We start from the raw sequence: 461,373 nt of genomic DNA, 5'->3' as shown, positions 1-461,373 counted from the left end.
GGGCCTGCCGGTAGCTGTCGCTGCGCTCGGCGAACCGCCGCCCGCCGTCGTGCTCGCGCCGGAAGGCCTGCACGATCCGCAGTCCGGCCACCGACTCCTGGAGGTCGGCGTTGACCGAGGAGACCCGTTCCCGGGCCAGTTCGTACGCCTTCACGCTGGCCTTGCGGAAGAAGTAGGTGGCGATGATCAGCGGCGGCAGGGTCGCGAAGACGACGAGTGCGAGTTCCACGTCGATCACCAGCAGGGCGACCATGATGCCGAAGAAGGTGACGACCGAGACGAAGGCGGTGACGAGTCCCGTCTGCAGGAACGTGGACAGCGCGTCCACGTCCGTCGTCATCCGGGTCATGATCCGGCCGGTCAGCTCGCGCTCGTAGTAGTCGAGGCCGAGGCGCTGGAGCTGGGCGAAGATCTTCAGCCGGAGCGAGTACAGGATCCGCTCCCCCGTCCGCCCGGTCATGCGGATCTCACCGGTCTGCGCCGTCCACTGGGCGAGTACCGCGAGCAGTCCCAGCAGCGAGGCGGCCCAGACCGCGCCGAGGGCGGCCTGGGTGACGCCCTCGTCGATGCCGTGCCGGATGAGCACCGGCAGCAGCAGGCCCATGCCGGCGTCCACGGCGACCAGGGCGAGGCTGATGAGCAGCGGCGCGCGGAAGCCGCGCAGCAGGCGGCGCAGGCCGTAGGACTCCTCCGGCTGCACGGCCCGCGCCTCGTCGACGTCCGGGGTCCCGTCGGCCGGGGGCAGCGCGTCGACCTGGGCGAGCAGCTCCGGGGTGGCCGGGGTGCCGGCGAGGGCGGTGTCCTTCGGCGCGCGGTCACCGGTCCACAGCCGTGGTGTGACCCCGCGCTCGGCGTCGAACTCGGCGTCCAGCTCGTCCCGTACGGAGGTGTCCTCGCGCGGTTCGGCGGGGCGGGCGTGGCCGGGCGAGACGCCGCCCAGCTCGTCCGGGTCGGTCAGCAGGCGCCGGTAGAGGGCGGAGCGCTCCTGGAGCTCCTCGTGGGTGCCGAGGTCGGCGAGGCGGCCGTGGTCGAGGACGGCGATGCGGTCGGCGAGGCCGAGGGTGGAGCGGCGGTGCGCGATGAGGAGCGTGGTGCGGCCCCGCATGACCTGCTTCAGCGCCTCGTGGATCTCGTGCTCGACGCGGGCGTCCACGGCGGACGTGGCGTCGTCGAGGACCAGCAGCCGGGGGTCGGTGAGGATCGCGCGGGCGAGGGCCACGCGCTGGCGCTGGCCGCCGGAGAGGGTCAGGCCGTGCTCGCCGACGGTGGTGTCGTACCCGTCGGGCAGCTCGCTGATGAACCGGTGCGCCTGCGCGGCCCGCGCAGCGGCCTCGATCTCCTCGTCGGTGGCGTCCGGACGGCCGTAGGCGATGTTGGCGCACACGGTGTCGGAGAAGAGGAAGGAGTCCTCGGGCACGAGCCCGATGGCGGCCCGCAGCGAGTCGAGGGTCAGTTCGCGCACGTCGTGGCCGCCGACGAGGACGGCGCCGCGCGTCACGTCGTAGAAGCGCGGCAGGAGCAGGGAGACCGTGGACTTGCCGGAGCCGGAGGAGCCGACGACGGCGAGGGTCTCGCCCGCGCGGATCTCGAAGGAGAGACCGTCCAGGACGGGGCGGCTGTTCCCGGACTCCGAGGCGTAGCCGAAGGCGACGTCGTCGAACTCGACGGTCGCGGGCGCGTCCGCGGGCAGGTCCCTGGTGCCGTCCTCGATCCCGGGCTCGGTGTCGATCAGCTCCAGTACGCGTTCGGTGCCGGCGCGGGCCTGCTGGCCGACGGTGAGGACCATGGCGAGCATGCGGACCGGGCCGACGAGCTGGGCGAGGTAGGTCGAGAAGGCGACGAAGGTACCGAGCGTGATGTTGCCGCGCACGGCCAGCCAGCCGCCGAGAGCGAGCATCGCGACCTGGCCGAGCGCGGGGACGGCCTGGAGGGCGGGGGTGTAGGTGGCGTTCAGTCTGATCGTCCGCAGCCGCCCGGCGAAGAGCCTGCGCCCGACCTCCCGGAGCTTCCCGGTCTCCTGGTCCTCCTGCCCGAAGCCCTTCACCACGCGTACGCCGCTCACCGAGCCGTCGACCACGCCGGCGACGGCGGCGGCCTGGGCCTGGGCGTACCAGGTGGCGGGGTGCAGGCGGGTGCGGCTGCGGCGGGCGATGAACCACAGAGCGGGGGCGACGGCGAGTGCGACCAGCGTGAGCGGCGGGGACAGCCACGCCATGATCACCAGGGAGATCAGGAAGAGCAGGATGTTCCCGATGGTCATCGGCAGCATGAACAGCAGGCTCTGGATGAGCTGGAGGTCACTGGTCGCCCGGCCGACCACCTGCCCCGTGGACAGTTCGTCCTGGCGCCGCCCGTCGAGCCGCGTGATCGTCCCGTACATGTCGGTGCGCAGGTCGTGCTGGACGTCGAGGGCGAGCCGGCCGCCGTAGTAGCGGCGGATGTAGGTGAGGACGTAGACGACGACCGCGGCGCCGATCAGGAGACCGGCCCAGACGGCCATGTCCCTGGTCTTGTCGCCGATCACGTCGTCGATGATCACCTTGGTGATCAGCGGGACCAGGGCCATGACGGCCATGCCGCCCAGCGAGGCGCCGAGGGCGAGGACCACGTCCTTGGGGTAGCGCCAGGCGTAGCCCGCCAGTCGTCGTGCCCATCCCCGTTGCGCGTCCACGCCGTGCCCTCCGGTCGGTCGTCCTGCTCACCTGATCTACCGCAAGGCACCAACACGGGCGAGCGGGGATTTCATCCCGCCGCGACGATCACCGACCGCCGCTCACACGATCAGACGCTCACCCGGAGCCGGAGGAAGCGGGTCGTCTGTACGGCGTTCTGGTTGTCGTCGCTGACGATCAGCACCTCCAGGCGGCCCTTGCTCCGGCCGGTGACGGCCATGCCCTCGAAGTTGTCGAGGAGGGGATTGGGCTGGGGCTGCCCCGCGGTGGCGCCGAGGGAGGGGCAGGCGGCGAGGTCGGCCAGGAGGGTCTTGCCGAGCGTGGCGCCGCGCCGGTCGGCGAGGTAGAGGCGGACGGTGTTGCCGACGCCGGAGGTGAAGCCGCGCTCCAGGACCGGGAGGCGACCGTCCGGGGCCGCGGTGACCTCGGAGACGCCCAGGCCGGTGTCGGTCCGGTACGTGTACTGGGCGCCGGGCCGGAAGTCGCCGTGCCCGGCCCGCCGCCAGGTCTGGAAGCGGACGACGTCGGCGGGGTCGCCGGCCAGCGGGTACTCCATGGAGGCGATCAGGGTCCGGCCGCCGGCCAGGAGGGTCAGCCCCTCGAAGCTGCCGTTGGCCCGCGCCCGGCCCGCGGGGGCGGTGCGCAGGGCGTCCGGCACGGGCAGGCGGCCGAGGATCTCGCCGGTACGGGAGTAGCGGCGGACGGACGGCTCGGTCTCGGAGGAGACGAGGTAGGTGCCGTCCCGGTCGACGACCAGTCCCTCGGAGTCGAGGGCGGTGCCGTTCTCGTCGGCGAGCGGGATCACGCCTCGCGGCGTCAGGGTCCGCGCGTCCAGGCGGAACAGGTGGGAACGGTCGGAGAGGGCGGCGACGGAACCACGGCGGTCACGGGCGAGCGCGGAGAGGTTGCCGACGTAGGTGCCGTCGTACGTCGTCTCGTCCAGGGCGTCGGAGAAACCGGTGAGGGAGACGGCGGGCGAGCAGTGGTTCCCCGGCGGCCTCTCGTGTGCGGCGGCCGGTGCGGCGGCGGTCAGGCAGCCGGCCGCCGCGAGGCCTGCGGTGAGGGTGGCGAGGGCGGTGCGGAGCGTTCTCGGGCGCATGGCCGTCACCCTAGGGCGGAGGGGTGGCCGGAAGTCGGCCGCTTTTCGAAGGGTGGGATGCGGAGGCGTTCCGATGGCAAGGAATGAACCGTGACAGAGCGGAACGAGAGCGGCCACAGGCTGGCCGGGCGGCTGTACGCAACTCTGCGGGTGCTGAGGTTCCTCACGCGGGCCGACAGTCCCAAGCCGGCCCTTGAGGACGAGTTCAAGGAGAAGGACAGTCCGCGCCAACTGATCGACGCCCTGCGGCTCGACCCCTTCGAGGACCTGCTGGCCGCCGTCCACAGGGGCCGGCACGTGAAGGCGCTGGGCGAGGTGTTCCGCGCGATACCGGCCCTCGTGCCTTTGAGAGAGGCCGCCCTCAAGGACAACCTCGGCACACGGCCGCTGGCGGAGTTCAACGCCGGATACCGCGCTCAACTCGCCGACCTGAAGGAGGCACTGCCCAAGCTGCTCGACTGATGACGCCCCTGTTCATTCCCACCGCGCACTGCGACTCTCCGCGATGCGGTGCACGTCGGTCAGCGCCTCGCGCATCCGGGCCAGCAGGAAGCGGAGCTGCTCGGGCGTCGCCCGGGCGTCGGTGAGCAGGGCGGCGGCGTGGTCCAGCAGGTCCTCCGCCATGTCCAGTTGGGTGATCTCGATGACGTCGGCGAGCCGGGACAGCGGTCCACGGCCGTCGGTCAGCAGGTAGCAGGGCTTGCCCTCGGCACCCACCCAGGGCAGCAGCCGGGCCTGGCGCGTGCCGTCGTTCACCGGGCCACCTCCACACCGTGGATCACCCGCGGACCCAGGTCGATGCCGTGCACCGCGAACCACAGCGCACGGCGCCGGGCGCGCTGCCGCCGGGCCTCGTCACGCCGCTCGTGGGCGAGGAGGTAGGGGCGTACGAGGGCGTTGTCCTCACCGCGCAGGGCGGGCATGCCGACGCGGTGCGCGGTGGCGTCCGCGATGGGCGGGGGCGTGGCGGCCGTGGTTGCCGGAGGGCGCCGTCGGCGCCGGCGTCCCGAGCCCGGCAGCAGCAGGTCCAGCAGCGGAAGGAGGGGCAGCCCGGCGAGGCGGGCGATACGGTGACGCATGTCGTCGACTCCGTTGTGGTCGGTGGCCATGCCCCCGGACCGGTGCGACGGTCGCGGGGGTCTCGCTTTCCGTAGCGATACGCGTACAGAGTGAGACGGCCGGAGCTAGGCTCGCCAGGGGTGCGGATGTGACAGCGCCTTTGTCACACGGGAGTCGAACGGATGAGCAACATCTACGGGGACTGGCTCAAGCAGCAGCGGGAAGCCGCCGATCTGACGCAGCAGCGGTTGGCCGACATGGCCATCATGACGCGGTCGCACATCGCCCATATCGAGGCGGGGCGCCGGGTGCCGTCGAAGGAGGACGCGCGGCGGTTGGACCGGGCCCTGAACACGGGGAACGTGCTGAGCAGCTTCCTTCCGGAGGAGGAGGCCGCGGTCGCGGACTACTTCGAGGCGGCGCGGCTGCTCGAGTCACAGGCGGTGGCGATCCGGGAGTCGGCCGTGACGTTCGTTCCCGGGCTTCTCCAGACTCGGCCGTACGCGCGTGCCGTTCTCGGCACGACGTACCCGCCGTTGACCGGCGAGGAATGTGACAGGCGCCTCGTCACACGCCTTGAACGGGCGAAGGCTCTCGACGATCCGGTCACGCCCGTCTTCTGGGCGCTGCTGGACGAGGCTCTTCTGCACCGCGTGGTGGGGGACCGGCAGGTCATGGCGGGCCAGCTCGCGCACATGGCCGAGCTCGCGGAGGCAGGGCGTATCCGGGTGCACGTGATGCCCCGGGACCGGGGCGCCTATCCGGTGATGCAGAGCATGTTGAGCCTCATGTGGTTCGAGGACCAGCCGCCAGTGGCGTACTCGGAGGGCATCCACGTCGCCAAGATCCATGACAGTCCAGCCGTCGTCGAGCGATTGCAGGGCGCCTACTATCACGCGTTGAGCGATGCACTGTCGCTACGCGAAACGCTCGCCCTGCTCAAGTCGACGGCGAAGGACTACGAACACGATGCCTGAACGCCTCGTTCCGAACGCGGCCGCCCTTGGGGGCTGGCGCAGGTCCAGCTACAGCGGCAACGAGGCCGGTAGCTGTCTGGAGGTGGTGGACGGTCACCCTGGGGGGATACCCGTGCGGGATTCGAAGGTGCCGGACGGCCCGGCGCTGCTCTTCTCCGCAGTGGGCTGGGCGTCCTTCATCACCGCCCTCAAGCAAGCCCCCTCCACCCCGAAAACGTGAACACCCGAACCCGATCTGTCCTCCAGTCACTCATTCGAGCACCCAAAGGACAAACACCCCCCAACTGCTCACGCTTTTCCCGACCATAGGGACCATGAGCCCGGCCCCCTGGCACGACCGCGACCCGCTCAGCACTGGGCATGTCATCAGCACGGTGTGCGCACTCATGCGCACCGAAGGCCTGGACGTGTCGATGACCACCATCGCCCGCGCCTGCGGCACCTCGCGCAACTTCCTCTACTCGAACTGGAAGACCGCGTCAGCGCTCCACTTGCGCGCGCTGACGGCCGAACTCGCGCACGCCTTCGTCGTCGCCGACCGCACCCGCCCCAGCGACGGCACGGTGCGGGGAATCGCCGAGCACTTGACGGAGGTCGTCCGCGTCGTCCGACGCCACCCGACGACGGCGGCCGTCGCCCGCGCCTCCCCCACGGCGATGGCGCGGGCGCACACGGCGACCGACGGGCCCCTGGTGCGGACGGTGACGGAACGCGTCAGCGACCTGCTGCACCCCCTCGCCCCGCACGGCGGGGTGTGGAGCGATGACGCCCTGCGCTCCAGGCCGTGGAAGATCATGTGGGTCGCCCGCCCTGCCGCTCTCTGCCCCGAGGCCGTCGGCGACCCGGAGTGGGAGGCCACCCTGGACGGGGCCTTCGCCGAGCTGTCGCGCGATCTGCTGGCCCCCTGGGCCACGGCTGACTGATCCCGGCCCGGGCGATTCACAGCTCACCCCTGGTCGGAGCACAGCCCCCGCCCATCGGCCGTGGACACGGTGGCGTGGTGACATCTGCCACCGCTTCACCGCACGCGGCCGCCGAGCCGCCCGTAACGTCCCCGACCCCCGGCGCGCCACGATGGTCGCTGCCCGCCCTGCTGGCGATCCTCGCCCTGGCGGCGGGGCTGTACTCCTGGAACCTGTCCGGGGCCGGGTTGAACAGCTTCTACAGTGCCGCCGTGCTCAGCGGCACCGAGAGCTGGAAGGCGTGGTTCTTCGGCTCGCTGGACGCGGGGAACTTCCTGACCGTCGACAAGCCGCCCCTCGCCCTGATGGTCATGGGGCTCTCCTGCCGTCTCCTCGGGTACGGGACCTGGCAGATGATGCTGCCGCTGATCGGGGCCGCGCTGGCGACGATCTGGGTCCTGCACACGTCCGTGAAGCGGGTGTGGGGCCACGGTGCGGCGACCGTCGCGGCGCTGGTGCTGGCACTCACGCCGATCACGGTCGCCATCAACCGGGACAACAACCCGGACACACTCCTGGTGTTCCTGATGGTGGGCGGGGCGGCCCTCGGTCTGCGCGCGGTCCGCGACGGGCGGCTGCCGGCCCTGCTCGGCTCGGCGGTCTGCTTCGGGCTCGCGTTCAACACGAAGATGCTCCAGGGCTACATCGCGCTGCCGGCGGTCCTCGTCGTGTACCTGTACGCGACTGATCTCGGCTGGGCGAAGCGGATCAGGAACCTGGTGCTCGCCGCCGTCACCCTGACGGCCGCCGGTTTCTGGTGGGCGGCCGCGGTGTCCCTGGTACCGGCGTCCGAGCGGCCGTACATCGGCGGTTCGACGGACGGCACGGCCTGGGACCTGATCCTGGGCTACAACGGGCTCGGCCGGATCTTCGGCGGCGACGGCAACACGGGCGGGGGCGGAGGCGGCGGCTTCTCGGGCACCGCGGGCATCGGCCGGATGTTCAACGACGTCCTCGGCGGGCAGATCTCCTGGCTGCTCCCCTTCGCGGGCATCGCGCTCGTCGCCGGCCTGGTGCTGTGCGGCCGGGCGCCCCGCACCGACCTCACCCGCGCGGCGCTGGTGCTGTGGGGCGGCTGGACGGCGCTGCACTACCTGACCTTCGCCATGGCCGAGGGCACCATGCACCCGTACTACACGACCGCGCTCGCGCCAGGCATCGCGGCGCTGTGCGGGGGCGGCGGTGTCATGCTGCTGCGCGCCTTCCGGACGGACCGGCGGTGGGTGTGGGTGCTGCCCCTCGCCCTGGGAGTCACGGGCGCCTGGGCGATCGTGCTGCTGCGCCGCTCCGCCGGCTGGAACACCTGGCTGTGGCCGACGATCGCGGTGGTCATGGCCTTGGCGATCGCGGGGCTGCTGGTCTTCCGCTCCGGCCGCCGGGTGCGGCTGCTGGCCGTGTCCGTGGCCGCGGCCGTCGTCGCCGGGGTCGCCGGTCCGGCGGCGTACGCCTGGTCGGTGCCGTCCGGTTCGGGCGGCGGCATGGGCGGGACCAACCCGACGGCCGGCCCCTCGACGGGTGGCGGCACGGGCGGCCCGGGCGGCGGCGGCCGGGGCGCGTTCCCGGGCGGCGGAAACGTCGGGGGTCCCGGCGGGCAGCCGCAGAACGGACGGACCGACTCGGCCGGCGGCACCTTCCCGGGCGGCGGGAACGGCCAGGCCCCCGACGGCGCCGGGGAGGCGGGTGGCGCACCCCCGAACGGCACACCCCCGTACGGCACGGGCACGGAGAGCGGCACCGGCACGGAGAGCGGCACGGGAACGGAGGACGACACGCCCCCGGGCGGCGGCACGAGTACGGACGGTGGCACTGACGCGGAGGGCGGCACGGACGCGGACGGCGGCGCCGACGGCTTCGGCGGCGGCATGGGCGCCGGCGGCATGGGCGGTGCGAGCAGCGAGCTGGTCGCCTACCTGAAGAAGCACCAGGACGGCGCCAAGTGGCTGCTCGCGGTGTCGAGTTCGCAAAGCGCCGCGCAGCTCATCCTCAGCAGCGGTGAACCGGTCATCTCCATGTGGGGCTGGTCCGGCAGCGACAACGCGATGACCCTTGCCCGGCTCGAGGAACTGGTGAAGAACGGAGAGCTGCACTACGTCCAGGTGCGCGGCAAAGGCATGGGCGGCGGTATGGGCGGCGGCTCCGGGATCAGCTCCGAAGTCACCCAGTGGGTCCAGGAGCACGGCACGGCCGTCGAGGCGAGCGACTACGGCGCCACCTCCTCCTCCGGCTCCGACTCCGACTCCGACTCCTCCGGCGACGATTCCACCTCGCAGGCGGAGAACACCTCGGGTGTCTACCGGTTGGACCCCGCGGACGTGAGCTGACTCCCGGCGCAACCGGCACGGCGACACGGCGGCCCCTGACCACCACGGTCAGGGGCCGCCGTCACGCAATCGACACCCTGCGTACACCCCAACTCCCACATGTCCATGTCACGCTCGATCCACCGTTCCACTCAACACGCGTAGATCGGACACCCCACATGCTCGCGATACGCACACGGCGCCGGAAAGCGGTGGCCCTCGCCACGGCCGCCGTCCTCGCCGGCCTCACCGTCCCCTCCCTGACGGCGTCCTCGGCCACGGCGACGACCGCCACGCCGTCGACGACGACAACGACAGCGACCACCACCGCCTCGGACTACGACTCGACGTACTACGAGGACGCGATCGGCAAGACGGGCACGAGCCTCAAGTCCTCGCTGCACACGATCATCAGCGACCAGACGAAGCTCTCGTACTCGGCGGTCTGGAACGCGTTGAAGGCCACCGACCAGGACCCGGCCGACAGCGGCAACGTGATCCTGCTGTACTCGGGCATCTCCCGCAGCAAGTCCCTCAACGGCGGGGACACCGGCGACTGGAACCGTGAGCACGTGTGGGCCAAGTCCCACGGCGGCTTCGGCACCTCCACCGGCCCCGGCACGGACATCCACCACCTGCGCCCCTCGGACGTCCGCGTCAACGGCGTCCGGGGCAACAAGGACTTCGACAACGGCGGCAGCGGCTTCACCGACAGCGGCGGCAGCCTCACCGACTCCGACTCCTTCGAGCCCCGGGACGCCGTCAAGGGCGACGTGGCCCGCATGATCTTCTACATGGCGGTCCGCTACGAGGGCGGCGACGGCTGGGCCGACCTGGAGGTCAACGGCAGCGTCGACAACGGCAGCAGCCCGTACATCGGCAAGCTCTCCGTACTGAAGGCGTGGAACGAGGAGGACCCGCCGGACGCCTTCGAGGAGCGCCGCAACCAGGTCATCTACGACTCCTACCAGCACAACCGCAACCCGTTCGTCGACCACCCGGAGTGGGTCGAGGCGATCTGGTAGACGCCCCGTCAGCCCAGGTGCGTCGGCGCGAACATCCGCAGTACGGCGGGCAGGACGACCACCGACGGGCCTGGTGAGGCCAGCGCCTTCGCCAGGTCCGTCTCCAGGGCCCCGGGGGACGTACGCACCCCGGGGACACCGAAGGACTCCGCCAGTGCCACGTAGTCGGGGCGGGTCAGCTCCGTCGCCGTCGGCTGCCCGAAGGCGTCCGTCATGTACTCGCGCAGGATGCCGTAGCCGCCGTCGTCGACGATCAGCCAGGTGACGTTCAGGTCGTACTGGCGGGCGGTGGCCAGTTCGGCGACGGAGTACAGGGCGCCGCCGTCGCCGGACACCGCCAGGACCGGGTGGGTCGGATCGGCCACCGCGGCTCCCAGTGCCGCCGGGAAGCCGTAGCCGAGGCCGCCCGCGCCCTGGGCGGAGTGCATGGTGCCCGGGGCCTTGGCGTCGAAGGCCGACCATGCCCAGTAGGCCAGGATGGTCATGTCCCAGAAGGACGGGGAGCCGGCCGGGAGGGCCTTGCGGACGGCCGCCAGTACGTCCTGCTCCAGGGTGAGTTCCTGGGACGCGATGCGCTCGCGGACCTTGTCCAGCACCGCTCGTACACGCTCCGGGGCGGCCGGATCGGCGCGCTCGTCCACCGTCTCCAGCAGGGCCTGGAGGGCGAGGCGGGCGTCGGCGTGGATACCGAGCGCCGGGTGGTTGGATTCCAGTTTGCCGAGGTCGGCCTCGATCTGGATCACCCGGCCGCGCGGCTTGAACGTGTGGTAGTTCGAGGAGAGTTCGCCGAGGCCCGAGCCGACGACCAGCAGTACGTCGGCGTCCTCCAGGAAGTCCGTCGTGTGACGGTCCTCCAGCCAGGACTGGAGGGAGAGGGAGTGCGTCCACGGGAACGCCCCCTTGCCGCCGAAGGTCGTGACGACGGGGGCCTGGAGCCGCTCCGCCAGTTGCCGCAGCTTCTTCGACGCGTCCGCCCGTACGACTCCGCCGCCCGCGATGATCGCGGGGCGTTCCGCGCGCGAGAGCAGGTCGGCCGCCACCGCCGTCAGCTCGGGGCGCGGGGGCAGTTCCCCGGGGAGGGCGTCGCCGCCCGTCACCACCGGGATCGACGTCTCGGACAGGAGGACGTCCTGGGGGATCTCCACCCACACCGGTCCGTGCGGGGCGGTCAGCGCCGACGTCCACGCCTCCGCGATGGCGGACGGGATCTGGGACGGGGTGCGGACCGTGTGGACGGACTTCACCACGCCCCGGAAGGACGCCGCCTGGTCCGGGAGTTCGTGCAGGTAGCCGTGGCGGCCGCCGCCCAGGCCGGCCGTCGGGACCTGGCTGCTGATCGCCACTACCGGGGCGGAGGCCGCCCGTGCCTCCTGGAGGGCCGCCAGGGAGGTGAGGGCCCCCGGGCCGGTGGACAGGAGCAGCGGGGCCGCCTCGCCCGTGATCCGGCCGTACGCGTCCGCCGCGAAACCGGCGTTGTTCTCCACCCGCAGGCCGATGTAGCGCAGGTCCGAGCGGCGCAGCGCGTCGAACACGCCGAGGGCGTGCTGGCCGGGCAGGCCGAAGACGGTGGTCGCGCCGAGCCCGGCCAGGGTCTCCACGACCAGGTCTCCGCCGTTGCGGCCGGGAGGAGGATTCAGCGCGGCCTCCGCCTGGGCGGCGGTCGGACGGAGTACCAGGTCGTGGTCGTGGGTCACTGCGCTGCCTTCTCCTGGGCGATCCGGCGGGACATGATCGTGGTCAGTTCGTACGCGGTGTGGGACGCCGCGACCGAGGTGATCTCCGCGTGGTCGTACGCGGGGGCCACCTCGACGACGTCGGCCGACACCAGGTTGCAGGATGCCAGGCCGCGCAGGATCTCCAGCAGCTCGCGGGAGGTCATGCCGCCCGCCTCGGGGGTGCCGGTGCCGGGGGCGTGGGCGGGGTCCAGGCAGTCGATGTCGATGGAGATGTAGAGGGGACGGTCGCCGATGCGCTGGCGGAGCTGGTCGGCGACCTCGTCGGCGCCGCGGCGGTAGACGTCCGCAGAGGTGACGATGCCGAAGCCCATCTTCTCGTCGTCGGTGAGGTCCTGCTTGCCGTACAGCGGGCCGCGGGTGCCCACGTGGGACAGCGCCGACGTGTCGAGGACGCCCTCCTCCACCGCGCGCCGGAACGGGGTGCCGTGCGTGTACTCGGCGCCGAAGTAGGTGTCCCAGGTGTCCAGGTGGGCGTCGAAGTGGAGCAGGGCGACCGGGCCGTGCTTCTTGGCGACCGAGCGCAGCAGGGGCAGGGCGATGGTGTGGTCGCCGCCCAGGGTCATCAGGCGGGCGCCCGTGCCCAGGAGGTCGTCGGCGGCGGCCTCGACGGTCTCGACGGCCTCGTTGATGTTGAAGGGGTTCACGGCGATGTCGCCGCCGTCCGCGACCTGGGCGAGGGCGAAGGGGGAGGCGTCCTGGGCCGGGTTGTAGGGGCGCAGCAGGCGGGAGGCCTCGCGGATGGCGTTGCCGCCGAAGCGGGCACCCGGCCGGTAGGAGACGCCCGAGTCGAACGGCACGCCCACCACGGCGACGTCGGCCGAGCCGACCTCGTCCAGGCGGGGCAGCCGGGCGAAGGTCGCGGGGCCCGCGTACCTCGGCACGCGGGAGGAGTCGACGGGACCGCGGGGCGTCTCGTTGCTGCTCATGTACTGCCTTCCTTCTTACGCTTCGTCGCGTATGTACTACTGCTGTCCGACTCTACTGGTGAGCCGGTACCGCCGGTTCGGACAGGGGTTTCGGGGCGATGGGACTGTCCGGTGGCGCCTCGCGGGACATCCGCCCGTACCCGCGGCCGCCGGTCCGGATTCCGGTCCGGGTTGACACTAGGTGGCCGAAAAGCGGCTGCGAAGTGTACGTTTCATCCATTCGCGATCGCTCAGATGGAGGGAACATCCATCATGCGGGAGCCGACCGCCCCTCCCACGCCTCCCACTCCCCCGGTGTCCCTCGCGGCTCTGCTCTCCCGCGACGGCCTGGCCCTGCGCCAGATCGCCGGGCCGCCGGCCGCGGGGGTGACGATCCGCTGGGCGCACACCTCGGAGATGTCCGATCCCTTTCCGTACCTGCTGGGCGGAGAGCTGCTGCTGACGGCGGGCGTGCACATCCCCGCGGGGACGGCGGACCCGGGGCCGTACTTCGACGACTACGTCTCCCGGATCGTGGCGGCCGGCGGCGCCGCGCTCGGTTTCGGGGTGGCGCCGGTGCACGACACCGTGCCGGGGGCGCTGGTCGCGGCCTGCGAGGCGTACGGGCTGCCGCTGGTGGAGGTGCCGCCCGGGACGACGTTCTCGGGCGTGGCCCGCGCGGTGTGGCAGTTGATGGCGCAGGCCCGGCTGGCCGAGCTGCGCCGGGTCTCCGAGGCCCAGCGGGGCCTGGCCGCCGCGGCCTCCCGTCCGGATCCGGTGCCGTCGGTTCTGCGCCGGCTGGCCGCCCGGCTCGACGGGCGGGCGGTGCTGTACGGGCCGGAGGGCGCGGAGATCGCGGCGGCGGGGCGGGAGCCCGGGGGCGAGGTGCGGCGGGCGCTGGCGGAGCTGGCCCGGTTCGTCACCGGCCACGCCTCCACCACCGCCACGGACACGGTCGCCGGCCGCCGTCTCGCCGCGTACGCACTCGGCACGGGGCAGGGTTTCGTCCTCGGGGTCGCCGCCCCGCACCGGGAAGCCGGGGACCACACCATCGCGTCGGTCGCCGCCGTGCTGCTCTCCCTCCTCACCGGCGAGCACCAGAGCGGCACGGGCGCGGCCCGCTCCTCCGCGCTCGTACGGCTGCTGCTGGGCGCCCGCCCCGAGGAGGTCGCGCCCCTGCTGGGCGGAGCGGACGGCGAGGGTGGCGCCCGGTGGCACGTCGTCCACGCCCGCCCGGACACCGGGACACCCGACCCGGTCTCCGCCTCGGCCCTGGGCGCGGCCCTCGGCTCCCCGCTGGTCGACCCGGCCGGGGACGTCGTACGGGTACTCGTCCCGGCCGCTCCCGAGCCACCACCCGACGGCCGGGAACCGGGTGGCGCACCGACGCCCTCACCCACCGGACCCCACCGGCCCGCCCCCGAGACGCCCACCGCGGGCGCGGACTCCGGGGGCGGGGCGGCTCCCGACGCCCGGGCGGAGCCGGGGGCCGGAACCGGGGGCGGGGCAGACCCGGGAAGCGGGGCCGGAACGGGCCCGGGCGGCCGGGTGGGGCCGGCGCCGCAGGCCGGGTGGACGCTCGGTGTCAGCGCCCCCGTCGCCCCCGCCGAGTGGCCGGCCGCCGATGTCCAGGCGGCCCGCGCCCTGGCCCGGGCCAGGGCCACCCGGGTGCCGCTGGTCCGGCACGGCGCGCGGCCCGCGCTGGCCGACCTCGTGCCGGACGGCGAAGCCGAGGCGCACGCGCGTGCGCTGCTCGCGCCGGTCGCGGCCGTCCCGGCGCTGACCGAGACGCTGCGCACCTGGCTCTCCCTGCACGGGAGCTGGGACCGCACCGCCGTCGCCCTGTCCGTGCACCGCAACACCGTCCGGCAGCGCGTCGCCCGCTGCGCGGCCCTGCTGGACACCGACCTCGACGACCCGGACGTACGGATGGAGTTGTGGTTCGCCCTGCGAAGGTGACCCGCGTCCCAGCGTGCGATATGGCCAAGACGCCGACTGGCGGCTGCCTCACAATGGAGCCATGCCGATACCCGGGACACCCAGCCGCGCCGAACTCGCCGAACACCTCGTCAGAACGCGCATCGCGGGCGACGTCGCCACGCCCCGCGAGAACAACCTCTCCCACTACCGGAAGCTGGCGAACGGCGACCGCAACTACTGGTTCGGCCTGGAGCTGGGCGACCGCTGGAGTGACGAGCAGGACGTGCTCGCGGTGATGGCGGAGCGGGTCGGCGTCAACGACGACCCTGAATACCGGTACGGCCAGGACACCATCGACCCCGAGCTGACCGTGGCCGCGCTGGAGCGCATGGCCGGGCGGCTGCGCAAGGCCGCCGACGGCGGGCAGCGGGTGCTGTTCGCGACCGGCCACCCGGGCGGCCTGCTCGACGTGCACCGCGCCACGGCGGACGCGCTGCGCACCGCCGGATGCGAGATCGTCGTCATCCCGGAGGGGCTGACCACGGAGGAGGGATACGTCCAGCAGTTCGCGGACGTGGCGGTGCTGGAGCACGGTGCCTCGCTGTGGCACACCCATTCCGGTGAGCCGATGAAGGCGATCCTCACGGGTCTGGAGCGCGCGGGCCGCCCGCTGCCCGACCTGGTCGTCGCCGACCACGGCTGGGCCGGTTACGCCGGTCAGCACGGCGTCGACTCCGTCGGTTACGCGGACTGCAACGACCCGGCGCTCTTCCTCGCCGAGTCCGAGGGCACCCTCCAGGTCGCGGTGCCCCTGGACGACCACGTGGTCAGCCCCCGCTACTACGACCCGATGACGGCGTACCTGCTGGCGGAGGCGGGGCTGAAGTAGCGCCCCGCCGCTCCTCCCCGCCACCACCCCGCCACCCCGTCGCCCAGACGGCCCGTCACGGCCCGACGGCCCGACGGCCCGTCACGGCCACGGGTTCAGTCCCTCCGAGCGGCGCTGCGCGAACCCGGGCGTCGGGTCCAGGTAGACCCGGCGCACCATCGGGAACTCCTCCCGCAGCCGCTGCTCGGCCCGCTCGCACGCCCACTCGACCTGCGCCGCCGTCGCCACGTCCCGGAAGTCGACCTTGGCGGCGACCAGCGCCTCCCGCGGACCCTGCACGAGGGTGGTCAGCTCCAGTACGGCCTCGATGTGCTCGACGGCCACCAGTTCCGCCCGGATGCGGTCTCGCACGGTGCGCGGCAGCGGGCGGCCGATGAGGAACTCGGCGTTGGAGCGGCCCAGCACCCAGGCGACGTACAGCAGCAGGGCGCCGATGCACAGGGAGGCCGCGCCGTCCCAGGCGCCGGAGCCGGTGAGCTGCCCGCCGAGCAGCCCGCCCGCGGCCAGCAGCAGGCCGGCGAGGGCGGCCGAGTCCTCCATGACCACGGCCTTCACGGCGGTGTCGGGGGTGCGGCGCAGGTAGCGGCCGAAGGGCACCTTGTAGTGGCGGGCCTCGCCGCGCGCCTGTTTCAGGCCGGTGCGCAGGGAGTAGCCCTCCAGGAGGAAGGCGACGGCCAGGACGAGGTACGCCACCAGCGGGTCGCCGGGTTCCTCGCCGTGGGTGAGGGCGTGGACGCCGTCGTAGAGGGCGAAGACCGCGCCGCCGACGAAGGTGGCGACGGCGGCGAGCAGGGCCCAGATGTAGCGTTCGGGGCCGTGGCCGAGGGGGTGGTCCTCGTCGGCGGGGCGGGTGCTGCGTCTGAGTGAGGTCAGCAGCAGGACCTCGGTGACGGTGTCGGCGACCGAGTGCGCGGCCTCCGACAGCATCGCGCTGGATCCGCTGATCACGCCGGCCACCGCCTTGGCGATGGCGATGCCCAGATTGGCGAGGGCGGCGACGATCACCGTGAAGGTGCTGTCGCCGCCGCCCGTCGTGCCGTGTGCTTCCCGTGCGGGTTCCGCCATGCCCCTCAGTGTTCCCGAGGGACGCGCACCACGCCTTCCTGGATGACCGAGATGGCCAGCCGTCCGTCCTCGGTGAAGATCCGGGCCTGGCCGAGGCCCCGGCCGCCGGACGCGGACGGCGACTGCTGGTCGTACAGCAGCCACTCGTCGGCGCGGAAGGGCCGGTGGAACCACATCGCGTGGTCCAGCGAGGCCCCGACGACGTCCCCGACGGCCCAGCCGCCGCGGCCGTGCGCGAGCAGGACCGAGTCGAGCAGGGTCATGTCGGAGACGTAGGTGGCGAGGACGACGTGCAGGAGGGGGTCGTCCGCGAGCTTGCCGTTGGTGCGGAACCACACCTGGGAGTGCGCCTCGCGGGGTGCGCCGAAGTCACCGAAGGGCGGGTCGTCGACGTAGCGCAGGTCGACGGCGGCGCGGGCCTGGAGGAAGCGTTCGACGGTGTCGGCGGGCAGGTGCGGGTAGCCGCGCAGCCGTTCCTCGCCGGTGGGGAGGGTCGCCGGGTCCGGTGCGGCCGGCATCGCGGCCTGGTGGTCGAGGCCCTCCTCGTACGTCTGGAAGGACGCCGACAGGGTGAAGACCGGCTTGCCGTGCTGGACGGCGACCACGCGGCGCGTGGTGAAGGAGCGGCCGTCGCGCAGCCGGTCGACGTTGTAGACGATGGGGGCGCCGGGGTCGCCGGGGCGCAGGAAGTACGCGTGCAGGGAGTGCGCGTGCCGGTCCTCGGGGACCGTGCGCCCGGCGGCGACCAGGGCCTGGGCGGCCACCTGCCCGCCGAAGACCCGGGGGACGACGGCGGAGCGGGAGTGGCCGCGGTAGATGTCCTCCTCGATCCGCTCGAGGTCGAGCAGGTCGAGGAGGGACTGGAGTGCGTCGCTCATGTCCTGGGGACTCTGTGGTCTACAGGCCCATGTTCTTCGCGATGATCATCTTCATGACCTCGCTGGTGCCGCCGTAGATGCGGTTGACGCGGTTGTCCGCGTACAGGCGGGCGATCGGGTACTCGTTCATGTAGCCGTAGCCGCCGTGGAGCTGGAGGCAGCGGTCGATGACGCGGTGGGCGACCTCGGTGCAGAACAGCTTGGCGCTGGCGGCCTCGGCGGGGGTGAGCTCGCCGGCGTCCAGGGCCTCGGTCGCGCGGTCGGCGACGGCCTCGGCGGCGTCCACCTCGGCCTGGCAGGCGGCCAGCTCGAACTTGGTGTTCTGGAAGTGGGCGACCGGCTTGCCGAAGACGGTGCGGTCCTGCACGTACTGCTTGGCGAACCGGACGGCGGCCTTGGCCTGGGCGTAGGCGCCGAAGGCGATGCCCCAGCGCTCGGAGGCCAGGTTGTGGCCGAGGTAGTGGAAGCCCTTGTTCTCCTCGCCGAGCAGGTCCTCGACGGGCACCTTGACGTCGACGAAGGCCAGCTCGGCGGTGTCGGAGGTGCGCAGGCCCAGCTTGTCCAGCTTGCGGCCCACCGAGTAGCCCTCGGACTTGGTGTCCACGGCGAACAGGGAGATGCCGTGGCGGCGGTCCTCGGCCGTGGGCGCGGCGGTGCGGGCACAGACGATCACCTTGTCGGCGTGCACGCCGCCGGTGATGAAGGTCTTGGCGCCGTTGAGGACGTAGTGGGTGCCGTCCTCGGAGAGCTTGGCGGTGGACTTCATGCCGGCGAGGTCGGAACCGGTGCCCGGCTCCGTCATCGCGATCGCCCACATCTCCTCGCCGGTGACGAACTTCGGCAGGAAGCGCTTCTTCTGCTCGTCGGTGGCCAGCATGTTGATGTACGGCAGGGCGAGCAGCACGTGCACGCCGGAGCCGCCGAACTGGACGCCCGCGCGGGCGGTCTCCTCGTACAGGACGGCCTCGAACTTGTGGCTGTCCATGCCCGCGCCGCCGAACTCCTCGGGCACGTTGATGCCGAAGATGCCCAGCTCGCCGAGCTTGTGGTAGAACTCGCGCGGCGCCTGGCCCGCGGCGAACCACTCGTCGTAGACGGGGACGACCTCGGCCTCGATGAAGGCGCGGATGGTCTCCCGGAACGCCTCGTGGTCCTCGTTGAACACCGTACGGCGCACCGCGCCACCTCCAGGGTACGTATCTAAGCGCTTGCTCAGACTTCACCGTACCGGCGGGTAGGGAGAGGCGTCCAGACCGGGAGGCGGGTAACCCTCGTCACTCCCCCGCCCCCGCCGCCCCCCTTCAGCCGGCGGCCACCGCCGCGAACGCCCCCCGCGCCATCCGGTGCAGCAGCGACGCCGTCACCGCGCGGCCCGGCAGGGAGCCGGGGCGGCCCAGGTGCGGGGTGGAGTTCAGGAGGCCGAAGACCGAGTGGACCGCCGAGCGGGCGGCGGGCTCGGCCACGGCCGGATAGACCTCGCGGAGCACGCCGACCCACAGCTCGACGTACTGCCGCTGGAGCTGGCGCACCATCTTGCGGTCGGCGTCCCGGAGGCGGTCCAGCTCGCGGTCGTGCAGGGTGATGAGCGGGCGGTCGTCGAGCGCGAAGTCGATGTGACCCTCGATGAGCGAGTCGAGGACCGCCTCGGGCCCCGCCGCGCCCCCGGCCCCGGGTCCCGCCCCCGGCCCCGCGCCGGAGCCGGTCACCCGCTCGGCCTCCGCCAGCCGCCGCTTCGCCCCGGTCAGCAGCGAGTCGCTGATCCCGACCAGCAGTTCGGCGAGCATCGCGTCCTTGCCGGCGAAGTGCCGGTAGAGGCCGGGGCCGCTGATACCGACCGCGGCGCCTATCTCGTCGACGCCGACCCCGTGGAAACCGCGCTCGGCGAAGAGCCGGGCAGCCTCCTTGAGGATCTGCTCGCGGCGGGTGGGGGCGTCGGTTCTCGTGGCCATGGAGTCGATTCTAGACAGGGAGGTTAGCGGTCGTTAACCTGAAGGAAATGCGTTAACGCTCATTAACTGATCGACCATCGGTGAGGGGACCGCAGGATGCACGAGGCACCGGAGCTGACGACGGCGGCAGATCCCGCGTCGGAGGCCTTTCGGGCCAACGAGGAGGCGCACCGCGTCCTCGTTCAGGAGCTGCGCGCCAAGCTCGCGGCGGCCCGGCTGGGCGGCGGGGAGCGGGCGCGGGCCCGGCACACCGCGCGCGGCAAGCTGCTGCCGCGCGACCGCGTGGACACGCTGCTCGATCCGGGCTCGCCCTTCCTGGAGCTGGCGCCGCTCGCGGCCGACGGGCTCTACGACGGACAGGCCCCGGCCGCCGGCGTCATCGCCGGGATCGGGCGGGTCGGCGGCCGGGAGTGCGTGATCGTCGCCAACGACGCCACCGTCAAGGGCGGCACGTACTACCCGATGACCGTGAAGAAGCACCTGAGGGCGCAGGAGGTGGCGCTGGAGAACCGGCTGCCGTGCCTGTACCTCGTCGACTCGGGGGGCGCCTTCCTGCCGATGCAGGACGAGGTCTTCCCGGACCGCGAGCACTTCGGGCGGATCTTCTACAACCAGGCCCGGATGTCCGGCGCCGGCATCCCGCAGATCGCCGCCGTCCTCGGCTCCTGCACGGCGGGCGGCGCGTACGTCCCGGCGATGAGCGACGAGGCGGTGATCGTCCGCGAGCAGGGGACGATCTTCCTGGGCGGCCCGCCCCTGGTGAAGGCGGCCACCGGTGAGGTGGTCACGGCGGAGGAGCTGGGCGGCGGCGAGGTCCACTCACGGGTGTCCGGGGTGACCGACCACCTGGCCGAGGACGACGCGCACGCGCTGCGGATCGTGCGGCAGATCGTCTCCACGCTGCCCGGACGCGGCCCGCTGCCCTGGGGCGTGGAGCCCGCCGTCGAGCCCAAGGTCGACCCGGACGGGCTGTACGGCTCGGTCCCGGTCGACTCCCGCACCCCCTACGACGTCCGCGAGATCATCGCGCGGGTGGTGGACGGCTCCCGGTTCGCCGAGTTCAAGTCCGAGTACGGGCAGACCCTGGTCACCGGTTTCGCCCGTATCCACGGCCACCCGGTGGGGATCGTCGCCAACAACGGCATCCTCTTCTCCGAGTCGGCCCAGAAGGGCGCCCACTTCATCGAGCTGTGCGACCAGCGCGGCATCCCGCTGGTGTTCCTGCAGAACATCTCCGGGTTCATGGTCGGCAGGGACTACGAGGCCGGCGGCATCGCCAAGCACGGCGCCAAGATGGTGACGGCGGTGGCGTGCACGCGGGTGCCCAAGCTGACGGTCGTCGTCGGCGGGTCGTACGGCGCGGGGAACTACTCGATGTGCGGGCGGGCGTACTCGCCGCGCTTCCTGTGGATGTGGCCGGGCGCCAAGATCTCCGTCATGGGCGGCGAGCAGGCCGCGTCCGTGCTGGCCACGGTCAAGCGGGACCAGTTGGAGGCCCGCGGACGGGACTGGCCCGCCGAGGAGGAGGAGACCTTCAAGGCGCCGATCCGCGCGCAGTACGAGCACCAGGGGAACGCCTACTACGCGACCGCCCGCCTGTGGGACGACGGGGTGATCGAGCCCGCCGACACCCGGCAGGTGCTGGGCCTGGCCCTGACCGCGTGTGCCAACGCGCCACTGGGCGAGCCCCAGTTCGGCGTCTTCCGGATGTGAGGAGGGGACTTATGTTCGACACGGTACTGGTGGCCAACCGCGGTGAGATCGCGGTGCGTGTCATCCGGACCCTGCGCTCGATGGGCGTGCGCTCGGTGGCGGTCTTCTCCGACGCGGACGCGGACGCGAGGCACGTGCGGGAGGCCGACGAGGCGGTACGGATCGGTCCGGCGCCGGCGGCGGAGAGCTATCTGTCCGTCGAGCGGTTGCTGGAGGCGGCGGCCCGGACGGGGGCGCAGGCCGTCCATCCCGGGTACGGCTTCCTCGCCGAGAACGCCGGTTTCGCGCGGGCGTGCGAGGAGGCGGGGCTGGTCTTCATCGGGCCGCCCGCCGACGCCATCGCCCTGATGGGCGACAAGATCCGTGCCAAGGAGACGGTGCGGGCGGCCGGAGTGCCGGTCGTCCCCGGCTCCAGCGGCAGCGGGCTGACGGACGCGCAGCTCGCCGACGCCGCCCGCGAGATCGGGACGCCGGTGCTGCTGAAGCCGTCGGCCGGCGGTGGCGGCAAGGGCATGCGGCTGGTGCGGGACGCGGCCGTGCTGGCCGACGAGATCGCCGCCGCCCGCCGCGAGGCCCGCGCATCCTTCGGCGACGACACGCTGCTGGTGGAACGGTGGATCGACCGGCCCCGGCACATCGAGATCCAGGTCCTGGCCGACGGCCACGGCAACGTCGTGCACCTGGGCGAGCGCGAGTGCTCGCTGCAACGCCGGCACCAGAAGATCATCGAGGAGGCGCCGAGCGTGCTCCTCGACGAGGCGACCCGCGCCGCGATGGGCGAGGCGGCCGTACAGGCGGCGCGCTCGTGCGGGTACCGGGGCGCGGGCACGGTGGAGTTCATCGTGCCGGGCGAGGACCCCTCCCAGTACTACTTCATGGAGATGAACACCCGCCTCCAGGTGGAGCACCCGGTGACCGAGCTGGTCACCGGCCTGGACCTGGTGGAGTGGCAGTTGCGGGTGGCGGCGGGCGAGCCGCTCGGCCTCGCGCAGGAGGACGTCCGGCTGACCGGGCACGCGATCGAGGCGCGGCTGTGCGCGGAGACCGTGTCCGTCAAAGAGGGCGCGCGCGGTTTCCTCCCGTCCGGCGGCACGGTGCTGCGGCTGCACGAGCCCGAGGGCGACGGCGTCCGCACCGACTCCGGGCTCAGCGAGGGCAGCGAGGTCGGCAGCCTCTACGACCCGATGCTGTCCAAGGTGATCGCCTACGGTCCCGACCGCGCCACCGCGCTGCGCAGACTCCGGGCGGCCCTGGCGCGGACGGTGACGCTGGGCGTGCAGACCAATGCCGGGTTCCTGCGCCGGCTGCTGGCCCACCCGGCGGTGGTGGCGGGCGAGCTGGACACGGGGCTGGTGGAGCGGGAGGTCGACGGCCTGGTCCCCACGGACGTACCGGAGGAGGTGTACGAGGCGGCGGCGGCCGTACGGCTGGACGCGCTGCGACCGCGCGGCGACGGCTGGACGGACCCGTTCTCGGTGCCGAGCGGCTGGCGCACGGGCGGCGAGCCGAAGCCGGTCGCCTTCCACCTGCGGATCACCGACCCGGTGGAGCACACCCCGCGCGGCACCCACACCGTCACCGAGGACCGGGTGGCGGTGACGCTGGACGGCGTCCGGCACACCTTCCACCGCGCCGCCGACTGGCTGGGCCGCGACGGCGACGCCTGGCACGTGCGCGACCACGACCCGGTCGCCGCCTCCCTGACGGGCGCGGCCCACGCGGGCGGCGACTCGCTGACCGCGCCCATGCCGGGCACGGTGACGGTGGTGAAGGTCGCCGTCGGGGACGAGGTGGCCGCCGGGCAGAGTCTGCTGGTCGTGGAGGCGATGAAGATGGAGCACGTCATCTCCGCCCCGCACGCCGGCACGGTCGCCGAGCTGGACGTGGCACCGGGCACGACGGTCGCCATGGACCAGGTGCTGGCGGTCATCACACCCACCGACGACGGGGCAAAGGAGACGGCGTGAACGCCTGCGAACTGGGCCTGCCCATGGCCGTACCGGAGGAGGGCCTGCCCTCGCGGGTCCGCGTCCACGAGGTCGGCGCCCGCGACGGCCTCCAGAACGAGAAGGCGACCGTTCCGGCTCAGGTGAAGGCGGAGTTCATCCGCCGCCTGGCCGCCACGGGACTGACCACCATCGAGGCGACGAGCTTCGTGCACCCCAAGTGGGTGCCGCAACTGGCGGACGCGGAGCAGCTCTTCCCGGCGGTCGCCCACCTGCCGGTCGAGCTGCCGGTGCTGGTCCCGAACGAACGGGGCCTGGACCGGGCCCTGGCGCTCGGCGCCCGCCGCGTCGCGGTCTTCGCCAGTGCCACGGAGTCCTTCGCCAAGGCCAACCTCAACCGCACGCTCGACGAGGCCCTGACCATGTTCGAGCCGGTGGTGGCGCGGGCGAAGGAGGCGGACGTCCACGTCCGCGGCTACCTCTCGATGTGCTTCGGCGACCCGTGGGAGGGCCCGGTCCCGGTCCTCCAGGTGGTGAAGGTCTGCCGCGCCCTGCTGGACATGGGCTGCGACGAACTGAGCCTGGGCGACACGATCGGGGTGGCGACCCCGGGCCAGGTGAGCGCCCTGCTCGGCGCGCTCACCGCGGCCGGTGTGCCGGTGAGCGCCCTGGGCGTCCACTTCCACGACACCTACGGCCAGGCCCTGTCCAACACGCTGACCGCGCTGCGGCACGGCGTCACGACGGTCGACGCCTCCGCCGGCGGACTGGGCGGCTGCCCCTACGCGAAGTCCGCCACCGGCAACCTCGCCACCGAAGACCTCGTGTGGATGCTGCGCGGCCTCGGCATCGACACCGGGGTCGACCTCGGCCGTCTCGTCGCCACCAGCGTCTGGATGGCCGCCCACCTGGGCCGGCCCAGCCCGTCCCGCACCGTACGAGCCCTGGCACACCAGGACTCGGCCGGCTCCGACGCCGACTCCCACAAGGATCAGTGACCACCATGGACCACAAGCTCAGCCCCGAACTCGAGGACCTCCGCCGCACGGTGGAGGCGTTCGCCCACGACGTCGTGGCACCCAAGATCGGCGACTTCTACGAGCAGCACGAGTTCCCGTACGAGATCGTCCGGGAGATGGGCCGCATGGGCCTGTTCGGCCTGCCGTTCCCGGAGGAGTACGGCGGCATGGGCGGCGACTACCTCGCCCTCGGCATCGCGCTGGAGGAGCTGGCCCGCGTCGACTCGTCGGTGGCCATCACGCTGGAGGCCGGCGTCTCGCTGGGCGCGATGCCGCTCCACCTGTTCGGCACCGAGGAGCAGAAGCGCGCGTGGCTGCCCCGCCTGTGCTCCGGGGAGATCCTCGGCGCCTTCGGCCTGACCGAGCCCGACGGCGGCTCGGACGCGGGCGCGACGCGGACCACGGCCCGCCTGGACGAGGCGACGGACGAGTGGGTCATCAACGGCACCAAGTGCTTCATCACCAACTCCGGCACCGACATCACGGGCCTGGTGACGGTCACGGCGGTCACCGGCCGGAGGCCGGACGGCCGGCCCCTGATCTCGGCGATCATCGTCCCGTCCGGCACCCCGGGCTTCACGGTGGCCGCCCCCTACTCGAAGGTCGGCTGGAACGCGTCGGACACGCGTGAGCTGTCCTTCTCCGACGTCCGGGTCCCGGCGGCGAACCTGCTGGGCGAACAGGGCCGCGGCTACGCCCAGTTCCTGCGCATCCTCGACGAGGGCCGGGTCGCCATCGCCGCGCTGGGCACGGGGCTCGCGCAGGGCTGTGTGGACGAGTCCGTCAGGTACGCGAAGGAACGCCACGCCTTCGGCAGGCCGATCGGCGCCAACCAGGCCATCCAGTTCAAGATCGCGGACATGGAGATGAAGGCCCACACGGCCCGCCTCGCGTGGCGCGACGCGGCCTCCCGCCTGGTGGCCGGCGATCCCTTCAAGAAGGAGGCGGCGCTGGCCAAGCTGTACTCGTCGACGGTGGCCGTGGACAACGCCCGCGAGGCCACCCAGATCCACGGCGGCTACGGCTTCATGAACGAGTACCCCGTGGCCCGCATGTGGCGGGACGCGAAGATCCTGGAGATCGGCGAGGGCACGAGCGAGGTCCAGCGGATGCTGATCGCACGGGAGTTGGGACTGCCGGGCTGAGGCGCGAGCCCTCCGGGCCGGGGCCGCTTTCGACCTCGGCCCGGACCACCCCCTGGACATGATCTGAGGTTAGGCTAACCTACCTTGGACTTGTCCTGCGGACGCTCCGCACCGTTCGAAAGCAGCCACGCCATGTTCAACGCCAGAGCCACCCACCCGACCCGACGCGGCATTCTCGCCGCCGGCGGCGCGCTCGGCCTCGGTGCCGTGCTCGCGGCCTGCGGTGACGAGGACGCGAACAGCGGTGGAGCCGGCAAGGACACGGGTTCCGCCAAGTCCGGCCCCTGGTCCTTCGAGGACGACCGCGGCACGACCGTGAAGCTGGACGAGGTCCCGACGAGGATCGTCGCCTTCACCGGTGTCGCCGCCGCCCTGTACGACTACGGCATCGAGATCGAGGGCGTCTTCGGCCCGACCAGGACGCCGGACGGCAAGGCCGACGTCCAGGCCGGCGACATGGACGTCAGCAAGCTGACGATCTTCGGCAACAAGTTCGACAGCTTCAACGTCGAGCAGTACGCCGCCTTCCGGCCCGAGGTCCTCCTCACCACGACGTTCGACGACGCCGGCACCCTCTGGTACGTCCCGGAGACCTCCAAGGACAAGATCGCCAAGCTCGCCCCGAGCGTGGCGATCTCGGTCTACGACCGCCAGCTCCCCAAGCCGCTCCAGCGGATGGCCGAGCTGGCCGAGTCGCTGGGCGCCGACATGAAGGCGACGAAGGTCGTCGAGGCGAAGAAGAAGTTCGAGGCCGCCGCCGAGCGGCTGCGCAAGGCCGCCAAGGCCCGCCCGGAGATCAAGGTGCTGGCCGGCTCGGCCGCGCCGGACCTCTTCTACGTCTCCGGCTCGAACTACTCCGTGGACCTGGAGTACTTCAAGGCCCTCGGCGTGAACATCGTGGAGCCCCCGGAGGAGGCCAAGAAGGCGACCGGCGGCTGGTTCGAGAGCCTGAGCTGGGAGAACGCCGACAAGTACCCGGCCGACGTCATCATCATGGACGACCGCGCCTCGACCATCCAGCCCGCCGACATCACCGAGGGCACCTGGAAGGCGCTCCCCGCCGTCAAGGCCGGCCAGGTCATCTCCCGCTCCCCCGAGCCGATCCTGTCCTACGACAAGTGCACGCCGCTGCTCGACAACCTGGCCGAGGCGATCGAGAACGCCAAGAAGGTCCGCTGACCTCTCGCCCTCCCCCTCCTCCCGGAGCACTCCATGACGACGGCCGTGGCCGCCCCGTTCCGCTTCTTCTCCCTCCAGGTCGTACGGACGAGGCGGCTCGGCCCGTCCCTGGCCCGGGTCACCTTCGCGGGGCCCGACCTGCGCGCCTTCCACTCCGACGGGCGCGACCAGTCCCTGTCGCTGTTCCTGCCGCACCCGGGCCAGCCGGAACCGGCGGTGCCGATCGAGCTCGGGGACGGCTGGTGGCAGGGCTGGCGTGAACTGCCGGACGACGTACGCGCGGTGATGCGCTCGTACACGCTGCGGTCCCTGCGCCGGGACGCCCACGGGGACACCGCCGAGATCGACATCGACTTCGTGCTGCACGGTGTCGGGCCGGCCGGGCCGGGCGCGTCCACCGTCCAGGCCGGCCCCGCCGCCCGCTGGGCCGCCGACGCCGCCCCCGGCGACCGGGTCCTCCTGCTCGGCCCGGCGGTCGCCGACAACCGGGCCATCCGCTTCCGGCCGCCCGGGGACACCGACCTGGTCGTGATCTGGGGCGACGAGACCGCCGTACCGGCCGCCTGTGCCATCGTCGAGTCGCTGCCGGCCGGCACCCGCGCCCGGGTCTGGCTGGAGGTGCCGCACGCCGGGGACGTACAGGACCTTCGCACCGCGGCGGACGCCGAGGTCACCTGGCTGGTCAAGGACGCCGCCGACGGCCCCGAGGCCGCACTCGCCACCCTCCGCGCGGCCCGGCTCCCGCCCACCGGCCACCCGTACGTCTGGATCGCCGGCGAGTCCGGCCGCGTCAAGCGGTTGCGCCGGCACTTCGTGGGCGAACGGGGCATCGACCGCCGCCGGGTCACCTTCGTCGGCTACTGGCGCCAGGGCCTGACGGAGGAGCAGCTCCGCGAGCAGGGCTGACCGACGGCCCCCGCCTGCCGCCGCGAGGCTCCAACTCACCGTCCGTGACCGCCGGATGGGGCGGGAGTGACGGCAGTCACGTGCCGGCACACGTGTGATCAACTAAAGTTAGGTTAGGCTAACCTAAGTCGAAGTCCGGGCCTCGCCCTCTCCCGTCCCTCTCGGACCGTCCCCACCGGAGGACTCCCCCATGCGCTCGCACCTGCTCAACGACACCACCGCGGAGCAGTACCGCCGCTCCGTGACCGAAGGAGTCGAGCGGGTGGCCGCCAAACTCGCCACCACCGACCGGCCGTTCACCGGCGTCACGGTCGACGCCCTCTCCCCCCGCATCGACGAGATCGACCTCGACAAGCCGCTGCACGACACGGCCGCGGTCCTCGACGAGCTGGAGGACGTCTACCTCCGCGACGCCGTCTACTTCCACCACCCCCGCTACCTCGCCCACCTCAACTGCCCGGTCGTCATCCCGGCGGTGCTCGGCGAGGCGGTGCTGTCCGCCGTCAACTCCTCGCTGGACACCTGGGACCAGTCGGCCGGCGGCACGCTCATCGAACGCAAGCTGATCGACTGGACCACCGCCCGGATCGGCCTCGGACCCGCCGCCGACGGCGTGTTCACCTCCGGCGGCACGCAGTCCAACCTCCAGGCGCTGCTGCTGGCCCGCGAGGAGGCGAAGACCGAGGACTTCGCCGACCTGCGCGTCTTCACCTCCGAGGTCAGCCACTTCAGCGTGCAGAAGTCGGCGAAGCTGCTCGGCCTCGGCCCCGACGCCGTCGTGACGATCCCCGTCGGCCCCGACAAGCGCATGCGGACCGTCGCCCTCGCCCGTGAACTGGAGCGCTGCGCCGAGGACGGCCTGGTCCCCATGGCCGTCGTCGCCACCGGCGGCACCACCGACTTCGGCTCCATCGACCCGCTCCCCGAGATCGCCGGGCTGTGCGAGCAGTACGGCGTGTGGATGCACGTGGACGCGGCCTACGGCTGCGGACTGCTCGCCTCACTGAAGTACCGGGACCGGCTCACCGGCATCGAGCGGGCCGACTCGGTCACCGTCGACTACCACAAGTCCTTCTTCCAGCCGGTGAGTTCGTCGGCCGTGCTGGTCCGGGACGCGGCCACCCTGCGCCACGCCACCTACCACGCGGAGTACCTCAACCCGCGCCGCATGGTGCGGGAACGTATCCCCAACCAGGTGGACAAGTCCCTCCAGACCACCCGCCGCTTCGACGCGCTCAAGCTGTGGATGACGCTGCGCGTGATGGGCGCCGACGGCATCGGCCAGCTCTTCGACGAGGTGTGCGACCTCGCCGCCGAGGGCTGGAAACTGCTCGCCGCCGACCCGCGCTTCGACGTGGTGGTCGAACCGTCGCTGTCCACCCTGGTCTTCCGCTGCATACCGGCGGCCGTCACCGACCCCGCCGAGATCGACCGCGCCAACCTGTACGCCCGCAAGGCCCTGTTCGCCTCCGGCGACGCCGTGGTCGCGGGCACCAAGGTGGCCGGACGCCACTACCTGAAGTTCACCCTGCTCAACCCCGAGACGACCACGGCCGACATCGCCGCCGTCCTCGATCTGATCGCCGGCCACGCCGAGCAGTACCTGGGAGAGTCCCTTGACCGCGCTTCCTGATTCCGCCACGACGTACGACTTCGTGGGGATCGGCCTCGGCCCCTTCAACCTCGGCCTCGCCTGCCTCACCGAGCCCATCGCCGAGCTGAACGGCGTCTTCCTGGAGTCCAAGCCGGACTTCGAGTGGCACGCCGGCATGTTCCTGGACGGCGCCCACCTCCAGACCCCGTTCATGTCGGACCTGGTCACCCTCGCCGACCCGACGTCCCCGTACTCCTTCCTCAACTACCTGAAGGAGAAGGGCCGGCTGTACTCGTTCTACATCCGGGAGAACTTCTACCCGCTGCGCGTCGAGTACGACGACTACTGCCGCTGGGCCGCGAACAAACTGAGCAGCGTCCGCTTCTCCACGACGGTCACCGAGGTGACGTACGACGAGGCCGAGGAGCTGTACGCCGTCTCGACCACGTCCGGCGACACCTACCGCGCCCGCCGCCTCGTCCTGGGCACCGGCACCCCGCCGCACATCCCGGACGCCTGCCGGGGCCTGGCCGGCGACTTCATCCACAACTCCCGCTACGTGCACCACCGGGCGGAGCTGGTGAAGAAGGACTCGATCACCCTGGTCGGCAGCGGCCAGTCCGCCGCCGAGATCTACTACGACCTGCTGAGCGAGATCGACGTCCACGGATACCAGCTCAACTGGGTCACCCGCTCCCCGCGCTTCTTCCCGCTCGAGTACACCAAGCTCACGCTGGAGATGACCTCGCCGGAGTACGTGGACTACTACCGCGCGCTCCCGGAGGACACCCGCTACCGCCTCACGGCCGAGCAGAAGGGCCTGTTCAAGGGCATCGACGGCGACCTGATCAACGAGATCTTCGACCTGCTCTACCAGAAGAAGCTCGGCGGTCACGTCCCCACCCGCCTGCTCACCAACTCGGCGCTGACCGGCGCCCGGTACGCGGACGGCACGTACACGCTCGGCTTCCGGCAGGAGGAGCAGGGTGAGGACTTCGAGATCGACACCCAGGGGCTGATCCTGGCCACCGGCTACAAGTACGCCGAGCCGGAGTTCCTCAAGCCCGTCCGGGACCGGCTGCGCTACGACTCCCGGGGCAACTTCGACGTCGCCCGCAACTACGCCGTCGACGTCACGGGCAGCGCCGTGTTCCTGCAGAACGCGGGTGTCCACACGCACAGCATCACCAGCCCCGATCTGGGCATGGGTGCCTACCGCAACAGCTACATCGTCCGAGAGCTGCTCGGCACCGAGTACTACCCGGTCGAGAAGTCGATCGCGTTCCAGGAGTTCAGCGCATGAGCACCACCACCCCCACGGTCGCCGGCATCGGCGCCCTGACCATCCGCCCCCTCGACCCCGTGCGGGACGCCGAGCTGCTGCACGGCTGGGTATCGCATCCCAAGTCCGCGTTCTGGATGATGCAGGACGCGCAACTGGTGGACGTCGAGCGGGCGTACATGGCGATAGCCGCCGACGAGCACCACCACGCCTACGTCGGCCTGCACGACGGCGTCCCCGCCTTCCTGATGGAGAAGTACGACCCGGCCCACCGCGAGCTCGCCGGCCTGTACGAGCCCGAGCCCGGCGACGTCGGCATGCACTTCCTGGTCGCCCCCACCGACCGGCCCGTGCACGGATTCACCCGCGCCGTCATCACCGCCGTGATGGCCGAGCTGTTCGCCGACCCGGCGACCGCACGCGTCGTCGTCGAGCCGGACGTCGGCAACACCGCCGTCCACGCCCTGAACGCAGCCGTCGGATTCGTGCCCGAGCGCGAGATCCAGAAGCCGGAGAAGAAGGCGTTGCTGAGCTTCTGCACCCGCGAGCGGTTCGAGAGGGCGGTGTCCGCGTGAGCCTCGCCGACGCCGTCTCCCACCTGACCCCCGAGCACTGGGAGCAGGCCAACCGCCTCCTGGTCCGCAAGGCCCTGGCCGAGTTCGCACACGAGCGGCTGATCACGCCCGAGAGGGACGAGGCGGGTTACGTCGTACGCAGCGACGACGGCAAGACCGACTACCGCTTCACCGCCACCCTCCGCGCCCTGGACCACTGGCAGGTGGACGCCGACTCGATCACGCGTCACCGCGACGGCGCACGACTCCCGCTCGCCGCGCTGGACTTCTTCATCGAGCTGAAGGAGTCGCTGGGCCTGAGCGACGAGATCCTGCCCGTCTACCTGGAGGAGATCTCCTCCACCCTCTCCGGCACCTGCTACAAGCTGACCAAGCCGAAGCTCACCTGTGCCGAGCTGGCGAAGAGCGGCTTCCAGGCGATCGAGACCGGCATGACCGAGGGCCACCCCTGCTTCGTCGCCAACAACGGGCGGCTCGGCTTCGGCGTCCACGAGTACCTCTCGTACGCCCCCGAGACCGCGAGCCCCGTCCGGCTGGTGTGGCTGGCCGCGCACCGCTCGCGGGCGGCGTTCACGGCGGGGGTGGGCATCGAGTACGAGTCCTTCGTGCGGGACGAACTGGGCGAGGCGACCGTCGACCGCTTCCACCGCGTCCTGCGCGAGCGGGGCCTGGACCCGGCCGACTACCTGTTCATCCCGGTCCACCCCTGGCAGTGGTGGAATAAGCTGACCGTGACCTTCGCCGCCGAGGTCGCCCGCGGGCACCTGGTCTGCCTCGGCGAGGGCGACGACGAGTACCTGGCCCAGCAGTCCATCCGCACCTTCTTCAACGCCTCGCACCCCGAGAAGCACTACGTGAAGACGGCCCTGTCCGTCCTCAACATGGGCTTCATGCGGGGCCTGTCGGCGGCGTACATGGAGGCGACCCCGGCCATCAACGACTGGCTCGCCCAGCTCGTCGAGGGCGACCCGGTGCTGAAGTCGACGGGCCTGTCGGTCATCCGGGAGCGGGCGGCCGTCGGCTACCGGCACCTGGAGTACGAGCAGGCCACCGACCGCTACTCGCCGTACCGCAAGATGCTGGCGGCGCTGTGGCGCGAGAGCCCCGTGCCCTCCCTCCGGGACGGGGAGTCCCTGGCCACGATGGCGTCCCTCGTCCACGTCGACCACGAGGGCGCGTCCTTCGCGGGCGCGCTGATCGAGCGGTCGGGGCTCGCGCCCGCCGAGTGGCTGCGCCACTACCTGCGGGCCTACTTCGTCCCGCTGCTGCACAGCTTCTACGCCTACGACCTGGTCTACATGCCGCACGGCGAGAACGTGATCCTGGTCCTGAGGGACGGGGTGGTGCAGCGCGCGATCTTCAAGGACATCGCCGAGGAGATCGCGGTGATGGACCCGGCCGCGGTGCTGCCGCCGGAGGTCTCGCGGATCGCGGTCGAGGTCCCGGACGACAAGAAGCTCCTGTCGATCTTCACGGACGTCTTCGACTGCTTCTTCCGCTTCCTCGCCGCGAACCTCGCCGACGAGGGGATCGTGGAGGAGGACGTCTTCTGGGGGACGGTCGCGGAGGTCACCCGGGAGTACCAGGAGTCGGTGCCGGAGCTGGCCGAGAAGTTCGCCCGGTTCGACATGTTCGCGCCCGAGTTCGCACTGTCCTGCCTCAACCGGCTCCAACTGCGCGACAACGAGCAGATGGTGGACCTCGCGGACCCGTCCGGCGCGCTCCAGCTCATCGGGCACCTGAGGAACCCGATCGCGGGCCGGTAGCGAAGGCCCCGCACAGACGGGCGGGCACCCCGGGGACGGTCCTCCGGGGTGCCCGTCGGACACCGCGGGTCAGTCCGTGTTCCAGGGCACCTGCGGCGAGCGGTAGTAGTCGATCCCCAGCGCCTCCCAGCGCGGCGCCTGCTCGGCGAGCCGCACCTTGTAGGTGTCCCAGTCGTGCGTCTTCGCCGGGGACCAGCCCAGCTCGGCGACGCCCGGCAGCCTCGGGAACGCCATGAAATCGAGCTGGTCCGGGTTCTCCAGGGTCTCCGTCCACAGCGGCGCCTCGACGCCCCGGACCGCGGCGGCCGGTGCGCCCGGCAGGTAGGCGGCCGGGTCCCAGTCGTAGGACCGCCGCACCTCCACGTATCCCGCCCAGGACAGACCCAGCGGGGTGTCCTTGTTGTACTTCATGTCCAGGTACGTCCGGTCGGCCGGGGACAGGACCAGCCCGGTCCCGTTCCGCGCGGCCTCGGCGACCTGGGCCTTCTCCGCGTCGCTGGTGCGGTCCAGGCCCCAGTACTGGACGAGCGCGCCCTTGGCCGGGTTCGCGCCGGCCAGTTGGTGCCAGCCGACGACCGTCTTGCCGTACTCCGCGACGACCGGCTGCACGCGGTCCATGAACTTCACGAAGTCCTCGTGCGGGGTGGAGTGCGCCTCGTCGCCGCCGATGTGGAGGTAGCGGCCCGGGGTGAGCGCGGCGAGTTCGCGCACGACGTCGTCGACGAAGTCGTACGTGACCTCCTTGTCCACGCACAGCGAACTGAAGCCGACCTGGGTGCCGGTGTACAGCGGGGGTGCCACGCCGTCGCAGTTCAGCTCGGCGTAGGAGGCGAGGGCCGCGTTGGTGTGGCCCGGCATGTCGATCTCGGGGACGACCTCGAGGTGGCGGGAGGCGGCGTAGCGGACGATCTCCTGGTAGTCCGCCTTGGTGTAGTGGCCGCCGGGTCCGCCGCCGACCTCCGTGGAACCGCCGTACGTCGCGAGGCGCGGCCAGGAGTCGATGGCGATGCGCCAGCCCTGGTCGTCGCTGAGGTGCAGGTGGAGCTTGTTGTACTTGTAGAGGGCGACCCGGTCGATGTAGCGCTTGACCTCGTCGACGGTGAAGAAGTGCCGGGAGACGTCCAGCATCGCGCCGCGCCACGCGTAGCGCGGGGTGTCCTCGATGGTGCCGCCCGCGACCAGCCAGGGGCCGCTCTGCACGGAGTCCTTCTCGACGGCGGCGGGCAGGAGCTGACGGAGGGTCTGGACGCCGTGGAAGAGGCCGGCGGCCTTGCGGGCGGTGATGGTGACGCCGCCGCGGCCGCTGTCCAGGCGGTAACCCTCGTTGCCGTACGGGCCCTTGGCCAGGCGCAGTCGTATGCCGCCGTGGCCGTGGGAGGTGACGGGGAGCCGGTAGCCGGTGGAGGGCCGCAGGAGGTCCGCGAGGTAGTCGCCGACGCGGCGGGCCTCGCGCGAGTCGTCGACGCGGATGTGGGTGCCGCGGGTGACCCGGTAGGGGGAGCCGCCGGGTTCGACCGACGCGGGGGCCGGGATCACCCGGTCCAGCGGGGTCGCCGCCGTCCGCCGGTCCGGTGCCGCCGCGGTGGTCGTGGCGCCGACCGCCGCGACCAGCAGCAGCGAGCCCAGGATCCGGGTCAGTCGGGGAGTCGTTCTGTGGTGCCGTCGAAGAGGTCTCACGGGCGCTCCCTTCACGATGGTGCACAGATGGGTGTAGACCACTCTCCCTCACAACCGCCGTACGCAGAAGCGGTGAAACAATCCCCGCATGGCGGAAATCATCCAGAAGGACGGAACGTGGGTCTTCGACGGCGACACCCTGCGGCTGACTCCCGGACGGGACAAGAACGTCAGCCTGCTCCGCAGGGAACTGGGTGAACTACTCGTCCCGCTGGCGGCGTTGGCGGGCATATCGTTCGAGCAGGGCAAGAAGTCGGGCCGGCTGCGGCTGCGCCTGCGGGACGGCGCCGATCCGCTGCTGCACGCGACCGGCGGCCGGCTGACCGAGCCGCACGACCCCTACCAGCTCACCGTGGAGTCCGACCGGTACGGCGTCGCCGAGTACGTCGTGGACGAGGTGCGCAACGCCCTGCTCCTCGACCAGGTGCCCTCCGGCCCGGTGGACGCCTACCTGCTGCCCGGTCCCTCCGTCCCGCTGTCGGTCTCCGCCGGTGACGGTGTCGCGAGCTTCGACGGCGAGCGCGTACGCCTGGAGTGGAAGTGGCAGGCGGAGGACGCCAAGTCGGCCGCCGGCACCCGCACCCTGCCTCTGGCCGACATAGTCGCGGTCGAGTGGCAGCCGACGGTCGGCCTGGAGAACGGCCACCTCCGCTTCACCGTGCGGGGTGCGCCGACCAAGGCGCCGCCCAAGTACGACCCCAACGCCGTGGAGCTGTGGGGCTTCAAGAGGGACCCGCTGATGGCCCTGGTGGCCGCGGCCGTGCAGGCCCGCCTCCCGCACCCGGCCGCACCCGCCGCACCCGCCGCCCCGAAGGACGCCCGGCCGGCCGAGGACGCGCCCGCCCCGGCCCCCGCCGCCGCCGAGGACGACCACGACGCGCTGCTGCGGCGGCTGCGGGAGCTGGGCGAGCTGCACCGCTCCGGAGTGCTGACGGACGAGGAGTTCGCCCTGGCGAAGCAGGCGGTGCTGAAGCGGATGTAGGGGGGTCCGTGGACATCTCGCCGACGAGAGCCTGCCCGAAATCGGGCAGGTTTCTTGCGAAACCCTCACTCGTACCCCAGGATCTACCGGGTGCACGACGAACTCGTTGATCATCTGACGCGGTCCACCCCCCTGAGCCGGGGCGAGGCGCTGCGTGTGATCCAGGACGTGCTCGCCTACTTCGACGAGACGACCGAGGAGTACGTCCGTCGCCGCCACCGCGAGCTCCAGGCCCAGGGCCTGGTGAACGCGACGATCTTCGAACGGATCGAGGCGGACCTGAAATACCGGGCGGTGGCACCGCCGGAGCTGTCGCTCCGCCAACTGCGCCGCATCGTCTACGGCTGAGAAGCCGAAGAGGGACACGAGGTTTACGTATACATGTGCGGAATCGTCGGATACATCGGCAAGCGTGACGTGGCGCCCCTGCTGCTCGAGGGACTGCAGCGCCTGGAGTACCGCGGCTACGACTCGGCGGGCATCGTCGTCACGTCCCCGAAGGCGGCCGGCCTGAAGATGGTCAAGGCCAAGGGCCGGGTCCGTGACCTGGAGGCCAAGGTCCCGGCACGTTTCAAGGGCACCACCGGCATCGCCCACACCCGCTGGGCCACCCACGGCGCTCCGTCCGACCTGAACGCCCACCCGCACATGTCGGCCGACGACAAGGTCGCCGTCGTGCACAACGGCATCATCGACAACGCCGCCGACCTGCGCCGCAAACTGGAGGCGGACGGCGTCGAGTTCCTCTCCGAGACCGACACCGAGGTCCTGGTCCACCTCATCGCCCGCTCCGAGGCCGACAAGCTCGAGGACAAGGTCCGCGAGACCCTCCGGGTGATCGAGGGCACGTACGGCATCGCCGTGATGCACGCCGACTTCCCCGAGCGCATCGTCGTCGCCCGCAACGGCTCGCCGGTCGTCCTCGGCATCGGCGAGAAGGAGATGTTCGTCGCCTCGGACATCGCCGCGCTGGTCACCCACACCCGCCAGATAGTCACCCTCGACGACGGCGAGATGGCCACCCTCAAGGCCGACGACTTCCGCACCTACACCACCGAGGGCACCCGCACCACCGCCGAGCCCACCACCGTGGAGTGGGAGGCCGCCTCCTACGACATGGGCGGCCACGACACGTACATGCACAAGGAGATCCACGAGCAGGCCGAGGCCGTGGACCGCGTGCTGCGCGGCCGGATCGACGACCGCTTCTCCACCGTGCACCTCGGCGGCCTCAACCTGGACGCCCGCGACGCGCGCGCCGTGCGCCGCGTGAAGATCCTCGGCTGCGGCACCTCGTACCACGCGGGCCAGATCGGCGCCCAGATGATCGAGGAGCTGGCCCGCATCCCCGCCGATGCCGAGCCCGCCTCCGAGTTCCGCTACCGCAACGCGGTCGTGGACCCCGACACCCTGTACATCGCCGTCTCCCAGTCCGGTGAGACCTACGACGTACTGGCCGCCGTGCAGGAGCTGAAGCGCAAGGGCGCCCGCGTCCTCGGCATCGTCAACGTGGTCGGCTCGGCGATCGCCCGCGAGGCCGACGGCGGCATGTACGTGCACGCCGGGCCCGAGGTCTGCGTCGTGTCCACCAAGTGCTTCACCAACACCTGCGTCGCCTTCGCGCTGCTCGCCCTGCACCTGGGCCGCACCCGCGACCTGTCCGTGCGGGACGGCAAGCGGATCATCGAGGGCCTGCGCAAGCTGCCGCGGCAGATCTCCGAGATGCTGGAGCAGGAGGAGGACGTCAAGCAACTGGCCGCGCAGTACGCCGACGCCCGCTCGATGCTCTTCATCGGCCGCGTGCGGGGCTACCCGGTCGCCCGCGAGGCCTCCCTGAAGCTCAAGGAGGTCTCCTACATCCACGCGGAGGCCTACCCGGCCTCCGAGCTCAAGCACGGCCCGCTCGCGCTGATCGAGCCCGCCCTGCCGACGGTCGCGATCGTGCCGGACGACGACCTGCTGGAGAAGAACCGCGCGGCCATGGAGGAGATCAAGGCCCGCAGCGGCCAGATCCTCGCCGTCGCCCACCAGGAGCAGGAGAAGGCCGACCACACCATCGTGGTCCCCAAGAACGAGGACGAGCTGGACCCCATCCTCATGGGCATCCCGCTCCAGCTCCTCGCCTACCACACGGCCCTGGCCCTGGGCCGGGACATCGACAAGCCGCGGAACCTCGCCAAGTCGGTGACGGTGGAGTAGGCCCTTCGGGGGCGCGGGGCCGTACCGGTGTGCGGCCCCGCCGCGTGGGCGCGGGCGGCCGGCGGGTTCGCCCGGCGTGACGCGCGGGACCGGGGAGGCCGGACCGCTCGGACACGGGGCGCCCCGGCGGATGCGGCGAGCCGGCGCGGCTCCCGCGAGCGGTGGGTGTCAGGGGATGACCACCACGGGCCGCTTCGCCCGCTTGGCGAGCCGCCCGGCGACGGAGCCGAAGAGGCGGCCCACCAGGCCGTGGCTGGAGCCGACGACGATGGCGTCCGCCTCGTACTCCCGGCCCACCTCCTCGAGTTCGTGGCAGATGTCGCCGCCGCGCTCGACCAGGATCCAGGGCACCTCGGCCAGATAGTCCGCGCACGCCAGCTCCAGGCCCAGCACCTCGGTGCGGTGGTCCGGTACGTCGACGAAGACGGGCGGCTCGCAGCCGGCCCACACCGTGGTGGGCAGCCGGTTGGCGACGTGCACGATGACCAGGCCCGAGCCGAGCCGGCGTGCCATGCCGATGGCGTACGCGAGGGCACGCTCACTGGACGTCGAGCCGTCGAAGCCGACGACGACACCGTGCTTGAAGGCTGGGTCGCACGACTGGCGTGGCTCTTCGGCCGCCAGGGGCTCGGCCGCCGTAGGTTCGGCGACGGGCCGCTTGCGGTCCGCGGGTTCGAAGAATTCGTGACCGGCCATGGCTGTCTCGGCGTTTGATCCTCTATGGGGGACAACAGTGTGCGACGGAGCTGTGTCCGGGAATGGTCTTCCCAACCCCATACCCCCAAGGGTACGGCGGCAAGCCTCCTTCGCCCAGATCCCGCGCAGGGTCCGCCGCGGGGCTCACCGGAGCATGCCCGAGGGGGCGCCCGTAACGCAATGGTTGCTGCGCTGTACAGGCGGTTTGCACGGGATTCAACTGTCCGTGATCAGTCGTGACCGGTGCGTCGCCCGGGCGTTGATCTCCATGCCACCAGTCCCAGGGAGCCCGCATGTCCGGACCGCGCCAGCCCGCCGAACCGCCGTCCGGCACCCCTGAGGCAGCCGGCCGCCCCGACGCGCCGGGCGCCGACGAACCGACCGCGCCGCTCCGGGACGGCGTCACCGATCTCGTCCGCTGGGCGGCCTTCAGTTGCCTCCTCGTCCCGGTCGTACTCCTCTGGTGCGGCACCTCCTTCGCCGGCGCCGCCGGTACGGCCCTGGGCCTGGCCGCCGTCACCGGCGCCTGCCGCCTGCTGCTGCGCCGGTCCGAGCGCGTCGCGTCCCGTCCGGCCGGCGAGGATGACGCGGTACGGTCCGGGCGCCGGCACCGGGCCGGACCGCCGGGACGCGGGGGCGGACGGCACGCAGCGGAAAACACACCGGTCGACTGACCGGTTTCCGCGCACGCGTCCGCCTCTTTTCAGCCAACTTCTGATGGTGGCTCAACACCGGCCCCCACCACCCCCCAACCCCCGTTCCACCTGCACGGAAAGGGTCTCAACGACCCTGCGCACCCTACGGGGATTGGCCACTGCGACAAGGCGCACTTCCCTGTGGCGCCCCGGAGTGCAACGCTTCGTGATCGACTGCTTCACGCCAAGTTGCCATGTCGACAATGTCCCAAGTGCCGAACCGGCCATCTCGGCGCGACGGGACACAGTAGATTCGATCTTGACTGTCTACGGCGGGGGACTCGTGCAGGACCGAGGGGAAACGTGTTGGAGCGACAGACCCGAAAGGATCAGGGCGCCGCGACCACCGAGGGGGGCTTAGCAATTATGGGCCACGACTCCGCTGCCGCGCCGGAAACCGCGGCCCGGAAGCTCTCCGGGCGACGCCGCAAGGAGATCGTCGCGGTGCTGCTGTTCAGCGGCGGCCCCATCTTCGAGAGTTCCATACCGTTGTCGGTGTTCGGGATCGACCGCCAGGACGCCGGCGTGCCGCGCTACCGACTACTGGTGTGCGCCGGCGAGGAGGGCCCGCTGCGGACGACGGGGGGACTGGAACTCACCGCGCCGCAGGGCCTGGAGGCGATCGCCCGGGCCGGCACCGTGGTGGTGCCCGCCTGGCGGTCGATCACCTCGCCGCCGCCGGAGGAAGCGCTCGACGCACTGCGCCGGGCGCACGAGGAGGGCGCCCGCATAGTCGGGCTGTGCACCGGCGCCTTCGTGCTCGCGGCGGCGGGCCTGCTCGACGGCCGCCCCGCGACCACCCACTGGATGTACGCGCCGACGCTGGCCAAGCGCTATCCGTCGGTGCACGTCGATCCGCGCGAGCTGTTCGTGGACGACGGCGACGTGCTGACGTCGGCGGGTACCGCGGCCGGTATCGACCTGTGCCTGCACATCGTGCGCACGGACCACGGCAACGAGGCGGCCGGCGCGCTGGCCCGCCGCCTGGTGGTCCCGCCGCGCCGCTCGGGCGGCCAGGAGCGCTACCTCGACAGGTCTTTACCGGAGGAGATCGGCGCCGACCCGCTCGCCGAGGTCGTCGCCTGGGCGCTGGAACATCTCCACGAGCAGTTCGACGTGGAGACGCTGGCGGCCCGCGCCTACATGAGCCGCCGCACCTTCGACCGCCGCTTCCGGTCACTGACCGGCAGCGCCCCGCTGCAGTGGCTGATCACCCAGCGGGTGCTCCAGGCACAGCGCCTGCTGGAGACGTCCGACTACTCGGTGGACGAGGTCGCGGGCCGCTGCGGCTTCCGCTCGCCGGTGGCGCTGCGCGGCCACTTCCGCCGCCAGCTCGGTTCGTCCCCGGCCGCCTACCGGGCCGCCTACCGGGCACGCCGTCCGCAGGGCGACCGGCCGGCGGCCCCGGATCCGGGCGGCGACGGAACCTCCCGGGCCCCCGTCCCGCCCGGGGCCGCCGCCCTGGCACCGGACAGCGCGGTCCCGTACCAGACCCGCCGCTCGGTGCCGCCGCTGCCGGCGGCGGCGAGCCTGCCGGGGCAGCGCAGCGCGCCGTGACCTGACACGCGTAACGCCGGGCGGGCGCTCCGGCCCGTCCGGCCGCCCCCTCGGGCCCCGGCCGGGCCGGCCCGCTCGGCCCCACCGCCGTTCGAGGACGAGGTCGTCCAGGTCGGAGCGGGGGCCCGGGGCACTGCCCCGGCGAGCCCCGCACCGAGCCGGGGACACGGACGGCGGACGTCGGCCGTAGGGTGTCCGCATGAACGATCGCATGGTGTGGATCGACTGCGAGATGACCGGCCTCTCGCTGTCCGACGACGCGCTCATCGAGGTGGCCGCCCTCGTCACCGACTCCGAGCTGAACATCCTCGGCGAGGGCGTCGACATCGTCGTCCGCCCGCCGGAGCGGGCCCTGGAGACGATGCCGGAGGTGGTGCGCCAGATGCACACCGCGTCCGGCCTGCTCGCCGAGCTCGACGACGGCACGACGCTGGCGGACGCCGAGGCGCAGGTCCTGGCGTACGTGCGCGAGCACGTGAAGGAGCCCGGCAAGGCACCGCTGTGCGGCAACTCGGTCGGCACCGACCGCGGCTTCCTGCTGAGGGACATGCCGACGCTGGAGGACTACCTCCACTACCGGATCGTCGACGTCTCCTCGATCAAGGAGCTGGCCCGCCGCTGGTACCCGCGGGCGTACTTCAACAGCCCCGAGAAGAACGGCAACCACCGCGCGCTCGCCGACATCCGCGAGTCCATCGCCGAACTGCGCTACTACCGGGAAGCCGTCTTCGTCCCGCAGCCGGGCCCCGACTCCGACACCGCCAAGGCGATCGCCGCGAAGCACGTCCTGCCCGCCCGGTAAAAGGCGTGCGCGAGCACCCCTTCGGACCCTGTACACTTTTTCTCAGCCGGTCGGGGAAGCCCACCACGGGTTCCGAAGACCGGCCATGGTGGGTGTAGCTCAGTTGGTAGAGCACCTGGTTGTGGTCCAGGTGGCCGCGGGTTCAAGTCCCGTCACTCACCCTGATCCGTCGGCCGGTGACCTCCGCGAGGAGGTCATCGGCCGACGGCGTTCCGGGGCCGCCCCGAACCCCAGCCGGCCCTCCGGCCCCGGCCCCCGTCGGCTCTCTCACGACCTCGCCCCGTCGATACCGGACATCGCCGTCGCCGCGGAGACCACCGGACCGGCGACGACACCAGGCCGCTGCTCACGGGGCCCGCCGCGCCCGGGCCCGACGGCGATCCGCGTCGATGTCCGCCGCCCCGACGGCATGAGCCCGCGCGGCACCGGGGGTTCCCCGCCCCCTTACGCCGCGACCGGCGCCCCCTCGCGCGACTCCGCCGCCGTCATCACCCGCCCGGGCCGCCCGTGCGGGCCGCCCGTGCGGGCCGGGCGGCACGTCGGCCGGGCCATCCCCCGGCCGTGATGCGCGGGCCACGGTCCTGCGGCTCGGCCGACGCCCGCACCCGCCGCACCCTGTCGACGCACGAGGCCGCCATCGAAGAGGACGGCCGGGCCGAAGCACCCGGGCGGCGCGCCGCCGGGACATTCACTCCACTCGGCCGGTCACCGGCCCGGCCCCGCCCCAACTCGGCCCCGCCTCAACCCGCCCCGACCCTGGCCCGCCCTGGCCCGCCCCGGCCTTCAGGACGACGCCCGCTCCACCAGCTCCGTCGCCAGCACCACCTGGTGCCGCTCCAGCCCCCGCGAGGCCGCCGGGCGGCGGTCCGCGATCTCGGTGAGCAGCAGGTCTATCATCGCGCGGCCCATCTCCTCGATGGGCTGCCGCACACTGGTCAGCGGCGGCTCCATGTGGCGGGCGATGGCCGAGTCGTCGTAGCCGACCAGCGCCACGTCGTCCGGGATGCGCCGGCCCGCCTCGCGCAGTGCCTGGCGGGCGCCGGCCGCGGTGACGTCCGAGCCGGCGAAGACCGCGTCCAGCTCGGGGCGGCGGCGCAGCAGTTCCGCCATGGCCCGGCGCCCGCCCTCCTCGGAGAAGTCGCCCGGCTCGATGAGCTGTTCGTCCGCGTCGTGGCCCGCGTCGCGCAGCGCCTCGCGGTAGCCGTCGACGCGCCGCTGGGCACCGTAGACGTCGAGGCGGCCGGTGATGTGCGCGATGTGACGGCGGCCGCGGGACAGCAGGTGCTCGACGGCCGAGCGGGCACCGCCGTAGTTGTCCGAGTCCACCGACGCCAGCGACTCCCCGGCCGAGCGCGGGCCGCTGATCACCGCGGGAATCTCCAACTGGGACAGCAGGTCGGGCAGCGGGTCGTCGGCGTGCACCGAGACCAGCAGGACCCCGTCCACGCGGTGCGCGGCCAGGTACTGCGCGAGCCGCTGCCGCTCCCGGTCGCTGCCCGCGAAGATCAGCAGGAGCTGCATCTCGGTGTCGGAGAGTGCGGAGCCGACGCCCTTCAGCATGTCCGAGAAGTACGGTTCCGTGAAGAAGCGGGTCTCCGGCTCGGGCACCACCAGCGCGATCGCGTCCGTGCGGTTGGCGGCCAGGGCACGGGCCGCCGTGTTCGGGACGTAACCGAGTTCCGCGACCGCCGCCTCCACCGCCGCCCGGGTCGCGTCGCTGACCCGGGGCGAGCCGTTGATCACCCGGGAGACCGTGCCGCGGCCGACGCCCGCCCGTGCCGCCACCTCTTCGAGGGTGGGCCGGCCACCGCTCCGCCCACGCGCTCCGTGGCCTGCCATCGGCTCCGCCTCCCGTCAAGACCCCCGCACTCTGCGGCTGGCCTGGAATTTAACAGGCCGGTCGGGTGTAATGACCGGCTCCGGGCCTCCCGCCCGCCGTACCGAGGTCTCCCCGCGCCGCTCGCGGCGTCCAGTTAACAGGCAGATAACTGAACGCACTTCGTCGCGTCCGGTCCCTTGACACCCCCGCCCGGACCGGCGACTCTTCAACACATCACTTGTGGGAGCGCTCCCACACTACCTGGCACTTACACATCCCGCACGTTCCCCGCCCGAGCCGCAGCGTCGAACGAACCACATGAAGCAGCGGGCCCAACCATGTAGTTGGCCGGGGGGTCGGCACGTCAGGGCAACAGGAGGACGCAATGCGAGCAGCACGTAATCGATCCGCCCGCAAGGCGGTGGTCATCGCGGCCATCGCGTCGCTGGGCGCCGGGCTGCTGGCCGGCTGCGCCGACGACGGCAACGACGAGGACGGCACGTCGTCGGGCGACAGCAGCGGCAAGACCACCATCACCCTCGGCCTGTTCGGCACCATGGGCTTCAAGGAGGCCGGCCTCTACGAGGAGTACGAGAAGCTCAACCCCGACATCAACGTCGAGGAGACCGTCACCGAGCGGAACGAGAACTACTACCCCGCCCTGGTCAACCACCTCACCACCGAGAGCGGCCTGCAGGACATCCAGGCCATCGAGGTCGGCAACATCGCCGAGGTCGTCGAGACCCAGGCGGACAAGTTCGTCGACATGGCCAAGGTCGAGGGCGTCCAGCCGAGCAGTTGGCTGGACTGGAAGTGGAAGCAGGGCGTCACCAAGGACGGCCAGGCGGTCGGGCTCGGCACCGACATCGGGCCGATGGCCATCTGCTACCGCAAGGACCTCTTCGAGAAGGCGGGCCTGCCGACGGACCGCGACGAGGTCGGCGCGCTGTGGGCCGGTGACTGGAAGAAGTTCGTCGAGGCCGGCGAGAAGTACAAGAAGGGTGCCGGCAAGGACACCTACTTCATGGACTCTCCCGGCGGTCTGATCAACGCCATCCTCAGCAGTGAGGAGGAGAAGTTCTACGACTCCTCCGGCGAGGTCATCTACAAGACCAACCCCGCCGTCAAGGCGGCCTTCGACCTCACCGCGGAGGCCGCGGAGAAGGGCCTGGTCCAGGCGCAGACCCAGTTCCAGCCGGCCTGGGAACAGACCATCTCCAACAACCTGTTCGCCACCGTCGCCTGCCCGCCGTGGATGATCGGCACCATCAAGGGCAAGTCGCAGCCCGAGGCGGCCGGCAAGTGGGACGTGGCCGTGGCCCCGAAGTCCGGCAACTGGGGCGGCTCCTTCCTGGGCGTGCCCAAGAGCGGCAAGAACGTGAAGGAGGCGCAGAAGCTGGTGGCCTGGCTGACCGCGCCGGAGCAGCAGGCGAAGCTGTTCGCCGTGCAGGGCAGCTTCCCGAGCGCCCCGGCCGCGTACAAGCTGCCCCAGGTGACGGACGCCAAGAACGAGATGACCGGTGCCGCGCCGATCGGTGACATCTTCGCCAAGGCCGCCGAGGCCATCCCGGCCCAGGTGATCGGCCCGAAGGACCAGATCATCCAGCAGGGTCTGACCGACAACGGCGTCATCCTCGTCACCCAGGGCAAGTCGCCCGAGGAGGCCTGGGAGAACGCCACCAAGACCATCGACAACAACCTGGAGAAGTGACCGGAATGACCACCCGGCACGACACCGCCGCGCCCCCCGCGAAGGGGGGCGCGGCCCCGGGCCGACCGCCCGGTGACGCGGTCTCCCCCGAGGCGGCCAGGAAACGGGCCCGGCTCTCCCGCCGCTGGCAGCGGGACATGCGCTGGAGCCCGTACGCGTTCGTCGCCCCGTTCTTCGTGTTCTTCGCCGCTTTCGGCCTGTTCCCGCTGATCTACACCGGCTGGGCCTCGCTGCACACGGTGGAGCTGACCGCGCCCACCGACATGGCGTGGACGGGGCTGGACAACTACACCAGGATCTTCGACGACGACTTCTTCTGGAACGCCGCGAAGAACACGCTGACCATCGGCATCATCTCCACGGTGCCGCAGCTCATGATGGCGATGGGCCTGGCGCACATCCTCAACTACAAGCTGCGCGGCTCCACCTTCTACCGGGTCATCATGCTCGCGCCGTACGCCACGTCGATCGCCGCCGCCGCGCTGGTCTTCGTGCTGCTCTTCGGCCGTGACTACGGCATGATCAACTGGGTGCTCGACTCGGTCGGGCTGGGCAAGGTCGACTGGCAGAACGACAAGTGGGCGTCCCAGTTCGCCGTCTCGTCGATCGTCATCTGGCGCTGGACCGGCTACAACGCGCTGATCTACCTGGCGGCCATGCAGGCGATCCCGCAGGACCTGTACGAGTCGGCGGCGCTGGACGGTGCCAGCCGGTGGCGGCAGTTCCTCCACGTCACACTGCCCGCGCTGCGTCCGACGATCCTGTTCACGGTCGTCGTGTCCACCATCGGCGCCTCGCAGCTGTTCGGTGAGCCGCTGCTGTTCGACGCCAACAAGGGCGCCTCGGGCGGCAGCCAGCACCAGTTCCAGACCCTCGGCCTGTACCTGTACGAGCAGGGCTGGGTGAACCAGCATCTGGGCCGCGCCTCCGCGATCGCCTGGACGATGTTCCTGATCCTCATCGTGATCGGGCTCGTCAACTACGTCATCTCGCGCCGGCTGCGCGCCAGTAGTTAAGGAGAACCGGCCGTGACGACGACCCTGACGAAACCCCCGGCCGAGCCGGTGCCCGAGCCTGACCGGCGGCGGCGCCGCGGGTCCAAGGCGTCCCGGGCCGGCGGGCAACTGCACGCGGGACCGATCGCGTACATCATCCTCGCCGTGTTCACGCTCGGCTCGCTGTTCCCGCTGGTGTGGACGGCGATCGCCGCCTCCCGCGACAACCAGCGCCTGGCCCAGACCCCGCCGCCGCTCTGGTTCGGCTCCAACCTCTTCGACAAGCTGGAGATCGCCTGGAACGACGCCAACCTGGGCGAGGCGATCCTCAACACCACGATCGTCGCGGGGATCTCCTCGGCCACCGTCGTCTTCATGGCGACGGTCGCCGGCTTCGCCTTCGCCAAGCTGAAGTTCCGGGGGCGCAACGCGCTGATGCTGATCGTGGTCGGCACGATGATGGTGCCGCCGCAGCTCAGCGTCATCCCGCTGTACATGATGGTCGCCAAGCTGGACTGGTCCGACCAGCTCCAGGCGGTGATCTTCCCGTCCCTGGTCAGCGCGTTCGGCGTGTTCTTCATGCGGCAGTACCTGCTCCAGGCACTGCCGGACGAGATCATCGAGGCCGCCCGTGTGGACGGCGCCAGTAGCTGGCGGGTGATCTGGCACGTGGTGTTCCCGACGGCGCGCCCAGCGATGGCCGTGCTGGGCATGCTGACGTTCGTGCAGGTGTGGAACGACTTCCTGTGGCCGTTCCTGGTGCTGACGCAGAACGGCAACCCGACCGTGCAGGTCGCGGTGGCCGGCCTCGGCCGCGGCTTCACCCCCGACCAGGCCCTCATCATGGCCGGCGCGCTGCTCGGCACGCTGCCCCTGCTGCTGGTCTTCGCGATATTCGGCAAGCAGATCGTGGGCGGCATCATGCAGGGCGCCGTCAAGGGCTGACACCTCACCGAGGGGGCCGGGTCGCCGTCGTCCCGGCCCCGCCCCTCCCCCCTCGTACTTCCCGCCCGTGGGTCCCCCACGGACCCGGACGGCCCGCCTTGTCCCGCCATGTCCCGCCATGGCTCTCCACGACCCTCCACGAACCCGCCTATGGGAGCGCTTCCATGCTTGAGTCCGCAACGCCGGTGACCCCGGTGACCTTCCCCCCTGCCTTCCTGTGGGGCGCCGCGACCTCGGCGTACCAGATCGAGGGCGCGGTGCGGGAGGACGGCCGTACCCCCTCGATCTGGGACACCTTCAGCCATACGCCGGGGAAGACGGCCGGCGGCGAGACCGGTGACATCGCCGTCGACCACTACCACCGCTACCGCGACGACGTGGCGCTGATGGCGGAACTGGGTCTGGGCGCCTACCGCTTCTCCGTCTCCTGGTCCCGGGTGCAGCCGACCGGCCGCGGCCCCGCCGTCCAGCGCGGCCTGGACTTCTACCGCCGCCTGGTGGACGAGCTGCTGGCCGCCGGGATCAAGCCGGCCGTCACGCTCTACCACTGGGACCTGCCGCAGGAGCTGGAGGACGCGGGCGGCTGGCCCGAGCGCGACACGGCGTACCGGTTCGCCGAGTACGCGCAGATCGTCGGCGAGGCGCTCGGCGACCGGGTCGAGCAGTGGATCACGCTCAACGAGCCGTGGTGCGCCGCCTTCCTGGGCTACGCCTCCGGAGTGCACGCCCCCGGCCGGACCGACCCGGCGGCCTCGCTGCGCGCCGCGCACCACCTGAACCTGGCGCACGGCCTGGGCACGGTGGCGCTGCGCTCGGTGATGCCGGCCCGCAACTCGGTGGCGATCAGCCTCAACACCTCCGTCGTCCGGCCGCTGTCGCAGAGCCCGGCGGACCTGGCGGCGGCACGGAGGATCGACGACCTGTCCGGCGGGATCTTCCACGGCCCGATCCTGCACGGTGCCTACCCGGCGACCCTGCTGGAGGCGACGGCGTCGGTCACCGACTGGTCGCACGTCCAGGACGGCGACCTGGGAGTGATCCGCCAGCCGCTGGACGCGGTCTGCCTCAACTACTACACGCCCACCGTGGTGTCGGCGGCGGACGCGGACTCGCGCGTCCCGCGCGCCGACGGACACGGCGCGAGCGACCACTCGCCGTGGCCGGCCGCGGACGACGTGGCGTTCCACCAGCCGCCGGGCGAGCGTACGGAGATGGGCTGGAGCGTCGACCCGACCGGCCTGCACGAACTGATCATGCGCTACCACCGCGAGGCTCCCGGCCTGCCGCTGTACATCAGCGAGAACGGCGCCGCCTACGACGACAAGCCCGGCGCGGACGGCACGGTGCACGACCCCGAGCGGGTCGCCTACCTGGACGGCCACCTCAGGGCGGTCCGCCGGGCCATCGCCGACGGCGCCGACGTCCGCGGCTACTACCTGTGGTCCCTGATGGACAACTTCGAGTGGGCCTACGGCTACGAGAAGCGGTTCGGCGCGGTGTACGTCGACTACGTCTCCCAGCAGCGCACCCCGAAGTCGAGCGCCCTCTGGTACGGGCGCGCCGCCCGCACGGGCACGCTGCCGCCGGTGGAGTCGGCCGCCGAGTAGATCCCGGGCCCCGGGGGCGGGGACAGGGACGGGGGCGGGGACGGGGGCGGGGGCGGGGGCGCGGCATTCCACGGGGGTGCCGCGCCCCTGCCGCGCCCCCGCTCGCGGGGTGTGCGCCGGGTCAGTTGTAGGCGGCGAAGGCCTTCGCGAAGGCGTCCTTCTCCTGGTCGACGGAGCTGCACGTGGCGTCGGCCACGGGCTTCGGGCCGCCCGGGCATGCCTTGTCGCGGGTCGCGGACCACATCGACAGCCGGCCCAGGCCCTTGGACTCGGCGAACCTCACCAGTTGGGTGGCGTCGTCGACCTCGAAGACCTCGGTCACGACGTCGTTGACGCCGATCATCGGGGTGACGGCGACCGTCTTCCAGGCCTCCCTGTCGGAGAGGCCGAGGACGCCCTCGACCTGGGCCTGGGTGGCGGTGGCGGCCTGCTCGGCGTAGGTGCCCATGTCGCCGCTGTAGGCGGGGCCGTAGTCCATCGCCATGATGTTGACGTTGCCGATCTCGACGCCGTTCCTCTCCGCGTCGGCGAGGAGGTCGACGCCCGCCTGGGTCAGGCCCTCGGGCATGACCGGCAGCGTGAAGGAGACGTCCAGGCCCGGGTGCCGCTTCTGCAGCGCGGCGATGGCCTGGGCGCGGCGGGTGTTGGCGGCCGTATCGGGCAGGGCGCCGCCCTCGACGTCGAAGTCGACCTTGGTGAGCTCGTAGGCGTCCACGACCTTGCCGTACGCCGCGGCCAGCGCGTCGGCCGACGTGCAGGTCGTGGCCAGTTCGGAGCCGGCCGCGCCGCCGAAGGAGACGCGGACGTCGCCGCCCTCGGCGCGCAGGGCGCCTATCTGGCCGGCCACGGCGTCGCTCGCGAGGTCGGTGACGCCGCCCCACTTGGGGGTGCAGCCGCCGCCGTCGGTGACGAAGGCGAGGTTGTAGTTCTTCACGCCGGTCGCCTCGGCGCTCGCGACCAGGTCGAAGGCCGGGTAGAGGGAGGTGTCGACGTAGGGGGCGAAGCCGGTGCCCGTGCCGGTGCCGGTGCCGGTGTCGGTGCCGGTGTCGGTGCCGGTGTCGTTGCCGTTGCCGGGGGTTTCGGTGGGCGCCGGGGTGGTGGGCGGGTCGGTGGGCGCCGGCTCCGCGGTGGCCGTGTCCGTCGGGGTGGGAGGCGGTGTGGGCGTCGCAGCGGGGGGTTCGGTGGGGCGGCCGCTGGGCTCGGGGGTGGCGCCGTCGTCCGCCGAGCACCCGGCGTCGTCGATGAGGCAACCGGTCGGGTCGTCGGTGCCGTTGACGACCAGGCCGACCGTGACGGACTCGCCGGCCTTCAGGCCGTCCGGGTCCCACTTCGGCGGGGTCACGGTGACGTGCTGCCCGCTGACGCTCGACTCGGCGTTCCACAGCGAGCCGAGCTCGGCACCCGGGGGCAGGTCGAACTCCAGCGTCCAGTCCGCCTTCGCCTGCCCGGTGTTGTTGGTGACGACGTACTGGGCGGTGTAGCCCGTCGACCACTCGCTGGTCCTCGTGTACGCGGCCCCCACTCCGGCCGCCTGCGCGGTGCTGGTGAACACCAGCGCGCCGCCGCCGGCCACGGCCGCCGCGACGAGCGTGCCGATCGCCTTGTCCCTGCCACTGATCCTGCGCCGGTGCGTGCTCATCGCGTGCCTGCCTTCGCTGTTCACGGGGCCCCGCCGGGGGGTGCGTGTGGGGGTGGGGTGCGGCAGCACGCTAGCGAGCCCGAAACGGGCAAAGAGCCTGATCCGGGCGGGGGTTGGCGATCTTAGGGTGCGCTTAAGGGAGGGATCGGGACCGATTAAAGGTCGCGGCGACCCGGGGCTGCCGGCGGCGCCGTACTGACCCCCGGTGTCCGCGCCGTACCGGCGCCGCCCGCCCGTCCAGTTGGATCCAGAGCCGCACCTCGGTCCCGCCGAGCACGGAGGAGCCGATCCGTACGTCGCCGCCCGTCGACTCCGCCAGCCTGCGCACGATGTCCAGGCCCAGCCCGGTCGACCCGTCGTTGCCCGAGCCCCGGCCGCGGGCCATCGCCGCGTCGGGGTCGGGGATGCCGGGGCCCGCGTCCGAGACGAGCACGATCACCGCGTCCTCGCCGTTGTGCAGGTCGACCGCGAAGGCGGTGCCCTCGGCGGTGTGCCGGAAGACGTTGCCGAGCAGGGCGTCGAGGGAGGCGGCCAGGTCGGCGCGGGCCACGGGTATGCGCACCGGCCGGTCGGCGCCGGCCACCCGCCACTTGCGGCCCTCGTCCTCGGCGAGCGCCGACCAGAACCCCATCCGCTCCCGCACCACCTCGGCCGCGTCGCACCCGGCGCCGGGTCCGGCCGCGGCCGTCTGCGGCTTGGCGTCCCGGGCGGTGCGGATGATCGTGTCGACCTCGCGCTCCAACTGCTCGACGGCGGACCGGGTCTGGTCGGCGGCCGGCCCGTCGCCGAGCGAGGCCGCGTTGAGCCGCAGCACGGTCAGCGGCGTACGCAACCGGTGGGAGAGGTCGGCGGCCAGCTCCCGTTCGTTGGCCAGGAGCTGGACGACCTGGTCGGCCATGGAGTTGAACGCCACCGCCGCCAGGCGCAGTTCGTTCGGGCCCTCCTCCGGCACCCGCGCGCCCAGCTTCCCCTCCCCCAGTTCGTGCGCGCCCTCGACCAGGCGCTGCGCGGGCTGCACCATCCGTACGCCCAGCCGGTCGGCGACCGCGACCGAGCCGACGATCAGGGCGGCGCCGACCGCGGCGAGCACCGCCCAGGCCGTGCCGACGCCGTTGGTGACCTCGGACTCGGGGACGTAGACCTCGACGACGGCGATCTCGCCGGAACTGAGCGCGACCGGCTGGAGCAGCGTGGAACCGCCGGCCACCTCCGTGGTGGAGGCGCGGCCCATCTCCCGTACGGCGGCGATGTCGTCGTCGGTGGCGCGCTGCCGGCCGATGTCGGTGCCGCCGCTCTCCTTGCCGGACGCCGGTATGTGCACGGCCATCCCGGCGTCCGAGCCGGCGGAGGCGACGACGCGCTCCAACTGCTCGCGGTCGGTGGTGATGGACAGTGCCGGGGCGACGGCGGCGGCCTCCCGCTCGGCGTTGGAGAAGGCCCGGTCCCGGGCCATCTCCCGGATGACGAGTCCGAGTGGGACGGCGAAGGCGACCACGACCATCGCGGTGACCGCGAGCGACACCTTGACCAGGGCCCATCTCATCGTGGCGGCTCCGCTGCGGGAAGCCCCGTGGCCGGCCCGGCGGGCGGTCGCGCGGGCGGACCGGCGGGCGGTCGCGCGGGCGGACCGGCGGGCGGCCCGGTGGACGGTCCCGCGGGCGGGCCGACGGGTGGCTCCGTGGGCGGCTCCAGCTTCACGCCGACGCCGCGCAGGGTGTGCAGGTACCGCGGCCGGGCCGCGGTCTCGCCCAGTTTGCGGCGCAGCCAGGACAGGTGGACGTCGATGGTCTGGTCGTCGCCGTAGGACTGCTGCCAGACCTCGGCGAGCAGTTCCCTGCGGGGGACGACGACTCCCGGCCGGCCGGCCAGGAAGGCGAGCAGGTCGAACTCGCGGCGGGTCAGGTCGAGCCGGGCGCCGTCCAGTTCGGCCTGGCGGCGCAGCGGGTCGACGGTGAGGCCGCCGACCCGGATGACGGTCGACGGCGCCGCCTCGGCGGGGCCGGACCGGGCACGGCGCAGCACGGCCGCCATCCGGGCCGACAGGTGCTCGACGGAGAACGGCTTGGTGAGGTAGTCGTCCGCGCCCGCGTTCAGCAGCCGCACGACCTCCGCCTCGTCGTCCCGGGCGGTGGCCACGATCACCGGTACGTCGGTGATGCCGCGCAGCATCTTCAACGCCTCGGAGCCGTCCAGGTCGGGCAGTCCGAGGTCGAGGATCACCACGTCGAAACGGAAATGGGCGACCTCGCGCAGCGCCTCCAGCGCCGTGCCGACGCTGCGCACCGTGTGCGAGGCGTCGGTCAGATGCCGGATGAGCGCCGAGCGTACGAACTGGTCGTCCTCGACCACGAGCACACTTGCCATGGGCGGCACCGTACGCCATGCGGGCCGGCCCGGTGCGGGCCTGTGGACAACTCCGGTCCGGCTCCGTCGGGCCCCGGCCGGCCCCTGCTCCGGCCTCGTTCCCGCCTCGCTCCGGCCCCGCTCCGGCCCCGCTCCCGGCCCCGCTCCGGCCCCGCTCCCGGCCTCGTTCCCGCCTCGCTTCCGGCCTTACCCCCGGCCTTGTTCCCGCTCGCGTTCCCGAGCCGGTCCCTGACCTGGTTCCGGTTCCGTTCGGGCGACACGCCTGTGACGCGTGAGGCAGTATGGCCGCGATGCGCAGAGGACTCGTACACGTACTCGCCTGGCTGCTCGCCACCGGCGCGGCGGTCACGCTGTCGTGGTGGGGCGTCCACACGGTGATGGCGGGCACTGCCTACGACCGCCCTCGCGCCCTGCCCATCACGGCGGCCGACGAGGGCGCGCGGGAGTCGCGGGAGGCGCAGGACACCGCGGGTTCGGGGTCGTTGGCCTCGTCCACCAGGCGGCCGTCGCCCTCGGGCAGTGCCTCGCCGAAGCCGAGCGAGACCCCCGACGAACCGTCCCCCACCCCGCCCCGGACCGCGCCGTCCACCTCTTCCGAGGCTCCGGTGGCCCCCTCCCCCACCGCGTCCGGCCGGGTCAGGAGTTACGAAACCGACGGTGGCCGCGCGGTCTTCGACCTCGGTACGTCGTCCGCGTCCCTGGTGTCGGCGACGCCGGGTGCGGGCTGGTCGATGCAGGTGTGGAAGACGGAGTCGTGGATCCGGGTGGAGTTCGCCTCGGGCGCGGACCGGGTGTCGGTGTTCTGCACCTGGCACGACGGTCCGCCCCGGGTGGAGGTCGGCACCTACTGAGTCACCGGAAGACGGACGGGGGCGGCGCCGGGGAGGCCACCGCCGCCGCGTCCGTCACGGGTACGGCGCCGCCGGTGAAGTCGGCCAGCACGCGGCCGTGTGCCACGCGCGCGGGGTGGGGGTCGCAGGCGGCGCGGCGGGTGAGTTCGGCGACCGGCAGCGGGTGGTCGGAGGCGACGAGGATCGCGTTGCCGAAGCGCTTGCCGCGCAGTACGGCCGGGTCGGCGACGAGGGCGAGTTCCGGGAAGCGGTCGGCGGCGGTGGCGATCTGTCCGCGCAGATGGGCGAGCGGCGGTCCGTCGGCGAGGTTGGCGGCGAAGATGCCGCCGGGCGCGAGGGCGCGCCGGACCTCGTCGAGGAACTCGGTGGACGTCAGGTGGGCCGGGGTACGGGCCCCGCTGAAGACGTCCGCGACGACCAGCCGTGCCCAGCCGTCGGGCACCTTGGCCAGTCCGGCGCGGGCGTCGGCGGAGCGCACCCGGATCCGGGCGCCGGGGTCCAGGGGAAGTTCCCGGCGGACCAGCTCGACGAGGCCGGCGTCCTTCTCGACGACCTGCTGGGTGGAGCGGGGGCGGGTGGCGGCGACGTAACGGGCGAGGGTGAGGGCGCCACCGCCGAGGTGCACGGCCTGCACCGGCTTGCCCGGCGGGGCGGCCAGGTCGATGACGTGCCCGAGGCGGCGCTGGTACTCGAAGGACAGGTACGCCGGGTCGTCCAGGTCGACGTGCGACTGCGGGGCGCCGTCGATCAGCAGCGTCCAGGCCCGGCCGCGCTCCCGGTCGGGGATCAGCTCGGCGAGCCCGCCGTCGACGTTCTCGGCGACGGCTTCGGCGGCAGCGCGCCCGCGGCGGGCGTTCCTGGACTTTCCCATCGGTCCATTATCGGCGCGACCGGAACGGCACCGTACGGGTGGACCGGGGGACTCAGCTACAGCCGTCCGCGGCCTCGATCAGCCGGGCCGCCTCGCCCAGCGCCGCCCGCAGTACCGCGGGGTCGGTCGCCAGGTCCGCCTCGCCGGGGGGCAGCAGCCAGTCCGAGCCCGCCAGGGGCGGCTCGGGGGCCGGGTCGAGGCTCAGTCCGCGGCCGTCCGTCTCCGTGCAGGTGCTGCCCGGCACGTCCCAGGCGGCGGCCGTGCCCGGCGGCACCAGGAACCCCAGGGTGTCGCAGCCGTAATCGTGGATCACGGGGCCCACCCCGTCACCGGCGCCCCGCCTGAGGATGTCGACCGCCTCCAGACCCTGCCGGGTCGGCACGGTGACGACCTCGCAGGCGTCGCAGGGGGGATCGCTGAACCGTCTGGTATCCATCCCGGCCTCCACCACGGAACTCCTCCTTGGACGAGCGGGTCGGGTCGGGAGTCGGGGGGCCTCCCGGTCCGCAGCGTTCAACGCGTGGAGCCGTCAACGGCTACGGCACAAGTCAGCCGCAAAGGATGGCACTTCATGGCAGAACGCGGATGAGATATCCGGTTTGTAGCCAAACAGCGCGTGGCGGCTCCGTCACAGCCGGTACGTTCTTGCTCGCCGGGAACAGGGCTGACAAACGGAGAAATCCTCGTAACCCGCCCCCGTCCCGGCATGGTTCGTCGGTTCGCACGAGAGGACCCGGCCATGGCGTCGTCAACGGTGACCTCAGCCCAGCCCGACCGGCCGGCGCGGCCGAACCTCGCCTTCCGGCGCTTGCGCGGCGGGCGCTCGCCCGCCGAGTTCGCGGCGGTGGTGCGGCGGGCCGCGCGGGAGATCGGCGAGCGGGTCAGTTGCGACGCGCGCTACGTCGGCCGGGTCGAGGCGGGCGAGATCCGCTGCCCCAACTACGCGTACGAGCGGGTGTTCCTCCACATGTTCCCCGGCCGCACGCTCACCGACCTGGGCTTCGCGCCCCGTTCGTCGGTACGCGGGCGCCGGGCGCGCGCCTCGGAGGACGCGCCCCCGACGTACCCCGGGGCGCCTTCGCGCGCCACGGGTGAGATGCGAGGGGCGCACGAGCCGTATGAGACACCGCACACGCGGGACACGCACGACACGCGAGACCCGCACGACGACAACGAGGAGAGCGACGTGCTGCGTCGCGCATTCATGACGAGCGGTGCCACGGTGGCCGTCGCATCGCTGGGCCCTCTGGGGCTCGCTCTCGACGCCGCGGCGGCGCAGCGCCCCGTACGCAGGGCCGGGGCGGGCTACGCGGGCGCCCTCGAAGAAGCCGTCCGCCGGATCCGGCTGCTCGACGACCGGCACGGCGCCGACGGTCTCTACCGGCGCGCGGCGGCCCCGCTGCGTACCGCGTACGCGCTGCTGGACGCCGGTGCGACCCGGCAGGCGACGGCGGACCGGCTCTACTCCGGCGCCGGTGAACTGGCGATCTCCGTGGGCTGGCTGGCGCACGACTCCGGGCGCTTCGACGACGCGCGCTCCCACTACGCCGAGGCCCTCGCCACGTCCCGGATGAACGGCGACGCGGGTCTGGAGGCGCACGCCTTCTGCAACATGGCGTTCCTGGCCCGCGACGCCGGGCGTCCGCGCGAGGCGGTACGGGCGGCCCAGGCCGCGCGGAGCGCCGCCCGCCCGCTGGGCTCGGCCCGGCTGATGTCCCTGCTCGCGCTGCGCGAGGCGGGCGGCTGGGCGGGGCTGGCCGACCGCGTCGGCTGCGAGCAGGCGCTGGCCCGCGCGCAGGCCTTCTTCGGACGGGGCCCCTCGGAGGCCGACCCCGAGTGGATGAGCTTCTACGGCGAGGCCGAGCTGGAGGGACTGGAGGCCCAGTGCTGGTCCACCCTGGGCGACTGGCCCCGGGCGGCACGGCACGCACGCCGGGCGGGCGAACTGCAGGACCCGCACTTCACCCGGAACCTCGCGCTGTACTCGGCGGAACTGGCGGACGACCTGGCGCGCGGCGGCCGGCCCGACGAGGCGGCGGGGGCGGGCATGCGGGTCCTGGACCTGCTGGGCGAGGTCCAGTCGTCACGCGTCCGCACGATGCTGTCCGCCACGGCACGGGTACTGCTGCCGCACCGGCGGGCATCGGACGTCTCCGCCTTCCTGGACCGCCACGCTGCCCTGCCGCGAACGGCGTGATCCGCACCACGGCGCGGTGCCCGCGGGCACCGCCCCGGCCCCGGCCCCGGCCGCGGCAGCCGCGCCTGCCCAGTGCTCCCCGACGGCTCCCGAGGGCTTGGGGCCTGAGGGCTGGGGGCTGGCCCTGGGGCGGCCTGGGACCTGGGACACCTGAAGCCCGGGGCACGGGGCACGGGGCACGGGGCAGCCCTGGGACCTGAGGCAGCCTGAGCGCCCGTAAAGCCGGGCAGCGCCTCCGCCGGGCAGCGCCTCCACCGGACAGAACCTCCGCCCGACAGCGCCTCCGCCGCACAGCAGCGCCTCCGCCGGACAACGTCTCGGCCGGACAGCGCCGAAGCCGGGCCACGCCGACGCCGGGCCACGCCGACGTCAGCCCGCCAGGTGCCCCAAGTCGTTCCAGCTCTCCAGCGCCGGCTCCCCGTACGCCCAGCCCAGCACCGACAGCGACGTCGGGTTCAGCCGTATCCGCGCCGCGAAGTCCAGCGGCAGCCCCAGCCACCGCGCCCCGATCGACCGGAGAATGTGCCCGTGGGCGAAGACCAGCACGTCGCGGTCCGCCTCCCGCGCCCACGCCACCACCTCGTCCGCGCGCGCGGTGACCTCCGCCAGGCTCTCGCCCCCGGGCACTCCGTCCCGCCAGATCAGCCAGCCGGGCCGGACCGCCTGGATCTCGTCCGGCGTCATGCCCTCGTAGGCCCCGTAGTCCCACTCCATCAGCGTGTCCCAGGCCCGGGCGCGCTCACCGAAACCGGCCAGCTCGCAGGTCTGGCTCGCGCGGGACAGCGGGCTGGTGCGCACCTCCACCCCGGGCAGCCCCTCCAGCGGCGCCCGGTGCAGCCGCTCGCCGAGCAGCTTGGCGCCGCGCCTGCCCTCCTCCAGGAGCGGGACGTCGGTCCTGCCGGTGTGTCTGCCGGACAGCGACCACTCCGTCTGTCCGTGCCGGGCCAGCAGGATGCGCGGTGCCATGGAAGGGGGCCTTTCCGGGAGAAATGTCTGAAGGACCACTCCATCATCGCGCACGCCGCACGCGGGCAACCCGGCGGGCGATCCCGGCGTCTATCAGGGCCGAGGGCGCCCAGTGAAGCGGGGCGCGCAGAGGCCGTAAAGTGGCACGCCCGTGTCCGTCCGAGGCGCGCGAGAACGAAGGGGGAGGGCGATCGGATTGCCGCACACCGAGACACCGGGCACCGAGGCGACCCCGAGAACTCGCTTGCGCTGGTGGACCGAGCTGCCGCTCATCGTCCTCGTGTACGCCTGCTACTCCGCGGGCCGGCTCCTCGTCCGGGGTGACATCTCCGACGCGGTCGATCACGGCCTGGCCATCCTGCGGCTGGAGGAGGCGCTGTTCCTCAACGCGGAGCACCCGCTCAACCGCCTCTTCACCCGCGAGCCGTGGATCGGCATACCGGCCGACTTCTGGTACGCGTCGCTGCACTACGCGGTCACCCCCGCCCTCCTGATCTGGCTGTTCCGCTCGCGCACCGTGCGCTACCGGGCCGCCCGCACCTGGCTGTTGACGTCCACGTTCATCGGCCTCGTCGGCTTCACCCTGCTGCCGACCTGCCCGCCCCGGCTGCTGGACGCGAGCCACGGCTTCGTCGACACGATGGCCCAGTACAGCTCGTACGGCTGGTGGGGCGGCGAGGCGAGCGCGCCGCGCGGCCTGGGCGGGATGACCAACCAGTACGCGGCCATGCCGAGCCTGCACGTGGGCTGGGCGCTGTGGTGCGGGGTGATCCTGTGGCGCTACGGCGGCACGCGCACGACGAAGGTGGCCGCCGTCGTCTACCCGCTGGTGACCACGATCGTGGTGATGGGCACCGCCAACCACTACTTCCTCGACGCGGTCGCGGGAGCGGCCGTGATGGGCGCGGGACTGCTGCTGACGCCGTACGTGCTGCGGACGGCGGACCGGGTGCGGACCCGGCTCGCGGCCCGTTTCGCACCGGCCGCACCGGCCCCGGCCGACGCGGGTTCCACGATTGTCAGTGGTGGATGCCAGACTTCCGCGGGTGAGCGATTTCCACGGCAGCGCGAGCAGCGGTTCGGGCCAGGAGCCGAACCGGACGTCTCCTCCTCGGACGCGGGGGACGAGACTCCGGCACCGGCTCGCTGAGCTGCGCGGTCCGGACGTACCGGCCAAGGCGCTGGACGCGCGGGCCCTGGCCGCCCTCGCCGCCAACCCCGGGTGCCGCCGGCGAGCCATCCTCGACGGCGCCGGGGTGGACAAGGCGTCGCTCGCCGGCGCGCTGGGCTCGCCGGCGGTTTTCGGACAGTCCCAGTTCGCGTTCACGCGGGGCAACGCCTTCGAGGCGCGGGTCAAGGCGGACGGGGGCGCCGAGCTGCTGCGGCTCGTGCACGAGCAACTGGACCGGGGCGCCGAGCCGCCCGCCGCCGCCCACGTGCCCGACCTGTCCGCGTCCGGCCCCGAAGGCCGCGCGGCGCGGACCTCGCTGGCCCTGCGGGAGGCCACCGGGACACCCGGCGCCCCCGGGAGCTGGACGCTCCTCGACCACCCGATGCTCGCCCTCGACGTCGCCGGTTCCCCCGCCTTCCTGGAACCGGACGCGGTGGTGGTCCATCCGGACGGAAGCTGGACGGTCGTCGAGATCAAGTCCTTCCCCATGCTGGACGGTTCCGCCGACCCGGCGAAGGTCGGCGCCGCCGCGCGGCAGGCCGCGGTGTACGTGCTGGCCCTGGAGCGGGTGGCCGCCCGTCTGGACCCCGCGCCGCGCGTGCGCCACCGCGTGCTCCTGGTGTGCCCCAAGGACTTCTCCAACCTGCCCACGGCGTCCGCCGTCGACGTGCGCAGGCAGCGCGCGGTCACGGACCGCCAGTTGGCCCGCCTGACCCGTCTCGAGGACATCGCCGACACGCTCCCCGAGGGCGTCCGCTTCTCCCCCGACCTGCCGGCGGAGGAGCTGACCGCCGCGGTCGAGGCGGTCCCGGCGACGTACGCGCCGGAGTGCCTGTCCGCCTGCGAGCTGGCCTTCCACTGCCGCGCCCGGTCCCGGGAGACCGGCGCGGTGACCGCGCTGGGCCGTCCGGTCCGGGCCGAGCTCGGCGGTCTGTCGACGGTGGAGGACGTGCTGGCGGCGGCCCGCGGAGAGGCCGGCGATCCCGACGACCCGGCGGTGGCCGCCCTGCGCAGGGCGGCCCGGCTGCGTGCGGAGGCGCTCGCGGCGGCCGGCGTCGAAGCGGGCGGGAGCGGGGTGGCCGGGTGTCACTGATCACGACGCTCGCCCGGCTGGAGGCGGTGCGCACCGGCCACGCCCAGCCCGCCGCCACGGTCCGGCACCGGCACCTGTCCGACCGTCCGCTGGTCTTCGTGCCGCTGATCACCGCGGGCGAGGCCGGTGCCCCGCTGGGCGCCCTGGTCGGCACCGACCGGGACGCACCGCACCTGCTGGTCGTCCCGCAGCCCCGCGACCGCGATCTGCGCTTCGCGTTCCTGGCCGAGCTGGCCGGCATCGTGCTGCCGCACGTCGAGGCGTACGCCGACAGCGTGGAGGCCGCCGAGCGCACCGAGACCGCCCCGGAGACGGGCAAGCGGGTCAAGGTCGAGGTCGACCTGTGCGCGGACGCCGCGCAACTGATCGTGCCGAGCCGGGCCGGCGTCGACTTCGTACGGCTGCTGGGCAGGTCGATGCGTTTCCGGCGTACGGCGGAGCAGGACCCGCAGGCACCGCACCCCGCGCCGCCGAGGGTGCCGCTGCTCGGCCGGTGGCTGACCCACTACGGCGAGCGGGCCCGAGTCCCGGGTTCCTCCCTCCTCCTCGCCATGACCGACCTGCTGGGCCGGCACTGGGCGACCGGCCAGTCCACGCTGGAGGACCAGCACCTGGGGGCGCTGCTGGCCTGGATCGCCCCGCGGGCCGACGGCGAGGCGACGACCGGCGCCGAGGCCGCGCGGCGTGCCGAACTCGCGCGCGACGCCGACGGCCAACTGCTGTGCCCGCCCGCGGGGCCGGCGACCGACCCGGCCTTCGACAACAAACTGCTCGGCCCCGCCATCGAGCGCTACGACCGTGCCCGCACCGCGCTCGCCGCCGCCGAGGACGGTCTGGAGGCCGACGAGCGGCTCGGCGCGCTCACCGCGGCCGAGCGGGAGATCCGCGCCCTGGTCGAGAGCCGTACGCGACCCACCTGGGACGCCGTGTGGCGGGGCCTGGACCTGCTGCGGGAGCTGCCGGCCGGGGCGCACGTCGAGGAGCGGTGGACCCGCGACCGCTGGTCGTTCACGTCCCACCGCGACCGCGTCCTGTCCGGTGAGCCCCCGCAGCCGCGCCGCGACGACGCGGTGACGGCGGCGAACAAGCTCGCCACGCGCGAGCGCGAGCAGGCCCGGCTGGACGCCCAGGAGGCGCTGGACGATCCGCTGGTGATGGCCGGGCGGCGGCTGTCCGGCGAGGCGTTCGCCGGAGAGGTCACCGACGTGGTCATGGCGTACAGCGAGAGCAAGCGGCCCAGTCCGCGCCCGCTGGTCACGGTCCGCACGGACGACCGGCCGCATCTGGGCGAGCACGTGAAGGTCTACCGGTCGCTGGGCGGCAAGCCGCAGGCGGCGCAGTACGTCGGACCGGCCGACGAGGACGGGCACGAGGGCGGGCTGGTCCTGCGGATCGTCGACAAGATGGGCCGGGGCAAGGAGCCCGAGGCCGGATCGGTGCCCGAGAAGGGCGACCTGGTGTGCTTCACCCTCTTCGAACACGAGCAGCGGGGCGGCGCGAAGCTGCCCGACCCGGACCGGACCCCGTGGACGCACGGCGGACCGCCCGGCGAGACGGCCGCCGTACCGGAGGCGGCCGACGCCCAGACGGAGGAGGACGTCCTGTGACCGCCGAGGCCCCCACGGCCCCCGTCGACCCCACCGCCGCCCCGGCGGGCTTCGACCCGGGCGCGGAGGCCGCCCGCGCCACCGCAGCGATCCTCCACGACACCCTGCACGGCACCGAGCGCGGTGTCGTCGTCGACTCCCCGCCGGGCGCCGGCAAGTCCACCCTCGTGGTGCGGGCGGCACTGGAACTGGCCGAGGCCGGCCGTCCCCTGATGGTCGTGGCGCAGACCAACGCCCAGGTCGACGACCTGGTCCTGCGGCTGGCGGAGAAGAACCCCGACCTGCCGGTGGGCCGCCTGCACAGCAGCGACGCCGACCCGTACGACAAGGCGCTCGACGACCTGGCGAGCGTACGCAAGTCGGCGAAGGCCGCCGATCTCGCCGGGCAGGCCGTCGTCCTGTCGACCGCCGCGAAGTGGGCGCACGTCCCGGTGGACGAGCCGTGGCGGCACGCGATCGTCGACGAGGCGTACCAGATGCGCTCCGACTCGCTGCTGGCGGTCGCCGGGCTCTTCGAGCGGGCGCTGTTCGTGGGCGACCCGGGGCAGTTGGACCCGTTCGCGACGGTGGGCAGCGAGCAGTGGGCGGGCCTGTCGTACGACCCCTCCGCCTCCGCCGTGACGACGCTCCTCGCCCACAACCCGGGCCTGCCCCAGCACCGGCTGCCGGTGTCGTGGCGGCTGCCGGCGTCGGCGGCGCGGCTGGTCTCCGACGCGTTCTACCCGTACACGCCGTTCCGCAGCGGCACCGGCCACGGCGACCGGGGCCTGTCCTTCGCGGTGGCGTCGGACGGCTCGGGCCCCGACCGGGTGATCGACGAGGCCGCCCGCTCCGGCTGGGGCCTGCTGGAGCTGCCCGCACGGCACACGCCCCGCACCGACCCGGAGGCGGTGCGGGCGGTGGCGGCGGTGGTCCGGCGGCTCCTGGACCGGGAGGGCGCGACGACGTCCGAGCGCTCGCCCGGCCCCGCCCCCCTGACGTCCGCCCGCATCGCCGTCGGCACGGCGCACCGGGACCAGGCGGCGGCGGTACGGGCCGCGCTGGCCGACCTCGGCGTGAGCGACGTGACCGTGGACACGGCGAACCGCCTCCAGGGCCGCGAGTACGACGTCACCGTCGTCCTGCACCCGCTCTCCGGCCGCCCCGACGCCACCGCCTTCCACCTGGAGACCGGCCGCCTGTGCGTGCTGGCCTCCCGGCACCGGCACGCGTGCGTCGTGGTCTGCCGGGAGGGAGTGGGCGAGCTGCTGGACGACTATCCGTCCACGGAGCCGGTGCAGCTCGGCACGCTGGTGAAGTTCCCGGACGGCTGGGAGGCGAATCACGCGGTGCTGGCGCACCTGGCGGAGCACCGGGTGGGGTGGCGGCCGTGAACATCCCCGTGGCGCCGGTCCGTCGTTTCCCTCGGGGCTGAGATTCCAACGCCGAACACGTGCCGCGCAGGGAAGACATGGCTCGGGCCAGGGCTGCGAAGCGGCCGGACGCTGTGGCGGGGATCGTCGATAAGGGACCGGTCGCGGACCGGTCGCGGAGCGAGGGAGCCGGGTGAGTCGCGTGGGGAGCCGGTGCGGCTGCCACGGCGAGGACACTTCCGGCCGCTTTGTCATTGGGGGGCTCATTTGAGGGGGTGGTGAACAGTTTCGTGGAAGGTGTTCACGTGGTGAGGGGGTGCCCGGGGGGCCGGTGGGTGTGCGTGCGGGCGATCCGGGTCGCGAGCCGGTGGACCAGCTCGCGGGCCGGCTCGGGCGCGACGACTTCGATGTGGTCGCTGAACTGCAGGAGCTGCCGCACACCGTCCAGTTGGTCGTACGCCACGGTGATCTCGACCCGCCCGTCCTCCCCCGGATCGCTCGCCGTCCTGAACCGGGCACCCAGGACCCGGCGCGCCATGTCCAGGCAGTACGCGTCGAGGCGGGCGGTGACGAGGACGTGCCGCCGGTTCTCCAGCGCCTCGCTCAACTCCCGCACCGTGCCGGCGAGGTCGGCACCGGGCCGGAGCCGCCGCTCGGCGTCGAGCAGGGTCCAGTACCGGAGGCGGGAGAGAGCGAACATGCGCGGCTTCCGGTCACGGTCGGCCACGAGATACCAGCGCCCGCCCCGCTGCGCGAGCCCGTACGGGTCGACCACGCTGTCCCGGACGGCCGCCGTACCGCTCCGCCGGTAGCCGATGCGCAGCCGCCTGGCCGTGCGCAGGTCCCGGACCAGGCCCGCGACGTCGGGCAGGGGCTCGGCGTCCTCGAACCAGGGCCGGTTGTCGATCGCGAGCACGTCCGTCAGGGCCAGCGGCAGGCCGTCCCGCGCGGGCGGCGCGGACCGGCGCGACGTGAGCTTGCGCAGCGCCGACCGGGCCTCCGCCTCGCCGCCGAGCCGCCGGGCCCGGTCGAGATCCAGCCCGACCGCCCGCAGGAGGTCCGCCTCCCCCGTCGTCAGCTTCGACAGGTCGACCTGGTCGCCGGGCAGCAGGCTGATACCGCCGTACTTGCCCCGCTCGGTGAAGACGGGGATGCCCGCGTCGACCAGCGCCCGCACGTCACGCAGCACCGTTCTGGCCGACACCCCCAGCTCGCCGGCCAGCGCCTCGGCGGTGGTCCGCCGACGCGCCTGCAGCGCCGCGAGGAGCTCGATCAGACGTTGCGGTCGACTCATGCGTGGGGCTTCCTCACCTGAACACGACAGACCGTGTCATGTTCTCAGGCGAGGCTGACACCGACGGCCGGAACCGGCCCGCCCGGAAGGAGCCCGACACCCATGTCCGCACCCAACCTCTTCCTCGTCTACGTCGACGACGTCGAGCGCGCGACCGCGTTCTACGCCGATCTGTTCGACATCGAGCCGGTCGTGACCACCCCGCGCTACGTACCGTTCGAGGTCGCCCCCGGAGTGCTGTTCGCGCTCTGGAGCGGCCGGTCGGACCAGGTGGCACCGGGGACGCCGCGCACCTCGGAGGTCGGCCTGATGGTCCCGGGGCCCTCGGCGGCCATCGACGACATCCACGCCGCGTGGACCGCCAAGGGCGTCACCGTGGTCGAACCGCCCCACGACGAGGTCTTCGGCCGCACCTTCGTCGTCGCGGACCCGGACGGCAACCTCATCCGGGTCTCCCCCGTCGACTGACCGGCACCGCCTCACGCCGTCCGGGTCGCGGATGCCGGGGCGGTACCCAGTTCGCACCACACGTACTTGCCCCGGTTACCCTCCCTCGCCAGCGGCTGCCACCCCCACACATCGGCGCAGGCCCGCACCATCGCCAGCCCCCGCCCGTCCTCCCGTTCCACGGCCCGGTCGAACGGCTGCGGCGGCTCGGGCGGCGACGGGTCCGCGTCCCAGGCCCCGAGCCGGAGGACCCCCGTCCCGGACCAGCGCACCCGGAGCGCGGCCGGCCCTTCGGTATGCCGCACGGCGTTGGAGACCAGCTCCGTCGCCAGCAGCTCCGCGAGGTCGACCAGCCGGATCAGCCCGTGCATGGTCAGAATCAGCCGGAGCGTACGCCGACAGACGGTGACGGCACGGGGGTCGTTCGGGATGTAGAGGGAGTACTCCCACGGATCGTTTTCGGGCATGAGGGCTCCTGCCGGAGATGGGGAGGGGAAATGGGATGCGGTGGCATTGCCGCAGCCGCCCTGGCAGGACGGAGCGGTGCGCTTCCAGCACCCCGCAACTCCACACGGTGTGCGTCGCGTCACCGACGGTAGGGCATAAATTTATTACCAAGCAAGCGAGTCGCGTAACCTTGCCCCGAACGAGCCGCCCCAGGGCGCCCGTTGAGCGAGGAGGAAGTCGTGCCGCCGAGACGCACACCCACAGCACGTCAGGGGCGCCTGGGGGCTGAACTGAGAAAGATGCGCGAAGCCGCAGGGCTCAAGGCGACCGAGGCGGCAGCCCTTCTCGGCGTGAACTCCGTCCAGATCAGTCAGATCGAGTCCGGAATCGCCGGAGTGAGCGAGGAGCGGCTACGCCGCCTCGCAGCCAACTACGCCTGTTCCGACGGCGACTTGATCGATGCACTGGCAGCCATGGCGACGGTCCGGGTCAGGGGCTGGTGGGACGACTATCGCGGCGTGCTGCCCGCCGCCTATCAGGACCTCGCCGAGTTGGACCATCACGCGACATTCCGCCGCGATGTGGCGGTCACCCACGTGCCAGGGCTGTTCCAGACGGAGGACTACGCCCGCTCCCTCTTCACCTACATGAACCCGGAGTTCCCCGACCGCGAGGTGGAGCACCGGGTGCGCCACAGGATGAAGCGGAAGGTCATCGTCGAGGGCCCTGACCCAGTTCCCTACGAGACGTTGATCCACGAAGCGGCGCTCCGGATCAAGGTGGCCGGACGTGCTGCGACCCGGATGCAGCTCGCGCGCATCCTGGAGATGTCCGAGGCCGAGCACGTCACAGTTCGCGTGATTCCGTTCACACTGGACGACTTCGCAGGAGCGGGCAGCGCCATGGTGCACGTGGGCGGAGCCGTGCCCCGCCTGGACACCGTGGTGCGCGACGCACCGCATGGCACGGTCTTCCTTGATTCCGAAGCCCAACTGGGTCACTTCCGAAAGCTCTTTCGTAGGGTGAGGGACGAATCGCTCTCCCCGGAGCGGTCGCGCGAGCTCATTCACGATCTGACGAAGGAACTGTGAGGGAAACGATGATCACCCCCACGCAGTGGCAGAAGTCGTCCTACTCCGGCGGCGGCGAAGGCAACGACTGCGTCGAAATCGCCCACCGCGGCCCCCACATAGCCGTCCGCGACTCCAAGGCCCCCGCCAGGGCCACGCTCACCTTCCCCACCCCCGCCTTCACCGCCTTCCTCACCGCCCTGAAGACCCCCACCGGGGAATAACCGGAGACCCCCTCCTGTTACGCCGCGCAGCGAACCGCAGCGAATGTCACGACACAGGAGGCACCCCACCATGGCCGCAGACGCCGCAGAGGAGATCCGGGGCACGGCCCACGGCACCGCGCCCGTCCCCCTCTCCGTACTGGACCTGGTGACCGTCGGCGCCGGCCGCACCGCCACCGACGCCCTGCGCACCAGCATGGACATCGCACGCCTCGCGGAGAACCGCGGCTTCCACCGGTACTGGGTCGCCGAGCACCACTCCATGCCCGGCGTCGCCTCCTCGTCCCCCGCGGTGATCCTCGCCCACCTGGCCGCCCACACCGACCGCATCCGGCTCGGCTCGGGCGGCGTCATGCTGCCGAACCACGCCCCGCTGGTGATCGCCGAGCAGTTCGGGACGCTGGAGGCCATGGCCCCCGGCCGCGTCGACCTCGGCCTCGGCCGCGCCCCCGGCACGGACGGTGCCACGGCCGCCGCCCTGCGCCGCACCGACCGCCTGAACGAGGGCGCCGACGACTTCCCGCAGCAGCTCGCCGAGCTGATCCGGTTCCTGGACGACGACTTCCCCGACGGGCACCCGTACCGCCGTATCCACGCCGTGCCCGGCCCCGTGCAGGCGACCTCGCCCGGCGGCGTGCAGTCGGCCCACCGGCCGCCGGTGTGGCTGCTCGGCTCCTCCGGTTTCAGCGCCCGGCTGGCCGGCACCCTCGGGCTGCCGTTCGCCTTCGCGCACCACTTCTCGGCGCAGAACACCGTCCCGGCGCTGGACCTGTACCGGGAGTCCTTCCGGCCGTCCGCCGTCCTCGACGCCCCCTACGCCCTCATCGGCGTCTCCGCGCTCGCGGCCGACGACGAGAAGGAGGCCCGCCGGCAGGTGCTGGCCGCCGCGCTGAACATGGTCCGGCTGCGCACCGGGCGCCCCGGGCTCGTGCCGACGCCGGAAGAGGCCGAGGCGTACGACTTCAGCCCGATGGAGGAGGAGTTCGTGGCGTCCTGGAACTCCAACGTCATCCACGGCACCCCGGACGAGGTCCGGTCCGGCCTGGACGATCTCCACAAGCGCACCGGGGCCGACGAGCTGATGCTCACCGCCAACGCCCACGGCGGCGACGTACGCCTGCGCTCCTACGAGCTGATCGCCGACGCCTACGGGTTGCCGACGCCGGCCTGAACCCCGGCCGCTCCGGGCCCCGCGGGGCCCAGCAGCGCGGAGATACGGTCCGGTGCCACCGGTCGGGAGTACAGCCAGCCCTGACCGGTGTCACAGCCGATGCGGCGCAGACGGGTCGCCTGGTCGGACGTCTCCACGCACTCGGCGGTGACGGTCAGGCCCAGCCGGTGGGCGAGCTGGACCATCGCCTCGACGATGACCTCGTCGGCCGGATTGGCCCCGGTCGCACCCGCGTCCGCTCCGGCTCCGGCGCCGGCGACCCCGTCGTACTGGAAGCCCCGCACGAAGGCGCCGTCCAGCTTCAGGACCGAGACCGGCAGCCGGCTCAGGTAGGCCAGGTTCGAGTAGCCCGTGCCGAAGTCGTCGATGGCGATGTGGACGCCCATGTCGCTGAGCGCCTTGAGGGCTTGGAGCGGGCGGCCCGCGGAGCCCATCACGGCCGACTCCGTCAGCTCGAGCTGGAGCAGGTGCGGGGCCAGACCGGTCTCCTCCAGGGTCGCCGCCACGTCCGCCACCAGGTCGGAGTCCCAGACCTGGCGGACCGCCACGTTGACGCTGACGAAGATCGGCGGATCGTCCGGGTGGGCGAGCTGCCAGCGACGGGCCTGGTGGCAGGCCGTACGCAGGATCCAGCGGCCGAGGGGAACGATCGAACCGTCCTCCTCCGCCAGTGCGATGAACCGATTCGGCGCCAGTACGCCGAACTGAGGATGATTCCAGCGGATGAGCGCCTCGACGCCCCGCACCCGGCCGTCCTCCATGCCGACCAGCGGCTGGTACTCCAGGGCGAACTCGCCGCGTTCGATGGCGGGCCGGAGCGTGGCGGCGAGCGCCTGGCGGGTCATGCGGTTCGCGTTGCGCTCGGGGTCGAAGAGCGTCCAGCGGGCGCGCCCGTCGGCCTTGGCCCAGTACAGCGTGGTGTCGGCGGCCTGCATCAGGGCGGTGGGGGTGGTACCGGCGGTGTGGCGTTCGACGACGCCGACCGACGCGGTGACCGAGAGGCGGCGCTCGCAGAGCTCGAAGGGCGCCTGGAGGGCCGTGAGGACCGATTCGGCCAGGTCGGCGAGCTGGTCGGTACCCGTGGAGTCCTCCACCAGGAGGGCGAACTCGTCACCGCCCAGCCGGGCCACCAGCGGGGCGCCGCCGGACCGCGCGTGGGCGGCCTCCTGCGCGCAGCGCGTGAGGCGTTCGGCCACGGCGGCCAGCAGCCGGTCGCCGACGCGGTGGCCGAGGGTGTCGTTGACGGCCTTGAAACCGTCCAGGTCCAGGTAGCACACGCCGATCCGGCCGGTGCCGCCGTGCTCGTACGAGTCCGCCTCCAGCGCGGCCGTCAGCCGCTCGAAGAACAGCGCGCGGTTGGGCAGCCGGGTCACCGGGTCGTGCATCTGGAGGTGGCGCAGCCGGGCCTGGAGCTCGCGCCGGGCGCTGATGTCGGCGACCGACAGCAGCAGGCCTGACCGCACGTCCTCCGACTCGGCCAGGGGCGCGACCGTCACCTGCGCCCACAGGGAGTGCCCGTCGGCCCCCTTCAGCCGCCGGGTGCAGCGCAGCCGGGTCCGCCGGCCCAGCAGCACCTCGCGGTAGGCGTGCCAGGTACCGGCGTCGGAGCCGAGGTCGACCAGGTCGGCCGCCGCGCAGCCGGCCAGCTCGGCCGGGTCGGTGCCGAGCAGGGTGCCCAGGGTGTCGTTGGCGCTGACCACCATGCCCTCGGCGTCGACGACGGCCATGGCGAGGGGGGCGGCCGCGAACGCCGAACGGTAGGTCGGGGGCCCCGTACACGGCGTACGAGGAGCCAGATACTTGTCACTCTCTGTGACGGCCGACCGGTCGAGGTCTGCCGCGGGCGCCGGCCCTTCGGAGGTTCCGTTCACCGCTCGCTCCCGCAGTGCCTCGATCTCTGTTCGTGCTCTGTTCGTGCAGGAAAGTGTGCCGATCATAGAGGCTGCCACGGGGCCCTTCCAGCCGCCGTTCCGCGTTCGGGACCGAGTGATCTTCCTGGCAGATCGTTTCTGCCAACACCTGGACGGGTTCTACACGCCCCCGACCAGTTGTGACGTTCCGTGAGTACCCCGGGGATGCCTGCCGGGAGGCCTCGCGCGAAATTCCGGGCGGCTCACCCATCCGGTGCAGACAAACAGGGCGCAGTACGACAATCATGCACAAGCTGGATGCGGTGTCCCGTCGACCGCACCCGGAGGTTCATGTGCCGCGCCAGCTCCCCCTGAGGCGACTTCCCCGGGAGGTCCTCGAGGGGCTCGGCGCGGGCCGCCGGGCGGCGGGGGCGGGCAGGTCCAGACTGCGCAGTACGGCGGCGGTGTGCACCACGATGTCGGCACTCGCCGCGACCTCCCTGATCACCGCCCCCTCGGTCGCCGAGCCCTTCTCCCCCGAACCCTGCGCGCTCCAGCGCACCGACGTGCACCACTCCGAGGGCGTGGACACCTGGAACGCCGCCTATCCTCGGCCCGCCCGCGCCCTGGACGCGGTGATGGTGTTCCTGTCCTTCCCCGACTCCCACCCGCTGACCGCGCCGGCCGAACTCGCCGCGGACCACTTCCCGGCCACCACCCGCTTCTTCCAGCGCGCCTCCTACGGCACGTTCACGCTCCGCCCGCACCCGCTGCCGAGCTGGATCCCCATGCCGCGGCCCTCGACGGCGTACGACATACAGCGCGACTGGAGCCCCCGGCACCGGGCCGCCTACCTGCGCGACGCGCTGCACGCCGCCGACCGGCACGTCGACTTCTCCCGCTACGACATCGTCTACTTCGTCGCCGACCCGGACGCGCCCGGCGTGGACTCCGACGCGACGAAGGTCGTCAACCTGGACACCCCGATGCGGGCCGACGGCACCGCCATCCGGCGGGTCGTCACGGTCTTCGAGAACCATCCGCCGGACCGGCTGGTGCTGGCCCACGAGACGGGGCACGTCTTCGACCTGCCCGATCTGTACCACCGGCCCGTCGACGGCGAGGGCGACTGGGACACCCACGTCGGCGACTGGGACCTGATGGGCAGCCAGTTCGGACTGGCTCCGGATCTCTTCGGCTGGCACAAGTGGAAGCTGGGCTGGCTGGAGCCCCGGCAGGTGGCGTGCGTGCGGGGCAGCGGGCCCACGCGACTGACGCTGGAGCCGCTGGGGGCGGGGCCCGGGGTGGTGGTGACGGGTGCCGCCGGGGCGCCGGCCTTCGGCCTCGGGCGGGGCACGAAGCTGGCCGTGGTGCGCACGGGCGCGGACAGCGTGCTCGCCTTCGAGGCGCGGGGGCCGCTCGGCAACGACGTCGCCGCCTGCCGGGCGGGGGTACTGGTGTACCGGGTGCGCGGCGGGGCGGAGTCCGGGGGCGGGCCGATCGAGGTGATCGACGCCCACCCGGACACCGAGGCCTGCTGGGAGGACTCGGTCTACCCCCCGCTCGCCGACGCCCCGGTGAGCCTCGGCGAGCGCTTCACGGTGCCGGAGGAGGGCGTACGGGTGGAGGTGGCGGGGCGGACGGCGTCGGGGGCCTGGACGGTGCAGGTCACACCGGGGTGAGACCGGCACCCTCCGGATGCTCCCCGGCGCGCGAAGAGGCCCCTCGCCTGGGCGAGGGGCCTCTTCGTCGTCTGTGCGCCGCCAGGGACTCGAACCCCGGACCCGCTGATTAAGAGTCAGCTGCTCTAACCAACTGAGCTAGCGGCGCCTGCTGACGTCGTAGACCTTAGCATCCTGGTCGGCGGGAGGAAAAATCGAAATCCGCACCGCCGCGCGGGCCGCCCGTACGGCCGCCCAGAGCAGGATATCCGGGCCCGGCAGCCAGGGCCGGCGCGTGTCCGGCGCCACCAGCCAGCGCGCCCCGGAACAGGCCGGGGCCCCCGCCGGGGCCGGCACGGTCACCGCGTCCCCGGCGCCGTGGCACAGCAGCGGCGGCACCGCACCGGTACGGCCGCCCTCCCGGCCGCGCGCGCTCCACTCCTCCCACTCCAGCAGCGACGGCAGCCGCTGGGCCGTGCCGGGCGCGGCGAACAGCAGCATCCGGCCCCGGAACTCGGCCACCGGGCCGGACCCCGGGCCGTCGTCCCACATGCGGTCCAGCATCCGGCGCCCGAAGACCGCGGGAGCGCTCACCACGTCGAAGGCAAAACCGCAGGGCAGGACGACCGGCGCCTGCGGCCGTTCCTCCCAGAACCCGAGCGTGCCGCGCGGGTGCGGGGCCGCCGAGGCCAGCCAGGCGGCCCCCTCGGACGTGACGTCCGAGACGTGGGGGGAGGCACCGGGGGCGACATCGCGTGTGTGGCTCATGCCGCACACATCTACCGCCCGTGAGGGTCCGACTCCCGTGAGTTGCGGGAAACCGGGACAGGAAGAAGCCGAAGGGAGTATCTTGCCCACCCCCCTGGCATATGCGGCCGCGCTATTCGGCGTGCACGCCGCCCTCGCCGCCGCGCATCAGGTCGCGCCCGAACTCGACCATCTTCTTGGCGTAGTCCTCGGTCCACTCGGCCCGCCCGGCGATGTCCGCGGGCGTCAGCCGGTCGAAGCGCCGCGGATCGGCCAACTGGGCCGCCGCCATCGCCTGGAACTCCATCGCCCGGTCCGCCGCCGCCCGGAAGGCGTGCGTCAGCTCCGTCGCCCGGTCCAGCAGGGCCCGGGGATCGTCGATCGACTCGAGGTCGAAGAAGTGCTCGGGATCGGCGGACGCCTCCGCCGGCTCGAAGAGCAGGGGCGCGGGGCGTAGCCGCGGTTCGTTCCGACGCGGCGTGGGCTCCGCCATGTCTTCTCCTCCTCATACGTACGGCGGCCCTCCCCGCGGACCGGGGCACCCCCGTGGAGGAGTGGGCCACCGTCCATTGTCCCGCGCCCGCGCAAGAGGGCGGGGGCGTGCCGGTACGCGCATACCGGGCACGCCCCGCCCACTGCCGCACGACCGGGCCGCTCGCTAGCCGGCGTAGGTCTCGAACTCGGCGACCCTCGGCGTGCCGCTGGAGCCGGTGATCTCGAAGGTGATCTTCTCCAGCGAGGTCCGGGCGAAGCCGATGACGCCCGCTCCGCTCCCGGAGGCCAGGACCGAGCCCGTGTCGTGGTTGACGACCCGCCAGGATCCGATGTTCCCCTCGGAGCCCGCCGCCTCACGGATGTTGATCTTGGAGACGGTGGTGGCGGAGCCCCACTTCACGGAGACGGAACCGGTCGAGCCGGTCGGGGACCAGTAGGTGCCCATGTCACCGTCCCGGACGTTGCCGTAGCTCGTCCCGGCGGCCTTGGAGGAACCGTCGGAGCCCGCCCCGATGCTGAGGTTGGTGCCGGTGGGCGGATCAGTGGGACCGGGGTCGGTCGGGTCCGGGTCCGGGTCGGTGGGGCCCGGGTCCGTGGGGCCGGGGTCGGTCGGGTCCGGGTTCTGCGGCGTGCAGCTTCCGTCCGAGACCTTCAGCCCCTTGCCCGCGCCCGCGGTCTGGCTCACCACGCCCGGCACGCAGTCGGCCGCGTCGAGGTTGTAGGAGTACGGGATGCTGACGCTGGTGTTGGACCGCGGGTCCGGCCCGGCGGGGTTGTTGTCCCCCTCGCGTTCGGACCAGGTCACGTTGTCGAAGATGTTGCCGCTGACCTGCCAGTAGCCGGCCTCGTCCGTGTAGAAGGTGCCGAGGACGTCCTTGGAGTCCTGGAAGTAGTTGTTGTCGACCTTGGCCCGGGCGCCGGCGCGTGAGTTGATGCCGGACTCGTGCAGGTCCACGTAGTGGTTGTTGTAGATGTGGGAGATGCCGCCGCGCAGCAGGGGGGTACGGGAGTCGATGTTCTCGTACTTGTTGTGGTGGAAGGTGACGTAGCCGTTGGAGCGGTCGCTCTCGCTCGAGCCGATCAGGCCGCCGCGGCCGGAGTTGCGCAGGACGCTGTAGGACAGGGTCACGTACTGGGTGTCGTTCTTCATGTCGAAGAGGCCGTCGTAGCCCTCCGACTCCCCGCCCGACGCCTCCAGCGTGGTGTGGTCGACCCAGACGTTGCGGACGCCGCTCTCCATCCCGATGGCGTCGCCGCCGTTGGACGTGGGCGAGCCCGACTTCTTGACGTTCCGGACGGTCACGTTCTGGATGATGATGTTGCTGGACTCACGGATGTGGATGCCCAGTTGGTCGAAGACGGCACCGCCGCCGACCCCGACGATCGTGACGTTGCTGATCTGCTTGAGCTCGATCTTGTCCTCGGCGGTGCTGCAACTGTCGCCCGACACCTTGCTGGTGTTGCCGTGGTTGATGGTCCCCTCGACCTCGATGGTGATCGGGGTGCTGCTGCTGGCACGGCCGCACAGGGCCTGGTGGATCGCGGTTCCGGTGGTGGCCCGGACCGTCTGTCCGCCCGCGCCGCCGGTCGTGCCGCCGTTCTGGGTGGCGTAGCCGGTGGCGCCACTGGCCGCTGCCGCCGCCTCGGGCATCGACAGCACCACACCGGTGGCCGCGGCAACGGCCAAGGTGGCCAGCGCCGCGTTGAGTCGCAGCGCGACTGGTCGTCTCATCCTCGGTCTCCCCATTCGCCTTCACGTGCCGGAACGAGCTACCTGTCGTGATCATGTCAACACGACGGGCGGGAAAGCGCTTTCTCGCCGTGAGAATAGGGTCCCTATCAGGGGCTGGCAAGGGCTTGCACGAGTTCAGGATGTCGATCGACGTACATGTTCGTGAACTAAAAGTGGATCCGACACCCCCGACGCACAGCCGATGTGCGTCCCGGGCGGAGCTGCGATACGATCATCCTGCCAGCTCGCGGGGTTCAACCCCCAACGGTCGGCAGTGCGTTGGTGGTCCAAGGAAAGACGCCTCACTTCCCGTGAGGAAATGCAGGTGCAAGGCCTGCCCAGCGCTCGAAGAGAACCCCGGCCCCGCTCCAGCGGGACCGGGGTTCTTCCGTGTGGCCGGGCCCGTGCTTCCGGGTCCGTGTCGGCCGAGTCGTCGGTCGAGTTCGCGTCGATCGAGTCGTCGGCCTGGTCCGGGTCCGGGTCCGGGTCCGGGTCCGGGTCAGCCGAGCTTCGCCGCCTGCGCCTCGATGACGGCGGTCGGCTGCTCGAACGCCTCGCCCCGGCTGATCGCCGCGATGCCGAAGGACGAGAACCCGGCGAGCGTGGTGCCCTGCCGGAAGACGACGACCTTCGTCTCGACGGGTTCGACGTCCCGCGCGGCCCCGTCCCGCACGCCCCGGTGTCAGGCCTGCACCACCGGCTCCCGGGTGAACAGCGCGCCCAGCTCCGGTGCGTTGACCCGGCGGTCGGCCAGGCGCAGGCCCTCCCAGATGGTCACCTGGTTGGCGGTGAGGACCGGCTTGCCCAGTTCCTTCTCCAGGGCCGGGATGTGGGCCGCCGTGTGCAGGGCGGTGTCCGGGAGGAGGACCGCCTCCGCGTCCGGGCGGTCGGCGGCGCGGGCCAGGGCCAGCACCTCCGCCTCGGTCCAGGTGCCGACCTCCGCCGCCGTGATGACGCCCGAGCTGACGACATCCACCGTCTCGATGCCGGCGGCGCGGAGGAAGCCCGCGAAGAGCTGTGCCACGTCGTCCGGGTAGGTCGCCCCGATCGCGACGCGCCGCGCCCCGATCTCCTTCGCCGCGTGCACGAAGGCGAAGGAGGTGGAGGAAGCGGGCAGGCCCGCCGCCTGGGCGAGGGCGCGCACCTGCTCCTGGGCGCCGTCCCAGCCGTGCACGAAGCTTCCGCTGGTGCAGGCCCACACCACGGCGTCGGCGCCGGCCAGCCGCAGCTCCGCCACGCCCGCCGCGAGCCGCTGCGGTGAGCCCATCTCGCGCAGCGCGTCGACCCGGTGCGCGTCCTCGCCGATGTCCGTGTGCACCAGGTCCACCCGGATGTCGCTGCCCAGGAGCTGCTCGATGCGTGGATAGTCGTCCTCGCCGGAGTGGCCCGGGTACAGGAATCCCAGTGCTGTCATGTCCACCCTTCCTGCTGCTGTTCCGTCTCCGGGCCGTCACCGACGCCCGGCATGTCCGCCACCGCGGGACCGACCGGGCCCGCCACTGCGGGGCCGACCGGCCCCGGCACCGTGGGGCCGATGCGCGCGGACGGATCGGTCAGCGCCTGATACGGCCCCACCGCAGGGGTACCCAATCGGCGCAGCGCCGCCCACATCGTCACTTGGTTGGCCGAGATCACCGGGATCCGCAGTTCGGCCTCGAGCTGCGGGATGACGTCGTAGGTGGGGAGGTTGGTGCACGAGATGAACAGGGCGTCCGCCGACCCCGGACTCGGTACCGCCTGGCGGGCCATGTCGGCCACGTCGCGGTACGGGACCCTCCAGATGTGCCGGGTCAGCCCCATGAAGGCGCAGCCGGTGACGGCCACACCGGCCTCGGCGACGTACGCCTCCAGCGCCCGGGTCACGGAGACGGTGTACGGCGTCACCAGCGCGACCCGGCGCACGCCCAGCTCGGCCAGCGCGTCCAGCAGCGCGCCGGAGGTGGTCACGGACGGGACCGCGCCCGCCCAGGTCATCGCCTCGCACATCGCGCGTTCACCGACGACGCCGCCGACGAAACTGCCCGAGGTGCAGGCGTAGGCGATCACCTCGGGCGTGATGGCGTTGAGGGTGCGCACGGCCTCGCCGAGCGTCTCGTGTTCACTGACCAGCCGGGCGAGGTCCAGACTGACCTCGACGGGCACAAAAGGGGTTCGCGTCATGTGCAGCGACACGTCGTCGGGCACCCATCGCCACAGCTCGCGATCGAGTGCGAAGTCGAACGGGGCGACCACGCCGACCCCGCGTTGCGGAGCTGGTCCGCCGAGAAAGGAGATGTCCATGGCACGCACCGACCTCACACTGAGAAAGGGGAGGACAACGCACCGTTACGCACGGCCGTGTTGACGAAGGTAGGTTCCGGTGCGAGCGTGGTCAATCCGCCCGCGTCACTCCCAGGTCAACAGCCGGTCAACTTCGCCGTCAACTCCTGAACCGCCCCCACTTCCACCGACCGGAGACAGACCTGCCGATGACCACCCCCACGCTCCTCGTCCTGGACGCCGAGCCGCTCCCCCGCCTGGGCCGGCTGACCGGACGGGCCCGGATCGAGCACGCCGACGAGACGACCCTCGCCGAGCGGCTGCCGCACGCCGACGTCCTGCTCGTATGGGACTTCACCTCGCACGCCGTACGGCAGGCGTGGCCCGGTGACGGTCCGCGCCCGCGCTGGGTGCACACCGCGAGCGCCGGCGTGGACCATCTGATGTGCCCGGAGCTGGCCGAGTCGGAGACGGTGGTGACCAACGCGCGCGGGGTCTTCGACCAGCCGATCGCCGAGTACGTCGCCGCTCTCGTCCTCGCGATGGCGAAGGATCTGCCCACGACGCTGCGGCTGCAGGGTGAGCGGACCTGGCGGCACCGCGAGTCGCTGCGGGTGGCCGGAACTCGCGCCTGTGTGGTCGGCTCCGGGCCGATCGGGCGGGCGATCGCGCGGACGCTGAAGGCGCTCGGCATCACGACCGCGCTGGTCGGCCGCACCGCCCGTACCGGCGTCCACGGGCCCGGCGACCTGGACCGGCTGCTGGCCCGCGCCGACTGGGTGGTGGCGGCGGCGCCGCTCACCGACGACACGCGCGGCATGTTCGACGCCCGGCGGTTCGGGATGATGCAGCCCTCCGCGCGGTTCGTGAACGTGGGGCGGGGTCCGCTGGTCGTCGAGGACGATCTCGCCGAGGCGCTGACCAGGCGCTGGATCGCGGGCGCCGCCCTGGACGTGCTCAGCCACGAGCCCCTCGCGGCCGACAGCCCGCTGTGGCGGGTCCCAAACCTGATCATCTCGCCGCACATGAGCGGGGACACGATCGGCTGGCGGGACGAACTGGGCGCGCAGTTCCTGGAGTTGTTCGAGAGCTGGGCGGCCGGCGAGCCGCTGGCGAACGTGGTCGACAAGAAGCGCGGCTACGTGCCCGGACACTGACGTCACACAGAACGCGGGAGGGTGCTGCATGACCGACCTCACCGAGCTGACCGCTGTACAGCTCGTCGACGGTTACCGCAAGGGCGACTTCAGCCCCGTGGAGGTGACCCGGGCCGCCCTGGAGCGGGCCGAGCGGATCCAGCCGGAGGTGAACGCGTTCGTCCGGCTGACCGGCGAGGCGGCGCTCGAGGGGGCCCGGCGCTCCGAGGAGCGGTGGCGGCGCGGGGAGCCGGGCGGCCGGCTGGACGGGGTGCCGGTCACGGTGAAGGACATCCTGCTGATGCGCGGTCACCCGACGCTGCGCGGCTCCCGCGCCGTCCCGCCGGACGGGCCCTGGGACGAGGACGCGCCGTCCGTGGCCCGGCTGCGCGAGCACGGCGCCGTGTTCATCGGCAAGACGACGACGCCCGAGTACGGCTGGAAGGGCGTCACGGACTCGCCGCTGTCCGGCGTCACCCGCAACCCGCACGACCCCGCCCGCACCGCGGGCGGCTCCAGCGGCGGCGCGGCGGCGGCCGTCGCGCTCGGGGCGGGACCGCTGGCGCTCGGCACGGACGGCGGCGGCAGCGTGCGCATCCCGGCGTCCTTCTGCGGCATCTTCGGCCTGAAACCGACGTACGGCCGGGTCCCGCTCTACCCGGCGAGCGCGTTCGGCACCCTGGCGCACGTCGGCCCGATGACCCGGAACGCGGCGGACGCGGCGCTGATGCTGGACGTCATCGGCACACCGGACGCCCGGGACTGGTCGGCGCTGGGCCCGGCGCCCGGTTCGTACACCGAGGCGCTGTCCGGCGGGGTGCGGGGGCTGCGGGTGGCGTACTCGCCCTCGCTCGGCGGGCAGGTGGCGGTGCGCCCGGCGGTGGCGACGGCGGTCCGGCGGGCGGTGGAGCGGCTGGCGGAGCTGGGCGCGTACGTGACGGAGGCCGATCCCGACTTCGCGGACCCGGTGGACGCCTTCCACACGCTGTGGTTCAGCGGCGCGGCACGGGTCGTGCAGCATCTGCGGGCGGGGCAGCGGGAGCTCCTGGACCCGGGGCTGCGGGAGATCGTCGGGGCCGGGGCGCGGTACTCGGCGCTGGAGTACCTGGCCGCGGTGGACGTGCGGATGGAGCTGGGCCGGCGGATGGGCCGCTTCCACGAGGCGTACGACCTGCTCGTCACGCCGACGCTGCCGATCACGGCGTTCGAGGCGGGCGTCGAGGTGCCGAAGGGCTCGGGGCACCGGCGGTGGACGGGGTGGACCCCCTTCACCTACCCGTTCAACCTGACCCAGCAGCCGGCGGCGACCGTACCGGTCGGGACCGACGGGGACGGACTGCCCGTCGGCCTCCAGTTGGTGGCCGCCCGCCACCGGGACGACCTGGTCCTGCGGGCCGCGCACGCGCTCCACGAGGCGGGCGCGGCGCCGGTCCCGGGCGGGTAGACGGCGATGGGAGCGTTCGTCCCGGCGACACACCGTGAGCACCGGCGGCCTGCCGGGACGAACGCTCCGATCTCCCCGCGTCAGCGGGGCTACGCCCGGCGGAAGCCGAGCGTCTCCCCCTCCGCTCCCGCGCGCCACAGGTCGTTGCAGGCCTCGGCCATCTCGCCGAGGCCCTCGACGACCTGGCCCCAGACGGTGCCGGGCACCCAGCCGACGTCGCCGTTGAGCAGCAGGTTGTTGCGCTCGTAGAACAGGGCGAGGTCGACGAGGGTGGTGCCCGGGCGGACCTCGCGGTCGTAGCCGTACGCCTTGGTGCCCAACTCGGCTCCCGCGAAGGCGAAATAGCACAGGTCGCCCGGAATGGGCGTTACAGTCGGATTCTCCAGTCGTGGTTCGGATGCCGCGAAAGGCGGGAACAGGGCGTAGATCTCGTTGCGCGCGTATTTGGCGTGATACACGTCGCCGCCGAGAGGGAGCGCGTCCCAGACCGCCGCGCAGGTGATCGGGGCCCGGTCGTCCAGCAGTTGGGCCGTACAGGTGATTCCGCGCTTGACCAGCGAGACTTCGATGAAGCGATCAGCCATACCCTCCATGGCAGTGCCCGGCGGCCCCGCGGTCAAGGGCGCGGGGCCGAGGTATCGGACTGAAAAAGATCGGCATAACCCGCCCCTCATCGGGTAGCTGCGCGCCCATGGCTCCACCACACAGAACCCCTCCATGGGGTATATCCGACCAAAGGCCCAGGACAGCCGGGCCCACTCGCCGGTCGCTGCTCGCGGGGGTCGCGGCGCTCGGTGCGCTGGGAGCCGCCGGCTGCTCGCGCGTGGCCACCGCGTCCGACGTGGAAGGCGGCGATCTCCTCGACCGGCTCAAGGCACAGGGCGTGGCCCGGCTCGGCATCGCCGGCGAGATCCCCTTCGGGTACATCGACAAGAACGGTGAGCTGACCGGCGAGGCGCCGGAGCTGGCGAGGGTCATCTTCAAGCGGCTCGGCGTGGAAGAGGTGCAGCCGGTACCGACCGAGTTCGGCTCCCTCATCCCGGGTCTCAAGTCGCAGCAGTTCGACATCGTGGCGGCCGGGATGTACGTCAACCCCACCCGCTGCGAGCAGGTCATCTTCTCCGACCCCGACTACCAGATGCTGGACTCCTTCATCGTGCGCAAGGGCAACCCGCTCGGACTGCACGACTACAAGGACGTCGTGGCGAAGAAGGCCAAGTTCGCCACCGGCACGGGCTACGCGGAGATCGCCTACGCGGTGGAGGCCGGCTATCCGAAGGACGACATCCTGATCGTGCCGGACCAGGTCGCCGGCCTCAACGCCGTGGAGACCGGGCGCGCCGACGTCTTCGCCGGTACGGCTCTGACCACCCGTGAGGTGGTGAAGAAGTCGTCCAACACCGAGGTGACCGAGGCGTTCAAGCCGATCGTCAACGGCAAGCCGCACGTCGACGGCGGCGCCTTCGCGTTCCGTCCGAACGAGACCAACCTGCGGGACGCCTTCAACGTCGAGCTGCACAAGATGAAGAAGAGCGGCGAACTTTTGCGCATCCTGCGCCCCTTCGGTTTCACCGAGGACGAGATGACCGATCTGACCGCGAAGGAGCTCTGCGGCGGATGACATCCGGACTCTGGGAACTCGTGGCCAAGGGCGTCTGGACGACCGTCCAACTGCTCGTCTTCAGCGCCCTGCTGGGCGCTGTGGTCGCCTTCGTCGTGGGCACCGCCCGCACTCATCAGTCGCGGATCGTCAGGTTCCTCGCGGGCCTGTACACCACGGTGTTCCGTGGGACCTCCGCACTGATCATGATCTTCTGGATCTACTTCGTGCTGCCGCTGGCCTTCGGCTGGCAGCTCGTACCCATGTGGGCTGGCACGCTCGCCCTCGGCCTGACGTACGGGGCCTACGGCGCCGAGGTCGTGCGCGGCGCGATCGCGGCCGTCGACCCGGCCCAGCGCGAGGGCGGCATCGCCCTGAGCTTCACCCCCTGGCAGCGGATGCGGCTGATCCTCCTGCCGCAGGCGCTGCCGGAGATGATCCCGCCGTTCTCGAACCTGCTGGTGGAACTGCTGAAGGGCACCGCGCTGGTGTCCCTCATGGGCATGGGCGACCTGGCGTTCAGCGGCAACCTCGTGCGTCTCGCGCTGCAGGAGAGCGCGGAGATCTACACGTACATCCTGCTGATCTACTTCGTCCTCGCCTTCCTGCTCACCCGGCTCATGCGGGGCCTCGAGCAGAAGCTGAAGGCGGGGGTCGGCAAGGCGCCGACTCCCGCGGCCGAGGCCGCGCTGAAGCGGCCCGAGGCGACCAACGCGGGAGGTGCTGTCTGATGGAGTGGGACTGGAGCGCGGTCTCCGACTTCATGCCGCACTTCTGGGACGGTCTGCTGGTCACCCTGCAGATCCTGGCCCTCGGTTCGGTGATCTCCTTCGCGCTGGGCCTGGTGTGGGCCCTGCTGATGCGGACGCCGACACGCTGGGTGCGCTGGCCGGTCGGGGTGGTCACGGAGTTCATCCGGAACACCCCCCTCCTGGTGCAGCTCTTCTTCCTCTTCTACGTACTGCCCGAGTGGGGCGTTCAGGCCTCGGCACTGACCACGGGTGTCTTCGCCATCGGTCTGCACTACTCGACGTACACGATGCAGGTGTACCGGGCCGGCATCGAGGCGGTGCCGGTCGGCCAGTGGGAGGCGGCCACGGCGCTGAACCTTCCCGTGCACCGGACGTGGATCGCGGTCATCCTTCCGCAGGCGGTCCGCCGCGTGGTGCCCGCCCTCGGCAACTACGTGATCGCCATGCTCAAGGACACCCCGATGCTCATGGCGATCACCGTGCTGGAGATGCTCGGCGAGGCTCAGCTCTTCGCCCGTGAGAACTTCCAGTTCACCGAGCCGCTCACGGTGATCGGCGTGGCGTTCATCGTGCTTTCCTACGTGGCCTCCCTTTTCCTGCGAGCCCTGGAGCGACGCCTTGCCCACTGACACTCTTCCCACCCCCGGGACCAGTCCCGAACGCAGCACCGGCGAGCTGATCCGGCTGGAGCAGGTCACCAAGCGGTTCGGGGACAACACCGTCCTGGACCACCTCGACTTCTCCGTCGACGCCGCCAAGCACGTCACCCTCATCGGTCCGTCGGGGTCCGGCAAGACGACGATCCTGCGGCTGCTGATGACGCTGCTCAAGCCCGACGAGGGCACGATCACCGTGGACGGGCAGAAGCTGTTCCCGGCGACGGAGAAGGAGCGGCGCGAGGTCCGCAAGCAGATCGGGATGGTGTTCCAGCAGTTCAACCTGTTCCCGAACATGAGCGTGCTGCGCAACATCACCGAGGCACCGGTCACCGTGCTCGGCATGTCCAAGGACGAGGCCGCGGAGCGGGCCAGGGAACTCCTCGACATGGTGGGGCTGGCCGACAAGTGCGACGCCCGCCCGGCCCAGCTCTCCGGCGGCCAGCAGCAGCGCGTGGCGATCGCCCGCGCGCTGGCGATGCGCCCGAAGGTGCTGCTGCTCGACGAGGTGACCTCGGCGCTCGACCCGGAGTTGGTCGCGGGCGTCCTGGACCTGCTGCGGGACATCGCCCGCAGCACGGACATCACGATGCTCTGCGTGACCCACGAGATGAACTTCGCCCGCGACATCTCGGACCAGGTCCTGATGTTCGACTCGGGGCGGGTCATCGAGTCCGGGGCTCCCGAGAAGATCTTCAGCGATCCGGAGCACGAGCGGACGAGGGAGTTCCTGAGCGCCGTGCTCTGACGGCGCACAACGCGCCACCGGTCTCCACCGCGGGTCACCGCACCGCCCGACCGACGTCGGACGGTGCGGTGACCCGCGGCTTTTTCGTGCTTCCGACGCGCCCGCCTCCCCGACGACGCGAGCGGGGCTTGAAACCGTCGACGCGGGGCCGACAAAGGCCTTACGGCATCACAAACCCGCCCATATTGTCATGAGCGCGCCATAAGAGGACGAGTGTTCCGGCCGGGAGAGCCGGGCCCGGAAGCCCACCCGTCACGTCGATCGAACAGGTATCCACAGCCAGGCCCCGCACACCGCAGGAGTGAGACAGACAGTGAAATTCACCGCCCCCGTGTTCGTCACCACGGCCGCGTTCGCCCTCGTCGCCTTCCTCGGCGGCTCCGCCTCCGCCGCCACGCTCCACTCGGAGCAGGCCTCCGCGACGTCGACCTCCCCGACGCTCGACGCGAACTGCAACGAGGTCACCGGCTACGAGAACCCCCGCGCGACGGCCGGCCTGGCGTGCTTCCGGCCCTACGGTGACAAGTTCTACGTCCGCGACACCCTGGCCGACGGCCACCACATAGAGGTGCGCGGCACGGTGAACCGGACCGGCGACAACTTCCGCTGCTACGAGCACGGCGGCTCCTCGGCGGGCTGGCAGGTGTGCGACGGCTTCCACGACGAGATCCCGGAGAACTCCACGATCTACTGGGAGATCGGTCTGTGGGAGGGCGGCACCCTGCTCGGCACCGGGGGCGACCCGAAGTTCAGTTCCACCTCGTGACCCGAGACGTCCCCGGCGTGGCACCGCGACCACGCACCGCGCGTGCCCCAACGCCCGAGGTCGGAGCGCTGGGGCACGCCGCTGGCATATGCCAGCGGGTCAGCGCCGCAGTTGGGGGCCCCGGAATCTCGCCAACACCCCCTCACGCCGGGCCGCCCGGCGGCTATCGTGAAGGGGATCCGCTGTCCGGATCGGGGGCACAGGCGGGGACAGGGGCAGGGGCCCACCAGCGAGCGCAGGGGGAGACCACCGTGGCGCTTCAGCACAAGCCGACCGCGCCGCACCACTCGGCCCAGGACGCCCTGCGCGTCCTGGAGACGGTGACGCGGCACACCACCGGAGTCACGGAGACCGAACTCGCCCGGCTGACCGGCCTCGACCGGGAGCGGCTGACCACGCTCCTGCGCATGCTGCGCCGCGAGGGCTACGTCGAGCAGACCACCGACGGCGCGTACGTCCCCGGCGAGGCCCTGGCCCGCCTGGGCTCGGCGCACGGCCGCGAGCAGGCCCTGCGCGAGAAACTGCAGCACACCCTGGACCGGCTGCGCGATTCGGTGGGCGCCGCCGTCTACATCAGCCGGTACGTCGACGGCGAGGTCAGCGTCACCCAGTACGCCGACAGCCCGGCCACGCCCAAGGTGAACGAGTGGGTGGACTTCCGTGTCTCGGCGCACGCCACCGCGGTCGGCAAGAGCCTGCTGACCCAGCTCGACCACGCGGGCCGCCGCGACCACCTGGCCCGGCACAAGATGGCCCGCCTGACCTCGCGCACCATCACCAGCGACCAACTGCTGCTGTCCCGGCTGGAGTCCCAGCCGCCCACCGTGCCCGTCCTCGACCTCCAGGAGTACGCGGTGGGCACGGTCTGCGCGGCCGTCCCGATCACGGCCGGTTCCGCCGTGGGCTGCCTGGCCCTGTCCCTGCCGGTCGAGCACGCCCACCGGCTGCGCCGGGCCGCGGACGAGCTGAACCGGAACGCGGCGCCGGTCCTGCTGTCGCTGGCGATCTAGACCGATCCAGACCGATCTAGACCACCGGTCACCGGTCGCCCGGGCGCGTGGTCGGGAGCACTGCCCGGGACCGGGTAGTATTTTCGTCGTCGCCGGCCGCGGGAAGCGGACGGCGGGAGTCATGCGCCGCTAGCTCAGTTGGTTAGAGCAGCTGACTCTTAATCAGCGGGTCCGGGGTTCGAGTCCCTGGCGGCGCACAGTGGAAGGGCCCCCTCGCCCAGGCGAGGGGGCCCTTCGTCCGTCCGGTCGGCCGCCGGTTCAGAAGGTCACGTCCGAGCACGCGTAGAACGCGTTGCCCGTGTCGGCGACCGTCCACACCGCGAGGATGACGTGGTGCCCGCTCAGCCCGGACGGCAGCGTGCCGCTGTGGGAGAGGGTGGCCGGCGGCTGCTTGCCGCCGTAGGGCACCGTGAAGAACGGCGTGAGGTTGAGGTCGGACCGGGACAGGTTGTGGTTCTGGTTCCAGCCCGGCTTGGTGACGTAGTACCGGAAGTCGGTCGTGGCGTGCCGGGCCGTGAACTGCCAGCGGAAGGTGTAGTTCTGTCCGCCGTTCACCCTGGTGGTCGGCCACGCCCGGCCGTTCGGGGTCTTCGGGCTGTCGAGCGGGGCGAACCGGGTGTTGCCTGCGGAACATATCCGCCCGTCGGCCGGTCCGCCCGCCGGGAAGCCCTTGGGGCCCTCGACGCTCTGCGGCTCCCACTGGATGGCACCGCAACCGCTGACGGCGCCGTTCTGGCAGACCTTCTGCCGGCTGACCGGCAGGTCGGTGTAGCCGTGGCCGCTGGCACCGCCGGACGAGAGCACGAGGGCTCCGGTGGTCGCCATGCCCACCGCGGCGGCGTACAACTTGGTCCTGGTACGCATACTGCTGCTCCTGTGACGTGGGGGAAGTTCAGTGAGCCGTGCAGGTCTAGACCAAGTCTCAGATTATTGCCGTTGGTTGAACATGTCCATACCAATAGGGGAAACCGGGGAACGGGTCAGGGCCCGGTGTCCCCCCGCCCCGCGCAGAACGCCACCGTCAGGTCCTTCACCAGCACCTTGCGCTCGTAGTCGTCGAGTTCGACCAGCCCGCGCACGGTCAGCCGGGTCACCGTGTCCTCCACCGAGTCCACGACCGAGGTGAGCACGCTCGCCCGCTGCGCCGCGTCCAGCGCGGCGATCCGGCGCCGGTGCATCGCGGCGGCCACCTCGGGGGCGTACTCCACCCGGACCGGCCGCACCGAGAACACCTCCAGGCCGACCGGCGCCGCGTCGGCCGTCACCAGCCGGGTCAGCGTGTCGCCGGCCACGTCCGCCGAGCTGCGGACCGTGCCGACCGGCTCCACCGGGACCCGGGCCAGCGCCGCCTCGACACACTGGCGCAGATACGCCTCGTGGTCCTCGACGCCCAGCGTGGCCCGCGCCGTGTCCCGCACCCGCCACACCACCAGCAGCACCGCCCTCAGCGCGACCCCGTTGCCGTCGGCCGCGGGCACCGGCTCACTGCGCCAGTGCCGCAGCCGGACGTCGACCCGGCGGCGCAGCAGCAGCGGGTTGACCCACATCAGGCCGGTGCGCCGGACGGTCCCCCGGTAGCGGCCGAACAGGCCGAGCACCCAGGCCCGTCCGGTCCGGCCCCGGGCCAGCCCGCCGAACCCGAACAGCCCCAGCGCCCCGGCGGCCGCGTACGCCGCCCACTGCGCGGGCCCGAGCCCCGCCCCCGCGTACGACGGCAGCCCCAGCGCCTGGGCGGCGAGCGGCGGTACGACCCCGGCCCACCAGGAGGTGACCGCGCAGCCCGCCGCCCCGCAGAATCCGCCGGCCACCCCCACCGCACCGGGCAGCACCCGGCCCGGACTCTCCGCCAGCTCCGGGTCGACGCTCGGCGCCGGACGCGGGCGCGCGGCGACCGGGCGCCGCGTCCGGGGCTGCTCCCCCGTGCCCTGCCTGCGGCCGACGACCGCGGGGCCCAGCGGCACCGGCGCCGGATCGGGATCGTCGCGGAACAGCAGGTGGACGGGGATCTCGGTGGTGGCCTCGTTGCGGATGAGCCGGGCGGGCCGGTGGCCGGCCTGCGCCGCCCCTTCGGGGGCTCCGGGCCCCGGCGGGGCCGGCGGCTTGGTGTCCGGGTTCGTGGAAGAGGTCGTACTCATGCGTGCTCCAGCCTCCGCGCCAGATGCGTCATGAACGGGTGGTCAGCGCCGGGCGGACGGTCAGGAGAAGAGCCGCCGCCAGGTCTCCGGGCCCGGGTAGCCGTCCGCCGCGCCGCCGCGCCAGCCCTGGGCGCGCTGGAAGGCTTCGACGCCCCGCCGGTCCGCCTCGCCCCAGCGCGGACCCGGTCCGGTCGTGTAGTACGTGCCGAACCCCCTCTCCACCAGCCGCCTGCCGAGCCTGGTGACGTAGGGGTTGTCCGCGCCCGGCCGGAACATCGCCCGTCCGGGGTATCCGGCCACGCCGTGCGAGGCGGGGGCCGCGGCGGGACTGCCCGCCGCACTCGTCGCGACCCCCTTGTAGCGGTAGGGCAGGTACTTGGCCGAGTCGCTCCAGTAGGCGTAGGGCGTCGGCTGCGTGCGGGTGTGCGGCGGGGTCTGCTCGTAGGCCGTGTACCGGGTGTGCGTGTCGTCCGTCCAGCCGCCGAAGATCACCACATGGGAGCCTTTCTGAGGGTCGGCCGCATTGTGGAACAGCAGAATGTCGCCGGGCTGGAGCTCCTCCTTGGTGATGCGTTCGGCGAATGTGCCGAGGCTGCCCGTCCATTCGTTCGTGGGCAGTTGCCAGGCCATCGACACATAACCCGAGCAGTCCTGCCGGTAACCGTCGGACCAGTAAGCGGTGCTGTAGGGGACTTTCGCGGTGACCCAGGTTTTGGCCCGCTCGATGATCTCCGTACGGGTGATCGCGGCCGGTTCCGCCCCGGCCGGGGGTGTCGTCGGCGCGCCGGTCGAGCCGTGCAGCGGCGCCCTGGGGCCCTGGGGGGTGTCAGGCTCTCCACCTGCCCCGACGCCCGGCAGGTGGGGTGCGTGGACGGCGGTCGGGGCCGCTGCCGCCTGCCCCGCGCACAGCATCCCGGTGGCGGCGGCCGCGGCCACGGCCAGCGCGCGGTGGGCCGCCGGATGGGCGGGGGCGCGGCCGGCCGGGGAATGCGGCAGGACGCGGCGCCAGTGACGGCAGCCGGGGCAGTCGCAGTCGCTCGCGGGGTCGATTTCCTCGAATACGGGAGCCTCCATGGGATTCCCCTCACACTCCCGGTGAAAAAGTCCGCGGCGGTGTACTTCGGTACATGTCGGTCAGTTTCTCAACTGTCCTCGTCGCGCGCATGTTGACGGTCCGAATGATGTACACGGCCGTCGGCGGCGCCCCCGCACAGGCTGCCGGAGGCGCCCGGGGACGGTCCGGAGCACCGTCCGGCATCCGGTAGAGTTGTGCAGGTCAGCAGGCGCCGCTAGCTCAGTTGGTTAGAGCAGCTGACTCTTAATCAGCGGGTCCGGGGTTCGAGTCCCTGGCGGCGCACCGACAACCGAAGGCCCCCCGTAGCACACGGGGGGCCTTCGGCGTACTCGGTCCCCGGACGTCTTGCGATCAAGACGAACACCGTAGAACCCTGGTCCGGTTGCGGGGCCGGATGCCGAGGGGGGCATCATGCAACCGGGGGTCGCCGTTCCATGTCTATATAAGGTGTGGATGCCGTGGTGACAGCAACCCACCACTGTTACGTCCGTGAAGGTCGAGGGGGACCGGACGGGCGAAGGAAGCGACGAAACACGCGCTGACCCGCGTGTGGGGGGATGACTCATGACGTCGACGCCGACGGGCGCCGGGCAGGACCACGACCCGTCCCAGACCACCCAGCTCAGGGTGCCCGCGCATCGGACCTGGAACACCGGCTCGTTCCGCCGGATACAGAAGACCCTGCCGAGGTACGACTACGAGCACTACAGCCGGCTCGCGGGCCCCCTCACCCAGCCCGACCCGCACAAGCCCTACAAGGTGCAGTACCGCTCGCTGATCTCGCAGGAGCCGCACCGCGTCCGGGTCGCGCTGATGCTGGCCGCCGCCCCGCTGCTGTCGGTGGTGCTGCTGGTCTGGCTGCTGCAGCCCACGCACTGGACCGAGCGCGACTACGTGTCCTTCGACTGGCTGCCCACGCTCGACATCGTGATGCTCGTCTCGATCGGCCTGATCGAGCTGTTCCGCTGCCTGAACGTGCTGTCGAACGCCCACGCGACGCTGGTCGCCCGGGACCCGATCCCGGTGGTGCCCGAGACCGGCACCCGGGTCGCCTTCCTCACCTCCTTCGTGCCCGGCAAGGAGCCGCTGGAGATGGTGACGAAGACCCTGGAGGCGGCCGTGAAGATCCGCCACCGCGGCCTGATGCACGTCTGGCTCCTCGACGAGGGCGACGACCCCGAGGTGAAGGCGGTCTGCGAGCGCCTCGGCGTGCACCACTTCTCCCGCAAGGGCGTCGCGAAGTGGAACATGCCCAAGGGCCCGCACCGCGCCAAGACCAAGCACGGCAACTACAACGCCTGGCTCGACGCGCACGGCGGCGACTACGACTTCTTCGCCTCCGTCGACACCGACCACGTGCCGCTGCCCAACTACCTGGAGCGGATGCTCGGCTTCTTCCGCGACCCGGACGTCGGCTTCGTCATCGGCCCGCAGGTCTACGGCAACTACGACAACCCGATCACCAAGGCCGCCGAGTCGCAGCAGTTCCTCTTCCACGCGCTGATCCAGCGCGCCGGCAACCGGTACGGCTCGCCGATGTTCGTGGGCACCTCGAACGCGGTCCGCATCAGCGCGCTCAAGCAGATCGGCGGTCTGTACGACTCGATCACCGAGGACATGGCGACCGGCTTCGAGATCCACCGCCACAAGAACCCGGCCACGGGCCGCAAGTGGCGCTCGGTCTACACCCCGGACGTGCTCGCGGTGGGCGAGGGCCCGAACGCCTGGACGGACTTCTTCACCCAGCAGATGCGCTGGTCCCGGGGGACGTACGAGACGATCCTCAAGCAGTACTGGAAGGGCTGGTACTCGCTCCCGCCGAGCAAGCTCTTCAACTACACGATGATGATCATCTTCTACCCGATGTCGGCCCTGAACTGGATCCTGGCGGCGCTGAGCTGCTGCCTGTTCCTGGGCCTGGGCGCCTCGGGTGTGAACATCGACCCGGCGGTCTGGCTGATGCTCTACGGCAACGCCTCCGCCCTCCAGATCGGCCTGTACGTCTGGAACCGCCGCCACAACGTCTCGCCGCACGAGCCGGAGGGCTCCGGCGGTGTGGCCGGCATGGTGATGTCCGCGCTGTCGGCGCCGCTGTACGCGAAGGCGCTCATCGACTCGGTGCTGCGCCGCAAGAGCAAGTTCGTGGTCACGCCGAAGGGCGACTCGGCCAGCCCGGACACCCTCTTCGGAACCTTCCGGTACCACTGGTACTTCATCGTGATCTTCGGCGGCTCGATCACCGCGGGCTTCGTCTACGGGCACTCGCACCCCGCGATGATCATCTGGGCGACGTTCGCGCTGCTGATCACCGCGTCGCCGATGTTCGCCTGGCGCCACGAACTGCGGAAGGCGAAGAAGCAGCCGCCGGCCGTGGCGGCGGAGCCCGCACCGCGGGTCCCGTCGCAGCAGGCGGCACCCGCGGACGCGGTGCCCGCGCAGACCTACGCGCCGCACGCGCCGCACGCGCCGCAGCAGAAGCCCAGTTGGGCGGCCTCCGACGGAGGCAACGACCAGACCATGCAGATCGCCCTTGGTGGACTTGGGGGACGTAAGGAATGAAGGACCGTGCCGGCCGCCGTCGCGCCCGTCGCTTCGCGATAGGTACGGCGGTGGTAGTCGCGCTGGCCGGGATGAACGGGCCGTGGCTCTACCGCTTCGGAACCGAGAAATACCACCAGTACAAGATCAACAAGCCGGAGTACAAGGCCGCCAACGGCAAGTGGGAGATCGTCGAGTTTCCCGAGAAGTACCGGCAGAACACCATCCACGCGGCGCTGCTGCGCACCGGCAAGGTGCTGCTCGTCGCCGGGTCGGGCAACAACCAGGACAACTTCGACGCGAAGCGGTTCGACACCCGGATCTGGGACCCGGTCAAGGGGACCATCAAGAAGGTGCCGACGCCCACCGACCTGTTCTGCACCGGCCACACCCAGCTCGCCAACGGCAACCTGCTGATCGCGGGCGGCACCAAGCGGTACGAGAAGCTCAAGGGTGACGTCACCAAGGCCGGTGGCCTGATGATCGTCCACAACGAGAACCCGGACAAGCCGATCACCCTGCCGGCGGGCACCAAGTTCACCGGCAAGGAGAACAAGAAGACGTTCGTCTCCAAGGACCCGGTGCTGGTGCCCCGCGCCGAGAAGGTCTTCGACGAGGAGACCGGCGAGTTCCTGCGCAACGACCCGGGCATCGGCCGGATCTACGTCGAGGCCGAGAAGAGCGGCCGGGAATACCAGACGGGTACTCAGGACAACTACCGCGTCCGGGGTCTGTCGGGCGCCGACGCGCGCAACACGTACGGCATCGCGCAGAAGCTCGCCCTCGACAAGAAGGACTTCCAGGGCATCCGGGACGCCTTCGAGTTCGACCCGGTCGCCGAGAAGTACATCAAGGTCGACCCGATGCACGAGGCCCGCTGGTACCCGACGCTCACCACCCTGAGCGACGGCAAGATCCTCAGCGTCTCCGGCCTCGACGACATCGGCCAGCTCGTCCCGGGCAAAAACGAGATCTACGACCCGAAGACCAAGGAGTGGACCTACACCGAGAAGGTCCGCCAGTTCCCGACGTACCCGGCGCTGTTCCTGATGCAGAACGGCAAGATCTTCTACTCGGGTGCGAACGCCGGCTACGGCCCCGACGACGTGGGCCGCGACCCGGGCATCTGGGACGTGGAGACCAACAAGTTCACCAAGGTTCCCGGCCTGAGCGACCCGGACATGCTGGAGACCGCGAACTCGGTGCTGCTGCCGCCGGCGCAGGACGAGAAGTACATGGTGATCGGCGGTGGCGGGGTCGGCGAGTCCAAGCTGTCCAGCGAGAAGACCAGGATCGTCGACCTGAAGGCCGACGACCCGAAGTTCGTGGACGGTCCGTCGCTGGACAAGGGCACGCGCTATCCGCAGGCCTCGATCCTGCCGGACGACAGTGTGCTGGTCTCCGGCGGTTCCGAGGACTACCGGGGCCGGAGCGACTCCAACATCCTCGAGGCCCGGCTGTACCACCCGGGCACGAACGAGTTCGAGCGGGTCGCGGATCCGCTGGTCGGCCGGAACTACCACTCCGGATCGATCCTGCTGCCCGACGGGCGCCTGATGTTCTTCGGCTCGGACTCGCTCTACGCCGACAAGGCCAACACCAAGCCGGGCAAGTTCGAGCAGCGCATCGAGATCTACACGCCGCCGTACCTGTACCGGGACTCGCGGCCGGACCTGTCGGGCGGACCGCAGACCATCGAGCGCGGCGAGTCGGGCACGTTCACGTCCCGGGCGGCCGGGACGGTCAAGAAGGTGCGGCTGATCCGGCCGAGTGCGTCGACGCATGTCACTGACGTGGATCAGCGGTCGATCGCGCTGGACTTCAAGGCGGACGGGGATCAGTTGACGGTGACGGTTCCTGAGAACAAGAACCTCGTTCAGTCCGGGTGGTACATGATGTTCGTGACCGACGGCGAGGGCACGCCTTCCAAGGCGGAGTGGGTGCACGTGCCGTAGCGCTCCCGCGAGTGCTTGTCGGGCGCGGGGAGCGTCGCGGTTGATCGCGCCCACGCGGCGGCAGCCGCAGATGACACAGCCCCGCGCCCCTGGGGCGCTTATCCCTGCGCCAACTCCAAGGCGTACTCGGGCCACCACTCGCCCGCCTTCGGGCCGCCCTTGCACTCGCCGTCCGACTCCCCGGGACGCTTGACCCACAGGTAGGCGTCGACCAGGGGGTCGGCCGTCTTCGTCGTCGGCGTTTCACCGAGGGCCCGGCCCGGCGGGTTGCACCAGCGTTCGCCCGGGTCGCCCTCCGTGTAGGGGCCGTTGCCGTTGCGGCTGGTGTCGATGACGAAGTGCTTGCCGCCGACCTTGGCGGAGAGCTGCTTGCCGTAGGCGATGGAGTCCTGGGTGGTGTAGAAGTTCGAGACGTTGACCGAGAAGCCGTCGGCCTGGTCGATGCCCGCCCACTTCAGCGGCTCGAAGATCTGGTCGGGGTGGCCCCAGCCGGCGTTGCCCGCGTCCAGGTAGACCTTGGTGTTCTTCAGCGCGGTGAGCTTGCCGATGGCGCCCTTGAGAAGGTCGTAGCGCTCCTCGTGGAACTGCTCCGGGGTGCAGCCGTCCACCAGGTGGAGCACCGCGTCCGGTTCCAGGATGACCGTGGCGGAGCGGTCGCCGATGCCCTTGGCCACGCCGTCGACGAAGTCGCGGTAGGCGTCGCCGTCGGCGGCGCCGCCGCCCGAGTACTGGCCGCAGTCGCGGTGCGGGATGTTGTAGAGGACGAGGAGGGCGGTGCGGCCGGCCTCGTCGGCGGCCTCGGTGAATCCGCGGGCCTGCTCCTCGGGGTTCTCCGGGCTGATCCACTCGCCGGTCGGCTGCTGGGCGATCTTGCGGATCTGCTCGGCCTGGTCCTTGTCGTCGGACTTCTGCAAGGCCGCGAGCTGCCGGGCCGCGTTGCCGTCCGGATTGACCCAGAACGGGTCGGCCTCCTTGGGCTGCTGCGTTATCCCGGCGCCCGCGTTCTTGTCCTGGTCCTCGTCCCCGCCGTCACCGGACGAGGAGCAGCCCGCGAGCAGCAGTGCCGCCCCCAGCACCGCCGCGGACGCCCGCCTCGTGGACAAGGCTCCGGCCCCCCTGCTGCCGTACATCCAACCCCCCTGGGTGCACTGTTCCAAGGCTCAATCCTGACATACGCCCGCGACGCCCACGCGGTTCCCGAATACCGGCCCGGAGGTTGTCAGGGGCCGGTGCCCGTGAGGTACGCCGAGACGACCACGTTGGCCGTGTAGCTGCCGGTGGCGCGGTCGAAGGTGCCGCCGCAGGTGATCAGACGGAGTTCGGCGCGGCCCGTGCGGTGCGGCCCGTAGGCCTGCCGGGCGTCGAAGCCGTCGCGGGTGTGGACCTTGACGTCGTCGACGGTGAACTCGGCGGCCTCGGCGGCTTCGCGGGCCACCCGGATCGTCTCGCCGGGCTCCAGGGTGCTGATCTCGTAGAAGACGGCGGGCCGGGTCTCGGTGTCGACGTGGCCCACCATCAGCGCGGTCCCCGCCTCGCCCGGCGTCACGCCGTCCGCGTACCAGCCGACGGAGCCGGGCCGGTCGAAGGGCGGTGGTTCGATGGCGCCCTCGGCGTCGAGGCCGCGGGCCACGACCGGGGCCCGGATGCCGAGCCGGGGGACGTCGAGCCGCTGCGGCACGGCGCCGTCGAGGGGCGCGTGCGCGGGGGGCAGGGGTATGCCGGGGGGCCGGCCGGCCGCCGCCATGTCGCCGGTGGCGGGCCGGGATACGCCCTCGCGCACGTCGGTGGCCTCGCGGCCCCACAGCCACAGCCCCAGGAGCAGCACCACCCAGGCGATGCCGGTCACCGGGCGGCCGGAGCCGACGGCGCGTCGCTGGTCCGGTCCGGACATGGTCGGTCAGTCCGTTCCGAGGCCCCGGCTGCGGACCCCGCGCAGCGCGACGGCGACGGCGGCGATGCCGGCGAGGACCAGACCGGTCACGGTGTGCGCCGTGCCGGGGGGTTCGGGACGGGCCTCGTCCCGGGTGTCGGCGGCGGCCAGCCGCGCGGTGCCGCCGCCGCCCGCGTCGACGGGGGCGACGGGCGAGGCGGGCGCCGCCGGGCGCCGCGGCCCGGCGACGGTGATGGTGCCCTCGCGGGCGTCACCGCCGCACTCGACCCGCACGGCGTACGCGCCGGCCTCCGTGGTGGAGCGGACCGTGCCGGCGCCGACGAGGACGCCGTCCCTCGCGGCCACGGTGAGCTTCAGGTCCGAGACGAACGCCGCCGACACGGCGAGGGCCGTCTTCTCGGTGCAGTCCGCCACGCGGAGCTCGACGTCGCCGCCGGGCGCGGGTGTGGACGGTGACACCGAGACGCCACCGCCGTCCACCGCGTGCGCGGCCGGTGTGCGGGCCGCGATCGGTGCGAGCGCCGCGGCCAGCGCGGCCCCGGCACAGAGAGCGACTTTCAGTGAGCCCATCGTCCACCTCCGGTTACCTGGAGACTCCCCCGCGGAACCGGCCCCCGCATCCCGCGCGGGGGCCCGGCTGCTCCGAACGGGTCATACCGAGGGGCTCGGGGTTTGCCGTGGGCGTACGGGCCGGCGTACCGGTTTCAGACCCGTTCGACCAGGTCGGCGATGGAGTCGACCACCTTGGACGGGCGGTACGGGAAGTTCTCGACCTGCTCGGGCCGGGTCAGGCCGGTGAGCACGAGAAAGGTCTGCATGCCGGCCTCGATGCCGGCCAGCACGTCGGTGTCCATGCGGTCGCCGATCATCGCGCTGCTCTCGGAGTGGGCGCCGATCGCGTTCAGCCCGGTGCGCATCATCAGCGGGTTGGGCTTGCCCGCGAAGTACGGCTGCTTGCCGGTCGCCTTGGTGATCAGGGCGGCCACCGCGCCGGTCGCCGGGAGCGGTCCCTCGGTGGAGGGGCCGGTCTCGTCGGGGTTGGTGCAGATGAACCGGGCGCCCGCGTTGATCAGCCGGACCGCCTTCGTCATGGCCTCGAAGGAGTAGGTGCGGGTCTCGCCGAGGACCACGTAGTCGGGCTCGTGGTCGGTGAGGATGTAGCCGATGTCGTGCAGCGCGGTGGTCAGACCGGCCTCGCCGATGACGTACGCCGAGCCGCCCGGCCGCTGGTCGTCCAGGAACTTGGCGGTGGCCAGCGCCGAGGTCCAGATCGACTCGATCGGCACCTCCAGGCCCATGCGGCGCAGCCGGGCGTGCAGGTCGCGCGGGGTGTAGATCGAGTTATTGGTGAGGACCAGGAAGGGCTTGCCGGACTCGCGGAGCCTCTTGATGAAGGCGTCGGCGCCGGGGATCGGCACGCCCTCGTGGATGAGGACGCCGTCCATGTCGGTGAGCCACGACTCGATGGGCTTGCGGTCTGCCATGTGCGGGTCTCCTCCTGCGCGGTCCAGCGTGCGCCCCAGCCTAAACAGCGCAGGATCTTGTGGGAACGGCCGTCTCAGCTTCCGGCGGGCGGACGGTGGGCTCCGCGTCCGGGACTCCGGGCTCCGCGTCCGGGACTCCAGGCTCCGCGCCCGGGACTCCAGGCTCCGCGCCCGGGACTCCAGGCTCCGGGCCGAATCAGCGGCGTCTGCGGGTCAGCAGTACGGCCACGCCGCCGGCGGCGATGAGCAGGGCGGTGGCGCCCAGGGCCGCGTCCATCCGGCCCAGTCCGGTGCCGGCGAGTTCGTCGGCGAAGGGGATGCCGGTGCCCTGGTCGTCCGGGGTGGCGGCGACGGACGGGGTGGCGGGGCCGGTGCTCGTCGCGGCGGCCGGCGCACCGGTGCCGATGCGGAACCGGTAGTCGTTCGACTGGCCGATCCACTCGCCGTCGCCGCCGCGCCGCTGGACCACGGCCGCGTTGGCGGTGACCTCGTTGGGAGCGGCGTCCGAGGTGAGCGCGAGCCGCACCTTCACGGTGCGGGTCTTGCCGGGGCCGACGGTGAAGCCGGGGAAGCCGGCGCTCGCGTCGACGGCGTCACCGAACGCGCCGATCAGCTCGTCCCGGTCGGTCGCCTCGAAGACGACGGGGTGCGGCTGGGAGCCGTCGTAGAACTCCAGGCGGGCCTGCGAGGGCTCCAGGGTCCGCTTCTCGTCGACGAGGACGACGACCGGGTGGATTCCCTCGCAGGTGCGGGAGGTGGTGTTGGTGAGGTCCACGTACCAGGTGCCGTAGCCACCGCCCGCCTCGTAGCCGGCGGGGCCGCCGTGGATGCGGGTGGTGAGGGGGAAGGTGTGGTCGTCCGGGGCCGTGCAGGCGGGCAGCGGGGCCCGGGGATCCGCGTGTGCGGGGACGGCGGACGCGGTGGCGGCCAGGAGGGCGGCTGCCGCCACCAGGCCGGGGGACGCGGGCGTGAACAGTCGCATAAACACATGATCGTGCCGATGGATCGCGGCCCCGGGCACCGCCATCCGAGCCATGACACCCGGACGGAGGACCGGCGCCCCTCGGCCGGCGCCCCTCGACCGGCGGCCCGACGCGACGACCGCCGACGGACCCTGTTCGCGCCAGGCGGCGCGAAAGTGGCGCAATCACGCGTTGCCCCTCCGCCTCATGAGTCGCAGCCTGAGTGCGGGAGCGCGGGAGCGCTCCCACACCATCGACGCCCACGGAAAGAAGGACGAGTAGGACTCATGCGTTGTCATATACATGTCCGTCACGTGCGGCGTCGCCTGACGCTCGTCCTGAGCACCCTCGCCGCGGCGCTGCTGCCGGTCCTCCTGCTGACCGCCCTGACCCCCGCCTCCGCGGCAGTGGCAGCGACAGCGACAGCGACAGCGGGGCCGGTCCCGGGACCGGTCCCGGGACCGGTCAAGGCGTCCGTCCCCCTCCCGTCGCTCAACGCCACCACCACCCAGGTCGCCTCCGGGCTGAGACGGCCCACCGCCCTCGCCGCCCCCGACGACGGCACGGACCGGCTGTTCATCACCGAGAAGTCCGGCAGGGTCCGCGTCTACCACCCGGACACCGGCCTGGCCCAGGCCCCGCTGCTCGACATCACCCCGTCCGTGGACGAGTCGGGCAACGAGCGCGGCCTGCTCGGCATCGCGCTCCCGCCGGACTTCGCCGACAGCCCGGACCTGTACCTGGCGTACACGGCACTCCCCGACGGCGCGGTCACCCTCGCCCGCTACCGGCTCGACGAGTCCCGCCTGGAGGTCCTGCTCTCCCAGGCACACGCCGAGTACAGCAACCACAACGGCGGCCAGCTCGCGTTCGGCCCCGACGGCGACCTGTACTGGAGCATCGGCGACGGCGGCGGCTCCGGCGACCCCTTCGACGCCGGGCAGCGGCTGGACACCCTGCTGGGCAAGATCATGCGCATCGACGTGAGCCGCGCCTGCGCCCCGCTCGCCTACTGCGTCCCCGACGACAACCCCTTCGTCGGCACCCCCGGCGCCCGCGAGGAGATCTGGCTGTACGGGCTGCGCAACCCCTGGCGCTTCTCCTTCGACGCCGCCGACGGCTCCCTGTGGATCGGCGACGTCGGCCAGGGCCGCTGGGAGGAGGTCGACCACATTCCCGCCGGCCAGGGCGGACTGAACCTCGGCTGGTCCTGCTACGAGGGGCTGGAGAAGTTCACCGACGGGGACTGCGTGCCCGGCGAGGAGTACACCGAGCCGGTCTTCACCTACTCCCCCTACACCGGCGGCTGCTCGGTCATCGGCGGCCACGTCTACCGGGGCCGGCAGTACGCCGACCTGGTCGGCGGCACCTACATCGCCACCGACTACTGCTCGTCCACCGTGTGGGCGCTGCGGCCCGACGGCCGAGGCGGCTACGAGCAGGCCGAGATCGGCGAGACGCCCACCCAGGTGACGTCGATCGGCACGACCGTGGACGGGGAGTTCTACGTGGTGAACGACCTGCCCGGCGGCCTGCACCGCATGTCGTTCACGCGCGAGGAACCCACCTGCCGGGTGGACCGCACGGTCACGGCCTGGGGCACCGGTACGACGGTCGACCTCACCGTCACCAACACCGGCGACGCCCCGGTGAACGGCTGGACGCTCGAGTTCCCGCTGGCCCTCGGGCAGCGCGTCGTCTCCGACTGGAACACGGAGCTGACGCAGGGGAGCAACACGGTCTCGGCGGGCAGCGCCCCGCACAACGCCACGATCGCGCCGGGCGCGAGCGTCACGCTGGGCTACCTCGCCGAGCACACCGGTGACGCGTCGCCGCCGCCGCGCTTCATGCTCAACGGGGACGCGTGCGCGGTGGGCCGCTGAGCGGCGGCGCAGGCGGGCGCGGCAAGGCGCGGCGCGCAGGGGCACGCAGACGGACGTAGCCCAGCGCGGCCCACAGGGGCACGCAGACGGACGTAGCCCAGGCGCGGCCCACAGGGGCACGCAGGCGGGCGTGGCCGGGCGCGGCCCACAGGGCCTCGAGCGGAGCGGTTGTCGCGGGTAGAGCCGGACGCGGACGGCGTGCCGCCGGGACATCCGCTCCGCTCGTCGTCCGGCACCGGGGCGGCGAGCGAGCACCGTCAGGCGCCGCCGCGCCCGAACAGCGGGGCGAGCAGGAGTTGGGCCGCGCCCTCCGCGACTCCGCGCGTCCCGCCGGGCGCGATCCGCACCGGTACGGAGCCGTCGCGTCCGCCCTCGCGCCGGGCGCGGGCGTCGAGGACGGCGCCGACCCCGTGGACGAAGGTGCCGGGCGCGGCGGCGACGGTACGGCCGCCCAGCAGGACCAGGTCGATGTCGAGCAGCCCGACGAGGTTCGCGGCGCCCGCGCCCAGCACCCTGGCCGCCTCCGCGAGGTCGCCGCGGGCCACCGCACCGAGGCACAGGGCCTCTATGCAGCCGCGGGCCCCGCAGGTGCAGGGCGGCCCGTCCAACTGGACGACCTGGTGCCCGAACTCCCCGGCGCCGGTCCGGGCGCCCCGGTGCACGCCGCCGCCGAAGACGAGGCCGGCGCCGAGTCCCGTACCGAGGTGCAGATAGGCGAACGAACCGCTTCCCTCGCCGCCGCCCAGGCCCCAGCCGCCCCAGCCGCCCCCGCCGACGCCTTCACTGGCGCCCTCGCCCTCACTGGCGCTGTCACTGGCGCCTTCGTCGTCGCCGTCGCCTTCGCGGCCGTCCTCATCGCCTCGCTCACCGCTCCGCTCGCCGCCCCTGCCACCGGCCGCGAGACCGACCGCCAGGCCGAGCGCCGCCGCGTTGGTGTCCTTGTCGACGACGACCGGCACGCCGAGCCGGCGCGCCAGCGCGTCCCGCAACGGGAACCCGTCCCACTCCGGGAAGCCGGTGACCCGGTGCAGCACGCCCCGGACGTGGTCGAGCGGGCCGGGGAGGGCGACGCCCAGGCCGAGGAGGGTGGGCGCGGCACCGAGGGCTCCCCCCGCCGGGGCCAGGGTGCCGGTGACCAGCTCCCGGGCCGCCCGCGCCACCGCCTCCACCACGGACACCGCACCCGCGCCCAGGTCCAGCGGGGTGCGCCGCTCCCCCACCACGGCACCGTCCAGATCGACCAGCACCGCCCGCAGCTCGTCCCGGTCCAGGTGGACGCCGAGCGCGTGGCCCGCCTCCGGCACCAGGCGCAGTACCGTGCGCGGCTTGCCGCCCGTGGACGCGCGGCGTCCGGCCTCGGCGGCGAGCCCGTCCTCCCGGAGCCGCGCGGTGATCTTGCTGACCGCCTGCGGGGTGAGCCCGGTACGCTCGGCGAGTTCGAGCCGGCTGATGCCGTCGGCACCGGCGCCGCGCAGCAGGTCGAGTACCAGGGCGGTGTTGTGGCTGCGCAGGGCGAGCAGGTTGGCGCCACCCGCCGCGCCCCGCATGCCACCGCCCGCCGCAGGACCCACGCCCGCGCCCGCACCCGTCCCCGTACCAGCGCCCCGGCCCGTCCCCGCACCCGTCTGCGTACCAGCGCCCCGGCCCGTCCTCGCACCCGCACCCGCACCCGTGCCCGCATCAGCGCCCGTGCCCGTACCGACACCCGCGCCGCCACCAGCACCAGCACCAGCACCAGCACCCGTAGTCATACCGCCCGCGCCCGACCCCGTACCGGCACCCGCCCCCGCCCTCGCGCTATCCGCGTCCGCGCTCCCGCCGTTCGTCCCGTTCACGCCTCCATTGTCTCCGGCGCTTGCACTTTGGCAACAGCGTTGCGAAAGTGGGAGGCATGACTGGTACTCCCTCCGGCAATCCCCCGGGCAACGCTCCGCGCGGCCCGCTGCGCGTCGGCCTCGTCGGTTACGGCCTCGCGGGCTCCGTGTTCCACGCCCCGCTGATCGCCGCCACCGAGGGCCTGACCCTGGACACGGTGGTCACCTCGAACCCCGACCGGCAGCGGCAGGCCCGCGCCGAGTTCCCGGACGTGCGGACCGTCGCCGGCCCGGACGAGCTGTTCGAGCGGGCCGCCGAGCTGGACCTGATCGTCATCGCGTCCCCGAACAAGACGCACGTGCCGCTCGCGACGACGGCCCTGGAGGCCGGTCTGCCGGTCGTGGTGGACAAGCCGGTCGCGGGCACGGCGGCCGAGGCGCGGGAGCTGGCCGCGCTGGCCGAGGAGCGCGGCCTGCTGCTCTCCGTCTTCCAGAACCGCCGCTGGGACAACGACTTCCTGACCCTGCGCCAACTGCTGGCCGAGGACGCGCTGGGCGACGTGTGGCGGTTCGAGTCCCGCTTCGAGCGCTGGCGGCCGAAGCCGAAGGGCGGCTGGCGCGAGTCCGGCGACCCGGCAGAGATCGGAGGTCTCCTCTACGACCTCGGCAGCCACGTCGTCGACCAGGCGCTCGTCCTCTTCGGTCCGGCCACGCAGGTGTACGCCGAGTCCGTGGTCCGGCGGGCGGGCGCGGAGGCGGACGACGACACGTTCCTCGCGATCACGCACGCGAACGGCGTCCGCTCCCACCTGTACGTCTCCGCCACCGCCGCCCAGCTCGGCCCCCGTTTCCGGGTCCTGGGCTCGAAGGCCGGGTACGTCAAGCACGGCCTCGACCCGCAGGAGGCGGCGCTGCGCGAGGGCAAGCGGCCCGGCCCCGGCTGGGGCGAGGAGGACGAGTCGCTGTGGGGCCGCGTCGGTTCCGGGGAGTCCCCGGTGACCGGCGGCGGAAGCGTGGCGGCGACCGTACCGGGCGACTACCCCGCCTACTACGCGGCGGTGGCGAAGGCCCTGCTGGAGGGCGGACCCAACCCGGTCGGCGCCCGTGAGGCGGCTGCCGCCCTGGACGTACTGGAGGCGGCCCGCCGGTCCGCCCGCGACGGAGTGGTGGTGACCCTGTGAGCCCCGCCCCCGAGGCAGCGGTCCCGACCGTGGAGGAACTGGAGGCGCAGGAACGCCGCCTGGTCTTCCGCCGGTTCACGAACGACGACGCGTGGGCGCTGGGCTCCCTCCTGGTCGAGCTGGCCCGGGAGCGCCGGGCGCCGGTGGCCGTCGACATCCACCGCGCCGGCCAGCAGCTCTTCCACGCGGCCCTGCCCGGCTCGACGCCGGACAACGACGCCTGGATCGCCCGCAAGCGCCGGGTGGTGGAGCGGTACGGCTCCGCGTCGTACCTGGTGGGCTCTCGTTTCCGGGCCAAGGGCACGACGTTCGAGGAGTCCTCGCGGCTCGACGCCGACACCTACGCGGCGCACGGCGGCTCGTTCCCGGTCACCGTCGCGGACGTCGGTGTGGTCGGCGCGGTGACGGTGTCCGGGCTGCCGCAGGTGGAGGACCACCGGCTGGTGGTGGAGGCGCTGGAGCGGTTCCTGGGCGAGTAGCCCGATCGGCCCCGGGCGGCGTACCCGGGGAATCGCCGGTGGGTACCCGTGGTTGGCAGACAGGTACGCAGGAAGATCACGGTGCCCACCGGAGGGATCGCAACCGATGAACGACACGACGGCTTCTTTGCGGGAATCGGTCGGACGGTACGGCGTCTGGAGCGCGCAACTGCGCGCCGAGGACCCGGCGCGCGCCGACGAACGGAGCGAGGCCGTCGCCGAGTTGGAAGAGCTCGGGTTCGGCGCCGTGTGGCTGGGCGGCAACACCTCCGCCCGGGACGCCGCGCCGCTGATCGAGGCGACCTCGCGCCTCGTGGTCGGCACCAGTATCCAGAGCATCTGGGAGCACGAGGCCTCCGCCGCGGCGGCGCGCTTCGCCGAGCTGGAGGTGGCCCACCCCGGCCGCTTCGTGCTCGGCCTCGGCGTGAGCCACGGCCCGCGGGTGCGGGGGTACAGCCGCCCGTACTCGACGATGGTCGGCTACCTCGACGACCTGGACAAGGCGGGCATGCGGGCCGGCCACCGGGTGCTGGCCGCGCTCGGCCCGAAGATGCTGGAGCTGTCCCGCGACCGGGCGGCGGGCGCGATCCCCTACCTGGTCACCCCGGAGCACACCGCCGAGGCCCGGGAGAGGCTCGGCGCGGGCCCGCTGCTGGCCCCGGAGTTCAAGGTGGTGCTCGACTCCGACCCGTCCCGCGCCCGCGCGACGGCCCGCGCCTACCTCGCCCGGTACCTGGAACTCCCGAACTACACCGGGAACTTCCTCAACCTCGGCTTCACCGAGGCCGACGTCACCGGCGGCGGCAGCGACCGCCTGGTCGACGCCGTCTTCGCCTGGGGCGACGAGGACACGATCCGCACCCGCGTCGACGCCTTCCACGACGCGGGCGCCGACCACGTGGCCCTCCAACTGGTCGAGGACGACACGACCCGCCTCCCGAGGGAGGGCTGGCGCAGGCTCGCTTCACTGCTGACGTGAGGCAGACGCCCCTGAAGGGGGCGCGGGGAACTGCGCGCTCAGCCACCTACGCCCAGCGGCCGACAACGCACCCGGTCCCAGCGCCCCCCGGCGGAGCGGCCTAGGCGTTCTTCAGCTCCTGCCGCTGCCGCCCGAGGCCCTCGACCTCCAGCTCGACCACGTCCCCCGCCCGCAGATACGGCTTCGGCTCGGGCTGCCCCATCGCCACCCCCGCCGGCGTCCCCGTGTTGATGACGTCCCCGGGGCGCAGCACCATGAACCGGCTGACGTACCGCACGACCTCCCCCACCGGGAAAATTTGGTCCGCCGTCGTCCCGTCCTGCTTCAGCTCCCCGTTCACCCACAGCCGCAGCGACAGGCGCTGCGGGTCGGGCACCTCGTCGGCGGTCACCAGCCACGGCCCCAGCGGGTTGAACGTCTCGCAGTTCTTGCCCTTGTCCCAGGTCCCGCCCCGCTCGATCTGGAACTCCCGTTCCGACACGTCGTGCGCGACCGCGTACCCGGCGACGCACGCGAGGCCCTCCGCCGCCGACTCCAGATAGCGGGCCGTACGCCCGATCACGACCGCCAGCTCCACCTCCCAGTCGGTCTTGGCGGAGCCGCGCGGCACGAGCACCGTGTCGTGCGGCCCGACGACCGTGTCCGGCGCCTTGAAGAAGACGACGGGCTCGGCGGGCGGCTCGGCCCCGGTCTCGCGCGCGTGGTCGTGGTAGTTGAGACCGATGCACACGATCTTGCCGACGCGTCCCACGGGCGGTCCCACGCGCAGCCCCGTGCCGTCCAGGGCGGGCAGGTCACCGGCTTCGGCGGCGGCCCGTACCCGATCGAGCGCGGCGTCATCGCCGAGCATCGCTCCGTCGATGTCCGTCACCACGCCCGACAGGTCTCGCAGGGTCCCGTCGGCGTCGAGCAGCGCGGGTCGCTCCGACCCCGCCGTACCGACTCGCAACAGCTTCATGATCCCCAACTCCTCGATCGCGGGCAGCCCGCCCGATGAGGTGCGACCTGGATGCGGCAGTGCGCAGCCATCGGAGGACTGGTCGATCCTCCGAGGTCGGGGACCACTCCGCAATACCCCGTTCACGTACTGGACCGTAGGGCGCGTGCCCGGTCACTACCGCGCACGGTGGAGGACGGGCGCCCGACTTACCGCAGGGGTTTACCACCGTCCTCTTCCCGTGGGATGCCTGAGCCCTCCCGGCCTCCTAGTTTCGGGGTCGCCGACGCGACCGCGCCGGCTCGGACAGGGGAGGGCACATGTTCTCGAGAACGTCCGCAAGACCCGGCCGGACGCGGCCGGACGGCGCGTTACGGGTCCGGTCGTGGTTCGCGTTGCCCGCGGCGCTCGCGGCGCTGCTGGCACCGCTGTCCATGGCCGCTCCACCGGCCGCGGCCGCCACCGCCACCGCCACCACCTCCGCCTCCGCCTCCGCCTTCGCCGACGACACCTTCGACGGGCGGCCCGTGCAGTACTGGAACTCGGTGCTGCTCGAGGTGTTCAAGCGGCAACAGGGCGTCGGACCGGGCCCGCTCGCCCGCGCGGCGGCGATGATGAACGCCGCGATCTACGACGCGGAGAGCGCGTACCAGCGCACCTGGCACACCCTGAGGTTCGAGCCGTACCTGGAGGCGCCCAAGTACTCCGGAGCGCCTCTGCGGGAAGGGCCCGCCGAGGAGGAGCGGCTCATCGGGCACACCGCGCGCAACCTCCTGGTACGCCTCTTCCCCGACCAGCAGACCCTGATCAACACGCGCTTCACGCAGCGCTTCGGCCACGAGTGGACCGACTTCGACATCCTCAAGCCGCTGGCGGCCGAACCGATCGCCGACCGCATGTGGAACACCCGTTACGAGGACGGCTCGCGCGGCACCACGTCGTACCGGCTGGACGGCGTGCCCGGCGCCTGGCGGCCGACCGGCGACGCCGGGTGCACCGCGGAGAGCGACGCCGTCGACCCGCACTGGGGCGGGGTGCGCCCGTTCGCCCTCACCTCCTCCACCCAGTTCCGGCCCGCGACACCGGAGACGTACGGCACGTACGAGGCCCTGCTGGCGAGCCCGGAGTACCGGGCGCAGGTGGACCAGGCCCGCCGGCTCGGCGGGGTGGACTCCACCGAACGCACCAGGGACCAGACGGCCGCGGCCTGGTTCTGGGCCAACGACGCCGACGGCACCTACAAGACGCCCGGCCAGTTCCTCGAACTCACCGGCATCCTCGCCGACCTGCGCGGTGTGGACACCTACCGCACGGCCCGCATGTACGCCCTGGTGTCCCTCGGACTGGCGGACGCGGCGATCGCCGAGTGGGACGTGAAGTACCGCACGCAGATCGACCTGTGGCGCCCGGTCTCGGCGATCGGCGTGGGCCTGAACGACCCCGCCTGGGAGCCGCTCGGCACCACACCGTGCTTCCCCGCGTGGGCGTCGGGGCACGCGACCTTCGGCGGGGCCTGGCAGACGGTGATGACCGACGTCTTCGGCACCGACCGGATGACGTTCACCGCACGTACCGACGATCCCAGGTCGCCGGTCCGGAACCGGACGTTCGACGGTTTCCGCGAGGCCGCCGAGGAGAACGCCGACAGCCGCCTCTGGCTCGGTGTCCACTATCCGTGGGACGCGGTGGACGGTCTGGAGCTCGGCAGGGACGTCGGCACGTACGTCGTCGAGCACGAGTTGCGGGAACTGTGATCCGGCAGCCCCGGTGACACGCGCGGACCCCGCAGCCCTGGTGACGCGCGCCCCGCGGGTCCGTGACCGGCCACCGGCCACGGACCCGCTCCCCGCTGTGCGCCGCCCGCGCCCTCACCGGTACAGGACGGCCCGCTCGACGGCGCTCCACGTCGTGCTGGTGACGACGTACAGCGCGGCGGCCAGCGGTACGACGGCCACGGTGACGAGCGTGAAGAAGGACATGAACGGCATCACCTTGGTGATCGCACCGAGCCCCGGCGTGGTCTCCCCGTCACCGGCCGGCAGCACCGGGCGCTCGGCCATCGTCCGCTTGGTGAGCCGGTAACCGAAGAGGGCGACCCCGGCGACGAACGCGAACAGCGCCACGTACACGAGCCCGGCGCCGCCGACCGGCCCGCCGTCGCCGAGCGCGTCGGCCCACCGCCCGCCGAGCGGTGCGGCGAGGAGCTGGTGGGAGAGCAGTTCGTTGGCCTGCCCGCCGATCGTCGAGCTGGAGAAGAGGTGGTAGAGGAGGAAGAACGCCGGCAGTTGGCACAGGCTGGGCAGGCACCCCGACAGCGGCGACACCTTCTCCTCGGCGTGCAGTTCGAGCACGGCCCGCTGGAGTTTCTCGGGATTCTTCGCGTGCTTGCGGCGCAGTTCGGCGATCCTCGGCTGAAGCTCGGTGCGCGCCTTCTGCCCACGGGCGGCGGCCCTGGACAGGGGGTGGACGAGAAGTCGTACGAGGGCGGTGAACAGGACGATGGCCGCGGCCGCCGCGGAGGCGCCGAAGAGCGGCTGGAGCAGGTCGGCGAGGTGCTCGACCAGGCTGGAGAAGACGGACATGGGTGGTGAGCCCTCCGGGGGTCTCGTCGTGCCGGGGTGGTGCGGGGATGGCGGCATGACGACACGACCGGCGCGGGGCCGGGTACGGAAGGAGCTGTGCGTGCCCTACGCGGTGGTCGCCGGGAGGGCGTGCCCGGGCGCTCGGGGCCGGCGGCGGCCGGGGGCGTCGGGATCGCGTTGGGGCAGGAAGGCCGTACGCAGGTCCCGGTCCCTGATGGCCGTACGCACCCGGGTGCGCGGCACCGCGGGCGCGCTGCGCGCGGCGATGACGGCGCAGACGGCGAGCGCGGAACCGACCGCGGCGGTCGCGGCGAGCGCGACGGTGGCGGAGAGGCTGCCGACGTCGACGAGCGCGACGGGGAGGAGCACGAGCAGCAGTACGAGCAAGGGGCGCAGGATGCGCAGGGGGCGTTGGTAGCCCACGGAACGCGGGGTGCGCGGGGGACGCGGGACGGCCCGTTCTCGGGTCATCGGCCACTCCCCCTCTCGTACGCGCGTTTGCCCCAGTTATACAGGACCGGCCCCCACGGGACTCGGTGCGGGCTCATCCCCGCGCGGGCTCATCCCCGTGCGGGCTCATCCCCGTGCGGGCTCATCCCCGTGCGGGTCCGGCCGCCGACGGCCGCCGCTCTGCCCCGCCTCGCCCCGCCGTGCGCCGCCGTGCGCCACCGGCGACCGACGGCGCGGCCCTGCCGGAATGGCGGCCGGCCATAGGCTCACCGTCCATGAGTGTGTACTGGCTTCTCGCCCTGCTCCCCTTCCTCGGCGGTCTCGCCCTGACCGCCCTGGAAGCCCGGAACGCGGTCACCGAGCATCTGATACGCCGCCTGGGCCGCGTCGCGGAGGGTGTGGTGACGGACCACACCGCGTCCCGGGAGGGGACGTACGCCGCTCTGCACCCGGTGGTCCGCTGGACCGACGCGGAAGGCGCCGAGCACGAGTACGCCATCCCCGGCACGACCGGCGCCCACCGCCTCGCCGAGGGCACCCGCGTCCGCGTCCGCCATCTGCCCGGCGCCCCCGAGAGCGTGTCCCTGGACTCACCGGAGCGCTACCGGACGGCGCTGCTCGGCCTGTGCCTGGGAGTGCTGCTGTGGGTGGGCACGCTGACGGCGGTCCTGTTCCGCATGGCGACCCTCCTCCACCCCTTCTGACAACCCCTTCCGATAACCCCGAGGGAAAGGGCTGGAAAGCGCTGTCACACCCCTCGACAACCTCACGTGCCACACCCGATGCTTCCTGGAGACGAGGGGGCACACGGCACAGAAGAACAGTCAACTCCCGTATCCCTCCCCCTGGTTGACCGCGAGCGGAGAGGCGGAGACAGCCATGATCCGACGCAGAACCCTGCTGACCGCGGCAGGCGGTACGTTCCTCGGCGGCACCCTGGCCACCAGCACCGCGCACGCGTCCGCGGCCGCGGCCACGGCGGCGGACGCCACGGTCGGCGTGGACCCGGCGGCGGCGTACGGCACGTGGGAGGGCTGGGGCACGTCCCTGGCCTGGTGGGCCAACGTCTTCGGCGACCGCGCCGACTTCGCGGACCTCTTCTTCACCACCCGGCGGGTGCCGTACGGCGGCCGCACCCTGCCCGGACTCGGCCTGAACATCGCGCGCTACAACCTCGGCGCGTGCGGCTGGAACGCCGTGGACGGCGAGCGCATGGTGGAGTCGCCCAACATCCCCGGCTTCAAGCAGATCGAGGGCTACTGGCAGGACTGGCGCGACGAGGACCCGTCCTCCTCGGCCTGGAACTGGTCGGCGGACGCGAAGCAGCGCGCCATGCTGCTGATGGCGGTGGAGCGGGGCGCGACCTGCGAGCTGTTCGCCAACTCCCCGATGTGGTGGATGTGCGCCAACCACAATCCGTCCGGCGCGGCCGACGGCGGCAACAACCTCCAGCCCTGGAACCACCGACAGCACGCCTCCCACCTGGCGTCGGTGGCTGCGCACGCGCGGGCGAACTGGGGCGTGACCTTCGCGACCGTGGACCCCTTCAACGAACCCAGCTCCAACTGGTGGACGGCGACCGGCAAGCAGGAGGGCTGCCATATCGACGCCCCCACACAGGCGTCGGTGCTGGGGCACCTGCGCGCCGAACTGGACAAGCGGGGCCTGACGGACACCGCGATATCGGCGTCCGACGAGACGAGCTACGACCTGGCCCGCACCACCTGGAACTCCTTCGGGCCGACGACGAAGGCCCTGGTCGACCAGGTCAACGTGCACGGCTACCAGGGCTCCGGAGGCCGCCGCGACCTCCTCTACACGGACGTGGTGACCACGTCCCGCAAGACCCTGTGGAACTCGGAGACCGGCCAGAACGACGCCACCGGCATGAGCATGGCGAGCAACCTGCTCTACGACTTCCGCTGGCTGCACCCCACGGCCTGGTGTTACTGGCAGGTCATGGACCCGTCGGCCGGCTGGGCGACGATCGCGTACGACCCGGACACGCTCCAGCCGGGCGCCGTGCAGACGAAGTACTACGTGCTGGCCCAGTTCAGCCGCCACATCCGCCCCGGCATGACGATCCTCGACACCGGCGTGAGCTACGCGGCGGCGGCGCTGGACAGGGCGGCGGGACGCCTGGTCGTCGTGGCGGCGAACACGTCGGAGTCGTCCCGGACCCTGACCTTCGACCTCTCCCGCTTCTCCGCCGCGACCGGTCAAGCGGGCGGCCTGGTCCCCCGCTGGAACACGGTGACGACGGGTACCGGCGACCTGTACGCGGCGCATACGGACACCCGTCTCAGCGGACGGACGGTGAGCGTGCCGTTCGCGGGGCGGTCGGTGCAGACGCTGCAGATCGACGGGGTGACGGCGTAGGGACGACGGGTGACGACACAGGGGACGACGGGGTGACGGGGTGACGGGGTGCCGGGGTGCCGGGGTGACGGGGTGACGGGGTGACGGGGTGACGGCACAGGAGACGACGGGGCACCCGCGCCGGGAGCCCGCGGGGCGCCGGTCCTGGCACCGGTCCCCTGGCCTGCGGCGGCCTCTGGCCTGCGGGTACCTCACCTTCGCCACCCGTCGGCAGTACGGTGTCACCCATGCGCCCCGACACGCCCGCCGAAAACGTCGACCACACCGCCGAAGCGGCACGCCTGGAGCGGACCGCCGGCCTCTACCCCGAGGACGCCGAGGCCCTGCTCCTGCGCGCCGCGGCCCACCTGGAACTCTCCGGCGACCGCCCGGCCGCGACCAAGCTCTACGACCGCCTGCTGGCCTCCTCCACCGGCTCCCCCGGCCTGGAGAACCCGTCCCTGGTGCGCGCCCTCAAGGCGTCGAACCTCTGGGAGTACGGCCATGAGGCGGAGGCCAGGGCGATCATCGACGGCGTCCGCGCGGCGTCGCCGCGCGACCCGACCCCCTGGGTGATCGTCGCCGAGGCCCTGGAGGCCCACGACGAGCTGGAGGCGGCGCACGAGACGTTCACGGAGGGCGCCCGCCTGCTCCTGACGGACGTCCCGGAACCCCCGTACTCGACGCATCCCCTCCTCTACGGCCGCCACCGCGTCCGCAGGATGCTCGGCCAGGCCCACGACGAGTGGGACGCCCTCGCCGACACCCTGCACTCCATGCCGGTCTCCCTGGACGAGCTGCACGACCCCAAGCGCGTCTGGTCCCTGGGCTCGGACAACCCGGCGGACCTGGAGGCGGAGATCTCCCGCCTGCGCGCCGAACTGGGCGCCTACCGCGAAGCCCTCTCCCGTCCCTTCCCGGTGGCCATGCTCCACTGGCCGGCCGACGAGCTGGCGGAACTGCTGGATGCCTATCCGCCCCTCGCCGCCGAGTACCCCTCGTACGAGGAGCACCTGGCGACCATAGAGGCGGCACTGCGCGAGCTGGCGTCGTCCGGCACCCCCAACCTCGGCGTGGTCCGGGGCACGGTCCCGTCCTACGAGGCCTTCGCGGCGTCGGAGGGCTCCTCCCCCGCCGACCCGGCCCTCCTCCCCCAGTACGCGACGACGCTGGCGGCCCGGGGACGCGCGGTGGCGTGGCCGCCGCAGCGGGGGGCGGCGTGCTGGTGCGGCTCGGAGAGGCCGTACGCGCGGTGCCACGGACCGGAAGGAGCCGGCGCGGCGGACCGATGAGTTCCCGCCCCGCCGGACGTCTAAAGGTGCAACAGCCTCACGAACTCGCGAAGAGAGCGCAAGGCGTCGAGACCAGTCACCCAAGGAGACAGGACGACATGAGCACCGAGCAGAAGACCCCGGCGAACGGCTTCTCCTACACCCTGACCCGCACCCTGGACGCCCCCGCGGCGCGGGTCTGGCAGGCCTGGACCACCCCCGACCAGTACGCCCAGTGGGCCCACGCCGCCCCCGGCTCCGTCGAACTGGACGTACGGCCGGGCGGCGCCTGGAAGGCCACGATGGTCACCCCCGACGGCGCCGAGTTCCCCCTGACCGGCTCCTACCTGGAGGTGGCCGAGCCCAGCCACCTGGTCATCGGCATGGACATCCCCGGCCGCCCCGAGCCCGAGACGATGACCATGGAACTCACCGAGCAGGGCCCCCGCAACACCGTGATCACCGTCAGCCAGACCTGCGAGTCGGCGGAAGCACGGGACGGGGCGGAGCAGGGCAGCGGCATGCTCCTGGACGGGCTGGAGGGGTTCCTGGCGGAGGGGGCGAGGGGCTGAGCGGGGCGGACGTCGCCGGCGTGTCCCCTCCGCCGGGAGACCCACTTCGCAGAGCGTGAACACTCACCCGGTGAGTGTTCACGCTCTGCTCATTTGATGGGCGCTCGGCACTACAGGCGTGGCTCGGTGTCAGTGGCTCCTGTTAGAACTGAGCGACATCGGTGTGTTGATCGAGGGGGTCGTGGTGGGAGAAGCGGGGGGATCGGCGCAGCCGGTCGCGGGGGTCTACGAGCAACTGATCACGGACCGCGTGCACGGCGAGCTGGAGCAACTTGAGGCCGCTGGTTGGAAGGCCGTCGACGCGGAGGTCAGCGCGGAGTCCTCGCCTCATGTGCTGGCGCGGCATATCGGTGACATGGTGGCCCGCCGCCTCACTCAGCTCCCGGCCGACCGGCGGGTTCCCTTCGCCAACCGCATCCTGGAGTCCCTCGCCGCCGGGGCCTGCGATCAGGCCGCTGACGAGCCCGTCAGCTCCATCGTCGAAGGGCCTCGGCAGTTGTTGGCGCTTGCGGAGCGGGAGGCTCCCGGGGCCTACGCGATCCGTCCGCTCACCCCGCTCTCCGAAACGTCTCTGCTCACCAACTCGCCGGAGGACCTCAGTCTGGGCTCCGAGCTGAGAGCCGAGTTGGCCACCGCGGACCGTATCGACCTGCTCTGCGCGTTCGTGAAGTGGTACGGCATCCGCGTGTTGGAGGACTCCCTGCGTGCCGCCAAGGAGCGCGGGGTTCCGATCCGGGTCATCACCACCACCTACATGGGCGCCACGGATCGCCATGCCCTCGACCGGCTCGTACGCGACTTCGGCGCCACCGTGAAGGTCAACTACGAGATCCGCTCGACGCGGCTCCATGCCAAGGCCTGGCTCTTCCGTCGCCGGACGGGATTCGACACGGCATACGTCGGCAGCTCGAACCTGTCCCGTGCGGCCCTACTCGACGGTCTGGAGTGGAACGTACGTCTGTCGTCAGTGGCCACGCCCGCAGTGCTGGACAAGTTCGAGGCGACCTTCGACGCGTACTGGAACGACACGGCCTTCGAGACATACGACCCCGATCTCCACGGCGAGCGCCTCGACGGAGCTCTGGCCCAGGCGGGGGGGACGACGCCGACCACCGACCTGAGAATCAACCTTTCCGGCCTCGAGGTGCGTCCCTTCCCACACCAGCGGGACATGCTGGAGCGGTTGAGCGTCGAACGCGAGCTCCGCGGGCGCCACCGCAACCTGCTGGTCGCTGCCACCGGTACCGGCAAGACCGTGATGGCCGCCCTCGACTACCGCCGCCTGTGCAAGGAGTCGGCCGGGGGTAGGCCGCGGCTGCTGTTCGTGGCCCATCGCAAGGAGATCCTCAAGCAGTCGCTGCGCACCTACCGAGAGGTGCTGGACGACGCCTCCTACGGTGAACTGCTGTATGGCGGCGCGGATCCACGCGAGTGGAACCATGTCTTCGCCAGCGTCCAGTCGCTCAACGTGCAGCGGCTGGAGCAGTTGGCTCCGGACCACTTCGACGTCATCGTGATCGACGAGTTCCACCACGCCACGGCCTCCACCTACCGGCGCGTGATCGACCACTTCACGCCCGGGGAACTACTGGGCCTCACCGCCACTCCCGAGCGGATGGACGGGCTCAATGTCCAGGACGAGTTCTTCGAGGGCCGCATCGCCGCCGAGATGAGGCTCTGGGAGGCCCTGGAGAACGACCTGCTGTGCCCCTTCCACTACTTCGGCATCCCGGACGGCACGGACCTGACGAACCTCAACTGGCAGAAGGGTTCCTACGCCGACCAAGAGCTCGGCAATCTCTTCACGGGCCACACCGCGCGGGCCCGCATCATCGTCAAGCAGATCCGGGACAAGGTCTCCGACCCCGGAGCCATGAGGGCGCTCGGCTTCTGCGTCACCAAGGCGCACGCTCACTTCATGGCCGAGTACTTCCGCAAGGCCGACCTCCGGGCTGTGGCACTCGACAGTGACTCGCCTGCCGACGCGCGCGCCCGGGCACTGTCCGACCTTCGGGACGGCAGGATCCAGGTGATCTTCTCGGTGGACCTGTTCAACGAGGGGCTCGACATCCCGGACGTCGACACGCTCCTCCTGCTGCGCCCCACCAACAGTGCCACCGTCTTCCTCCAGCAGTTGGGGCGTGGACTGCGGCGTACCGAGACGAAGCCGGTACTCACGGTCCTCGACTTCATCGGCCAGCACCGGGCCGAATTCCGTTTCGAGGAGCAGTTCCGAGCCCTGACCAACCTGTCGCGAAACCGACTGGTCGAGCACATCGAGCGTGACTTCCCCCAACTGCCGTCCGGATGCCAGATCATTCTGGAGGGCAAGTCGAAGGAGCTCGTCCTCGACAACATCCGGACCCAACTGGGTGCCACGGTGAAGACGCTGGTGAAGGAGGTCAAGGAGTACAGCACGCCACGCCTCGCCGACTATCTCCAGGAGAGTCGCCGCGAGATCAAGGAGCTGTACAAGAGTGCCAACTCCTGGACGACCGTCCTCCGCCGAGCTGGGATGATCACCGAAGCCGTCCCGCCGGGTGAAACGGCACTGCTCAAGCGGGTCCACGCCTTCCTGCACGTCGATGACCCCGAGCGCGCGCAGGCCTACCTGCGGCTTCTGGAGGACGACGCTCCGCCGTACGAAGCACTCGGTTCGACCGATCAGGCCTACGCCCGCATGCTGTTCTTCAACCTGTGGGACAACGCGGGCGGGTTCACCAGCTTCGAGGAGGGGCTCGCGTCCCTGCACCCGCAGCGAGCGCTGCGGGATGAACTCCGGCAAGTGCTGGCGCACGTCATCGAGCAGGCCGACCACTTCCCGATCGCCCTGTCCGGACCTCTCAGCCAAGTCCCGCTGAAGGTCCACAGCGCGTACAACCGGTCCGAAATACTGGCCGCGCTCGGCGTCGCACGCTTCGGCGGACAGATGCCGAGATCTTTCGCGCAGGGTGTGCAGTGGGTCGAGGAGCTCCAGACGGATGCGCTGCTCATCACCCTCGAAAAGGACGAGAAGGACTTCTCGCCGACCGTGCGCTACAAGGACTACGCGCTTAACCCGACCCTCTTCCACTGGGAGTCCCAGAACTCGACGGCAGCCGACTCGCGCACCGGCCTGCGCTACCGGCAGCATGCGCGTCGCGGCAGTCACGTCCTCCTCTTCATGCGCCGCTACAAGAACACGGACATAGGCAAGCCCCAACCGTGGATGCTTCTCGGCCCGGCTACCTATGCGCAGCACACCGGTAGCAAGCCGATGGCGATCACCTGGCAGCTCGAGCACCCCCTCCCGGCCGACGTGTGGACCTACTCGGCCATCCAGGCGAGCTGAGCCAGACACGTCGGCCGCGGGCGCGCCGCCTCAGGAGAGCCGAGGTTCGTTCTCCGCCTCGAAGCGCGCCTGAGCTTGGTCCAGCATGTCGTCAGGGTCCCGCCCGTGCAGGCGGAACCAGTAGAGGAGATCGGTGATGATGTCGATCGCCGCCTCCTCCGCCATCGCGGCGCCCAACCGGCCCTGATCGACCGGCTGCGGCTCTGGGGCCGAGCCGCTGTACAGACTCAGCACGTCCGCGGCACGCGCGAGTCGAGGGACCGGCACCTGACGGCCGGCCCTGGCGGCACGCGGCCGGAGCTCACACCAGGTCACTTTGTGATCACCGGTCAGCTCGACACCCCAGCGGTCGCTGAGGGCTTCGACGAGCACCATCCCTCGCCCCGTCTCTGCGTCGGGGCCCGCGCAGGTGAGAGTCGGCAGCGCGCGGGGGTCGGGGTCGTGAACCTCGATGCGCAGATGGGGCCCGTTCAGGGAAGCGACCAGCGTGGACGGCGTTCCGGGTCCGACGTGCTTGATGACATTGGTGATGAGTTCACCGGTGCAGAGCTCCGCCGCGTCTCTCAGTTCGTGCAGCCCCCAGTACTCCAAGTGGATTCGCAGCGCCCGCCGCAAGGACGACACCTGCTCGGCGTCGGCCAGAAACGGCAGCCTCCACGGCCGCGTCGGCATCCATAGAGAGCCATCCATGTCGCACCACTCCCTCACCAGCGCCACTGTTGGCGCACTGTGTTCCGGCTGTGACTCAGAGTTGCATTGAGACTCTCAAAATGGAACTCTCATCATGGCGTCGATGGGAGCACAACTGCCCATCGCACGCCCCCGGCGCACACCGTCTTGCCGTCGCCGACGACTGAGCACGACGATCTACTGGATCGACACGGAGGGCCGCACACATGGCAGTTGGACCCACCACCCGCAGGCGCCAACTGGGCGCCGACCTGCGACGGCTCAGGGAATGCAGAGGGCTGACGCTTGAGGAGGCAGGCGCACGCGTCGGCATCTCGAAGGCGACGCTGAGTCGCTACGAGACGAAGGAGGGGACGGTCAAGTGGCCCGCCGTAGACGCCCTCTGCCGAGAGTACGGTGCGACGGACGAGGAGCGCCTGGCCCTGGTCGAACTGGCGAAGGGCGCGAAGATCCAAGGCTGGTGGCGATCCCTGGCCGATCCCATCCCCGAGTCCATGAACCTCATGCTCACCTTGGAGGACGAGGTGGTTCGCGAGGACCACTACGCCTGCATGTACGTACCCGGGCTGCTCCAGACGCGTGCCTACGCGGAGGCCGTCCACCGAGCCTCAGAAGTGCAATGCGATGAGCGCGAGGTGCAGCACATGGTCGACATCCGCATGAAGCGGCAGGAGTTGCTGGCACGCGAGGAACCCCCGCACATCTGGTGCGTGATCGACGAAGCCGCCATCCGGCGGCGGGTCGGAGGCCGCGAGGTGATGCGGGAGCAACTCGCGCACCTGCTTGCCATCGCCGAGCGTCCGCACGTCACGGTCCAAGTACTGCCGTTCGCGCGGGGCGCCCATGCGGCTGCCGTGGGCAGCTTTGCCACCCTTCGCGGCCAGAGCCCCGAACTGGACGTGGTGTACGTGGACCTCCTCGGGGGTGGGCTGTTCATGGAGAAACCGGAGGAACTGCAGCGCTATAGATTGGCGTTCCAGTACCTCAGCGCCCAGGCACTCGACCTCGAGTCCTCAGCCGAACTGATCGACAGAGTCAGCAAGGAGTGAATCTTGATGGCGGCAACGTCAGAGCACCACTGGTTCAAGTCCTCGTACAGCGGCGGCAGCGGAACCGAGTGCGTCGAGTGCGCCTACCTCTCGCACCGAACACTGATACGTGACTCAAAGCGCAGAGGCGGCCCTGTCCTCTCCGTGGGGTCCGAGGCCTGGCATCGCTTCGTCGACGCGTTGCGCTGATACAGCCAAGCGGGGCAGGCACGGGCGCACCAGGCCCGCGCTCGAGTCGTCCCCGACCCCTCTCGCCCGCCGCCCGCTGCGAGTACGAGCTGACGAGCGGGCGGCCGGTGGAGGACTGTAGGAGACTCCAAGTAGCACACAGGAGACCGAGGAGCAGGCGATCGTGAGCGCACAGCACGCGGAGACCGGAATTCCAGCGCCGCTGCCGTTGAAGACCATCGGCGACATAAGAGCCGCTCTGCGTTCCGGGCACGGGTTTCCCGGCGACCGGGAGACCTTCGAGATCGATTTGCAGCGCGCACTCGAGGCGTCGACGGAGACGGACCTCAAGGCCGTGGCGGCAGTGATCGTCGACTATCGGGGCAGGATCCGCCTGTATCAGGACCCCGACTTCGACATCGCCGTCCAGGAGGGCATCGACCTGGCGACGCGGCTGAAGCGCGAGGCGCGAGGCGAGTGACCGGTGTCATCGCTGTCGTGACAGCGCGAGCGGCCCAACGGGCGAAGGATCTCGGCGTGGAACAGGCACTGGAATCCTTACGGCGAGAGCTGGAGCTGGTGCCTCGACTCGGAGTACTGCTGGGACCCCGCCGACAGGACGGCATAGAGGTACGCAAGACAAGGATCGAGCCCGCGGGTGCCGTGCCGGGGCTCGCGGTGGCGTACGTGTACACACCGGCGCCTCCACCTCCCACCGTTGCGATCACTTCGGTGACTCCGGACGACGGAAGTCCCGAGTAACCCCGAAAGATCCATGACGCGGGGCGCATCAGGCCCGGTCGTCGATGGCTGGGACGGTAGGTGGTGTGCCCTGACGCACGCACCTTGTTTCCGGCGGGCGGGGAGGGGTGGTCACGGTGCCTGGTACGGCAGTGGGCCGTCCGGCGGGGCCGCGCGCCGGAGCCGCCCCGTGGGTGCCGCCGCGGGCAGCGGGCGGGTCCGGGACCAGTACGACCTCGCGGCCACCGCCAGCGCGATTCCGTAGGCGGCGAAGGCGATCATGCCGATCCAGGCGACCAGGAGGGCGTCGGCGGGCGAGGGGAAGTCGCCTCGGCGCATCGTCACCACGCCCGTCGTGGCCAGAGTCAGGTAGCCGAGGCCGAACACCCCGTACGGGGCGAGGGTGGCCGCGCCGATCAGGGCCGGGGTCAGGGGGAGCCGGCGTGGGACGCGGCGGCCGCGCAGGAACGGGGCCCAGCGGGGGAAGACCTGCCCCCAGGGACGTACCAGGCCCCACAGGAGGAAGACGCCGAGCGCGGCCAGCAGGACGGTGGCGTCCAGGCCCCGGGATTCCAGGGTGAGCCAGATCCCGGAGGCGCCGTTGCGCTCGGAGATCGCGAGCATCTCGGCGCCGGACGTTCCGGCGAAGGTGCCGCCGAAGACCCAGACCTGCTTCATCACGACGTACGGGACGAAGGCCACCGTGCCCGCGCAGGCGGTGAGTTGGACGGAGCGGGCGGCGGCGGTGGCCGGCGGCCGGACGTACGTCACCACGGGCGGGCGGCGGTCGGCGCGGGCGGTCGCCGCGAGCAGGAGCGCACCCGTCGCCGCCAGTACGTGGTGGGCGGCGGCGGCCCGACTGTCCACACCCTGGCCGAACGTCAGCGTGATCAGATCCATCAGCAGGCCGAACGCGCCGAGCGCGGACAGTGCGCACAGCGCCCACAGCAGGGCTCGGGACGCCGGCCGCGCCCCGTGTCGCGTGACCGCCGCGCAGGTCAGTGCCGCCGACGTTCCCACCGACATCACCGCCCAGCCCGGGGCCGAGGGGCCCAGGGCGTCGCCGGAGGGGAACACCCGGGTCTCGGTCAGCGCGCAGGCCAGGCCGAAGCCGGCGTACGCGATCGCCCAGAGCAGCGAGACCCGGCCCGCCCGGAGCGGCCACTGCCGCCACCACGTGGGCCGGGGTCTGTTCGCCGTGCGTGCGTCAGCGGTCATGCTCTCAGCGTTCCGCCCGCGGCCCCGGCCCGGCGTCAGCCCGTCGAACGAACCGTTTCCCCCTGCCGGGGGAGCACCGGGGAGACCTCGTGCGGAGTTGATCGCCGGCTGTCGGGATGGCGGGCGGAAGGGGCCCGTCTCACGGCTTGCGCCCCACCCCGCAGTAGGCGTCGACGGGGGCGGCGGCCGGGTCGGCCGGGGTGTCCGGGTCCGGGCGCCAGGAGGGGACCCGGGTGATGCCGGGTGCGACCAGGTCGAGTCCTTCGAAGAAGCCGGCGATCTCCGCCACGCCGCGGACGTGGTACGGCGTCGCGCCACTGGCGTTGTAGGCGTTCGAGGCGGCGATCATGCCCTCGCTCGTCGCGGTGCTGTCGCTGATCACCAGGTGGCTGCCCGCCGGGAGGCCTGCCGTCAGGCGGCGCACCAGGTCGCGGGCCTGGCCGTAGTCGGCGACGTGGCCGAGGGTGTTGAGGATGATCAGGGCGATCGGGCGGGAGAAGTCGAGGGTCCCGGCGGCGGCCTCCAGGACGGTTTCGGGGGCGTAGAGGTCGGCGTCCAGGTAGGCGGTGGTGCCCTCGGGGGAGCTGGTGAGCAGCGCGCCCGCGTGGGTCAGCACGATCGGGTCGTTGTCGACGTACACGATGCGGGCGTCGGGGGCCTCGCGCTGGGCCACTTCGTGGGTGTTGTCGGCGGTGGGGAGCCCGGTGCCGATGTCCAGGAACTGCCGGATGCCCTGCTCCCGGACCAGGTGGCGGACGGCGCGGCCCAGGAAGAGCCGGCTGCCGAGCGCCACGTCGACGAGGCCGGGGAAGATCTCCTTGATCTGGTCCCCGATCTCCCGGTCGACCTCGTAGTTGTCCTTGCCGCCGACGAAGTAGTTCCAGAAGCGGGCCGAGTGCGGTGTGGTCGTGTCGATCCGGGCCCGTATCTCCGCGGCGGCCTCGATCTGGGAGTGGGTGTCCGACACGGCGGAGTCTCCTCGGGTTGGAGCGGGCGGTCAGGTGATCAGGTCACCAACCTAGTGCCGGGGTGGTCCGAGCGGGGGCGGAAAGGGGTCTGTGCGTGGGGAGTTGGCGGTGGGCGCGGCGTGCCTCCGTGGGCCCGCCCGCGCCCCCCGGGCACCGGTGGGGCCCGGAAGGACTGGGCATACACGGTGACGTGAGGTTCTTCGGGCGGTTGGGGGATTGGGATGTTCGGTCGGCGGATCGGCCCGTTGGCCCTGTGGCCGTGGATCAGACCGGGCAGGAAGCTGGTCTCCGCGGACCTGCGTGGAGCCTGGCTGCACTGGGCGCGGTTGCGCGGGGCCAACCTGCGACTGGCCCGCATGCGAAGGGCCCACCTGTCCCGGGCGGACTTGTCGGATGCCAAGTTGGACGGCGCCCACTTGTATGAAGCGAGGCTCCGGCGCGCGGATTTGCGGGGCGCGTCCCTGACCGGCACGTTCCTGAAGGGCGCGGACCTCACGAACGCGCGGTTGGCGGGCGCCGACTTGACGGACGCCGATCTCTCGGGCGCGAGACTGGTGGGTGCGGACCTGAGGGGCGCGAACCTCTTGCGGGCGAAACTGTTCCAGGCGGATCTGACCGGAGCCGACCTCTCCGGTGCCAGCCTGCGTGGCGCGACCCTGTTCAGCACGCATCTGCGGGTCGCGGACCTGAGGGGCGCGGACCTGAGCGGCGCCGCCCTGGACTATCTGGGGTCGCGCATCGTGGCGCTCTTCGAGACGCACGCCCGTACGGGCATCCTCATGTCGCTGCGCTGGTCGTCCAGCACACGCTGGCCGGGATTGTGGAGTGCCGAGAGGATTCGCGCGTACTCGGAGGAGACCGCGCCGGGCGAGTGGCAGGTGACGCGCCGGAGCGTCGAGCCCCGCCCTCCCGGCTGACGATGCCCGGGCGTCCGGCCGACGACGGCCGTCCGTCTACCAGCGCGCCACCCGCGGGACCAACACCTATTCCAGCCATAGGCGTTCGGCTGCCATCCGGGCATTTTTCACGTCAAACCCCCGATGGTTCCGGCTCGTAGTCACGAGGCTGACACGAGGCGTTAGCGCAAACGGTATGGTCCCTTCCCGTACGTCGAACGCCGGTTCTGGATACGGGAGTTCGAAGCGGTGCGGGGTGCGCGGTCCTGTTCCGTTCCGAGTCCGCGGCGTCGTCGGCCCCCTGCTCGTACCGGCCCTCGCGTGTTCCTTGGAGATCCATGTCGTGCGCCCTCGCCGCCGCCGGGCCGTTCCGGCCTGCCGCGGTCCGCACGCGCCGCCGCACGCGCCGCCGCACACATCGCCGCCCGCACGCCCACCGCCGCCCCCGGCCCCTCCGTGCCTCGGCCCACTTCCCCACACCGACGGCTTCCGATCCGTGAGGACCTGATGACTGAACTGATAGTGACCGCCACCGCCGTGCTCGCGGTGGCCGGAGTCGGGGCCGCGTGGTACTTCCGGCGCAAAAACGTCCAGGCCCGGCGCCGGTCCGAGCTGCTGCGCGAGCACGCCGACCGGCTCACCCTGCAACTCGTCGCGGCCGAGCAGTGCGTGGGGCACCTCGCGGCCACCGTGATCCCGGCGGCGGTGAAGGGCGGGCACGGCGGTGAGGGCCCCGAGGGCGGGCTGCTCGTACCGGCGCCGCTCGAGGGGACCCCGCTCGCGGAGCGGCTGCGTGCCGTACCCGGCGCGGTCGCCTCGGCGGTGGGGGACGTACTGGTCCAGGAGCGGGCGGCCGCCGACCGGGCCGCGGCCCACGCCACCGACCAGGTACGGCAGGAGGCGGAGCGGCGGATCGCCCAGGTACGGCAGGAGTCCGTCGGCGTGGCCCGGGCCGCCGTGCGCGGCTTCGCCAACAACGTCGTGGCCCGGTCGGCGAGACTGGGCCGGGCCGTCAGCCAGGGCGTACGGCGGCACATCTCGGACGAGGCGTACGCGACACTGGTGGAGATCGACCACCTCGCGCAGCAGATGCTGCTCACGGCGTCGGGGTACTCCGTACTCGCCGGGGACAAGCTGTCCCGGCGCTGGCCCGCCACCACGCTGACCGACATCGTGCGCGCGGCCATGGGCCGGATCGAGGGGTACGAGCGGATCAAGCACCCCGAGATGGGCTCCGTCGTGGTCGCGGGCCGGGCGGTGGAGGCGGTCGTGCACGCGCTCGCCGTACTGCTGGACAACGCGCTGCGTTACTCGCCGCCCGCGGCCAGTGTGCACGTCTCGCTGGAACAGGGGCACCACGCCTGCTTCCTGATCGTGGACGACGCCGGACTGCGGATGGACGACGAACGGCTGCTGTGGGCCAGCGACGTGATGTCCGGCGAGCAGCGCGACGACATCACCCGCCTGGGCGCCCACCCCCAGACCGGGCTGCGCGTGGCGTCCCTGCTGGCGGAGAGCTACGGCTTCCGCGTCGAGCTGACCGCGCCGAACATCTACCAGGGAACCCGGGCCATGGTCGTCCTGCCGAAGAACCTGCTCGTCGACCCGGCGGCGGCCCAGCCGGTGCCCCGGCCGGCGGCCACGCCCTCCGTCGCGGCCGTCGCTGCGCCGGTGGCCGCGCCCGGCCTCGCGGCCGACGGCGCCCCCGCGCCGACGGCCCCCGCCGCCGACCACGTGTCGTCGGCCCCGGCGACCGTTGCCGCGACCGTTGCCGCGACCGCTCCCGCGACGGCTGCCGCCGCGGAGCCCCCCGTACCCGAGCCGGTCGCTCCGCAATCCGCCGCCGCGACCGCGGGCGCGTCCGCAGCCGCCGCGGCCACATCCCCGGCCACCACCCCGGCCACCACCGCCAGCGGGCTGACCGTCCGCCGACGCTCCACCGCGCCCGCCGCCGCGCGTCGCCCCGCGGCCCCCGACGTCACCGGGCCCGGCCGTCCCGCCGTCGCCGCGGCCTGGGCGGCCGGCACCCGCCGCGGCCGGGAGGAGGAAACCCAACCAGCCTCCACCGACCCCGGACGGACGACCGGGCCCACCGCCGACGCCACCCACGACGCCGCTCACGACGCCGCTCACGACGAAGGAAACTGATCGTGCAAGACACACACACCAACAGCCTGGGCTGGCTGCTCGACCAGGAGCTCGGCAGCGTCGAGGGCGTCCGGTACGCCGTGCTGATGAGCAGTGACGGGCTGCTGAAGGCCCGCACCGCGACGATCGGCCAGGACGACGGGGAGAAGTTCGCCGCGCTGACGGCGGCACTGCGCGCGGCGGGCAAGGCCTGGGACGAGTTCACCGGCGGTGCGGGGATGCGCCAACTGCTGATCGAGTCGGTCGGCTGCATCGGCCTGACGACCACCGCCGCGAAGAACACCATGCTGTCGGTGTGCACGACCGGGCCGGACGCGGACGTCGGGCTGATCTCCCACCACATGGTGCGGCTCGCCACCCGGGTGGGGCACGAACTGGTCACCGAGGAGCGCGTACCGGTCGCGGAAGGCGGCTCGCCGGCATGACGGGGCCGCGGCGTGACCCCGACATGGTCAGGCCCTACGTCCGCACCGGGGGCCAGGTCAGCGCTCGTGCCGACGTGCGCCTGGAGAGCGTGGTCATCGCCGCGACCGGTCCCACGGACACCCTCCCACCGGACGCCCGCCGGGTGATGCGGCTGTTCGCCGGTGCGCAGGGCGGCCTGGCCGTCGCCGACATCGCCGCCGCGCTGGAGCTGCCGCCGTCCACGGTGCGCATCCTCGTCTCCTCGCTGATGGACTCCGGCCACCTGACCAGCCCGGTCGCCGCCATCGACGACCAGCCCGACTTCGACCTGCTGCAGGAGGTGCTCCGTGGACTTCGCTCCATGGTCTGACCGGTCCGACCCGTCCGTCACCTACGTCCCGGCCACGGTGACGCGGTCGGCCAAGATCGTGGTCGCGGGGGGCTTCGGCGTCGGCAAGACCACGTTCATCGGCAGCGTCTCGGAAGTACGGCCGCTGCGCATGGAGGAGCCGATCACGCAGGCCAGCAACGGTGTGGACGACCTGCGCGGCACCCCGCACAAGACGACGACCACCGTGGCGATGGACTTCGGCCGCATCCACATGGCCGGCGGCCGGATCGCGCTGTACCTGTTCGGGCTGCCGGGGCAGTCCCGTTTCCAGCCGCTGTGGGAGGACCTGGCCCTGGGCGCCCTCGGCTGTCTCGTCCTGGCCGACACCCGCGACCTCGACGCCTCCCACGACGCCCTCGGTCTGCTGGACGGCGCGGGCATTCCGTACGCCGTCGCCATCAACACCTTCCCCGGCGCCCCCGGTTACCCCGAGGCCGAACTGCGCGAGGCGCTGGCCCTCGAACCCGCCACGCCTCTGACGTACTGCGACGCCCGCGACCGCGCGTCCTCCCTGCACGCCCTGATCACGCTCACGGAGTACCTCTCCGAGCACCGCTCAGCCGCCCTCCTGGAGTCCCGCCGATGACGTTGCCTTCCGCCGAGCCCGCGCCGGCCGGCCCGCCGGGCCGTGTCGCCCTGTACGCGCCGGAGTTCGCCGCCGACCCGCACGCCGCCTACCGGCGCATGCGGCGCACCCACGGTCCGCTCGTGCCCGTCGAGCTGGCGCCCGGGGTGCCCGCGACCCTGGTGATCGGCTACTACCAGGCCCGCCGCATCCTCAACGACCCGCTGCACTTCCCGGCCGACCCCCGCGCGTGGGAGAAGCTGATCCCGGCGACCTGCCCGGTGCGGCCGATGATGGAGTGGCGGCCCAACGCGCTGCGCTCGGGCGGTGCCGAGCACGCCCGCTACCGGGCCGCGAACACCCAGGCCATCGACGGGGTCGACCAGCACGGACTGCGGACCCTGGTCGAGCAGGTCGCCTCCGGCGCCATCGACGAGTTCCGCACCGTGGGCTCGGCGGACCTGCTCACCCAGTACTCGTTCCCCATCGCCTTCCGCGTGCTGAGCGCGCTGCTCGGCTGCCCCGACGAGATCGGGCAGCGCATCGCCGACGGCATGGCGAAGATCTTCGACACCACCAACGCCGAGCAGGGCAACCGGATCCTCTCCCAGGCCGTGTCCGACCTCGTGACCCTGCGCCGGCTCCACCCCGGCGACGACATCACGTCCCGCCTGACCCTCCACCCCGCCGAGCTGAGCGACGAGGAGATGGGCCATCAGCTCGTCACGCTCTACGGCGCCGGGATCGAGCCCCTGACCAACCTGATCAGCAACACGATCCTGAAGATCCTCACCGACGAGGAGTTCTCCGCGGATCTGCACGCCGGGCTGTCCACGGTGCGCGACGCGCTCGACGCCGTCCTCTACACCGACCCGCCGATGGCGAACTACTGCATCTCCTATCCCCCGTACCCCATCGACGTGGAGGGGGTGCTGCTCCCGGCCGACCAGCCGGTCGTGATCTCGATGGCGGCGGCGAACAACGACCCCGCCCTCAGGGAGGGGGTGCCCGAGGGCCGCCACGCCGGCAACCGCGCCCATCTGGCCTGGAGCATCGGCCCGCACACCTGCCCCGCCCGCTCGCACGCCTACCTCATCGCCGAGACCGCGGTCACCCATCTCCTGGACGCGCTGCCGGAGACCGACCTCGCCCGCCCCCTCACCGAGCTGACCTGGCGTCCCGGCCCGTTCCACCGCGCCCTGGAATCCCTGCCCGTCACCTTCCCCGCCGTTCACCGAGCCGCACACTAAGGAGCCAGGCCATGGCAGCCCAGCAGCCCGCCCTCGTCCTCGACCCCACCGGCGCCGACCACCACGCCGAGCACCGCGCCCTACGGGAGGGCGGCCCGGCCACGCGGGTGGACGTCCTGGGTGTCCAGGCCTGGTCGGTCAGCGACCCCGCCCTGCTCAAACAATTGCTCACCAGCCCCGACGTCTCCAAAGACGCCCGGGCGCACTGGCCCGCCTTCGGCGAGGTGGTCGGCACCTGGCCGCTCGCCCTGTGGGTGGCGGTGGAGAACATGTTCACCGCGTACGGGCCGGGCCACCGCAAGCTGCGCCGGCTGGTGGCGCCCGCCTTCAGCGCCCGTCGCATCGCCGCGATGCGGCCCGCTATCGAGGAGATGGTGACCGGCCTCGTCGACCGGCTCGCCGACCGCCCCGCCGGCGAGCCGGTCGATCTGCGGCAGGAGCTGGCCTACCCGCTGCCCATCGCGGTGATCGGTCACCTCATGGGGGTGCCCGAGGACCGGCGGGAGGGCTTCCGGGCCCTCGTGGACGGCGTCTTCGACACCACGCTGAGCCAGGCCGAGGCGCAGGCCAACACGGCCCGCCTGTACGAGGTCCTGGACCAGCTCATCGCCACCAAGCGCGCCACCCCGGGCGACGACATGACGTCGCTGCTCATCGCCGCGCGGGACGACGAGGGGGACGGCGACCGCCTCTCCCCGGAGGAGCTGCGCGACACCCTGCTGCTGATGATCAGCGCCGGTTACGAGACCACCGTCAACGTCATCGACCAGGCCACGCACACCCTGCTGACCCGTCCCGACCAGCTCGAACTGGTCCGCAAGGGCGCGTTCACCTGGGCGGACGTCGTCGAGGAGACGCTGCGCCACGAACCGGCGGTCAAGCACCTGCCGCTCCGGTTCGCGGTCACCGACATCCCGCTGCCGGACGGGCGGACCATCGCCCGCGGGGAGGCCATCCTCGCCTCGTACGCCGCCGCCAACCGCCACCCGGACTGGCACGAGGACGCCGACACCTTCGACGCGACACGCACGGTCAAGGAGCACCTCGCGTTCGGCCACGGCGTCCACTTCTGCCTCGGCGCGCCGCTGGCCCGCATGGAGGTGACGCTCGCGCTGGAGAGCCTGTTCGGCCGTTTCCCGGACATCCGCCTCGCCGATCCGGCGGAGGAGCTGCCGCCCGTGCCCTCCCTGATCAGCAACGGCCACCAGCGGCTGCCGGTCCTGCTGCACGCCGGCTGAACGGCGGGACGGCTCGCCCGTCGATCGGGCGAGCCGTCCCGGCAGTACCGCGGAACGCGTGCCTCAGCCGAACATGCCCGGCTCGTAGTCGCCCGCCGGGTTCTGGAGGATGACGTTGAGGCGGTTGTACGTGTTGATCACGGCGATCAGGCCGACCAGGGCGGCGAGCTGGTCCTCGTCGTAGTGCTTCGCCGCCTCCGCCCACGCCTCGTCGGTGACGCCCCCGGCGGAGTCCGCGATGCGGGTGCCCTGCTCGGTCAGCTCCAGGGCGGCGCGCTCGGCGTCGGTGAAGACCTTGGCCTCCCGCCACGCCGCGATCAGGTTGAGACGCAGCGCCGTCTCCCCCGCCTTCGCGGCGTCCTTGGTGTGCATGTCGAGGCAGAAGCCGCAGCCGTTGATCTGGCTGGCGCGGATCTTCACCAGTTCCTGGGTCGCGGCCGGCAGCGTCGAGTCCGTCACCACCTTGCCCGCCGAGTTGATGTGCCGTACGAGCTTGCCCGCGATCGGGTTGGCGAACATGTTGAGACGAGCTTCCATGAGAGGTTCCTCCGTCGTGGTCCGTCGTGCTGGTCGTCGGTCGTTCACCCTTGAGGGGCGGTCGTTCGCCCTCGGGCGTACACAGCTACGACGGAGCGCGGAGGTGTGATGTGACACGGACGGCAGGGCCGCACATGTGACCTGCGTCTCACCGGCCGGGCGCGGGTCGTGCCAGCAGCCGGCTCAGGGCCGCCGTCACCTCCGCCGGGCGCTCGTCCATCACCCAGTGGCCGGTGCCGTCCAGCATCGTCAGTTCGGCACCGGGGACGGCCCCGGCCAGCTCCGTCGCGATCGTCGGGCGCAGGTACGGGTCCGCGCGGCCCCAGATGACCGCCGTGGGGCAGTCGATCTCGTGGAGGCGTCGGCGCAGTGCGGGGCGGGACGAGGTGCGGTACTCGCCGAAGTAGTGGAGCAGCCAGCGGCGTCCCTCGGGGGTGTCCATCCAGCCGACGTAGCCGTCCAGGACGCCGGTGTCGAGGTGGCCCGCGCGGACCAGCGGGGCGAAGGACCGGCGGTGGATGGCGGCGTAGGGCAGGCGCATCGCCGCCGGGCGGAGGACGGGAGTCCGGCCGGCGAGGCTGAGCAGGCTGAAGACGGCGTACCAGGGGCGGGTGAAGGTGGAGTGGGCGCGGCTGTTGAGGACGGCCAGCCGGCGTACCCGCTCGGGGTGGGTCTCGGCGAAGCCGAGGGAGAGGAAGCCGCCGTAGTCGTGGCCGGCCAGGTTCACCGAGTCCAGCCCGAGCGCGTCCAGCAGCCGGCCCAGCCGGGCGACCTCGGTGTCGTAGTCGAAGCGCAGGTGCACGGGGCGGTCGGACTCGCCCCAGCCGAGGAGGTCCGGGGCGATGACCCGGTAACGGTCCGACAGGGGCGGGACCTGGTGGCGCCAGCAGTGGTGGTCGGCGGGGTAGCCGTGCAGGAGGAGGACCGGTTCGGCGTCGGGAGGCCCCGACTCCCAACACGCCACGCGGGCGCCACCGTCCACCACGACCGACCGGGTGCGGGCCCGGTCCGTGCCCGTGCCCGTGCGCTGCGTACTCATCGGCTTCCCGCTTCCCGCTTCCTGTTCCGTCCGCTCTTTCGCCTGTCCCCTCGCTCCAACTCGACGGGTACCCGGAAGTGTCGCCGGCAGGGCTCGGTGTTCGGCCATCGGAGCGGCACGGGCGGTGACGACCGGCGGACCGGCCTCCACTCCGGCGCGTGCGCCGTGTCCGGCCGGGATTGGCCTCGGTCCCGTAGCGGCTCGGCAGCGGGCGGGCGCGGCGGCAGGCAGGAGACGGACATGGCGAAGGTTCCCAGCGCGGTGGTGGCCGCGAGCGGTCTCGTCGGCGGGTACGGCGTGGCCCGCTGGACGAAGAAGCGGCAGCTCGGCGGGGCCGTGCTCGCCGTCGCCGGGGCCGCTGCCGCCCAGCAGTGGCGGGCGCGGGCCGGCGGGAAGGCCGCCGGGGCGCTGACGGCCGCGTACGTCGCGGGCTTCGCCGGATCCCACCCGCTGGCCAGGAAGGTGGGCGCCTGGCCCGCCGTCCTCGGAGTCGCCGGTGCCGTGGCGCCGGCCTCCTGGGCGGTCGCCGACCGGCGGGCCTGACCCAGCGGACTAGGACCGGTGGGTGAGTACGTTCACCACCCGCCCGTTCGGGTCCCGTACGAAGAAGCGCCGTACGCCCCACTCCTCGTCCCGCAGGTCCCGTACGATCTCCGCGCCCGACGCGGACAGCCGGGCGTACACCGCGTCGACGTCCTCGACCTCCACGCTCAGGTCGGGGACGAGGGGCGCGGTGCGCTCCCCGGTGAAGAGGCTGATCTGGGCCGTGGGGTTGGACGGGGAGGCCAGGGTCGTCACCCAGCCCATGTCCATGACCTCCTCGAAGCCCAGCAGGCCGTAGAAGTCACGGCTCGTGCCCATCTGCTCCTCGCGCTCGACCTGGATGTTGGGGACGATCCGGCGGATGGTCATCGGGCGGCTCCTCGCGGCGGTCGGCCGGTCTGGCGGCAGGACGTGCAGGGCGTGCAGGGCGTGCAGGGCGTGCAGGGCGACGCTACGCGTCCGCCGAATCCGCCCGCACCGTCGACAGCGGCTCCGCGATGTCCTCCAGCGCGCGGCGTTCCGCCTTCACCGCCAGGAACGCCGCCACCAGGCCGGCCGCGCACATCAGCCCGGCGCCGATCTGGAAGGCCAGGACCGTGTCGCCGACCACGCCGGACTCGGTGAGGTTGGCGAAGAGCAGCGGGCCGCTGATACCGCCGGCGGCGGTGCCGAGGGCGTAGAAGAAGGCGATGGCCATGGCGCGGGTCTCCATGGGGAAGACCTCGGAAACGGTCAGGTACGCGCTGGATGCGCCCGCCGACGCGAAGAACAGCACCACGCACCAGCAGGCCGTCATCGTCGTGGCCGTGAGCGAACCCCGGTCGAAGAGGTACGCCGTGCCGAAGAGCAGGATGCCGGACAGCAGGTACGTGCCCGAGATCATGATGCGGCGGCCGACCGTGTCGAAGAGCGTGCCGAGCAGCAGCGGGCCGCAGAAGTTGCCGGCGGCGATGACGGCGAAGTAGTAGCCGGTGCTGCCGGTCGGCACGTCGAAGAACGTGATGAGGATGGTGCCGAAGCCGAAGGTGATGGCGTTGTACAGGAAGGCCTGGCCGATGAAGAGGGAGAGGCCGAGGACCGCGCGGCGCGGGTAGCGGCTGAAGACGGTCTTGGCGATCAGGCCGAAGCCGATGCTCTTGCGCTGGTGGATGGTGATCTCACCGGCCGGCGGCGGCAGTTGCTCGCCCTTCTCCTTCTCGATGTCCCGTTCGACGGACGACACGAGGGTGTCGGCCTTCTCGCCCTGGCCGTGGATGAACTGCCAGCGTGGGCTCTCCGGGACGTGCCGTCGTACGAGCAGGATGACCAGGCCGAGGACCACGCCCATGGCGAAGCTGAGCCGCCAGCCGAGGTCCTTGGGGAAGATGTCGGTGTCCAGCATCACGATGGACAGCAGGGCGCCGCCGATCGCGCCGAGCCAGTAGCTGCCGTTGATGATGAGGTCGACCCGCCCCCGGTACCGGGACGGGATCAGCTCGTCGATCGCGGAGTTGATCGCCGCGTACTCGCCGCCGATGCCGAAGCCGGTGAGGAAGCGGAAGAGGAAGAACCACCAGGTCTCGAAGGAGAGCGCGGTCAGCGCGGTCGCCGCCAGATAGACGGCCAGCGTCAGCATGAACAGCTTCTTGCGGCCGTAACGGTCGGTCAGCCAGCCGAAGAACAGGGCCCCGGAGCAGGCGCCCGCCACGTACAGGGCGGCGGCGAGGCCGGTGACCTGGGCCGAGCTGATGTCGAGGCCGCTGCCTTCCTCGGCGATGCGGCCGGCCACGTTGCCGACGATCGTGACTTCCAGGCCGTCCAGGATCCAGACGGTGCCCAGGCCGATCACGATCATCCAGTGCCATCGTGACCAGGGCAGCCGGTCCAGCCTGGCGGGCACGGCCGTGGTGACGGTGCCGGTGCGGGTACCGGTGGGGGCGGGCGTCGGGCCCGGCGACGACGATTCTGCGCTCATGGCTCCCTCTCCGTCGAGCGAACGCCTCACGTGTGCCCTGGACCGGAGGGGACACGCCCGGCACGCCCGCCGCGCCGGGAGGCCGCAGGGCCGCCCCGTGGCAGCCCTACGCCCCCAGGATGCGGGAGACCGTGTAGATCAGCAGCCCGGCCAGCGAGCCGACCACCGTGCCGTTGATGCGGATGAACTGCAGGTCGCGGCCGATGTTCGCCTCGATCTTCTTCGTGGTGTGCTCGGCGTCCCAGCTCGCCACCGTGTCGGTGATCAGGGAGGTGATCTCCCGGCGGTAGGTGGTGACCACGTAGACCGCCGCGCCCTCGACCCACCCGTCGACCTTGCCCTGCACCTTGGGATCGGAGGCCATCCGGGCGCCCAGCGACAGCAGCGAGGCCCGCACCCGCATGCGCAGTTCGCTGCGCTCGTCCTCCGCCGCCGAGACGATCATGGACCGTACGGCCGTCCAGGCGGACGCGATCAGATCCTGCACCTCGCCGCGGCCCAGCACCTCGGTCTTGAGCCGCTCCACGCGCGCGCGGGTGTCCGTGTCGGACTGGAGGTCGGAGGCGAAGTCGGTGAGGAAGCGGTCGAGGGCGCCGCGCGCGGGGTGGGCGGGCATGTCGCGCATCTCGGTGACGAAGCGCAGCAGCTCCTTGTAGACGCGCTCGCCGACCCTCTTGTCCACGAACCGGGGCGTCCATCCGGGCGCCCCGCCCTGGACGGCGTCCATGACGGAGTCGCCGTGCAGGATCAGCCAGTCGTGGGCACGGGAGACGATCAGGTCGACGGCCCGCTTGTGGCCGCCGTCGGCGACGATCCGGTCCAGCAGCTTGCCGATGCCGGGGGCGATCTCCTGCGCGTCGGCGCGGCGCGTGATCGCCTCCCCCACCACCGCCTGCACGTCGGAGTCGCGCAGCACGGTGAGGGCGCCGCGCAGGGCGGCGGACAGCTCCGCCGTCACCCGGTCGGCGTGTTCGGGCACGGCGAGCCAGGCGCCGAGCCGGCTGCCGATGCCGACGGTGCGCAGCCGCAGCCGTACGACGTCCTCGGACAGGAAGTTCTCGCCGACGAACTCGCCGAGCGAGACGCCGAGCTGGTCCTTCTTCCTGGGGATGATCGCGGTGTGCGGGATGGGGATGCCGAGCGGGTGGCGGAACAGGGCGGTGACCGCGAACCAGTCGGCGAGCGCGCCGACCATCCCGGCCTCGGCGGCCGCGGCGACGTAGCCCGCCCAGGCGCCCGCGCCGCGGTGGGCGGCCCACTCGGCCAGGACGTAGACCACGGCGACGAACAGCAGCAGGCCGGTGGCGGTGAGCTTCATGCGGCGTACGCCGCGGCGCTTGACCTCGTCGGCAGGGCTGAAGGAGGTCATCGCGCGGTCGCGGAAGGCACCGGGGGCGGCGCGTCCGGCCCCCGCGGACCGCTCCGCGTCCGTCCCGGCACCCTCCCCGGTATCTCCGGAACCACCGGAAAGTTCCGCCTTCGTGCGTTCCATCCACTCCACCGTTCGCTGTTGCGTCCCGCACACATTGTCCCTTCCTGACCGACTCCTGGAACGGAACACAAGTTCCCGGCGTCTGTCCGGGAGGGGAACGCCCGGGGGTCGTACGGCCTTTCCCCGGCCCGTGACGCATCATGGGTTCATCGCACCGGAGCCTCGGGCTCCCCTCGCCCGAGGAGAACAGCACAGCATGACCCGGGGTCGTGACGGGGGTGCGGGGGCGCCCCCCACCAAGCACCGTGCCCTGCTCGCAGCGATCGTCACCCTGATAGTGGCGATTTCCGCGGCCATATACGCCGGAGTGTCCGCCGACGACGGCACGAGGGACCGCGCACCGCTCGCCGGCGGCCGTTTCCCGGGCGGCGACGCCGCTCCCGCCTCGACCGGCACGTGGGTCGGCGCCTGGGCCACCGCACCCGCCGCGGCAGAACCGGGCACCGAGACGACCGGCATGGCGGGCCGTTCGGTGCGCAACGTCGTGCACACGAGCATCGGCGGAACCAGCGCGCGCATCACCCTGTCCAACCTCTACGGACAGTCCCCGCTGACCATCACGCACGCCTCCATCGCGCTGGCCGCCGGCCCCGGCACCGCCGCCGCGCTCGCCGACACGATGCGCCGGCTCACCTTCGGGGGCAGCCCCCGGGTCGTCATCCCGGCGGGCGGACAGGTGATGAGCGACATCGCGCGCGTCGCCGTCCCGTACGGCGCGGACGTCCTGGTCACCACGTACTCGCCCGTGCCGTCGGGCCCGGTCACCTACCACCCGCGCGCGCAGCAGATCAGTTACCTCGCCGACGGCGACCGCACCGCGGACGTCACCGCCGTCGCCTACACCACCGAGACGCGGTACTGGCGCTACCTGACCGCGCTGGACGTGCTGAGCCACGAGGCCGACGGCACCGTCGTCGCCATCGGCGACTCGATCACCGACGGCTTCGGCTCCGAGGTCGGCGCCAACCAGCGCTGGACCGACGTCCTCGCCGAGCGGCTGCACGAGGCGGCCGGGGACGGGCGGGGCACGCCCCGCTACAGCGTCGTCAACGAGGGCATCAGCGGCAACCGCATCCTGACCGGCAGGGCGGGCCGGCCCGCCGACAACCCCAGCGCGCTGAGCCGGTTCGAGCGGGACGTACTGGACCGCACCAACGTCAAGGTCGTCGTCATCGTCCTCGGCGTCAACGACATCCTGCACAGTCCGGAACTCGCCGACCGGGACGCCGTCCTCGACGGCCTGCGCACCCTCACCGACCAGGCGCACGCCCGGGGCCTGAAGGTCGTCGGCACGACGATCACGCCGTTCGGCGGCTACGGCGGTTACACGCCGGCCCGCGAGAGGATGCGGCAGCAGATCAACGAGGAGATCCGCTCGGGCCGCGTGTTCGACGAGGTCGTCGACTTCGACAAGGCCCTGCGCGACCCCTACGACCCGCGCCGGATGCGCTCCGACTACGACAGCGGCGACCACCTGCACCCCGGCGACAAGGGGTACGCGCGAATGGGCCGGCTCCTCGACCTGGACGCCCTAAAAGGGGCGGCGCCGGTCCAACTGTGACGGCCGGGCCCGGCGATGACGCCTGAGCCCGCCGACGCCACCCGGGCCCGCCGGTAAGGCCCGAGCCCGCCGACGCCAGACCTTGGCCCAGCGCAACCATCCATAGCCCACCGGCGCCACACCCGAGCCCGGCGCCACCACACCCGAACCGGCGGAAACGCCCCCGGAGCCCGGCGGAACCGTCCCCCGCGCCACGCGACGCCACACCCCGACCCAGCGAGGCCATCCCCCGCGCCACGCGACGCCACACCCCAGCCCCCCGGAGTCACACCCGGCCCGGCGGCGCGGGCGGGCCCCGGGGACGCTCACGTCTCCCGGCGGCGCTCCCGCTCCTCGTGGTGCAGGTCGTGCAGGCCGTGGAGGCCGTGGCGGGGAGCGTCGAGTTCCTTGCGGCCCTTGCGCTCCAGCTTCTCCTGCCGGCGCTCCTCCTTGATCCGCTGCTTCTCCGCCCGCGTCAGCTTGCGCTCGACACCCACGCCGCCCCAGAAGGCGAAGCCCGTCACCACGACGCGCGGGGCGCCCGGGTCGCCGGGAACGCCCTCCTCACGATGGTCGAAGCCGCCCATGATCCCGATGCCGCGCACGAGCACCTCGACACCGGACGGCACGATCACGTTCATCCCGCCCATGATCGCGACGCAGTTGATCACGACCTCGTCGTGCGCGAAGTCCGCCTCGCGCAGGTCGATGTCCCCGCCGCCCCAGAACGCGAAGGAGTTGAACCGCCTCGGCACCGTCCAGCGCCCCTTGCGCTGGAAGCCGGACATCACGGCGACCGCCCACGTCGACGAGCCCGCGCCTCCGGTGATCCGCCCCGCCCAGTCCCCGGCGCGCTCGGGCTCCTTGGTCATCGACACCCGGGGCGGCCCGTCCACGGAGCCACCCGGCAGGTCCCGGGTGATCGGCGTCAGGTCCCCGTACGTCCGCGCGCTGTAGGTGGCGTCCAGCCGCTCCTCGAACTCGGTCATGTCCAGCCGCCCCTCCGCGAGGGCGTCCCGCAGGACCTCGGCGACTCGTTCGCGGTCGGCGTCGGATGCGCGGAGTTCCGGGGCGTCGTCGGTCATGTACAGCAGCCTACGAGGTCGGCGCGCCGGGCACTACGCGCCCGCGCGTTCCGCGTACATCTTGGCGATCACCGACTCGATGTCCGGCTCCCGCACCGACAGGTCCACCAGCGGGTACTCCGCCGCGATCCGCGCCACCAGCCCCGCCGCCGACGCCGACGCCGGGAACGCCAGCCACTGCCGCGGGCCCTCCACCCGCACCACCCGCGCGGGCGCCGGCGCCTCGATCGGCGGCGACTCCCGCTCCAGGTCCACCACCAGGGTGCGTTCGCTCTCCCCCGCCTCGTGCAGCCCGTCCAGCGGGCCGTCGTACATCAGCCGCCCGTGGTCGATGACCATCACGCGCGAGCAGAGCTGCTCGATGTCCTGGAGATCGTGCGTGGTCAGCAGCACCGTCGTGCCCTTCTCCGCGTTCAAGTCCCGCAGGAAACCCCGCACCTTGGCCTTGGAGACCACGTCCAGGCCGATCGTCGGCTCGTCCAGGTACAGCACCTCGGGGTCGTGCAGCAGCGCCGCCGCGATGTCGCCCCGCATCCGCTGCCCCAGCGACAACTGCCGCACCGGCACGTCCAGCAGCTCCCGGAGCTGGAGGAGTTCCACGCAGCGGTCCAGGTTCTCCCGGTAACGGGCGTCCGGGATGCGGTACATGCGGTGCGCCAGCCGGTAGGAGTCGATCAGCGGCAGATCCCACCACAGCGTCGTCCGCTGCCCGAAGACGACCCCGATGCGGTGCGCCAGCCGGGTCCGCTCCCGGGACGGGTCGATGCCGGCCACCCGCAGCCGGCCGCCGCTGGGCGTCAGGATGCCGGTGAGCATCTTGATCGTCGTCGACTTCCCGGCGCCGTTCGGGCCGATGTAGCCGACCATCTCGCCGCGCGCCACGGTGAACGACAGCCCGTCCACGGCCCGCACCCGCCGCCGCTCCCGTTTGAGGAAACCGGTCTTGCGGCGCACGTCGAAGACCTTCTCGACCCCGTCGAGCTCGATGAAGGCCGCACCACCGGCCCCCACCGGGTCCACCTCGGCCGACGCTTCCAACTCCCTCAGCTCCCTCAGCTCCCTCAGTTCCCTGTACTGCGGTACGTACGAAGCCCCGCCCGCCAGGCCAGCCCCGCCATCGCGCAGCAGGCCACGGCCACGAGCGGCGACGCGAACGCCACCCACCCGGGCAGGTCCAGCGGGTACGGCCGGTCCAGCACATAGCTCGCCGGCAGCCAGTTGACGAAGGCCAGCGGCATCACGAACGTCACGCCCCGCACCAGGTCCAGCGCGAACACCGTCGGCGGGTACTGCAGCATCGTCGTGCCGCCGTAGGTGAAGGCGTTCGACACCTCCGAGGCGTCCTGCGCCACGAACTGGAACGCCGCCGCCGCCACGAACACCGCGCAGAAGATCCCCGCCCCGCTGAGCAGCATCACCGGCATCAGCAGCAGCTTCGCCGCCGTCCAGTCGATGTCCACGGCCGTCAGGGCGTACCCCAGGACCAGCACCCCCTGCGTCACCCGGCCCAGCCGGCGCAGCGCGAACCGGTCCGCGGCGACCTGCGCCAGCACCGGCGCCGGACGCACCAGCAGCGTGTCCAGCGTGCCGTCGCGCACCCGCCGGCCCAGCCGCTCCATCGAGCCGACCGCCAGATCCGCCAGCCCGAAGCAGACCGCGGACACCCCGTACAGGAACGCCACCTCGGCCAGCGTCCAGCCGCCCAGCGCGTCGACGCGGGAGAACATCAGCAGGATCGCCGCGAAGTCCAGCGCGGTCGCCGCGAAGTTCCCGAACGTGGTCAGCGCGAAGGACGTCCGGTAGGCCATCGTCGACCGGATCCACATCACGGCGATCAGCCGGTACGTGCGCAGGCCCTCGGTGACCCGGCCGCCCCGCCCGGCCGCGTGAGCCGTCTCAGCCACCCTGCACCACCACCCGTCGCGTCGCCGCCGACTGCATCAGCCGGCCCACCGCCAGCAGCGCCACCGCCCACCCCGCCTGGAAGAGATACGTCCCCAGCGGATCGGCCTCCCCCAGCAGCACGTCCGCCGGCGCCTGGAGCAGCGACGACCACGGCAGCATCCGTACGACTTCGCCGAGCGCACCGGGGAACACGTTCAGCGGCAACAGCATCCCCGAACAGAAGAACCCCGCGAGCCACGCCATCTGCGTCACCCCCGTGCCGTCCATCAGCCAGAACGCCGAGAGCGCCACCAGGTACCGCAGCGCGAAACTCACCGACGCCGCCAGCACCACCGCCACCAGGAAGGCCAACCACGTGGACGCCTCCCGCGGCAGCGCCACCGGGAAGACGAGCGAGCCGAACACGAACGGCACCACCCCCCGCCCGAGCAACTGGAACACCGCCCGCCCCACGTCCGCCGCCAGCCACCAGAGCTGGAGATCCGCCGGCCGGTACAGATCGACGGCGATGTCACCCGTACGGATGCGCTCCATCAGCTCGTCCTCGAACCCGCCGCCCCCGATGGCCAGCGCCGCCAGCAACGCCTGCCCCAGCCACACGAAAGTGACGGCCTGCGCCTGGTCGTAGCCCCCGAGCTGCGGTTTCTCGTCCCACAGGGCCAGATAGGTGTAAACCAGGATCAACCCGAAGACCGTGTTGGTGAACACCCCGGCGGCGGTGGCCGCCCGATACGTCGCGTAACGTCGGAATCCCCCCGCCGCGACGGCCACGTACAACCGCCCGGAACCCACGCCCACGAACCACACCCCCCGACCGGCACCGAAGCGCAGGAGCCTAGTGCCACGGCGACCACCCGTGCCACGCGATTTCACGGGAGTGCCGCCGAGCGGGAACGGAACGCCCGGTGCGAGAGTCTTCTTCTAAGGGCGTCGAAGGCGTGAGAACGCGTCAGAGGACGCAGAGGCGTACAAGGCCGTACGAGACAAGACCGTACGACGCGAAAACAGGAGTCCGTGCACGAGATGAGCGACGAGCCGCAGCCGCAGCCGCAGCAGCCGAACCCGGGCCGGGCGCAGACAGAGCCCCAGGCGGCCGGCGAGGGGAAAGCCGGGAAGCCTAAGCGGCCAAGGACCGGATGGCGCCGACTGGTCCCGACCTGGCGCATCGTGCTGAGCACCTGCCTCATCGGCGTCCTGCTCCTGATCGGCGGCTTCTTCCTCGGCTACCACCTCGTGCAGATCCCGGCCGCCAACGCGCTCGCCACCAAGCAGTCCAACGTCTACCTGTACGCCGACGGCGGCGTCCTCGCCCGCGACGGCGAGGTCAACCGGGAGAGCGTCGGCCTCGCCCGCATCTCCAAGGACGCCCAGCACGCCGTCCTGGCCGCCGAGGACCGCGACTTCTACACCGAGTCCGCCGTCGACCCGGCTGCGATGGTCCGCGCCGGCTGGAACACCGCCACCGGCAAGGGCAAGCAGTCCGGCTCCACGATCACCCAGCAGTACGTCAAGAACTACTACCTGGCCCAGGAACAGACCATCACCCGCAAGGTGAAGGAGTTCTTCATCTCGATCAAGCTCGACCGCGAGAAGAGCAAGAACGAGATCCTCGAGGGCTACCTCAACACCAGCTTCTTCGGCCGCGGCGCCTACGGCATCCAGGCCGCCGCCCAGGCCTACTACGGCGTCGACGCCAAGAACCTCACCGCGGCCCAGGGCGCCTACCTCGCCTCCCTGCTCAACGCCCCCAGCCAGTACGACGTGGTCGCCCACCCCGAGAACAAGCCCGCCGCCGAGGCCCGCTGGAACTACGTCCTGGACGGCATGGTCGAGAAGGGCTGGCTCACCCGCTCCGAACGCGCGAGCCAGAAGTTCCCCGCGCCCAAGGAGAGCACCATCTCCACCAACATGTCCGGCCAGCGCGGCTACGTCGTCAACATCGTCAGGGACCACCTGATCCAGAACGGGATCGTCGACGAGGAGGAGCTCGACCGCGGCGGCTACCGCATCACCACCACCCTGCAGAAGGACAAGCAGGACGCCTTCGTCAAGGCCGTCGACGACAAACTCATGTCCAAGCTGGACAAGAAGGAACGCAAGGTCGACACCTACGTCCGCGCGGGCGGCGCCTCCGTCGACCCGAAGACCGGCAAGGTCGTCGCGATGTACAACGGCATCGACTACGTCAAGCAGTACACGCCCAACGCCACCCGCCGCGACTTCCAGACCGGCTCCACCTTCAAGCCCTTCGTGTTCACGTCCGCCGTCGAGAACCACTCCGAGACGCAGGACGGCCGCGTGATCAACCCCAACACGGTCTACGACGGCACCAGCGAACGCCCCGTCCAGGGCTGGAGCGGCGGCCGCTACGCCCCGGAGAACGAGGACCACCGCGACTACGGCGACGTCACCGTCCGCGAGGCCACCGACAAGTCCATCAACGCCGTGTACGCCCAGATGGCCGTGGACGTCGGCTCCGACAAGGTCAAGCAGACCGCGATCGACCTCGGCCTCTCCAAGAACACCCCCGAGCTGACCCCCACCCCCTCCATCGCCCTCGGCGTGGCCACCGCCAGCCCCCTCGACATGGCGGAGGCGTACGCCACCCTCGCCAACCACGGCAGGCACGGCACGTACACGCTGGTCGAGAAGGTCATGAAGGACGGCAAGCACGAGGTCGAGCTGCCCGAGCGGCGCGAACGCCAGGCCGTCAGCCGCGAGGCCGCCGACACCACCACCTCCGTCCTGCGCAGCGTCGTCCAGAACGGCACCGCCACCGCCGCCCAGGCCGCCGGCCGCCCCGCCGCCGGCAAGACCGGCACCGCCGAGGAGGACACCGCCGCCTGGTTCGCCGGCTACACCCCCGAGCTCGCCACCGTCATCGCGGTGATGGGCCAGGACCCGCAGACCGCCGCCCACAAGCCGCTCTACGGCGCGATGGGCCTGCCCCGCGTCAACGGCGGCGGCGCCCCCGCGGAGATCTGGGGCCAGTACACCCGCAACGCCCTCAAGGGCGAACCGGTCACCGACTTCGACCTCCGGCTCCAGACCGGCGCCGACGTCACCGCCTCCCCGTCCGACGACTCCTCGGACGAGCCCGGGCCGGGCGACGAGAGCGGCGGCGGCGACCCCGACGGCGACTCCAGCGGCGACGAGGACACCGGCACCGAGACCCCCGGCCGGACCGGCGGCGGCAGCACCCCGCCGGGCGGCGACACCGGCACCGGTGACCCGGTGACCGGCGGCCCCACCACAGGCGGCGCCACCACCGAGCCGGGCCCCACGGGCGGCGGTGACGGAGGCGGCGAGGACGACTCGACGAACGGCGGCGGCAGCACCGAGGGAGGCGACGGCGACTCGACCGGCGCGGGCGGCGGCGAGGACTCCGACACCGGAACGGTCGCCGGCATCCCCGTCACCCCCCGCCGCCAGTGACACCCCGCCGGGCCGGCCGGGTCAGTGTCCGGAGGTCGCCTTCAGCCCCACCACGGCGACCAGCAGCAGACAGATGAAGAAGATCCGGGCGGCGGTCACCGGCTCACCCAGCACCACCATGCCGAGCACCGCCGCACCGGCCGCGCCGATGCCCACCCACACGCCGTAGGCGGTACCGATCGGCAGCGTCCGGGCCGCGTACGACAGCAGCACCATGCTGGCCACGATCCCGGCACCGGTGAACAGACTCGGCACGAGACGGGTGAAACCGTCCGTGTACTTCATCCCGATCGACCAGCCGACCTCGAGCAGACCGGCGACGAGCAACAGAACCCAGGCCATGACGGGCACCTCCGTGAACGAACTGAACGGTGGTGCGTCGTCTTTTCCTTGGCCCGGTACGGCGCGTCTCGTCGGGGTGCTTCCCAAGGTAGCAAGGACAGCACGAAGGGGCTGGTGACACCGGCCACCAGCCCCTTCTCGCGGCTACCGCTACCGCTGCCGCTGCTCTACAGGTACAGCCCGGTCGAGTCCTCGGACCCCTCGAAACGGTCCGCGGCCACGGCGTGCAGATCACGCTCGCGCATGAGCACGTACGCCGTGCCCCGCACCTCGACCTCCGCACGGTCCTCCGGGTCGTACAACACCCGGTCGCCCGGCTCCACGGTCCGTACGTTCTGCCCCACCGCGACGACCTCGGCCCAGGCCAGCCGCTTGCCGACCGCCGCCGTGGCGGGGATCAGGATGCCGCCCCCGGAACGCCGCTCGCCCTCACCGGTGTCCTGCCGCACGAGTACGCGGTCGTGCAGCATCCGGATGGGCAGCTTGTCGTCGGGGGAGCCGTGCTCGTTTCTCTTGGCGCTCACGCCCTGAACCTACCTGCCCCCGCTCAGCGCCTGCGCCGCCGGGTACCGCCCAGGGCGAGCAGCCCCACGACCCCGACGACCACGAGCGCGGCGGGCACGACCCGCTCCATCCGCGGCGCGCCCTCCTCGTCCACGAACTGCGACTTCACATCGCTGACCACACGATTGACCCCGACGTACGCCCGCCCGAGGGTGTGATCGACGCTGGAAGCGACCTTGGCCTTCGCATCGCCCACGATCGTCTTCGGGTGCACCCGCATCCCGAGCTCGTCGAGCGTCTCGGCCAGCACCTCGCGGCGGCGCTTGATGTCCGCCTCGATCTGCGCCGGGGTTCTGATGTCCGACGTGTCCGCCACCGTACGGCCTCCGAAGTCTGCTGACGCTGTTGCGGACAGTCTGTCAGCTACTCGCCCCGCTGCACTGTCAGGACCCCCGGTTACGCTGGATCGATGAGCGATCGACTCCAGCCCGGGGACCCGGCCCCCGCCTTCACCCTCCCGGACGCCGACGGCAACGAGGTGTCCCTGTCCGACCACAAGGGCCGCAAGGTCATCGTCTACTTCTACCCTGCCGCGCTTACCCCCGGCTGCACGAAGCAGGCGTGCGACTTCACCGACAACCTGGAGCTGCTGGCCGGCGCCGGGTACGACGTGATCGGCATCTCGCCCGACAAGCCGGAGAAGCTGGCCAAGTTCCGCGAGACGGAGTCGTTGAAGGTCACCCTCCTCGCCGACCCCGACAAGAAGGTCCTCGACGCCTACGGCGCCTTCGGCGAGAAGAAGAACTACGGCAAGACCTACATGGGCGTCATCCGCTCCACGATCGTCGTGGACGAGGAGGGCAAGGTGGAACGCGCCCTGTACAACGTGCGGGCGACGGGCCACGTGGCCAAGATCATCAAGGATCTGGGGATCTGAGACCCGTCCCCGCAGGGGCGGTACTGGATCTACGGAGACTGGAGCGATGACCGCTCTGCCAACCTGAGGCTGCTGTGCCCCAACTGTCACGCCTCCACGGACACCTGGTGCCGCGGAGGCCGCGGTAGGCAAGTGGCTGACGACCGGTAGCATGGCCGCAATGCGGCCGTTGCTGAATGGTATAAGCAGAGGTTTTAGGTGCCTCGGGGCATTTGCCCATGTGGGTTCGACTCCCATCGGCCGCACCCACGGTGAGGGCCGTCCGCATGGACGGCCCTCACGCCTCAGCCCAGCAACTCCCGCACCACCGGCACCAGCGCCCTGAACGCCTTCCCCCGGTGGCTGATCGCGTTCTTCTCCGCTGCCGTCAGTTCCGCGCACGTGCGGGTCTCGCCCTCCGGCTGGAGGATCGGGTCGTAGCCGAAGCCGCCCGTGCCGGCGGGGGTGTGGCGGAGGGTGCCTCGGAGTTGGCCCTCGACCACCCGCTCCGTGCCGTCGGGCAGGGCCAGGGCCGCCGCGCAGGCGAAGTGGGCGCCCCGGTGTCCGTCGGCGATGTCGCCGAGCTGGGCGAGGAGGAGGTCGAGGTTGGCCTTGTCGTCGCCGTGGGTGCCGGACCAGCGGGCGGAGAAGATGCCGGGGGCGCCGCCCAGGACGTCGACGCAGAGGCCGGAGTCGTCGGCGACGGAGGGGAGCCCGGTGGCCTGGGCCAGGGCGTGGGCCTTGAGCAGGGCGTTCTCGGCGAAGGTGACGCCGGTTTCCTTGACGTCGGGGATCTGAGGGTAGGCATCCGCGCCGACGAGGTCGTGGGGCAGGCCCGCGTCGGCGAGGATGGCCCTCAGTTCGGTGATCTTTCCGGCGTTGCGGGTGGCGAGGATCAGGCGGGTCATGAGGTCCAGTATTCCGGGTGCCCGCCGGAGCGCTCACCCCCGCTCCGGGTTACGGCGTGCAGACCTTGGTCAGTTCGCCCGCCGCGTCGGTGACGGGGCTGAGGTCGGGGGTGTTGTCGCCGTTCTCGACCGAGGTGCGGACGTTGTCGACGGCTTTGCCGAGGTCGTCGACGGCCTTGTCGACGTCGGTGTTGTCGGTCGTGTCGCCGATCTTGTCGAGGTTCTTGTCTATGGAGTTGAGGGATTCCTCGAGCTGCGTCGGGTCGTTGGACGCGTTCTCGACGGCCTGCTGGAGCGCGGTGACGCTGTCGGCGATGGCGTCGGCGGTCTGGACGCAGTCGAGGGCCTTGTCGACGGCGTCGCACCCGGTGGTGAGTCCGGCCGTCAGGGCGAAGGTCGCCACGGCTGCGGCGGTGACGGTGGTGCGGCGAAGGCGGCGGTGGCGGCTCGCGGCCATGGGTCTCGGTCCTCCCCTTGGGACAGGGCCGGGCGGCCCATGTGCGGTCGGTGCGGCGTCGGGCGTACGGCCGGTGGGCCGTACGCCCGTAGAACTACTGTGCTGCTCTTGTACTGCTAGTGACGCGGTGGCGGGCGGCGGAGTTGCGCGTTCCCGCCACCTTTCTTGAGGCGCCCTTGGTGTTCCCTTTACCTTTCGAGGACCGTATCAAGGGCCTTGCGCTGGAGTTCGGCGAGCTCCGTGCAGCCGGCCGCGGCGAGGTCGAGGAGGGCGTTCAGTTCGTCGCGGTCGAAGGGCTCGGCCTCGGCGGTGCCCTGGACCTCGACGAAGCGTCCGTCGCCGGTGCAGACGACGTTCATGTCGGTGTCGGCGCGCACGTCTTCCTCGTAGCGGAGGTCGAGAAGGGGGGTGCCGTCGACGATGCCGACGGAGACGGCGGAGACGGTGCCGGTGAGGGGCTTACGGCTGGGCTTGATGAGCTTCTTGGTGGTCTGGGCCCAGGTGATCGCGTCGGCGAGGGCGACGTAGGCGCCGGTGATGGCGGCGGTGCGGGTGCCGCCGTCGGCCTGGAGGACGTCGCAGTCCAGGACGATGGTGTTCTCGCCGAGTGCCTTGTAGTCGATGACGGCGCGCAGGGAGCGGCCGATCAGGCGGCTGATCTCGTGGGTGCGGCCGCCGATGCGGCCCTTGACGGACTCGCGGTCGCCGCGGGTGTTGGTGGCGCGGGGGAGCATGGCGTATTCGGCGGTGACCCAGCCTTCGCCGCTGCCCTTGCGCCAGCGGGGGACGCCTTCGGTGACGGAGGCGTTGCAGAGGACTTTGGTGTCGCCGAAGGAGACGAGGACGGAGCCTTCGGCGTGCTTGCTCCAGCCGCGTTCGATGGTGACGGGGCGGAGCTGCTGGGGGGTGCGGCCGTCGATGCGTGACATGCGGTGAGCCTAGCGGGCGTACGAGGAGGGGCCCTTCCCGTGGTGGGAGGGCCCCTCGGTGCGCGCGGCGTCTTTACATCATGTCTTCGATCTCGGCGGCGATCGGGTCTGCGTCGGTGCCGATGACGACCTGGATGGCGGTGCCCATCTTGACGACGCCGTGGGCGCCGGCGGCCTTCAGGGCGGCTTCGTCGATCAGCGCGGGGTCGTTGACCTCGGTGCGGAGGCGGGTGATGCAGCCTTCGATCTCGTCGATGTTGTCGATGCCGCCGAGGCCGGCGACGATCTTCTCAGCCTTGCTGGCCATGTTCTTTCTCCCTGATCCGAGCCGCTTTGTCGCAGTAACCCACAGTTGGCCCATCTTCGCGAGCGGTCATGCGGTGTGTACCGAATGATGGCGTCACGACAGCGGAACCGTCGTCAACTGGTCTACACCACCCGACTGACGGCCGCCAAACCGCCTCCCGCAGAGGGGGACCGAGAGGCGACCGGATGGAGACGGGATGAGTGCCGACAGTGGGGTCAGCCCCGCCCGCGCCCGCTGGAACAAGGCGTTCCAGGGGTTGCAGAAGATGGGTCGCAGTCTTCAGTTGCCCATCGCGGTCCTGCCCGCCGCGGGCATTCTCAACCGGCTGGGGCAGCCGGACGTGTTCGGGGACGACGGTCTTGGCTGGTCGAACGTCTCGAAGGTGATGACGGGTGCCGGCGGTGCGCTGCTGGACGGTTCGCTGGGGCTGCCGCTGCTGTTCTGTGTGGGTGTGGCCATCGGCATGGCCAAGAAGGCCGACGGTTCGACGGCGCTGGCGGCGGTGGCGGGGTTCCTCGTCTACTTCAACGTGCTGCGGCAGTTTCCGGAGGACTGTCCGGAGGGTTCGCAAGCGGTGCCGCAGATCGGGTGTCGGTTGACCGACGGGTCGGGGACGGTGACCGCGTTCACGTTCCAGAATCCGGGGGTCTTCGGCGGCATCGTCATGGGATTGCTGACGGCGTACTTCTGGCAGCGGTTCCACCGGACGAAGCTGGTGGACTGGCTCGGCTTCTTCAACGGGCGCCGGCTGGTGCCGATCATCATGGCGTTCGTCGCGATCCTGTTCGCGGCGCTGTGCCTGTGGGTGTGGCCGCCGATCGGCGACGCGCTGGAGAGTTTCAGTGACTGGCTGACGGGGCTGGGCGCGTGGGGCGCGGGTGTGTTCGGGCTGGCGAACCGGGCGTTGCTGGTGATCGGTCTGCACCAGTTCCTGAACGTGCCGATGTGGTTCCAGTTCGGCAGCTACACCAAGCCGGACGGCACGGTGGTGCACGGTGACATCAACATGTTCCTGGCGGGCGATCCGAACGCGGGTCAGTTCACCTCGGGCTTCTTCCCGATCATGATGTTCGCGCTGCCCGCGGCGGCGCTGGCGATCACGCACTGCGCGAAGCCGCACCGGCGCAAGGAGGTCGGCGGTCTGATGCTGTCGGTCGCGCTGACGTCGTTCGTGACGGGGATCACGGAGCCGCTGGAGTACTCCTTCCTGTTCATCGCTCCGGCGCTGTACGCGGTGCACGCGGTGCTGACGGGTGTGTCGATGGCGGTGACGTGGGGGCTGGGCGTGAAGGACGGGTTCAGTTTCTCGGCGGGACTGATCGACTACGTCATCAACTGGAACCTGGCGACGAGGCCGTGGCTGATCATTCCGATCGGCCTGTGCTTCGCGGTGGTGTACTACGTCGTCTTCCGGTTCGCGATCACGAGGTTCGATCTGAAGACTCCGGGGCGGGAGCCCGAGGAGGAGGTCGAGGACGTCACCAAGGTGTAGACCTCACGTGGTCTCACGTACCCTTTGACCGTGGTCTCGCGAAGGCCCCCGGACCCTCCGTCCGGGGGCCTTCGGCACGCCCCCCGGCGCTCTGGCCTGCGGACTTGATCGGGCACTGCGCGTAGTGCCTCCGTCGCGGAATCGCGGGTTCCTTACGCGGCCTTCATCGTGCTACAACAGGTCTACACCACTGAGTGGTGTAGACCACCACCCGATGGAGGAAGTATGAGCACCGCCACCGACAAGGCGGCCCCCGCAAAGAAGCGGGGATCTGGTCTTTTCCAGGGTTTGCAGAAGGTCGGCCGCAGCCTGCAGCTCCCGATCGCCGTGCTGCCGGCGGCGGGCATCCTGCTTCGTCTGGGTCAGCCGGACGTCTTCGGGGCCGACGGCCTGGGCTGGGACAAGGTGGCCAAGGTGTTCGCGGGCGCCGGTGGCGCGCTGCTGGACGCCTCTCTGGGTCTGCCGCTGCTGTTCTGCATAGGCGTCGCCATCGGCTTCGCCAAGAAGGCCGACGGTTCCACCGCGCTGGCCGCCGTCGTCGGGTTCCTCACCTACTACTCGGTGATCCACCAGTTCCCCATCGAGGACGGCGTTCCCGAGGGAGCGAAGTTCGTCGGGACCGGGCTCGGCGGCGTGTGGCAGAACGGCGCCGAGGTCACCGCGGCGTCGTACCAGAACCCGGGTGTGCTCGGCGGCATCATCCTCGGCCTGCTCTCGGCGGTGATCTGGCAGCGGTTCCACCGCACCAAGCTCGTCGACTGGCTGGGCTTCTTCAACGGCCGTCGGCTGGTGCCGATCATCATGGCGTTCGTGGGCACCGCCCTCGGCGTGCTGGTCGTGGTCGGCTGGCAGCCCATCGGCAACCTCATCACCGACCTGGGTGAGTGGATCACCGGTCTCGGTGCCCTCGGTGCCGGTCTGTTCGGTCTGATCAACCGCGCGCTGATCCCGATCGGCATGCACCAGTTCGTGAACACCGTCTCGTGGTTCCAGATCGGTGACTTCACGAATGCCGCGGGCGAGGTCGTGCACGGTGACCTGAACCGGTTCTTCGCCGGTGACCCGGACGCGGGCCAGTTCATGTCCGGCTTCTTCCCGATCATGATGTTCGGTCTTCCGGCCGCCGCCATCGCCATCGCGCACGCCGCCCGCCCCGAGCGGCGCAAGGCCGTGATGGGCATGATGGTCTCGCTGGCCCTGACCTCGTTCGTCACCGGTGTGACCGAGCCCATCGAGTTCGCGTTCATGTTCATCGCTCCGGTGCTGTACGTGATCCACGCGATCCTGACGGCCCTGTCCATGGCGATCACCTGGGCGCTCGGCGTCCACGCGGGCTTCACCTTCTCCGCGGGCTTCATCGACTACGCCCTGAACTGGAACCTGGCCACCAAGCCATGGCTGATCATCCCGATCGGCCTGGTGTTCTCGGTGATCTACTACGTGCTCTTCCGGTTCGCCATCACGAAGTTCAACCTCGCCACCCCGGGCCGCGAGCCCGAGGAGGAGGTCGAGGACCTCACGAAGGCGTGAGTCCTCGCCGTACGGCATGACGAGGACCCCGGAACCGGGAAGGGACGCCAGCGTCCCGGGAAGGTTCCGGGGCCCTCGTCATGCGTGCCCGGTACGGCCGTCGCGCGGGCCCGCGTACGGCCTAGATCTCGTACACCGCGCCCGGCGCGGCGACCTCCACCGTGCCGTCGTAGACCTCGCGCGCGTCGGCGAGGTTGACCCGGGGGTCGGTCCACGGGGGGATGTGGGTGAGGACCAGGCGCCGGGCGCCGGCGCGGGCGGCGGTCTCACCCGCCTCGCGGCCGTTGAGGTGGAGGTCGGGGATGTTCTCCTTGCCGTGCGTGAAGGCGGCCTCGCACAGGAAGAGGTCGGTGTCGCGGGCGAGTTCGTCCAGCGTGGCGGTGACGCCCGTGTCACCGGAGTAGGTCAGCGACCTGCCGCCGTGCTCGATCCGGATGGCGTAGGCCTCCACGGGGTGGGCGACCCGTTCGGTGTGCACGGTGAGGGGCCCGACCTCGAAGGTGGACGGCTTGACCGTGTGGAAGTCGAAGACCTCGCTCATGGAGGACGCGGTGGGGGTGTCGGCGTAGGCGGTGGTGAGCCGGTGCTCGGTGCCCTCGGGTCCGTAGACCGGGAGGGGGGCGCAGCGGCCGCCGTCGTGCCGGTAGTAGCGCGCCACGAAGTAGGCGCACATGTCGATGCAGTGGTCGGCGTGCAGGTGGCTGAGGAAGATCGCGTCGAGGTCGTAGAGACCGCAGTGGCGCTGCAGCTCGCCGAGGGCGCCGTTGCCCATGTCGAGGAGCAGCCGGAAGCCGTCGGCCTCGACGAGGTAGCTCGAGCAGGCCGATTCCGCGGACGGGAACGACCCCGAGCAGCCGACGACGGTGAGCTTCATGAAGCAGAAACCTCCGCTGGCGCGTGTGGAGAGACGGGGGTCGTGCGGTTCGTCGAGCGTAAGGCGCAAAACCTGCGGTCGCTCCTCCACCAGGGGCTGTTGTGGGCGAACTCACCTGCGGTGTCACCGGTTCGGCTGGAACCGGGGCGCGTGGGGCCGTCCAAGGGGCGCGCGGGGGCAGCGGGCGCCGGTACGGTCGTCGGTATGGACACGTCCTGGTGGCTCGCACTCGCGGCGGTGGTACTGCTCGCGCTCGTCGCCACGCTCGTCGACGGCTGGGGCCGGGGACGCCGGCCGCCGCGGCCGGGCGGCAGCCGGCGTCCGCCGGGCCGGCCCACGGGGCCGAGGGGGCGGGCGGACGGACCGCGGCCCGCGGAGATCTGGTGGGCGAACGTGCCGTACGAGGACTCCGGCGGTGCGAAGGACCGGCCGTGTCTGGTGATCTCGGTGCGCCGGCGGCGGGTGCTGGTGGCCAAGATCACCAGCCGGTACCGGGACGAACGGGCCGGGGTGATCACCTTGCCGCCGGGCTCCGTCGGGGACGCGCGGGGGCGGACGAGTTTCCTGGAGACCGGCGAACTGCGGGAGGTGCCCGTGGGCGACTTCCGCCGCCGGGTGGGAGTGGTGGACCCGGCCCTGTGGGACCAGGTCCGTCACCTCGCGCAGTGAGACCGGTGAGGCAGGTGAGGCCGGTGAGACCCCGTCAGGCCCAGAGCTGGCCCTGGAGGGTGTCGATGGCCTCCTCTGTGGTGGCCGCCGTGTAGACGCCCGTGGAGAGGTACTTCCAGCCGCCGTCCGCGACGACGAACACGATGTCCGCGCTCTCGCCGGCCTTGACCGCCTTGTTCCCGACGCCGATCGCGGCGTGCAGTGCGGCGCCGGTGGAGACGCCCGCGAAGATGCCCTCCTGCTGGAGGAGTTCACGGGTGCGGGTGACCGCGTCGGCGGAGCCCACCGAGAAGCGGGTGGTGAGCACGGAAGCGTCGTACAGCTCGGGTACGAAGCCCTCGTCGAGGTTGCGCAGGCCGTACACGAGGTCGTCGTAGCGCGGTTCGGCGGCGACGATCTTCACGTCCGGCTTGTTCTCGCGCAGGTAGCGGCCGACGCCCATCAGGGTGCCCGTGGTGCCGAGGCCGGCCACGAAGTGGGTGATCGAGGGCAGGTCGGCGAGGATCTCGGGGCCGGTGCCGGCGTAGTGGGCGCCCGCGTTGTCCGGGTTGCCGTACTGGTAGAGCATCACCCAGTCCGGGTGCTCGGCGGAGAGCTCCTTGGCGACCCGTACGGCGGTGTTGGAGCCGCCCGCGGCCGGGGAGGAGATGATCTCCGCGCCCCACATGGCGAGCAGGTCCCGGCGCTCTTGCGAGGTGTTCTCGGGCATCACGCAGACGATGCGGTAGCCCTTGAGCTTGGCGGCCATGGCGAGCGAGATGCCGGTGTTGCCGCTGGTCGGCTCGAGGATCGTGCGGCCCGGGGTGAGGCGGCCGTCCTTCTCGGCCTGTTCGATCATGTGGAGCGCGGGGCGGTCCTTGATCGAGCCGGTCGGGTTGCGGTCCTCCAGCTTGGCCCAGACGCGGACGTCGTCGGACGGCGAGAGCCGCGGCAGGCGCACCAGGGGGGTGTTGCCCACCGCGGCCAGCGGGGAGTCGTAGCGCATCGCCGATCAGGCCATACCGCCGGCGACGGCCGGCAGGATCGTGATGCTGTCGCCGTCGGTGAGCTTGGTGTCGATGCCGTCCAGGAAGCGGACGTCCTCGTCGTTCAGGTAGACGTTGACGAAGCGGCGCAACTGCTCCCCGTCCACGATGCGGGCCTGGACGCCCGGGTGCCGGGTCTCGAGGTCGGCGAAGAGCTCGGCGAGGGTGTTCCCGGTGCCCTCCACCGCCTTCTGGCCGTCGGTGTACTGGCGGAGGATGGTCGGGATGCGGACCTCGATGGCCATGGCTGAGGGCTCCTGTCGGGAGGTGTCGTCGGTTCGATGGGGCGCGCGGCGGCACGCGGCAGCGCGCCGCGGCTCACGGCCGTACGGCGGCAGCGAAGATCAACAGATGGCGCTGTTCAGCCTGCACAGGTCGACGTGCAGCCGCGCCACGAGCAGCGTGCCCGGCACCTTTTCGCTCACGTCGAGAAGAACCATGGGCTCATCGTATCGATTCCCGGTCCGGCATTCGGAGTGTGATCTCACCTTATGGACGCTTTACGTCCGCGATGCGGTATCGGCGCGGTTCTCAGTACGTCTCCACGACCTTGACCTGCTCCTCGGTCACCTCGCCCTCCAGAATCCGGAACGAGCGGAACTGGAAGTCGCCGGCGTCGTCGGTGTCCGCCGTGGAGACCAGGACGTAGTGGGCGCCGGGCTCGTTGGCGTAGGTGATGTCGGTGCGGGAGGGGTAGGCCTCGGTGGCCGTGTGGGAGTGGTAGATGACCACCGGCTCCTCGTCCCGGTCGTCCATCTCCCGGTAGAGCTTGAGCAGGTCCTGGGAGTCGAACTCGTAGAAGGTCGGCGAGCGGGCGGCGTTCAGCATCGGGACGAACCGCTCGGGGCGGCCCTCGCCCACGGGGCCGGCCACCACGCCGCACGCCTCGTCGGGGTGGTCCTCGCGCGCGTGGGCGACGATCTGGTCGTACAGGGCCTGGGTGATGGTCAGCATGCGGCCCAGCATAAGCAGAAGGGCCGGACCGTACCGGTGGGTGGTACGGACCGGCCCGTATGCCGGACATCGTGAGCGGTGGACGCGCCGGGTGCCACGAGCACCCCGTGCGGCCGAACGTCCGCGGTGCGCGCGAACGCGCTGGTCAGTGCCGGTCGGCCGGGTGGCCGGAGGGCGTGGTGGCCGTCAGCCGATCTTCTCCGTCTCCGGCTCGCCGCGCCGCTCGGCGACCTCCGGGTTGCGGGCCTTGAGCACGGCCCAGCCGATGCCGAGGGCGGCGGCCCAGCCGGCCATCACGTACAGGCAGACGCGGGCGTCGGCGTCGTAGGCGATCAGGCAGGTGACGAAGAGCAGGAAGGCGATGGCGACGTAGGAGCACACGGAGCCGCCCGGCGCCGGGAAGGAGGAGGCGGGCAGGCGGCCCGCGACGACGTTGCGGCGGTAGAGCACGTGGCTGACCAGGATCATCAGCCAGGTCCAGATGCCGGCGGCGGTGGCGATGGAGGTGACGTAGCCGAAGGCCTTCTCCGGGACGACGTAGTTCAGGACCACGCCGATGCCCATGAAGACGACCGAGACGGCGATGCCGAAGGCCGGGGTCTTGGTCGACGACAGCCGGTTGAAGACCCTGGGGGCCTCGCCGTTGTCCGCGAGGGTGCGCAGCATGCGGCCCGTGGAGTACATGCCGGAGTTGCAGGACGACAGGGCGGCGGTGAGCACGACGAAGTTGACGATGCCGGCGCCGGCCGGGATGCCGATGACGGTGAAGGCCTCCACGAAGGGGCTGACGCCCTCGGCGAACTCGGTCCACTTGACCACGGCCAGGATGACGGTGAGGGCGCCGACGTAGAAGAGGGCGATGCGCCAGGGCAGGGTGTTGATCGCCCTGGGGAGGGTCTTCTCCGGGTTCTCCGACTCGCCGGCGGTGACGCCGACCAGCTCGACGGCGAGGTAGGCGAACATGACGCCCTGCAGGGTCATCAGGGACGAGCCGATGCCCTTGGGGAAGAAGCCGTCGAAGGCCCACAGGTTGGAGACCGCGGCGGTGTCGCCGGCCTGGCTGAAGCCGAGGGTGAGCACCCCGACGCCGATCACGATCATGCCGATGATGGCGGTGACCTTGACCATCGAGAACCAGAACTCGATCTCGCCGAACAGCTTCACCGAGATCAGGTTGGCCACGAACAGCAGGACCAGGAAGACCAGCGCCGACACCCACTGCGGGATGTCCGGGAACCAGTAGTGGATGTAGATGGCGGCGGCGGTGAGCTCCGCCATGCCGGTGACCACCCACATCAGCCAGTACGTCCAGCCGGTGAAGTAGCCGAAGAAGGGGCCGAGGAACTCGCGCGAGTACTCGGCGAAGGAGCCGGAGACGGGCCGGTAGAGCAGGAGCTCGCCGAGCGCTCGCATGATGAAGAAGATGATCACGCCCGCCAGCGCGTACATGAGGATGATGCTGGGGCCGGCCTTGGCGATGTTGGCCCCGGCGCCCAGGAAGAGACCGACGCCGATGGCACCGCCGATCGCGATCATCTGGACCTGGCGGCTGCCCAGCCCGCGCTCGTAGCCCTCTTCGGGAGCCTTCTCCGTGTCGACCTGCGCAGAGGTCATGTGTGGTGCGCCTTTCTCCATGCCGACCCGGGCCTTTCGTCGGCCTCGGATCGGGTCTCGATCCCCCCGGATGATGGAGTGAGCGGGCCTCACATCCCGCTCGGTGCCTGGCCGGCGGTCCGCCGGCTCGGTGGCGCACCCGGCCGAACATGCGGGTGGTGTTCACCGGGCGGTCGTGAAGATTTACCACGACCGCGTTCCTGATCACAGCGGCGTTTTGTGACGTGATGCACAGACAGAAACGGACAAACGGCGCCCCTGAGGTGCAAAAAAGGGCGCCGGTTTGACGTGATCATTACTCGGATTTGAGACTCCGCTGAGCGGACACCCGACGCGAGCGAACCGCCTCGTTCAGGGCATGAGGGTCGCGACGAGCGATTCCTGGAGCCCGCCCAGCCACAGGTACGCCATCACCATCGGCTTGCGCGGGTCCTCGTCCGGCAGCCGGTAGAGCAGGTCGGTGTCGTCCTCGTCGGCGATCTCCAGCCGGGAGCCGATCGCGAGGCGCAGGTCGTTCAGGGCACGCAGCCACTGCTGGGACTCCTGGGGCGACAGTTGCAGCACCGCCCCCTCGTCACCCGCCGACGCCGAGGAGAGCGTGTCCAGGGTGCGGATCACCGCGAGCGCGTTGTCGCGCTTGCCGGCGCGCAGGTCGTTCTCGGTGTAGCGGCGGAACTCGGCGGAGTGCGCCCGCTGCTCCTCGGCCTCCCTGGCCCGCGGGGCACCCTCGGGATCGCCGTAGGCGTCCGGGAACAGGCGCCGCAGCACCGGGTCGGAGGGCGGTTCGCTCGGGCCGTCGGCGAAGAGCTCGGCGAGCGGGTCGTCGGAGGCGTCCTCGGCGGGGCCGGGGCCGATCAGCTCAAGGAGCTGCACGGCCAGGGACCTGATGATGGAGACCTCGACGTCGTCGAGGGCGACGGCCGCGCCGCCGCCGGGGAGCGGTTCGAACTGTCCTGGCATGGAGGCGATTCAGCTACTTCCGTCCTGCGGGCGGGCGTGGGTCATTTCCGGTCCTGCTGGAGGGTGGCCCACAGACCGTAGCCGTGCATGGCCTGGACGTCCCGCTCCATCTCCTCGCGCGAGCCGCTGGACACGACCGCCCGGCCCTTGCGGTGGACGTCCATCATGAGCTTGGTGGCCTTGTCCTTGGAGTAGCCGAAGTACGACTGGAAGACGTACGTCACGTAGCTCATGAGGTTGACGGGATCGTTGTGCACGATCGTCACCCAGGGCACGTCGGGCTCGGGTACGGCGAAGACCTCCTCCGCCGACTCGGTCTTCTCGATCTCCATGGGTGCGGCTGCCGTCACATGGCCCATGCTGCCACCACAGGGGGGCACTCGCACAAACGGGCCTGTGGCCGGCGCCACCCGACCACAAATCGTCAGACTGACGAAATGGGGGTAGCATCCCTGCCATGCCGCACACACCGGGGGCCGACCCCGGACCCCCGGCCCTGCCCGGGGGCGCCCGGCGAGTCATAGCTAGGAGAGTTCGGTGGACGTAGCGGACCTTGGGCTGCCGGTGGACGTTCCCTCGACGGCGCTCTTCACGGACCAGTACGAGCTGACCATGCTCCGGGCAGCCCTGAAGGCGGGCACGGCCGGCCGGCGGAGCGTGTTCGAGGTCTTCACGCGCCGACTGCCGAACGGGCGCCGCTACGGCGTCGTGGCGGGCACCGGACGGGTACTGGACGCGGTGGAGAACTTCCGCTTCGACGCGGGCGTCCTGCGCTTCCTGCGCGAGAAGGGCATCGTCGACGAGGAGACGCTGGACTGGCTCGCCCAGTACCGCTTCAGCGGTGACATCTGGGGCTACCCCGAGGGCGAGGTGTACTTCCCGGGCTCGCCGATCATGCGGGTCGAGGGGTCCTTCGGCGAGTGCGTGCTGCTGGAGACGGTGATCCTCTCCATCCTCAACCACGACTCGGCGATCGCCGCCGCCGCCTCCCGGATGGCCTCCGCCGCCGGGGACCGCCCGCTGATCGAGATGGGCGCCCGCCGCACCCACGAGCTGGCCGCCGTCGCCGCCGCCCGCTCCGCCTACGTCGGCGGTTTCGCGACCACCTCCGACCTGGCCGCCGGCTTCCGCTACAACATCCCCACGGTCGGCACCTCGGCCCACGCCTTCACCCTGCTGCACGACAACGAGCGCGACGCCTTCCGGGCCCAGGTCGACGCCCTGGGCCGGGACACCACCCTCCTCGTGGACACCTACGACGTCGCCGAGGCCGTCCGTACGGCCGTGGAGACCGCCGGGCCCGAGCTGGGCGCCGTGCGCATCGACTCCGGCGACCTGCTGCTGGTCGCGCACCGGGTGCGCCAGCAACTGGACGAGCTGGGCGCCACCGAGACGAAGATCGTCGTGACCTCGGACCTCGACGAGTACGCCATCGCCTCGCTGGCGGCGGCGCCCGTGGACGCGTACGGCGTCGGCACCCAGCTCGTGACCGGGTCCGGGCACCCGACGGCCTCCATGGTCTACAAACTGGTCGCCCGCGCCGAGTCCGGCGACGACGGGGCGCCGCTGGTGCCGGTGGCGAAGAAGTCCAGCGGCGGCAAGACCTCCATCGGCGGCCGCAAGTGGGCCGCCCGGCGGCTGGACGACCACGGCTACGCCGAGGCCGAGGTGGTCGGCACCGGACCGGTGCCCGACGGCCTCGCCGACCGGCAGCTCCTGGTCGAGCTGGTCAAGGGCGGGGAGGTGGTCGCCCGCGAGCCGCTGGACGCCGCCCGGGACCGGCACGCGGCCGCCCGCGCCAACCTCCCGCTGTCCGCCACCCAGCTCTCCCGAGGGGAACCCGTCATTCCGACGGAGTACGTGCACGGGGGGTCGGGTAGCTAAAGCTGGTGCGGCCCGACAGGCCCCGCACCGACCCGCACCGACCCGCACGGCAGTCCGTCCCCCCGTCGTCCACTCCGTCCTCCCCCGTCCACCCGTCCCCTTCCGTCCCCTCCCGACCCACAGTCGACCCAGTCGAAGGACACCGACCATGCGCCGCGCCTTGATCGTCGTAGACGTGCAGAACGACTTCTGCGAGGGGGGCAGCCTCGCGGTGTCCGGCGGTGCCGACGTGGCCGCCGCCATCACCGAGCTGATCGGGCAGGCGCCCGCCGGCTACCGCCACGTCGTGGCCACCCGCGACCACCATGTCGCGCCGGGCGGCCACTTCGCCGACAACCCCGACTACGTCCACTCCTGGCCCGCGCACTGCGTCGCCGGCACGGAGGGCGTCGGCTTCCACCCGAACTTCGCCCCCGCCGTCGCCTCCGGCGCGATAGACGCCGTCTTCGACAAGGGGGCCTACGCGGCGGCCTACAGCGGCTTCGAGGGCGCCGACGAGAACGGCACGTCCCTCGCCGACTGGCTGCGGGCCCGGGAGATCGACGAGGTCGACGTCGTGGGCATCGCCACCGACCACTGCGTACGGGCCACCGCCCTGGACGCCGCGCGCGAGGGCTTCCGTACGCAGGTCCTGCTCGACCTGACCGCCGGGGTGGCCGCGGAGACCACCGAGCGGGCGCTGGAGGAGCTGCGGGAAGCGGGCGTGGAGCTGTCCGGGAAGCCGGTCGTCCAGTAGCCCCGCGGGCCCCCGGGCCGCCCGCTAGGTCTGTGCGGTCGGACGTCTGAGCAGCGCCCGGACGGGGTGCCACAGCTCCTGGACGAGGTCCGGGCCGCCCACGGCGCCGGCCACCGGCGCCGTGCGCCATATGAGGCCGTCCGGGTGGTGCAGGACCGCGGTGACCTCGTCCGGGGTCGGCGGGGCCGCGTTGCCCCGCAGGTAGACCGCTCGCAGCCCCAGATTGCGCAGCCTGGTCAGGGCGCGCGCCCGGTTCTGGGCGTGGACGAGGAAACGCAATCCCCCGGCGGGGGTGCCACCACCGTCGGCGGCTGCGGGGCTGGGCAGGTTCAGTGCCACCACCACCGTGCCGTTCGGCAGCTTGCAGAAGCCTCCTGCGGCCATGCGGTCATACCCCCGTGTCAACCGGTGTCGGTCCGGGTGCGGAGCCCGGTGTCAATAAGAGAACCACAGGACGCACCTAAACACGGATCGGCGGCGACCCGCCAGGGGGTCACCGCCGATCATGCTCTGACCTGGGCAGATGCTATTTACCTGCCCGCGGGGCCGACCTCGAGCTCGATCGTCGAGCCCTTCCTGGCCTCCTTCAGGATCTTGATCTTCGTGTTGGTGTCAGTGATCTTGACGCCGCCGGTCGGGTTCGACTCGTCGTAGTAGTCGCTCTTGCGGTCGTTGAAGACCGAGACGCCCTTCGAGCCGGGGACGTACTTCGCGACGCCCGCCTTGTGCAGCGTCATGCCGTCGGTGCGGTAGCGGCTGAACGGCGAGTCGTAGGACTGGACGCGGTTGCGCATCAGGGTGCCGTCGGACCACTTCAGCGCGGTCGGGTGGGCGTCGACCGGCAGGACCAGGCCGGTGCCCGGGTGCTGGCTGGTGTTGTTGTCCGCCTGGGAGGTGTCCCACTTCCAGATCAGCAGGCCGTTCTGGTACGCGTAGTGCTCCACCCAGTTCGGGCGATCCGTGAAGCCGAAGTTGTACGGGCCGGTCTTCAGCGTCTTGTCGTACGACACGTACTGCCGGTTCTCGGCGATGTAGTACTGCGCGTAGTCATTGGTGAAGGACGCGCCGACACGGGAGAAGCCGGTGGCCGTCCAGGCGGCGTCCGCGCTCTCGGCGTTGTCGGAGAAGAGCGCCTCGCCGTCGGCCGTCACCGTGATCGCGTCGGCCGTGAAGCCCTTCTGGGCCACGCCGCCGTCGGTCTGGTAGCGGAAGCGGAGGTCGATCTTCTTGCCGGCGTAGGCGTCGAGGTTGTACGCGAACTTCGTGTACGCGTCGAGCGTGCCGTGCAGGGCCGGCTTGTCGGCGGCGTCGCGCGGGATCGGCTGACCGTCCACCGTGCCGTCGACTGCGGTCCAGTTGGCACCGCCGTCGGTGGAGACCTCGGTGTAGAGGTAGTCGTAGTTGGCCTCGATGTCGTACCAGCCGTCGAAGGTCAGCTCGGCCTTCGACTTGCCGGTCAGGTCGACCGAACGGCTCAGCGTGTTCTTGAGGTTGTCACCGCTGCCGCTCCACCACTGGGTCTCGCCCTCGGCGGGGGTGACGATCTCGGTGGTGACCGCCTTCTCGGGCAGCTCGACGACCAGCGCCTGCTTGTGCTTGGTGTTGTACTCGGCGACGCCCAGCTTGTGCCAGGAGTTCACGCCCGCCTTGGCGGTGTCGTAGTTGAGCCAGCCGAGTTGGAGCTTGTCCCAGGCGGTCATGTCGCCGGGCAGGTCGCCGATCTCGTTGCGGCCGGAACCGAGCCAGGAACCGGACGACATCAGCGTCCAGAAGCCGGTGGAGTTCTCGCCGCCGGCGGTGTCGTAGTGGTCCGGCAGGCCGAGGTCGTGGCCGTACTCGTGGGCGTAGACGCCGAGTCCGCCGTTCTCCGGCTGGACGGTGTAGTCGCCCACCCAGATGCCGGTGGAGCCGATCTGCGCGCCGCCGAGCTTGTTGTCGCCGGGGCCGGTGGCGCCGGCGTCGGTGCCGAAGGCGTACCAGCGGTGGGCCCAGATGGCGTCGGTGCCCTGGACGCCGCCGCCCGCGGACTCATCCTCGCCGGCGTGCACGATCTGGAAGTGGTCGATGTAGCCGTCGGGCTCGTTGAAGTCGCCGTCGCCGTCGAAGTCGTAGCGGTCCCACTCGTCGAAGCGGGCGACGTCCGCCTTGATCTGGGCGTCGGTGCGGCCGGCCGCCTTCTGCTGCTCGACCCAGGCGGTCAGGCCGTCGCTGACGACGTTCCACACGCTGGGGCAGTTGGTGTCGCCGCAGGCGTTGTTGCCGTAGCGGGCCTCGTTGTAGGGGACCTTGACCCAGTCGGAGACCTCGCCCTCGACCGAGTAGCGGCCGGAGGACTGCTTCTCGTAGTAGGTCTTGACCGAGTTGACGCCCTTGCCGGAGCCGAAGTACAGGTCCTGGAAGTGCTGCTGGTCGTAGTCGGCCTTCCAGGCCGTGGAGTTGTCCGTCTCGCGGTCGGGCTTGGCTATCCGGTTGTGCAGCGGGCCCGGGTCGCCGCCGTAGCGGCTGTCGACCTCGTCCCCGAACTCGACCAGGATGGTGAAGATCTTGTCGGTCTTCTCCCGGCCCAGCTCGACGTACTTGGCGTCGCCCTTCTTGCTCTTGAGCTGGACGACGTTGGAGCCGTCCTTCTTCTTCACCGACGCCTTGCCGGATATGACCTGCTTAAGGGCCTCCTCGCGCTGGGCCTCCTGAGTGTCACTCATGGGGCCCTTGAGGTCATGGGAATCCATGCCCTTCTCGGGGTGCGGGTCGTGGCGGTCCACGGCTTCCGGCCGGGCCGGCGAGTCCGCCTGCGCCACGCCGGCCGCGGAAAGCGTGGCGGTGGCGGCGGCGAGTGCGACTGTGGTCGCCGCCGTTCTGAACTTCCAGGATCTACTGGTCACTTGAGTTCCTCCCCCGCGTGCACGCGCGCGGATTGGGGGGACAAGGACATGCAGAGTCCGCGCACACGTGATCAACGCGTGTAGTCAAGTGACGACATTTGACTAGAGGTTCCTCGGAAAAGACAGACCTTGACTTGAGCAGAACAAGTGCACTATGCGGAGCCCGGGTTCGCTTTGCGGACACCGAATCGTGACCGTCGTGGGCGCCGCGGCCGCCGCGGCGTCCCCGGCGGGCGCGCGGGACCGTCCACTTCCCGGACGCCATGAATCCGTGCGCCCCCCGTGCATCGGTCCTGTCGGTTAGGTCGTGCTTACTGCTGGTTCCACTCGGGCACACAGCGGGTTAGAGTCGCTTGGCGGAACGCCCGGAAGTCGGCGGAAAGCCAGGCCGACAGCCGGTCTCACCCCCAGATCGTCTTCCGAGGACACGATGGCCATGCCCCGTCCGACTGCCGCACAGTTCGCCTACGGTTCGTGCACCGTGATCTTCTCGACGCTCGCCATGCTGCTGCTGTCACAGACGAGTTCGGGTCCTGGAATCGCTGTCATCGTCGTCGCGGCACTCGCCCTCGGGCTGCTGGTCGCCATGACGGTCCCGCTGCCGAGGACGCGCCCGGTGACCGCCGTGCCGACCCACAGGCCCGCCGCGGACCGGGAGCCGGCGCCGGCGGACCGGGAGCCGGTGCCGGCGGCCCGGGTCTCCGCGGGGGCGGGCGAACCGGCCCGCGGCCGCGCCGCCTGACACCGCTCTCCCGGGACCTCACCGGACGCTGACCACGACCGTCTTGGCGGCCTTGTCGTGCAGGCCCTGCTTGTAGGGCCGGTCGAAGAAGCTCCAGCCGCCCGCGATGACCGTCCAGACGCAGGCGCAGCAGAAGGCGAACGGGATCCACAGCACCAGCGCGCGGATCAGCGACGTCTGCACCGAGGGCGTGGCGCCGTTGTCCAGGTTGGCCACGCGCAGGCCGAGCCACTTCTTGCCGAGGGTCTGCCCCGTCCTGCTGCTCATGTACGTGTCGTAGGCGATGTAGAGCACGGCGGCGATCAGTGACTGCCCGAAGGACTTGCCGACCGAGACCTCGCCGCCGTCCACCTGGTACTCCTGGACGTCGAAGGCCCAACCGAGCAGCCAGACCACGATGCCGACGAGGATCATGTCGATGATCCGCGCGAGCGTGCGCCGTCCGCTGTCGGCGAGCGGCGGCATGCCGGCGAGCGGATCGGTGGGGTAGGAGCCGCCGCCGTACGGATCACCGCCGTAGGGACCCCCACCGCCGGGGGGCGGGCCACCGTAGGGACCCCCGCCGCCGGGAGGCGGGGCGCCGTAGGGGCCTCCTCCGCCGCCGGGAGGCGGGGCGCCGTAAGGGCCGCCGCCACCGGGAGGCGGAACGCCGTGGGACCCTCCGCCGCCGGACGGCGGGGGTGTGCCGGTGCCGTCGGACGGGGGTGGGTGGTCGTACGGCGAGCCCGTGCCGCCCTCGCCGGGGCCGGGTTCCGGGCCCGGCCCGGGGGACGGGGGACGCTTCCTGAACGGGTCGTCTTCCGGCGGCTGCCCGCCGGATCCGGGGGGCGGTTCACTGCTCATGGCCCGAGTCGACCGTGAACCCCCGGGCAGCGCATCCGGCGAGCCGCCGTCCGGAGTACGGGGGCCTCCGACGGCGGAGCCGGGGCGGTCCCGCGGATGCCGGAGGCCGGGCTCGCGACCGGGACGGGGCCGGTCAGCCGGCCACGAAGGTGCGGGATGCCTTGTCGTGCCAGCACTGGTGCCACGGACGGTCGAACAGGCACCACGCGACGCCGACGACACCGACCACCAGGAGACCGGGCACGCTGTAGACCAGCCAGCGGCGCAGGGCCGCGCCGAAGGACGGGGGCTCGTGGGCCTCGATGTCCCGCACCTCCAGGCCGAGCAGCTTCTTGCCCGGAGTGCGGCCCCACTTGGCGGTGGGCAGCACCTCGTAGACGACGCCGAAGAGCAGCAGGACGGCCAGCACGATGCCCAGGTACATGGAGGTCGTTCCGTCGAGCAGCCACACCGTGACGGTCTCGCCGGAGAGTTTGGCCTCGTCGATCTTGCCGTTGACGTGGTCGACCGCCTTGACGCCGAGGGGCACGGCGGCAACGCCCGTGACGCCCGCGAGGACGGCGGTGTCGATCAGGCGGGCGGCCAGCCGCTTGCCGAGCCCGGCGGGGCGGGCCGCCGCCTGGCGCCGGGCGGCGGCCTGGAACACGTCCTCGACGGGCGGCTTCCAAGGGGCGACGGGCTGCTCGTCCCCGCCGGCTCCGGCGAGCCGGTGCACCTGCTGTGCCCAGGAGGACTGACCGCCGCCGGGGCCGGGCGCCAGCGGGGCGGATGCGGCGGCCGGCTGCGGGGCGGCGGCCTGATGGGGGACGGCCGGACCGGTGGGACCGGTGGGACCGGCCGGGCCGGTGGGGGCGACCGGACCGGTGGGGGCGACCGGCTGCTGCGGGCCGGAGGGGGCCGTGGGAGCGGGGGCCGCGGGGCCCTGCGCGGCACGGGCGGCCGCGGCCTTGCCGGCGCCGAAGCCGGGGCCTCCCGCGGCCGCACGCGGGGAGACCGCGCGGAAGGTCATGGTGCCCTCGTCGGCGCCGCCGCCCGGGGCCTGGGGGCCCTGGGGGCTTTGGGGGCCCTGGGGACCGGCCGTCGGGCGCCGGAAGACGAAGGTGTTGCCCGACCCGCCCTCCGCCTCGCCCGACACGGTCCCCGCCGAGGCGTCCGACCGCCTGGAGCGGGCGTCGTCGCCCTGTGCGGACCGCCCCTCGGCGGATCCGGCGTCGGAGGAGGGGCCACCGCCTGCGGACCCCGCGGACCCCGCGGACCCCGCCGGCCCGGCCCCGCCACCGGCCGCTCCGGGCCGGGTGCCACTCGGTGCCCCCGCACTCGCGCCGGCGCCGGCACCGGCGGCGCCACGGGCCTGCTCGTCCCGGGCGCCGCCGACGCCCCTCGAACCGCTGCCCGCGTCGGCGGGACCGGACTCGGCCGCCGCCCCCCGGGCCGGCCGCGTCCCCCGGGCGTGCGGGACCCTCGGGTCCGCGCCCCGGGCGGTGCCCGGCCAGGCGACGCGGCGGTTCGGGTCGTCGGCGAAGCCCGACTGGTGGGAGCGGTCGGCGCCCCAGGCCGTCGCGGGTTCCGGGCGGCTGCCGTGCTGGGACGCGGCGGCGGGGGGCTCCTCGACCGGGTCCTCGTCGAAGAAGTGCGGGCCGGTCTCCTCGACGGAGGGCCGCGCGCCGGGCGGAGGCGCGAGCGACTCGCCGTCCTCGGGGGCGGGGCGGCTGGTGCCCGGCACCCAGGAGGCACCGTTCCAGTACCGGACGTATCCAGGAATGGACGGGTCCGGGTAATACCCTTCGCGGGGCCTGTCGTCGCCGGGGGCCGGGGTTGGGGCGCTCATGTCCGTCGTCCCGTATCTGCTCGGGGGTTGATATGGGGGCTCAACATCTATCAGACGGGCGCAATCCGCACCGCCGGTCCCGCCGGACCCACCCCTTTCCGGGCAACCTCGTGCATGGACCTTCACACTCGGGACATGGGGAAGGGAAAAAGTTCCGCGAACCCGCGTAACGCTCACGGCTCCCGTCGCTCTCACTCGTGCGGGCCCGTTCCAGGCGGCCCGTGCGGACCCGTACGAGAGAGGACAACCCGCCATGCACCCCGACCCCACCGTCGTGGAACGCGAACTGGAGCTGAGGCTCATCCTGTCGCCCGAGCAAGGCATTCCGGTACCGGCCCTGCTCTGCTACCACGCCGACGACCCGTACGCCGTCCACATCACCTTCCACATCGACTCCGGCCGCCCGGTGCACTGGACGTTCGCCCGCGACCTGCTGGTGGAGGGGGTGTTCCGGCCGTGCGGGCACGGGGACGTGCGGGTGTGGCCGTCGAAGGCGGAGGGCCGCAGCGTCGTGCTGATGGCGCTGAGCAGCCCGGACGGGGACGCCCTCCTTCAGGCGCCGTCGGCACAGGTGTCGGCCTGGCTGGAGCGGACCCTGCGGGCGGTGCCGCCGGGCACCGAGGGCGGGCAGCTCGGCATCGACGACGGGCTGGCCGAGCTGCTCGCCCGGTGACGGTCGGCACGGGCCGGAAGAAGCCGCGTCGCACGAGCGTGCGTCAGAAGAGCTTGCCCGGGTTGAGGATGTCCAGCGGGTCGAACGCCTGCTTGATCGCCCGCTGCATCTCCAGCCCCACCGGGCCGATCTCCCGCGCCAGCCACTCCTTCTTCAGCACGCCCACGCCGTGCTCGCCGGTGATGGTGCCGCCGAGTTCCAGGCCGAGGGCCATGATCTCGTCGAAGGACTCGCGGGCGCGCCGGGACTCGTCGGGGTCCTGGGCGTCGAAGCAGACCGTGGGGTGGGTGTTGCCGTCGCCCGCGTGGGCGCAGACCCCGATGGTGAGGCCGTACTTCGCCGCGACGCGCTCGATGCCCTCCAGCATGTCGCCGAGCCGGGACCGGGGCACGCACACGTCGTCGATCATCGTCGTGCCCTTGACGGCCTCGAGGGCGGTGAGGGACAGGCGGCGGGCCTGGAGGAGGAGTTCCGACTCGGCCGCGTCGTCGGCCGGGACCACCCGCGTGGCGCCCGCGGCCTCGCACAGCGCGCCGACGGCGGCGAGGTCGGCGGCCGGGTCGGCGGTGTCGAAGGCGGCGAGGAGAAGGGCCTCCGTGGACTCCGGCAGCCCCATGTGGGCGAGGTCGTTGACCGCCTTGACGGTCGTACGGTCCATCAGTTCGAGGAGGGACGGCACGTGCCCGCCCTCCCGTCGCCCACCACCGCCCTTCCGCGGAAGCGCTTCGCGCCCTTCTGTTTTCATGATCCGGCAGATCGCGTCGCACGCGGCGGTCGCGGAGGCGAACTCGGCGGCCAGCACCAACTGCTCGGGCGGCTCGGGGCGCAGCGCGAGGACGGCCCGTACGACGATGCCGAGCGAGCCCTCGGAGCCGACGAAGAGCCGGGTGAGGTCGTACCCGGCGACGCCCTTGGCGGTGCGGCGGCCGGTGGTCATCAGGCGGCCGTCGGCGAGGACGACGTCCAGGCCGAGGACGTACTCGGCGGTCACCCCGTACTTGACGCAGCACAGGCCGCCGGAGGCGGTGCCGATGTTGCCGCCGATGGTGCACGTCTCCCAGCTCGACGGGTCGGGCGGGTAGTACAGGCCGTGTTCGTTCACCGCGCGGGAGAGCGTGGCGTTGACGACGCCCGGTTCGACGACGGCGACGCGGTCGACCGGGTTGATCTCCAGGATGCGGTCCATCCTGGTCAGCGACAGCACGACGCAGCCGTCGGTGGCGTTGGCCGCGCCGGACAGGCCGGTGCGGGCGCCCTGCGGGACGACCGGGACGCGCAGCTCGGTGGCGGTGCGCATGACGTGCTGGACGTCCTCGACGGTGCGCGGCAGGACGACCACCGCGGGGGCGCCCGCCGGGCAGAAGCTCGCCATGTCGTTGGCGTACGAGGCCGTGACGTCGGGGTCGGTGAGGACGGACCCGGAGGGCAGGCCGGCCAGCAGCCGGTCGACGAGTGTGCCGGTGACCGCCGTGGCTGCGTCGACGGCGGCGGCTGCGTCGTCTGCGTCGCGAGGCGCTTCGATACGGCTCATGATCACAGGTTCGCACCCGGGGCCATCGGTGTGAACCCCGTCGACGGCACCCGGCGCAAGCCCCGGTGTGCTTGTCGTACGGCGCACAGTAGGCGTCATGCAGATCGAACACGGGTGGCTTTCCCGCCGCCGGAGCCGGGTGCTGATCGCCTCCGTCGCCGGGGCCGTCGTTCTCGGCGGGGTCCTGGTACTGCTGCCCTGGGACGGCGGCGACGCTCCCGCGCCCGCGCCGGGGCCCGCGGCGCTGGCTCGTGGCGCGGTCACCACGGGGGTTCCGGCCGCGCTCGGGGACCTGGCGGTGCTGATCGGCGACCGGGAGACCCACCTGCGGGCGCATCCGCTGGACGGGACGTCGTGGGCGGTGCTGGGCGCGGCGTACGTCGAGCAGGGCCGGCGTACGGCGGACGTCGCGAACTGGCCGAAGGCCGAGAAGGCGCTGCGCACCTCGCTGAAGGTCGGGGCGGAGCGCAATCCGCAGGCCCTGGAGGGGCTGGCGGCGCTGGCGGTGGCGCGGCGGGACTTCCCGGCGGCCAAGAAGTGGGGCGAGAGCGCGGTGAAGGCGGCGCCGAAGCGGTGGACGGCGCACGCGGTGCTGATCGACGCGTACACCGGGCTCGGTGACGACGAGGGCGTGGGGCGGGCCCTGGAGAAGATGATGGAGCTGCGGCCGGACGCGCCGGCCGTCGGGGCGCGGGCGGCGGCGGTCTACCGGGACCGGGGCTGGCGCGAGGACGCGCAGGCCCGGATCTCCGACGCGGCGGCGGCCGCCGGGGCGCCGGCCGAGCGGGCGGCGTACCTGGAGCAGGCCGGACGGCTGGCCTTCGAGCGCGGGGAGCGTGAGGAGGCGCTGCGGTTCTTCCAGGAGGCGCTGCGCACCGACCCCGACCAGCGGGCCGCGCAGGCCGGGCAGGGGCGGGTGCTGGCGGCGCTGGGCCGGACGACGGACGCGCTGTCCGCGTACCAGGCGGCGCTGGCCAAGCGGCCGAGCCCCCGGTACGCGCTGGAGCTGGGCGAGTTGTACGAGTCACTGGGGCTCGGGCAGGCCGCGCGGGTGCAGTACGACCTGCTGCGGGAGCGGGTGCGGGGCGCCGAGGCGGCCGGGGCCGACGAGCAGTTGCTGCTCGGGCGGTTCGAGGCGGACCACGGGGACGCGGCGTCGGCGGTGCGGCGGCTGCGGGCCGAGTGGGGGCGGCAGCCGGGGACCGCGGTGGCCGACGCGCTGGGCTGGGCGCTGCACCGCGGCGGTGCGCACGAGGAGGCGCTGGAGTTCGCGACGATCGCGACCGAGGGCGACAAGGGCGGCGGGGTGCGCAGCGCGCTGTACGTGTTCCACCGCGGTGTGATCGAGAAGGAGCTGGAGCGGTACGGGCCCGCGCGGCGGCACCTGCGGGAGGCGCTGATGATCAACCCGTACTTCTCCCCGCTGCGGGCGCCGGAGGCCGAGCGGGCGCTGGCGGAGCTGGGCGAGCCCTCGGTGGAGGACCCGCCCGGCTAGGCCGTCAGAGGTTGCCGCGCTTCTCCTGCTCGCGCTCGATCGCCTCGAACAGGGCCTTGAAGTTGCCCTTGCCGAAGCCCATCGAGCCGTGCCGTTCGATCAGCTCGAAGAAGACGGTCGGGCGGTCCTGGACCGGCTTGGTGAAGATCTGCAGCAGGTAGCCGTCCTCGTCGCGGTCGACGAGGATCTTCAGCTCGCGCAGGGTCTCCACGGGCACCCGGGTCTCGCCCGCCCACTCGCCGAGCGTGTCGTAGTACGAGTCGGGCGTGCTCAGGAACTGGACGCCGGCCGCCCTCATCGTGCGCACGGTCTGCACGATGTCGTTGGTGTTCAGCGCGATGTGCTGGACGCCGGCGCCGCCGTAGAACTCCAGGTACTCGTCGATCTGGGACTTCTTCTTGGCGACCGCGGGCTCGTTGATCGGGAACTTGACCTTGAGGGTGCCGTCGGCGACCACCTTGGACATCAGCGCGCTGTACTCGGTGGCGATGTCGTCGCCCACGAACTCCTTCATGTTCGTGAAGCCCATGACCTTGTTGTAGAAGCCGACCCACTCGTTCATGCGGCCGAGTTCGACGTTGCCGACGCAGTGGTCCACGGCCTGGAAGGTGCGCTGGGCGGGCGGCTCGACCATCGGCTCGGCGGCGGCGTAGCCGGGCAGGTAGGGGCCGTCGTAGCCGGTGCGCTCGACGAGGGTGTGGCGGGTCTCGCCGTAGGTGGCGATGGCGGCGAGGACGACGGTGCCGTGCTCGTCCTTGGCCTCGTACGGCTCGGCGATCGAGCGGGCGCCGTGTTCGACGGCGTAGGCGTGGGCGGCGCGCGCGTCCGGGACCTCGATGGCGAGGTCGACGACGCCGTCGCCGTGCTCGGCCACGTGCTGGGCGAGGAAGCGGCCCCACTCGGTGGCGGGCTTGATCACCGAGGTGAACACGAAGCGGGCGGAGCCGTTCTCCAGGACGTAGCTCGCGGTCTCGCGGCTGCCGTTCTCCGGTCCGGAGTAGGCGACCAGTTGCATGCCGAAGGCGGTGGAGTAGTAGTGCGCGGCCTGCTTGGCGTTGCCCACGGCGAAGACGACCGCGTCCATTCCCTTGACCGGGAAGGGATCGGCCTGCCGGGCGGTGTCGGGAGTGTGGTGTGTGGTCTGCGTCATAGCCGCAGCGTCTCCCGCGTCTGCAAGGTGCGCAATAGTTCGCGTATTCACTGGGCAATCTGACCAGTGATATGCCGGTGGGGGCGGGCGATCTGTACAGGATGACCAGCCGGGAGGGTGCGGGGATGGCGATCGATCGACTGGACGGGCGGATCATCGGGCTGCTGGCCGGGGAGCCGCGGATCGGGGTGCTGGAGATGTCGCGGCGCCTCGGCGTGGCGCGCGGCACGGTCCAGGCGCGGCTGGACCGGCTTCAGTCGAACGGAGTCATCCGCGGCTTCGGTCCCGAGGTGGACCCGGCGGCGCTCGGCTACCCGGTCACCGCGTTCGCCACGCTCCAGATCCGGCAGGGCCAAGGAGCCGACGTACGGGCGCACTTGGCGACCGTGCCGGAGGTGCTGGAGCTGCACACCACGACCGGCACCGGGGACATGCTGTGCCGGCTGGTGGCCCGCTCGAACGCCGATCTCCAGCGGGTGATCGACCTGGTTGTCGGTTTTGATGGCATCGTCCGGGCCTCCACGGCGATCGTCATGGAGAACCCCGTTCCGCTGCGGATCATCCCGCTGGTGGAGCAGGCGGCCGAGGACAGCGACAGACGCGACTGAGACCGGCTCCCCGGCCGGCCCGACCCGGAGGTGAGCGGCGGTGAACTTCTGGGAGTTCCTGGGCAGCCGCCACCAGCAGTTGCTCACCGACGCCTACCAGCACGCCAGCGCGGTCTTCCAGTGCATGGTGGTGGCGGCCCTGCTCGGCGTCCTGATCGGCGTCGTCACCTACCGCAGCGAGTGGGCGGGGAACCTGGCGACGCTGACCACGTCGACGATCCTGACCATCCCGTCGCTGGCCATGATCGGTCTGCTCATCCCGATCGTGGGGCTGGGCGTGCCGCCGACGGTGACCGCGCTGGTCCTGTACGGGCTGCTGCCGATCGTGCGCAACGCGATCGTCGGCCTGCGCGGGGTGGACCCGGCGCTGGTGGACGCCGCGACGGGCATCGGGATGTCGCGCGTGGCCCGGCTGGTGCGGGTGGAGCTGCCGCTGGCCTGGCCGCCGATCCTCACCGGTATCCGGGTCTCGACGCAGATGCTGATGGGCATCGCCGCGATCGCCGCCTACGCCTCCGGACCGGGGCTCGGCAACGAGATCTTCCGCGGGATCGCCTCCCTGGGCAGCAAGAACGCGCTCAACCAGGTCCTCGCGGGCACGCTCGGCATCATCGTCCTGGCGCTGCTGTTCGACGCCGCCTACGTCCTGCTCGGACGGCTGACCATTCCGAGGGGGATCCGTGCCTGAGACGAACGGGGTGAACGGGGTGAACGGGACGACCGGGGCGACGGAGGCGACCGGGAACGCCGGGGCGGCCGGTCGCGGTGCCGCCACCACCGGGGCGACCATCGAGCTGGAGTCCCTCACCAAGCGCTACCCCGGCAATCCGCAGCCGGCCGTCGAGAACGTGTCGATGGAGATCAAGGCCGGCGAGACGGTCATCCTCGTCGGTCCCTCGGGCTGCGGGAAGTCCACCACCCTGAAGATGATCAACCGGCTGATCGAGCCCAGCGGCGGACGCATCCGCATCAACGGCGAGGACGTCACCGACATCGACCCGGTGAAGCTGCGCCGCAAGGTCGGCTACGCGATCCAGTCCTCCGGCCTCTTCCCGCACATGACCGTCGCCCAGAACATCGCGCTGGTACCGAAGATGATCGGCTGGCCGAAGGCGCGGATCCGGGCGCGGGTGGAGGAGATGCTCGACCTGGTCGGGCTGGACGCCGGGGAGTTCCACGGCCGCTATCCGCGCCAGTTGTCCGGCGGCCAGCAGCAGCGGGTGGGCGTGGCGCGGGCGCTGGCGGCCGATCCACCGGTGCTGCTGATGGACGAGCCCTTCGGCGCGGTCGACCCGATCACCCGGGACCACCTCCAGGACGAGCTGATCCGGCTCCAGCACGAGCTGCACAAGACGATCGTCTTCGTCACCCACGACTTCGACGAGGCGATCAAGCTGGGCGACCGCATCGCCGTGCTGCGCGAACGCTCCCACATCGCCCAGTTCGACACCCCGGAGGCCATCCTCACCAACCCGGCGGACGACTTCGTCTCCGGCTTCGTGGGCGCCGGGGCGGCGCTGAAGCGGCTGAACCTGACCCGCGTACGGGACGTGGGGATCACCGACTACCCGACGGTGAACGTGGAGGACCCGCTCCAGCACATCTTCAACCAGCTCCGGGCGGCCGGCACCAACGAGATCCTGCTCCTCGACCGGCGCGGACGGCCCTACAAGTGGCTCAGGCGCGGTGACCTGATGCGGGCCAAGGGCTCGCTGGCGCGGGCCGGGACGCTGGTGCACGACACGGTGACCCGGGACGCGACGCTGCGGGACGCGCTGGAGGCGGTGCTCACGGACAACGCGGGGCGGGTCGCGGTCACCGGGCGGCGCGGCGAGTACGAGGGCGTCGTCGACGTGGAGACGCTGATGAACTCCGTGCACGAGATGCTGGAGGCCGACCGGCTCGACGCGATGGAGCACCAGCACGACCTGGAGGAGGCCCGGGCCGAGCAGACCCATGCCGAGCAGGAGGGCTTCGGAGGGAACGGGGCCAAGGCGTGAGCACCTCTTCTTCCGGCCCCTCCCGCGGCTCCCCCTTCGGCCGGCGGCCCGAGGGCGAGCACGAGGTCAGGGGGGTCGCCTACCGGGACGAGGGCGAGGCGGAGCACGAGCCGCACCCGCCGTCCCCCCGGGCGGCGAAACGGCGGGTCGGCTGGCGGAAGCTGACCTTCCTGCCCGTGGTCCTGGTCGCCGTACTGCTGGCGACCTGGCTGTGGTTCCGGCAGGCCGACCTGGACTCGCTGAGCCGGAACGCCCTGTCGGACGGCCAGGTCACCAAGGCGCTGTGGCAGCACGTCCAGCTCACCGTGATCTCCACCTTCTTCGTGCTGATCATCGCGATCCCGCTGGGCATCCTGCTCACCCGCGGCATGTTCCGGAAGGCCACACCGGTGGCGATGGCGTTCGCCAACATGGGCCAGGCGACCCCGGCCATCGGCCTGCTGGCGCTGCTGGTGATCTGGCTGGGCATCGGCCGCCGGGCCGCCCTGATCGGCATCATCATCTACGCCCTCCTGCCGGTGCTGTCCAACACCATCGCCGGCCTGAAGGCGAACGACCCGACCCTGCTGGAGGCGGCCCGCGGCATCGGCATGTCCCCCCTGGGCGTGCTCACGCGCGTGGAGCTGCCGCTGGCCGTGCCGCTGATCCTGGCGGGTGTGCGCACGGCCCTCGTGCTGAACGTCGGGACGGCGACGCTGGCGACCTTCGGCGGGGGCGGCGGCCTCGGCGTGCTGATCACCACCGGCATCACCAGCCAGCGGATGCCGGTGCTGGTGCTCGGCTCGGTCCTCACCGTGGCCCTCGCGCTGCTGGTGGACTGGCTGGCCTCGCTCGCGGAACTGCTGCTGCGCCCCCGCGGTCTGGAGGCGGGGTCATGAGACGGCGCAGATGCGTGCTGCTGGCCGCCTCGCTCCTGGTCGCGGCCGCGGGCTGCGGTCTGACCAGCGGCTCCCCCATGGTCGACGACGTCGAGCCCGGCACGATCGGACGGGGCCGGCCGCTGGAGGGCGCGGACCTCACCGTCACCTCCAAGGAGTTCACCGAGCAACTGATCCTCGGCGCGATCATGGGCATCGCCTTCCAGGCGGCGGGCGCGGAGGTGCTCGACCGCACCGGCATCCAGGGGTCCGTCGGCACCCGCGCGGCGGTCGAGAACGGCGACGCCGACGCCACGTACGAGTACACGGGCACCGCCTGGATCACGTACCTCGGCAACACCAGGCCGATTCCCGACCCGCGGCAGCAGTGGGAGGCGGTACGCGACGCCGACCGGGAGAACGACATCACGTGGCTGCCGCCGGCACCGCTGAACAACACCTACGCGCTGGCGATGAACCAGGCCAACTACGAGAAGTACGGCACGAAGACGCTGTCGGAGGTCGCCGAGCTGTCGAAGTCCGATCCCGGCGCCGTGACGCTGTGTGTGGAGGGCGAGTTCGCCAACCGCGCGGACGGGCTGCCGGGGCTGGAGCGGGCGTACGGGATGGACATCCCGGCCCGGAACATCACGCAGATGGACACCGGCATCATCTACACCCAGACCGCGCAGGGCGCCTGCACCTACGGCGAGGTGTTCACCACCGACGGGCGGATCAAGTCGATGAACCTGGTGGTGATGGAGGACGACAAGCAGTTCTTCCCGAACTACAACGCGGCGCCCATGATCCGGACCGCGACCCTGAAGGAGTGGCCGGCCATCGCCTCGGTCCTCGCGCCGGTCACGAAGGCGCTGACCAACGACGTCGCGCGGACCCTGAACGCGAAGGTCGACGTGGACGGCGAGGACCCGCACCAGGTGGCGCTGGACTGGATGAAGGAGAGGGGCTTCGTGAAGGAGGGCTGAACGGGTCCGGCGGGCGGGGCACTCAGCAGGCGGGGACCTCGCCCCGGCCCGTCTCCAGGGCCTCGAGCGAGTCGACCGCGCCCTTCAGGGTGGTGACCGGGATCAGCCGGAGCCCCTTCGGCAGCTCCGCCCGCGCGTCCGAGCACTCCGCCTTCGGCACCAGGAAGACGGTGGCCCCGTCCCGCCGGGCGGCCTGCGTCTTCAACGGCACACCGCCGACGGCGCCGACCTCGCCGCCGGAGCTGATCGTGCCGGTGCCGGCGATGACCCGGCCGCCGGTGAGGTCGCCGGCGCCCAGCTTGTCGACGATGCCGAGGGAGAAGAGGAGTCCGGCGCTGGGGCCGCCGACGTCCTCCAGGCGCAGTTCGACGCCGACGTCCGCCTCGTCGAGTCCCAGGTAGTCCAGCGCGGCCGTGGTCGCCGCGTCCTGGGACTCCTTCATCTGCTCCTCGTTGAACTCCTCGATCTCCTTGACGCCGTCGCCGCTCGGGTAGACGGCGTCGCGCGGCATGACCGCCCGGTCGGTGTCGAACCAGCCGCCGAGCACGTCACCGAGGTTCACGCTCGCCTCGGGTCCGGTCGCCTCGATCGTCGTCATCCGCAACTGCCCGCTCGTCCCGTGCGTCGGCGCCCCCTCGATCGTGATCACCGGGGCGCCCTGGTTCTTCCCCAGCACATCGGCCGTCAGCCCCGGCTGCGCCACGGAGAACGGCAGCGGCGCGAACACGGCGGTGGCGATCAGCGCGACGACGGGCAGAGCACAGAGGGCGAGCACCCGGGGGCGCGTGAGACGAGAGAGCACGGGGTCAATCTAACCCGCCCCGGGCCGCGGGCAGTCGTGTCTCCCCCGGCGCCCGCACGGCACCCGGGAGGTCCCCCGGGGCGGCACGGCCGGGCGACGGGTCTCCCACCGGCCCACGGAGCGGTCAGGGCACCACGCTGGCCCACGGACCGGAGGGTTCCCACGCCGGCCCCCGACCGGAAAGGGCCCACGCCGGCCCACGAACCCGAGGGGGCCCCACGCCGATCCACGGACCGGAGGGTTCCCACGCCGGCCCCCGACCGGAGAGGGCCCACGCCGGCCCACCGACCCGAGCCAGCCCACCGACCCGAGGACTCTCACGCCGGCCCACCGACCCGAGGGGTCAGCGCAACGCCTCCGCCACCTCCCGCGCCGCCTCCATCACGCGCGCCCCCACCCGCTCCGGCACCACGTCGGCCAGCATCACCACGCCGACACTGCCCTCCACCCCGGTCACCCCGAGCAGCGGCGCGGCCGCCCCGCAGGCGCCGGCCTCCAGTTCGCCGTGGGTGAGGGTGTACCCGGGCTCCTCCAGGTCGCCGGCGGGCTGCGGCTGCGGCTGCTGCCGCGCGGAGAGGATCGCCTTGCCGGCGGCCCCGCGCTCCAGCGGATGCCGGAACCCCGCCCGGTAGGCCACGTGGTAGTCCGTCCAGGTCGGCTCGACGACGGCCACCGCCAGCGCCTCCGCCCCGTCCACCAGCGTCAGATGGGCCGTCGCCCCGATGTCCTCGGCCAGCGCGCGCAGCGCCGGCATCGCCGCCTCGCGCACCAGCGGATGCACCTGGCGGCCCAGCCCCAGCACCCCGAGTCCGACCCGGGCGCGTCCGCCCAGGTCACGGCGTACGAGTGCGTGCTGCTCCAGCGTGGCGAGCAACCGGTAGACGACGGTCCGGTTCACGCCCAGTTTGTGGGATAGCTCGGTGACGGTCAGCCCGTGGTCCGTATCGGCCAGCAGTTTGAGGACCCGCAGTCCCCGGTCGAGCGTCTGAGAGGTCTCCGCGGTCACGACGCCCACTCCTTAGTGGTGAGGTCGGCGGCCCTCCTCGCGGGGATGCGTCACCGAGTCCCGTCAGTGACGCGCTTCAGAGGCCGCCGATCGGCTGACGGCCCGGCCTTGTGCCCGGGCCCAGTCGCTTCACGGCTGCGCTCCGCGGCGGCGCTGCCACGGGGCGTGTGCGTAGCGGGACAGTAGCGAGCCGGTTCGCTCAGCGGAAGGCTCCGTCCAGAATCCGGGCGGTGGCCGGTGTGGACTACCTGTGTTTGTCCGCATACGTACGGCACGGGCGACCGACGCCCACGCCCCGCCCGTCACTTCATGCGGGTGGCCCACTCCTGCACCTTGGCGATGCGCTGCCGCAGTTGCCCGGCGGTGGCCTCGGCGCTGGGCGGGCCGCCGCACACGCGGCGCAGTTCGGTGTGGATCACACCGTGCGGCTTGCCGCTCTGGTGGACGTAGGCGCCGACCATGGTGTTGAGCTGCTTGCGCAGCTCCATCAGCTCCTTGTGGGAGACGACGGGGCGCCGCTCGGCGGGCAGTTCGAGCAGGTCGGCCTCGTCGTCGGGCTTCTTGCGGCTGTGCGCGATCTGCCGGGCCTGCCGCTTCTGGAGCAGCATCTGCACCTGGTCGGGCTCCAGCAGCCCCGGGATGCCGAGGTAGTCTCGCTCCTCCTCGCTCCCCGGGTGGGCCTGCATGCCGAACTCGGCGCCGTTGTACATGACCCGGTCGAAGGTGGCCTCGGACTCCAGTGCCTCGAAGGAGAACTGCTCCTGCTCGCCGGTGTCCTCGTCCTGCTCCCGGTTGGCCTCGTCCATCTCCTTCTCGGACTCGGCGTAGGGGTCCTCCTCGCCCTCCTTCTTGGGCTTGTCGAGGACGTGGTCGCGCTCGCGCTCCATCTCGTTGGCGAAGGTGAGCAGGTCGGGGACGGTCGGCAGGAAGACGGACGCGGTCTCGCCGCGCCGGCGGGAGCGTACGAAGCGGCCGACGGCCTGGGCGAAGAAGAGCGGGGTGGAGATGGTGGTGGCGTACACGCCGACCGCGAGGCGGGGGACGTCGACGCCCTCGGACACCATGCGGACGGCGACCATCCACCGGTCGGTGTTGGCACTGAAGGTGTCGATGTTCGCGGACGCGCCGGTGTCGTCGGACAGGACGACGGTGGCCTTGCTGCCGGTGATCTCGCGGATCAGCTTGGCGTAGGCGCGGGCGGAGTCCTGGTCGGCGGCGATGACGAGGGCGCCGGCGTCCGGGATGGCCTTGCGGACCTCGGTGAGCCGCTGGTCGGCGGCGCGCAGCACGGCGGGCATCCACTCGCCGCGCGGATCGAGGGCGGTGCGCCAGGCCTGGCTGACGGCGTCCTTGGTCATGGGCTCGCCCAGCCGCGCGGCGATCTCGTCGCCGGCCTTGGTGCGCCAGCGCATGTTGCCGCTGTAGCTCATGAAGATGACCGGGCGCACGACGCCGTCGGCGAGCGCGGAGCCGTACCCGTAGGTGTAGTCGGCGGCGGAGCGCCGGATGCCGTCGTTGCCCTCCTCGTACGTCACGAAGGGGATCGGGTTGGTGTCCGACCGGAAGGGCGTACCGGTCAGCGCGAGCCGCCGGGTGGCCGGCTCGAACGCCTCCAGGCAGGCCTCGCCCCAGGACTTGGAGTCACCGGCGTGGTGGATCTCGTCGAGGATGACGAGGGTCTTGCGCTGCTCGACGCGGTTGCGGTGCAGCATGGGGCGGACGCCGACGCCCGCGTAGGTGATGGCGATGCCCTGGTAGTCGCGGCTGAGCGGCCCGGCGCTGTACTCGGGGTCCAGCCTGATGCCTATCCGCGCGGCCGCCTCCGCCCACTGCTTCTTCAGGTGCTCGGTCGGCGCGACCACGGTCACCTGCTGCACGACGTGGTGGTGCAGGAGCCAGGACGCGAGCGTCAGGGCGAAGGTGGTCTTGCCGGCGCCGGGTGTGGCGACCGCCAGGAAGTCCCGGGGCTGCTCCTGGAGGTACTTCTCCATCGCCCCTTCCTGCCAGGCTCGCAGCTTGCTGGCGGTGCCCCACGGGGCACGGCCGGGGAAGGCCGGGGACAGGTGGTGCGAGGTGCTGGAGCTGGCGGTGGTAGTCACGGTCTCCGAAGGGGTAGAGCGGTCGGCCACGTATGACAACCGGGCCACCCTACCGGCGCCCGGACCCGATCGACGCGCGCACCGGGGCGGGTCACCCCCGGGTGGGACGGACGTCACAGCCTTCGCCGCCGGCCCGTGATCCGCACGGCCGGACCACGGCTCACCACACCCGCACCCGCACCCGCGTCGCGACCCACGCCCCCGCCAGTGCCACCCCGCCATCGGCAGGAACACCGCCGCGAAGGCCGCCGGGTGGGAGCCGGTCGCCTCCGTGGCCGCGTGACTGACCGTGCCGCCGCCGAGGGCGGCGAAGGCCGCCCACGAACGGCCCGGGACCCCGGCAGCCCGTGCGGACGATCTTGACGCCCTACACCCGTGTCCCGTAGGACCGTTGCTCCACGGGAGGGGCGAAGGCCCCGGGGGAGGGAAGTCATGGCGCGGATGTCCACACGCCACCGAGCGGTCCTGGCCTGGAGCGGGGCGGGAGTGGTCACGCTTGCCGTGATCGCGACGACCCCCTTCTTACTCCAGTGGGCGGCTCCAACGGGCAGGGACTGGGACGAACTGAGCAAGATCAGCCAGACGTACGGCGCCCTTTCGGTCTTCTTCTCCGCGGCCTGGGGGTGGCCGCGTCGCTCACCTATCAGGCGCGTCAGACCAAGACGCAGAACGAGGAGGCGCAGCGCGCCGCTCACCGCGAGCTCATCCTGGTGTCCCTCGACGACCGGGACCTGGCCGTGTGCTGGGATCCGCTGCCGGCCGACATCTCACTCCGGGGCAGGAAGCAGATCGCCTTCGTCAACCTCATCGTCAGTAGCTGGTGGGTGGACTACCGGCTGAAGCGCACGAACGACGACGCGGTGCGGGTGACCGCCGAGGGGCACTTCCGCGGCGAGGCGGCCCGTCGGCACTGGGACGTTTCCGGGGCGAACTGGCTCGCGTACTGCGAAGCACTGGGAGAACGCCGAGCCGTTCGGTTCGTCACTTTGATGAACGAGGCGTACGTGCGCGCGGTCGCGGACGGCCCACCGGTCCCGACGGCTTCCTACTTCGCTCCCGACAACGCCCCCCGGACGTGACCGGCGCCCGCTGCGCGCCCGTCACGCGTACAGCCCACCGCCCGCCCGGTCCTCGAAGGCCTCCGGCCGGTACCGCCGGCCGTCGTCCGTCGGGCTCGTGCGGGCGGAGCGGTCGCAGGCGACGGGGTCCACCGCGTCCAGGGTGCGGGCCATGGTGTCGGCCAGTTGCTCGTAGGCCCGGGACAGATCGTGCTCCGCGTCGAGGGACTTCTCCCGGTGGATGAGCCACAGGGTGAACGCGAGCGTGGAGAGGTCGGCGTTGAGCGGGCGCAGCACCGCCTCGGCCTCGCTCCGGCACAGGACCGCGCCCGTGGCGCCGTCGACGACCAGGCTGGTGTCCTCCAGGAGGTACCCGAGGCGTATCAGGCGGTCCGCGCCGGCGGGGAGCGGCCCGGCGCGCGGGTCGTCCGCCCAGAACTCCTCCAGCGTGGGCAGCGGCACGTCCGTGTCCAGGGAGAACCACAGGCCGTCCTCCGGCAGGCCCACCTCCCGCAGGAAGCGGCGGGTCGGCCCGTGCGTGAGCGCGGCCGGGAAGTCGACCTCCTCGAAGCGGACGATCCCGCCCGCGCCGAACGCGTCGTCCAGGAGGCGGGGAGGCAGGTCCAGGGCCAGGCCGGAGCGCTTGCCCGGGCCCGCCACCAGGGCCAGCGGGCGGATCAGGGCCGCCATCCGCCACAGCGGAGCCGGTTCGCCGCCCGCCGCGCCCTCCTCGAAGACCGCGAGCAACCGCCGGGACGCCTCCGCCACGGCCTGCGGCCCGCACCGGTCCGCACAGGAGGCGAACCGTCCTCGCAGACCGGCCAGTTCGTCCACGGCGGTGGCGAAGCCGACCAGTGCTCGCAGCGAGGGCGCCAGGGGGTCGCGGTCCCTCAGGTCCGGGCGGTCGTGGAGGGAGTACGTGGCAGGAACGTCGCCCGGCACACCGTCCAGCAGGATCCAGTCGGCCGCCGTGCCGTCGTGCCCCAGGAGCTCACCTGTCACCAGGTGGTCGCGCAGCTCCGCCGGCAGCCGGCCGTCGGGGTCGCCCATCGCGTCCGCCACGGTCACCAGGCCGTCGCGTTCCAGCGGCGCGCAGGTCAGCAAGCCGCTCGCGCCGGGCAGTCCGGGCCCGGTCAGCCAGCGGCGCGACGGCCCGTGCGTGACGTGCGGACTCAGCCGTGCCTCGGTCAGTGTGATCATCGCTCCCCCGTGCGTGCCGTGCCGTCCCACTGCCCACGACACTACGGCCCACCTCTGACAACGCCCGCCCGCCGGCGGGTTCAGGGGTTCAGGCGGTGACCACCGCGGCCTGCGGGCGGATCGGGAGCCGGTTCACCGGGCGTCCCGTGGCCGCGCGCACGGCGGAGGCGACGGCCGCCGGGGAGGCCACCACCGGGGCCGCGCTGACCGCCTTCGCGCCGAAGGGGGCGACCACGTCGCGTTCCTCGACGAGCTTCACGATCCGGATGTCCGGGGCGTCGAGCGCGGTCGGCAGGGCGTAGCCGGTCAGGTCGGGATGGCGGATCAGGCCGCGCGGGGTACGCAGGTTCTCCGTCAGCGCGATGCCGACGCCCTGGGTCACGCCCGCCTCGATCCGGGCGGTGAGCTGGGCCGGGTTCAGCACCCGGCCCACATCCTGCGCGACGGCCAGTTCCACGACCCGTACCGAACCGATCTCGATGTCGACGTCCACCACCGCGCGGATCGCGCAGAAGGCCATGCCGACGAAGGCGTCGCCCTGGCCGGCCTCGTCCAGCGGCTCGGTGGGGTGCGGGCGGCACTGGGCGGTGGCCCACAGCTCCTTGCCGGCCAGCGCTTCGGCGACCGTGGTCGACAGCACGCCGTCGTACGAGGTGATCTTGCCGTCGGCGATCTGGAGCAGCTCGGTCGACATCCCGAACTGGTGCGCCAGGGGCTGGAGGAGCTGGGTGCGGACCATCTTGGCCGCCCGCTCCACCGCGCCGCCCGACACCCACGTGTGGCGGCCCCGGCAGCCCGCGCCGGCCGGCGGCTGGTCGGTGTCGACCGGCGCCACCTGTACGTCGTCGACGCCGAGCGTGTCCTGGACGATCTGCCGGGCCAGGGTGGTGAAGCCCTGCCCGGTCTCGACGGCCGCGCACAGCACCGTCGCCACGCCGCCCTGGACCTTCACGGTGGCCGTGGAGACCTCGTCGGCACCCTCGGCGCCCAGCATGTGCACCATGCCGACGCCGTAGCCCACGCCCCGGCGCACCGCGCCCGGTTCGCCCGCGCCCTCGGGGCCGCCGGGCAGCAGCCACTCGTCCTCGGGCGTGTCCTTGGGCAGGGCGGGGAGGGGGAAGTCCCGGACCGCCTGGAGGAGTTCGGCGACCGGGGCCGGGCAGGTGACCGTCTGGCCGGTGGGGAGCACGTCGCCGGTGGCCAGCACGTTGCGCAGCCGCACCTCGGCCGGATCCAGGCCGAGCTTCTTGGCAACCTTGTCCATCTGCGCCTCGTACGCGGCGCACACCTGCATGGCGCCCTCGCCGCGTACATGGCCGGAGGGCGGGTTGTTGGTGCGCACGGCCCAGCCCTCGATGAAGGCGTTGGGGACGACGTACGGGCCGCAGGCGAACGCCACGGCGGCGGCCAGGGCGTCGGAGGAGGTGTCGGCGTAGGCGCCGGCGTCGAGCAGGATCTGTGCCTCGACCTTCACCACCCGGCCCTCGGCGTCCGCGTGGTGGCGGTAGCGCAGGAGGGTGGGGTGCCGGTGGACGTGGCCGAGGAAGGACTCCTCGCGCGTGGCGGTCAGTTTGACGGGGCAGCCGGTCTTCAGCGCCAGCAGGCCCAGCGGGAGCTGGAAGCCCTGGTCCTCGCGGTCGGCGGTGGCGCCGGGCACCCCGGTGACGACGATCTTCACCTGTTCGGGTGTCAGGCCGTAGCAGGACGCGGCCGTGTCACGGTCGGCGTGCGGGTCGGTGGAGGCCAGGTACAGCTCCACGCCGCCGTCCGGGCGCGGTACGGCCAGGCCCGCCTCGGCTCCTATCGGCGCCGGGTCCTGGCGCCCGATGCGGTACAGGCCCTCGACGACGACCTCGCCGGCCGCCTCCGGGTCGCCGTGCCGCAGCGGGATGTGCCGGATCAGGTTGCCGTCGGGGTGCAGCGGCTCGGCCTCGAAGGCCTGCTCCGGGTCGGTGACCGGGTCGAGCACCTCGTACTCGACGATGACGGCGGCGGCGGCCATCCGCGCGGTGTCGGGGTGGTCGGCGGCGACGGCCGCGATGGGCTCGCCGTGGTGGCGCACGACCTCGGAGGCGAACACCGGGCGGTCGGCCCGGCCGCCGCGTCCGTGCAGCGGGGCGCCGGGCACGTCCTCGTGCGTGACGACCGCCCGTACGCCGGGCATCTCGCGCGCGTGGGTGGTGTCGATGGACACGATGCGCGCGTGCGGGTGCGGCGAGCGCAGGACGGCCGCCCACAGCAGGCCCTCGGCCCACAGGTCCGCGGCGTACGGGAAGGTGCCCTCGGTCTTGGCGCGGGCGTCCGCGGTCCGCAGGGACGCGCCCAGGCCGTGCGGGATCGGCTCGGGGGCGGGGGCCGCCTCGGTGGTTCCCGCGGCCTCCGCAGTCGCGGCGTCGTTGCTCACGCGTGGCCTCCGTCCTGGCCGTGGGGCTGGTCGCCGTAGGGCTGGTCGCCGTACGGCTGGTCGTGCGGTCCCGGTGCGTCCGGTGTACCGGGCGGTCCCTGGGAGTCGCGGGGCTCGTGGGAGTCGAACGCCGACGGGTTGACGCCGCCCGCGCCCGGACCCGCCTGGTGCGGGATACGGGGCTCGTCGGCGTCCGTCCCGGCCGCGTCGGCGGCGGCGTGCGCCTCGCGCTCGGCGACGACCTCCTGGACCGCCTCCAGGACGCCCCGGTAGCCGGAGCAGCGGCACAGATTGCCGCACAGGGCCTGCCGGGCCTCCAGTTCGGTCGGCGCCGGGTTGCCCTCCAGGAGGTTGTGCACGGTCATCGCCATGCCGGGAACGCAGAAGCCGCACTGCACCGCGCCGCACCGGGCGAGCGCCCGCTGCACGTCCGAGGGCCGCCCGTCGGCGGCCAGGCCCTCGACCGTACGCACCTCGCTGCCGGCGGCGGTCACGGACGGGACCAGGCAGGAGGCGACGAGGCGGCCGTCGACCTGCACGTTGCAGGCGCCGCACTCGCCCTGCGAGCAGCCGTCCTTGGCGCCCGCGAGGCCGAGCCGCTCACGCAGCACGTACAGCAGCGACTCGCCGATCCAGGCGTCGGTGACGGGTCGGTCGGCGCCGTTGACGCGCAGCACGTACGAGGCGAGGGGGTGCTCCTCGTGCGGACCGGCGGGGGCGCGTTCCCCAGGGGCTGCCGGGTCGGTCTGGGCGGCGGCAGCCGGGCCGTTCTCGGTGCGGGGTTCGGCGCGGGGTTCGGTGCGAGGTTCCGTGCGGGGGTCCGCCTCCGGGTCCCCCTCGCGGCCCTGCCCTGGCTCCGGTCCCTGCCCTGGCTCCGGTCCCTGCCCCGGGTCCGGCTCCCGCCCGGGCTCCCGCTCCTCGTGCCCGGACTCCCGCGCGGCGGCCGGTGCCGGGCCCGTCGCGGGCTCCTCGGCGGCCTTGGGGGCGGATTCCGCGTGCGCGACGTCGTCGTCCTCGCCGGTGCCCGCGGGCGGCTCCGCGGGCCCCTCAGGGGCCTCCTCGGCCCCCTGGGGCTCGTCGGTCACCGTCTCGTCGGCCGAAGGCGCCGGGGACCCGGCCTCCTCGGCGGGTTCCGGGGGCGCTGCCGCGTACGGACCGGCGGCCGGTTCGGGTGCCCCGGGTGCGGACGGGTCCTGGGCCGGCCGTTCCCGTTCGGCGTCCGCGGCCTCCGCCGTGCGGTCGCCCCACGGCTGTCCGGCCGGCTGGGTCGCCCAGGGTGCCGGCGCGCCGCCGGGCAGCGTGGCCGGCGCGGTGCCGCCCCACTGCTCGGCCAGGGAGGACTGGGTGAACTCGCCCGACTCGTCCGGCAGGTCGCCGTCGGCGACCGGGATGGACCACTGGCCGGTCACGTCCTGACCGGTCACGTCCTGACCGGACGCGGCATCGGCAGCGGCCCCGGCATCGGCATCCGCGTCGGAGAAGCCCCACTGGCCGGTTACCCCGGGCCGGTAGGCGAACCGGTCGCCCTGTCCGGCGTGCGTGTCGTACGGCGCGTTCGTGTCGTACGGCGCACTCGAGTCGTACGGCGCGCTCCCGCCGTACGGGTCCTGCTGCGGGTACTCGGCGTACTCCTGGTGGGCGGGCGGCTCCTGCCCCGCGTCCGGGACCTGCCACTGCGTGCCGTCCACGGGTGCGGACGGCATCGCCCAGGTGCCGGTGGCCGCCGGGTCGCTGCCGGCGGTGGTGGCGGGCGTGACCGTGATCTGCGGCGGCACATAACCGTGCCCGGGCGCGGCGAGCGGGCTGTCGGCGGAGGCCAGGAGGGCGTCCACGCCGCCCTCGGGGAGCTTCACGAAGGCGGTGGCGCCGTCGTCGTAGTCGCCCTGGGGCAGCGGGTCCCAGCGGCCGCCGCTCGGGGGCGTGCCCTCTCCGTGCTGGTCGCCGTGGTCGCCGTACGGATCGCCGTACTGGTCGCCGTACTGGTCGTCGGTCACGACAGCGCCCTCCCCAGTGCTCGTCGGGCCAGCGCGGCGACGGTGCGCCGCAGGTGCAGTACGGCCGGCGGGAGCTGCGGAACGGAGCCGTCCTCGGCCGGGGCCGCGTCGGGGATGCAGGCGGCGGCGACGTACTCGCCGAAGGCGCTCAGCGCCTCCGGGACGATCGCGCGGCCGTTGTCCCAGTCGATGAGTGAGGCCACCCACTGCTCGGCCTCCAGGGGGCGCAGCGGCATCGGCGCGATGGCGCCGACGGCGCACCGCACCCCGCGCCGGGCGGGGTCGAGGACCAGCGCCACGGAGGCCATCGCGCGGCCCGGGCCGGTCCGGCCGGTCGCCTTCAGGAAGACCTGCGGCGCGTGCAGCAGCGGCACGCGCACGTAGCCGATGAGTTCGCCCGCGCGGAGCATCTCCATGCCGGCCAGCAGGTGCGAGACCGGCATCTCCCGGCGGGCCCCGTCCGGGCCCGCGATGATCAGTGTCGACTCCAGGGCGGCCAGCACCGGCAGCGCGTCGCCGGTGGGGGCGGCCGAGGCGATGTTGCCGCCCAGGGTGCCCGCGTTGCGGATCTGCGGCGGTCCGGCGGCGCGCGCGGCGGCGGCGAGCGCCGGGATGAGCGCGGCGAAGTCGGGGCGGCCCATGCGGGCGTGGGTGAGTCCCGCGCCGAGCAGCGCGTGGCCGTCCTGGTACTGCCAGCCGCGGATCTCGCTGATCCGGCCGAGGCCCACCAGTGCGGCGGGCCTGAGCTGGCCGGAGTTGACCGCGGTCATCAGGTCGGTGCCGCCCGCGACCGGAACGGCGGCGGGCATGGCGGCCAGTGCCGCCACGGCCTCGTCCAGTGTCGTGGGCAGCGTGACGGCCTGCGCCGCCTGCGGTGCGTGCGTGGTCAAACCGACTGCCCCTTCCCGCTGTCCCACCTGGTCCCGCCCATGTGGCCGTACGGTACGACCTGACAGGGCGGACGTGGCAACTCTGGCACATCTTCGCAGGGGCCGAACGCGGGGGTCCGCTAGGAGGCATTCGCCCACCTAGTCGGCGGCATGGTCCGTTTTCCGACGGGATTTCCGGTGATCCGCCGACAATCGGAGGTACGTACGATGAGCCGGAGTCACCACTCTTCGGCGGCGTTTCGGGGCTTTCTCCTTACTTGTCCGGCGGCGGTCCGTCGATCGGCCGGCCGAGCACACCGGGCCGCCGCTGCCACGGCAGCGGGCCGCCGGGCGGCCGGTAGGCGACCCCCAGGGCGTCAAGTCGCCCGTAGTGGACGGCCATCCGGCGTTCGAAGCCGGCGAAGTCCCGGTCGGCCGGGGCGGGCAGGGCGCTCCAGGCGACCTCGGCGAACGCGGCGAGCCTCGGGAAGGTCTGGTAGTCCACCCGCGCCTGGTTCTCCATCACCTCGGTCCACACGTTCGCCTGGGTGCCGAGCACATGTCCGGACTCGTCCGCGGTCAGCTCCGCCGGAACCGGCTCGAACCGGTAGACGTCCTCCAGGGTGCGCACGAAGCCGATCGGCACGGGTTCGTCCTCGCCGGCGTGCTGCCGGTGGTCGAGGTACACCTGCTGCTCGGGACACATGACGACGTCGTGGCCCGCGCGCGCGGCGGCGACCCCGCCCGCGTACCCGCGCCAGGAGGCGACGGCCGCGCCCTTGGCCAGCCCGCCCTCCAGGATCTCGTCCCAGCCGATGAGCCGGCGCCCGCGTTCGGCGAGCCAGGTGTCGAAGTGCTGGACGAACCAGGCCTGGAGTTCGTCCTCGTCGGCGAGGGCGAGTTCCTCGATGCGTGCCTGCGCGGTGGCCGAGCGCCGCCACTGGTCCTTGGGGCATTCGTCGCCGCCGATGTGGATGAACTCCGAGGGGAAAAGCGCCAGGAGTTCCTCGAACACGCCCTCGTAGAAACGCAGGGTGGCCTCGGTGGGGGCGAGTACGTTCGGGGAGACCCCCCAGGTGTCCCAGACGGACAGGGCGGTGGTGTCGACGACGTCCGTGTTGCCGAGTTCCGGATACGCGGCGATCGCGGCCTGCGAGTGTCCGGGTACGTCGATTTCGGGGACGACGGTGATGTTCCGTTCGGCCGCGTAGGCGACGATCTCCCGGATGTCGTCCTGGGTGTAGTAACCGCCGTGGGGTTTTTCCTCCCACAGCGGTGAGGCCCGGTGGCCGTATTTGGTGCGCGCCCGCCAGGACCCGGTCTCGGTGAGCTTCGGGTGCCGTTTGATCTCGACGCGCCACCCCTGGTCGTCGGTCAGGTGGAAGTGCAGGACGTTGAGTTTGTGGGCGGCCATCAGGTCCAGGTAGCGCAGGACGCCGTCCTTGGGCATGAAGTGCCGGGCGACGTCCAGCATGAGGCCCCGCCAGGGGAAGCGGGGCGCGTCCTCGATCCGGACCGGGGGCAGCCGCCACCGGCCGCCGGGCAGCGGGGCACGCCGGAAGGCGTCCGGGCCGAGCAGTTGCCGCAGCGTCTGAGCGCCCCAGAAGAGGCCGGCCGGCCCGCCTCCCGTCAGGTGGACGCCCGTCGGTTCGACGACGAGGCGGTAGCCCTCGGTGCTCAGCCCGCCGTCGAGGGACAGGCGGACGGTGTCGCCCTCCACCGCGCCGTCCCGCGTCCCGGGCGCGAGCGGCAGGCCGGTCGCGGCGCCCAGCGTGGCGCGCAGCCAGCGCTCGGTGCGCTCGGTGCCGGCGCCCGCCGCCACCCTGGTGTCCGGGCCGAGCTCGAAGAAATCTCCCTCGTGGGCGGTCATTCGCCGTGGCTGGGGAATCACGTCGGTCACGAAGCTCCTATAGATCGTCAAGCGGCTTGGGCGAGTTGTTCAGTGGTGATCTGAGGACGGGGCAGGTGACGGTAGACCTCGCGAGCGACGAACCGTTTCAGGCAGCGGACGATGTCCTTCTTCGTCATGCCTTCGGTGGTGCGTCTGGCGACGTAGTCGCGGGTGCGTTGGTCGTAGCGCATACGGACCAGCACGATGGTGTGGAGAGCCCGGTTGGCCTGCCGGTCGCCTCCGCGGTTGAGCCGGTGCCGGTGTGTCCGGCCCGATGATGCCGGGATTGGAGAGGCTGCGCATAGGTGCGCGAAGGAGGCTTCCGAGCGGAGGCGGTCGGGGTTGTCGCCCGCGGTGGTCAGCAACTGGCCCGCAGTCTCGGGGCCGACGCCAGGCAGGGCGACCAGCCGGGGTGCGGCCCGGGTGACCAGCGGGCCCAAATCGGCGTCGGCGTCGGCGATCTCCTCGCAGAGCCGCTGGTAGCGGCGGGCGAGCCTGCGCAGTGTGACCCTGGCCGCGTGCTCCGGATCGGAGAGGTCACCGACGGGACGGGACCGGGCGAGAGTGCCGATCAGCTCGCTGGTGGTCAGAGCCCGCAGCTTCTCCCGGACCGCCGCGGGTGCCGTCACGATGAGATTGCGGATCTGATTGATGGTCTGGGTGCGGGCCTTGACCGCCGAGCTGCGGGCCACGCGCAGGGTACGGATGGCCTCCACGATCCCGTTGCGGGTCTTCGGCGTGCCCGAGGCCCGGCCGGACAGCACGGCGGTCGCAGCGGCGTAGGCGTCGACCGGGTCGGACTTGCCGTTGTCCCGACGGACCTTGCGGTCAGGGCGGTCGACCTCCACGACGGTGATGCCGTTGGCGGTCAGGAAACGGGCGATCTCGGCGCCGTAGGCGCCCGTGCCCTCCAGGCCCACCGCCAGCAGTTCGCCATGCGGGCGCAGCCAGTCCAGCAACTGCTGGTAGCCGTCCGGGGTGGTGGGAAACGCCTCGGTGGCCAGGTGCCGGCCGACCGTGTCGATCACTGCGGCCTGGTGGACGTCGGTGTGGGTATCGATGCCGCCGATGACCGCTATCTCGTCTGCTGCCATGCTGGAGCCTGGTGTCCTTCCGTACGACGCGTACACGAGGGCACGTGCCGGTCGGGCAGACGGACAAGACAGTGATGGGACCTTTGGCCGGGCTCCTATGAAGTCACAGATGCCTGACCGGCCACGCGCGCTGTGGTCCCGCCCGGACGGCCGACAAATCGAGAGAAGGACAGCCGTAGCGCCAGTCAGTCCTTGAGTCAGACCCCCGGGCGGAGCCACAGCAATCATCACTGTCAGTCCTTCACCGCTCCGCCGAGGCCGGAGACGAGTCGTCGTTGCACGAGTACGAAGAAGACCAGCACCGGAATCGTCATCACCGTGGAGGCGGCCATCACTCCGCCCCAGTCGGGATCGTCCGGCTTGTAGAAGACCAGCAGCGCCATCGGGAGCGTCGACTGGGAGGTGTCGCTGATGATGAACGACTTGGCGAACAGGAAGTCGTTCCAGGTCGAGATGAAGGAGAAGACGCTGGTGGCCACCAGCCCCGGGAAGACCAGCGGGAAAAGGATCTGCCACAGGAATCGCGCCCGGCTCGCCCCGTCCATGTAGGCGGCCTCCTCCAGGGCCTCCGGCACGGCTTTCACGAACCCCCGCAGCATCCAGATGGCGAACGGCAGCGAGAAGGCGATGTGGGGCAGGATCAGCGAACCCAGCGTGTTCAGTTGGCCGAAGTCCCGCATGAGGAAGAACAGCGGGATGGTGAGCGCCTCCACGGGCACCATCTGGGCCACCAGGAACATGATCAGCAGGGTGGTCCGGAAACGGAACCGGAAACGCGTCACCGCGGTCGCCGCGAGGAACGCGATGAGCGCCGAGGCGATCACGACGGTGCCCGCCACGAGCAGACTGTTGAGAAAGTAGCGACCGAATTCCTGCTGCCCGAACACCCGCCGGAAGGAGTCGAGCGACGGCGCCAGGGTCCACGGCCGGGGCTCGGCCGACTCGATCTCACCGGCCGGCTTGAAGGCGCTCAGCACCATCCAGTACAGCGGGAAGGCGACCACGACGGCGACCAGCAGCGCCGAGGCCTCGGCCGCCAGCCGCCACGGACGGCGCACACGCGCGCGCGGAAGATTCACAGCTCCTCCCCCTGGCGGCGCAGCAGCCGCAGGTAGACCAGCGTCACGGCGAGCAGGATCAGCAGCATCACGACGCCGATCGCCGAGCCGAGGCTGTACTGCGAGGACGCGAACGCCTTCTGGTAGGCGTAGACGTTGAGGACGAGGTTCTGGCCGGCGATGCCGCCGCCGTTCGTCATGACGTAGATCTGGGTGAAGACCTTGAAGTCCCAGATGACGGACTGGATGGTGACGACCACCAGGATCGGCCGCAGCATGGGCGCCAGCACGGAGCGCCAGATGCGCCATTGCGAGGCGCCGTCGAGCGCGGCGGCCTCCAGCACCTCCGCAGGCACGGCGCGGATACCGGCGTAGACGGTGACCATGACGAACGGGAAGGAGCACCAGACCACTTCGAGCAGGACGAGGGCGAAGGCGCTGTAGCGCCCGTACGTCCAGGAGTGGTCGCCGAGGCCGAGCATCCGGTTGACCGGCCCGAAGTCCGGGTCGAACAGCAGCAGCCAGACCGTCGACCCGGTGACCGCCGGGGTCGCCCACGCGCCGAGGGCGGCCAGCATCAGCGCGAGCCGCGGCACGGCGCGCACCCGCGTGAGCAGCACGGCGAGCGCGCACCCGACGGCCAGCGTGGAGACGACACAGGCCGCCGCGAAGACGACGGTGGCGAGCAGGACCCGCCAGAACTGGTCGTCCCCGAACAGCTCGGCGTAGTTCCCGAACCCCTGGAAGGTGGTCGGCTCGCCCCCGGAGACCTGCGCCTGGGTGTACTCCAGGAAGGAGATCAGCCCGAGCTGGTAGACGGGGTAGACGAGCAACCCGCCGAGGACGACGAGGGCGGGGGCGAGATACAGCCAGGGGGTGCCGGAGGCGCGCCCGAGCCGGCGCGGGGCCGTACCGGACTCGCGGCTGGCGCCGCGTGGGCGCGACGAGCCGCGGACCGGCCGCACCCGCTCCCGGACCGCACCCCCCGAGCTGCCGGGCGGCACACTCATCCGGCGGAGCCAAACGCCTCGTCCATCTTCCGAGCCGCGTCCCCGGCGGCGGCGCCGACGTCCTTCTTGCCGCTGACCACCTCCTGGAACATGGTGGGCAGCACCTGGGACGAGTCGATCGTCGCCCACGCGGGCGAGGCCGGTACGAACTTCGTGCCCGCGGCGAGGGTGTCGACGAACGGCTTCACGAACGGCTCCTCGGCCGCGACCCGCTGCCGTACGTCCGTGAAGGTCGGCAGGAAGCCCATGGCGTCGAACAGCTCGCCCTGCGCCCGCTTCGACGCGAGCCGCTTCATCAGGTCGACGGCGAGGGTGCGGTGCGAAGTGCTCTTCAGGACGCCGATGTTGTTGCCGCCCGCGAAGGCCGGGGCGATCGAGCCGGGCTTCACTCCCGGCAGCGGCACGACCGCGTACTCGCCCTTCACCTTGCCGGCCTCCACGGCCTGGTGGCTGAAGTCGCCGCCGATCGCCATGGCGGCCTTGCCGGAGGCGAACGCGGTGACGGTGTCGTTGCCGCCCATGCCGGCGCACTTGGCGGCGGGGCAGTTGTCGTCGCCGAAGAGGGAGGTGTACGCCTTGATGCCCTTGCGGGCGGCGGCGCTGTCGATGGCCGAGGCGTAGGAACCGCCCTTGCCGGAGGCGAGTTCGCCGCCGGCCGCCCAGATGAAGGGCATCGCGCCGTAGGTGTAGGCGCCGCCGACCGCGATGCCGTAGAGGTCGGGCTTCGCGTCGCGGATCTTCTTCGCGGTGGACGCGAGTTCGTCCAGCGACTCGGGGGCCTGGAGACCGAGTTCGTCGAAGACGTCGGTCCGGTAGTAGAGGGCGCGGACGCCGACGAAGTAGGGGGCGCCGTAGACCTTGCCGTCCACGGTGACGGACTGCCGGGCGGTGGGATCGGCGTCCTTGGCCTCGTCCCAGGCCCCGAACTCCTCGGTGACGTCCATCAGGCCACCGTCCTCGACGTAGCCGGCGGTGTCGGTGTTGCCGTACTCGATGACGTCAGGGGCGCTGTCGGGGTCGTTGAAGGCGGCCTTGATGCGCTGGGCGCGGGTCTCGACGGGGATGTACTCGACGTCGACCTCCGTGTCCTCGTGCGCTTTCTCGAAGTCGGCCAGGACCGCGTCCACGACCTCTTCCTTCGGCTTGTTGTTGACCTCCTGGAAGAGCCAGACCCGTAGCGTGCCGCTCTTCTCGTCCTCGCCGGAGGAGGAGTTGTCGGACGTCTGGGGGGCGCAGGCGGTCGCGGTGACGACGGCGGCGGCCAGCAATACGGCCAGGCGGGGGGCGAGCTTCATGGAGTGTTCCTCCGGGCGTGCGTTGCAATATATGCAATGACGGTTTCGCTCTGCACAACACCCAGGAGGTTATGGAGTACATGAACATGTCCACAAGAGGTCTCAACCACTTCGTGACAACACGAAGGCCCCCGGAGTGCGCGCGGGCACGCTCCGGGGGCCTTCGAGAAGTTCGGCCGGGAAGGTTCGGGAGGGTCTGCTACTTCTTGTCGCCGCCCTTGCCGCCCTTGCCCTCGTCTCCGCCGCCGCTCATGGACTCGTAGATCTCCTTGCACATGGGGCAGACCGGGTACTTCTTCGGGTCGCGGCCCGGTACCCAGACCTTGCCGCACAGCGCCACGACGGGGGTGCCGTCGAGGGCGCTCGCCATGATCTTGTCCTTCTGGACGTAATGGGCGAAGCGCTCGTGGTCACCGTCACCGTGGGAGGTCTGCGGTGTCGGCTCAACGAGGGTCCCCGTACCAGTCCCGCGCTCGGGCTCGAGAGTGCTCATGCAAGCCAGGGTACTGAAAGCCGGAGTATTGGAGCTCACACGCTTCGGCCGGGGGGATCAGTTGAGCGAGGGGTCGTCCGGATACGTCGCCACCATCGCCAGGTCGCCCCGCTGACGGCGCAGGACCTCGCGCCAGAGCCTCTCGGGCACCGGGCAGGACACGTCGCCGGGCTCGGACTCGACCACGTACCAGGCGCCCTCCGCCAGCTCGTCCTCGAGCTGGCCGGGACCCCAGCCCGCGTACCCGGCGAAGATCCGCAGGGCGCCCACGGCGGGGGCCAGCAGTTCCGGCGGCGCCTCGAGGTCCACCAGTCCGATCGCGCCGTGCACCCGGCGCCAGCCCAGCGGCGCCCGCTCGCCGGACGCCCCGCCGGGGACGACGGCCACGCCCAGGGCCGAGTCGAGCGACACCGGGCCGCCCTGGAAGACCACACCGGGTTCGCCGGTCAGGTCCGCCCAGTCCTCCAGGATGTCGCCCACGTCGACCGGCGTGGGACGGTTGAGGACGACGCCGAGGGAGCCCTCCTCGTCGTGGTCGAGAAGGAGCACCACCGCGCGCTCGAAGTTCGGGTCCGCCAGCGCGGGCGTTGCCACGAGCAGCCGCCCCGTGAGCGAGGACACCTCGGTCATGCCTGACATGATCCCGCATGTTCCCCTCCCGTGGGGAGGCAATCGGAGGCACGGGGGTGAACGCGTGCGCCGAGCGCGCGCCGTCGTCGTGACCGCACGTGCCCGCCGGTGAACGGTTCGTGTTGTGACAAACCCATGACGTTCCCGGACCGTGCACAGGCTTACTGAAGGGGGGTACAAGACGATTACCCTTTCCCTTCTGGCCCCTGCCCAACCCCCACGGAACGCGAGATTCATGACCGTCAACGGCGCTGATGACGTACTGCTTGTCCACGGCGGAACCCCGCTGGAGGGCGAGATCCGGGTCCGCGGTGCGAAGAACCTCGTGCCGAAGGCCATGGTGGCCGCCCTGCTGGGCAGTGCGCCGAGCCGGCTGCGCAACGTGCCGGACATCCGCGACGTGCGGGTCGTACGCGGACTGCTGCAACTGCACGGGGTCACCGTCCGTCCGGGCGAGGAGCCCGGCGAGCTGGTGCTCGACCCCTCGCACGTGGAGAGCGCGAACGTCGCCGACATCGATGCCCACGCGGGCTCGTCGCGCATCCCGATCCTGTTCTGCGGCCCGCTGCTGCACCGCCTCGGGCACGCGTTCATCCCGGGCCTGGGCGGCTGCGACATCGGCGGCCGGCCCATCGACTTCCACTTCGAGGTGCTGCGGCAGTTCGGCGCGAAGATCGAGAAGCGGGAGGACGGCCAGTACCTGGAGGCCCCGCAGCGGCTGCGCGGTACGAAGATCAACCTGCCGTACCCGTCCGTCGGCGCGACCGAGCAGGTGCTGCTGACGGCGGTGCTGGCCGAGGGCGTCACGGAGCTGTCCAACGCCGCCGTGGAGCCGGAGATCGAGGACCTGATCTGCGTCCTGCAGAAAATGGGCGCGATCATCGCGATGGACACCGACCGCACCATCCGCATCACCGGTGTGGACGAGCTCGGCGGCTACACCCACCGTGCCCTCTCGGACCGCCTGGAAGCCGCCTCCTGGGCCTCGGCGGCGCTGGCGACCGAGGGGAACGTCTACGTCCGCGGCGCCCAGCAGCGCTCGATGATGACGTTCCTGAACACCTTCCGGAAGGTGGGCGGCGCCTTCGAGATCGACGACGAGGGCATCCGCTTCTGGCACCCGGGCGGTCAGCTCAAGTCCATCGCCCTGGAGACGGACGTGCACCCCGGCTTCCAGACGGACTGGCAGCAGCCCCTGGTGGTCGCCCTGACGCAGGCCACGGGCCTGTCCATCGTCCACGAGACGGTCTACGAGTCCCGTCTCGGCTTCACCTCCGCGCTCAACCAGATGGGCGCCCACATCCAGCTCTACCGCGAGTGCCTCGGCGGCTCCCACTGCCGCTTCGGCCAGCGCAACTTCCTGCACTCGGCCGTCGTGTCAGGACCGACCAAGCTGGAGGGCGCCGACCTGGTCATCCCCGACCTGCGCGGCGGCTTCTCCTATCTCATCGCCGCCCTCGCGGCCCAGGGCACCTCCCGGGTCCACGGCATCGACCTGATCAACCGGGGCTACGAGAACTTCATGGAGAAGCTCGTGGAGCTCGGCGCGAAGGTGGAACTCCCGGGCAAGGCGCTCGGCTAGACGGCAGACGCGACAACGCCGTGGGGCGGTCACCCGGAGCCCGGGTGACCGCCCCATCGGCGTTGAGTCGAGCGCCCCGAAGGGGGCGCGGGGAACTGCGCGACAAGACACGATGTCGCCGCACCCGCCTTACGGCCCGCAGGCCGAGCGGACGGTCCGCGCAGTCACCCGGCGCTCCAAGCGGAGCGCTTACTTGCCCTTGGCGGCTTCCTTGAGCTTCGAGCCCGCGGAGACCTTGACGCTGTAGCCGGCCGGGATCTGGATCGGCTCGCCGGTCTGCGGGTTGCGGGCGGTGCGAGCGGCACGGTGGGTGCGCTCGAAGGTCAGGAAGCCGGGGATGGTGACCTTCTCGTCGCCCTTGGAGACGATGTCGCCGACAACCTCGGCGAACGCGGCCAGCACGGCGTCGGCGTCCTTGCGGGTCACCTCGGCGCGGTCGGCCAGCGCGGCCACCAGCTCACTGCGGTTCATGTTGTTACTCCCGTGTTCTTCTTGCCGTTGAGGCGTGCCACGCGGCGGAGCCGCATGTTGGGCACAGCGATGCCGATGCTGCCAGGGTCCTCGGACACTCCCCGGACCCGGGTCGGTCGTCAGACCCTCGCGCCCAGGGAGGCATCCTGCCTCCACCTGCGGCGGTAAAGCCAATCCGGCACCCCCAGGAGTCGTGAGAACACCCTTGGGAGTCACACGCCGAGAGGGCCTGAGCCTTGCGCAACCCTAGAGGGCGACCCGAGGCCCGACATCCCGCGACGCGCCGGTGGGGCGGCCCGCCGTGGTGATCCTCACCACCCCGCCACGGACCGCCCACAATCCGTCCGGGTGCTACGCCACCACTCCGGCGGCCTTGGCCGCGTCCCGCACCGCGCCCGCGACGGCACCGGCGACCTTGTCGTTGAAGACGCTGGGGATGATGTAGTTCGGGTTGATCTCGTCCTCGGTCACCACGTCCGCGAGGGCGTGCGCGGCGGCCAGCATCATCTCGGTGTTGACCGTGCGGGACTGCGCGTCCAGCAGACCCCGGAACACGCCCGGGAAGACCAGCACGTTGTTGATCTGGTTCGGGAAGTCGGAGCGGCCGGTGGCGACGACCGCCGCGGTCTGGCGGGCGATCGCCGGGTCGACCTCGGGGTCGGGGTTCGCGAGCGCGAACACGATCGCACCCTCGGCCATGGCGGCCACGTCGTCGCCGTCGAGGACGTTGGGGGCCGAGACGCCGATGAAGACGTCGGCGCCGTGCACGGCCTCCTTGAGGGTGCCGGTGAGGCCCTCCGGGTTGGTGTTGTCGGCGATCCAGCGCAGCGCCGACCCGGGGGCGGCGTCGACCAGGTCGGCGCGGCCGGCGTGCACGACGCCGTGGATGTCGGCGACGACGGCGTTCTTCACACCCGCGGCGAGCAGCAGCTTCAGGATGGCCGTACCGGCCGCGCCGGCGCCGGACATGACGACCCGTACGTTCTCGATGGGCTTGTCCACGACGCGCAGGGCGTTGGTCAGGGCGGCGAGGACGACGATGGCGGTGCCGTGCTGGTCGTCGTGGAAGACGGGGATGTCGAGGGCCTCGCGCAGCCGGGCCTCGATCTCGAAGCAGCGGGGCGCGGAGATGTCCTCGAGGTTGATGCCGGCGAAGCCCGGGGCGATGGCCTTGACGATCTCGACGATCGCGTCGGTGTCCTGGGTGTCGAGGCAGAGCGGCCAGGCGTCGATGCCGGCGAACCGCTTGAACAGGGCCGCCTTGCCCTCCATGACCGGCAGGGCGGCCTTGGGACCGATGTTGCCCAGGCCCAGCACCGCGGAGCCGTCCGTCACGACCGCAACGGAGTTGCGCTTGATGGTGAGGCGGCGGGCGTCCTCGGGGTTCTCGGCGATCGCCATGCAGACGCGGGCCACACCCGGCGTGTAGATCATGGAGAGGTCGTCGCGATTGCGGATGGGGTGCTTCGACGCCATCTCGATCTTGCCGCCGAGGTGCATGAGGAAGGTACGGTCGGAGACCTTGCCCAGGCTGACGCCCTCGATGCCGCGGAGCTGTTCGACGATCTCGTCGGCGTGCGAGGTCGAGCCCGCGGCGATGGTGACGTCGATACGGAGCTTGTCGTGGCCGGAGGCCGTGACGTCGAGGCCGGTGACGGAGCCCCCGGCGGACTCCACCGCGGTGGTGAGCTGCGAGACCGCGGTTCCGCCCGCGGGCACCTCCAGTCGGACCGTCATCGAGTAGGAGACGCTGGGCGCCGTTGCCATGGCCGACTTCCTCTGCTTTCACCGTGTAGCTGCGTTGTGCCGTCCGATCGTCGCACCTACCACTGAGTACGTGGTAGCCACCCCGGATTGCGAACTTTGTGTTCGCGTGCCGTCCTCGCCGGACCGTGAGCACTTTCGGAAAACTAATTCCACCATACGAGAAGTCGCGGGTCGACGGAAGAGGCGGACCCGCCCGCGAAAGAACCCGCGGGACGGGAATTGCCTTGCGGGGATCGTTTGTTACCTTGGACGTGGCACCGGCTCGATCCAAGCCCCCGGGCCCAACCTTCGTCGCTCAGAGCGACCACTTGCCGCGAGGCGAGCATGGCGGGTCGGTGCCACTTAAACGAAGAAGACGAGAGGCCCGCGCCATCCCACGGCGCGGGCCTCTCCTCTGTCTCGGATGTCCCGGTAACCCCTCGCCTCAGTCGCGCAGCAGGTCCGGCACCCCCGCGGCGTCCGGCTCGTCCCGCTCGCAGGAGACGACCGTGAGCTGCTGGGTGGCCCGGGTCAGGGCGACGTACAGCACGCGCAGTCCGGCGGGCGACTCGTCGGCGATCTCGGCGGGCGAGACGACGACCGTGGCGTCGTACTCCAGGCCCTTGGCCTCCAGGCTGCCGAGCGCGACCACGCGGTCGCCGAGCCCGGCCAGCCAGCGCCGGGCCTCCTCGCGGCGGTTCATGGCGACCACGACGCCGACGGTGCCGTCCACGAGGTCCAGCAGCCGGGCCGCCTGAGCCCGGACCGACTCCGCGAGGGTCTCCCCCACCACCGCGAAGCGCGGTTCCACGCCCGTCGAGCGCACCGCCGTCGGGGAGTCGGAGCCCGGCATGGCGAGGGCCAGCACCTTGGCCGCCAGCTCGGCGATCTCGGCCGGGTTGCGGTAGTTGACGGTCAGCTCGAAGCGGCGGCGCGGGCGGGTGCCCAGGGCCTCGTCGCGGGCCGCCGCCGCCTCGTCGGGGTCGGACCAGGAGGACTGGGCCGGGTCACCGACGACCGTCCACGTGGCGTGCCGGCCGCGGCGGCCCACCATCCGCCACTGCATGGGGGTGAGGTCCTGGGCCTCGTCCACGATGACGTGCGCGTACTCGGTGCGCTCCTGCGCGAGGCGCTCGGCGCGCTCCCACTGGGTCTCCTCGCGCTGCGGCATCAGCTCGTCCAGGCCGGTGAGCTGGTCCAGCGGGTCCAGCTCGCGCCGCCTGCGGGGGCGGGCCGGGGTGCCGACGATCGCCTGGAGCTCGTCGAGCAGGGCGATGTCGTGCACGGAGTGGCCCTCGCGCCGCAGCGAACGGGCCACCTTGCGGACCTCACCGGGGTTGAGGACGCGCCGCGCCCAGCGGCCCAGCCTCCGCTCGTCCGCCATGGCCGCCAGCACCGCGCCGGGGGTCAGCTCCGGCCACCAGGCGTCGAGGAACGCGATGAAGGAGTCCTCGGAGCTGACGTCCTCGTCGAAGGAGGAGCGCAGCTCGGCGGCCAGCTCGGGGTCGGTGTGCCGGGTGCCGGCGCCCGACTTGGCCCACAGGGCGTCCAGGAGCAGCCGGCGGGCGCGGGGGCGCAGCAGGTTGACGGGGGCGGTGCCGCCGAGAACGGTGCGGCGGATGCCGGCCAGCTCCTCGGCCTCCAGTTCGAGGCGGCGGCCGAAGGCGACGACGCGCAGGAGGCCCGGCGAACCGTCCGGCTCCAGCGCTCCGCGCGCGGCCCGGCGCAGCACCCTGAGCATGCGGGAGGAGCCCTTGGCACGGGCGGTGGCCGGGGAGTCGTACAGCGCGGCGTCGGCGCCCTCGACCAGCGAGCCGATCGCGCGGATGGCGACCTGGCCCTCCTCGCCGAGGGAGGGCAGCACACCCTCGGTGTACGCCACCAGCAGCGGGGTCGGCGAGACGATGAGGATGCCGCCCGCGTACCGGCGCCGGTCCTGGTAGAGCAGGTACGCCGCCCGGTGCAGGGCGACGGCGGTCTTGCCGGTGCCGGGGCCGCCCTCCACGTAGGTCACGGAGGCGGCGGGGGCCCGGATGACCAGGTCCTGCTCGGCCTGGATGGAGGCCACGATGTCCCGCATGGAGTGCGTACGGGCCTGGCCGAGGGCGGCCATCAGGGCGCCGTCGCCGACGACGGCCAGTTCCTCGCCGTCCAGGCTCGCCCTGACCTCGGGCCGCATCAGGTCGTCCTCCACGCCGAGGACGCGCCGCCCCTTGGAGCGGATGACCCGGCGGCGCACGACCCGGCCCGGGTCGACCGGCGTGGACCGGTAGAAGGGGGCCGCGGCGGGCGCCCGCCAGTCGATGACCAGCGGGGCGTAGTCCTCGTCGAGGACGCCGATGCGGCCGATGTGCAGGGTCTCGGCGATGTCGGCGGTGTTGTCGGGCCGCAGGGCGCCCTCGGCGGGCTCCACCGCCGTGTACGCGCCGTCCGGGCCCTTCTTGCCGTCCTTGCCGAGGAGCAGGTCGATCCGGCCGAAGAGGAAGTCCTCGAACTCGTTGTTCAGGCGGCTGAGGTGGACGCCGGCCCGGAAGACCTGCGCGTCGCGCTCGGCCAGCGCGCCGGGCGTGCCGACCTGGCCGCGCTGGGCGGCGTCGTTCATGAGGAACTCGGCCTCGTGGATCTTCTCCTCGAGGCGGCGGTACACCCGGTCCAGGTGTGCCTGTTCCACGCTGATCTCTCGGTCCCGTACGGAGTCCTCCCGTACGGCGTCGTGCACCGAGTCGACCGCTGAGTCCTGTTGCGCCTGTGCGGCCACCGGGCCCCCTTCTGACGTGCTGGGCAGCCGTCAAAGGTACGCGAAGGGGGACCCGGAAGCCACGGCCCGTCCGGTGACGGGCCTACGCGTCCACCTCCACCAGCCGCTCGCCGTCGAAGGTCATGACCTCGAAGCGGTCGATCTGGTTGGGCTCGAAGGCGGCGCCGCCCTGCACGTAGAGGGGCTTCTTGCCCTTGTCGGTGGCGGCGTCCGGGAGGCCGTAGCCCCAGTCCGGGACCGACCAGGAGGTGACCGTCTCGCGTTCGCCGTTCTTGCCGACGGCGATCAGGGAGCACTTCTCGGGGCCCTTGACGTTCTTGAGCTCCAGCACCGCGTCGGTGCCCCAGGCCTTCTTCTGCAGGGCCACGGTGGCACTGACCTCGGTGGCCGGGTCGGTCGCCGTGACCCGGTCGGGCATGGCGGCGAAGGCCGACTCGGCGGGACTGCTGCCCGGCTGCCGGGACGCCTCGGTCCGGCGTCCGCCGCCGTCGTCGTCACCGCCGCCCGTCGTCGCCACGGCGGCGAACGGGCCGCCGATGATCAGCGCGGCCGCGGTGCCCACCAGGTAGAAGTTGCGGCGGCGTTTGCTCGCGCGGCGCTCGGCGACCTCGTCGACGAGCTTCTCCGAGAGCCGCGCGCTGGGCTTCGCGGTGAGCGACTCGGCGATCGCGGGCGTGCCGGTGCCGGGCAGGTCGGCCAGCGCCGCCATCATCGGCTCCATGCCGGCCAGCTCGTCGAGCTGCTGGGCACACCATTCGCAGGTGGCGAGGTGCGCCTCGAAGGCGGTCGCCTCCGCGTCGTCGAGGATGCCGAGGGCGTAGGCGCCGACGGTCTCGTGCTCGTTCGGCGCCGGTGATCCCTGCATGGGGACAGAATTACCCGTATCACCCGGGCCGAATCCCCCGCCGAAACCCTGAACGCCCCCGTACCCGCTCATCACGCCGTCACCCCCCGCTCCTCCAGTGCCAGCTTCATCGAACGCAGGGCGTAGAACACCCGGGAGCGCACGGTGCCGCTGGGTATGCCCAGTGTCTGCGCCGCCTCATTGACGGTACGCCCCTTGAAGTACGTCTCGACGAGGACCTCCCGGTGAGCCGGGGTCAGGTCGTCGAGCGCGTCCGACAGCGTCATCAGCCACAGCGCCTTGTCGATCTCGTCCTCCGCGGGGATGACCTCCAGCGGCGACGGATCGACCTCCTGCGGCCGGGCCTGCCGGCTGCGGTGGCCGTCGATGACGATGCGCCGGGCGACCGTCACCAGCCAGGGGCGTACCGATCCGGTCGCCCGGTTGAGCTGACCGGCGTTCTTCCAGGCACGGATGAGCGTCTCCTGGACGACGTCCTCGGCGCGCTGCCGGTCCCCCGCGACCAGCCGCAGCACGTAGGCCAGCAAGGGGCCGGCGTGCTCCCGGTACAGGGCGCGCATCAGCTCCTCGTCGGGTTCCGAGGACGACTGGGACATGCGATGTCGGGCCCTCGCACCTCGATCATTGGCCACGACGGAATCCTTGCGCACGCCCACCTCCGATGTCCGGGGGTTCCCCCAGTCGGTCGCTCGCCCATCCGGTACGGACGCGAAGTGCGGCGTGTTCAAAGTGAGATGACAGTTTTCTCCGGCCGGTACGACGAACGCGGACGCAACCGCACTTACCGGGCGAGGGCGGCGCGGCGACGGTGCCGGGCGACGCGCTCGCGGTTGCCGCAGATCTCACTGGAGCACCAGCGCCTGCGGTGTCCGCGGGAGGTGTCCACGTACACGATCGGGCAGTTGTCGCCCTCGCACTGCCGCAGGCTCGCCCGCGCGACGGGGTCGGTGAGCAGTTCCACGGCGTCCCGGGCGAGGGCGCCGAGCAGCGCCGCGCACTCGGGCGGCCGGGTCAACTCCCGTACCAGCGCGCCGTCCTCGCCGCGGACCGCGCGCGGGGCCGGGGGCGCGGCGACGGCGAGGTCGTTGACGCGGGCGAGCGCGAGGCCGTACGGGTGGGTGCCGGGCGCGGACCTGGAGCGGACCAGGCGGGCGGCCTGGCCGCGCAGTTCGCGGAAGCCGGCCAGCCAGGAGGCGTCGGCGTGGGACAGCGGGGTGCCGGGCGGGACGAGCCCGGAGCCGGTGATCCAGGCGCGCAGCACCTCGACGCGGTCGAGCCGTTCCACGGGATGGGTGGTGGCGATGAGGTCCAGGCAGATCCGCCCGGTGTCGAACCGCAGCTCGTACGGGTCGGTGGCCGTACCCAGTGCCATGTTCCTGTCACCGCCTAGGGGTTGCCCGGTGGGGCGGGCCGGGAAGGGGAGCAGGTGGACCTCTCCCTCTACAGTGCCTGCCCGCTCCCCCGCCCGGAACCCCTCGTACCGCCACGGCCCGGACGCCTGCGCATGCGCCCGCGCGCCCGGGTCGTGTCCGGCGCCCCGGTGCGCCCCGTCGACTGGACGCATGGCAGAGAACGACGGAACGCGGCGGCCGAGCGCCGCCGGAGCGGTGCTGCTCGCGGCCACCGTCGCCGCGGGCTCGGTGGCCGGTACCTTCTGCGCCTTCGCCCACGCCGTGCTGCCGGCGCCGGCCCGCAGCGACGACCGGGTGTACGTCGACGTGATGCGCGACGTCAACGACGTGATCCAGAACCCGGTGTTCCTGTGCTTCCTGTGCTTCCTGGGCGCGCTGGTGCTCGCGTGCCTGGCGGGATGGCAACTGCGCCGGATGCCGGGACGCCGGTGGGTGCGGGCGGGCGCGCCGGCGTACGCGCTCGCCTCCCTGGTGACCGCGGGCGCCGGCGTCCCCCTCAACGACGCGCTGGCGCGGGCCGGCGACCCGGCGGTTCTGCGGGAGCGGTCGAGGACCCGTGGGTGGCCTGGAACGTCGTACGGGCGGTGCTGTCGACGGTGGCTACGGGGTGCCTGGCCGCCGGACTGGTGGCGTGGGGGAGGCTGTCACGCGAGGAGCGCGCGCGACGGACGTCCGGGTCCTGACCGAGGGGTTCCACGCCCGCCATGGGCCGCGCCGTACGCCGCGGGCGGACCGTACGCCGCGGGGTGTGCCGTACACCACCGGCCGTGCCCGTACGCCGCGGGCCGTGCCGTACGCCACGGGGTGTGCCCGCGCCGCGCCGCGCGTCAGCCGCCGTCCGTGTACTTGGCGTCCGTCGCGGGGTCCAGGGCCAGGCGGTAGCCGCGTTTCACCACCGTCTGGATCAGCTTGGGCGCGCCGAGGGACGTGCGCAGGCGGGCCATCGCCGTCTCGACGGCGTGCTCGTCGCGGCCGGTGCCCGGCAGGGCCCGCAGGAGTTCCGCGCGGGGTACGACCCAGCCCGGCCGCCGGGACAGTGCCCGCAGCAGGGCCATGCCGGCCGGCGGCACGGTCCTGAGCTCCCCGTCGATCAGCACCGCGTGCCCGCGGATCTCCAGCCGGTGCCCGGCGACCGGCAGGGCACGGGCACGGGCCGGCAGCTCCCGGCACAGCGACTGGACGAGGGGGCCGAGCCGGAAGCGTTCGGGCTGGACCGTGTCGACGCCGTGTGCCTGGAGCGGCACCGCGGTGACCGGTCCGACGCAGGCGGGCAGCACGTCGTGGCCGAGGGCGGCGAGCAGCCCGGGCAGCAGGCCCCGTTCCTCGGCGCGGGAGAGCAGGGACGCGGCGGCGGGCGCGCTGGTGAAGGTCACGGCGTCCAGGCCCCGGGAGACGGCGGCGTCCAGCAGCCGGTCGACGGGCCCGAGGTCCTCCGGCGGCAGCCACCGGTACACGGGCACCCCGACGACCTCGGCGCCGCCCGCCCGCAGCGACTCCACGAACCCCGGCAGCGGCTCACCGTGCAGTTGTACGGCGATCCGGCGGCCGTCGACGCCCTCCTCCAGCAGCCGGTCCAGCACCTCGGCCATGGACTCGGAGGCCGGCGACCACTGTTCCGTCAGCCCGGCGGCCCGGACGGCGCCCTTGACCTTGGGCCCGCGCGCGAGCAGTTCCACCGCGCGCAGCCGCTCCAGCAGGGCGTCGCCGAGCCCCCAGCCGTCGGCGGCCTCGACCCAGCCCCTGAAGCCGATGGCGGTGGTGGCCACGACGACGTCCGGCGCCTGGTCGATGAGCTGCTTGGTCGCGGCCAGCAGCTCGCTGTCGTCGGCGAGCGGCACGATCCTGATCGCCGGCGCGTGCAGGACGGCGGCACCGCGCCGCTGGAGCAGCGCGCCCAGTTCGTCGGCCCGGCGGGCGGCTGTCACGCCCACGGTGAAGCCGGCCAGGGGGCCGTGGTCAGGTCGCTGCTGTTCGTCGTCCATGTCTCTCGCCGCGCTCCGATCGTTCAACCCACACCCACACCCACGTGCGTACGCACGTGCCGACCGAGCCTGCCAAGGCCGCGTGACGGGCTCGGTTCGGCTTCATGTCACCAGTGTTACGTCATACCCGGGCGTAACTGAGCTGGGCCTTCGTCTCCGCCGGGCCCTCGGGGCCGTCCGGCGTCCGTGCGGCCGGGCGGCGAAGGTACACCGCCCACGTGACGGCGAAGCAGACGGCGTAGAAGGCGAGGAAGGCCACGAAGGCGCCGGTGCCCGAGCCGACGGAGAGGAAGGACTGCCGGAAGGCGAGGTTGATCGCGACGCCGCCGAGCGCGCCCACCGCGCCGATCAGCCCCATCGAGGCACCGGAGAGCCGCCGCCCGTACGCCACCGCCTCCTCCCCCCGCAGCCCTTCGGCGAGGGCCTTGTTCTGGAAGATGCCGGGGATCATCTTGAACGTCGAGCCGTTGCCGAGCCCGCTGAGCACGAACAGCACCACGAACACGGCCACGAACAGCCCGAGCGACCCCGCCATGCTGGCCGCGACGAGTACGGCGGTGGCGGCGGCCATGGCGACGAAGTTCCACAGCGTGATCCGCGCGCCGCCGTACCGGTCGGCGAGCCTGCCCCCCAGCGGCCGGATCAGGGAGCCGAGCAGCGGACCGATGAAGGTGAGGTACGCCGCCTGGAGCGGGGTACGCCCGAACTGGGTCTGCAGCACCTGCCCGAAGGCGAAGCTGTAACCGATGAACGAGCCGAACGTGCCGATGTACAGCACGGCCATGATCCAGGTGTGGGCGTCCCGGGCTGCGTCCTTGGCGGCCCCGGTGTCGTTCTTCACGGAGGCGAGGTTGTCCATGAAACAGGCGGCGAGGACGGCGGCGACCAGGATCAGCGGGATGTAGACGCCGAGCAGCACCCGCGGCCCGCCGCCCGCCCCGATGATCGCGAGCGCGGCCAACTGGATGACCGGCACGCCGATGTTCCCGCCCCCGGCGTTGAGGCCGAGCGCCCAGCCCTTCCTCCGCAGGGGGAAGAAGGCGTTGATGTTGGTCATGGAGGAGGCGAAGTTGCCGCCGCCGATGCCGGCCAGCAGCCCGACGAGGAGGAAGGTGGAGAAGGACGTCCCCGGCTCCATGACCCGGAACGCGGCCACGGTCGGCACGAGCAGCAGCCCGGCGGAGACGATGGTCCAGTTCCGCCCGCCGAAGATCGCGACGGCAAAGGTGTACGGCACCCGCACGACGGCCCCGACGAGCGTCACCACGGACGTCAGCAGGAACTTGTCGGCCGGCGTCAGCCCGTACTCCGGCCCCATGAAGAGCACCAGCACGGACCACAGCGTCCAGACCGAGAACCCGATGTGCTCGGAGAGGACGGAGAAGAGCAGGTTCCGCCGGGCGACCCGCTCCCCCGTCTCCTTCCAAAAGGTCTCGTCCTCCGGATCCCAGTGCTGGATCCAGCGGCCGCCAGGGACTGTCATGACGCCTCCACGGTGCTCCGTAGCTCGGTTGCACCGACGGTAGGGAGGACGCGTTTCGGGCCGGTGGGGCTGTGGATGACCGGAAGGGAACGTTGCTCTCACCCGGCGCCGGGGCGGGGTGAGAGGTCGCAGTCGGTCCCGCCGTCAGCCCTGCGGCGGCTGGGGCTGGTACGGCTGCTGGGGGTATTGCGGCTGCTGGGGCTGACCGTAGGCTGCCTGGGCCGGGTGCGGCTGCGGCTGGGCGTACGAGCCGGGGGCCGGCTGCCCGTAACCACCGGGCGCACCAGGCGCACCGGACGCGGCATAACCACCAGGCGCGCCTGGTGCGGCGTAACCACCCACCGCACCGGGCGCCGGATAGCCGTACGGCGGTGCGCCACCACCCGCGGGACCGCCGCCCCCGAACGGGCCGCCGGCGTCAGCCCCGATGGGCCGCCCGCGCCCTGGACCGGTCCCCGGCGGAGCGCTTCGTGCCGTTCGGCCACAACCGCGGTTTCCGCTTCGCCGCCAGGTCCTCGACCCAGCCCACCGCGACGACCATGAGGCCGATGAGCGGCCAGACGAGGGCGAACATCCAGATCGTGTACGCGCCGTCGAGGGCACCGACCGCGCGCTCGCTCTGCATGAAGGGCAGTCGGTAGGCCAGGTCGATGATCGGGACCGTCGCCATGATCAGCAGGTTGTGCCACAGGTAGATGGTGACCGCGCGGTTGTTGGAGAGGGTCACCAGTTGGTCCCACCTGGCCAGCCGGCCCGGGAGTTCCCGCCACGACGGGGAGTACTGGAGCAGGATCACGACGAACCCGAACGACCAGGTGGCCTGGGCCAGCGGGATGTCGTTGAGGTCCCAGCCGTCGGGACCCAGGTGGTTCGAGGCCCACCACAGCCCGAAGGCCATGACCAGGGACGCGCAGGAGACGGAGACGTACCGCGGGATCCGCTTCAGCAGGCCCTCGTGGTGGGCGAAGCCCAGGACCCAGCAGCCGCCGTAGACCGCGAAGTCGGTGACCGCGTTGCCCGTCTCGCCGGGGATGGTCACCACTCCCGTGCCGACGATCGCGGTCAGGCCGAGCGGCGCGAGCAGCGTCGGCCACGGGGCACGGCGGAACAGCCAGAGCAGCAGCGGGGAGGCGATGACGAACCACAGGTAGGCACGCAGGTACCACAGTGGCCCGGCGGCCTGTACCGCCCAGGTGTCCTCCAGCAGACCGGACTTGGAGCCGATGTGCCACGGGTAGGGCGGGGCGCCGACCGGGACGATGTAGTTGAACAGCTCGATCAGACCCCAGGTGCCCCCGCGGTCGGGGTCCTCCGTCGGATTCCAGCCGTTCACGAACATCATCGCGAGCACGACCGCCGCGAACGCCCACATCGGCGGCAGGAGGCGGCGCACGCGCCCGCGGATCACGCCCATCGCCGGGCGCTTCAGCGAGCGCGCCATCAACGAGCCCGCGAGCGCGAACATCACGCCCATCGACGGGAACACCACCGACAGCCAGGCCCAGCCGAAGAGGTGGTACACCACGACGCGGACCAGGGCGATGGAACGCAGCAGGTCGAGGTACCGGTCGCGGCCCGGCTTCCCGCCGGCCCGGGCGGCGGCGGGGCCGGACGCGGAGTCGGTCACGGGCCCGGGTCCGGCCCCGGGTCCGGCCCCGGGCCCGGGTGCGGTCTCCGTCGTACGCTGCTGCGGGACGGCGTACGGCACTCCCGCGGCCCCGTTCGGTCCCCCCGCGTACGGCACTCCCGCGGCCCCGTTCGGTCCCCCCGCGTACGGCGTGCCGTACGGGCCGGCCGGCTCCGGGTCCGCACCCGTACCGGTCGTGTATCCGTGGGTCATGCCACGGGCCTCCGATCATCGCTGCTCCGCGAGCCCTGGCGCGGCACCGAGCCGCCGGGCGCCCCGACCACGCCGGTGCGCCGGAGCTTCTGCCAGCGCAGGCGGCCGCCGGTGAGCGCGGTGATCCAGGACTGGAGCAGCACTACGTACATGAGCTGGCGGTAGAGGATCTGCTGCAGCGGCAGCGAGATCAGGTGGGTCATGCGTTCGCGGTCGAGACGGAAGGCGTACGCCGCGCAGACCGCCTGGATGGCCAGGACGCCCAGCCACGCCACGATCGTCTTCTGGGTCGGGCCGAAGACGATGCCGTAGAGCAGGAAGACGTCGATCAGCGGGGCCAGCAGCGGGGCCAGGACCATGAACAGGGAGACGAAGGGCAGGCCCACGCGCCCGAAGCGGCCCGAGGGCCCCTTCTCGATCACCGCGCGGCGGTGCTTCCAGATGGCCTGCATGGTGCCGTACGACCAGCGGTAGCGCTGGGACCACAGTTGCTGGACCGTCTCGGGGGCCTCGGTCCAGGCGCGGGCGTTCTCGGCGTAGACCACGCGCCAGCCGGCCCGGTGCAGCGCCATGGTGACGTCGGTGTCCTCGGCGAGGGTGTCGTCGCTCATGCCGCCGATCGGTGCCAGCGCCGAGCGCCGGAAGGCGCCCACCGCGCCGGGGATGGTCGGCATGCAGCCGAGGACGTCGTACATCCGGCGGTCCAGGTTGAAGCCCATCACGTACTCGATGTGCTGCCAGGCGCCGATGAGGCTGTCCTTGTTGCCGACCTTCGCGTTGCCGGCCACGGCGCCGACCTTCGGGTCGCCGAAGGGCTGGACGAGCTCGCGGACGGTGGACGGTTCGAAGACGGTGTCGCCGTCCATCATGACGACGATGTCGTAACGGGCGTTGGCCAGACCACGGTTGAGTGCCGCCGGCTTGCCCGCGTTGAGCTGGCGGATCACCCGGACGCCCGGCAGGCCCATGGCCTCCACGATCCGGGCCGTGCCGTCGCTGGAGCCGTCGTCGATGACGATGACCTCGACCGGGTGGTCGCTGGCCATCAGGGAGCTGACGGTGTTCTCGATGCACTTCGCCTCGTTGTACGCCGGGACCAGCACCGTCACCGGTTCGGTCACCGGCGGGCCCCAGCGGAAGTTCTTGCGGCGCACCCGGCGGGCGTGGAGGCCGGAGAGGAGCAGCATCAGCACGAAGCGGCCGATGACCAGCGTCCCGATGATCGCCAGGCCCACCACCAGACCGTCGGTGATCTTCTCCGAGGCCTGGACGAGGAAGACCCAGGCCTTGCCCTTCCACAGTTCGGCGCCGGTCACCGGGCTCATCGCGCTGGGCGCGTCGATGGCCTCGGTGAGGTTGTCGAACTCGTAGCCCTTCTTCTGCAGGTCGGGCAGGAACCGGTCCAGCGCCGCGACCGTCTGGCTGCGGTCACCGCCCGAGTCGTGCATCAGGACGATGGCGCCCTTGCCGTCCTCGGGCGTGGCGCGGCGGATGATCTCGTCGACGCCGGGCCGCTGCCAGTCCTCGCTGTCGGTGTTGTTGACGACGGTGATGTAGCCGCGGCCGCCGATGTACTCGGTGACCGGCCAGGACTTGTTGTCCATGGCGTCGGCGAAGGAGGAGTACGGCGGGCGGAAGAGCGAGGTGCGGATGCCCGCCGCGCCGGTGATCGCCAGTTGGTTCTGCGACAGCTCCCAGTCGATGCGCTTCTTGGACTGGAAGGAGAGGTCGGGGTGGTTGAAGGTGTGCAGGCCGACCTCGTGGCCCTCGTCGACCATGCGCTCGACGAGGTCGGGGTAGCGGGAGGCCATGGTGCCGGTGACGAAGAAGACCGCGTGCGCGTCGTGCTTCTTCAGCACGTCCAGCACCCTCGGTGTCCAGGTCGGGTCCGGACCGTCGTCGAACGTGAGGACCAGGCGGTGGTCCGGCACGCTCAGGCTCTCGGTGCGGCCGCCGCGGGCGTCGATGACCGGGCCGCCCTCGAGGATCTTCTCCGGCACCTGGTCGGTGGCGGCGGGCGGCTGGACGCGGTGGTCGGCCAGGATCTCGCTGTGCACGTATCCGCGCAGCATGAGCATCGCGACCAGGGCGACCAGGACGAGCAGCGGAAGCAGCAGGCGCAGGGGCAGGCGGCGACGCCGGGAGCCCTCACGGGCGCTGCGTGCGGCCCCGTGACGGCGGGTGCGGGATGCCATCAGAGGGTGTTCTCCGGGGACAGGGAAGGGGACGTGGGGGTGTGGTCCGCACCGGCCACGACGACGGTCCCGCCGGCGGGCTCGGCGCCGGACTCGCCGGCGGACGCGTCGGCGGGCGCGTCGGCGGAGAGGGGACCGCTCGCGCCGTTGACGGTCGTGTCGCCGCCCGGGTCGGTGCCCGTGCTGGCGTCGCCGGTGGGCACGGTCGGGTCGACCGTGGGATCGCCGCCGCCCGCCGGGGCCGACGGCTCCGTGGAGACGGGGGGCGGTACCTGCGTCGACTGCGTCGGGTCCGGGTCGGTCGCGCCACCGCCGCCCGGCTCCGTGCCGGCCCCGGTCTCCGAGGGCTCGGGGTCGGCGCCGCCGGTGCCGGGCTGCCCCGCGCTACCGGACGTGCCGGGCACGGGGGCGTCGGCGTCCGGCGCCGTGGGCACGCCGGCGCCGGCCGAGGGGCTGGTCCGCGGGGCGGCGGCGCCGGTGCCGGAGGGCTGTGCCGACCGCGAGGGCAGCGGGGTGGTGTCGACCTGGCCGGCCGGCTTGCCCTCCTGCTGGCCCTCCACGGGCAGCCACGGCGCGTTGGAGTTGCCGGACAGCAGCGTGGAGACGATGACGACGGCGTAGATCGCGCAGGCGACACCGACGGCGATGCCGAGACGGCGGTACAGGCGGCTGCGGCGTCCCGACGCGTCGACGAAGACCGGTCCGTCGGGCCTGGCCGGGCCGCTCTTGCGGTGCCCGCTGTCGACCCGGCGGAGGACGCCGTCGCCGAGCTGGACGGCGTCGAGCTGGACCGTCACCTCGTGCGGGTCGTGGGTGTGGTCGCCGGTGTCCGCGTCGATACCGGCGTGGGTGTCCGGGGTGTCCGGGGTGTCCGGGGCGCCCAAGGCATCCGGGGTCTCCTGCCAGGGGTCGCGAAGGGCGCCGGTGGCGGGGCCGGGCGCGGTGGTGGGGAAGACGCGGGTCGAGTGGGCCGGGGGAGCCGCGGGGGCCGAGGGGGCTGTGGAAGCCGACGGCAGCACGGCAGTCGGGTCGGCGTCCGGGCCGGTGCCGTTCCGGTCGGTGCCGGCCGGGGCAGTGCCCTTCGGGCTCGTACCCGGCCGGGCCCCCACCGGCCGGGCTCGTCCTGGCCGGGGCCGAGGGTCCCTCGTACGGGGTCGTCCTGACCGGCGGCGGGGCCCCCTCGTTCGGGTTCGCCCCGGCCTGGTCGGTCCCGCCCCAGGTTATCCGCTCCTGGCCGAACGGCTCACGGACCCGGCCCCGGTCCGTACGGCCTCCGCCCACCGGGCTCCCGCCCACCGGACCTCTGCCCACGGGACTTCCGCTCACCGGACTTCCGCCTATTCGGTGCCTCCCTATTCGGGAACCGAGGATCTCCGTCTCGTCGGCACCGGCACTCCCCCGGGGGCCGGGGAACCGCGTCCCGGCGGCATCCGGCGCCGGCCGGGCGGCGTTGCTCACAGCTCCCGCCCCGGCACCGGCGCCCGCAGGGCCGCCGGCGGCCCCGAACCATCCCGCGCCGGACCCGCCGGGCCGGGTGGACTCGCCGGACACACCGGGCCCGGTGGCCTCGCCGGACCGGGTGGACGGCGTTCCCGCCGCCGGGAACTCCCCGGTCACCGGGAAGGCCCGGGTCGCAGGGAACACCTCGGTTGCGTCGGCATCCTGACTCGCCTCCGGGAACTCACGCGTCCCGGACGCGGCCTGGGGCCACTCCGGTTGGGCGTCTTTCTGCCAATTCTCCACGCGCACGCACTTCCCCCCGAGGGACAGTTCCGGGTGCGCATACGACTCCGAGCACTCGTCGGCCGAACCGGCCCCCACCAGGTTCGAGCGCCCCCTGTACCACACCGTGCTCAGGCCAAGAATGTAGCGCACGCGGAGGATGTGTGGTTGCCGCGTGTCAGTTGTGGACGGACATCACAGCGGCGTCGGCGTCGGGAAGCCAGGCCCCGGCGGGCCTGTGGAGCCAGCCCTCCTCGGCCGCGACCTGGGCGGCCGCCCGCCGCAGCGCGTCGAACGCGGGGTGCGCCAGCCCCTTCCGCCAGACAAGCGACACCGGCGACAGCGGCACGGGGTCGACGAGCGGGCGCACCACGGTCGACGCCATGGCCGGAAAGCTCACCACGGCGAGGATCGGATTGCCCGTCTTGCCCATGATCCGCTGGAACTCCTCCTCCCCGACGGCCAGCGGGGCGGGTGCCGCCATCTCGATGCCACGCCCCTCGAACAGTCGGTGCGCGAGGTCCGTCCACTCCGGCGTCCTCGGGTTGCCGGCCCCGGCGTACACGGTCTCGCCGGCGAGCGCGGCGAGCGGCACCTCCGGCAGGCGGGCCGACCGGTGGTCCTCGGGCAGGACGACCGCCAGGGGCTCGTAGCGGACGGGCTGGTGGCCGAGTCCGGCCCGCAGCGCCGGGGCGAGGCCCGCGAACCGGCCGAAGGAGGCGTCGAGGCGGCCAGCGAGCAGTTCGGCGGCGGCGTGGGTCAGCCCGCTCTCGTAACGCGCCATCAGCTCCTCCCCGGGCGCGAGTGCGCGGGCGCGCTCCAGGACCAGACGGCCGGTGGCCAGCCCGGGCGAGTTGAGGTCGACCAGCAGCGGGCGGCTCTGCCCGAAGGCGGCCAGCAGGTCGTCCTGCGCCTGCAGAACGCGGCGGGCGTACGGCAGCAGCCGCTCGCCGTCGGCCGTCAGGGTCACCTGCCGGGTGGTCCGGACGAACAACTCGGCGCCCAGCTCCCGCTCCAGGCGCCGTACGTCCCTGCTGAGCACCTGCTGGGCCACGTAGAGGCGGGCGGCGGCGCGGGTGAAGTGCAGGTCCTCGGCGACGGTGACGAAGGCGCGCAGGAGGCGGGGTTCGAGATGGGCGGGTGCGGGCATCCGGCGAATTTACAACGGGAGTGCGTGAATGGGTACGGAGAAGGTGTTGGACCTCCTGATCGCCCCCGGGCGACGGTGAGTCCATGCCGCGACCGACCCGTGACCGCCCGACCCGCGAACGCCCGCACCGCGAAAACCCGGCCGACGAACGACCGTCCCGCGTACCGCCGACCCGCGCATACCCGCCGTACGGACACCCGGCCGGCGAAGACCCGGCCGGCGAACGGCCGGCCCGCGAAGTACCGTCCCCGCGGACCACCTTCCTCGCCGTCACCGCCGACACCCTGGTCGCCGCCGACTTCCGCCCGCGCACCCGGCGCCGGCCGCCCGGCCCGTACCGGCGCCTCCTCGCCCTGCCCGGCGCCCGCGCGTTCACGATCGGGAATCTCATGGCGCGGCTGCCCATGGGCATGTTCAGCGTCAGCGCGGTGGTGATGATCGCCGGGACCCGTGGTTCGTACGCCCTCGCCGGCGCCGTCACCGCGACGGGGCTGGCGGCGACGGCGCTGGTCGCCCCGTGGACGGCGCGGCTCGTGGACCGGCACGGCCAGGCCAGGGTGGCGCTGCCCGCCACGCTGGCCGCCGCCCTGGGCTCGCTCGCCCTGCTGCTGTGCGTCCGCCACGACGCGCCCGCCTGGACCCTGTTCGCCGCGTACGCCGCCACCGCGACGACGCCCAACACCGGCGGCATGGCCCGCGCCCGCTGGGCCCACCTGCTGCGGGACAGGAAGGGCGCCGCCGACGCCCTGCACACCGCGAACTCGTTCGAGCAGGCCGCCGACGAGCTGTGCTTCATGCTCGGACCGGTCCTCGCCGCGTTCCTGTGCACCGCGCTGTTCCCGGAGGCGGGGACGCTCGTCGGCGTGGTGCTGCTGGTCGGCGGCATGCTGCTCTTCACCGCCCAGCGCTCCACCGAGCCGCCGGCCCGGCCGCGCCCCACGGCGAAGGCCCCCTTCCGCGTCCCGGGAATCCCGCCGCTGCTGGTCGTGTGCCTGGCGATGGGCGGGGTGTTCGGGGCCATGGAGGTCGTCACGATCGCCTTCGCGGACGCACAGGGGCATCGTGCGGCGGCCGGGGTGGTCCTCGCGCTGCAGGCGGCCGGCTCCTGCGCGGCGGGGCTGCTGTACGGCGCGATGAAGCCGGCCGGACCCGCCGAGCGCCGCCTGCCGTGGTGTGTCGCGGCGATGACGGTCCTGCTGACGCTGCCGCTGCTCGCCGCGTCCCTCACCGGCTCCCTGCCGCTGCTGGCGCTCACGCTGCTGGCCGCCGGGATGGCGACCGCCCCGACGATGGTCACCACCATGACGCTGGTCCAGCACCGCACCCCGGAGGGCCGCCTGAACGAGGGCATGACCCTCGCGGTGACCGGCCTGCTCGGCGGCATCGCCTGCGGCAGCGCGGCGGGCGGCTGGACGGTGGAGCACGCCTCCGCCACGGCCGCCTACGGCGTACCGGTCACGGCGGCCGCGGTGGCCCTGCTCCTCGCCCTCGCCCTGGCACCGGCTCGGGGCCCGGCGCGCCGGCCGCGGGCATGACGAAGGCCCCGGGCATGACGAAGGCCCCGCCGCGCTGGAGCGGCGGGGCCTTCGCCCACATGGGAACTGTGGAGATGGCGGGAATCGAACCCGCGTCCAACGGTGCGGAACCAGGGCTTCTCCGTGTGCAGTCCGCTTCGCTTTTCTCAGCCCCGGAGATCACGCGGACAAGTCTCCGACGGGCTCAGTCACTGTTTGGTTTCCCTCTTCACCCCGTGACCGGGATCAAGGTTTAGTCCCCTAGCTGATGCCAGGATCCGGGTCGGGAACAGCCCCGGGCTGACACTCCCTTAGTAGGAGGCTCGCTTCGCTACCTGAGATCAGGCAGCGAGGGCGAAGGCCTGCTGGGAGGAATCGCGCTTGGTGTTGGCGATTATTTTTTTCGGCCTGTGGTTTACGAGATCATGGCCGCTTCCTCGACACGCTTCCCCTGCTTCGACATCCGCTGTCGAAACCGATCATCCCCATGTTGATTTTTCAATCGACGCACCCGCCCGGGGTGCTTTCACCATCGTACGTGACCAACGCACGCGGGTGCCAGCCCATTCCCCGGGGGGTCAGGCCCGCTGCTTGCGCCGGATCGCCGAGATCGTCCGCTCCGCCTCGCGGCGGTCCTGCTTCTCCCGGAGGGTCTGGCGCTTGTCGTACTCCTTCTTGCCGCGCGCCAGCGCGATCTCCACCTTGGCCCGGCCGTCCTTGAAGTACAGCGCCAGGGGCACGATCGTGTGACCGGTCTCCTGGGACTTCGACTCCAGCTTGTCGATCTCCACCCGGTGCAGCAGGAGCTTCCGCTTGCGGCGGGCGCTGTGGTTGGTCCAGGTCCCCTGGCTGTACTCCGGCACGTGCACGTTGTGCAGCCACGCCTCGTGTCCGTCCAACTGCACGAAGCCGTCGGCCAGCGAGGCCCGTCCCTGGCGCAGCGACTTCACCTCGGTCCCGGAGAGGACCAGGCCGGCCTCGTAGGTGTCGAGGATCTGGTAGTCGTGCCGCGCCTTCTTGTTCTGCGCGATCAGCTTGCGCCCTTTTTCCTTAGCCATAGTGCCGCCCATTTTCGCACTACGGAGGGGGTCCGCGGGAAGCCGATTTACGGAGGGGTGCTACCGGCCCAGTCCGCTCAGCACCGTCCGCGCCCGTTCCAGGGCGGCCGGGTCCGTCGGTTCGATCTCCAGGTCGGGCGTGATGCCCGTGCCGTCGACGCCGCGGCCCGACGGGGTGCGGTAGTGCCCGACGGTCAGCTCGGCCACCGAGCCGTCGGGCAGCCGGCTCGGCATCTGCACCGAGCCCTTGCCGAAGGTGCGCGAGCCCAGGACGACCGCCCGTCCGCGGTCCTGCAGGGCCCCGGTGAGGAGTTCGCCCGCGCTCATCGTGCCGCCGTCCACGATGGCGACCAGGGGTCTGGTGGTGTCGCCGCCGGGCTCGGCGTGCAGGGCCCGCTGGTCGCCGTCGACGTCGTAGGTGGCGACCAGGCCGCCGTCGAGGAAGGCGGAGGCGGCGGTGACGGCCTCGGCTACCAGTCCGCCGGAGTTGCCGCGCAGGTCGAGGACGACCCCGGCACCGGACGGCAGCCCCGCCACGGCATCGCGCACCTGCGCGCCGACACCCTTGCTGAAGGAGAGGACCTTGACGACCGTGACGCCGTCGGCGAGCGTGCGCACGGTCACGGGGTCCGTGGAGAGGCGGGCCCGGCGTACGGTCTCGGTCCACGCGCGCGTGCCGCGTTCCAGGCCGAGCCGGACGGCGGTGCCGGCGGGCTCCTGCTCCGCGTCGCCGCGCAGTATGGAGACGACCTCCGTGACGGGGCGCCCGTCGACCCGCTCGCCGTCGACGCTGCGCAGTCGGTCGCCCTCGCGGATCCCGGCGTCCGCGGCGGGCGAGCCGGAGCGCACCCTGGTGACCTCGATGCGGCCGTCGCGCTCGCGGCGGGCGGAGAGCCCGACGCCGGTGTACCGGCCGTCGAGGGCGTCCTCCAACTCCTCGTACTCGCCCCGTGAGTAGACGGCGCCCCAGCGGTCCCCGCTGCGGCTGACGGCGCGTTCGGCGGCCTCCACGGGGGACTTGCCGTCGGCCATCGCCTCGGCGGCCGCCCGTGCGACGTCGGCGTGCCGGCCGTGCTGACCGGCCGGGGTCGCCGGGGCGGCCGGTCGCGCCGAGTCCGGCGCGGGCCTGCGGTCGGCCTCGGGGAACGAGCCGGTGGCCGCGCCCGCGACGAGCACGCTCGCGAACACCAAGGTCAGGGCGGCCCCGTGGCGTACGCGACGGGGCTGACAGAACAGGTCACGACCTGACATGCCGGTGAGTCTAGGACAACGCGAGAGGGCCGCACGGTCGCTTGACCGCGCGGCCCTCTTGGTATGTGTCACACCTTCAGGTACTTGCGCAGCGCGAAGAACGCGGCCAACGCGGGCATCAGCAGGCTGGTGGCCAGGATGAGCGGCAGCTTCGTCAGCAGGGCGTCCCAGCCGATGAAGTCGATCAGGGCCAGCTTGTCGGCCAGGGCGAGCCCGTGGTCGATGATGAAGTACCGCGCGGTCACCAGGAACGCGCAGGCGACCGCGCCGCCGATCAGCCCGGCGACCGCCGCCTCCATGATGAACGGGGCCTGGATGTAGAAGCCCGAGGCGCCGACCAGCCGCATGATGCCGGTCTCGCGCCGCCGGCTGAACGCCGAGACGCGGACCGTGTTCACGATCAGCATGAGCGCGACGACCAGCATGAGCGCCATCACCGCGCGCGCCGCCCAGTTCATGCCGTTGAGGAGCTCGAAGAGGTTGTCCAGGGTCGCGCGCTGGTCCGCCACGGACTGCACGCCGTCGCGGCCGTCGAAGGCGGTCGCGATGACCTGGTACTTCTCCGGGTCCTTCAGCTTGATCCGGTACGACTCCTGCATCTGGTCCGGTGTGAGCGAGCTGGCCAGCGGCGAGTCGCCGAACTGGTCCTGGTAGTGCTTGTACGCCTCGTCCTGCGACTCGTACGTCACCTTGTCCACGACCGACAGCTCTTCGAGGTCGGTGAGGATCTGCTTCTTCTGGTCCTCGGTCACCGCGCCCTTGGCGCACGCGGGGTCGGACTTCGCGTCACTCTTGTTGCAGAGGTAGACGGTGACGTTGACCTTGTCGTACCAGTAGCCCTTCATGGTGTTGACCTGGTCGCTCATCAGCAGCGAACCGCCGAACAGGGCCAGGGACAGGGCGACGGAGACGATGACGGCGAAGGTCATCGTCAGATTGCGGCGAAGACCGACACCGATCTCCGAGAGCACGAACTGGGCGCGCATGGCGTCTCGTTAAGCCTTTCCGTTCCTCGTCAGTGCTGGTAGCCGTAGACGCCGCGCGCCTGGTCGCGGACGAGGCGGCCCTTCTCCAGCTCGATGACGCGCTTGCGCATCTGGTCCACGATGTTCTGGTCGTGGGTGGCCATGATCACGGTGGTGCCCGTCCGGTTGATGCGGTCGAGCAGCTTCATGATGCCGACGGACGTCTGCGGGTCGAGGTTGCCGGTCGGCTCGTCGGCGATCAGCAGCTTGGGCCGGTTGACGAAGGCGCGCGCGATGGCGACGCGCTGCTGCTCACCGCCGGACAGCTCACCGGGCCTGCGGTCCTCCTTGCCGCCGAGCCCGACGAGGTCGAGCACCTGCGGCACGGACTTGCGGATCTCCCCGCGGGACTTGCCGATGACCTCCTGGGCGAAGGCGACGTTCTCGCCGACCGTCTTGTTCGGCAGCAGGCGGAAGTCCTGGAACACCGTCCCAAGCTGGCGCCGCATCTGCGGAACCTTCCAGTTGGACAGGCGGGCGAGGTCCTTGCCCAGCACGTGCACCTGTCCGTGGCTGCACCGCTCCTCGCGGAGGACCAGCCGCAGGAAGGTGGACTTTCCGGAGCCGGAGGACCCCACGAGGAAGACGAACTCGCCCTTCTCGACCTCCAGGGAGACATCCCTGAGGGCTGGGTGGTTCTGTTTGGGGTAGACCTTGGAGACGTTGTCGAATCGGATCACGGATGCACCACGGGTCGCCGGGGGTAGATGTGCGTGACCATACGCGAACCGGGGAGCGGACCGCAGTCACCGGTCGGGGTTGCGTATCAGTTGCGCGTTTTGTCCCTGGAGGGAGGGCGGGCGTGGTCCCCCGGAACCTGGCACAGTGGAAGGGGGAACGTTCGCGTCGGCGCGGGCGTTGTCCTGACGGAGCCGGCGGCAAGGAGGGCGAGCGCATGACGTACGACCGGTTGGTGTGCGCGAACTGCGCGGCGCCCGTGAGTGAGGGCAGGTGCCCGGTGTGCCGGGCGAACCGCGAGCGGCTGCAGCAGGGGAGCTTCCTCGCGGGGCTGAATCCGATGACGCTGATCGCACTGCTGGCGGTGCTGGTCGCGGCGGTGGCCCTGCTGGCCCACCAGACCGCCTGACGCCCCCGCAGGGCCCTGGAGGCCCCCGGGGACGGTCGCGGAAGGGGCCCGGAGCGCGCAGTGCGCTCCGGGCCCCTTCGCGTGCGTGCGGGGCGCGTACGCGGTGCGTACGCGTACGGCTACCGTCAGGCAGCCGCGCCGCGGCCGTTCATCAGTCGCGGCAGGAAGCGGAAGCCGATACCGCCGGCGATCATCGTGGCGGCGCCGACCAGCAGGAACGTGGTCTCCGCGGCGCCGGTCTCGGCGAGCTCGTCACCGCTGCCCTGGGCGGCGGTGTCGGAGGCCTGGGCCTCTTCGCCGGTGTCGGTCAGGGCCGAGGAACCCTCGTCCTGGGTGACGTTGTCGTTGCCACCGCCGTCGGGGGTGGTGTTGTCCTCGCCACCGGTCCCGCCGTCGCCGCCGGTGGAGCCGCCGGTGTTGCCACCGTTACCGCCGGTGGTGCCGCCGGTGTTGGAGCCGCCACCGTTGCCGCCGGTAGAACCCCCGTCACCGCCGGTGTTGCCGCCGGAGTTGCCGCCGGTGGTCGTGTCACCGGTGGTGCCACCGGTCGTACCACCGGTGGTCGTGTCACCGCTGGTGCCACCGGTCGTGGTGTCACCCGTCGTACCACCGGTGGTCGTGTCACCGGTAGTGCCACCGGTGGTCGTGTCACCCGTCGTACCACCGGTGGTCGTGTCACCGCTGGTGCCACCGGTCGTGGTGTCACCCGTCGTACCACCGGTGGTGGTGTCACCCGTGGTGCCACCGGTGGTGGTGTCACCGGTCGTCCCACCAGCGGTGGTGTCGTCGTCGCAGCTCGGGTCGACGACGATGTCGCAGGGGTCACCGTCCTCGTCGCCCAGGCCGACCTTCAGGCCGACGTTGGTGTCGCCGACACCCGCGCTCACGCCGATGTCGAGCGCCGAAGCGGCACCCGCGGCGGTCAGGGAGGCGCCGGCCGCGATCACTGCGCCGGCCGCTATGCGCGCGACACGGATGCGCGTCTTCTTCGTCATGTAGTTGCTACCCCCAGTAGCCGATTAGTCAGTGAGGCCGCACTCGGGGGCCGTGATCAACGGGGGTAGCTGCCTGCTGAAGAAGTCCCCCGGTTCACATGCGCCCCAGAAATACGCATGCCGCGCCTCACCCTTACGAATGTTCAAAGCAACGTCAAGGCCGTTGCGTACGCGATGTCCGGGTACGGGACGTATGCCGGACACAAAGGGTGTGAGTGTGACGTAGAACCCAGACATCACCGGCGAACAGGGGGCCTGACAAAAGGCAACCGCCGCCGGAAGGGCGGCAGTTGCCTTGTCGACAAAGCGGCGTCTCCGCCCCGCGCTACTTCTCCTGCTGCTTGCGCCAGCGAATGCCGGCCTCCAGGAAACCGTCGATCTCGCCGTTGAAAACGGCCTCGGGGTTGCCCACTTCGTGCTCGGTGCGCAGGTCCTTGACCATCTGGTACGGGTGCAGCACGTACGAACGCATCTGGTTGCCCCAGGAGTTGCCCCCGTCGCCCTTGAGGGCGTCCATCTTGGCCTGCTCCTCCTGGCGGCGCCGCTCCAGGAGCTTGGCCTGGAGGACGTTCATGGCGGTGGCCTTGTTCTGGATCTGGGAGCGCTCGTTCTGGCAGGAGACCACGATGCCGGTGGGGAGGTGGGTGAGCCGCACCGCGGAGTCGGTGGTGTTCACGCCCTGGCCGCCGGGGCCGGACGAGCGGTACACGTCCACCCGCAGTTCGGACTCGTCGATCTCGATGTGGTCGGTCTGCTCGACCACGGGGAGGATCTCGACACCGGCGAAGGAGGTCTGGCGGCGCCCCTGGTTGTCGAAGGGCGAGATGCGCACCAGGCGGTGCGTGCCCTGCTCGACGGAGAGGGTGCCGTAGGCGTACGGCACCTGCACGGCGAAGGTCGTCGACTTGATGCCGGCCTCCTCCGCGTACGACGTCTCGTAGATCTCGGTCTTGTAGCCGCGCTGCTCGGCCCAGCGCAGGTACATGCGCTGGAGCTTCTCGGCGAAGTCGGCGGCGTCCACGCCACCGGCCTCGGCGCGGATGTTGACGAGCGCCTCACGGGAGTCGTACTCGCCCGAGAGCAGCGTGCGGACCTCCATCTCGTCCAGCGCCTTCCGCACGGCCGTGAGCTCGGACTCGGCCTCGGCACGGGTGTCCGGGTCGTCCTCCTCCTCGGCCATCTCGAAGAGCACGCCGAGATCGTCGATCCGGCCGCGCAGGGCCTCGGCCTTCCGCACCTCGGCCTGGAGATGGGAGAGCTTGCTGGTGATCTTCTGCGCCGCTTCCGGGTCGTCCCAGAGGGACGGCGCGGCCGCCTGCTCCTCGAGCACGGCGATGTCTGCCCTCATCCTGTCGAGGTCCAGGACGGCCTCGATCGACTCCATGGTCGAGGAGAGGGACTTCAGCTCTTCGGATACATCGACGACTGCCACGCATCCAGCGTAACGGCTCCGTCCACCGGTCTTCGCCGGGTCGTCACGGGCGGCGGTGACCAGGCCGCTCCGGGCCTCACGGAGAGGCCGGTGCCGAGTTCCGCGTGTCCTGGGGCCCGGCGCCGCCCTCGTCGCCGCCGGTGGCCAGCCACGTACCGACGCCGATCGCCGCCACCAGGGCGAGCGCGCCGGCCCCCACCGCCAGCCGGCGGCGCCGCGCGGCGGCGCGGTTGCGGGCCGAGCCGGGGCGCGGGGCGCCGGACGCGCGCGGGGCGCGGGCGGTGCCGCGGGCACCGCCGGCCAGCTCGTCGGGGGCCGGTACCCGCATGGATGTGTGCGTGTCGCGGTTGGAGTCGGCCGGCTTCGCCCCCGGCACCAGCGGCACCGCCCCCCGGCGGCGTACCGGCTCCCCGGCGGGCGCGGGGGACGCCGGGGGCTCCTCGGGCGCGTCCTCCTCCTGCTCGGCGTCGGGCTCGTCCACGTCCAGCGGGCCCATCCCGGCCAGCATGGGCAGCAGCTCGCGCAACCGGGCGCCCAGCTCGGAGGCGCGCAGCCGGGAGGCCGGCGCCTTGGCCAGGCACTGCACCAGTAGCTGCCACAGCTCGTCCGGGATGCCGGGCAGGGGGACGACCCGCTCGGTCACGTGCCGGCGCAGCACCGCACCGGGGTGGCCGCCACCGAACGGCGTGAAGCCCGCCAGCAGCTCGTACAGGACCGTGGCCAGCGCGTAGATGTCCACCGCCGCGCGCGGGGGCAGGCCCTCGACGATCTCCGGGGCCAGGTAGTCGGGCGTACCGATGATCTTCGTGGCGCGGGTGCGCCGCGGGGTGTCGATGAGCTTGGCCACCCCGAAGTCCGTCAGCAGGGCCGGGTGCGAGCCGCCGGGGCCGAGCGGACCCTGCATGTCGAGCAGCACGTTCTCCGGCTTGACGTCCCGGTGCACGACCCCGGCGGCGTGCGCGGCGGCCAGGCCGTCGGCGACGTCGGCGACGACGGCCACCGCGGCCTCGGGCGCCAGGCGCCGCTCCCGGTCGAGGCGGGTGCGCAGGTCCGTACCGCGGACCAGGTCCATGACCAGCGCCAGGTCGTTGCCGTCGACGACCAGGTCGCGCACGGAGACGACGTGGGGGTGCTCCAGGCCGAGCAGGGCGGTGCGCTCCTGCACGAAGCGTGAGACGAGCTCCTGGTCGGACGCCAGGTCCTCGCGCAGCAGCTTGATCGCGACGGGCCCCTCGGGACCCTCGCCCAGCCACACCGTGCCGGCACTGCCCCGCCCGAGGATCTGGTGGGCGGTGTACCGGCTGCCGATCTTCCGTGCCAAGACTGCTCCTACCGACGCGTGTTGCGCTTTAAAGTACGCGTCCGGGGAGCCAACCTTCACAGCGGAGGCGGAAATCACCCGCCGGATGTCGACAAATCACCAGGCTCGTCGTCGGATCCGGCGAAAGCGCGGTCCGCCTACGGACCGGCCGCCGGTCGGATCAACGCCAGTGGAACCGGTCGCCGACCGAGCAAGGCACCCGCCGAGGCCCCGCCTCACTCACCGTTCGGAGCCCCGACTCAGTCGCCGTTCGGGGCCCCGACTCACTCATCGTTCGACGCGCGCCTCAGTCTCCGGCCGACGCCCCGCCTCAGTTCCCGGTCGACGTCCCGCCGCCCGAGCCGCTGCCGCCGCCCAGGTCGCCGATCCAGTCGGTCGCGGTGGTGAACCAGTCGCTGAGCTGCTCCCAGTAGCCCTTGCCCGTGCCGATCCAGCCCTGCAGCGGGCTCAGCTCCCAGATCAGCCAGCCGGCCACGAACAGGATGACGAGCGTGAACAGGCATCCCTTGAGGCAGCCGAGGCCGGGGATGCGCATGGGGTTGGCGCCGCGCTGCCGCGGCGGCCTGGGCTCGCGCCGGGGCGGCTGGGGCTCCGGCGTGGGCGGCGGGGCGTACCGCTGCGGCTGGGGCCGGGACGGCTGCTGGGGCTGCGGGGTGGCGTACCGCTGCGGCTGCTGCGGCTGCTGCGGCTGCTGCGGATAGCCGTAGCCGGGCTGCTGGGGCGGCGGGCCCTGCGGGGCCTGGCGGGGCGGCTGCTGCGGGCGGGCGACCTGCCGCTGGGGCCGGCGGCGCAGCGGGTCCTGGTCCGGGTCGAGGTACTGGGCCTGCGTCTGCTCGTTGCGGTCGCGGGCGGCGCGCAACTGGTTCTGCCAGGGGTGCGGGTCGTCGGGCCCGCCGGGCTGCCCGTCCTGGCCCTGCCCCGGCGGCACCGGCGGCATGACGGCGGTCGGGTCGGCCGCGCCGCGGTTCGGGAGTACGGCGGTGGGGTCGGCGGCGCCCGAGGGGCTGCCGGTGTGCGGAAGGACGCTGGTCGCGCCGTTCGGGTCGTAGGCGCCGTTCGGATTCTGGGGCAGGACCTGCGTCGGGTCCGCGGCGCCGGGGGCGCCCGGCACCTGGGCGGGCGCCGGGTCGGGGGCGAGGAGCACGCCGACGTTCTCGGCGGCGCCGATCTGCGCGCTGCTCGCGTGCACGCCGATGCCCTCGGCGACGACGCGCAGGCCGCGGGCGAGGTTCTCGGCGCTGGGGCGCTCGTCGGGGTTCTTGCGCAGGCAGCGCTCTATCACCGTCCACAGCGGGTCGGGGACGGTGGAGGGGCGGCGCGGCTCCGCGCTCAGGTGCTGGTGCAGCACCTCCAGGGCGGAACCCCCGCCGAACGGGGGCCGTCCGGTGACCAGCTCGTACAGCAGGATGCCGGCGCCGTACACGTCGACCGCGGAGGTCTGCGGGCGGCCCTCGGCGGACTCCGGCGCCACGTACGCGGGCGTGCCGACGAACTCGTGGGTGCGGGTGAGGCCGGGTGAGTCGGCGAGGCGGGCGATGCCGAAGTCGGTGAGCATCGGGTGCATCTCGCCGCCGGTCTGCCTCAGCAGGACGTTGGCCGGCTTCAGGTCGCGGTGCACGACGCCGTCCGCGTGGCTGGCGGCGAGGGCGTCGGCGATCTGGGCGGTGAGCAGCGCCGCGGCGACCGGGGTGAGGGGCCCGTTCTCGCGCAGGTAGCGGTGCAGGTCGGGGCCGTCGACGAGATCCATGACGAGCGCCAGCAGCTCACCCTCGACGACCAGGTCGCGGACCCGGACGATGTTGGGGTGGGTCAGCCGCAGCAGGACGGAGCGCTCCCGCAGGAAGCGCATCACGATGTCGGGGTCGCTCGCGAGCTCCTCCTTGAGGACCTTGATCGCGACGGTCTCGCCGGGCTGTCCGGCCACGGCCGCCTCGGCGCCCGCGGTCTCCCGCTGGCGGGCTCGCCAGACGGTGCCCGTCGCGCCGCGGCCGAGGGGCTCCTCGAGGAGGTACTTGCTGCCTACCGGCCGCACGTCATGCGCTCCCTGTTGCTTGCCGACTGTTCCGCCCCACTGTAGTGCCGCGCTCCCGGCACCGGGCTGTCGTCGTCCTGTGGTTCCCGTGGGGCCGCCGGTGCGTCCCGCGTTCCGCTTCCGGCACATGTTCGAAGGAAAGACGCTCGACCCGGTCCCTTGGTTGCCGGGCCCGGACGTGACCGATCTCAAGCGGACACCATTCGATCATCGACGCGCCACCTGTCAGGCACTTTTGCGGGCAGAGCCGACCAATCAAGATCATATGACGGCGGGCGGCGGGCGCGTTGTCAGTGGCAGGTGCGAGGATGCCTGCAGAACTGGCCGACGTGCTCGTGTGGCGGTGGGGGAAGTCCGCGGTGGGGGACCGTGGTGAACGGCTTCTGTCCCCGGCGCGCGGGCGCCCGCGCGAAGGGACCGCTGACGGCGATGCAGATCCGGCTGACCGTCGTAGACCCGCTGGGCCCGCATGCTTCGGTGGGGGGCCGCGCCGCGAGCCGCGACGTGCTGGTCACCGCACCGGCCGGCACGGCCCTGGCCGCGGTCGCCTCCGCGCTGGCCGCGGCGCTCCCTGGCGGCGAGGGCCCGGGCTCCGGCCAGGTGGTGCTCTACGCCGGCGCGCAGCGGCTCGACGCCCAGCGCAGCACCCTGGGCGAGCCCCCGCTGATCGACGGCGCCGTGCTCTGCCTGGGGGCCCCGGGCGAGCCCGACCCGCACGCCGAGCCGGCCGACGTCCCGGCCCAGCTCCACGTGGTCGCCGGTCCCGACGCGGGCGGCGTCCACCTGCTGCACGGCGGCCAGGTCCGGCTCGGCCGCTCCGCCGACGCCGACGTCGCGCTCGACGACCCGGACGTCTCCCGGATGCACTGCGCCGTGACCGTCGCCTCCGACGGTCACGTCTCCGTAGCCGACCTCGGCTCCACCAACGGCACCATTCTGGACGGCACCCGCGTGGGCACCCGCCCGGTCCGCTTCACGCCGGGTGCGCTGCTGCGGATCGGCGAGTCGGCCCTGCGGCTCGTGCCGGTCCCGCGGGGGACGCAGACGCGGGTGGCGACGACTCCGGACGGCGAGGGGCACGTGCGGCTGTCCGGTGCGCCGGCGCTCCCGCCGACCGGCGGGACGGGCGCCGGGGACGACGTGGCCCACGCGCGCGTGGCCGACGGGGCGCGGGGAGACGTGCCCGCGGGGGGCGGTGGCACCGCGGACGGCTCCGCGCGGGCGGCGGGCGGTTCCGCACCCGCGGCTCGCCTGCCGGACGGTCCCCGGCACCCGGCCGGTGCGACGGACGGCCCCGCACACACGACCGGCCCCATGCACGGCCCCGCGCACACGACCGGCCCCGCGCACACGACCGGCGGGGCGAGCACGCACCCAGGCGCGGCGGGACCGGGGGGCGGTCCCCCGCACCGGGCGGGCGGCCCGGACGGCCGCGCGCGCGGGACGGCGGCCGACGGGTGGGACGACCCCGCAGGCCGGACCCACCACGCCTCCGGCACGGCGGGGTACGGCTCCGGTGCGGCGCCGGCCGAGCAGCCCCGGGTGCCCCAGGTGCCCGGCCAGGGCGGCGCGCCCCGCATCGAGAGCCACGGCACCGGCCCCACGGCCGGCACGCCCCGGCCGGCCCCCGCCGGAGGAGACACGCACGGCGGTGCGTACGGCACGGCCACGCACGGCACGGGCGTGTACGGAGGAGTCACACCCGGCGCTGGCTCCCTCGGCGCCGACGCCTCCGGGACCGCCCCCTTCGGCGAGGTCACCGGCCCCACCCAAGCCCCCGGCCCGGACGGCGGCGGCACCGGCCGCAAGGGAACGCCCCTGCGGGGCACCGACGTGCCCCAGGGCGTGCGCAGGCGCGGCGGGCTCGGCGCGTGGGCGCGGCGGCTGGCCGGCGGACGCGGCGGCACCCCGGACGCCACCGAGCCCGGCACGTACGCGTACGACGAGGAGCCGGTCGCACCGGCACCCGCGGCTCCCGCCGTCAGCGGCAGCGCGCCGGAGACCTGGCCGGACCCCGCCGCGCTGCTGCTGACGGCGCTCGGTCCGGGCCCGCGCCTGTGGGAGCGCGGTCCCGGCCACCCGGAGGCGCTCACCGTGCGGCTCGGTACGGCCGACCGGGTCGCGCCCGGCGGCGACACACCGCTGCCCGCGGTCCCGGTGACCGCCGGGCTGCGCGAGGTCGGGGCGCTCGGGCTGGCCGGCCCGCGCGCGAGGCTCGCCGGGCTGGCCCGCGCGGTGCTGGCCCAGCTCGCCGCGCTGCACTCCGCCGACGTCCTGGAGATCGTCCTGATCAGCGCGGACCGCTCCCGTCCGCTCGCGGACCGGGCCGCCGAGTGGTCCTGGCTGGGCTGGCTGCCGCAGCTCCGCCCGGGACACGGCCAGGACTGCCGCCTGCTGCTCGCCTACGACCGCGAGCAGGCCACGGCCCGCGCCCACGAACTCCTCCGCCGCCTGGAGGACCACCTGACGGACACCCGGACCGGAGCACGGCCGGCCGCTCCCGCCGGCACGATCCCGGCCCAGCCGGCGGCTCCCGCGCACGACCCGCGACCGGCCACGGCGGCGGTGGCCGCCCGGCAGCCCTCCTGGGCGCGGCCCGACGACGGCACCGACCCGGCCGGCGGCTTCGCCGGGCCGTACACGGTGGTCGTCGTCGACGGGGACCCCGGCGGTGCCGACGTGCGCGAGGCGGTGGCGCGGCTGGCCCTGGAGGGCCCCCGGGCCGGCATCCACGTCGTGTGCCTCGCCGAGACCGCCGCCGCCTCCCCGACCTCCCCGGTGACGGAGACCTACGAGACGGCCTGCACGGTGTCGCCGGTGTTCCGCCAGTGCGGTGCCGTGGCACTGCTCAGCGGCGACGTGGCGACGGCCCTGCGGCTGCTGCGCATCGCGCGCACGGGCGCCTCCCAGGACGCTCCGGACGCCCCCGCAGGCCCGGTCGGGCACGGCACCCTCGGCACGGTCGACGCCGTCTCCCTCCCCTGGGCCGAGCGGTTCGCGCGCGCCCTGGCCCCGCTGCGCACCGACGGCACGACCGGCGAACGCCACGCGCGCGTGTCCGCACCGCTGCCCCAGGCGGCCCGGCTCCTGGACGAGCTGGGCCTCGCCCGGGCCACCCCGGCCTCCCTGATGGCCCGGTGGGCGGCCGCGGCCGACGACGCGGAGGCCCTCGGCGGACGCGCGCAGGCCGTACTGGGCGCCGGACCGCGCGGCCCGGTCACCGTCGACCTCGCGGCCGAGGGACCGCACCTGCTGGTCGAGGGCCCGCCCGGCAGCGGCCGCACCGAGCTGTTGCGGGCGCTGGTCGCCTCGCTCGCCTCCGCCGAACGCCCAGACCGCCTCGGGATCGTCCTGATCGACGGCCGGGACGGCGTGAGTTCGGGCGACGGGCACGGGGAGGGACTGCGCGTCTGTACGGACGTACCGCACGTCACCACCCACCTGGCCGCCAACGACCCCGTCCGCATGCGGGAGTTCGCCCAGTCCCTGAGCGCGGAGCTGAAGCGGCGCGCCGAGCTGCTCGGGCGGTCGGACTTCGCCGAGTGGCACACCGGGCGCGAGGTCTCGGGCCGGCTGGTCACCCAGCGCAGGGCGGCGGGCGCGGCCGGCCCCGCGGCGATATCGGACGCCGGGGACGTCGAGTCCCCGCCCAGCTCCACCCTGCGGCTGCGTCCCGGTGCCGCCCGGCGCCGGGCGGGGGCCGTGCCGCCACTGCCCCGGCTGGTCGTGGTCGTGGACGACCTCGACGCGCTCGTCACACCCCCGCTCGGCTCGCCCGGGCGGCCCGCGGCGGGGTCGGTGATGCGGGCGCTGGAGGCGGTCGCGCGGGAGGGCGAGCGGCTCGGGGTGCACCTGGTGTCCGCCACCGGGCCCGGCGGCCGTACGGAGCAGACGGAGCCGGCCCGCCGGGCCACGCTGCGGGTCACCCTGGACGCGCCGGTGCCGGGTCCGGACGAACCGGCGCCGGGGCGTGGCCGGCTGGCCTCCGCGGAGGGGCGGTCCCTGGTGTTCCAGGGCGGCCGGGTCACGGGGCGCATCCCGCGGACGGCGACCCTGCGGCCCACCGTGGTCCCCCTGGAGTGGCACCGCATGGGCGACCCGCCCACCCGGCGCCCCGTACGCGAGTTGGGCAACGGCCCGACGGATCTGGCGTTGCTGGCCAGCGCGTTGGAGCGGACCGCCCGTGAGGTGTCGGCGGCGGAGGTGCCGTCGCTGCTGTGACTCCGGGCGCGGCACCGCCCCTTCGGCGTGCCCCACACGGTCCCGTCACCGCCCTTCGGCGTGCCCCGTCCGGCGTGCCCCACCTGGTCACGACGCGGTCACGATCCCCCGCTTGACAGCGGACGCGCTCTTGCCGCCCTCACCCCCCTGGCGTACACCAGAGCGCACGGGACAGCGCCGAACGTTCGACGAGGAACGAAGAACGGGGCAGTGATGCGCACGAGCAGCACCATGCGGACACACAGGACCGTCAAGAAGGCCACGCGCGGGGTGACGAGCAGGGCGGCGAACAAGGCCGCGAAGCGGACCACCCGGACCGCCGCCACCCTCGCCGCGGGAGCACTGGCGCTCTCGCTCACCGCGTGCGGTGGCGACGACGGCGACGGCGGCGACAAGGGCGGTCAGACAGGCGGCGGCAAGGAGACGGCCGCCACCGTCACCCTCCCCAAGCTGGACGGCGAGAGCCTGGAGGTCGCCGCCGTCTGGACCGGAGCCGAGCAGGAGAACTTCAAGAAGGTCCTCGCCGAGTTCGAGAAGCGCACCGGCGCCAAGGTGACCTTCGTGCCCGCCCAGGACCCGATCATCAACTTCCTCGGCTCGAAGATCGCGGGCGGCGCCCCGCCGGACGTGGCGATGCTCCCGCAGCCCGGCGCCATCAAGCAGGCCGTGGACAAGAGCTGGGCCAAGCCGCTGGGCGCGGAGGCCACCAAGGAGCTGACGGAGAACTACTCGCAGGGCTGGCAGGACATCGGCAAGGTCGCCGGCAAGCAGTTCGGCGTCTACTACAAGGCCGCCAACAAGTCCCTGATCTGGTACAACGCGCAGGTCTTCGAGAACGCGGGCGCGGCCGAACCCAAGACCTGGGACGAGTTGCTCACCACGGCGCAGACGGTCTACGACTCGGGCGTCACACCGTTCTCCGTCGGCGGCGCGGACGGCTGGACCCTCACCGACTGGTTCGAGAACGTCTACCTCTCGCAGGCGGGCCCGGAGAAGTACGACCAGTTGGCCAAGCACGAGATCAAGTGGACCGACCCGTCCGTGAAGGAGGCGCTGACCACCCTCGCCGAGATCTGGGGCAAGAAGGACTACGTGGCGGGCGGCGCGTCCGGCGCGCTGCAGACCGAGTTCCCGGCCTCGGTGACGCAGACCTTCACCGGCGGCGACCAGCCGAAGGCGGGCATGGTCTACGAGGGCGACTTCGTGCAGGTCAACATCGGCGAGACGGACGCGAAGGTCGGCACGGACGCGAAGGTCTTCCCGTTCCCGGCCGTCGGCGACACCGCGCCGGTGGTGTCCGGCGGCGACGCGGCCGTGATCCTGGAGGACTCGAAGGCGTCGCAGGCGCTGGTCACGTGGCTGGCCTCCCCGGACGCGGCGGCGATCCACGCGAAGCTCGGCGGCTTCCTCTCGCCGAACAAGAACGTCGACATGTCGGCGTACCCCAACGAGGTGCAGAAGAAGATCGCCGAGGCGCTCGTCGCGGCCGGTGACGACTTCCGCTTCGACATGTCGGACCAGGCCCCGCAGGCCTTCGGCGGCACGCCCGGCAAGGGCGAGTGGAAGGCACTGCAGGACTTCCTGAAGAACCCGGAGGACGTCGCGGGGGCCCAGCAGCGGCTGGAGGCGGACGCGGCCGCCGCCTACGGAGACTGACGCGATGACGTCGGCCACGGCGGCGGGGGCGTCTCCGGCCCCCGTCGCCCCCAAGTCGCGCAAGAGCGTGACCGGCACCCGCAAGGCCGTGGCGGCGCTGTTCCTGCTGCCCGCCCTGGTGCTGCTCGGCGCGCTCGTGGTCTACCCGATCGGGTACTCGCTGATCCGCAGCTTCTACGACCAGTCCGGCGACGGCTTCGCCGGCTTCGACAACTACCAGGCGCTGTTCACCGACGACGGCATCCGCACCGCCCTGAAGAACAACGTCATCTGGGTGGTGTTCGCGCCGACGGTCGCCACCGCGCTCGGTCTGATCTTCGCGGTGCTGACCGAACGGGTGCGCTGGGGCACGGCGTTCAAGCTGGTCGTCTTCATGCCGATGGCCATCTCGATGCTGGCGGCCGGCATCATCTTCCGCCTGGTGTACGACCAGGACCCGGACAAGGGCGTCGCGAACGCGGTGTGGGTCGGGGTGCACGACACGTTCGCCGAGTCGTCGGCGTTCCCGAAGGCGCACCCGGGCCGTGACTCGCCGCTGGAGCCGGCCGGCGGGGGCGCGTTCATCACCAGGCAGCCGGTCACCGCGGGCCAGGTCGTCACGCTCCCCCTGGTCGGCGTCGCCCCCGACCTGATGCCCGACGGCGCGAAGAAGGCCGCACCCGCCGAGCCGGCGGACGGGAAGATCACCGGCACCACCTGGCAGGACTTCACCCGCGGCAAGGGCGTCGGGACACTCAACGGCGTCGACGCGGCTGAACTGGGCTACGCCGGGATGAAGATCGAGGCCGTCAAGGACGGCGAGGTCGTCGCGTCGGCCACGGCGGCCGGCGACGGCACCTTCACCCTGCCCGCCGCGGCCGACGGGGCGCGGCTCAGACTGCCCGCCGACAACTTCGCGGAGCCGTACAACGGCCTGAACTGGCTCGGCCCCTCGCTCGTCACCCCGGCCATCATCGGGTCGTACGTGTGGATGTGGGCGGGCTTCGCGATGGTGCTGATCGCGGCGGGGCTGGCCGGGGTCCCGCGCGAGCTGCTCGAAGCGGCCCGGGTCGACGGCGCCAACGAGTGGCAGGTCTTCAGACGGGTCACCGTCCCGCTCCTGGCACCGGTCCTGGCGGTCGTGGCCGTCACCCTGATGATCAACGTGCTGAAGGTCTTCGACCTGGTGTTCATCATCGCCCCCGGCTCCTCCCAGGACGACGCGAACGTGCTCGCCCTGGAGCTGTACCGCAAGGGCTTCGCCTCGGACCAGCCGGGCATCGCCAGTGCCATCGCGGTGTTCCTGCTGCTCCTGGTCATCCCGGTGATGTGGTTCAACGTACGGCGGCTGCGGCGGGAGGTCAGGCGATGACATCGCGGACGCCGTGTGGCGGCTGGGGGTCCGGGGGTCGCCCCCCGGGTGGTTGCGGCAACGTACGGCGGCTCAGGCGGGAGGTGCGGCGATGACCACGGACGCGGACTCCCTCACGAAGACGGCGCCGACGCCACCCGGGGCGGCGCCCAAGGCCAGGCGGTCGCTGGGGTCGCGCCTCGCCGAGGGCGTCAGCGGCGGGCTGGTCCGGGTGTTCCTGATCGTCGTGGGCCTGTTCTGGCTGGTCCCCACGATCGGGCTGCTGCTGTCCTCGCTGCGCACCCCCCGGGACATGGCGGCGAGCGGCTGGTGGGAGGTCCTCACCAAGCCGTCCCAGCTCACCTTCCAGAGCTACGAGGAGCTGCTCGAGAACGGCGACATCACCTCCTCCCTCTTCAACACCGTGCTGATCACGGTGCCGGCGACGGTCCTGGTCGTGATCATCGGGTCGCTGGCGGGCTACGCCTTCGCGTGGATGGACTTCCCGGGCCGCGACTGGTGGTTCCTGGCCGTGGTCGGACTGCTGGTCGTCCCCGTTCAGGTGGCGCTCATCCCGATCGCCGAACTCTTCGGCAAGGTCGGCCTGTTCGGGTCGGTCGTCGGCGTGATCCTGTTCCACGTCGGCTTCGGCCTGCCCTTCGCGGTCTTCCTGCTGCGGAACTTCTTCGCGGAGATCCCCAGGGAGCTGCTGGAGGCCGCCCGGCTCGACGGCGCGGGGGAACTGCGGCTGTTCGTCCGGGTCGTGATGCCGCTCGGCGGGCCCGCCATCGCGAGCCTCGGCATCTTCCAGTTCCTGTGGGTGTGGAACGACATGCTCGTCGCCCTGATCTTCTCGGACTCCGGGAGCCAGCCGATCACGGTCGCCCTGCAGACGCAGGTACGGCAGTTCGGCAACAACATCGACGTACTGGCGCCGGGAGCGTTCATCTCCATGGTGATCCCGCTGGCCGTGTTCTTCGCGTTCCAGCGGCAGTTCGTGTCCGGCGTGATGGCGGGCGCCGTCAAGTAGCCGTCGGCACACCACCCCTGAGGGGGCGGGCCGGTCGCCGGCCCGCCCCCTCCCTCGTACGAGCCCTTCCCACGTGCGCCGAGGTCCCCCGAATGCCGCAGGGACCGTAACCAAGTCACTCCATTGGCCGTTCCCGGGCCGAACGCCCGCGCCGACCCCGCCGACCGATGGATGTCCCCGTGCCCAGGTTCAGTGTCATCGTCCCCGCGTACCAGGTCCAGGCGTATCTGCCCGCGTGCCTGGAGTCGGTGCTGTCCCAGTCGTACCCGGACCTCGAACTGATCGCGGTCGACGACTGCTCGCCGGACGCCTGCGGTGCCATCGCCGACGAGTTCGCCGCCCGCGACCCGCGCGTACGCGCCGTGCACCTGCCCGCGAACCAGGGCCTCGGCCCCGCCCGCAACGCCGGGATGGAGCGGGCGGGCGGCGACTACCTGGTCTTCCTCGACGGCGACGACACCCTCGTCCCGGACGCGCTGCGGGCCATCGCCGACCGGATCAAGGAGACCGGGGAGCCGGACGTCCTGGTCTACGACTACGCGCGCACGTACTGGACGGGCGAGGCGGTCCGCAACCAGGCCGCCCGGCACCTCGCCGAGCAGGGCCCGGCACCGTTCCGGCTCACCGACCGGCCGGGACTGCTGCACCTGCTGATGGTGGCCTGGAACAAGACGGTGCGGCGCGAGTTCGCCGAGCGCGAGGGCCTCGCCTTCCCGCCCGGGTACTACGAGGACACCCCGTGGACGTACCCGCTCCTGCTGACCGCGGAGTCCATCGCCACCCTGGACCGGGTCTGCGTCCACTACCGGCAGCGCCGGCGGGGCAGCATCCTGGGCACACCGAGCGAGCGCCACCTCGACGTCTTCGAGCAGTACGACCGGGTCTTCGCGTTCCTGGAGTCGCACCCGGAGCGCGCCCGGTGGCGGCCGGTGCTCTACCGCCGCATGGCCGACCACCTGACGACGGTGTTCACCCGCCCCGACCGCGTCCCGCGCTCCCTGCGCGCCGAGTTCCTGCGCCGCGCCCGCGTCCACTGCCGCCGCTACCGGGTCCCCGGCGCCCCCGCCCCGCTGCCGGTGCGCCTGCGGCACGCCCTGCTCCGCCTCGGCCTGCGCCACACCTACGAGGCCCTGCGGCTGGCGTCGGCCCTGCGCCGCCGGACGGTGAAGGGCACCGCCAAGCTGCTGCGCACCGCGCGCACCGTCGCCCTCCGCCTGCACTACCGCGTCCAGCGCCGCCTGCCCCTGCGCGCCGACCGCGCCGTCTTCGCCGCCGGAGGGGACCGGGGGCACGGCTGCAATCCGGGCGCGCTGGAGGAGGCGTTCCGCGACTTCGCCCCGCACGTGCGCACGGCGTGGGCCGCCGACCCCGCGCACCACCACACCGTGCCGACCGGCACCCGTCGCCTGACGCCCGGCACGGCCGCCTACTGGACGGCGCTGGCCCGCTCCCGCTACCTGGTGCACAACGCCGCCTTCGACGCCGGCCTGGTCAAGCGGAAGGGGCAGGTCCTGGTGCAGACGCAGGCCGGAACCCCCCTCAAGCACATGGGCCTGGACCTCCAGGAACGCCCGGCCGCCGCGGCGGGCACCGACTTCGCCCGGCTGCTGCGCGACGTCGACTCCTGGGACTACGTCGTCTCCGCCAACCGCCACTCCACCCTGACCTGGGAACGGGTCCACCCCGGCGGCTACACCACCCTGGAGTACGGCCAGCCCCGCACCGACGTCCTCCAGCGCGCGACGCCCGCGGACGTGACCCGGCTGCGCGAGACGCTCGGCATCCCCGAGGGCACGGTCGCGATCCTCTACGCGCCCACCCACCGCGACTACCGCCGCACCCAGCGCCCCGCCCTGGACCTGGAGCGCGTCCTGACCCGGCTCGGCCCCCGCTTCATGGTGCTGGCCCGCGCCCACCCCCGCCACGGCGGACCGCTCGCCGAGTCCGGGGGCCGGATCCTCGACGTCGGCGACCACCCGTCCGTGGAGGCGCTGTGCCTGGCCTCGGACGCCCTCGTCACCGACTACTCGGCACTGATGTTCGACTACGCGGGCCTGGACCGGCCGATCGTGATCCACGCCGCCGAGCCGGAGGCGTACGAGGCGGCCCGCGGCACCTACTTCGACCTGAGCGCCTTCCCGCCCGGCGCGATCGCCCGGGACGAGGACGAGCTGATCGGCGTCTTCGCCGGCGGCCACTGGCGCGACCTCCGGTCCACCCGGCTCAGGGCCGCCTTCCGGGAGCGCTTCTGCCCGTACGACGACGGCCGCGCCGCCGAACGCGTCGTACGCCGCGTGGTGCTGGGCGAGACGGACCTCCCGCCGGTGGTGCCGCCCGCCGAACGGCACCCCGTGCCCTCCGCCGCCTCCGCCCTCGCCCGCGCCCCCTTGGCCACGGTGCCGCAACCCGCCGGCCCTCGCACCGTCACCGACAGCCTCTGATCGCCGTTTGTCCACTGGGAGTTCGCATGCCCCGCAGCTCGTCCCGGCCCACTCCGACCCGGCCGCCCACCTGGCGGCCGACGGGACGGCCGGGCCGCCGGACGGCACGAGCGGCCGGGGCTGGCTTCCGTCGGACGGTCCGCTCCCGCCGGGCGGGCCTGCGTCGGGCGGGCCTGCGTCGGGCGGGCCTGCGTCGGGCGGGCTTCCGTCGGGCGGGCTTCCGTCGGACCAGGAGAACGAGAGAAAGAGCAGCATGCCCCGCTTCAGCATCATCGTCCCGTCCCATGGGGTCGCGGGGCGGCTGTCCCAGTCGCTGGACTCGGTCCTCACCCAGTCCTTCGGCGACTTCGAGCTGATCCCGGTCCACGACGCCCCGGACCGCGTCGCGGCGGACGTCGTCGAGGAGCGCGCCGAACGGGACTGCCGGGTGGCCCCCGTGCACGCGCCGCCCTCGGCCGGGCTGCCCGGGGCGCGCAACGCCGGTATGCGGGCGGCGACCGGCGCCTACCTGCTGTTCCTCGACGGCGACGACGTCCTCACGCCGGGCGCGCTGGCGGCGCTGGACGCGCGGCTGGCGGACACCGGCGGCGTCGACGTGCTGTACTTCGAGCACGAGCGGGTGCCCTGGTGGGAGGGCGAGCCGGCCAACCCGGCCGCCCCGCTGCTGGCCAGGGCCCCGGACGGCGCCTTCGCCCCCGACCGCGCCCCGCACCTCACCGGCGTGGCGCTCCCCGCCTGGAGCGCGGTCTACCGCCGTACCTTCCTCACCGAGCGGCGGCTGGACTTCCCCGACGGGCACTTCACCGACGTCGGCTTCGGCGCCCTGGTCGCGGCGCGCGCCGAGCGCGTGACGGTGCTGCGCTCCGTCGTCGTACGGCATGCGGTGCGGCGGCAGGGCAACCGGCTGAACCTGCCCGGCGAGCACCACGCGGAGCTTTTGGACCAGGCCGAGCTGGCGCTCGCGCACGCCGCCGAGCGGGGGCTGCCGGCCGAGCGGTGCGGGCCGCTCTTCGAGCAGCTCTTCGCCGCGGTCCTGAAGACGGCCACCCATCCGCGGCGCCTGACCCGCCGGCAGCGGCGCACCTTCTTCCGCCGGGCGAGCCGCCTCTACCGCCGCCACCGCCCCGCCGGCTTCCGGCCCCCGGGCGGCCGGCTCGGCGTGCAGCACCGGCTGCTGGCGTCCGGGTCGTACGCGGGCTTCCGGGCCCTGCGCGCCGCCAGCCGGGCGGCGACCGGCGTACTGCGGCGCCTGCCACGCCCGCAGGGACTGCGCACCCGTCTGCTGTACCGCCGCCACCTGCGCCGCCCGCTGGATCCGAACCTCGTCGTGTACTGCGCGTACTGGGGCCGCGGCTACGCCTGCAACCCGGCCGCGATCCACGCCAAGGCCCGCGAACTCGCCCCGCACCTGCGCTCGGTGTTCCTGGTCGAGCCGGACCGGGCGCACACCGTGCCGAAGGACGTCGACCACGCCGTCATCGGCAGCCGGCGCTACTGGGAGGTGCTGGCCCGCGCCACCTACCTGGTCAACAACGCCAACTTCGCCGAGGGCGTCGTCAAGCGCCCCGGCAGCGTGCACCTCCAGACCCAGCACGGCACGCCGCTGAAGACCATGGGCGTCGACCAGTCGACGTACCCGGTGGTGGCCGCGGCGAGCGGCAGCTTCACCAAGCTGCTGGGCCGCGTGGACCGCTGGGACCACAACCTCTCCGCCAACCGGCACTCCACCCAGATGTGGGAGCGCGCCTTTCCCGGCTCCTACGAGCACCTGGAGTACGGCTATCCGCGCAACGACGTCTACTGCACGGCGACCGCCGACGACGTCGCCCGCGTCCGGCGCGAACTCGGCGTCCCGGAAGGGAAGACGGCCGTCCTGTACGCGCCCACGCACCGGGACTACGAGAGCGGGTTCGGCGCGGGCGGCCTGGACCTGGAGGCCTTCTGCGAGGCGGCCGGCGAGGACGTGGTGGTGCTGCTGCGCGCCCACTACTTCTACGACCGGGGCGGCAGGCGGGGCAGCGGCCGGGTCGTCGACGTGACCTCGCACCGCTCCTCCGAGGACGTGTGCCTGGCCGCCGACGCGCTGGTCACCGACTACTCGTCGATCATGTTCGACTACGCCAACCTGGACCGGCCGATCGTCGTGTACGCCGACGACTGGGACGTCTACCGGGAGACCCGCGGGGTCTACTTCGACCTGATGGCGGCCCCGCCGGGACCGGTGGCGCGGACGCCGGAGGAGCTGGCCCGGATCTTCCGTGACGGCTCGTACGCGGGCCGGGAGTCGGCGGCGCTGCGGGCGGCCTTCCGGGAGCGGTTCTGCGAGTTCGACGACGGCCGGGCCGCCGAGCGCGTCGTGCGCCGGGTGCTGCTCGGCGAGCCGCCCGAGGCGCTGCCGCCCGTGATCCCACTCGCCGAGCGCGTCCCGGCCCCCGCCGCCACCCTCGTAAGGAGCTGACCCGCCGTGCCCCGCTTCAGCGTCATCATCCCCTGCTTCAAGGTGCAGGGCTTCCTGCGCGAGTGCCTCGACTCGGTCCTGGACCAGTCCTACCGGGACATCGAGGTCATCGCCGTGAACGACTGCTCGCCGGACGGCTGCGCCGCGATCCTCGACGAGTACGCCGCCCGCGACGAGCGGGTGCGCGTGCTGCACCTGGAAGAGAACGTGGGCCTCGGCCGGGCCCGCAACGCCGGGCTGCCGCACGCCACCGGCGACTACCTGTTCTTCCTGGACAGCGACGACACCCTCACCCCGGGCGCCCTGCGCGCGATGGCCGACCGGCTCGCGGAGACGGACGACCCCGACGTCCTCGTCTTCGACTACGCGCGCACCTACTGGTGGGGCGGCACCCGGCGCAACGTCCTGGCCGGGGTGCTGGCGGAGGCCGGCGCGGGCTCCGGCGACGGGACCTTCACGGCCGCCGAGCACCCCGAGATCCTCGACCTGCTGATGGTGGTCTGGAACAAGGTCCACCGGCGCGACTTCGTCGAGCGCGAGGGCTTCACCTTCCCGCCGGGCTACTACGAGGACACGCCCTGGACCTTCCCGGTCATGTTCAGCGCCGGGCGGATCGCCACGCTGGACCGCATCTGCCTGAACTACCGGCAGCGCCGCCAGGGCAACATCCTGTCCACCACCAGCCGCAAGCACTTCGACGTCCACGCGCAGTACGAGCGGGTCTTCGCCTTCCTCGACGCCCGCCCGGAGCTGGCCCGCTGGCGGCCGTTCCTGCACGCCAAGATGGGCGAGCACTGCCTGGACATCCTGTCCAAGCCGGACCGGCTGCCGCCGTCCGACAAGGCCGAGTTCTTCCGCCGCACCGCCGAGATGTTCCGCGCGTACCGGCCACCGGGCGCCGAGATCCCGGCCGGGCTGCGGGTGCTGGAGGGCGGGGCCCTCGGGTACCCGGCCTACCGGCTGCGGCGGCAGTCCGGGCGGGCCGGCCGGGAGCTTCAGCGGCGGGCGCGGCAGGCGCGCGGCGTGGTCGCCGGACGTGTGGGGCGGGTCAGGACGGCGGTGAACAGGCGCCGCCCGCTGGACGACGGCCTCGTCGTGTACTCGGCGTTCTCCCACCGCGGCGTGCTGGGCGACCCGGCGGCGGTCTACCGCCGGGCCCGCGAGATCGCCCCGCACCTGCGCGGGGTGTGGGTGGTGCGCGACGAGGAGTGCGCGGCGGACCCGGCCGTGCTGCCGCCGGACACGGAGTACGTGCTCCTCGGCAGCGCGGCCTATCGCCGGGTGACCGAGCGGGCCGCGTTCCTCGTCAACAACGTCAACTGGCCCGGTTCGGTGGCCAAGCGCCCCGGCAGCGTCCACATCCACACCCACCAGGGCACCCCGCTCAAGTACATGGGCGCCGACCTGCTGGGCCGGCCGGGCGCCCGGCACGGGGTGGACGTGCCGCAGATGCTGCGCCGGGCCGACCGCTGGGACTACAGCCTGGTCGCGGGCCGGTACGCGGAGCGGGTGTGGGAGCGGGCGTACCCGTGCCACTTCACGTCCGTGCGCAGCGGCAGCCCGCGCAACGACGTACTGGTGAACGCCGGTCCCGAGGACGGCCGGCGGGTCCGCGAGCGGCTCGGGGTCCCCGACGGGCACACCGTCGTGCTGTACGCGCCGACCCGCCGCGAGTACCGGCGGGGCGGGCACGTGGAGCGGATCGACCCGGCCCGGCTCGCCGCCGACCTCGGCGACGGCCACACCCTGGTGGTCCGGCTGCACCCGTCCCTCGCCACCGGCCCGGCGCGCGGCATGGGCCTGACCGAGCTGCACCGGCGGGGCGTCCTGATCGACGCGACGGACGAGCCGCACGTGGAGGACCTGATGCTCGCCTCCGACCTGCTGATCACCGACTACTCCGCCCTGATGTTCGACTACGCCGTCCTGGACCGGCCGATCGTGATCCACGCCGACGACTGGGGCGCCTACACGGCGAGCCGCGGCGCCTACTTCGACATCACCGCCGAGGCACCGGGCCATGTGTCGCGCTCCTACCGGGAGCTGGCGTGGCTGCTGGCGTCGGGGGCGTGGCGGGACGAGGAGGCGGCACGGCTGCGGTCCGCGTTCCGGGGGCGGTTTTGCGAGTACGACGACGGGCTGGCCGCGGAGCGCGTCGTCCGGACGCTGCTGCTGGGCGAGCCGATGCCCGAGCCGGAGCCCCTGGGCGTGCCCGGCGCCCGGGCCGTCCCGGCCGGCCGCGATCTGCTGACCTCGCCGTGAGGCCGCGCACCTGGGTGCTGCTCCTGGCCGCGGTGTTCGCCCTGCTCCAGCTCGCGAACGTCACCGGCCGGGACACCCCCGACACCAAGAACTACCTGTCGTACGCCCTGAGTCTCGGCGGCGGGAGCAAGCGCGGGGTGGCGGCGGCCACCATCGAGTACGTGTGCGCGAGCCAGGCCTCCACGGCCCGGCGGAACCAGAGCGTGCACGTGGTCCGCTTCCACCGCCCCGACCCCACCGACCGGGTCACGGCCGAGTGCCGGGAGCGGGAGTGGCGGCACGTGGAGCCGCGGCTGGCGGCCGGGCAGACCGGCGGGCACACCGTGCCGTACATGGAGGAACGCTTCATGCGGATCTTCGAGGCGCGGCCCGGCTACCCGGTGTTCCTGGTGCCGTTCCTCACGGCCTTCGGGGTGACGTGGGGACTGTGGGCGGCGAGCGTCGTCATCGCGTGCGCGGGCGGCGTCCTCGCCTTCCTGATCCTGCGCACCCTGTCGGCGCCGGTGCCGCTCGCGTCGGCCGGGCAGGCGCTGTACTACGTGCTGCCGTGCGGGACGACCGCCATGCGCCCGATGACCGAGGGGCTGCTGATGGCGCTGACCCTCGCGGCGGTGTGGGGCTGCGCGCTGGTGCTGCGGGCGGGGCGCCGGCGGGCCGGGCTGGCCCTGGTCGCCGGGTCGCTGCTGGCGCTGTTCACCGTCAAGCACTCCCAGGCGCTGTTCCTCGGGGTGTGCCTGGCGGCGGCGGGCGCGCTGATCGCCCTGCGGCGGCACCGGCGGGGCCGGCCGCCCGGCCGGGACGTGCTCGCGCTCGCCGCGGTCGGTCTGGCCGGCGCCCTGGTCACGATGGCCCTCGCGCGGCTGCTGCACTACCCGTCCGTGTCCGACAGCCTCCAGGACCTGCTCACCGGCCACTTCGCCCGGCCCGACCGGGAGGATCCGTGGCCGGAGTTCTGGCGGTTGCAGGGCAACTTCTGGATGGAGTGGCTGCGCCGGCAGGCGTGGGAGCCGCTGTTCGTCGCGGCCCTGGGCGCCGGGGCGTGGGGTGCGCTGCGGCGCGGCGGCGCGGTCGGCGGCTTCGTGGTCGCGGCGGCGTTCACCGGGATCCTCACCCAGGCCGGACACCCGGACATCGACATCTGGGGCGGGCGGCTGATCGTGCTGGCGTGGCTGCTGCCGGTGGTGGGGCTGCCGCTGCTGCTGGGGCCGTTGGTGCGGGGGCGGGTGGCGCTGCCGGCCCAGGGGCACGCGGAGCGGGCGCGCGCGAGGAGCTGAGTGCCGGCTGACGACGCGACGAACCGGGTGCCACTCGACGACGCGACCAGCCGACCGTCACTCGATGAGGTGACGTGAGGGCATGTCGTTGACCTCAGCGGGAACATCGGGAACATACGCCGAATGTCCCGAATGCCCCACCCTTCGACCGTCCCGTGAGCGCCGGCGCCCTCGTCCGGCGGTCCGTGCGCGGCGCGACGGCGCTGCGTGGCGGCCGCACTTGGCGCCCCACCCCGTACCAGGCCGCCGGCTTCCTCTTCTTCCTCCTGATGACGCTGGCGTACGGGGCGGTGCCGCTGTGCTGTGACGCCGGCCAGCACGCGGCCGTGGTCGAGCGCCTGAAGGCCGACCTGCTCCGCCCCCGCCACCCGATGGCCGACCTGCCGGGTGCGGGCAGCGCGTACTACTCGCCGTACGCGGTGGCCCAGGGCCTGTTCGCCCGGCTGACCGGGCTGGGCGGCTGGGAGGTGGTGCGGCTCGCCGGGCCGGTGAACCTGCTGGTGCTGCTGACCGGGCTCGGCCGTTTCGTGCGGGTACTGACCCCGCGGCCGTGGGCGCCGGTGCTGGCGCTGGGCGCGATGACGCTGCTGTGGGGCACCGAGCGGGCCTGGTGGAGCGGTTACCTCGGGTTGATGTCGATGACGGGCAACCTCGGCTACCCGTCGGCGTTCGCGATCGGGCTCACCTTCTGGGCCTGGGCACTGACGGGCGCACGGGCGCGGAACGCACGCCGGGTCCGGTACGTCGGCCCGAGCGGCCGGCCGGGCCTGCCCGGATACGCCGGACTCGGCCTCATCCACGGTCTGATCCTCCTCGTCCACCCGATCACGGCGGTGGCGGCGGCGCTGGGCGCGGTGGCGCTGGTGGCCGGATGGCAGTGCGGGTGGCGCGGTCCGGTCGCGGGGCGGTGGGCGCTGGCGGGCGGCGTCGCGGTGGCGTCGGCGGCGCTGTGGCCGTACTTCGACGTGTTCGCGCTGGCCGGGGACGACAGCGTGGACGGGATGCACCGGGTCCTGTACCTGGACCTGCCCGGGGAGTTCTGGCTGGCCCTGCTCGGACTGCCCGCGCTCTGGCTGCGCGGACGGCGGTCGGTGCGGGACCCGCTGGTGCTGATGTTCGCGCTGGACTGCGCGGTGGTGGCGTACGGCTGGCTGAGCGGCCACTACACCTACGGCCGGATCCTCGGGCTCACGCTGGTGCCGTTGCAGTTCGCCCTGGCGGTGGAGCTGGCGCGGCCCCGTCCCTGGCCGCGGTGGCGCAGGGCGCTGGGCTGGACCGCGACCACGGGGGCCCTGCTGGGGTTCCTCACGGTCCACGCCGGGGCGGTCGTGCCGCGCGCGCTCGACCCGGTCGGCTTCGAGAGGCCGCCGGACTGGCCGGCGTACGAGTGGGCGGCCCGGCACATCGGCCCCGGCGAGGTCGTGATCACCGACGGCTACTACGCCGGGCACGCCATCGCCGGGTACGGGCCGAACCTCGCGGCGCCCGCCTGGCCGGACCCGTCGCTGGACGAGCGGGAGCGCAGGCGGCGGGTGGCCGACGTCGAGGCGTATCTCGCACCCGGCTCGACCCGCGCGGAGCGTGCCGGCGTCGTCCGCCGCTACCACGTCCGCTGGCTGCTGCTGACCCGCTGGCGGCCGGTGCCCGAGGAGGCGGTGGTGGTGGCGTGGAGCGAGCGGACGGGTGAGGTGCTGGCGCGGGTCGGGTGAGCGGCTGCCGGGCGGCGGTTACTCGATGACGAGGTCGACCGGGATGTTGCCGCGGGTGGCGTTGGAGTACGGGCAGACCTGGTGGGCCTGCTCGACCAGTTGGCGGCCGGTCTCCTCGTCCACGCCCTCGGGCAGCTCGACCCGGAGGGTGACGGCGAGCGCGAAGCCCTCGCCCTGCTTGCCGATGCCGACCTCGGCGGTCACCGCGGCGTCGCTGACGTCGACCTTGGCCTGCCGGCCGACGAGGCCGAGGGCGCTGCCGAAGCAGGCTGCGTACCCGGCGGCGAAGAGCTGCTCGGGGTTGGTGCCCTGCCCGTTGCCGCCCATCTCGACGGGGATGCCGAGCGCGAGGTCGAGCGTGCCGTCGGAGCTGACGGTGCGGCCGTCGCGGCCGTGGGTGGCGGTGGCGGCGGCGGTGTAGAGCGCGTCCATGGGAAAACCGTCCCTCTCTGAGGAGAAGCGTCGTGGTGACTTCCGACGACGACCAGTAGACCACGCAATTCAGTTGCGCACAACTAAATCGAGCACAAGATGCCTTCGGCTACCCTGGGAGCCATGACCACGCCCGCCACGGACTGGCTCCGCCTGGACCAGCAGATCTGCTTCTCCCTGAACGCGGCCTCGCGCGCCTTCAACGGCGTCTACCGCGTGGTCCTCAAGGACCTCGGCCTCACTTACCCGCAGTACCTGGTGATGCTGGTGCTGTGGGAGCACGGCGAACTGCCGGTCAAGAAGCTCGGCGAGCACCTGCGGCTCGACTCCGGCACGCTGTCGCCCCTGCTCAAGCGGCTGGAGACGGCCGGTCTGGTCCACCGGGAGCGCAGCGCGCGCGACGAGCGTTCGGTCCGGGTGCGGCTGACCGGGGAGGGCGCGGCACTGCGCGAGCGAGCCGTCGAGGTGCCGCGCCGGATCGCCGCGGCGACCGGACTGGACCTGGCGGAGGTCCAGGACCTGCGGGCCCGTCTCGACCGGCTCACGGCGGCCATCGACGCGTACGGCACCGAGTCGGCCTCCACCCCGTCCTGACGGGTGCGGCGCCCGCCGGGCGCCGGGATGACGGATCATGACCACCGAGGACCACTGACGAGGGGACGGCCGCAATGACCTGGCTGATCACCGGCGGAGCCGGATACATCGGGGCGCACGTCGTACGGGCGATGACCGAGGCGGGCGAGAAGGCGGTCGTGTACGACGACCTGTCCACCGGAATCGCCGAGCGCGTGCCCGACGGCGTGCCCCTGGTGGTGGGCTCGGTCCTGGACAGCGAACGGGTCGCGCGCGCCCTCACCGACCACTCGGTCACCGGTGTCGTGCACCTCGCGGCGAAGAAGCAGGTCGGCGAGTCGGTGGACCTGCCGCTGCACTACTACCGGCAGAACGTCGAGGGCCTGCGCGTCCTGCTGGAGGCGGTCACGGAGGCCGGCGTCCCGTCCTTCGTCTTCTCCTCCTCCGCGGCCGTGTACGGCATGCCCGACGTCGACCTGGTGACGGAGGAGACGCCGTGCCTGCCCATGTCGCCGTACGGCGAGACCAAGCTGGCCGGTGAGTGGCTGGTCCGGGCGACCGGCCGGGCGTCGGGCCTGTCCACCGCGTCGCTGCGCTACTTCAACGTCGCGGGCGCGGCGAGCCCGGAACTCGCCGACACCGGCGTCCACAACCTCGTCCCGATGGTCTTCGAGAAGCTGACGGAGGGCGCCGCCCCGCGCGTGTTCGGCGACGACTACACGACGCCGGACGGCACCTGCGTCCGCGACTACATCCACGTGGCCGACCTGGCCGAGGCCCACGTCGCCGCGGCCCGCGCCCTGACTGCCTCACCCGGACGCTCCCTCACCCTCAACATCGGCCGGGGCGAGGGTGTCTCCGTCCGCGAGATGATCGACCGCATCAACTCCCTCACCGGCTACGACCGCCCCGCGACGGTCACCCCCCGCCGCCCCGGCGACCCGGCCCGCGTGGTGGCCTCGGCCGACCGCGCCGCCGTGGAACTGGACTGGAAGGCCAAGTACGACGTCGAGGACATGATCACATCGGCGTGGGAGGGCTGGGTGCGGCTGCATCCGGGGGCGGCACGGGACTAGCCGGTGACGAGTGTCCCGGCCCCCGACCGCGCTCTGGGCGCCGTCATCGGGTCGGCCGTCGGTGACGCCCTGGGCGCGCCCTTCGAGTTCGGTCCGCAGGGCGCCTTCTCCGCGCGCTTCCCCGAGCCGGGGCGGGGCGGCGAGATGTGCGGAGGCGGCGGCTGGGACCCGGGCGAGGCCACGGACGACACGCAGATGGCGGTTCTGGTCGCCGAGTCCCTGCTGGAGTGCGGCGGGCTCGACCTGCCGGACGTCTTCCGGCGCTTCGAGCGCTGGGCCGCCGCCGGCCCGAAGGACATCGGCCTCCAGACGGAGGCGGTACTGAGCTCCGGCGACGGCTGGGACACCGCCGCCGCCCTGCACTTCCAGGTCAACGGGCGGGGTGCGGGCAACGGCGCGCTGATGCGGGCCGCACCGTCCGCCGTGCACTTCGCACCCCTGGGCCGGGACGCCACCATGGACGCCGCACGCCGCATCGCCGCGCTCACCCACGGGGACCGGGCCGCGTGGGAGGGCACGGCGGTCTTCCACGAGCTGGTGCGGGTCGCCCTGGCCGGGGACGACCCGCTCACCGCCCTGCCCGGCACCCTGCGCGCGGTCCACCCCGGCCACCGCGCGCGCTACGCCACCGTCCTCGCCCGGGACTGGCACCCCGACCTGGCAACCGAGTTCAACGGCGCCGTCTGGCCCTGCCTCGGCTCCGCGGTCTGGGCCCTGCGGACGACCGCCACCTACGAGGAAGCCGTACGCGCCGCGATCGACCTGGGCGGCGACACCGACACGGTGGCCGCCGTCACGGGCGGGCTGGCCGGTGCGGCGTACGGCATCGCGGCCGTGCCCGCCCGCTGGACCGAGGCGCTGCACGTACCGCTGCCGGGATTCGGGGGGCGGGTGCTGCACTCGGCGGAACTGGCCGATATCGCGCGGCGACTGCACGGCTGAGCAGGCGAACGGCCGATCATTCGTCGCGAAAGGGGCGTTCGCGCGCCCATTCAGGTGGCGCCCTGTCGCGGTGACGAACCACCCCGCCGTCTCCTACACCGTGGTGGACCTGCCCGACCGCGTGGACAAGGCGCTGTCAGAGCGCCTTGAGCCCCTCCGCCGTGGCCCGCGCCAGTGCCGCCAGGTAGCCCTTCGGCGGTTTGGGGCCGCGGATGACCACCGAGCGCCAGTACAGCGGGCCCGAGATCAGGTCGAGGGCCAGGTCGGTGTCGAGGCCGGCGGCGAGTTCGCCGCGTTCCGCCGCCGCCGCGAGGATCTTGCTGGCGACGCCGTCCTGGCCCTCCCGCAGGGTCTTCTGCATGGCCTCGGCGATGTCGGGGTTGCGGGCCGCCTCCGCCTGGAGGTCGGGGATGACCTGCGAGGCCACCGGGTGGCGCAGGGCGCGGGACGTCACCTCGTACAGCAGCCGCAGGTCGCCCTCCAGGGACCCGGTGTCGGGCGCGGGCAGGCCCTGCACGGCGAGCGCGGAGACGATGTCGAGCACCAGGTGCAGCTTGGAGCGCCAGCGCCGGTAGACGGCCGTCTTGCCGACCCCCGCGCGGCGCGCGATCCCCTCGATGGACATCCGCGCGTAGCCGACCGCCGCGAGCTCCTCGAAGACCGCCGCCCGGATGGCTTCCGTCACGTCCTCGCGGAGCACGGCCGCCCCGGCGGGGGCCCGGCGGCGCGGGCGCGGCCGGGGCTCGTCGTCGGCGTTGGTCGTCATGCGAGCCAAGCATAGGGGCGTTACGACGAAACGGTTGCGTTCCGACGCGACCAAGCCCTACGCTCACGTTACGACGATACGGTCCCGTCCCGACGTAATGAACGTGCACCGTCACACAGGTGAACGCGGGGCGTCGCCACCCCCCTCCCCCGAGCGAAAGCACCGGATGTGAGTCAGGCCCTCGACACATCACCCCCGACGCCGGCCCCGGTCGCCCCCACCCCCGACGACCACGACCTCGCGGCCCTCGCCGCCCGCCACGGCCTGTCGGTCAGCGGCGCCCGCCCCTCGCTCCCCGCGTACGTCCGCCGGCTCTGGGCGCGCCGGCACTTCATCACCGCCTTCTCCACCGCCAAGCTCACCGCCCAGTACAGCCAGGCCAAGCTGGGCCAGGTCTGGCAGGTGATGACACCGCTGCTCAACGCGGCCGTGTACTACTTCATCTTCGGCATGCTGATGAACACCAGCCGCGGCGTGGAGGACTTCGTCCCGTTCCTGGTCACCGGCGTCTTCGTGTGGACCTTCACGCAGAGCTCGATCATGGCGGGCACCAAGGCCGTCTCCGGCAACCTCGGCCTGGTGCGCGCCCTGCACTTCCCGCGGGCCGCGCTGCCGGTGTCGTTCTGCCTCCAGCAGTTGCAGCAGCTCATGTTCTCGATGGGCGCCCTGGTCGTCATCCTGCTCGCCTTCGGTGTACCGCCCGCCGCGTCCTGGGTGCTGGCGGTCCCGGCACTGGTGCTGCAGTTCGTGTTCAACGCGGGCTTGGCGCTGGTCATGGCCCGGGTGGGCTCCAAGATCCCCGACATGGCCCAGCTCATGCCGTTCCTGCTGCGGACCTGGATGTACGGCTCGGGCGTCATGTTCAGCATCCATCACATGACCGGCCCGGACAGCGGCCTGCCCTCGTGGGTCGGCCCCCTCCTCCAGGTCAACCCCGCCGTCGTCTACATCGACCTGATGCGCTTCGCCCTGATCGACAGCTTCGGCGGCGGCATGCTGCCGGACCACGTGTGGGCGATGGCCGTGGGCTGGGCCCTGGTCGCCGGGATCGGCGGCTTCATCTACTTCTGGAAGGCCGAGGAGACGTACGGACGTGGCTGACAACAACGGCACCATGGAGCAGGCGGACGAACGCGTCCCCACCGTCATCGCCGACGGCGTCGACATCGTCTACCGGGTCAACGGCACCGGCGCCGGCCGCGGCTCCGCGACCGCCGCCCTCAACCGCATCGTGCGCCGCCGCAAGGCCGAGAAGGCGGCGGGGGTACGCCGGGTGCACGCCGTGAAGAACGTGTCCTTCGTGGCCTACCGGGGCGAGGCGATCGGGCTGATCGGCACCAACGGCTCCGGCAAGTCGACGCTGCTCAAGGCGGTCGCCGGCCTGCTCCCGGTGGAGAGCGGACGCATCTACACGGACGGCCAGCCGTCCCTCCTCGGCGTCAACGCGGCCCTGATGAGCGACCTCACCGGCGAGCGCAACGTCTACCTCGGCGGCCTTGCGATGGGCATGTCCCGCGCGCAGATCAAGGAGCGCTACCAGGACATCGTCGACTTCTCCGGGATCAACGACAAGGGCGACTTCATCACGCTGCCGATGCGCACGTACTCCTCCGGCATGGCGGCCCGGCTGCGCTTCTCCATCGCCGCCGCCAAGGACCACGACGTCCTCCTCGTCGACGAGGCCCTGGCCACCGGCGACCGCTCCTTCCAGAAGCGCTCCGAGGAACGCATCCGGGAGCTGCGCAGGCACGCCGGCACCGTGTTCCTGGTCAGCCACAGCAACAAGTCCATCCGCGACACCTGCGACCGGGTGCTGTGGCTGGAACGCGGCGAGCTGCGCATGGACGGGCCGACGGAGGAGGTCCTGAAGGAGTACGAGAAGTTCACCGGCGGCCCGGACAAGGCGGCCAAGCCCAAGACCGCGCCCAAGCCCGCACCCAAACCCGCACCCACGGCCACGACGGCCGCCTGAGCGCCGCCCCTGCCGCGTGCCTTCCCCCGGGAGGCGTAGGCACGGTTAACCCCTTTGCCCGATTAGTGTCACTATGGCCGAACGACCGAACAGGAGTGATCCGGGAGCGACCGAGGCGAAGGAGTCCCCGCGATGGCCGAGACCCTGTCCCAGACGCCGGAACTCAGCGTCGTCGTCCACGGCCGCAACGTCCAGGACCACCTGCCCGCACTCCTGGACTCCCTGGCCGCCCACCCCCTGACCGGCGTCGAGGTGATCGTCGCCGCCATCGGGGACTGGGCACGGGAGACCGCCGAGCGGCACACCCCCGCGTTCACCGTGCTGCCCCTGCCGGACGGGGCCGGCGACGCGGCGGCCCGTTCGGCGGGGGCGGCGCGGGCCTCGGGCCGGTGGCTGCACTTCGTCCACGCCAAGGACGGGCTGCCCCCGGGCGCCCCGCGCACGATCGCCGAGCACGCCGCGCACCTCCCCGACGCCGTGGACGTCCTGCTCTTCGACCACGTCCGCAGCACCTGGCGAGCCGTTGGCCTGCCCTCCCCGGACGGCCCCCGCCTCGCCCGCACCGGCCGCGCCGACCTCGCCCTCGACGGCCGTCCGGCGCTGCTCGGACTGGCCCCGCTGCTCGGCAACCGTGCCGTGCGGACCGGCTTCTGGCGGACCCACGAGCGCCTCCTCACCACCGACGACGAGCCCTTCGCCGCGTACACCGCCCTGCTGCTCGCCGACCGCGTCGCCTGCCTGCCCCAGCCGGCGTACGAGGACCGCCGGCTGCGGCCGCAGAGCCTGCCGCCGGTCACGCCGGAGCAGCGCCACGCCCTGGTCGAGCGCTACGAGACGCTCCTCGACCTGGCCGCCGGCCGCCCGGGCCCCCACGCCGTCCTGTACGACCTGATGGTCCGCGACTGCCTGCGCACCTTCGCCCGCGCCGGGATGCCGGACGACGTGGCGCGGAAGTTCTTCCACCGTGCCTCCCTGGCCGCCCGGCGCCACCGCCCCGACGGCCACCGGCGCCCGGGCGGCCTCGAAGGCGTACGCCGGTCGCTGCTGGAGGAGGACGCCTGCGCCAGGTACCGCGCCCTCCAGGCCGCCAACCGCGCGCGCCGCACGGTGCGGTCGGCGGTGCGCACCGGCAGGCACCGGGCCGGGACGCGGCTGCGCGCCCTCCAGTACCGTCGGGCACTCGCCGAGCCGGTCGACCCGCACCTCGCCGTCTTCTCGGCGTACTGGGCCCGCGGCGTGGCCTGCAACCCGGCCGCCATCGCCGCCAAGCTCGCCGAACTCGCGCCGAGCGTCCACCCGGTGTGGGTGGTCACCGCGCCGGGCGCGGCCCTGCTGCCGCCCGGCACCGACCACGTCGTCCCGGGCACCCGCCGCTACTGGGAGGTGCTGGCGCGCGCCAAGTACCTCGTCAACAACGTCAACTTCCCGGACGCGGTGGTCAAACGCCCCGGCGCCGTCCACCTCCAGACCCATCACGGCACCCCGCTCAAGCGCATGGGCCTGGACCAGATGCCGTACCCCGCCGCCGCCCGGGGCCTGGACTTCCAGGCCCTGCTGGAGCGCGTAGACAAGTGGGACTACAGCCTCAGTGCCAACAGCCACTCCACCCGCATGTGGCAGCGGGCGTACCCGTCCCGCCACACCTCCCTCGACCACGGCTATCCGCGCAACGACGTCTACTACACCGTCGGCGCCGCCGAGGTCCGCGCGGTCCGCGAACGCCTCGGCATCGCGCCCGGCCGCAGGGCGGTCCTGTACGCCCCCACCCACCGCGACTACGAGACCGGCTGGACCCCGCGCCTCGACCTCGCCGCCCTCGCCGGCCGGCTCGGCGAGGAAACGGTCCTGCTGGTGCGCGCCCACTACTTCTACGAGACCGCGGCCGCCCCCTCCTCCCTCCTGACCGGCCTGCGCCGCACCGGCCGGATCATCGACGTCTCCTCCTACGACCCCGTCGAGGAGCTGTGCCTGGCCGCCGACGCGCTGGTCACGGACTACTCGTCGATCATGTTCGACTACGCCAACCTCGACCGCCCGATCGTGATCCACGCCGACGACTGGGAGACGTACCGCACCACCCGGGGCGTCTACTTCGACCTGATGGCCGAGGCGCCGGGCCCGGTCGCCCGCGACCAGGCGGAACTGACGGAGATCCTCACCACCGACGCCTGGCGCGACGAACGCGCGGCGAAGGCGCGGGCCGCCTTCCGGCGCCGGTTCTGCGAGTACGACGACGGCCGCGCCGCCGAGCGCGTCGTACGCCGGGTCTTCCTCGGCGAGGACGAACGGACACTGCCGCCCGTACTGCCCCTCGAGGAGCGCACCCCGGCCCCGAGCCCCGAGGAGGCGACCGCGTCATGAGCAGCACGGGTACGACGAGCACCCCCGACGTCACCGTCACGGTCATCGTCTACAACGACGCCGAACGCCTCCCCCGCGCGGTCGCGTCCGCCTTGCGCCAGACCCACGCGAACATCGAGATCGTCATCAGCGACGACCACTCGACGGACGCGACCCCCGAAGTGGCCCGCGAACTCGCGGCGCGCGACCCCCGCGTCGTGTACCTCCGCCTGCCCGGGAACAGCGGCGGCTGCAGCGCCCCGCGCAACCGCGCCCTGGAGATCGCGCGGGCGCCGTACCTGATGTTCCTGGACAGCGACGACGAACTCCCCGAGCGCGCCGTCGAGGTCCTGCTCGCCGCCCACCGCGAACGCGACATCGACTTCGCGATGGGCGCGGTGCACCGGATACGCGTGGACGGCGGGCGCCGCACGACCTGGATGCCGCACCTGGTCACCGAGCGCCGCACCCTCGACGGCATCGAGGCCGACCCGCGGCTGTTCTTCGAACACCTGGCGACCAGCAAGATGTACGCCCGCGCCTTCCTCGACCGGCACGAACTGCGCTTCCCCGAGGGCATCCACTACGAGGACCAGCTCTTCTCGGCGCAGGCGTACTGCCTGGCCAAGACGTTCACCGTCGTCCCGGAGCCGGTCTACCGCTGGTACGTCGCCCCGTACGCCGCCTGCGAGGCGGCTTCCATATCCAACCAGCGGCACAAGCTGACCAACGTCCGCGACCGCGTCCACGTGCAGCGTCTCATCGACGCGTTCCTGGCCGAGAGCGGGCACGTGTCGTTGCGGGAGGACAAGGACTTCAAGTTCCTCAAGCACGACTTCCGCATGTACGCCGGTGACCTCCCGTACCGGGACGACGCGTGGCTCGCCTCCTTCGCGGACATCGTGAACCCGTACCTCGACACGCTCGCCCCCGGCGCCTACGCCCGGCTTCCGCGCGCCGAACGGGTCGTCCTCCAACTGGTCCGCGACCGCCGCCTGTCCGACGCCCGGCTCGCGGCCCGCGGCCTCGGCCACGACGTGGCCCCGCGCCGGACCACGCCGGACCCGGCGGACGGCCGCGTCTACTGGGGCGAGGGGGTCCCGCACTCCGAACGGGCCCGGCGCGAACTGGACCTGACGGACCTGGACCTGGAAACCCGCCCGTTCGCCACCGCCCAGCTCCGCCACGAGATCACGGAGATCGAACGGGGCCCCGGCGCGTCGCTCGACCTCACCGTCCGCACCTACGACCCCGCCCTGCGGCTCCCGATCGGCCCCCAGCGCGCCACCCTCCACCTCTCCCCGGGCCGCCGTCACCTCACGGTCCCCCTCCGCCTCTGCCCCGTCCGCCCCGGTGTCTTCGAGGGCCGCGTCCGCCTGGACCTCGCGGCGGCCCGCCTCCCCCTCCAGGGCTTCGAGGGCTTCCGCCACCCCGTACTCCGCCTGCGCCACCAGGGCCAGACCCACACGGGCCTCCTCCTGGCCCCCCTGTCCTTCCCGGCCCTGACCGCCCGCGTCCCCTACGGCGCGGGCGCCCTCCCCCACCGGGTCACGGCGGAACCGGAGGGCCACCACCCGGGCCGCCTGCAGATCCGCTGGCAGCCGGTGGGCAGTACGGCGGCACTGGTCCGCCCGGCAGCGCGCCGCGTGGCCACACCCCGGGTGAAGCGCGCGGTCCGCCTGGCGGCGAGCCTCCTCCGCTGACCCGGCGCGGGGGCGCGGGCCCAGGCGGGCGCGGGCCCAGGCGGGCGCGGGCGAGCGCAGACCCAGGCGGGCGCGGGCGCGGGCCCAGGCGGGCGCGGGCGAGCGCGGGCGGGCGCGGGCGAGCGCGGACCCAGGCGGGCCCAGGCGAGCGCGGACCCAGGCGGGCGCGGGCCCAGGCGGGCGCGGACCCAGGCGAGCGCGGGCGGGCGCGGGCGGGCGCGGGCGAGCGCGGGCGGGCGCGGGCCCAGGCGGGCCCAGGCGGGCGCGGGCGGGCGCGGGCCCAGGCGGGCCCAGGCGGGCGCGGGCGGGCCCAGGCGGGCGCGGGCGGGCGCGGGCGAGCGCGGGCGGGCGCGGGCGAGCGCGGGCGGGCGCGGGCCCAGGCGGGCCCAGGCGGGCGCGGGCCATCGTGCCGCTGGGGCGGTGACCCGCGCGCGCCCGGCCGGCTCAGCCCCGACGCCGGGCGTCCACGGCACGCCCCACTTCGCCTCACTCCGCCCCACCCCGCCCCGCCGCACCCCACCCCACCGCACCGCACCGCACCGCACCGCAACCAACTCGCGCTTACCACACCACCTCGTACAGCACCTCCCCGCCCGGCCCCCGAGCCACCGGCCTCAGCCCCTCGGCCCCCCGGAACCGGTCCCCCCGGTCCACCACCCACCGCACCCCGTACTCCCGCGCGATCCCCCGCCGCACGGCCCCCACCGCCTCCTCCGCGAAGAACGCCCGCACCGCCGCCACCCGGCCCCCTTCGTCCGGCAGGAAGAAGTCCGGATATCCGGGAGCCACCGTGTACGCCCCGTACGCCGGGATCTGCCGCGCGGGGAACTCCTTGGCCATGACCACGTCCCCGTACCGCACCCACGGAGTGATCCAGTGGTACCCCGTCCACGGCTCCCGGTACCGCTCCTCGACCACCCCTGGCAGCACCCCCCGCTCGACCACGTACCCGAGCGTCCCCACCTGCCCCCAGGCCCCCACCGCCAGCGCCGCGCCCAGTACGCACGCCCACGCCGCCCGGACCGCCCGCCGCCCGGCCTCCACCACCTCCAGCGCCACCGCGAGCTGCGCCGGGATCAGCGCGGCGGGCAGCACCCGGCCCCACGACCAGTGCCCGCTGACCCCACCCGTCAGGAAGACCACCGCACCGAGCACGAAGAACAGCACCAGTACGTCCCGCCGGTCGCGCCACCACCGCGCCCCCAGCGCCGCCACACCCACCAGCACCAGCCAGTACCGCCCGAACAGGTCCCGGTACAGCGACCGGTGCACCGCGTCCATCCCGTCCCCCGCGCCGAGCAGCGCGAAGAAGTCGTAGTACGGCCAGGCCCACAGCACCACCGCCCCCAGCGCCGACCCCGCCCCCAGCCGCCCCCACTCCGTCCGTCCGGCCCGCCCCGCGCACACGACGGCGAGCGCACCCAACGACGCGACGACGCCCGAGAACTGGTGGACGAGCAGGATCACCGCCCACAGCACCCCGCACCCCAGCCAGACCCCCCACCCGGACGGCCGCGACAGCCACGCCCACAGGTGAAACGCGAGCCCGAGCGCGAACACGCTGGGATACGCCACCGTCAGCGCCAGGGAGTGCAGCCCGAGGAAGCCGCTCCAGGCGAACTGCGCCGTGCCCCACAGCAGCAGCAGGCACAGCAACGCGAGCGCGGGCGCCGCCGGACGCGCGCTCAGCACCCGCACATACCGCCACACGCCCGTCACCAGCACCCCGAGCGCCACCAGCGCCCCGAGTCGCAGCACGACGAAGACGGAGACTCCGGTCACCTTGGCGACACAGCCGAGCAGCACCGTCCACGGCGAGTAGTACGGGCTCGGCGTGTCCGCGTCGACCAGCGGGTTGCCGGGGTCGAGGAGGCTGTGCCGCAGTCGTTCGACGGTGGCCGCGTGTATGCCCAGGTCACCGGCCCAGGGCAGCCGGACGACGACCAGGAGCAGCAGCAGGAGGAGGACGAGCGCGGCGACGCGTGTCGTCCAGAGACGCCCAGTCACGCGGTCACTTTATAGGTGCATACCGGTCACCACCGGACATCGCGTACACAAAGGCGCCCCGGGCCGCACGGCCCGGGGCGCCTCACACGACTACGCCGTCACGAATGCGTGCGCAGCAGCGTCCGCATCGTCCGCATCGCCACCGACAGGTTGGACAGGTCGAAGGACTCCGAGTTGTGGATCTCCTCCAGCGTGGTGCGGGCACGGCCGAGGATCGCCGCGTTCTTCTGCTCCCACGCCTTGAACCGCTGCTCCGGCGTCGACGTGCCGTCGCCCGCCGCCAGGATGTCGGCGGTGAGCGACGCGTGCGCCGCGTACAGGTCCTCGCGGATCGCCGCGCGGGCCATGGACTGCCAGCGGTCGTTGCGGGGCAGGTCGCTGATCCGGTCCATGAGCTGGGTGACGCTCAACCGGTCGGCGAGGTCGTAGTACACCTCGGCGACGTCCAGCGGCTCCTTGCCCGTGCGGTCGGCCACCGACACGATGTCCAGCGTCGGGAAGGCCGAGGAGAACCCCGCCACCCGCGTGGCAGGCTCGTCCGGGACACCGGCGGCGGTCAGCTCGTCGTAGATGTGCTGGTACCACTCCGCGTCCGCGCCGCGCAGCAGCTTGGGCAACTGCGCCCAGACCTGCTCGACGCGCTCGGCGAAGAACTCCACCGTCTCGGCGAGCTCCAGCGGCTGCGGCCGGTTGTTGAGCAGCCAGCGCGTGCCGCGCTCGACCAGGCGGCGCGAGTGCAGCCGGATGCGGGTCTGCACATCGGCCTCGACCTTGGTGTCCAGGGCCTCCACCGCGTCCCACACCGGGGAGGAGCGGAAGATCGCCCGGGCCGCGGTCTGCGCCCGCACGATCTCCTCCAGCGACGCGCCGGTCTCCTCGCGCATCCGGTGCAGGTACGTCGTACCGCCCGTGTTGACCGTGTCGTTGACCAGGACGGTCGTCGTGATCTCGCGGCGCAGCGGGTGGCCGTCGATCCGGTCGAGGAACTGCTCACGCAGCGCCGTCGGGAAGTACGTGTGCAGCAGACCCTTGAGATACGGGTCGTCGGGCAACGAGGTGCGCAGCAGCTCCTCGGCGACCGTGATCTTCGTGTAGGCCAGCAGCACGGCGGTCTCCGGGCCGGTCAGGCCCTGCCCGGTGCCGAGGCGCTCGCGGATCTGGCGGTCGGTGGGCAGGAACTCCAGGGCCCGGTTGAGGTGGCCCTCCCTGACCAGGTGGCGCATGAAGCGCTGCTGGGCGTGGAGCATGTCCTTGGACTGGGCCAGCGCGTTGGCGATCGCCGTGTTCTGCGCGTAGTTGTTGCGCAGGACCAGCGCGCCGACCTCGTCGGTCATCTCGGCGAGCAGCTTGTTGCGCTGCTTGACGGTCATGTCGCCGTCCTTGACGAGACCGTTGAGCAGGATCTTGATGTTCACCTCGTGGTCGGAGGTGTCCACGCCCGCGCTGTTGTCGATGGCGTCGGTGTTGATCCGGCCGCCGTGCAGCGCGAACTCGATCCGGCCGAGCTGGGTCAGGCCCAGGTTGCCGCCCTCACCGACGACCTGGACCCGCAGGTCCTTGCCGTCGACGCGGATGGCGTCGTTGGCCTTGTCGCCGACGTCTCCGTTGGACTCGGTGGCCGCCTTGACGTACGTACCGATGCCGCCGTTCCACAGCAGGTCCACCGGCGCCGAGAGGATCGCCTTCATCAGCTCGGCCGGGGTCATCTTGGTGATGCCGGACTCGATGCCGAGGGCCTCGCGGATGTGCGCGTTGACCGGGATCGACTTGGCCGTGCGCGGGAAGACGCCGCCGCCGGCCGAGAGCAGCCCGGTGTCGTAGTCCTCCCACGACGAGCGCGGCAGCTCGAACAGGCGGCGGCGTTCGGCGTACGAGGTGGCCGCGTCCGGGTCGGGGTCGAGGAAGATGTGCCGGTGGTCGAAGGCGGCGACGAGGCGGATGTGCTCGCTGAGCAGCATGCCGTTGCCGAACACGTCGCCGGACATGTCGCCGACGCCGACGACCGTGAAGTCCTGGGTCTGGGTGTCCACGCCCAGCTCCCGGAAGTGCCGCTTGACGGACTCCCAGGCGCCGCGGGCGGTGATGCCCATGCCCTTGTGGTCGTAGCCCGCCGAGCCGCCGGAGGCGAAGGCGTCGCCGAGCCAGAAGTTGTAGGACTCGGCGACCTCGTTGGCGATGTCCGAGAACTTCGCGGTGCCCTTGTCGGCGGCGACGACGAGGTAGGTGTCGTCCTCGTCGTGCCGGACGACGTCCGCCGGGTGCACGACCTCGCCGGCCACCATGTTGTCGGTGATGTCCAGCAGCGCCGAGATGAAGGTCCGGTAGCTGGCGATGCCCTCGGCCATCCAGGCGTCGCGGTCCACGCTCGGGTCGGGCAGTTGCTTGGCCACGAAGCCGCCCTTGGCGCCGACCGGCACGATGACGGTGTTCTTCACCATCTGCGCCTTGACCAGGCCGAGGATCTCGGTGCGGAAGTCCTCCCGGCGGTCCGACCAGCGCAGACCACCGCGCGCGACCTTGCCGAAGCGCAGGTGCACGCCCTCGACGCGCGGCGAGTACACCCAGATCTCGAACGCCGGGCGCGGGGCGGGCAGGTCGGGGATGGCCTGCGGGTCGAACTTCATGGAGACGTAGTCGTGCGGCTTGCCGTCGCCCGTCTTCTGGAAGAAGTTCGTCCGCAGCGTCGCCTTGATGACGGTGAGGAAGGACCGCAGGATGCGGTCCTCGTCGAGGCTCGCGACCTGGTCGAGGGCCGCGTCGACCTCCTCGAGCAGGGCGTCGACGATCTCGCGCCCGGCACGCTGGCGCTCCGGGGCCATCCGCGCCTCGAAGAGCGAGACGAGCAGCCGCGTGGTGTGGACGTTGTTGCGGAGGGTGTCCTCCATGTAGTCCTGGCTGAACGTCGAACCGGCCTGCCGCAGGTACTTGGCGTAGGCGCGCAGCACCATCGCCTGCCGCCAGGTCAGTCCGGCGCTGAGCACGAGGGCGTTGAAGCCGTCGTTCTCCGCCTGGCCGGTCCAGGTGGCGGCGAAGGCGTCCTGGACGCGCTCGCGCGCGTCGTCGCCGAGGTAGTCGGCGCCGCCGGCCACCGACTTGGGCATGCGCAGCCCGAAGTCATAGATCCAGGCGGTCGTACGGCCCGGGCAGCGCAGTTCGTACGGGCGCTCGTCGGTGACCTCGACGCCGAGCCGGCTGAGCACCGGCAGGACGGCCGACAGGGAGACCTGGCCGCCCTTCTGGTAGATCTTGAAACGCCGCTCCTCGGGCGCGGCGCCGACCGGCTCGTACAGGCTCAGCGCGAACGTCCGGTCCTCGTCGAGCCGCTCCAGGTGACCGAGGTCGGCGACCGCGGAGCGCGGTCCGTGGTCGGCCTTGTAGCCCTCGGGGAAGGCACTGCCGTAGTGGCGCAGCAGCTCCGCGGACCGCTCCTCGCCGATTTCGGCGGTCAGCGCCTCGGCGAACCCGTCGGCCCAGGAACGGGCGGCCTCCACGAGGCGGGCCTCGATGCGGTCCTTGTCGGCGTCGGACAGCTCCGGCAGCTCGGTGCCCTGCGGGACGCGGACCACGAAGTGCAGCCGGGACAGGATCGACTCGGTGTTCCAGGCCGTGAAGTCGACGCTGGTGCCGCCGAGCTCCTCCTTGAGGATGTCGATGATCCGCAGCCGGACACCGGTGGTGTAGCGGTCGCGGGGGAGGTAGACGAGGGCCGAGTAGTAGCGCCCGTACTCGTCCTGCCGCAGGTAGAGCCGGAGACGGCGCCGCTCCTGGAGGTAGAGCACGGAGGTGACGATGGCCTGCAGCTCGTCCGGCGGGGTCTGGAACAGCTCGTCGCGCGGGTACGTCTCCAGGATCTGCAGCAGGTCCCGGCCGTCGTGGCTGTGGGGCGAGAAGCCGGCCCGCTCCAGCACCTCCTCCACCTTGCGCCGGATGACCGGGACGCGGCGGACGGACTCGGTGTAGGCGGCGGAGGAGAACAGGCCGAGGAAGCGGCGCTCGCCGACCACGTTGCCGTTCTCGTCGAACTTCTTGACGCCGATGTAGTCCAGGTACGACGGCCGGTGCACGGTGGCCCGGCTGTTGGCCTTGGTCAGCACCAGCAGCCGGTGCTCGCGGGCCTTGGCCCGGGCGTCGGCGGGCAGCCGCTCGAAGGACGGGCTGACGGGGTGGCTCTCGTCGGCCGCGTGGTGCGGGTCGGAGCGCAGGATGCCGAGGCCGGTGCCGGCGACGGCGGCGAGCGAGTCGTCGCCGCGCAGCTCGTACTCGCGGTAGCCGAGGAAGGTGAAGTGGTCGTCGGCCAGCCAGCGCAGCAGCTCGCGGGCCTCCTCCAGCTCCCGTGGGGGAAGGTCGTCGGGGGCGGGCTCCGTCGGGAGCCGCTCGGCGATGCGGACGGCCGCGTCCCGCATCTTGCCCCAGTCCTCGACGGTCTCGCGGACGTCGTTCAGGACGCGCAGCAGGTCGGCGGTGATCTGCTTCAGGTCGCCGCGGTCGGTCTCGCGGTCGATCTCGACGTGGATCCAGGACTCGACGTGCGCGTCGTGCGGCAGGTCGTCGGTGGGCGGACCGGCGAGCACCTCGACGAGCTTGCCGGTGAGGTCGCGCCGCACCACGACCTGCGGGTGGACGACGACGTGGATGCCGCGGCCCTGCCGGGTCAGCTCGTTGGTCACGGAGTCGACGAGGAAGGGCATGTCGTCCGTGACCACCTCGACGACGGAGTGGCTGCACGTCCAGCCGTTCTCCTCGACCGTCGGGGTGTGCACCCGCACGTTCGCCGTGCCCTGCGGGCGGTTCTCGGCCAGCCGGTAGTGCGAGACGGCTGCTCCGAAGACGTCGACCGGGTCGCGGTCGGCCAGGTCCTCCGGGGCGGTGTGCCGGTAGTAGCGCCGGAGGAACGCGAACACGGATGCGTGGTCCGGGGTGCCCGGGGTGTCCGGGGTGTCCGACGTGCCCTCGTCCGTCGTCGTCCCAGTCGGTAGGTGCCCCCCGACCGGGCTGTTCTCAGCTACCCGCGCAGCCCTTTCGAGCAGCTCGGCCTTGGCTTCGTCCAGCTTGGTCTGCATTGTCCTCTGGCTCCTGTCGCGCGCCGTTGCGTGACGTAGAAGGAAGTACGGTCTCCTGCCTTCCGGCATGACGTCGAGACGCGGGGTGTCCGGTCTGTTCCGACGCTATGCCGCAAGGTGAGAGGAGCGGGGGCATATCAGCCAATGTCGCCGCGCTCGCCGGGTGTGACGTCGCTCTCCCTGTCACCGTCCGGGGGGTGCGCGGCGCCGTACCGGGGGCTTTCGATGCCCCGTCCCGCCCGCGAAGACCAGCGACCGCCGCCCGGACACGGATGTCGTCCGTGCGTACCGGGCGCAGAGCAGGGGCGCCGATGCCCCCGCGAGCTATCGCGCTGATCACGCCACAAGGCTATCGCTCCTTGCGGGGCCCCCGTCACGAGCCGCATGTGTACAAAACCACGACCCGAACTTGGACGTTCTGCACAGCCGCAGCCCGACGTGCGGGCCGCCATGGCCACCGTGGCCGCGGGCGTGGTGGTCGCCGTGTCCACAGGCAGTGGTGGCCGCCGTGGCTGCGGGCAGTGGCTGCGAACCGTGGCCGCCGGGACCGCGGGCAGGGCAGTGGCTGCGACCGTGGCCGCCGGGACCGCGGGCAGTGGTGGTCGCCTTGGCCGCGGGCCGTGGCTGCGACCCTGGCCGCGGGCATCCGCGCGGCAGCCGTGGCCGCCGGAGCCGCTGGGACCGCCAGGACCGCCAGGACCGCCAGGGGCAGTCGTAACCCGGGACCGCCAGGACCACCAGGGGCAGTCGTAACCCGGGACCGCCAGGACCACCAGGGGCAGTCGTAACCCGGGACCGGCATCCCACGGAGCCGGGTCGCGCGCCCCGCCCCCGGCCGACACCCACGCCGGGCACCATCCGGCGGACCGCGGCCACCGGCTCACCACCGGCGCCGCCACCCGCTCACGCCGCCAGCCGCTCCGCCTCCGCCACGGCCTCACCCAACGTGTCCACCACGGGCACCCCAACCCCCTCCAGACTGGCCCGGCTGTGCGACCCCCCGGTGTACAGCACCGCCCCCGCCCCCACCTGCCGTGCGGCCACCGCGTCGTCCGCGGCGTCCCCGATCACCACCGTCCGAGCGGGATCCACCCCGGCGAACGCCAGCTCCGCGAGGTGCCGCACCATGTGCTCGGCCTTGCTGCCCCCGGACGGTCCGACCCGCCCGTCGACGCGTATGAAGTGCGTCTCGATCCCGAACCCCTTGACCAGCGGCAACAGGTCGTCATGTCCGTACATGCTGAGAATCGACTGACTGCGCCCCGCCGACCGCCAGCCGGCGAGCAGCTCCGCCGCGCCCTCGGTGAGCCCGCACCGCACCCGGTGCTCGGTGTAGTGGCGGTGGAAGGTCGCGTCCATGACCTCCCACTCGGCGGCGGTCGGCAGCCGCCCCATCAGCCGCTCGTAGAACTTCGGCACCGGCACGCAGTACAGCGCCCGGTACTGCTCCAGCGTGATCGACGCCAGTCCCAGCTCGGCGAACGCGGCGTTCGTCGCCCCGATGATCGCGTCATTGTCGTGGAACAGCGTCCCGTTCCAGTCCCAGACGATGTGTGCCCCTGTCTGCATCCCCATGCCCGAAAACGTACCCGCCGCCACTGACAATCAAGACGGGGGCCATCACGGCGGGACGGCGGGACCGCACGGCCGCCGGCACCGCCCACGGAACGGCGGGACCGCACGGCCGCCACCGCACGCCCGCACCCGCGCCCGCGGGACGGTCCTACGTCAGTGACCCGGCCCCACCAGGCCCGGGATCTCCTGCGTCGCGTACCACAGCAGCTCGTGGTCCTCGGCGCCGTCCACGACGGACCGGGCGTCGTCGTCCCCGCCGTCCGCGGCCGCGAGAGCCCCGGCCGCGGCGGCCACGTCCGCCTCCGCGTCGGCGGAGTCGACGTGCACCGAGGCAGCCTTGGCCAGCCGCAGGGCCCCGGCGAGCCGCACCTCGCCCAGCGCCGCCGGACCGGGCCCCCGGTCCGGGTCGGCCGAGACCGCGCCGTCGGACACGTCGGCGGCGACCACGACCCGGCGCCGCGTCGCACCGGCGTCGGCCGCCAGCAGCCGCAGCGAGGCCAGCGCGGCCCGGCTCAGGGCGGCGTACTCGAGCTCCTCCATGTCGTCCGACTGGCACCACTCGCGCAGCGCCGGTGTGACGGCGTAGGCGACGAGCGGTCCGGTCCCCAGTTCTCCCGTCCTGTGCGCCTCGGCGAGGCCGGAGAGGGTCAGGGGGACGTAGACGCGCATGAGACTGCCGCTTTCGTGATCGGGAACGCCACCGAAGGCCCGGGCCGGCCGGGGATGGCCTGGAAGAACCTCAGGATACGTGCGGGTGTCCCCTTTCGGGCCCCCACCCGCCACGCCCGCCGCGTCCACTCCCGCCCCCGGAACTCACCCGGTACGGCCGCTCCAGCGCGGGCTTTTCGACCTCTGCGATCACTCTGATAGGTGAACCTTCCGGCCTCCCGCCCCGGCCGCTCTCTGCCTTGCCGTCCGGCCCGGCCACCCCGTACAAGATCCACGACCAAGAAGTTACTGCCCGGTATCACCTCACCGGGCCACCGAACGGGGAGCCTCCCATGCGCAAGGTCATGACCAGGACCCAGCTCAGCCCGAGCGGCACGTCCCTCCGCACGCCGGACGGTCCGCTCGCCCCGGTCCCGCCCCGGGGGCCCGGCGACGACCCCACGTTCCGGCCCTCCGGCGCCACACCGCCCTACGTCCCCGCCCCCGCCGCCGCTCCCGCCCGCGTACCCGAGGCCGCTCCCGCCCGCGTACCCGGCGCGGTCCCGCCCCGAGCGGTCGGTGGCGTACCGCCGCGCGTGGCCGGTGGCGTACCGCCGCGCCGGCCCGGCGGACGCGTCGCGGGGACCACGGCGCCCGGCGGCCGCCCGCCGGGCTCCCCGGGCGGCAGGTCCCCCCGGTCCCGTACGAGGCCGGCGGACACTCGCCCGCCCACGGCCGGCCCGGGCAGGGCCCCCGGGCCGGGCCCGCGTCCGGCGGTCGCCCTCGTGACGCCCGCCGCCGCGCCGGCCACGCACCCGGCCGCCCCGGCCCCGGCAGCGCCTGTCGTCCCCGCCCAGGCCCCTCGCCGTCCCGTCCCGCAGCTCCGGCCCACCGACCGCTTCGCCGAGCTCCTCCTCAGCGTGCTCAGCGGCCGGCGCCCCGTCCACTCGATGCTCCGCCACACCGTCGGCCGTGCCTACGACGATCTGGCCCACCTCGCCGAACGCGGCCCCTTGCGCACGCGCGGCACCTCCCCCGTCGTCCGCGACATCGGCTACTTCGAGCCCCGGCCGGGTGCCCTGGAAGTCTTCGCCCGCATCGGCGCCGGCGACCAGCTACGTGCCATGGCCTTCCGGCTGGAGCAGGGCCGCGACCTGCGCTGGCGCTGCACGGCGGTGGAACTGGGCGGGCCCCGCCGGCCCCACACGGACGACGCCTGACACCGCCGCGAGACCGCCGCCGAAGACCGGCGCCGGAGGCGACCGGCGACGACCGGAGGTCACCGGAGGCCACCGGCAATGGTGACGACCGGCGGGCGGCCGCCGGGACAGCCGGACAGTCGGGACCCAGGACAGCCGGGACGGCCAGGACAGCCGGGACAGCCGGGACAGCCGGGACAGCCGGGACAGCCGGGACAGCCGAAGGGCCGGGCACCCAGAGGTGTCCGGCCCTTCCCACCGCTACGGCGCCCACGCGCACCGCACCGTCACGTTCGCACCGTCACGTCCGCACTGTCACTTCTTGCGGCGCCGTCCGCCCTTGGCCTGCTTGCGGCGCTCCGCGCGGGTGAGCCCGTCGGACTGGGGCTGCGCGGGCTCGCCGTCGGTGGTGAAGTCGCCCTCGACGACACCGCCCTCGCCGTCCACGGTCGGCGCGGAGAAGTGCAGTCCCCGGCGCTGGGGGGCGTCGAGCCCCTTGGCACGGATCTCCGGACGGGCGCCCGCCTGGGCCGGGACCGCGTCCTGCGCGCCCTTCTCCAGCGACGGCGCGGTGTCCTCGACCGGGACCTCCTCGACCTGCTGCTCGACCTGGACCTCCAGGTTGAACAGGTAGCCGACGGACTCCTCCTTGATGCCCTCCATCATGGCCTGGAACATGTCGAAGCCCTCGCGCTGGTACTCGACCAGGGGGTCCTTCTGCGCCATCGCGCGCAGGCCGATGCCCTCCTGGAGGTAGTCCATCTCGTAGAGGTGCTCGCGCCACTTGCGGTCCAGGACCGAGAGCACGACCCGGCGCTCCAGCTCACGCATGATCTCGGAGCCGAGCTGCGTCTCGCGCGCCTCGTACTGCTCCTGGACGTCGTCCTTGATGGACTCGGCGATGTAGTCGGCGGTGAGGCCGGCCCGGTCGCCGGCCGCCTCCTCCAGCTCCTCGACGGTGACCTTCACCGGGTAGAGCTGCTTGAAGGCACCCCACAGACGGTCGAGGTCCCAGTCCTCCGGGAATCCCTCGGCGGTCTCGGCCTGGACGTACGCGTCGATCGTGTCGTTCATGAAGTGCTGGATCTGCTCCTGCAGGTCCTCGCCCTCCAGAACGCGGCGCCGCTCGCCGTAGATGACCTCGCGCTGCCGGTTGAGGACCTCGTCGTACTTCAGGACGTTCTTACGGGTCTCGAAGTTCTGCGTCTCGACCTGCGACTGGGCGGAGGCGATCGCGCGCGTGACCATCTTGTTCTCGATCGGCACGTCGTCCGGGACGTTCGCCATCGACATCACGCGCTCGACCATCTGGGCCTTGAACAGCCGCATCAGGTCGTCGCCCAGGGAGAGGTAGAACCGGGACTCGCCGGGGTCGCCCTGACGGCCGCTGCGACCGCGCAACTGGTTGTCGATACGCCGCGACTCGTGCCGTTCGGTACCCAGCACGTAGAGGCCGCCGAGGTCCTTGACCTCCTCGAACTCCGCCTTGACCGCCTGCTCGGCACGCTCGAGGGCGGCGGGCAGGGCCGCGGCCCACTCCTCGATGTGCTCCTCGGGGTCGAGGCCGCGCTGGCGCAGCTCCGCCTCGGCGAGGTCCTCGGGGTTGCCGCCGAGCTTGATGTCCGTACCACGGCCGGCCATGTTCGTGGCGACCGTGACGGCGCCCTTGCGGCCCGCCTGGGCGACGATCGTCGCCTCACGGTCGTGCTGCTTGGCGTTGAGCACCTCGTGCTGGACACCGCGCTTGCTGAGCTGCTGCGAGAGGTACTCGGACTTCTCGACCGAGGTGGTGCCGACGAGGATCGGCTGGCCCTTGCGGTGCTTCTCCTCGATGTCGTCGACGACCGCCTCGAACTTCGCGACCTCGGTGCGGTAGATCAGGTCCGACTGGTCCTTGCGGACCATCGGCCGGTTGGTCGGGATGGGCACCACGCCGAGCTTGTAGATCTGGTGGAACTCGGCGGCCTCGGTCATCGCCGTACCGGTCATGCCCGACAGGCCCGGCTGCTCCTTGCCGTTGCGGTCGTGGCGCTTGTAGAGGCGGAAGAAGTTCTGGAGGGTGATCGTGGCGAGCGTCTGGTTCTCGTCCTTGATGTCCACCCCTTCCTTCGCCTCGATCGCCTGGTGCATGCCCTCGTTGTAGCGGCGGCCGGCGAGGATACGGCCGGTGTGCTCGTCGACGATCATGACTTCGCCGTCGATGACGACGTAGTCCTTGTCCTTCTTGAAGAGTTCCTTGGCCTTGATGGCGTTGTTCAGGTAGCCGACCAGGGGGGTGTTCACCGACTCGTAGAGGTTGTCGATGCCCAGCCAGTCCTCGACCTTGGCGACACCCGACTCGTGGATGGCGACGGTGCGCTTCTTCTCGTCGACCTCGTAGTCGCCGGTCTCCTCGATGCCCTTGAGGGTGTTGCCCGCCTCGCCCTTCTTCAGGCGGGTGACCAGCTTGGCGAAGTCGCCGTACCACTTGGTGGCCTGGTCGGCCGGGCCGGAGATGATCAGCGGCGTACGGGCCTCGTCGACGAGGATGGAGTCGACCTCGTCGACGATGGCGAAGTTGTGGCCGCGCTGGACGAGTTCGTCCTTGGACCACGCCATGTTGTCGCGCAGGTAGTCGAAGCCGAACTCGTTGTTCGTGCCGTACGTGATGTCGCAGTTGTACATCTCGCGGCGCTGGGCCGGCGTCTGGTTGGCGAGGATGCAGCCGACGGTCAGACCGAGGAACTTGTGGACGCGGCCCATCATCTCGGAGTCGCGCTCGGCCAGGTAGTCGTTGACCGTGACGATGTGCACGCCCTCGCCGGACAGGGCGTTGAGGTAGGCGGGGAGCGTGCCGACGAGGGTCTTGCCCTCACCGGTCTTCATCTCGGCCACGTAGCCCATGTGCAGGGCCGCGCCGCCCATCATCTGCACGTCGTAGTGCCGCTGTCCCAGGACGCGCTTGGCGGCCTCCCGGACGGTGGCGAAGGCTTCGGGAAGCAGGTCGTCCAGGCTCTCACCATCGGCGTAACGCTGCTTGTACTCATCGGTGAGGGCCCGCAGCTCGGCGTCGGAGAGGTCGACGAAGTCCTCTTCGATGGAGTTGACCTGGTCCGCGATGCGGTGCAGCTTGCGCAGGATCTTGCCTTCGCCTGCACGCATGATCTTCGAGAGGACGGACACGGGGGTTGGTCTCCTTGCCGGTCGGGCCTGGGACGGTCGTTTTCCTGTGACGTACTGAGCAACGGCCATCGTATGCGAGGACCCCGCCGCCCCGGGAGCCCGCCGTAACGGGGACCGTGTGCTCCTTCATCCAGCTTCCGGTCTGCTGTCATCGGTTCAACGTCCGAGCCCCGCGGATGGTGCCGCGCCTGTCGGCGAATTGCGCGAAAAGTGTTCGTCTGTTCACGCACGGCAAAAAGATGGCGCCGTCACGTACCGCCGCGCAGAATCGGCCGATGGAACCCGTCACGCTCACCACCGACCGCCTCGTCCTGCGCACGGCCGGCCCCCAGGACACCGAGGCCGTGTACGCCGCCGCGCAGGACCCCGACATCCAGCGCTGGACGACGATCCCCTCGCCCTACCTCCACGAGCACGCGCGGAGCTTCACGGAACAGATGGTCCCCGACGGCTGGGCGAACGCCTCGATGTTCACCTTCGGCCTCTTCCTCCCCGCGGGGGACCTGGTGGGGATGCTCGGCATCACGATGATCTCCCTGGGCGTCGGCGAGATCGGGTTCTGGGGCGCCAAGGAGCACCGCGGCCACGGCTACGTCACCGAGGCCGCCGTCGCCGCCTCCCGCTGGGCCTTCACCGACCGGGCGATCGACCGCCTGGAATGGCGCGCCGAGGTGGGCAACGCGGCCTCCCGCGCGGTGGCCCGGCGCGCGGGCTTCACCATGGAGGGGACGTTGCGCTCCGCCATCAACAACAAGGGCGTACGCCGCGACTCCTGGATCGGCTCCCTCCTCCCCTCGGACCTCTCCCTCCCGTCTACGTCCCCGTACTCGCCGGCACCGTAGCCACGCCGCCCGCGCAGCCGCACCGCACCCCGCACACCGCACCCCCGGGACAACCGCACCCCACTGTCAGACCCACCCCTTATCGTGCGGACGTATGACGACCCTCCCGCCCCCCGTCACGGAACTGTCCGCGCACGAGGCCCGCCGCCTCGCCCTCCGCGCACAAGGCTTCCTCGGTGCCCCCGACCGCCGCGCGGGCGTCCGCGGTGTCCTCCGTCACCTGGGCGCGGTGCAGCTCGACACCATCTCGGTCCTCGCCCGTTCCCACGAACTCATCCCGTACGCCCGCCTGGGCGCGGTGGGCCGCAGGACGGTCGAGGCCGCGTACTGGCAGGACACGCACGCCTTCGAGTACTGGTCCCACGCCGCCTGCATCCTGCCCATCGAGGAGTGGCCCCACTTCGCCTTCCGTCGCCGCGCCTACCGCAACCGCCCGCACTGGAACCACCACCTCCCCGACGGCGCCTACGACCAGGTCGTCAAGCAGCTCCGTACCGAGGGCCCGCTCACCGCGACGGACCTGGGCGGCGCGAAGAGGACCAGCGAGTGGTGGGACTGGTCGGGCACGAAGGTCGCCGTGGAACGCGCGCTCATGCACGGCGAGGTGGTGTGCGTCGAGCGGCGCGGCTGGAAACGGGTGTACGACCTGGCCGAGCGCGCGGTCCCGGCCGCGCTGCTGCACGACGAGCTGGACGACGCCGAGTGCCTGCGCCGCCTGGTCCGCCTGGCCGGCCAGTCCCTGGGTATCGGCACGCGGGCGGACCTCGCGGACTACCACCGCCTCAGGGGTGAGCAGGTCGACGCCGTGATCGCCGACTCGGGGCTGGTCCCGGTCACCGTGGAGGGCTGGGGCAAGCCGGCCTGGGCGGACCCCGCGGCCCTGCAGACGCCTCCGCGCGGCCGCCACCGCACGACGCTGCTCTCGCCCTTCGACTCCCTCATCTGGGACCGTGCGCGCACGGAACGGATCTTCGGCTTCACCCACCGCCTCGAGGCCTACGTGCCCAAGCAGAAGAGGGTGCACGGCTACTTCGCGATGCCCGTCCTGGCCGGCGGCCGGCTCGTCGGCCGCGTGGACCCGGCGCGCGAGGGGCGCACTCTGGTCGCCAAGCAGGTCACGCTGGACGGCCCCAAGGCCGCCCCGGCGGTGGCCCAGGCCCTGGTCGAAGCGGCGGGCTGGGTGGACTGCACGGACGTACGCGTGGAGCGGGTCGACGCACCGGACCTGCGCGAGCCCCTCACGAGGGAGCTGGCCCGCCTGCTCGCCTGATCCGCGTCGGCCGTCAGCGGATCTCGAGGATCTTCTCCCGCATCGCGTACACCACAGCCTCCATCCTGGAGTGCAGTTGCAGTTTCTCCAGGATGTTGCGGACGTGGTTCTTCACGGTGTTCTCGGAAATGAACAGTTCCTTGGCGATGTCCCGGTTGTTCATTCCCGTGGCGACCAGCTTGAGGACCTCCAGTTCACGGTCCGTGAGCCGCGGTGCGGGAACGAGACGTCGCTCGTCGGTCCGCTGGATCATCGACTTGAACTCGGTGAGCAGTTTCGACGCCATGGACGGACTGATCTGCGACTGTCCGTCGGCCACCGCGCGAATGGCGGTCGCCACTTCGTCCGTCGAGATCTCCTTGAGGAGATAGCCGGTCGCGCCCGCCTTGATCGCGTCGTAGAGGTCGGCCTCCTCGTCGCTGATGGTCAGCATGATGATCTTGGCGCTGGGAGCCACCTCCTTGATGGAGGTGCAGGCCTCGATCCCGCCCCGCTTGGGCATCCGCACGTCCATGAGGACGATGTCCGGCAGCAGGTCGGCGGCCTTCTCCACGGCCTCGGCGCCGTCGCCGGCCTCCCCGACGACCTGGATGTCCTCCTCGGCCGCGAGCACGATCTCCAGGCCGCGGCGGAACAGGGCGTGGTCGTCCACGACCAGGACCCTGATCGGCTCCTCGCGCGCAGACCCCGCGTCCGGTCCCATGCGGGCGACGCCGTCGTCGATCCCGTCGTCGACGCCCTCGCCCCGCATCGGTCCGAAACTGTCCGCCATCGTTCCTCCCCCTGAAGGCTGTGGCCCGTCGTCCTGAGCCATCGCCAACCCAGAGCAACGGCCCACCGGTTGGGCCGTTGCCGCCATGATTCCATGCCCGGCCGACACCGGGGTGGCCGAGCGGGCCACGAGGGGGTCGCACACCCTCGCGCACCGTCGCACACCGGTGCCCCTGGGGGCGCACACGCGCTCCAGGGGCACCGGTTCCGCTGTCACCCGGCGTCGTCAGCCGCCGAGCGCGTCTCCCGCTTCGGTGGGGTGCGCCTGGGTGACCATCGTGTCCGTCGTGAGGTGGATCACGCCGTAGTCGTAGGCGTGCCGCCGGTAGACGACGCTGGGCTCCTTGGTCTCGGAGTCGACGAACAGGTAGAAGTCGTGCCCGACCAGCTCCATCTCGTAGAGCGCCTGGTCAAGGGTCATCGGTGCGGCCACGTGGGTCTTCTCGCGGACGACGAGCGGACCGTCGCCCTGGACCTCCAGCGAGCCGATCTTCTTGGTGGGTACGCCGTCCTGCTTCTCCTGCGGGACGACGTCGCCGTTCCCGTTGAGTGTCGCCGCGCCGGGGACGTGGTCGGCGACCTCGGCCGCCGAGATCCGGCGCGCGCCACGACGCGAGAAGCGCTTGTCGTGCTGCTTGCGCAGCCGGGCACCGAGCTTCTCCGCCGCCAGGTCGAGCGCCGCGTACGGGTCGCTCGCCGCTGCCTCCGCCCGGATCACCGGACCGCGGGAGCGGAGCGTGATCTCCACTCGGTCACAGCGGTCGGCCTGCCGGGGGTTCGGCTCCTTGGACACCTCGACGTCGAGGCTGATCACCTTGCCATCGAGCTTCTGGATCTTCTCCAGCTTCAGCTTCTCGGCCACGTGCTTCCGGAACCGCTCGGGCACCTCGGTCTTGCGGCCCTTGACGACGATGTCCACGCAGAACTCCGTTCCCGGATCGCCCCGCTTCGACGGCGGAGCATCTCCCTTTTGCACCAGGTTCCGGTCTGCCCCGAAACCTCGGACTCGGTGACTTCCACCTCCTCCCCCGCGGGCGGGATCTCCACTCCACCAGCGCGGGTGATGACGGTAAAACCCGCAACACGGCATTCGGATTCGAGAGGTGTGGCCTGCGGCTTTGCCTCACAACCGAACATATCTCGCCCGGACGGATGTCGTCACCCTCTACCGCGGTGTACCTCCGTTCCAGTGAATTGACCCTCTCACCACCTGCAACGAAGCAAGTTTCCAGTCAGTTCCGGTTTATTTCGAAAGAATCTGGTGATGCCGCGACCACTGCCGCGCAGATCGCTTCACGGATCTCGCCACCGCCTTCGTTCGGACCCGCCATTCGGGGCCCGGCCTTCCGTTCCTCTCTGCCTTCCCCTGCCGCCGACGGATACACAGCCCATTTCTCCTCGGCCGGCGCCGCGCGCAGCGCACGCGCCGCCTCCGTCAGGGACGCCCCCGTCGTCATCAGGTCGTCGACGAGGACGACCGGCCCGCCGCCGCACAGCAACCGGCCACCGCCGGGAGCCACCGCCAGCGCGCCGGCGAGATTGCGCAGCCGCTGCCGGGCGCCGAGCCCCGACTGGTCGGCCACCGCGTGCCGTTGCCGCAGCACGGCCAGCACCCGGGCGGACGTCCCGGTCCGCCGCAGCTCCCCCGCGGCCGCGAGGGCGATCCGCCGCGCCGGATCGTGCCCGCGCGTGCGCACCGCCCGGGGCGCGGACGGCACGGGCACGAGCAGCACCGGCCCCCGCACCCTCGAGGCGCCCGCCGAACCGGCGCCCGGCCCCGCCTCCCGGAGTCCGGCCCGCACCGCCCCGGCCAGCGCCGCGCCGAGCGGTGCCGTGAGGGCCAGCACGCCACGCTCCTTGTGGGCCAGCAGGGCGGCCCTCACCTCGTCCGCGTACCGGGCGGCCGCGTGCACCACCGGCAGCCCCGGCGGCTCCGGCTCCGGCCGCGCCCGGCACGGCGCGGTGCCGCTCAGGGCCGTACGGCACCGGGGGCACAGCACCGCGCGAGCCCGGCCGCAGCCTCCGCACTCGGCCGGCAGCACCAGGTCCGTGAGGTCCCGCCACCCTTGCTGGAATCCCCGCATGGCCACCACTGTGCCAATGCTCGCGAGGCTCGACCAGGCCTGTGGAAAACTTTGGAGAGCCCCTGCGGAGAACTCCGGACACCGGCCGTCACACACCCCCCGCACGAGTGAACGCCCGCGTGGGAACCACCGGCCGCATCACCCCGGATAGACCGGCGCCGTCCCCTCCGTCACCTTCTGCCACTGCAGTCCGGACGGCAGCCGCACGATCACGTCCTCCGAGTACGCCACCAGCGGCAGCCGCTCGTCCTCCGTCGCGGCGATCTCCTTCACGCCGGTCAGCGCGGCGGGCACCGACGCCTCCGGCGTGGAACCGTCGACCTGCACGTAACCGATCTGCTGGACGCCCCCGCGCTCGCGCCCGACCACCACGAGCCGGCTGTCACCGGCCCAGGACATCGCCGTGACCTCCTCCAGCTCCGGGGTCGCGGAGCGCAGTTCGAGGACGGTGACCGCGGACGTCCGGCCGGCCCTCCCGTCCCGTTCGATCCGTCCGATGAGCAGCGACCGCTTGCCGTCCTTCTCCACGATGAGCGCGATCCGCACGCCGTCGGCCGCCACCCGCACGGCCTGGACCCGCCCGTCCAGCCCCGGGGTCCGCACCTCCACCGGCTCGCCCTTGCCCTCCTTGAGCAGCAGCAGCCGGGGATCGGCCGGATCGCGGTCGGCGATCCAGAGGTCGCCCTGCGCGTCCCAGCTTGGCGGCGTCAGCCGGGTCGCCTCCGTCTTGCCCTTGCTGACCAGCACGGGGTCGCCGAGCGAACCGCCCGACACCATCGAGCCGACGTACAGCGACTTGTTGTCGAGACCGATACCGGCGGCGCTGTGCTCGTCCCGCGACACCGCCACCGACCGCAAGGCCGCCACGCCCTCGCCCAGCGCCCCGGGGACCGGTTCCGGCCGGGTCCCGCTGCTGCCCGCGGCGATGCGCACCAGGCGGTCCTCGTCGTCGATGAAGTACAGGTAGTCGGGCCGCTGGGCCGAGCCGCGCGTCGCGACCGTCTCGGCCCGGTCCTCGGTGAGCGAGCACAGTTGCCCGCCGTCCGAGCGCAGCTCGACCTCGTCCACCACCGGGGTGAGGTTCTGCAGCGTGAAGAGGAGCTGGGCCGCCATCTCGTCGCACGTGTCGGCGCCGACCCCGGCCGCCCTGTCGTTGAGCCGGACCGTCAGCTTGTTGCGGTCGTCGGGCGTCAGCGATTCGACGTTCTTCGCCAGCGCGGTACCGGTCGGGAAGCTCGACCTGACCACGGGCCCGAGCAGCCTTGTCGGACCACTGATCAGCGAACGCACCACCTGGGTCATGGGGTCCACGAGCCGGCGCACGTAGACGGGATCGGCGACGGCCGCCGGCTGCGCGCTCGTACCGGCCTGGGTGACGGGCGCGGTGTTCGAGGCGAAGTAGTACTTGTTGACGGACATGTAGGTGCGCTGGAAGTCCGACTTGCCCATGATGACGCCCTGCGGCAGCGCGTCGATGCGCCACTGCCCGCTCTTGTTGTCCCGGGTGAGGTGCACCGGTTCGCGGTACTGGCCGTTCGCCGGCGCGTACGACTGCTGCGCGTCCACCGTGGCGACCCTGGTGCCGGTCAGCGTGACCGAGTAGTCGTCGGCGTCCTCACGGCTTCCCGAGTGGTCGGACTCGGTTCCCGGCCCGCCCGTGAGCACCGTCGTGGACCGCTCCGGCTCCCAGGTCCTCGCGGCCTCGCCGGTCAGGTACTTGCGCGCCGTCTCGTACTCCGGCTCGTTGCTGGTCAGTGCCTCCAGGAAACCCTGCACGATCTCCGTGGGCGAGTCGTCCTCCCGCGGCGGCATCGCGAACACCCGCACCTGCGGGTCCTGCCGGGGCGTGGACTCCACGCCCCGCAGATCCCCGCTGTCGGGCATGGACGCACACCCACCCAGCAGTACGACGCCGCAGACGGCGTACGCCACCACGCGTGCCGGCCCCCGCCGACCGCTCCGCTCACGGTCAGCGCCCACGAGATGCCTCCCCTTGCCTGCTCGACTCCTCCGGCTCCGCCGGCCCCGCGTCCGGACGGCTCGCCGCGTCCGGCCGGCTCGCCGCCTCCGGCGCGGGCCCGCCGTCCTGCCTCCGGACGCCCGACACGGGCCGCGGCACCACACGCGCGCCGTTGCCGGGCAGTGCCGTCGGATCGGCCGTGGGGGTCGCCGTGGCCGGCCGCGGCGGGATCGGGCCCCGGGCGGGCACCGGGGGCGCCTGCCCGAGCGACGCCTGAGCCGGAACGGTGGCCGTCCGCTCCGTGCCGTGCGCCGCACCGGCGTCCCCGAGGCCCGCGTCGCCCAGCCCGCGATTGCGCCGCGAGTCGGCCGGCTCCAGCGGTATCGGCGAGCCCCGCAGCGGCTCGTCCGCGGTCCTGGGCAGCGTGAGACGGAACTGCGATCCGCCCCCCGGCTCGCCCCACGCCTGCAGCCAGCCGCCGTGCAGCCGCGCGTCCTCCAGGGCGATGGAGAGCCCCAGCCCCGTACCGCCGGTGGTGCGCGCGCGTGCCGGGTCGGCCCGCCAGAAGCGGCTGAAGACCCGGGTCCCCTCGCCCGGCTTGAGTCCTACGCCGTAGTCCCGCACCGCGACGGCGACCGCGCCGCCGGCCGCGGCGAGCTTGACGACGACGTCCTTGCCCTCGCCGTGCTCGACGGCGTTGACGACGAGGTTGCGCAGTACGCGTTCCACCCGCCGGGCATCGGCCTCGGCGACCACGGGCTGCTGGTCGCCGAGGACGCGTATCCGCGTGCCCTTGCGCTCGGCGAGCGGTTCGGCCCCGCCGACGACCCGCCGTACGACCTCCCTGAGGTCTATCGGCTCCGCCTCCAGCGCCGCCGCGCCCGCGTCGAAGCGGCTGATCTCCAGCAGGTCCGCGAGCAGCGTCTCGAACCGGTCCAACTGGTCGGCGAGCAGTTCGGCGGACCGCGCGGTCACCGGATCGAAGTCCACGCGCGCGTCGTGGATGACGTCGGCCGCCATCCGCACGGTCGTCAGCGGCGTCCGCAGCTCGTGCGACACGTCGGAGACGAACCGCCGCTGCATCCGCGACAGGTCCTCCAACTGGCTGATCTTGAGCTGCAGGTTCTGCGCCATCTTGTTGAAGGCCTCGCCGAGCCGCGCGATGTCGTCCTCGCCGGTGACCTTCATCCGTTCCTGCAGCCGCCCCGCGGACAGCCGCTCGGCGATGCTCGCCGCCATCCGTACCGGCGTGACGACCTGGCGCACCACGAGCCAGGCGATGGCCCCGAGGAGGACGACGACGAAGAGCCCGGCCGTCGCCAGCGTGCCTCTGACCAGGTTGAGCGACTCCTCCTCCTGCGTGAGCGGGAAGAGGTAGTACAACTGATACGGCTCGCCGTTCGGGTCGTTGACCTGCTTGCCGATGACCAGTCCCGGCTGCGAGCCCTCGCCGGAGTCGTAGACGATGCGGGTGTAGCTCTGCGCCGCCGCCGTGCTGCCGTCGATCCGCTCCCGCAGACCCTCGGGCACGCTGGCCGACCAGTTGACGAAGCCGGAGGCGCGCGGGCCGCGCCCGCTGCCGCTGTCCCCGCCCATGGGGAGCGTGACCACGTCGAAGGCGCCCTGGCCGCCGCTGGAGAGCGACTTCACCAGTTCACTCATCCACTGGATGACGTTCTGCGGGGGACGGCCGGCCACGGGCACACCCTCGTCCCCGGTCACGCTGGCCGTCTCCTCGGCCTTCTGCTTGGCGACGGCGAACCCGCCGGTGGCCTGGCTCTGGGACGCCTTCACCTTGGCGTCCAGCAGCCCGTTGCGGACCTGCCCGATCACCACGAAGCCGAGCAGCAGCACCACGCCCAGCGACATCAGCAGGGTGGTGACGACGACCTTGAGCTGGATGTTGCGCCGCCACAGCCGCATGACGGGCAGCAGCGGACGGCGCACCCAGCGCATGAACAGGCGGAGCACCGGGCTGCCCTGCACCCCGCCGTGCAGCAGCCCGCCCGCCAGCAGGCGACTCCAGCGGGAGCCTGCGGGCGGGGGGCCGACAGGCCGTCCGGCGCGGGCCCCGGACCGGCCGGGCGCCGAAGCGGCACTGTCCCTGCTCATGTCAGCTCGGTCCCGCCTTGTAACCGACGCCGCGGACGGTCACCACGATCTCCGGCTTCTCCGGGTCCTTCTCGACCTTGGAGCGCAGCCGCTGCACATGCACGTTGACCAGCCGGGTGTCGGCCGCGTGCCGGTAGCCCCAGACCTGCTCGAGGAGCACCTCACGCGTGAACACCTGCCACGGCTTGCGGGCCAGCGCCACCAGCAGGTCGAACTCCAGCGGCGTCAGCGCGATCGACTGACCCTCCCGCTTCACTGAGTGACCGGCCACGTCGATGACCAGGTCGCCTATGGCGAGCTGCTCCGGCGCCGGCTCCTCGGACCTCCTCAGACGCGCCCTGATACGGGCCACCAGCTCCTTCGGCTTGAACGGCTTCACGATGTAGTCGTCGGCACCCGACTCCAGACCCACCACGACGTCGACGGTGTCACTCTTCGCCGTCAGCATCACGATCGGCACACCCGACTCCGCCCTGATCAGGCGGCACACCTCGATGCCGTCCCGGCCGGGCAGCATCAGGTCGAGCAGCACCAGGTCTGGCTTGGTCTCCCGGAAGGCGGCCAGCGCCTTGTCGCCGTCGGCTACGAAAGATGGCTCAAAACCCTCACCACGCAGCACAATGCCGAGCATCTCGGCCAGTGCGGTGTCGTCGTCGACGACAAGGACTCGTCCCTTCATAAACGACATCATCCCATTAGCTAATCGTTACCTGGCGTGACCTGGCACACAGCTCCGCGAGCGCCGCGGCCGTCACGGGCGAAACCGCGCCCTCCTCGGTGACGATCGCCGTCACCAACTCGGGCGGAGTCACGTCGAACGCCGGGTTGTACGCCTGGGTCCCCAGGGGCGCCACCGGAATCCCGCCTCCCGCTCCGGTCACCGGCACCTGAGGTGCTGTGACCTCGGTCACTTCGTATCCGGGACGCTGTTCCACCTCGATGGACGCCCCGTCCGGCGTGTCCGGATCCACCGTCGTGACCGGTGCCACCACGATGAACGGCACATGGTGGTACCTCGCGAGCACGGCGAGCGGATAGCTCCCCACCTTGTTCGCCACCGAACCGTCGGCCGCGATGCGGTCCGCGCCGACGAGCACCGCGTCCACTTCACCCGCCGCGAACAGCGAACCGGCCGCGTTGTCGGTGAGCAAGGTGTACGCCATGTCGTTGCGGGCCGCCTCGTATGCCGTCAGGCGAGCACCTTGCAGCAACGGACGCGTTTCGTCCACCCAGAGGCGTCGCAGCCGCCCCGACCGGTGCGCCGCGAGCGCCACCGCGAAGGCCGTTCCCTCACCGCCCGACACCAGCGAACCGCTGTTGCAGTGCGTGAGGACCCGGTGCCCGCCGGCGGGCAGCAGCTCGTCCAGCAGCGCCAGTCCGTGCGCGGCCATCCGGGCACTGGCCTCGGCGTCCTCCCGGTGCAGCGCCCGCGCCGCGGCCAGTGCGGCCGCGGCGGCCTGCCGGGTGTCGCCGGTCCTGGCGAGCGCCTCCTGATGGGCGGCCTGAGCCCGCCGTACGCCCACGGTGAGGTTCACCGCGGTGGGGCGGGCCCCCGCCAACGCGGCAGCGGCCTCTTCCACCTCGAAGCCGCGGACGGCGGCGAGCGCGACACCGTAGGCACCGGCGATGCCGAGCAGCGGCGCACCGCGCACGGCGAGCGAGCGGATCGCCTCCACGAGCGCGGACGCGTCCGTGCAGACCAGTTCGACCTCCTCGGCCGGCAGTCTGGTCTGGTCCAGCAGGACCAGCACGGGCCCCTCGGGTGGTTCCTCCCAGCGCAGTGCCGGGATCTCGGTCGGCCGCTTGTCCTCGCCGCTTCGCGCGTCCTGATCAGCCATGCGGTCAGTGTGCCCCCTACCCGGCGGACAATTGAAGGTGCGCAGGCCATACCGCGCCCGGTCCGCACCCGGCCACCCCATGGCACGATGGGCCAACCTGCCGCCGCGACCGCGGACGGGCACCGTGAAGGAGCGACGATGAACGACACTCCGGGCTGGGCCTCGCCCGGATCCGCCCCGTCCGACGGGCGGGAGCCCGGCGCCTCCGGCCCCGCCGAGCCCGCCGACCGCCCTGCCGGCCCCGATCAGCCCGCGCCGCCCGCGGACCGGCCGGGCGCGGAACCGACGAGCCCCGGCACGAAGTGGTCCAAGGAGCAGCCACCCCCCGGCCAGTGGTCCGCGCCGACCGGCCCGGGCCAGGCCCCGCCTCCCCCACCGCCCAACCAGGGCTGGGGCGCCCCACCCCCCGGCCACCCCGGCGGCGGTTACGGCGGCCCGGGCGGTTACGGAGGCCACGGCGGCTACGGCGGTGGCTACGGTCCCCCTGGGGGACACGGCGGCTGGGGAGGCGGCTGGGGCGGTCCCCCGCCCGCTGCCAAGCCCGGCGTGATCCCGCTCCGCCCGCTCGGCGTCGGCGAGATCCTCGACGGCGCGGTCTCCACCATGCGCACCTACTGGCGCACGGTCCTCGGTATCTCGCTGACCGTCGCGGTCTTCACCGAGATCATCGTCGTGCTGCTCCAGGGCCTCGTCCTGGACAACACCAGCACCGAGGCCCTCAACGACCCCGACGCCACCCTGAGCGAAGTCGGCGACGCGCTGACCGACACCACGATCAACTCGGGTGTCATCTTCCTGATCTCCCTGATCGGCACCGTCCTGGCCACCGCCCTGCTGACGACCGTCACCAGCCGCGCCGTACTGGGCAGGCCGGTGACCATCGGCGAGGCCTGGCGGGACGCGCGGCCCCAGGTGGCGAAGCTGTTCGGCCTGATCGTCCTGCTGCTGCTCATCGTCGCCGGCATCGTCACCGTCGGCATGGCGCCCGGTCTCCTCGTCACCGCCACGGCGGGCGGCGACGCCGGTGTCGCCCTGACCGTGCTCGGCTTCCTGGCGGCCGGCGTCGTCGCGGTGTGGCTGATGGTCCGCTTCTCGTTGGCGTCGCCCGCGCTGATGCTGGAGAAGCAGGGCATCAAGAAGGCGATGGGCCGCTCCGTGAAGCTGGTGCGCGGCTCCTGGTGGCGGGTCTTCGGCATCCAGCTCCTCGCCACGATCATCGCGAACGTCGTCGCGTCGATCATCGTCATCCCCTTCGCCTTCCTCGCCGCGGCCCTCGGCGGCGACGGCATCGGCGGCTTCCTGGACGGCACCGGGGACCTCGGCTGGACGTTCCTCGTCGTCAGCGGCATCGGGTCGGTGATCGGCTCCATGATCACTTTCCCGATCACGGCCGGCGTCGCCGTTCTGCTCTACATCGACCAGCGCATCCGCCGCGAGGCCCTCGACCTCGAACTGGCCCGTGCCGCCGGTCTTCCGGGCACCGGCTCGCCCGGCGCCACCCCGGGGAGCTGATGGGGTGAGCCCGGCGGGGGGAGTTCTCACAGAGGCGCTGTCACGCACCGCCGTACGGACGCTGTCGCGCGCCGGCGACGTCTCCGTGCTGTCGCTGTCACGTTCCGGCGACGAGCCGCCGGTGACGATCCCGCGCGACCCCGCGCAAGAGGCCGCGCGCCGCGAGCTGTCCAAGCGGATGTACCACGAGAACGACCCCGGCTGGTTCCAACGGGCCCTCGACGCCCTGTGGGACTGGATCGACGAGTTGTTCAGCAGCGCGTCCACCGCGACCCCCGGAGGGACGCTCGGCCTGATCGTCATCATCGTGGCCGTACTGGCGGTGCTGGGCGCCCTCTGGTGGCGCCTGGGCACCCCGCGCCGCGCGCCGGTCTCCGCCCCCGCCCTGTTCGACGACCGCCCCCGCAGCGCCGCCGACCACCGCGCCGCCGCCGAGGCACACGCCGCCCAGGGGCACTGGAACCAGGCCGTCCAGGAACGCATGCGGGCCGTCGTCCGCGCCCTGGAGGAACGCGCCCTCCTCGACATCCGCCCCGGCCGCACCGCCGACGAGGCGGCCACCGAGGCGGGCCGCGCCCTGCCCGTCCACGGCGACCGGCTGCGCGCCGCTGCCCGGGATTTCGACGACGTCACGTACGGCGGCCGCCCCGGCACCGAGCAGTCGTACCGGCGCCTCACCGAACTGGACCGCGACCTGGAGCGCGGCAAGCCGCGACTGGTGACCGGCGCGGCCGGCACCACGGCCGACGGCACGGACCCGAACAGCCGCCAGGGAGCCGCCGGATGACCCCCGAGGCCACGCTTCCCACCACCTCGGCCTCCCCCACCGCCCGCCAGGTGTGGACACGCGCGCGGGGCATCGCGCTCGCGCTCGTCGTGCTGCTCGCCGGTGCCGTCGCGATCGCCGTCGTCCGCTCCGACGCCCGGCACGGCGAACTCGACCCGCGCTCCGCCGACCCCTACGGCAGCCGGGCCGTAGCCGCACTCCTCGCCGACCGGGGCGTGTCCACTCGCGTGGTCGACACCCTGGACGACGCACGCGTCGCGGCCGGCCCGGACACCACGCTGCTGGTCGCCGCCCCCGACCTCCTGACCGAACGCCAGCAGACCCGCTTGCGCTCCGCGACCGAAGGCTCCGGCGGCCGTACCGTCCTCGTGGCCCCGGGCGGCCCCGCCGTCGAACGGCTCGCCCCCGGCGTCACCGCCGACCCCGCGCTCAGCTTCGACTCGACGCTCGCCCCCGCCTGCGAGCTGCCCGCCGCCCGGCGCGCGGGCGACGCCGACACGGGCGGCCTCCGCTACAGCACCCACCTCGAAGCGGACGCCTGCTACCCCAGCCGACGCCTGGCCACCCTGCTCCGCATCCCGGTGACCTCCACTGAGGCCCCTCAGGAAGGCGACCGGGGCGACACCGTGGTCCTCGGCGCCCCCGACATCTTCTACAACAACCACCTCGACGAGCACGGCAACGCGTCGCTCGCCCTGCAACTCCTCGGCTCCCGCGACCACCTGGTCTGGTACCTCCCCTCGCTCTCCGACGCCGCCACCCCGGACGACGAACGCAGCTTCTTCGACCTACTCCCCTCCGGCTGGCTCTGGGGCACCCTGCAGCTCTTCATCGCCGCGGCCCTCGCCGCCCTGTGGCGGGCACGCCGACTCGGCCCCCTGGTGCCCGAGAAACTCCCCGTCGCGATCCGCGCCTCCGAAACCGCCGAAGGCCGCGCCCGCCTCTACCGGAAGGCGAACGCCCGCGACCGCGCGGCCACCGCTCTTCGCTCCGCCACCCGCACCCGCCTCGCCCCCCTCGTAGGCATCCCCGTCGCCCAGGCGCACACGCCCGAGGCCCTGCTCCCCGCCCTGTCCGCCCATCTCCACGGCGAACACGGCGACGGACAGTCCCTGCACACTCTCCTCTTCGGCCCGCCGCCCGGTGACGACGCGGCCCTCATCGCCCTCGCCGACCAACTCGACGCCCTCGAAAGAGAGGTACGCCGTCCATGATGGACCCGACCACTGACAACGCCGGGCAGACCGGGGACCCGGGCGACGCCCGCGCCGCCCTGGAGGCCCTGCGCGCCGAGATCGCCAAGGCCGTGGTCGGCCAGGACGCCGCCGTGACCGGTCTCGTCGTAGCGCTTCTGTGCCGCGGCCACGTCCTCCTCGAAGGCGTTCCCGGTGTCGCCAAGACCCTCCTCGTCCGCGCCCTGGCCGCAGCCACCGAACTCGACACCAAGCGCGTCCAGTTCACTCCCGACCTGATGCCGAGCGACGTCACCGGCTCCCTGGTCTACGACGCCCGCACCGCCGAGTTCTCCTTCCAGCCCGGCCCCGCCTTCACCAACCTGCTCCTCGCCGACGAGATCAACCGCACGCCCCCGAAGACCCAGTCGTCCCTCCTCGAAGCCATGGAGGAACGCCAGGTCACGGTCGACGGCACGCCCCGCCCGCTTCCCGAGCCGTTCCTGGTCGCCGCGACCCAGAACCCGGTCGAGTACGAGGGCACCTACCCCCTCCCGGAAGCCCAGTTGGACCGCTTCCTCCTCAAGCTCACCGTCCCCCTTCCCTCGCGCCAGGACGAGATCGGCGTCCTCACTCGCCACGCCGCGGGCTTCAACCCCCGTGACCTGCGCGCCGCCGGCGTACGCCCCGTGGCGAACGCCGCCGACCTGGAAGCGGCCCGCACGGAGGTGGCCGGAACGACGATCAGCCCCGAGATCACCGCCTACGTCGTCGACATCTGCCGGGCCACCCGCGAGTCGCCCTCCCTCACCCTCGGCGTCTCACCACGCGGAGCCACGGCGCTGCTCTCGACGGCCCGCGCCTGGGCCTGGCTGACGGGCCGCGACTACGTCACCCCCGACGACGTGAAGGCCCTCGCCCTCCCCACCCTCCGGCACCGCGTCCAGCTCCGGCCGGAGGCCGAGATGGAGGGCGTGACCACGGACTCCGTCATCAACGCGATCCTCACCCACGTCCCCGTCCCCCGCTGATGGCACTCACCGGACGCACCGCACTCCTCGCGGCCCTGGGCTCCGTTCCCGTCGGTATCTGGGACGCCGGCTGGACGGGCCTCCTCGCGGTCAACGCACCGCTGGCCGTGGCCTGCGCCTGCGACTTCGCCCTGGCCGCGCCCGTGCGACGCCTGCGCCTGGCCCGCTCCGGCGACACCTCCGCCCGCCTGGGCGACAGCGCCGACGTCACTCTGACGGTCACCAACCCGTCCAACCGCCCGCTCCGCGCCGACGTCCGCGACGCCTGGCCGCCCAGTAGCTGGCTGCCCGGAACGGAGGCGGCGGCCTCCCGCCACCGTGTGACCGTGCCCGCCGGCGAACGCCGACGCCTGACCACACGCCTGCGGCCCACCCGCCGCGGCGACCGGCACACGGACCGGGTCACGATCCGCTCGTACGGCCCTCTGGGCCTCCTCACCCGCCAGGGCACCCACCGGGCGCCCTGGACGGTGCGCGTCCTGCCGCCGTTCACGAGCCGCAAGCACCTGCCGTCCAAGCTGTCGCGCCTGCGTGAACTCGACGGACGCACCAGCGTGCTCACCCGTGGAGAGGGCACGGAATTCGACAGCCTCCGTGAATACGTCCCCGGCGACGACACCCGTTCCATCGACTGGCGCGCGACAGCCCGCCAGTCGAGCGTCGCCGTGCGCACCTGGCGCCCCGAGCGCGACCGGCACATCCTGCTCGTCCTCGACACGGGCCGCACCTCGGCCGGCCGAGTGGGGGACGCCCCCCGCCTCGACGCGTCCATGGACGCGGCTCTGCTGCTGGCCGCCCTGGCCTCCCGCGCCGGCGACCGCGTCGACCTGCTCGCGTTCGACCGCCGCGTACGCGCCCTCGTGCAGGGCCGCACAGCGGGCGACGTACTCCCTTCCCTGGTCAACACTATGGCGACGCTGGAACCGGAACTCGTGGAGACCGACGCCCGTGGCCTCACCGCGACCGCCCTCCGGTCGGCCCCCCGCCGCTCCCTGATCGTGCTGTTCACGACGCTCGACGCGGCTCCGATCGAAGAAGGGCTGCTCCCCGTCCTGCCACAACTGACTCAGCGCCACACGGTCCTCGTGGCATCGGTGGCGGACCCGTACATCTCCCGGATGGCCAAGGCCCGCGGAAACACGGACGCCGTCTATGAGGCCGCGGCAGCCGCACAGGCTCGGGCGGAACGCGACCGCACCGCGGCCCAGCTCCGCCGGCACGGCGTCACGGTCGTCGACGCGACGCCTGACGATCTGGCTCCGGCACTGGCCGACGCCTACCTCGATGCGAAGGCGGCGGGCCGCCTGTAAAAGGCGGGGCGCAAAAGGCCCCGCCGCCATCGCGACTGCCGCTGAAACGCAGAAAACCCCGCACCGTTTCCGGTGCGGGGTTTCCTCGCAATAATTGTTCGGCGGCGTCCTACTCTCCCACAGGGTCCCCCCTGCAGTACCATCGGCGCTGTAAGGCTTAGCTTCCGGGTTCGAAATGTAACCGGGCGTTTCCCCTACGCTATGACCACCGAAACACTATGAAACAGACAACCAACCCGGTGACCAACACAGGTCTGATTGTTCGTGGTTTCAGAACCAACACAGTGGACGCGAGCAACTGAGGACAAGCCCTCGGCCTATTAGTACCGGTCACCTCCACACCTTGCGGTGCTTCCAGATCCGGCCTATCAACCCAGTCGTCTACTGGGAGCCTTAACCCCTCAAGGGGGTGGGAGTCCTCATCTCGAAGCAGGCTTCCCGCTTAGATGCTTTCAGCGGTTATCCCTCCCGAACGTAGCCAACCAGCCATGCCCTTGGCAGGACAACTGGCACACCAGAGGTTCGTCCGTCCCGGTCCTCTCGTACTAGGGACAGCCCTTCTCAAGACTCCTACGCGCACAGCGGATAGGGACCGAACTGTCTCACGACGTTCTAAACCCAGCTCGCGTACCGCTTTAATGGGCGAACAGCCCAACCCTTGGGACCGACTCCAGCCCCAGGATGCGACGAGCCGACATCGAGGTGCCAAACCATCCCGTCGATATGGACTCTTGGGGAAGATCAGCCTGTTATCCCCGGGGTACCTTTTATCCGTTGAGCGACGGCGCTTCCACAAGCCACCGCCGGATCACTAGTCCCGACTTTCGTCCCTGCTCGACCCGTCGGTCTCACAGTCAAGCTCCCTTGTGCACTTACACTCAACACCTGATTGCCAACCAGGCTGAGGGAACCTTTGGGCGCCTCCGTTACTCTTTAGGAGGCAACCGCCCCAGTTAAACTACCCATCAGACACTGTCCCTGATCCGGATCACGGACCCAGGTTAGACATCCAGCACGACCAGACTGGTATTTCAACGACGACTCCCCCTGAACTGGCGTCCAGAGTTCACAGTCTCCCAGCTATCCTACACAAGCCGAACCGAACACCAATATCAAACTGTAGTAAAGGTCCCGGGGTCTTTCCGTCCTGCTGCGCGAAACGAGCATCTTTACTCGTAGTGCAATTTCACCGGGCCTATGGTTGAGACAGTCGAGAAGTCGTTACGCCATTCGTGCAGGTCGGAACTTACCCGACAAGGAATTTCGCTACCTTAGGATGGTTATAGTTACCACCGCCGTTTACTGGCGCTTAAGTTCTCAGCTTCGCCCCACCGAAATGGAGCTAACCGGTCCCCTTAACGTTCCAGCACCGGGCAGGCGTCAGTCCGTATACATCGCCTTACGGCTTCGCACGGACCTGTGTTTTTAGTAAACAGTCGCTTCTCGCTGGTCTCTGCGGCCACCCCCAGCTCAGACAGTAAATGTCATCACCAGGAATGGCCCCCCTTCTCCCGAAGTTACGGGGGCATTTTGCCGAGTTCCTTAACCATAGTTCACCCGAACGCCTCGGTATTCTCTACCTGACCACCTGAGTCGGTTTAGGGTACGGGCCGCCATGAAACTCGCTAGAGGCTTTTCTCGACAGCATAGGATCATCCACTTCACCACAATCGGCTCGGCATCAGGTCTCAGCCACATGTGCGACGGATTTACCTACCGCACGGCCTACACCCTTACCCCGGGACAACCACCGCCCGGGATGGACTACCTTCCTGCGTCACCCCATCACTCACCTACTAACCGCTTGGTCCGGCGGCTCCACCACTTTCCTTTCCCCGAAGGGTCCGGAACGGCTTCACGGCCTTAGCATCACGATGCTCGATGTTTGACGCTTCACAGCGGGTACCGGAATATCAACCGGTTATCCATCGACTACGCCTGTCGGCCTCGCCTTAGGTCCCGACTTACCCTGGGCAGATCAGCTTGACCCAGGAACCCTTAGTCAATCGGCGCAAACGTTTCTCACGTTTGTATCGCTACTCATGCCTGCATTCTCACTCGTGAACCGTCCACAACTCGCTTCCGCGGCTGCTTCACCCGGCACACGACGCTCCCCTACCCATCACAGCCGGCGTTGGCCGTATTGCTGCAATGACACGACTTCGGCGGTACGCTTGAGCCCCGCTACATTGTCGGCGCGGAATCACTAGACCAGTGAGCTATTACGCACTCTTTCAAGGGTGGCTGCTTCTAAGCCAACCTCCTGGTTGTCTGTGCGACTCCACATCCTTTCCCACTTAGCGTACGCTTAGGGGCCTTAGTCGATGCTCTGGGCTGTTTCCCTCTCGACCATGGAGCTTATCCCCCACAGTCTCACTGCCGCGCTCTCACTTACCGGCATTCGGAGTTTGGCTAAGGTCAGTAACCCGGTAGGGCCCATCGCCTATCCAGTGCTCTACCTCCGGCAAGAAACACACGACGCTGCACCTAAATGCATTTCGGGGAGAACCAGCTATCACGGAGTTTGATTGGCCTTTCACCCCTAACCACAGGTCATCCCCCAGGTTTTCAACCCTGGTGGGTTCGGTCCTCCACGACCTCTTACAGCCGCTTCAACCTGCCCATGGCTAGATCACTCCGCTTCGGGTCTTGAGCGTGCTACTGAACCGCCCTGTTCGGACTCGCTTTCGCTACGGCTTCCCCACTCGGGTTAACCTCGCAACACACCGCAAACTCGCAGGCTCATTCTTCAAAAGGCACGCAGTCACGAGACACCAAGCAAGCTTGATGTCCGACGCTCCCACGGCTTGTAGGCACACGGTTTCAGGTACTATTTCACTCCGCTCCCGCGGTACTTTTCACCATTCCCTCACGGTACTATCCGCTATCGGTCACCAGGGAATATTTAGGCTTAGCGGGTGGTCCCGCCAGATTCACACGGGATTTCTCGGGCCCCGTGCTACTTGGGTGTCTCTCAAACGAGCCGCTGATGTTTCGACTACGGGGGTCTTACCCTCTACGCCGGACCTTTCGCATGTCCTTCGCCTACATCAACGGTTTCTGACTCGTCCCACGGCCGGCAGACCGTGGAAGAGAGATCCCACAACCCCGCACACGCAACCCCTGCCGGGTCTCACACGTATACGGTTTGGCCTCATCCGGTTTCGCTCGCCACTACTCCCGGAATCACGGTTGTTTTCTCTTCCTGCGGGTACTGAGATGTTTCACTTCCCCGCGTTCCCTCCACACTGCCTATGTGTTCAGCAGCGGGTGACAGCCCATGACGACTGCCGGGTTTCCCCATTCGGAAACCCCCGGATCAAAGTCTGGTTGACGACTCCCCGGGGACTATCGTGGCCTCCCACGTCCTTCATCGGTTCCTGGTGCCAAGGCATCCACCGTGCGCCCTTAAAAACTTGGCCACAGATGCTCGCGTCCACTGTGCAGTTCTCAAACAACGACCAACCACCCATCACCCCGGGAGACTCCCGAGTGCACTGGGGCCGGCACTGAAGGCAGCCATACGGCCGTACCCTCAGACACCCAACAGCGTGCCCGGCCAAGTCCCGTCCGGTGATCATGCGTTCCACGCTCCGAAGAGCAGTACTGGCAGCCACCGGCCCGAGTCCGGACCGAATAGTCAACGTTCCACCCATGAGCAACCAGCATCAGACATTCGCCGATGTACTGGCCTCTGACCGTGTCCCGAAGGACCCGGTAAGAAGTGCTCCTTAGAAAGGAGGTGATCCAGCCGCACCTTCCGGTACGGCTACCTTGTTACGACTTCGTCCCAATCGCCAGTCCCACCTTCGACAGCTCCCTCCCACAAGGGGTTGGGCCACCGGCTTCGGGTGTTACCGACTTTCGTGACGTGACGGGCGGTGTGTACAAGGCCCGGGAACGTATTCACCGCAGCAATGCTGATCTGCGATTACTAGCGACTCCGACTTCATGGGGTCGAGTTGCAGACCCCAATCCGAACTGAGACCGGCTTTTTGAGATTCGCTCCACCTCGCGGTATCGCAGCTCATTGTACCGGCCATTGTAGCACGTGTGCAGCCCAAGACATAAGGGGCATGATGACTTGACGTCGTCCCCACCTTCCTCCGAGTTGACCCCGGCGGTCTCCCGTGAGTCCCCAACACCCCGAAGGGCTTGCTGGCAACACGGGACAAGGGTTGCGCTCGTTGCGGGACTTAACCCAACATCTCACGACACGAGCTGACGACAGCCATGCACCACCTGTACACCGACCACAAGGGGGCGACCATCTCTGGCCGTTTCCGGTGTATGTCAAGCCTTGGTAAGGTTCTTCGCGTTGCGTCGAATTAAGCCACATGCTCCGCCGCTTGTGCGGGCCCCCGTCAATTCCTTTGAGTTTTAGCCTTGCGGCCGTACTCCCCAGGCGGGGCACTTAATGCGTTAGCTGCGGCACGGACAACGTGGAATGTTGCCCACACCTAGTGCCCACCGTTTACGGCGTGGACTACCAGGGTATCTAATCCTGTTCGCTCCCCACGCTTTCGCTCCTCAGCGTCAGTATCGGCCCAGAGATCCGCCTTCGCCACCGGTGTTCCTCCTGATATCTGCGCATTTCACCGCTACACCAGGAATTCCGATCTCCCCTACCGAACTCTAGCCTGCCCGTATCGACTGCAGACCCGGGGTTAAGCCCCGGGCTTTCACAACCGACGTGACAAGCCGCCTACGAGCTCTTTACGCCCAATAATTCCGGACAACGCTTGCGCCCTACGTATTACCGCGGCTGCTGGCACGTAGTTAGCCGGCGCTTCTTCTGCAGGTACCGTCACTTTCGCTTCTTCCCTGCTGAAAGAGGTTTACAACCCGAAGGCCGTCATCCCTCACGCGGCGTCGCTGCATCAGGCTTTCGCCCATTGTGCAATATTCCCCACTGCTGCCTCCCGTAGGAGTCTGGGCCGTGTCTCAGTCCCAGTGTGGCCGGTCGCCCTCTCAGGCCGGCTACCCGTCGTCGCCTTGGTGAGCCATTACCTCACCAACTAGCTGATAGGCCGCGGGCTCATCCTGCACCGCCGGAGCTTTCGACCCTCACAGATGCCCGTGAGGATCAGTATCCGGTATTAGACCCCGTTTCCAGGGCTTGTCCCAGAGTGCAGGGCAGATTGCCCACGTGTTACTCACCCGTTCGCCACTAATCCCCACCGAAGTGGTTCATCGTTCGACTTGCATGTGTTAAGCACGCCGCCAGCGTTCGTCCTGAGCCAGGATCAAACTCTCCGTGAATGCTTTACATCACGGGAGCGGAACAGTCGGAGGAATAATCCGACCGTTCACAGCGTCCTCGCTGTTGTGTTTCAAAGGAACCTCAACCCGATCAGTGATCCGATCAGGTCGGGGTATCAACATATCTGGCGTTGACTTTTGGCACGCTGTTGAGTTCTCAAGGAACGGACGCTTCCTTTGTACTCACCCGAGAGACTCTCTCAGGCTTTCCTCCGGGCGCTTCCCTTCGGTCTTGCGTTTCCGACTCTATCAGATCTTTCCGATCCGATTTCCTCGGTGCTTTCCAGGTTCCCGCTTTCGCGCTTCCCTTTCCGGCGGTTCCGACTTTATCAGAAGTTCGGAGCCGGTCTGACCGGCCGTTCATTTCCGATTCATCGGGAGAGTGCTTCGTCGAATTCAATGATCCGGGAGGAAGCAGATAGATTCTAGCGGTTGCCTTGCTGGGGTGAACCCATCTCCGGGCAACTGTTTGAATCTACCTCCCCGCTCGCTCCGTGTCAACGGCTCTTGCGGGAACGAAGAGGACACTAGCAGCTCACCGGGGGCGGATGCACATCAGGCCGCCGTCGGCACGGTGGCGCTGCGCTCGGCCGCCTCGACGTCGCCCGTGTCGCCGGCGCGCACCGCACGTCCGCCGAGAACGTAGACGTACGTGAGGAAGGCCAGCTCGGCGACGACTCCGATGGTGATGCGGGCCCAGGTGGGCAGGCCGGACGGGGTGACGAAGCCTTCGATCGCCCCGGAGAGGAACAGGACCAGGGCGAGGCCGATCGCCATGCCGAGGGCGGCTCGTCCCTCCTCGGCGAGGGCGGTGCGCCGCGTGCGCGGGCCCGGGTCGACGAGGGTCCAGCCGAGTCGCAGACCGGTGCCCGCGGCCACGAAGACCGCGGTCAGCTCGAGCAGACCGTGGGGCAGAACCAGCCCGAGGAAGGTGTCGAGGCGGCCGGCCGACGACATCAGCCCGAAGCCGACGCCGAGGTTGAGCATGTTCTGGAACAGGATCCAGATGACGGGCAGTCCCAGGAAGACGCCGAGGATCAGGCAGAGCGCGGCGGCCCACGCGTTGTTCGTCCAGACCTGTGCGGCGAAGGAGGCCGCGGGGTGGCTCGAGTAGTACGTCTCGTACTGGCCGCCGGGACGGGTGAGCTCGCGCAGTTCACTGGGGGCCGCGATGGTGGCCTGCACCTCCGGGTGGGTGCCGATCCACCATCCCAGGAGCGCGGCGACGGCCGTCGACAGGAGTGCGGTGGGAACCCACCAGTGACGTGCCCGGTAGACGGCCGCCGGGAACTGATGGGTCAGGAAGCGGGTGACGTCGCGCCAGGAGGCCCGGCGGGTTCCGGTTACGGCACTGCGCGCGCGTGCGACCAGTTGGCTGAGCCGTCCGGTCAGTTGCGGGTCGGGCGCGCTGGACTGGATCAGGGACAGGTGGGTGGCCGTGCGCTGGTAGAGGGTGACGAGTTCGTCGGTCTCGGCGCCGGTCAGTCGGCGCCGGCGCCGGAGCAGGTCGTCGAGGCGGTCCCACTCCGCTCGGTGGGCGGAGACGAAGACGTCGAGGTCCATCGGTGTGCCTGCTCCTCGGCTATCGTCGGCGGCTCGTCGTGGATCAGCTTGTCGTACTGCGGCGCGGTGCGTCCTCAGCTTGGCAGACTGGCGGGGACGGGGGCAGTGAAGGGAAGGGCGGCGGGCGTGAGTGAGCTGGTGACGGGCGAGGCGGTGGCGCTGGAGCTGCGCCCCGCGAGGCTGCCCAGCAGGGCCCTGGCCGTCCTGCTCGATCTGGCGGTGGCCGTGGCCGTCTATGTGGCGGTGACCGTCGCTCTGGTGGCGTCCACCGCCTCCTTGGACATGGCGGCGCAGACCGCGTTGTCGATCGCGGCCTTCGTTCTCGTGCTGGTGGGCGGGCCGATCGCGGTGGAGACGCTGAGCCATGGGCGCTCGCTCGGCAAGATGGCGTGCGGCCTGCGCGTGGTCCGGGACGACGGCGGGCCGATCCGGTTCCGGCACTCTCTGGTGCGGGGCTTGATCGGGGTGATCGAGATCCTGATGACGTTCGGCGTCGTCGCGTGTGTCGCTTCGCTGGTGTCGGCGCGGGGTCGGCGGCTCGGTGATGTGTTCGCGGGGACGCTGGTCGTCCGGGAACGGGTGCCGGTCTCTCCGGCGGGCTTCGTGCCGCCGCCTCCGCCCTGGCTGGCGGGGCGGTTCGCGGGGCTCGATCTGTCCGCGGTGCCCGACGACCTGTGGCTTGCCGTCCGTCAGTACCTGACGCGAATGGGAGAGCTGGATCCCCGGGTCGGCTGGGCCATGTCGGAGCGGCTCGCCGCCGATGTGGCGGCTCGTACGGGTGCGCCGGTGCCGCCGGAGGTTCCGCCGGCCGCGTATCTGGCGGCGGTGATGCGGGAGCGGCAGGTACGGGAGGCCCGCCGGGCGTTCGGTGGCGGGCCCGCGGCCGGGTGGCCCGCGGCGGGGACGCCCCTGACTCCTCCTTCGCCGGCTTCCTCTGTGACGCCGCCGGTGCGGCCGCCTGCGCTGCCGCCTGCGCTGCCGCCCGAGGTGCCTCCCGTGGTGCCGCCCGTGGTGCCGCCGACCCCGCCTCCGCACGGAGAGCGGCCACAGGTGCCCCGGGAGGCACCGTCGGACGGACGCACCGGCACCGGTTTCGTGCCGCCGGCGTAGGCGGGACACGCCACGACCGGACGGTCCCGCGGCGCTCGGCCCGCGAGGTCACCGTCGCTCACGGGAACACGGACGGCGGTGACTCCAGGTCCTCCAACTCGATGCCGGGGGCGGCGAGGACGACGTCGCCGGCGATGTGCACGGAGTGCTGTTCGCCCGTGTCCAGGGCTGTGACCTGGTACTCGTCCACGGTGAGGGGGCCGTTGTCAGTGGCGTGTGCTTCTGTGTTGAGCAAGGCCCAGGACTGGTCCACGGTGCGGGGGGCGAGGACCGGGTCCGTGAGGGCGACGAGGCGTACGCGGGTGGCCGATGCGGAAGGGGTGAGGCGCAGGAGACGGGTGATGGCGACGAGGAAGGCCGGGGAGGTGCCGGTGAAGGCGTGGGCGCGCGCGTTGCCTTCGGTGGCGTGGACTCCGCTGGGATCCGTGCGGACCCAGGTGACGCCGTCGATGGCCGCGCCGCGCACTTGCCAGCTCGCGGCGTGGAGTTCGAGACGGATGGGGCGGCCGAGTTCGTCCAGGGCGAGGTCGACGGAGCCGTGATGGTCTCCGGTGGGTGTGGTCAGCCGGGAGACGTAGCGCCAGCCGGAGGGGCCGGGGGCGCACTGGAAGTGTTCTTCCGCGAGGGGGGTGTGATCGTGCGGATCGTGGAGCGAATAACGGCCGCGGGGCATGGTGGTCCTGAGTGGTGACGGGCTGCTGGTCCGGCCGCTGAGGCGCCAACGGGGCAGGCCCCCGGCACGGGGGTGCGGGGGCCTGTCTCGGAGGAGCCGGCAGTCGGTCGGGGGGCGTTCGTGCTCGGACGCTTTCCCCGCCGACCGCCGCGCGGGCTTGCTCAGTAGCGGTAGTGGTCAGCCTTGTACGGGCCCTCGACCTTGACGCCGATGTAGTCGGCCTGCTCCGGGCGGAGCGTGGTCAGCTTGACGCCGAGGGCGTCGAGGTGGAGACGGGCGACCTTCTCGTCGAGGTGCTTGGGCAGCACGTAGACGTCGGTCGGGTACTCGTCGGGCTTGGTGAACAGCTCGATCTGGGCCAGGGTCTGGTCCGCGAACGAGTTGGACATCACGAACGACGGGTGACCGGTCGCGTTGCCCAGGTTCAGCAGGCGGCCCTCGGACAGCACGATGAGGACCTTGCCGTCGGGGAAGGTCCAGGTGTGGACCTGCGGCTTGACCTCGTCCTTGACGATGCCGGGGATCTTCGCGAGGCCGGCCATGTCGATCTCGTTGTCGAAGTGGCCGATGTTGCCGATGATCGCCTGGTGCTTCATCTTGGCCATGTCCGCGGCCATGATGATGTCCTTGTTGCCCGTCGTGGTGACGAAGATGTCGGCCTTGTCGACGACCTCGTCAAGCGTCGTGACCTGGTAGCCGTCCATCGCCGCCTGCAGGGCGCAGATCGGGTCGATCTCGGTGATGATCACCCGGGCGCCCTGACCGCGCAGGGACTCCGCGCAGCCCTTGCCCACGTCGCCGTAGCCACAGACGACGGCGGTCTTGCCGCCGATCAGGACGTCGGTGGCGCGGTTGATGCCGTCGATCAGGGAGTGGCGGCAGCCGTACTTGTTGTCGAACTTCGACTTGGTCACCGCGTCGTTGACGTTGATCGCCGGGAACAGCAGGGTGCCGTCGCGGTGCATCTCGTACAGGCGGTGGACGCCGGTCGTCGTCTCCTCGGTGACGCCGCGGATCTCGGACGCCAGTTGGGTCCACTTCTGCGGGCTCTCGCTCACCGTGCGGGTGAGGAGTTCGAGGATGACGCGGTGCTCGTCGGACTCGGCGGTGTCGACCGAGGGGACCTTGCCGTCCTTCTCGTACTCGACGCCCTTGTGGACGAGGAGGGTGGCGTCACCACCGTCGTCCAGGATCATGTTCGGGCCGCCGGTGGGGGTGTTCGGCCAGGTCAGCGCCTGCTCCGTGCACCACCAGTACTCTTCGAGCGACTCGCCCTTCCAGGCGAAGACCGGGACGCCCTGCGGGTTGTCGGGCGTGCCGTTCGGGCCGACGGCGATGGCGGCCGCGGCGTGGTCCTGGGTGGAGAAGATGTTGCAGGAGGCCCAGCGGACCTCGGCGCCCAGGGCGACGAGGGTCTCGATGAGTACGGCGGTCTGCACGGTCATGTGCAGGGAGCCGGTGACGCGGGCGCCGGCGAGCGGCTGGGCCTCGGCGTACTCCTTGCGGATCGCCATCAGGCCCGGCATCTCGTGCTCGGCGAGGGTGATCTCCTTGCGGCCGAACGCGGCCAGGGAGAGGTCGGCGACCTTGAAGTCCTGTCGGTTGTCGACAGTCGTCATTGCGAGCTGCTCCTCGGGTTGGGTCGAGGTGGGTACGGCTGACATCTGCGCGGCGGCGGACACAGGGGTGCCCCTAGGAGGACACAGGCATGCCCGCGTGCGCGCAGCGCAGTCCGTCGGAGGCCCTCTCTCCCTCGGCCGGTCCGTGCGGGACCGCCCGACCGCCATCAGCAGCGACGTCTGGCTCCGTCCCAAGCTACACCGCACGTGCCCGCCGTCCCCAGTCCGCCTCCGAACACTTCCGGACGTTCACGAAGCGTGACCGGGCGCGCCGGGGTGGAAGCCGACGGGGCCCGCCGAAGGGATCGGCGGGCCCCGTGGGTGTGCGAGGTGCGGGTGTCAGTGGGCGGCAGGGGGTGTGGCCGGGCCGCCGGGGGTCGCCTCGCGGTCCGGGCCCTTGGTCGCCTCGGACTCGCTGTAGATGTCCGGCTCCAGGTAGATGACCCGGGCGATCGGGACGGCCTCGCGGATACGGACCTCGGCGGCGTCGATGGCGGAGGCGATCTCGGTGGCCGTGCCGTCGTGCCGGACGGCGATCTTGGCGGCGACGAGCAGCTCCTCGGGGCCGATGTGGAGCGTGCGCATGTGGATGACGCCGGTGACCGTGTCGCCGGCGACGATCGCGGCCTCGATCTGCTGGACCGCCTCGATGCCCGCGGCCTCGCCGAGCAGCAGGGACTTGGTCTCGACGGCCAGGACCAGCGCGATCACGATGAGCAGCACGCCGATGCACAGGGTGCCGATGCCGTCCCAGACGCCGTCACCGGTGAGCAGGGCCAGGCTGACGCCTCCAAGGGCGAGGATCAGGCCGACGAGTGCGCCGAGGTCCTCCAGGAGGACGACCGGCAGTTCGGGGGCCTTGGCGTGGCGGACGAACTCCTTCCAGGACTTCTTCCCGCGCAGGGTGTTGGACTCCTTGATGGCGGTCCGGAAGGAGAAGGTCTCGGCGATGATCGCGAAGACCAGGACGCCCACGGGCCAGTACCAGTGCTCGATCTCGTGCGGGTGCTTGATCTTCTCGTAGCCCTCGTAGAGGGCGAACATGCCGCCGACCGAGAAGAGCACGATGGAGACGAGGAAGGCGTAGATGTAGCGCTCGCGGCCGTAGCCGAACGGGTGCTGAGGGGTGGCCTCGCGCTTGGCGCGCTTGCCGCCGAGGAGCAGGAGTCCCTGGTTGCCGGAGTCGGCGAGGGAGTGCACGGACTCCGCGAGCATCGACGACGATCCGCTGAAGATGAACGCCACGAATTTCGCTACCGCGATCGAGAGGTTGGCGAGCAGTGCCGCCACGATCGCCTTGGTTCCGCCTGACGCGCTCATGTGTCGCGTTGTCCCTTCGCCTTCGTCTGCTTCGTCTGCGTCCGTACGCCGGTGAGGGCCCGGCCGGTCCCCCGGCTTCGCCCCTGCTCGGCGGTGCGCCATTGTTGCAGCCCGCGCGGGCCCAAGGTGCCGGATGCCCCGTCGTACGTCCCTCAGACCTGCGTCACACGCGCACGGTGGCCCGGAAGAGCGTGCCGCTCCCGGACACTTCCGCCCTGTCGTCCGCCGGTACGAAGACGGAGTGGCCGGGGGTCAGTCCGTGTTCGCCCGCGCGTACGGCGCCGGCCGTGCAGAGCAGGATCTGCGGGGTGGGCAGGGTGAGGTCGTGGACGCCGGTGCCTTCGGGAAGGACGTACCGGGACAGGCGGAACTCGTCGATCGGGGTGTCGTAGACCTCTTCGCCGTCGGGGGACGCCTCCGGGCGGAGGACGCCCGGGTCGCCGGCCTCGAAGCGGACGACGCGCAGCAGTTCGGGGACGTCGACGTGCTTGGGGGTCAGGCCGCAGCGCAGGACGTTGTCGGAGTTGGCCATGATCTCGACGCCGAGGCCGTCGAGGTAGGCGTGCGGGATGCCGGCGCCGAGGTACAGGGCCTCGCCGGGCTGGAGGCGGACGTGGTTGAGCAGCATCGCGGCGAGGACGCCGGGGTCGCCCGGGTAGTGGTGGGCGATGCCGGCGTAGGGCGCGTAGGCGCCGCCGAGGCGCTCGCAGGCGGCCGCGGTCTCGGTGACCGTGCGGGACATCTCCTCGGGGTCGGCCGTGAGGACCGCGGTGAGGACCTCGCGCAGGGCGGCGTCCTCGGGGTGTGCGCGCAGCAGGTCGACGTAGGGCTTGAGGGAGGCGATGCCCAGGCCGTCGAGGAGGTCGGCCGTCCCGGCGGGGGCGCGGAAGCCGCACAGGCCGTCGAACTCGGTGAGGGCGCAGATCAGTTCGGGCTTGTGGTTGGCATCCTTGTAGTTGCGGTGCGGGGCGTCCAGGGGGACACCGCGGCGCTCCTCGTCCTCGTAGCCCTGCCGGGCCTGGGACAGGTCGGGGTGGACCTGGAGGGAGAGCGGGGCGCCGGCGGCGAGGAGCTTGAGGAGGAAGGGCAGCCGGGGGCCGAACCTGGCCACGGAGGCCGCGCCCAGTTCCTTCCCGGGGTCGGCGTCGACGACGTCGGCGAGGGTGCCCCGGCCGGTGCGGGAGGGGGCGCCGGGATGGGCTCCCAGCCACATCTCCGCCTGCGGTTCGCCGGTCGGCTCGGTCCCCAGCAGGCGCGGGATCGCGGTGGTGGAACCCCAGGCGTAGGGGCGGACGGTGTTGTCGAGGCGGTCCATGGGCTCTCTCTGCCGGTGCGTGTCCTGGTACGTGGGAGATGGTGCGTACGGGATCAGGCGCCCGAGGCGAGCGCCAGGTAAACGGCGGCGAAATCCGTGATGGCGATCAGTTCCGCGAGGGTTTCCAGTTCACCGCCGGCTTCCGGTTCCAGCTCGCTGACCGGCGTGTCGTGGCCGAGCGCCAGGTCACGGGCGCCCGGGGCGGCGGTGAGGCCGCCGCTGGGGCGGTCGCGGAGGAGCACCACGCGCGCGTGCAGGGCGGGTGCCTCCTCGACGCGGTCGCGGAAGAAGTCGTCGGGGTCGGCGCCCGCGGCGAGACGGCCGGCGAGCAGGGCACCGTGCGCGGCGAGTGCCTCGGGCAGTTCGGCGACGACGGCCGGAGTGCCGGACAGTTCGGCGAGCGCGGCGGCGAAGCGCCGGCCGGCCGGTCCGGCCGAGGTGCCCTCGGTCCAGACGACCGGCAGGGAGTCGGCCAGTTCGGCCGCCAGGGTCTTGGCCGGGTTGCTGTAGGTCACGATGGCGGGCCCGCAGCGCTCGGCGATGAGGTCGAGGCGGTCGGCGACCTTCTCGATGGCCTCGGGCGGCGCGTCGAGCAGGGCGGTGCGGTCCAGCAGCGCGAGGAGCGGGGTGAGCAGCGCCCACAGGACGCCGGGGGCGGCGCCGGCGAGGGGCTCGTCGTGGTCGTAGGGGGCGGTCGCCATCGGGATGAACAGGCCGTGCGAGGTGTTCACCGACTCGCTGAGCGGGGAACGGGCGGGAGCGACGGCGACCACCGTGCAGCCCCGGCGGTAGGCCTGTTCGGCGAGCAGGGCGAGGCCCGGCTCGGTGCCGTCGGGGGTGGCGATCAGCAGGAGGTCGACGGAGCCGGCCCAGCCGGGCAGTTCCCAGCGCAGGGCGCCCGCGGCCGGGGCGACGCCGGTGGGGGCGAGGCGGGTGACGGGGCTGCCGGCGCCGGCGAGGGTGCCGAGGAGGTCGGCGGCCTGGGTCGCGGCGGCACCGGGGCCGGCGATCAGGACGGCGCGCGGTCGCCCGTCCGGCTTGAGGCTGGGGACGCCTGCCTCGGCTGCGTGCCGGGCGGCGGTGCGTACGCGGGCGCCGGCCTCGGCGGCGCCGCGCAGCAGGCCGCGGCGGTCTGCCTCGGTGAGGCGCTCCGGGGCGTCGAGCAGCGATTCGTCGAGCATGGCGGCAGTCTCCGATCGCCGGATGCGTTCGTTCGGGTGCGTGGTCGCCCGGCCGTGGGGCGGCCGTCGGATACCGGTGCGCGTGGTCGCCCGGCCGTGCGGCGGCCGTCGGTCACTCCGGCCGACGGGCCTCGGTCACTCCGGCCGACGGGCCTCGGTCACTCGGGGCGGCGAGTTTCGGTCACTCGGGGCGGCGGGCCTCGTCGACGAGGAGGACGGGGATGTCGTCGCGGACCGGGTACGCCAGGCCGCAGTCCTGACCGGTGCAGACCAGCTCGGTGTCCTGCTCCTCGAGGGGGGAGTGGCAGGCCGGGCAGGCGAGGATCTCCAGGAGGCCGGCTTCGAGCGGCATGGGGGTTCCCTTCGGGGGCGGTTCGGCTTGTGCGGATGTGCTGGTCAGGGTACCGCCGGTGGGGGCCCGGTGTAGGTGCGGCGCCTCCATGGCCCCGCCGGGGCCGGGGCCCGCCCCCGGAACCCCCGGCCCCTGCCCGCCACCCGACCCGGTCGGCCGGAGGCGGGCGGGCCGCCGGCTCCCTCACGCCCGGATGATCGCCAGTGCCTCGTCCCGCACCTTCGTCATCGTCGCCTCGTCCCGCGCCTCCGCGTTCAGGCGCAGCAGCGGCTCGGTGTTGGAGGGGCGGACGTTGAACCACCAGTCGGCCGCCGTGACGGTGAGGCCGTCCAGCTCGTCCAGGGTGACGTCGTCGCGGCCCTCGTACGCGGCCCGGACGGCGGCGAGGCGGGCCGCCTGGTCGGCGACGGTGGAGTTGATCTCGCCGGAGCCGGCGTAGCGGTCGTACTGGGCGACCAGGTCGGACAGCGGGCCCTGCTGGCCGCCGAGGGCGGCGAGGACGTGGAGGGCGGCCAGCATGCCGGTGTCGGCGTTCCAGAAGTCGCGGAAGTAGTAGTGCGCGGAGTGCTCGCCGCCGAAGATGGCGCCGGTCCGGGCCATCTCGGCCTTGATGAAGGAGTGGCCCACGCGCGTGCGTGCCGGGGTGCCGCCGTTCTCCTTCACGACCTCCGGCACGGACCAGGAGGTGATCAGGTTGTGGATGACCGTGCCCTTGCCGCCGTTGCGGGCGAGTTCGCGGGCGGCCACGAGCGCGGTGACGGCGGACGGGGAGACCGGGTCGCCGTTCTGGTCGACGACGAAGCAGCGGTCGGCGTCGCCGTCGAAGGCGAGGCCGAGGTCGGCGCCCTCCTCGCGGACGCGTCGTTGCAGGTCGACGAGGTTGGCCGGGTCGAGCGGGTTGGCCTCGTGGTTGGGGAAGGTGCCGTCCAGTTCGAAGTACATCGGCACGAGGTCGAGGGGCAGGCCGGCGAAGACCGAGGGAACGGTGTGGCCGCCCATGCCGTTGCCCGCGTCGACGACGACCTTGAGGGGGCGGATGGTGCCGAGGTCGACGAGGGAGCGCAGGTGGGCCGCGTAGTCGGCGAGCGTGTCGCGCCGGGTGAGGGTGCCCGGCCGGGGCGAGGGCTCCGGGGCGCCGGAGGCGCTCCACCGCTCCACCAGCCCGCGGATCTCGGCGAGGCCAGTGTCCTGGCCGACGGGGGCGGCGCCCGCACGGCACAGCTTGATGCCGTTGTACCGGGCCGGGTTGTGCGAGGCCGTGAACATGGCGCCCGGCAGGTCGAGCGCGCCGGAGGCGTAGTAGAGCTGGTCGGTGGAGCACAGGCCGATCTCGGTGACGTCGGCGCCGCGGGCCGCCGCTCCGCGCGCGAAGGCGCCGGACAGGCCGGGGGACGAGGGCCGCATGTCGTGACCGGTCACGATGGCGCCCGCGCCGGTCAGTTGGACGAAGGCCGCGCCGAACAGCTCGGCCAGCGACTCGTCCCACTGGTCCGGGACCACACCGCGTACGTCGTACGCCTTCACGATCTGCGACAGATCAGCAGCCACGGCCAACCTTCCTGAAAGTCCTGTCGGAGCCCACAAACTACCCGTAGCCACCGATCGGGCGTCGGGCGGTCGCCGAAGGTCAGGGCAGCATCCAGCCCAGGACCACCGTGGACTGCCCGACGACGATCAGGCACATCACCAGCAGCAGGCCCAGGCTCCAGGGCAGCACCTTGCGCAGCAGGTCGCCCTCGCGGCCCGCGAGTCCGACGGCCGCGCAGGCGATGGTGAGGTTCTGCGGGGAGATCATCTTGCCGAGGACGCCGCCCGAGCTGTTGGCTGCGGCGAGCAGCTCGGGCGACAGGCCCGACTCCCGCGCGGCGGTCACCTGGAGGGCGCCGAAGAGCGCGTTGGCCGAGGTGTCGGAGCCGGAGACGGCGACGCCGAACCAGCCGAGCACGGGCGACAGGAACGCGAGTCCGGCGCCGGCCGCCGCGACGAAGTGGCCGATGGTGGCGGCCTGTCCGGAGAGGTTCATGACGTAGGCGAGGGCCAGCACGGAGGTCACGGTGAGGATCGCGAACCGCAGTTCGTGCACCGTCGCGAGCCACTCCTTGACCGCCACGCGCGCGTGCACGCCGAGGACGACGGCCGTGGCCAGGCCGGCGAACAGCACGAGCGTGCCGCCGGTGGAGACGACCGGCAGGGAGAGGACGTTGCCGCCGACCGGGTTCCCCCCGGGGCCGGTGACGTCCAGGAACGGCCAGTCGTACGTCTGGGTCGCCCGGGCCAGCCAGTCCTTGACCGCCGGGATCTGCGCCACGGAGAAGACGGCGACGATCAGCGCGTACGGCGCGTACGCGCGCAGGACCTCCCGGCCGGGGTCCGGCTCGTCCAGTTCCTCGCTGCGTACGCCGGTCAGCACGGACGCCCGTACGGGCTCGGCGGCGGGCCTGCGGGACCGCGGTACGGCGACCAGGGCACCGGCGCCCAGGAGTGCGGCGGCGATGTCGGCGAGCTGGGCGGAGACGTAGTTGGAGGCGACGAACTGGGCGACGGCGAAGGCGACGCCGCAGGCCATCGCGGGCACCCAGGTCTCGCGCAGCCCGCGCCGCCCGTCGACGAGCCCGACCAGCAGCAGCGGGACGACGAGGGCCAGCAGGGGCGTCTGGCGGCCCACCACGGAGGCGACGTCGTCCAGCGGCAGCCCGGTGACCTGGGCCAGCGTCACCACGGGGGTGCCCATCGCGCCGAAGGCGACCGGTGCGGTGTTGGCGACCAGCGACACGACCGCCGCGCGCACCGGGTCGAAGCCGAGGGCCACGAGCATGACCGAGCAGATCGCGACGGGCGCCCCGAACCCGGCGAGGGCCTCCAGCAGGGCGCCGAAGCAGAAGGCGACGACGAGGGCCTGGATGCGCGGGTCGTCGGACAGCCGCCCGAAGGAGCGGCGCAGGATGTCGAAGTGCCGGGTGCGGACGGTCATCCGGTAGACCCACAGGGCGTTCACGACGATCCACAGGATGGGGAAGATCCCGAACACGGCGCCCTGGACGGCGCTGGAGGCCGTCTGGTCCAGCGGCATGCCGTAGGCGAGCCAGGCGACGAGTACGGCCGCCAGGAGGCCAGTGAGGCCCGCCAGGTGCGCCTTCATACGGACGCCGCCCAGCAGGACGAGGACGATCACCAGGGGCAGGGCCGCCACCAGGGCGGACAGGCCGAGTGAACCGGCGACGGGTTCCAGTTCCTGGACGTACACGGGCGCCTCCCCGGATTCCGCCATGCGAAAGCGGTTTCTCACTGCTTCCGGAATGGTCGTGTCCGCGACAAGGTGGCGTCAATGGGTGTGCGGCAACGGATGACGGCGGAAGTGGCCGAGGTGGCCAGGGGGATCGAGGTGGCCGGGGTGGGCCAGGTGGCCGGGGTGGTTGAGGTGACTCAGTTGTCCGGCGAGCGCAGGACGCGCAGGTGACCGCGGCGCGCGACCTCCATGGGGTCGGCCGTCCGCCGACCGCCACCGGCCTCGGCCGCCCGGTCCTGGGGGCGGGCCGCCTCGCGGACCGCGTTGGCGAGCGCTTCCAGGTCGTCGCCGCTGGGGCGGGCCGGTGCCGAGCCGTCGAGAAGGCGGACGACCTCCCAGCCGCGCGGGGCGGTGAGGCGCTCGGAGTGCTCGGCGCACAGGTCGTAGCAGTGGGGTTCGGCGTAGGTGGCGAGCGGGCCGAGGACCGCGGTCGAGTCGGCGTAGACGTACGTCAGCGTCGCGACGGCGGGACGGCCGCAGGCGGTGCGCGAACAGCGACGTACAGGGCTCACGATGTTGGACGGTACCGCACTCTTGAGCGGGCCGCGAAGACTCTCCACCGGGTCACACCACCGTGTCGTGGTGTGAAACGCCCCACACTGCCCTGTGAGCACACCTCTTTGACCTGCCCGGACGTCGGATTCCGAGATGCCGGACAACTCCTGAAGCGGTCGCGAACCGATACGAACAGCGACATTTGCCGTGAGTTCGACGGTCGCGAAGCGATACGGAATCGAGCCCAACCTTGGCCGGAATGGTCATCCGGCGACATGCCGTACGAGGTGCTCCGGCGCTGTCCGGTGCGCGTGTGCGGTCCGGCGCGGAGCGTCGGCGGGGACTACCCTTCAGCAGTGATGGACAACCCCCTGACGCCCCGTGCCGCGGGCCGCCCAGGCCCCCGCCGTCGTGATCGCCACGGCCGGGGCATGCGCGGCCCGATCGCACCCCCGCAGGTACCGCTCGCCGCGAGCCGCGGCGAGGTGTTCGCGGACCTGGTGCAGGACTCGGTGGAGCGCCTGGAGCGGCGGTGGCCGCAGCTCGCCGACATCGATTTCCTCGTCCTGGACGTGCCGAGGCTGGAGGGGGCCGCCGGCGCCGGGGAGGCGTGGGACGACGAGGCGGTGCCGCTCGGGGGGACGGTGCCCTCGCGGGACGGGCGGCGGGGGCGGGTGGTCGTGTACCGGCGGCCGGTCGAGATCCGGACGAAGGGGCGGGACGAGCGGGCCGCGCTCGTGCACGAGGTCGTCGTCGAGCAGGTGGCGGAGTTGCTGGGGCTGACGCCGGAGACGGTGGATCCCCGGTACGGGGAGGACTGAGAGGCGGGGCCGTCCACGGGGCGCCCCGGGCCGCGTGCACGGTCCGGTGCTCGCCCTGCGCCCGGTGCGGGGCGGCGGCCGGGCCGGTCGGACCGGTCCCGCCGCCTCCGTGGGAGCGACGGGTCGCTACCTCTGCAGTACCGACAGGTCCTCGTCCGCGTTCGGTACCGAGACCGTTCCCCGGTCGTCGGAGAGGGTCTGGACGGTGAAGGACGCCACGTCGTCGTCCTGGCCGGTCAGGGTGCGGGACGCGTGGACCGGGCCGCCCGAGACGGTCTCGACCGTCAGCGCGTAGGTGCCCTCGAGGCCGGCGGGGACCGGTGCCTCGACGTTCTGCGTCGTGCCGCCCTTGATCGTGTACGTCTCGGACGCCGGCGTACCGCCCTTGGTGCCGGCCGACGCCGTGATCCTGACCTTCGCGGCCTCTGTGGTGGCGGCCAGGGACAGTGTCGTGCTCTTGGCCCGGTTGTCCGCGGCCGTCGCGCGCGCGCCGACCGGGTCGGCGGCGGGAATGAACGCCGACTCCTGTTCGCCGCCCTTGCCCCGCACGACCCGGACCGCCGCCACGACCGGCACGGACCCGCCGGTCGGCGTCAGCACCAGCGAGCCCGCCTCGCCGCGCGTGATCTCGCCGAGGTCGACGCCCGTCGTCATGCCCGCGTTGACGTGCACCGTCTCGTGCCCCGCGGGCGTGATCGGACCGGACGGCGAGGCGAGCCGCACCTTCAGGTCGGCATCGGTGCCACCGGGCGTGAAGAGCACCAGGCGTACGGCCGTGGCGTCCTTGGGGATGCCCGGCAGTACGAGGCTGCTCGCCGGGTCCGCGGCCGCGGGCAGCCAGTCGCCGCCGGTCTTGTCGTCCAGGGCCTGCACCGCGGCCCCGACCCGTCCGCTGCGCACGCCGACGTGCACGGTGACGTCGGTCTGCTCCACGTCGCTGAGCGTGGACAGCAGGAGGGACTCACTGGCGTGCGGCGGCACGGTGATGCCCTCCCCCAGGGTGGACTTCAGGGCTCCGTCCTTGCCGTAGAGCTCGATGTCGACGACTGCCGCCGAGTCGTCGGGGTTCGTCAGGTGCACGTAGTCGGTGCGGCCACTGGCGGTGCTGGCCCCCGGGAACCAGAACTCCGTGTCCGGGGCGGTGCAGTTGACGCCCTGCAGCCCCCGGCCCGTCCCGGCGGCCACCTCCGTGGTCTGCTGCACCGTCCAGCCGGGCGCGTAACTGCCCTCCGCGGTGCCCACCAGCGCCGGCGTGCCGGCGCCGGAGGTCTGGCCGGTGACCGGTGTGCCGGGCGCCTTGGGCTCCAGGACGGGCTTCCCGGTCTTCTCACCGGTCTCCTTCCCGCCCTTGGCGGTGCCGGCCGCCAGAGCGGCCCCGCCCTTCTCCTCGGCGCCCTTCGTGACGGGCGTGAAGGACGTGTACGTCGTCTCGGCGAGGTCGGAGGTGCTGGGCGCCGGGCACAGCAGGCTGGTGCGCTCCACGGGCAGCCGCGCGGCCGGCTGGGAGGTGTCCGCGCCGGTGGCCTCCGGTGTGGACACGGCCGCGAATCCGGTGATCGCGGCGAGCGCGGTCACGCCGGCGAACAGGGACAGGGTGGTGCGCTTCACTGCTGGCTCCCGTCGGGACGCTCACTGCCCGTGCCGTGGGGGTGGTGGGGCTGGGAAGGGTCGTACGGCGTGTCGTATCCGCCCTGGCCGTACGACTGGTCGTAGGCGGGGTCGTACGTGCCGGCCTGGGACGGGTCGCCGTAGGCGTAGGGGTCGTACTGACCCGCCTCGTACTGACCCGCCTCGTACTGACCCGCCTCGTGCTGACCGGCCTCGTGTTGTCCGGCCTCGTACCGGCCGGCCTGGCCGCCCTGGTAGGCGTCCGCCGGGTACTGCTGCTGTCCGTACGTGCCCGGGTCGTACTGCCGTGCGCCCTGGTGCTGCTCGCCGCCGTACGTGCCGTAGGAGTCGTACCCGGCACCGGCGTACCCCGCCGGGTCCCACTCGCCGTACGTCGGCTGCTGCGGGACCGGCACGGGTGTCTCCGCGGGCGGGCCGGCCGCTTCGGAGGCGTCCGCGGCTCCGGTCGCCGGCTCGCTTCCCGCTCCGGCTCCCGCCTCGGCCTCGGCCTCCGCCTGGGCGCGCAGCCGCCGGGCCCGGCGGCCTTCGCCCTCGACGGCATCGGCGGGGACGAGCGGCTCGTCGGGCAGGTCGTCGTCGACGTCGCGGCGCCTGCCGGGCAGGGCGAGCACGACCAGGACGACCGCGAGGAGGCCCTGGGCCCACAGCCACGCGGTGTGGGTGAACGGATCGTCGTAGGTGACGTCCAGCTTTCCGCCGGAGGCGGGGAGTTCGAAGCCCTGCGCCCAGCCGTCGACCGTGGTGCGGGTGAGCAGCTTGCCGTCCAGGGTGGCCGTCCAGCCCTCGGCGGCGGTGTCGGCGAGGCGCAGCACGCGGCCGTCGGAGCCGGACGGGATCTCGGTGTGGATCTCGACGGGTCCGGCCGCGACGGGCCGCGGCTCACCGGCGTCGGTACCCGAGTCGTCACCGGACACGATGGTCGCGCGCGCGACCTCCTGGTCCACCCGCCACAGTCCGCTGCCGTCCTGCTGGCTGAGCCGGCTCAGGCCGGGCGTGGCGTCCAGGACGCGGGTGACCTCGCGGGGGGCGCCCTGGTGCACGAGGACGTAGCGCACGGCGAAGCCGCCGAGCTGGTCGGCCTGGTCGGCGCCGGAGCCGGCCACCAGGTTGGCGACGATCTTGTCGAGTCCGCTGTTCCCGCCGTCCCGGGCGGCCAGTTCGCCGTCGCCGAGGCGGGCGCCGGAGCCGCGGACCAGCGTGTAGCTCACATGGGTCGCGGAGTCGCTGTCGAGGACGAGGGTGCGGGCCTGGTCGCGGGTGCGGCTCTCCTCGGCGACGAACGCCGGCACCTGGACGGGGTCACGTCGCTCCAGAGGGCCGTCGGCGCCCCCGATCATCCAGCCGGTGGCGGCGATCAGCGGGCCGACGGCCGAGGCGAGGGCGATCAGGGCGGCGACCGGCTGGCGCCAGCCGAAGCTCTGCTCGGCCACGCGCGAGCGTGCCCCGTCGGCACCGAGGGTCGCGGCGGACAGCAGGGCGATGCCGTAGACGAGGGTGGCGGGGCCGGCCCAGGCGGAGCGGTTGGAGAGGACCGCGAAGACCAGCGCGACCAGGGCCACGGCCCAGGCCGTGCGGATGCCCAACTGCCGTTCCGAGCGCAGCAGAGCGGCCAGGGCGGCCAGCACGATGCCCATGAGGACCAGCCCGCCGACCGTGCCGGGGCCACCGGGGCTGGCCCCGAGCAGGTCGAGGGCGGAGGCCGCCGACGAGCCGTACTCCAGTCCGGCCTCGTCGAAGAAGCCGAACGGGAGCAGCGACAGCGACCAGGGCGCGAGCAGCAGCAGGGGGGTGCCGAGCTGGGCGAGGAAGCGCAGCCCGTATGCCGTGATGTCGCCCCTGCGCAGGGCCAGGACGCCGACGCCGAGGAGCAGCGCGATGGGCCACACGACGGGCGTGAAGGCGGTGGTGATCGTCAGCAGCAGCGCGTACGCCCAGGTGGCGCGCCAGTTGCCACGGGCGCCGGACGAGCTCGTCAGGCCGGCCGCGGCGGCGCCCGCGCGCGCGATGAGCGGCAGCAGCACGACGAGGACGGCGGTGCCGATGCGGCCGCCGGCGAGCGCTCCGGTGGCGGCGGGCAGGAAGGCGTAGGCGACGGCCGCCCAGGCGCGCAGCAGCCGGGAGGTGACGAGCGGGCGGGAGGCGAAGTACGCGGTGACGCCGGCCAGGGGCACCGAGCAGACCAGCAGCAGGGTGACGGCCAGTCCGGTGGAGCCCAGCAGTACGGACGCGAGCGTGGCGACGACCGCGAGGTAGGGCGGTGCGGAGGCGGTGCCGCCGGTGCCCACCGTGTGCCACGCGTCCACGTACCGCGACCACAGCTCGCCGGCGCCGGCCGGGGCGGGCAGCAGCGCGCCGCCCGCCAGGGCACCGCCGCCGAGGAGTGCGCGGCAGGCGGCCAGGGAGACGAGCAGCAGGACGAGGAAGAGCACCGGGCCGGGCTTGCGGGCGATGCGCTTGAGACGGGCGAACTGCTCGATCTCCAGGAAGTCGGCGTCGTCGCCGCCGGGTCCGGACTCGATGCCGCCGCCGTGCCGTCCGGCGCCGGTCGCGGTCTCGGCGTCGGAGCTGCCGACGAGGTTGCCCGCGACCTGTTCGACGGTGACGCGGATGGTCGCGCCGGGAGGCGGGAACAGGGGACGCAGTTCGTCCTTCTCGACCTGCGGGCGGCCGCGTTCACGCCGTCCGGCGATGATGCGTTCGGGGCGCAGCAGGACACCGAGCAGGCCGCGGATCTCGTCGACGGCCTGTCCGGGGACCTTGCCGACGAGATAGGCGAGGGTGCGCAGCAGGGTGCCCACGACGACGCGCAGCAGCACCCAGGGCAGGGCGGCGGTACGGACGTTGACGAGGAGGGTGTGGACGGCGCCGGCCTTGTCCACCTTGTGCGGGGAGGCGGTGGTGCGGCCCGCGCAGTCGACGGCGCGGCGTTCGCGCGATGCTGCCTCGGCGTGGCGTACGACCGCCTCTGGGGCGACGAGGACGCGGAGGCCGGCGGCGTGCGCGCGCCAGCACAGGTCGACGTCGTCGCGCATCAGGGGCAGCCGGCGGTCGAACCCGCCGAGCCGCTCGAAGACGTCACGCCGGATCAGCATGCCCGCGGTGGACACCGACAGGACGGACCGGACGTGGTCGTGCTGGCCCTGGTCCTGCTCCCGGCGGTCGAGGCCGGTCCAGCGGCGGCCGGAGTTGGCGATGGAGACGCCGACCTCCAGCAGTTGCCGGCGGTCGTACCAGCCGCGGAGTTTGGGGCCCACGACGGCGACGTCGTCGCGGCCGAGTTCGTACTCGTTGTCCACGACGCGCAGGAGCTGGGCCAGGGCGTCCGGTTCGGGGGCGCAGTCGTCGTGCAGCAGCCAAAGCCACTGCACCGGCTCTCCGTGGGGAAGCTCCGGCAGGTCGTAGGAGTCGTCGCGCCAGGTGCGCGTGACGGGGTCCCAGCCGCTGGGCCGCCTCAGGTACGCGAGGTCGTCCGGGGTGAGGACGGGGGCGGTGCGGGCGGCCTCCTCGACGGCCTGGCCGAAGCCGGTGCGCCGGGCGAGGTGGAGCACGCGGTCGTCGCCGAGGGCGTCGGTGACCAGCCGGGCGGAGTCGTCGGCGCTGCCGGTGTCGGCGGCCACGGCGTACTGGACGGGGCGCTCCTGGCCGAGCAGCCCGGCGAGCGCGTCGGGCAGCCAACGGGCTCCGTCGTGGGCGACGAGGACCGCGGTCACGACATGACGCGGGAACTCAGGTGCGGCAGCGAGGTCTTGCTGGGCTGCCGTGTGGCTGTGCACGGACATCGAGGTACGGGCCCCGGTTCGGTGGACTGCGGTGGACGCCCGTGCCTGTTGGGGGTGGCGGAGCGTCTCGGACGAGCGCCCACACTATCGGCTGGACACGACGGCGGCCCGCCGCCTGTGGACAACCCGCCTGCGAGGGGCCGTTCCCGCCGATTGCGCCGTTCCTGCCGATCCTGCCGATCTCACCGATTGCGCGGGTCCCACCGATTGCGCTGGTCCCGCCGATCCCACCGATTGCTGGTCCCGCCGATCCCGTCGGTGTCCGGCCGGACGTGTCCCGGGCGTACCCGGTACGGACGCGCGGCGGGTCAGACGGCGGCCTTCTTCAGCCGGCGGCGCTCCCGCTCGGACAGGCCGCCCCAGATGCCGAAGCGCTCGTCGTTGGCGAGGGCGTACTCGAGGCACTCGGAGCGGACCTCGCAGGCGAGGCAGACCTTCTTGGCCTCCCGGGTGGAGCCGCCCTTCTCGGGGAAGAAGGACTCGGGGTCGGTCTGGGCGCACAGTGCGTGCTCCTGCCAGCCGAGCTCCTCGTCCGCGTCGTCGACCAGCAGTTGCTGCACCAGCTCGGTCATGTGCGCCCCTCGTCTGTCTTTCGCGTCCCCGTGATCTAGCCGTTACCGATTCCGGCTGAACGACACGAGTGAAATTACAAGTGTGCTGCTCCGGGCGAGTCAAGCCGGGATCTGCTATTGGGCCCCTTATTCACTCTGCGGAACCAAGGCCAAGCGGAAAGTGTTCAAATCGCCTTAAACCTCGACATACCAACGTGAGCCCCGAAGGCGCCCCGCTCGCGCAGAACCCGCACCAGGAAGGACGCCCCGGCGATCGATCCCGTTCCGATACACACGCCGAAGCGAACCTGATCACATTCGGATCACGAGATCGCAACGGGGGTTGTGCGCCCGGCTTGTGCGCCATGTGTCCCGGAAGCCCCCTGAGCAAACCTTTCACCTGTGAGATGAACCGGATGAGGTGAACCATGTCCCACATAACGGGCATCAAGTTGACAGTGCCGGTGTGAGCCGCTGTCCTTGTGGGCATGCTCGCGAACTTGGCGCTCGCCTCGACCCGCACCGCCGGGTCCCATGGTGCTGCCCGCGCTCGCTGTAGCTGTTGTCGCTGTTCCAACTGTTGAGCCAACCGCGCTCCGGCTGGTCCCGAGTCCACGCGACTCGACTCTTCGTCGCCCGCCCGACCCGGGCGTGCCCTCTTCGCGTTCCGCCACTCCCCGCACTCTTCCGCCGAGGACCCACCGCACCCATGAACAGCAACAGCGACCTCCAGATCGCCGGCGACATCCTCGAAGTCCCCCACCTCCTGCAGACACCGCGCGAGCACCCGGCCACCGTCGCCGAATTCGCCGGCCTGGCCCGCTCCATCGCCGCCGACCGCTCCCAGTGGGAGCACCTCGTCCGATACGACGCGACGACACGCTGGTACCGCCGGCTGCGCACCGGCCCCGGATACGAGGTGTGGCTGCTGTCCTGGCTGCCCGGCCAGGGCAGCGGACGCCACGACCACGGCCCCTCCTCCGGTGTGCTGACCGTCCTGGACGGCGCCCTGACCGAGCACACCGAGCGCGGCACGCGCGTGTTGCGGGCGGGGCCGGCGGGGGTGACCCCGCTCGAGCGCGGCCGGGAGTGGGGTCGGGTGTTCGCGCCGGGTTACGTGCACGAGGTGGTCAACGACGCGCTGGAGCCGGCGGTCAGCCTGCACGTCTACTTCCCGGGGCTGACGCAGATGCCGATGCACTCCGCGCGGTGCGCGGGCGCCGGTGCCGGTGCCGGTGCTGTGACGACTGCCTGACGCACTGTCGTACCCGCCTGCGAGACTGGGGCCATGCGCATTGTGGTTCTGGCAGGCGGCATCGGCGGTGCACGGTTCCTGCGTGGTCTGAAGCAGGCCGCGCCGGACGCGGACATCACGGTCATCGGCAACACCGGGGACGACATCCACCTCTTCGGGCTGAAGGTCTGCCCGGACCTCGACACGGTGATGTACACGCTCGGCGGCGGCATCAACGAGGAGCAGGGCTGGGGACGGACCGACGAGACCTTCCATCTCAAGGAGGAGCTCGCGGCGTACGGCGTCGGACCCGAGTGGTTCGGGCTCGGCGACCGCGACTTCGCCACGCACATCGTGCGGACGCAGATGATCGCCGCCGGCTATCCGCTCAGCGCGGTGACCCAGGCCCTGTGCGACCGCTGGAAACCCGGCGTGCACCTCATTCCGATGACCGACGACCGCGTGGAGACCCACGTCGCCGTCGAGCTCGACGGGGAGCGCAAGGCGGTCCACTTCCAGGAGTACTGGGTACGGCTGCGGGCCTCGGTCCCCGCCGAGGCGGTCGTACCGGTCGGCGCCGAGCAGGCGAAGCCGGCGCCCGGGGTCCTGGAGGCCATCGCGGAGGCGGACGTGATCCTCTTCCCGCCGTCCAACCCGGTCGTATCGGTCGGCACGATCCTCGCCGTGCCCGGCGTCCGGGAGGCGATCGCCGACGCCGGGGTCCCGGTGGTCGGCCTCTCCCCGATCGTCGGGGACGCGCCCGTGCGCGGGATGGCGGACAAGGTACTCGCGGCGGTCGGCGTGGAGTCCACCGCGGCCGCGGTCGCCGAGTACTACGGCTCGGGTCTGCTCGACGGCTGGCTGGTCGACACCGTCGACTCGGACTCCGTCACGCGCGTGAAGGCGGCCGGCATCCTGTGCCGCGCCGTCCCGCTGATGATGACCGGCCTCGACGCGACGGCGCAGATGGCCCGGGATGCGCTGACGCTGGCGGAGGAGGTACGGGAGGCATGAGCGACGGCGTGCGTGACGATGCGCCCGTCCATCGTCCCGGCCACCGGGACGGCCACCGGGACGGCCACCGGGACGGCGCCCGGGAGGGTTACCGGGTGTGGGCCGTCCCCGGGCTGCCGGAGGTGCGGCCGGGCGACGACCTGGCCAAGCTGATCGCGGCGGCCGAGCCCGGGCTGGCGGACGGGGACGTGCTGCTCGTCACGTCCAAGATCGTGTCCAAGGCCGAGGGACGTGTCGTGGAGGCCACCGACCGGGAGGCCGCGATCGACGCGGAGACCGTCCGGGTGGTGGCCCGGCGCGGCGCGCTGCGCATCGTCGAGAACCGCCAGGGTCTGGTCCTGGCCGCGGCCGGGGTCGACGCCTCCAACACGCCCTCCGGGACGGTGCTGCTGCTCCCCCGGGACCCGGACGCCTCAGCGCGCGGCATCCGCGACGGACTGCGCGACGCGCTCGGCATCGACGTCGGCGTGGTCGTCACCGACACGTTCGGACGGCCCTGGCGGGCCGGGCTCACGGACGTGGCCATCGGCGCCGCCGGTGTGCGGGTCCTCGACGACCTGCGCGGGGGCACCGACGCGCACGGCAATCCGCTCGGCGCCACCGTCGTCGCCACCGCCGACGAACTCGCCGCCGCGGGCGACCTGGTCAAGGGGAAGGCGGCGGGACTCCCCGTCGCCGTCGTGCGCGGGCTGCCGCAGGTGGTGGCCGGGGACGACGGCGAGGGCGCGCGGGCGATGGTGCGCGGCGCGCGTGACGACATGTTCCGGCTGGGCACGTCGGAGGCGGTACGGCAGGCGGTCACCCAGCGCCGTACCGTACGGGCCTTCACGGACGAGCCGGTCGACCCCGGTGCCGTACGCCGGGCGGTGGCCGCGGCGGTGACCGCGCCGGCGCCGCACCACACGACGCCGTGGCGTTTCGTGCTGCTGGAGTCGGCCGGCTCCCGCACCCGGCTGCTGGACGCGATGCGGGACGCCTGGATCGCGGACCTGCGGCGGGACGGCAAGAGCGAGGAGTCGATCGCCAAGCGGGTCAGGCGCGGCGACGTGCTGCGCAACGCGCCGTACCTCGTCGTCCCCTGCCTGGTCATGGACGGCTCGCACACGTACGGCGACGCGCGTCGCGACGGGGCCGAGCGGGAGATGTTCGTGGTCGCCACCGGCGCCGGCGTGCAGAACCTGCTCGTCGCGCTCGCCGGGGAGCGGCTGGGGTCGGCCTGGGTGTCCTCCACGATGTTCTGCCGGGACGTCGTACGGGAGGTGCTGGGGCTGCCGGGGGACTGGGATCCGATGGGCGCGGTCGCGGTCGGTCATCCGGCGGGGGAACCGCGGGCGCGCCCGGAGCGGGACGCGGGGGCCTTCATCGAGGTGCGGTGAGGAGGTGCGGTGACCCGGCCGGGCGAGCATCTACCCTCGTAGGGACTTCGCCTTTCCCCCCACCTCGCCTTCCCTCCGTCTCCCTCGCGTCAAGGACCTCACTCGTGGCAGGACGTTTCGCTCCCCGGATCCCGCGTACGAGTGTGCGCGGCGGGGAGCTCACCGGGTCCGCGGGCGGGGTGCCGCGGCAGGCCGCCGCGCCGGGGAAGGTGCGGGTGTGGGTGCCGGACGGGCCACTGGACCTCGGGCTGGTGCTCGGTCCCCTGCGGCGCGGGCCGGGCGACCCGACGTTCCGGACGATGCCGGACGGGTCGGTGTGGCGGGCCAGCCGGACGCCCGCCGGGCCGGGCACGCTGCGCGTCACCGCGCGCGGCGGTGAGGTGCGGGGCGAGGCCTGGGGGCCGGGGGCGGACTGGCTGCTGGAGCGGTTGCCGCGGATGCTGGGCGCCGACGACGACCCGTCCGCGTTCGTGCCGCGGCACCGGCTGCTGGCGTTCACGGCGCACCGGCGGCCGGGGCTGCGGCTGACGCGGACCGGGCTGGTGCTGGAGTCACTGATTCCGTCGGTCCTGGAGCAGAAGGTCACGACGCTGGAGGCGTACCAGGCGTGGCGGCTGCTCGTACGGAAGTACGGGGAACCTGCGCCGGGACCCGCGCCCGGGCGGATGTGCGTCATGCCGTCGGCGCGGACGTGGGCGCTGATCCCGTCCTGGGACTGGCACCTGGCCGGGGTGGACAACAAGCGGGCGTCCACGATTCTGCGGGCCGTACGGGTCGCGGCGCGGCTGGAGGAGTCGGCCGGGATGGAGCCGGCGGCGGCGCAGGAGCGGCTGGAGGTCGTGTCCGGGATCGGGCCGTGGACGTCCGCGGAGACCGTGCAGCGCAGTCACGGAGCGCCGGATGCGGTGACGGTGGGGGATCTGCATCTGCCGGGGATCGTGGGGTTCGCGCTGGGCGGGGACCGGGATGCGGATGACTCCGTCATGCTGCGGCTGTTGGAGCCGTATGCCGGGCAGCGGCATCGAGCGGCTCGGCTGGTGCTGCTGAGCGGGCGGGTGCCGGGGCGGCGGGCGCCGCGGATGGCTCCGCGGGGGATCGAGCGGATTTGAGGGGCCGGGGCTGACGGGTTGTCCGGCGGGCGGACGGGGCGGCGCGGCCGGGTGTCCGGCGGATCGGGGTGGCTGACGTGGACGGGCGCGGCCGGGTGCCCGGCGGGATGAGGCGGCGGACCCGGCCGGCACCGCCACGCGCCCGGCGAGACGGAACCGGTGTCGCAGACCGGCACCGCCACACGTCCGGCGGGCATGCGGACCAAGGCGGGAACGCGGACCGGCGCTGCCACGCGCCCGGCGAGACGGAACCGGTCTCGCAGACCAGCACCGCCACGCGCCCGCCGGGCATGCGGACCAAGGCGGGAACGCGGACCGGCGCTGCCACGCGCCCGGCGAGACGGAACCGGTCTCGCAGACCAGCACCGCCACGCGCCCGCCGGGCATGCGGACCAAGGCGGGAACGCGGACCGGCACCGCCACGTGCCGATGCGCCCACCCGTGCCGCCCCAGCGGCACGACTGCCCGCCGCTGCGGCTGGCACGGCTGCTCGCGGCTGGGGCGGCACGTCACCGCGCGCGGCTGCGCGGGGCGACACGCGGCTGCGCGCAGGCGGGGCCGGCACACGGCTGTTCGCGACTGCGCGGGGCGGCACACGGCTGTTCGCGGTTACGCGGGGCGGCGCGCGGTGCGTGGGGTGGTTCGCGGCTGCGTGAGGTGGGTTACGTGTCGGATGAGAAGCGGAGGGCTGCCGGGGGGATGTGGGCGTCGCACCAGATTCGGGCGCCGGAGCGGAGTTCGTTGTCGGCGCCGATGACGGCGCCGTCGCCGATGACCGTGTCGGTGAGAACCGTGCGGGTGCCGACGCGGGCGCGGGTGCCGACGAGGGAGTCGGTGATCACGGCGCCGGGCTCGATGACGGCGCCGGGCAGGATCGTGCTGCCGAAGACGCGCGCGCCCTGAGCCACGAAGGCGCCCTCGCCGACCACCGTGCCGCCGGCCAGTTTGGCGTCGGGCGCGACCCGGGCCGTGGGCAGGACGAGGCGGTCGCCGCAGCGGCCCGGTATCGCCGGGGACGGGGCGCGGCCGAGGACCAGGTCGGCCGAGCCGCGCACGAAGGCCGCCGGGGTGCCGAGGTCCAGCCAGTACGTGGAGTCGACCATGCCCTGGAGATGCGCTCCGGTGGCGAGGAGTTCCGGGAAGGTCTCGCGTTCGACCGAGACGGGGCGGCCGGCCGGGATCGTGTCGATGACCGAGCGGCGGAAGACGTACGCCCCCGCGTTGATCTGGTCGGTGACGATCTCCTCGGGGGTCTGGGGCTTCTCCAGGAAGGCGAGCACCCGGCCCGTGCCGTCCGTCGGGACCAGGCCGTACGCCCTCGGGTCGGTCACCTTCGTCAGGTGCAGGGAGACGTCCGCGCCCGTCGTCCCGTGGGTGCGGACCAGCGCGCCGATGTCCAGGCCCGTCAGGATGTCGCCGTTGAAGACGAGGACCGGGTCGTCGGGGCCCGAGTGCAGCCGGGACGCCACGTTGCGGATCGCGCCGCCGGTGCCGAGCGGCTCCTCCTCCGTGACGTACTCGAGGTGGAGGCCCAGGGCGGAGCCGTCGCCGAAGTACGGTTCGAAGACCTCCGCCAGGTAGCTCGTCGCCAGCACGATGTGGTCGACGCCCGCCGCCTTCGCCCGCGCGAGCTGATGCGTGAGGAACGGCACCCCCGCCGCCCTGACCATGGGCTTGGGCGTGTGCACCGTGAGCGGCCGCAGCCGCGTGCCCTTGCCACCGACCAGGAGGATCGCTTCTGTCACCGTCGTCTCTGCTTCCTGCCGGGACCGGCCGAACTGTCTTTCGGCCGGCCAGTGTATGCAGACCGTGCCCTGGCGCCTTCGGTGGTCGTGCGGTGTCGCGCCCTCAGCGGCCCTGGTACTTGGCAGCCTTCGAGCGGGTCGTGCCGAGCTTGCCGTAGAGCTTCTTGCCGGGGCAGCTCGTGACGAAGCCGTCGCGGTGACCCGAGATGACGTTCAGTCGTACCTTCTTGCCTTTTCGGTAGAGATTGCCACCACCGGACTTCAGGTATGTCTTCCCGCGCGGATTCATGCCGTACAGACCGAGCTTCCACGCGGTGAGCCGGGCGACCGCCTTCACAGCGGCCGACGACGGCTTCTTGGAGCTGTATGTGCCGAGTACGGCGATGCCCATGCTGTTGGAGTTGAACCCCAGGGTGTGGGCACCCAGTACCGCCTTGGACACGCCCCCGGCCCGTCCCTCGTAGATCTTTCCGCACTTGTCGACGAGGAAGTTGTAGCCGAGGTCGCGCCAGCCCATGCTGTTGACGTGGTAGCGGTAGATACTGCGAATGACTGACGGCGCCTGCGAGCAGCGGTAGTTGTTGCCGGTGGCCGAGTGGTGCACGAAGGCCGCCTTGACCTTCTTCGTGTACACGAACTTCTTCCCGCGCAGCCCTTCGTTGGCGCCCCAGCCGCGGCGCGTGGTGATGCTCGGGCGGGGTCCGACGTACGGCTTGGCCTTGTGCCGCGCGGCGAGTTCGGCCTCGGTCCGGGTCCGGCTCAGGGCCGGGATCTCGGTGGCGCCGAGCGGGGCGAGTCCGGCGTTCACGGCGGAGGCGGCGACGGCTTCGGCGGACTCGGCGGTCATGGCGGTGGTGCGCGGGCCGTCCTCCGGCCCCGGGGCCGCCGCGGGCGGGGCGCCCTCGCCGGGGTCGACGAGTTCGAGGCGCATGCCGGTGGGGAGGGGGGAGGCGGCGGCCGGGGCGGCTGCGTCGGCCGCGGTGGCTCTGCCGGGGACGGTGGTGCCGGCGGTCCCGGCGGTCCGGGCGGTCCCGGTGGTCCGGGCGGTCCCGGTGGTCCGGGCGGTCCGGGTGGTCCGGGTGGCCTCCGGGATGCTTTCCGCCCGCACCCGTACCTCCACCCCGTCGGACTCGCCCACCCACAGCGGGGCGGTGGCGCCACGGACGCGGCCCGAGGTGCTCTCGGGGGTGCCGGGGTCGGCGGCGTGGTCGACGTTGTGGGTCTCCAACTGCCGCCAGTCGGACCAGGTGCCGGTGGCGGTGGCGCGGGTGCGGACCTGGACGTGGCCGTGGAGTTCGGCGGCCGGGTCGTCCCAGACGACACCGACCAGCGAGAAGTGCCGTACGTCCCGGCGGGGGACGCCCTGTTCGACGGCGCCGGGGGCACGGTCGCGGGTGAGGGGGGCGAGGGGCAGCGACTGGGTGCTGCCGGGGACGTATGCCTCGGACTGCGCCGTTCTTCCGGGCGTGGGCGAAACCGCGGAGGTGGCTGCCGCCGCCGCGGGCGGGGCGAGCGGGAGCGCCAGGGCGGCCGCGCACGTGACACCGATCGAGGAAGCAAGGAATCCACGCATACTGCTGATCGTTGACATCGTCGTACAAATCTGTCCATCCGTAACCCGACGGCCTTCAGGGCGTTTTCGTCCGAACCGGTGGCGGTGCGGTACGCCGTACGCTCGGTGCGCGCCCGTGGGTCCGCGTACGCTTGCGCGGATGAACGCGACCGACCGCACCCCTGCCGACCTGCTGAGTTCCGCGCTCGCCGCGGACCCGGGACGCCCCCTGGTGACCTTCTACGACGACGCCACCGGCGAACGCGTCGAACTGTCCGTGGCCACCTTCGCCAATTGGGTGGCCAAGACCGCGAACCTGCTCCAGGACGAACTGTCAGTCGAACCCGGCGACCGGGTCGCGCTGCTGCTGCCCGCGCACTGGCAGACGGCGGTGTGGCTGCTGGCGTGCGCGTCGGTGGGTGCCGTCGCCGACATGGCGGGCGATCCGACGGCGGCCGACGTGGTCGTGAGCGGGCCGGAGCCGAAGTCGCTGGAGGCGGCGCGGGCGTGCTCGGGCGCGCGGGTCGCGCTGGCGCTGCGGCCGCTCGGCGGGCGGTTCGTGCCGCGTCCGCCGGAGGGCTTCGCCGACTACGCGGTGGAGGTGCCGGGGCAGGGGGACCGGTTCGTGCCGTACGTGCCGGTCGATCCGGAGGAGCCCGCGCTGATCGTGGCCGGGCGGGAGTTCAGCGGCGCGGAGGTCGTGGAGCGGGCTCGGGCGGAGGCCTCGGGGCTCGGGCTCACGGGGCCGGGGGCACGGATTCTGTCGGGATTGCCGTACGACACCTGGGCGGGGCTGAGCGCGGGGTTGTACGGGCCGCTGGCCAGCGGGGGGTCGGTGGTGTTGTGCCGGCATCTGGAGCTGGCCGGTGCGGGCGTCGTGGACCAGCGGATCGAGGCGGAGCGGGTCTCGGCGACGGCGCGGTGAGGTGCGGCGCGGTGAGGTGCGGCGCGGTGAGGTGCGGCGCGGTGAGGTGCGGCGCGGTGAGGTGCGGAGGTGCCCGCCGGTTGGTGACTCGGCGTTGGGGGTGAGGTGTGTGACCCGGCGCTGACGGGTGCACGGTGCCCCGAGTGTGCGTCAGGTCGACGGCGGCCCGGCGTCGAGGCGGCCCGGCGTCGACCGGGTCCTCGACGCCAGTGTCGGCCCGGCGTCGACCGGGTCCTCGACGCCAGTGTCGGCCCGGCGTCGACCGGGTCCTCGACGCCAGTGTCGGCCCGGCGTCGACCGGGTCCTCGACGCCAGTGTCGGCGCCGGGTGGGGCGGCGTGACGTGGGTCGCGCCCGCGCCCCGGGGCCAGGCCACGGGTGCCGCCAGGCCGGCGGGGCCCCGGCCAGGGTGCGCCGGACCAGGTTCCCCTCGGCGGCGGTCCGACGCCGACGGAAAGGCCCCCAGCGCCCACCCGTGCCACCCCTCCCGGTGCCCCGTTCGGCCCAGTCCCGTTCCGCCTCCGGCGCCCGCTCGGGTCATGGTCGTAGGAGCGCACGTGTGCGGGACGGAGGGAACGTGAGCGATGACGACGCAGGCGCGCCCTCCGACGGGGTCGGTGGCCAGGGGGCCCCGGGGCCCGGTGCGGGGGCGTCCGCGACCGGGAACGGGCTGAGGCGGCGGCGTCGAAGGCGGCTGCTGAGGTGTGCCGGGACAGTGGTCGCCGTACTCGCCGCCGGTGCCGTGGGGGTCGGATGGGCGGTGTACGCCAAGCTGGACGGCAACATCACGTCGGACGAGGCGGCGGCGGCCGAACTCGCCCGGTACGAGAAGGAGCGGCCCACCTCACTGGTCCGCGGCGCCCAGAACGTCCTGCTGATCGGGTCCGACTCGCGGTCCGGCGACGGCAACGAGCGCTACGGGCGGGACGACGGGACCGAGCGGTCGGACACCACGATCCTGCTGCACCTGGCCGCGGGCCGGGACAGCGCCACGGCCGTCTCCCTCCCCCGCGACCTGATGGTGGACGTGCCCGACTGCCGCCGCCCCGACGGGTCGCGCACCGAGCCCGCGTTCGCGCAGTTCAACTACGCCTTCGAGGCGGGCGGTTCGGCGTGCACGATCCGGACCGTGGAGAAGCTGACCGGCATCCGCGTCGACCACCACGTGGTCGTCGACTTCCAGGGCTTCAAGGAGCTGGTCGACGCGCTCGACGGCGTGGAGGTGTGCCTGCGCGAGCCGGTCGACGACAAGGACGCCAAGCTGAGACTGCCCGCGGGCCGGGTGACGCTCGACGGGGAGCAGGCGCTCGGCTACGTCCGCGCCCGCAAGTCGCTGGGCGACGGCAGCGACACCGACCGGATGGACCGGCAGCAGCGTTTCCTGGGGGCGCTCGTCAACAAGGTGCAGAGCAATGACGTACTGCTGAATCCGATGAAGCTGTATCCCGTCCTGGACGCGGCCACGTCGTCTCTCACGACGGATCCGGACCTGGCGAGTCTGCGGGGCCTTTACGACCTCGTGCGCGGGCTGCGCGGCATTCCCACCGAACGCGTGCAATTCCTGACCGTCCCGCGGGAGTCGTACGCGGGCGACGCCAATCGCGACCAACTCGTGGAGCCCGACGCCGAGAAGCTGTTCACCCGTCTGCGGACGGACGAACCCGTGGTGATCGCGGCGGCGAGCGAACCGGATACGCCGACCGGTTCCGGAACGCCCCGCGAACCCGGCGCCGCCGACTCTCCGGCGCCGACGTTCAGCGGGAACACCGCCGCGGAGGACATCTGCGAGTGAAGCGCGCAGCAAGACGACACGAGTCGGGCGCAAGGCCGGCGCAGGGCCGGCACGGAATCCGTGCGGAAGAGCGGACAATTGTCCAAGAAATGCGCTGGATTGCCCAGTTGTAAGTTTCACGGAATGTGCCGCTGCCGTCGTCCCGCACCGAACAGGACGGTTAATGTGAGCGCTCCGGTGTGCCCGGCCCCGCGGTTCTGCCCGAGGCCGGGCACCGAACGAGCGAGACCTGGCGCCTTGAGGGGAAGGCGCCGCGTGGCCCCGACGGAGGATTCGGACAACCGTGGACGCGCAAGGCCGTGGGCGGGCGGAGAACATAGACCCCGCAGACCAGTGGGTACTCAATCCGGACACCGGCGAATACGAACTGCGACTGACCCCTTCCGCACCGCAGTCACCGACGGTTCCGGGCCCCCGCGGTGCCGCACGCCGCGGGTCACGCGGCCGCGGCGCACGGGCGTCGGCGTCCGCCCCCGCGACCGCCCCGGGCCGCGAGGTTCCCCCTCCGCGGCGACGCCGTTCGGCACCCGAGGAGCCGCCGCCCGGCCGGCGCGGGCGGCGGCCGGCGAAGAAGAAGTCGAAGGGCGGGAAGGTCCTGCTGTGGATCGGCGGCACCACGGCGTTCGTCGTCCTCGCCGCCGGTACGGCGGGATACCTCTATCTGGAGCACCTCAACGACAACATCAAGTCCGTCCCCGACGACGGCGCGAGCACCGGCGGCTTCCAGAAGGACAAGGCGATCAACATCCTGCTGATCGGCACCGACAAGCGCACCGGCGCCGGCAACGAGGGCTACGGCGACACGGGCAGCGCAGGCCACGCCGACACCACGATCCTGCTGCACGTGGCCAAGGACCGCTCCAACGCGACCGCGCTCAGCATCCCCCGCGACCTGATCGTCGACATCCCCGACTGCCCGACCACGCAGGAGGACGGGTCCACGAAGGTCATCCCCGGCTCCCCCGGCGTCCGTTTCAACAGGAGCCTCGGGCAGGGCGGCCGTACGCCGAGCTGCACCATGCGAACCGTCACCGAGCTGACCGGGGTCACGCCGGACAACTTCATGGTGGCCGACTTCAACGCGGTCAAGACGCTCACCACAGCGGTCGACGGAGTCGAGGTGTGCCTGGCGAAGGACATCGACGACCCTGACTCGCACCTCAAGCTGCCCGCGGGCGAGCACAAAATCGAGGGCGAGCAGGCGCTGGCCTTCGTGCGCACCCGGCACTCCGTGGGATTCGGCGGCGACCTGAGCCGCATCGAGATCCAGCAGCAGTTCCTCAGCGCCCTGATGCGCAAGCTCAAGTCCAACGACACCCTCACCAGCCCGTCGAAGATGGTGAAACTGGCCGAGGCGGCGACCGAGGCACTGACCGTCGACTCCAAGCTGGACGACATCGGCAAGCTGAAGGACCTCGGGCTGGAGCTGGGCAAGCTCAACACCAAGAACCTGACCTTCGCCACGGTGCCGGTGAAGGACAACCCGGCCGAGAAGGTCAAGGCGACCGTCGTCCTCCAGGAGGAGCCCGCCCAGCAGGTCTTCGACATGATCAGGAACGACGTCTCCTTCACCGAGGTCAGGAAGAAGGAGTCGGAGAAGGAGAAGAAGGAGAAGGCCGCCGTCGCCGCCCGCCTCGAGGGCGAGAAGTCCGAACCCTCCGAGATCCGCGTCCGCGTCCTCAACGGCGGCGCCTCCGGCGGCAGCGCCCAGCGGGAGTTGACCTACCTCCAGACCGAGGCCGGTGTCACCAAGTCCGAGAACGGCGGGAACGCCCCGGCCGACGTCGCCAGGACCACCCTCGAGTACGCCCCCGACCAGGCAGCCCAGGCCCGCGCCCTCGCCGAGATCCTCGGCCTGTCCGGCGCCGCCATGAAGCCCGGCGAGAGCGTCACCAACGCCCAGGGCCTGCCCACCATGACCCTCACCCTCGGCAAGGACTTCAAGGGCGCGGGGGTCAAACTCGACGCCGCCTCCGCGAAGGCGCCCGAAGAGGCCCGGAAGTCCACGGCGGACAAGGTCGCGTGCGCGAAGTGACCTGACGGGCTCCACGTGCGTCTGACAGTACGACAGTCCGTTGCTGCGCCCGGGAGACGGCTGGGACAGGAGTAGCCCTCCGGGACGCGCGAGCAATCCGTCGGGACCGCCGTACAGCCAACGAGGGGGTCCGGGCGTCCAACTGTGCGAACAGGTAGCGCGCACGGGGACGTGCAGGGGCCCGCGGGTGGGGAGAGGCATGACGCAGAGCAGTGTGCAAGGGGAGGGGACACGGCCGGGCGCCGTCCGGCACACCCCGGGCGCCAGGGGCGGCGCCCCGGGCGGAGGCGGCTCGGGCGCGGGCGGGCGGGGGGAGCAGGGCGGCGACGGCAGGCGGTCCGGGCGACGGCGCGCCGGACGCCGGCACCGCGCGCTCCGCTGGTCCGCGTCCACCCTCGCGGTGCTGATACTCGGGACGGCGGGCGCCGGATACCTCTATTACGAGCACCTGAACGGCAACATCGAGAAGGGCGAGCGCAGCAGCGGCGACTCCAAGGCGGACAAGCCCGAGCCGAACGCCGCCGGGCAGACTCCCCTCAACATCCTGCTGATCGGCTCCGACAGCCGTGCCTCCGACGCCAACGTGGCGCTGGGCGGGGGCAGGAATCACCGCGACAACCCGCCGCTCGGCGATGTGCAGATGCTGATCCACCTGGCCGCGGACCGCAAGAGCGCCGCGGTCGTGAGCGTCCCCCGCGACACCCGGGTCGACATCCCCGAGTGCACCGACCCGGAAACGGGCGAGAAGTACCCGGCGACCAACACGATCATCAACGAGTCGCTGGGCCGCGGCGGCGCCGGCTGCACCCTGGCCACCTGGGAGAACCTCACCGGCGTCTACATCGACCACTGGATGACGATCGACTTCGCGGGCGTCGTGTCGATGGCGGACGCCGTGGGCGGGGTCGAGGTCTGTGTGCGACAGAACGTGTGGGACCGCCCGCTGCCCGGCGTGCCCGGCGGCTCGGGTCTGAAGATGAAGGCCGGCCGGCACAAGGTGCAGGGCGAGCAGGCGCTCCAGTGGCTGCGCACGCGTCACGCCTTCTTCAGCGACCTGGGACGCGCCGAGGCCCAGCACATGTACATGACCTCGATGATCCGCACTCTGAAGCAGCAGAACGTCTTCACCGACACGGGCAGGCTGATGAACCTGGCCGAGGCGGCCACGAAGTCGCTGACGGTCTCCGAGGAGATCGGCACGGTCAAGAAGCTGTACGACCTGGGGATGCAGCTCAAGACGGTACCGACGGACCGCATCACCATGACGACGATGCCCACCGTCCAGGACGACCGGAACAAGAACCACCTGCTCCCGGCCGGCGCCGACGCGGAGAAGGTGTGGGCGATGCTCCGCGACGACGTGTCCTTCGACGACAAGGGCGGCAAGGGCGGCGGCAAGGGCGCCACGGGAGAGGACACCGGAAAGGACGCCGGGAAGGACAGCGGGAAGGAGTCCGGCGAGAAGCCCACCGAGGACTCCGCCGCTCCCGACTCCGAGATCGGCGTCACCGTCCGGAACGCCACGCGCTCCACCACCCTCGGTCCGGTCACCGGCCGTGCGGGCTCGGTCGCCCGGACGCTGGTGCAGAAGGGCTTCGGCAAGGCGACGACGGACACCTCGGCCGCACTCTCCGAGGACAAGACCGTGGTCCGATATCCGAGCGCCGAGTCGGCGGGCGACGCCCGGCGGGTCGCCGAGGCGCTGGGAATTCCGGCGAACGCGGTGCGGCAGTCGGCGGACGTGTCCGGGATCACGCTCGTCGTGGGAGCGGACTGGCGCTCGGGCGCGTCGTACCCGGAACAGGAGAAGCCCGAGGCCGGAGACCTGCCGGACAGCAGCGACGCGATCAACGGCTCGGACACCGAGAAGTGCATGGACGTGTACGAGCCGTACCGATGGTAGGAGTTCAGGAAAATAGTAGGGATTGCCCTGTTGTAGGGGTTCCGCATGTGGCACCGGTGTCGTTCGGCACCGAACTGGACGGATAGTGTGAGCGGTCCAGTGCCCCCGCCGCGAGGTCCGCCCTGGCGTCGTGCACATGTTGACCCTTTATCGTGCACCTTCCGGCAGAAGGTGCCGCGTGGCCCCCGACGGAGGATTGGGAGACCGTGGACGCGCAAGGACGTGGGCGGGCAGACGACGTCGATCCCGCAGATCAGTGGGTACTGAATCCGCGCACCGGTGAATACGAACTGCGACTGTCCCCATCCGCACCGCAGTCGCCCGTGCCGGGCCCCCGCAGGCCCGCCCGCGGTGACACCGACGCCTCCTCCCCCGCCGACAGCGGCACCACCGGTTCGGCACGGCGCACGGCCGCGCCCGGCCGGGAGGTCCCGCCCCAGCGGCGGCGCCGTCCGGCACCCGAGGAGCCGGTGCCGGGGCGGCGCGGACGCCGGCCGGCGAAGAAGAAGTCGAAGGGCAGGAAGGCCCTGCTGTGGGTCGGCGGCAGCACCGCCCTCGTCGTCCTCGTGGCCGGCGTCGGCGGCTACGTCTACCTCAAGCACCTCGAGGGCAACGTCTCGACGACGGACGTCGGCAACGCCGGAAGCAGCAGTTTCAGCAAGGACGAGGCCTTCAACATCCTCATCATCGGTACCGACAAGCGAACCGGTGAGGGCAACGAGGGCTACGGCGACAAGGGCAGTGTCGGGCACGCCGACACCACGATCCTGCTGCACGTGGCCAAGGACCGCTCCAACGCGACCGCGCTCAGCATCCCCCGCGACCTGATCGTCGACATCCCCGACTGCGAGACCACGCGGGAGGACGGAACGAAGACGGTCGTCCCCGGTGAGCAGGACGTCCGCTTCAACCGGAGCCTCGGCGAGGGCGGCCGTGACGCGGGCTGCACGATGCGCACCGTGAAGGAGGCGACCGGCATCAAGCCGGACCACTTCATGATGGCCGACTTCAACGCGGTCAAGACGCTCACCACCGCCGTCGACGGCGTCGACGTCTGCGTGGAACACGCCGTCGACGACCCGAAGTCCCATCTCAAGCTGCCCGCGGGCGAGTCGACGGTCGAGGGCGAGCAGGCCCTGGCCTTCGTCCGGACCCGGCACGCGTTCGGCAACGAGGGCGACCTGGACCGCATCGAGGTGCAGCAGCAGTTCCTGGGCTCGCTCATGCGGAAGATGTCCTCCAGCGACACCCTCACCAGCCCCACCAAGCTGGTGAAGCTGGCCGAGGCCGCCACCAAGGCACTGACCGTGGACAAGCCCATCGGCAACGTGGGCACGCTCAAGGACATCGCCCTGGAGCTGAAGAAGGTGCCGACGAAGAACATCACCTTCCTCACCGTGCCGGTGATCGACAACCCGACGGAGAAGGTCAAGGCGACGGTCGTCCCCAACCCGTCGGAGGCACCCCAGGTCTTCGACATGATCAGGAACGACGTCTCCTTCACCGAGGTCAAGAAGAAGGAGTCGGAGAAGGAGAAGAAGGAGAAGGCCGCCGTCGCCGCCCGCCTCGAGGGCGAGAAGTCCGAACCCTCCGAGATCCGCGTCCGCGTCCTCAACGGCGGCGCCTCCGGCGGCAGCGCCCAGCGGGAGTTGACCTACCTCCAGACCGAGGCCGGTGTCACCAAGTCCGAGAACGGCGGGAACGCCCCGGCCGACGTCGCCAGGACCACCCTCGAGTACGCCCCCGACCAGGCAGCCCAGGCCCGCGCCCTCGCCGAGATCCTCGGCCTGTCCGGCGCCGCCATGAAGCCCGGCGAGAGCGTCACCAACGCCCAGGGCCTGCCCACCATGACCCTCACCCTCGGCAAGGACTTCAAGGGCGCGGGGGTCAAACTCGACGCCGCCTCCATCGAGACGCCGGACGTGGAGAAGTCCACGGCCGACCAGAAGCAGTGCGCCAGTTGACCTGACGGGCCCGTCGTACGTCTCACAGGACGGCGACGGGCCCGCGCGGTGGCGCGGGGGTGGGGAGGAACGCGGACATGACGCGGAGCAGTGTGCAGGGGGAGGACACGCGACAGGGCGCATCGAACGCCCCCGAGCGTGCGGAGACCGCCGTCGACGACACGGAGGGCACGGACGACGGTGCCGAGGCCAGCAGACGCCGGCCCCGCAGGGGACGCCGGGTGCTGCGCTGGACGGCGGTGACGCTCGCCGTGCTCATAGCCGGTACGGCCGGCGCCGGTTTCCTCTACTACGAGCACCTCAACGACAACATCAAGAAGGACACCCTGAACCTGGGCGACAGCAAGGTCGCCGCCCCGACGCCGAACGCGGCCGGGCAGACCCCGCTGAACATCCTCGTGATCGGCTCGGACGCGCGGGACAGCGAGGAGAACCAGCAACTCGGCGGCGCCCGCGAGACGTTCGGCTCCACGCCGCTGGCGGACGTGCAGATGCTGGTGCACCTGTCCGCCGACCGCAGCAACATGTCGGTCGTCAGCATGCCGCGCGACACCCTGGTCGAGATCCCCAAGTGCACCGACCCGGACGACGGCAAGGTCTACCCGGCGAGCGAGGGCCGGGTGATGACCAACCGGAGCCTCGGACACGGCGGGCCCGGCTGCACGGTGGCCACCTGGCAGGAGCTGACCGGCATCCACATCGACCACTTCATGATGGTCGACTTCGCGGGTGTGGTGTCGATGGCGGACGCCGTCGGCGGCGTCCCGGTCTGCGTGGACGCCAACATCCACTCGCGCGACAGCCAGGGCCACGGCTCCGGCCTGAAGCTGGAGAAGGGCACGCACCCGGTCAAGGGCGAGCAGGCCCTGCAGTGGCTGCGCACCCGCTACGGCTTCGAGGACGGCAGCGATCTCGCGCGGGCGAACGCCCAGCACATGTACCTGAACTCGATGGTCCGGACGCTGCGCGAGAACGCGACCTTGAGCAGCCCGAACAAGCTGCGCAGGCTGGCCGAGGAGGCCACCCGGGCCCTCACGGTCGACCCGGGCCTCGACACCGTCAAGAAGCTGTACGACCTCAGCAACGAGCTGCGCAAGGTGAAGCCGGAGCGCATCACCATGACCACGATGCCCAACCGGTACGTGGGCGCCCGCGTGGAGCCGACCGAGGACGCGGAACGGCTGTTCCGGCTGGTGCGCGAGGACATCGCGCTGGACGGCAGGGACACCGGGAAGAAGGCGGCCGACGACGAGGAGACGAAGCTGTCGGACGACCCGGCCGCCGCCGACGACGAGATCGCGGTCCAGGTGCGCAACGGCACCCGCACGGACCGCCTCGGCGCGGCCCGCGGACGCTCGAACACGGTCGCGGGGCTGCTGGTGGAGCAGGGCTTCGTCAAGGCGATCGCCGACCCCTCGGTGCTGCCGAGCGAGGACCGTACGGTCGTCCGCTACCCGAGCGCCGACCTGGAGGGCGACGCACAGCGGGTCGCCGAGGCCCTGGGCGTCCCGGCGGACGCGGTGCGGCGGTCGACCGACGTCTCGGGTGTCACGCTCACCGTGGGCGCCGACTGGCGCGAGGGTACGACGTACAGGGCGCCCGCGTCCGACGACCGGACCCCGGAGTCGGCCGAGGCCCTCAACGGCGCGGACGAGAGCGCCTGCATGCACGTGAACCCGGCGTTCACCTGGTCCTGAGCCTGATCCGGCCCGGCGTCACCTGGTCTCGGCGGCGTCGGTGTCGGCGGCCGGCTGCACCGCCGGGCGCCGTGACGCGATGACCCGCCTGGCCAGCGACCGCGGGCTGGTCAGGAAGCCCCAGCCCCACGACATGTGCATGGTGGCCAGCGCCACCGGAATCCGCGCCCGCGCCTTCAGTCCCAGCCCCTTGCCGGCCGGGACCGAGCCCGCGACGATCGCGGCCAGGTAGCCGCCGGGTACGACGAAGCCCCACGGGGTCAGCGCCGCGCCCACCACGACGCCGGCCGCGATGGCGCACACGGCCGTCGGCGGGGCGAGGTAGCGCAGGTTGATGGACCCGGAGTGGTAGCGGGCGACGACGTGCCGCCAGCGACCGTAGTCCTTGTACTGCTTGGCCAGCGCCCGCACGGACGGCCGGGGCCGGTACGACACCTTCAGCTCCGGCGAGAACCAGATGAGGCCCCCGGCCTCGCGGATGCGGAAGTTCAGCTCCCAGTCCTGGGCCCGGATGAACTCCTCGTTGTACCCGCCCTGCCGCTCCAGTGCCTCGCGGCGGAACACGCCGAGGTAGACGGTCTCGGCCGGGGCCGCTTCGCCGCCGGTGTGGAAGGCGGCGTTGCCCACGCCTATCTTCGACGTCATCGCGGCGGCGACGGCGTCCTCCCAGGCGTTCTCGCCCTCGGCGTGCATGATGCCGCCGACGTTCTGCGCGCCGGTCTCCTCCAGGAGCCGCACGGCCGTGGCGATGTAGTTCGGCGACAGCATGCCGTGACCGTCGACGCGGACGACGACCGGATGGCGGGACGCTTTGATCGCGGCGTTCAGCGCGGCGGGCGTACGGCCGGTGGGATTCGGCACGGTGTGCACGCGCGGATCCTCGGCGACGAGTTCGGCGGCGATCTCTTCCGTACGGTCCGCGGAGGGACCGACGGCGATCACGACCTCCATCTCGCCGTCGTACTCCTGGGCGAGGATGGCGCGGACGGCGCCGCGCAGATGCCGCTCCTCGTTGAGGACGGGCATGATCACGGAAACGGCGGGCAGCCGCACGTCGGACTTGGCGTTCATCGGTGCTCACGTTACCGCGAACGGGGGACACGGGTGCGCGCCGCGGGGGTCACAGCCCCGGGCAGCAGATCGTATGGGCCTACGGTGCTCACGGATCCCACGTCCGGCCGCACGGCCCGTCCCCGCGGAGGTGTCACCCTTGCCCACGCCGCCCCGCTCTCCCCGGGTCCCGGCCGCGTCCCCCCGGAGCGGCCCTCCGCCGCAGCGCGGCGGACCGCGTCCGGCCCGCCGCCCGCCCAGGCCCCCCGTACGACGGAAGAAGCCGCGCTGGGCCATGCGGGCGGTGACCGCGCTGTCGGTGGTGGTGCTCGCCTCCGCCGGGATCGGCCACGCGGTGCTCTCCAGGCTGGACTCGGACATCTCGCGGGTCGACGCCTTCAAGGACATGAAGAACCGGCCGCGGGCCGGTGACGGCATGAACGTCCTGCTGGTCGGCACCGACGGCCGTGACCGGATCAGCGAGGAGGAGCGCGAGAAGTACCGGCTCGGCGGCGCCCCCTGCCACTGCACCGACACGATCATGATCGTGCACATCTCGGAGGACCGGGAGCGCGCCAGCGTGGTCAGCCTGCCGCGCGACTCGTACGCCGAGACGCCCGACCACACCGACCGCACCACCGGCGAGCGCCATGAAGGGCACCCGCTCAAGCTGAACGCGGCCTACGCCGAGGGCGGCCCGCAGCTCACCATCCGCACCGTCGAGAACATGACCCGGGTGAAGATCGACCACTATCTGGAGGTCGACTTCACCAGCTTCATGAAGACGGTGGACGTCCTGGGCGGTGTGGAGATCTGCACCGCCGAGCCGCTCGAGGACAGCCACACCGGGCTCGACCTGCCGGCCGGCACCCACCGGCTGATGGGCGGGCAGGCGCTGCAGTACGTCCGCTCCCGCCACCTCGACGGCGCCTCGGACCTGAGCCGGATGAAGCGGCAGCAGCGCTTCATGGCCGCCCTGATCGACCGGGCGACCTCCTCGGGGCTGCTGCTGAACCCGCTGAAGTTCCGCGACGTCACCCGGGCGGTGCTGGGCTCGGTACGGGCGGACAAGGGTTTCGGCACCGACGAGCTGCTGGCGCTGGGGCGGGCGATGCGGAACTTCTCGCCGTCGTCGTCCGAGTTCACCACCGTGCCGATCGGCCAGATGGGCTTCGCCGTCAAGGGCGTCGGCTCGACCCTGAAGTGGGACCAGGCGGGGTCCGAGCGGATCTTCGACGCCCTGCGCGAGGACGAGCCGCTGGCCGAGCCGAAGCCGAAGCCCAAGGGCCCGGCGCCGGTAAGGGTCCCGGTGGACCCGGAGCAGATCCGGGTCCAGGTGGAGAACGGCACGCACACGCGGGGGCTCGGCAAGCGGGTGGACGACGCCCTGGCCGCGACCGGGTTCCGCACCACCGGGGCGCCCAGGAACGCCACCGACCGGGCGGTCGAGCGCACCGTCGTCGCCTTCGACCCCCGCTGGGACCGCTCGGCGAAGTCGCTGGCCGCCGCCCTGCCCGGCAGCGAGCTGCGGCCGGTCGAGGGCCAGGGCCCGACGCTGAAGGTGATCGCGGGCGCCGACTTCGAGCAGGTCGTGAAGGTGCGGCCGGCGGACCCGCCGCGGGAGCCGGGCACGGTGGTGCGGGGTGACGAGGTGGTCTGCGGGAAGGAGTGACCGGCGGCGGGCTCAGTTGCCCGTCACGGTGACCTTCTCGTCGTTCTTGAGCTGCTCGACCAGCCTTCTCACCTTGGCGTCGTCCCACTTGAGGTTTCCGCCGACGCTGCCCGAGACCGGCATGTTCATCGACGTGCCCTCGCCGCCGCTGACGCTCTTCATCGCCCAGAACATGCTCGCCAGGTCGAACAGGCCCATGTCCTTGTCGACGATGAGGGAGTCCAGGCCCGCGCCCATGGTCGGGTACAGCTTGAACGGGTTGAGGACGGTCGACGGCGTGGCCACCTGGTTCGCCAGCGCGGACAGGAACTTCTGCTGGTTCTTGGTGCGGTCCAGGTCGGAGCCGGCCAGCGCGTACCGGGTGCGGACGAAGGCCAGAGCCTCCTCGCCGTTCAGGGTCTGCTTGCCCTTCTTGAAGTCGGCGCCGGACTTCGGGTCCTTGATGTCCTGGGGGATGTCCATCTCGACGCCGCCGACCGAGTCCACGATGTTGGCGAAGCCGGCGAAGCCGATCTCCACGTAGTGGTCGAGACGCAGCCCCGTGTTGTGCTCGATGGTGCGCACCAGCAGCTCGGGGCCGTCCTCGGCGTACGCGGCGTTCAGCTTCACGTGCCGGCCCGTGCCCTTGTAGGTCTTGCCGGACTCGGAGCCGACGAAGCTCGGGATCTCCACGTCCGAGTCGCGGGGCAGCGAGATCAGCGTCGACCCGTTGTCCCCGGTGTGCAGGATCATCATCGAGTCGGTGCGCTTGCCCTCGGCGGAGCCGGTGTGCAGGTCCTTCTTCTGCTCGTCGGTCATGCCCTCGCGGCTGTCGGAGCCGACGATCAGGTAGTTCGTGCCCTCGCCGGCGCCGGGGCGCTCGATGACCTTGGACAGGTCGACCTCGCGGTTGAGCTTGGAGTCGGCCCAGAAGTACGTGCCGACGGTGGTGACGACCACCGCGGTCACCACCGTGATCGCGGTCCACTTGATCCGGCGGCGCCAGTCCGGCGCGGGCCTGCCCGGGCCGGGGCCGCCGGGGCCTCGGCCGCCGGGGCTGCCGTAGACCTGGCCGGTGTTGTAGCCGCTGTCGTACTCGTCCCGGCCGCCGTGGCCCCGGCCGTCGACGTAGGAGGGCTGCTGCGGCACTCCGTCGCCGTAGGGCGGTGCCGACTGGCCCGGGCCGGGCGGCGGCGCCTGGCCGCGGCGGACCTGCCGCATCACGCGGGCGCTCTCGGGCCGCGCGCTCGCGCTGCCGCGTCCGTACCCGCTGCGGCGGTTGTCACCGGACCATCCCTCGGGCCAATCATTCATGCGCACCAGTGTGCAGGTCCGCACCGCGGCCCATACAAGGGTCGTCGGAAAATAGGGTCGGCGCTGTTGCGAAGCTGACACAAAATACGCGGCTGTCGTCCCGGCATAAGGTGGAGGCCATGACAGACCAGGCAGAACAGGCCTCGGCCGCGCAGTCGACGGCTCCGGAGATCCCGGGCAAGCCGACCTCGGCGTCCCGCACCACCCTCAGCCACATCATGACCCACAGCGACACCAACCTGCTGGGCACGGTGCACGGCGGAGTGATCATGAAGCTTGTCGACGACGCGGCGGGCGCCGTGGCCGGACGGCACTCCGGCGGCCCGGCCGTCACCGCGTCCATGGACGAGATGGCGTTTCTCGAGCCCGTCCGCGTCGGCGACCTCGTCCACGTGAAGGCCCAGGTCAACTGGACCGGCCGGTCGTCCATGGAGGTCGGCGTCCGGGTCCTGGCCGAACGCTGGAACGAGTCCACCCCGGCCACCCAGGTCGGCTCGGCGTACCTGGTCTTCGCCGCGGTCGACGCGGACGGCAAGCCGCGCACGGTCCCGCCGGTCCTGCCCGAGACCGAGAAGGACAAGCGCCGCTACCAGGAGGCCCAGATCCGCCGCACCCACCGTCTGGCACGCCGCCGCGCGATCATGGAGCTGCGGGAGCGGCGGGTGGCGGAGGGCTACGAGGACTGATCGCCGGTGCGGTCACGGGCTCCGCACCTCGAACCAGAGCAGCTTCCCGGCACCCCGCGTGAGCAGGTCGTCCCCGAGTGACCAGCCGCCCCACGAGCCGGCGCACGCCCGCCCCCGTCCCACCCCTGACCCTCATCCCGCTACCCGCCAACAGCCCGCGGCCAAGTGTCATCCGCCCGCTCATCCGAGCACCCCAAGGACACTGACGGCCAAACTGCTCACGCCTGCCTACCAGTGCCTGCCCGGGGCGCCTCCGGACCGCGGAGCGGGACCGTACGGCCCGTCTCCTACGGCGACCGGAGGGTCCCGCATACCGTCGGCACCGGCGGCGGCCCTGAAGGGCAACAGGTCCGCCGCCCGTGACGCGCGCCCGTGTCGCGAGTGCGTTACGGCAGGTTCCTCGCCATGACGATCCGCTGCACCTGGTTCGTGCCTTCGTAGATCTGCGTGATCTTCGCGTCGCGCATCATGCGCTCCACCGGGTAGTCACGGGTGTAGCCGTAGCCGCCGAGGAGCTGGACCGCGTCCGTGGTGACCTCCATGGCCACGTCGGAGGCGAAGCACTTGGCGGCGGCGCCCTGGAAGGTGAGGTCGCCGTCGCCGCGCTGGGACTTGGCCGCGGCGGCGTAGGTGAGCTGGCGGGCGGCCTCGATCTTCATGGCCATGTCGGCGAGCATGAACTGTATGCCCTGGAAGTCGGCGATCGGCTTGCCGAACTGCTTGCGCTCCTTGACGTAGCCCTTGGCGTAGTCGAGGGCTCCCTGGGCGATGCCGAGGGCCTGGGCGGCGATGGTGATGCGGGTGTGGTCCAGCGTCTTCATCGCGGTGGCGAAGCCGGTGCCCTCCTCGCCGATCATGCGGTCGGCGGGGATGCGGACGTTGTCGAGGTAGACCTCGCGGGTCGGGGAGCCCTTGATGCCGAGCTTCTTCTCCGGGGCACCGAAGGAGACGCCCTCGTCGGACTTCTCGACGACGAAGGCGGAGATGCCCTTGGAGCGCTTGGCGGGGTCGGTGACGGCCATCACCGTGTAGTACTCCGACTCGCCCGCGTTGGTGATCCAGCGCTTGACGCCGTTGAGGACCCAGAAGTCGCCGTCGCGAACGGCCTTGGTCTTCATGCCGGCCGCGTCGGAGCCCGCGTCGGGCTCGGAGAGACAGTAGGAGAACATGCCGTCGCCCTTGGCGAGCGGGGTCATGTACCTCTTCTTCAGCTCCTCGGAGCCGGAGAGGATCACCGGCAGGGAGCCGAGCTTGTTCACCGCCGGGATGAGGGAGGAGCTGGCGCAGACGCGGGCGACCTCCTCGATGACGATCACCGTGGCGAGGGCGTCGGCGCCCGCGCCGCCGTACTCCTCGGGGACGTGCACCGCGTGCAGGTCGTTCGCGGTCAGGGCGTCGAGGGCCTCCCGCGGGAAGCGGGCCTCCTCGTCCACCGCCGCGGCGTGCGGCGCGATCTTCGCCTCGGCCAGCGCGCGGACGGCGTCCCGGAGCATGTCGTGCTCCTCCAACGGGCGGTACAGGTCGAAGTCAGCCGATCCGGCCAAGGTCTCTCACGCTCCAAAACGCTGTGATGCTGGGCACGCTAACTACCGTTAAGTAACCCGAATTTTAGAGCCCCCTCCGTGTCGTGGATAGGTGAGCTTGACGACAGCCGTCCGAAGGGCTTTCGCCGCTGCCCGGATATGCTCGGGCGCGCACCTCAGCCGTACACCTCTGGAGCACCCATGGCCCTCAAGATCACCGTGATCGGCACCGGCTATCTCGGCGCGACCCATGCGGCGGCGATGGCCGAGCTGGGTTTCGACGTGCTGGGCCTGGACGTGGTGCCCGAGAAGATCGAGATGCTCCAGCGGGGCCAGGTCCCGATGTACGAGCCGGGTCTCGAGGAGCTGCTGCGCAAGCACGTCGCGGGGATCGGGGGGTCCAGCGGACGACTGCGCTTCACCACCGACTTCGCCGAGGTCGCGGCCTTCGGCGACGTGCACTTCCTGTGCGTGAACACGCCGCAGAAGCACGGCGAGTACGCCTGTGACATGTCGTACGTCGACTCCGCACTGGCCTCGCTCGCGCCGCACCTGACCGGTCCCGCACTCGTCGTCGGCAAGTCGACCGTGCCGGTGGGTTCCGCCGACCGGCTGGCCGCCTACCTCGCCGCGCACGCGCCGGCCGGCGACGACGCCGAGCTGGCCTGGAACCCGGAGTTCCTCCGTGAGGGCTTCGCCGTGCGGGACACACTGCACCCCGACCGACTCGTGGTCGGCGTGCGCAGCGAGCGGGCGGAGAAGCTGCTGCGCGAGGTGTACGCCACGCCGATCGAGGAGGGCTCGCCCTTCGTCGTCACCGACTTCCCGACGGCCGAGCTGGTGAAGACCTCCGCCAACTCCTTCCTCGCCACCAAGATCTCCTTCATCAACGCGATGGCGGAGGTGTGCGAGGCCGCGGACGGTGACGTCGCCAAGCTGGCGGAGGCGATCGGGTACGACGACCGGATCGGGAAGAAGTTCCTGCGGGCGGGCATCGGGTTCGGCGGCGGCTGTCTGCCGAAGGACATCCGGGCGTTCATGGCGCGCGCCGGTGAGCTGGGCGCCGACCAGGCGCTCACCTTCCTGCGCGAGATCGACTCCATCAACATGCGCCAGCGCGGCCAGATGGTGGAACTGACCCGGCAGGCACTGGGCGGCGGCCCGTTCCTCGGCAAGCGGATCGCCGTGCTGGGCGCCACCTTCAAGCCCGACTCGGACGACGTACGGGACTCCCCCGCACTGAACGTCGCCGGGCAGGTCCACCTCCAGGGCGCCCAGGTGACGGTGTACGACCCGAAGGGCATGGAAAACGCGCGGCGGCTGTTCCCGACGCTCGGCTACGCCGACTCCGCGCTGGAGGCGGTCCGGGGCGCCGACGCCGTACTGCATCTGACGGAGTGGCGGGAGTTCCGCGAGCTGGACCCGGAGGCGCTGGGCGAGGCCACGGCGGCCCGGGTGATCCTGGACGGGCGCAACGCCCTGGACCCGGTGGCCTGGCGAAAGGCCGGCTGGACGTACCGGGCGATGGGCCGCCCGACGGCCTAGGGCTGCCCGGTGAACGGATGACGCCGGTTCGGCCGAGGCTCAGTCGGCCGAACCGGCGTCATCCGCATTCTGCCCCACGGGGCGGCGCACCGGCCGGTCACTCCCGTGCGGGTCAGGCCCCCCTGGCCCGGTACCGGCGCATCTTGGCGCGCGCCCCGCACACCTGCATCGAACACCAGCGGCCGCGTCCGGCCGGGCTGCGGTCGTAGTACGCCCAGTGGCAGTCGGCGGCCTCGCACGCCTTCAGCCGGGTCCAGGTGCCCGCCACCAGCGCCTCGGCGACGGCGGCGGCGACCCGGGTGAGCAGGGAGTCCCCGCGGGCCGGGGCGAGGGCGGCGGAGCCGTCGGCCGCGTCGACCGCCACCACCAGCGGGGCCCCGGCGAGGAGTTCGCCGAGCGGGGTCACCGTGCGGTGCGGCGGGTGGCCGGCGTGGGCGAGCAGGCTCGCGCGCAGGGACTCGCGCAGCTCGCGGGCGCTCGGTACGTCGTCTTCGGTGAGGCCGAACCGCGCCCGGCCCTGCGGCGTGTCCAGCGAGTCGGCGCCCGTCTCGACGTCCAGCGTGTTCACCAGGGTCTCGACCAGGTCCAGGCCTCCCGGCGCGGGCGATCTCTCACTCATGCTTGCGACGTTACCGCCAATAGGGCAGCATGCAGTAACCGTTACCGGTTACCCGTGACTTACGGGTAACCGAGACCGCGGACTTCAAGGAGGAAGTCATGGCTGTCGCCGAACTGGGTGCCGTCGTCCTGGACTGTCCCGACCCCCGAGCACTGGCCGGTTTCTACGCCGACGTGCTCGGCGGCACCGTCGAGGGCGAGGACGACTGGGTCGACCTGAGGCTGCCGGGCGGGCGGACCCTGGCGTTCCAGGCCGCCCCCGGCTTCGTACCGCCGAAGTGGCCCGCGCCCGACGACTCGCAGCAGTTCCACCTCGACCTCGCGGTGAAGGACCTGGACGCGGCGGAGAGGGCCGTGCTGGAGCTGGGCGCCAGGCCGCTGGACGCGGAGGACCGGTCCCGGTCCTTCCGGGTTTACGCGGACCCGGCCGGGCACCCGTTCTGCCTCTGCGCCTGCTGAGCGAGGCCCCAGACCCGTCATCACCGGGAGGTTCCCCCCATGGCACCCGTGGCACGTTTGCGTTCCGTCGTCGTCGACTGTCCCGAGCCCCGCGAGCTGGCCCGCTTCTACGCGCTCCTCGGCGGCGGCACCCCCGAGGAGCAGGACCCCGACTGGGTGGTGCTCCAGGTGCCCGGCGGCCCGCGGCTGTCCTTCCAGCGGGCGCCGGGGCTCACCCCGCCGGAGTGGCCGCGCTCCGACCGCAACGCCCAGCAGTTCCACCTCGACTTCGACGGCGGGGCGACCTGGGAGGAGATGGACGCGGCACACGAGAAGGTGCTCGCGCTGGGCGCCCGGCCGCTGGACCTGGAGGACCGGGAGAAGAAGGACTTCATGGTCTACGCCGATCCGGCGGGGCATCCGTTCTGCCTGTGCCGGATCGAGCACGCCTGACCCGGCGGATGCCGCGCCGCCGGGCGACCGGCCGGTGCTCAGCCGTCCAGCTCGGCGATCGTCGCCGTCGACGGCTCCCGGCGCAACTGTGCCGCGCGGGCGGCGAAGGCCGCCCCTCGTAGTACGCGCTGGACGTTGCCCCAGGTCAGTAGGGCCACGTCCGACTCGTCCCAGCCGCGTCGCAGCAGCTCGGCGATGAGCCGGGGGTAGCAGGAGGCGTCGCCGAGCTCCAGCGGGTGGGCGGTACCGGCGTCGTAGGTGCCGGACAGGCCGACGCTCCGCGGGCCGGCCACCGTGCGGACGTGGTCGAGGTGGTCGGCGACGTCCCGGACGGTCGGGCCGGTCTGTTCGGCGGTCAGCGGCACCATGCACAGGCCCCCTGCCGCGCCCAGCTCGACGAGCAGGTCGTCGGGGAGGTTGGCGGGGTGCGGGCGCAGGGCACGGGCGGCGGAGCGGGTGCACAGCGCCGGCGCCTTGGAGACGGCGAAGGTACGGCGGATGGTCTCGGCGGAGGCACCGGAGAGGTCGGTGACGACACCGAGCCGGTTCATCTCGCGGACGACCTCCTCGCCGAACCGGGTCAGCCCCGTCTCGCTCGCCCAGGTCGCCCCGGTCAGCGTGAGCACGCGCAGACCGAGGGCGTGCAGCGAACGCAGGATGCCGAGGCAGTCACCGAGGGCGGCGGCGCCGGCGGGGCCGGGCAGCACGGCGACCCGGCCGCAGTTGCGGGCGTCGATGGCCTGCCCGGCGTCGTACGCCAGGCGCAGCCCCTCCGGGTGGGCCCGGACGACCATCTTGACCAGGTCGAGCTGCTCCATGGTGGCGCCGACGGCCCGGTCCCCGTCGATGGCGTCGGGCAGGTGCAGGGACCAGAACAGCGCCCCCACGTGGCCCTCGCGGAGCCGGGGCACATCGGTGTCGACGGCGCTCTCGCCGAGTTCCAGGTCGTACCAGGGCAGGTGCTTGAGCGCCCAGGGCAGGCCGCTGTAGCCGTCGGCGACGGGGTGGGCGGCCAGCACGGCGTGCGCCCGGGTCAGCGGCTCGTCGCCGGGATCGGACACGAGCGCGTACGGCTCCGGCGGGAAGGCCTCCGCGCCGAGCGGCACGGGCAGGTCGTCGAGCCCGCCGGCCTCGGTGCTGGTGTGCAGGTCGTCCTGGAGGTCTGCCATGGCGGGCTCCGTACGGTCGTCGTGCGTTAGCGTCACCGTCGCACGGAGCGGAAAGGGCTTCCTGGTGGATGGGGCGTTCGGGGGTACGGCGGTCAGCCCCGGGCCGCCGCCTCGATGACCTCGCCCAGGGTGTCCCGGGAGCGGAGCAGGTCGGCGATGGCGGGTCGATGCGGGAGCGCTCGGCGGTGAGGTCGGCGACCAGCCGGGGCGTGGCCACGACCGCGGGTCCGCCGTCCGCGTCCCGCATGCACGGCAGCAACTGCGCGATCTCGCTGCCGCACAGCCCGGCCGCGAACAGCTCCTGGATACGTACGACCCGGTCGACGGCCGCCTTTCGCTTACTCGCGGTGCCCGCCGGGCGTACGCTCGGCCGCGAGCAGTCCTGCTTCTCGTAGTAGCGCAGCGAGCGCTCACTGACGTTCGTGCGCCGGGCGGGCTCGGGCTCGCGTATCTGCACCTGGTGTACGCCGACCCCGACGCCCCGGTGTTCCGGAGGATCCGCGCCGGATGGCCCGGTGTGCTGATCGCCGACCCGGTGCTGGGCGAGGAGCTCTCCACGGACGCCGTGCGCCGTGCCTCCGAGCGGCTGCCGGCGCGCCGCTGAACCCGGTGCGGGACCGGTACCTCATGTACGTGGGCGGGGCGACCGGCTACACCGACTACCCCGCCCTCGGAGCCCCCGTGGAGAGGGCGGTTCAGCCGTCCAGGTCCGCCAGTGTGGCGTTGGACGGCCCCCTCGTCTCCTGGAGCCCGCGCGCCACGTCCTCGGCCGCGCCCAGCACCCGGACCGCGTTCTTCCAGGTCAGTTTGGCCAGGTCGGCCTGGGACCAGCCGCGGTCGAGCAGCTCGGCGATCAGGTTCGGATAGCCGGACACGTCGCCGAGGCCGTCGGGCGTGAAGGCCGTGCCGTCGTAGTCGCCGCCGATGCCGAGGTGGTCGACGCCGGCGACCTCGCGCATGTGGTCGAGGTGGTCGGCGACCGTGGACACCGTGGCGACCGGGCGCGGGGTGCGCTCCTCGAAGGCGCGGTGGACCTTCATCGCCTCGGCGCTGGTGTCCAGGTGGTGGAAGCCGTGCGCGCGCATGTTGTCGTCGGCGGCGGCCGTCCAGTCCACGGCCGCCTGGAGCACGAACTTCGGCACGAACGTCACCATCGCCATGCCGCCGTTGGCCGGCAGCCGCTCCAGCACGTCGTCCGGGATGTTGCGCGGGTGGTCGCAGACGGCCCGCGCGGAGGAGTGGGAGAAGATCACCGGCGCCGTCGACGTGTCCAGCGCGTCGCGCATCGTCGTCGCCGCCACGTGCGAGAGGTCGACCAGCATGCCCTCGCGGTTCATCTCCCGCACGACCTCGCGGCCGAAGGCCGACAGACCGCCCACGGCGGGCTCGTCGGTCGCCGAGTCCGCCCACGCGACGTTGTCGTTGTGGGTGAGGGTCATGTAGCGCACACCGAGCGCGTACAGCGCGCGGAGGGTGGCGAGCGAGTCGTCGATGGAGTGGCCGCCCTCGGCGCCCATCAGGGACGCGATCCGGCCCTCGGCGCGCGCGGCCGCCATGTCGGCGGCGGTCAGCGCGGCCCGCAGGTCCTCGGGGTGGCGGTCGATCAGCCGCCGTACGCAGTCGATCTGCTCCAGCGTCGCGGTCACCGCGCCCGGCAGGTCGGAACGGACGTACACCGACCAGTACTGCGCGCCGACGCCGCCCGAGCGCAGCCGGGCGAGGTCGGTGTGCAGGTGGGCGGACTGGTCGGCGGCGATGTCACGGGCGTCGAGGTCGTAGCGGACCTGCTCGCGCAGCGCCCAGGGCAGGTCGTTGTGGCCGTCGACGACGGGGAACTCCCGCAGCAGCTCCCGGGCCCGGTCCAGGGACGTCATCCGGGTCACTTCCCGAATCCGAAGCCCGCGGAGCCCTCGACCTTGGTGCGCAGCCGCTTGCCCTTCTCGGTGGCCTGGTCGTTGAGGTCCTGCTGGAACTCGCGCATCCGGACCAGCAGCTCCTCGTCGTGCGCGGCGAGCATCCGCGCAGCCAGCAGACCGGCGTTGCGGGCGCCGCCGACCGAGACGGTCGCGACCGGCACACCGGCCGGCATCTGCACGATGGACAGGAGGCTGTCCATGCCGTCCAGGTACTTCAGCGGCACCGGCACGCCGATGACCGGCAGCGGGGTGACGGAGGCGAGCATGCCGGGCAGGTGGGCGGCACCGCCGGCCCCGGCGACGATCGCCTTCAGTCCGCGGCCGGCGGCCTGCTCGCCGTACGCGATCATCTCGTGCGGCATGCGGTGCGCGGAGACTACGTCGACCTCGTAGGCGATCTCGAACTCGTCGAGTGCCTTGGCGGCGGCCTCCATCACGGGCCAGTCGGAGTCCGACCCCATGACGATGCCCACGACCGGGCTTACCGGGCTCATTCGGTGATCGTCCCTCTCAGGTAGCCGGCAGCGTGACGGGCGCGCTCCAGCACGTCGTCCAGGTCGTCGCCGTAGGTGTTGACGTGACCCACCTTGCGGCCGGGCTTCACGTCCTTGCCGTACATGTGGATCTTGAGCTGCGGGTCGCGGGCCATGCAGTGCAGGTACGCGGAGTACATGTCCGGGTAGTCGCCGCCGAGGACGTTGACCATGACCGTCCACGGGGCGCGCGGGCGCGGGTCGCCGAGGGGGAGGTCGAGGACCGCGCGGACGTGGTTGGCGAACTGCGAGGTGATCGCGCCGTCCATGGTCCAGTGGCCGGAGTTGTGCGGGCGCATCGCCAGTTCGTTGACGAGGACGCGGCCGTCGCGGGTCTGGAACAGCTCGACGGCGAGGTGGCCGACGACGTCCAGTTCCTTGGCGATGCCGAGCGCCATCTCCTCGGCCCTGAGCGCCAGGGTTTCGTCGAGGCCGGGCGCGGGCGCGATCACCGTGTCGCAGACGCCGTTCACCTGCCGGGACTCGACGACGGGGTACGCCACCGCCTGGCCGTGCGGGGAGCGGACCACGTTGGCGGCCAGCTCGCGGACGAAGTCGACCTTCTCCTCCGCCAGCACGGGCACACCGGCGCGGAACGGCTCGGCGGCCTCCTCGGCGGAGTTCACGACCCACACGCCCTTGCCGTCGTACCCGCCGCGGACCGTCTTGAGTACGACGGGGAAACCGCCCGCCCGTCGCCCACCACCCTTGCCGGAGGGCGCTTCGTGCCCGCCCCGTCCGAGCTCGTCGGCGAAGGCCGCCACGTCGGCCGGATCGCGCACGATCCGGTGCCGTGGGCAGGGCACGCCGATCGCGTCGAGCTTCGCGCGCATCACGCCCTTGTCCTGGGCGTGCACGAGCGCGTCGGGACCGGGGCGGACGGGGATGCCGTCCGCCTCCAGGGCCCTGAGGTGCTCGGTCGGCACGTGCTCGTGATCGAAGGTGATCACGTCACAGCCGCGCGCGAACTCGCGGAGCGTGTCCAGATCGCGATAGTCGCCGATGACGACTTCGTTCACGACCTGCGCCGCGGAGTCCTGAGGAGTGTCACTGAGAAGCTTGAACCTGATGCCCAGCGGGATGCCCGACTCGTGTGTCATACGAGCGAGCTGGCCACCGCCGACCATACCGACTACAGGGAACGTCACACCCCTAGCGTATCGGCCGCCGGGAGCCCACCCGTTTACCGGCCGTTTCCCCGGGTGCAGGGCCCCCCTTTCCCGTCGCCCGGCGTCCGTCAGCAGGAAGATCGCGCGTCCGGGTGGTTAGCATGAACAGATTGACGCCAACCGATGGACGGGGGCCTGCACGACCATGGGACATGGTTCCTCGGGTGCTCATACGGTTCCCCCCACGCCCCCCGCGCCCCGCGGCGCGGTGCGGCAGCGGATCGACCGGCTCGTCCGTGAGGTCGTGAAGTTCGGCGCGGTGGGCGGTGCGGGGGTCCTGGTCAACCTGCTCGTGTTCAACCTGGTGCGGCACGCGACCGACCTCCAGGTGGTGCGGGCCAGCATCGTCGCGACCATCGTCGCGATCGTCTTCAACTACCTGGGCTTTCGCTACTTCACCTACCGGGACCGCGACAAGAGCCGCCGGACCCGCGAGATGTCGCTGTTCCTGCTGTTCAGCGCGGTGGGGCTGGTGATCGAGAACGGCGTGCTGTACACGGCGACGTACGGCTTCGGCTGGGACAGCCCGCTGCAGAGCAACATCTTCAAGTTCCTCGGCATCGGCATCGGCACGCTGTTCCGCTTCTGGTCGTACCGCACCTGGGTCTTCCGGGCGCTGCCGGTCCGCGAGCCGGTGACGCGGGCGGACACCTTCCCGGAGCACGAGCAGCCGACGGCGGTACGTGCCAAGGACGGCACCCCCGCGGCCCACCGCTGACGCGGCCGGGACCCGCCGGGGCAGGCGCCGCAGGCCGGTACGCCTAGCGCACCGTGTGCCCCGAGTCCCCGGACGACTTCTTCGGCGGCGGCGTGCGGGACAGGAACAGGCCGAACACCGGGGGGCGGCTCTGGAGCAGCTCCAGCCGGCCGCCGTCCGCCTCGGCGAGGTCGCGGGCGACGGCCAGACCGATGCCCGTCGAGTTCCGCCCGCTGATCGCGCGCTCGAAGATCCGCGCCCCCAGGTCTCCCGGGACGCCGGCCCCCTCGTCGGTGACCTCGACCACCGCCTGGTTGCCGGTCACCCGGGTCCGCAGGGCCACCGTGCCGCCGCCGTGCATCAGGGAGTTCTCGATCAGCGCGGCCAGCACCTGCGCCACCGCGCCCGGAGTGCCCACGGCCGTCAGATGCCGCTTGCCGGAGCTGACGATCGCCCGCCCCTCGCTGCGGTAGGCGGGGCGCCACTCGTCGATCTGCTGCTGGATGACGTCGTCCAGCTCGAACGTGACGGCGGAGCCGCTGCGCGGGTCCCGGGAGTTCGTCAGCAGCCGGTCGACGACGTCCGTCAGCCGCTCCACCTGCGACAGCGCGATCGCCGCCTCCTCCTTCACCGTCTCCAGTTCGTCGGTGAGGGTGATCTCCTCCAGTCGCATGGACAGCGCGGTCAGCGGTGTCCGCAGTTGGTGGGAGGCGTCGGCGGCCAGGCGGCGCTCGGCGGTGAGCATCCGGGCGATGCGCTCGGCGGAGGAGTCCAGCACGTCCGCGACCCGGTCCAGCTCGGGGACGCCGTAACGCTTGTGCCGCGGGCGCGGGTCGCCGGAGCCGAGGCGTTCGGCGGTCTCGGCGAGGTCGGTGAGCGGCGAGGCGAGGCGGTTGGCCTGCCGGATCGCCAGCAGCACCGCGGCGATCACCGCGAGCATCGCCACCAGTCCGATGATCAGCAGGGTCCGGCCGACCTCCCGGGTCACCGCGGAACTCGGCTCCTCGACGAGGACCGTCTCCCCCTCCTCGCCGGTGGCCTTGCCGCGGATGACCTCACCGACCGGCCGGCTGCCGACCTCGATGACCGGCCTGCCGGGGATCCGGATCTCGGCGTACCGGGCGTCGCGGACCTGCTCCCGCAGGAACTCGGCGTCCACCGACCCGGTGCCGAGCAGCCGGCTGTCCACGATGCTGGCCAGCCGCACCGCCTCCAGGTCGACCCGCTCCTGGGCGGTGCTGCTGATCGTCCGGGTCTCGACGATCACGAGCGAGACGCCGAACACGGCGATCACGACGAGCACCACGGCGAGCGTGGACTGGATCAGTCGACGGCGCATGTCCTCTTACCCGGGCAGGCCCTACGTTCTTCTCGGCGGCTCAGTTCTTCTCGAAACGGAAGCCCACGCCGCGCACGGTGGCGATGTAGCGGGGGTTCGCCGCGTCGTCCCCCAGCTTCTTGCGGAGCCAGGAGATGTGCATGTCGAGGGTCTTGGTCGACGACCACCAGGTGGTGTCCCAGACCTCGCGCATCAACTGGTCCCGGGTGACGACCCGGCCGGCGTCGCGCACCAGCACCCGCAGCAGATCGAACTCCTTGGCGGTGAGCTGGAGCTCCTCCTCGCCCATCCAGGCCCGGTGCGACTCGACGTCGATGCGCACGCCGTGCGTGGCGGCCGGCTGCGGGGGCTCGACGGCACCGCGCCGCAGCAGGGCGCGGACCCGGGCGAGCAGCTCGGCCAGGCGGAAGGGCTTGGTGACGTAGTCGTCGGCGCCCGCGTCCAGGCCGACGACGGTGTCCACCTCGTCGGCGCGCGCGGTCAGGATCAGGATCGGTACGGCATGGCCCTCGGACCGCAGCCGGCGGGCGACCTCCAGCCCGTCCATGCCCGGCAGGCCGAGGTCCAGCACGACCAGGTCGACACCGCCCCGCAGCCCGGCGTCGAGTGCGGTGGGTCCGTCCTCACGCACCTCGACCTCGTACCCTTCCCGGCGCAGAGCGCGGGCCAGCGGCTCCGAGATGGACGCGTCGTCCTCGGCGAGCAGTACACGGGTCATGAGCTGATGGTAGTCCGCCTGGAGCAGCGCCCGGGGCGTGATCGCCCCGAGGGCCCCTCGCCCAGGGACAAGCCGGACACCCGCCGCGTGGCCTGCCCTGTCGACCCCCCGTGCGAACCTGCGGCTGTGGGGTGCCATCCTGTGTGGGACCTTCGAAAGATCGTTCGCGGTTCCAGTATCACCTGTGATCCGCGTCTCAAGTCCTTCCATACCGGGCGGTGTCCTGCCGTATGGTGAATCAGCGCCTGTAGCACCCAGGGGACCTTTGGCGACAGTTTCGACGCTGAGGGTCTCTTTTGTGTGCGGGTCGGCCCCCACGGCCGGCCTTGAAAGGAATGACCTGTGGCCGGGCCTCACCGCGTGCGTTGACACGCACGGAGGCGTGGATCCCGGTGGCCGCCGTCCACCGCTTCGCAATCCGGAGCGGAATCCCTCAGGCGTGGGGTGGGCGGACGAAGGCCGCCGGTGCCGGCCGCCCCCCACCGGGCGCGCATCGCCTCATGAGCGCGTCCCGACCAGCAAGGATCGACCATGGCGTCCAGCCTGACGAAGGACTCGGTCTCCCCGGGCACCCCCGGTTCCGAGAAGACCTTCTTCGGCCACCCCCGCGGACTGGCCACTCTCTTCATGACCGAGATGTGGGAGCGTTTCTCCTACTACGGCATGAGGGCTCTGCTCCCGCTGTACCTCGTCGCCCCGGGTGGCCTCGGCCTCGGTGCCGGCACCGCGACCGCGATCTACTCGGTGTACCTCTCGCTGGTGTACCTGCTCACGATGCCGGGCGGCTGGTTCGGCGACCGTGTCTGGGGCCCCCGAAAGACCGTCGCCGTCGCCGGCGGTGTGATCATGCTCGGCCACCTCACGCTGGCGCTGCCGTCCTCCGGCACGTTCTACGCGGGTCTGGGCCTGGTCGCCATCGGCTCGGGCCTGCTGAAGGCCAACATCTCGACGATGGTCGGCCAGCTCTACAGCGGCCCCGACGACCCGCGCCGCGACGGTGGATTCACCGTCTTCTACATGGGCATCAACCTCGGTGCCTTCGCGGCGCCGCTGATCATCGGCACCGTCGGTGAGAACGTCAACTGGCACCTGGGCTTCGCGCTCGCGGCGGTCGGCATGGGCCTGGGCGTGATCCAGTTCCTGCTCGGCAGCCGCCACCTGGCCCCGCACTCCAGCGTGGTCCCGAAGCCGCTGTCGGTGGAGGAGAAGACCTCCACCCTGCGCAAGGCCGCGTTCTGGGCCGGGCTCGCCGTCGTCTTCTACGCGATCGTCGGCTTCTCCGGCACCTACACGCTGAACTGGATCCTGGTCCCGCTGACCCTGCTGGGCGTGATCATCCCGGTACTGGTGCTGACCCGCATCAAGCGCGACAAGGACCTGGACCGCGCCGAGCAGGGAAAGATGTCCGCGTACATCTGGTTCTTCGTCGCCGCGGCCGTCTTCTGGATGATCTACGACCAGGGTGGCTCGACCCTGGCGATCTTCGCCGACTCCTCCACCGACACCAGCGTCCTTGGCTGGGACTTCCCGGTTTCGTGGTTCCAGTCGGTCAACCCGGTCATCATCATGGCCCTGGCCCCGGTCTTCGCCACGGTGTGGCTGGCGCTCGCCCGCCGCGGCAAGGAGCCGAGCACTATCGTGAAGTTCTCGTTCGGCCTCGTCCTGGTCGGCGCGTCCTTCTTCCTCTTCCTGGCCCCGCTCGCCATCGCGGACGGCGGCCACAAGGCGGCCGCGCTGTGGCTGGTGGCGATCTACTTCGTCCAGACCTGCGGTGAGCTGATGCTCTCCCCGGTCGGCCTGTCGGTCACCACGAAGATGGCGCCCGTGAAGTACGCCTCGCAGATGATGGGCGTCTGGTTCCTGGCCGTCACCGCCGGTGACGCCACGACCGGCCTGCTCTCCATCGCCGGCGTCGACCTGAACAAGACGGGCATCGTGGCCGCGGAGGCCACGCTCGCCGTGGTCGCCGGTCTCGCGGTGTGGATGTACCGCAAGCGCGTGAAGGAACTCATGGGCGACGTCCGCTGAGGCCTGCCGGCCCCGGCGGTTCCCGCCCGCGGAGGGTCATCGCATCCCGGTGGATGCGGTGGCCCTCCGGGCGTTTTCGGGGCGGTACGCGGAATGCTCCGAGGGGACTCGCTCGCCATCGGAACGGCGTTGCGGGGGACGACGTGGCTCATGCCGTCGGTGGCGGGGCCTCGGGGGCGCGGGGCGGGCTCGCGGGGCGGGGTGCTTCAGGGGCGGAAGGACGCGTCAGGGGGTACTCCGAGGGGTGGGACGCCTCAGGGTCGAGGTGCCTCACGGCGGCGGAATGCCTCAGGGGCGGGAGGCCCCAGGACTCGGCCGCCTCACTGGGGCGGGACGCCTCAGGCGCGAGAGGCCCCAGGACTCGGGCGCCACACCAGGGCGGGACGCCCCACGCGCGAGAGACCTCACGACCCGGGCGCCACACCAGGGCCGGACGCCCCACGCGCGAGAGACCTCACGACCCGGGCGCCACACCAGGGCGGGACGCCCCAGGCGCAAAAGACCTCACGACCCGGACACCAAACCAGGGCCGGACGCCCCAGGGACGGGGGCAGGCCTGCGCGGCGCACAGAGCAGGACGCCCCAGGGACGGGGTCACGCCCCCGCGCGGCGCACAGAGCAGCGTCTGCCGGGGCCGGAGTCCGCGAGGCGGGCACAGGGCGCGGGAAGGCGCATGCGGGGCTGAGGCCGGGGCCGGGACGCCGCAGAGGCGACCCGGGTGGGGTGGACGTGCGAAGCGGCGCAGAGGCGCGGTCCTCGCCGGGGTCCGGGGCGGAGCCCGGGGACGGCGGCCTGGCCGGCCGAGACGGGAGAGGGGGCGGCGAAAGGCCCCGGCCGCACGGGACGCGGCCGCCACCGGGGCCCGGGGCGGAGCCCCCGCGGCGGCGGCCTCCCTGCCGACCGAGTCGGGTAGGTGGCCGACCGGGGCGGGGTGCGGGCGGAAAGGCCGGGAAGTGCGCCGCAGGCCTACGCCGGCGCACCCAGTTCGGCCCACACCCGCTTGCCCGCGACTCCGGGCGTGCGCACCACGCCCCAGTCCAGGCACAGCCGCTGCACGATGAACATGCCGTGGCCACCGGGACGCCCCGCCCGGTGCGGGGTCCGCGGCGACGGCTGTCCCGTGCCGCGGTCGGAGACCTCCAGCCGGATCACCTTCTTCTCACAGGTGATCCACAGCTCGTCCGGCCCCTCGGCATGCAGACACGCGTTGGTGACCAGCTCGGACACCACGAGCAGTACGTCCTCGGCGGCGGCCCGCTGGTCCGCGGTATCGGAGGGCAGCCAGCCCCACGCGTACAGCGCCTGGCGGGTGAAGTCACGAGCGAGCGGGACCACGCCGCTCTGATCGTCGAAGCTCAGCCTGCGCGCCTGCCGCCCACCGCCACCCGCGGGCGCGGCCCCGGACGGAGGCGAAGCCGAGGACGAGGAACCCGAGGACGGCGAGGCCGAAGACGGCGAGGCCGAAGACACGGACGGGGACGATGACACGGACGCCCCGATCACGGCGGCCTGCCCCGCGGACACGCCCCCCTCGGACTCCCCTGGCCCGGGCACGCCCCCCTCGGACTCCCCGGACCCGGGCACGCCCCCCTCGGACGCCCCCGAAGCGCCGCTGGGCTCCGGACCGCGGTCGCCCGGCGAGTAGGGCCGGGTGGTGCTCATCAGCGCTTCACCTCACCGATTCACCAGTTCACGTTTCAAGTCGTACGTCGTACACAGTCAGCTCAGGGTGTCTCCTGCCCGACCGGACCGTCCGAACACCCCTGTATTCGGCACGAAACATGGGACGGGGCGAAAACGCCCGCCCCAGGCAGCGCACGGAACCCGCCGCCGGCCGGACAAGGACCGATTCAGTCGGACTCGTCGGCCAGAGCGGCCTCAAGGGTGTCATGGAGGGTGAAGACCGCTTCGGCCCCCGTGATTTCGAACACCCGGGCCACCACGGGCTGCATGGCCACCAGATGCACACCGCCCCCCGCGGCTTCCGCCTTCAACCGCGCGCCGAGCAGGACGTTGAGCCCTGTGGAGTCGCAGAACTCCAGACGCGAACAGTCGACGACAAGCCGGTTGAATCCCTTGGCGAGACAGTCCTCCAGCGGCTCGCGCAACAGATCGGCGGTGTGGTGATCCAACTCACCCGCCGGAGTCACGACGGCACTGGGGCCCTCTTCCCGCACTTCCACCAGAAGCCGGCCCGACTGGGCACTGCCGACCGTCCCGCGGTCCATGCCGTTTCTCTCTCCCGAGGTCGTGACTGCTTGCTGACGCCCCCGAACACTACGCCTTCCCACCGCACTCCGACACCCGAACAACCGCACACAAACGGACATACCCACACAGAACACACTTGCGGTGGGCTCGGTAAACCCGGTAGGGCTAGGTAGGACACGTAAACCGACACGGCCGGCTTTGGAGGCGCCGCACACCGCAGTGCACGTAATTGGCTTCGGCAGCCGTATGCCGAGAACGATGGAGGACATCATGTCACCCCGGCTCGACGGATCGCGTACCCAAGAAGCGACGTCGACACTCCCTCCGGAACATCTGGATCCCATCGAGCACCTTGACGCGGTCGTCGACCACGACGGCGCACTCGCCGGGCTTCCGGTCATCCCCGCCTACGACGAGGTCGCTCCGGCGGACGCCCGCGCGCTGTCCAAGACCCTCTTCGAGCGGCTCGAGTCGCTGGAGGAAGGCACCCACGAGCACGCGTACGTGCGCAACACGCTCGTCGAGCTCAACCTCGCCCTGGTCAAGTTCGCCGCCTCCCGCTTCCGCTCCCGCAGCGAGCCGATGGAGGACATCATCCAGGTCGGCACGATCGGCCTGATCAAGGCGATCGACCGCTTCGAGATGTCGCGCGGCGTGGAGTTCCCCACGTTCGCGATGCCGACCATCATCGGCGAGATCAAGCGCTTCTTCCGTGACACCTCGTGGTCCGTGCGCGTCCCGCGCCGCCTGCAGGAGCTGCGGCTCGACCTGGCCAAGGCCGGCGACGAGCTGGCCCAGCGCCTCGACCGCGCCCCCACGGTGAGCGAACTGGCCGAGCATCTGAGCCTGTCCAAGGACGAGGTCGTCGAGGGCATGGCGGCGTCCAACGCCTACACCGCCTCCTCGCTGGACGCCCAGCCGGAGGAGGACGACGCGGAGGGCGCGCTGGCCGACCGCATCGGCTACGAGGACCACGGGCTCGAGGGCATCGAGTACGTCGAGTCGCTGAAGCCGCTGATCGCCGAACTCCCCTCCCGGGACCGCAAGATCCTCTCGCTGCGCTTCGTCGCGGGCATGACCCAGTCGGAGATCGGCGAGGAACTCGGCATCTCCCAGATGCACGTCTCGCGCCTGCTGTCGCGGACACTCGTACGGCTGCGCAAGGGGCTCACGGTCGAGGAGTGATCCTCACCGGGTGACGCTTGCCCTCCAGGGGGGCGGTCCGAGATCGGGCCGCCCCCCTTCGGGATGTGTGCCGTACCACTCACATGAGGATCAGTGCGGCCGTCGGCAGGAACGGAACCAGGGCGCACAGCAGCCAGAACGAGCGCGGGGCGAGCGCGGTTCGGCGCCGCAGGGGCGCGTTGGCGAGCCACCAGAACAGGCCGAACGCCAGGACCACGGGGACGACGATCACGAGCCAGAGCGCCATGCCGTCGTTCTCCGTCGGCTCGCGCACGGTCCAACCCAGCTCGGCCAGCGGCCAGTTCACCACCAGGTACCAGACCAGCCAGATCGGCACCACGGCCGGAACGCCGAGCAGCAGGTTCACCAGGAACGCCGCCCACCAGTGCTTCGCCACCCGTCCCCGCTCCCCCCCGACGCCCGTGTGCTCACACCTTACGTACACCCCGCCGCCACACCCCGCTGACCAGCGGGACGCCGGGCCGGTAGGCCAGGTGGACGTGGCTCGGGGCGTCGAGGACGGTCAGGTCTGCGTACGCGCCCGGGGACAGGCGGCCGATGTCGTCACGGCGCAGGGCCGCCGCGCCGCCCGCGGTGGCCGACCAGACCGCCTCGTCCGGCGTCATCCCCATGTCCCGTACGGCGAGCGCGACGCAGAAGGGCACGGAGGACGTGAAGGACGAGCCGGGGTTGCAGTCGGTGGACAGCGCGACCGTGGCACCGGCGTCGATGAGGCGCCGGGCGTCGGGCCACTCGGCGCGGGTGGAGAACTCGGCGCCGGGCAGCAGCGTGGCGACCGTGCGGCTGTTCGCGAGGGCGTCCACGTCGGCGTCGGTGAGGTGGGTGCAGTGGTCGGCGCTGGCGGCGTCGAGTTCCACTCCGAGCTGCACGCCGGGGCCGTACGAGAGCTGGTTGGCGTGGATGCGGGGGTGCAGGCCCCTGGCCTTTCCCGCGGTGAGGATCGCGCGGGCCTGGTCGCCGTCGAAGGCGCCCTTCTCGCAGAACACGTCGATCCAGCGGGCGTGCGGGGCGCAGGCGTCGAGCATCTCGCCGGTGACCAGGGCCACGTAGGCGGCCGGGTCCTCGGCGAGTTCGGGGGCGACGATGTGGGCGCCGAGGAAGGTGACCTCGTCGGTGTGGCGGGCGGCGACGCGCAGGGCGCGGGACTCGTCGGCGGTGGTCAGGCCGTAGCCGGACTTGGTCTCGAAGGTGGTGGTGCCCTGGCGCAGCGCCTCTTCGAGGTATCGGGTGAGCCCCGCCTCCAGTTCCGCGTCGCTCGCGGCGCGGGTGGCGGCGACCGTGGTGCGGATGCCGCCGGCGCTGTAGGGGCGGCCGGACATGCGGGCGTTGAACTCCTCGGTGCGGTCGCCCGCGAAGAGGAGGTGGGAGTGGGAGTCGACGAAGCCGGGGAGGACCGCCCGGCCGCCGGCGTCGACCCGGTTGTCAGTGGCGGGTGCTTTGCTTGATTCACCGGTCCACGCGACGCGGTCGCCGTCGATGACGACGGCCGCGTCCCGGACCAGTCCGAGGAGTGAATTGTCACCGAGGGAGGGGTCGTTGGTGACGAGTGCGGCGATGTTGGTGATGACGGTGCTGCTCATGGTGTCCGTGACGTCCTCGTGGGGGTCGGGGCGGTGGCGGGCGGTCGTCGCTGCGCGCGCAGGGCTTCGACGGCCCGCGCGAGGGCCTGCGGCACATCGGGTACGAGGGTGTGCGCCCCGTCGCGTACGACGTGCCGTCCGCCCACGATCGTGTGCCGTACGTCCGCTGCCGTCGCGGCGAATACGGCCGTCTCGGCGCCGAGCCCGGGCAGCGGCCCCGCCGTTCTGACCGAGTCGAGGGCGACCGTGGTGAGGTCGGCGCGGGAGCCGGCCTCGATGGTTCCGGCGTCGTCCCAGCCGAGGGCGGCGTGGCCGTCGGCGGTGGCGGCGCGCAGCAGGGCGGCGGCGGTCCAGTGGCCGCGCGTGCGGGTGCGCAGGCGCTCGTTCAGCTCCATGGCGCGCGCCTCTTCGAGCAGGTCGACGACGGCATGGCTGTCGGAGCCGAGACAGAGCGGGGAGCCCGCTCGCTGGAGGGCGGCCGCGGGACCGATGCCGTCGGCGAGGTCGCGTTCCGTGGTGGGGCACATGCAGGTGCCGGTGCGGCTGCCGCCGAGCAGGGTGACGTCCTCGTCGGTGAGGTGGGTGTTGTGGACGCCGGTGGTGCGCGGTCCGAGCACGCCGTGGTCGGCGAGGAGCCGGGTGGGGGTGCGTCCGTGGGCGTCGCGGCAGGCGTCGTTCTCGGCGGTCTGCTCGGACAGGTGCACGTGCAGCGGGGCCCGCCGTTCCTCGGCCCAGCGCGCCACGGTCGCCAACTGGCCGGCGGGCACGGCCCGTACGGAGTGGATCGCCGCCCCGATCCGTGCGTGCTCCCGTTCCTTGAGAACTGAACAGCGTTCCGCCCAGGCGTCCGCCGTCCCGTCGGAGAAGCGGCGCTGGTGGGTGTCGGGAGGCTGCCCGAAGCCGGAGGACAGGTAGCAGGTGTCGAGGAGGGTGATGCGGATGCCGGCGTCGGAGGCGGCCTCGATCAGGGCCTCGCCCATCGCGTTGGGGTCGGCGTAGGGGGTGCCGCCGGGGGCGTGGTGGACGTAGTGGAACTCGCCGACGGTGGTGATGCCGGCGAGCGCCATCTCGGCGTACACCGCGCGGGCGAGGTCGTGGTAGGTGTCGGGGGTCAGCCGGTCGGCGACGGAGTACATGACCTCGCGCCAGGTCCAGAAGGTGCCGGAGCCGACCTGGACGGTGCCGCGCAGGGCGCGGTGGAAGGCGTGGCTGTGCGCGTTGGCGAGGCCGGGGAGGGTCAGTCCGCGCAGGATTCCGGCGCCGGGCGGTGGCGTGGGCGTGTCCTGGTGGACGGCGGTGATGCGGCCGTCGCGCACGTCGACGGCGACGCCCGGCACGACGCGGGTGCCGAGCCAGGCGTGCTCCAGCCAGTACGTGCGGGTCCGCTCGGTGGAGGTCACGTGCAGGCCAGCCCTTCCAGTACGTCGGCGAGTGCGCTCACCCCGGCCACGCAGTCGTCCTCGGCGGCGTACTCGGCCGGGGAGTGCGAGACGCCGGTCGGATTGCGTACGAACAGCATGGCGGTCGGGATGCGGTCGGAGAGGATTCCGGCGTCGTGTCCGGCGCCGGTGCCGAGGACGGGGACCTTCAGCTCCGTCTCCGCGCCCAGGATGCGAGCGAGTTCGTCGCGCAGGGCGTGGTCGAACTCGACGACGGGCGTGAAGGACTCGCGTACGACGTCGAGGTCGACGCCGTGGGCGGCGGCGTACTCGCGGGCGGCCTTGTCCACCCCGCCGACCACCGCGTCCAGGCTCTCCTGGTCGGCGGCGCGGGAGTCGAGCCAGCCGCGTACGAGGGAGGGGACGGCGTTGACGCCGTTGGGCTCGACGGCGATCTTGCCGAAGGTGGCGACGGCACCGGCGAGTTCCGCCTCGCGGCGGGCGGCGAGGACGGTCCCGGCGTAGGACAGCATGGGGTCGCGCCGGTCGGCGAGGCGGGTGGTGCCCGCGTGGTTGGCCTCGCCCCGGAAGTCGAACCGCCAGCGTCCGTGCGGCCAGATGGCGCTCGCGATGCCGATCCGGTCACCGGACAGGTCGAGGGCGCGGCCCTGTTCGACGTGGAGTTCGACGAAGGCGCCGATGCGGGCGAGCCGCTCGGGGTCGGGGCCGATGGCGTCCGGGTCGTACCCGGCGGCCTCCATCGCCCGCGGGAGCGTGACGCCGTCGCCGTCGGTGAGGCGGTGGGCCTGTTCGACGGTGAGCGCGCCCGCGGTGAGCCGGGAGCCGACGCAGGCGAGGCCGAAGCGGGCGCCCTCCTCGTCGCCGAAGTTGACGATGCCGAGCGGCCTGGTGAAGCGCGCTCCCCGCCCGCGCAGTTCGTCCAGGGCCGCGAAGGCGGACACGACGCCGAGGGGACCGTCGAAGGCGCCGCCGTCGGGCACGGAGTCCAGATGGGACCCGGTGACGACGGCGTTCCCGGCGGCGGGGTCGCCGAGCCAGGCCCACTGGTTGCCGTTGCGGTCGCTCTCGCAGGCCAGTCCGCGCGCCTCGGCCTGCTCCCGGAACCAGGTCCGGCAGTCGGCGTCGGCGCCGGTCCAGGCGTAGCGGCGGTAGCCGCCGGAGGCGGAGTCGCGGCCGACCGGCAGCAACTCCGCCCACATGCTGTGGAAGCTCACGCGCCGTCACCCTCGCGCGCATCGGTGCCCTCGCGCATCGGCACCCGCACGTCGCGCTCGGCCGCCACCGACTCGGCGATGTCGTACCCGGCGTCGACGTGCCGGATGACGCCCATGCCGGGGTCGTTGGTGAGGACCCGGCGGATCTTCTCGCCGGCCAGCGCGGTGCCGTCGGCGACCGTGACCTGCCCGGCGTGGATGGAGCGGCCCATGCCGACGCCGCCGCCGTGGTGGAGGGAGACCCAGGAGGCACCGGAGGCCACGTTGACCATGGCGTTGAGCAGGGGCCAGTCGGCGATGGCGTCGGAGCCGTCGAGCATGGCCTCGGTCTCGCGGTACGGGGAGGCGACGGAGCCGCAGTCGAGGTGGTCGCGGCCGATGACGATCGGCGCGGCCAGTTCACCGCTCGCGACCATGTCGTTGAACCGCTCGCCGGCCTTGTCGCGCTCGCCGTAGCCGAGCCAGCAGATACGGGCGGGCAGGCCCTGGAAGTGGACGCGCTCACCGGCCATCTTGATCCAGCGGGCCAGCGACTCGTTCTCGGGGAAGAGGTCGAGGATCGCCTTGTCGGTCCTGGCGATGTCGGCGGGGTCGCCGGACAGGGCGGCCCAGCGGAAGGGGCCCTTGCCCTCGCAGAACAGGGGGCGGATGTAGGCGGGGACGAAACCGGGGAAGGCGAAGGCCCGGTTGTACCCGGCGAGCTGGGCCTCGCCGCGGATGGAGTTGCCGTAGTCGAAGACCTCGGAGCCGGCGTCCTGGAAGCCGACCATGGCCTCGACGTGCCGGGCCATGGACTCGCGGGCACGGGTGGTGAAACCGGCCGGGTCCTTGGCGGCGGCGTCGGCCATGTCCTCGAGGGCGATGCCGGTGGGCAGGTAGGCCAGGGGGTCGTGGGCCGAGGTCTGGTCGGTGACGATGTCGATGGGGGCGCCCATGGCCAGCAGTCGCGGGACCAGCTCGGCGGCGTTGCCGAGCACGCCGATGGACAGCGGCTTCCGTCGGTCGCGGGCCTCGGTGGCGAGCTGGAGGGCGTGGTCGAGGGAGTCGGCCCTGACGTCGAGGTAGCGGTGCTCGATGCGGCGGTCGATGGCGCGCGGGTCGCAGTCGACACAGATCGCGACGCCGTCGTTCATGGTGACCGCGAGGGGCTGGGCGCCGCCCATGCCGCCGAGGCCGGCGGTGAGGGTGATGGTCCCGGCGAGGGTGCCGCCGAACTTCTTGGCGGCCACGGCCGCGAAGGTCTCGTAGGTGCCCTGGAGGATGCCCTGGGTGCCGATGTAGATCCAGGAGCCGGCCGTCATCTGCCCGTACATGGTCAGGCCGAGGGCCTCCAGGCGGCGGAACTCCTCCCAGTTGGCCCAGTCGCCGACGAGGTTGGAGTTGGCGATGAGGACGCGCGGGGCCCACTCGTGGGTCTGCATGACGCCGACCGGGCGGCCCGACTGGACCAGCATCGTCTCGTCCTGCTTGAGGGTGCGCAGCGTGCGGACCATGGCGTCGAAGGAGCGCCAGTCGCGGGCCGCCTTGCCGGTGCCGCCGTAGACGACGAGCTTGTCGGGGTGCTCGGCGACCTCGGGGTCGAGGTTGTTCTGCAGCATCCGCAGGGCGGCCTCCTGCTGCCAGCCCAGGGCGCTCGGCTCGGTACCGCGTGGCGCTCGGACAGGGCGGGGTCCGGGTCCGGACATGGTCTGCCTCCTGGTGGCTTGCTCCCGGCGGATTGTTACTGCGGATATTCATATCCTCGCTTCATGAATAGAACTAGTCAATACGGCCGTGTCCCGGCGCGGGCGCGTCACGGGTGTTTGGCTGGATGTGCGGGGCAGGCAGCGAGACGTGGTGGCCGGCGGCGAAGGACGGAGGATCGCGTGAGCGAGGGCACGGGCATGAACACGGGGACGGGCGCGGGCATCGGCGGTGGTCTCGGGGGCGCCGACGGGGAGCGGGCGGCGCGGCGGGACCAGGCGGTGCGGGCGGCCGTGGAGCAGGGGCTGCTCGGCCCCGACGCCCCGATCGTCGGGCTGCTGGACGTCGCCGGGATCCGGGAGTCGGCGGCGGCCCTGCGGGCGGCGTTCGCGGCGGTGACGGCGCCCGGGACACCCGTGCTGCACGCCTTCGCGGTGAAGGCGACCCCGCTGGTTGCGGTGCTGCGCCTGCTGCACGAGGAGGGCATCGGCGCGGAGGTCGCGAGTCCGGGCGAGCTGGCGCTGGCGCGGGCGGCGGGGGTGCCGCCGGAGCGGACGGTGCTGGACTCACCCGCCAAGACGCCGGGTGAACTGCGCGAGGCGCTGTCGCTGGGCGTCGCGGTCAACACCGACAATCCGCAGGAGCTGGAGCGCCTGGACGGCCTGATGGCCGAGGGGGCGAGCGCCTCCCCGCTCGGCATCCGGGTGAACCCCCAGGTCGGCGGGGGCTCCATCGAGGCGTTGTCGACGGCGACGGCGACCTCGAAGTTCGGGGTGGCACTGCGCGACGAAGGGGCGCGCGAGTGGGTGGTGCGGGCGTATCTGGACCGGCCGTGGCTGACCCGCCTGCACGCGCACACCGGGTCGCAGGGCATCCCGCTGACCCTGATGGCCGAGGGCGTGTCCGAGGCGTACGCACTCGCCGAGGAGATCAACGAGCGGGCCGGGCGCCGGCAGGTGGACACCCTCGACATCGGCGGCGGGCTGCCGGTGAACTTCGCCTCGGACGCGACGGCTCCGACGTACGGCGCGTACGCGCGCGTGCTGCGCGAGGCGGTGCCGGGGCTGTTCGACGGGCGGTACGGGCTGGTCACCGAGTTCGGGCGGTCCCTGCTCGCCAAGCACGGCACGGTGGTGGCGCGCGTGGAGTACGCCAAGAGCGCCGGCGGGCGGCCGGTCGCGGTGACGCACGCGGGCGTGCAGGTCGCGACGCGGACGGTGTACGCGCCGGGGGCGTGGCCGCTGCGGATCGCCGCGTATGACGGCAAGGGGCTGCCGAAGGAGGGGGCGGACGTGGTGCAGGACGTGGCGGGGCCGGCGTGCTTCGCGGGGGACCTGCTGGCCGTGGGCCGGGCGATGCCGCTGCTGGAGCAGGGGGACTACGCGGCGGCGCTGGACACGGGGGCGTACTACTTCGCGCATCACTACGCGTACAACTCGCTGGCGCGGCCAGGGGTGTTCGGGTACGAGGCGGACGGTTGCGGGGGTGTCGCCTTCGCGACGGTGCGAGAGGCCCAGTCGGTGGCGGAGATCGTGGCGGAGGCGGGCGGGGCGCATGCGGACGCGCTGACTTCCCGGGGGCACTGACGTCCCGGACGCGCTGACTTCCCGGACGCGCTGACGTCCCGTCCGGGTCGTGGCGTCGGCTCGGCTGACGCCCTCGGGGGCGCGGGGCCGTGCCATCCGGGCTGCCGCCCACCGCCGCGTGGGCGCGACCGGCCCCGACGCACCGGCACCGGCACCCGTGTTCGCACCGGCATCCGTACGTCCCGCACCGGCAGCGGCACGCACCCGCACGTACCCGCACCCGCACCCGCACGTCCCGCACCGGCAGCGGCACGCACCCGCACGTACCCGCACCGGCACCCGCACCCGCAAGTGCCCGCACCGGCACCGGCTTCACACCAGCGCCGCCGCCTTCCGGCGCGCACCGCCCGGGGCCGCGTCGCCCGCCGCGATGCCCGTGCTGCGGTAGGCACGGACGGCCTTGCCCGCCGGGCGGCCGGCGTTGCGGGCGAGCCAGTCCACGCGGACCCACAGCAGGGCGTCCTCGGCCTGTTCGCGACGGCCGATCCAGGCGGACTTCAGCCACAGGCCGACGCCGCAGCCGGCCATCAGCAGTCCGGCGGCGGCGGGGACGGCGAAGGCGCTGCCCAGAGCGGCGACGAAGGCGAGCAGCAGCCACCAGCGGTGGCCCCGGCGCCAGTTGCGTACCGTCACCGCACGGTCCTGGAGTACGTCGTGCTTGCCCGCGCGGACGGCCGGGCGGGCCAGGGCGGTGTACCGCCTTCGGCGGACGGACGCGACGACCGCCGCCGCGACGACGAACAGCGCGGCGCCCGCCAGGACGCCGATCCGCCGTCCGGTCAGGCCCGGCACCAGCACCCCGACGCCCGCCGCGAGTACGCCCAGCCACCACAACGGTGCGGCCCCCGCCCGCACGACGACGGCCACCCGAGCCAGCCCCTGTCCTCCGCGCGCCACGTCCGGCCTCCCATTCCGTTCTGCGTCCTGCGATGCGTCTGAAGGGTGTGAGGCGAGGCATGTTAGCGGGAGAAGGTGAGACGAATCTGAGAGAACGGCCGCCGGTGGGACATCCTCGCCCCCCACCCGTCTCAGTCCACGAAGAGCCCGCGGGCAGCCGCCTTCGTGTCGAACTCCTCGAGCCGGGCCTGGGCGTCCGGCAGGTCGTCGCACATGGCCTCCAGCAGCACCCGGCCCAGCAGCATCGGCGCGCAGGCGGTGTCGAAGGCGAGGCCGGTGCCCACGGCGGCGGGCAGCAGCAGGTCGGACACCTTGGCGACCGGCGCGAAGACGGAGTCGGCGACGGTCACCACCGTGAGCCCCGCCTCCTTGGCGTGGGCGAGCGTGTCGACGACCTCGCGCGGATGCCGGGGCAGGGCGAAGCAGAGCAGGGCGGTCGCACCGGCCCGGACAGCGGCGTCGATGCGGTCGTGGAGCATCGTGCCGCCCTCGCCGAGGAACCGGACGTCGGGGTGAACCTTGGCGGCGAAGTAGGCGAAGCCGTGCGCCTGGGCCGCCGCCGCCCGCAACCCGAGGACCGGCAGGGGCCGGCTGGCGGCCAGGGTCCGGCCCGCCTCCGCCACCGGTCCGGGGTCGGCCAGCACCTCCGCCAGATGGCGCAGGTTCTCGATCTCGGCCTCCACGGCCTGCTGGTACTCGTTGCGGGAGCCGATGTCCGCCGCCGGTTCCGCGGGGGCGACCTCGCGCAGGTGGCGGCGGAGCGCCGGGTAGCCGTCGAAGCCGAGGGCGACGGCGAAGCGGGTCACGGACGGCTGGCTGACCCCGGCCAGCTCGGCCAGCTCCACGCTGGACAGGAAGGGCACCTCGGAGGCGCGCCGCACCATGCTGTGCGCGATGCGCCGCTGGGTCGGCGTCAGCCGGTGGCCCTCGAAGAGCGCCTGGAGGCGCGCGGCAGGGCTCTCGTCGCCGCTCATGACGTGACTCCCCTCGGCCCCTCGGCCTATTCACCCGTCGCAAAACCTGCATGCCGTTATACAGGCGAACGCGGAATCGCGCTGTCCCCGCGTCGCGATGGGTGGAGATCATCCACTGTGCCCGGTTCTTGTTTTCATGGGTTTTGTCACTGGCGTCACCGTTGCCGCACGGGCCGGATAACGTAACGCGTCGAACACCAGAGCGTCTTGAGGCCAGGCGGCCCGTACGGCACCCGACGGAGGACCGGAACCAACATGGATGGGGAAAGTCGTGGACAGACGGACGGGACCGATCCTGCCGACCAGTGGTTACTCAATCCCGAGACCGGCGATTACGAACTACGACCGAACGGTATCCCGGAGCAGCCGGAGACGCCCCGACCCCGCAGTGCCCCCCGCCCCGGTTCCACCGCCCCCGACCCCGGCCCCGGACGCGTCCCCCGCCAGCGCGGTCGCCCCACCACTCCCGCCGAGGCCCCCGCCCCGGGCCACACGCGCGGCTCCGGCCGCCGCAAGCGCAAGCAGAAGAAGAGCGCCAGGAAGAAGGCGCTGTTGTGGACGGGAAGCGGTCTCGGCCTGGTCCTGCTCAGCGGTTCGGCGTTCGTCTACTACTGGTACGACCGCCTCTACGGCAACATCAGCACCGTCGACATCGGCGACGTGGGCAGTGACACAGTCCTCAAGGACGGGCCGGTCAACATCCTGGTCATCGGCAACGACGTCCGCACCGGCAAGGGAAACGAGAAGTACGGCAACCGGGACAACGTCACCGGCCACGCCGACACCACGCTCCTCTTCCACGTGGCCGAGGACCGCAGCAACGCGACCGTGCTGAGCATTCCGCGCGACCTCATGATCAAGATCCCGGACTGTACGGCCAAACAGTCCGACGGTTCGACCAAGGACATCCCCGGTTCGACGATCGCCACCAAGTTCAACGAGTCCTTCGGCGTGAACGGCCGTGATCCGGGCTGCACCATGCTCACCGTCGAGAAGATCACCGACCTCGAGGTCGACCACTTCATGATGTTCGACTTCAACGCGGTCAAGACGCTGTCCACCGCGGTCGGCGGCGTCAAGGTGTGCCTGGAGAAGCCCATCAAGGACCTGGACGGCGGCTCCGGACTCGATCTGCCGTCCGGGGAGAGCACGATCCAGGGCGAGGACGCGCTGTCCTTCCTCCGCAACCGGCACGGCCTGAAGAACGAGAGCGACCTGGACCGGATCGGGATGCAGCAGAAGTTCGTCGCGTCGATGATCCGCCGGCTCAAGGAAGACACGCTGGACAGCCCGTCGAAGCTGCTCGACGTCGCCGACGCGGCCACCAAGTCCCTCACCGTGGACAAGGGCATAGGCAGCCCCAGCAAGCTGCTCACCCTCGCCAGGGAACTCGGCAAGATCGACCTGAAGAACATCACCCTGATGACCGTGCCGGTGAGGGACAACCCGGCCGAGCCCACGCCCGTCACCGTCGTGCTGGACCCGGTCAAGGCCCCGAAGGTCTTCGGCATGCTGCAGAACGACGTCTCCTTCACCGAAGTGAAGAAGAAGGACAAGGAAGCCAAGGACAAGCAGGCCGCGCTTCTCGAGGGCCCGCGCGCCGAGGCGTCCGGCATACGCGTCGACGTCCTCAACGGCGGCGGTCCGCAGGGTGCCGCGCAGGACACCCTGGCATGGCTGCGTACCAGCGAAGGGGTGCCCAAGTCCGCCAACAAGGGCAACGCCCCGGCCGAGGTCGACAGGACGCGGCTGGAGTACGCGCCGAACCAGGCCGACCAGGCCCGCAAGCTCGCCGACCTGATGGGGCTGCCCGCCTCGGCCCTGAAGCCCGGCACGACGGACGCCGCCGCCACGGTGCCCATGACGCTCACCCTCGGCCCCGACTTCAAGAAGGCCGGCGTCCCCGTCGCCCCACCGAAGAAGGTGGACGTCGAGCAGTCCCACGCCGACGAGAAGATGTGCCAGGAGTAGCCCGGCCGCTCAGCGCCGGAGTGCTTCGACGGGTTCGATGGTGGCCGCGCGCAGGGCCGGGTACAGCCCGGCGACGAGCCCGACCGGCGATCCGATGAGCGGAGGAGATCCAGGTGACGGTCGCGGATGTCCGGGCCCCGGCAACCCCCGTGCCGAAAGGGGGGCTGCCCCCAGTGCCACCCGAGTCCCGCCTGCCTACCTTGGGACGCATGACCGGAATGGACGCGCGGGACACCGACCTGAAGAAGGAACTCGACGCCACCCTGCAGACCCGCAGGGAGCTCGGCGAGGAGTACGAGTCCGCGCTGGTCGACTCCTTCCTGGAGAAGGTCGACCAGCGCATCGATGGAACGGTCGAGCGCCGGGTGCGCCGGCAGCTCGCCGAGCAGCAGATGGCGGCGGCCCGGGACAGCCGGACGCCGAGGCCCACGGACTCCTTCGGAGAGCGCTTCGGCTTCGGCATCGTCTCGCTGGTGCTCGCAGTCCCGCTGTCCGCGATCGGCGGCGGCGTCTCCGGCCTCCCCGGACTGCTGGTCGCCTGGGCCGGCATCGTCGGCGTCAACGTCGTCCAGGTCGCCCGGACCAACCCGGGCCTCTTCGGCCGCCGCCGCGCCGAGAGGGACGACGCCTGGGAGGACTGAGGCCGGCTGGGAGGGCTGACGACGCCTGGGAAGGCTGAGTCCGCCTGGAAAGGCTGAGGTCGCCTGGGAAGGCTGAGTCCGCCTGGAAAGGCTGAGGTCGCCTGGGAAGGCTGAGTCCGCCTGGAAAGGCTGAGGTCGCCTGGGAAGGCTGAGGAAAGACTGCGCGGGGACCGCCGCACCCTCATCGCTGAGGGGCGGGACGACGGCGGTCCCCGCGGGGGACGCGCGGTGCCGGGCCTCACGGCCGGGCGGCGCGTCCGTGGCGTCCGTGGAGGTCCGGGAGCCGCTCCGGAAGATCCTTGACGCCGTACGGTGCCGGCCGGAACGGGGAGCCGCTCCCGTCCTGCCGACAACGTCACTGTGCCGGGCCCGTGTTAAGCGTGTGCTGCGCGAACGTGTCGCGCGCGTACCGCTTCCGCGAAGTCCGCGAAGATCACCGGACGCCGCGGGCCGGGCCCGCGGACCGCCGGTTCACCGGGCGTTCACCGGCGCTTCCCGCCGCTTCAGCTCTTCGCGAGGAACGACAGCAGGTCCTGACGGCTCACCACACCGGTCGGCTTGCCCTCGACGAGGACGATCGCCGCGTCGGCGGCGCCGAGCACCGACATCAGGTCCGCGACCGGCTCACCGGAGCCGACCTGCGGCAGCGGGGCCGACATGTGCTTCTCCAGCGGGTCCTCCAGCGAGGCGCGCTTGGTGAACAGGGCGTCCAGCAGCTCGCGTTCCACGACCGAGCCGACGACCTCGGCGGCCATCACGTCCGGGTGGCCCGCGCCGGGCTTGACGATCGGCATCTGCGAGACGCCGTACTCGCGCAGTACCTCGATGGCCTGACCGACCGTCTCGTCCGGGTGCATGTGGACGAGGGAGGGGATGTGGCCACCCTCCTTGTGGTTCAGGACGTCGGCGACGCGCGCGCTGGGGCCGGCGTCCTCCAGGAAGCCGTAGTCGGCCATCCACTCGTCGTTGAAGATCTTGCTGAGGTAGCCGCGCCCGCTGTCCGGGAGGAGCACGACGACCACGTCGTCCTCGCCGAGCGGCTCGGCGACGCGCAGCGCCGCGACGACGGCCATGCCGCAGGAGCCGCCGACCAGCAGGCCCTCCTCCTTGGCGAGACGGCGGGTCATCTGGAAGGAGTCCTTGTCGGAGACGGCGACGATCTCGTCGGCGACGTCGCGGTCGTACGCCGTCGGCCAGAAGTCCTCACCGACGCCCTCGACGAGGTAGGGGCGCCCGGAACCGCCGGAGTACACCGAGCCCTCGGGGTCGGCGCCGACCACCTTGACCGCGCCGTCGCTGACCTCCTTCAGGTAGCGCCCGGTGCCGGAGATGGTGCCGCCGGTGCCGACGCCGGTGACGAAGTGGGTGATCCTCCCCTCCGTCTGCTCCCACAGCTCGGGGCCGGTCGAGTGGTAGTGGGAGAGCGGGTTGTGGGGGTTGGAGTACTGGTCCGGCTTCCAGGCGCCCGGCGTCTCGCGGACCAGCCGGTCGGAGACGTTGTAGTAGGAGTCCGGGTGCTCCGGGTCGACCGCCGTCGGGCAGACGACCACCTCGGCGCCGTACGCGCGCAGCACGTTGATCTTGTCGGTGGACACCTTGTCAGGGCAGACGAAGATGCACTTGTAGCCCTTCTGCTGCGCCACGATCGCGAGGCCCACGCCCGTGTTGCCGCTGGTCGGCTCGACGATCGTGCCGCCCGGCCGAAGGGCTCCGCTCTGCTCGGCGGCCTCGATCATGCGCAGGGCGATGCGGTCCTTCACCGAGCCGCCCGGGTTGAAGTACTCCACTTTGGCCAGGACGGTGGCCCTGATGCCCTTGGTCACGCTGTTGAGCCGCACCAGCGGGGTGTTGCCGACGAGGCTGATCATCGAGTCGTGGAAATGCACCGTGGTCTCCGGATGCTGCAAAAGATGTGGTCGGTATCGGTCCGGCCAGCCTATGGCCTGCCGGCCCGCCTCATACCCCGTGACGGTCGTTCACTCCCCGTTGGGATTGGGCGACCGTCCGTACGGGGCAAGCAGAGGGTGTACGGGTTGGAGGAGGTGGCGGCGACGTATGACGAGTATGTCGAGGGCGAGGGTGGCCCGGCGGATCGCGGCCGGCGCGGCCTACGGCGGGGGCGGCATCGGGCTGGCCGGTGCGGCCGCGGCCGGTCTGCTGCTGGCGGAGGTGCGACTGGCCAGGCGCCGGGTGGGCATCGGCACACCGGACCGGGTGCCGAACGCGCGGGGGCTGTACGGCAACACCCTGCCGACGGCCGGCCAACCGCCGCTGCGGCTGATGATGCTGGGCGACTCCACGGCCGCCGGGCAGGGCGTGCACCGGGCGGGGCAGACACCGGGCGCGCTGCTGGCCTCGGGGCTCGCCGCGGTGGCGGAGCGGCCGGTGGAGCTGGGGTCGGTCGCGGCGCCGGGGGCCTGCTCGGACGACCTGGACCGGCAGGTGGCGCTGGTGCTCGCGGATCCGGGCCGGGTGCCCGACATCTGCGTGATCATGATCGGCGCCAACGACGTCACCCACCGGATGCCGGCGACCCGCTCGGTGCGGCACCTGGCGGGAGCGGTACGGCGGCTGCGCACGGCCGGCGCGGAGGTGGTGGTCGGCACCTGCCCGGACCTCGGCACCATCGAGCGGGTACGGCAGCCGCTGCGCTGGCTGGCCCGACGGACCTCGCGGCAGCTCGCGGCGGCGCAGACGATCGGCGTGGTGGAGCAGGGCGGGCGCACGGTGTCGCTGGGCGACCTGCTGGGCCCGGAGTTCGCGCAGAATCCGCGGGAGCTGTTCGGCCCCGACAACTACCACCCCTCCGCCGAGGGGTACGCCACGGCCGCGATGGCGGTGCTGCCGTCGGTGTGCGCCGCGCTCGGCCTGTGGCCGGCCGAGGAGGAGCGTCCCGACGCGCTGCGCCGCGAGGGCTTCCTGCCGGTGGCCCGGGCGGCGGCCGAGGCCGCCTCCGAGGCGGGCACGGAGGTCGCGGCGGCGATGCCGACGGGGCCGCGGGGGCCTTGGGCACTGCTGAAGCGCCGGCGGCGCCGGCGAGTGACGGAGGCGGAACCCACCGGCGCGCTTGGGGGTGCCCACTCCGGGGGAGTGTGAGGACGAGGCCGTTCAGACCGGAGCGGGCTCTGGGGGCGCAGTCGGCCGGGGTCGCCCACGGACCCCGGGGCGCAGCCCTCAGGGGGCGTCCGGCACGAGCCCCCGCCATGAGCCCCCGCACGTGGGACCGCCCTCCACCGTCAAGGGCCCAAGCAAGCGCTTAGAAAGTTGCGGTCCATGTCACACGCCCGCACCCGTGACCCAGGCCATACGTACGGGTAACTTCCCAACCAGCCCTGCCCGTGCCCCACCGACTCGCCACTGGAGCCGTGATGCCCGAAGCCGTGATCGTCTCAGCCACCCGCTCCCCCATCGGCCGCGCCTTCAAGGGCTCCCTGAAGGACCTGCGCCCCGACGACCTGGCCGCCACGATCATCCAGGCGGCCCTCGCCAAGGTCCCCGAGCTGGACCCCCGGGACATCGACGACCTGATGCTCGGCTGCGGCCTGCCCGGTGGCGAGCAGGGCAACAACCTCGGCCGGATCGTCGCCGTCGAGATGGGCATGGACCACCTGCCCGGCTGCACCGTCACCCGGTACTGCTCCTCGTCCCTGCAGACCTCCCGTATGGCCCTGCACGCCATCAAGGCCGGCGAGGGCGACGTCTTCATCTCGGCCGGTGTCGAGATGGTCTCCCGGTTCGCGAAGGGCAACTCGGACAGCCTGCCGGACACCCGCAACCCGCTGTTCGCCGAGGCGGAGGCGCGCACCGCCGAGGTCGCCCAGCAGGAGGGCACCACCTGGCACGACCCGCGCGAGGACGGCCTGGCCCCGGACCCGTACATCGCGATGGGCCAGACCGCCGAGAACCTCGCCCGCGCCAAGGGCATCACCCGGCAGGACATGGACGAGTTCGGCGTCCGCTCGCAGAACCTCGCCGAGGAGGCCATCAAGAACGGCTTCTGGGAGCGCGAGATCACCCCGGTCACGCTGCCGGACGGCACCGTCGTCGCCAAGGACGACGGCCCCCGCGCCGGCGTCACCCTCGAGGGCGTCCAGGGCCTCAAGCCCGTCTTCCGCCCCGACGGCCTGGTCACCGCCGGCAACTGCTGCCCGCTCAACGACGGCGCCGCCGCCCTCGTGATCATGAGCGACACCAAGGCCCGCGAGCTGGGCCTGACCCCGCTCGCCCGCATCGTCTCCACCGGCGTCTCCGGCCTCTCCCCCGAGATCATGGGCCTCGGCCCGGTCGAGGCGAGCAAGCAGGCCCTGTCCCGCGCCGGCCTGACCATCGACGACATCGACCTGGTCGAGATCAACGAGGCGTTCGCCGCACAGGTCATCCCCTCCTACCGCGACCTCGGCATCCCGCTGGAGAAGCTGAACGTCAACGGCGGAGCCATCGCCGTCGGCCACCCCTTCGGGATGACCGGCGCCCGCATCACCGGCACGCTGATCAACTCCCTCCAGACGCACGACAAGCAGTTCGGCCTGGAGACCATGTGCGTCGGCGGCGGCCAGGGCATGGCCATGGTCATCGAGCGCCTGAGCTGACACCCCACCCGAGGGACCGTCAGTAGCGCCCCGCGGACCCAGTGTGACCCCGCGGCCCGGAACCCCTTGCGCCTCAGGGTTCCGGGCCGTTTTGTGACCCAATCTGTCCCAGGATGTGACCTACCTCTCCAGCCCCCTGGATTTACGCAGGTCAGACCAGCCACACCCCCACCTCCCGGGCCCAAAGTCCTGTCCGTTTCGTGACGTTACGCACTGACAGACGGTTAGTCCTCCCTTCAAGCTGATGTAGGAAGTCGGGGGTCGACTTTGAACCGGGAGTACGTCAGTGAGCGCCATGCCGATCGCCCTGCTGCTCACCACGGCCGCCACCGGCGCCGTGGGCGTCGCCGTCCTGCGCACCATTCTGGTGCTGCGCCGGCAGGTGGCGGCCCTGCGCGCCGAGCTGGCCGAGAGCCGGGCCGCCGCCACGCGGGGCCGGGTGCCCGCCGCCCGCACCACCGCCGACGCCGAGGAGATACGCGCCGCCGTCGCCGAGGCGCTCGCCGAGGAGCGCGAGCGCGAGCTCGCCGAGGCGCGGGCCTTCTGGGCCGCCCAGGAGTCCCGGGACGCCTCCGACGCTCCGCTACTGCTCGGCCTGTCCGACAGTGAGCTGTTCCTTCCCCGGCAGGCCGACTTCGTGGGCCTGGAGCCGGTGGTCGAACCGGGCCCGGACACCGACGACCAGGCCGCGAAGGACGCGGGCCCGAGGGAGTCCGCCGAGCTGGCCGCCGCCCGCCGCCGCCACCCCTCGCACCCGGACTTCGTACCGAACCCGTCGCCTGCCGTGGGCGACCACGAGCGCACCGTCGCCACCCTCGAGGAGCTGGCCGAGTCGAGCGTGGCGCTGGCGGACGTCCGTCCGGGCCCCCTGGGCACGCTCGACGTGTACGTCTTCGCCGACGGCACCACGCTGTGCATGACCCCGGGCCACCGCGAGACCGCGGAGCGCCTGGCCGCCGCGCTGGGCGCGGGCCAGACGCCGTACCTCCTGGGCGGCTCCGGGATCTCCGGCGCCTACACGCTGACCTTCGCCTGCGGCGAGGAGAACGTGTACATCCTGGCGGACCGCGTCATCGCGTCCCTCTAGTGGCCCCCCGGTCGTACCGGGGCGGCTGACGCCGGCCGGCGTCAGACCCCGGCCCGCTTGCGGGCCTCCTCCACCAGCCTCGCCGCTTCCTCCACCTGGCCCTCGTCGCTCAGCACGAGGGCCAGGTCGTGCGCGGCGACGGCGATCTGGTCGGCGGCGGCGAACATCCCGGCGTCCGGCATCACCCGCGGCTCCGCCCCCGGTTCCTCCACGAGCTGGGCGCGCCGGGCCAACTCCCTGGCCAGCTCCAGCGCCTCCGCGGCGGCGCCGCGTTGCAGTCTGCTCTGCGGGGCGGCCCGCAGCCGGTCGGCGAAGTCGTCCACGGCACGGGTCAAAGGCGTCGTATCAACCACGGCGTGAGCGTACGCGCCCCTCCGGGACTGTTGCCAACGGGCGAACGCTCAGGCACGGTGACTGGAAGGACCGGCTTACATCCCCTTTCGTCCGGAGGCGCCGATGTCCCAAGTCTTCTCCGAGGAGACCCATCGCAACATGCTCGCCCGCATCCCCCACTGCACCGGTCGTGAGATCTCCGACTGGCTGCGCACCGTCGAGGACGGCCCCTCTCTCTTCCGCTTCGAGGAGAAGGTGAGCTGGCTCCGCCACGAACACGACCTCGCGTACGGCCACGCGAAGGCCATCATCCACGAGTACGACCTGAGAAGGGCCGCGCGCAAGCTGCGCTGAGCGCGCCGGCCCCACGACGGGGAAGGGCCCCGGGCAAAGCCCGGGGCCCTTCCCCACGAGTGGCCGCGCGGCGGGACGCTGCCCGCCAGCCCCCGCTAGTCGCTGCTGTTCAAGATCGCGATCAGCCGCAGGAACTCCAGGTACAGCCACACCAGCGTCAGCGTGAGGCCGAAGGCGGCGAGCCAGGCCTCCTCGCGCGGGGCGCCGTAGGCCAGACCGTCCTCGACCTGCTTGAAGTCCATCGCCAGGAAGCAGGCGCCGAGGATGATGCCGACGATGCCGAAGACGATGCCCAGCGTGCCGCTGCGGAAGCCGAGGCCGTCGCCGCCGCCGAAGACGGCGAACAGCAGGTTCACCATCATCAGGAAGACGAAGCCGAGCGCGGCCGCCATCACGAAGCCGTAGAAGCGGCGGTTGACGCGGATCCAGCCGGCCTTGTAGGCGATCAGCACACCGGCGAAGACCGCCATCGTGCCGATCACGGCCTGCATGGCCGCGCCGTCGGCGATGCGGTTGTCGACGACGCTGGAGACGACGCCGAGGAAGACACCCTCGAACGCCGCGTAGAGAAGGATCAGCGCCGGCGAGGCCTTGCGCTTGAAGGCCTGGACGAGCGCCAGGACCATGCCGATCAGCGCGGCACCGATACCGATGCCGTAGGAGCGGCCGATGTTGGCGTCGTCCACGGGCAGCAGCGCCCAGGCGAGCGCGGCCGTCACCACGAGCACGCCGAGCGTGCTCGCCGTACGGATGACGACGTCGTCCATCGTCATCCGGCCGGTGGTGGCCGGCGCCTGCGGCGGCGCGCCGTACTGCTGGTCCTGCTGGGCGTACGGGTTCTGCGCGTAGGGGTTGCCGACGGGCTGGGCGTACGGGGTGCCCTGCGTGCCCTGCGCGTACGGGTTGCCCTGGGTGGCGACGGCGGGGCCCCCGGCCTGCGGCGCGGCGTTGAAGCCCGCGTAGCCGTTGTCGCGGCTGAACCCCCGTCGCGAGAAGACCGGGTTTCTGCTCCTCATTTCACTCCTCCATGGCCACACGACGCAGCCTTGGCTCAAGAGTAATAGAACGGCAAAGGAATGACCCTACTGCTTGGGGAGGATCTTTCCCTCACCTTGCCGCACAACACGCTACGCGGATCGGTGATTCCCCTCACGGGCGGGGTCGTGCCGGGGCCGGGTACCACTCACCCGAGCGGGAAACCGGTGTACGCCTCGGCGAGGTCGGTCTCGGCGGCGCGGGAGGAGGCGATCCGGTCGAGGCGGGCGAGCTGGAGCCGCTCCTCGAACGGAGTGGCGTCGGGGGCGCGGTGCAGGAGGGTCGTCATGTCGTACGAGAAGCGCTCGGCCTGCCAGACGCGGCGCAGGCAGGTCTCGGAGTAGGTGTCGAGGAGTTCGCCGGAGCCGGTCTCCGCGCGGTGGGCCAGCGCCCGCGCGAAGGTGACGACGTCCCCGACGGCGAGATTGAGCCCCTTGGCGCCGGTGGGCGGCACGATGTGCGCGGCGTCGCCGGCCAGGAAGAGGCGGCCGTGCCGCATGGGCTCGTGGACGTAGGAGCGCATGGGGGTGACCGACTTCTGGGTGATCGGGCCCCGGTTCAGCACCCAGTCGTCGTCGGTCTCGAAGCGCCGTTCCAGCTCGGCCCAGATCTCCTCGTCGCGCCAGCTCTCGGCGTCCGTGTCCGCGGGCACCTGGAGGTAGAGGCGGGAGACGGACGGGGAGCGCATGGAGAGCAGGGCGAAGCCGCGGTCGTGGCGGGCGTAGACCAGCTCGTCGTGGGAGGGGGCGACGTCGGCGAGGATGCCGAGCCAGCCGAAGGGGTACGTACGTTCGAAGGTGCGCCCCTGTCCGGCCGGGAACGCCCCCCGGGCCACGCCCCAGAAGCCGTCGCAGCCGACGACGTAGTCGCACTCCAGGACGTCCTCGGCGCCGCCCCGGCGGAACCGGACGCGCGGGCGGTCGGTCTCGGCCCCCTCCACGGCCAGCGCCTCGGCCTCGAACAGCAGCGGGCCGCCGTCCTTGAGCTGGAGGGCGATGAGGTCCTTGCAGACCTCGGTCTGGGCGTAGACCATGACGGACCTGCCGCCGGTGAGGGCGGGGAAGTCCACGCGGTGGCGCCGCTTCGCGAACCGCAGCTCGATGCCGTCGTGGGGCAGCCCCTCGCGGTCCATCCGCTCTCCGGCCCCGGCGGCGCGCAGGACGTCCACGGTGCCCTGCTCCAGGATTCCGGCGCGCTGCCGCCGCTCGACGTAGGCACGGTCGCGGCTCTCCAGGACGACCGAGTCGATCCCGGCGTTGTGCAGCAGCCGGGCGAGCAGGAGTCCGGCGGGGCCGGCCCCGATGATGCCGACGGTGGTGCGCATCGGTCGTTCCCTTCTCTTGACGTCGTTGCCGTGAAGACGTTCCCGCATGTTCGCTCAGTGAAAAATGCTTCACATGATGGAGTGAGTTTCCAGCCGCGCGCGCGCCGTTGTCAACGGTTCAGGAGGCTCTGCCCTGTGCCGTCCCCACCTTGATCGTGTACGACTGAACGCCGACCGTGCGGAGACCGAGGCAGCGCGGAACTCATACAGGGGGCGGGGGTCGTGAGCGGCATGTGGGCGAGCGTGGTGGCTGTGGCGGGGACACTGCTGGGAGCCCTCACCACGGGACTGCTGCAGCGGTGGATATCGGTCCGGGCCGAGCGGGAGGCGGGACTGCAGCGCCTTCGGGAGGCAGCGATCATGCTGGCGGACGCGTTGACGGACTACAGAGGGCGGCTGTATTGGGAGACAAGCCTGCGTTCGGCCGCCGAAACGACGTCTGAGCAGGAGAGGGAGGCCAAGAAGGAAAGCTGGGCCGCCCGGTCTCAGGTGAACTACGCGATGAACCGGCTACGCCTGTCAACGCGGGACGGCGACCTTCTGGAGTTGGCCACGGCGGCTCGCGACGCGACATTCGGTGTTCAGACGGAAACGTGCACCCCCCACGAGGCACGAGAGCAGCAGCATGTGTTCCTGGCGACTGTCGCCGCGCTGACGCCTCAGCCCGTGCGGTCCGCGGACAACTGATGGCCGACCGACTACTCGCTCACTCGGGCCACGCCGAGGAGAGTGCCCGGAGCCGGACTTGAACCGGCACGCCCCCGAAGAGGCAGCGAGGTTTAAGCTCGCCGTGTCTGCATTCCACCATCCGGGCAGGCCATGGGCTCCGCGTCGAGTGCCCCGAGCCTATCGGGACGCGCTCCTCGAACAGCGGGCGGGCGAACCGATGTTGTCTTATTTTATTGGCGCCTGAGGGAGCATCAGCTCCGGGGGCGGGCCATCCTCACTCGCCAACACCCTTGCGTGCGGCAGTCGGCCACGCATGCGGAATGACGGAATTTCACCGTCTCTACAAGGACGCCCGCCCTGTTCTCGCGCCACCGGCGCCGCCGCGGGCGCGCCGGGGTCGTCCGTCATCCCCAGGTATGACGCCGTCGCCCGCGGTCCGACCGAAGTCCCCCATCGGAACCGGAACAGCGGCTGACTACACGGCGCCGCGCGGCCGGAAGGATGGAGAACGTCCCCGAGCACACGCCGTACCGACAGGAGCGCCCTTCCCGTGACCACCGCACCCTCCCCCAGCCTCCGGCCGGGGGGACCTTCAGCCGACCGGTCCACCATCGTGGCCGCACGCGCCACGGAGCTTTCCAAGATCTACGGCCGGGGCGAGACCCAGGTGGTCGCCCTGGACCGGGTCTCCGTCGACTTCCGGCAGGCCGAGTTCACCGCGATCATGGGCCCCTCCGGCTCCGGCAAGTCCACGCTGATGCACTGCGTCGCCGGGCTGGACACCTTCTCCGCCGGCTCGGTGCGCATCGGCGACACGGAACTGGGCTCCCTGAAGGACAAGCAGCTCACCAAGTTGCGCCGGGACAAGATCGGCTTCATCTTCCAGGCGTTCAACCTGCTGCCGACGCTGACCGCGCTGGAGAACATCACCCTCCCGATGGACATCGCGGGCCGCAAGCCGGACAAGCAGTGGCTGGACTCCGTGATCCGGATGATCGGGCTGTCCGACCGGCTCGGCCACCGTCCCTCCCAGCTCTCCGGCGGCCAGCAGCAGCGGGTGGCCGTGGCCCGGGCGCTGGCCTCCCGGCCGGAGATCATCTTCGGTGACGAGCCGACCGGAAACCTCGACTCCCGCTCGGGCGCCGAGGTGCTGGGCTTCCTGCGCAACTCGGTGCGGGAGCTGGGGCAGACCGTGGTGATGGTGACCCACGACCCGGTGGCCGCCGCATACGCCGACCGGGTGGTCTTCCTCGCGGACGGACGCATCGTCGACGAGGTGTACGGGCCGACGGCCGACTCGGTGCTGGACCGCATGCGGAACCTTCCCGGGGGAAGCCCCCAGACCCCCGAGTCCGAGGCCAGGGGCCGCACGAGCTGACGTCCCGCCCGCCTGCCCTCCCTCGTAAGTCTGGACACAGAAGACCCATGTTCCGTACCGCCTTGCGCAACGTATTCGCGCACAAGGCCAGGTTGTTGATGACCGTGCTCGCCGTGATGCTCGGCGTGGCGTTCGTGTCGGGCACCCTGGTCTTCACCAACACCATCTCCGACGCCCTGCAGAACAGTTCCGCCAAGGGCTTCGACCAGGTCGACGTCGCCGTGACCACCGAGTACCAGGAAGCCGAGGGCGACAAGGTCGGCGAGGTCCCCGAGCTGACCGAGGCCCTCCTCGACGACAGCGCGAAGGTGCCCGGCGCGGCCTCCGCCATCGGCGTGGTGACCGGCTTCACCGCCGTCGCCGACAAGGACGGCGACCTGATCGGCGACGGCTGGAGCACGCAGGGCGGCAACTACTGGGGCGCGAAGGACCCCCGGTACCCGCTGACCGACGGGCGCGCGCCCAAGGGCGCGGGCGAGATCCTCATCGACGCCAAGACCGCCGAACGCACCGGCTACGGCGTCGGTGACACCGTGCGGATGTCCGTCGACGGCCCGGTCATCACCCCGAAGGTCGTCGGCGTCTTCACCACCGACGACGGCAACGTCGCGGCCGGCGGCAGCCTCACCCTGTTCGACACGGCGACCGCGCAGAAGCTGTTCGGCAAGGCGGGCACGTACGACGAGATCGACGTCAAGGCGAAGGCCGGTGTCACCCAGGCCGCGCTGAAGGCGGAGCTGGACAAGGCGCTGCCGAAGGACCTCGTCGAGACCACCACCGGCAAGGAGCTGGCCGACGACCAGGCGGAGATGATCGCCTCGTCGATGAGCGGCATGAAGCAGGGGCTGCTGGTCTTCGCGGGCATCGCGCTGTTCGTCGGCACGTTCATCATCGCCAACACCTTCACGATGCTGGTCGCCCAGCGCACCAAGGAACTGGCCCTGATGCGGGCGGTCGGCGCCTCCCGCCGGCAGATCACGCGGTCGGTGCTGATCGAGGCGTTCGTGGTCGGCGTCGTCGCCGCGGTGACCGGCCTGCTCGCGGGCATCGGCATCGGGGCCGGGATGCGCGCCCTGATGGGCTCGATGGGCGCGGTCGTGCCCGACGGACCGCTGGTGGTCTCGCCCGGCACGATCGGCGCGGCCCTCGCGGTCGGCGTGCTGGTCACCATGCTGGCGGCGTGGCTGCCGGGCCGCCGGGCGGCGAAGATCCCGCCGGTCGCCGCGATGAGCAGCGTGCACGCCAAGGCCACGACGAAGTCGCTGGTGCTGCGCAACACGCTGGGCGCGCTGGTCTCGGCCGCCGGCGTCGCGGTCGTCCTCGCGGCGACGACGATGGAGGGCTCCGACGGACAGGCCCCCATGGGCATGGGAGCGGTGCTGCTGATCATCGGCGTGTTCATCCTGACGCCGCTGCTCTCCCGCCCGCTGATCGCCGCCGCGGCACCGGTGCTGCGCGTGTTCGGCGTCTCGGGCAAGCTCGCCCGGCAGAACTCGGTGCGCAACCCGCGCCGCACCGCCGCCACCGCCTCCGCGCTGATGATCGGCCTGACCCTGATCACCGGCATGACGGTGATGGCGGGCAGCCTGCAGAAGTCGATCGACAAGATGGCGTCGGCGTCGATCGAGGCCGACTACGTGGTCTCCATGGCCAACGGCAACTACCTCAGCCCGGACGTCGCCGAGAAGCTCGGCAAGGCCGACGGGATCACCGCCATCAGCCCGCTGCGCAACGCGGAGTCCCGCATCGGCGGGGAGACCGAGTACCTCACCGGCGTCAACGGCTCCACGATCGGCGAGCTGACCGACCTGAAGGTCGAGCAGGGCGCCTTCCGGGTCGGCGGCACCGACGTCGTCGTGGACGCCGACACCGCGAAGGAGCACGGCTGGAAGGCCGGCTCCGCCTTCACCGCCGCCTATGAGGACGGCGAGAAGCAGAAGCTGGAGGTCGCCGGGGTCTACGAGGGCAACGAGATGATCCGCGGCATCATGGTCGACCTTCCGACCGTCACGCCGCACCTGTCGGACCCGGTCGACATGCAGGTGATGGTGAAGATGTCCGACGGGGCCTCGTCGGCCTCGAAGGACAGCCTGACGCAGGCGCTGGACACCAACCCGGCGATCAAGATCCAGGACAAGAAGGACATCTCCAACGAGATCGCGAAGATGTTCACGCTGATGCTGAAGATGCTCTACGGCCTGCTGGCCATGTCGGTGATCGTGGCCGTGCTCGGTGTCATCAACACCCTGGCCATGTCGGTCTTCGAACGCTCCCAGGAGATCGGCATGCTGCGGGCGATCGGCCTGGACCGCAAGGGCATCAAGCGGATGGTCCGCCTGGAGTCCCTGGTGATCTCCCTGTTCGGCGGGGTGCTCGGCATCGGCCTGGGCGTGTTCTTCGGCTGGGCGGCCGGTGAGCTGATGGGCACGACGATGCCGACGTACGAGCTGGTCCTGCCCTGGGGCCGGATGGGCGTCTTCCTGCTGCTGGCCGCCGCGGTGGGCGTCCTTGCGGCGCTGTGGCCGGCCCGCCGGGCGGCGCGCCTGAACATGCTCCAGGCCATCAAGGCGGAATAGCCGGTACGGCGGACCGGCCCGTACGGCGCGAGAGCCGGTACGGCGGACCGGCCCGCGCGGCGGAGCAGCCGGCAGGCAGACGGCGGGCCCCGTTCCCGGGTGGGATGCTGTTGGATTCACAGCATCCCGAGTGGGAGCGGGGCCGTCGCGCGTGCGCGGGGCGTGGGGTCAGTTCCAGGTGCGGGCGCGCAGCGGCATGCCGGAGCCGCCCGGCTCGGGGGTTTTCACGGCGAGGACCTGGTTGACGCCGATGCGGTTGCGCTCGAAGGCGAGCGCCGAGGCGGCCATGTAGAGCTGCCAGACACGGGCGCGGCCGGGACTGACCAGCCGGGTGGCCGCCGCCCAGTCGGACTCCAGGTTGGCGACCCAGCGGCGCAGGGTGAGCGCGTAGTGCTCGCGGATCGACTCCACGTCGCGCACCTCGAACCCGGCGCGCTCCAACTGGGTGACGGTGGTGCCGACGGGGGCCAGTTCGCCGTCGGGGAACACGTAGGCGTCGATGAACTCGTCCACGCTGTAGGCGGACTCGTCCCGCCGGGGGCGGCGGGCGATCTGGTGGTTCAGCAGCCGCCCGCCCGGCTTGAGGAGCCTGAACAGGTCGACGGCGTACTCCAGGTACCGCTCGGCGCCGACGTGCTCGGCCATACCGATGGACGAGATGGCGTCGTACGGCCCGTCTGCGACGTCCCGGTAGTCCTGGACGCGGATCTCCACCCGGTCGGTGAGGCCCTCGTCGGCGACGCGCTTGCGGGCGAACGCGGCCTGCTCCTGGGACAGCGTGACGCCGACGACGCTCACGCCGTGCTCGCGGGCCGCGTGGATCGCCATGGAGCCCCAGCCGCAGCCGACGTCGAGGAGGCGCTGACCGGCGCTCAGGCCGAGCTTGCGGCTGACCAGTTCGAGCTTGTCGCGCTGCGCGTCCTCCAGGGTGCCGCCCTCGGCCGGAGGGGCCGGCCAGTAGGCGCAGGAGTACACCATGGACGGTCCGAGGACCAGCTCGTAGAAGTCGTTGCCGACGTCGTAGTGGTGGCTGACGGCCCGTCTGTCGCTGCGCTTGGTGTGCAGGTGGCCGCGGGCCCGGCGGACTTCCTCCGGCGGCGGGGCGGGCGGCAGCGGCGGCCCGGCGAGCCTGAACAGGCCGCGTACGGCGGCCCGCACCTCGGGGTCGCGGAGCGCCTCGCCGAGGCCGCGGGCGTCCTCACCGCGCTCCCAGACGAGGCCCGCGATCAGGCCGAGGGCGGTGTAGAGGTCGCCGTCGACGTCCAGGTCGCCGGCCACCCAGGCGCGGGCCAGGCCCAGTTCGCCCGGCTTGAACAGCAGGCGGCGCAGGGCCCTGCGGTTGTGGACGACGAGTGTGGGCGCGCCCGGCGGGCCCGCCTGCGAACCGTCCCAGGCGCGGATGCGCACCGGGAGTGGTACCCCCAGCAACTGTTCGAAGAGGCTCTGCAGCCGCAGCGCGGCGTCAGCCATGGCATACCTCCGTGACGAGCGATCCCGGAATGTCCATCACCACGTAAACACCTGGGAGCCCGCCGTACAGTCCCCGGCGCGCGTTACGACCGAGCAAAATACCTGTACACCCCACGGGGTCTGTCGTCCCGTTGGCGCGCGGGACAGCGCGCGGGACAGCACCCGGGACAACGCGAAGGGGCCGCCCGCACCACGGATGGCGGGCGGCCCCTTCGGGGGACTACTGCGGGAGGCGACCGGAGGTCAGGAGGCCTTGGCCTTCTCCTCGGTCTTCTCCGACTTCGCGGCCTTCTCGCTCTTGCCGGCGGCCTTCGGCGCGGCGGCCGGCGCCGGCTTGGCGGCCTCGTAGAACTCCTCGCGCGGGGTCTCCATCGCGCCGAGGGAGACGACCTCGCGCTTGAGGAACATGCCGAGCGTCCAGTCCGCGAAGACGCGGATCTTCCGGTTCCAGGTCGGCATCGCGAGACCGTGGTAGCCGCGGTGCATGTACCAGGCGAGACGTCCCTTGAGCTTGATCTTCATCTTGCCCATGACGATCATCGCCACGCCCTTGTGCAGGCCGAGGCCAGCAACCGCGCCCTTGTTGGCGTGGCTGTAGTCCTTCTGCGGGAAGCCCCGCATACCGGAGATCACGTTGTCGCCGAGGACCTTGGCCTGGCGCAGCGCGTGCTGGGCGTTCGGCGGGCACCAGGCGTTCTCGTTGCCCGCCTTGCGGCCGACCAGGTCCGGCACCTGGGCGTTGTCGCCCGCGGCCCAGATGTAGTCGGTGCCCTTGACCTGGAGGGTCGGCTCACAGTCGACGTGACCGCGGGGACCCAGCGGCAGGCCGAAGCGGGAGAGCGCCGGGTTCGGCTTGACGCCGGCCGTCCACACGATGGTGCTGGAGTCGACCTCCAGGCCGTTCTTCAGCACCACGTGGCCGTCGACGCAGGAGTCCATGGAGGTGGACAGGTAGACCTCGACGCCGCGGCCCTCGAGGTGCTCCTTGCCGTACTGGCCGAGCTTCGGACCGACCTCGGGAAGGATCTTGTCGGCGGCGTCCACGAGGACGAAGCGCATGTCCTCGCGGGAGACGTTCTTGTAGTACTTGGCCGCGTCGCGCGCCATGTCCTCGACCTCACCGATGGTCTCCGCGCCGGCGAAACCGCCGCCGATGAAGACGAAGGTGAGCGCCTTGCGGCGGATCTCCTCGTCGGTGGTGGAGTCGGCCTTGTCGAGCTGCTCCAGGACGTGGTTGCGCAGGCCGATGGACTCCTCGATGCCCTTCATGCCGATGCCCTGCTCGGCGAGGCCGGGGATCGGGAAGGTGCGGGAGACCGCGCCCATGGCGATGACCAGATAGTCGAAGGGCAGCTCGTACGCCTCGCCCACCAGCGGGGAGATCGTGGCGACCTTGCGGTCCTGGTCGATGGTGGTGACCCGGCCGGTGAGGACCTCCGCCTTCGGAAGCACGCGTCGCAGGGGGACGACGACGTGCCGCGGGGAGATGTTGCCGGCGGCGGCTTCGGGGAGGAAGGGCTGGTAGGTCATGTACGACCGCGGGTCGACGACGGTGACGGTCGCCTCGCCGTAACGCATCTTCTTCTGGATGCGTCGAGCTGCGTACAGGCCTACGTACCCACCGCCTACTACGAGGATCCTGGGACGCTCCGTGGTGCTCATGCCATCGAGTATCCACCCGCCTGAGGGGGGTGGTTCGTGCGCCCCTTCACAAGCTCATGTCAGGGCTGTGCTACCATCCGCCGCCCACGTGATCCAGATCATGGTGAGGAAGGGAACCGGCGGGCCCGGCACCCCGTTGTCAATGCCGCGTGAGCTGCTCCTCCGCATCGCCGGGGACAGTGGACCAGCCCTCCGGGACCCCTCGCCGGACCCCTCCCCGAACACCGTCCTGAACGCGTTCAAAGGGCAGTTGAACCACCAAAAGGGTCAACCGGCGCGCATTCGTCGCCCGACAGGACCCAATTCCTTGTGAAGAACTTCACGAACTTTCCCGACGGGATGTCGCCGAGGGGCCCCGAAGGGCCCCCGACACGCGCTCAATCGTCGTCCGTCCTGCTCAGACCGCGACCGCGGACGGCTACGCCACCGACCACGCGATGCCGTCGAGGATGTCGTGCTCGCTCACGACGACCTCCTCCGCGCCGGTCCGCTCCATGATCGAGAGCAGTACGAGCGCCCCCGCCCCGATCACGTCGACGCGCCCCGGATGCATGGAGGGGACGGCCGCGCGCTCGGCGTGGGTGGACCGCAGCAGCCAGTCGCTGATCTCCCGGACCCGCGCGCGGGTGACCCGGGAGTGGTGGATGGCGGCCGAGTCGTACTCCGGCAGCTCCTGCGCGATCGCCGACACCGTCGTCACGGACCCGGCCAGCCCGACCAGCGTGCGCGCCTCGCGCAGCGGCACGGTCTCCTCGGCGAGGTCCAGGGCGGCCTCGATGTCGCCCCGCATCGCCGCGACCTGCGCCTCGGTGGGCGGGTCGGTCACCGCGCCGTCGTGCACCAGGTGCCGCTCGGTCATCCGCACGCAGCCGACGTCCACGGAGCGGGCGGCGCGCACGTGGTCGTCGCCGACGACGAACTCGGTCGAGCCGCCGCCGATGTCGACGACCAGGTAGGGCTTGTCGAGGTGGTCCCGCCCGCGCAGTTCCTTCGTGGCACCGGTGAAGGAGAACTCGGCCTCCTGGTCGCCGGAGATGACCTCCGGCTCCACGCCCAGGATGTCCAGCACCCCGCGCACGAAGTCGTCCCGGTTCTCCGCGTCGCGGGAGGCGGAGGTCGCCACGAAGCGCAGCCGCTCGGCGCCGTGCCCCTTGACGACCTCGGCGTACTCGCGGCAGGCGGCGAAGGTCCGCTCCAGCGCCTCGGGCGCCAGCCGCCCGGTGCGGTCGACGCCCTGCCCGAGCCGCACGATGGTCATGCGGCGGTCCAGGTCGGTCAGCTCGCCGGTGGCCGGGTCGGCGTCGGCGACCAGGAGCCGGATGGAGTTCGTACCGCAGTCGATGGCGGCGACACGGGTCACTTGCCGTCCTCCTCGTCCGTGAGGTCCGTGAGGTCCGTGAGGTTCTCGGAGTCGGTGAGGTCCTTGGGGTCGGCGAGGTCCTTGGGGGACACGCACGGTCCCTTGCGCCACCACTCCGGCAGCATCGCGATCGCCTCGTCGCCCAGCGGGTTGACGCCCGGCCCGGCCGCCAGCGAGTGGGCGACCAGCACGTGCAGGCACTTCACGCGGTCCGGCATGCCGCCCGCGCTCGGGAAGCCGGTCAGCTCCTCGATCTCGTCGCGGCGCCGGACGTAGTCCTCGTGCGCGGCGCGGTAGGCGGCGGCCAGCTCCGGGTCGGCGGCCAGGCGCTCGGTCATCTCCTTCATCACGCCGTTCGCCTCCAGCGTGCCGATCGCGGAGGCCGCCTTCGGGCACGTCAGGTAGTACAGCGTGGGGAAGGGCGTGCCGTCGGGCAGCCGCGGTGCCGTCTCCACGACGTCCGGCTGTCCGCAGGGGCAGCGGTGCGCGATGGCCCGCAGGCCGCGCGGGGGGCGCCCGAGCTGCTGCTTGAAGGCCTCGACGTCCGCGTCGGTGGGCTCGGTGCGCGGGGTGGTCGGCGGGGGAGTCTGCATGACTGTCTTCTGCTGGTCTTCCTGTTGAGTCACTGCCGGCGCGGTCGGTTCACGGCCGGCGGGCGGCGGCGTCGGCCTTGTCGACCCCGTCCCAGACGTTCCGGTACCAGGGGCGGTCGGCCCCGCCGGCCTCGGCGCGGGCCTGCTTGGCCGCGTCCGGGTCGACGACGACGAACCCCGTCTCCCCCGGCATCACGTAGTGCAGCCGCAGCCGGATCTGCTGTTCGGCGTAGGCGTCGTCCTGCCAGCGCGCCTTGAGGTCGCGCAGGTCCTCGACTCGGTCACGGGTCTCCTGCTGCTCCCGCCGCAGGTCGGCGATCTCGGCGCGCTGGGCGACGTACTGCCGTATCGGGTAGGCGAGCGCCACGACGAGGGAGCAGAGCACCATCGCGAGCAGCGCGGCCCGGCCGGTCAGCCGGGAGCGGCGGGCCTGGCGCTTGGTCTGCGAGCGGTAGACCCGGGCCGCGGTCTGTTCCCCGATGATCCGGATCCTGGTCGCGGTGGAGAAACGGTCCCGGTCCTTCACCGCCATGTCCCCGCCTCCCGTCCACCTTCATGCGTCGCGTCCTGCGTCGTCATACGTCGTCATGGCCGTCATACGTGCGTACGTCCCCGCACACGGTACGGGACCGGGTACGGGGACGTACGTACGACGCTTCCTGCAAGAGCGGTACTCAGCCCTTGAAGCGGGGGAACGCGCTGCGGCCGGCGTACACCGCGGCGTCGTCGAGGATCTCCTCGATGCGCAGGAGCTGGTTGTACTTGGCGACGCGCTCGGAGCGGGCCGGGGCACCGGTCTTGATCTGGCCGCAGTTGGTGGCGACGGCCAGGTCGGCGATGGTGACGTCCTCGGTCTCGCCGGAGCGGTGGGACATCATGCACTTGAAGCCGTTGCGCTGGGCCAGCTCCACGGCGTCCAGGGTCTCGGTCAGCGAACCGATCTGGTTCACCTTGACCAGCAGGGCGTTGGCGGCGCCCTCGTCGATGCCGCGGGCCAGGCGCTCCGGGTTGGTGACGAACAGGTCGTCGCCGACGATCTGGACCTTGTCGCCCAGCTTGTCGGTGAGGGCCTTCCAGCCGTCCCAGTCGTCCTCGAACAGCGGGTCCTCGATGGAGACCAGCGGGTACGCCGCGACCAGCTCGGCGTAGTACTCGGTCATCTCGGCGGCCGTGCGCTCCTTGCCCTCGAAGGTGTAGGAGCCGTCCTTGTAGAACTCGGACGCGGCGACGTCGAGCGCGAGGGCGATCTGCTCGCCGGGGGTGTAGCCGGCCTCCTTGATCGCCTCGAGGATGAGGTCGAGGGCCTCGCGGTTCGAGCCGAGGTTCGGGGCGAAGCCGCCCTCGTCGCCGAGGCCGGTGGCCAGGCCCTTGTTCTTCAGGACCTTCTTCAGCGTGTGGTAGACCTCGGCGCCCCAGCGCAGGGCCTCGGAGAAGGACTCCGCGCCGATCGGGGCGATCATGAACTCCTGGATGTCCACGTTCGAGTCGGCGTGCGACCCGCCGTTCAGGATGTTCATCATGGGCACCGGCAGCAGGTGCGCGTTGGGGCCGCCCAGGTAGCGGAAGAGCGGCAGGTCGCTGGCCTCGGAGGCGGCGTGGGCCACGGCGAGCGAGACGCCGAGGATGGCGTTGGCGCCCAGCGAGCCCTTGTTGTCGGTGGCGTCCAGGTCGAACATGGCCTGGTCGATCAGGCGCTGCTCGGTGGCGTCGTAGCCGACGAGCTCCGGGCCGATCTGCTCGATGACGGCCAGGACGGCCTTCTCGACGCCCTTGCCCAGGTAACGGCCCGCATCGCCGTCACGCAGTTCGATGGCCTCGAAGGCGCCGGTGGAGGCGCCGGACGGAACGGCGGCACGACCCGTGCTGCCGTCGTCGAGGCCGACCTCGACCTCGACCGTGGGGTTGCCTCGGGAGTCCAGGATTTCCCGGGCTACGACGACGTCGATGGACGGCACGAGCATCTCCTTCTTCAATGTGACGCTTCGGTGTGACGCGCGGGCCCGCGGGACCGCAGCGGCTCTGCGGGACCGAGCCTAACCGGCTCCGGGCGATCGGCCAGCCGATCGCCCACCCGCTGGACAGAACCGAGAGTAAATTGTTTCCGAACGGAACAAAGACGTTTCCGGAAACCGGGGCGAGGTCGAGGGGAGGCCGGGGGGAGGCCGGAGCGTGGCCGAGGCGTAAAAAGCCCGTCCCGGTGCGTACGGGGGAACACGCACCGGGACGGGAGCAAGGGGGGACCGCCGTTTACTTCAGGTGGAGCTGCTGACCCGGGTAGATCAGGTCGGCGTCGTCGACGATGTCGTCGTTCAGCTTGAACAGCTTCGCCCAGCCGCCCTTGACGTCGTGCTCCTCGGCGATCGAGCTGAGGGTGTCGCCCTTGACGACCTTGTACTCGCCGTCGCCCTTCTCGACCTTCTTGCCGGTCGGGGTGGTGACGGTCTTCTTCTCGGCGGCCGGACGCTCGGCGGAGCGGGAGGCCTTCTGCTCGCTCTCGCGGCTGTCCGAGGAGCCGGAGGACTGCGCGGAGCCCGAGGACTGCGCGGAGCCGGAGGACTCGGACGAGCCGGACGAGTCGGAGCCGGCCGAGGAACCGCCGCCGGTGTACGCGGCGTTCGACAGACCGGTGCCGCAGACCGGCCAGGCACCCTTGCCCTGGCCCGCGAGCACCTTCTCGGCGATCTCGATCTGCTGCGCCTTGCTGGCCTGGTCGGCGGTGGCGGCGTACTGAGTGCCGCCGTAGCCGGCCCAGGTGGAGGCGGAGAACTGCAGACCGCCGTAGTAACCGTTGCCGGTGTTGATGGACCAGTTGCCGCCGGACTCGCACTGGGCGACGGCGTCCCACTCGGACGCGGTGGCGGCGGAGGCGTTGCCGGCCGCCATCAGCGGGGCGGCGACGGCGGCACCGGTGACACCGGCGACGGCGATGACACGGGTGGCCTTGGACGGACGGCGGTGCTTGCCCTTGCCGGAAAACAGCATGGTTGATCCCCTCACCGACGCCTGCGAGGTGAGCTGTCGGGTTCGGGCCGGTTGAGTTGCCCGGCCGGGTTCCTCACGGAACTCGGCTCCACCCCTAGCCGCTCCGGCACAACTGCCCGGTGCGGCACTTACCTTGGGTCCCCCGCTCCTGCCTTCGGCGCTTGACGCGACGACTGTTCCCGGACGGCCGCTGGCAGGATTCGGCGTTGCGGCAGCCGGGGCCCGCGATGGCGAGCGGTCACGACCGTAGACACGCACTCCGCGGATTTTCAAAGACGATCACGGCTTCTGAGACCTATCTCTCACGTGATCCAAAACGGACATACAGCCTCTAACCGTGACGCGAACTGCCCCTACTTTTCGCCCGATTCGCCCGTGACCGTGAGCGTCTGACCGGGCAGGATGTGGTCCGGGTCGGTGCCGACGACCTCCTTGTTGCCGGCGTACAGCGAGCGCCACCCGCCGTCGAGCTCGAGGGAGTCGGCGATACCCCAGAGACTGTCCCCGGAACGGACCGTGTACGAGCCGTCCACGACCTCCCGCGACTCGCCCTCACCGCGCGAGGCGTGCCGCCCGGACGACTCGGCGTCGCGGCCGTCCGCCGCGCCCTCGTCGGCGCTGCCGCCGCGGTGCTTGCCCGCCCCGGACTGCCCGGTGTCGGTGAGAGACGAAGAACCGTCACCCTGACCCGACTTGTCCGATTCGCCGACCCCCGCCTCCGGCGAGGCCGTCGGAGACGCGTCGGCACCCTGCGGACCGGCGCTCCCCGTGGGCTCGGATTCGGGCGACGTGTCGGACTTGGTCGAATCGTCCCCACTGTCCGACGTGGAGTCGGACGAGGACGACGAGGACGACGAGGGCGACGCAGCGGCTGAAGGGGTCGAGGGAGACGCGCCGGAACCGGGCTCCGACGACCCGGTCGAACCCGATGAGCCGTTCAGGCCGGACGAGCCGTTCAGGCCGGACGAGCCGGACGCGTCGGGGGCGTCCGACGCCTCGGGAGTTTCCGACCCCTCCGACGAGCCGTCACCCGTCGCACCCGTACCGCCGATGACGGAGCCCGAGTCGTCGCCCAGGCCCGCGAGCAGACCGCAGGTCGGCCAGTTGGCGATGCCCTGGTCCGCGTGTACCTTCTCGGCGATTCTTATCTGCTGGGAGCGACTGGCCTGGTCGGCGCTCGGCGCGTACTCCGTGCCGCCGTACCGCTCCCAGGCGTCCTGGGACAGTTGCAGGCCGCCGTAGTACCCGTTGCCGCTGTTCTGGCTCCAGGCGCCGCCGGTCTCGCACTCGGCTACGCGATCCCAGTTCGCCCCGTCGGCCGCGTGGGCGCCGGTGGCGCCGAGGAGCGGGATCGCGATGGCGGAGCCGGTCACTCCGGCGGCGACGACCAGGGCGGGAGCCTGGCGGGGGCGGCGGTGACGACCGTTCCCGGAGAGCATGCGACGACCTTTCACGAGACAGCGGGGAGCGCGCGGCGGGTGATGTTCGGCGCCACGCTGATTCGTGAACGTATAGGCAGATGATCGCTTGTCACAAGTTCATGCCGCGCAGATCACGTGAAGATCACAGAGTTGAGCGCGTGTCACTTTTGCGTCGGCGATGAACCGTTGTCCGCCGATGACGGGACGGGTGTGAACGACACGGGCAAGGTGCGCAGACCGCGCATGATGAGTCCGCCGCGCCAGCGCAGTTCGGCCGGGTCGGCGGCCAGGCGCAGATCGGGGAGGCGGGTGAGGAGCGTGGCGAGGGCGGTCTGCCCCTCCAGCCGGGCGAGCGGGGCGCCGAGACAGTAGTGGATGCCGTGGCCGTACCCGAGGTGCTGGCTGTCGCGGCGGGAGAGGTCCAGGGTGTCCGGGTCCGTGAACCGCTCCGGGTCCCGGTCGGCGGCGGCGAGGACGACGAGGACGGGGTCGCCGGCGGCGATGTCCTGCCCGCCGATGGTGAGCGGCCGGGTGGCGAAGCGCCAGGTGGCCAGCTCCACCGGGCCGTCGTAGCGCAGGAGTTCCTCGACGCCCGTCTCCAGCAGGGTGTGCTCGCCGGCGGCCAGGGACGTCTGCAGGCGGGCCCGCTGCCCGGGGTGGGTGAGCAGGGCGTACGTGCCGTTGCCGATGAGGTTGACCGTGGTCTCGAAGCCCGCGAAGAGCAGGATGAAGGCCATCGCCGCGGCCTCGTTCTCGGTGAGGTGTTCACCGTGGTCGGAGGCGCGGATGAGGCCGGAGATGAGGTCCTCGCCGGGGCCGGGCTCGGGCGGCAGCGCCGCGCGTTTGCGGTGGATGAGGTCGGCGAGGTAGCCCCGCATCTTCTTCACCGACCGCGCGACCCCGCCCCGTGGCCCACCGCCGTGACGGATCATCATTCCCGCCCAGTCCCGGAAGTCGTCCTGGTCCTCGCGGGGTACGCCGAGCAGGTCGCAGATGGCGTAGATGGGCAGCGGGAAGGCGAACTCGTGGATCAGGTCGGCGCTGCCGGTGGCCGCGAACCGGTCGATGAGGTCGTCGGCCAGCTCCTGCACCCTCGGCGCGAACTCGGCGACCCGGCGGGGCGTGAACGCCTTGCTGACCAGCCGGCGCAGGCGGGTGTGGTCCGGCGGGTCGATGTTCAGCAGGTGGGTCATGAGTTCGGCCTTCCGCTCCCCCGGAATGCCGGTCTTGCCCTTGGCGTGCGCGGGCTCGTCGTGGTGCGCCGGGTTCTTGGACAGCCGCGGGTCGGCGAGGGCCTGTTTGGCGTCGGCGTACCGGGTGACGAGCCAGGCCTCCACGCCGCTGGGCAGCCGCGTGCGGTGCACCGGAGCGTGCTCGCGCAGCCAGGCGTAGGCGGGGTAGGGGTCGCTCGCGAACTCCCAGGTGAAAAGCTCGGGGGCGGGGCGGTCGGGCGTGGAGTGGTCGGTCACCCCATGACCGTATCCGGGGCGCCGGAGGTGTCCGCGGCGCCGGTGACCTCCCGCCGCGGGCCCCGGACGGCACCGGCCTCAGCCCCCGGTGCCCTCGGCCTCCCTGATCGCGTCCCGGTACGCCCGGGCCGCCGCTCTCAGTGCCGCCTCCGGGTCCGTGCCCTCGGCCTCGGCGCGTGCCGCCAGGGCCAGTAGTTCGTAGCCGACGCCCTCGCCGGAGGGCAGCGGGACCCGCAGGCCCGCCGTGCGCACCCGGGAGGCGAGCTTGGCGGCGAGGGCGAGACCCGGCTGGCCGAGGGGGACGCCCTCGGTGACCGAGGTGCGCCGCTTCTCGGCCGCCTTGGTGCGCAGCCAGTGCTCCCTCACCTCCTCCGGGGTGGACGCCGTCTCGTCGCCGAAGACGTGCGGGTGGCGGTGGATCAGCTTGTCGACGATGGTGCCGGCCACGTCGTCGACGGAGAACGGCGCGTCCGGGTCCTCCTCCGCGATGCGGGCGTGGAAGACGACCTGGAGGAGTACGTCGCCCAGTTCCTCCCGGAGCTCCTCGCGGTCGCCGTCCTCGATCGCCTCCACGAGTTCGTACGCCTCCTCGATGGCGTACTTGGCCAGGCCCTCGTGGGTGCGCCGCGACGACCAGGGGCACTCGGCGCGGATGCGGTCCATGACCTGGACGAGGTCGAGCAGGCGGGCGCCGGGAAGGTCGTAGGAGGCGGGGAGCAGCTCCAGGTCCGGCATCCGGACGCGGCCGGATCCGGCGAGGCGGGCCAGTCGGTCGGTGAGGGCGGGGTCGCCCTCACCGGTCGCCACGACCACCACCGTGTGGCCGCCGGCGCAGGCGGCGACCAGTTCCTCGGCGGTCGGGGCCGCCTCGTCGACCCGTATGCCCGCCTCGCGCAGGTACGGCAACTGCGGGTGCGCCCCGTCGGCGCACAGCACGCGGTCGGCGCCGCGCAGGACCTGCCAGGCGGGCCAGGACAGCAGGCCGGGGGCGACGCGGTGGCTGGTGGTGAGCAGGACGATGCGGCCGGGGTCGGGGGCGGTGCCGGAGGTGGTGTCGGCGGTGGTTGCGTTCACGATCAGAACGTAACGCACGCGGCCGACAGCCCTGTGAGTTGTCCACAGGGCCGTCGTCCACAGGGCCCGCGTCCACCGGGACCGGCCGTCCGGGAAAGGCCGCGCAGGACCGTTACGCCGTCTGCTGCGTCCGCGCCGCCGTGATCTCCCGCACCCACGGCACCTCGCTGTCGACGCGGCTGCTCTTGCGCACGTCCCAGGCGCCGTAGCGCGGGTTGAGGTCGACGTCGAGCTTCTCGGAGGCCTTGGACAGGGCCTGCCAGAACTCGGGCCGACCGGTGTCGGTGCCGAGGCTCTCGGCGAGCTTCTGGGCCTCCAACTGGAGGCGGAGGTTGTCCTCGAGGCGCTCGGGCGCGACGCCGTACTGCTGCAGCCAGACGGTCTCCAGCTCCTTGGCACCGCCGGCCTGCTCCTCGAAGCCGCCGCGCATCGACTGCACCTCCCGGCGGGTGACCGTCACTCCCGCGTCCTGGGCGGCGCGGTGCAGGACCCGGTCGAGGACCATGCTGTGCAGGGTGTCGCGGGTGAGGGTGCCGGTGCGGGCGACGACCTGCTGGTACTGGTCCTCATCCGAAACGGCGGCCCGCTGTGCCTCGCGCACCTCGTCGACGCGGTCCTCGAGCTGGGCGATGGTGATCCGCTGGTCGCCCACGACGGCCGCCGCCCCCGGATGCGCGTCGTTGCCGCAGGCGGTGAGCAGGGGCGACGCGGCGGCGATCACGGCGGTGAACAGGAGCGCGGTGCGACGGCGGCGGTGCAAGGAAACCTCCCGTTGGAGATTGCGACAGACAGGTGCGCCGCGCGGCGCCTCCACCACGGGTGGTGGTCGGGCGACGGGCGGGCGCACAAGGTCTTGCGATGATCGATGGTAGGCAGTGGCCCGGCTCTGGCCAACCCATTCGACCAACGATTCACCAGGACTTCGGGCACCGCCGCGCCGTCCGCGCCGTCCGCGCCGTCCTCCGGGCCGGGAGCGGGGCCGAGACCGGGGCCGCGGCCGAGACCGGGGCCGCGGCCGTCAGCCGCGTACCTGGCCGAGCCACTGGAGGGTGCGCCGGATCTCGGCCGCGAGCGGGTGAGCGGGGTCGTGGACGCGCTCCACGTCGTGCAGCAGCCGGGCCAGCGTCTCGTGGGCGGCGGCGCGGTCGCCGAGGGCGAGGAGCAGGTGGCCGATGCGGCGGCGGACGTCGTGGGCGAGGTCGGGGTCGCCGGCGACGTACTGGTTCTCGTAGTACGGCAGCAGCGCGCGGTACTCGGCGAGGGCGGCCGCCGGTTCGCCGAGCTGTTCCAGGCACTGGGCGGCGTCGTAGCGGTGGCGCAGGGACTGGGGGTCGGCCTGGCCGGCCTCGGCGGCGCGTTCGTCGGCGAGGCGGCGCAGTTCGGGCAGGGCGCGCCGGTACTGGCCGTCGTCCATGAGGGTGGCCGCGTACTGCTTGCGCAGGGTGCGCACGACCGGGGAGCGTTCGCCGTGCTGTTCGGCGGCGGCCGGCAGGATCGCGCCGAGGATGTCGACGGCCTGGGTGATGCGGCCCTCGCCGAGGAGGCGCTTGACGTCGTCGACGGCACGGGCGACGTCCGGCTTCTCGGCCTCGGCGGCCGGCGGCACGGGTGCCGGCCGTGGCGCGGGGGTGCGTGCGCGGTCGGGCCAGGGGGCGTGCGGGCGGACGAAGGGGCGGGTGGGGTCGAGGGGACCGCCGGTGGGCATGCCGCGCGCGGGCAGCAGCAGTGCCAGGTGCTCGTAGACCTCCTGGGCGGAGGCGGGGCGGTGCTGCGGGTCCTTGGCGAGCAGGCGCAGGACCAGGGCTTCGAGCGCCTCGGGGACCTCGGAGCGGACACGGCGCACGGGCAGCGGCGGCTCGTACAGGTGCCGGTGCAGTACACCGAGGGCCGTCGATCCCGCGAACGGGACGTCTCCGCTGAGCAGCTCGTGCAGGAGTACGCCGAGGGCGTAGAGGTCGGTGTACGGGCCGACGGCGCCGCCCATGGCCTGCTCGGGCGCCATGTAGGCGGGCGAGCCGATGGGGGTGCCGGTGTGGGTGAGGCGGGTGGTGTCGGCGTCCATGACGGAGGCGACGCCGAGGTCGAGGACGGTGACGGTGCCGTCCTGCTTCACCATCACGTTGCGCGGCTTGAGGTCGCGGTGGACGATCGGCACGGCGTGCACGGCGCTCAGTACGGCGCACAGTTGCGCGGCGACCGCGACCGCCCACTGCCAGGGGTACGGATCGTGCTCGGCGAGGTGGTCGGAGAGGTCGGCGCCGTCGACGTACTGCATGACGAGGAACAGCTCCTCGCCCTCGCTGCCCGCGTCGTGCACCGTGACGAGGCCGGGGTGGTCGACCTGTGCGGTCACCCGGCACTCGCGCACGAACCGGCGGCGCAGTTCGTCGGCCTCCTGGCCGGCCACCTTGTCGGGGCGCAGCAGCTTCACCGCCACGCGCCGGTCGAGCCGCCGGTCGTACGCCGTCCAGACCTGGCCCATGCCGCCCTGGCCGATGAGCGTGGACAGCTCGTACCGGTCGGCGACGACACGCCCTGCCGCCACGGTCACCGTCCGCCCCGGTCGTCGCCGTTGCCGTCGTGCCGGCGCAGGTAGTCGCTGAGCTCGTCGAGCTCGGCGCGGACCTGGTCGATGCGGGCGGGGGCGGGGTGCCGGGGCGGCGGGGTGGGAGCGGGTCCCCGGGGCACGGGTGTCTGGGTCATTGGCGGCTGGGGTGCCGGTGCCTGGGGTGCCGGAGCTCGGGGCGGCGGGGCTTGGGGCATCGGCGCCTGGGGTGCCTGGGCCATCGGGGCCGGGGGTGCCTGGAAGCCGGGGTGGGCGGGCCGCGGGGCGGGGGTGTGCGGGGAGTGCGGTACGAGCGTGGGCGCGTACGGTCCCGCGGGCTGGGTCTGGCCGTAGTGCGCGGCGAGGGCCTGGGGCGGCGGCGCGTAGCCGGTGAACTGCCGCGGTGCGGCGTGCAGGCGTATGTCGACCACGAGGAAGTACGCGCTGGCCGCCGCTCCGATCAGCAGGAGAGCGGCCATGGCGACGTCCGTACGGCGGTCGCCCTCCGGCAGCGAACCGACCACGGCGAGGCAGCCGATGGACGCCGGCAGGCTCAGCCAGGCCACGGTCCAGTCGAGCCCGCGGCCGCGCAGCACGGCGATCCGGAACAGCGGGACGCAGGCGAGCAGACCGCACGTCAGAAATCCGGCGGCGGCGAACAGCACGCGCAGGGTGATGACGGTGGCCGCGCCGCGGGAGGGCGGCGGCCCGGCGGCGCTGTTGCCGTACATGACTGCTCCTGGACCGGTGATGCCGATGTGCCGGACGGCCGGACGGCCGGACGGCCGGACGAACGGACGGACGAACGAACGGACGGACGAACGGACGGACGAACGGGTCGTTCGGTGTGGAAGTCCGAGCGTATAGGCCGGGGCCGACAGTGGTCTCCGGTTGTACCGAACCGTTGCCGTACCGATCACCACCAGGTCATGGACCGGGTGCCACCGTGCCGTCCGTGAGCCCGTCGTACATGCCCCGTACGAGCTGCTCGCCGAGGCGGCCCGCGAGTCTGAGCGCCCGTTCGAACTCGTCGAGGGCGCGGAAGCGGGCGCCGTAGCGGTGCTGGGCGTCGAGCGGGAGCCGGGGGAGCTGGAGGCGGCGGACGTCGAGGCGGGTGGCGGTGGAGGCGTAGCTGCTGGCCTGGCGGTTGTTGGCGGTGCCGCGCAGGAACCCGGCGAGGAACCAGGGGTCGAGCGCGGCGGGATCGGGGCGCAGGAGCACGAGGTTGCGCCCCAGGGCGGCGCCGGCGGTGGCGTCGTCGATCACCCGCGCGACGGAGCCGCCACCGAGGACCGGGACGACGACGTCTCCCGGCTCGGTCAGCGCGGGTTCCTCGTCACTCTCGGGGAGGGTGCCGGTGGGGCCGGTGCCGGCGAGTACGTCGTGGTCGGTGAGCACCGGCACCCGCGCGTGGCCGCCGTTTCCGCCGGTGCGCAGCACCAGGGCGCCGCCGCGGGCGAGTTCGCCGACGGTGGTGAGCGGCCAGCGGGGCGCGGGCTGCGCGGTGTCGGCGGCGGCGGGGGTGAGGCCGACGGTCAGACGCAGGGTCTCGCCGAGCCGGTCGCGTACGTCCGTGAGCCGTCCCGCGCCGTCGGTGGCCGAGGGGGGCGGCAGGTGGCGGGCGGGGGCCAGGTCGACGTCGTCGTCGAGGAGTTCGATGACGGGCAGGGAACGGGCCAGCCCCGGCCGGTCGTCGAGGTGGCCGGCCCGGTCGAAGCCGCGCCAGGCGTCGAGCACGGCGTCCCGCACGGCCCGCCAGTCCGGCCCACCGCGCCCCTCGCCGGCGAACTGCCCCACATCGGCGAGCAGCACCTCGGGCTGCGCGGGCGCCTTCTCGGGCCGGCGCAGCACCCACAGGTGCAGCGGGATGTTGTACGGCGGTGCCGCGCCGACCGGCAGCGCGACCACGGCCCGCAGCGCGCCCCGGCGCAGCAGGTCGGCGCGGATGCGGCGGCCGGAGCGGCGGGAGGCGGCGGCGGGCGGCATGAGGAGGACGGCGGTGCCGCCGTCGCGAAGGCGGGCGAGCGCGTGCTGCACCCAGGCCAGCTCGGACTCGGTGCGGGCCGGGAAGCCGTACTCCCAGCGGGCGTCGTAGGCGAGTTCGTCGTGTCCCCAGTTGCGTTCGTTGAACGGCGGGTGGCACAGGACGGCGTCGGCGCGCAGTTCGGGGAAGGCGTCCGCGCGCAGGGTGTCGCCGGCGGCGGCGCGGATGCCGGCCCGGGTGTGCAGGGCGAGCCGGAGTGCGGTGAGCGCGGCGAGGCCGGAGGCGTCGTCCTGGGCGCAGAGGCGCTGGTCGGCCTGTTCGGGGCGGGGGGCGGGGCCGGCCTGCGTGGCGGCGCGCAGGAGGGCGCCGGTGCCGCAGGCGGGGTCGAGGACGGTGCGGGCGGGGCCGGCCAGCTCCGCCATGAGGCCGGCGAGGTCGGCCGGGGTGAGGGTGTACTGGCGGGGGTTGGCGTCGAGGTGCCGGCCGAGCAGGAACTCGAAGGTCTGCCGGGCCCCGAGCTCGGCTGCCAGTTCGGCGGTGCCGCGGAGGAGGGGCGCGGAGGCGAGCGCGGCCGGGCCGGTGGGGGTCTGGAGGGCGGGGGCGGCCTGCGGGGGCTGGGCGGGGGTGGCCTGCGGGGTCTGGGCGGGTCCGGTGGACGTGTGAACTGCCGGTGAAGCGTTCACACCGGTCGACGCCGGTGGGGTGTTCACAGCGGTCGATGCCGGTGGGACGTTCACCGAGGTCGACGCCGGTGCGGTGTTCACGGAGGTCGACGCCGGTGGAGTGTTCACAGAGGTCGACGCCAGTGGGACGTTCACAGAAGTCGACGCCGCCGTGGCGGCACCGGCCTCACACCCGCGTCGACCGCGGCGCCCCCGGCGCGCCGCCCCGAATCGCGGCGTCAGCACCTGGTCCAGCGCCTCGGGCAGCATCGCGGCGAGCCGTTCGTCGGAGCCGGCGCTCAACTCCAGCCAGAGTGTGGGGCGGTCGTGGATCAGCAGCAGTACGCAGCCGGCGTGGGTGAGCGCGGTGACCGGGCCCTCGGGGTGGCCGACGAGCTGCTGCCAGACCCGTTCCCGCAGGGGCACCTCGGCGAGTTTGCTGTGCTCGCGCAGCCAGCCTTCCACCTCGGTGAGGGCGAAGGAAGGGCTGGTCTCGGTGCCGCCGACCGGCTTGGGGAAGTCGGCGTGCCGGCGGCGCCAGTTGCTCACGGCCGCCCGGCCGACACCGGCGAGCCGCGCGATCCCGGCGGCGGTCACTTCTGTCGCGTTGTCCTGCACCCGCACGGCCCCCTCGTCGATTGTGTGACGCCGAGCATACCGACGCATGCGCGCCAGCCTCGATTCACGGCCGTGTACCAGAGCAAGCACGTGAACATGGTTGACTCAGTTCACACGGTCTGTTCTTATTGACCCCGCGAACGAGCAACCGCCAGAAGGTGGCGGTTGCCGCATCGGGAGGGGACACAGTCATGGGCATGAAGACCAAGGTCGCGCTGGGCGCCGTCGTGGGCCTCGTCGTCATCGGCGCGGTGTCGGCGAACAGCGGTGACGGGGGCGGCGACAGCAAGAGCGAGAGCCACACCTCCGCCGGCGCGGGCGAGAAGTCCGGTGGCGGCGCGAAGGCGGACGGCACGGGCGGCACGGACGGCGAGTCCGACGCGAAGCCCGCCGAGGACAAGGCCGTCGAGAAGGCGTCGCAGGCCGAGCAGTTCAAGGCGTTCGTGCAGAAGAACGGCACGGCGGCGGAGAAGGACGCCGTCTCCCACGTCACCAAGGTGCAGGGCGCCGAGGAGCAGAACGACATCCTCGACGCGGCCGACGTCTACACCGACTTCACCGGCGGCATCATGGGCGAGGGCACGGGGCCCGCCAACCTCATCGCCTCGGCGTTCGCCGACTGGAAGCAGAGCGAGAACGGCCTCGTCACCGTCTACGACGCCGATGGCGAACTGCTCGGCAACGGCCAGTTCTGACCGCAGGCCTCGCAGGGCACTCCCGTCCGGCCCCGCCACTCGTCCAGCGAGCCGGAGACGACCGTGGAGGCCGGCGCCACGGAGCCGAGGGTGGCGCCGACCCGGGCGTGGACGCGCGGGCAGGGGGCGTGGGGCAAGCCGCCGGGGCGCGGGCAGTCGGGGCGCAGGCCACCGGGGCAGTCGAGGCCCAGGCCATCGAGGTTCAGGCCACCGGGGCCCAGGCCACCGGGGCCCAGGCCACCGGGGCGCAGGCCGTCGGGCGTACTTCTCGACCCGGGCGTACGGTACGAGACGCTTGGCGCGGGGACGGACTGGCTGACGGCCTCGCGGAAACCACGGGCGGCGGCGTCGTGCCGCCCGGTCCTCGTCAGCCGCCGCACTGCCGCAGCATCGCCTCCCGGTCCGGCGCGGTCACCGCCAGTTCGTACTTGACGGCGACCTGCGCGAAGCGGACGGCGTACGCGCACCGCACCGGCTTGGCGGGCGGCAGCCAGGAGGCCGGCCCGGAGTCCCCCTTGGCGGAGTTGGCGCGGCCCTGGACGGGCAGCAGGTTCAGCGGGTCGTTTATGTCGGCACCCGTAACTGTCTCACCACCCATCCCGTTATGTGCGCGTACAGCTTGTCTCACACGGGGAGGGTGACTTGAGCACGACGGGATCGGGCGAGGCCGGCGCCGGTACGGAAGCGACGGTGCTGCTACACAGGACCACAGCCGGGCCCTCCGCAGCAGATGAACTCCCCTTCGACGCCGAGGCAGTGCTGCGGCGCGTCGGGGCCGACGACGGCAGACCCTTCATCCTCGGCCCCGACGGCACTTACGACCTCCACCTCAACCGTTTCCTGCGCGACCTGGAGAACTGGGGAGTGCGGTCGGCGAACAGCCGGATCGCCTACAGCACCGACGTCATGCTCTATTGCCGTTTCCTCCACGAGTCCCGGGACGGGAAGCTCATCTGGGACACGGACGGCTCCGACCTGCGCGCGTACAAGGCCGTGCGACTGCATGGCAACGGCCCGGGCAAGGTCTCGGTAGCGACGTGGAACCGCTCCGTCGCCGCGCTCGACAAGTGGGTTCAGTGGTCGCTGTACGAGGAACTGCTACCTGCCGAGCCGTTCCGGTACGTCGACAAGACCGTGGTGTCGCCGCAGGGGCCGAAGCAGGTACGGGTCAACGCCGCCGCTGAGCCCGAGGTGCCCCTGCAGCCGATCGGGTTCCTGTCGCACGAGGACTTCATGCTCTGGCGGGACGTCGGGCTGCGAGGGCTGCTGCCGGACGGCTCCCCCGATCCGGCCTGGCGGGGACGCAACGGCGAACGCAACGCTCTCTTCGCCGACTTGCTGATCTGCACCGGCATGCGCCTGGGCGAAGCCACGAGCCTGCTGACGGCGGAACTGCCGCCGGTCACCGGAAGACGTGTGCTCGGCGACATCACCGTCTCGGCCGCCCTGGCCAAGCGCAACAGGGCACGGACGGTGTATGTCCGCCCCCGGGTCGCCCGCGACCTGCACCACTACGTCGGTATCGAGCGGGACGAACTCGTCCAGCGGCGGCGCGCCGAGGGGGTGTACGAGGCGTGCACGGGTCGGCTTCCGGTACGCCGGGCGAACCGGCACGCCTTGGCGCTCGAGTCCGGTACCAGTTGGTCGTACTCGCGGATCGGCACGGCGGACCGGGCTCGGCTCCTGCAGGTCGACAGCCACGGCCGCGCGAGCGGGCCCCTGTGGCTGTGGCTTGGGGAGAACGGGCTGCCGCTCCGCGCCAGCACCTGGCAGTCGGTTTTCCGGCGGGCGAACGAGCGGTGCTCAGCTCTTGGCCTCGACTTCGATGTCCACCCGCACACCCTGCGGCACTCCTTCGCCGTCCACATGCTGGGGCTTCTGCTGCGGCAGACCGTCCGGGCGCTCGGTATGCGGGAGGACCGACGGTTCACGCACGCCGAGGTGAAACGCCTGCTCATCGGCAATCCTCTGCGCAGGCTCCAGCTGCTGTTGGGCCACCGTCACGAGGCGACGGTCTATACCTACCTGGACGTGCTGGACGAGGCCCAGGAGATCGTTCTTGCGGCTCTCGACGACTGGGACGAACAGGCCGCAGCCTTCGAGCAGGCACGCCCGGAAACGGAGGAGTACCAGTGAGCCCGCGCCGCGTCCGCTTCCCCGCCGCGGTCGACGCCCCTGCCCTGGCGGATCCGGTACCGTCGATCGGCCCCGTGGTCTTCGCCGTGGACCTGGACGGAACTCCCGAGCACATCGATCTGTCGGAGCTTCCCTGTCCGCGTCTCACTCGCGCCCTGGCCGGTGCCCTCGCCGATGTCATCAGCAGCCCCGGCACCATGCGTGACCGCAACGGCGTCCGCTACGTCGTCAGGCGCATCCGTGAGTTCGTCGAGTTCACCGCCGCGGCATTGCCTGCGGCCGCCGCTGATCTGCCCCTCGGTGATCTGGCCCCCGACCTCCTGGACGCGTTCGAGCAGAAGCTGATCACCCAATACGGGGAGCGGAGCAAGGAGCCGTACCTCACCATGACGTACCTCGTGCGGCTGCTGAAGCTGGTGCACGAGGCGCACCCCGACGCCTTCGACGCCACCTTTCATGCACGGCTGGGGTTCACATCGGCCTCAGCCCACCGGGCGACGAAACCGCTCGACGCCTATCCGTTCCCGGTGCTAGACGCGCTGGAGAGTGCCGCCCGGGACGACATCGCCCGCATCCGCGACCGGATCCTGGAGGGCGAGAAGCTGGCAGCCACCGGCCATGACCCACGTCAGCACGGCTGGGACCGAGTGGAGAACGTCCTCTGGTACATCGCCCACCATGGGCCGTTGACCGCCGACGACGTCTCGTACAAGATCCTGCGCCCCTTGGGCGGCAGACCGGAGCTCAACGGCCGTCTCCACCTCACCGCGCGCGACCTGGTGCCCTTGCTCCTCCTGCTGGCCTGCCAGACGGGTATGGAACCCGAGAGCCTCCGGCAGTTGCGCTCAGACTGCCTGGTCAGCCCGGCACGCGGCTTCGTCAGCGTCTCCTACGTCAAGAAGCGCGCCCCGGGCTCCAGGCACAAGGCGATCAGGGTCTCCGACGGCGGCTCGCTGCGCTTTCCCGGCGGCGTGATCCGGCTGGCGTTGCGTCTGACGAAGAGAACACGTGACCTGGTCGGCACCGACGCACTCTGGTGCGATGTCAGCAGCCACGGACAAGCACGCGCACCCTTTGACGGGCTGACCCCGTGGTCGGGCGCGACGCGGGAGTGGATGTCCAGGCGGGGGCTCGACCGCCTCACCGACAGCAACGGCGAACGCGTCACCCTTGACCTGCGCCGAGTACGCAAGACCGTCAAGTCCCGGCAGTACCTGCGGGTCGGCGGGGTACTGGAGGACTTCGCATCCGGTCACACCCAGCCGGTCGCGGCGAAGCACTACGCCGATATCGATGCCCACAAGGAGACGCACGAGCAGGCGGTGGAGGCAGGTCTTGAACAGGCGCTCGGCGCGGCTCTGGCCCCGCCGATGGTGCTCTCGGACGCCGGCGGTCGACTCGACGACGGTGAGGCCGCGCTGAGCGCGCAGGAGATCGAGTCGGCGCTCTCCGGTGAGCAGGACGTGTGGCTTGCCTCCTGCCGCGACTTCTTCGCCTCCCCGTTCGCCCGCAAGCCGGGAGCCGCCTGCCCGGTCCCGGCCTGGGGCTGTCTGGAGTGCCCGAACGCGGTGTTCACCAGCCGTCACCTGCCGAGTCTGCTGTCCTTCCTGGACTTCCTGGAGCGGCAGCGCGTGGAATACCCCACCGCCGAGTGGGACGCACGGTTCGGTCTCGCATGGGATCGCATCGTCCACGGTGTCCGTGCCCGCTTCAGTGCGCGACAGATCGCCACGGCTCAGACCATCGCCGAGGCCGATGGCGATCGCCTGCTGCTGCCTTCGTCCTTTCTGGAGGTCATCTCGTGACTGCCGTCCCCCACTCCAGGGCGAAGCAGCAGGACCTGACACCGTCCGGGGACTTTGCGGAGTTCGTGCTCCCCAAGCGCCTCACGGTCGGGCTGCCGAGCCGTGGCCCACGCCTGGTTGAGGACATCTGGGACCTACGGTGCGTGCTCCCCCGCACGTGGCGGACGTGGCGGCTCGACTTCACGCAGATCGCCGACCCCGCGACGCGACGCGCGGCGAAGGAGTACATCACCTCACGCCTGACCCGGGGTTCGCTGGGCCTGGGGCCGCTCAAGGCCACGACGGCAGCCACCGAGCTGCGCACCTTCGTCGTCGTCATGGAGGATCTGCAGGGGGTGGGCGCCGCACGACTGCCCGACGTGGAACACACCCACCTGGACGCCGCGCTGAAGAGGTGGAAGAGCAGCCCGCACACCGCGGTTCGCAACGTGACCTTCCTGAAGCACTTGTCGGCCCACGGACCGTTCCTGTCCGAGGACAGGCTGGGCATCCTGCCGTGGAACGGCCGCAGCGCCTACGGTGTCGTCGGACTCCAGCGCGTAAAGGGCGAGAACACCACGCCCCGCATCCCTGAGGAGGTCCTCGCCCCCCTGCTGCGAGCGGCAATCTTCTACGTGGAGACGGCGAGTGGGGACATCCTCGCCGCCCAGAAAGAGATCGACGCGCTCGAAGCGGCACGCGACAGCCGCTGTCTGGTCCAGGGCCAGGCACGGGAACGTGTGCTGTCCTTCATCGCCGAACGGCGAGAGGCCGGGCGGGGCATCCCCGCAGTACCGCTCGGGACGGCCCACACCGTGCCCGGCGCCGCCGTCGTCGACGGCGTGCCACAGGTGCCCAACCACAGACTCGTCTCCCTCCTCGCCGGTGTCGCCAAGACGTCACAAGTGCTTGCGCTCGTGGTCGAGGCCGGGAAGGAGATCGGCTACGAGGAGGGCGGGCTCGACACACCGATGTCGCCATGGTCCGGCTCGGCCGGCCCCTGGCGGCCGAGGCTCAGCCCCTTCACCCTGGCCAACGAGCTGTCCTTCTTGCGCACGGCCTGCTGGATCGTCATCGCCTACCTGTCGGGGATGCGGGATGTGGAGGTGCGTGAGCTGGGCCGGGACTGCGCCCTCACCGAGCGCGGAGCCGACGGACGGACCCGGTACAAACTCCGGGGCCGGGTCTACAAGGGCAAGGGGCGCGACCTGAGCGGGGAGGAAGCCGAATGGGTCGTGCTGGATGTCGTCCACCGGGCCGTCGCCGTCCTCCGCGAGATCAACGACGACCCCGGCCACCTCTTCGGCTACGACGGCGGTGGGCGCAACGGGTACGTGCTGCTCAGCAACATGCCGCGCCGCATCCGGGCTTTCCGTGACCATCTCAACGAGCTGTTCAGCACACCGGCGGGGCTCTACGTACCCACGATCGCGGCAGCCCCACCGCCCGGTGCCGACCCGATCACCGACGACGCGGTTCCGAACGACACGGCGGTAGAGGCAGCGGTGGCAGAGTCCACAGCTCTTCCATGGGCCTTCGACACCCGGCAGTTCCGCCGGACCCTCGCCTGGCACATCGCCCACCAGCCCTTCGGCGTGGTCGCGGGCGCCCGCCAGTACAAGCACGCAGCGATCACCATGTTCGAGGGCTACGCGGGAACGTCCGCCTCCGGCTTCGCCGACGAGGTTGCGGCCGAGGAGGCCGTGGCCAAGCTCGATTACGTCGAGGACCTCTACCACGACTGGAACGACGGCGGCCCCTCAGCGGGCGGTGCCGCCCGGCGCATCGAGGTCGAGTTCGACCGCATCCGCAGCGAACTCGGCGACCTGCCGGGTGTGGTGGCCAGCCCCTCCCGGCTGAGAACGCTGCTGCACCACCTGACGAAGACCCTGCATCCCGGCGTGCTGAACGACTGCTTCTACCAGGCGGAGACGGCCGTGTGCCGCAAGCGGACCAAGCCACTGGGACGCCCCATCCCCATGCTCGACATGTGCATGAACTGCCCCAACTCACGCCGCTCCGCCGTCCACCTGCCCCGCCTGGAACGAGCACACGACATGGCCCGGGCCGAACTCGGCGAGGCCGCCGACCTCCCGCGACTCCAGCAGCTCGCCATCGCGGAACACCTGGCCACGCTCACCCACCTGATCGCCGAGATCGACCACGAGGACTCCTGACGATGACCGGCTCCATGGACGAGACCCTGCAAGCCGTCCGCACCGCCTTCGCCCGCCTGGCCCGGGAAAACACCGGCCTGACCGACATCGACCAGCAGATCATGCGCGCCTTCGAGCAGCTCATGCTCGGCCGCCCCGAGATCACCGACGGCCGCACCTCGGCAGTGAACATCGCCGCCGAGGCAGGCGTCTCCCGAGCCTCGTACTACCGCTCTCCCGTCGCGGCAGTCATCAAGGGGATTCTCAGCTCGCCCGAGGCCAGGCGTCCTGAGTCCGACGAGCTCAGGCAGGAAGTCGCGCGCCTGAAACAGTCCGAGCGGGAACTCCGCCGGGAGAAGGGCGCCGAGATCCGGGAGTTGCGTGCCACCGTCGCGGCGTACGCGAACCAGATCCAGATCCTCGCCCTGAGGAACGCCGAGTTGGAAGCGGACACCCGTCGCCTTCACGCTCAGCTTGCCGGGAAGCAGGCAGGGGTGGTCAAGCAGCTCAAAGGTGCCAGGACGGCCACGGGCTCATCACCAGTGCAGCCCTGACTCACTCACGCCGTCCTGTCGCGCTCTCCGGCTGCTGAAGGTAGCGCTGCCACGCATCCAGCCCGGGGTGAGCGGTCAGGCGTCGGGGTCGACTTCGGGGTGTGTGAACCGCACGGGCTTGCCCAGCGACCGGGCGTAGGCGATTTCGGCTCGGGTGCTGTCTCCGATGTAGTCGCCGACTACGAGCACCTCATCAGCGAGCCGGATCTTCGCCCGGTGCAGATCGTCGAGTCGAACCTTCAGCGCCTCGGCCTCAACAGGATCGGACCAAAGTTCGTGCGGCGACTTCATGTCACAGCCCGGCTTGACGACAATCTTTCCGGCTTTGGTCTCCCGCAGATCGGCCTCGGTCATCTCGGTCATGAAGCGGGTGGAACCGCAGATCACGACGATACGCGGGAGGCTCAGATGCTTCTTCGCGTCGGCGAGTTTCTCCTCAGCGGTGAGCGGTTGCGGGTACGACACTGGTTCCTCCTGGTGGTGTGGTCCAAAGGATGCCTGCGGAGACGAGAACGAGGGTGCCCAAGCCTGACAGCAGCGGCCTGCAGAGCTGCCGAACCTCTGGAACCTCAAGCGCTGCACTGCTGCAGCATCATGGTCTTGTCCGCCGACGTCACGGGCAGTTCGTACTTGGCTGCCACCTGCGCGAACCGCACCGCGTACGAGCACCGGACCGCCTTGTTGGGCGGCAGCCACGACGCCGGGCCCGAGTCCCGCTTGGCGGAGTTCGTCGAGCCCGAGACCGGCAGGAGATTCAGCACGTCATTGGCCAGCCGTTGCCGCTTCCCCTTGCCCCAGCGGGCGGCGCCCATCTGCCAGGCGTACGACAACGGCACCACGTGGTCTATCTGCACCTCGATGGCCTTCGCCTTCTTCCAGGCGATGTCCTTGCCGGTGTACGGGTCGTACAGGTCCATCGAGACGACGACACAGTCCGAACCGGCACGGAGCTCGACGTTGCGCCCATGGAGTTTCAGCAAGTCGTTCCGGGTGTCACAACCGTTCCGCGCCAGCGGCACACCGTCCGCCGTGTCCATCCACGCGTAGCCGAACTCGTCGCGGTCATAGCCCGTCTTCGGCCCTCGCCCCTTGGTTGACAGCTTGGTGATCAGCTCACGCGCTGTCGCCTCGTCCGTCTCGGACGAGATCGGGGCCAGCCCGGGCTTCGTTCCGTCGGGGTCGGCCAAGGGGCTGGCTCCGTACTTGGCGGACGCTGACGAGCCGCCGCCTGATGAACCACTCTCGTCGGAGAGTCCGCCTCCCGTGCAGCCTGTCAGGACGGCCCCGGCAGCCAGTGCAGCGCCGACATGCAGCACGCCGCTCGTGAGACACCACCTGGACACGCGGCCATCCCGCCCCTGAGACACATCACCGTGAGACATCTACACCGCCAACATAAGGTCGTTCGCCAGTTGTTCGCGCTTGCTCTCCGCCCACCGCGACGAGCCCATCTGCCAGGCGTACGACAACGGCACCACGTGGTCTATCTGCACCTCGGCGGCCTTCGCCTTCTTCCAGGCGATGTCCTTGCCGGTGTACGGGTCGTACAGGTCCATCGACACGACCACACAGTCGGAGCCGGTACGGAACCGGACGTCCCGCCCATGCAGCTTCAGCAGGTCGTTCCGCGTGTCACAACCGTTCCTCGCCAGCGGTACCCCGTCTGCCGTGTCCATCCAGGCGTAGCCGAACTCGTCGCGGTCGTATCCCGTCCTGGGACCGCGCCCCTTGGTCTCGAGGCCGTCGATGAGTTTGCGGGCCGTCGCCTCGGGGCCGTCGCCCCTGACCGGGGCGAGGCCGGGGCCGGTACCGTCGGGGTTGCTCAGCGGGCTGACGGCCTGCCCCGCGGCCGGTGCCTTGGCGCCGCCGCCCGGGGACGAGGCGCCCTCTTCGCCGTCGAGTCCCTCGCACCCGGTGACCAGGGCCAGTGCGAGGGCCGCGCCCGCGGCCCATCCGGTACGGATCCTGCTGTGCCGCCTCATGCGTGCCCCTCCCCTTGCCGTTCGCCGATATCACCGTAGCGACGGAGAGGTTCAGACCATAGAGGGGCTTTATTGGGCATGCGGGGCATACCTGTCGTACGGTCGACAGTGAGTCACGTCTCGGAAGGAGCTCTGCATGGGCATCCTCGACAAGATGAAGAGCATGGCCGGCAAGGACAAGGACAGGTCAAGGAAGATGTCCGACGCCGCCGAGCGCCAGGTCAACCAGAGGACCGGTGGCAAACACGAGAAGCAGGTCGACACCGCGCAGCAGCAGGCCGAGGGCAAGCTCGGCTTCGGGCGCGAGCAGGGCGGCGACCGGCCGGACCAGCGGTAGCGCCTCCCGTACCCCGACCATGACGAAGCCGTCCACGGGCCTGTCCCCGTGGGCGGCTTCATCGCGTCGGCGGGCGACGGCGGCGGGTGGCTACGACCCCAGGATCGAGGTCAGGAACTCCCCCACCCAGCCGAGCAGTTCCCGCCCGACCAGCGGCTTGCCGCCCACCTTCGCGGTCTTCGGGCGCGGTACGAGCACCTGGTGGGCGCCCGCCTTGATGACGCTGCCGGGGTAGAGCCGCTGGAGCCGCAGCTCCTGGGACTCGCGCAACTCGACCGGCGCGAAGCGGATGTTGTTGCCCTGGAGCACGATCTCGCCGACGGCGCACGCCCGCGCGAGCATGCGCAGCCCCGCGACCAGCAGCAGGTTCTCCACCGGTTCCGGCAACTTGCCGTAGCGGTCGACGAGCTCCTCGCGTACGGCCTTGACGTCCTCCTCGCTGTTGGCGGAGGCGATGGACCGGTACGCCTGGAGCCGCAGCCGCTCGCCGGGGGCGTAGTCGTGCGGGACGTGCGCGTCGACGGGCAGCTCGATCTTGACCTCGAGCGGCGGCTCCTCCTCCACGCCGCCCTCCAGGGAGGCCCGGTAGTCGGCGACCGCCTCGCCGACCATCCGCACGTACAGGTCGAAGCCGACGCCGGCGATGTGGCCGGACTGCTCACCGCCCAGCAGGTTGCCGGCGCCGCGGATCTCCAGGTCCTTCATGGCCACGTACATGCCCGCGCCCATCTCGGTGTGCTGGGCGATGGTCGCCAGGCGCTCGTGCGCCGTCTCCGTCAGCGGTTTCTCCGGCGGGTAGAGGAAGTACGCGTAGCCCCGCTCGCGGCCTCGGCCGACGCGGCCGCGGAGCTGGTGGAGCTGGCTGAGGCCGAAGTTGTCGCCGCGCTCGACGATGAGGGTGTTGGCATTGGAGATGTCGATGCCGGACTCGACGATGGTCGTGGAGACCAGCACGTCGAACTTCTTCTCCCAGAAGTCGACGACGACCTGTTCCAGCGCCTGCTCCGACATCTGGCCGTGGGCGGTGGCGATGCGCGCCTCGGGGACGATCTCGCGCAGCTTGGCCGCCGCGCGGTCGATGGACTCGACGCGGTTGTGGATGTAGAAGACCTGGCCCTCGCGCAGCAGCTCGCGGCGGATGGCGGCGCCGATCTGCTTCTGCTCGTAGGGGCCGACGAAGGTCAGCACCGGGTGGCGCTCCTCCGGCGGGGTGGTGATCGTGGACATCTCGCGGATGCCGGTGACCGCCATCTCCAGGGTGCGCGGAATGGGGGTGGCGGACATGGTGAGCACGTCGACGTTGGCGCGGAGCTTCTTGAGCTGCTCCTTGTGCTCGACGCCGAAGCGCTGCTCCTCGTCGACGATGACCAGGCCGAGGTCCTTGAACTTGGTCTCGGAGGAGAACAGGCGGTGGGTGCCGATGACGATGTCCACCGAACCCTCGCGCAGGCCCTCCAGCGTCGCCTTCGCCTCGGTGTCGGTCTGGAAGCGGGACAGCGCCTTCACGTTCACGGGGAACTGGGCGTAGCGCTCGCCGAACGTCCCGAAGTGCTGCTGCACCAGCAGGGTCGTCGGCACCAGTACGGCCACCTGCTTGCCGTCCTGGACGGCCTTGAAGGCGGCGCGGACCGCGATCTCGGTCTTGCCGTAGCCGACGTCGCCGCAGATCAGGCGGTCCATGGGGACCGTCTTCTCCATGTCCTCCTTGACCTCGGCGATGGTGGTGAGCTGGTCGGGGGTCTCCGCGTAGGGGAAGGCGTCCTCCAGCTCGCGCTGCCAGGGGGTGTCCGAGCCGAACGCGTGCCCCGGCGCCGCCATCCGCGCGCTGTACAGCTTGATCAGGTCGGCGGCGATCTCCTTGACCGCCTTCTTGGCGCGTGCCTTGGTCTTGGTCCAGTCGGCGCCGCCCAGGCGGTGCAGGGTGGGGGACTCGCCGCCGACGTACTTGGTGATCTGCTCCAACTGGTCGGTGGGGATGTAGAGCCGGTCGCCGGGCTGGCCGCGCTTGGCGGGGGCGTACTCCACGACCAGGTACTCGCGGGTGGCGCCCTGCACGGTGCGCTGGACCATCTCGATGTAGCGGCCCACGCCGTGCTGCTCGTGGACGATGTAGTCGTCCGCCTCCAGGGTGAGCGGGTCGATGGTCTTGCGGCGCCGGGCCGGCATCCGGGCGCCCTCGCGGCCGGCTGCCTTCTGGCCGGTCAGGTCGGTCTCGGTGAGCACGGCGAGCCTGAGCGCCCGGTCGACGAAGCCGTGGTCGATCGAGCCGCAGGAGACGTGCACGACGGAGGGGCTGAGGGTGCCGAGGTCGTTGTCGAGGCGGGCCGCGATGCCCTCGCCGCCGAGGACCTCGACGGTGCGGGCGGCCGGGCCGTGGCCCTCGGTGACGTAGACCGTGCGCCAGCCGTCGGCGAGCCAGCCCTTGGTGTCGGCCAGTGCCTTGGCGGTGTCGCCGCGGTAGGTCTCGGGGGCGTGCATGCCGAGTTTGAGGGTGTCGGCGTCCTCCAGCGCGTCGTCGGCGGCGAACGGCGACACCGACCACCACATCATGTCCAGCTCGCGGGCGCGTTCCCGGACGTCCGCGATGGACCACAGGGAGGCCGCGTCGACGTCGATCGGCGCCTCGCCGCCGCCCGCGGTGGCCGCCCAGGAGGCCTGGAGGAACTCCTGCGACGTGGCGACCAGGTCGGCGGCGCGGGTCCGCACCCGCTCCGGGTCGCAGACCATGGCCATGGCGCCCTTGGGCAGCACGTCCAGCAGCAGTTCCATGTCGTCGACGAGGACGGGGGCGAGGGACTCCATGCCCTCCACCGCGATGCCCTCGGCGATCTTACCGAGCAGTTCGCCGAGCTCCGGGTGGTCCTCGGCGAGGACCCGGGCGCGCTCCCGTACGTCCTCGGTGAGCAGCAGCTCGCGGCAGGGCGGGGCCCACAGGCCGTGCTCGGCGACCTCCAGGGACCGCTGGTCGGCGACCTTGAAGTAGCGGATCTCCTCGACGTCGTCGCCCCAGAACTCGACGCGGAGGGGGTGCTCCTCGGTGGGCGGGAAGACGTCCAGGATGCCGCCGCGGACGGCGAACTCACCGCGCTTCTCGACCAGCTCCACCCGCGCGTACGCGGCGGCGGCCAGGGCCTCGACGATCTCGTTCAGGTCGGCGCTCTGGCCGGTGCGCAGGGCCACCGGCTCGAGGTCGCCGAGGCCCTTGACCTGCGGCTGGAGCACGGAGCGCACGGGCGCGACGACGACGGAGACCGGGCCGGTCTCAGGGTCGTCGGGGCGCGGGTGGGCCAGGCGGCGCAGGACGGCCAGACGGCGGCCGACGGTGTCGCTGCGCGGGCTGAGCCGCTCGTGCGGGAGGGTCTCCCAGGAGGGGTACTCCACGACGCCCTCCGGGGGCAGCAGGGAGCGCAGGGCGGCGGCCAGGTCCTCCGCCTCGCGCCCCGTCGCCATCACCGCCAGCACGGGGCGGCTCGTCTCGCGGGCCAGCGCGGCGACCGAGAAGGCGCGGGCCGCCGGGGGGCCGACCAGGTCGACGTGCATGCGGTTGCCGTCTGCGGCCGCCGAGATCGCTTCCGCGAGGGCGGTGTCCTTGACGACGGCGTCGAGCAGACCGTGCAGGCTCATGGAGGGGGCGCTTCCGTCCTGGGGTGTAGTCCTGGGTTGTACAACACGAGTAACCCGGCGGTGTCACGGCCGGGGGTGTCCAGCCTACGACGCCGCGCCCGTCGGCGCCGGGGCTGTGGATGACGTCCGCCGCCGGTTCGACCGTGGGCGGTGGCCACCAGGAGGCTCCGCCCCCTGTACCCCCGGCCTGTGCCCCCCACCACCCGTCTCGGTGGGCCGAAAGGCCCCCCCGGGGCGACGCCCCCGCGGTCGGACGGCAGCAGGCCCGGGACGGCAACCGACTCGGACGGCGGACGCGGCCCCGAGGCCCACAACCGACCAGAGGGCCACAACCGGCCGCCCAGAGGACCGCAACCGGCCCAGAGGACCGCAACCGGCCCAGAGGACCGCAACCGGCCCAGAGGACCGCAACCGGCCCGGAGGGCCGGGAAGGGGCGGGTGTCGTCTTCGCGGTGCCCGGTGCCCTGGCGCGGAAAAGGCGCCGGCGCCGGAGCCCTCTGGGCTTCCGGCGCCGGGCGCTCCCCCGCAACCCCCGTGTGCGGTGGCTCGGGCTCCCCCGCAACCCCGTGTGCGGTGGCTGTCGGTCGTTACTCCGTCGCGATGGCGTTCAGGACGTTCATGCGGCCCGCCCGGAACGCCGGGACCAGGGCGGCGAACAGGCCCACGAAGGCCGAGCCGATGAAGACGCCGATGATCGTCGGCCAGGGGATGTCGAGGACGTTCAGGCCCTCCAGGGCGAGGAGCTTCTGCGCCGTGGCGCCCCAGCCCATGCCCAGCCCCAGGCCCAACAGGGCACCGAACAGGGCGATGACGACGGACTCCATGCGGATCATCCGGCGCAGTTGGCGGCGGGAGAGGCCGATCGCCCGCATCAGACCGATCTCGCGGGTCCGCTCGACCACCGACAGCGCCAGCGTGTTCACCACACCGAGGATCGCGACGATGATCGCCAGGGCGAGCAGACCGTAGACCATGTTCAGCAGTTGGCCGATCTGGTCCTTCAGCTCCTGCTTGTAGTCGGTCTGGTCGGCCACCTGGTACTGCGGGTAGGCGTCCAGGGACTTCTTCAGTGCCGCGTACGCCTGCTCCGCCTGGCCGTCCTCGGCCTGCGCGAACATGATCGTGTTCGGCGGGACGCTGTCGGCCGGCAGGTACTTCCGCATCGTCTCGATGCTGATGTACCGCGCGCCCTGGTCGATGGCCACGTCGTCGTCCGTGATCGCGGCGACCTTCAGCTCGGCGGTCTCACCGCCCTCGAAGGCGACGGAGATCGTGTCGCCGACGTGCACGTCGTGCTTCTCGGCGTAGTCCGTGCCGACCGACATGGCGTCCGGCCCGTAGGCGGCGGAGAGCTCGCCCTCCGTCGTCGCGCGGCGCACGTCCTGGGCGTACGTCGGGTCGGCGGCCGTGATCCCGTCGTCGTCGGTCTTGCCGTCGGGCGAGGTCAGCGTGGCGTCGAGCATCTTGTAGCGGGTGACGTGCTCCAGGCCGGGCGTGTCCTGCATCGCCTTCTCGGCCTGCGGCACGATCCGCTGGTTGCCCTGGACGATGAAGTCCGCGCCGACCGTCTTGTCCAGCTCGCTCGTGGCCGAGGCGACCATGGAGGAGCCGACCACCGAGAGGCAGGCGACCAGCGCGAGGCCGATCATCAGGGCGGCGCCCGTGGCGCCGGTGCGGCGCGGATTGCGCAGGGCGTTGCGCTCGGCCAGGCGGCCGACCGGGCCGAAGGCCCGCAGCAGCACCGCGCTGATCACCCGGACGACGAAGCCGGCCAGCAGCGGGCCGATGACGACGAAGCCGATGAGGGACAGCACGATGCCCGCACCGAGCATCAGCGAACCCTCGCTCGCCTTGTCGGCGGCGGCGGCCGTGAGCAGGGCCGCGGCACCGGCGCCGGTGAGGACCAGGCCGATCAGGCCGCGTATCCAGCCGGCCTTGCCGTCGGCCGGCGTACCGGCGTCGCGCAGGGCCGCCATCGGGGAGACCTTGCCCGCGCGGCGGGCCGGCAGGTAGGCGGCCAGGACGGTGACCACGATGCCGAGGACCAGGCCGATCACGGGGGTGGCCGTCTTGATGGTCAGGTCGTCGGTGGAGAGGTTCATGCCCGCCGCCGACATGAGCTTCATCAGGCCGACGGCGATTCCGACACCGGCCGCGACTCCGAGGACCGAGCCGACGATGCCGAGCAGGAGCGCCTCGACGAGCACCGAGCGGTTGACCTGCCGGCGGGAGGAGCCGATGGCCCGCATCAGACCGATCTCGCGGGTGCGCTGGGCGACCAGCATGGAGAAGGTGTTGATGATCAGGAAGATGCCGACCAGGAACGCGATCCCGGCGAAGCCGAGCATGGCGTACTTGATGACGTTCATGAACTCGCCGACGTCCTTGCGGTTCTCGTCGGCGTTCTCCTTGGCCGTCTGGACCTTGTAGGTGCCGTCCAGTGCCTCGGCGACGTTCCGCTTGAGCCGCGCGTCGGAGACGCCGTCGGCGGCGGTGACGTTGAACTGGGTGAACTTACCGGTTTCGCCGAGCAGTTCGCGCTGGGCGGTGGCAGTGTCGAAGTAGAGGACGGCGGCGCCGGGGTTGGTCACCGTGAAGGAGGCGATGCCGACGATCTCGGCCTTGAAGTCGCCGGTCTGCGCGATGGTGCGCAGTTCGTCGCCGAGCTTCAGGTCGTGCTTGTCGGCGGTGTCGGCGTCGACCATCACCTCGGTGGGTCCGCGCGGGGCGTGCCCGGTGGTGATCTCCATCGACCGGAGGTCGTTCTTCGTCCAGTTGCCGGCGATGGTCGGAGCGCCGCTGGTGGCGCCCACGTTGTCGTTGTCACGGTCGACGACGGTCACGTTCATCGAGGAGACCGCGCCCTCGGCCGACTTGACGCCCTCCGCCTTGCGGACCTGCTCCAGCGCGGACGTCGGCAGGGCCTCGGGCACGCCGTTCTGCGGGGTGTCCTCGGCCTTGGCGTCCTTCGGCTTGACCGTCACGTCCGACGACGTGACCGCGAAGAGCTTGTCGAAGGTCGTGTTCATCGTGTCCGTGAACACCAGGGTGCCGCACACGAACGCCACCGACAGCAGTACCGCCACCGCCGAGAGCGCCATCCGGCCCTTGTGCGCGAAGAAGTTGCGCATCGAGGTCTTCACGACGGTCATGACGTGCGCCCCCGGGCGTCGAAGTCCTTCATGCGGTCGAGGACGGCGTCCGCGGTCGGCTTGTGCATCTCGTCCACGATCCGGCCGTCGGCGAGATACAGCACACGGTCCGCGTAACTGGCGGCCACCGGGTCGTGGGTGACCATCACGATGGTCTGGCCCAGTTCGGTGACCGACCGGCGCAGGAAGCCCAGTACCTCGGCGCCGGCGCGCGAGTCGAGGTTTCCGGTCGGCTCGTCACCGAAGATGATCTCGGGCCGTGCGGCGAGCGCCCGCGCCACCGCGACCCGCTGCTGCTGCCCGCCGGAGAGCTGGGTCGGCCGGTGCTTGAGCCGCCCGGCGAGTCCCACGGTCTCCACGACCCGGTCCAGCCACGCGCGGTCGTACTTGCGCCCGGCGATGTCCATGGGCAGCGTGATGTTCTCGAGCGCGTTCAGCGTCGGGAGCAGGTTGTACGCCTGGAAGATGAAGCCGATCCGGTCCCGGCGCAACTGGGTGAGCTTCTTGTCCTTCAGGCCGGTGATCTCGGTCTCGTCGAGGTGGATCTGCCCGCTGGAGACGGTGTCCAGGCCGGCCAGGCAGTGCATCAGCGTGGACTTGCCGGACCCCGACGGCCCCATGATCGCGGTGAACTGGCCGCGGGCGATGTCCACGTCCACGTGGTCCAGGGCGACCACCCTGGTCTCGCCCGATCCGTACGCCTTCACGACCTGCCGCGCTCGCGCGGCAACGGCCGTACGCCCTCCGGTGCTCCCGTGCGTGGGAATACTTACGGCCGATGTCATGTCAAGTCTCCTATGTCGGTCATCAGGTGAGCCGCCGGTGCCGGCGGCTGACGCCGATCGGTACCGAGGTGGTTGGTGTACGTGGTGCCGCGCCCCGTCGCGTCGTACGGGCCGCCGTGCGCGTGCCGTGCTGCTACATCGAAGAGTCTGGCCGGAACCGGGGGTCGACCGCGCTGGTGTTCAGCGCACTCTTCTACTGGGGAAAACCCCACCCCCGCGGGTCCGGTTCACCGCCCCCCAGCGGCGTAAAGCCAGATTAAGGACGCCACCGCCCCCCTCTCGTCCTCCGCCGGTACGAACCCGCCCCGGGCCGTAGTACGGAGGTACCCCTAGGGGCTGTCCGCCCGTCGGTGGAGAAGGCCTCGGGGTTGTCCTCCACCTCAGGACGCATCGAGCCTCCACCCTCCCGCGACGTCAGGGGCAAGTGGGAAGCTGAGCCCGGCAGATGGATGCAGGGGGAACACAAAAGGGAGGGTTCCGGGTGGACGGTGTGGACAGCACCCGGCCCGCGGTGCACGAGGCCGGAGCGGGCGCGGGCCCGGACCGTCGCGGCGCCGTCGTCGCCGCCCTGATGCTGGCGATGGCACTGTCGGCGCTCGACGCCACGATCGTCTCCACCGCCGTCCCCCAGATCGTCGGCGACCTCGGGGGCTTCTCCCTCTTCTCCTGGCTCTTCTCCGGCTACCTGCTGGCCGTCACCGTCACGCTGCCCGTCTACGGCAGGCTCTCCGACACCTTCGGCCGCAAACCGGTCCTGGTGGCGGGGGCGGCGCTGTTCCTCCTCGGCTCCCTGCTGTGCGCGCTCGCCTGGAACATGGGCGCCCTGATCGCCTTCCGCGTCCTGCAGGGCCTGGGCGGCGGCGCCCTCCAGGGCACCGTGCAGACGCTCGCCGCCGACCTGTACCCGCTCGAGGAGCGCCCCAGGATCCAGGCCCGGCTGTCCACGGTGTGGGCGGTGTCCGCGATCGCGGGCCCCGGCCTGGGCGGTGTGCTGGCCACGTACGCCGACTGGCGCTGGATCTTCCTCGTCAACCTGCCGATCGGCGCTCTCGCCCTGTGGCTGATCGTCCGGCACCTGCACGAGCCGGCCCGGGAGACGGACGGCACGCGCGCGCGTGTCGACTGGGCGGGCGCGCTGGCCGTGTTCGCCTGCGGCGGCGCCCTGCTCACCGCGATGGTGCAGGGCGGGGTGGCGTGGCCGTGGCTGTCGGCGCCCTCGCTCGCCCTGTCCGGGGCGGGCCTCGCCCTGCTGGTGGCCGTGGTGGTGATCGAGCGCCGGGCGGCGGAACCGATCATCCCCGGCTGGGTGTGGCGCCGCCGCACGATCGCGGCGGTGAACCTCGCGCTCGGCGCGCTGGGACTGCTGATGGTGGCACCGACCGTGTTCCTGCCCACCTACGCCCAGTCGGTGCTGGGCCTGGCACCGGTGGCCGCCGGTTTCGTGCTGTCCGTGTGGACGCTGAGCTGGCCGGTGTCCGCGGCCCTGAGCCAGCACGTGTACCGCAGGATCGGTTTCCGGAACACGGCCATGCTCGGCATCGGCACCGCGTCCCTGATCCTGTTCGCCTTCCCGTTTCTGCCCTACCCCGGCGAGGCCTGGCAGCCGGCGCTTTTGATGCTGCTGCTCGGCGCCGCGCTGGGCCTGTTCCAGCTCCCGCTCGTCGTCGGCGTCCAGTCCACGGTCGGCTGGGCGGAGCGGGGCACGGCGACCGCGTCCGTCCTCTTCTGCCGGCAGACCGGACAGACGCTCGGCGCGGCGGTCTTCGGCGCGATCGCCAACGGGGTGCTGGCCGCGCGGCTCGGCGGGACGGGCGGCACCGGCACCGGCACCGGCACCGGCGACCTCGACTCCGTGACCCGGGCGCTGGACTCGGGCGCCGCGGACGAGTCCGTGCGGCGGGCGATCGCCGACGCCGTGCACGCCGTGTACCTGGGCGCGGCGGGTGCGGCGGCGCTGGCGTTCCTGGTGCTGCTGGTCGTGGCACCGCGCCGGTTCCCGGTGCTCCCGGACTGACCGCACGGGCCGCCGCGCCCCCGAAGCCCCTGTTAACGCGGGTAACACCCCAGGCCGGCGCCGCGCCCGCATACCGACCGATCAGTTTGGCCAAAACGCCGCGCACGGCCGAACCGGCGAGTAGCGTGCGTGGCTCGCCGCCCCCACCTCCCTGCGGTCCGCCCCACACCGGACCCGAGCCGCGCAAGGAGCACCGGGATGTCCTACGACCCGTCCCCGTCGTACCCGCACCGGCCCCCTCCACCGCCGTACCGGCCACCGTCACACCGGCCCCCTTCCCCGCCGTACCAGCCACCGCCGTACCCGCCACCGCCGTACCCGCACCAACCGCCGCCGCCACCGCCACCGCCGTACCAGCCACCGCCGTACCCGCACCAACCGCCGCCGCCACCGCCACCGCCGTACCAGCCCCCGCCCCACGCCCCCGCGCCGTCCCCGTACGACGCCCACCCCCGGCGACCGGCGGAACCTCCCCACCGCCACGCCGGCCTCCCTCCGGCGCGACCGCCCCGCCCCGACACCGGGCCGGCCCCCGGGCCCACCGCCCGCCGGGCACCGCGCCGGGACCCGCTCGGGCACCACAGCGACCTGCGGATCCTGCGCAGCGCCTACCGCCGGCAGCGACGCACCGCCACGCTCACCGCCCTCGGCTACTTCACCCTGTTCCTGATGCTGTCCGCGTACGCGCCCGGCCTCATGGCCGGCACCCTCGCCGGCGGGCTGCCCACCGGACTGGCGCTCGCCCTGCTCCAACTCCCCGTGACCTGGCTGGCGATCGCGCTGTACGAGCACACCGCGCGCCGGCGCGTGGACCCGCTCGCGGACCGCATCCGCAAGGAGGCCGCACTGAACGCCCGGCGGGAGGCGGGACGGTGACGCAGTTCGCGACGACCGGCTTCAGCGGCGACGCCCAGACGATGTCCCTGGTCGGCTTCACCGCCGTCGCCACCGTCACGCTGCTGCTGTGTGTGATGACCGGCCCCGACCGGGACGACCTCGACGAGTTCTACACCGGCTACAGCTCCCTGTCCCCCATGCGCAACGGCCTCGCGATCGCCGGGGACTACATCTCGGCGGCGACCGTGCTCGGCACCGGCGGCGTCATCGCGCTCTTCGGCTACGACGGCGTCGTACTGGCGCTCAGCACCGCCCTGTCGCTGCTGCTGCTGATGTTCCTGCTGGCCGAACCCCTGCGCAACGCCGGCCGGTTCACCATGGGCGACGCGCTCGCCCGCCGGATGCCCGGACGCGGCGTCCGCATCGCCGCCTGCGCGGTGACCATCGCCGCGCTGCTGCCGCTGATGCTGGTGCAGCTCGCGGGCACCGGCCAGTTGCTCGCCTTCGTCCTCGGCTTCTCCGGCGAGTCGCTGGAGACCGGCTGCATCATCGGCCTGGGGGTACTGATGATCAGCTACGCGGCGATCGGCGGCATGAAGGGCACCGCCCTCATCCAGATCCTCAAGATCGTGATGCTGCTCGGATCGGGCACCGTGGTCGCCGCGCTGATCCTCAACCGCTTCGGCTGGGACCCCGGCGCGCTGTTCGACGCGGCGGCGGACGGCAGCGGCGTGGGACCGGCGTTCCTGAACTCGGGACTCCAGTTCGCGGGCGGGCCGCACCCCGAGGCCGACATGATCACCTCGCAACTGACCGTCGTCCTCGGCGGCGCCTGTCTCCCCCACGTCACCATGCGCATGTACACCGCGTCCTGTGCCCGCCAGGTGCGCCGCTCGATGTCCTGGGCGGTGTCCAGCGTGGCACTGTTCGTGCTGGTCATCACGGTCGTCGGCGTCGGCGCGACGGCGCTGGTGGGACGGGCGGCCATCGCCGGGATCGACCCGCAGGGCAACACCGCCTTCCTGCTGGGCTCCCGGGCCGCGTTCGGCGCGGAGGTGTCCACGGCGGAGACGTTCCTGTTCACGACCGTCACCACGGCCGTCTTCCTCACCCTGCTGGCCTCCGTCGGCGGCATGATCCTCGCCTGCGCCAACTCCCTCGCCCACGACGTGTTCGCCACCCGCGTGCAGGAGATGTCACCGCGCCGCGAGATGACCCTCGCCCGCGTCTCCGCCCTGGCCATCGGCATCCCCGCGATCATCCTCGCGACCCTCGTCCAGCACCGCAGCCTGCAGCCCCTGGTCACCCTGTCCTTCTGTCTGGGCGCCTCGGCCATCGCCCCCGCCCTGGTCTACGGCCTCTTCTGGCGCCGCTACACCCGCGCCGGGCTGCTCAGCACCCTCATCGGCGGTTCGCTGGCCGTCCTGCTGCTGATGCCGGGCACCAACCTGGTCTCCGGCTCGCCCGTCTCCGCCTTCCCCGACGCCGACTTCAACTGGTTCCCGTTCACCACGACGGGTCTGGTCTCCATCCCCCTGGGCTTCGCCTGCGGCTGGCTGGGCACGATGCTCTCCGGCCGGCGCGAGGCGGAGGAGCAACGCCGGCACTACGAGGCCGTGGAGGGCTGGATCCTGGCGGGGGCGGTACGCAGAGGCGAGTGACGTCGCCGGGGACGCGGACCCGCGGTGTCACTCCACCGCCCGCCCCGTGAGCGAACTGAGATTGCTGCGCACGGAGGCCATGTGGGCCTGGAGTTCGTCCCACCGCTCCCCGTGCTCGCGCAGCACCCGCTCCGTGTCACGGGCGATGCGCTCCTGACACGCCCGGGCCTCGGCGACCACCTCGGCCGCCCGGGCCCGGGCCTCCTCCTGCCGCCGCCCGGCCGCCTTCTCGGCGTCGGCCAGTGCCTCCGCCGCCTCGCGCACGTCCTGCTCGGCGCGGGCCACCAGCTCCGCGTGGTGCGCGTCCAGCGCCCGCGTCCGCTCCGTCTCCGCCCGCTCCTGCGCGGCGCACCGTTCGGCGAGCTCCCTGCTCTGCTCGGCGAGCATGCCGGTGGTCCGCTTCCGCATCTCGCGCAGCGCGGACAGTGCCTCCGAGCGCCCGGCCCGCACCTCGCGCCGCGCCTCGATCCGCGTCTCGTCGGCCTCCGCGCGCGCCGCCAGGAGCCGCTGCCGGGCCCGTTCGTCGGCCTCCGCGCGTACGGCGTCGGCGTGCGCCCGCGCCGCCTCACGCACGCCGGCCGCGTGTGTCCGCGCGTCCTCCATCAGGCGTTCCGCCGCACTCCGCGCCCCCTCCCGTACGGCCTCGGCCTCCTCCTGTCCGAGCTGGAACAGCCGCCGCGCGCGCTCCCCGAGGGCCGCGTAGTCCTGCGCGGTGAGCTGCGCGACCACGTCCCGCAGGTCCTCCAGCTCCTCCGCCATCTCCCGGGCGAGCACGGTGAGGCGGGCGGCCCGTTCCCAGGCCGCGTCACGCTCTTGGGAGAGTGCCTCGGCACACGCCTCCACCTGTCCGGGACGGTAGCCGCGCTCGCGTCCGCGTACGGTCACGAAGCCGTGGGGAGGCGCCGATGCGCCGCTCATGCTCATCACCCCTGTGGTGAACCTGCCGCACTAAATGGACTTACCCGACTTTATGGATCGTTCGTAAGCCCTCATAATGCGACACACCGCACGCAGGCGGGCGGGGCCCGGTCGCCTCACAGGTCGACCGGGCCCCGCCCGTCGGGTACGTCAGCGGCGCGGGCGCCTCACAGCAGCCCGTCCCACATCTGCTCCAGCAGCACCGACCACCAGCTCTCCGGCGAGCCGAGCGCCGCCGGGTCCAGCGCGGCCAACTGGGCCTGGAAGTCGACCGTCCAGCGGCCCGCCTGCTCCTGGTTCAGACCGAACCTGAGCCGCCACATCCGGCCCAGCAGCGCCAGGCAGCGCGCGAACTCCGGCAGCCCCGTGTTCACGAACTGCGGCGGCACGGGCGCGCCGCCCGGCCCCGCCTCCACCGGCACCGCCACGATGGCCGCCGTGCCGTACTGCACACAGATCGCCCGGCCGAAGTCACTGCCCACGACGAGGTACGAACCCGCGTCCGAGGCCGGCTGCACCCCTCGCTCGGCCGCCAGCTCCGCCAGCGTCGGCACCGGGCGCCCCGGCTGGGCCTGCGCCCAGAAGAACGGGCCCATGTCCATCGGCAGACCCGCCGCCACCAGCGTGTGCGCCACGACCGGCGGCACACCCTGCCGGGAGACCGCGGCCTGCTCGAACCGGAAGACACCCGGGCCGAACGCGCCCCCCAGCTCCTGTCCGACGGCCTCCGGCGGGATCGGCGGCGCCGGCTGCACCTGCGGCAGCGGCGCACGCACCGGCGCCGGACGGGCCGGCCCGTCGGCCACCTGGTGCAGCTCGCCCTGGTGCGCCAGCAGTTGGCGCATGCCCTGCTGCCGGCTCGCGTGGTCCGTGCCGTACGGCGCGATGGAGGTGATCCGCGCCTGCGGCCACTGCTCCCGGATCATCCGCGCGCAGTACGCGCCCGGCAGCTCGCACGACTCCAGCTCCGTGTGCAGCTCCAGCACCTGGTCCGGCGGCACGTTCATGCCCCGCAGCTCGTGGAAGATCTGCCACTCCGGGTGCGGCGTGCCCGGCGCCGAACGCCGGATCAACTGCTGCTCGGAGCCGTCCTGCGCGCGGTAGCGCAGTACGGCCTGGTAGCCGGGACCGACGGTCGGCAGACCGGACGGCGGCTGCTGCGGATAGCCGTACGCCGGCGGCTGACCGGGCACCGGCCCGCCGGGCGGCGGCACGGCACCGGGCGCACCGGGCGGCATGGGCTGTCCGGCACCGCCGGGGACGCCAGGCCCACCAGGAGCACCGGGGACGCCGGGAGCACCGTGGCCACCGTCACCACCCGGGACGCCCGGCGCGCCGGGAGGCGGCGGGGGCGTGCCGGGGCCGCCCACCGGGGGCGCCGCCAGCACGGTCTGAGCGTGGTGCACGGCACCGCCCGCGCCCCCCGAGGAGCCGTGCGGGCCGGGCGCACCGGGAGCGGCAGGAGGCGGCGGCGTACCCGGACCGCCGGGCGCCGCACCCGGGACGCCGGGAGCGCCGGGAGGTGCGGGAGCACCGGGCGGGCCGGGAGGACCGGGAGGTGCGGGAGTACCAGACGCGCCGGGCGGACCGGGCGGACCGGGCGGCTGGGGCGCACCGCCGCCCGTGCGGCCGGGGTCGGCCAGCATCGTGGCGGCATGGTGCATCCCGCCCGGGGGAGTCCCACCGGGGACGCTCGGCGGAGGCGGGGTGCCCGGAGCGCCTGGAGCGCCTGGAGCGCCTGGAGCACCGGGAGCACCGGGAGCACCGGGAGCACTCTGGCCCGTCGGAGGCGGCGGCGCGTTCGGCGGAGGCGGGGTGCCCGGGCCGCCCGGGCCCTCGGGACCGAGCGACGACACCATCTGCGTCGGCACGTAACCGCCCGCCGGCGTACCCGGCGTGGGCGGGGCCGACGGCGGCGGCGGTGTACTCCCCGGCCGCGCGCCCGGGGCTCCCGGAGCCGCCGGCGGAGGCGGCGTCGTCGAACCACCGCCACGGCGCGGTGGCGCCGCCTTGCTGGTCGCGGCGTCGGCGATCTCGCCGGCGTTCGGCGCGAGCGGCCGGGCCGGGGTGGCGGACGAACCGGGACCGGCGGACGGCTGTGGCGCGGCCGGTGCCGACGGCGCGGGCGGCGGTGTGCCCGCCCCCGTGGACGCGTCCGGCGTGTCCGGGTGGTCGATGGCCGGCGAGAGCGCCGTCGGCGGAAGTCCGCTGCCGCCCGACATCAGCGCCGTCTTGGCGTCCGACGTGGCCGCCGGCGGCGGCGTGTCGTCGTCGGCACCGCTCAGCGGCGGCGCGAACACCGTCTGGGGCAGCGGTACGGAACGGTCCTCACCGGCGTCCGCGTTGGTGTCCGTCCCCGCCCAGGGCGTCGCCCCGGCAGGCGCGCCCGGCGCACCGGACGCACCCGCGCCCGCCCCGGAGCCACCGGCACCACTCGCCCCGGCGGCCGGCCACGCCGCGCCGCTGTCCCGCGCGTCCGCGGGGGCCGACGAGGCCGCGGGAGCCGCGGGAGCCGACGGCACCCCGGCCTGCGTCTCGGGAAGCGCCCCGGCGCCGGCCGGAGCCCCAGCCCCAGCCCCGAGACCGGCACCGGCACCGGCACCGCTGGTGTCGCCGCCGCTGTCGTGGTCCCCGCGCCGGCGGTCCGGGATACCCAGCTTGTCCGCCGCCTCCTGCAACCACTCCGGTGGACTCAGCAGGAACGACGTCTGGTTCAGGTCCACCCGCGCCGCGGGCGCCGGCTCGGCGGCCTCGTCGGAACGGCCGTACTCCTCCTCGTAGCGGCGGATCACCTCGCCCACCGGCAGCGAGGGCCACAACGTCGCCTCACCGCTGTCCCGGGCGATCACCAGCCGCTGCGCGCCCCCGTCCGAACGCGGCCCGTCCGCGCGGTCCTCGGCCCACACCACGAACCCGAGGTCGAACTCCCGCACCCGCACCTCACGGTGCTGGTAGGCCGGCAGCTCGCCGTTGACCCACTCCTCCGCGCGCTCCTGCGCCTGCGCGAACGTCACCATCGTCAGCTCACTCCCCTACCGAAGACGCCGTGGACGCCGCAGGCGCCGAAGTCGCCGACGCCACGGGCACCGCACGCGCGAAACCGCCGTCCACCATCAGGTTCGCGACGGTCTCCAGCTCCGGCGGGGACCCCGCCAGCCGCGACAGGAACACGTCGAAGTCCTCACCGCACGGCAGGAGCAACCGCTCCACGCGATCCGCCGGCGGCATCGAGGGGTCCACGTCCCGGACGTCGTCGTAGGCGCAGAACCACACCGAACCGATCCGCTCGCCCTTCACCTTCACGGCGAGCAGACCGCCCTGGACGAACGCGACGCCCAGGTAGTCCTTGGTCAGGTGGTCCCGCAGGCACTTGTTGACGTAGACGAGGTCGTTGACCGCCGCCTCCTCGCGCACCGTGAAGAACGGCTGGTCGACCAGCAGCCCCAGCTCGGCGTCGAGCGCCGTGCCCACCGGGGCGCAGCCACCCGCCGCCTTCAGGAACGACCGGTAGGCGCCCGGCAGCCGATACCCGAGGTCCTCCTCGACGCCCTGCACCTGCTGCTCGGAGACGGCGACCCCCGACTTCGGCAGTCCGAAATGCGCCGGACGCGTCTCCTGCAGGGGCCGTGTCCCGCGCTTGCCCTGGTCCACCGCCGCCGTGGCGATCCCGCCGTGGTGCCGCAGCAGCGCCTTCACCTCGACCGGGACCAGCTCCATCCGCCGCGACCCGGCCACGTGGTGCCACGTCCAGCCGTGCGGCGTCGCCACCGCCGGCACCGTGTCCCACAGTTCGTGTCCCGACGCCGACAGCGCGGCGTTCGCCGACACGTAGTCCGTCAGCCGCAGTTCGTCGACCCCGAACCCCTCCGGCGGGTCCGCGATCTCCGCCACCGCGCGGGCGTACGGCGAGAAGACGGGGTAACCGCCCTCGTCCACCCGTACCCCTCTCGGGTGACGTGCCGCCCGCACCGGATCCGGGAAATGCACGACCTGCCCGGCATAGGCCGCGTTCGGCGGCGCGGCGTGTCCCCCGGCCTGGCGGCCGGGAGGTGCCCCCAGCCCGAGCCGACCTGTCGTCATGGCGGTTGCCCCCTGCGGCGTCTGTCTGATCTGCGGTCTGTCTGATCTGTCCGTACTGTCCGGTCACCGCACGCAATCGCGGTGCCGACAGCCTATGCGGTACGACGAGACCGGTCACCGGCACCGGACCCCGCACCCGACACCCGCCCCTCCGCTTCCGTGACCTGCCGTCACCCTGCCGTGACGGAACGCCCGTAACCGGGCGTGTCGCCACGCCCCAGCTTCCGCAGCAGCCACGGGATTTGGCACTCTGTGACCTTCGGGGGGATGCTCAGGAGGGGAAGATGATCATGAGTGCGACACAGACGGGACCCCACACCGGGCGGTCCGACGACCCCCGGGGCGGCGACCCCCGCATCGGCTGGAGCGCCACCGAAGCCCGCCACGCCCCCGCCCTCCAGCACCGCCGCGACGGCATACTCCCCACCGTGGCCGCCGCGCTCTCCGTGCGCGGCACCACCCTCACGGGCACCGCCACCCGCGCGGACACGCCGCCCGCCCTGCACCACCTCGTGCAGGACTTCCTCGACACCCTCACCAGCGGCCAACGCGACCGTTACACCGGCCGCTGCGCCGAGACGATCCTCATCTCGCGGCACCTGGCCACCGCGGACGCGGCCCGCAGCAAACGCGCCGCACGAAAACCCATGACCAACGGCGAAGCCCGCAAGGCGCTCAAGCACGCCAAGCTCACCACCCGCCGCATCCGCGAGGACGGCGACCCCCTGCACGGCAGCTTCGCCACACCGTGCCGGGCCTGCACAGCCCTCAGCGCCCACTTCGGCGTCCGCATCGTCGACCCGACCACGAACGACGGCTGACCGCCGGCGACCGACGCCGACGACCGGGCCCCGCCGCGGGGCGCGACAGTGCCGCCAGAGCCGACCGAACCGAACCAAGGGCGACCAAGGGCAGATGCAAGCCGACCGCACCTCCACCACCCGCTTCCCCGTCCCCGTCGACGCCGCCCTGCGCGACGCCGGCTGGCAACCCGGACGCTGGGACATCAAGCAGGCCGAGATCTGGGCCGACACCCTGCGCGAGCACACCTCACCCGCGGGACACCGGCACACCGTCTTCCCCGCCGCGGTCGAGGCCTGGGCCGAGTTCGGCGGACTGCACATCGCCCCCACCGGCCCCGGCCGCCAGATCGCCCCCGCCACCCTGCACCTGGACCCCCTGCACGGCCTCCACATGGCCCGCACCCTCGGCGACCTCGGCCGCGCCCTCGACACCCGGACCTGCCCCCTCGGCACGGAGACCGACAGCCAGGCCCTCATCGCCATCGACACCGAAGGCCGCGTCTACGCCCTCGACCACACCGGCGACTGGTACCTCGGCCCCGACATCGACCAGGCCCTCGCCACCCTCGTCGCCGGAACCCAGCCGACCCGCCTCACCACGGCCTGAGCCACCCCGGCCCACGGCCGGCCGCCCCACGACCCCGCACTCCCGCACGCGCACGGCGACCATGGCACCCACACGGCGTCCACGGCACCCACGACGCCTACGCGGACGCCGGAATCACCGCCGACACGCGGAAGCCCCCCTCGTCCGTCGGCCCCGACACGAACACGCCGCCCAGAGCGGTCACCCGCTCCTTCATCCCGACCAGCCCGTTGCCGCCCGACGGCAACCGCGCCGACGACGACTCCTCCGGCGGCGGCTCGTTCTCCACCTGCATCGCGATCTCCGAGTCCCGGTGCGCCAGCCGCACGTACGTCTTCGCACCCGCCGCGTGCTTGTGGACGTTGGTCAGCGCCTCCTGCACCACCCGGAACGCCGTCGACTCCACCTCCGCCGCGTACGACCGCCCCGCCCCCTCCACGGACAGGTCCACCACCATCCCGGCCGCCTCCGACTGCCCGATCAGCTCGTCCAGGCCGGACAGCCACGGCCCGTCGGCGGGCCCCTCCCCGTCGTCCGCGGCCCGCGAGGCCGCCGCCGCGGCGGCCACCCTCACCGCCGCCAGCGGCACCGAAGCCCGCTGCGCGCGCCCACCGTCCCCGCCGGTGCGCAGCACCCCGAGCATCTCCCGCAACTCCGTCAGCGCCTGCCGCCCCATGTCCCCCACCAGCGCGGCGTTCTTCACCGCCTTCTCGGGGTCCTTGCGCGCCACGGCCTGCAACGCCGCCGCGTGCACCACCATCAGACTCACCCGGTGCGCGACCACGTCGTGCATCTCCCGCGCGATCCGTGTCCGCTCCTCGCCACGCGCCCACTCCGCACGCTCCTCCGCGCGCTCGGCGAGCAACTGCAACTCCCGCTCCAGGCTGTCCGCCCGCTCCCGCAGACTCTCCATCAACCGCCGCCGCGCCCCCACGTACATGCCCAGCAGCAGCGGCGGCGCGGTCATCCCCAAAGACGTGCCGATCGACGCGAACGGGAAGAACCAGTCCCCGAAGTCCACGCCGTCCCGCGCCATGTCCTGGCGCAACCGCACGAACGTCACGATCAGCGTCCCCAGGAACGTCATCCCGGCCAGCGAGGCGATGATCCGCCTCGGCAACTCCGACGCCGCCAGCGTGTAGAGGCCGACGACGCCCAGCAGGAAGCCCATCTCGGCCGGCGTGATGGCGATCCCCACCAGCACGACCGCGATCGGCCACCTCCGCCGCAGCACCAGCACCGAACCGGCCAGCAAACCGAAGACGACCCCCGCCGCCAACGGGATCCCGGCGTCCCGCGCGAACGGAACCCCCTCCGCCGCGCACTCCAACGCGGACACGGCGCCGAGGCTCATGTCGAGCACCGCGCCGCGCCGCCTGTCCCACCACCAAGGCCCGCCCCGGGCCGGTACGTGGTCTTCCCCCGTCGTGGTCATGCCCTCCAGCCTACGGGCGGCGGGCGGCACATTTCCGGTGACTTTCGACAAGCGATACGACGCGATATCCCTCGAACTGGTGAACCCCACGTCGTTCACCTCCGCAGGCGAGGATTCCGGCCGGACGGTATGCCCATGGCACATTCACCGAACAAGTACGCCGACTTCGAGGGGCTGCGGGAGCGGGCGGTGGCGCTGCGGCGCGAAGGACTCAGCCGACGCCAGATCCGCGACCGGCTGCGCGTCGACAACAACGACATCCTCAACCGGCTCCTGGAGGGCGAGCCGCCCCCGGAATGGACGAAGCGCCCGAACGCGAAGGACGACGTGCGGGAGCGGGCACGGGAGCTACGGCTCCAGGGCTGGACGTACGACCAGATCCAGGTGGAACTGGGGTGCAGCAAGGGCTCGATCTCACTCTGGGTGCGGGACCTGCCGAAGCCGGAGCGGCGGGAGCCGTCGGAGCAGGCGAAGCTCGCGGCACGGAAGCGGTGGGAACATGAGCTGGCGGTGCGCGATGCCGCACGCGAGCAGACCAAGGCGGCGGCGCTGCAAGAGGTCGGTCGCATGACCGAAAGGGAGCTGTTCCTTCTCGGCGTGGGGCTCTACTGGGCAGAGGGGGCGAAGGACAAGAGCTACAGCCGCCGCGAGTACGTCCTCTTCGTCAACAGCGATCCCGACATGATCAAAGTGTTCATCGCCTGGCTCGAACTGCTCGAAGTGGAGCGCGAGCGCCTGCGGTTCCGCGTGATGATCCACGAGAACGCCGATGTAGCGGCTGCGGAGCAGTACTGGGCATCCCTCGTGGGCACGGACACCACCAGCTTCGGGAAGACGACGCTCAAGAAGCACAACCCAAAGACGGTCCGCAAGAACGTGGGCGATCACTACCGCGGCTGCCTGGTCATCGGTGTCGTGCAGAGTGCTGATCTGTACCGACGGATCGAAGGCTGGTGGAACGGAATCGTTCTTGGCAGCGCGCCTGCCTCCTCCGGTAAGGTCTGAGGCAGCGATCCGCCGTAGTGTAATTGGCAGCACGGCACCCTTTGGAGGTGTTTCGGTCTAGGTTCGAGTCCTAGCGGCGGAGCTGCCAGCGGGCCCTGATCACACAGTCAGGGCCCGCACTCATGCCGCCCACAAACCACCCCGGTATCCTGCGGATGTCCCCCCCCCACCCCCTAACAGCCGAAGGGCATCCCGTGAGCGCCATTCGCCCGGCAGCCGTCGTCGTTCTCGCAGCGGGTGAGGGCACCCGTATGAAGTCGGCCACACCCAAGGTCCTGCACGAGCTGTGCGGCCGGTCCCTCGTCGGGCACGTGCTCGCCGCCGCCGGTGAGCTGGACCCCGAGAACCTGGTCGCCGTCGTCGGGCACGCCCGCGAGAAGGTCACCGCGCACCTCGCCGAGGTCGCCCCCGACGTACGCACCGCCGTACAGGAGCAGCAGAACGGCACCGGGCACGCGGTCCGGATGGGCCTGGAGGCGCTGGGCGGTGCCGTGGACGGGACCGTGGTCGTGGTCTGCGGCGACACTCCCCTCCTCACCGGCGAGACGCTGCGGGCCCTCGCCGCCACCCACACCGCCGACGGAAACGCCGTGACCGTGCTGACCGCCGAGGTCCCGGACGCGACGGGGTACGGCCGGATCGTGCGGGACGGGTCCTCCGGTGCCGTCACCGCGATCGTCGAGCACAAGGACGCCTCCGAGTCGCAGCGGGCGATCCGCGAGATCAACTCGGGTGTCTTCGCCTTCGACGGGCAGCTCCTCGCCGACGCGCTCGGCAAGGTGCGGACGGACAACAGCCAGGGCGAGGAGTACCTCACCGACGTCCTCGGCATCCTCCGCGAGGCCGGCCACCGGGTCGGCGCGTCCGTGGCCGGTGACCACCGGGAGATCGCGGGGATCAACAACCGCGTGCAGCTCGCCGAGGCCCGCCGGACCCTCAACGACCGGCTGCTCACGCGGGCCATGCTGGCCGGCGTGACGGTCGTCGACCCGGCGACGACGTGGGTCGACGTGACGGTGACCTTCGAGCAGGACGTCGTCGTCCACCCGGGTACGCAGTTGCACGGCTCCACGCACCTTGCCGAGGGGGCCGAGGTCGGGCCGAACTCCCGCCTCACGGACACCCGCGTCGGGGCCGGCGCGCGCGTGGACAACACGGTCTCCCTCGACGCCGTGGTCGGTCCGGAGGCGACGGTGGGCCCGTACGCGTATCTGCGGCCCGGCACCCGGCTCGGCACGAAGGCCAAGATCGGCACGTACGTCGAGACGAAGAACTCCTCGATCGGCGAGGGCACCAAGGTCCCGCACCTCTCCTACGTGGGCGACGCGACGATCGGCGAGTACACCAACATCGGTGCCGCGAGCGTGTTCGTGAACTACGACGGGGAGAGCAAGCACCACACGACCGTCGGCTCGCACTGCAAGACGGGTTCGGACAACATGTTTGTGGCCCCTGTCACGGTCGGGGACGGTGCCTACACCGCCGCCGGCTCGGTGATCACCAAGGATGTGCCGCCCGGTTCCCTGGCGGTGGCCCGTGGCCAGCAACGGAATATCGAGGGTTGGGTGGCTCGCAAGCGTCCGGGGAGCGCGGCGGCGAAGGCGGCCGAGGCGGTGTCCCGGGAGGCCGGCACCGAAGGCTGACCGGAAACCGGCGCGCCGAACACGGCGTACCGTGATAAGTGCACATCCGCACCCCATAGCTGAGACGCCTCCCGCACCCAGCCGGAAGAGCGCCCGTGACGCTCAGCTGCGAACCTCTGAGGAGAAAGTGCTGTGACCGGGATCAAGACGACCGGCGAGAAGAAGATGATGTTCTTCTCCGGCCGCGCCCACCCCGAGCTTGCCGAGGCGGTCGCCCAGCAGTTGGGTGTCGGGGTCGTCCCGACGAAGGCCTTCGACTTCGCCAACGGCGAGATCTACGTGCGTTATCAGGAGTCGGCGCGAGGTGCGGACTGTTTCCTGATCCAGAGCCACACGGCCCCGATCAACAAGTGGGTCATGGAGCAACTGATCATGATCGACGCGCTGAAGCGCGCGTCGGCCCGCTCCATCACCGTCATCGTGCCGTTCTACGGTTACGCGCGGCAGGACAAGAAGCACCGGGGACGTGAACCGATCTCGGCGCGTCTGATCGCGGACCTGATGAAGACCGCGGGCGCGGACCGGATCCTCGCCGTGGACCTGCACACGGACCAGATCCAGGGCTTCTTCGACGGGCCCGTCGACCACCTCTTCGCGCTGCCGCTGCTGGCGGACTACGTGGGTGCGAAGGTGGACCGCTCGAAGCTGACGGTGGTCTCCCCGGACGCCGGCCGGGTGCGGGTGGCGGACCGCTGGTGCGACCGGCTGGGCGCGCCGCTGGCGATCGTGCACAAGCGCCGCGACAAGGACGTGGCGAACCAGGTCACGGTGCACGAGGTCGTCGGTGACGTGCAGGGCCGGATCTGCGTCCTGGTCGACGACATGATCGACACCGGTGGCACGATCTGCGCCGCGGCGGACGCGCTGTTCGCGCACGGTGCGGAGGACGTCATCGTGACGGCGACGCACGGTGTGCTGTCGGGTCCGGCGGCGGACCGGCTGAAGAACTCGAAGGTGAGCGAGTTCGTGTTCACGGACACGCTGCCGACGCCCAACGAGCTGGAACTGGACAAGATCACGGTGCTCTCGATCGCGCCGACGATCGCGCGCGCGGTGCGTGAGGTGTTCGAGGACGGCTCGGTGACGAGCCTGTTCGACGAGCAGTAACCGTTCTGCGGATCGTTCCGCGGGGACGTACAGATCGTTTTGGGTACGGCCTCCCTGTCCGAGTAGACTGCTGAAGTTGCTCGGCGAGGGAGGCCGTACGCGTTCGTGTACGGCGGTCCGTTATCGACGCGCTCTTCGTAGCAGGCCGTTCGTGGCCGGGTGACCACGTCCGTTTCTACCTCTACGAGGAGTGACCATGTCCGAGGTGAAGATCTCCGCCACGACGCGCAGCGAGTTCGGCAAGGGTGCCGCCCGCCGTATCCGTCGTGACAACAAGGTTCCGGGTGTTCTGTACGGCCACGGCTCCGACCCGCTGCACCTGACGCTGCCGGGCCACGACCTGCTGCTGGCGCTGCGTACGCCGAACGTGCTGATCGCGCTGGACATCGACGGCAAGACCAACGAGCTGGCCATCCCGAAGTCCGTGCAGCGTGACCCGATCAAGGGCTTCCTGGAGCACGTCGACCTGCAGCTCGTGCAGCGCGGCGAGACCGTCAGCGTCGAGATCTACGTGCACACCGAGGGCGAACTGGCGCCGGGCGGCAACCTGCTGGAGCACGTCCTGAACGCGCTGCCGGTCGAGGCCGAGGCCACGCACATCCCGGAGTCGGTCACCGTCTCCGTCGAGGGCCTGGAGGCCGGTGCCTCCATCCTGGCCAAGGACATCCCGCTCCCGGCCGGCACCAAGCTGGCCGTCGAGGAGGACACGGTCGTCCTGCAGGTGCTGGCCGCGCAGGCCGAGGAGGCCTCGGCCGAGGGCGACGAGGCCGCCGAGGCCTGATCCTCGCTACGGTCTTCGTTCGTCGGCCGCTGTTCCCGTGCGGGGCAGCGGCCGACGCGTATGTGTGGACGGGCATGACGGACACGAAGGAGACAGGGACGTGACGACGGACGCGGGTGCGCCCTGGCTGGTGGCCGGTCTCGGCAATCCGGGCCCCGAGTACGCCTCGAACCGGCACAACGTCGGTTTCATGGTGGCGGATCTGCTGGCGGAGCGGATCGGGGCCCGGTTCAAGCGGCACGGCAAGGCGCAGGCACAGGTGGTCGAGGGACGGATCGGGCCGCCGGGGCCGGCCGGCCGGCGGGTGATCCTGGCGAAACCGATGTCGTTCATGAACGTGTCGGGCGGGCCGGTGACGGCGCTCAGGGACTTCTACAAGGTGCCGGTCGGCAACATCGTGGCGGTCCACGACGAGCTGGACATCGACTACGGCGTGCTCCGGCTGAAGCTGGGCGGCGGGGACAACGGGCACAACGGGCTCAAGTCGATCACGAAGTCGCTGGGGCCGGACTACCACCGGGTGCGGTTCGGGATCGGGCGGCCGCCGGGCCGGATGCCGGTGGCGGACTTCGTGCTGCGGGACTTCTCGTCGGCGGAGCGCAAGGAGCTGGACTACTTCGTGGACCGGGCGGCGGACGCGGTCGAGGCTCTGGTGATCGAGGGTCTGGAGCGGGCGCAGAGCACGTACAACTCCTGACGCACGACTCCTGTCGCACAACTCCCGACTTGTCCGCCGATGGTGCGCGGGTGAGTTGACCGAGCGCGCGGGTATGGCCAATGATCCCGGCCATGCCTGCCTCAGCCGCCGCCGCTGCCCGCCCCCGCCAGGCCGCACGCGCCGTGCTGTGGCTCGGCCGGGTCGCAGTGATGGGGACGGTCACGGCGCTGATCCTGATCGCCGGTGTGTGGGCGTCCTGGGGTACGGCGCAGCACGTGCTGCTGACCAAGGGGCGGGAGCAGGGCACGGTCGAGGTGACGCGGTGCGGCGGGGGTTCGTGCAGTGGGCCGTACTCGCCGCTGTCGGCGGGGTCGCAGGCGCGGGAGCGGGTCGTCCTGGCGGACTCGGTCGCCGTGGCGAAGGGGCGGACGTACTCCGTGGTGGTGAAGCCCGGCGGTGACGAAGCGGTGCGTTCGGGTCCGGCCGGGGTGCTGTACGCCTGGGTGCCGTTGGGCGGTGCGCTGCTGCTGGCGTCGGTGGTGGTGGCGGGCGGCCTGCGGCGGACGCGGGCGGCCTGGGTGATGGCGGGGTCGGGCGTGGCGTTGCTGACGGCGGCGTTCTTCGCGGTGTGAGTTTCCCCCGTACGACGTGATGGTGCCCCTGCGCTCCGGGTGCGCGGGGTTCCCGCGTACGACGTGATGGTGCCCCCGTGCTCCGGTGGCGGATTCTCGGGGTCCTCGCAACACCTGATGGCTTACGCGGCTGTCAGTAGATCACGCAGGCACTCGGCTGGGGTTCTCCAGCCGAGCGTTTTGCGTGGCCGGCCGTTGAGTTGTTGGGCAACGTGTTCGAGGTCTTCGGCGCTGTGCGCGGACAGGTCGGTGCCCTTGGGGAAGTACTGCCGCAGCAGGCCGTTCGTGTTCTCATTCGACCCGCGTTGCCAGGGGGAGTGCGGATCGCAGAAGTAGACCGGCACTCCCGTGGCGACGGTGAGCTGCTTGTGGGAGGCCATCTCGCAGCCCTGATCCCAGGTCAGCGAGCCGCGCAGGTGCTCGGGCAGGGTCTGGATCAGCGGCACCAGCACGTCGCGGACTTCCTCGGCGGTGTGTCCGCCGGGCAGGTGTCCGAGCATGACGTAGCGGGTGGAGCGCTCGACCAGGGTGACGATCGCGCTGTCGCTGCGGGGACCGACGATCAGATCGCCTTCCCAGTGGCCGGGAACCGCCCGGTCTTCCACCTCGGCAGGCCGCTCGGAGATCATCACCATCTCGTCGACGAAGCGGCGAGTGCGCTGCTCCGGGCTGCGGTGAGGCTTGCGGCGGGTGCGACCGCTGCGCAGTGCGACCGCGATCTCACGGCGCAGGCCGCCTCGGGCCTGGACGTAGATGGCCTGGTAGATCGTCTCCGGACTCACCCGCATGCTCTCGTCGTCGGGGAACTCGATGACCACAGCGTGACTGATCTGCTCTGGAGACCAGCGTTCGCGCAGCTTGTCCTCAACGTATCGACGCAGCGGCCCGTCTGCGGCGAGCTTCGAGGTCTTGGGCCGTGACCGGCTCTCGGCCCAGGTCCGCTGGGCCCGGTGCGGCCGGTAGACGCCGTCGACTGCCCGGGCGTCGATCTCCCGTTTGACCGTGGACGCCGGCCGTCCCAGAGCCCGCCCGATCGCCCGCAGCGAGTGGCCGGCCCGGTGCATGTCGGCGATCGTCTCCCGCTCGGCCACGTTCAGGAACCTGGGGTGCAGCGGCGCGTCGACCGCCGCGAGAGGCGGCTGGATGATGGTCACACCGGTCTTATAGACGATCAGGCGGCCGTCAGGGCGCAGTCGCGAATGGCCGATCTGCCGGATGCCCTGGTCCCAGTCGTGGGCCGTGCGCACGTGGACACCGACCTGCGCGGCGGCATCCCGGCGTCGGACTCCGGCCGCACGCAGCCGCTCGTACTCCGCCCGACCGGGATGCCCAGACGTGCCGGACTTACCGCGACCGCGGACACCAGCCTGGCGGGCCCATCCGAACGCCGTATTGCGGTTCACTCCGACCGCGCGAGCAGCAGCGGTGACGCTGCCGCCCTCCCGATCCAGCGCCTCGAAGAACTTCGCCTTCAGCACCTCAAAATCCACGATCCCCGCAGCTCCCTGAACTCCAGGGTGTTGCGGGGATCAGTAGAACCCGGCGGTTGAGCGCGGGGGCACCGTCGTGCGTGGGAGGGGTGCGGGTCAGCCGGTGTTGCGCAGGCCCGCGGCGACGCCGTTCACGGTGAGCAGCAGGGCCCGGGCGAGCAGCGGGTCGGCTTCCTCGCCCGCGGCGGCGGCTTCGCGCTGGCGGCCGAGAAGGGCGACCTGGAGGTAGGAGATGGGGTCCAGGTAGGCGTCGCGGATGGTGAAGGTCTGCTTGAGGACGGGGTCGGCGTCCAGCAGTTCGTCCTCGCCGGTGACGCGCAGGACTTCGGCGACGGTGAGTTCGTGCTCGGCCTTGATCCGGTCGAAGACGTGCTTGAGGTCGTCCGGGACGAGCGTGTCGACGTAGTGCTGGGCGATGCGCAGGTCGGTCTTGGCGAGGGTCATCTCGACGTTGGAGATGAAGTTCCGGAAGAAGTGCCACTGCTGGTGCATCTCGTCCAGGACGGTGTCGAGACCGGCCTCGCGCAGGGCCTTCAGCCCCGAGCCGACGCCGTACCAGCCGGGGACGATCTGCCGGGACTGGGTCCAGCCGAAGACCCACGGGATGGCGCGCAGACCGTCGAGCGAGACGCCCGAGCCGGGGCGGCGGGAGGGCCGCGAGCCCAGGTGGAGGTCGGCGAGCTGGTCGACCGGCGTGGAGGCCAGGAAGTACGTGGGCAGGTCGGGGTCCTCGACCAGCTCGCGGTACGAGGTGTGGGCCGCGTCGGAGACGACGTCCATCGCGGCGTCCCAGCGCGCGAGGGCCTCGTCGGACTGGCGGGGCGCGGTGTGCAGCGCGGAGGCCTGGAGGGTCGCCGCGACGGTCAGCTCCAGGTTCTCCCTGGCCAGCGCGGGGATGAGGTACTTGTCGGAGATGACCTCGCCCTGCTCGGTCACCTTGATCTCGCCCTCCAGGGTGCCCCAGGGCTGGGCGAGGATCGCGTCGTGGGTGGGACCGCCGCCGCGGCCGACGGTGCCGCCGCGGCCGTGGAAGAGGCGCAGGCGTACGCCGTAGCGGTGGGCGACGTCGCGCAGGCGGCGCTGGGCGCGGTGGATCTCCCACTGCGAGGTGGTGATGCCGCCGAACTTGGAGGAGTCGGAGTAGCCGAGCATGACCTCCTGGACGTCGCCGCGCAGGGCGACCAGGCGCCGGTAGGAGGGGTCGGCGAGGAGGTCCTCCAGGATGGTGTCGGCGGCCTTGAGCTCGTCCGTGGTCTCCAGGAGCGGCACGATGCCGATCTTGGCCCAGCCGGCGTGCAGGTCGATGAGACCGGCCTCCCGCGCCAGCACGGCCGCCGCGAAGACGTCGTCGGCGCCCTGGCACATGGAGATGATGTAGGACTCGATGACCTCGGGGCCGAAGACCTCCAGAGCGCGCCTGACGGTCTGGAAGACGCCGAGGGTCTTCTCACCGGCGGCGTCGACGGGCGCCGGGCTGGGCGCCAGCGGACGCCGGGAGCGCAGCTCCTTGGCGAGGAGCTTGGCGCGGTACTCGCGGGGCATGTCGGCGTAGCGCCAGGACTCCTCGCCGAGCCGGTCGAAGAGCTGGCCGAGGGCGTGGTGGTGGGCGTCGGCGTGCTCGCGGACGTCCATGGTGGCGAGCTGGAGGCCGAAGGCGGCCAGCGTGCGGATGGTGCGGGCGAGGCGGCCGTCGGCGAAGAGGCTGCCGCGGTGCTCGCGCAGGGAGACCTGGACGAGGCGCAGGTCGTCCAGCAGTTGTGCGGTGCCGAGGTAGTCGCGGCCGGCCTCGTGCGGGGTGCCCTTGGCGAGGCGCTGCTTGGTGTTCTCCAGCTTCTGCCGGATGCAGGTGGCCTTGAGCCGGTAGGGCTCCTCGGCGTTGAGGCGCTTGTAGCGGGGGCTGATCTCGGGGAGCCGCTCCAGGTCGGCCTGGAGGGAGGCGAGGAGCTCCTCGGTGGCGCCGGCGTAGCGGATGGAGTTGGAGAGGAATCCGCGCAGCTCGTCGATCATCTCCAGGGCGTCGTTGATGCCGTGCTCGTGCTGGAGGATGAGGACGTCCCAGGTCACCTGCGGGGTGACGTTGGGGTTGCCGTCGCGGTCGCCGCCGATCCAGGTGCCGAAGGTGAGCGGGCGGGTGTCGTCCGGGAGCTTGACCCCGGCGCGCTCCAGCTCCGCCGTGAGGTCCTCCAGGACGTCGCCGACGGCGCCGGCGTGCAGCTCGTCCAGGTAGTAGACGGCGTTGCGGGCCTCGTCGGCGGGCTCGGGGCGGACGACGCGGAGTTCGTCGGTCTGCCAGACGAGGTCGATGTTCTCGGCCAGCCGGGTGTCGAGGCGGCGCCGGTCGGACTCGATGACCGGGGTGTCCAGGAGGGCGGCGATGCGGCGCAGCTTGTTGAGGACGGAGCGGCGGGCGGCCTCGGTGGGGTGCGCGGTGAAGACGGGCCGGACGTTGAGGTTGCGGACGGTGTCGCGCAGGTGCTCGGGGTCGGCGTCCTTCAGCCGGTCGGCCGTACGGGCGAGCAGTCCGCCCTCGGCGGCGCGCTTGGCGCCCAGCTCGCGGCCCCGGTGGACCTGCTCGGTGACGTTCGCGAGATGGAAGTAGGTGGAGAAGGCGCGGACCAGCTTGGCCGCGGTCTCCAGTTCGGTGCCGCGCAGCAGCTCGGCGGCGGCCTCGCCGTCCTCTCGGGTGAGTCGGCGTACCTTCTCGACGAGTTCCAGCAGCTCGGGGCCTTCCTGCCGCACGAGGGTCTCTCCGAGGAGATCACCCAGCCGGCGGATGTCGGCGCGCAACTCGCTGCTGGTCGTCGTGGTGGTCTGGTCGTCGGCACTGCTCACAGGTGCGGCTCCTTGCAGTGTTGAAGCTCGTCTGGGAGGGAACCCGAACGGCGTCTCGCGCGGCGGGCGCCGCTTACGGGCCGGACGTCCGGGAAGTATTCAGAGCGGACCGCGCTGTCCGACCGACTCCCAGGATAGGTGTCGACCCGGACGCGCAGGCTCTCGGGCTCTTGCCGCGGGGCGACGCGCTGCCATACTTACGTCGCCGTAGGTTACGGAACCGTAGGAAACCGTGCGGGTTCCAGGAGGCCCGGCACCGGACACCACCCTCGACCCCACAGAGGACGCGCATGACCCCGAGTTCCGATGTGATTCCAGACGCTCCGAAGAGTCCCGACGGGACCTCCGCACCCTCGGCCACGCTGGGCGGTGAGCAGAAGCGGTCCCTCGAACAGCTCACGCTGCTGCTGTTCATCACCGTCCCGTTCCTCGCGCTGGTGGCGGCGGTGCCGCTGGCGTGGGGATGGGGCGTGAGCTGGCTGGACCTGGGCCTGCTGGTCTTCTTCTACTTTCTGGGCTGCCACGGCATCACCATCGGCTTCCATCGCCACTTCACCCACGGGTCCTTCAAGGCCAAGCGGCCACTGAAGATCGCGCTGGCGATCGCCGGTTCGATGGCCGTGGAGGGGCCGCTGGTCCGCTGGGTGGCCGACCACCGCAAGCATCACAAGTTCTCCGACGACGAGGGCGACCCGCACTCTCCGTGGCGCTACGGGGAGACGGTGCCGGCCCTGATGAAGGGCCTGTGGTGGGCCCACATCGCATGGATGTTCGACGAGGAGCAGACCCCGCAGGACAAGTACGCACCGGATCTGATCAAGGACCCGGCGCTGCGTGCGATCTCCCGCCAGTTCATCCTGTGGACGGCGGTGTCCCTGGCCCTGCCCGCGCTGATCGGCGGCCTGGCCACGATGTCCTGGTGGGGAGCGTTCACCGGGTTCTTCTGGGGTTCACTCGTACGGGTGGCGTTGCTGCACCACGTGACGTGGTCGATCAACTCGATCTGCCACGCGGTCGGCAAGCGCCCGTTCAAGTCGCGGGACCGCTCGGGCAACGTCTGGTGGCTGGCGATCCTGTCCTGCGGTGAGTCCTGGCACAACCTGCACCACGCCGACCCGACCTCCGCACGGCACGGCGTGATGCGTGGCCAGTTGGACTCCTCGGCCCGCCTGATCCGCTGGTTCGAGTGGTTCGGCTGGGCGTACGACGTGCGGTGGCCGTCACGCTCGCGTATCGATTCCCGCCGCAACACGGACCAAGGCGGCTCCCGGCGCCGGAAGGAAACCGTCGAGGCGGCATGATGGTCGCCGTGGCGACCGACTCCAGCAGCACCCCGAGCAATGAGAAGCCCCGGCGCGCACGTCGTACCCGGATGACCGGTGTGGAGCGCCGCCAGCAGTTGCTGGAGATCGGTCGCACCCTCTTCGCGGAGAAGGGTTTCGAGGGCACGTCGGTGGAGGAGATCGCGGCGAAGGCCGGGGTCTCCAAGCCGGTGGTGTACGAGCACTTCGGCGGCAAGGAGGGGCTGTACGCGGTGGTGGTGGACCGTGAGATGCGGCGGCTGCTGGACATGGTGACCAGCTCCCTGACCGCCGGCCACCCGCGCGAGCTGTGCGAGCAGGCGGCCTTCGCCCTCCTGGACTACATCGAGGAGTACACGGACGGCTTCCGCATCCTGGTCCGCGACTCCCCCATCCCGCAGTCGACGGGCTCCTTCGCCTCCCTCATCTCGGACATCGCCACCCAGGTGGAGGACATCCTGGGCCGCGAGTTCAAGAACCGCGGCTTCGACGCCAAGCTGGCCCCGCTGTACGCGCAGGCGCTGGTCGGCATGGTGGCGCTGACCGGGCAGTGGTGGCTGGACGTGCGCCGGCCGAAGAAGGCGGAGGTGGCGGCGCACCTGGTGAACCTGGCGTGGCACGGGCTGGACGGCCTGGAGCCGAAGCCGCGGTTGATCGGGCACCGCAAGAGCTAGGCCGCGAAGGGCGGAACGGAAGCACATGCAGCCACTGCGCGGAATCACCGTCGTCTCGCTCGAACAGGCGGTCGCCGCTCCCTACGCCAGCCGCCAGCTCGCCGACCTGGGCGCGCGGGTGATCAAGGTGGAGCGCCCCGGGACGGGGGACTTCGCCCGGGCCTACGACACCCGCGTACGCGGCCTGAGCTCGCACTTCGTGTGGACCAACCGCAACAAGGAGTCCCTCACCCTGGACTTCAAGGACCCGCGCGGCGGGGACCTGCTGCGCCGCCTGATCGCGGACGCCGACGTCTTCCTGCAGAACCTGGCGCCGGGGGCGGCCGCCCGGGCCGGACTCGGCGCGGCGGAACTGCGGGCCCGGCATCCGGGGCTGATCGTCTGCGACATCTCCGGCTACGGCGGCCCCGGCCCCTACGAGGGCCGCAAGGCGTACGACCTGATGGTGCAGTCCGAGGCGGGGCTGCTGTCCGTCACGGGCACCCCGGACGACCCGGCCAAGGTGGGCGTCTCGGTGTCCGACATCGCCGCCGGGATGTACGCGTACAGCTCGATCCTCGGCGCGCTGCTGGAACGCGGGCGGACGGGGCAGGGCGCGCATCTGGACGTGTCGATGCTGGAAGCCACCGTGGAGTGGATGGGCTTTCCCCTCTACTACTCCTTCGACGGAGCCGAGCCGCCGCCGCGGGCGGGCGCCGCGCACGCGACGATCTACCCCTACGGGCCCTTCACCGCGGGCGACGGCAAGGTCGTCATGATGGCGATCCAGAACGAGCGGGAGTGGCGCGGTTTCTGCGCGGGCTTCCTGGACCGTCCGGAGCTGGCCGAGCACCCGGACTACGCGGCCAACGCGGACCGCAACAGGCACCGGGAGGCGCTGGGCGGGCTGATCGCGGCCCGTTTCGCGGAGCTGACCGGCGCCGAGGCCACCGAACTGCTCAGCGCGGTGCCGGTCGCCAACGCCCGGGTGAACACGCTCGCCGAGGTGTGGGACCACCCCCAGCTCGCCGCGCGCGGTCGCTGGCACCAGGTACCCACGCCCGCCGGGCCCGTCCCGGCGCTGGCCCCGCCGGGCCCGACCGGGGGCGCGCCCCGGATGGAGGCGGTGCCGGCGCCGGGCGAGCACACCCGGGCCGTACTCGGCGAGCTGGGCCTGTCCGAGGACGCCGTCGACGCGCTCGTCGCGGACGGGGTGGTGTGACGGGGCGCGCGAGCCGCCGCGTCACCCATCGCGCCGCCGCGGGCGTCCGCGCCGTTCCACGAACTCCAGGCGGTTGCCGACCGGGTCCGCGCAGTAGAAGCGCCGGTGGCCGGGCAGGCCGTCGTCCCAGGTGATGGACGTGCCGTGGGCCTCCAGCCGGGCGGCGTACACCTCGATCCCGGTGACCCGCAGCCCCGGGTGGGCCTTGCGGGCCGGCCGGAAGCCGTTCTCGATCCCGAGGTGGAGCTGGACGGCACCGGCCTGGAACCAGCAGCCTCCGCGGGCGGCGAGCGCGGGCGGCTTGGGCAGCTCGGTCATGCCGAGAACGGCGGTGTAGAAGGTGCGCAGCCGCTCCTCGGAGCCGGGCGGCGCGGCGAGCTGGACGTGGTCGAGCCCGGTGATCACCGGTTCGCGTCCTTCCGGGCGACGGCGAAGATGCGCCGGAAGGGGAACGGCGTGCCGTGTGCCCCGGCGGGATAGGCGGCGCGCAGGACGGTCCGGTACTCCTCGACGAACGCGTCCCGGGCCTGTGGGTCGTCGTCGAGCGCGGTGAGTACGGGCCGCAGCCCCGTTCCCTTCACCCAGTCCAGCACGGCGTCGTCGCCGGGCAGCAGATGGACGTAGGTCGTCTCCCACACGTCGGCGGTGCAGCCGGCGGCGGTCAGGTGGGCGAGGTAGGCCTCGGGGGTGAGGACGGCGCCGTCGTGGCGCAGGGCGCCGGCGAGCCGGCCTCGCCAGCGCCGGGAGTGGGCGAGCTCGCGCATCAGGCGGTGGCTGGGGGCGTCGAAGTTGCCGGGTACCTGGAAGGCGAGGACGCCGCCGGGGGCGAGCCGGCCGATCCAGTCGGCGAAGCGCTCGACGTGACCGGGGACCCACTGGAGGGTGGCGTTGCTGATCACGAGGTCGCACGGCTCGGCGGGGGTCCAGGTGAGGGCGTCGGCGGCGGCGAAGTCGAGGTGGCCGCCCCGGGGCGTGGGCCCGGCGTACTCCTGGGCGCGTTCGAGCATCCGGGGTGAGTTGTCGTAGCCGGTGATGCGGGCGGTGGGCCAGCGGTCGGCGAGCAGGACGGTGACGTTGCCTGGGCCGCAGCCGAGGTCGGCGATGCGGGGCGGGTGGCCATGGGGGCCTCCCCCGCTCGAACGGCGTCGTGAGCTCGGGGAAAGGTCGGGGACGCGGGCGAGGAGGTCGGTGAAGGGACGGGCGCGGGGGCCCGCGTGGCGCAGGTACTGGGCGGGGTCCCAGGTGGGGGCGGGGGCGGGCATGGAGCCTCCAGGGGGCTGGCTGTCCGGGCCGGGTACCCAGCGTCACCCCCAAACTATCTCGACGTCAAGACAGTTAACATCAAGAGACTTCACGTCGACACAACCACTACACTGATCGACATGGAGGACGAGGTCGATCGGCTGGTCGCAGCGTGGCGCCGGGAGCGCCCGGACCTCGACGTGGAACCGCTCGAGGTGCTGAGCCGGGTCAGCAGGCTCGCCCGGCACCTGGACCGCGCACGTCGCCTGGCCTTCTCCGAACACGAACTCGAGCCCTGGGAGTTCGACGTCCTGACGGCCCTGCGCCGCGCGGGCACCCCGTACCAGCTCTCGCCGGGCCAGCTCCTCACCCAGACCCTGGTCACCTCGGGCACGATGACCAACCGCATCGACCGCCTGGCCAAGAAGGGCCTGGTGGAGCGCCTGCCCGACCCCAGCGACCGGCGCGGCGTACTGGTCCGGCTCACGGACGAGGGCCGGGACCGCGCCGACCGGTCCCTGGCGGGCCTGCTGGACCAGGAACGCGCGATCCTCGCCGAACTCTCCCGCGCCCAGCGCAGCGAGCTGGCCGCGTTGCTACGCCAGTTGACCGCCCCGTTCGACAACATCCCCGGTTAGGTCCACCGGCCCCACCCCGGCCCGCCGGGCGAGCGCCACGGCGGCGAGGGTGGAGTGGACACCCAGCTTGCCCAGCACGTTCTGCATGTGGGTGCGCACGGTGTGCGGGGACAGGTACAGCCGCTCGGCGACCGCCTTGCGCCCGAGCCCGGCGACCATGCAGCGCAGCACCTCCCGCTCCCGCGGGGTCAGCGACTCCACCAGCCGCTCGCTCTCGGTGCGGTGCTTGCGGGCGGCGGTCAGCTCCCGCAGGACGCCGGTGAGCAGCGCGGGCGGCAGATGCGTCTCGTCGCGCAGCACACCCCGGATCACACTGAGCAGCCGCGACAGCGAGCAGTCCTTCGCCACCCACCCGGAGGCCCCGGCCCCCAGCGCGAGGGCGGCCCGCCGGGGATCGTCCTTCTCGGCGAGGACGACGGTCCGTACGCCCGGCTGCCCCGACCGCACCCCGGCGACCAGCGAGATCCCGTCCACCAGCCCGTCCTCGTTGCCGTCCCGCACGGGCACGGCCGGCCGTGCGCCGGGCACGTGACCGCCCAGGTCGGCATCGACGAGCAGCACGTCGAACCGCCGCCCCTCGAACGCGGCCCGCTCCAGGCAGCGCAGCGCCGCCGGGCCGCTGCCGGCCGCGGAGACGTCGACGTCCGGCTCGGCGGCCAGGGCGGCGGCGAGCGACTCGGCGAAGATGCGATGGTCGTCGACGACCAGGACTCGGATACGAACCACGAAACCCCCTCCCCCGCGCTCCTGGCGGAGCAGGGGATACCCATCGTCTGTCCATCCTCGGAAGACGACACCGGCACGGGTACGACGCCCGAAGCCCCGTATCCAACTGTGCACTCGGTACTCCGGGACAGGTCGCCGCAGCCGCACGGCCGCCGCCGTGCAGTAACCGCTACCCCCGCCCCGGGCGCCGTACCCGGCTGTCTCGCCCCCTGAACGGCACCGGCCCCCACCGGTGCTGCTCATCAGAGTACGGGCGGGCGCCGGGAGCGGAAGGCTATTTGCAGAACTGACAGCCCGGCGCGTTTATGGTGAGCCGCATGTTTCGTCTTGTGACAGAAGTGGACAGGGAACGGCGCGATCTGCTGCGCAGCCGCCTGCGGGAGACGAACACGGCGGCCTCCGCCATCCTCCGCTCCCTGCGCGGAACCCCTCACGAACGCGAATTCCCCCTCCACGTGTGGGTGCTGGACGAGACCGGCGTCCTGGCGGGCGGCCTCGTGGGCCACACCTGGGCGAGCTGGCTCCACGTCACGTACTTGTGGGTGGACGAACGGTGCCGGGGAGCGGGGCTGGGCTCGGCCCTGCTCACCGAGGCGGAACGAGCGGCCCACGACGAGCGCCGCTGCGCGGCGGCGCGCGTGGAGACGTGGGACTTCCAGGCGCCGGACTTCTACCGGAGGCAGGGGTACGAGGTGGTGTGCGTGATCCCGGACTATCCACCGGGGATCACGGAGTACACGCTGGTGAAGCGCTTGGGATGAGATGTCCTCCCGCTCGGCACGACGCGGCGGCGGTGTCCCGGCTGACACTCCCGGACCACACGTCAGCGGTTGATCGACTGGATCTCCTGCACGGCCATGTCCTGGGTCGTCTCGAACGTGCCGTCCGGGAGGTCGCCCTGCGCGCCGCCGGAGCCCTCCCAGGAGATCTCCCAGGTGATGGACGCCTTCAGCCGGTACGGCGAGTCGTTGCTCGCCCGCAGGTAGCGGATGCCACACGGCGGGGTCCGATCCGCGTCCCCCTTCGAGTAGGGGGTACCGATGGAGCCGTCGGCGTCGATCTCGCAGTCGCCGGAGGCCGGGTAGGTCTCGGCGTCCTCGGTGCCGGGGTCCAGGTGGAGGGCGACCGGCTTGGCGGTCGTCTCCGCCCACACGCCGGCACTCTGGAGTTCGGCGCGTACCTTGACCTCGGTGAAGGTTCCCTTGTCCAGCCACACCCACGTAGGCAGGTTCACCGTGGACTTCGTCGCGGGCTTCAGTTCGACCTCGGTGTCCGGCACCTTGATCTTGTCGTAGGCGTAGGCGGCGAGGACGTCCGGAGTGGGGGCGTGCTCGTCCGGGAGTGTTCTGGCCTTCTGCCAGAACAGGTTGCGCTCGCAGTCGAACGAGTCGATGTCGTTCTCGCGGCTCTCGTTGATCACACCGCGCCAGAAGTAGCCGTCCTCGCCCAGGTTGAAGTTCTTGTAACCCGCCCCGTCTCGTTGTGCCTCGCCCTTCTCGTAGTGGTCGACCATCAGTTCCTCCCCCCAACTCAACGTGGGGGTGACGGGCACCAGGTCACCGCCCTTCTTCAACCGCTCCACGGCGTCCTTCAACTGCTCGGGGGTGGCTACGGGTTCGTACCAGCACGCCGGAGGGCGCCAGTTGGGGTCCACTGGGGCGAACGTCTGACCGGAGTCGCCCGAGCCACCGCCGCTGATGTGTGTGACCTTGATGCCCGTACTGCCCGCGCCGGCGGTGAGGGTGTTCCCGGAAGCTCCGCCGGAGGGACCCTGTGAAGGCGGGCTGGGAGCCATGTCGTCGGCCTCGCCGTAGGCGTACGCCGCGCTGCTCGCCATCGCCGACACGATGCCTGCCAGCGACAGGACCACCAGCCCGCTGCCTACTCGCCTCACTTGCCGCAAGCTCCCCGCTCGGTCTCCACCGACCTGGTCTTCCACAGGCCCTGAGAGGTCTTCTGCAAGGTGGTGCGGTATTGCAGGTACGGGCTGACGTCGGCAGGCGTGCCCACGACCTTGTCGGTCTTGCGGTTCTTGGTCGATGCCTTGCCTTCGTTCACGCAGTAGAAGAGGACCCCCAGCCCCTGGCTGTTGATCCGAACCTGTGAGTCGAAGACGTCGACCTCGCCGATCAGGCTGTCATCGGTCTTGACGAAGCCGTTGATCCAGGTGCGGGCCGATTCCAGTGCGGGGCCCTCGTTGTAGAAGGCCACGTAGTCGGCGTCGGGGTCCGCGGCGATGACAGCCGCGTGACTGGCGCGCAGCGTCTCCCGGCCGTCGTCCAGGATCGCCTGCAGCTTCGGATCGCCGTTCGTCCAGCTCTCGAAGTTCATCGAGAAGGTCGGGGGAAGCGTGATCTCCGGCCGCTCGATGACACGTGCCGAAGCTGTGGGAGAAGCGTCGGCAGAAGCCTCTCCGCTGCCGGTGTCCGCCCCCTTGATGTCGTCCGACGAAGACCCTCCGCCTCCTCCCGAACCACAAGCTGTCAGGAGCAGAGCCGCAGAAGCGGTGAGCACGGCTGTCACGAGCCGGGCGGGGCGGATCACGTGGGACTCCCGTCGGGAATGAGCGTGGCACAAGCGGACCAACGCTATCGATCCCGCACGTGCGGACACCAGGCGGGTCGCGTCGGCCTCCGGCCAACCCGCGGCAGAGCGAGCCGCATTACGGCCCGGCGTCCGTCACCCCACCCGCCGCGCCCCCGCCGCAGGCACCGCCTCGAACACCCGGGGGGCCGTGTAGGACGCCGCCGCGAAGGCCTCCTCGACCGCCTTGGTGATGGCGTCGACGTCGGACTCCTCGGCCAGGACGATCGCCGAGCCGCCGAAGCCGCCGCCGGTCATGCGGGCGCCGAGGGCGCCGGTGGCGAGGGCCGTGTCGACGACCAGGTCGAGTTCGGGGCAGGAGATGCGGAAGTCGTCGCGCAGGGAGACGTGGCCCTCGACCAGGACGGGGCCGATGGCGCGGGTGTCGCCGGATTCCAGGAGGGACACGACGCGTTCGACGCGCTCGTCCTCCGTGACGACGTGCTTGACCAGGCGGCGTACCTCCTCGTCGTCGGCCAGGCGGTCCAGCGCGGAACCGAGCTCCTCGTACGCCACGTCCCGCAGCGCGTCCACGCCCAGCAGCGCGGCGCCCTTCTCGCAGCCCGCGCGGCGCTTGCCGTACTCGCCCTCGCTGTGGGAGTGCTTGACCTGCGTGTCGACGACGAGGAGGCGCATGCCCTCGGCCGCGAGGTCGAAGGGGATCTGGCGCTGGGAGAGGTCACGGGTGTCGAGGAAGAGGGCGTGGCCCGACTCGCAGCAGGCGGAGGCGGTCTGGTCCATGATGCCGACGGGGGCGCCGACGTAGACGTTCTCCGCGCGCTGGCACAGGCGGGCCAGTTGCCAGCCGCGCAGGCCGAGGGAGTACAGGTCGTTCAGGGCGAGCGCGACGACGACCTCCAGGGCCGCCGAGGAGGACAGGCCCGCGCCGGAGGGGACCGTCGAGGCCAGGTGGATGTCGGCGCCGGTCAGCTCGTGGCCGGCCTCGCGCAGCGCCCAGACCACGCCCGAGGGGTACGCCGTCCAGGACCGGTCCGACTCGGGGGCCAGGTCGGCGACGCGCAGCTCGACCGGGTCGGCCGCGATGTCCGCCGAGTGCAGGCGCAGGACGCCGTCGCCGCGCCGGGAGACCGCCGCGACCGCGGTGTGCGGCAGGGCGAACGGCATGACGAAGCCGTCGTTGTAGTCGGTGTGTTCGCCGATGAGGTTGACCCGGCCCGGCGCCGCCCAGACCCCCTCGGGGTCCGCCCCGTACAGCTTCCGGAACCGCTCGCCGACGGCGCCCGCGACATCCCCTGCGACAGCCTCGCCCATGCCCTGACCCCTCGCCCTTTCCGGTAAGTCCGTATGTACTAGCCCGCGCGCCGCTGCGCGAACTCCCACGCGTCCGCCACGATCCCCGCGAGGTCCGCGCGCGACGGGTGCCAGCCCAGTTTCTCGCGGGCCGTGTCCGCCGAGGCCACCAGGACCGCCGGGTCGCCGCCCCGGCGCGGGGCCACCACCTCGGGGATCGGGTGGCCCGTCACCCGGCGGACGGTTTCGACGACCTCGCGGACGGAGAAGCCGTTGCCGTTGCCCAGGTTGCAGATGAGGTGCTCGCCGGGGGCCGCCGCGTCCAGGGCCAGCAGGTGGGCGTCGGCCAGGTCGGCGACGTGGATGTAGTCGCGGACGCAGGTGCCGTCCGGCGTCGGGTAGTCGTCGCCGAAGACGGAGATCGCCTCGCGCCCGCCCTGCGCCACCTGGAGGACCAGCGGGATCAGGTGGGACTCGGGGTCGTGGCGCTCGCCGTACCGCCCGTACGCGCCCGCGACGTTGAAGTAGCGCAGCGAGACCGCGCCCAGACCGTGGGCCGCCGCCTCACCGGTGATCATGTGGTCCACGGCCAGCTTCGAGGCGCCGTAGGGGTTCGTGGGCTTCGTCGGGGCGGACTCGACGATCGGCACCTCGTCCGGCTCGCCGTACGTGGCGGCCGTGGAGGAGAAGACGAGGCGGCGGACGCCCGCCGTGCGCATCGCCTCCAGGAGGGCCATGGTGCCGCCGACGTTGTTGTCCCAGTACTTCTCGGGCTTCACGACGGACTCGCCGACCTGGGAGAAGGCGGCGAAGTGGAGTACACCGTCGTACGACCGGTCCAGCCACTTGGCGGCGTCGCGGATGTCGCCCTCGATGAAGGAGGCGCCAGTCGGCACACCCTCCCTGAAGCCGGTCGAGAGGTTGTCGAGGACGACGACCTCGTGGCCGGCCTCCAGCAGGTGCTGGGCGACCACGCTGCCGACGTAGCCCGCTCCGCCCGTCACCAGGTACTTCCCGCTCATCAGCTCGCTACCTCTCGCAGTCGCTCGGCCGCGCGCTCCGGGGGCACGTCGTTGATGAACACGTTCATGCCGGACTCGGAGCCCGCGAGGAACTTCAGCTTGCCGGACGTGCGGCGAATGGTGAAAAGCTCGAGGTGCAGCGCGAAGTCGTCCCGCGCCACGCCCTCGAAGTCCTCCAGTTGCCCGAACGGGGCCTGGTGCCAGGCCGCGATGTACGGCGTCGGAGGCTCGCCCTCACCGAAGATCCGGTCGAAGCGCCTCAACAGTTCCAGATAGACCTGGGGAAACTCTGTGCGCGCCGCCTCGTCGAGCCCGAGCAGGTCGGGCACCCGCCGCTTGGGGTAAAGATGCACCTCGTACGGCCAGTGCGCGGCGTACGGCACGAAGGCCGCCCAGTGTTCACTCTCCAGGACGACCCGCTCACCGGCCAGTTCCTCGTCCAGAACGGCGTCGAACAGGTTCTCCCCGCCCGTCGCGTCCTTGTGCGCGGCGAGTGAACGGAGCATCAGGGCGGTGCGGGGCGTGGTGAAGGGGTAGGCGTAGATCTGCCCGTGCGGGTGACCCAGCGTCACTCCGATCTCGGCACCCCGGTTCTCGAAGCAGAAGACCTGTTCGACGGAGGGCAGATGCGAGAGCTCCGACGTGCGGTCCGTCCAGGCGTCGAGCACGAGCCGTGCCTGCTCCTCGCTCAGTTCGGCGAAGGAGGCGTTGTGGTCGGAGGTGAAGCAGACGACCTCGCAGCGGCCGGAGTCGCCGGCCAGCGAGGGGAAGCGGTTCTCGAAGACCACCACGTCGTACGACGAGTCCGGGATCTCGCTCAGCCGCTCGCCCTGCGAGGGGCACAGGGGGCACTCGTCGGCGGGCGGGTGGTAGATGCGGCCCTGGCGGTGCGAGGCGACGGCGACCGAGTCGCCGAGCAGCGGGTCGCGGCGGACCTGGGAGGTGGTGACGGTCCGCTCCAGCGGACGGCGGTCGACGGCGTCCCGCACGGTGTCGTCGCGCAGGTCGTAGTAGACGAGCTCGCGACCGTCGGCCAGCCGGGTCGAGGTCTTCTTCACTGCCGGACTCCTCTACACCTGCATCCGCACCCAATCATCCAACACAATCAAACATAACACGTCACAACCGACCAGCAACCGACCAGCAGTCAACCAGCTCGCCGATCATCACAATCAAACAAAGAACGCCACCGGAAGTGTTCAATTACTGAACGCGGAGGCGTAGGTTCCGCTCGGATCAGTTCGCGCAACGAAGCGAGTTCGTATGCATACCCCCACATATCTAGCCGCGGAGCTTCGACTCCCCACCAACTGGCTCGACTACTCGATCCTCGGGATCTACTTCGTCGTCGTGCTCGGCATCGGCTTCGCCGCCCGCCGTTCGGTCAAGACCAGCCTGGACTTCTTCCTGTCCGGCCGTTCACTGCCCGCCTGGGTCACCGGCCTCGCCTTCGTGGCGGCCAACCTGGGCGCCACCGAGATCCTGGGCATGGCCGCGAACAGCGCCCAGTACGGCGTCTACACGACCCACTGGTACTGGATCGGCGCCATCCCGGCGATGGTCTTCCTCGGCCTGGTGATGATGCCGTTCTACTACGGCTCGAAGGTCCGCTCGGTCCCGGAGTTCCTGCTCCTGCGCTTCGACCGGGCCGCACACCTGCTCAGTTCGATCCTCTTCGCCGTCGCCGCCATCCTGATCGCCGGGGTGAACCTCTACGCCCTCGCGATCGTCGTCGAGGCGCTGCTGGGCTGGCCCCAGTGGGTGGCCATCGTGGTCGCAGGCTTCTTCGTCCTGGCGTACATCACGCTCGGCGGCCTGTCCTCGGCGATCTACAACGAGGTCCTCCAGTTCTTCGTGATCCTGGCCGGCCTCATCCCGATCACCGTCCTGGGCCTGAAGAGGGTCGGCGGCTGGGGCGGCCTGTCCGACTCGCTCACCCAGTCCCGCGGCGGCGACTTCATGACCGCGTGGGGCGGCACGGGCATCGGCAACGACAACCCGCTGGGCGCCAACTGGCTGACCATCGTCCTCGGCCTCGGATTCGTGCTCTCCTTCGGCTACTGGACGACGAACTTCGCCGAGGTGCAGCGCGCCCTGTCCGCGAAGAACCTCTCGGCGGCCCAGCGCACCCCCCTCATCGCCGCCTTCCCGAAGATCTTCATCGTCTTCGTGGTGATGATCCCGGGCCTGGTCGCCGCCGTCCTCGTCCCGAGGATCGGCACGCCCGGCTCGGACCTCCAGTACAACGACGCGATCCCGTACCTGATGCAGCAGTTGCTGCCCAACGGCGTCCTCGGCATCGCGGTGACCGGCCTCCTCGCCGCCTTCATGGCGGGCATGGCGGCGAACATCTCCTCCTTCAACACGGTCTTCACCAACGACGTCTGGGCGAGGTACGTCGTGAAGGGCCGCGAGGACGACTACTACGTCCGGTTCGGCCGTCTGATCACCGTGATCGGCGTCCTGGCCTCGATCGGCACGGCCTTCCTGGCGTCGTCCTTCTCCAACATCATGAGCTACCTCCAGACGCTCTTCTCCTTCTTCAACGTGCCGATGTTCGTGGTCTTCATCATCGGCATGTTCTGGAAGCGGGCGTCCATGAAGTCCGGCTTCTGGGGCCTGATCGCGGGCACCACGGCGGCGATGGTGAACTACTTCGTCATCTACAAGCAGGGCATCATCGACATCCCCACCGACCAGGGCGCCAACTTCGTCTCCGCGATCGCGGGCTTCGTGGCCGGCGCGGTGGTCATGGTCGCCGTGTCCCTGTTCACCGCGCCGAAGCCCACCGCCGAGCTCCAGGGCCTGGTCTACGGCACCACCTCCCCCGGCATGGCCGAGCCGCCCGCCAAGGGCGACGACGCGTGGTACCGCAAGCCGGCGCTGCTGGGCTGGGGGGCGGTCGTCCTGGCCGCCGCCTGCTACATCCCGTTCTCGTTCTGATCGCGGGAGGATTGAGAGAGCATGTCTGATTCCTACTCCGACAAGAACGTCCAGGACGAGGTCTCCGCGCTGGAGACCAAGTCCGTCACGGCCGCGCGGCTGTTCGACATCCGGCGGATCATCGGCGGGCTGTTCGTGGTCTACGGCGTCATCGTGACGATCGCGGGCTTCGTGGCGTCCGACGACGAGATCGACAAGGCGCAGGGGGTGAACATCAACCTGTGGACCGGGCTGGGGATGCTGGCGCTGGGGCTGTTCTTCCTGGTCTGGCTGAAGCTGAGGCCGACGGCTCCGCCGCCGCCGACCTCCGACGAGGAGGCTTCGCGGGAGTGACGCGGGCGCACCGGGTGCCCCGTGCTCTCGGGGCATCCGGTGCGGGTGTCGGCAGGGTGGCCTCCCAGGCCGGTCAGGCGGTGGGGGCAGGCACGAGGCCGCCCGCGGGCACTCCGCTCAGCCGCCGGCCGCGCCCGCCCGGTCCAGCAGCCCCGTGCGCGCGGCCAGCGCCGCCGCCTCCAGCCGGGACCCCACGCCCAGCTTCATCAGCACCCGCTGGACGTGCGTACGCGCCGTGGACGGCGCGATGCCCATCCCCGCCGCGATCAGCCGGGTGTCCTCCCCGTCGGCGACCCGCACCAGCACCTCCACCTCCCTCGGCGTGAGCATCTGCAACAGCCGCTGCCCCTCGTCGTCGGGCTGGGCCGCCGGATTCAGCAGCTCACCGAACGCCCCCTGCAACAGCGACGGCGCCACCGCCGCCTCCCCGGCCCGCGCCTTCATGATCGCCCGCTCGACGCCCTCTATCCGCTCGTCGTGCCGGACGTACCCCGACGCCCCCGCCGCGAACGCCGCCGCGATCCCGCGAGGGTTCGGCACGGGGCCCAGCACCAGCACCGCCACCTGCGGACGCTCCCGCTTGATCCGCACCACCGGATCGAAGATCCCCGGCTCGGCCGGTGTCGCCGTCCCCAGCAGGCACACCTCCGGCGCCCGGCTGATCACCAGCTCCGCCGCACCCGCGGCCGGCGCCGCCGCGGCGAGCACCCGGTGCCCGCGCAGCTTGAGCGCCGAGGCCAGCGCCTCCGCGAGCAATCGGTGGTCGTCGACCACCATCAGCCGTACTCCCATGGAGCAACCCCCCAGTCACCCGGACCCCCGGCACGGACGGCGAGGCCCCCGGGCTCCCCCGCCCGCGGTCCCGGCCCCGACCCCGCCCTTCATGCCCCGGAAGCTACACGGTGACTCGGCGTCGCGCTGCCCCTACCGGCGAGAACCGCCCCGGATCGCCGAAATCCCCCGCACTACGGCCCCGCCCCTGAACAGGGACGGGGCCGCACCGCGGGGGACGGCCGCTGCGGAGCAGCGCCGAACGGTCTCAGCCGCCGGCACCGAACCCGATGGCCAGGTACTCCTTCTCGTCCGCGCTGGTCGGCTCACTGGCGTACACCTGCGACATGTACAGGTGCCCCTGCGAGTAGAGGATCTCGGAGTACTCCGGCAGCATGCTCGCCTCGACGTCCCGCACCGCCTCCGTCGCCGGGTTCTCCAGCAGCGTGGTCTGCTTGAACGTCCCGCCGTCGATGCTCACGATCTGGCCGCCCTTGTCGTACGGCGGGCGCTTGTAGGCGATCACGTTGCCGCCGTCCATGCGCAGCGGGGTGATCGTGTAGCCGTCGCCCGCGTCGGCGCGCTGACCGGTCTGCTTGCCGGTGGCCAGGTCGAAGGCGACGACCTCGTTGGTCCGGCTGTACGACTCGCCGCTGCCCTCGTGCTCCTCGGTCGGGATGTAGAGCCGGTCGTTGCCGACCGCGAGCCCCGAGCAGTGCTCGATCTTGGTGATGGTGTCGCAGCGGGCCGCGAACTCCTCGCCCGGCGCGGAGATGCGGTTGAGCAGCTTGCCGGTCTTGTTGTCGATGGAGAAGAAGTCCGAGATGCCGCTGCCGTCACCGGCGGAGTCACCGACGTCCGCGGCCACGACCAGCGGGTTGGTCGACACGACGCCCGCGTACTCGATGCCCTTGGCCATCTTGTACTCGGAGAGCACCTTGCCGCTCTTCGGGTCGATGGTCTGGATGTTGAGCTGGCGTGCGTCGTACGAACCGCACTTGCGCACCGCGACCAGCTTCTCGCCGCCGCCGTAGCCCGCGTCGTAGCAGGTGTCGGTGGTCTTCGGGGACCAGAGGATGTCGCCCTTGGCGATGCCGAAGGCCACTCCGCCCTCGGTGCTGCCGGCGGCGACGGTGGCACCGCTGATCGTGACGTTGTCGAAGGAGATCGGCCGGTCACCGGCGGTCTTCGTCCACAGCTTCTTGCCCGCGTCCAGGTCGATGACCGCGACCTGGGTGCAGCCGTGCGAGGGCTCCGCCTTGGTCGGCATGGCGGGCTGGTAGACGACGGCCGTCTTGTTGTCGTCGGTGACGTGCTTGCTGGCCGTGCACACGGGGCCGTCCAGCTTGATCGTCCACTTCTTGCCGCCCTTGTCGGGGTCGTAGCCGACGATCTCGGCGATGCCGCTCTTGGCGTACACCTTGTCGGTGAGCCACGAGCCGGAGACGACGACGCTGTTGTCCTCCTTGCTCACCGCGGGCGCGGGAACCTGGAAGAGCACCTTGGAGGAGGGGTCGGAGGGCACCTTCTCCTCGCCGCCGGCGGACTTGCCGCCCTCGCCGCCCTTCTCGTCGGTGCCGCCCTTGCCGCCGGTGCCCCCGCTGGAGCTCGCGGTGTCGTCCTTGCCCTCGTCATCGGTGGAGCCGGCGTACCAGACACCGCCGCCGATGATCAGGGCGATCGCGACGACGGCCGACACGATGATCGCCATCTGCGCGTTGATCCTGCGTCCGCCGCCCGGCCCGCCGGCCTGGGCCTGCATCGGCACGGTCGCCTGCGGATAGCCGTAACCGGGCTGACCGGGGTAACCGGGCTGCCCCGGCTGGCCGTAGGGCGGCGTCGGCTGCCCGTACGGGCCGGGCTGCTGGCCGGGGTATCCGTACCCGGGCTGGGGCTGCGGCGGAGTCTGCGGATACCCGTACCCCGGCTGCGGCGCACCCGCCGGCGGGGTGGGCGCAGCCGCGGGCGCCTGCGGCGGCGTGTGCGGGGCCGCGGGAGGGGTTCCGGGCGTCTGCGGGTAGCCGTACCCCGGCTCGGGCGCCTTGCCGAGGTTCGGCCCGCCGGACGGCGGGGTGGGCGGCTGCGACGGCTGGCCCTGCGCGGGGCCGAAGCCTCCCCCCTGCGGGGGCTGGTTGGGCGGCGGGGGCGGCGGCTGGGTCATGACGTGAGTACCTCGGGGAGCGGAGACGACGGGAACGGCCGGGCGAACCGGCCTGGGCGGCCGGAACGCACGGAACGCACGGAACGCACGGAACGGGCGAACCGTAGGGAACGGGCGGAGAAGGTCACTTGCCGAAGGCGAGCATCAACTTCTCCTTCGACTCGTCGTTGCCGGTCAGGCGGGTGGTGGAGATGTAGAAGCGCCCATCGACCCAGTCGATGTCCTTCGAGTAGAAGCTGTTCTCGATGTCCGCGACGCCCTGCGGGTTCTGCAGCAGCTTGGCCGGCTTGTGGTCGCTGCCGCCGGTCGCGATCGACACGACCTGGCCGCCGGCGTCGTAGGACGGCTGCACATACGCGATGAGCTGGTCGCCCTCGACCCTCATCGGCATCATCGACTCGTCCGCGGGGGACTTCGCGCGCCACTTCTCCTTGCCGGTGGTGAGGTTGACCGCGACGATCTCGTTGGCGCCGCTGGTCGCCTCGGTCGGCAGGTAGAGCGTGTTGTCGGCGACGGCGACGCCCGCACAGCCCTGGAGGTCGCGGTCGAGGATGGCCCAGCCGCACTCGGGGGCGAAGTCCTCGTCGACGCCGACCTGTTCGAGGACCTTGCCCTTGGAGGTGAAGGTGGAGATGTTCCAGACCTTCTTGTCCTCGTTGGTGGCGTAGACGACGAGCGGGTCGACGGAGTAGGCGCGCTCGACCCGCCAGCCCTTGTCGTACTTGTAGGTCCACAGGACCTTGCCGGTCTTCGGGTCGAGACCCTGGACCTCGTCGTGCGCGTTGTTGCCGCCGGCGCCGCAGGAGGCGACCTGGACGATCGACTTCGGTCCGCTCGCGAAGCCGGCCGGGAAGCAGGCGTCGCCGTACCGCTTCTTGTCGTACAGCTTCTTGCCGCTGGTGACGTCGTAGGCGGTGCCGGACTGGGAGCGGCCGACCATCAGGATGTCGCCGCTGACGTTGAGTTCGACGGAGAGGGTGGTGTCGAACAGCTCGCCGTCCTCGACCTCCTCCTTCCAGCCCTTGTCACCGGTGGCGAGGTCGATCTCCTGCATCTGGTTGCACTTGGCGCGGTCGCTGGAGCCGCTCATGTAGGCGACGATGATCTTGTCGTCGGCCGTCTTCTCCGGAGTGACCGCGCAGATCTTCTCCGGGAAGGTGATCGGGTCCCAGCTCGGCTTGCCGTCGCCGACGGCGTAGGCGAAGACCTGCTTGTACGCCGCCTTCACCACGGTCTCGCCGGTGATCCACATGCCGGGGGCGTCGGCGCCGGAAGCAGGGGCGTCGGGCGCCTCCTTGTACCAGAGCACCTTGGACTCGCCCGCCTGGCGGCCCTCGTTGAGGTCCTCGGGGTCCTCGCCGCCGTCGCCCCTGCCGTCACCGGGGTTGACCGGGGCGCCGCCCTTGGAGCCGGAGGGCTTGGGGTCGTCGCTCTTGCCGGCGACGGGCTTCTTGTCCTTCTCCTCGTCACCGCCGGTCGCGGTGACCGCCCACACGCCGCCGCCGATGACGAGCAGGGCCGCGACCGCGGCGCCGATCGCCAGGGCGGGCTTGCCCTTGAAGGGGTTGCGGGACCCGGAGCCGCCGGGCGGCGGGGTGCCGGGCGCGCCCGGGAACTGCTGCTGCGGATAGCCGTAGCCGGGCTGCTGGCCGTACGGCCCGGGCTGCTGCGGCTGGGCGTACGGGCCCGAGTTGTACGGACCCGGCTGGCCGTACGGACCCGGCTGGCCCGGCTGCTGCGGCTGCTGCGGCTGCTGCGGCTGCTGCGGCTGCTGTGGATAGCCGTACCCGGGCTGCGGCGGCGGGCCGGGCGGCGGGCCCTGCGGAGGCGGCGGGGTCGGCGCCCCGAAGCCTCCCGGTGGTGGATCCTGCGGCGCTCCGAAGCCACCCTGCGGCGGCTGGTTGGGCGGCTGGCTCATCAGCGCGTTCCCCCTTATTACTCACTGATTTCTAGCCACGTCCCGAGGTACGCGCTGGCCTCGGAGTCGTTTCACGGCAGTCATTCAGACAGTTCTCGGACGGCCTTTCTATCACCCGGGCCGTACGGCACACCGGGCCGCGTCCGCCCCTGTTCCCAAGGGAGGACCGGCCCGTGATGCCTCTGTTACGGGCCTTCACCGGCCCTTCACGCCGCGTACGCCTTGAGCCGCGACGGCTCAGGCGTCCTCCGCCAGTTCCAGCCAGCGCGATTCCAGCTCCTCGCGCTGACCGGCCAGTTCGCGCAGCTCGGTGTCCAGCTCGGCCACCTTCGCGAAGTCCGTGGCGTTCTCGGCGATCCGCGCGTGCAGCTTGGTCTCCTTCTCGGAGACCTTGTCGAGCTGCCGCTCGATCTTCTGGAGCTCCTTCTTGGCGGCGCGCACGTCGGCGGCGCTCTTCTCCGGCACCTCGGCGGCCGGCTTCGCCGCCGGGGCCGGGGCACTGGCCGCGGCCGCCTCCTCCATGCGCCGGCGGCGCTCCAGGTACTCGTCGATGCCGCGCGGCAGCATCCGCAGCGCGCCGTCGCCGAGCAGGGCGAAGACCCGGTCGGTGGTGCGCTCGACGAAGAACCGGTCGTGGGAGATGACGATCATCGAACCGGGCCAGCCGTCGAGCACGTCCTCGAGCTGGGTCAGAGTCTCGATGTCGAGGTCGTTGGTGGGCTCGTCGAGGAAGAGGACGTTGGGCTCGTCCATGAGGAGCCGCAGCAGTTGGAGCCGCCGCCGCTCACCGCCGGAGAGGTCACCGACCGGCGTCCACTGCTTCTCCTTGCCGAAGCCGAACGTCTCGCACAACTGCCCGGCGGTCATCTCCCGGCCCTTGCCGAGGTCGACGCGCTCGCGGACGCGCTGCACGGCCTCCAGCACCCGCCAGGTGGGGTCGAGTTCGGCGACCTCCTGGGAGAGGTAGGCCAGCTTGACGGTCCTGCCGACCTTGACGTGCCCGCCCGCGGGCTGCCGCTCCCCGTCGCTGTACGCCGCGTTCGCGAGGTCCCGCAGCAGGGAGGTCTTGCCGGCGCCGTTGACGCCGACCAGGCCGATGCGGTCGCCGGGGCCGAGCTGCCAGGTGACGTGCTTGAGCAGCACCTTGGGACCGGCCTGGACGGTCACGTCCTCCAGGTCGAACACGGTCTTGCCGAGCCTGGACGAGGCGAACTTCATCAGCTCGCTGCTGTCCCGGGGCGGCGGCACGTCCGCGATCAGCTCGTTGGCGGCCTCGACGCGGAAGCGGGGCTTGGAGGTGCGGGCGGGGGCGCCGCGCCTGAGCCAGGCCAGCTCCTTGCGGACGAGGTTCTGCCGCTTGGTCTCCTCGGTGGCGGCGATCCGCTCGCGCTCGGCGCGGGCGAAGACGTAGTCGGAGTAGCCGCCCTCGTACTCGAAGACGTCGCCGCGCTGCACGTCCCACATGCGGGTGCAGACCTGGTCGAGGAACCACCGGTCGTGGGTGACGCAGACGAGCGCGGAGCGGCGCTCGCGCAGGTGCCGGGCGAGCCAGGCGATGCCCTCGACGTCGAGGTGGTTGGTGGGCTCGTCGAGGACGACGAGGTCCTGTTCGTCGATGAGCAGCTTGGCGAGCGCGATGCGGCGCCGCTCGCCACCGGAGAGCGGCCCGATGACGGTGTCGAGACCCTGCGGGAAGCCCGGCATGTCCAAGCCGCCGAACAGCCCGGTCAGCACGTCCCTGATCTTGGCGTTGCCCGCCCACTCGTGGTCGGCGAGGTCGCCGATGACCTCGTGCCGGACGGTGGCCTCGGGGTCGAGGGAGTCGTGCTGGGTGAGGACGCCGAGCCGCAGCCCGCCGGAGTGGGTGACGCGGCCGGTGTCCGGCTCCTCCAGCTTGGCGAGCATCCGGATCATCGTGGTCTTGCCGTCGCCGTTGCGGCCGACGACGCCGATGCGGTCCCCCTCGGAGACGCCGAGGGACACGCCGTCGAGGAGTGCACGGGTGCCGTACACCTTGCTGACGTTCTCGACATTGACCAGGTTGACGGCCATTTCTCTCCTGCCTGGGGGACGATCGACCCTCCAGGGTAGTCCGGCCGGCCCCGGGCTCAGTCCCGGACCGTCGCCCCCGGCGCCGGACCCGATGCCGTCCGCACGTCGCGGCAGGTGCCGGAGGCGCGCAGCACCCCGGCGATGTCGGACGCCGACTTCGCGTCGGGGGCGAGGAACGCCGTGGTCGGACCCGAGCCCGAGACCAGGGCCGCCAGCGCCCCCGCCGCCCGCCCCGCCGCGAGGGTGTCGGACAGTTCGGGGAAGAGGGAGAGCGCCGCGGGCTGGAGGTCGTTGGTGACGGCGACGGCGAGCGCGGCGACGTCGCCCTTGGCGAGGGCGTCGAGCACGGCCTGGTCGGCGACCGGCTCGGGGATGTCCCGGTCCTCGCCCAGCCGGTCGAACTCGCGGAAGACGGCCGGGGTGGACAGTCCGCGGGCGGCCATCGCGAAGACCCAGTGGAAGTCGCCGCCGACCTCCAGTCCGGTCAGCTTCTCGCCCCGCCCGGTGCCGAGGGCGGCGCCGCCGACCAGGCTGAAGGGGACGTCGCTGCCCAGCTCGGCGCAGATCGCGAGCAGCTCGTCGCGCGAGGCGCCGGTGCCCCACAGGGCGTCGCAGGCGAGCAGCGCGCCGGCGCCGTCCGCGCTGCCGCCCGCCATGCCGCCGGCGACGGGGATGTCCTTGGCGATGTGCAGGTGCACGTCCGGGCTGCGGCCGTACCGCTCGGCGAGCGCCTCGGCCGCGCGGGCGGCGAGGTTGGTCCGGTCGAGGGGCACCCGGTCGGCGCCCGGGCCCTCGCAGGTGACGCGGAGACCGTCGGCCGGGGTCGCGGTGATCTCGTCGTACAGGGAGACGGCGAGGAAGACGTTGGCGAGGTCGTGGAAGCCGTCGGGGCGGGCGGCGCCGACCGCGAGCTGGACGTTGACCTTGGCGGGGACGCGGACCGTCACGCTCACTTGCTCGTCACTCCTTGTGTTCGGCGATACGCGCGAACTCTTCCACGGTCAGCGCCTCTCCGCGCGCCTGCGGCGACACGCCCGCCGCGACGAGGGCGGCCTCGGCGGCCGCCGCCGAACCGGCCCACCCGGCGAGCGCGGCCCGCAGGGTCTTGCGGCGCTGGGCGAACGCGGCGTCGACGACGGCGAACACCTCGCGCTTGGACGCGGTGGTCTTGAGCGGCTCACTGCGCCGGACGAGTGACACCAGCCCGCTGTCGACGTTCGGCGCGGGCCAGAAGACGTTGCGGCCGATGGCCCCGGCCCGCCGGACCCCGGCGTACCAGTTGGCCTTCACGGACGGTACGCCGTACACCTTGTTGCCGGGCCCGGCGGCGAGCCGGTCGGCGACCTCGGCCTGGACCATGACGAGGGTGCGCTCGATGGTCGGGAAGGTGTCGAGCATGTGCAGCAGCACGGGCACGGCCACGTTGTACGGCAGGTTGGCGACCAGCGCGGTCGGGGCGGGGCCCGGCAGCTCGGTCACGTGCATCGCGTCGGAGTGGACGAGCGCGAAACGGTCGGCGCGTTCGGGCATCCGGGCGGCGACGGTGGCGGGGAGTGCGCCGGCGAGTACGTCGTCGATCTCGACGGCGGTGACCCGGTCGGCGGCCTCCAGCAGGGCCAGGGTGAGCGAGCCGAGACCCGGTCCCACCTCGACCACCACGTCGTCGGGGCGTACCTCGGCGGTGCGGACGATACGGCGGACCGTGTTGGCGTCGATGACGAAGTTCTGGCCGCGCTGCTTGGTGGGGCGCACGCCGAGGGCGGCCGCGAGTTCACGGACGTCGGCGGCGCCCAGAAGGGCGTCGGGGGTGGGGCTGCTCACCCCGCAAGAGTAGCCGGGGGCGCGCGGGGGACGGCCCGGGTCGCGCGCGGGCGGTCCGGGTTGTGCGCGGGGCGGCCCAGGTCGTGGGGGGGGCCGGGTCGCGCGGGGGCCGGGTCGCGCGGGGGCCAGGTCGCGCGGGGGCCAGGTCGCGCGGGGGCCAGGTCGCGCGGGGGCCAGGTCGCGCGGGGGCCAGGTCGCGCGGGGGCCAGGTCGCGCGGGGGCCAGGTCGCGCGGGGGCCAGGTCGCGCGGGGGCCAGGTCGCGCGGGGGCCAGGTCGCGCGGGGGCCAGGTCGCGCGGGGGCCAGGTCGCGCGGGGGCCAGGTCGCGCGGGGGCCAGGTCGCGCGGGGGCCAGGTCGCGCGGGGGCCAGGTCGCGCGGGGGCCAGGTCGCGCGGGGGCCAGGTCGCGCGGGGGCCAGGTCGCGCGGGGGCCAGGTCGCGCGGGGGCCAGGTCGCGCGGGGGCCAGGTCGCGCGGGGGCCAGGTCGCGCGGGGGCGCCGGGCGCGGGCACGGTGCGGTCAGCCCTGCAGGCGTGTCCCGCAGTGTGGCCAGGAGTCGGCGCCGCTGCGTACGTACAGCTTCTTCGCCCGGTACGTCTGCTCCGCCGCCGACGCGTCCTCGGGTCGGCCCTCGCCGCCGAGGCTGTGCCAGGTGCGGGTGTCGAACTGGTAGAGGCCCCCGTACGTCCCCGAGGGGTCGACGGCGTCCGGGCGGCCGCCCGACTCGCACGCGGCCAGGCCCTCCCAGTTCAGGTGGTCGGCGCCCCGCACGGACGCCGGCCGGGCGCGGGTGCCGACCCGCACGACCTGCGGGCGAGGCTCGCGCACCACCTCGGTGTGCAGCCGGCGCGGCTTCTCGCGGACGCCGTTGACGGTGCGCACGGCGTAGGTGGTGCGCCGCAGGCCGGGCTGCCCCGCCTGCTCGACGACCTCCGTGCCCCGGTAGAGGGAGGGGTCGTCGGCCCGGCGCACGGCGAAGGGGATCGGGTCCTCGCGGACCTCCTCGGAGCCGGTGATCCGCAGCACCGTGACGGTCTGCCCGTCGCGGGGGAAGCCGGTCGCCGGGACGGAGGTGGTGTCCTGGTCGCGCAGGGTGACCCCGGCCTCCTCGACGGCCTCGCCCACGGTCGCGGCGTTGGTGCGGACGGTGCGGGCCCGGCCGTCCGCCATGACGGTCACCACCCGCTCGGTCCACACGTTCAGGGCGAGGCCCTCCCGCCCGATGCGCCGGGAGCCCTCGGTGGACAGGTACGCGCCCTCCGTCCGCACGCCGAGCTGCCGCAGCGCCCCCTCCACCGTCTCCGCGGTCGTCCACACCTGGCGCCGGCGGCCGTCGAGGGTGAGCAGGACGGGCCGCCCGTAGCGGACGGCGACCTCCTCGCCGCTGGTCAGCGGAGTGCCGGGCGCGGGCACGATCACGTCGTGGGCGCCCACCTCGACGCCCTCGTCCGCGAGCAGTTCGGTCACGTCGTCGGCGAAGGTGTGCAGCGTGCGCGCGGAGCCGTCGACGGTCAGCTCGACCGCCTTGTCCTTGGCGACGAAGGCGGTGGTGCCCCCCGCGAGGAACGCCACGACCAGCGCGCGCGGCAGCAGCCGGCGCAGGGAGCCGTCCGTGCGCCCGGCACACCGCTCACGGCGCCGGCGCGCGGCCCGTCCGTCGCCCGGCGCGGGAGCCGGGGCCGAAGCCGGGGCCGAAGCCGGGGCAGCGCCCTGCCGGGGCAGCGCGGCGGGACCGGCCGCCTCGGAGGCGGGGCGGTGGGCGCCGGGGCGGTGGGTGTCGCCGTACGCCAGGGTCGGCGCGCTGTGCACGTCGTACGGCGCGGGCGTCTCGTAAGTCTCGAAGGTCTCGGACTGCGTTCTGATCACGCCGACACGCTCCAGGGTCCGGATCGGGCCCCCAGAACCTAGCGGAGCGGTCGTCACTCTCCAAAGCGACGCGACCACGCAGCGTGGCGCACTGACCCCTCAGGGGCCTGCCTCCTCAGGGGCCTGCCTCCTCAGAGCGCTTCCCCGGCGCGCCTCCTCGGGCGCCTGCTTGACGCCACCGCCTCAGTAGCCGAAGGCGCGGGCCGTGTTCGCGGCCAGCGCCGTCGCCAGCGTGTCCTCGTCGACGCCCCGCACCTCGGCCATGGCACGCACCGTGACCGGCACCAGGTAGGGCGCGTTCGGCCGGCCCCGGTAGGGCACCGGTGTCAGGAACGGCGCGTCGGTCTCCACCAGGACGAGCTCCGCCGGGGCCACCGCGAGGGCGTCGCGCAGGTTCTGGGCGTTCTTGAAGGTGACGTTGCCGGCGAAGGACATGTAGTAGCCGGCGCTCGCGCAGATCCCGGCCATCTCGGCGTCGCCGGAGTAGCAGTGGAAGACGGTGCGCTCGGGGGCGCCCTCCTCCTTGAGGACGCGCAGCACGTCGGCGTGGGCGTCGCGGTCGTGGATGACCAGCGCCTTGCCGTGCCGCTTGGCGATCTCGATGTGGGCGCGGAAGGAGCGCTCCTGCGCCTCCTTGCCGTCGGGGCCGGTGCGGAAGTGGTCGAGCCCCGTCTCGCCGACGCCCTTCACCTGGGGCAGCGCGGCCAGCCGGTCGATCTCGGCGAGGGCCTCGTCGAGCGCCGCGTCCCCGCCGGGCCGCCGCGCCCCCTGCCTCGGCCCTCCTCCCCCAGGATCGCCGTGCACGATGCGCGGCGCCTCGTTGGGGTGCAGGGCGACGGTGGCGTGGACGGCGTCGTGCGCCGCCGCCGTCTCGGCCGCCCAGCGGGAGCCGGCGAGGTCGCAGCCGACCTGGACTACCGTGCCCACCCCGACCGAGGCCGCCTTGGCGAGAGCCTCCTCCACCGTGCCCGACTGCATGTCGAGGTGGGTGTGCGAGTCGGCGACCGGTACCCGCAGGGGTTCGGGGAGCGGGGGCGCGTCGTTCTTGTCGGACCAGCCCGGGGCGGCGTTCGAAGGCATGCCTCCGATCCTACGGAAGGTCCCGCGGAGGCCGGCCGGGTCAGCCCGCCCTGCGGTGGAGGTGGAGGGCGTCCAGGAGGTCGGCCAGGTGCCAGTGCCGGCGCTCCGGCGCGAGTCCCGGCGCCCCGGGTCCCGGCGCCCCGGGCACCCGCGGCGCCTCCAGCGGGCCGTCCGGCGGCACCCGGTGGAGGCCGGGCGAGGTGCCGCGCACGGAGGCCACGCGCCCCGGCCGCATGATCCGTATCACGTGGTTGTCGCAGTTGGCGCAGGTCGGGCGGGTCAGCGGGGAGGGCACGACGCGGCCGTCCGCGACGTAGAGCACGAACTCGTGACCGTCGCCGTCCTTGTGGTGCTCGATCTCGAACGACTGCTCCCAGCCGTGCCCGCAGCGCATGCAGGCGAAGGAGTACGACTCGTGGACGACGGCGGTGGCTCCGGCGCGCAGTCCGGTCCGCGCCGCGCTCTCACTCATGCTCATCCCGGCTCCCTCGGTTCGCTGGCCTCGCTCTGGATTCCTTCCTCCAGTGGACTCCTCCACCGGCGGGAAAGCACCGGATCTGCCGAGTGTTTGGGCCGATTTGGGCTGCCCTTGGCGCAGGGGGCCGAAAGGTCAGCGACGGGTCAAGCGCGGCCGGATCAGGCCCCCGCGTTCTTCGCCGCCACCACCGCGTCGAACACCTCCCGCTTGGGCCGGCCCACCTCCGCGGCCACCGCGGCGATCGCCTCCTTGCGCCGCTCCCCCGCCTCCTCGCGCACCCGCACCCGGCGCACCAGTTCCTCGGCGCCGAACTCCTCGGGCCCCTTCTGCGGCGCGCCCTCGACGACGACGGTGATCTCGCCGCGCACGCCCTCGGCGGCCCAGGCGGCCAGCTCGCCCAGCCCGCCGCGCCTGACCTCCTCGTAGGTCTTGGTCAGCTCCCGGCAGACGGCGGCCCGCCGGTCGGTGCCGAAGACCTCGGCCATGGCGGCGAGGGTGTCGTCGAGGCGGTGCGGGGCCTCGAAGTAGACGAGGGTCCGGCGCTCCTCGGCGACCTCCCGAAGCCGTGAGAGCCGTTCGCCGGCCTTGCGCGGCAGGAAGCCCTCGAAGCAGAAGCGGTCGACCGGCAGCCCGGACAGGGCGAGCGCGGTGAGCACGGCGGACGGGCCGGGCACGGCGGTCACCCGGACGTCCCGCTCGACGGCGGCGGCGACCAGCCGGTAGCCGGGGTCGGACACGGACGGCATCCCGGCGTCGGTCACCAGCAGCACCCGCGCGCCGCCCGCCAGCTCCTCGGCCAGCTCGGGCGTACGGGCGGACTCGTTGCCCTCGAAGTACGACACGACACGCCCCCGGGGCGTGACGCCGAGCGCCTGGGTGAGCCGGCGCAGCCGCCGGGTGTCCTCGGCGGCGACGACGTCCGCTCCGGCCAGTTCCTCGGCGAGGCGCGGCGGGGCGTCCCGGACGTCGCCGATGGGGGTGCCCGCGAGTACAAGGGTTCCAGTCACGCCCCCCATCCTCCCAGGGCCGGGCGGAGGCCCTGCCGCGAGGACGCGTCCGGAGCGCCGGTGAGGGCCATGCGCGGGACGCGCACAGCGCGGTTCCCTACGATGGCGCGGTGACCAGTACCGCGTCCTCCACGGACACCCGGCAGGACCAGGCCCCGCACGACCGGCGGCCCACCTGGCAGCAGCGGCTGCGCCGTTTCGGCTACCCGGCGGGGCCCGCGGCCGACGACGTCCGCGGCCGGCTGGTGCCGCCGTACACGAGCCCCGGTCCGCGCCTGTGGGCCTTCCTGGGGCTGGCCAAGGCGCCGGCCGACCGGATCGTGCGCTGGTCGGCGTGGGGCGGGCCGCTGCTGGTGGCGCTGCTCGCGGGCGTGCTGCGGTTCTGGAACCTGGGCAGTCCGAAGGCGGTGATATTCGACGAGACGTACTACGCCAAGGACGCCTGGGCGCTGATCCACCGCGGTTTCGAGGTCAACTGGGACAAGAACGCCAACGACCTGATCCTGAACTCCGGCGGCGACGTCCCGATCCCCACGGACGCGGCCTACGTCGTGCATCCGCCGGTCGGCAAGTACGTCATCGGGCTGGGCGAGCTGCTGTTCGGCTTCGACCCGTTCGGCTGGCGCTTCATGACGGCACTGCTCGGCACGCTCTCGGTGCTGCTGCTGTGCCGGATCGGCCGGCGCCTGTTCCGCTCGACCTTCCTCGGGTGCCTGGCGGGCGCGCTGATGGCGCTCGACGGGCTGCACTTCGTGATGAGCCGCACCGCGCTGCTGGACAGCGTGCTGATGTTCTTCGTGCTGGCGGCCTTCGGCTGTCTGGTCGCCGACCGCGACTGGGCCCGCGGGAGACTCGCCGCCGCACTGCCGGTGGACGACGACGGCCGGGTCCGCCCGGACGCGCACCTCGCCGAGACGTTCCGCTTCGGGTGGCGTCCGTGGCGGCTGGCGGCGGGGCTGATGCTGGGCCTGGCGGCGGCCACCAAGTGGAACGGCCTCTACATCATGGCGGCCTTCTGCGTGATGGCGGTGCTGTGGGACGTCGGCACCCGCCGGGTCGCGGGCGCCCACCGGCCGCATCTGGCGGTACTCAGGTACGACCTGGGCTGGGCGTTCCTGTCGACGGTCCCGGTCGCGCTCGCCACGTACGTCCTGTCCTGGCTGGGCTGGATCCTCTCGCCCGCCGACGGCACCGGCGGCTACTACCGCGACTGGGCCGCGAACGACGGCAAGGACAGTTCCTGGTCCTGGCTCCTCCCGGACTGGTGGCGCAGCCTGTGGCACTACGAGTCGCAGGTGCTGGAGTTCCACACCAACCTCACCTCGCCGCACACCTACCAGTCGAACCCCTGGAGCTGGATCGTCCTGGGCCGCCCGGTCTCCTACTTCTACGAGTCGCCGGCGGCCGGTGCGGACGGCTGCCCGGCCGACGCGGGCGAGAAGTGCGCCCGCGAGGTCCTCGCGCTCGGCACCCCGCTGCTGTGGTGGGTGGGCTGCTTCGCGCTGCTGTACGTCCTGTGGCGCTGGGCCTTCCGCCGCGACTGGCGCGCGGGCGCCATCGCCTGCGGCATCGCGGCCGGCTATCTGCCCTGGTTCCTGTACCAGGAGCGCACGATCTTCCTCTTCTACGCCGTCGTCTTCCTGCCGTTCCTGTGCCTGGCGGTGGCGATGCTGCTGGGGGCGATCGTGGGCCGGCCGGGCTGCGGCGACGCCCGGCGGGTCGCGGGGGCGACGGGCGCTGGCGTACTGGTGCTGCTGATCGCGTGGAACTTCATCTACTTCTGGCCCATCTACACCGGCACGGCGATCCCGATGGAGGACTGGCGGGCGCGGATGTGGCTCGATACGTGGGTCTGAATCCGGGCACGCCTGCGTGGGCCCGGATCCGGACCTGAGCACACCGCATCTCCATTCGGCCAACAAACGGAAACATTCGTCCCGCCTGTCACCCCCTGCGCTTAGAGTGCAACCGACAACCGCTTCTGAACGTGTTCAAGACAGCGGGTGGAAGTTCTGAACGGGGATTCGACGGGGAGGGACTGCCGATGGGCAGGGGGGTGAAGGTCGCCGTCATAGGCGGCGTGTTCGCCGTGATGGTGGGCGGGGCCGGGTACGGCACCTACAACGTCGTGTCGGCGCTGGACGGCGGCGGAGGCTCGGGGGCCGCCGGGGCGTCGACCAAGAGCGGGCCGCCGAGCGGCGACGAGGTCGGGGAGACGACGGAGAAGTTCTTCACGGCCTGGGAGAAGGGCGACGCGACGGCCGCGGCGTCGTACACGAACAACGCCGCCGTCGCCGGGACGCTGCTGACGGCCTACGGCGAGGACGCGCACATCACCGATGTCGAGATCACGCCGGGCACGGTGAACGGCACCGCGGTGCCGTTCACCGTGAAGGCGAAGGTGTCGTACGAGGGCGCGTCCAAGCCGCTGACGTACAAGAGCAGCCTGACGGTGGTGCGCGGTGAGACCAGCGGACGCGCGCTGGTCGACTGGAAGCCGTCCGTCGTCCACCCGAGCCTGAAGGACGGGGACACCCTGGTCACCGAGGAGTCGGCGACCCCGCAGATCCAGGCGGTCGGCCGCGACGGCGCCGTGCTGACGAAGGAGAAGTACCCCTCCCTCGGCGCGGTCCTCCCCAAGCTCCGGGAACGGTACGGCGACAAGGCGGGCGGCACCCCCGGCGTCGAACTGGTGGTCCGGCACACCGCCGCCGAGACCCCCGACACGCCGCTGCTGACCCTGACCGAGGGCGAGCCCGGCAAGCTGGAGACGACACTCAGCGCGAGCGTGCAGGCGGCGGCCGAGAAGGCGGTGAAGCGGTACGACGAGTCCTCGGTGGTCGCGGTCGAGCCCAGCACCGGTGAAGTGCTGGCCGTGGCCAACAACCGCGCGGACGGCTTCAACGCGGCCTTCCAGGGACAGGTCGCCCCCGGCTCCACCATGAAGATCATCACCGCGGCGATGCTCATCGACAACGGCGTGACCTCGATGAACGGCCCGGCGCCCTGCCCGGACACGGCGATCTGGCGGAGCCAGACCTTCAAGAACCTCACCGGCATGGAGCCCAACGAGGGCGCCACCCTCGCCAACACCTTCATGCGGTCCTGCAACACGGGCTTCATCAAGCTCATCGACGAAGTCACCGACTCGTCGCTGACGGCGGAGGCCGAGGAGCGCTTCGGGCTGGGACGGGACGACTGGCAGACCGGCATCGTCTCCTTCGACGGCAAGGTGCCCGCCGTGAGCGGCCCGGACCGGGCGGCGGGCGCCATCGGTCAGGGCCAGGTCCAGATGAACCCGCTGAACATGGCCTCGGTGACGGCGACCGCCATCACCGGCGAGTTCCGCCAGCCCTACCTGGTCTCGCCCGACCTGGACGGCCGCGAGCTCGCCACCGCCAAGGGCCTGCCGCAGAGCACCGCCACCCAGCTCAAGCAGATGATGCGGCTCACCGCCACCCAGGGCACCGGTGCCGCGGCCATGTCCGGACTCGGCGGCGACATCGGCGCCAAGACCGGGTCGGCCGAGGTCGACGGGCAGACCACGTCCAATAGCTGGTTCACCGGCTTCCGGAACGACGTCGCGGCGGCGGCCATGACCGAGGAGGGCGGCCACGGAGGTGACGCGGCCGGCCCGATCGTGGCGGACGTGCTGCGAGCCGGGGGCTGAGGCAGACCGGACGCGACGGGTGCCTCTACTGTGGTCGCCGTCGTTGGAAGCGTGAGACAACGAGGCACCGAGGGACCCCGGGAGTCCGGGCGCCGCGGAGGAACGGGACGCAGTGGGCAGCAGAAGGGCCGCCGGCGAGCGGCGGAGGACGAAACCCGCCGTGATCGGGAGTGTGGCCGCGGTGGTCGTGGCCGGCGCCGGATTCGGTGCCTACGCCGTGTACGGCGGCGGGGCCGGTGACGGTGACGGTGCGCGGACGACGTCCGCGGCCGGGGAGCAGGTGAGGTCGGGCCCGCTCACGGCGGCCGAGGTCACCTCGGCGGCCCAGCGGTTCCTGACCGCCTGGCAGAAGGGCGACGTCGCCGGGGCGGCCGCCGCGACCGACGACCCCCAGACCGCGAAGGCCCTGCTCACCGGCTACGCCGAGGACGCCCGCGTCCAGGACGTCACGCTCACCGCCGGCACCCCGGCCGGGGAGAAGGTCCCGTTCGCCGTCAAGGCCACCGTCGCCTTCGAGAAGACGACGAAGCCGCTGGCGTACGACAGCGCGCTGAGCGTCGTACGCCGGGCCGGCGACGGCGAGCCGCTCGTCGACTGGCGGGCCGCCGTCGTCCACCCGGAGCTGAAGGACGGCGACCAACTGGTCACCGGTGAGGCCGGGGATCCGCCGGTCAAGGCGCTGGACCGGGACGGCGCGGAGCTCACCGCCGAGAAGTACCCGTCGCTCGGCACCGTCCTGGACGGCCTGCGCGAGAAGTACGGCGAGAAGGCCGGCGGCACCCCGGGCGTCGAGCTGCGCGTGGTCCGGGGCAAGGAGTCGAAGGCGGCGAAGGCCTCCGACAAGACGCTGCTGGAACTGAGCGAGGGCACGCCCGGCACCGTGCAGACGACCCTGGACCCGGCCCTCCAGGCCGCCGCCGAGAAGCAGGTGTCCGGCAAGGCGCGGGCGTCGGTGGTCCTGCTGCGCGCCTCCACCGGGGAGATCCTCGCGGTCGCCAACGGCGGCCACGGTTTCAACACCGCCTTCCAGGGCTCGCTGGCCCCCGGTTCCACGATGAAGGTCATCACGGCCTCGATGCTGATCGAGAAGAACCTGGCGTCGATGGACGAGAAACACCCCTGCCCGAAGTACTTCAGCTACGGCGGCTGGAAGTTCCACAACGACGACAAGTTCGAGATCAAGGACGGCACCTTCAAGGCGAGCTTCGCCCGCTCCTGCAACACGGCCTTCATCAGCCAGGCCCCGAAGCTGGCGAACGACGACCTGACCAAGCAGGCGAAGGAGGTGTTCGGCCTGTCGATGAACAACTGGTCGGTCGGCGTGCCCACCTTCGACGGCTCGGTGCCGGTGCAGAGCGCGGCCCCGATGGCCGCCTCCCTCATCGGCCAGGGCGGGGTGCGGATGAACCCGCTGAACATGGCGTCCGTGTCGGCGACCGTGAAGTCGGGCAGCTTCCACCAGCCGTACCTGGTCGCGCCGTCGGCCGACGGCCGCAAGCTCGCCACGGCCTCCCGCACGATGTCGTCGGCCACGCTGGCCCAACTGCGCGAACTGATGTCCTACACGGCGGCGTACGGCACCGCGGCGGAGGCGATGGCCGGGGTCGGCGGTGACGCCGGTGCGAAGACCGGCTCGGCGGAGGTCGACGGCCAGGAGAAGCCCAACGGCTGGTTCACGGCCTACAAGGGCGACCTGGCCGCGGCGGGCGTGGTCCAGCGGGGCGGGCACGGCGGCGACACCGCGGGTCCGATCGTCGCGGCGCTGCTGAAGAACGCCGGCTGACCGGCCGTCTTCGGCGGCGAGGGGCGGCCGGTGGCTCAGTGGGCCACCGGCTGGGCCACCGCCGTGTAGGTCCGGCGCAGGAACCGCATGAGCGCTTTGGTCTCGAACTGGACCACCGAGCAGCCCTGCGGGCTGTGGAACTCGACGACGGCCTGCACCCGCCCGCACGGCCACACCCGCACCTCGCCGCTCCCGGCGGGCGCGCGCAGGCCCTGTTCCAGCAGCGCCCGGGAGAAGGTCCACTCGCGGGAGCCGGGACCGGGGCCCCGGGCGGGCAGAGCGACGCGCACCGACCGCGGATCACGGTCGGGGTCGTAGCGCAGCACGACGGGTATCGCTCCGCCGTCGTCCTCGTCCGGCAGGTCCGCGTCCGTCAGGATGTGGGCTCGTGCGTACTGTTCGACAACGGACATCGGTTCGCCCCTTGCGCTGTGCCACCTGTGCGAATGCTGTGCGTCCACCCCACTCCAATGTCCCACAATTCCCGTCTCACGCCCTTCGAGGCATATATCACGTGTGAGATCAGCCTTTACCTCGCTCTTGCAAGGAGGTTGCAACTGGTCTCTATCATCGGACCGTGCACGTACCTGACGGATTCATCGACGCCCCGACCTCCGCCGTGACCGGAGCCGTCGCCGCCGGCGCCATCGCGGTCAGCCTGCGCGGCGCGCGCCGCGAGCTGGACGAGCGGACGGCGCCACTGGCGGGGCTGGTCGCGGCGTTCATCTTCGCGGTGCAGATGCTGAACTTCCCGGTCGCCGCGGGCACCAGCGGACATCTGCTCGGCGGTGCCCTCGCCGCGATCCTCGTGGGTCCCTGCACGGGGGTGCTGTGTGTCTCCGTCGTCCTGCTCATGCAGGGCATCCTCTTCGCCGACGGCGGCCTGACCGCGCTCGGCGTGAACATCACCGACATGGCGATCGTCACCACGGTCGTCGCCTACGCCCTCTTCCGGGGCCTGGTGAAGGTGCTCCCGCGCACCCGCCGCTCGGTCACCGTCGCCTCCTTCGTCGCCGCCCTCGCCTCCGTCCCGGCCGCCGCCCTCGCCTTCACGTTCCTGTACTGGATCGGCGGCACCACGGACGTCGCCATCGGCAAGGTCGCCACCGCGATGGTCGGCGTGCACCTGCTGATCGGCAGCGGCGAGGCCGCGATCACCGCGCTGACCGTCGGCGCCGTCATCGCCGTACGCCCGGACCTCGTGTACGGCGCGCGCGGCCTCACGCGAAAGCTCCGACTGCGCGTGAACGGCGAACTCGTCGACGCCCCCGAGGCCGGACCGGCCGCCGTACCCGCCGCCGCCCGCTCCCACCGCAAGCTGTGGATCACGGGCCTGGTCACCTCGCTGGTCCTCGCCGGTTTCGTCAGCTTCTACGCCTCCGCGAACCCGGACGGCCTGGAGAAGGTCGCCGCCGACAAGGGCATCG

Annotated in this window: 377 protein-coding genes, 7 tRNA genes, 3 rRNA genes, 1 other RNA gene, 5 pseudogenes and 2 riboswitches (2 of these 395 cut by a window edge); of the genes and pseudogenes, 180 read left to right on the top strand and 213 right to left on the bottom strand. The window is 72.0% G+C overall.

The features are described 5' to 3' along the window. Positions 1-2,671, bottom strand: the 5' portion of a protein-coding gene (locus tag B1H29_RS23600) for an ABC transporter ATP-binding protein (RefSeq protein WP_055417035.1). It extends 1,061 nt beyond the left edge of the window; only the first 2,671 of its 3,732 coding nucleotides appear in the window; the start codon lies at positions 2,669-2,671; its stop codon lies beyond the left edge, outside the window. Between the two features lie 110 nt (positions 2,672-2,781). Continuing rightward, positions 2,782-3,771, bottom strand: coding sequence for an esterase-like activity of phytase family protein (locus tag B1H29_RS23595; protein WP_055417036.1), 990 nt, complete (start codon positions 3,769-3,771; stop codon positions 2,782-2,784). Positions 3,772-3,861: 90 nt separating this feature from the next. Between B1H29_RS23595 and B1H29_RS23590 the strand changes: the two genes are divergently transcribed. Then, a complete protein-coding gene (locus tag B1H29_RS23590) occupies positions 3,862-4,233 on the top strand; it encodes a hypothetical protein (protein ID WP_055417037.1) in 372 nt (123 codons plus the stop codon). 12 nt (positions 4,234-4,245) lie between these two features. Here the strand turns inward: B1H29_RS23590 and B1H29_RS23585 are convergent, their stop codons facing one another. Further along, complete coding sequence (locus B1H29_RS23585; protein WP_055417038.1) at positions 4,246-4,527, bottom strand: hypothetical protein; 282 nt, start codon at positions 4,525-4,527, stop codon at positions 4,246-4,248. Next, entirely contained in the window at positions 4,524-4,850 is a 327-nt protein-coding gene (locus tag B1H29_RS23580) for a hypothetical protein (RefSeq protein ID WP_079160830.1), read from the bottom strand. Before B1H29_RS23580 ends, B1H29_RS23585 begins: the two co-directional genes overlap by 4 nt. Before the next feature lie 162 nt (positions 4,851-5,012). On the opposite strand from B1H29_RS23580, the gene B1H29_RS23575 reads away from it, so the two are divergent. The 5 genes from B1H29_RS23575 (at position 5,013) to B1H29_RS23555 (ending at position 10,094) form a co-directional block, all read left to right on the top strand. After that, positions 5,013-5,807: a helix-turn-helix domain-containing protein gene (locus B1H29_RS23575; protein WP_055417040.1), complete on the top strand. Its 795-nt coding sequence runs from the start codon at positions 5,013-5,015 to the stop codon at positions 5,805-5,807. After that, positions 5,800-6,027, top strand: a complete 228-nt coding sequence (locus B1H29_RS23570; RefSeq protein WP_055417041.1) for a DUF397 domain-containing protein — start codon at positions 5,800-5,802, stop codon at positions 6,025-6,027. The genes B1H29_RS23575 and B1H29_RS23570 overlap by 8 nt, the downstream gene beginning before the upstream one ends. 94 nt (positions 6,028-6,121) lie before the next feature. Continuing rightward, complete coding sequence (locus tag B1H29_RS23565) at positions 6,122-6,730, top strand: hypothetical protein (protein WP_055417042.1); 609 nt, start codon at positions 6,122-6,124, stop codon at positions 6,728-6,730. A gap of 77 nt (positions 6,731-6,807) precedes the next feature. Then, the gene (locus B1H29_RS23560; protein WP_055417739.1) at positions 6,808-9,090 is read left to right on the top strand and encodes an ArnT family glycosyltransferase; all 2,283 of its coding nucleotides are present in this window, start codon (positions 6,808-6,810) and stop codon (positions 9,088-9,090) included. Between the two features lie 158 nt (positions 9,091-9,248). Continuing rightward, complete coding sequence (locus B1H29_RS23555) at positions 9,249-10,094, top strand: endonuclease I family protein (RefSeq protein ID WP_055417043.1); 846 nt, start codon at positions 9,249-9,251, stop codon at positions 10,092-10,094. Positions 10,095-10,102: 8 nt separating this feature from the next. Here the strand turns inward: B1H29_RS23555 and B1H29_RS23550 are convergent, their stop codons facing one another. Continuing rightward, positions 10,103-11,788, bottom strand: coding sequence for a thiamine pyrophosphate-binding protein (locus B1H29_RS23550; RefSeq protein WP_055417044.1), 1,686 nt, complete (start codon positions 11,786-11,788; stop codon positions 10,103-10,105). After that, positions 11,785-12,756 (bottom strand): agmatinase, encoded by a 972-nt coding sequence (gene speB, locus B1H29_RS23545; protein WP_055417045.1) that lies wholly within the window; start codon positions 12,754-12,756, stop codon positions 11,785-11,787. The genes B1H29_RS23550 and speB overlap by 4 nt, the downstream gene beginning before the upstream one ends. Before the next feature lie 252 nt (positions 12,757-13,008). Here speB and B1H29_RS23540 point away from each other — a divergent pair, with 252 nt between their 5' ends. Beyond that, positions 13,009-14,694 (top strand): helix-turn-helix domain-containing protein, encoded by a 1,686-nt coding sequence (locus B1H29_RS23540; protein WP_055417046.1) that lies wholly within the window; start codon positions 13,009-13,011, stop codon positions 14,692-14,694. Positions 14,695-14,755: 61 nt separating this feature from the next. Further along, positions 14,756-15,544, top strand: coding sequence for a phosphatase (locus B1H29_RS23535; RefSeq protein ID WP_055417047.1), 789 nt, complete (start codon positions 14,756-14,758; stop codon positions 15,542-15,544). A gap of 81 nt (positions 15,545-15,625) precedes the next feature. Here the strand turns inward: B1H29_RS23535 and B1H29_RS23530 are convergent, their stop codons facing one another. The 4 genes from B1H29_RS23530 to B1H29_RS23515 form a co-directional block, all read right to left on the bottom strand. After that, on the bottom strand, positions 15,626-16,609 hold the full coding sequence (locus tag B1H29_RS23530; protein ID WP_055417048.1) for a cation diffusion facilitator family transporter: 984 nt from the start codon (positions 16,607-16,609) through the stop codon (positions 15,626-15,628). Between the two features lie 5 nt (positions 16,610-16,614). Beyond that, positions 16,615-17,487, bottom strand: coding sequence for an acyl-CoA thioesterase (locus B1H29_RS23525; protein ID WP_055417049.1), 873 nt, complete (start codon positions 17,485-17,487; stop codon positions 16,615-16,617). Positions 17,488-17,506: 19 nt separating this feature from the next. Further along, on the bottom strand, positions 17,507-18,664 hold the full coding sequence (locus tag B1H29_RS23520; RefSeq protein ID WP_055417050.1) for an acyl-CoA dehydrogenase family protein: 1,158 nt from the start codon (positions 18,662-18,664) through the stop codon (positions 17,507-17,509). A gap of 124 nt (positions 18,665-18,788) precedes the next feature. Then, positions 18,789-19,436, bottom strand: coding sequence for a TetR/AcrR family transcriptional regulator (locus B1H29_RS23515; RefSeq protein WP_055417051.1), 648 nt, complete (start codon positions 19,434-19,436; stop codon positions 18,789-18,791). Between the two features lie 96 nt (positions 19,437-19,532). On the opposite strand from B1H29_RS23515, the gene B1H29_RS23510 reads away from it, so the two are divergent. From B1H29_RS23510 to B1H29_RS23465, 10 genes are all read left to right on the top strand, one after another. Next, entirely contained in the window at positions 19,533-21,149 is a 1,617-nt protein-coding gene (locus tag B1H29_RS23510) for a carboxyl transferase domain-containing protein (RefSeq protein ID WP_055417052.1), read from the top strand. A gap of 11 nt (positions 21,150-21,160) precedes the next feature. Beyond that, positions 21,161-23,116, top strand: coding sequence for an acetyl/propionyl/methylcrotonyl-CoA carboxylase subunit alpha (locus B1H29_RS23505; RefSeq protein ID WP_055417053.1), 1,956 nt, complete (start codon positions 21,161-21,163; stop codon positions 23,114-23,116). Then, positions 23,113-24,093, top strand: a complete 981-nt coding sequence (locus B1H29_RS23500) for a hydroxymethylglutaryl-CoA lyase (protein ID WP_055417054.1) — start codon at positions 23,113-23,115, stop codon at positions 24,091-24,093. Before B1H29_RS23505 ends, B1H29_RS23500 begins: the two co-directional genes overlap by 4 nt. 5 nt (positions 24,094-24,098) lie before the next feature. Further along, entirely contained in the window at positions 24,099-25,259 is a 1,161-nt protein-coding gene (locus B1H29_RS23495) for an acyl-CoA dehydrogenase family protein (protein WP_055417740.1), read from the top strand. 132 nt (positions 25,260-25,391) lie between these two features. Beyond that, positions 25,392-26,438, top strand: coding sequence for an ABC transporter substrate-binding protein (locus tag B1H29_RS23490; protein ID WP_055417055.1), 1,047 nt, complete (start codon positions 25,392-25,394; stop codon positions 26,436-26,438). A 33-nt stretch (positions 26,439-26,471) separates the two neighbouring features. Then, positions 26,472-27,344, top strand: coding sequence for a siderophore-interacting protein (locus tag B1H29_RS23485; RefSeq protein WP_055417056.1), 873 nt, complete (start codon positions 26,472-26,474; stop codon positions 27,342-27,344). 190 nt (positions 27,345-27,534) lie between these two features. After that, complete coding sequence (desA, locus tag B1H29_RS23480) at positions 27,535-28,977, top strand: lysine decarboxylase DesA (RefSeq protein ID WP_055417057.1); 1,443 nt, start codon at positions 27,535-27,537, stop codon at positions 28,975-28,977. Continuing rightward, complete coding sequence (locus tag B1H29_RS23475) at positions 28,961-30,241, top strand: lysine N(6)-hydroxylase/L-ornithine N(5)-oxygenase family protein (RefSeq protein WP_055417058.1); 1,281 nt, start codon at positions 28,961-28,963, stop codon at positions 30,239-30,241. Before desA ends, B1H29_RS23475 begins: the two co-directional genes overlap by 17 nt. Continuing rightward, complete coding sequence (locus B1H29_RS23470) at positions 30,238-30,795, top strand: GNAT family N-acetyltransferase (RefSeq protein ID WP_055417059.1); 558 nt, start codon at positions 30,238-30,240, stop codon at positions 30,793-30,795. Before B1H29_RS23475 ends, B1H29_RS23470 begins: the two co-directional genes overlap by 4 nt. Further along, positions 30,792-32,561 carry an IucA/IucC family protein gene (locus B1H29_RS23465; RefSeq protein ID WP_055417060.1) on the top strand — a complete coding sequence of 590 codons (1,770 nt, stop codon included), beginning with the start codon at positions 30,792-30,794 and terminating at the stop codon, positions 32,559-32,561. Before B1H29_RS23470 ends, B1H29_RS23465 begins: the two co-directional genes overlap by 4 nt. Positions 32,562-32,630: 69 nt before the next feature. Here B1H29_RS23465 and B1H29_RS23460 read toward each other — a convergent pair whose 3' ends face one another. Then, positions 32,631-34,238 (bottom strand): beta-N-acetylhexosaminidase, encoded by a 1,608-nt coding sequence (locus tag B1H29_RS23460; protein WP_055417741.1) that lies wholly within the window; start codon positions 34,236-34,238, stop codon positions 32,631-32,633. 88 nt (positions 34,239-34,326) lie between these two features. Here B1H29_RS23460 and B1H29_RS23455 point away from each other — a divergent pair, with 88 nt between their 5' ends. The 3 genes from B1H29_RS23455 (at position 34,327) to glmS (ending at position 37,419) form a co-directional block, all read left to right on the top strand. Next, positions 34,327-35,220, top strand: coding sequence for a DUF4429 domain-containing protein (locus B1H29_RS23455; RefSeq protein WP_055417061.1), 894 nt, complete (start codon positions 34,327-34,329; stop codon positions 35,218-35,220). A gap of 90 nt (positions 35,221-35,310) precedes the next feature. Then, positions 35,311-35,568 (top strand): hypothetical protein, encoded by a 258-nt coding sequence (locus tag B1H29_RS23450; RefSeq protein ID WP_055417062.1) that lies wholly within the window; start codon positions 35,311-35,313, stop codon positions 35,566-35,568. Between the two features lie 33 nt (positions 35,569-35,601). Continuing rightward, positions 35,602-37,419, top strand: coding sequence for a glutamine--fructose-6-phosphate transaminase (isomerizing) (glmS, locus tag B1H29_RS23445; protein WP_055417063.1), 1,818 nt, complete (start codon positions 35,602-35,604; stop codon positions 37,417-37,419). Positions 37,420-37,587: 168 nt separating this feature from the next. Here glmS and B1H29_RS23440 read toward each other — a convergent pair whose 3' ends face one another. Then, positions 37,588-38,115, bottom strand: a complete 528-nt coding sequence (locus B1H29_RS23440; RefSeq protein ID WP_055417064.1) for a universal stress protein — start codon at positions 38,113-38,115, stop codon at positions 37,588-37,590. Positions 38,116-38,408: 293 nt separating this feature from the next. On the opposite strand from B1H29_RS23440, the gene B1H29_RS23435 reads away from it, so the two are divergent. The 4 genes from B1H29_RS23435 (at position 38,409) to B1H29_RS23420 (ending at position 41,330) form a co-directional block, all read left to right on the top strand. Further along, on the top strand, positions 38,409-38,789 hold the full coding sequence (locus B1H29_RS23435; protein ID WP_055417065.1) for a hypothetical protein: 381 nt from the start codon (positions 38,409-38,411) through the stop codon (positions 38,787-38,789). A gap of 387 nt (positions 38,790-39,176) precedes the next feature. After that, positions 39,177-40,367 carry a helix-turn-helix domain-containing protein gene (locus B1H29_RS23430; RefSeq protein WP_055417066.1) on the top strand — a complete coding sequence of 397 codons (1,191 nt, stop codon included), beginning with the start codon at positions 39,177-39,179 and terminating at the stop codon, positions 40,365-40,367. A 199-nt stretch (positions 40,368-40,566) separates the two neighbouring features. Next, on the top strand, positions 40,567-41,169 hold the full coding sequence (gene orn / locus B1H29_RS23425) for an oligoribonuclease (RefSeq protein ID WP_055417067.1): 603 nt from the start codon (positions 40,567-40,569) through the stop codon (positions 41,167-41,169). An 88-nt stretch (positions 41,170-41,257) separates the two neighbouring features. Further along, a tRNA-His gene (locus B1H29_RS23420) sits at positions 41,258-41,330 on the top strand. 622 nt (positions 41,331-41,952) lie between these two features. On the opposite strand, the gene B1H29_RS23410 is transcribed toward B1H29_RS23420, so the two are convergent. Further along, the gene (locus B1H29_RS23410; protein WP_055417068.1) at positions 41,953-43,008 is read right to left on the bottom strand and encodes a LacI family DNA-binding transcriptional regulator; all 1,056 of its coding nucleotides are present in this window, start codon (positions 43,006-43,008) and stop codon (positions 41,953-41,955) included. Between the two features lie 365 nt (positions 43,009-43,373). Between B1H29_RS23410 and B1H29_RS23405 the strand changes: the two genes are divergently transcribed. The 4 genes from B1H29_RS23405 (at position 43,374) to B1H29_RS23390 (ending at position 48,246) form a co-directional block, all read left to right on the top strand. After that, positions 43,374-44,699 (top strand): ABC transporter substrate-binding protein, encoded by a 1,326-nt coding sequence (locus tag B1H29_RS23405; protein WP_055417069.1) that lies wholly within the window; start codon positions 43,374-43,376, stop codon positions 44,697-44,699. 5 nt (positions 44,700-44,704) lie between these two features. Beyond that, positions 44,705-45,715 carry a carbohydrate ABC transporter permease gene (locus B1H29_RS23400; RefSeq protein ID WP_055417070.1) on the top strand — a complete coding sequence of 337 codons (1,011 nt, stop codon included), beginning with the start codon at positions 44,705-44,707 and terminating at the stop codon, positions 45,713-45,715. Between the two features lie 12 nt (positions 45,716-45,727). Then, a complete protein-coding gene (locus tag B1H29_RS23395; protein WP_055417071.1) occupies positions 45,728-46,639 on the top strand; it encodes a carbohydrate ABC transporter permease in 912 nt (303 codons plus the stop codon). A gap of 164 nt (positions 46,640-46,803) precedes the next feature. Continuing rightward, a complete protein-coding gene (locus B1H29_RS23390; protein WP_055417072.1) occupies positions 46,804-48,246 on the top strand; it encodes a GH1 family beta-glucosidase in 1,443 nt (480 codons plus the stop codon). A gap of 121 nt (positions 48,247-48,367) precedes the next feature. Here B1H29_RS23390 and B1H29_RS23385 read toward each other — a convergent pair whose 3' ends face one another. The 3 genes from B1H29_RS23385 to B1H29_RS23375 form a co-directional block, all read right to left on the bottom strand. Next, positions 48,368-49,885, bottom strand: a complete 1,518-nt coding sequence (locus tag B1H29_RS23385) for a glycoside hydrolase family 18 protein (RefSeq protein ID WP_055417073.1) — start codon at positions 49,883-49,885, stop codon at positions 48,368-48,370. A 133-nt stretch (positions 49,886-50,018) separates the two neighbouring features. Continuing rightward, complete coding sequence (locus B1H29_RS23380) at positions 50,019-51,428, bottom strand: sensor histidine kinase (protein WP_055417074.1); 1,410 nt, start codon at positions 51,426-51,428, stop codon at positions 50,019-50,021. Beyond that, the gene (locus tag B1H29_RS23375) at positions 51,425-52,249 is read right to left on the bottom strand and encodes a response regulator transcription factor (protein WP_079160414.1); all 825 of its coding nucleotides are present in this window, start codon (positions 52,247-52,249) and stop codon (positions 51,425-51,427) included. The genes B1H29_RS23380 and B1H29_RS23375 overlap by 4 nt, the downstream gene beginning before the upstream one ends. Before the next feature lie 290 nt (positions 52,250-52,539). Between B1H29_RS23375 and B1H29_RS23370 the strand changes: the two genes are divergently transcribed. After that, positions 52,540-53,100 (top strand): hypothetical protein, encoded by a 561-nt coding sequence (locus B1H29_RS23370; protein WP_055417743.1) that lies wholly within the window; start codon positions 52,540-52,542, stop codon positions 53,098-53,100. Between the two features lies 1 nt (position 53,101). Here the strand turns inward: B1H29_RS23370 and B1H29_RS23365 are convergent, their stop codons facing one another. Together B1H29_RS23365 and B1H29_RS23360 are read right to left on the bottom strand one after the other, a co-directional pair. Next, a complete protein-coding gene (locus B1H29_RS23365) occupies positions 53,102-53,971 on the bottom strand; it encodes a spermidine synthase (RefSeq protein ID WP_055417075.1) in 870 nt (289 codons plus the stop codon). 52 nt (positions 53,972-54,023) lie between these two features. After that, positions 54,024-54,407 (bottom strand): hypothetical protein, encoded by a 384-nt coding sequence (locus B1H29_RS23360; protein ID WP_055417744.1) that lies wholly within the window; start codon positions 54,405-54,407, stop codon positions 54,024-54,026. Positions 54,408-54,710: 303 nt separating this feature from the next. On the opposite strand from B1H29_RS23360, the gene B1H29_RS23355 reads away from it, so the two are divergent. Beyond that, positions 54,711-56,168, top strand: coding sequence for a hypothetical protein (locus B1H29_RS23355; protein WP_055417076.1), 1,458 nt, complete (start codon positions 54,711-54,713; stop codon positions 56,166-56,168). A gap of 369 nt (positions 56,169-56,537) precedes the next feature. On the opposite strand, the gene B1H29_RS23350 is transcribed toward B1H29_RS23355, so the two are convergent. After that, complete coding sequence (locus B1H29_RS23350) at positions 56,538-57,134, bottom strand: histidine phosphatase family protein (RefSeq protein WP_055417077.1); 597 nt, start codon at positions 57,132-57,134, stop codon at positions 56,538-56,540. A gap of 196 nt (positions 57,135-57,330) precedes the next feature. Here B1H29_RS23350 and B1H29_RS23345 point away from each other — a divergent pair, with 196 nt between their 5' ends. From B1H29_RS23345 to B1H29_RS23330, 4 genes are read left to right on the top strand one after another with little or no spacing between them, the layout of a single operon-like run. Next, positions 57,331-58,284, top strand: coding sequence for a phosphatase PAP2 family protein (locus B1H29_RS23345; RefSeq protein ID WP_055417078.1), 954 nt, complete (start codon positions 57,331-57,333; stop codon positions 58,282-58,284). A 1-nt stretch (position 58,285) separates the two neighbouring features. Continuing rightward, a complete protein-coding gene (locus B1H29_RS23340) occupies positions 58,286-59,398 on the top strand; it encodes a hypothetical protein (RefSeq protein ID WP_167392615.1) in 1,113 nt (370 codons plus the stop codon). Beyond that, entirely contained in the window at positions 59,389-61,005 is a 1,617-nt protein-coding gene (locus tag B1H29_RS23335; RefSeq protein WP_055417080.1) for a hypothetical protein, read from the top strand. The genes B1H29_RS23340 and B1H29_RS23335 overlap by 10 nt, the downstream gene beginning before the upstream one ends. Further along, entirely contained in the window at positions 61,002-62,378 is a 1,377-nt protein-coding gene (locus B1H29_RS23330; protein WP_055417081.1) for an AAA domain-containing protein, read from the top strand. The genes B1H29_RS23335 and B1H29_RS23330 overlap by 4 nt, the downstream gene beginning before the upstream one ends. Positions 62,379-62,658: 280 nt before the next feature. Here the strand turns inward: B1H29_RS23330 and B1H29_RS23325 are convergent, their stop codons facing one another. Then, positions 62,659-63,651: a helix-turn-helix transcriptional regulator gene (locus B1H29_RS23325; RefSeq protein ID WP_055417082.1), complete on the bottom strand. Its 993-nt coding sequence runs from the start codon at positions 63,649-63,651 to the stop codon at positions 62,659-62,661. 102 nt (positions 63,652-63,753) lie between these two features. Between B1H29_RS23325 and B1H29_RS23320 the strand changes: the two genes are divergently transcribed. Beyond that, positions 63,754-64,119, top strand: a complete 366-nt coding sequence (locus B1H29_RS23320; protein ID WP_055417083.1) for a VOC family protein — start codon at positions 63,754-63,756, stop codon at positions 64,117-64,119. An 11-nt stretch (positions 64,120-64,130) separates the two neighbouring features. On the opposite strand, the gene B1H29_RS23315 is transcribed toward B1H29_RS23320, so the two are convergent. Next, on the bottom strand, positions 64,131-64,565 hold the full coding sequence (locus B1H29_RS23315; protein ID WP_055417084.1) for an ATP-binding protein: 435 nt from the start codon (positions 64,563-64,565) through the stop codon (positions 64,131-64,133). Between the two features lie 279 nt (positions 64,566-64,844). Here B1H29_RS23315 and B1H29_RS23310 point away from each other — a divergent pair, with 279 nt between their 5' ends. The 3 genes from B1H29_RS23310 (at position 64,845) to B1H29_RS23300 (ending at position 67,010) form a co-directional block, all read left to right on the top strand. Then, the gene (locus B1H29_RS23310) at positions 64,845-65,636 is read left to right on the top strand and encodes a helix-turn-helix domain-containing protein (protein WP_409350897.1); all 792 of its coding nucleotides are present in this window, start codon (positions 64,845-64,847) and stop codon (positions 65,634-65,636) included. A gap of 8 nt (positions 65,637-65,644) precedes the next feature. Further along, positions 65,645-65,839, top strand: a complete 195-nt coding sequence (locus tag B1H29_RS23305; RefSeq protein ID WP_055417086.1) for a DUF397 domain-containing protein — start codon at positions 65,645-65,647, stop codon at positions 65,837-65,839. A gap of 70 nt (positions 65,840-65,909) precedes the next feature. Further along, entirely contained in the window at positions 65,910-67,010 is a 1,101-nt protein-coding gene (locus B1H29_RS23300; RefSeq protein WP_055417087.1) for an LLM class flavin-dependent oxidoreductase, read from the top strand. On the opposite strand, the gene B1H29_RS23295 is transcribed toward B1H29_RS23300, so the two are convergent. Next, positions 66,986-68,881: a putative bifunctional diguanylate cyclase/phosphodiesterase gene (locus B1H29_RS23295; protein WP_055417088.1), complete on the bottom strand. Its 1,896-nt coding sequence runs from the start codon at positions 68,879-68,881 to the stop codon at positions 66,986-66,988. The two genes, B1H29_RS23300 and B1H29_RS23295, sit on opposite strands and share 25 nt — an antisense overlap. Before the next feature lie 302 nt (positions 68,882-69,183). Here B1H29_RS23295 and B1H29_RS23290 point away from each other — a divergent pair, with 302 nt between their 5' ends. Continuing rightward, positions 69,184-70,542 (top strand): M6 family metalloprotease domain-containing protein, encoded by a 1,359-nt coding sequence (locus B1H29_RS23290; RefSeq protein WP_244209036.1) that lies wholly within the window; start codon positions 69,184-69,186, stop codon positions 70,540-70,542. 74 nt (positions 70,543-70,616) lie between these two features. Here the strand turns inward: B1H29_RS23290 and B1H29_RS23285 are convergent. The 7 genes from B1H29_RS23285 to B1H29_RS23260 all read right to left on the bottom strand — a co-directional run bounded on the left by B1H29_RS23285 (position 70,617) and on the right by B1H29_RS23260 (position 75,775). Then, positions 70,617-70,690 (bottom strand) — tRNA-Lys (locus B1H29_RS23285). Continuing rightward, entirely contained in the window at positions 70,681-71,289 is a 609-nt protein-coding gene (locus B1H29_RS23280; protein WP_063787484.1) for a bifunctional DNA primase/polymerase, read from the bottom strand. The genes B1H29_RS23285 and B1H29_RS23280 overlap by 10 nt, the downstream gene beginning before the upstream one ends. Positions 71,290-71,401: 112 nt before the next feature. Beyond that, positions 71,402-71,761 (bottom strand): hypothetical protein, encoded by a 360-nt coding sequence (locus B1H29_RS23275; RefSeq protein ID WP_055417089.1) that lies wholly within the window; start codon positions 71,759-71,761, stop codon positions 71,402-71,404. A gap of 165 nt (positions 71,762-71,926) precedes the next feature. Then, complete coding sequence (locus B1H29_RS23270; protein WP_055417090.1) at positions 71,927-73,495, bottom strand: pectate lyase family protein; 1,569 nt, start codon at positions 73,493-73,495, stop codon at positions 71,927-71,929. Positions 73,496-73,994: 499 nt separating this feature from the next. Next, positions 73,995-74,168, bottom strand: a complete 174-nt coding sequence (locus B1H29_RS38190) for a hypothetical protein (RefSeq protein ID WP_159027847.1) — start codon at positions 74,166-74,168, stop codon at positions 73,995-73,997. 9 nt (positions 74,169-74,177) lie between these two features. After that, positions 74,178-74,909, bottom strand: coding sequence for a maleate cis-trans isomerase family protein (locus B1H29_RS23265; protein ID WP_055417091.1), 732 nt, complete (start codon positions 74,907-74,909; stop codon positions 74,178-74,180). After that, entirely contained in the window at positions 74,906-75,775 is an 870-nt protein-coding gene (locus tag B1H29_RS23260; protein WP_055417092.1) for a maleate cis-trans isomerase family protein, read from the bottom strand. Before B1H29_RS23260 ends, B1H29_RS23265 begins: the two co-directional genes overlap by 4 nt. A 188-nt stretch (positions 75,776-75,963) precedes the next feature. On the opposite strand from B1H29_RS23260, the gene B1H29_RS23255 reads away from it, so the two are divergent. Both B1H29_RS23255 and B1H29_RS23250 read left to right on the top strand, forming a co-directional pair. Beyond that, positions 75,964-76,911: a D-2-hydroxyacid dehydrogenase gene (locus tag B1H29_RS23255; RefSeq protein WP_055417093.1), complete on the top strand. Its 948-nt coding sequence runs from the start codon at positions 75,964-75,966 to the stop codon at positions 76,909-76,911. A 28-nt stretch (positions 76,912-76,939) separates the two neighbouring features. Then, positions 76,940-78,334, top strand: a complete 1,395-nt coding sequence (locus tag B1H29_RS23250) for an amidase (RefSeq protein WP_055417094.1) — start codon at positions 76,940-76,942, stop codon at positions 78,332-78,334. An 89-nt stretch (positions 78,335-78,423) separates the two neighbouring features. Here B1H29_RS23250 and B1H29_RS23245 read toward each other — a convergent pair whose 3' ends face one another. After that, entirely contained in the window at positions 78,424-78,918 is a 495-nt protein-coding gene (locus tag B1H29_RS23245) for a DUF3830 family protein (protein ID WP_055417095.1), read from the bottom strand. Positions 78,919-79,025: 107 nt separating this feature from the next. On the opposite strand from B1H29_RS23245, the gene ehuB reads away from it, so the two are divergent. From ehuB to B1H29_RS23210, 7 genes are all read left to right on the top strand, one after another. Then, positions 79,026-79,955, top strand: coding sequence for an ectoine/hydroxyectoine ABC transporter substrate-binding protein EhuB (ehuB, locus tag B1H29_RS23240; protein WP_079160409.1), 930 nt, complete (start codon positions 79,026-79,028; stop codon positions 79,953-79,955). Beyond that, positions 79,952-80,665 (top strand): ectoine/hydroxyectoine ABC transporter permease subunit EhuC, encoded by a 714-nt coding sequence (gene ehuC / locus B1H29_RS23235; RefSeq protein WP_055417097.1) that lies wholly within the window; start codon positions 79,952-79,954, stop codon positions 80,663-80,665. Before ehuB ends, ehuC begins: the two co-directional genes overlap by 4 nt. Continuing rightward, on the top strand, positions 80,665-81,315 hold the full coding sequence (gene ehuD, locus B1H29_RS23230) for an ectoine/hydroxyectoine ABC transporter permease subunit EhuD (RefSeq protein WP_055417098.1): 651 nt from the start codon (positions 80,665-80,667) through the stop codon (positions 81,313-81,315). The genes ehuC and ehuD overlap by 1 nt, the downstream gene beginning before the upstream one ends. Beyond that, positions 81,305-82,090 carry an ectoine/hydroxyectoine ABC transporter ATP-binding protein EhuA gene (gene ehuA / locus B1H29_RS23225; RefSeq protein ID WP_055417099.1) on the top strand — a complete coding sequence of 262 codons (786 nt, stop codon included), beginning with the start codon at positions 81,305-81,307 and terminating at the stop codon, positions 82,088-82,090. Before ehuD ends, ehuA begins: the two co-directional genes overlap by 11 nt. Before the next feature lie 313 nt (positions 82,091-82,403). Next, positions 82,404-82,856 carry a hypothetical protein gene (locus B1H29_RS23220; protein WP_055417100.1) on the top strand — a complete coding sequence of 151 codons (453 nt, stop codon included), beginning with the start codon at positions 82,404-82,406 and terminating at the stop codon, positions 82,854-82,856. A gap of 251 nt (positions 82,857-83,107) precedes the next feature. Then, positions 83,108-83,866, top strand: coding sequence for an IclR family transcriptional regulator (locus B1H29_RS23215; RefSeq protein WP_055417101.1), 759 nt, complete (start codon positions 83,108-83,110; stop codon positions 83,864-83,866). 123 nt (positions 83,867-83,989) lie between these two features. Further along, a tRNA-Lys gene (locus tag B1H29_RS23210) sits at positions 83,990-84,063 on the top strand. Between the two features lie 61 nt (positions 84,064-84,124). On the opposite strand, the gene B1H29_RS23205 is transcribed toward B1H29_RS23210, so the two are convergent. The 3 genes from B1H29_RS23205 to B1H29_RS23195 form a co-directional block, all read right to left on the bottom strand. Continuing rightward, a complete protein-coding gene (locus B1H29_RS23205; RefSeq protein ID WP_055417102.1) occupies positions 84,125-84,730 on the bottom strand; it encodes a lytic polysaccharide monooxygenase auxiliary activity family 9 protein in 606 nt (201 codons plus the stop codon). Between the two features lie 116 nt (positions 84,731-84,846). Next, a complete protein-coding gene (locus B1H29_RS23200; protein ID WP_055417103.1) occupies positions 84,847-86,001 on the bottom strand; it encodes an SPFH domain-containing protein in 1,155 nt (384 codons plus the stop codon). A 60-nt stretch (positions 86,002-86,061) separates the two neighbouring features. Next, entirely contained in the window at positions 86,062-87,075 is a 1,014-nt protein-coding gene (locus B1H29_RS23195; RefSeq protein WP_055417104.1) for a peptidoglycan-binding protein, read from the bottom strand. A gap of 209 nt (positions 87,076-87,284) precedes the next feature. Here B1H29_RS23195 and B1H29_RS23190 point away from each other — a divergent pair. The 3 genes from B1H29_RS23190 to B1H29_RS23180 all read left to right on the top strand — a co-directional run bounded on the left by B1H29_RS23190 (position 87,285) and on the right by B1H29_RS23180 (position 91,569). Further along, positions 87,285-87,358 (top strand) — tRNA-Lys (locus tag B1H29_RS23190). Between the two features lie 282 nt (positions 87,359-87,640). Then, positions 87,641-89,635, top strand: coding sequence for a glycosyltransferase family 2 protein (locus B1H29_RS23185; protein ID WP_055417105.1), 1,995 nt, complete (start codon positions 87,641-87,643; stop codon positions 89,633-89,635). Continuing rightward, on the top strand, positions 89,632-91,569 hold the full coding sequence (locus B1H29_RS23180) for a kelch motif-containing protein (protein WP_055417106.1): 1,938 nt from the start codon (positions 89,632-89,634) through the stop codon (positions 91,567-91,569). The genes B1H29_RS23185 and B1H29_RS23180 overlap by 4 nt, the downstream gene beginning before the upstream one ends. Before the next feature lie 98 nt (positions 91,570-91,667). Here B1H29_RS23180 and B1H29_RS23175 read toward each other — a convergent pair whose 3' ends face one another. The 5 genes from B1H29_RS23175 to B1H29_RS23155 form a co-directional block, all read right to left on the bottom strand. After that, entirely contained in the window at positions 91,668-92,699 is a 1,032-nt protein-coding gene (locus B1H29_RS23175) for a glycoside hydrolase family 6 protein (RefSeq protein ID WP_055417107.1), read from the bottom strand. A gap of 89 nt (positions 92,700-92,788) precedes the next feature. Next, a complete protein-coding gene (locus B1H29_RS23170) occupies positions 92,789-93,460 on the bottom strand; it encodes a class F sortase (protein ID WP_055417108.1) in 672 nt (223 codons plus the stop codon). A 6-nt stretch (positions 93,461-93,466) separates the two neighbouring features. Beyond that, positions 93,467-94,030: a hypothetical protein gene (locus B1H29_RS23165; RefSeq protein ID WP_055417109.1), complete on the bottom strand. Its 564-nt coding sequence runs from the start codon at positions 94,028-94,030 to the stop codon at positions 93,467-93,469. A gap of 134 nt (positions 94,031-94,164) precedes the next feature. Beyond that, a complete protein-coding gene (locus B1H29_RS23160; RefSeq protein WP_055417110.1) occupies positions 94,165-94,944 on the bottom strand; it encodes an HAD-IIA family hydrolase in 780 nt (259 codons plus the stop codon). A gap of 196 nt (positions 94,945-95,140) precedes the next feature. Next, positions 95,141-95,926: a hypothetical protein gene (locus B1H29_RS23155; protein ID WP_055417111.1), complete on the bottom strand. Its 786-nt coding sequence runs from the start codon at positions 95,924-95,926 to the stop codon at positions 95,141-95,143. 294 nt (positions 95,927-96,220) lie between these two features. Here B1H29_RS23155 and B1H29_RS23150 point away from each other — a divergent pair, with 294 nt between their 5' ends. Further along, positions 96,221-97,789, top strand: a complete 1,569-nt coding sequence (locus B1H29_RS23150; protein ID WP_234392958.1) for a PQQ-dependent sugar dehydrogenase — start codon at positions 96,221-96,223, stop codon at positions 97,787-97,789. Positions 97,790-98,046: 257 nt separating this feature from the next. On the opposite strand, the gene B1H29_RS23145 is transcribed toward B1H29_RS23150, so the two are convergent. Next, the gene (locus B1H29_RS23145) at positions 98,047-99,336 is read right to left on the bottom strand and encodes an ROK family transcriptional regulator (RefSeq protein ID WP_055417113.1); all 1,290 of its coding nucleotides are present in this window, start codon (positions 99,334-99,336) and stop codon (positions 98,047-98,049) included. 344 nt (positions 99,337-99,680) lie between these two features. Between B1H29_RS23145 and B1H29_RS23140 the strand changes: the two genes are divergently transcribed. The 3 genes from B1H29_RS23140 to B1H29_RS23130 all read left to right on the top strand — a co-directional run bounded on the left by B1H29_RS23140 (position 99,681) and on the right by B1H29_RS23130 (position 102,242). After that, positions 99,681-100,784 (top strand): Gfo/Idh/MocA family oxidoreductase, encoded by a 1,104-nt coding sequence (locus B1H29_RS23140; RefSeq protein ID WP_055417114.1) that lies wholly within the window; start codon positions 99,681-99,683, stop codon positions 100,782-100,784. Further along, positions 100,781-101,263, top strand: coding sequence for a heme-degrading domain-containing protein (locus B1H29_RS23135; RefSeq protein ID WP_055417115.1), 483 nt, complete (start codon positions 100,781-100,783; stop codon positions 101,261-101,263). The genes B1H29_RS23140 and B1H29_RS23135 overlap by 4 nt, the downstream gene beginning before the upstream one ends. Positions 101,264-101,369: 106 nt before the next feature. Further along, positions 101,370-102,242 (top strand): LLM class F420-dependent oxidoreductase, encoded by an 873-nt coding sequence (locus B1H29_RS23130; protein WP_055417116.1) that lies wholly within the window; start codon positions 101,370-101,372, stop codon positions 102,240-102,242. 100 nt (positions 102,243-102,342) lie between these two features. Here the strand turns inward: B1H29_RS23130 and B1H29_RS23125 are convergent, their stop codons facing one another. Next, complete coding sequence (locus B1H29_RS23125; protein ID WP_055417117.1) at positions 102,343-103,200, bottom strand: fumarylacetoacetate hydrolase family protein; 858 nt, start codon at positions 103,198-103,200, stop codon at positions 102,343-102,345. 299 nt (positions 103,201-103,499) lie between these two features. Here B1H29_RS23125 and B1H29_RS23120 point away from each other — a divergent pair, with 299 nt between their 5' ends. Further along, a complete protein-coding gene (locus B1H29_RS23120; RefSeq protein WP_055417118.1) occupies positions 103,500-104,933 on the top strand; it encodes a vanadium-dependent haloperoxidase in 1,434 nt (477 codons plus the stop codon). A gap of 114 nt (positions 104,934-105,047) precedes the next feature. Here B1H29_RS23120 and B1H29_RS23115 read toward each other — a convergent pair whose 3' ends face one another. Both B1H29_RS23115 and B1H29_RS23110 read right to left on the bottom strand, forming a co-directional pair. Further along, positions 105,048-105,761 carry a YidC/Oxa1 family membrane protein insertase gene (locus B1H29_RS23115; RefSeq protein WP_055417119.1) on the bottom strand — a complete coding sequence of 238 codons (714 nt, stop codon included), beginning with the start codon at positions 105,759-105,761 and terminating at the stop codon, positions 105,048-105,050. A gap of 105 nt (positions 105,762-105,866) precedes the next feature. Further along, the gene (locus B1H29_RS23110; protein ID WP_234392959.1) at positions 105,867-106,232 is read right to left on the bottom strand and encodes a DUF6412 domain-containing protein; all 366 of its coding nucleotides are present in this window, start codon (positions 106,230-106,232) and stop codon (positions 105,867-105,869) included. 254 nt (positions 106,233-106,486) lie between these two features. Between B1H29_RS23110 and B1H29_RS23105 the strand changes: the two genes are divergently transcribed. From B1H29_RS23105 to B1H29_RS23085, 5 genes are all read left to right on the top strand, one after another. Then, complete coding sequence (locus B1H29_RS23105; RefSeq protein WP_055417120.1) at positions 106,487-106,915, top strand: DUF3592 domain-containing protein; 429 nt, start codon at positions 106,487-106,489, stop codon at positions 106,913-106,915. 175 nt (positions 106,916-107,090) lie between these two features. Next, complete coding sequence (locus B1H29_RS23100; protein WP_055417121.1) at positions 107,091-108,590, top strand: glycoside hydrolase; 1,500 nt, start codon at positions 107,091-107,093, stop codon at positions 108,588-108,590. A 227-nt stretch (positions 108,591-108,817) separates the two neighbouring features. Further along, positions 108,818-109,861, top strand: a complete 1,044-nt coding sequence (locus tag B1H29_RS23095; protein ID WP_055417122.1) for an SEC-C domain-containing protein — start codon at positions 108,818-108,820, stop codon at positions 109,859-109,861. A 98-nt stretch (positions 109,862-109,959) separates the two neighbouring features. Further along, entirely contained in the window at positions 109,960-110,412 is a 453-nt protein-coding gene (locus B1H29_RS23090; protein WP_055417123.1) for an SRPBCC family protein, read from the top strand. A gap of 184 nt (positions 110,413-110,596) precedes the next feature. Beyond that, positions 110,597-113,743 carry a DUF3427 domain-containing protein gene (locus B1H29_RS23085; RefSeq protein WP_055417747.1) on the top strand — a complete coding sequence of 1,049 codons (3,147 nt, stop codon included), beginning with the start codon at positions 110,597-110,599 and terminating at the stop codon, positions 113,741-113,743. 30 nt (positions 113,744-113,773) lie between these two features. Here B1H29_RS23085 and B1H29_RS23080 read toward each other — a convergent pair whose 3' ends face one another. Then, entirely contained in the window at positions 113,774-114,460 is a 687-nt protein-coding gene (locus tag B1H29_RS23080; protein ID WP_324610975.1) for an ATP-binding protein, read from the bottom strand. A 179-nt stretch (positions 114,461-114,639) separates the two neighbouring features. Here B1H29_RS23080 and B1H29_RS23075 point away from each other — a divergent pair, with 179 nt between their 5' ends. The 3 genes from B1H29_RS23075 (at position 114,640) to B1H29_RS23065 (ending at position 116,131) form a co-directional block, all read left to right on the top strand. Further along, positions 114,640-115,482: a helix-turn-helix domain-containing protein gene (locus tag B1H29_RS23075; protein WP_055417124.1), complete on the top strand. Its 843-nt coding sequence runs from the start codon at positions 114,640-114,642 to the stop codon at positions 115,480-115,482. 6 nt (positions 115,483-115,488) lie between these two features. Continuing rightward, positions 115,489-115,671, top strand: a complete 183-nt coding sequence (locus B1H29_RS23070; protein ID WP_079160408.1) for a DUF397 domain-containing protein — start codon at positions 115,489-115,491, stop codon at positions 115,669-115,671. A gap of 163 nt (positions 115,672-115,834) precedes the next feature. After that, positions 115,835-116,131 carry a DUF6247 family protein gene (locus B1H29_RS23065; protein WP_055417125.1) on the top strand — a complete coding sequence of 99 codons (297 nt, stop codon included), beginning with the start codon at positions 115,835-115,837 and terminating at the stop codon, positions 116,129-116,131. 392 nt (positions 116,132-116,523) lie between these two features. Here the strand turns inward: B1H29_RS23065 and B1H29_RS39460 are convergent, their stop codons facing one another. Together B1H29_RS39460 and B1H29_RS23055 are read right to left on the bottom strand one after the other, a co-directional pair. Continuing rightward, a complete protein-coding gene (locus B1H29_RS39460) occupies positions 116,524-117,609 on the bottom strand; it encodes a hypothetical protein (protein WP_234392960.1) in 1,086 nt (361 codons plus the stop codon). 139 nt (positions 117,610-117,748) lie between these two features. Continuing rightward, positions 117,749-118,576, bottom strand: a complete 828-nt coding sequence (locus B1H29_RS23055; RefSeq protein ID WP_055417126.1) for an SAM-dependent methyltransferase — start codon at positions 118,574-118,576, stop codon at positions 117,749-117,751. 222 nt (positions 118,577-118,798) lie between these two features. Between B1H29_RS23055 and B1H29_RS23050 the strand changes: the two genes are divergently transcribed. The 7 genes from B1H29_RS23050 (at position 118,799) to B1H29_RS23020 (ending at position 125,470) form a co-directional block, all read left to right on the top strand. After that, positions 118,799-119,494 carry a pentapeptide repeat-containing protein gene (locus B1H29_RS23050; protein ID WP_055417127.1) on the top strand — a complete coding sequence of 232 codons (696 nt, stop codon included), beginning with the start codon at positions 118,799-118,801 and terminating at the stop codon, positions 119,492-119,494. Between the two features lie 486 nt (positions 119,495-119,980). Continuing rightward, positions 119,981-121,621, top strand: coding sequence for an ATP-binding protein (locus B1H29_RS23045; protein ID WP_055417128.1), 1,641 nt, complete (start codon positions 119,981-119,983; stop codon positions 121,619-121,621). A 2-nt stretch (positions 121,622-121,623) separates the two neighbouring features. Then, the gene (locus B1H29_RS23040; RefSeq protein WP_055417129.1) at positions 121,624-122,046 is read left to right on the top strand and encodes a roadblock/LC7 domain-containing protein; all 423 of its coding nucleotides are present in this window, start codon (positions 121,624-121,626) and stop codon (positions 122,044-122,046) included. Beyond that, entirely contained in the window at positions 122,043-122,396 is a 354-nt protein-coding gene (locus B1H29_RS23035; protein WP_055417130.1) for a DUF742 domain-containing protein, read from the top strand. The genes B1H29_RS23040 and B1H29_RS23035 overlap by 4 nt, the downstream gene beginning before the upstream one ends. Next, entirely contained in the window at positions 122,374-123,003 is a 630-nt protein-coding gene (locus B1H29_RS23030; RefSeq protein WP_055417131.1) for a GTP-binding protein, read from the top strand. Before B1H29_RS23035 ends, B1H29_RS23030 begins: the two co-directional genes overlap by 23 nt. Then, positions 123,000-124,232 carry a cytochrome P450 gene (locus tag B1H29_RS23025; protein WP_055417132.1) on the top strand — a complete coding sequence of 411 codons (1,233 nt, stop codon included), beginning with the start codon at positions 123,000-123,002 and terminating at the stop codon, positions 124,230-124,232. The genes B1H29_RS23030 and B1H29_RS23025 overlap by 4 nt, the downstream gene beginning before the upstream one ends. A gap of 11 nt (positions 124,233-124,243) precedes the next feature. Next, positions 124,244-125,470: a cytochrome P450 family protein gene (locus B1H29_RS23020; protein WP_055417133.1), complete on the top strand. Its 1,227-nt coding sequence runs from the start codon at positions 124,244-124,246 to the stop codon at positions 125,468-125,470. 63 nt (positions 125,471-125,533) lie between these two features. Here the strand turns inward: B1H29_RS23020 and B1H29_RS23015 are convergent, their stop codons facing one another. Both B1H29_RS23015 and B1H29_RS23010 read right to left on the bottom strand, forming a co-directional pair. Next, a complete protein-coding gene (locus B1H29_RS23015) occupies positions 125,534-126,007 on the bottom strand; it encodes a carboxymuconolactone decarboxylase family protein (protein WP_055417134.1) in 474 nt (157 codons plus the stop codon). A gap of 148 nt (positions 126,008-126,155) precedes the next feature. Next, positions 126,156-127,046, bottom strand: coding sequence for an alpha/beta fold hydrolase (locus B1H29_RS23010; protein ID WP_055417135.1), 891 nt, complete (start codon positions 127,044-127,046; stop codon positions 126,156-126,158). A gap of 240 nt (positions 127,047-127,286) precedes the next feature. Between B1H29_RS23010 and B1H29_RS23005 the strand changes: the two genes are divergently transcribed. Continuing rightward, positions 127,287-127,589, top strand: a complete 303-nt coding sequence (locus B1H29_RS23005; RefSeq protein WP_055417136.1) for a hypothetical protein — start codon at positions 127,287-127,289, stop codon at positions 127,587-127,589. 9 nt (positions 127,590-127,598) lie between these two features. Here B1H29_RS23005 and B1H29_RS23000 read toward each other — a convergent pair whose 3' ends face one another. From B1H29_RS23000 to B1H29_RS22990, 3 genes are all read right to left on the bottom strand, one after another. Then, positions 127,599-127,958, bottom strand: a complete 360-nt coding sequence (locus tag B1H29_RS23000; protein WP_055417137.1) for a VOC family protein — start codon at positions 127,956-127,958, stop codon at positions 127,599-127,601. An 82-nt stretch (positions 127,959-128,040) separates the two neighbouring features. Next, positions 128,041-129,543, bottom strand: coding sequence for an MFS transporter (locus B1H29_RS22995; protein WP_055417138.1), 1,503 nt, complete (start codon positions 129,541-129,543; stop codon positions 128,041-128,043). 106 nt (positions 129,544-129,649) lie between these two features. Further along, positions 129,650-131,035, bottom strand: a complete 1,386-nt coding sequence (locus B1H29_RS22990) for a DUF445 domain-containing protein (protein WP_199832283.1) — start codon at positions 131,033-131,035, stop codon at positions 129,650-129,652. Positions 131,036-131,231: 196 nt separating this feature from the next. On the opposite strand from B1H29_RS22990, the gene B1H29_RS22985 reads away from it, so the two are divergent. After that, entirely contained in the window at positions 131,232-132,596 is a 1,365-nt protein-coding gene (locus tag B1H29_RS22985) for an SGNH/GDSL hydrolase family protein (RefSeq protein ID WP_055417140.1), read from the top strand. A 305-nt stretch (positions 132,597-132,901) separates the two neighbouring features. Here the strand turns inward: B1H29_RS22985 and B1H29_RS22980 are convergent, their stop codons facing one another. The 4 genes from B1H29_RS22980 to B1H29_RS22965 are packed head-to-tail and all read right to left on the bottom strand — an operon-like array spanning position 132,902 to position 136,363. Next, complete coding sequence (locus B1H29_RS22980; RefSeq protein ID WP_055417141.1) at positions 132,902-133,660, bottom strand: DUF1707 SHOCT-like domain-containing protein; 759 nt, start codon at positions 133,658-133,660, stop codon at positions 132,902-132,904. 33 nt (positions 133,661-133,693) lie between these two features. Then, complete coding sequence (locus B1H29_RS22975) at positions 133,694-134,707, bottom strand: ABC transporter ATP-binding protein (RefSeq protein WP_055417749.1); 1,014 nt, start codon at positions 134,705-134,707, stop codon at positions 133,694-133,696. 14 nt (positions 134,708-134,721) lie between these two features. Then, positions 134,722-135,564: an ABC transporter permease gene (locus tag B1H29_RS22970; RefSeq protein ID WP_234392961.1), complete on the bottom strand. Its 843-nt coding sequence runs from the start codon at positions 135,562-135,564 to the stop codon at positions 134,722-134,724. Beyond that, entirely contained in the window at positions 135,557-136,363 is an 807-nt protein-coding gene (locus tag B1H29_RS22965; protein ID WP_107095246.1) for an ABC transporter permease, read from the bottom strand. Before B1H29_RS22965 ends, B1H29_RS22970 begins: the two co-directional genes overlap by 8 nt. A gap of 225 nt (positions 136,364-136,588) precedes the next feature. On the opposite strand from B1H29_RS22965, the gene B1H29_RS22960 reads away from it, so the two are divergent. Then, entirely contained in the window at positions 136,589-139,000 is a 2,412-nt protein-coding gene (locus B1H29_RS22960; protein WP_199832284.1) for a transglycosylase domain-containing protein, read from the top strand. Positions 139,001-139,021: 21 nt separating this feature from the next. Here B1H29_RS22960 and B1H29_RS22955 read toward each other — a convergent pair whose 3' ends face one another. The 3 genes from B1H29_RS22955 to B1H29_RS22945 all read right to left on the bottom strand — a co-directional run bounded on the left by B1H29_RS22955 (position 139,022) and on the right by B1H29_RS22945 (position 140,222). Further along, entirely contained in the window at positions 139,022-139,342 is a 321-nt protein-coding gene (locus B1H29_RS22955) for a DMT family transporter (protein WP_055417143.1), read from the bottom strand. 31 nt (positions 139,343-139,373) lie between these two features. Beyond that, a riboswitch (guanidine-III (ykkC-III) riboswitch) is annotated at positions 139,374-139,440 on the bottom strand. A 69-nt stretch (positions 139,441-139,509) separates the two neighbouring features. Then, complete coding sequence (locus tag B1H29_RS22950) at positions 139,510-139,866, bottom strand: GroES family chaperonin (RefSeq protein ID WP_055417144.1); 357 nt, start codon at positions 139,864-139,866, stop codon at positions 139,510-139,512. A gap of 23 nt (positions 139,867-139,889) precedes the next feature. Then, positions 139,890-140,222, bottom strand: a complete 333-nt coding sequence (locus tag B1H29_RS22945; protein ID WP_055417145.1) for a DUF3618 domain-containing protein — start codon at positions 140,220-140,222, stop codon at positions 139,890-139,892. Between the two features lie 93 nt (positions 140,223-140,315). On the opposite strand from B1H29_RS22945, the gene bcp reads away from it, so the two are divergent. From bcp to B1H29_RS22930, 3 genes and pseudogenes are all read left to right on the top strand, one after another. Continuing rightward, entirely contained in the window at positions 140,316-140,783 is a 468-nt protein-coding gene (gene bcp / locus B1H29_RS22940) for a thioredoxin-dependent thiol peroxidase (RefSeq protein WP_055417146.1), read from the top strand. 27 nt (positions 140,784-140,810) lie between these two features. Next, a pseudogene (locus tag B1H29_RS39455) lies at positions 140,811-140,933 on the top strand (zinc finger domain-containing protein); the annotation flags it as partial. 12 nt (positions 140,934-140,945) lie between these two features. Then, positions 140,946-141,028 (top strand) — tRNA-Leu (locus B1H29_RS22930). 39 nt (positions 141,029-141,067) lie between these two features. Here the strand turns inward: B1H29_RS22930 and rdgB are convergent. The 4 genes from rdgB to B1H29_RS22910 form a co-directional block, all read right to left on the bottom strand. Further along, on the bottom strand, positions 141,068-141,670 hold the full coding sequence (gene rdgB, locus B1H29_RS22925) for an RdgB/HAM1 family non-canonical purine NTP pyrophosphatase (RefSeq protein ID WP_055417147.1): 603 nt from the start codon (positions 141,668-141,670) through the stop codon (positions 141,068-141,070). Between the two features lie 49 nt (positions 141,671-141,719). Further along, positions 141,720-142,127 carry a hypothetical protein gene (locus B1H29_RS22920; RefSeq protein ID WP_055417148.1) on the bottom strand — a complete coding sequence of 136 codons (408 nt, stop codon included), beginning with the start codon at positions 142,125-142,127 and terminating at the stop codon, positions 141,720-141,722. 188 nt (positions 142,128-142,315) lie between these two features. Beyond that, positions 142,316-143,056: a ribonuclease PH gene (gene rph / locus B1H29_RS22915; protein ID WP_055417149.1), complete on the bottom strand. Its 741-nt coding sequence runs from the start codon at positions 143,054-143,056 to the stop codon at positions 142,316-142,318. A 73-nt stretch (positions 143,057-143,129) separates the two neighbouring features. Further along, positions 143,130-143,363: a glucose PTS transporter subunit EIIB gene (locus B1H29_RS22910; RefSeq protein WP_055417150.1), complete on the bottom strand. Its 234-nt coding sequence runs from the start codon at positions 143,361-143,363 to the stop codon at positions 143,130-143,132. 196 nt (positions 143,364-143,559) lie between these two features. Between B1H29_RS22910 and B1H29_RS22905 the strand changes: the two genes are divergently transcribed. Further along, entirely contained in the window at positions 143,560-144,855 is a 1,296-nt protein-coding gene (locus B1H29_RS22905) for a PTS transporter subunit EIIC (RefSeq protein ID WP_055417151.1), read from the top strand. 225 nt (positions 144,856-145,080) lie between these two features. Further along, a complete protein-coding gene (locus B1H29_RS22900; RefSeq protein ID WP_055417152.1) occupies positions 145,081-146,385 on the top strand; it encodes a PTS transporter subunit EIIC in 1,305 nt (434 codons plus the stop codon). 121 nt (positions 146,386-146,506) lie between these two features. Here B1H29_RS22900 and B1H29_RS22895 read toward each other — a convergent pair whose 3' ends face one another. Next, on the bottom strand, positions 146,507-147,259 hold the full coding sequence (locus B1H29_RS22895; RefSeq protein ID WP_055417153.1) for an MBL fold metallo-hydrolase: 753 nt from the start codon (positions 147,257-147,259) through the stop codon (positions 146,507-146,509). A gap of 204 nt (positions 147,260-147,463) precedes the next feature. On the opposite strand from B1H29_RS22895, the gene B1H29_RS22890 reads away from it, so the two are divergent. Beyond that, on the top strand, positions 147,464-147,928 hold the full coding sequence (locus B1H29_RS22890) for a type II toxin-antitoxin system PemK/MazF family toxin (protein WP_055417154.1): 465 nt from the start codon (positions 147,464-147,466) through the stop codon (positions 147,926-147,928). 34 nt (positions 147,929-147,962) lie between these two features. On the opposite strand, the gene B1H29_RS22885 is transcribed toward B1H29_RS22890, so the two are convergent. From B1H29_RS22885 to clpS, 7 genes are all read right to left on the bottom strand, one after another. Further along, positions 147,963-148,913 carry a PLP-dependent cysteine synthase family protein gene (locus tag B1H29_RS22885; protein WP_055417155.1) on the bottom strand — a complete coding sequence of 317 codons (951 nt, stop codon included), beginning with the start codon at positions 148,911-148,913 and terminating at the stop codon, positions 147,963-147,965. A 6-nt stretch (positions 148,914-148,919) separates the two neighbouring features. Continuing rightward, positions 148,920-149,198 (bottom strand): MoaD/ThiS family protein, encoded by a 279-nt coding sequence (locus B1H29_RS22880; protein WP_055417156.1) that lies wholly within the window; start codon positions 149,196-149,198, stop codon positions 148,920-148,922. 99 nt (positions 149,199-149,297) lie between these two features. Then, positions 149,298-149,393 (bottom strand): putative leader peptide, encoded by a 96-nt coding sequence (locus B1H29_RS40055; protein ID WP_324610977.1) that lies wholly within the window; start codon positions 149,391-149,393, stop codon positions 149,298-149,300. A 91-nt stretch (positions 149,394-149,484) separates the two neighbouring features. Beyond that, positions 149,485-149,907 carry a Mov34/MPN/PAD-1 family protein gene (locus B1H29_RS22870; protein WP_055417752.1) on the bottom strand — a complete coding sequence of 141 codons (423 nt, stop codon included), beginning with the start codon at positions 149,905-149,907 and terminating at the stop codon, positions 149,485-149,487. Positions 149,908-150,093: 186 nt separating this feature from the next. Further along, complete coding sequence (locus tag B1H29_RS22865; RefSeq protein ID WP_055417157.1) at positions 150,094-151,521, bottom strand: amino acid permease; 1,428 nt, start codon at positions 151,519-151,521, stop codon at positions 150,094-150,096. A 351-nt stretch (positions 151,522-151,872) separates the two neighbouring features. Further along, a complete protein-coding gene (locus B1H29_RS22855) occupies positions 151,873-152,481 on the bottom strand; it encodes a DUF2017 domain-containing protein (RefSeq protein WP_055417158.1) in 609 nt (202 codons plus the stop codon). A 41-nt stretch (positions 152,482-152,522) separates the two neighbouring features. Continuing rightward, positions 152,523-152,840, bottom strand: coding sequence for an ATP-dependent Clp protease adapter ClpS (clpS, locus tag B1H29_RS22850; RefSeq protein ID WP_055417159.1), 318 nt, complete (start codon positions 152,838-152,840; stop codon positions 152,523-152,525). Positions 152,841-153,018: 178 nt separating this feature from the next. On the opposite strand from clpS, the gene B1H29_RS22845 reads away from it, so the two are divergent. Together B1H29_RS22845 and B1H29_RS22840 are read left to right on the top strand one after the other, a co-directional pair. Continuing rightward, the gene (locus B1H29_RS22845; protein ID WP_079160405.1) at positions 153,019-154,365 is read left to right on the top strand and encodes a nicotinate phosphoribosyltransferase; all 1,347 of its coding nucleotides are present in this window, start codon (positions 153,019-153,021) and stop codon (positions 154,363-154,365) included. A gap of 148 nt (positions 154,366-154,513) precedes the next feature. After that, the gene (locus B1H29_RS22840; protein WP_055417161.1) at positions 154,514-155,101 is read left to right on the top strand and encodes a nicotinamidase; all 588 of its coding nucleotides are present in this window, start codon (positions 154,514-154,516) and stop codon (positions 155,099-155,101) included. Positions 155,102-155,125: 24 nt separating this feature from the next. Here B1H29_RS22840 and B1H29_RS22835 read toward each other — a convergent pair whose 3' ends face one another. Then, entirely contained in the window at positions 155,126-155,485 is a 360-nt protein-coding gene (locus B1H29_RS22835) for a hypothetical protein (RefSeq protein WP_055417162.1), read from the bottom strand. Between the two features lie 146 nt (positions 155,486-155,631). Then, positions 155,632-157,983, bottom strand: a complete 2,352-nt coding sequence (locus B1H29_RS22830) for an immune inhibitor A domain-containing protein (RefSeq protein WP_055417163.1) — start codon at positions 157,981-157,983, stop codon at positions 155,632-155,634. Positions 157,984-158,419: 436 nt separating this feature from the next. On the opposite strand from B1H29_RS22830, the gene B1H29_RS22825 reads away from it, so the two are divergent. After that, positions 158,420-158,725 carry a hypothetical protein gene (locus tag B1H29_RS22825; protein WP_055417164.1) on the top strand — a complete coding sequence of 102 codons (306 nt, stop codon included), beginning with the start codon at positions 158,420-158,422 and terminating at the stop codon, positions 158,723-158,725. 18 nt (positions 158,726-158,743) lie between these two features. Here B1H29_RS22825 and B1H29_RS38640 read toward each other — a convergent pair whose 3' ends face one another. Beyond that, positions 158,744-159,568 (bottom strand): RDD family protein, encoded by an 825-nt coding sequence (locus B1H29_RS38640; RefSeq protein WP_167392554.1) that lies wholly within the window; start codon positions 159,566-159,568, stop codon positions 158,744-158,746. A gap of 133 nt (positions 159,569-159,701) precedes the next feature. Beyond that, positions 159,702-161,396: an RDD family protein gene (locus B1H29_RS22815; RefSeq protein WP_079160403.1), complete on the bottom strand. Its 1,695-nt coding sequence runs from the start codon at positions 161,394-161,396 to the stop codon at positions 159,702-159,704. A gap of 253 nt (positions 161,397-161,649) precedes the next feature. On the opposite strand from B1H29_RS22815, the gene B1H29_RS22810 reads away from it, so the two are divergent. Beyond that, on the top strand, positions 161,650-162,069 hold the full coding sequence (locus B1H29_RS22810; protein ID WP_055417167.1) for an SsgA family sporulation/cell division regulator: 420 nt from the start codon (positions 161,650-161,652) through the stop codon (positions 162,067-162,069). A 43-nt stretch (positions 162,070-162,112) separates the two neighbouring features. Here the strand turns inward: B1H29_RS22810 and B1H29_RS22805 are convergent, their stop codons facing one another. Next, the gene (locus B1H29_RS22805; RefSeq protein ID WP_055417168.1) at positions 162,113-163,606 is read right to left on the bottom strand and encodes an FAD-binding oxidoreductase; all 1,494 of its coding nucleotides are present in this window, start codon (positions 163,604-163,606) and stop codon (positions 162,113-162,115) included. Positions 163,607-163,697: 91 nt separating this feature from the next. Here B1H29_RS22805 and B1H29_RS22800 point away from each other — a divergent pair, with 91 nt between their 5' ends. Further along, positions 163,698-165,095: a tetratricopeptide repeat protein gene (locus B1H29_RS22800; protein WP_055417169.1), complete on the top strand. Its 1,398-nt coding sequence runs from the start codon at positions 163,698-163,700 to the stop codon at positions 165,093-165,095. 4 nt (positions 165,096-165,099) lie between these two features. Here B1H29_RS22800 and hppD read toward each other — a convergent pair whose 3' ends face one another. Then, positions 165,100-166,245 (bottom strand): 4-hydroxyphenylpyruvate dioxygenase, encoded by a 1,146-nt coding sequence (gene hppD, locus B1H29_RS22795; protein ID WP_055417170.1) that lies wholly within the window; start codon positions 166,243-166,245, stop codon positions 165,100-165,102. Positions 166,246-166,370: 125 nt separating this feature from the next. On the opposite strand from hppD, the gene B1H29_RS22790 reads away from it, so the two are divergent. The 5 genes from B1H29_RS22790 (at position 166,371) to B1H29_RS22770 (ending at position 170,696) form a co-directional block, all read left to right on the top strand. Continuing rightward, positions 166,371-166,853, top strand: coding sequence for an Lrp/AsnC family transcriptional regulator (locus B1H29_RS22790; protein WP_055417171.1), 483 nt, complete (start codon positions 166,371-166,373; stop codon positions 166,851-166,853). Positions 166,854-166,893: 40 nt separating this feature from the next. Continuing rightward, positions 166,894-167,541: an ABC transporter permease gene (locus B1H29_RS22785; protein ID WP_055417172.1), complete on the top strand. Its 648-nt coding sequence runs from the start codon at positions 166,894-166,896 to the stop codon at positions 167,539-167,541. Between the two features lie 100 nt (positions 167,542-167,641). Further along, the gene (locus B1H29_RS22780; protein WP_199832317.1) at positions 167,642-168,853 is read left to right on the top strand and encodes an ABC transporter ATP-binding protein; all 1,212 of its coding nucleotides are present in this window, start codon (positions 167,642-167,644) and stop codon (positions 168,851-168,853) included. Further along, positions 168,850-169,731, top strand: coding sequence for an ABC transporter permease (locus B1H29_RS22775; RefSeq protein WP_055417173.1), 882 nt, complete (start codon positions 168,850-168,852; stop codon positions 169,729-169,731). Before B1H29_RS22780 ends, B1H29_RS22775 begins: the two co-directional genes overlap by 4 nt. After that, the gene (locus B1H29_RS22770; protein WP_055417174.1) at positions 169,728-170,696 is read left to right on the top strand and encodes a glycine betaine ABC transporter substrate-binding protein; all 969 of its coding nucleotides are present in this window, start codon (positions 169,728-169,730) and stop codon (positions 170,694-170,696) included. The genes B1H29_RS22775 and B1H29_RS22770 overlap by 4 nt, the downstream gene beginning before the upstream one ends. Before the next feature lie 22 nt (positions 170,697-170,718). Here the strand turns inward: B1H29_RS22770 and B1H29_RS22765 are convergent, their stop codons facing one another. From B1H29_RS22765 to B1H29_RS22755, 3 genes are all read right to left on the bottom strand, one after another. After that, complete coding sequence (locus tag B1H29_RS22765; RefSeq protein WP_055417175.1) at positions 170,719-171,498, bottom strand: S16 family serine protease; 780 nt, start codon at positions 171,496-171,498, stop codon at positions 170,719-170,721. Positions 171,499-171,841: 343 nt separating this feature from the next. Further along, complete coding sequence (locus B1H29_RS22760; protein WP_055417754.1) at positions 171,842-172,504, bottom strand: IclR family transcriptional regulator; 663 nt, start codon at positions 172,502-172,504, stop codon at positions 171,842-171,844. A 302-nt stretch (positions 172,505-172,806) separates the two neighbouring features. Then, a complete protein-coding gene (locus B1H29_RS22755; protein WP_055417176.1) occupies positions 172,807-174,603 on the bottom strand; it encodes a DEAD/DEAH box helicase in 1,797 nt (598 codons plus the stop codon). A gap of 623 nt (positions 174,604-175,226) precedes the next feature. On the opposite strand from B1H29_RS22755, the gene B1H29_RS22750 reads away from it, so the two are divergent. Next, positions 175,227-175,682 carry a DUF6082 family protein gene (locus tag B1H29_RS22750; RefSeq protein ID WP_055417177.1) on the top strand — a complete coding sequence of 152 codons (456 nt, stop codon included), beginning with the start codon at positions 175,227-175,229 and terminating at the stop codon, positions 175,680-175,682. A 21-nt stretch (positions 175,683-175,703) separates the two neighbouring features. On the opposite strand, the gene B1H29_RS22745 is transcribed toward B1H29_RS22750, so the two are convergent. The 11 genes from B1H29_RS22745 to B1H29_RS22695 form a co-directional block, all read right to left on the bottom strand. After that, on the bottom strand, positions 175,704-176,861 hold the full coding sequence (locus B1H29_RS22745; protein ID WP_055417178.1) for an SUKH-4 family immunity protein: 1,158 nt from the start codon (positions 176,859-176,861) through the stop codon (positions 175,704-175,706). An 88-nt stretch (positions 176,862-176,949) separates the two neighbouring features. Beyond that, the gene (locus B1H29_RS22740) at positions 176,950-179,265 is read right to left on the bottom strand and encodes a xanthine dehydrogenase family protein molybdopterin-binding subunit (protein WP_055417179.1); all 2,316 of its coding nucleotides are present in this window, start codon (positions 179,263-179,265) and stop codon (positions 176,950-176,952) included. After that, the gene (locus tag B1H29_RS22735) at positions 179,262-181,259 is read right to left on the bottom strand and encodes a 2Fe-2S iron-sulfur cluster-binding protein (RefSeq protein ID WP_055417180.1); all 1,998 of its coding nucleotides are present in this window, start codon (positions 181,257-181,259) and stop codon (positions 179,262-179,264) included. Before B1H29_RS22735 ends, B1H29_RS22740 begins: the two co-directional genes overlap by 4 nt. Next, complete coding sequence (locus tag B1H29_RS22730) at positions 181,256-182,149, bottom strand: FAD binding domain-containing protein (protein WP_055417181.1); 894 nt, start codon at positions 182,147-182,149, stop codon at positions 181,256-181,258. The genes B1H29_RS22735 and B1H29_RS22730 overlap by 4 nt, the downstream gene beginning before the upstream one ends. A gap of 253 nt (positions 182,150-182,402) precedes the next feature. After that, positions 182,403-183,998, bottom strand: coding sequence for a beta-N-acetylhexosaminidase (locus B1H29_RS22725; protein ID WP_055417182.1), 1,596 nt, complete (start codon positions 183,996-183,998; stop codon positions 182,403-182,405). 47 nt (positions 183,999-184,045) lie between these two features. Further along, a complete protein-coding gene (locus tag B1H29_RS22720) occupies positions 184,046-185,113 on the bottom strand; it encodes an IS110 family transposase (RefSeq protein ID WP_079160400.1) in 1,068 nt (355 codons plus the stop codon). Between the two features lie 233 nt (positions 185,114-185,346). Continuing rightward, a complete protein-coding gene (locus B1H29_RS22715) occupies positions 185,347-186,192 on the bottom strand; it encodes a carbohydrate ABC transporter permease (protein ID WP_055417186.1) in 846 nt (281 codons plus the stop codon). Next, the gene (locus tag B1H29_RS22710; protein WP_055417187.1) at positions 186,189-187,181 is read right to left on the bottom strand and encodes a carbohydrate ABC transporter permease; all 993 of its coding nucleotides are present in this window, start codon (positions 187,179-187,181) and stop codon (positions 186,189-186,191) included. The genes B1H29_RS22715 and B1H29_RS22710 overlap by 4 nt, the downstream gene beginning before the upstream one ends. Continuing rightward, entirely contained in the window at positions 187,178-188,476 is a 1,299-nt protein-coding gene (locus tag B1H29_RS22705; RefSeq protein WP_055417188.1) for an extracellular solute-binding protein, read from the bottom strand. Before B1H29_RS22705 ends, B1H29_RS22710 begins: the two co-directional genes overlap by 4 nt. Before the next feature lie 199 nt (positions 188,477-188,675). Beyond that, a complete protein-coding gene (locus B1H29_RS22700) occupies positions 188,676-188,969 on the bottom strand; it encodes a DUF3039 domain-containing protein (RefSeq protein ID WP_055417189.1) in 294 nt (97 codons plus the stop codon). A 57-nt stretch (positions 188,970-189,026) separates the two neighbouring features. Further along, complete coding sequence (locus B1H29_RS22695) at positions 189,027-189,599, bottom strand: YqgE/AlgH family protein (RefSeq protein ID WP_055417190.1); 573 nt, start codon at positions 189,597-189,599, stop codon at positions 189,027-189,029. A gap of 235 nt (positions 189,600-189,834) precedes the next feature. Here B1H29_RS22695 and murA point away from each other — a divergent pair, with 235 nt between their 5' ends. After that, positions 189,835-191,181 carry a UDP-N-acetylglucosamine 1-carboxyvinyltransferase gene (gene murA / locus B1H29_RS22690; RefSeq protein ID WP_055417191.1) on the top strand — a complete coding sequence of 449 codons (1,347 nt, stop codon included), beginning with the start codon at positions 189,835-189,837 and terminating at the stop codon, positions 191,179-191,181. Between the two features lie 189 nt (positions 191,182-191,370). Here the strand turns inward: murA and B1H29_RS22685 are convergent, their stop codons facing one another. The 6 genes from B1H29_RS22685 to B1H29_RS22660 form a co-directional block, all read right to left on the bottom strand. After that, positions 191,371-191,652 (bottom strand): HU family DNA-binding protein, encoded by a 282-nt coding sequence (locus B1H29_RS22685; protein WP_003950507.1) that lies wholly within the window; start codon positions 191,650-191,652, stop codon positions 191,371-191,373. A gap of 351 nt (positions 191,653-192,003) precedes the next feature. Further along, positions 192,004-193,419 carry an NAD-dependent malic enzyme gene (locus tag B1H29_RS22680; protein ID WP_055417192.1) on the bottom strand — a complete coding sequence of 472 codons (1,416 nt, stop codon included), beginning with the start codon at positions 193,417-193,419 and terminating at the stop codon, positions 192,004-192,006. Positions 193,420-193,843: 424 nt separating this feature from the next. Continuing rightward, entirely contained in the window at positions 193,844-196,156 is a 2,313-nt protein-coding gene (locus B1H29_RS22675) for a HelD family protein (protein ID WP_055417193.1), read from the bottom strand. A gap of 82 nt (positions 196,157-196,238) precedes the next feature. Next, a complete protein-coding gene (locus B1H29_RS22670; RefSeq protein WP_055417194.1) occupies positions 196,239-197,021 on the bottom strand; it encodes a zf-HC2 domain-containing protein in 783 nt (260 codons plus the stop codon). Positions 197,022-197,092: 71 nt separating this feature from the next. After that, the gene (locus tag B1H29_RS22665; RefSeq protein WP_007450155.1) at positions 197,093-197,617 is read right to left on the bottom strand and encodes a sigma-70 family RNA polymerase sigma factor; all 525 of its coding nucleotides are present in this window, start codon (positions 197,615-197,617) and stop codon (positions 197,093-197,095) included. 185 nt (positions 197,618-197,802) lie between these two features. After that, positions 197,803-198,393 (bottom strand): CGNR zinc finger domain-containing protein, encoded by a 591-nt coding sequence (locus B1H29_RS22660; protein WP_055417195.1) that lies wholly within the window; start codon positions 198,391-198,393, stop codon positions 197,803-197,805. Positions 198,394-198,583: 190 nt separating this feature from the next. Here B1H29_RS22660 and B1H29_RS22655 point away from each other — a divergent pair, with 190 nt between their 5' ends. Continuing rightward, positions 198,584-199,315 (top strand): hypothetical protein, encoded by a 732-nt coding sequence (locus B1H29_RS22655; RefSeq protein WP_055417196.1) that lies wholly within the window; start codon positions 198,584-198,586, stop codon positions 199,313-199,315. Here the strand turns inward: B1H29_RS22655 and B1H29_RS22650 are convergent. From B1H29_RS22650 to B1H29_RS22625, 6 genes are all read right to left on the bottom strand, one after another. After that, on the bottom strand, positions 199,261-200,415 hold the full coding sequence (locus tag B1H29_RS22650; protein ID WP_055417197.1) for a uroporphyrinogen-III synthase: 1,155 nt from the start codon (positions 200,413-200,415) through the stop codon (positions 199,261-199,263). The genes B1H29_RS22655 and B1H29_RS22650 overlap by 55 nt on opposite strands. Positions 200,416-200,536: 121 nt before the next feature. Next, the gene (locus B1H29_RS22645) at positions 200,537-201,898 is read right to left on the bottom strand and encodes a nitrate/nitrite transporter (RefSeq protein ID WP_055417198.1); all 1,362 of its coding nucleotides are present in this window, start codon (positions 201,896-201,898) and stop codon (positions 200,537-200,539) included. 418 nt (positions 201,899-202,316) lie between these two features. Further along, positions 202,317-203,738 (bottom strand): acyltransferase family protein, encoded by a 1,422-nt coding sequence (locus B1H29_RS22640; protein WP_055417199.1) that lies wholly within the window; start codon positions 203,736-203,738, stop codon positions 202,317-202,319. After that, positions 203,735-205,933: a polysaccharide deacetylase family protein gene (locus B1H29_RS22635; RefSeq protein WP_055417200.1), complete on the bottom strand. Its 2,199-nt coding sequence runs from the start codon at positions 205,931-205,933 to the stop codon at positions 203,735-203,737. Before B1H29_RS22635 ends, B1H29_RS22640 begins: the two co-directional genes overlap by 4 nt. Next, on the bottom strand, positions 205,933-207,042 hold the full coding sequence (locus tag B1H29_RS22630; protein WP_079160397.1) for a hypothetical protein: 1,110 nt from the start codon (positions 207,040-207,042) through the stop codon (positions 205,933-205,935). Before B1H29_RS22630 ends, B1H29_RS22635 begins: the two co-directional genes overlap by 1 nt. 791 nt (positions 207,043-207,833) lie before the next feature. Continuing rightward, positions 207,834-208,805 carry a LysR family transcriptional regulator gene (locus tag B1H29_RS22625; RefSeq protein ID WP_055417202.1) on the bottom strand — a complete coding sequence of 324 codons (972 nt, stop codon included), beginning with the start codon at positions 208,803-208,805 and terminating at the stop codon, positions 207,834-207,836. A gap of 83 nt (positions 208,806-208,888) precedes the next feature. Between B1H29_RS22625 and B1H29_RS22620 the strand changes: the two genes are divergently transcribed. Next, on the top strand, positions 208,889-210,340 hold the full coding sequence (locus B1H29_RS22620) for an MFS transporter (RefSeq protein ID WP_234392962.1): 1,452 nt from the start codon (positions 208,889-208,891) through the stop codon (positions 210,338-210,340). 66 nt (positions 210,341-210,406) lie between these two features. Here the strand turns inward: B1H29_RS22620 and ssrA are convergent. The 5 genes from ssrA to ftsE form a co-directional block, all read right to left on the bottom strand. Further along, positions 210,407-210,806, bottom strand: a transfer-messenger RNA (tmRNA) gene (gene ssrA / locus B1H29_RS22615). Positions 210,807-210,897: 91 nt separating this feature from the next. Further along, a complete protein-coding gene (gene smpB, locus B1H29_RS22610; protein WP_052841735.1) occupies positions 210,898-211,377 on the bottom strand; it encodes an SsrA-binding protein SmpB in 480 nt (159 codons plus the stop codon). A 60-nt stretch (positions 211,378-211,437) separates the two neighbouring features. After that, on the bottom strand, positions 211,438-212,628 hold the full coding sequence (locus tag B1H29_RS22605) for a S41 family peptidase (protein WP_199832286.1): 1,191 nt from the start codon (positions 212,626-212,628) through the stop codon (positions 211,438-211,440). A gap of 68 nt (positions 212,629-212,696) precedes the next feature. Next, positions 212,697-213,614 (bottom strand): permease-like cell division protein FtsX, encoded by a 918-nt coding sequence (gene ftsX / locus B1H29_RS22600; protein WP_055417204.1) that lies wholly within the window; start codon positions 213,612-213,614, stop codon positions 212,697-212,699. Positions 213,615-213,643: 29 nt separating this feature from the next. Further along, on the bottom strand, positions 213,644-214,333 hold the full coding sequence (gene ftsE, locus B1H29_RS22595; RefSeq protein WP_053131878.1) for a cell division ATP-binding protein FtsE: 690 nt from the start codon (positions 214,331-214,333) through the stop codon (positions 213,644-213,646). Positions 214,334-214,548: 215 nt separating this feature from the next. Here ftsE and B1H29_RS22590 point away from each other — a divergent pair, with 215 nt between their 5' ends. Beyond that, the gene (locus B1H29_RS22590; protein ID WP_055417205.1) at positions 214,549-214,740 is read left to right on the top strand and encodes a hypothetical protein; all 192 of its coding nucleotides are present in this window, start codon (positions 214,549-214,551) and stop codon (positions 214,738-214,740) included. Positions 214,741-214,865: 125 nt separating this feature from the next. Here B1H29_RS22590 and B1H29_RS22585 read toward each other — a convergent pair whose 3' ends face one another. The 4 genes from B1H29_RS22585 to B1H29_RS22570 form a co-directional block, all read right to left on the bottom strand. Continuing rightward, a complete protein-coding gene (locus B1H29_RS22585; protein WP_055417206.1) occupies positions 214,866-215,735 on the bottom strand; it encodes a hypothetical protein in 870 nt (289 codons plus the stop codon). Between the two features lie 325 nt (positions 215,736-216,060). Further along, positions 216,061-217,167 carry a peptide chain release factor 2 gene (prfB, locus tag B1H29_RS22580; RefSeq protein ID WP_055417207.1) on the bottom strand — a complete coding sequence of 369 codons (1,107 nt, stop codon included), beginning with the start codon at positions 217,165-217,167 and terminating at the stop codon, positions 216,061-216,063. A 76-nt stretch (positions 217,168-217,243) separates the two neighbouring features. Beyond that, positions 217,244-218,488 (bottom strand): serine/threonine-protein kinase, encoded by a 1,245-nt coding sequence (locus tag B1H29_RS22575; protein WP_055417208.1) that lies wholly within the window; start codon positions 218,486-218,488, stop codon positions 217,244-217,246. Positions 218,489-218,798: 310 nt separating this feature from the next. Then, a complete protein-coding gene (locus B1H29_RS22570) occupies positions 218,799-220,520 on the bottom strand; it encodes a serine/threonine-protein kinase (protein WP_055417209.1) in 1,722 nt (573 codons plus the stop codon). Between the two features lie 429 nt (positions 220,521-220,949). Here B1H29_RS22570 and B1H29_RS22565 point away from each other — a divergent pair, with 429 nt between their 5' ends. From B1H29_RS22565 to B1H29_RS22525, 9 genes are all read left to right on the top strand, one after another. Then, on the top strand, positions 220,950-224,741 hold the full coding sequence (locus B1H29_RS22565) for an FHA domain-containing protein (protein WP_055417757.1): 3,792 nt from the start codon (positions 220,950-220,952) through the stop codon (positions 224,739-224,741). Between the two features lie 213 nt (positions 224,742-224,954). Next, positions 224,955-226,397 (top strand): ABC transporter substrate-binding protein, encoded by a 1,443-nt coding sequence (locus B1H29_RS22560; protein ID WP_079160396.1) that lies wholly within the window; start codon positions 224,955-224,957, stop codon positions 226,395-226,397. A 4-nt stretch (positions 226,398-226,401) separates the two neighbouring features. Beyond that, positions 226,402-227,748 carry a carbohydrate ABC transporter permease gene (locus B1H29_RS22555; RefSeq protein WP_199832287.1) on the top strand — a complete coding sequence of 449 codons (1,347 nt, stop codon included), beginning with the start codon at positions 226,402-226,404 and terminating at the stop codon, positions 227,746-227,748. Positions 227,749-227,839: 91 nt separating this feature from the next. Beyond that, entirely contained in the window at positions 227,840-228,757 is a 918-nt protein-coding gene (locus B1H29_RS22550; protein ID WP_055417210.1) for a carbohydrate ABC transporter permease, read from the top strand. Between the two features lie 179 nt (positions 228,758-228,936). After that, positions 228,937-231,198, top strand: coding sequence for a bifunctional glycosyltransferase/CDP-glycerol:glycerophosphate glycerophosphotransferase (locus tag B1H29_RS22545; protein ID WP_055417211.1), 2,262 nt, complete (start codon positions 228,937-228,939; stop codon positions 231,196-231,198). 253 nt (positions 231,199-231,451) lie between these two features. Beyond that, positions 231,452-233,656 carry a bifunctional glycosyltransferase/CDP-glycerol:glycerophosphate glycerophosphotransferase gene (locus B1H29_RS22540; protein ID WP_055417212.1) on the top strand — a complete coding sequence of 735 codons (2,205 nt, stop codon included), beginning with the start codon at positions 231,452-231,454 and terminating at the stop codon, positions 233,654-233,656. 6 nt (positions 233,657-233,662) lie between these two features. Next, a complete protein-coding gene (locus B1H29_RS22535) occupies positions 233,663-235,918 on the top strand; it encodes a bifunctional glycosyltransferase/CDP-glycerol:glycerophosphate glycerophosphotransferase (RefSeq protein WP_055417213.1) in 2,256 nt (751 codons plus the stop codon). Beyond that, positions 235,915-237,192, top strand: a complete 1,278-nt coding sequence (locus B1H29_RS22530; protein WP_055417214.1) for a hypothetical protein — start codon at positions 235,915-235,917, stop codon at positions 237,190-237,192. Before B1H29_RS22535 ends, B1H29_RS22530 begins: the two co-directional genes overlap by 4 nt. A 155-nt stretch (positions 237,193-237,347) precedes the next feature. Continuing rightward, positions 237,348-238,901 (top strand): hypothetical protein, encoded by a 1,554-nt coding sequence (locus tag B1H29_RS22525; protein ID WP_055417215.1) that lies wholly within the window; start codon positions 237,348-237,350, stop codon positions 238,899-238,901. 18 nt (positions 238,902-238,919) lie between these two features. On the opposite strand, the gene B1H29_RS22520 is transcribed toward B1H29_RS22525, so the two are convergent. Continuing rightward, positions 238,920-239,333 carry an organic hydroperoxide resistance protein gene (locus tag B1H29_RS22520; RefSeq protein WP_055417216.1) on the bottom strand — a complete coding sequence of 138 codons (414 nt, stop codon included), beginning with the start codon at positions 239,331-239,333 and terminating at the stop codon, positions 238,920-238,922. A 123-nt stretch (positions 239,334-239,456) separates the two neighbouring features. On the opposite strand from B1H29_RS22520, the gene B1H29_RS22515 reads away from it, so the two are divergent. The 3 genes from B1H29_RS22515 (at position 239,457) to B1H29_RS22505 (ending at position 241,924) form a co-directional block, all read left to right on the top strand. Then, positions 239,457-239,927: a MarR family winged helix-turn-helix transcriptional regulator gene (locus tag B1H29_RS22515; protein WP_199832288.1), complete on the top strand. Its 471-nt coding sequence runs from the start codon at positions 239,457-239,459 to the stop codon at positions 239,925-239,927. Between the two features lie 74 nt (positions 239,928-240,001). After that, positions 240,002-240,982: a UDP-glucose 4-epimerase GalE gene (gene galE / locus B1H29_RS22510; protein WP_055417218.1), complete on the top strand. Its 981-nt coding sequence runs from the start codon at positions 240,002-240,004 to the stop codon at positions 240,980-240,982. Positions 240,983-240,985: 3 nt separating this feature from the next. Next, complete coding sequence (locus tag B1H29_RS22505; protein WP_055417219.1) at positions 240,986-241,924, top strand: ADP-ribosylglycohydrolase family protein; 939 nt, start codon at positions 240,986-240,988, stop codon at positions 241,922-241,924. A gap of 136 nt (positions 241,925-242,060) precedes the next feature. Here B1H29_RS22505 and B1H29_RS22500 read toward each other — a convergent pair whose 3' ends face one another. Beyond that, positions 242,061-242,690 carry a TetR/AcrR family transcriptional regulator gene (locus B1H29_RS22500; protein WP_055417220.1) on the bottom strand — a complete coding sequence of 210 codons (630 nt, stop codon included), beginning with the start codon at positions 242,688-242,690 and terminating at the stop codon, positions 242,061-242,063. 168 nt (positions 242,691-242,858) lie between these two features. Between B1H29_RS22500 and B1H29_RS22495 the strand changes: the two genes are divergently transcribed. From B1H29_RS22495 to B1H29_RS22480, 4 genes are all read left to right on the top strand, one after another. After that, the gene (locus tag B1H29_RS22495) at positions 242,859-243,791 is read left to right on the top strand and encodes an ABC transporter permease (protein ID WP_055417221.1); all 933 of its coding nucleotides are present in this window, start codon (positions 242,859-242,861) and stop codon (positions 243,789-243,791) included. A gap of 13 nt (positions 243,792-243,804) precedes the next feature. After that, complete coding sequence (locus tag B1H29_RS22490) at positions 243,805-244,662, top strand: ABC transporter ATP-binding protein (protein ID WP_055417760.1); 858 nt, start codon at positions 243,805-243,807, stop codon at positions 244,660-244,662. 132 nt (positions 244,663-244,794) lie between these two features. Then, the gene (locus B1H29_RS22485) at positions 244,795-247,023 is read left to right on the top strand and encodes a CDP-glycerol glycerophosphotransferase family protein (protein ID WP_055417222.1); all 2,229 of its coding nucleotides are present in this window, start codon (positions 244,795-244,797) and stop codon (positions 247,021-247,023) included. Continuing rightward, on the top strand, positions 247,020-248,705 hold the full coding sequence (locus B1H29_RS22480) for a glycosyltransferase family 2 protein (RefSeq protein WP_055417223.1): 1,686 nt from the start codon (positions 247,020-247,022) through the stop codon (positions 248,703-248,705). Before B1H29_RS22485 ends, B1H29_RS22480 begins: the two co-directional genes overlap by 4 nt. Positions 248,706-249,266: 561 nt before the next feature. Here the strand turns inward: B1H29_RS22480 and B1H29_RS22475 are convergent. The 4 genes from B1H29_RS22475 to B1H29_RS22460 form a co-directional block, all read right to left on the bottom strand. Further along, positions 249,267-250,712 carry a hypothetical protein gene (locus B1H29_RS22475; RefSeq protein ID WP_079160394.1) on the bottom strand — a complete coding sequence of 482 codons (1,446 nt, stop codon included), beginning with the start codon at positions 250,710-250,712 and terminating at the stop codon, positions 249,267-249,269. Positions 250,713-250,810: 98 nt separating this feature from the next. Further along, complete coding sequence (locus tag B1H29_RS22470; protein ID WP_055417226.1) at positions 250,811-255,772, bottom strand: NAD-glutamate dehydrogenase; 4,962 nt, start codon at positions 255,770-255,772, stop codon at positions 250,811-250,813. A 903-nt stretch (positions 255,773-256,675) separates the two neighbouring features. Beyond that, positions 256,676-257,347 (bottom strand): HAD family hydrolase, encoded by a 672-nt coding sequence (locus B1H29_RS22465; protein WP_055417761.1) that lies wholly within the window; start codon positions 257,345-257,347, stop codon positions 256,676-256,678. Between the two features lie 153 nt (positions 257,348-257,500). Beyond that, positions 257,501-258,016 (bottom strand): DUF6912 family protein, encoded by a 516-nt coding sequence (locus B1H29_RS22460; protein ID WP_055417227.1) that lies wholly within the window; start codon positions 258,014-258,016, stop codon positions 257,501-257,503. A gap of 332 nt (positions 258,017-258,348) precedes the next feature. On the opposite strand from B1H29_RS22460, the gene B1H29_RS38630 reads away from it, so the two are divergent. Continuing rightward, positions 258,349-259,215 (top strand): Rv3235 family protein, encoded by an 867-nt coding sequence (locus B1H29_RS38630; RefSeq protein ID WP_055417228.1) that lies wholly within the window; start codon positions 258,349-258,351, stop codon positions 259,213-259,215. A 294-nt stretch (positions 259,216-259,509) separates the two neighbouring features. Here the strand turns inward: B1H29_RS38630 and secA are convergent, their stop codons facing one another. Then, positions 259,510-262,356, bottom strand: coding sequence for a preprotein translocase subunit SecA (gene secA, locus B1H29_RS22450; protein WP_055417229.1), 2,847 nt, complete (start codon positions 262,354-262,356; stop codon positions 259,510-259,512). 275 nt (positions 262,357-262,631) lie between these two features. On the opposite strand from secA, the gene B1H29_RS22445 reads away from it, so the two are divergent. Next, the gene (locus tag B1H29_RS22445; protein ID WP_055417230.1) at positions 262,632-263,198 is read left to right on the top strand and encodes a GNAT family N-acetyltransferase; all 567 of its coding nucleotides are present in this window, start codon (positions 262,632-262,634) and stop codon (positions 263,196-263,198) included. A gap of 94 nt (positions 263,199-263,292) precedes the next feature. Further along, a complete protein-coding gene (locus tag B1H29_RS22440; RefSeq protein ID WP_055417231.1) occupies positions 263,293-264,468 on the top strand; it encodes a winged helix-turn-helix domain-containing protein in 1,176 nt (391 codons plus the stop codon). A gap of 13 nt (positions 264,469-264,481) precedes the next feature. Here the strand turns inward: B1H29_RS22440 and B1H29_RS22435 are convergent, their stop codons facing one another. The 7 genes from B1H29_RS22435 to mtnA all read right to left on the bottom strand — a co-directional run bounded on the left by B1H29_RS22435 (position 264,482) and on the right by mtnA (position 273,233). Continuing rightward, entirely contained in the window at positions 264,482-265,240 is a 759-nt protein-coding gene (locus B1H29_RS22435; protein WP_055417232.1) for a response regulator, read from the bottom strand. Between the two features lie 225 nt (positions 265,241-265,465). Beyond that, positions 265,466-266,158, bottom strand: a complete 693-nt coding sequence (gene hpf / locus B1H29_RS22430) for a ribosome hibernation-promoting factor, HPF/YfiA family (RefSeq protein ID WP_055417233.1) — start codon at positions 266,156-266,158, stop codon at positions 265,466-265,468. A gap of 313 nt (positions 266,159-266,471) precedes the next feature. Next, positions 266,472-267,323: a ComF family protein gene (locus tag B1H29_RS22425; protein ID WP_055417762.1), complete on the bottom strand. Its 852-nt coding sequence runs from the start codon at positions 267,321-267,323 to the stop codon at positions 266,472-266,474. Between the two features lie 138 nt (positions 267,324-267,461). Continuing rightward, on the bottom strand, positions 267,462-269,303 hold the full coding sequence (locus tag B1H29_RS22420) for an LpqB family beta-propeller domain-containing protein (RefSeq protein ID WP_055417234.1): 1,842 nt from the start codon (positions 269,301-269,303) through the stop codon (positions 267,462-267,464). After that, entirely contained in the window at positions 269,293-271,395 is a 2,103-nt protein-coding gene (gene mtrB, locus B1H29_RS22415; RefSeq protein ID WP_055417235.1) for an MtrAB system histidine kinase MtrB, read from the bottom strand. The genes B1H29_RS22420 and mtrB overlap by 11 nt, the downstream gene beginning before the upstream one ends. Position 271,396: 1 nt before the next feature. After that, positions 271,397-272,086, bottom strand: coding sequence for a two-component system response regulator MtrA (mtrA, locus tag B1H29_RS22410; RefSeq protein WP_193776289.1), 690 nt, complete (start codon positions 272,084-272,086; stop codon positions 271,397-271,399). A gap of 4 nt (positions 272,087-272,090) precedes the next feature. Next, the gene (mtnA, locus tag B1H29_RS22405) at positions 272,091-273,233 is read right to left on the bottom strand and encodes an S-methyl-5-thioribose-1-phosphate isomerase (RefSeq protein ID WP_055417236.1); all 1,143 of its coding nucleotides are present in this window, start codon (positions 273,231-273,233) and stop codon (positions 272,091-272,093) included. A gap of 138 nt (positions 273,234-273,371) precedes the next feature. Between mtnA and B1H29_RS22400 the strand changes: the two genes are divergently transcribed. From B1H29_RS22400 to B1H29_RS22380, 5 genes are read left to right on the top strand one after another with little or no spacing between them, the layout of a single operon-like run. Further along, positions 273,372-274,745 carry a glycerophosphoryl diester phosphodiesterase membrane domain-containing protein gene (locus B1H29_RS22400; protein ID WP_055417237.1) on the top strand — a complete coding sequence of 458 codons (1,374 nt, stop codon included), beginning with the start codon at positions 273,372-273,374 and terminating at the stop codon, positions 274,743-274,745. Between the two features lie 4 nt (positions 274,746-274,749). Beyond that, the gene (locus tag B1H29_RS22395) at positions 274,750-275,532 is read left to right on the top strand and encodes a DUF4129 domain-containing protein (protein WP_167392552.1); all 783 of its coding nucleotides are present in this window, start codon (positions 274,750-274,752) and stop codon (positions 275,530-275,532) included. Beyond that, positions 275,529-276,746, top strand: coding sequence for a DUF4350 domain-containing protein (locus tag B1H29_RS22390; RefSeq protein WP_055417238.1), 1,218 nt, complete (start codon positions 275,529-275,531; stop codon positions 276,744-276,746). Before B1H29_RS22395 ends, B1H29_RS22390 begins: the two co-directional genes overlap by 4 nt. Then, positions 276,746-277,735: an AAA family ATPase gene (locus B1H29_RS22385; RefSeq protein WP_079160393.1), complete on the top strand. Its 990-nt coding sequence runs from the start codon at positions 276,746-276,748 to the stop codon at positions 277,733-277,735. The genes B1H29_RS22390 and B1H29_RS22385 overlap by 1 nt, the downstream gene beginning before the upstream one ends. Next, positions 277,735-279,045, top strand: coding sequence for a DUF58 domain-containing protein (locus B1H29_RS22380; RefSeq protein WP_055417240.1), 1,311 nt, complete (start codon positions 277,735-277,737; stop codon positions 279,043-279,045). Before B1H29_RS22385 ends, B1H29_RS22380 begins: the two co-directional genes overlap by 1 nt. 96 nt (positions 279,046-279,141) lie before the next feature. On the opposite strand, the gene rrf is transcribed toward B1H29_RS22380, so the two are convergent. The 4 genes from rrf to B1H29_RS22355 form a co-directional block, all read right to left on the bottom strand. Next, positions 279,142-279,258 (bottom strand): 5S ribosomal RNA (gene rrf / locus B1H29_RS22375). 87 nt (positions 279,259-279,345) lie between these two features. Beyond that, positions 279,346-282,467: ribosomal RNA gene (locus tag B1H29_RS22370) — 23S ribosomal RNA — on the bottom strand. A gap of 313 nt (positions 282,468-282,780) precedes the next feature. Further along, a 16S ribosomal RNA gene (locus B1H29_RS22365) occupies positions 282,781-284,307 on the bottom strand. Together the 16S, 23S and 5S rRNA genes form the textbook arrangement of a ribosomal RNA operon. A 555-nt stretch (positions 284,308-284,862) precedes the next feature. Next, positions 284,863-285,870 carry a stage II sporulation protein M gene (locus B1H29_RS22355; RefSeq protein ID WP_055417241.1) on the bottom strand — a complete coding sequence of 336 codons (1,008 nt, stop codon included), beginning with the start codon at positions 285,868-285,870 and terminating at the stop codon, positions 284,863-284,865. 126 nt (positions 285,871-285,996) lie between these two features. Between B1H29_RS22355 and B1H29_RS22350 the strand changes: the two genes are divergently transcribed. Beyond that, positions 285,997-286,980: an RDD family protein gene (locus B1H29_RS22350; RefSeq protein WP_055417242.1), complete on the top strand. Its 984-nt coding sequence runs from the start codon at positions 285,997-285,999 to the stop codon at positions 286,978-286,980. A gap of 58 nt (positions 286,981-287,038) precedes the next feature. Here B1H29_RS22350 and B1H29_RS22345 read toward each other — a convergent pair whose 3' ends face one another. The 9 genes from B1H29_RS22345 to B1H29_RS22305 form a co-directional block, all read right to left on the bottom strand. Next, on the bottom strand, positions 287,039-287,653 hold the full coding sequence (locus tag B1H29_RS22345; RefSeq protein WP_055417243.1) for a hypothetical protein: 615 nt from the start codon (positions 287,651-287,653) through the stop codon (positions 287,039-287,041). Positions 287,654-287,814: 161 nt separating this feature from the next. Further along, on the bottom strand, positions 287,815-289,272 hold the full coding sequence (gene ahcY, locus B1H29_RS22340) for an adenosylhomocysteinase (RefSeq protein WP_055417244.1): 1,458 nt from the start codon (positions 289,270-289,272) through the stop codon (positions 287,815-287,817). 339 nt (positions 289,273-289,611) lie between these two features. After that, positions 289,612-290,592: a cation diffusion facilitator family transporter gene (locus B1H29_RS22335; protein WP_055417245.1), complete on the bottom strand. Its 981-nt coding sequence runs from the start codon at positions 290,590-290,592 to the stop codon at positions 289,612-289,614. Positions 290,593-290,755: 163 nt separating this feature from the next. Then, positions 290,756-291,907 (bottom strand): mannose-6-phosphate isomerase, class I, encoded by a 1,152-nt coding sequence (manA, locus tag B1H29_RS22330; protein ID WP_055417246.1) that lies wholly within the window; start codon positions 291,905-291,907, stop codon positions 290,756-290,758. A gap of 53 nt (positions 291,908-291,960) precedes the next feature. Continuing rightward, complete coding sequence (locus tag B1H29_RS22325) at positions 291,961-293,088, bottom strand: SIS domain-containing protein (RefSeq protein WP_055417247.1); 1,128 nt, start codon at positions 293,086-293,088, stop codon at positions 291,961-291,963. Positions 293,089-293,269: 181 nt separating this feature from the next. Then, positions 293,270-293,440, bottom strand: coding sequence for a Trm112 family protein (locus tag B1H29_RS22320; protein WP_079160392.1), 171 nt, complete (start codon positions 293,438-293,440; stop codon positions 293,270-293,272). Between the two features lie 183 nt (positions 293,441-293,623). Continuing rightward, positions 293,624-294,988: a phosphomannomutase/phosphoglucomutase gene (locus tag B1H29_RS22315; RefSeq protein WP_055417248.1), complete on the bottom strand. Its 1,365-nt coding sequence runs from the start codon at positions 294,986-294,988 to the stop codon at positions 293,624-293,626. 79 nt (positions 294,989-295,067) lie between these two features. Continuing rightward, entirely contained in the window at positions 295,068-296,684 is a 1,617-nt protein-coding gene (locus B1H29_RS22310; RefSeq protein ID WP_055417764.1) for an L-lactate permease, read from the bottom strand. A gap of 179 nt (positions 296,685-296,863) precedes the next feature. Beyond that, positions 296,864-297,286: a DUF3499 domain-containing protein gene (locus B1H29_RS22305; RefSeq protein ID WP_055417249.1), complete on the bottom strand. Its 423-nt coding sequence runs from the start codon at positions 297,284-297,286 to the stop codon at positions 296,864-296,866. Positions 297,287-297,580: 294 nt separating this feature from the next. Between B1H29_RS22305 and B1H29_RS22300 the strand changes: the two genes are divergently transcribed. Further along, positions 297,581-298,042, top strand: a complete 462-nt coding sequence (locus B1H29_RS22300; protein WP_167392611.1) for a metallopeptidase family protein — start codon at positions 297,581-297,583, stop codon at positions 298,040-298,042. Between the two features lie 126 nt (positions 298,043-298,168). Here B1H29_RS22300 and B1H29_RS22295 read toward each other — a convergent pair whose 3' ends face one another. The 3 genes from B1H29_RS22295 to B1H29_RS22285 all read right to left on the bottom strand — a co-directional run bounded on the left by B1H29_RS22295 (position 298,169) and on the right by B1H29_RS22285 (position 304,022). Continuing rightward, positions 298,169-299,650, bottom strand: a complete 1,482-nt coding sequence (locus B1H29_RS22295) for a DUF5719 family protein (RefSeq protein WP_055417251.1) — start codon at positions 299,648-299,650, stop codon at positions 298,169-298,171. After that, a complete protein-coding gene (locus B1H29_RS22290) occupies positions 299,647-303,450 on the bottom strand; it encodes a glycosyltransferase family 2 protein (RefSeq protein WP_079160391.1) in 3,804 nt (1,267 codons plus the stop codon). The genes B1H29_RS22295 and B1H29_RS22290 overlap by 4 nt, the downstream gene beginning before the upstream one ends. Before the next feature lie 308 nt (positions 303,451-303,758). Continuing rightward, entirely contained in the window at positions 303,759-304,022 is a 264-nt protein-coding gene (locus tag B1H29_RS22285) for a WhiB family transcriptional regulator (RefSeq protein ID WP_055417253.1), read from the bottom strand. A 688-nt stretch (positions 304,023-304,710) separates the two neighbouring features. Here B1H29_RS22285 and B1H29_RS22275 point away from each other — a divergent pair. The 4 genes from B1H29_RS22275 (at position 304,711) to B1H29_RS22260 (ending at position 308,734) form a co-directional block, all read left to right on the top strand. Continuing rightward, on the top strand, positions 304,711-305,256 hold the full coding sequence (locus B1H29_RS22275) for a cysteine dioxygenase (RefSeq protein WP_055417254.1): 546 nt from the start codon (positions 304,711-304,713) through the stop codon (positions 305,254-305,256). A 33-nt stretch (positions 305,257-305,289) separates the two neighbouring features. Then, entirely contained in the window at positions 305,290-306,249 is a 960-nt protein-coding gene (cofD, locus tag B1H29_RS22270; protein WP_055417255.1) for a 2-phospho-L-lactate transferase, read from the top strand. Continuing rightward, positions 306,246-307,625: a coenzyme F420-0:L-glutamate ligase gene (locus B1H29_RS22265; RefSeq protein WP_107095231.1), complete on the top strand. Its 1,380-nt coding sequence runs from the start codon at positions 306,246-306,248 to the stop codon at positions 307,623-307,625. Before cofD ends, B1H29_RS22265 begins: the two co-directional genes overlap by 4 nt. 104 nt (positions 307,626-307,729) lie before the next feature. Next, positions 307,730-308,734 carry a DNA-3-methyladenine glycosylase family protein gene (locus B1H29_RS22260; protein WP_055417256.1) on the top strand — a complete coding sequence of 335 codons (1,005 nt, stop codon included), beginning with the start codon at positions 307,730-307,732 and terminating at the stop codon, positions 308,732-308,734. 662 nt (positions 308,735-309,396) lie between these two features. On the opposite strand, the gene B1H29_RS22255 is transcribed toward B1H29_RS22260, so the two are convergent. Together B1H29_RS22255 and B1H29_RS22250 are read right to left on the bottom strand one after the other, a co-directional pair. Then, positions 309,397-310,479, bottom strand: a complete 1,083-nt coding sequence (locus B1H29_RS22255; protein ID WP_055417257.1) for a nucleotidyltransferase family protein — start codon at positions 310,477-310,479, stop codon at positions 309,397-309,399. Between the two features lie 103 nt (positions 310,480-310,582). Continuing rightward, complete coding sequence (locus B1H29_RS22250; RefSeq protein WP_055417258.1) at positions 310,583-312,052, bottom strand: peptidoglycan recognition protein family protein; 1,470 nt, start codon at positions 312,050-312,052, stop codon at positions 310,583-310,585. Positions 312,053-312,191: 139 nt separating this feature from the next. Here B1H29_RS22250 and B1H29_RS22245 point away from each other — a divergent pair, with 139 nt between their 5' ends. The 6 genes from B1H29_RS22245 to B1H29_RS22220 all read left to right on the top strand — a co-directional run bounded on the left by B1H29_RS22245 (position 312,192) and on the right by B1H29_RS22220 (position 322,346). After that, a complete protein-coding gene (locus tag B1H29_RS22245) occupies positions 312,192-312,956 on the top strand; it encodes a TIGR03089 family protein (protein WP_055417259.1) in 765 nt (254 codons plus the stop codon). 576 nt (positions 312,957-313,532) lie between these two features. Continuing rightward, a complete protein-coding gene (locus tag B1H29_RS22240; protein WP_055417766.1) occupies positions 313,533-314,747 on the top strand; it encodes an LCP family protein in 1,215 nt (404 codons plus the stop codon). Between the two features lie 283 nt (positions 314,748-315,030). After that, the gene (locus tag B1H29_RS22235) at positions 315,031-316,782 is read left to right on the top strand and encodes an LCP family protein (RefSeq protein ID WP_055417260.1); all 1,752 of its coding nucleotides are present in this window, start codon (positions 315,031-315,033) and stop codon (positions 316,780-316,782) included. Positions 316,783-316,981: 199 nt separating this feature from the next. Further along, entirely contained in the window at positions 316,982-318,685 is a 1,704-nt protein-coding gene (locus B1H29_RS22230) for an LCP family protein (RefSeq protein ID WP_079160390.1), read from the top strand. 206 nt (positions 318,686-318,891) lie between these two features. Further along, positions 318,892-320,649 (top strand): LCP family protein, encoded by a 1,758-nt coding sequence (locus tag B1H29_RS22225; RefSeq protein WP_199832290.1) that lies wholly within the window; start codon positions 318,892-318,894, stop codon positions 320,647-320,649. A 77-nt stretch (positions 320,650-320,726) separates the two neighbouring features. Then, a complete protein-coding gene (locus B1H29_RS22220) occupies positions 320,727-322,346 on the top strand; it encodes an LCP family protein (protein WP_055417261.1) in 1,620 nt (539 codons plus the stop codon). Positions 322,347-322,364: 18 nt separating this feature from the next. Here the strand turns inward: B1H29_RS22220 and B1H29_RS22215 are convergent, their stop codons facing one another. Beyond that, complete coding sequence (locus B1H29_RS22215; RefSeq protein WP_055417262.1) at positions 322,365-323,417, bottom strand: glycosyltransferase family 2 protein; 1,053 nt, start codon at positions 323,415-323,417, stop codon at positions 322,365-322,367. A 274-nt stretch (positions 323,418-323,691) separates the two neighbouring features. Here B1H29_RS22215 and B1H29_RS22210 point away from each other — a divergent pair, with 274 nt between their 5' ends. Continuing rightward, complete coding sequence (locus B1H29_RS22210; RefSeq protein WP_055417263.1) at positions 323,692-325,068, top strand: LCP family protein; 1,377 nt, start codon at positions 323,692-323,694, stop codon at positions 325,066-325,068. A gap of 12 nt (positions 325,069-325,080) precedes the next feature. Here the strand turns inward: B1H29_RS22210 and B1H29_RS22205 are convergent, their stop codons facing one another. Beyond that, the gene (locus tag B1H29_RS22205; protein ID WP_199832292.1) at positions 325,081-326,361 is read right to left on the bottom strand and encodes an LCP family protein; all 1,281 of its coding nucleotides are present in this window, start codon (positions 326,359-326,361) and stop codon (positions 325,081-325,083) included. 119 nt (positions 326,362-326,480) lie between these two features. On the opposite strand from B1H29_RS22205, the gene B1H29_RS22200 reads away from it, so the two are divergent. Beyond that, positions 326,481-327,047 carry an acyl-CoA thioesterase gene (locus B1H29_RS22200; RefSeq protein WP_030873063.1) on the top strand — a complete coding sequence of 189 codons (567 nt, stop codon included), beginning with the start codon at positions 326,481-326,483 and terminating at the stop codon, positions 327,045-327,047. A 386-nt stretch (positions 327,048-327,433) separates the two neighbouring features. Here B1H29_RS22200 and B1H29_RS22195 read toward each other — a convergent pair whose 3' ends face one another. Next, complete coding sequence (locus B1H29_RS22195) at positions 327,434-328,591, bottom strand: acyl-CoA dehydrogenase (protein WP_055417265.1); 1,158 nt, start codon at positions 328,589-328,591, stop codon at positions 327,434-327,436. A 180-nt stretch (positions 328,592-328,771) separates the two neighbouring features. Here B1H29_RS22195 and B1H29_RS22190 point away from each other — a divergent pair, with 180 nt between their 5' ends. Then, positions 328,772-330,115, top strand: a complete 1,344-nt coding sequence (locus B1H29_RS22190; RefSeq protein WP_055417266.1) for a UDP-glucose dehydrogenase family protein — start codon at positions 328,772-328,774, stop codon at positions 330,113-330,115. Between the two features lie 112 nt (positions 330,116-330,227). Here B1H29_RS22190 and B1H29_RS22185 read toward each other — a convergent pair whose 3' ends face one another. Beyond that, entirely contained in the window at positions 330,228-330,734 is a 507-nt protein-coding gene (locus B1H29_RS22185; protein WP_055417267.1) for a CGNR zinc finger domain-containing protein, read from the bottom strand. A gap of 98 nt (positions 330,735-330,832) precedes the next feature. Here B1H29_RS22185 and B1H29_RS22180 point away from each other — a divergent pair, with 98 nt between their 5' ends. Beyond that, complete coding sequence (locus tag B1H29_RS22180; protein ID WP_055417268.1) at positions 330,833-331,192, top strand: VOC family protein; 360 nt, start codon at positions 330,833-330,835, stop codon at positions 331,190-331,192. A 39-nt stretch (positions 331,193-331,231) separates the two neighbouring features. After that, on the top strand, positions 331,232-331,624 hold the full coding sequence (locus B1H29_RS22175; protein WP_055417269.1) for a VOC family protein: 393 nt from the start codon (positions 331,232-331,234) through the stop codon (positions 331,622-331,624). A gap of 38 nt (positions 331,625-331,662) precedes the next feature. On the opposite strand, the gene B1H29_RS22170 is transcribed toward B1H29_RS22175, so the two are convergent. Continuing rightward, positions 331,663-332,793 carry a dipeptidase gene (locus B1H29_RS22170; RefSeq protein WP_055417270.1) on the bottom strand — a complete coding sequence of 377 codons (1,131 nt, stop codon included), beginning with the start codon at positions 332,791-332,793 and terminating at the stop codon, positions 331,663-331,665. 313 nt (positions 332,794-333,106) lie between these two features. Next, a pseudogene (locus B1H29_RS40050) lies at positions 333,107-333,250 on the bottom strand (MerR family transcriptional regulator); the annotation flags it as partial. Between the two features lie 3 nt (positions 333,251-333,253). Between B1H29_RS40050 and B1H29_RS40220 the strand changes: the two are divergent. Further along, positions 333,254-333,397: a hypothetical protein gene (locus tag B1H29_RS40220; RefSeq protein WP_409350898.1), complete on the top strand. Its 144-nt coding sequence runs from the start codon at positions 333,254-333,256 to the stop codon at positions 333,395-333,397. 91 nt (positions 333,398-333,488) lie between these two features. Here B1H29_RS40220 and B1H29_RS22155 read toward each other — a convergent pair whose 3' ends face one another. From B1H29_RS22155 to B1H29_RS22145, 3 genes are read right to left on the bottom strand one after another with little or no spacing between them, the layout of a single operon-like run. Beyond that, a complete protein-coding gene (locus tag B1H29_RS22155; protein ID WP_055417272.1) occupies positions 333,489-334,667 on the bottom strand; it encodes a dipeptidase in 1,179 nt (392 codons plus the stop codon). A 5-nt stretch (positions 334,668-334,672) separates the two neighbouring features. Next, a complete protein-coding gene (gene purE, locus B1H29_RS22150) occupies positions 334,673-335,203 on the bottom strand; it encodes a 5-(carboxyamino)imidazole ribonucleotide mutase (protein WP_079160387.1) in 531 nt (176 codons plus the stop codon). Further along, positions 335,200-336,390, bottom strand: a complete 1,191-nt coding sequence (locus B1H29_RS22145) for a 5-(carboxyamino)imidazole ribonucleotide synthase (RefSeq protein ID WP_199832293.1) — start codon at positions 336,388-336,390, stop codon at positions 335,200-335,202. The genes purE and B1H29_RS22145 overlap by 4 nt, the downstream gene beginning before the upstream one ends. Positions 336,391-336,556: 166 nt before the next feature. Here B1H29_RS22145 and B1H29_RS22140 point away from each other — a divergent pair, with 166 nt between their 5' ends. Continuing rightward, a complete protein-coding gene (locus B1H29_RS22140; protein ID WP_055417275.1) occupies positions 336,557-337,129 on the top strand; it encodes a GtrA family protein in 573 nt (190 codons plus the stop codon). 43 nt (positions 337,130-337,172) lie between these two features. Here B1H29_RS22140 and B1H29_RS22135 read toward each other — a convergent pair whose 3' ends face one another. Continuing rightward, a complete protein-coding gene (locus B1H29_RS22135) occupies positions 337,173-338,447 on the bottom strand; it encodes an ATP-binding protein (RefSeq protein ID WP_055417276.1) in 1,275 nt (424 codons plus the stop codon). A gap of 40 nt (positions 338,448-338,487) precedes the next feature. Next, entirely contained in the window at positions 338,488-339,165 is a 678-nt protein-coding gene (locus B1H29_RS22130) for a response regulator transcription factor (RefSeq protein ID WP_055417277.1), read from the bottom strand. A 531-nt stretch (positions 339,166-339,696) separates the two neighbouring features. On the opposite strand from B1H29_RS22130, the gene B1H29_RS22125 reads away from it, so the two are divergent. Beyond that, positions 339,697-341,193: an oligopeptide:H+ symporter gene (locus B1H29_RS22125; protein WP_055417278.1), complete on the top strand. Its 1,497-nt coding sequence runs from the start codon at positions 339,697-339,699 to the stop codon at positions 341,191-341,193. Between the two features lie 966 nt (positions 341,194-342,159). Here the strand turns inward: B1H29_RS22125 and B1H29_RS22120 are convergent. Together B1H29_RS22120 and B1H29_RS22115 are read right to left on the bottom strand one after the other, a co-directional pair. Beyond that, a complete protein-coding gene (locus B1H29_RS22120) occupies positions 342,160-342,855 on the bottom strand; it encodes an ATP-binding protein (protein ID WP_079160386.1) in 696 nt (231 codons plus the stop codon). Positions 342,856-343,043: 188 nt separating this feature from the next. Beyond that, positions 343,044-343,421, bottom strand: coding sequence for an STAS domain-containing protein (locus B1H29_RS22115; RefSeq protein WP_055417279.1), 378 nt, complete (start codon positions 343,419-343,421; stop codon positions 343,044-343,046). A gap of 253 nt (positions 343,422-343,674) precedes the next feature. Here B1H29_RS22115 and B1H29_RS22110 point away from each other — a divergent pair, with 253 nt between their 5' ends. Next, positions 343,675-344,589, top strand: coding sequence for an RNA polymerase sigma factor SigF (locus tag B1H29_RS22110; protein WP_079160812.1), 915 nt, complete (start codon positions 343,675-343,677; stop codon positions 344,587-344,589). Positions 344,590-344,668: 79 nt separating this feature from the next. Here B1H29_RS22110 and B1H29_RS22105 read toward each other — a convergent pair whose 3' ends face one another. Genes B1H29_RS22105 through hutU form a run of 5 tightly spaced genes read right to left on the bottom strand, consistent with a single transcriptional unit; the run spans position 344,669 to position 350,489 of the window. After that, positions 344,669-344,986: a hypothetical protein gene (locus tag B1H29_RS22105; RefSeq protein ID WP_055417281.1), complete on the bottom strand. Its 318-nt coding sequence runs from the start codon at positions 344,984-344,986 to the stop codon at positions 344,669-344,671. 31 nt (positions 344,987-345,017) lie between these two features. Next, complete coding sequence (gene hutI / locus B1H29_RS22100; RefSeq protein ID WP_055417282.1) at positions 345,018-346,190, bottom strand: imidazolonepropionase; 1,173 nt, start codon at positions 346,188-346,190, stop codon at positions 345,018-345,020. Next, positions 346,187-347,590, bottom strand: coding sequence for a formimidoylglutamate deiminase (locus B1H29_RS22095; protein WP_055417283.1), 1,404 nt, complete (start codon positions 347,588-347,590; stop codon positions 346,187-346,189). Before B1H29_RS22095 ends, hutI begins: the two co-directional genes overlap by 4 nt. Beyond that, positions 347,587-348,804 (bottom strand): allantoate amidohydrolase, encoded by a 1,218-nt coding sequence (locus B1H29_RS22090; RefSeq protein ID WP_055417284.1) that lies wholly within the window; start codon positions 348,802-348,804, stop codon positions 347,587-347,589. Before B1H29_RS22090 ends, B1H29_RS22095 begins: the two co-directional genes overlap by 4 nt. Continuing rightward, positions 348,801-350,489, bottom strand: a complete 1,689-nt coding sequence (gene hutU / locus B1H29_RS22085) for a urocanate hydratase (RefSeq protein ID WP_055417285.1) — start codon at positions 350,487-350,489, stop codon at positions 348,801-348,803. Before hutU ends, B1H29_RS22090 begins: the two co-directional genes overlap by 4 nt. A 198-nt stretch (positions 350,490-350,687) precedes the next feature. On the opposite strand from hutU, the gene B1H29_RS22080 reads away from it, so the two are divergent. Beyond that, positions 350,688-352,073 (top strand): diaminopimelate decarboxylase, encoded by a 1,386-nt coding sequence (locus B1H29_RS22080; protein WP_055417770.1) that lies wholly within the window; start codon positions 350,688-350,690, stop codon positions 352,071-352,073. Between the two features lie 312 nt (positions 352,074-352,385). Here the strand turns inward: B1H29_RS22080 and B1H29_RS22075 are convergent, their stop codons facing one another. Together B1H29_RS22075 and B1H29_RS22070 are read right to left on the bottom strand one after the other, a co-directional pair. Continuing rightward, positions 352,386-352,970 (bottom strand): hypothetical protein, encoded by a 585-nt coding sequence (locus B1H29_RS22075; protein WP_079160385.1) that lies wholly within the window; start codon positions 352,968-352,970, stop codon positions 352,386-352,388. Between the two features lie 131 nt (positions 352,971-353,101). Then, entirely contained in the window at positions 353,102-353,944 is an 843-nt protein-coding gene (locus tag B1H29_RS22070) for a MurR/RpiR family transcriptional regulator (RefSeq protein WP_055417287.1), read from the bottom strand. A gap of 255 nt (positions 353,945-354,199) precedes the next feature. On the opposite strand from B1H29_RS22070, the gene B1H29_RS22065 reads away from it, so the two are divergent. Beyond that, a complete protein-coding gene (locus B1H29_RS22065) occupies positions 354,200-355,915 on the top strand; it encodes an LCP family protein (protein WP_055417288.1) in 1,716 nt (571 codons plus the stop codon). Between the two features lie 218 nt (positions 355,916-356,133). Beyond that, a complete protein-coding gene (locus tag B1H29_RS22060) occupies positions 356,134-356,556 on the top strand; it encodes a hypothetical protein (protein WP_055417289.1) in 423 nt (140 codons plus the stop codon). Positions 356,557-357,059: 503 nt separating this feature from the next. Here the strand turns inward: B1H29_RS22060 and B1H29_RS22055 are convergent. Continuing rightward, on the bottom strand, positions 357,060-358,442 hold the full coding sequence (locus B1H29_RS22055) for a cystathionine beta-synthase (protein ID WP_055417290.1): 1,383 nt from the start codon (positions 358,440-358,442) through the stop codon (positions 357,060-357,062). Positions 358,443-358,611: 169 nt separating this feature from the next. Between B1H29_RS22055 and B1H29_RS22050 the strand changes: the two genes are divergently transcribed. From B1H29_RS22050 to B1H29_RS22040, 3 genes are all read left to right on the top strand, one after another. Beyond that, the gene (locus B1H29_RS22050; RefSeq protein WP_055417291.1) at positions 358,612-359,652 is read left to right on the top strand and encodes an SGNH/GDSL hydrolase family protein; all 1,041 of its coding nucleotides are present in this window, start codon (positions 358,612-358,614) and stop codon (positions 359,650-359,652) included. Between the two features lie 272 nt (positions 359,653-359,924). After that, positions 359,925-361,145 (top strand): acetyl-CoA C-acetyltransferase, encoded by a 1,221-nt coding sequence (locus tag B1H29_RS22045; RefSeq protein WP_055417292.1) that lies wholly within the window; start codon positions 359,925-359,927, stop codon positions 361,143-361,145. A 286-nt stretch (positions 361,146-361,431) separates the two neighbouring features. Continuing rightward, positions 361,432-362,232, top strand: a complete 801-nt coding sequence (locus B1H29_RS22040; protein ID WP_055417293.1) for a hypothetical protein — start codon at positions 361,432-361,434, stop codon at positions 362,230-362,232. 41 nt (positions 362,233-362,273) lie between these two features. Here B1H29_RS22040 and B1H29_RS22035 read toward each other — a convergent pair whose 3' ends face one another. Beyond that, a complete protein-coding gene (locus B1H29_RS22035; RefSeq protein ID WP_199832294.1) occupies positions 362,274-362,585 on the bottom strand; it encodes a hypothetical protein in 312 nt (103 codons plus the stop codon). A 103-nt stretch (positions 362,586-362,688) separates the two neighbouring features. On the opposite strand from B1H29_RS22035, the gene B1H29_RS22030 reads away from it, so the two are divergent. Continuing rightward, positions 362,689-362,919, top strand: a complete 231-nt coding sequence (locus B1H29_RS22030; RefSeq protein WP_055417294.1) for a DUF4287 domain-containing protein — start codon at positions 362,689-362,691, stop codon at positions 362,917-362,919. A gap of 95 nt (positions 362,920-363,014) precedes the next feature. Here the strand turns inward: B1H29_RS22030 and B1H29_RS22025 are convergent, their stop codons facing one another. Continuing rightward, positions 363,015-363,935: a Bax inhibitor-1/YccA family protein gene (locus B1H29_RS22025; protein ID WP_055417295.1), complete on the bottom strand. Its 921-nt coding sequence runs from the start codon at positions 363,933-363,935 to the stop codon at positions 363,015-363,017. 167 nt (positions 363,936-364,102) lie between these two features. Then, positions 364,103-365,278, bottom strand: a complete 1,176-nt coding sequence (locus B1H29_RS22020; RefSeq protein WP_055417296.1) for a 4-hydroxybenzoate 3-monooxygenase — start codon at positions 365,276-365,278, stop codon at positions 364,103-364,105. A gap of 222 nt (positions 365,279-365,500) precedes the next feature. On the opposite strand from B1H29_RS22020, the gene B1H29_RS22015 reads away from it, so the two are divergent. Then, a complete protein-coding gene (locus tag B1H29_RS22015) occupies positions 365,501-365,965 on the top strand; it encodes a hypothetical protein (protein ID WP_055417297.1) in 465 nt (154 codons plus the stop codon). A gap of 43 nt (positions 365,966-366,008) precedes the next feature. On the opposite strand, the gene B1H29_RS22010 is transcribed toward B1H29_RS22015, so the two are convergent. Further along, positions 366,009-366,092 (bottom strand) — tRNA-Leu (locus tag B1H29_RS22010). Positions 366,093-366,497: 405 nt separating this feature from the next. On the opposite strand from B1H29_RS22010, the gene B1H29_RS22005 reads away from it, so the two are divergent. Together B1H29_RS22005 and B1H29_RS22000 are read left to right on the top strand one after the other, a co-directional pair. Then, positions 366,498-367,325, top strand: coding sequence for an ABC transporter ATP-binding protein (locus tag B1H29_RS22005; protein WP_055417298.1), 828 nt, complete (start codon positions 366,498-366,500; stop codon positions 367,323-367,325). Between the two features lie 47 nt (positions 367,326-367,372). Then, the gene (locus B1H29_RS22000; protein WP_055417299.1) at positions 367,373-369,901 is read left to right on the top strand and encodes an ABC transporter permease; all 2,529 of its coding nucleotides are present in this window, start codon (positions 367,373-367,375) and stop codon (positions 369,899-369,901) included. Positions 369,902-370,069: 168 nt separating this feature from the next. On the opposite strand, the gene B1H29_RS21995 is transcribed toward B1H29_RS22000, so the two are convergent. From B1H29_RS21995 to B1H29_RS21930, 14 genes are all read right to left on the bottom strand, one after another. Beyond that, positions 370,070-371,371, bottom strand: coding sequence for an SAM-dependent methyltransferase (locus B1H29_RS21995; RefSeq protein ID WP_055417300.1), 1,302 nt, complete (start codon positions 371,369-371,371; stop codon positions 370,070-370,072). A 243-nt stretch (positions 371,372-371,614) separates the two neighbouring features. Next, positions 371,615-373,033: an NAD(P)/FAD-dependent oxidoreductase gene (locus tag B1H29_RS21990; protein WP_079160382.1), complete on the bottom strand. Its 1,419-nt coding sequence runs from the start codon at positions 373,031-373,033 to the stop codon at positions 371,615-371,617. 418 nt (positions 373,034-373,451) lie between these two features. After that, positions 373,452-374,393 carry a Ppx/GppA phosphatase family protein gene (locus B1H29_RS21985; RefSeq protein ID WP_055417302.1) on the bottom strand — a complete coding sequence of 314 codons (942 nt, stop codon included), beginning with the start codon at positions 374,391-374,393 and terminating at the stop codon, positions 373,452-373,454. Beyond that, complete coding sequence (locus B1H29_RS21980; protein ID WP_055417303.1) at positions 374,390-374,986, bottom strand: DUF501 domain-containing protein; 597 nt, start codon at positions 374,984-374,986, stop codon at positions 374,390-374,392. Before B1H29_RS21980 ends, B1H29_RS21985 begins: the two co-directional genes overlap by 4 nt. Positions 374,987-375,035: 49 nt before the next feature. Continuing rightward, complete coding sequence (locus tag B1H29_RS21975) at positions 375,036-375,518, bottom strand: FtsB family cell division protein (protein WP_055417304.1); 483 nt, start codon at positions 375,516-375,518, stop codon at positions 375,036-375,038. A gap of 142 nt (positions 375,519-375,660) precedes the next feature. Next, positions 375,661-376,941 (bottom strand): phosphopyruvate hydratase, encoded by a 1,281-nt coding sequence (gene eno, locus B1H29_RS21970; protein WP_079160811.1) that lies wholly within the window; start codon positions 376,939-376,941, stop codon positions 375,661-375,663. Positions 376,942-377,233: 292 nt separating this feature from the next. After that, a complete protein-coding gene (locus tag B1H29_RS21965; protein WP_055417306.1) occupies positions 377,234-377,968 on the bottom strand; it encodes a transglycosylase family protein in 735 nt (244 codons plus the stop codon). A gap of 3 nt (positions 377,969-377,971) precedes the next feature. Further along, a riboswitch (cyclic di-AMP (ydaO/yuaA leader) is annotated at positions 377,972-378,138 on the bottom strand. Between the two features lie 183 nt (positions 378,139-378,321). Then, on the bottom strand, positions 378,322-379,407 hold the full coding sequence (locus B1H29_RS21960) for a transglycosylase family protein (protein ID WP_055417307.1): 1,086 nt from the start codon (positions 379,405-379,407) through the stop codon (positions 378,322-378,324). A 143-nt stretch (positions 379,408-379,550) separates the two neighbouring features. Continuing rightward, positions 379,551-380,858 (bottom strand): cytochrome P450 family protein, encoded by a 1,308-nt coding sequence (locus B1H29_RS21955; protein ID WP_055417308.1) that lies wholly within the window; start codon positions 380,856-380,858, stop codon positions 379,551-379,553. A gap of 78 nt (positions 380,859-380,936) precedes the next feature. Continuing rightward, positions 380,937-381,932 carry a nucleoside triphosphate pyrophosphohydrolase gene (locus tag B1H29_RS21950; RefSeq protein ID WP_055417772.1) on the bottom strand — a complete coding sequence of 332 codons (996 nt, stop codon included), beginning with the start codon at positions 381,930-381,932 and terminating at the stop codon, positions 380,937-380,939. Positions 381,933-382,044: 112 nt separating this feature from the next. Next, positions 382,045-382,692, bottom strand: coding sequence for a SurA N-terminal domain-containing protein (locus tag B1H29_RS21945; RefSeq protein WP_055417309.1), 648 nt, complete (start codon positions 382,690-382,692; stop codon positions 382,045-382,047). A 258-nt stretch (positions 382,693-382,950) separates the two neighbouring features. Then, positions 382,951-384,441, bottom strand: coding sequence for a serine/threonine protein kinase PkaE (pkaE, locus tag B1H29_RS21940; protein WP_267891944.1), 1,491 nt, complete (start codon positions 384,439-384,441; stop codon positions 382,951-382,953). A 38-nt stretch (positions 384,442-384,479) separates the two neighbouring features. Further along, complete coding sequence (locus tag B1H29_RS21935) at positions 384,480-385,208, bottom strand: hypothetical protein (protein ID WP_055417311.1); 729 nt, start codon at positions 385,206-385,208, stop codon at positions 384,480-384,482. A gap of 196 nt (positions 385,209-385,404) precedes the next feature. After that, positions 385,405-387,741, bottom strand: coding sequence for an N-6 DNA methylase (locus B1H29_RS21930; protein WP_079160810.1), 2,337 nt, complete (start codon positions 387,739-387,741; stop codon positions 385,405-385,407). A 191-nt stretch (positions 387,742-387,932) separates the two neighbouring features. Here B1H29_RS21930 and B1H29_RS21925 point away from each other — a divergent pair, with 191 nt between their 5' ends. Next, positions 387,933-388,436, top strand: coding sequence for a hypothetical protein (locus B1H29_RS21925; RefSeq protein WP_055417313.1), 504 nt, complete (start codon positions 387,933-387,935; stop codon positions 388,434-388,436). Between the two features lie 367 nt (positions 388,437-388,803). Here the strand turns inward: B1H29_RS21925 and B1H29_RS21920 are convergent. Next, positions 388,804-389,001 (bottom strand): annotated as a pseudogene (locus tag B1H29_RS21920) (HNH endonuclease); the annotation flags it as partial. 77 nt (positions 389,002-389,078) lie between these two features. Between B1H29_RS21920 and B1H29_RS21915 the strand changes: the two are divergent. Genes B1H29_RS21915 through B1H29_RS21900 form a run of 4 tightly spaced genes read left to right on the top strand, consistent with a single transcriptional unit; the run spans position 389,079 to position 395,066 of the window. Further along, positions 389,079-390,572 carry a tyrosine-type recombinase/integrase gene (locus B1H29_RS21915; RefSeq protein WP_199832295.1) on the top strand — a complete coding sequence of 498 codons (1,494 nt, stop codon included), beginning with the start codon at positions 389,079-389,081 and terminating at the stop codon, positions 390,570-390,572. After that, on the top strand, positions 390,569-392,377 hold the full coding sequence (locus B1H29_RS21910; protein WP_055417315.1) for a hypothetical protein: 1,809 nt from the start codon (positions 390,569-390,571) through the stop codon (positions 392,375-392,377). Before B1H29_RS21915 ends, B1H29_RS21910 begins: the two co-directional genes overlap by 4 nt. Continuing rightward, positions 392,374-394,533 (top strand): hypothetical protein, encoded by a 2,160-nt coding sequence (locus B1H29_RS21905; RefSeq protein ID WP_208638327.1) that lies wholly within the window; start codon positions 392,374-392,376, stop codon positions 394,531-394,533. Before B1H29_RS21910 ends, B1H29_RS21905 begins: the two co-directional genes overlap by 4 nt. Positions 394,534-394,547: 14 nt before the next feature. Beyond that, positions 394,548-395,066 (top strand): hypothetical protein, encoded by a 519-nt coding sequence (locus B1H29_RS21900; RefSeq protein ID WP_159027844.1) that lies wholly within the window; start codon positions 394,548-394,550, stop codon positions 395,064-395,066. A gap of 75 nt (positions 395,067-395,141) precedes the next feature. Here the strand turns inward: B1H29_RS21900 and B1H29_RS21895 are convergent, their stop codons facing one another. The 3 genes and pseudogenes from B1H29_RS21895 to B1H29_RS21885 form a co-directional block, all read right to left on the bottom strand. Then, complete coding sequence (locus B1H29_RS21895; RefSeq protein WP_055417317.1) at positions 395,142-395,531, bottom strand: hypothetical protein; 390 nt, start codon at positions 395,529-395,531, stop codon at positions 395,142-395,144. A gap of 104 nt (positions 395,532-395,635) precedes the next feature. Continuing rightward, a complete protein-coding gene (locus B1H29_RS21890) occupies positions 395,636-396,448 on the bottom strand; it encodes an HNH endonuclease family protein (protein WP_079160381.1) in 813 nt (270 codons plus the stop codon). A gap of 18 nt (positions 396,449-396,466) precedes the next feature. Then, a pseudogene (locus B1H29_RS21885) lies at positions 396,467-397,048 on the bottom strand (HNH endonuclease family protein); the annotation flags it as partial. Between the two features lie 136 nt (positions 397,049-397,184). On the opposite strand from B1H29_RS21885, the gene B1H29_RS21880 reads away from it, so the two are divergent. After that, positions 397,185-397,385, top strand: a complete 201-nt coding sequence (locus B1H29_RS21880) for an antitoxin (RefSeq protein WP_055417319.1) — start codon at positions 397,185-397,187, stop codon at positions 397,383-397,385. Positions 397,386-397,475: 90 nt separating this feature from the next. Here the strand turns inward: B1H29_RS21880 and mfd are convergent, their stop codons facing one another. The 3 genes from mfd to B1H29_RS21865 form a co-directional block, all read right to left on the bottom strand. Further along, positions 397,476-401,009 carry a transcription-repair coupling factor gene (gene mfd, locus B1H29_RS21875; protein ID WP_055417320.1) on the bottom strand — a complete coding sequence of 1,178 codons (3,534 nt, stop codon included), beginning with the start codon at positions 401,007-401,009 and terminating at the stop codon, positions 397,476-397,478. 587 nt (positions 401,010-401,596) lie between these two features. Further along, positions 401,597-404,161, bottom strand: a complete 2,565-nt coding sequence (locus B1H29_RS21870) for an ABC transporter permease (RefSeq protein ID WP_055417321.1) — start codon at positions 404,159-404,161, stop codon at positions 401,597-401,599. Beyond that, positions 404,158-404,946: an ABC transporter ATP-binding protein gene (locus tag B1H29_RS21865; protein ID WP_055417322.1), complete on the bottom strand. Its 789-nt coding sequence runs from the start codon at positions 404,944-404,946 to the stop codon at positions 404,158-404,160. Before B1H29_RS21865 ends, B1H29_RS21870 begins: the two co-directional genes overlap by 4 nt. Before the next feature lie 490 nt (positions 404,947-405,436). Between B1H29_RS21865 and B1H29_RS21860 the strand changes: the two genes are divergently transcribed. The 3 genes and pseudogenes from B1H29_RS21860 (at position 405,437) to B1H29_RS21850 (ending at position 409,458) form a co-directional block, all read left to right on the top strand. Next, entirely contained in the window at positions 405,437-406,960 is a 1,524-nt protein-coding gene (locus tag B1H29_RS21860; protein ID WP_055417776.1) for an MFS transporter, read from the top strand. A gap of 435 nt (positions 406,961-407,395) precedes the next feature. After that, positions 407,396-407,836: pseudogene (locus B1H29_RS38865) on the top strand (DUF485 domain-containing protein); the annotation flags it as partial. A gap of 41 nt (positions 407,837-407,877) precedes the next feature. Beyond that, the gene (locus B1H29_RS21850; protein WP_055417777.1) at positions 407,878-409,458 is read left to right on the top strand and encodes a cation acetate symporter; all 1,581 of its coding nucleotides are present in this window, start codon (positions 407,878-407,880) and stop codon (positions 409,456-409,458) included. A 27-nt stretch (positions 409,459-409,485) separates the two neighbouring features. Here the strand turns inward: B1H29_RS21850 and B1H29_RS21845 are convergent, their stop codons facing one another. The 3 genes from B1H29_RS21845 to B1H29_RS21835 all read right to left on the bottom strand — a co-directional run bounded on the left by B1H29_RS21845 (position 409,486) and on the right by B1H29_RS21835 (position 414,456). Beyond that, a complete protein-coding gene (locus B1H29_RS21845) occupies positions 409,486-410,376 on the bottom strand; it encodes a hypothetical protein (protein ID WP_055417324.1) in 891 nt (296 codons plus the stop codon). 167 nt (positions 410,377-410,543) lie between these two features. Next, positions 410,544-413,393 carry an SUKH-4 family immunity protein gene (locus B1H29_RS21840; RefSeq protein WP_079160378.1) on the bottom strand — a complete coding sequence of 950 codons (2,850 nt, stop codon included), beginning with the start codon at positions 413,391-413,393 and terminating at the stop codon, positions 410,544-410,546. 7 nt (positions 413,394-413,400) lie between these two features. Beyond that, complete coding sequence (locus B1H29_RS21835; RefSeq protein ID WP_079160377.1) at positions 413,401-414,456, bottom strand: SMI1/KNR4 family protein; 1,056 nt, start codon at positions 414,454-414,456, stop codon at positions 413,401-413,403. 290 nt (positions 414,457-414,746) lie between these two features. Here B1H29_RS21835 and B1H29_RS21830 point away from each other — a divergent pair, with 290 nt between their 5' ends. Together B1H29_RS21830 and B1H29_RS21825 are read left to right on the top strand one after the other, a co-directional pair. Next, positions 414,747-415,277 carry a YwqJ-related putative deaminase gene (locus B1H29_RS21830; RefSeq protein WP_055417778.1) on the top strand — a complete coding sequence of 177 codons (531 nt, stop codon included), beginning with the start codon at positions 414,747-414,749 and terminating at the stop codon, positions 415,275-415,277. Positions 415,278-415,371: 94 nt separating this feature from the next. Beyond that, the gene (locus B1H29_RS21825; protein WP_055417328.1) at positions 415,372-415,866 is read left to right on the top strand and encodes an SUKH-3 domain-containing protein; all 495 of its coding nucleotides are present in this window, start codon (positions 415,372-415,374) and stop codon (positions 415,864-415,866) included. A 97-nt stretch (positions 415,867-415,963) separates the two neighbouring features. Here the strand turns inward: B1H29_RS21825 and B1H29_RS21820 are convergent, their stop codons facing one another. After that, the gene (locus tag B1H29_RS21820; protein ID WP_055417329.1) at positions 415,964-417,280 is read right to left on the bottom strand and encodes a sensor histidine kinase; all 1,317 of its coding nucleotides are present in this window, start codon (positions 417,278-417,280) and stop codon (positions 415,964-415,966) included. A 135-nt stretch (positions 417,281-417,415) separates the two neighbouring features. On the opposite strand from B1H29_RS21820, the gene B1H29_RS21815 reads away from it, so the two are divergent. The 7 genes from B1H29_RS21815 (at position 417,416) to B1H29_RS21785 (ending at position 423,106) form a co-directional block, all read left to right on the top strand. Beyond that, complete coding sequence (locus B1H29_RS21815; protein WP_055417330.1) at positions 417,416-418,285, top strand: hypothetical protein; 870 nt, start codon at positions 417,416-417,418, stop codon at positions 418,283-418,285. 8 nt (positions 418,286-418,293) lie between these two features. Beyond that, positions 418,294-418,367: transfer RNA gene (locus B1H29_RS21810), tRNA-Gln, on the top strand. 112 nt (positions 418,368-418,479) lie between these two features. Beyond that, positions 418,480-419,928 carry a bifunctional UDP-N-acetylglucosamine diphosphorylase/glucosamine-1-phosphate N-acetyltransferase GlmU gene (gene glmU / locus B1H29_RS21805; RefSeq protein ID WP_079160376.1) on the top strand — a complete coding sequence of 483 codons (1,449 nt, stop codon included), beginning with the start codon at positions 418,480-418,482 and terminating at the stop codon, positions 419,926-419,928. Positions 419,929-420,060: 132 nt separating this feature from the next. Next, positions 420,061-421,035 (top strand): ribose-phosphate diphosphokinase, encoded by a 975-nt coding sequence (locus tag B1H29_RS21800; RefSeq protein ID WP_055417332.1) that lies wholly within the window; start codon positions 420,061-420,063, stop codon positions 421,033-421,035. 196 nt (positions 421,036-421,231) lie between these two features. Further along, a complete protein-coding gene (locus B1H29_RS21795; protein ID WP_055417333.1) occupies positions 421,232-421,816 on the top strand; it encodes a 50S ribosomal protein L25/general stress protein Ctc in 585 nt (194 codons plus the stop codon). A 100-nt stretch (positions 421,817-421,916) separates the two neighbouring features. After that, a complete protein-coding gene (pth, locus tag B1H29_RS21790) occupies positions 421,917-422,513 on the top strand; it encodes an aminoacyl-tRNA hydrolase (RefSeq protein WP_055417334.1) in 597 nt (198 codons plus the stop codon). An 80-nt stretch (positions 422,514-422,593) separates the two neighbouring features. Further along, positions 422,594-423,106, top strand: a complete 513-nt coding sequence (locus B1H29_RS21785; RefSeq protein ID WP_079160375.1) for a hypothetical protein — start codon at positions 422,594-422,596, stop codon at positions 423,104-423,106. Between the two features lie 122 nt (positions 423,107-423,228). Here B1H29_RS21785 and B1H29_RS21780 read toward each other — a convergent pair whose 3' ends face one another. After that, positions 423,229-424,353: an IS30 family transposase gene (locus tag B1H29_RS21780; RefSeq protein ID WP_234392994.1), complete on the bottom strand. Its 1,125-nt coding sequence runs from the start codon at positions 424,351-424,353 to the stop codon at positions 423,229-423,231. A 339-nt stretch (positions 424,354-424,692) separates the two neighbouring features. Further along, complete coding sequence (gene ppc / locus B1H29_RS21775) at positions 424,693-427,428, bottom strand: phosphoenolpyruvate carboxylase (protein WP_055417336.1); 2,736 nt, start codon at positions 427,426-427,428, stop codon at positions 424,693-424,695. A gap of 290 nt (positions 427,429-427,718) precedes the next feature. Between ppc and B1H29_RS21770 the strand changes: the two genes are divergently transcribed. From B1H29_RS21770 to B1H29_RS21760, 3 genes are read left to right on the top strand one after another with little or no spacing between them, the layout of a single operon-like run. Further along, positions 427,719-428,729: an acyl-CoA desaturase gene (locus tag B1H29_RS21770; protein ID WP_055417337.1), complete on the top strand. Its 1,011-nt coding sequence runs from the start codon at positions 427,719-427,721 to the stop codon at positions 428,727-428,729. After that, on the top strand, positions 428,726-429,403 hold the full coding sequence (locus B1H29_RS21765) for a TetR/AcrR family transcriptional regulator (protein ID WP_055417338.1): 678 nt from the start codon (positions 428,726-428,728) through the stop codon (positions 429,401-429,403). Before B1H29_RS21770 ends, B1H29_RS21765 begins: the two co-directional genes overlap by 4 nt. A 25-nt stretch (positions 429,404-429,428) precedes the next feature. Continuing rightward, a complete protein-coding gene (locus tag B1H29_RS21760; RefSeq protein ID WP_055417339.1) occupies positions 429,429-430,604 on the top strand; it encodes a CaiB/BaiF CoA transferase family protein in 1,176 nt (391 codons plus the stop codon). A 21-nt stretch (positions 430,605-430,625) separates the two neighbouring features. Here B1H29_RS21760 and B1H29_RS21755 read toward each other — a convergent pair whose 3' ends face one another. Together B1H29_RS21755 and B1H29_RS21750 are read right to left on the bottom strand one after the other, a co-directional pair. Continuing rightward, the gene (locus B1H29_RS21755) at positions 430,626-431,009 is read right to left on the bottom strand and encodes a VOC family protein (RefSeq protein ID WP_055417340.1); all 384 of its coding nucleotides are present in this window, start codon (positions 431,007-431,009) and stop codon (positions 430,626-430,628) included. Further along, positions 431,006-431,866 (bottom strand): trans-aconitate 2-methyltransferase, encoded by an 861-nt coding sequence (locus tag B1H29_RS21750; protein ID WP_055417341.1) that lies wholly within the window; start codon positions 431,864-431,866, stop codon positions 431,006-431,008. Before B1H29_RS21750 ends, B1H29_RS21755 begins: the two co-directional genes overlap by 4 nt. 120 nt (positions 431,867-431,986) lie before the next feature. Here B1H29_RS21750 and tamR point away from each other — a divergent pair, with 120 nt between their 5' ends. Beyond that, positions 431,987-432,484, top strand: coding sequence for a MarR family transcriptional regulator TamR (gene tamR / locus B1H29_RS21745; protein ID WP_055417342.1), 498 nt, complete (start codon positions 431,987-431,989; stop codon positions 432,482-432,484). Here tamR and B1H29_RS21740 read toward each other — a convergent pair. Next, on the bottom strand, positions 432,443-433,210 hold the full coding sequence (locus B1H29_RS21740; RefSeq protein ID WP_055417343.1) for a response regulator transcription factor: 768 nt from the start codon (positions 433,208-433,210) through the stop codon (positions 432,443-432,445). The genes tamR and B1H29_RS21740 overlap by 42 nt on opposite strands. Before the next feature lie 305 nt (positions 433,211-433,515). Here B1H29_RS21740 and B1H29_RS21735 point away from each other — a divergent pair, with 305 nt between their 5' ends. Next, complete coding sequence (locus B1H29_RS21735; protein WP_055417344.1) at positions 433,516-433,971, top strand: GNAT family N-acetyltransferase; 456 nt, start codon at positions 433,516-433,518, stop codon at positions 433,969-433,971. Positions 433,972-434,033: 62 nt separating this feature from the next. Here the strand turns inward: B1H29_RS21735 and B1H29_RS21730 are convergent, their stop codons facing one another. From B1H29_RS21730 to galT, 5 genes are all read right to left on the bottom strand, one after another. After that, on the bottom strand, positions 434,034-435,047 hold the full coding sequence (locus B1H29_RS21730; RefSeq protein ID WP_055417781.1) for a hypothetical protein: 1,014 nt from the start codon (positions 435,045-435,047) through the stop codon (positions 434,034-434,036). Between the two features lie 53 nt (positions 435,048-435,100). Next, entirely contained in the window at positions 435,101-435,754 is a 654-nt protein-coding gene (locus tag B1H29_RS21725) for a hypothetical protein (protein ID WP_055417345.1), read from the bottom strand. A 135-nt stretch (positions 435,755-435,889) separates the two neighbouring features. Beyond that, positions 435,890-437,065: a galactokinase gene (gene galK / locus B1H29_RS21720; RefSeq protein ID WP_055417346.1), complete on the bottom strand. Its 1,176-nt coding sequence runs from the start codon at positions 437,063-437,065 to the stop codon at positions 435,890-435,892. A 38-nt stretch (positions 437,066-437,103) separates the two neighbouring features. Further along, entirely contained in the window at positions 437,104-438,066 is a 963-nt protein-coding gene (gene galE, locus B1H29_RS21715; RefSeq protein ID WP_055417347.1) for a UDP-glucose 4-epimerase GalE, read from the bottom strand. Continuing rightward, on the bottom strand, positions 438,066-439,124 hold the full coding sequence (galT, locus tag B1H29_RS21710) for a galactose-1-phosphate uridylyltransferase (RefSeq protein WP_055417348.1): 1,059 nt from the start codon (positions 439,122-439,124) through the stop codon (positions 438,066-438,068). Before galT ends, galE (B1H29_RS21715) begins: the two co-directional genes overlap by 1 nt. 205 nt (positions 439,125-439,329) lie before the next feature. On the opposite strand from galT, the gene B1H29_RS21705 reads away from it, so the two are divergent. Then, positions 439,330-441,009, top strand: coding sequence for a sodium:solute symporter family protein (locus B1H29_RS21705; RefSeq protein ID WP_055417349.1), 1,680 nt, complete (start codon positions 439,330-439,332; stop codon positions 441,007-441,009). A 21-nt stretch (positions 441,010-441,030) separates the two neighbouring features. Further along, positions 441,031-441,342, top strand: a complete 312-nt coding sequence (locus B1H29_RS21700) for a hypothetical protein (protein ID WP_055417350.1) — start codon at positions 441,031-441,033, stop codon at positions 441,340-441,342. A 117-nt stretch (positions 441,343-441,459) separates the two neighbouring features. Here the strand turns inward: B1H29_RS21700 and B1H29_RS21695 are convergent, their stop codons facing one another. The 10 genes from B1H29_RS21695 to rsmI all read right to left on the bottom strand — a co-directional run bounded on the left by B1H29_RS21695 (position 441,460) and on the right by rsmI (position 454,493). Further along, positions 441,460-442,134 carry a helix-turn-helix transcriptional regulator gene (locus B1H29_RS21695; RefSeq protein ID WP_055417351.1) on the bottom strand — a complete coding sequence of 225 codons (675 nt, stop codon included), beginning with the start codon at positions 442,132-442,134 and terminating at the stop codon, positions 441,460-441,462. A 247-nt stretch (positions 442,135-442,381) separates the two neighbouring features. Further along, entirely contained in the window at positions 442,382-444,274 is a 1,893-nt protein-coding gene (locus B1H29_RS21690; protein WP_199832297.1) for a PQQ-binding-like beta-propeller repeat protein, read from the bottom strand. A gap of 124 nt (positions 444,275-444,398) precedes the next feature. Next, positions 444,399-446,192 (bottom strand): PQQ-binding-like beta-propeller repeat protein, encoded by a 1,794-nt coding sequence (locus tag B1H29_RS21685; protein WP_055417352.1) that lies wholly within the window; start codon positions 446,190-446,192, stop codon positions 444,399-444,401. A gap of 237 nt (positions 446,193-446,429) precedes the next feature. Continuing rightward, positions 446,430-448,244 carry an ABC-F family ATP-binding cassette domain-containing protein gene (locus tag B1H29_RS21680; protein WP_055417353.1) on the bottom strand — a complete coding sequence of 605 codons (1,815 nt, stop codon included), beginning with the start codon at positions 448,242-448,244 and terminating at the stop codon, positions 446,430-446,432. Positions 448,245-448,300: 56 nt separating this feature from the next. Beyond that, entirely contained in the window at positions 448,301-449,197 is an 897-nt protein-coding gene (locus B1H29_RS21675) for a 4-(cytidine 5'-diphospho)-2-C-methyl-D-erythritol kinase (RefSeq protein WP_055417354.1), read from the bottom strand. A gap of 7 nt (positions 449,198-449,204) precedes the next feature. Next, positions 449,205-450,065 carry a 16S rRNA (adenine(1518)-N(6)/adenine(1519)-N(6))-dimethyltransferase RsmA gene (gene rsmA, locus B1H29_RS21670; protein ID WP_055417355.1) on the bottom strand — a complete coding sequence of 287 codons (861 nt, stop codon included), beginning with the start codon at positions 450,063-450,065 and terminating at the stop codon, positions 449,205-449,207. A 516-nt stretch (positions 450,066-450,581) separates the two neighbouring features. Further along, positions 450,582-451,928, bottom strand: coding sequence for a resuscitation-promoting factor (locus B1H29_RS21665; RefSeq protein ID WP_055417357.1), 1,347 nt, complete (start codon positions 451,926-451,928; stop codon positions 450,582-450,584). Positions 451,929-452,111: 183 nt separating this feature from the next. Next, positions 452,112-453,008 carry a TatD family hydrolase gene (locus tag B1H29_RS21660; protein WP_055417358.1) on the bottom strand — a complete coding sequence of 299 codons (897 nt, stop codon included), beginning with the start codon at positions 453,006-453,008 and terminating at the stop codon, positions 452,112-452,114. Positions 453,009-453,048: 40 nt separating this feature from the next. Then, positions 453,049-453,486, bottom strand: coding sequence for a hypothetical protein (locus tag B1H29_RS21655; RefSeq protein WP_055417359.1), 438 nt, complete (start codon positions 453,484-453,486; stop codon positions 453,049-453,051). Between the two features lie 158 nt (positions 453,487-453,644). Next, the gene (gene rsmI, locus B1H29_RS21650) at positions 453,645-454,493 is read right to left on the bottom strand and encodes a 16S rRNA (cytidine(1402)-2'-O)-methyltransferase (protein ID WP_055417360.1); all 849 of its coding nucleotides are present in this window, start codon (positions 454,491-454,493) and stop codon (positions 453,645-453,647) included. Between the two features lie 110 nt (positions 454,494-454,603). On the opposite strand from rsmI, the gene B1H29_RS21645 reads away from it, so the two are divergent. The 3 genes from B1H29_RS21645 (at position 454,604) to B1H29_RS21635 (ending at position 459,946) form a co-directional block, all read left to right on the top strand. Next, entirely contained in the window at positions 454,604-456,349 is a 1,746-nt protein-coding gene (locus tag B1H29_RS21645) for a dolichyl-phosphate-mannose--protein mannosyltransferase (RefSeq protein WP_055417361.1), read from the top strand. A 188-nt stretch (positions 456,350-456,537) separates the two neighbouring features. Beyond that, positions 456,538-458,163, top strand: a complete 1,626-nt coding sequence (locus B1H29_RS21640; RefSeq protein WP_055417362.1) for a penicillin-binding transpeptidase domain-containing protein — start codon at positions 456,538-456,540, stop codon at positions 458,161-458,163. 112 nt (positions 458,164-458,275) lie between these two features. Beyond that, positions 458,276-459,946, top strand: coding sequence for a penicillin-binding transpeptidase domain-containing protein (locus B1H29_RS21635; RefSeq protein WP_055417363.1), 1,671 nt, complete (start codon positions 458,276-458,278; stop codon positions 459,944-459,946). Positions 459,947-459,981: 35 nt separating this feature from the next. Here B1H29_RS21635 and B1H29_RS21630 read toward each other — a convergent pair whose 3' ends face one another. Then, complete coding sequence (locus B1H29_RS21630) at positions 459,982-460,359, bottom strand: SsgA family sporulation/cell division regulator (protein WP_055417364.1); 378 nt, start codon at positions 460,357-460,359, stop codon at positions 459,982-459,984. A gap of 164 nt (positions 460,360-460,523) precedes the next feature. Between B1H29_RS21630 and B1H29_RS21625 the strand changes: the two genes are divergently transcribed. Continuing rightward, positions 460,524-461,373, top strand: the 5' portion of a protein-coding gene (locus B1H29_RS21625; RefSeq protein WP_055417365.1) for an energy-coupling factor ABC transporter permease. 215 nt of this gene lie beyond the right edge of the window; 850 of the gene's 1,065 nt are visible here — the first part of the coding sequence; the start codon lies at positions 460,524-460,526; its stop codon lies beyond the right edge, outside the window.

This window comes from Streptomyces pactum (assembly GCF_002005225.1).
Taxonomy (GTDB): Bacteria; Actinomycetota; Actinomycetes; order Streptomycetales; family Streptomycetaceae; genus Streptomyces; species Streptomyces pactum_A.
The sequence above is the reverse complement of the archived record's forward strand: the minus strand, read 5'-3'. Positions and strand labels throughout refer to the sequence as shown.

Bases quoted from the DNA above. Each gene is read 5' to 3' on its own strand.
- B1H29_RS23530 (WP_055417048.1), bottom strand. From the start codon at position 16,609: ATGGCGGAACCCGCACGGGAAGCACACGGCACGACGGGCGGCGGCGAC.
- ehuC (WP_055417097.1), top strand. From the start codon at position 79,952: ATGACATCCGGACTCTGGGAACTCGTGGCCAAGGGCGTCTGGACGACC.
- B1H29_RS22590 (WP_055417205.1), top strand. From the start codon at position 214,549: ATGACGTACGACCGGTTGGTGTGCGCGAACTGCGCGGCGCCCGTGAGT.
- B1H29_RS22140 (WP_055417275.1), top strand. From the start codon at position 336,557: ATGGGACATGGTTCCTCGGGTGCTCATACGGTTCCCCCCACGCCCCCC.
- B1H29_RS23180 (WP_055417106.1), top strand. From the start codon at position 89,632: ATGAAGGACCGTGCCGGCCGCCGTCGCGCCCGTCGCTTCGCGATAGGT.
- B1H29_RS21830 (WP_055417778.1), top strand. From the start codon at position 414,747: ATGAGTGCGACACAGACGGGACCCCACACCGGGCGGTCCGACGACCCC.
- B1H29_RS22485 (WP_055417222.1), top strand. From the start codon at position 244,795: ATGGCCGAGACCCTGTCCCAGACGCCGGAACTCAGCGTCGTCGTCCAC.
- B1H29_RS23435 (WP_055417065.1), top strand. From the start codon at position 38,409: ATGTCCGGACCGCGCCAGCCCGCCGAACCGCCGTCCGGCACCCCTGAG.
- B1H29_RS21845 (WP_055417324.1), bottom strand. From the start codon at position 410,376: ATGAGCGGCGCATCGGCGCCTCCCCACGGCTTCGTGACCGTACGCGGA.
- B1H29_RS23320 (WP_055417083.1), top strand. From the start codon at position 63,754: ATGTCCGCACCCAACCTCTTCCTCGTCTACGTCGACGACGTCGAGCGC.
- B1H29_RS22275 (WP_055417254.1), top strand. From the start codon at position 304,711: ATGAACAGCAACAGCGACCTCCAGATCGCCGGCGACATCCTCGAAGTC.
- B1H29_RS40055 (WP_324610977.1), bottom strand. From the start codon at position 149,393: ATGGTTCTTCTCGACGTGAGCGAAAAGGTGCCGGGCACGCTGCTCGTG.
- B1H29_RS23200 (WP_055417103.1), bottom strand. From the start codon at position 86,001: ATGAGTACGACCTCTTCCACGAACCCGGACACCAAGCCGCCGGCCCCG.
- B1H29_RS21890 (WP_079160381.1), bottom strand. From the start codon at position 396,448: ATGTCTCACGGTGATGTGTCTCAGGGGCGGGATGGCCGCGTGTCCAGG.
- B1H29_RS22835 (WP_055417162.1), bottom strand. From the start codon at position 155,485: ATGGCCGCAGGAGGCTTCTGCAAGCTGCCGAACGGCACGGTGGTGGTG.
- B1H29_RS23270 (WP_055417090.1), bottom strand. From the start codon at position 73,495: ATGAGACGACCAGTCGCGCTGCGACTCAACGCGGCGCTGGCCACCTTG.
- B1H29_RS22380 (WP_055417240.1), top strand. From the start codon at position 277,735: ATGGCACTCACCGGACGCACCGCACTCCTCGCGGCCCTGGGCTCCGTT.
- B1H29_RS21865 (WP_055417322.1), bottom strand. From the start codon at position 404,946: ATGACATCGGCCGTAAGTATTCCCACGCACGGGAGCACCGGAGGGCGT.
- B1H29_RS22170 (WP_055417270.1), bottom strand. From the start codon at position 332,793: ATGGCAGACCTCCAGGACGACCTGCACACCAGCACCGAGGCCGGCGGG.
- B1H29_RS22710 (WP_055417187.1), bottom strand. From the start codon at position 187,181: ATGAGTGTGCCGCCCGGCAGCTCGGGGGGTGCGGTCCGGGAGCGGGTG.
- B1H29_RS23565 (WP_055417042.1), top strand. From the start codon at position 6,122: ATGAGCCCGGCCCCCTGGCACGACCGCGACCCGCTCAGCACTGGGCAT.
- mfd (WP_055417320.1), bottom strand. From the start codon at position 401,009: ATGAGCCTGCACGGTCTGCTCGACGCCGTCGTCAAGGACACCGCCCTC.
- galE (WP_055417347.1), bottom strand. From the start codon at position 438,066: ATGAGCGGGAAGTACCTGGTGACGGGCGGAGCGGGCTACGTCGGCAGC.
- B1H29_RS23100 (WP_055417121.1), top strand. From the start codon at position 107,091: ATGATCCGACGCAGAACCCTGCTGACCGCGGCAGGCGGTACGTTCCTC.
- B1H29_RS21765 (WP_055417338.1), top strand. From the start codon at position 428,726: ATGATGGTCGCCGTGGCGACCGACTCCAGCAGCACCCCGAGCAATGAG.
- B1H29_RS22215 (WP_055417262.1), bottom strand. From the start codon at position 323,417: ATGAACGCCAAGTCCGACGTGCGGCTGCCCGCCGTTTCCGTGATCATG.
- hutU (WP_055417285.1), bottom strand. From the start codon at position 350,489: ATGTCCGGACCCGGACCCCGCCCTGTCCGAGCGCCACGCGGTACCGAG.
- B1H29_RS23540 (WP_055417046.1), top strand. From the start codon at position 13,009: ATGCGGGAGCCGACCGCCCCTCCCACGCCTCCCACTCCCCCGGTGTCC.
- B1H29_RS23005 (WP_055417136.1), top strand. From the start codon at position 127,287: ATGGCGAAGGTTCCCAGCGCGGTGGTGGCCGCGAGCGGTCTCGTCGGC.
- B1H29_RS21870 (WP_055417321.1), bottom strand. From the start codon at position 404,161: ATGACCGTCGTGAAGACCTCGATGCGCAACTTCTTCGCGCACAAGGGC.
- B1H29_RS22700 (WP_055417189.1), bottom strand. From the start codon at position 188,969: ATGAGCACTCTCGAGCCCGAGCGCGGGACTGGTACGGGGACCCTCGTT.
- B1H29_RS22995 (WP_055417138.1), bottom strand. From the start codon at position 129,543: ATGAGCGCAGAATCGTCGTCGCCGGGCCCGACGCCCGCCCCCACCGGT.
- B1H29_RS21925 (WP_055417313.1), top strand. From the start codon at position 387,933: ATGGGCATGAAGACCAAGGTCGCGCTGGGCGCCGTCGTGGGCCTCGTC.
- B1H29_RS23350 (WP_055417077.1), bottom strand. From the start codon at position 57,134: ATGGCACCGCGCATCCTGCTGGCCCGGCACGGACAGACGGAGTGGTCG.
- B1H29_RS23555 (WP_055417043.1), top strand. From the start codon at position 9,249: ATGCTCGCGATACGCACACGGCGCCGGAAAGCGGTGGCCCTCGCCACG.
- B1H29_RS39460 (WP_234392960.1), bottom strand. From the start codon at position 117,609: ATGACCGCTGACGCACGCACGGCGAACAGACCCCGGCCCACGTGGTGG.
- B1H29_RS22385 (WP_079160393.1), top strand. From the start codon at position 276,746: ATGGACCCGACCACTGACAACGCCGGGCAGACCGGGGACCCGGGCGAC.
- B1H29_RS22460 (WP_055417227.1), bottom strand. From the start codon at position 258,016: ATGCGCGTCTACGTCCCCCTGACCCTCTCCGGCCTCGCCGAGGCGCAC.
- B1H29_RS21630 (WP_055417364.1), bottom strand. From the start codon at position 460,359: ATGTCCGTTGTCGAACAGTACGCACGAGCCCACATCCTGACGGACGCG.
- B1H29_RS23360 (WP_055417744.1), bottom strand. From the start codon at position 54,407: ATGGATACCAGACGGTTCAGCGATCCCCCCTGCGACGCCTGCGAGGTC.
- B1H29_RS22175 (WP_055417269.1), top strand. From the start codon at position 331,232: ATGGCACCCGTGGCACGTTTGCGTTCCGTCGTCGTCGACTGTCCCGAG.
- B1H29_RS22665 (WP_007450155.1), bottom strand. From the start codon at position 197,617: ATGTCCCAGTCGTCCTCGGAACCCGACGAGGAGCTGATGCGCGCCCTG.
- B1H29_RS21980 (WP_055417303.1), bottom strand. From the start codon at position 374,986: ATGCAGACTCCCCCGCCGACCACCCCGCGCACCGAGCCCACCGACGCG.
- rdgB (WP_055417147.1), bottom strand. From the start codon at position 141,670: ATGACCCGCCTGATCCTCGCCACCCGCAACGCCGGAAAGATCACCGAA.
- B1H29_RS23505 (WP_055417053.1), top strand. From the start codon at position 21,161: ATGTTCGACACGGTACTGGTGGCCAACCGCGGTGAGATCGCGGTGCGT.
- B1H29_RS21965 (WP_055417306.1), bottom strand. From the start codon at position 377,968: ATGCTGTTTTCCGGCAAGGGCAAGCACCGCCGTCCGTCCAAGGCCACC.
- B1H29_RS23410 (WP_055417068.1), bottom strand. From the start codon at position 43,008: ATGGCAGGCCACGGAGCGCGTGGGCGGAGCGGTGGCCGGCCCACCCTC.
- B1H29_RS22185 (WP_055417267.1), bottom strand. From the start codon at position 330,734: ATGAGTGAGAGATCGCCCGCGCCGGGAGGCCTGGACCTGGTCGAGACC.
- B1H29_RS22190 (WP_055417266.1), top strand. From the start codon at position 328,772: ATGGCCCTCAAGATCACCGTGATCGGCACCGGCTATCTCGGCGCGACC.
- mtrB (WP_055417235.1), bottom strand. From the start codon at position 271,395: ATGAGCAGGGACAGTGCCGCTTCGGCGCCCGGCCGGTCCGGGGCCCGC.
- ftsX (WP_055417204.1), bottom strand. From the start codon at position 213,614: ATGCGCGCCCAGTTCGTGCTCTCGGAGATCGGTGTCGGTCTTCGCCGC.
- B1H29_RS23370 (WP_055417743.1), top strand. From the start codon at position 52,540: ATGCGCAGAGGACTCGTACACGTACTCGCCTGGCTGCTCGCCACCGGC.
- B1H29_RS22770 (WP_055417174.1), top strand. From the start codon at position 169,728: ATGAGACGGCGCAGATGCGTGCTGCTGGCCGCCTCGCTCCTGGTCGCG.
- B1H29_RS22555 (WP_199832287.1), top strand. From the start codon at position 226,402: ATGACGTCGGCCACGGCGGCGGGGGCGTCTCCGGCCCCCGTCGCCCCC.
- B1H29_RS23250 (WP_055417094.1), top strand. From the start codon at position 76,940: ATGACCGACCTCACCGAGCTGACCGCTGTACAGCTCGTCGACGGTTAC.
- B1H29_RS23115 (WP_055417119.1), bottom strand. From the start codon at position 105,761: ATGTCCGTCTTCTCCAGCCTGGTCGAGCACCTCGCCGACCTGCTCCAG.
- B1H29_RS23390 (WP_055417072.1), top strand. From the start codon at position 46,804: ATGCTTGAGTCCGCAACGCCGGTGACCCCGGTGACCTTCCCCCCTGCC.
- glmS (WP_055417063.1), top strand. From the start codon at position 35,602: ATGTGCGGAATCGTCGGATACATCGGCAAGCGTGACGTGGCGCCCCTG.
- B1H29_RS22895 (WP_055417153.1), bottom strand. From the start codon at position 147,259: ATGAAGCTCACCGTCGTCGGCTGCTCGGGGTCGTTCCCGTCCGCGGAA.
- B1H29_RS22325 (WP_055417247.1), bottom strand. From the start codon at position 293,088: ATGCTCGACGAATCGCTGCTCGACGCCCCGGAGCGCCTCACCGAGGCA.
- B1H29_RS22705 (WP_055417188.1), bottom strand. From the start codon at position 188,476: ATGAAGCTCGCCCCCCGCCTGGCCGTATTGCTGGCCGCCGCCGTCGTC.
- B1H29_RS23305 (WP_055417086.1), top strand. From the start codon at position 65,645: ATGATCACCCCCACGCAGTGGCAGAAGTCGTCCTACTCCGGCGGCGGC.
- B1H29_RS22660 (WP_055417195.1), bottom strand. From the start codon at position 198,393: ATGGCACTGGGTACGGCCACCGACCCGTACGAGCTGCGGTTCGACACC.
- B1H29_RS23575 (WP_055417040.1), top strand. From the start codon at position 5,013: ATGAGCAACATCTACGGGGACTGGCTCAAGCAGCAGCGGGAAGCCGCC.
- B1H29_RS21750 (WP_055417341.1), bottom strand. From the start codon at position 431,866: ATGCCCGCCCCCGCCCCCACCTGGGACCCCGCCCAGTACCTGCGCCAC.
- B1H29_RS22265 (WP_107095231.1), top strand. From the start codon at position 306,246: ATGAGCGACGGCGTGCGTGACGATGCGCCCGTCCATCGTCCCGGCCAC.
- B1H29_RS23015 (WP_055417134.1), bottom strand. From the start codon at position 126,007: ATGGAAGCTCGTCTCAACATGTTCGCCAACCCGATCGCGGGCAAGCTC.
- B1H29_RS22520 (WP_055417216.1), bottom strand. From the start codon at position 239,333: ATGGACGCGCTCTACACCGCCGCCGCCACCGCCACCCACGGCCGCGAC.
- B1H29_RS23355 (WP_055417076.1), top strand. From the start codon at position 54,711: ATGGCGTCGTCAACGGTGACCTCAGCCCAGCCCGACCGGCCGGCGCGG.
- B1H29_RS23125 (WP_055417117.1), bottom strand. From the start codon at position 103,200: ATGAAGCTGTTGCGAGTCGGTACGGCGGGGTCGGAGCGACCCGCGCTG.
- B1H29_RS22440 (WP_055417231.1), top strand. From the start codon at position 263,293: ATGACGACCCTCCCGCCCCCCGTCACGGAACTGTCCGCGCACGAGGCC.
- B1H29_RS22030 (WP_055417294.1), top strand. From the start codon at position 362,689: ATGTCCCAAGTCTTCTCCGAGGAGACCCATCGCAACATGCTCGCCCGC.
- B1H29_RS23380 (WP_055417074.1), bottom strand. From the start codon at position 51,428: ATGAGATGGGCCCTGGTCAAGGTGTCGCTCGCGGTCACCGCGATGGTC.
- B1H29_RS22910 (WP_055417150.1), bottom strand. From the start codon at position 143,363: ATGGCCAGCAAGGCTGAGAAGATCGTCGCCGGCCTCGGCGGCATCGAC.
- B1H29_RS21815 (WP_055417330.1), top strand. From the start codon at position 417,416: ATGGCACATTCACCGAACAAGTACGCCGACTTCGAGGGGCTGCGGGAG.
- B1H29_RS22355 (WP_055417241.1), bottom strand. From the start codon at position 285,870: ATGGACCTCGACGTCTTCGTCTCCGCCCACCGAGCGGAGTGGGACCGC.
- B1H29_RS23510 (WP_055417052.1), top strand. From the start codon at position 19,533: ATGCACGAGGCACCGGAGCTGACGACGGCGGCAGATCCCGCGTCGGAG.
- B1H29_RS22130 (WP_055417277.1), bottom strand. From the start codon at position 339,165: ATGACCCGTGTACTGCTCGCCGAGGACGACGCGTCCATCTCGGAGCCG.
- B1H29_RS22070 (WP_055417287.1), bottom strand. From the start codon at position 353,944: ATGAGCGGCGACGAGAGCCCTGCCGCGCGCCTCCAGGCGCTCTTCGAG.
- B1H29_RS23255 (WP_055417093.1), top strand. From the start codon at position 75,964: ATGACCACCCCCACGCTCCTCGTCCTGGACGCCGAGCCGCTCCCCCGC.
- B1H29_RS22955 (WP_055417143.1), bottom strand. From the start codon at position 139,342: ATGGCCTGGGTTCTGTTGCTCGTCGCCGGTCTGCTCGAGGTCGGCTGG.
- B1H29_RS22065 (WP_055417288.1), top strand. From the start codon at position 354,200: ATGGATGGGGAAAGTCGTGGACAGACGGACGGGACCGATCCTGCCGAC.
- B1H29_RS21785 (WP_079160375.1), top strand. From the start codon at position 422,594: ATGATCCCGGCCATGCCTGCCTCAGCCGCCGCCGCTGCCCGCCCCCGC.
- B1H29_RS22620 (WP_234392962.1), top strand. From the start codon at position 208,889: ATGCCGCGACCGACCCGTGACCGCCCGACCCGCGAACGCCCGCACCGC.
- B1H29_RS21960 (WP_055417307.1), bottom strand. From the start codon at position 379,407: ATGCTCTCCGGGAACGGTCGTCACCGCCGCCCCCGCCAGGCTCCCGCC.
- B1H29_RS22220 (WP_055417261.1), top strand. From the start codon at position 320,727: ATGACGCGGAGCAGTGTGCAGGGGGAGGACACGCGACAGGGCGCATCG.
- B1H29_RS21795 (WP_055417333.1), top strand. From the start codon at position 421,232: ATGTCCGAGGTGAAGATCTCCGCCACGACGCGCAGCGAGTTCGGCAAG.
- B1H29_RS23430 (WP_055417066.1), top strand. From the start codon at position 39,177: ATGGGCCACGACTCCGCTGCCGCGCCGGAAACCGCGGCCCGGAAGCTC.
- B1H29_RS23375 (WP_079160414.1), bottom strand. From the start codon at position 52,249: ATGGCAAGTGTGCTCGTGGTCGAGGACGACCAGTTCGTACGCTCGGCG.
- B1H29_RS23075 (WP_055417124.1), top strand. From the start codon at position 114,640: ATGGCAGTTGGACCCACCACCCGCAGGCGCCAACTGGGCGCCGACCTG.
- B1H29_RS22655 (WP_055417196.1), top strand. From the start codon at position 198,584: ATGGCAGAGAACGACGGAACGCGGCGGCCGAGCGCCGCCGGAGCGGTG.
- B1H29_RS21825 (WP_055417328.1), top strand. From the start codon at position 415,372: ATGCAAGCCGACCGCACCTCCACCACCCGCTTCCCCGTCCCCGTCGAC.
- B1H29_RS22560 (WP_079160396.1), top strand. From the start codon at position 224,955: ATGCGCACGAGCAGCACCATGCGGACACACAGGACCGTCAAGAAGGCC.
- B1H29_RS23515 (WP_055417051.1), bottom strand. From the start codon at position 19,436: ATGGCCACGAGAACCGACGCCCCCACCCGCCGCGAGCAGATCCTCAAG.
- B1H29_RS21770 (WP_055417337.1), top strand. From the start codon at position 427,719: ATGACCCCGAGTTCCGATGTGATTCCAGACGCTCCGAAGAGTCCCGAC.
- B1H29_RS22435 (WP_055417232.1), bottom strand. From the start codon at position 265,240: ATGGCGGACAGTTTCGGACCGATGCGGGGCGAGGGCGTCGACGACGGG.
- B1H29_RS22985 (WP_055417140.1), top strand. From the start codon at position 131,232: ATGACCCGGGGTCGTGACGGGGGTGCGGGGGCGCCCCCCACCAAGCAC.
- B1H29_RS23035 (WP_055417130.1), top strand. From the start codon at position 122,043: ATGACGGGGCCGCGGCGTGACCCCGACATGGTCAGGCCCTACGTCCGC.
- B1H29_RS22685 (WP_003950507.1), bottom strand. From the start codon at position 191,652: ATGAACCGCAGTGAGCTGGTGGCCGCGCTGGCCGACCGCGCCGAGGTG.
- B1H29_RS22990 (WP_199832283.1), bottom strand. From the start codon at position 131,035: ATGGAACGCACGAAGGCGGAACTTTCCGGTGGTTCCGGAGATACCGGG.
- B1H29_RS23045 (WP_055417128.1), top strand. From the start codon at position 119,981: ATGACTGAACTGATAGTGACCGCCACCGCCGTGCTCGCGGTGGCCGGA.
- B1H29_RS21700 (WP_055417350.1), top strand. From the start codon at position 441,031: ATGTCTGATTCCTACTCCGACAAGAACGTCCAGGACGAGGTCTCCGCG.
- B1H29_RS22640 (WP_055417199.1), bottom strand. From the start codon at position 203,738: ATGACCCACGGATACACGACCGGTACGGGTGCGGACCCGGAGCCGGCC.
- tamR (WP_055417342.1), top strand. From the start codon at position 431,987: ATGGAGGACGAGGTCGATCGGCTGGTCGCAGCGTGGCGCCGGGAGCGC.
- B1H29_RS23195 (WP_055417104.1), bottom strand. From the start codon at position 87,075: ATGGAGGCTCCCGTATTCGAGGAAATCGACCCCGCGAGCGACTGCGAC.
- B1H29_RS22230 (WP_079160390.1), top strand. From the start codon at position 316,982: ATGACGCAGAGCAGTGTGCAAGGGGAGGGGACACGGCCGGGCGCCGTC.
- B1H29_RS22880 (WP_055417156.1), bottom strand. From the start codon at position 149,198: ATGGCCATCGAGGTCCGCATCCCGACCATCCTCCGCCAGTACACCGAC.
- B1H29_RS21735 (WP_055417344.1), top strand. From the start codon at position 433,516: ATGGTGAGCCGCATGTTTCGTCTTGTGACAGAAGTGGACAGGGAACGG.
- B1H29_RS22800 (WP_055417169.1), top strand. From the start codon at position 163,698: ATGCAGATCGAACACGGGTGGCTTTCCCGCCGCCGGAGCCGGGTGCTG.
- B1H29_RS23265 (WP_055417091.1), bottom strand. From the start codon at position 74,909: ATGACAGCACTGGGATTCCTGTACCCGGGCCACTCCGGCGAGGACGAC.
- B1H29_RS22155 (WP_055417272.1), bottom strand. From the start codon at position 334,667: ATGACGTCCCTGGACCGGGCCCGGGAGCTGCTGCGGGAGTTCCCCGTC.
- B1H29_RS22605 (WP_199832286.1), bottom strand. From the start codon at position 212,628: ATGTCAGGTCGTGACCTGTTCTGTCAGCCCCGTCGCGTACGCCACGGG.
- B1H29_RS23110 (WP_234392959.1), bottom strand. From the start codon at position 106,232: ATGACCCGAGAACGGGCCGTCCCGCGTCCCCCGCGCACCCCGCGTTCC.
- B1H29_RS23090 (WP_055417123.1), top strand. From the start codon at position 109,960: ATGAGCACCGAGCAGAAGACCCCGGCGAACGGCTTCTCCTACACCCTG.
- B1H29_RS23000 (WP_055417137.1), bottom strand. From the start codon at position 127,958: ATGACCATCCGCCGGATCGTCCCCAACATCCAGGTCGAGCGCGAGGAG.
- B1H29_RS23405 (WP_055417069.1), top strand. From the start codon at position 43,374: ATGCGAGCAGCACGTAATCGATCCGCCCGCAAGGCGGTGGTCATCGCG.
- B1H29_RS22790 (WP_055417171.1), top strand. From the start codon at position 166,371: ATGGCGATCGATCGACTGGACGGGCGGATCATCGGGCTGCTGGCCGGG.
- B1H29_RS22060 (WP_055417289.1), top strand. From the start codon at position 356,134: ATGGACGCGCGGGACACCGACCTGAAGAAGGAACTCGACGCCACCCTG.
- B1H29_RS22810 (WP_055417167.1), top strand. From the start codon at position 161,650: ATGCACCCCGACCCCACCGTCGTGGAACGCGAACTGGAGCTGAGGCTC.
- rph (WP_055417149.1), bottom strand. From the start codon at position 143,056: ATGTCACGCATCGACGGCCGCACCCCCCAGCAGCTCCGCCCCGTCACC.
- galK (WP_055417346.1), bottom strand. From the start codon at position 437,065: ATGGGCGAGGCTGTCGCAGGGGATGTCGCGGGCGCCGTCGGCGAGCGG.
- B1H29_RS22115 (WP_055417279.1), bottom strand. From the start codon at position 343,421: ATGGACCGCGGGACGGTCGGCAGTGCCCAGTCGGGCCGGCTTCTGGTG.
- B1H29_RS22320 (WP_079160392.1), bottom strand. From the start codon at position 293,440: ATGCCGCTCGAAGCCGGCCTCCTGGAGATCCTCGCCTGCCCGGCCTGC.
- B1H29_RS22720 (WP_079160400.1), bottom strand. From the start codon at position 185,113: ATGGCAGCAGACGAGATAGCGGTCATCGGCGGCATCGATACCCACACC.
- B1H29_RS21995 (WP_055417300.1), bottom strand. From the start codon at position 371,371: ATGGCTGACGCCGCGCTGCGGCTGCAGAGCCTCTTCGAACAGTTGCTG.
- B1H29_RS22045 (WP_055417292.1), top strand. From the start codon at position 359,925: ATGCCCGAAGCCGTGATCGTCTCAGCCACCCGCTCCCCCATCGGCCGC.
- B1H29_RS22425 (WP_055417762.1), bottom strand. From the start codon at position 267,323: ATGCGGGGATTCCAGCAAGGGTGGCGGGACCTCACGGACCTGGTGCTG.
- B1H29_RS21850 (WP_055417777.1), top strand. From the start codon at position 407,878: ATGTCCCTGGTCGGCTTCACCGCCGTCGCCACCGTCACGCTGCTGCTG.
- B1H29_RS22855 (WP_055417158.1), bottom strand. From the start codon at position 152,481: ATGCCAGGACAGTTCGAACCGCTCCCCGGCGGCGGCGCGGCCGTCGCC.
- speB (WP_055417045.1), bottom strand. From the start codon at position 12,756: ATGAGCAGCAACGAGACGCCCCGCGGTCCCGTCGACTCCTCCCGCGTG.
- B1H29_RS23155 (WP_055417111.1), bottom strand. From the start codon at position 95,926: ATGCGACTGTTCACGCCCGCGTCCCCCGGCCTGGTGGCGGCAGCCGCC.
- B1H29_RS22000 (WP_055417299.1), top strand. From the start codon at position 367,373: ATGTTCCGTACCGCCTTGCGCAACGTATTCGCGCACAAGGCCAGGTTG.
- B1H29_RS22500 (WP_055417220.1), bottom strand. From the start codon at position 242,690: ATGACGACCAACGCCGACGACGAGCCCCGGCCGCGCCCGCGCCGCCGG.
- desA (WP_055417057.1), top strand. From the start codon at position 27,535: ATGCGCTCGCACCTGCTCAACGACACCACCGCGGAGCAGTACCGCCGC.
- cofD (WP_055417255.1), top strand. From the start codon at position 305,290: ATGCGCATTGTGGTTCTGGCAGGCGGCATCGGCGGTGCACGGTTCCTG.
- B1H29_RS22205 (WP_199832292.1), bottom strand. From the start codon at position 326,361: ATGAATGATTGGCCCGAGGGATGGTCCGGTGACAACCGCCGCAGCGGG.
- B1H29_RS22625 (WP_055417202.1), bottom strand. From the start codon at position 208,805: ATGCCCGCACCCGCCCATCTCGAACCCCGCCTCCTGCGCGCCTTCGTC.
- B1H29_RS22980 (WP_055417141.1), bottom strand. From the start codon at position 133,660: ATGACCGACGACGCCCCGGAACTCCGCGCATCCGACGCCGACCGCGAA.
- B1H29_RS23050 (WP_055417127.1), top strand. From the start codon at position 118,799: ATGTTCGGTCGGCGGATCGGCCCGTTGGCCCTGTGGCCGTGGATCAGA.
- B1H29_RS22125 (WP_055417278.1), top strand. From the start codon at position 339,697: ATGGCGTCCAGCCTGACGAAGGACTCGGTCTCCCCGGGCACCCCCGGT.
- B1H29_RS23145 (WP_055417113.1), bottom strand. From the start codon at position 99,336: ATGCGGGGCGCGGCGGGTGGCGCCAACCTGCTCGCCCTGCGCAGCCAC.
- B1H29_RS23105 (WP_055417120.1), top strand. From the start codon at position 106,487: ATGAGTGTGTACTGGCTTCTCGCCCTGCTCCCCTTCCTCGGCGGTCTC.
- B1H29_RS23310 (WP_409350897.1), top strand. From the start codon at position 64,845: ATGCGCGAAGCCGCAGGGCTCAAGGCGACCGAGGCGGCAGCCCTTCTC.
- murA (WP_055417191.1), top strand. From the start codon at position 189,835: ATGACCGTCAACGGCGCTGATGACGTACTGCTTGTCCACGGCGGAACC.
- B1H29_RS22080 (WP_055417770.1), top strand. From the start codon at position 350,688: ATGAACACGGGGACGGGCGCGGGCATCGGCGGTGGTCTCGGGGGCGCC.
- B1H29_RS23325 (WP_055417082.1), bottom strand. From the start codon at position 63,651: ATGAGTCGACCGCAACGTCTGATCGAGCTCCTCGCGGCGCTGCAGGCG.
- B1H29_RS22670 (WP_055417194.1), bottom strand. From the start codon at position 197,021: ATGCAGGGATCACCGGCGCCGAACGAGCACGAGACCGTCGGCGCCTAC.
- mtrA (WP_193776289.1), bottom strand. From the start codon at position 272,086: ATGATGTCGTTTATGAAGGGACGAGTCCTTGTCGTCGACGACGACACC.
- B1H29_RS23275 (WP_055417089.1), bottom strand. From the start codon at position 71,761: ATGGCGGAGCCCACGCCGCGTCGGAACGAACCGCGGCTACGCCCCGCG.
- B1H29_RS22920 (WP_055417148.1), bottom strand. From the start codon at position 142,127: ATGGCCGCGAGCCGCCACCGCCGCCTTCGCCGCACCACCGTCACCGCC.
- B1H29_RS22465 (WP_055417761.1), bottom strand. From the start codon at position 257,347: ATGGGGATGCAGACAGGGGCACACATCGTCTGGGACTGGAACGGGACG.
- B1H29_RS23120 (WP_055417118.1), top strand. From the start codon at position 103,500: ATGTTCTCGAGAACGTCCGCAAGACCCGGCCGGACGCGGCCGGACGGC.
- B1H29_RS22885 (WP_055417155.1), bottom strand. From the start codon at position 148,913: ATGCGCTACGACTCCCCGCTGGCCGCGGTGGGCAACACCCCCCTGGTG.
- B1H29_RS21655 (WP_055417359.1), bottom strand. From the start codon at position 453,486: ATGAGCATGAGTGAGAGCGCGGCGCGGACCGGACTGCGCGCCGGAGCC.
- B1H29_RS22345 (WP_055417243.1), bottom strand. From the start codon at position 287,653: ATGCCCCGCGGCCGTTATTCGCTCCACGATCCGCACGATCACACCCCC.
- B1H29_RS23165 (WP_055417109.1), bottom strand. From the start codon at position 94,030: ATGGGCTCACTGAAAGTCGCTCTCTGTGCCGGGGCCGCGCTGGCCGCG.
- B1H29_RS22960 (WP_199832284.1), top strand. From the start codon at position 136,589: ATGAGCGACGAGCCGCAGCCGCAGCCGCAGCAGCCGAACCCGGGCCGG.
- B1H29_RS23185 (WP_055417105.1), top strand. From the start codon at position 87,641: ATGACGTCGACGCCGACGGGCGCCGGGCAGGACCACGACCCGTCCCAG.
- mtnA (WP_055417236.1), bottom strand. From the start codon at position 273,233: ATGGCTGATCAGGACGCGCGAAGCGGCGAGGACAAGCGGCCGACCGAG.
- B1H29_RS23490 (WP_055417055.1), top strand. From the start codon at position 25,392: ATGTTCAACGCCAGAGCCACCCACCCGACCCGACGCGGCATTCTCGCC.
- B1H29_RS21880 (WP_055417319.1), top strand. From the start codon at position 397,185: ATGGGCATCCTCGACAAGATGAAGAGCATGGCCGGCAAGGACAAGGAC.
- B1H29_RS23010 (WP_055417135.1), bottom strand. From the start codon at position 127,046: ATGAGTACGCAGCGCACGGGCACGGGCACGGACCGGGCCCGCACCCGG.
- bcp (WP_055417146.1), top strand. From the start codon at position 140,316: ATGAGCGATCGACTCCAGCCCGGGGACCCGGCCCCCGCCTTCACCCTC.
- B1H29_RS22585 (WP_055417206.1), bottom strand. From the start codon at position 215,735: ATGACGAAGAAGACGCGCATCCGTGTCGCGCGCATAGCGGCCGGCGCA.
- B1H29_RS21685 (WP_055417352.1), bottom strand. From the start codon at position 446,192: ATGAGCCAGCCGCCCAACCAGCCGCCGCAGGGTGGCTTCGGAGCGCCG.
- B1H29_RS23455 (WP_055417061.1), top strand. From the start codon at position 34,327: ATGGCGGAAATCATCCAGAAGGACGGAACGTGGGTCTTCGACGGCGAC.
- B1H29_RS22540 (WP_055417212.1), top strand. From the start codon at position 231,452: ATGCCCCGCTTCAGCATCATCGTCCCGTCCCATGGGGTCGCGGGGCGG.
- B1H29_RS22135 (WP_055417276.1), bottom strand. From the start codon at position 338,447: ATGCGCCGTCGACTGATCCAGTCCACGCTCGCCGTGGTGCTCGTCGTG.
- B1H29_RS22840 (WP_055417161.1), top strand. From the start codon at position 154,514: ATGCGCCGCGCCTTGATCGTCGTAGACGTGCAGAACGACTTCTGCGAG.
- B1H29_RS23495 (WP_055417740.1), top strand. From the start codon at position 24,099: ATGGACCACAAGCTCAGCCCCGAACTCGAGGACCTCCGCCGCACGGTG.
- B1H29_RS22635 (WP_055417200.1), bottom strand. From the start codon at position 205,933: ATGGCATCCCGCACCCGCCGTCACGGGGCCGCACGCAGCGCCCGTGAG.
- B1H29_RS22900 (WP_055417152.1), top strand. From the start codon at position 145,081: ATGAGCACCGCCACCGACAAGGCGGCCCCCGCAAAGAAGCGGGGATCT.
- B1H29_RS23315 (WP_055417084.1), bottom strand. From the start codon at position 64,565: ATGCCCGAAAACGATCCGTGGGAGTACTCCCTCTACATCCCGAACGAC.
- B1H29_RS22865 (WP_055417157.1), bottom strand. From the start codon at position 151,521: ATGACCTCTGCGCAGGTCGACACGGAGAAGGCTCCCGAAGAGGGCTAC.
- B1H29_RS22050 (WP_055417291.1), top strand. From the start codon at position 358,612: ATGACGAGTATGTCGAGGGCGAGGGTGGCCCGGCGGATCGCGGCCGGC.
- B1H29_RS22300 (WP_167392611.1), top strand. From the start codon at position 297,581: ATGGACAACCCCCTGACGCCCCGTGCCGCGGGCCGCCCAGGCCCCCGC.
- B1H29_RS22890 (WP_055417154.1), top strand. From the start codon at position 147,464: ATGGACACGTCCTGGTGGCTCGCACTCGCGGCGGTGGTACTGCTCGCG.
- B1H29_RS23300 (WP_055417087.1), top strand. From the start codon at position 65,910: ATGGCCGCAGACGCCGCAGAGGAGATCCGGGGCACGGCCCACGGCACC.
- B1H29_RS22290 (WP_079160391.1), bottom strand. From the start codon at position 303,450: ATGTCCGTGCACAGCCACACGGCAGCCCAGCAAGACCTCGCTGCCGCA.
- B1H29_RS23525 (WP_055417049.1), bottom strand. From the start codon at position 17,487: ATGAGCGACGCACTCCAGTCCCTCCTCGACCTGCTCGACCTCGAGCGG.
- B1H29_RS21695 (WP_055417351.1), bottom strand. From the start codon at position 442,134: ATGGGAGTACGGCTGATGGTGGTCGACGACCACCGATTGCTCGCGGAG.
- B1H29_RS23020 (WP_055417133.1), top strand. From the start codon at position 124,244: ATGGCAGCCCAGCAGCCCGCCCTCGTCCTCGACCCCACCGGCGCCGAC.
- clpS (WP_055417159.1), bottom strand. From the start codon at position 152,840: ATGGGCCATGTGACGGCAGCCGCACCCATGGAGATCGAGAAGACCGAG.
- B1H29_RS23485 (WP_055417056.1), top strand. From the start codon at position 26,472: ATGACGACGGCCGTGGCCGCCCCGTTCCGCTTCTTCTCCCTCCAGGTC.
- B1H29_RS22120 (WP_079160386.1), bottom strand. From the start codon at position 342,855: ATGAGCACCACCCGGCCCTACTCGCCGGGCGACCGCGGTCCGGAGCCC.
- B1H29_RS23280 (WP_063787484.1), bottom strand. From the start codon at position 71,289: ATGAGCCACACACGCGATGTCGCCCCCGGTGCCTCCCCCCACGTCTCG.
- orn (WP_055417067.1), top strand. From the start codon at position 40,567: ATGAACGATCGCATGGTGTGGATCGACTGCGAGATGACCGGCCTCTCG.
- B1H29_RS22110 (WP_079160812.1), top strand. From the start codon at position 343,675: ATGTCACCCCGGCTCGACGGATCGCGTACCCAAGAAGCGACGTCGACA.
- B1H29_RS23580 (WP_079160830.1), bottom strand. From the start codon at position 4,850: ATGCGTCACCGTATCGCCCGCCTCGCCGGGCTGCCCCTCCTTCCGCTG.
- B1H29_RS22815 (WP_079160403.1), bottom strand. From the start codon at position 161,396: ATGAGCGCCCCAACCCCGGCCCCCGGCGACGACAGGCCCCGCGAAGGG.
- B1H29_RS22825 (WP_055417164.1), top strand. From the start codon at position 158,420: ATGCCCCGTCCGACTGCCGCACAGTTCGCCTACGGTTCGTGCACCGTG.
- B1H29_RS22400 (WP_055417237.1), top strand. From the start codon at position 273,372: ATGAACGACACTCCGGGCTGGGCCTCGCCCGGATCCGCCCCGTCCGAC.
- B1H29_RS23245 (WP_055417095.1), bottom strand. From the start codon at position 78,918: ATGGCTGATCGCTTCATCGAAGTCTCGCTGGTCAAGCGCGGAATCACC.
- B1H29_RS23140 (WP_055417114.1), top strand. From the start codon at position 99,681: ATGACTGGTACTCCCTCCGGCAATCCCCCGGGCAACGCTCCGCGCGGC.
- B1H29_RS23470 (WP_055417059.1), top strand. From the start codon at position 30,238: ATGAGCACCACCACCCCCACGGTCGCCGGCATCGGCGCCCTGACCATC.
- B1H29_RS23260 (WP_055417092.1), bottom strand. From the start codon at position 75,775: ATGGACATCTCCTTTCTCGGCGGACCAGCTCCGCAACGCGGGGTCGGC.
- ehuB (WP_079160409.1), top strand. From the start codon at position 79,026: ATGGCTCCACCACACAGAACCCCTCCATGGGGTATATCCGACCAAAGG.
- hutI (WP_055417282.1), bottom strand. From the start codon at position 346,190: ATGAGCAGCACCGTCATCACCAACATCGCCGCACTCGTCACCAACGAC.
- B1H29_RS22905 (WP_055417151.1), top strand. From the start codon at position 143,560: ATGAGTGCCGACAGTGGGGTCAGCCCCGCCCGCGCCCGCTGGAACAAG.
- B1H29_RS22245 (WP_055417259.1), top strand. From the start codon at position 312,192: ATGAACGCGACCGACCGCACCCCTGCCGACCTGCTGAGTTCCGCGCTC.
- manA (WP_055417246.1), bottom strand. From the start codon at position 291,907: ATGGACCGCCTCGACAACACCGTCCGCCCCTACGCCTGGGGTTCCACC.
- B1H29_RS23570 (WP_055417041.1), top strand. From the start codon at position 5,800: ATGCCTGAACGCCTCGTTCCGAACGCGGCCGCCCTTGGGGGCTGGCGC.
- B1H29_RS22470 (WP_055417226.1), bottom strand. From the start codon at position 255,772: ATGCAGACCAAGCTGGACGAAGCCAAGGCCGAGCTGCTCGAAAGGGCT.
- B1H29_RS22285 (WP_055417253.1), bottom strand. From the start codon at position 304,022: ATGACCGAGCTGGTGCAGCAACTGCTGGTCGACGACGCGGACGAGGAG.
- B1H29_RS21680 (WP_055417353.1), bottom strand. From the start codon at position 448,244: ATGGCCGTCAACCTGGTCAATGTCGAGAACGTCAGCAAGGTGTACGGC.
- B1H29_RS23535 (WP_055417047.1), top strand. From the start codon at position 14,756: ATGCCGATACCCGGGACACCCAGCCGCGCCGAACTCGCCGAACACCTC.
- B1H29_RS23170 (WP_055417108.1), bottom strand. From the start codon at position 93,460: ATGTCCGGACCGGACCAGCGACGCGCCGTCGGCTCCGGCCGCCCGGTG.
- B1H29_RS23385 (WP_055417073.1), bottom strand. From the start codon at position 49,885: ATGAGCACGCACCGGCGCAGGATCAGTGGCAGGGACAAGGCGATCGGC.
- B1H29_RS21935 (WP_055417311.1), bottom strand. From the start codon at position 385,208: ATGTACGGCAACAGCGCCGCCGGGCCGCCGCCCTCCCGCGGCGCGGCC.
- B1H29_RS23440 (WP_055417064.1), bottom strand. From the start codon at position 38,115: ATGGCCGGTCACGAATTCTTCGAACCCGCGGACCGCAAGCGGCCCGTC.
- B1H29_RS21835 (WP_079160377.1), bottom strand. From the start codon at position 414,456: ATGACGACAGGTCGGCTCGGGCTGGGGGCACCTCCCGGCCGCCAGGCC.
- B1H29_RS22565 (WP_055417757.1), top strand. From the start codon at position 220,950: ATGCAGATCCGGCTGACCGTCGTAGACCCGCTGGGCCCGCATGCTTCG.
- B1H29_RS22335 (WP_055417245.1), bottom strand. From the start codon at position 290,592: ATGAGCGCGTCAGGCGGAACCAAGGCGATCGTGGCGGCACTGCTCGCC.
- B1H29_RS22445 (WP_055417230.1), top strand. From the start codon at position 262,632: ATGGAACCCGTCACGCTCACCACCGACCGCCTCGTCCTGCGCACGGCC.
- B1H29_RS22650 (WP_055417197.1), bottom strand. From the start codon at position 200,415: ATGGACGACGAACAGCAGCGACCTGACCACGGCCCCCTGGCCGGCTTC.
- B1H29_RS22020 (WP_055417296.1), bottom strand. From the start codon at position 365,278: ATGCGCACCACCGTCGGCATCATCGGGGCCGGCCCCGCCGGACTCCTG.
- B1H29_RS23070 (WP_079160408.1), top strand. From the start codon at position 115,489: ATGGCGGCAACGTCAGAGCACCACTGGTTCAAGTCCTCGTACAGCGGC.
- smpB (WP_052841735.1), bottom strand. From the start codon at position 211,377: ATGGCTAAGGAAAAAGGGCGCAAGCTGATCGCGCAGAACAAGAAGGCG.
- B1H29_RS38630 (WP_055417228.1), top strand. From the start codon at position 258,349: ATGCGCAAGGTCATGACCAGGACCCAGCTCAGCCCGAGCGGCACGTCC.
- B1H29_RS21760 (WP_055417339.1), top strand. From the start codon at position 429,429: ATGCAGCCACTGCGCGGAATCACCGTCGTCTCGCTCGAACAGGCGGTC.
- B1H29_RS22745 (WP_055417178.1), bottom strand. From the start codon at position 176,861: ATGATCACACTGACCGAGGCACGGCTGAGTCCGCACGTCACGCACGGG.
- B1H29_RS22870 (WP_055417752.1), bottom strand. From the start codon at position 149,907: ATGCTGACCATCACCCAGGCCCTGTACGACCAGATCGTCGCCCACGCG.
- B1H29_RS22645 (WP_055417198.1), bottom strand. From the start codon at position 201,898: ATGACAGTCCCTGGCGGCCGCTGGATCCAGCACTGGGATCCGGAGGAC.
- B1H29_RS22200 (WP_030873063.1), top strand. From the start codon at position 326,481: ATGACAGACCAGGCAGAACAGGCCTCGGCCGCGCAGTCGACGGCTCCG.
- B1H29_RS22725 (WP_055417182.1), bottom strand. From the start codon at position 183,998: ATGACCGCCCACGAGGGAGATTTCTTCGAGCTCGGCCCGGACACCAGG.
- B1H29_RS21640 (WP_055417362.1), top strand. From the start codon at position 456,538: ATGGGCAGGGGGGTGAAGGTCGCCGTCATAGGCGGCGTGTTCGCCGTG.
- galE (WP_055417218.1), top strand. From the start codon at position 240,002: ATGACCTGGCTGATCACCGGCGGAGCCGGATACATCGGGGCGCACGTC.
- B1H29_RS23400 (WP_055417070.1), top strand. From the start codon at position 44,705: ATGACCACCCGGCACGACACCGCCGCGCCCCCCGCGAAGGGGGGCGCG.
- B1H29_RS23130 (WP_055417116.1), top strand. From the start codon at position 101,370: ATGAACGACACGACGGCTTCTTTGCGGGAATCGGTCGGACGGTACGGC.
- B1H29_RS23365 (WP_055417075.1), bottom strand. From the start codon at position 53,971: ATGGGAAAGTCCAGGAACGCCCGCCGCGGGCGCGCTGCCGCCGAAGCC.
- B1H29_RS22180 (WP_055417268.1), top strand. From the start codon at position 330,833: ATGGCTGTCGCCGAACTGGGTGCCGTCGTCCTGGACTGTCCCGACCCC.
- B1H29_RS23160 (WP_055417110.1), bottom strand. From the start codon at position 94,944: ATGGCAGACCGCAAGCCCATCGAGTCGTGGCTCACCGACATGGACGGC.
- B1H29_RS21730 (WP_055417781.1), bottom strand. From the start codon at position 435,047: ATGGCGAGCAGCGCGGCGTACGCCTACGGCGAGGCCGACGACATGGCT.
- B1H29_RS21900 (WP_159027844.1), top strand. From the start codon at position 394,548: ATGGACGAGACCCTGCAAGCCGTCCGCACCGCCTTCGCCCGCCTGGCC.
- B1H29_RS22210 (WP_055417263.1), top strand. From the start codon at position 323,692: ATGCGGGCGGTGACCGCGCTGTCGGTGGTGGTGCTCGCCTCCGCCGGG.
- B1H29_RS38640 (WP_167392554.1), bottom strand. From the start codon at position 159,568: ATGAGCAGTGAACCGCCCCCCGGATCCGGCGGGCAGCCGCCGGAAGAC.
- ehuD (WP_055417098.1), top strand. From the start codon at position 80,665: ATGGAGTGGGACTGGAGCGCGGTCTCCGACTTCATGCCGCACTTCTGG.
- B1H29_RS22680 (WP_055417192.1), bottom strand. From the start codon at position 193,419: ATGGCAACGGCGCCCAGCGTCTCCTACTCGATGACGGTCCGACTGGAG.
- B1H29_RS21820 (WP_055417329.1), bottom strand. From the start codon at position 417,280: ATGACCACGACGGGGGAAGACCACGTACCGGCCCGGGGCGGGCCTTGG.
- B1H29_RS23595 (WP_055417036.1), bottom strand. From the start codon at position 3,771: ATGCGCCCGAGAACGCTCCGCACCGCCCTCGCCACCCTCACCGCAGGC.
- B1H29_RS21840 (WP_079160378.1), bottom strand. From the start codon at position 413,393: ATGGTGACGTTCGCGCAGGCGCAGGAGCGCGCGGAGGAGTGGGTCAAC.
- B1H29_RS23025 (WP_055417132.1), top strand. From the start codon at position 123,000: ATGACGTTGCCTTCCGCCGAGCCCGCGCCGGCCGGCCCGCCGGGCCGT.
- B1H29_RS21690 (WP_199832297.1), bottom strand. From the start codon at position 444,274: ATGACCCAGCCGCCGCCCCCGCCGCCCAACCAGCCCCCGCAGGGGGGA.
- B1H29_RS22695 (WP_055417190.1), bottom strand. From the start codon at position 189,599: ATGACCGAGGTGTCCTCGCTCACGGGGCGGCTGCTCGTGGCAACGCCC.
- B1H29_RS21705 (WP_055417349.1), top strand. From the start codon at position 439,330: ATGCATACCCCCACATATCTAGCCGCGGAGCTTCGACTCCCCACCAAC.
- B1H29_RS22480 (WP_055417223.1), top strand. From the start codon at position 247,020: ATGAGCAGCACGGGTACGACGAGCACCCCCGACGTCACCGTCACGGTC.
- B1H29_RS22515 (WP_199832288.1), top strand. From the start codon at position 239,457: ATGACCACGCCCGCCACGGACTGGCTCCGCCTGGACCAGCAGATCTGC.
- B1H29_RS23205 (WP_055417102.1), bottom strand. From the start codon at position 84,730: ATGCGTACCAGGACCAAGTTGTACGCCGCCGCGGTGGGCATGGCGACC.
- B1H29_RS22390 (WP_055417238.1), top strand. From the start codon at position 275,529: ATGACCCCCGAGGCCACGCTTCCCACCACCTCGGCCTCCCCCACCGCC.
- ahcY (WP_055417244.1), bottom strand. From the start codon at position 289,272: ATGACGACTGTCGACAACCGACAGGACTTCAAGGTCGCCGACCTCTCC.
- B1H29_RS22250 (WP_055417258.1), bottom strand. From the start codon at position 312,052: ATGCGTGGATTCCTTGCTTCCTCGATCGGTGTCACGTGCGCGGCCGCC.
- hppD (WP_055417170.1), bottom strand. From the start codon at position 166,245: ATGACGCAGACCACACACCACACTCCCGACACCGCCCGGCAGGCCGAT.
- B1H29_RS23175 (WP_055417107.1), bottom strand. From the start codon at position 92,699: ATGTACGGCAGCAGGGGGGCCGGAGCCTTGTCCACGAGGCGGGCGTCC.
- B1H29_RS21990 (WP_079160382.1), bottom strand. From the start codon at position 373,033: ATGAGCACCACGGAGCGTCCCAGGATCCTCGTAGTAGGCGGTGGGTAC.
- B1H29_RS23095 (WP_055417122.1), top strand. From the start codon at position 108,818: ATGCGCCCCGACACGCCCGCCGAAAACGTCGACCACACCGCCGAAGCG.
- B1H29_RS22550 (WP_055417210.1), top strand. From the start codon at position 227,840: ATGACCACGGACGCGGACTCCCTCACGAAGACGGCGCCGACGCCACCC.
- B1H29_RS22490 (WP_055417760.1), top strand. From the start codon at position 243,805: ATGGAGCAGGCGGACGAACGCGTCCCCACCGTCATCGCCGACGGCGTC.
- purE (WP_079160387.1), bottom strand. From the start codon at position 335,203: ATGAGCCCGGTAAGCCCGGTCGTGGGCATCGTCATGGGGTCGGACTCC.
- B1H29_RS21660 (WP_055417358.1), bottom strand. From the start codon at position 453,008: ATGCCTTCGAACGCCGCCCCGGGCTGGTCCGACAAGAACGACGCGCCC.
- B1H29_RS22025 (WP_055417295.1), bottom strand. From the start codon at position 363,935: ATGAGGAGCAGAAACCCGGTCTTCTCGCGACGGGGGTTCAGCCGCGAC.
- B1H29_RS21975 (WP_055417304.1), bottom strand. From the start codon at position 375,518: ATGGCGGTGAAGGACCGGGACCGTTTCTCCACCGCGACCAGGATCCGG.